This is a genomic window from Clostridium sp. CM028, from assembly GCF_030585565.1.
Classification (GTDB): Bacteria; Bacillota; Clostridia; order Clostridiales; family Clostridiaceae; genus Clostridium_AD; species Clostridium_AD estertheticum_B.
Map to the genome: position 1 here is coordinate 2,732,843 of NZ_CP077766.1, position 461,373 is coordinate 3,194,215.

Annotated in this window: 397 protein-coding genes, 20 tRNA genes, 1 other RNA gene, 11 pseudogenes, 3 riboswitches and 3 other annotated features (2 of these 435 only partly in view); of the genes and pseudogenes, 330 read left to right on the forward strand and 99 right to left on the reverse strand. The window is 31.3% G+C overall.

All coding sequences use genetic code 11. The features are described 5' to 3' along the window. Positions 1 to 772: the 3' portion of a cell wall metabolism sensor histidine kinase WalK gene (locus KTC94_RS12935; RefSeq protein WP_258280609.1), read on the forward strand. The gene continues 650 nt to the left of window position 1, outside the view; 772 of the gene's 1,422 nt are visible here — the last part of the coding sequence; its start codon lies off the left edge, out of view; the stop codon is at positions 770 to 772. Between the two features lie 248 nt (positions 773 to 1,020). Here the strand turns inward: KTC94_RS12935 and KTC94_RS12940 are convergent, their stop codons facing one another. After that, the gene (locus KTC94_RS12940; protein ID WP_220286316.1) at positions 1,021 to 1,938 is read right to left on the reverse strand and encodes a transposase; all 918 of its coding nucleotides are present in this window, start codon (positions 1,936 to 1,938) and stop codon (positions 1,021 to 1,023) included. A 295-nt stretch (positions 1,939 to 2,233) separates the two neighbouring features. Here KTC94_RS12940 and KTC94_RS12945 point away from each other — a divergent pair, with 295 nt between their 5' ends. The 12 genes from KTC94_RS12945 (at position 2,234) to KTC94_RS12995 (ending at position 23,186) form a co-directional block, all read left to right on the forward strand. After that, positions 2,234 to 2,479 (forward strand): FeoA family protein, encoded by a 246-nt coding sequence (locus KTC94_RS12945; RefSeq protein WP_165413825.1) that lies wholly within the window; start codon positions 2,234 to 2,236, stop codon positions 2,477 to 2,479. Between the two features lie 82 nt (positions 2,480 to 2,561). Continuing rightward, on the forward strand, positions 2,562 to 3,323 hold the full coding sequence (locus KTC94_RS17780; RefSeq protein ID WP_216302412.1) for a FeoB small GTPase domain-containing protein: 762 nt from the start codon (positions 2,562 to 2,564) through the stop codon (positions 3,321 to 3,323). 16 nt (positions 3,324 to 3,339) lie between these two features. Beyond that, positions 3,340 to 4,731: a nucleoside recognition domain-containing protein gene (locus KTC94_RS17785; RefSeq protein ID WP_369811878.1), complete on the forward strand. Its 1,392-nt coding sequence runs from the start codon at positions 3,340 to 3,342 to the stop codon at positions 4,729 to 4,731. 627 nt (positions 4,732 to 5,358) lie between these two features. After that, positions 5,359 to 7,083 (forward strand): phospho-sugar mutase, encoded by a 1,725-nt coding sequence (locus tag KTC94_RS12955; protein WP_220319790.1) that lies wholly within the window; start codon positions 5,359 to 5,361, stop codon positions 7,081 to 7,083. Positions 7,084 to 7,442: 359 nt separating this feature from the next. After that, a complete protein-coding gene (locus KTC94_RS12960) occupies positions 7,443 to 7,766 on the forward strand; it encodes a hypothetical protein (protein WP_220319791.1) in 324 nt (107 codons plus the stop codon). Between the two features lie 219 nt (positions 7,767 to 7,985). Next, on the forward strand, positions 7,986 to 8,321 hold the full coding sequence (locus KTC94_RS12965) for a 50S ribosomal protein L7/L12 (RefSeq protein ID WP_220319792.1): 336 nt from the start codon (positions 7,986 to 7,988) through the stop codon (positions 8,319 to 8,321). A gap of 1,055 nt (positions 8,322 to 9,376) precedes the next feature. Beyond that, positions 9,377 to 12,985, forward strand: a complete 3,609-nt coding sequence (addB, locus tag KTC94_RS12970; RefSeq protein WP_220319793.1) for a helicase-exonuclease AddAB subunit AddB — start codon at positions 9,377 to 9,379, stop codon at positions 12,983 to 12,985. Beyond that, positions 12,985 to 16,899, forward strand: coding sequence for a helicase-exonuclease AddAB subunit AddA (gene addA / locus KTC94_RS12975; RefSeq protein WP_220319794.1), 3,915 nt, complete (start codon positions 12,985 to 12,987; stop codon positions 16,897 to 16,899). Before addB ends, addA begins: the two co-directional genes overlap by 1 nt. 41 nt (positions 16,900 to 16,940) lie before the next feature. Beyond that, positions 16,941 to 18,200, forward strand: coding sequence for an exonuclease SbcCD subunit D (locus KTC94_RS12980; protein ID WP_220319795.1), 1,260 nt, complete (start codon positions 16,941 to 16,943; stop codon positions 18,198 to 18,200). Further along, positions 18,181 to 21,798 (forward strand): AAA family ATPase, encoded by a 3,618-nt coding sequence (locus KTC94_RS12985; protein WP_220319796.1) that lies wholly within the window; start codon positions 18,181 to 18,183, stop codon positions 21,796 to 21,798. Before KTC94_RS12980 ends, KTC94_RS12985 begins: the two co-directional genes overlap by 20 nt. A gap of 439 nt (positions 21,799 to 22,237) precedes the next feature. After that, positions 22,238 to 22,537, forward strand: a complete 300-nt coding sequence (locus KTC94_RS12990) for an autorepressor SdpR family transcription factor (RefSeq protein ID WP_216302422.1) — start codon at positions 22,238 to 22,240, stop codon at positions 22,535 to 22,537. Next, a complete protein-coding gene (locus KTC94_RS12995) occupies positions 22,521 to 23,186 on the forward strand; it encodes an SdpI family protein (protein ID WP_216302423.1) in 666 nt (221 codons plus the stop codon). Before KTC94_RS12990 ends, KTC94_RS12995 begins: the two co-directional genes overlap by 17 nt. A 170-nt stretch (positions 23,187 to 23,356) precedes the next feature. On the opposite strand, the gene KTC94_RS13000 is transcribed toward KTC94_RS12995, so the two are convergent. Beyond that, positions 23,357 to 23,662, reverse strand: coding sequence for a hypothetical protein (locus KTC94_RS13000; RefSeq protein WP_216302424.1), 306 nt, complete (start codon positions 23,660 to 23,662; stop codon positions 23,357 to 23,359). Between the two features lie 286 nt (positions 23,663 to 23,948). Between KTC94_RS13000 and KTC94_RS13005 the strand changes: the two genes are divergently transcribed. The 3 genes and pseudogenes from KTC94_RS13005 (at position 23,949) to KTC94_RS17790 (ending at position 26,570) form a co-directional block, all read left to right on the forward strand. After that, complete coding sequence (locus KTC94_RS13005; RefSeq protein ID WP_220319797.1) at positions 23,949 to 24,566, forward strand: VanZ family protein; 618 nt, start codon at positions 23,949 to 23,951, stop codon at positions 24,564 to 24,566. 462 nt (positions 24,567 to 25,028) lie between these two features. Beyond that, the gene (locus KTC94_RS13010; protein ID WP_216302426.1) at positions 25,029 to 25,352 is read left to right on the forward strand and encodes a hypothetical protein; all 324 of its coding nucleotides are present in this window, start codon (positions 25,029 to 25,031) and stop codon (positions 25,350 to 25,352) included. Between the two features lie 623 nt (positions 25,353 to 25,975). Beyond that, positions 25,976 to 26,570, forward strand: a pseudogene (locus tag KTC94_RS17790) (helix-turn-helix domain-containing protein). A gap of 59 nt (positions 26,571 to 26,629) precedes the next feature. Here KTC94_RS17790 and KTC94_RS13025 read toward each other — a convergent pair. From KTC94_RS13025 to KTC94_RS13035, 3 genes and pseudogenes are all read right to left on the reverse strand, one after another. After that, on the reverse strand, positions 26,630 to 26,824 hold the full coding sequence (locus KTC94_RS13025; RefSeq protein ID WP_216302458.1) for a hypothetical protein: 195 nt from the start codon (positions 26,822 to 26,824) through the stop codon (positions 26,630 to 26,632). 15 nt (positions 26,825 to 26,839) lie between these two features. After that, positions 26,840 to 27,088, reverse strand: coding sequence for a hypothetical protein (locus tag KTC94_RS13030; protein WP_220319798.1), 249 nt, complete (start codon positions 27,086 to 27,088; stop codon positions 26,840 to 26,842). A 117-nt stretch (positions 27,089 to 27,205) separates the two neighbouring features. Continuing rightward, positions 27,206 to 27,390: pseudogene (locus KTC94_RS13035) on the reverse strand (transposase); the annotation flags it as partial. A 674-nt stretch (positions 27,391 to 28,064) separates the two neighbouring features. Between KTC94_RS13035 and KTC94_RS13040 the strand changes: the two are divergent. The 8 genes from KTC94_RS13040 to KTC94_RS13075 all read left to right on the forward strand — a co-directional run bounded on the left by KTC94_RS13040 (position 28,065) and on the right by KTC94_RS13075 (position 38,676). Continuing rightward, a complete protein-coding gene (locus KTC94_RS13040; protein ID WP_220319799.1) occupies positions 28,065 to 28,730 on the forward strand; it encodes a response regulator transcription factor in 666 nt (221 codons plus the stop codon). A gap of 7 nt (positions 28,731 to 28,737) precedes the next feature. Then, positions 28,738 to 29,943, forward strand: a complete 1,206-nt coding sequence (locus KTC94_RS13045; protein ID WP_220319800.1) for a sensor histidine kinase KdpD — start codon at positions 28,738 to 28,740, stop codon at positions 29,941 to 29,943. 144 nt (positions 29,944 to 30,087) lie between these two features. Further along, on the forward strand, positions 30,088 to 30,771 hold the full coding sequence (locus KTC94_RS13050; RefSeq protein ID WP_220319801.1) for an ABC transporter ATP-binding protein: 684 nt from the start codon (positions 30,088 to 30,090) through the stop codon (positions 30,769 to 30,771). Next, complete coding sequence (locus tag KTC94_RS13055; protein ID WP_220319802.1) at positions 30,768 to 33,401, forward strand: ABC transporter permease; 2,634 nt, start codon at positions 30,768 to 30,770, stop codon at positions 33,399 to 33,401. Before KTC94_RS13050 ends, KTC94_RS13055 begins: the two co-directional genes overlap by 4 nt. Before the next feature lie 751 nt (positions 33,402 to 34,152). Next, positions 34,153 to 35,403 carry a hypothetical protein gene (locus KTC94_RS13060; protein ID WP_220286329.1) on the forward strand — a complete coding sequence of 417 codons (1,251 nt, stop codon included), beginning with the start codon at positions 34,153 to 34,155 and terminating at the stop codon, positions 35,401 to 35,403. A gap of 358 nt (positions 35,404 to 35,761) precedes the next feature. Then, positions 35,762 to 36,529, forward strand: coding sequence for an ABC transporter ATP-binding protein (locus KTC94_RS13065; protein WP_220286330.1), 768 nt, complete (start codon positions 35,762 to 35,764; stop codon positions 36,527 to 36,529). Further along, complete coding sequence (locus KTC94_RS13070; protein WP_220286331.1) at positions 36,516 to 38,519, forward strand: FtsX-like permease family protein; 2,004 nt, start codon at positions 36,516 to 36,518, stop codon at positions 38,517 to 38,519. The genes KTC94_RS13065 and KTC94_RS13070 overlap by 14 nt, the downstream gene beginning before the upstream one ends. 13 nt (positions 38,520 to 38,532) lie before the next feature. Next, positions 38,533 to 38,676, forward strand: a complete 144-nt coding sequence (locus tag KTC94_RS13075; protein WP_220286332.1) for a hypothetical protein — start codon at positions 38,533 to 38,535, stop codon at positions 38,674 to 38,676. Between the two features lie 61 nt (positions 38,677 to 38,737). Here the strand turns inward: KTC94_RS13075 and KTC94_RS13080 are convergent, their stop codons facing one another. Then, the gene (locus KTC94_RS13080) at positions 38,738 to 39,463 is read right to left on the reverse strand and encodes a LytTR family DNA-binding domain-containing protein (RefSeq protein WP_220319803.1); all 726 of its coding nucleotides are present in this window, start codon (positions 39,461 to 39,463) and stop codon (positions 38,738 to 38,740) included. Positions 39,464 to 39,722: 259 nt separating this feature from the next. Between KTC94_RS13080 and KTC94_RS13085 the strand changes: the two genes are divergently transcribed. From KTC94_RS13085 to KTC94_RS13125, 9 genes are all read left to right on the forward strand, one after another. Then, positions 39,723 to 39,872 carry a cyclic lactone autoinducer peptide gene (locus KTC94_RS13085; protein WP_220319804.1) on the forward strand — a complete coding sequence of 50 codons (150 nt, stop codon included), beginning with the start codon at positions 39,723 to 39,725 and terminating at the stop codon, positions 39,870 to 39,872. A gap of 1 nt (position 39,873) precedes the next feature. Further along, the gene (locus KTC94_RS13090; protein WP_220319805.1) at positions 39,874 to 40,503 is read left to right on the forward strand and encodes an accessory gene regulator B family protein; all 630 of its coding nucleotides are present in this window, start codon (positions 39,874 to 39,876) and stop codon (positions 40,501 to 40,503) included. Positions 40,504 to 40,630: 127 nt separating this feature from the next. Further along, positions 40,631 to 41,926, forward strand: a complete 1,296-nt coding sequence (locus KTC94_RS13095; RefSeq protein ID WP_220319806.1) for a sensor histidine kinase — start codon at positions 40,631 to 40,633, stop codon at positions 41,924 to 41,926. Between the two features lie 508 nt (positions 41,927 to 42,434). Then, the gene (locus KTC94_RS13100; protein ID WP_220286337.1) at positions 42,435 to 42,617 is read left to right on the forward strand and encodes a hypothetical protein; all 183 of its coding nucleotides are present in this window, start codon (positions 42,435 to 42,437) and stop codon (positions 42,615 to 42,617) included. Positions 42,618 to 42,716: 99 nt separating this feature from the next. Next, on the forward strand, positions 42,717 to 44,870 hold the full coding sequence (locus tag KTC94_RS13105; RefSeq protein WP_220286338.1) for a peptidase domain-containing ABC transporter: 2,154 nt from the start codon (positions 42,717 to 42,719) through the stop codon (positions 44,868 to 44,870). Positions 44,871 to 45,215: 345 nt separating this feature from the next. Continuing rightward, positions 45,216 to 45,827 carry a hypothetical protein gene (locus tag KTC94_RS13110; RefSeq protein ID WP_220319807.1) on the forward strand — a complete coding sequence of 204 codons (612 nt, stop codon included), beginning with the start codon at positions 45,216 to 45,218 and terminating at the stop codon, positions 45,825 to 45,827. 187 nt (positions 45,828 to 46,014) lie between these two features. Next, on the forward strand, positions 46,015 to 46,350 hold the full coding sequence (locus KTC94_RS13115) for a hypothetical protein (protein ID WP_220319808.1): 336 nt from the start codon (positions 46,015 to 46,017) through the stop codon (positions 46,348 to 46,350). A gap of 484 nt (positions 46,351 to 46,834) precedes the next feature. After that, complete coding sequence (locus KTC94_RS13120; RefSeq protein WP_220319809.1) at positions 46,835 to 48,178, forward strand: MATE family efflux transporter; 1,344 nt, start codon at positions 46,835 to 46,837, stop codon at positions 48,176 to 48,178. Further along, complete coding sequence (locus tag KTC94_RS13125; RefSeq protein WP_216302441.1) at positions 48,162 to 48,611, forward strand: MarR family winged helix-turn-helix transcriptional regulator; 450 nt, start codon at positions 48,162 to 48,164, stop codon at positions 48,609 to 48,611. Before KTC94_RS13120 ends, KTC94_RS13125 begins: the two co-directional genes overlap by 17 nt. Before the next feature lie 255 nt (positions 48,612 to 48,866). Here the strand turns inward: KTC94_RS13125 and KTC94_RS13130 are convergent, their stop codons facing one another. Continuing rightward, a complete protein-coding gene (locus KTC94_RS13130) occupies positions 48,867 to 49,565 on the reverse strand; it encodes a hypothetical protein (RefSeq protein WP_220319810.1) in 699 nt (232 codons plus the stop codon). Positions 49,566 to 49,899: 334 nt separating this feature from the next. Between KTC94_RS13130 and KTC94_RS13135 the strand changes: the two genes are divergently transcribed. Both KTC94_RS13135 and KTC94_RS13140 read left to right on the forward strand, forming a co-directional pair. Then, the gene (locus tag KTC94_RS13135; protein ID WP_220319811.1) at positions 49,900 to 50,079 is read left to right on the forward strand and encodes a hypothetical protein; all 180 of its coding nucleotides are present in this window, start codon (positions 49,900 to 49,902) and stop codon (positions 50,077 to 50,079) included. Between the two features lie 362 nt (positions 50,080 to 50,441). Then, positions 50,442 to 50,627 carry a cysteine-rich CWC family protein gene (locus KTC94_RS13140; protein WP_165414431.1) on the forward strand — a complete coding sequence of 62 codons (186 nt, stop codon included), beginning with the start codon at positions 50,442 to 50,444 and terminating at the stop codon, positions 50,625 to 50,627. A gap of 210 nt (positions 50,628 to 50,837) precedes the next feature. On the opposite strand, the gene lepB (KTC94_RS13145) is transcribed toward KTC94_RS13140, so the two are convergent. The 4 genes from lepB (KTC94_RS13145) to KTC94_RS13160 all read right to left on the reverse strand — a co-directional run bounded on the left by lepB (KTC94_RS13145) (position 50,838) and on the right by KTC94_RS13160 (position 54,564). Then, entirely contained in the window at positions 50,838 to 51,377 is a 540-nt protein-coding gene (gene lepB, locus KTC94_RS13145; RefSeq protein ID WP_216302449.1) for a signal peptidase I, read from the reverse strand. 22 nt (positions 51,378 to 51,399) lie between these two features. Next, on the reverse strand, positions 51,400 to 51,639 hold the full coding sequence (locus KTC94_RS13150; RefSeq protein ID WP_216302450.1) for a hypothetical protein: 240 nt from the start codon (positions 51,637 to 51,639) through the stop codon (positions 51,400 to 51,402). After that, complete coding sequence (locus tag KTC94_RS13155) at positions 51,623 to 52,174, reverse strand: RNA polymerase sigma factor (protein ID WP_220286344.1); 552 nt, start codon at positions 52,172 to 52,174, stop codon at positions 51,623 to 51,625. Before KTC94_RS13155 ends, KTC94_RS13150 begins: the two co-directional genes overlap by 17 nt. Before the next feature lie 161 nt (positions 52,175 to 52,335). Next, positions 52,336 to 54,564: a UvrD-helicase domain-containing protein gene (locus KTC94_RS13160; protein ID WP_220286345.1), complete on the reverse strand. Its 2,229-nt coding sequence runs from the start codon at positions 54,562 to 54,564 to the stop codon at positions 52,336 to 52,338. A gap of 379 nt (positions 54,565 to 54,943) precedes the next feature. On the opposite strand from KTC94_RS13160, the gene KTC94_RS13165 reads away from it, so the two are divergent. Together KTC94_RS13165 and KTC94_RS13170 are read left to right on the forward strand one after the other, a co-directional pair. Further along, positions 54,944 to 55,255 carry a PadR family transcriptional regulator gene (locus KTC94_RS13165; RefSeq protein WP_216302453.1) on the forward strand — a complete coding sequence of 104 codons (312 nt, stop codon included), beginning with the start codon at positions 54,944 to 54,946 and terminating at the stop codon, positions 55,253 to 55,255. A gap of 14 nt (positions 55,256 to 55,269) precedes the next feature. Continuing rightward, entirely contained in the window at positions 55,270 to 55,893 is a 624-nt protein-coding gene (locus KTC94_RS13170; RefSeq protein ID WP_220286346.1) for a DUF2812 domain-containing protein, read from the forward strand. A gap of 113 nt (positions 55,894 to 56,006) precedes the next feature. On the opposite strand, the pseudogene KTC94_RS13175 reads toward KTC94_RS13170, so the two are convergent. Continuing rightward, a pseudogene (locus KTC94_RS13175) lies at positions 56,007 to 56,174 on the reverse strand (FMN-binding protein); the annotation flags it as partial. A 54-nt stretch (positions 56,175 to 56,228) separates the two neighbouring features. Here KTC94_RS13175 and KTC94_RS13180 point away from each other — a divergent pair. Then, positions 56,229 to 56,603 carry an Rrf2 family transcriptional regulator gene (locus tag KTC94_RS13180; protein ID WP_220286347.1) on the forward strand — a complete coding sequence of 125 codons (375 nt, stop codon included), beginning with the start codon at positions 56,229 to 56,231 and terminating at the stop codon, positions 56,601 to 56,603. A gap of 214 nt (positions 56,604 to 56,817) precedes the next feature. Here the strand turns inward: KTC94_RS13180 and KTC94_RS13185 are convergent, their stop codons facing one another. From KTC94_RS13185 to KTC94_RS13200, 4 genes are all read right to left on the reverse strand, one after another. Then, on the reverse strand, positions 56,818 to 57,453 hold the full coding sequence (locus KTC94_RS13185) for an MBL fold metallo-hydrolase (protein ID WP_216303912.1): 636 nt from the start codon (positions 57,451 to 57,453) through the stop codon (positions 56,818 to 56,820). Positions 57,454 to 57,780: 327 nt separating this feature from the next. Then, complete coding sequence (locus tag KTC94_RS13190) at positions 57,781 to 58,590, reverse strand: aminoglycoside phosphotransferase family protein (RefSeq protein WP_220286348.1); 810 nt, start codon at positions 58,588 to 58,590, stop codon at positions 57,781 to 57,783. A gap of 184 nt (positions 58,591 to 58,774) precedes the next feature. Beyond that, positions 58,775 to 59,170, reverse strand: coding sequence for a DUF2178 domain-containing protein (locus KTC94_RS13195; protein ID WP_220286349.1), 396 nt, complete (start codon positions 59,168 to 59,170; stop codon positions 58,775 to 58,777). 4 nt (positions 59,171 to 59,174) lie between these two features. Further along, entirely contained in the window at positions 59,175 to 59,372 is a 198-nt protein-coding gene (locus tag KTC94_RS13200) for a helix-turn-helix transcriptional regulator (RefSeq protein ID WP_165413788.1), read from the reverse strand. Positions 59,373 to 59,856: 484 nt separating this feature from the next. Between KTC94_RS13200 and KTC94_RS13205 the strand changes: the two genes are divergently transcribed. Then, a complete protein-coding gene (locus KTC94_RS13205; RefSeq protein ID WP_216303908.1) occupies positions 59,857 to 60,126 on the forward strand; it encodes a DUF1294 domain-containing protein in 270 nt (89 codons plus the stop codon). Positions 60,127 to 60,822: 696 nt separating this feature from the next. Here the strand turns inward: KTC94_RS13205 and KTC94_RS13210 are convergent. Further along, entirely contained in the window at positions 60,823 to 61,653 is an 831-nt protein-coding gene (locus KTC94_RS13210) for a nitrilase-related carbon-nitrogen hydrolase (protein WP_220319812.1), read from the reverse strand. A 146-nt stretch (positions 61,654 to 61,799) separates the two neighbouring features. On the opposite strand from KTC94_RS13210, the gene KTC94_RS13215 reads away from it, so the two are divergent. The 28 genes from KTC94_RS13215 (at position 61,800) to KTC94_RS13350 (ending at position 95,168) form a co-directional block, all read left to right on the forward strand. After that, positions 61,800 to 62,636: a YihY/virulence factor BrkB family protein gene (locus KTC94_RS13215; RefSeq protein WP_165413785.1), complete on the forward strand. Its 837-nt coding sequence runs from the start codon at positions 61,800 to 61,802 to the stop codon at positions 62,634 to 62,636. Between the two features lie 349 nt (positions 62,637 to 62,985). Then, positions 62,986 to 64,857 carry a nucleoside-diphosphate sugar epimerase/dehydratase gene (locus KTC94_RS13220; RefSeq protein ID WP_220319813.1) on the forward strand — a complete coding sequence of 624 codons (1,872 nt, stop codon included), beginning with the start codon at positions 62,986 to 62,988 and terminating at the stop codon, positions 64,855 to 64,857. Between the two features lie 40 nt (positions 64,858 to 64,897). After that, positions 64,898 to 65,482, forward strand: coding sequence for a sugar transferase (locus KTC94_RS13225; RefSeq protein ID WP_165413783.1), 585 nt, complete (start codon positions 64,898 to 64,900; stop codon positions 65,480 to 65,482). Between the two features lie 66 nt (positions 65,483 to 65,548). Continuing rightward, positions 65,549 to 66,463 carry an NAD-dependent epimerase/dehydratase family protein gene (locus tag KTC94_RS13230; RefSeq protein ID WP_220319814.1) on the forward strand — a complete coding sequence of 305 codons (915 nt, stop codon included), beginning with the start codon at positions 65,549 to 65,551 and terminating at the stop codon, positions 66,461 to 66,463. Between the two features lie 41 nt (positions 66,464 to 66,504). After that, entirely contained in the window at positions 66,505 to 67,752 is a 1,248-nt protein-coding gene (locus KTC94_RS13235; protein WP_220319815.1) for a glycosyltransferase family 4 protein, read from the forward strand. An 87-nt stretch (positions 67,753 to 67,839) separates the two neighbouring features. Then, positions 67,840 to 68,856 carry a polysaccharide biosynthesis protein gene (locus KTC94_RS13240; protein WP_220319816.1) on the forward strand — a complete coding sequence of 339 codons (1,017 nt, stop codon included), beginning with the start codon at positions 67,840 to 67,842 and terminating at the stop codon, positions 68,854 to 68,856. An 82-nt stretch (positions 68,857 to 68,938) separates the two neighbouring features. Beyond that, positions 68,939 to 70,048 (forward strand): capsular polysaccharide biosynthesis protein CapF, encoded by a 1,110-nt coding sequence (locus KTC94_RS13245; protein WP_220286353.1) that lies wholly within the window; start codon positions 68,939 to 68,941, stop codon positions 70,046 to 70,048. Between the two features lie 5 nt (positions 70,049 to 70,053). Continuing rightward, positions 70,054 to 71,178 (forward strand): non-hydrolyzing UDP-N-acetylglucosamine 2-epimerase, encoded by a 1,125-nt coding sequence (gene wecB, locus KTC94_RS13250; RefSeq protein WP_216303901.1) that lies wholly within the window; start codon positions 70,054 to 70,056, stop codon positions 71,176 to 71,178. A 2-nt stretch (positions 71,179 to 71,180) separates the two neighbouring features. Then, positions 71,181 to 72,320, forward strand: coding sequence for a glycosyltransferase family 4 protein (locus KTC94_RS13255; protein ID WP_216303900.1), 1,140 nt, complete (start codon positions 71,181 to 71,183; stop codon positions 72,318 to 72,320). Positions 72,321 to 72,336: 16 nt separating this feature from the next. After that, complete coding sequence (locus KTC94_RS13260) at positions 72,337 to 73,752, forward strand: O-antigen ligase (protein WP_220319817.1); 1,416 nt, start codon at positions 72,337 to 72,339, stop codon at positions 73,750 to 73,752. Positions 73,753 to 73,827: 75 nt separating this feature from the next. After that, the gene (locus KTC94_RS13265) at positions 73,828 to 74,907 is read left to right on the forward strand and encodes a CDP-glycerol glycerophosphotransferase family protein (protein WP_220286356.1); all 1,080 of its coding nucleotides are present in this window, start codon (positions 73,828 to 73,830) and stop codon (positions 74,905 to 74,907) included. A 13-nt stretch (positions 74,908 to 74,920) separates the two neighbouring features. After that, positions 74,921 to 75,631: a 2-C-methyl-D-erythritol 4-phosphate cytidylyltransferase gene (gene ispD, locus KTC94_RS13270; RefSeq protein WP_216303897.1), complete on the forward strand. Its 711-nt coding sequence runs from the start codon at positions 74,921 to 74,923 to the stop codon at positions 75,629 to 75,631. Further along, on the forward strand, positions 75,631 to 76,680 hold the full coding sequence (locus tag KTC94_RS13275; RefSeq protein WP_220319818.1) for an alcohol dehydrogenase catalytic domain-containing protein: 1,050 nt from the start codon (positions 75,631 to 75,633) through the stop codon (positions 76,678 to 76,680). Before ispD ends, KTC94_RS13275 begins: the two co-directional genes overlap by 1 nt. Positions 76,681 to 76,736: 56 nt before the next feature. Further along, positions 76,737 to 78,113 (forward strand): oligosaccharide flippase family protein, encoded by a 1,377-nt coding sequence (locus tag KTC94_RS13280; RefSeq protein WP_216303895.1) that lies wholly within the window; start codon positions 76,737 to 76,739, stop codon positions 78,111 to 78,113. Between the two features lie 112 nt (positions 78,114 to 78,225). Then, positions 78,226 to 79,317, forward strand: a complete 1,092-nt coding sequence (locus tag KTC94_RS13285; protein ID WP_220319819.1) for a glycosyltransferase — start codon at positions 78,226 to 78,228, stop codon at positions 79,315 to 79,317. A gap of 1 nt (position 79,318) precedes the next feature. Then, positions 79,319 to 81,223, forward strand: a complete 1,905-nt coding sequence (locus KTC94_RS13290) for a hypothetical protein (RefSeq protein ID WP_220319820.1) — start codon at positions 79,319 to 79,321, stop codon at positions 81,221 to 81,223. A 246-nt stretch (positions 81,224 to 81,469) separates the two neighbouring features. Then, a complete protein-coding gene (locus tag KTC94_RS13295) occupies positions 81,470 to 82,162 on the forward strand; it encodes a YveK family protein (protein WP_220319821.1) in 693 nt (230 codons plus the stop codon). 99 nt (positions 82,163 to 82,261) lie between these two features. Further along, a complete protein-coding gene (locus tag KTC94_RS13300; RefSeq protein ID WP_220319822.1) occupies positions 82,262 to 82,915 on the forward strand; it encodes a CpsD/CapB family tyrosine-protein kinase in 654 nt (217 codons plus the stop codon). Positions 82,916 to 83,201: 286 nt separating this feature from the next. Next, positions 83,202 to 84,419: a DegT/DnrJ/EryC1/StrS aminotransferase family protein gene (locus KTC94_RS13305; protein WP_220319823.1), complete on the forward strand. Its 1,218-nt coding sequence runs from the start codon at positions 83,202 to 83,204 to the stop codon at positions 84,417 to 84,419. A 52-nt stretch (positions 84,420 to 84,471) separates the two neighbouring features. Beyond that, positions 84,472 to 85,869 (forward strand): GNAT family N-acetyltransferase, encoded by a 1,398-nt coding sequence (locus KTC94_RS13310; RefSeq protein ID WP_220319824.1) that lies wholly within the window; start codon positions 84,472 to 84,474, stop codon positions 85,867 to 85,869. An 82-nt stretch (positions 85,870 to 85,951) separates the two neighbouring features. Then, the gene (locus KTC94_RS13315; RefSeq protein ID WP_220319826.1) at positions 85,952 to 87,169 is read left to right on the forward strand and encodes a glycosyltransferase family 4 protein; all 1,218 of its coding nucleotides are present in this window, start codon (positions 85,952 to 85,954) and stop codon (positions 87,167 to 87,169) included. Between the two features lie 81 nt (positions 87,170 to 87,250). Next, positions 87,251 to 88,336 (forward strand): hypothetical protein, encoded by a 1,086-nt coding sequence (locus KTC94_RS13320; protein ID WP_220319827.1) that lies wholly within the window; start codon positions 87,251 to 87,253, stop codon positions 88,334 to 88,336. Position 88,337: 1 nt separating this feature from the next. Then, on the forward strand, positions 88,338 to 89,813 hold the full coding sequence (locus tag KTC94_RS13325; RefSeq protein WP_220319828.1) for a hypothetical protein: 1,476 nt from the start codon (positions 88,338 to 88,340) through the stop codon (positions 89,811 to 89,813). Then, the gene (locus KTC94_RS13330; RefSeq protein ID WP_220319829.1) at positions 89,810 to 90,916 is read left to right on the forward strand and encodes a hypothetical protein; all 1,107 of its coding nucleotides are present in this window, start codon (positions 89,810 to 89,812) and stop codon (positions 90,914 to 90,916) included. Before KTC94_RS13325 ends, KTC94_RS13330 begins: the two co-directional genes overlap by 4 nt. A gap of 1 nt (position 90,917) precedes the next feature. Further along, on the forward strand, positions 90,918 to 92,198 hold the full coding sequence (locus tag KTC94_RS13335) for a lipopolysaccharide biosynthesis protein (RefSeq protein ID WP_216303884.1): 1,281 nt from the start codon (positions 90,918 to 90,920) through the stop codon (positions 92,196 to 92,198). Next, complete coding sequence (locus KTC94_RS13340; RefSeq protein ID WP_220319830.1) at positions 92,185 to 93,411, forward strand: nucleotide sugar dehydrogenase; 1,227 nt, start codon at positions 92,185 to 92,187, stop codon at positions 93,409 to 93,411. The genes KTC94_RS13335 and KTC94_RS13340 overlap by 14 nt, the downstream gene beginning before the upstream one ends. An 18-nt stretch (positions 93,412 to 93,429) precedes the next feature. Further along, positions 93,430 to 94,578 carry a non-hydrolyzing UDP-N-acetylglucosamine 2-epimerase gene (gene wecB / locus KTC94_RS13345; RefSeq protein ID WP_290441251.1) on the forward strand — a complete coding sequence of 383 codons (1,149 nt, stop codon included), beginning with the start codon at positions 93,430 to 93,432 and terminating at the stop codon, positions 94,576 to 94,578. Continuing rightward, complete coding sequence (locus KTC94_RS13350; RefSeq protein WP_258876408.1) at positions 94,566 to 95,168, forward strand: VanZ family protein; 603 nt, start codon at positions 94,566 to 94,568, stop codon at positions 95,166 to 95,168. The genes wecB (KTC94_RS13345) and KTC94_RS13350 overlap by 13 nt, the downstream gene beginning before the upstream one ends. A 137-nt stretch (positions 95,169 to 95,305) precedes the next feature. On the opposite strand, the gene KTC94_RS13355 is transcribed toward KTC94_RS13350, so the two are convergent. From KTC94_RS13355 to KTC94_RS13385, 7 genes and pseudogenes are all read right to left on the reverse strand, one after another. Then, on the reverse strand, positions 95,306 to 95,542 hold the full coding sequence (locus KTC94_RS13355) for a DUF2922 domain-containing protein (RefSeq protein ID WP_165413849.1): 237 nt from the start codon (positions 95,540 to 95,542) through the stop codon (positions 95,306 to 95,308). A 60-nt stretch (positions 95,543 to 95,602) separates the two neighbouring features. Next, positions 95,603 to 95,827, reverse strand: coding sequence for a DUF1659 domain-containing protein (locus KTC94_RS13360; protein ID WP_220319831.1), 225 nt, complete (start codon positions 95,825 to 95,827; stop codon positions 95,603 to 95,605). 193 nt (positions 95,828 to 96,020) lie between these two features. Then, entirely contained in the window at positions 96,021 to 96,149 is a 129-nt protein-coding gene (locus KTC94_RS13365) for a YvrJ family protein (protein ID WP_216304430.1), read from the reverse strand. 74 nt (positions 96,150 to 96,223) lie between these two features. After that, a pseudogene (ltrA, locus tag KTC94_RS13370) lies at positions 96,224 to 98,003 on the reverse strand (group II intron reverse transcriptase/maturase). A 211-nt stretch (positions 98,004 to 98,214) separates the two neighbouring features. Then, positions 98,215 to 100,032: a group II intron reverse transcriptase/maturase gene (gene ltrA, locus KTC94_RS13375; protein WP_258876409.1), complete on the reverse strand. Its 1,818-nt coding sequence runs from the start codon at positions 100,030 to 100,032 to the stop codon at positions 98,215 to 98,217. Between the two features lie 1,625 nt (positions 100,033 to 101,657). Beyond that, entirely contained in the window at positions 101,658 to 101,894 is a 237-nt protein-coding gene (locus KTC94_RS13380; protein ID WP_220319832.1) for a DUF2922 domain-containing protein, read from the reverse strand. Between the two features lie 55 nt (positions 101,895 to 101,949). Continuing rightward, the gene (locus KTC94_RS13385) at positions 101,950 to 102,174 is read right to left on the reverse strand and encodes a DUF1659 domain-containing protein (RefSeq protein ID WP_216303881.1); all 225 of its coding nucleotides are present in this window, start codon (positions 102,172 to 102,174) and stop codon (positions 101,950 to 101,952) included. A 644-nt stretch (positions 102,175 to 102,818) separates the two neighbouring features. Between KTC94_RS13385 and KTC94_RS13390 the strand changes: the two genes are divergently transcribed. The 10 genes from KTC94_RS13390 (at position 102,819) to KTC94_RS13435 (ending at position 111,326) form a co-directional block, all read left to right on the forward strand. Beyond that, positions 102,819 to 103,487, forward strand: a complete 669-nt coding sequence (locus tag KTC94_RS13390) for a sugar transferase (protein ID WP_220319833.1) — start codon at positions 102,819 to 102,821, stop codon at positions 103,485 to 103,487. 50 nt (positions 103,488 to 103,537) lie between these two features. Beyond that, on the forward strand, positions 103,538 to 104,452 hold the full coding sequence (rfbA, locus tag KTC94_RS13395) for a glucose-1-phosphate thymidylyltransferase RfbA (RefSeq protein ID WP_220319834.1): 915 nt from the start codon (positions 103,538 to 103,540) through the stop codon (positions 104,450 to 104,452). A gap of 4 nt (positions 104,453 to 104,456) precedes the next feature. Further along, entirely contained in the window at positions 104,457 to 105,512 is a 1,056-nt protein-coding gene (gene rfbB / locus KTC94_RS13400) for a dTDP-glucose 4,6-dehydratase (RefSeq protein WP_220319835.1), read from the forward strand. Positions 105,513 to 105,524: 12 nt separating this feature from the next. Continuing rightward, positions 105,525 to 106,082 (forward strand): dTDP-4-dehydrorhamnose 3,5-epimerase, encoded by a 558-nt coding sequence (gene rfbC, locus KTC94_RS13405; RefSeq protein WP_220319836.1) that lies wholly within the window; start codon positions 105,525 to 105,527, stop codon positions 106,080 to 106,082. 25 nt (positions 106,083 to 106,107) lie between these two features. After that, a complete protein-coding gene (locus KTC94_RS13410) occupies positions 106,108 to 107,460 on the forward strand; it encodes a UDP-glucose/GDP-mannose dehydrogenase family protein (protein WP_220319837.1) in 1,353 nt (450 codons plus the stop codon). 16 nt (positions 107,461 to 107,476) lie between these two features. Next, positions 107,477 to 107,935, forward strand: coding sequence for a PssD/Cps14F family polysaccharide biosynthesis glycosyltransferase (pssD, locus tag KTC94_RS13415; RefSeq protein ID WP_220319838.1), 459 nt, complete (start codon positions 107,477 to 107,479; stop codon positions 107,933 to 107,935). Further along, the gene (gene pssE / locus KTC94_RS13420; RefSeq protein WP_220319839.1) at positions 107,932 to 108,420 is read left to right on the forward strand and encodes a PssE/Cps14G family polysaccharide biosynthesis glycosyltransferase; all 489 of its coding nucleotides are present in this window, start codon (positions 107,932 to 107,934) and stop codon (positions 108,418 to 108,420) included. Before pssD ends, pssE begins: the two co-directional genes overlap by 4 nt. 272 nt (positions 108,421 to 108,692) lie before the next feature. Next, positions 108,693 to 109,781, forward strand: coding sequence for a glycosyltransferase family 1 protein (locus KTC94_RS13425; RefSeq protein ID WP_220319840.1), 1,089 nt, complete (start codon positions 108,693 to 108,695; stop codon positions 109,779 to 109,781). Between the two features lie 24 nt (positions 109,782 to 109,805). Beyond that, positions 109,806 to 110,363, forward strand: coding sequence for a serine O-acetyltransferase (locus KTC94_RS13430; RefSeq protein WP_165413864.1), 558 nt, complete (start codon positions 109,806 to 109,808; stop codon positions 110,361 to 110,363). Positions 110,364 to 110,414: 51 nt separating this feature from the next. Beyond that, complete coding sequence (locus KTC94_RS13435) at positions 110,415 to 111,326, forward strand: glycosyltransferase family 2 protein (protein WP_220319841.1); 912 nt, start codon at positions 110,415 to 110,417, stop codon at positions 111,324 to 111,326. A 72-nt stretch (positions 111,327 to 111,398) separates the two neighbouring features. Here KTC94_RS13435 and KTC94_RS17795 read toward each other — a convergent pair. Next, a pseudogene (locus KTC94_RS17795) lies at positions 111,399 to 111,632 on the reverse strand (transposase); the annotation flags it as partial. Positions 111,633 to 112,351: 719 nt separating this feature from the next. On the opposite strand from KTC94_RS17795, the gene KTC94_RS13440 reads away from it, so the two are divergent. The 7 genes from KTC94_RS13440 to KTC94_RS13470 all read left to right on the forward strand — a co-directional run bounded on the left by KTC94_RS13440 (position 112,352) and on the right by KTC94_RS13470 (position 121,610). After that, positions 112,352 to 113,659, forward strand: coding sequence for a hypothetical protein (locus KTC94_RS13440; protein WP_220319842.1), 1,308 nt, complete (start codon positions 112,352 to 112,354; stop codon positions 113,657 to 113,659). A 240-nt stretch (positions 113,660 to 113,899) separates the two neighbouring features. Continuing rightward, a complete protein-coding gene (locus tag KTC94_RS13445) occupies positions 113,900 to 115,261 on the forward strand; it encodes a hypothetical protein (RefSeq protein WP_220319843.1) in 1,362 nt (453 codons plus the stop codon). 440 nt (positions 115,262 to 115,701) lie between these two features. Beyond that, positions 115,702 to 116,823, forward strand: coding sequence for a polysaccharide pyruvyl transferase family protein (locus tag KTC94_RS13450; RefSeq protein WP_220319844.1), 1,122 nt, complete (start codon positions 115,702 to 115,704; stop codon positions 116,821 to 116,823). A gap of 199 nt (positions 116,824 to 117,022) precedes the next feature. Next, positions 117,023 to 118,531, forward strand: coding sequence for a hypothetical protein (locus tag KTC94_RS13455; RefSeq protein ID WP_220319845.1), 1,509 nt, complete (start codon positions 117,023 to 117,025; stop codon positions 118,529 to 118,531). Beyond that, complete coding sequence (locus tag KTC94_RS13460) at positions 118,531 to 119,721, forward strand: Coenzyme F420 hydrogenase/dehydrogenase, beta subunit C-terminal domain (protein ID WP_220319846.1); 1,191 nt, start codon at positions 118,531 to 118,533, stop codon at positions 119,719 to 119,721. Before KTC94_RS13455 ends, KTC94_RS13460 begins: the two co-directional genes overlap by 1 nt. Positions 119,722 to 120,167: 446 nt before the next feature. Beyond that, entirely contained in the window at positions 120,168 to 121,079 is a 912-nt protein-coding gene (gene galU, locus KTC94_RS13465) for a UTP--glucose-1-phosphate uridylyltransferase GalU (protein WP_220319847.1), read from the forward strand. A gap of 90 nt (positions 121,080 to 121,169) precedes the next feature. Next, a complete protein-coding gene (locus KTC94_RS13470) occupies positions 121,170 to 121,610 on the forward strand; it encodes a VanZ family protein (protein ID WP_220319848.1) in 441 nt (146 codons plus the stop codon). 348 nt (positions 121,611 to 121,958) lie between these two features. On the opposite strand, the gene KTC94_RS13475 is transcribed toward KTC94_RS13470, so the two are convergent. The 3 genes from KTC94_RS13475 to KTC94_RS13485 all read right to left on the reverse strand — a co-directional run bounded on the left by KTC94_RS13475 (position 121,959) and on the right by KTC94_RS13485 (position 124,038). Beyond that, positions 121,959 to 122,096: a hypothetical protein gene (locus tag KTC94_RS13475; RefSeq protein ID WP_220319849.1), complete on the reverse strand. Its 138-nt coding sequence runs from the start codon at positions 122,094 to 122,096 to the stop codon at positions 121,959 to 121,961. Between the two features lie 801 nt (positions 122,097 to 122,897). Beyond that, on the reverse strand, positions 122,898 to 123,317 hold the full coding sequence (locus tag KTC94_RS13480) for a hypothetical protein (protein WP_220319850.1): 420 nt from the start codon (positions 123,315 to 123,317) through the stop codon (positions 122,898 to 122,900). Between the two features lie 196 nt (positions 123,318 to 123,513). Then, a complete protein-coding gene (locus KTC94_RS13485) occupies positions 123,514 to 124,038 on the reverse strand; it encodes a hypothetical protein (protein WP_220319851.1) in 525 nt (174 codons plus the stop codon). 406 nt (positions 124,039 to 124,444) lie between these two features. On the opposite strand from KTC94_RS13485, the gene KTC94_RS13490 reads away from it, so the two are divergent. From KTC94_RS13490 to KTC94_RS13605, 24 genes are all read left to right on the forward strand, one after another. Beyond that, complete coding sequence (locus KTC94_RS13490) at positions 124,445 to 124,618, forward strand: hypothetical protein (RefSeq protein WP_220319852.1); 174 nt, start codon at positions 124,445 to 124,447, stop codon at positions 124,616 to 124,618. 182 nt (positions 124,619 to 124,800) lie between these two features. Beyond that, positions 124,801 to 125,190, forward strand: a complete 390-nt coding sequence (locus KTC94_RS13495) for an RNA polymerase sigma factor (protein ID WP_220319853.1) — start codon at positions 124,801 to 124,803, stop codon at positions 125,188 to 125,190. Positions 125,191 to 125,303: 113 nt separating this feature from the next. After that, entirely contained in the window at positions 125,304 to 126,473 is a 1,170-nt protein-coding gene (locus tag KTC94_RS13500) for a DnaD domain-containing protein (RefSeq protein ID WP_304518656.1), read from the forward strand. A gap of 53 nt (positions 126,474 to 126,526) precedes the next feature. Next, positions 126,527 to 127,060: a sigma-70 family RNA polymerase sigma factor gene (locus KTC94_RS13505; RefSeq protein WP_220320144.1), complete on the forward strand. Its 534-nt coding sequence runs from the start codon at positions 126,527 to 126,529 to the stop codon at positions 127,058 to 127,060. A gap of 231 nt (positions 127,061 to 127,291) precedes the next feature. Next, the gene (locus KTC94_RS13510; RefSeq protein WP_220320143.1) at positions 127,292 to 128,647 is read left to right on the forward strand and encodes a hypothetical protein; all 1,356 of its coding nucleotides are present in this window, start codon (positions 127,292 to 127,294) and stop codon (positions 128,645 to 128,647) included. A 549-nt stretch (positions 128,648 to 129,196) separates the two neighbouring features. After that, on the forward strand, positions 129,197 to 129,868 hold the full coding sequence (locus KTC94_RS13515) for a sugar transferase (RefSeq protein WP_216302569.1): 672 nt from the start codon (positions 129,197 to 129,199) through the stop codon (positions 129,866 to 129,868). Between the two features lie 62 nt (positions 129,869 to 129,930). Further along, a complete protein-coding gene (rfbB, locus tag KTC94_RS13520) occupies positions 129,931 to 130,983 on the forward strand; it encodes a dTDP-glucose 4,6-dehydratase (RefSeq protein ID WP_220320142.1) in 1,053 nt (350 codons plus the stop codon). Positions 130,984 to 131,172: 189 nt separating this feature from the next. Continuing rightward, on the forward strand, positions 131,173 to 132,144 hold the full coding sequence (locus KTC94_RS13525; protein ID WP_220320141.1) for a glycosyltransferase: 972 nt from the start codon (positions 131,173 to 131,175) through the stop codon (positions 132,142 to 132,144). A 95-nt stretch (positions 132,145 to 132,239) separates the two neighbouring features. After that, positions 132,240 to 133,703 carry a lipopolysaccharide biosynthesis protein gene (locus tag KTC94_RS13530; RefSeq protein WP_220320140.1) on the forward strand — a complete coding sequence of 488 codons (1,464 nt, stop codon included), beginning with the start codon at positions 132,240 to 132,242 and terminating at the stop codon, positions 133,701 to 133,703. 66 nt (positions 133,704 to 133,769) lie between these two features. Then, positions 133,770 to 134,468 (forward strand): WbqC family protein, encoded by a 699-nt coding sequence (locus KTC94_RS13535; protein ID WP_220320139.1) that lies wholly within the window; start codon positions 133,770 to 133,772, stop codon positions 134,466 to 134,468. Positions 134,469 to 134,475: 7 nt separating this feature from the next. Beyond that, on the forward strand, positions 134,476 to 135,480 hold the full coding sequence (locus KTC94_RS13540; protein ID WP_258280618.1) for an NAD(P)-dependent oxidoreductase: 1,005 nt from the start codon (positions 134,476 to 134,478) through the stop codon (positions 135,478 to 135,480). A 37-nt stretch (positions 135,481 to 135,517) separates the two neighbouring features. Continuing rightward, the gene (locus KTC94_RS13545) at positions 135,518 to 136,615 is read left to right on the forward strand and encodes a DegT/DnrJ/EryC1/StrS aminotransferase family protein (protein WP_304518730.1); all 1,098 of its coding nucleotides are present in this window, start codon (positions 135,518 to 135,520) and stop codon (positions 136,613 to 136,615) included. Positions 136,616 to 136,759: 144 nt separating this feature from the next. Beyond that, the gene (gene rfbD, locus KTC94_RS13550) at positions 136,760 to 137,593 is read left to right on the forward strand and encodes a dTDP-4-dehydrorhamnose reductase (RefSeq protein WP_220320138.1); all 834 of its coding nucleotides are present in this window, start codon (positions 136,760 to 136,762) and stop codon (positions 137,591 to 137,593) included. 395 nt (positions 137,594 to 137,988) lie between these two features. Further along, a complete protein-coding gene (locus tag KTC94_RS13555; protein ID WP_220320137.1) occupies positions 137,989 to 138,867 on the forward strand; it encodes a glycosyltransferase family 2 protein in 879 nt (292 codons plus the stop codon). A gap of 30 nt (positions 138,868 to 138,897) precedes the next feature. Continuing rightward, a complete protein-coding gene (gene rfbA / locus KTC94_RS13560) occupies positions 138,898 to 139,803 on the forward strand; it encodes a glucose-1-phosphate thymidylyltransferase RfbA (RefSeq protein ID WP_216302577.1) in 906 nt (301 codons plus the stop codon). Between the two features lie 30 nt (positions 139,804 to 139,833). Beyond that, positions 139,834 to 140,409 carry a dTDP-4-dehydrorhamnose 3,5-epimerase gene (gene rfbC / locus KTC94_RS13565; protein WP_216302578.1) on the forward strand — a complete coding sequence of 192 codons (576 nt, stop codon included), beginning with the start codon at positions 139,834 to 139,836 and terminating at the stop codon, positions 140,407 to 140,409. 54 nt (positions 140,410 to 140,463) lie between these two features. Beyond that, complete coding sequence (locus KTC94_RS13570) at positions 140,464 to 141,465, forward strand: glycosyltransferase family 2 protein (protein ID WP_216302579.1); 1,002 nt, start codon at positions 140,464 to 140,466, stop codon at positions 141,463 to 141,465. A gap of 18 nt (positions 141,466 to 141,483) precedes the next feature. Further along, a complete protein-coding gene (locus KTC94_RS13575) occupies positions 141,484 to 142,389 on the forward strand; it encodes a glycosyltransferase family 2 protein (RefSeq protein ID WP_220286187.1) in 906 nt (301 codons plus the stop codon). A 16-nt stretch (positions 142,390 to 142,405) separates the two neighbouring features. Continuing rightward, the gene (locus KTC94_RS13580) at positions 142,406 to 143,728 is read left to right on the forward strand and encodes an O-antigen ligase (protein WP_220286186.1); all 1,323 of its coding nucleotides are present in this window, start codon (positions 142,406 to 142,408) and stop codon (positions 143,726 to 143,728) included. 193 nt (positions 143,729 to 143,921) lie between these two features. Further along, complete coding sequence (locus KTC94_RS13585; protein WP_220320136.1) at positions 143,922 to 146,957, forward strand: N-acetylmuramoyl-L-alanine amidase; 3,036 nt, start codon at positions 143,922 to 143,924, stop codon at positions 146,955 to 146,957. 229 nt (positions 146,958 to 147,186) lie between these two features. Beyond that, positions 147,187 to 147,828, forward strand: a complete 642-nt coding sequence (locus KTC94_RS13590; protein ID WP_220320135.1) for a hypothetical protein — start codon at positions 147,187 to 147,189, stop codon at positions 147,826 to 147,828. A gap of 62 nt (positions 147,829 to 147,890) precedes the next feature. Continuing rightward, the gene (locus KTC94_RS13595; RefSeq protein WP_216302585.1) at positions 147,891 to 149,717 is read left to right on the forward strand and encodes an Ig-like domain-containing protein; all 1,827 of its coding nucleotides are present in this window, start codon (positions 147,891 to 147,893) and stop codon (positions 149,715 to 149,717) included. 315 nt (positions 149,718 to 150,032) lie between these two features. Then, positions 150,033 to 151,028: an LCP family protein gene (locus KTC94_RS13600; RefSeq protein WP_216302586.1), complete on the forward strand. Its 996-nt coding sequence runs from the start codon at positions 150,033 to 150,035 to the stop codon at positions 151,026 to 151,028. 112 nt (positions 151,029 to 151,140) lie between these two features. Continuing rightward, positions 151,141 to 151,557, forward strand: coding sequence for a hypothetical protein (locus KTC94_RS13605; protein WP_216302587.1), 417 nt, complete (start codon positions 151,141 to 151,143; stop codon positions 151,555 to 151,557). A gap of 90 nt (positions 151,558 to 151,647) precedes the next feature. On the opposite strand, the gene KTC94_RS13610 is transcribed toward KTC94_RS13605, so the two are convergent. Continuing rightward, positions 151,648 to 152,820: an aspartate aminotransferase family protein gene (locus KTC94_RS13610; RefSeq protein ID WP_220320134.1), complete on the reverse strand. Its 1,173-nt coding sequence runs from the start codon at positions 152,818 to 152,820 to the stop codon at positions 151,648 to 151,650. A 4-nt stretch (positions 152,821 to 152,824) separates the two neighbouring features. After that, on the reverse strand, positions 152,825 to 153,694 hold the full coding sequence (gene argB, locus KTC94_RS13615) for an acetylglutamate kinase (protein WP_220320133.1): 870 nt from the start codon (positions 153,692 to 153,694) through the stop codon (positions 152,825 to 152,827). 165 nt (positions 153,695 to 153,859) lie between these two features. On the opposite strand from argB, the gene argC reads away from it, so the two are divergent. From argC to KTC94_RS13645, 6 genes are all read left to right on the forward strand, one after another. Then, on the forward strand, positions 153,860 to 154,897 hold the full coding sequence (gene argC / locus KTC94_RS13620) for an N-acetyl-gamma-glutamyl-phosphate reductase (RefSeq protein WP_220320132.1): 1,038 nt from the start codon (positions 153,860 to 153,862) through the stop codon (positions 154,895 to 154,897). Positions 154,898 to 155,073: 176 nt separating this feature from the next. Next, a complete protein-coding gene (locus KTC94_RS13625) occupies positions 155,074 to 155,868 on the forward strand; it encodes a C40 family peptidase (protein WP_258876433.1) in 795 nt (264 codons plus the stop codon). Between the two features lie 358 nt (positions 155,869 to 156,226). Further along, complete coding sequence (locus tag KTC94_RS13630) at positions 156,227 to 156,463, forward strand: ferrous iron transport protein A (RefSeq protein ID WP_165412499.1); 237 nt, start codon at positions 156,227 to 156,229, stop codon at positions 156,461 to 156,463. Between the two features lie 36 nt (positions 156,464 to 156,499). After that, positions 156,500 to 156,727, forward strand: a complete 228-nt coding sequence (locus KTC94_RS13635) for a FeoA domain-containing protein (RefSeq protein ID WP_165412500.1) — start codon at positions 156,500 to 156,502, stop codon at positions 156,725 to 156,727. Between the two features lie 27 nt (positions 156,728 to 156,754). Continuing rightward, on the forward strand, positions 156,755 to 158,803 hold the full coding sequence (feoB, locus tag KTC94_RS13640; RefSeq protein WP_216302592.1) for a ferrous iron transport protein B: 2,049 nt from the start codon (positions 156,755 to 156,757) through the stop codon (positions 158,801 to 158,803). Between the two features lie 97 nt (positions 158,804 to 158,900). Continuing rightward, the gene (locus KTC94_RS13645) at positions 158,901 to 159,179 is read left to right on the forward strand and encodes a FeoC-like transcriptional regulator (protein WP_220320131.1); all 279 of its coding nucleotides are present in this window, start codon (positions 158,901 to 158,903) and stop codon (positions 159,177 to 159,179) included. Between the two features lie 93 nt (positions 159,180 to 159,272). On the opposite strand, the gene KTC94_RS13650 is transcribed toward KTC94_RS13645, so the two are convergent. Continuing rightward, positions 159,273 to 160,319, reverse strand: coding sequence for a phosphodiester glycosidase family protein (locus KTC94_RS13650; RefSeq protein WP_220320130.1), 1,047 nt, complete (start codon positions 160,317 to 160,319; stop codon positions 159,273 to 159,275). Between the two features lie 90 nt (positions 160,320 to 160,409). Then, positions 160,410 to 162,356: a HAMP domain-containing sensor histidine kinase gene (locus tag KTC94_RS13655; RefSeq protein ID WP_258875976.1), complete on the reverse strand. Its 1,947-nt coding sequence runs from the start codon at positions 162,354 to 162,356 to the stop codon at positions 160,410 to 160,412. Between the two features lie 461 nt (positions 162,357 to 162,817). Here KTC94_RS13655 and KTC94_RS13660 point away from each other — a divergent pair, with 461 nt between their 5' ends. Further along, positions 162,818 to 163,345 carry a DUF6241 domain-containing protein gene (locus tag KTC94_RS13660; protein ID WP_220286180.1) on the forward strand — a complete coding sequence of 176 codons (528 nt, stop codon included), beginning with the start codon at positions 162,818 to 162,820 and terminating at the stop codon, positions 163,343 to 163,345. Positions 163,346 to 163,748: 403 nt separating this feature from the next. Here the strand turns inward: KTC94_RS13660 and KTC94_RS13665 are convergent, their stop codons facing one another. The 5 genes from KTC94_RS13665 to mgtE form a co-directional block, all read right to left on the reverse strand. Beyond that, positions 163,749 to 165,326 (reverse strand): glycine betaine ABC transporter substrate-binding protein, encoded by a 1,578-nt coding sequence (locus tag KTC94_RS13665; protein ID WP_220286179.1) that lies wholly within the window; start codon positions 165,324 to 165,326, stop codon positions 163,749 to 163,751. After that, the gene (locus KTC94_RS13670) at positions 165,319 to 166,464 is read right to left on the reverse strand and encodes an ABC transporter ATP-binding protein (RefSeq protein ID WP_216302597.1); all 1,146 of its coding nucleotides are present in this window, start codon (positions 166,462 to 166,464) and stop codon (positions 165,319 to 165,321) included. The genes KTC94_RS13665 and KTC94_RS13670 overlap by 8 nt, the downstream gene beginning before the upstream one ends. Before the next feature lie 20 nt (positions 166,465 to 166,484). Continuing rightward, positions 166,485 to 168,065, reverse strand: coding sequence for a glycine betaine ABC transporter substrate-binding protein (locus tag KTC94_RS13675; protein WP_220320129.1), 1,581 nt, complete (start codon positions 168,063 to 168,065; stop codon positions 166,485 to 166,487). A gap of 270 nt (positions 168,066 to 168,335) precedes the next feature. Then, positions 168,336 to 168,962: a TrkA C-terminal domain-containing protein gene (locus KTC94_RS13680; RefSeq protein WP_165412539.1), complete on the reverse strand. Its 627-nt coding sequence runs from the start codon at positions 168,960 to 168,962 to the stop codon at positions 168,336 to 168,338. Between the two features lie 334 nt (positions 168,963 to 169,296). Then, positions 169,297 to 170,640: a magnesium transporter gene (gene mgtE / locus KTC94_RS13685; protein ID WP_216302599.1), complete on the reverse strand. Its 1,344-nt coding sequence runs from the start codon at positions 170,638 to 170,640 to the stop codon at positions 169,297 to 169,299. Positions 170,641 to 171,017: 377 nt separating this feature from the next. On the opposite strand from mgtE, the gene galE reads away from it, so the two are divergent. After that, positions 171,018 to 172,004 carry a UDP-glucose 4-epimerase GalE gene (gene galE / locus KTC94_RS13690; RefSeq protein WP_220286178.1) on the forward strand — a complete coding sequence of 329 codons (987 nt, stop codon included), beginning with the start codon at positions 171,018 to 171,020 and terminating at the stop codon, positions 172,002 to 172,004. 503 nt (positions 172,005 to 172,507) lie between these two features. Here the strand turns inward: galE and KTC94_RS13695 are convergent. Further along, a complete protein-coding gene (locus KTC94_RS13695) occupies positions 172,508 to 174,331 on the reverse strand; it encodes a MutS family DNA mismatch repair protein (protein WP_220320128.1) in 1,824 nt (607 codons plus the stop codon). A 198-nt stretch (positions 174,332 to 174,529) separates the two neighbouring features. On the opposite strand from KTC94_RS13695, the gene KTC94_RS13700 reads away from it, so the two are divergent. The 3 genes from KTC94_RS13700 to KTC94_RS13710 all read left to right on the forward strand — a co-directional run bounded on the left by KTC94_RS13700 (position 174,530) and on the right by KTC94_RS13710 (position 177,498). After that, positions 174,530 to 175,465 (forward strand): hypothetical protein, encoded by a 936-nt coding sequence (locus tag KTC94_RS13700; RefSeq protein ID WP_220320127.1) that lies wholly within the window; start codon positions 174,530 to 174,532, stop codon positions 175,463 to 175,465. Positions 175,466 to 175,667: 202 nt separating this feature from the next. Further along, entirely contained in the window at positions 175,668 to 176,480 is an 813-nt protein-coding gene (locus KTC94_RS13705) for a hypothetical protein (RefSeq protein ID WP_216302603.1), read from the forward strand. 136 nt (positions 176,481 to 176,616) lie between these two features. Then, positions 176,617 to 177,498, forward strand: coding sequence for a DMT family transporter (locus KTC94_RS13710; protein ID WP_216302604.1), 882 nt, complete (start codon positions 176,617 to 176,619; stop codon positions 177,496 to 177,498). 3 nt (positions 177,499 to 177,501) lie between these two features. Here KTC94_RS13710 and KTC94_RS13715 read toward each other — a convergent pair whose 3' ends face one another. Then, complete coding sequence (locus KTC94_RS13715) at positions 177,502 to 177,948, reverse strand: ferritin-like domain-containing protein (protein WP_216302605.1); 447 nt, start codon at positions 177,946 to 177,948, stop codon at positions 177,502 to 177,504. Positions 177,949 to 178,224: 276 nt separating this feature from the next. Then, positions 178,225 to 180,396 carry a diguanylate cyclase gene (locus tag KTC94_RS13720; RefSeq protein ID WP_220320126.1) on the reverse strand — a complete coding sequence of 724 codons (2,172 nt, stop codon included), beginning with the start codon at positions 180,394 to 180,396 and terminating at the stop codon, positions 178,225 to 178,227. Positions 180,397 to 180,654: 258 nt separating this feature from the next. Here KTC94_RS13720 and yidA point away from each other — a divergent pair, with 258 nt between their 5' ends. Then, complete coding sequence (yidA, locus tag KTC94_RS13725) at positions 180,655 to 181,479, forward strand: sugar-phosphatase (RefSeq protein ID WP_220286172.1); 825 nt, start codon at positions 180,655 to 180,657, stop codon at positions 181,477 to 181,479. Positions 181,480 to 181,721: 242 nt separating this feature from the next. On the opposite strand, the gene KTC94_RS13730 is transcribed toward yidA, so the two are convergent. Beyond that, the gene (locus tag KTC94_RS13730) at positions 181,722 to 181,865 is read right to left on the reverse strand and encodes a hypothetical protein (RefSeq protein WP_216302609.1); all 144 of its coding nucleotides are present in this window, start codon (positions 181,863 to 181,865) and stop codon (positions 181,722 to 181,724) included. Positions 181,866 to 182,094: 229 nt separating this feature from the next. Here KTC94_RS13730 and KTC94_RS13735 point away from each other — a divergent pair, with 229 nt between their 5' ends. Further along, a complete protein-coding gene (locus KTC94_RS13735) occupies positions 182,095 to 182,988 on the forward strand; it encodes an N-acetylmuramoyl-L-alanine amidase (RefSeq protein ID WP_220320125.1) in 894 nt (297 codons plus the stop codon). Positions 182,989 to 183,053: 65 nt separating this feature from the next. On the opposite strand, the gene KTC94_RS13740 is transcribed toward KTC94_RS13735, so the two are convergent. Beyond that, the gene (locus KTC94_RS13740; protein WP_220320124.1) at positions 183,054 to 185,606 is read right to left on the reverse strand and encodes an FAD-dependent oxidoreductase; all 2,553 of its coding nucleotides are present in this window, start codon (positions 185,604 to 185,606) and stop codon (positions 183,054 to 183,056) included. A gap of 271 nt (positions 185,607 to 185,877) precedes the next feature. Between KTC94_RS13740 and KTC94_RS13745 the strand changes: the two genes are divergently transcribed. The 20 genes and pseudogenes from KTC94_RS13745 (at position 185,878) to KTC94_RS13840 (ending at position 201,855) form a co-directional block, all read left to right on the forward strand. Next, positions 185,878 to 186,768 (forward strand): DegV family protein, encoded by an 891-nt coding sequence (locus KTC94_RS13745; RefSeq protein WP_220320123.1) that lies wholly within the window; start codon positions 185,878 to 185,880, stop codon positions 186,766 to 186,768. A gap of 49 nt (positions 186,769 to 186,817) precedes the next feature. Next, positions 186,818 to 187,276, forward strand: coding sequence for a small multi-drug export protein (locus KTC94_RS13750; RefSeq protein ID WP_220320122.1), 459 nt, complete (start codon positions 186,818 to 186,820; stop codon positions 187,274 to 187,276). Positions 187,277 to 187,834: 558 nt separating this feature from the next. After that, positions 187,835 to 188,188, forward strand: coding sequence for a DUF6514 family protein (locus KTC94_RS13755; RefSeq protein ID WP_165412522.1), 354 nt, complete (start codon positions 187,835 to 187,837; stop codon positions 188,186 to 188,188). Positions 188,189 to 188,539: 351 nt separating this feature from the next. Then, the gene (gene acpS, locus KTC94_RS13760; protein ID WP_220286167.1) at positions 188,540 to 188,938 is read left to right on the forward strand and encodes a holo-ACP synthase; all 399 of its coding nucleotides are present in this window, start codon (positions 188,540 to 188,542) and stop codon (positions 188,936 to 188,938) included. A 141-nt stretch (positions 188,939 to 189,079) separates the two neighbouring features. Further along, the gene (locus KTC94_RS13765; RefSeq protein ID WP_220320121.1) at positions 189,080 to 189,694 is read left to right on the forward strand and encodes a germination lipoprotein GerS-related protein; all 615 of its coding nucleotides are present in this window, start codon (positions 189,080 to 189,082) and stop codon (positions 189,692 to 189,694) included. A 32-nt stretch (positions 189,695 to 189,726) separates the two neighbouring features. Beyond that, entirely contained in the window at positions 189,727 to 190,887 is a 1,161-nt protein-coding gene (gene alr, locus KTC94_RS13770) for an alanine racemase (protein WP_216302615.1), read from the forward strand. Positions 190,888 to 191,046: 159 nt separating this feature from the next. Further along, a complete protein-coding gene (locus tag KTC94_RS13775) occupies positions 191,047 to 191,367 on the forward strand; it encodes a CopG family ribbon-helix-helix protein (RefSeq protein WP_165412526.1) in 321 nt (106 codons plus the stop codon). After that, positions 191,327 to 191,674, forward strand: a complete 348-nt coding sequence (locus tag KTC94_RS13780; protein WP_071614469.1) for a type II toxin-antitoxin system PemK/MazF family toxin — start codon at positions 191,327 to 191,329, stop codon at positions 191,672 to 191,674. The genes KTC94_RS13775 and KTC94_RS13780 overlap by 41 nt, the downstream gene beginning before the upstream one ends. Before the next feature lie 346 nt (positions 191,675 to 192,020). Continuing rightward, complete coding sequence (locus tag KTC94_RS13785; protein ID WP_216302616.1) at positions 192,021 to 192,845, forward strand: transketolase; 825 nt, start codon at positions 192,021 to 192,023, stop codon at positions 192,843 to 192,845. Next, positions 192,845 to 193,783, forward strand: coding sequence for a transketolase family protein (locus tag KTC94_RS13790; RefSeq protein ID WP_216302617.1), 939 nt, complete (start codon positions 192,845 to 192,847; stop codon positions 193,781 to 193,783). The genes KTC94_RS13785 and KTC94_RS13790 overlap by 1 nt, the downstream gene beginning before the upstream one ends. A gap of 237 nt (positions 193,784 to 194,020) precedes the next feature. Continuing rightward, positions 194,021 to 194,707: a cell division ATP-binding protein FtsE gene (gene ftsE, locus KTC94_RS13795; RefSeq protein ID WP_165412528.1), complete on the forward strand. Its 687-nt coding sequence runs from the start codon at positions 194,021 to 194,023 to the stop codon at positions 194,705 to 194,707. After that, positions 194,697 to 195,593: a permease-like cell division protein FtsX gene (gene ftsX, locus KTC94_RS13800; RefSeq protein ID WP_220286165.1), complete on the forward strand. Its 897-nt coding sequence runs from the start codon at positions 194,697 to 194,699 to the stop codon at positions 195,591 to 195,593. Before ftsE ends, ftsX begins: the two co-directional genes overlap by 11 nt. Positions 195,594 to 195,937: 344 nt before the next feature. Then, positions 195,938 to 197,146: a S41 family peptidase gene (locus KTC94_RS13805; RefSeq protein WP_220320150.1), complete on the forward strand. Its 1,209-nt coding sequence runs from the start codon at positions 195,938 to 195,940 to the stop codon at positions 197,144 to 197,146. Positions 197,147 to 197,398: 252 nt separating this feature from the next. Further along, on the forward strand, positions 197,399 to 198,697 hold the full coding sequence (locus tag KTC94_RS13810) for a PDZ domain-containing protein (protein WP_220320120.1): 1,299 nt from the start codon (positions 197,399 to 197,401) through the stop codon (positions 198,695 to 198,697). Between the two features lie 956 nt (positions 198,698 to 199,653). Next, entirely contained in the window at positions 199,654 to 200,172 is a 519-nt protein-coding gene (locus KTC94_RS13815) for a hypothetical protein (RefSeq protein WP_220320119.1), read from the forward strand. Continuing rightward, positions 200,162 to 200,287: pseudogene (locus KTC94_RS13820) on the forward strand (helix-turn-helix transcriptional regulator); the annotation flags it as partial. The gene KTC94_RS13815 and the pseudogene KTC94_RS13820, both read left to right, overlap by 11 nt. A 10-nt stretch (positions 200,288 to 200,297) precedes the next feature. Beyond that, on the forward strand, positions 200,298 to 200,627 hold the full coding sequence (locus tag KTC94_RS13825; protein WP_220320117.1) for a DUF3990 domain-containing protein: 330 nt from the start codon (positions 200,298 to 200,300) through the stop codon (positions 200,625 to 200,627). Beyond that, positions 200,627 to 200,869: a hypothetical protein gene (locus tag KTC94_RS13830; RefSeq protein WP_216302623.1), complete on the forward strand. Its 243-nt coding sequence runs from the start codon at positions 200,627 to 200,629 to the stop codon at positions 200,867 to 200,869. Before KTC94_RS13825 ends, KTC94_RS13830 begins: the two co-directional genes overlap by 1 nt. A 1-nt stretch (position 200,870) precedes the next feature. Continuing rightward, positions 200,871 to 201,095 (forward strand): DUF3791 domain-containing protein, encoded by a 225-nt coding sequence (locus KTC94_RS13835; RefSeq protein ID WP_216302624.1) that lies wholly within the window; start codon positions 200,871 to 200,873, stop codon positions 201,093 to 201,095. Between the two features lie 376 nt (positions 201,096 to 201,471). After that, the gene (locus tag KTC94_RS13840; RefSeq protein WP_220320149.1) at positions 201,472 to 201,855 is read left to right on the forward strand and encodes a helix-turn-helix domain-containing protein; all 384 of its coding nucleotides are present in this window, start codon (positions 201,472 to 201,474) and stop codon (positions 201,853 to 201,855) included. Positions 201,856 to 201,913: 58 nt separating this feature from the next. On the opposite strand, the gene KTC94_RS13845 is transcribed toward KTC94_RS13840, so the two are convergent. Beyond that, entirely contained in the window at positions 201,914 to 202,249 is a 336-nt protein-coding gene (locus KTC94_RS13845; protein WP_220286159.1) for a YnfA family protein, read from the reverse strand. Positions 202,250 to 202,418: 169 nt separating this feature from the next. Between KTC94_RS13845 and KTC94_RS13850 the strand changes: the two genes are divergently transcribed. The 6 genes from KTC94_RS13850 to KTC94_RS13875 all read left to right on the forward strand — a co-directional run bounded on the left by KTC94_RS13850 (position 202,419) and on the right by KTC94_RS13875 (position 207,165). Continuing rightward, positions 202,419 to 203,222 (forward strand): lipid II flippase Amj family protein, encoded by an 804-nt coding sequence (locus KTC94_RS13850; RefSeq protein ID WP_216302670.1) that lies wholly within the window; start codon positions 202,419 to 202,421, stop codon positions 203,220 to 203,222. A 212-nt stretch (positions 203,223 to 203,434) separates the two neighbouring features. Next, positions 203,435 to 204,214 (forward strand): hypothetical protein, encoded by a 780-nt coding sequence (locus tag KTC94_RS13855; protein ID WP_258876432.1) that lies wholly within the window; start codon positions 203,435 to 203,437, stop codon positions 204,212 to 204,214. Positions 204,215 to 204,321: 107 nt separating this feature from the next. Then, a complete protein-coding gene (locus KTC94_RS13860; RefSeq protein ID WP_369811905.1) occupies positions 204,322 to 205,107 on the forward strand; it encodes a thymidylate synthase in 786 nt (261 codons plus the stop codon). Further along, on the forward strand, positions 205,107 to 205,607 hold the full coding sequence (locus KTC94_RS13865) for a dihydrofolate reductase (RefSeq protein WP_216302628.1): 501 nt from the start codon (positions 205,107 to 205,109) through the stop codon (positions 205,605 to 205,607). Before KTC94_RS13860 ends, KTC94_RS13865 begins: the two co-directional genes overlap by 1 nt. A 136-nt stretch (positions 205,608 to 205,743) precedes the next feature. After that, complete coding sequence (locus KTC94_RS13870; RefSeq protein ID WP_220286154.1) at positions 205,744 to 206,652, forward strand: MBL fold metallo-hydrolase; 909 nt, start codon at positions 205,744 to 205,746, stop codon at positions 206,650 to 206,652. Between the two features lie 81 nt (positions 206,653 to 206,733). After that, positions 206,734 to 207,165 carry a hypothetical protein gene (locus tag KTC94_RS13875; RefSeq protein WP_220286153.1) on the forward strand — a complete coding sequence of 144 codons (432 nt, stop codon included), beginning with the start codon at positions 206,734 to 206,736 and terminating at the stop codon, positions 207,163 to 207,165. A gap of 97 nt (positions 207,166 to 207,262) precedes the next feature. Here the strand turns inward: KTC94_RS13875 and KTC94_RS13880 are convergent, their stop codons facing one another. Both KTC94_RS13880 and KTC94_RS13885 read right to left on the reverse strand, forming a co-directional pair. Further along, positions 207,263 to 207,535 (reverse strand): hypothetical protein, encoded by a 273-nt coding sequence (locus KTC94_RS13880; protein WP_216302631.1) that lies wholly within the window; start codon positions 207,533 to 207,535, stop codon positions 207,263 to 207,265. A 33-nt stretch (positions 207,536 to 207,568) separates the two neighbouring features. Further along, a complete protein-coding gene (locus KTC94_RS13885; protein ID WP_220286152.1) occupies positions 207,569 to 207,736 on the reverse strand; it encodes a hypothetical protein in 168 nt (55 codons plus the stop codon). A gap of 315 nt (positions 207,737 to 208,051) precedes the next feature. On the opposite strand from KTC94_RS13885, the gene KTC94_RS13890 reads away from it, so the two are divergent. After that, a complete protein-coding gene (locus KTC94_RS13890; protein WP_220286151.1) occupies positions 208,052 to 208,420 on the forward strand; it encodes a hypothetical protein in 369 nt (122 codons plus the stop codon). Between the two features lie 389 nt (positions 208,421 to 208,809). Here KTC94_RS13890 and KTC94_RS13895 read toward each other — a convergent pair whose 3' ends face one another. Next, the gene (locus KTC94_RS13895) at positions 208,810 to 209,259 is read right to left on the reverse strand and encodes a hypothetical protein (RefSeq protein WP_220286150.1); all 450 of its coding nucleotides are present in this window, start codon (positions 209,257 to 209,259) and stop codon (positions 208,810 to 208,812) included. 366 nt (positions 209,260 to 209,625) lie between these two features. Then, positions 209,626 to 211,005 carry a radical SAM protein gene (locus tag KTC94_RS13900; RefSeq protein WP_216302635.1) on the reverse strand — a complete coding sequence of 460 codons (1,380 nt, stop codon included), beginning with the start codon at positions 211,003 to 211,005 and terminating at the stop codon, positions 209,626 to 209,628. A 361-nt stretch (positions 211,006 to 211,366) separates the two neighbouring features. On the opposite strand from KTC94_RS13900, the gene uvrB reads away from it, so the two are divergent. The 20 genes from uvrB (at position 211,367) to KTC94_RS14000 (ending at position 239,478) form a co-directional block, all read left to right on the forward strand. Beyond that, entirely contained in the window at positions 211,367 to 213,352 is a 1,986-nt protein-coding gene (gene uvrB / locus KTC94_RS13905; protein ID WP_220320115.1) for an excinuclease ABC subunit UvrB, read from the forward strand. A gap of 25 nt (positions 213,353 to 213,377) precedes the next feature. Then, a complete protein-coding gene (gene uvrA, locus KTC94_RS13910; protein ID WP_220320114.1) occupies positions 213,378 to 216,200 on the forward strand; it encodes an excinuclease ABC subunit UvrA in 2,823 nt (940 codons plus the stop codon). Positions 216,201 to 216,424: 224 nt separating this feature from the next. Beyond that, a complete protein-coding gene (locus KTC94_RS13915; protein WP_216302638.1) occupies positions 216,425 to 216,853 on the forward strand; it encodes an FHA domain-containing protein in 429 nt (142 codons plus the stop codon). A gap of 26 nt (positions 216,854 to 216,879) precedes the next feature. Next, positions 216,880 to 218,124, forward strand: a complete 1,245-nt coding sequence (locus KTC94_RS13920; RefSeq protein WP_216302639.1) for an FtsW/RodA/SpoVE family cell cycle protein — start codon at positions 216,880 to 216,882, stop codon at positions 218,122 to 218,124. Then, complete coding sequence (locus KTC94_RS13925) at positions 218,117 to 219,550, forward strand: penicillin-binding protein 2 (RefSeq protein ID WP_220320113.1); 1,434 nt, start codon at positions 218,117 to 218,119, stop codon at positions 219,548 to 219,550. The genes KTC94_RS13920 and KTC94_RS13925 overlap by 8 nt, the downstream gene beginning before the upstream one ends. 153 nt (positions 219,551 to 219,703) lie before the next feature. After that, a complete protein-coding gene (gene uvrC / locus KTC94_RS13930) occupies positions 219,704 to 221,569 on the forward strand; it encodes an excinuclease ABC subunit UvrC (protein ID WP_220286146.1) in 1,866 nt (621 codons plus the stop codon). 188 nt (positions 221,570 to 221,757) lie between these two features. Continuing rightward, positions 221,758 to 222,693 carry a UDP-N-acetylmuramate dehydrogenase gene (gene murB, locus KTC94_RS13935; protein ID WP_220320112.1) on the forward strand — a complete coding sequence of 312 codons (936 nt, stop codon included), beginning with the start codon at positions 221,758 to 221,760 and terminating at the stop codon, positions 222,691 to 222,693. 23 nt (positions 222,694 to 222,716) lie between these two features. Beyond that, complete coding sequence (gene hisC, locus KTC94_RS13940) at positions 222,717 to 223,802, forward strand: histidinol-phosphate transaminase (RefSeq protein WP_216302643.1); 1,086 nt, start codon at positions 222,717 to 222,719, stop codon at positions 223,800 to 223,802. Positions 223,803 to 224,058: 256 nt separating this feature from the next. Continuing rightward, entirely contained in the window at positions 224,059 to 224,943 is an 885-nt protein-coding gene (gene rapZ, locus KTC94_RS13945) for an RNase adapter RapZ (protein ID WP_165412422.1), read from the forward strand. Further along, positions 224,940 to 226,277, forward strand: a complete 1,338-nt coding sequence (gene yvcK / locus KTC94_RS13950) for a uridine diphosphate-N-acetylglucosamine-binding protein YvcK (protein WP_216302644.1) — start codon at positions 224,940 to 224,942, stop codon at positions 226,275 to 226,277. The genes rapZ and yvcK overlap by 4 nt, the downstream gene beginning before the upstream one ends. A 4-nt stretch (positions 226,278 to 226,281) precedes the next feature. Further along, positions 226,282 to 227,232: a DNA-binding protein WhiA gene (gene whiA / locus KTC94_RS13955; RefSeq protein WP_165412424.1), complete on the forward strand. Its 951-nt coding sequence runs from the start codon at positions 226,282 to 226,284 to the stop codon at positions 227,230 to 227,232. 8 nt (positions 227,233 to 227,240) lie between these two features. Further along, complete coding sequence (locus KTC94_RS13960; protein ID WP_216302645.1) at positions 227,241 to 228,545, forward strand: DRTGG domain-containing protein; 1,305 nt, start codon at positions 227,241 to 227,243, stop codon at positions 228,543 to 228,545. Between the two features lie 26 nt (positions 228,546 to 228,571). Then, positions 228,572 to 232,153 (forward strand): DNA polymerase III subunit alpha, encoded by a 3,582-nt coding sequence (locus KTC94_RS13965; protein ID WP_304518657.1) that lies wholly within the window; start codon positions 228,572 to 228,574, stop codon positions 232,151 to 232,153. A 311-nt stretch (positions 232,154 to 232,464) separates the two neighbouring features. Beyond that, positions 232,465 to 233,424, forward strand: a complete 960-nt coding sequence (gene pfkA / locus KTC94_RS13970; RefSeq protein ID WP_220320111.1) for a 6-phosphofructokinase — start codon at positions 232,465 to 232,467, stop codon at positions 233,422 to 233,424. A 166-nt stretch (positions 233,425 to 233,590) separates the two neighbouring features. Beyond that, positions 233,591 to 235,351: a pyruvate kinase gene (gene pyk / locus KTC94_RS13975; RefSeq protein ID WP_216302647.1), complete on the forward strand. Its 1,761-nt coding sequence runs from the start codon at positions 233,591 to 233,593 to the stop codon at positions 235,349 to 235,351. Between the two features lie 283 nt (positions 235,352 to 235,634). Further along, on the forward strand, positions 235,635 to 235,994 hold the full coding sequence (locus KTC94_RS13980) for a DUF1540 domain-containing protein (protein WP_216302648.1): 360 nt from the start codon (positions 235,635 to 235,637) through the stop codon (positions 235,992 to 235,994). 156 nt (positions 235,995 to 236,150) lie between these two features. Next, on the forward strand, positions 236,151 to 237,542 hold the full coding sequence (gene rlmD, locus KTC94_RS13985) for a 23S rRNA (uracil(1939)-C(5))-methyltransferase RlmD (RefSeq protein WP_220320110.1): 1,392 nt from the start codon (positions 236,151 to 236,153) through the stop codon (positions 237,540 to 237,542). 43 nt (positions 237,543 to 237,585) lie between these two features. Next, entirely contained in the window at positions 237,586 to 237,990 is a 405-nt protein-coding gene (locus KTC94_RS13990; RefSeq protein WP_216302650.1) for a LysR family transcriptional regulator substrate-binding protein, read from the forward strand. Between the two features lie 72 nt (positions 237,991 to 238,062). After that, a complete protein-coding gene (locus tag KTC94_RS13995; RefSeq protein ID WP_216302651.1) occupies positions 238,063 to 238,770 on the forward strand; it encodes a B3/4 domain-containing protein in 708 nt (235 codons plus the stop codon). An 18-nt stretch (positions 238,771 to 238,788) separates the two neighbouring features. Next, complete coding sequence (locus KTC94_RS14000; protein ID WP_220320108.1) at positions 238,789 to 239,478, forward strand: radical SAM protein; 690 nt, start codon at positions 238,789 to 238,791, stop codon at positions 239,476 to 239,478. Between the two features lie 455 nt (positions 239,479 to 239,933). Here the strand turns inward: KTC94_RS14000 and KTC94_RS14005 are convergent. Further along, positions 239,934 to 240,497 (reverse strand): annotated as a pseudogene (locus KTC94_RS14005) (cupin domain-containing protein); the annotation flags it as partial. A 314-nt stretch (positions 240,498 to 240,811) separates the two neighbouring features. Between KTC94_RS14005 and KTC94_RS14010 the strand changes: the two are divergent. The 7 genes from KTC94_RS14010 to KTC94_RS14040 all read left to right on the forward strand — a co-directional run bounded on the left by KTC94_RS14010 (position 240,812) and on the right by KTC94_RS14040 (position 250,722). After that, entirely contained in the window at positions 240,812 to 242,062 is a 1,251-nt protein-coding gene (locus KTC94_RS14010) for a hypothetical protein (RefSeq protein ID WP_220320107.1), read from the forward strand. A 199-nt stretch (positions 242,063 to 242,261) separates the two neighbouring features. Continuing rightward, positions 242,262 to 242,777, forward strand: coding sequence for a signal peptidase I (gene lepB / locus KTC94_RS14015; RefSeq protein WP_216302655.1), 516 nt, complete (start codon positions 242,262 to 242,264; stop codon positions 242,775 to 242,777). A gap of 469 nt (positions 242,778 to 243,246) precedes the next feature. Then, complete coding sequence (locus KTC94_RS14020; RefSeq protein WP_216302656.1) at positions 243,247 to 245,175, forward strand: OPT family oligopeptide transporter; 1,929 nt, start codon at positions 243,247 to 243,249, stop codon at positions 245,173 to 245,175. Positions 245,176 to 245,278: 103 nt separating this feature from the next. After that, positions 245,279 to 245,632, forward strand: coding sequence for a PqqD family protein (locus KTC94_RS14025; RefSeq protein ID WP_216302657.1), 354 nt, complete (start codon positions 245,279 to 245,281; stop codon positions 245,630 to 245,632). Between the two features lie 135 nt (positions 245,633 to 245,767). Then, complete coding sequence (gene pepV, locus KTC94_RS14030; protein WP_216302658.1) at positions 245,768 to 247,159, forward strand: dipeptidase PepV; 1,392 nt, start codon at positions 245,768 to 245,770, stop codon at positions 247,157 to 247,159. A gap of 236 nt (positions 247,160 to 247,395) precedes the next feature. Further along, complete coding sequence (locus KTC94_RS14035) at positions 247,396 to 248,484, forward strand: dipeptide epimerase (RefSeq protein WP_220320106.1); 1,089 nt, start codon at positions 247,396 to 247,398, stop codon at positions 248,482 to 248,484. A gap of 75 nt (positions 248,485 to 248,559) precedes the next feature. Continuing rightward, positions 248,560 to 250,722: a UvrD-helicase domain-containing protein gene (locus KTC94_RS14040; RefSeq protein ID WP_220320146.1), complete on the forward strand. Its 2,163-nt coding sequence runs from the start codon at positions 248,560 to 248,562 to the stop codon at positions 250,720 to 250,722. A 56-nt stretch (positions 250,723 to 250,778) separates the two neighbouring features. Here the strand turns inward: KTC94_RS14040 and KTC94_RS14045 are convergent, their stop codons facing one another. Together KTC94_RS14045 and KTC94_RS14050 are read right to left on the reverse strand one after the other, a co-directional pair. Next, positions 250,779 to 251,144, reverse strand: coding sequence for a DUF4363 family protein (locus tag KTC94_RS14045; RefSeq protein ID WP_220320105.1), 366 nt, complete (start codon positions 251,142 to 251,144; stop codon positions 250,779 to 250,781). Positions 251,145 to 251,164: 20 nt separating this feature from the next. Next, positions 251,165 to 251,869, reverse strand: coding sequence for a DUF421 domain-containing protein (locus KTC94_RS14050; protein ID WP_220320104.1), 705 nt, complete (start codon positions 251,867 to 251,869; stop codon positions 251,165 to 251,167). Between the two features lie 320 nt (positions 251,870 to 252,189). Between KTC94_RS14050 and KTC94_RS14055 the strand changes: the two genes are divergently transcribed. The 7 genes from KTC94_RS14055 (at position 252,190) to KTC94_RS14085 (ending at position 261,251) form a co-directional block, all read left to right on the forward strand. Next, a complete protein-coding gene (locus KTC94_RS14055) occupies positions 252,190 to 254,040 on the forward strand; it encodes an ATP-binding protein (RefSeq protein ID WP_220320103.1) in 1,851 nt (616 codons plus the stop codon). A gap of 82 nt (positions 254,041 to 254,122) precedes the next feature. Further along, positions 254,123 to 255,910 (forward strand): sigma 54-interacting transcriptional regulator, encoded by a 1,788-nt coding sequence (locus KTC94_RS14060; RefSeq protein ID WP_220320102.1) that lies wholly within the window; start codon positions 254,123 to 254,125, stop codon positions 255,908 to 255,910. 255 nt (positions 255,911 to 256,165) lie between these two features. Beyond that, on the forward strand, positions 256,166 to 257,521 hold the full coding sequence (locus KTC94_RS14065) for a serine dehydratase subunit alpha family protein (protein ID WP_220320101.1): 1,356 nt from the start codon (positions 256,166 to 256,168) through the stop codon (positions 257,519 to 257,521). Between the two features lie 106 nt (positions 257,522 to 257,627). Further along, positions 257,628 to 257,816, forward strand: a non-coding RNA gene (ssrS, locus tag KTC94_RS14070) — 6S RNA. A gap of 127 nt (positions 257,817 to 257,943) precedes the next feature. Beyond that, positions 257,944 to 258,747, forward strand: a complete 804-nt coding sequence (locus KTC94_RS14075) for a hypothetical protein (protein ID WP_220320100.1) — start codon at positions 257,944 to 257,946, stop codon at positions 258,745 to 258,747. A 12-nt stretch (positions 258,748 to 258,759) separates the two neighbouring features. Further along, on the forward strand, positions 258,760 to 259,878 hold the full coding sequence (locus tag KTC94_RS14080; protein WP_220320099.1) for an ATP-binding protein: 1,119 nt from the start codon (positions 258,760 to 258,762) through the stop codon (positions 259,876 to 259,878). A gap of 8 nt (positions 259,879 to 259,886) precedes the next feature. Next, entirely contained in the window at positions 259,887 to 261,251 is a 1,365-nt protein-coding gene (locus tag KTC94_RS14085) for a VWA-like domain-containing protein (RefSeq protein WP_220320098.1), read from the forward strand. A 90-nt stretch (positions 261,252 to 261,341) separates the two neighbouring features. On the opposite strand, the gene KTC94_RS14090 is transcribed toward KTC94_RS14085, so the two are convergent. After that, positions 261,342 to 263,066: an alpha-glycosidase gene (locus tag KTC94_RS14090; protein ID WP_220320097.1), complete on the reverse strand. Its 1,725-nt coding sequence runs from the start codon at positions 263,064 to 263,066 to the stop codon at positions 261,342 to 261,344. Positions 263,067 to 263,545: 479 nt separating this feature from the next. On the opposite strand from KTC94_RS14090, the gene KTC94_RS14095 reads away from it, so the two are divergent. The 10 genes from KTC94_RS14095 (at position 263,546) to KTC94_RS14140 (ending at position 274,094) form a co-directional block, all read left to right on the forward strand. Further along, a complete protein-coding gene (locus tag KTC94_RS14095; protein WP_220320096.1) occupies positions 263,546 to 264,814 on the forward strand; it encodes a maltose ABC transporter substrate-binding protein in 1,269 nt (422 codons plus the stop codon). A gap of 84 nt (positions 264,815 to 264,898) precedes the next feature. Continuing rightward, positions 264,899 to 266,185 (forward strand): carbohydrate ABC transporter permease, encoded by a 1,287-nt coding sequence (locus KTC94_RS14100; RefSeq protein ID WP_220320095.1) that lies wholly within the window; start codon positions 264,899 to 264,901, stop codon positions 266,183 to 266,185. Then, entirely contained in the window at positions 266,185 to 267,045 is an 861-nt protein-coding gene (locus KTC94_RS14105; protein ID WP_220320094.1) for a sugar ABC transporter permease, read from the forward strand. Before KTC94_RS14100 ends, KTC94_RS14105 begins: the two co-directional genes overlap by 1 nt. Before the next feature lie 140 nt (positions 267,046 to 267,185). After that, positions 267,186 to 268,184 (forward strand): LacI family DNA-binding transcriptional regulator, encoded by a 999-nt coding sequence (locus KTC94_RS14110; protein WP_220320093.1) that lies wholly within the window; start codon positions 267,186 to 267,188, stop codon positions 268,182 to 268,184. A 78-nt stretch (positions 268,185 to 268,262) separates the two neighbouring features. Beyond that, the gene (locus KTC94_RS14115) at positions 268,263 to 268,934 is read left to right on the forward strand and encodes an AraC family transcriptional regulator (protein WP_216303929.1); all 672 of its coding nucleotides are present in this window, start codon (positions 268,263 to 268,265) and stop codon (positions 268,932 to 268,934) included. Between the two features lie 35 nt (positions 268,935 to 268,969). Continuing rightward, complete coding sequence (locus KTC94_RS14120; protein ID WP_220320092.1) at positions 268,970 to 270,652, forward strand: alpha-glucosidase; 1,683 nt, start codon at positions 268,970 to 268,972, stop codon at positions 270,650 to 270,652. Between the two features lie 102 nt (positions 270,653 to 270,754). Then, on the forward strand, positions 270,755 to 271,492 hold the full coding sequence (gene truA, locus KTC94_RS14125; protein ID WP_220320091.1) for a tRNA pseudouridine(38-40) synthase TruA: 738 nt from the start codon (positions 270,755 to 270,757) through the stop codon (positions 271,490 to 271,492). Between the two features lie 442 nt (positions 271,493 to 271,934). Continuing rightward, entirely contained in the window at positions 271,935 to 272,141 is a 207-nt protein-coding gene (locus tag KTC94_RS14130; RefSeq protein ID WP_220320090.1) for a helix-turn-helix transcriptional regulator, read from the forward strand. Between the two features lie 2 nt (positions 272,142 to 272,143). After that, positions 272,144 to 272,671 (forward strand): hypothetical protein, encoded by a 528-nt coding sequence (locus tag KTC94_RS14135; RefSeq protein WP_220320089.1) that lies wholly within the window; start codon positions 272,144 to 272,146, stop codon positions 272,669 to 272,671. A 361-nt stretch (positions 272,672 to 273,032) separates the two neighbouring features. Next, a complete protein-coding gene (locus KTC94_RS14140; protein WP_220320590.1) occupies positions 273,033 to 274,094 on the forward strand; it encodes an IS30 family transposase in 1,062 nt (353 codons plus the stop codon). A 99-nt stretch (positions 274,095 to 274,193) separates the two neighbouring features. Here the strand turns inward: KTC94_RS14140 and KTC94_RS14145 are convergent, their stop codons facing one another. After that, positions 274,194 to 274,985 carry an esterase family protein gene (locus tag KTC94_RS14145; protein WP_220286135.1) on the reverse strand — a complete coding sequence of 264 codons (792 nt, stop codon included), beginning with the start codon at positions 274,983 to 274,985 and terminating at the stop codon, positions 274,194 to 274,196. Between the two features lie 239 nt (positions 274,986 to 275,224). Here KTC94_RS14145 and KTC94_RS14150 point away from each other — a divergent pair. The 4 genes and pseudogenes from KTC94_RS14150 to KTC94_RS14165 form a co-directional block, all read left to right on the forward strand. Continuing rightward, positions 275,225 to 275,347, forward strand: a pseudogene (locus tag KTC94_RS14150) (MarR family transcriptional regulator); the annotation flags it as partial. Positions 275,348 to 275,603: 256 nt separating this feature from the next. After that, positions 275,604 to 276,944, forward strand: a complete 1,341-nt coding sequence (locus KTC94_RS14155; RefSeq protein ID WP_220319544.1) for an MATE family efflux transporter — start codon at positions 275,604 to 275,606, stop codon at positions 276,942 to 276,944. Between the two features lie 724 nt (positions 276,945 to 277,668). Further along, positions 277,669 to 278,091: a VOC family protein gene (locus KTC94_RS14160; RefSeq protein WP_216303937.1), complete on the forward strand. Its 423-nt coding sequence runs from the start codon at positions 277,669 to 277,671 to the stop codon at positions 278,089 to 278,091. A 159-nt stretch (positions 278,092 to 278,250) separates the two neighbouring features. Next, positions 278,251 to 278,505: a hypothetical protein gene (locus KTC94_RS14165; RefSeq protein ID WP_216303938.1), complete on the forward strand. Its 255-nt coding sequence runs from the start codon at positions 278,251 to 278,253 to the stop codon at positions 278,503 to 278,505. Between the two features lie 186 nt (positions 278,506 to 278,691). On the opposite strand, the gene KTC94_RS14170 is transcribed toward KTC94_RS14165, so the two are convergent. Continuing rightward, complete coding sequence (locus tag KTC94_RS14170; protein ID WP_220319545.1) at positions 278,692 to 279,297, reverse strand: TetR/AcrR family transcriptional regulator; 606 nt, start codon at positions 279,295 to 279,297, stop codon at positions 278,692 to 278,694. Between the two features lie 155 nt (positions 279,298 to 279,452). Between KTC94_RS14170 and KTC94_RS14175 the strand changes: the two genes are divergently transcribed. Next, positions 279,453 to 280,157: an ABC transporter ATP-binding protein gene (locus tag KTC94_RS14175; RefSeq protein ID WP_216303940.1), complete on the forward strand. Its 705-nt coding sequence runs from the start codon at positions 279,453 to 279,455 to the stop codon at positions 280,155 to 280,157. Beyond that, positions 280,157 to 282,430, forward strand: coding sequence for an ABC transporter permease (locus KTC94_RS14180; protein WP_220319546.1), 2,274 nt, complete (start codon positions 280,157 to 280,159; stop codon positions 282,428 to 282,430). Before KTC94_RS14175 ends, KTC94_RS14180 begins: the two co-directional genes overlap by 1 nt. 157 nt (positions 282,431 to 282,587) lie before the next feature. Here KTC94_RS14180 and KTC94_RS14185 read toward each other — a convergent pair whose 3' ends face one another. Then, positions 282,588 to 283,700, reverse strand: coding sequence for a DUF362 domain-containing protein (locus KTC94_RS14185; RefSeq protein ID WP_216303942.1), 1,113 nt, complete (start codon positions 283,698 to 283,700; stop codon positions 282,588 to 282,590). Positions 283,701 to 283,940: 240 nt separating this feature from the next. Between KTC94_RS14185 and KTC94_RS14190 the strand changes: the two genes are divergently transcribed. Then, entirely contained in the window at positions 283,941 to 285,254 is a 1,314-nt protein-coding gene (locus tag KTC94_RS14190) for a hemolysin family protein (RefSeq protein ID WP_220319547.1), read from the forward strand. A 132-nt stretch (positions 285,255 to 285,386) separates the two neighbouring features. On the opposite strand, the gene KTC94_RS14195 is transcribed toward KTC94_RS14190, so the two are convergent. After that, entirely contained in the window at positions 285,387 to 286,499 is a 1,113-nt protein-coding gene (locus KTC94_RS14195) for a PRK06851 family protein (protein WP_216303944.1), read from the reverse strand. Between the two features lie 194 nt (positions 286,500 to 286,693). Beyond that, positions 286,694 to 286,925: a binding site (T-box leader), on the forward strand. Positions 286,926 to 287,049: 124 nt separating this feature from the next. Between KTC94_RS14195 and KTC94_RS14200 the strand changes: the two genes are divergently transcribed. From KTC94_RS14200 to KTC94_RS14215, 4 genes are all read left to right on the forward strand, one after another. Next, the gene (locus KTC94_RS14200; RefSeq protein ID WP_165412454.1) at positions 287,050 to 287,691 is read left to right on the forward strand and encodes a class I SAM-dependent methyltransferase; all 642 of its coding nucleotides are present in this window, start codon (positions 287,050 to 287,052) and stop codon (positions 287,689 to 287,691) included. Next, positions 287,684 to 288,136, forward strand: coding sequence for an S-ribosylhomocysteine lyase (locus KTC94_RS14205; protein WP_216303946.1), 453 nt, complete (start codon positions 287,684 to 287,686; stop codon positions 288,134 to 288,136). The genes KTC94_RS14200 and KTC94_RS14205 overlap by 8 nt, the downstream gene beginning before the upstream one ends. Then, positions 288,120 to 288,248, forward strand: coding sequence for a hypothetical protein (locus KTC94_RS14210; protein WP_258876384.1), 129 nt, complete (start codon positions 288,120 to 288,122; stop codon positions 288,246 to 288,248). Before KTC94_RS14205 ends, KTC94_RS14210 begins: the two co-directional genes overlap by 17 nt. 198 nt (positions 288,249 to 288,446) lie before the next feature. Continuing rightward, a riboswitch (Lysine riboswitch) is annotated at positions 288,447 to 288,618 on the forward strand. A 185-nt stretch (positions 288,619 to 288,803) separates the two neighbouring features. Continuing rightward, complete coding sequence (locus KTC94_RS14215; protein WP_220319548.1) at positions 288,804 to 290,003, forward strand: aspartate kinase; 1,200 nt, start codon at positions 288,804 to 288,806, stop codon at positions 290,001 to 290,003. Between the two features lie 218 nt (positions 290,004 to 290,221). Here the strand turns inward: KTC94_RS14215 and rfbG are convergent, their stop codons facing one another. The 7 genes from rfbG to KTC94_RS14250 form a co-directional block, all read right to left on the reverse strand. Then, positions 290,222 to 291,295 (reverse strand): CDP-glucose 4,6-dehydratase, encoded by a 1,074-nt coding sequence (gene rfbG / locus KTC94_RS14220; protein WP_220319549.1) that lies wholly within the window; start codon positions 291,293 to 291,295, stop codon positions 290,222 to 290,224. A gap of 11 nt (positions 291,296 to 291,306) precedes the next feature. Further along, positions 291,307 to 292,272 (reverse strand): NAD(P)-dependent oxidoreductase, encoded by a 966-nt coding sequence (locus KTC94_RS14225; RefSeq protein WP_220319550.1) that lies wholly within the window; start codon positions 292,270 to 292,272, stop codon positions 291,307 to 291,309. A gap of 31 nt (positions 292,273 to 292,303) precedes the next feature. Further along, entirely contained in the window at positions 292,304 to 294,445 is a 2,142-nt protein-coding gene (locus KTC94_RS14230; RefSeq protein ID WP_220319551.1) for a putative nucleotide-diphospho-sugar transferase, read from the reverse strand. Then, a complete protein-coding gene (locus tag KTC94_RS14235) occupies positions 294,442 to 295,179 on the reverse strand; it encodes a sugar phosphate nucleotidyltransferase (protein ID WP_220319552.1) in 738 nt (245 codons plus the stop codon). Before KTC94_RS14235 ends, KTC94_RS14230 begins: the two co-directional genes overlap by 4 nt. 612 nt (positions 295,180 to 295,791) lie before the next feature. Further along, a complete protein-coding gene (locus KTC94_RS14240; protein WP_220319553.1) occupies positions 295,792 to 296,463 on the reverse strand; it encodes a manganese catalase family protein in 672 nt (223 codons plus the stop codon). Positions 296,464 to 296,506: 43 nt separating this feature from the next. Continuing rightward, entirely contained in the window at positions 296,507 to 296,809 is a 303-nt protein-coding gene (locus tag KTC94_RS14245; RefSeq protein WP_220319554.1) for a spore coat protein, read from the reverse strand. 1 nt (position 296,810) lies between these two features. Next, on the reverse strand, positions 296,811 to 297,026 hold the full coding sequence (locus tag KTC94_RS14250) for a hypothetical protein (RefSeq protein ID WP_220319555.1): 216 nt from the start codon (positions 297,024 to 297,026) through the stop codon (positions 296,811 to 296,813). Positions 297,027 to 297,334: 308 nt separating this feature from the next. Here KTC94_RS14250 and KTC94_RS14255 point away from each other — a divergent pair, with 308 nt between their 5' ends. Beyond that, positions 297,335 to 297,523 carry a manganese catalase family protein gene (locus tag KTC94_RS14255; RefSeq protein WP_369811879.1) on the forward strand — a complete coding sequence of 63 codons (189 nt, stop codon included), beginning with the start codon at positions 297,335 to 297,337 and terminating at the stop codon, positions 297,521 to 297,523. Between the two features lie 132 nt (positions 297,524 to 297,655). On the opposite strand, the pseudogene KTC94_RS14260 reads toward KTC94_RS14255, so the two are convergent. From KTC94_RS14260 to KTC94_RS14285, 6 genes and pseudogenes are all read right to left on the reverse strand, one after another. After that, positions 297,656 to 297,804 (reverse strand): annotated as a pseudogene (locus tag KTC94_RS14260) (alpha/beta-type small acid-soluble spore protein); the annotation flags it as partial. Positions 297,805 to 298,089: 285 nt separating this feature from the next. Continuing rightward, on the reverse strand, positions 298,090 to 299,055 hold the full coding sequence (locus KTC94_RS14265; protein WP_220319556.1) for a ketopantoate reductase family protein: 966 nt from the start codon (positions 299,053 to 299,055) through the stop codon (positions 298,090 to 298,092). A 243-nt stretch (positions 299,056 to 299,298) separates the two neighbouring features. After that, positions 299,299 to 300,282, reverse strand: coding sequence for an ABC transporter permease (locus tag KTC94_RS14270; protein ID WP_220286120.1), 984 nt, complete (start codon positions 300,280 to 300,282; stop codon positions 299,299 to 299,301). Continuing rightward, on the reverse strand, positions 300,282 to 301,025 hold the full coding sequence (locus tag KTC94_RS14275) for an ABC transporter permease (RefSeq protein WP_220319557.1): 744 nt from the start codon (positions 301,023 to 301,025) through the stop codon (positions 300,282 to 300,284). Before KTC94_RS14275 ends, KTC94_RS14270 begins: the two co-directional genes overlap by 1 nt. 10 nt (positions 301,026 to 301,035) lie before the next feature. Beyond that, complete coding sequence (locus KTC94_RS14280; protein WP_220319558.1) at positions 301,036 to 301,974, reverse strand: ABC transporter ATP-binding protein; 939 nt, start codon at positions 301,972 to 301,974, stop codon at positions 301,036 to 301,038. Further along, entirely contained in the window at positions 301,967 to 302,563 is a 597-nt protein-coding gene (locus KTC94_RS14285) for a MarR family winged helix-turn-helix transcriptional regulator (protein WP_220319559.1), read from the reverse strand. The genes KTC94_RS14280 and KTC94_RS14285 overlap by 8 nt, the downstream gene beginning before the upstream one ends. A 237-nt stretch (positions 302,564 to 302,800) precedes the next feature. On the opposite strand from KTC94_RS14285, the gene KTC94_RS14290 reads away from it, so the two are divergent. After that, positions 302,801 to 303,793 carry an acyl-CoA thioester hydrolase/BAAT C-terminal domain-containing protein gene (locus KTC94_RS14290; protein ID WP_258876385.1) on the forward strand — a complete coding sequence of 331 codons (993 nt, stop codon included), beginning with the start codon at positions 302,801 to 302,803 and terminating at the stop codon, positions 303,791 to 303,793. A 36-nt stretch (positions 303,794 to 303,829) separates the two neighbouring features. Here the strand turns inward: KTC94_RS14290 and KTC94_RS14295 are convergent, their stop codons facing one another. Then, on the reverse strand, positions 303,830 to 304,276 hold the full coding sequence (locus KTC94_RS14295; RefSeq protein ID WP_220319561.1) for a MarR family winged helix-turn-helix transcriptional regulator: 447 nt from the start codon (positions 304,274 to 304,276) through the stop codon (positions 303,830 to 303,832). A 34-nt stretch (positions 304,277 to 304,310) separates the two neighbouring features. Beyond that, entirely contained in the window at positions 304,311 to 304,937 is a 627-nt protein-coding gene (locus tag KTC94_RS14300) for a class I SAM-dependent methyltransferase (RefSeq protein ID WP_220319562.1), read from the reverse strand. A gap of 387 nt (positions 304,938 to 305,324) precedes the next feature. On the opposite strand from KTC94_RS14300, the gene KTC94_RS14305 reads away from it, so the two are divergent. From KTC94_RS14305 to KTC94_RS14320, 4 genes and pseudogenes are all read left to right on the forward strand, one after another. Then, entirely contained in the window at positions 305,325 to 306,134 is an 810-nt protein-coding gene (locus KTC94_RS14305; RefSeq protein ID WP_220319563.1) for a nitroreductase family protein, read from the forward strand. A gap of 73 nt (positions 306,135 to 306,207) precedes the next feature. After that, positions 306,208 to 306,498: a YciI family protein gene (locus KTC94_RS14310; RefSeq protein ID WP_216301839.1), complete on the forward strand. Its 291-nt coding sequence runs from the start codon at positions 306,208 to 306,210 to the stop codon at positions 306,496 to 306,498. A gap of 26 nt (positions 306,499 to 306,524) precedes the next feature. Beyond that, positions 306,525 to 306,754, forward strand: a pseudogene (locus tag KTC94_RS14315) (DapH/DapD/GlmU-related protein); the annotation flags it as partial. A gap of 365 nt (positions 306,755 to 307,119) precedes the next feature. Beyond that, positions 307,120 to 307,884 (forward strand): MBL fold metallo-hydrolase, encoded by a 765-nt coding sequence (locus KTC94_RS14320; RefSeq protein WP_220319564.1) that lies wholly within the window; start codon positions 307,120 to 307,122, stop codon positions 307,882 to 307,884. Between the two features lie 589 nt (positions 307,885 to 308,473). Here KTC94_RS14320 and KTC94_RS14325 read toward each other — a convergent pair. The 3 genes from KTC94_RS14325 to KTC94_RS14335 are packed head-to-tail and all read right to left on the reverse strand — an operon-like array spanning position 308,474 to position 309,367. Then, positions 308,474 to 308,692, reverse strand: a complete 219-nt coding sequence (locus KTC94_RS14325; protein WP_220319565.1) for a hypothetical protein — start codon at positions 308,690 to 308,692, stop codon at positions 308,474 to 308,476. 14 nt (positions 308,693 to 308,706) lie between these two features. After that, positions 308,707 to 309,159 carry a hypothetical protein gene (locus KTC94_RS14330; protein ID WP_220319566.1) on the reverse strand — a complete coding sequence of 151 codons (453 nt, stop codon included), beginning with the start codon at positions 309,157 to 309,159 and terminating at the stop codon, positions 308,707 to 308,709. A 1-nt stretch (position 309,160) separates the two neighbouring features. Then, positions 309,161 to 309,367, reverse strand: coding sequence for a helix-turn-helix transcriptional regulator (locus KTC94_RS14335; protein ID WP_220319567.1), 207 nt, complete (start codon positions 309,365 to 309,367; stop codon positions 309,161 to 309,163). Positions 309,368 to 309,761: 394 nt separating this feature from the next. On the opposite strand from KTC94_RS14335, the gene KTC94_RS14340 reads away from it, so the two are divergent. Next, the gene (locus KTC94_RS14340) at positions 309,762 to 310,511 is read left to right on the forward strand and encodes a class I SAM-dependent methyltransferase (protein WP_258876386.1); all 750 of its coding nucleotides are present in this window, start codon (positions 309,762 to 309,764) and stop codon (positions 310,509 to 310,511) included. A gap of 244 nt (positions 310,512 to 310,755) precedes the next feature. Here KTC94_RS14340 and KTC94_RS14345 read toward each other — a convergent pair whose 3' ends face one another. Beyond that, positions 310,756 to 311,943, reverse strand: coding sequence for a cation diffusion facilitator family transporter (locus tag KTC94_RS14345; protein ID WP_220286111.1), 1,188 nt, complete (start codon positions 311,941 to 311,943; stop codon positions 310,756 to 310,758). Between the two features lie 175 nt (positions 311,944 to 312,118). On the opposite strand from KTC94_RS14345, the gene KTC94_RS14350 reads away from it, so the two are divergent. Beyond that, positions 312,119 to 313,420 (forward strand): M18 family aminopeptidase, encoded by a 1,302-nt coding sequence (locus KTC94_RS14350; protein WP_220319568.1) that lies wholly within the window; start codon positions 312,119 to 312,121, stop codon positions 313,418 to 313,420. 165 nt (positions 313,421 to 313,585) lie between these two features. Further along, a complete protein-coding gene (locus KTC94_RS14355) occupies positions 313,586 to 322,207 on the forward strand; it encodes a GH36-type glycosyl hydrolase domain-containing protein (protein WP_220319569.1) in 8,622 nt (2,873 codons plus the stop codon). Positions 322,208 to 322,261: 54 nt separating this feature from the next. Here the strand turns inward: KTC94_RS14355 and KTC94_RS14360 are convergent, their stop codons facing one another. Continuing rightward, entirely contained in the window at positions 322,262 to 322,477 is a 216-nt protein-coding gene (locus KTC94_RS14360; RefSeq protein ID WP_220319570.1) for a hypothetical protein, read from the reverse strand. Between the two features lie 401 nt (positions 322,478 to 322,878). On the opposite strand from KTC94_RS14360, the gene KTC94_RS14365 reads away from it, so the two are divergent. The 3 genes from KTC94_RS14365 to KTC94_RS14375 all read left to right on the forward strand — a co-directional run bounded on the left by KTC94_RS14365 (position 322,879) and on the right by KTC94_RS14375 (position 326,558). After that, positions 322,879 to 323,253, forward strand: a complete 375-nt coding sequence (locus KTC94_RS14365) for a desulfoferrodoxin (protein ID WP_220319571.1) — start codon at positions 322,879 to 322,881, stop codon at positions 323,251 to 323,253. A gap of 489 nt (positions 323,254 to 323,742) precedes the next feature. Continuing rightward, positions 323,743 to 324,738 carry a tryptophan--tRNA ligase gene (gene trpS / locus KTC94_RS14370; protein WP_216301856.1) on the forward strand — a complete coding sequence of 332 codons (996 nt, stop codon included), beginning with the start codon at positions 323,743 to 323,745 and terminating at the stop codon, positions 324,736 to 324,738. 218 nt (positions 324,739 to 324,956) lie between these two features. Further along, positions 324,957 to 326,558 carry a peptide chain release factor 3 gene (locus KTC94_RS14375; RefSeq protein ID WP_216301857.1) on the forward strand — a complete coding sequence of 534 codons (1,602 nt, stop codon included), beginning with the start codon at positions 324,957 to 324,959 and terminating at the stop codon, positions 326,556 to 326,558. Between the two features lie 64 nt (positions 326,559 to 326,622). Here the strand turns inward: KTC94_RS14375 and KTC94_RS14380 are convergent, their stop codons facing one another. Continuing rightward, positions 326,623 to 326,778 carry a DUF5670 family protein gene (locus tag KTC94_RS14380; RefSeq protein ID WP_165413665.1) on the reverse strand — a complete coding sequence of 52 codons (156 nt, stop codon included), beginning with the start codon at positions 326,776 to 326,778 and terminating at the stop codon, positions 326,623 to 326,625. 267 nt (positions 326,779 to 327,045) lie between these two features. Here KTC94_RS14380 and KTC94_RS14385 point away from each other — a divergent pair, with 267 nt between their 5' ends. After that, the gene (locus tag KTC94_RS14385) at positions 327,046 to 327,588 is read left to right on the forward strand and encodes an ECF transporter S component (protein ID WP_216301859.1); all 543 of its coding nucleotides are present in this window, start codon (positions 327,046 to 327,048) and stop codon (positions 327,586 to 327,588) included. Positions 327,589 to 327,819: 231 nt separating this feature from the next. On the opposite strand, the gene KTC94_RS14390 is transcribed toward KTC94_RS14385, so the two are convergent. After that, positions 327,820 to 328,899 carry an endospore germination permease gene (locus KTC94_RS14390; protein WP_216301860.1) on the reverse strand — a complete coding sequence of 360 codons (1,080 nt, stop codon included), beginning with the start codon at positions 328,897 to 328,899 and terminating at the stop codon, positions 327,820 to 327,822. A gap of 130 nt (positions 328,900 to 329,029) precedes the next feature. Here KTC94_RS14390 and KTC94_RS14395 point away from each other — a divergent pair, with 130 nt between their 5' ends. From KTC94_RS14395 to KTC94_RS14425, 7 genes are all read left to right on the forward strand, one after another. Next, the gene (locus KTC94_RS14395) at positions 329,030 to 330,436 is read left to right on the forward strand and encodes a spore germination protein (protein ID WP_220319572.1); all 1,407 of its coding nucleotides are present in this window, start codon (positions 329,030 to 329,032) and stop codon (positions 330,434 to 330,436) included. Beyond that, positions 330,429 to 331,544, forward strand: coding sequence for a Ger(x)C family spore germination protein (locus KTC94_RS14400; RefSeq protein ID WP_220319573.1), 1,116 nt, complete (start codon positions 330,429 to 330,431; stop codon positions 331,542 to 331,544). The genes KTC94_RS14395 and KTC94_RS14400 overlap by 8 nt, the downstream gene beginning before the upstream one ends. Positions 331,545 to 331,653: 109 nt before the next feature. Next, positions 331,654 to 332,799 carry a helix-turn-helix domain-containing protein gene (locus tag KTC94_RS14405; RefSeq protein ID WP_220319574.1) on the forward strand — a complete coding sequence of 382 codons (1,146 nt, stop codon included), beginning with the start codon at positions 331,654 to 331,656 and terminating at the stop codon, positions 332,797 to 332,799. 117 nt (positions 332,800 to 332,916) lie between these two features. Continuing rightward, positions 332,917 to 333,327 carry an ATP-binding protein gene (locus tag KTC94_RS14410; protein ID WP_165413659.1) on the forward strand — a complete coding sequence of 137 codons (411 nt, stop codon included), beginning with the start codon at positions 332,917 to 332,919 and terminating at the stop codon, positions 333,325 to 333,327. A gap of 188 nt (positions 333,328 to 333,515) precedes the next feature. Beyond that, positions 333,516 to 333,731, forward strand: a binding site (T-box leader). 209 nt (positions 333,732 to 333,940) lie between these two features. Further along, positions 333,941 to 335,161, forward strand: a complete 1,221-nt coding sequence (tyrS, locus tag KTC94_RS14415; protein ID WP_220319575.1) for a tyrosine--tRNA ligase — start codon at positions 333,941 to 333,943, stop codon at positions 335,159 to 335,161. A 308-nt stretch (positions 335,162 to 335,469) separates the two neighbouring features. Beyond that, a complete protein-coding gene (locus KTC94_RS14420) occupies positions 335,470 to 336,159 on the forward strand; it encodes a metallophosphoesterase (RefSeq protein WP_216301866.1) in 690 nt (229 codons plus the stop codon). Positions 336,160 to 336,212: 53 nt separating this feature from the next. Continuing rightward, positions 336,213 to 337,004, forward strand: coding sequence for a GTP pyrophosphokinase family protein (locus KTC94_RS14425; RefSeq protein WP_216301867.1), 792 nt, complete (start codon positions 336,213 to 336,215; stop codon positions 337,002 to 337,004). An 87-nt stretch (positions 337,005 to 337,091) separates the two neighbouring features. On the opposite strand, the gene leuS is transcribed toward KTC94_RS14425, so the two are convergent. The 5 genes from leuS to KTC94_RS14450 form a co-directional block, all read right to left on the reverse strand. After that, entirely contained in the window at positions 337,092 to 339,551 is a 2,460-nt protein-coding gene (gene leuS, locus KTC94_RS14430) for a leucine--tRNA ligase (RefSeq protein WP_220286106.1), read from the reverse strand. 96 nt (positions 339,552 to 339,647) lie between these two features. Further along, positions 339,648 to 339,891: a binding site (T-box leader), on the reverse strand. A 76-nt stretch (positions 339,892 to 339,967) separates the two neighbouring features. Beyond that, positions 339,968 to 340,468: a hypothetical protein gene (locus KTC94_RS14435; protein WP_253198072.1), complete on the reverse strand. Its 501-nt coding sequence runs from the start codon at positions 340,466 to 340,468 to the stop codon at positions 339,968 to 339,970. 26 nt (positions 340,469 to 340,494) lie between these two features. Then, positions 340,495 to 341,124: a J domain-containing protein gene (locus tag KTC94_RS14440; RefSeq protein WP_220286203.1), complete on the reverse strand. Its 630-nt coding sequence runs from the start codon at positions 341,122 to 341,124 to the stop codon at positions 340,495 to 340,497. Between the two features lie 124 nt (positions 341,125 to 341,248). Continuing rightward, positions 341,249 to 342,169, reverse strand: a complete 921-nt coding sequence (locus KTC94_RS14445) for a DUF5685 family protein (RefSeq protein ID WP_216301871.1) — start codon at positions 342,167 to 342,169, stop codon at positions 341,249 to 341,251. Then, on the reverse strand, positions 342,169 to 342,717 hold the full coding sequence (locus KTC94_RS14450; protein ID WP_216301872.1) for a class IV adenylate cyclase: 549 nt from the start codon (positions 342,715 to 342,717) through the stop codon (positions 342,169 to 342,171). Before KTC94_RS14450 ends, KTC94_RS14445 begins: the two co-directional genes overlap by 1 nt. Positions 342,718 to 343,060: 343 nt before the next feature. On the opposite strand from KTC94_RS14450, the gene KTC94_RS14455 reads away from it, so the two are divergent. Continuing rightward, positions 343,061 to 344,098: a nucleoid-associated protein gene (locus KTC94_RS14455; RefSeq protein WP_216301873.1), complete on the forward strand. Its 1,038-nt coding sequence runs from the start codon at positions 343,061 to 343,063 to the stop codon at positions 344,096 to 344,098. Between the two features lie 189 nt (positions 344,099 to 344,287). On the opposite strand, the gene KTC94_RS14460 is transcribed toward KTC94_RS14455, so the two are convergent. The 3 genes from KTC94_RS14460 to KTC94_RS14470 all read right to left on the reverse strand — a co-directional run bounded on the left by KTC94_RS14460 (position 344,288) and on the right by KTC94_RS14470 (position 346,439). Next, positions 344,288 to 345,235: a ketose-bisphosphate aldolase gene (locus tag KTC94_RS14460; protein WP_165413650.1), complete on the reverse strand. Its 948-nt coding sequence runs from the start codon at positions 345,233 to 345,235 to the stop codon at positions 344,288 to 344,290. A 137-nt stretch (positions 345,236 to 345,372) separates the two neighbouring features. Continuing rightward, positions 345,373 to 345,753 (reverse strand): DUF4363 family protein, encoded by a 381-nt coding sequence (locus tag KTC94_RS14465; RefSeq protein WP_165413649.1) that lies wholly within the window; start codon positions 345,751 to 345,753, stop codon positions 345,373 to 345,375. Next, positions 345,750 to 346,439: a DUF421 domain-containing protein gene (locus tag KTC94_RS14470; protein WP_216301874.1), complete on the reverse strand. Its 690-nt coding sequence runs from the start codon at positions 346,437 to 346,439 to the stop codon at positions 345,750 to 345,752. Before KTC94_RS14470 ends, KTC94_RS14465 begins: the two co-directional genes overlap by 4 nt. A gap of 126 nt (positions 346,440 to 346,565) precedes the next feature. On the opposite strand from KTC94_RS14470, the gene KTC94_RS14475 reads away from it, so the two are divergent. From KTC94_RS14475 to KTC94_RS14495, 5 genes are all read left to right on the forward strand, one after another. After that, complete coding sequence (locus KTC94_RS14475) at positions 346,566 to 348,224, forward strand: nucleoside kinase (RefSeq protein WP_220319576.1); 1,659 nt, start codon at positions 346,566 to 346,568, stop codon at positions 348,222 to 348,224. Positions 348,225 to 348,284: 60 nt separating this feature from the next. Further along, entirely contained in the window at positions 348,285 to 348,962 is a 678-nt protein-coding gene (sdaAB, locus tag KTC94_RS14480; RefSeq protein WP_165412671.1) for an L-serine ammonia-lyase, iron-sulfur-dependent subunit beta, read from the forward strand. Positions 348,963 to 348,982: 20 nt separating this feature from the next. Next, positions 348,983 to 349,873, forward strand: a complete 891-nt coding sequence (sdaAA, locus tag KTC94_RS14485; protein ID WP_216301876.1) for an L-serine ammonia-lyase, iron-sulfur-dependent, subunit alpha — start codon at positions 348,983 to 348,985, stop codon at positions 349,871 to 349,873. Positions 349,874 to 350,145: 272 nt separating this feature from the next. Further along, positions 350,146 to 351,192, forward strand: coding sequence for a calcium/proton exchanger (gene cax / locus KTC94_RS14490; RefSeq protein ID WP_165412673.1), 1,047 nt, complete (start codon positions 350,146 to 350,148; stop codon positions 351,190 to 351,192). Between the two features lie 108 nt (positions 351,193 to 351,300). Continuing rightward, on the forward strand, positions 351,301 to 351,630 hold the full coding sequence (locus KTC94_RS14495; protein WP_216301877.1) for a hypothetical protein: 330 nt from the start codon (positions 351,301 to 351,303) through the stop codon (positions 351,628 to 351,630). Positions 351,631 to 351,774: 144 nt separating this feature from the next. Here the strand turns inward: KTC94_RS14495 and pssA are convergent, their stop codons facing one another. Then, a complete protein-coding gene (gene pssA, locus KTC94_RS14500; protein WP_216301878.1) occupies positions 351,775 to 352,287 on the reverse strand; it encodes a CDP-diacylglycerol--serine O-phosphatidyltransferase in 513 nt (170 codons plus the stop codon). Positions 352,288 to 352,518: 231 nt separating this feature from the next. Between pssA and KTC94_RS14505 the strand changes: the two genes are divergently transcribed. The 3 genes from KTC94_RS14505 (at position 352,519) to KTC94_RS14515 (ending at position 354,735) form a co-directional block, all read left to right on the forward strand. After that, entirely contained in the window at positions 352,519 to 352,947 is a 429-nt protein-coding gene (locus tag KTC94_RS14505; protein WP_216301879.1) for a CBS domain-containing protein, read from the forward strand. 184 nt (positions 352,948 to 353,131) lie between these two features. Next, positions 353,132 to 354,019, forward strand: a complete 888-nt coding sequence (locus KTC94_RS14510) for a YegS/Rv2252/BmrU family lipid kinase (protein WP_220319577.1) — start codon at positions 353,132 to 353,134, stop codon at positions 354,017 to 354,019. 65 nt (positions 354,020 to 354,084) lie between these two features. Further along, positions 354,085 to 354,735 (forward strand): hypothetical protein, encoded by a 651-nt coding sequence (locus tag KTC94_RS14515; protein WP_220319578.1) that lies wholly within the window; start codon positions 354,085 to 354,087, stop codon positions 354,733 to 354,735. 71 nt (positions 354,736 to 354,806) lie between these two features. Here the strand turns inward: KTC94_RS14515 and KTC94_RS14520 are convergent, their stop codons facing one another. Beyond that, positions 354,807 to 356,759: a YgiQ family radical SAM protein gene (locus KTC94_RS14520; RefSeq protein ID WP_220319660.1), complete on the reverse strand. Its 1,953-nt coding sequence runs from the start codon at positions 356,757 to 356,759 to the stop codon at positions 354,807 to 354,809. A 438-nt stretch (positions 356,760 to 357,197) separates the two neighbouring features. On the opposite strand from KTC94_RS14520, the gene sleB reads away from it, so the two are divergent. Then, positions 357,198 to 357,914, forward strand: a complete 717-nt coding sequence (sleB, locus tag KTC94_RS14525) for a spore cortex-lytic enzyme (RefSeq protein ID WP_369811880.1) — start codon at positions 357,198 to 357,200, stop codon at positions 357,912 to 357,914. Between the two features lie 49 nt (positions 357,915 to 357,963). Here sleB and KTC94_RS14530 read toward each other — a convergent pair whose 3' ends face one another. Next, complete coding sequence (locus KTC94_RS14530; RefSeq protein WP_220319579.1) at positions 357,964 to 359,004, reverse strand: M42 family metallopeptidase; 1,041 nt, start codon at positions 359,002 to 359,004, stop codon at positions 357,964 to 357,966. A 174-nt stretch (positions 359,005 to 359,178) separates the two neighbouring features. On the opposite strand from KTC94_RS14530, the gene KTC94_RS14535 reads away from it, so the two are divergent. Both KTC94_RS14535 and KTC94_RS14540 read left to right on the forward strand, forming a co-directional pair. Beyond that, complete coding sequence (locus tag KTC94_RS14535) at positions 359,179 to 360,531, forward strand: VanW family protein (RefSeq protein ID WP_220319580.1); 1,353 nt, start codon at positions 359,179 to 359,181, stop codon at positions 360,529 to 360,531. Positions 360,532 to 360,615: 84 nt separating this feature from the next. Continuing rightward, positions 360,616 to 361,443: a Cof-type HAD-IIB family hydrolase gene (locus KTC94_RS14540; protein ID WP_216301884.1), complete on the forward strand. Its 828-nt coding sequence runs from the start codon at positions 360,616 to 360,618 to the stop codon at positions 361,441 to 361,443. A gap of 86 nt (positions 361,444 to 361,529) precedes the next feature. Here KTC94_RS14540 and KTC94_RS14545 read toward each other — a convergent pair whose 3' ends face one another. Genes KTC94_RS14545 through KTC94_RS14555 form a run of 3 tightly spaced genes read right to left on the reverse strand, consistent with a single transcriptional unit; the run spans position 361,530 to position 364,818 of the window. Continuing rightward, positions 361,530 to 362,300, reverse strand: coding sequence for an SDR family oxidoreductase (locus KTC94_RS14545; protein WP_220319581.1), 771 nt, complete (start codon positions 362,298 to 362,300; stop codon positions 361,530 to 361,532). Positions 362,301 to 362,329: 29 nt separating this feature from the next. Further along, positions 362,330 to 363,679 carry an acyl-CoA reductase gene (locus KTC94_RS14550; RefSeq protein ID WP_216301886.1) on the reverse strand — a complete coding sequence of 450 codons (1,350 nt, stop codon included), beginning with the start codon at positions 363,677 to 363,679 and terminating at the stop codon, positions 362,330 to 362,332. After that, positions 363,676 to 364,818: an acyl-protein synthetase gene (locus tag KTC94_RS14555; RefSeq protein ID WP_220286098.1), complete on the reverse strand. Its 1,143-nt coding sequence runs from the start codon at positions 364,816 to 364,818 to the stop codon at positions 363,676 to 363,678. The genes KTC94_RS14550 and KTC94_RS14555 overlap by 4 nt, the downstream gene beginning before the upstream one ends. Positions 364,819 to 365,120: 302 nt before the next feature. Between KTC94_RS14555 and KTC94_RS14560 the strand changes: the two genes are divergently transcribed. The 21 genes from KTC94_RS14560 (at position 365,121) to ligA (ending at position 391,354) form a co-directional block, all read left to right on the forward strand. After that, on the forward strand, positions 365,121 to 366,917 hold the full coding sequence (locus KTC94_RS14560) for an ATP-binding protein (RefSeq protein ID WP_220319582.1): 1,797 nt from the start codon (positions 365,121 to 365,123) through the stop codon (positions 366,915 to 366,917). Continuing rightward, a complete protein-coding gene (locus KTC94_RS14565; RefSeq protein WP_165412687.1) occupies positions 366,914 to 367,504 on the forward strand; it encodes a response regulator in 591 nt (196 codons plus the stop codon). Before KTC94_RS14560 ends, KTC94_RS14565 begins: the two co-directional genes overlap by 4 nt. Before the next feature lie 165 nt (positions 367,505 to 367,669). Continuing rightward, entirely contained in the window at positions 367,670 to 369,232 is a 1,563-nt protein-coding gene (locus KTC94_RS14570) for a DNA mismatch repair protein MutS (RefSeq protein ID WP_220319583.1), read from the forward strand. A 133-nt stretch (positions 369,233 to 369,365) separates the two neighbouring features. After that, positions 369,366 to 369,833 (forward strand): tRNA (cytidine(34)-2'-O)-methyltransferase, encoded by a 468-nt coding sequence (locus KTC94_RS14575; RefSeq protein WP_216301890.1) that lies wholly within the window; start codon positions 369,366 to 369,368, stop codon positions 369,831 to 369,833. Between the two features lie 55 nt (positions 369,834 to 369,888). Continuing rightward, on the forward strand, positions 369,889 to 370,728 hold the full coding sequence (locus KTC94_RS14580; protein WP_216301891.1) for a DegV family protein: 840 nt from the start codon (positions 369,889 to 369,891) through the stop codon (positions 370,726 to 370,728). 40 nt (positions 370,729 to 370,768) lie between these two features. Beyond that, positions 370,769 to 371,692, forward strand: coding sequence for a thioredoxin-disulfide reductase (trxB, locus tag KTC94_RS14585; protein ID WP_216301892.1), 924 nt, complete (start codon positions 370,769 to 370,771; stop codon positions 371,690 to 371,692). A 273-nt stretch (positions 371,693 to 371,965) separates the two neighbouring features. After that, complete coding sequence (locus tag KTC94_RS14590; protein ID WP_216301893.1) at positions 371,966 to 373,048, forward strand: BMP family protein; 1,083 nt, start codon at positions 371,966 to 371,968, stop codon at positions 373,046 to 373,048. Positions 373,049 to 373,228: 180 nt separating this feature from the next. Continuing rightward, the gene (locus KTC94_RS14595; RefSeq protein WP_220286096.1) at positions 373,229 to 374,770 is read left to right on the forward strand and encodes an ABC transporter ATP-binding protein; all 1,542 of its coding nucleotides are present in this window, start codon (positions 373,229 to 373,231) and stop codon (positions 374,768 to 374,770) included. Beyond that, on the forward strand, positions 374,763 to 375,869 hold the full coding sequence (locus KTC94_RS14600; protein ID WP_220319584.1) for an ABC transporter permease: 1,107 nt from the start codon (positions 374,763 to 374,765) through the stop codon (positions 375,867 to 375,869). The genes KTC94_RS14595 and KTC94_RS14600 overlap by 8 nt, the downstream gene beginning before the upstream one ends. Then, on the forward strand, positions 375,862 to 376,794 hold the full coding sequence (locus KTC94_RS14605) for an ABC transporter permease (protein WP_216301896.1): 933 nt from the start codon (positions 375,862 to 375,864) through the stop codon (positions 376,792 to 376,794). The genes KTC94_RS14600 and KTC94_RS14605 overlap by 8 nt, the downstream gene beginning before the upstream one ends. Before the next feature lie 189 nt (positions 376,795 to 376,983). After that, positions 376,984 to 378,354, forward strand: coding sequence for an RNA polymerase factor sigma-54 (gene rpoN / locus KTC94_RS14610; protein WP_216302031.1), 1,371 nt, complete (start codon positions 376,984 to 376,986; stop codon positions 378,352 to 378,354). A gap of 157 nt (positions 378,355 to 378,511) precedes the next feature. Beyond that, complete coding sequence (locus KTC94_RS14615; protein ID WP_216301897.1) at positions 378,512 to 379,546, forward strand: sugar-binding transcriptional regulator; 1,035 nt, start codon at positions 378,512 to 378,514, stop codon at positions 379,544 to 379,546. A gap of 80 nt (positions 379,547 to 379,626) precedes the next feature. Continuing rightward, on the forward strand, positions 379,627 to 380,634 hold the full coding sequence (gene gap / locus KTC94_RS14620) for a type I glyceraldehyde-3-phosphate dehydrogenase (RefSeq protein ID WP_165412698.1): 1,008 nt from the start codon (positions 379,627 to 379,629) through the stop codon (positions 380,632 to 380,634). Between the two features lie 226 nt (positions 380,635 to 380,860). Continuing rightward, a complete protein-coding gene (pgk, locus tag KTC94_RS14625; RefSeq protein ID WP_220319585.1) occupies positions 380,861 to 382,057 on the forward strand; it encodes a phosphoglycerate kinase in 1,197 nt (398 codons plus the stop codon). 108 nt (positions 382,058 to 382,165) lie between these two features. Further along, entirely contained in the window at positions 382,166 to 382,912 is a 747-nt protein-coding gene (tpiA, locus tag KTC94_RS14630) for a triose-phosphate isomerase (RefSeq protein ID WP_220286094.1), read from the forward strand. A 176-nt stretch (positions 382,913 to 383,088) separates the two neighbouring features. Beyond that, entirely contained in the window at positions 383,089 to 384,618 is a 1,530-nt protein-coding gene (gene gpmI / locus KTC94_RS14635; protein WP_220319586.1) for a 2,3-bisphosphoglycerate-independent phosphoglycerate mutase, read from the forward strand. 126 nt (positions 384,619 to 384,744) lie between these two features. After that, entirely contained in the window at positions 384,745 to 386,040 is a 1,296-nt protein-coding gene (gene eno / locus KTC94_RS14640) for a phosphopyruvate hydratase (RefSeq protein WP_165412702.1), read from the forward strand. Between the two features lie 112 nt (positions 386,041 to 386,152). Further along, positions 386,153 to 386,383 carry a preprotein translocase subunit SecG gene (gene secG, locus KTC94_RS14645; RefSeq protein ID WP_216301901.1) on the forward strand — a complete coding sequence of 77 codons (231 nt, stop codon included), beginning with the start codon at positions 386,153 to 386,155 and terminating at the stop codon, positions 386,381 to 386,383. A gap of 186 nt (positions 386,384 to 386,569) precedes the next feature. After that, on the forward strand, positions 386,570 to 386,872 hold the full coding sequence (locus KTC94_RS14650; protein WP_216301902.1) for a YerC/YecD family TrpR-related protein: 303 nt from the start codon (positions 386,570 to 386,572) through the stop codon (positions 386,870 to 386,872). A gap of 74 nt (positions 386,873 to 386,946) precedes the next feature. After that, complete coding sequence (gene pcrA / locus KTC94_RS14655; protein ID WP_216301903.1) at positions 386,947 to 389,205, forward strand: DNA helicase PcrA; 2,259 nt, start codon at positions 386,947 to 386,949, stop codon at positions 389,203 to 389,205. A 154-nt stretch (positions 389,206 to 389,359) separates the two neighbouring features. Beyond that, a complete protein-coding gene (ligA, locus tag KTC94_RS14660; protein ID WP_216302032.1) occupies positions 389,360 to 391,354 on the forward strand; it encodes an NAD-dependent DNA ligase LigA in 1,995 nt (664 codons plus the stop codon). 58 nt (positions 391,355 to 391,412) lie between these two features. Here the strand turns inward: ligA and KTC94_RS14665 are convergent, their stop codons facing one another. Then, a complete protein-coding gene (locus tag KTC94_RS14665) occupies positions 391,413 to 391,646 on the reverse strand; it encodes a hypothetical protein (RefSeq protein WP_220286093.1) in 234 nt (77 codons plus the stop codon). A 428-nt stretch (positions 391,647 to 392,074) separates the two neighbouring features. Between KTC94_RS14665 and KTC94_RS14670 the strand changes: the two genes are divergently transcribed. After that, positions 392,075 to 393,694 carry a peptide ABC transporter substrate-binding protein gene (locus tag KTC94_RS14670; RefSeq protein ID WP_220319587.1) on the forward strand — a complete coding sequence of 540 codons (1,620 nt, stop codon included), beginning with the start codon at positions 392,075 to 392,077 and terminating at the stop codon, positions 393,692 to 393,694. A gap of 118 nt (positions 393,695 to 393,812) precedes the next feature. Here the strand turns inward: KTC94_RS14670 and KTC94_RS14675 are convergent, their stop codons facing one another. Next, positions 393,813 to 395,195: a hypothetical protein gene (locus tag KTC94_RS14675; protein WP_253198076.1), complete on the reverse strand. Its 1,383-nt coding sequence runs from the start codon at positions 395,193 to 395,195 to the stop codon at positions 393,813 to 393,815. A gap of 91 nt (positions 395,196 to 395,286) precedes the next feature. Here KTC94_RS14675 and KTC94_RS14680 point away from each other — a divergent pair, with 91 nt between their 5' ends. The 32 genes from KTC94_RS14680 (at position 395,287) to pyrE (ending at position 407,772) form a co-directional block, all read left to right on the forward strand. Further along, entirely contained in the window at positions 395,287 to 396,261 is a 975-nt protein-coding gene (locus KTC94_RS14680) for an AIR synthase family protein (protein ID WP_220319588.1), read from the forward strand. Positions 396,262 to 396,339: 78 nt separating this feature from the next. Continuing rightward, positions 396,340 to 396,945 carry an XTP/dITP diphosphatase gene (locus KTC94_RS14685; RefSeq protein ID WP_216301907.1) on the forward strand — a complete coding sequence of 202 codons (606 nt, stop codon included), beginning with the start codon at positions 396,340 to 396,342 and terminating at the stop codon, positions 396,943 to 396,945. Between the two features lie 63 nt (positions 396,946 to 397,008). Then, positions 397,009 to 397,479, forward strand: coding sequence for a metallophosphoesterase (locus KTC94_RS14690; protein ID WP_216301908.1), 471 nt, complete (start codon positions 397,009 to 397,011; stop codon positions 397,477 to 397,479). Between the two features lie 260 nt (positions 397,480 to 397,739). Beyond that, positions 397,740 to 397,815: transfer RNA gene (locus tag KTC94_RS14695), tRNA-Pro, on the forward strand. A 6-nt stretch (positions 397,816 to 397,821) separates the two neighbouring features. Further along, positions 397,822 to 397,895: transfer RNA gene (locus KTC94_RS14700), tRNA-Gly, on the forward strand. A gap of 35 nt (positions 397,896 to 397,930) precedes the next feature. Next, positions 397,931 to 398,007 (forward strand) — tRNA-Arg (locus tag KTC94_RS14705). A gap of 4 nt (positions 398,008 to 398,011) precedes the next feature. Further along, positions 398,012 to 398,087, forward strand: a tRNA-His gene (locus tag KTC94_RS14710). 8 nt (positions 398,088 to 398,095) lie between these two features. Next, positions 398,096 to 398,170, forward strand: a tRNA-Gln gene (locus KTC94_RS14715). Between the two features lie 4 nt (positions 398,171 to 398,174). Then, positions 398,175 to 398,250: transfer RNA gene (locus tag KTC94_RS14720), tRNA-Lys, on the forward strand. A 15-nt stretch (positions 398,251 to 398,265) separates the two neighbouring features. Further along, positions 398,266 to 398,350: transfer RNA gene (locus KTC94_RS14725), tRNA-Leu, on the forward strand. 43 nt (positions 398,351 to 398,393) lie between these two features. Then, positions 398,394 to 398,468: transfer RNA gene (locus KTC94_RS14730), tRNA-Gly, on the forward strand. Between the two features lie 33 nt (positions 398,469 to 398,501). After that, positions 398,502 to 398,578: transfer RNA gene (locus tag KTC94_RS14735), tRNA-Arg, on the forward strand. A 4-nt stretch (positions 398,579 to 398,582) separates the two neighbouring features. Beyond that, positions 398,583 to 398,658: transfer RNA gene (locus KTC94_RS14740), tRNA-Lys, on the forward strand. Positions 398,659 to 398,673: 15 nt separating this feature from the next. Beyond that, positions 398,674 to 398,749, forward strand: a tRNA-Pro gene (locus tag KTC94_RS14745). A gap of 14 nt (positions 398,750 to 398,763) precedes the next feature. Continuing rightward, positions 398,764 to 398,837: transfer RNA gene (locus tag KTC94_RS14750), tRNA-Gly, on the forward strand. 35 nt (positions 398,838 to 398,872) lie between these two features. After that, positions 398,873 to 398,949: transfer RNA gene (locus KTC94_RS14755), tRNA-Arg, on the forward strand. 4 nt (positions 398,950 to 398,953) lie between these two features. Further along, positions 398,954 to 399,029 (forward strand) — tRNA-His (locus tag KTC94_RS14760). A 78-nt stretch (positions 399,030 to 399,107) separates the two neighbouring features. Beyond that, a tRNA-His gene (locus KTC94_RS14765) sits at positions 399,108 to 399,183 on the forward strand. A gap of 79 nt (positions 399,184 to 399,262) precedes the next feature. After that, a tRNA-Lys gene (locus tag KTC94_RS14770) sits at positions 399,263 to 399,338 on the forward strand. A gap of 15 nt (positions 399,339 to 399,353) precedes the next feature. Beyond that, a tRNA-Leu gene (locus KTC94_RS14775) sits at positions 399,354 to 399,438 on the forward strand. Between the two features lie 26 nt (positions 399,439 to 399,464). Then, positions 399,465 to 399,539: transfer RNA gene (locus KTC94_RS14780), tRNA-Gly, on the forward strand. 5 nt (positions 399,540 to 399,544) lie between these two features. Then, positions 399,545 to 399,618, forward strand: a tRNA-Gly gene (locus KTC94_RS14785). Positions 399,619 to 399,670: 52 nt separating this feature from the next. Beyond that, positions 399,671 to 399,747 (forward strand) — tRNA-Arg (locus KTC94_RS14790). A 392-nt stretch (positions 399,748 to 400,139) separates the two neighbouring features. Continuing rightward, entirely contained in the window at positions 400,140 to 400,514 is a 375-nt protein-coding gene (locus tag KTC94_RS14795) for a BlaI/MecI/CopY family transcriptional regulator (RefSeq protein WP_224579030.1), read from the forward strand. Between the two features lie 4 nt (positions 400,515 to 400,518). Next, entirely contained in the window at positions 400,519 to 401,634 is a 1,116-nt protein-coding gene (locus KTC94_RS14800; RefSeq protein WP_220319589.1) for a M56 family metallopeptidase, read from the forward strand. Between the two features lie 335 nt (positions 401,635 to 401,969). Beyond that, positions 401,970 to 402,896, forward strand: coding sequence for an aspartate carbamoyltransferase (gene pyrB, locus KTC94_RS14805; protein ID WP_165412712.1), 927 nt, complete (start codon positions 401,970 to 401,972; stop codon positions 402,894 to 402,896). Beyond that, complete coding sequence (locus tag KTC94_RS14810) at positions 402,896 to 403,330, forward strand: aspartate carbamoyltransferase regulatory subunit (RefSeq protein ID WP_165412713.1); 435 nt, start codon at positions 402,896 to 402,898, stop codon at positions 403,328 to 403,330. Before pyrB ends, KTC94_RS14810 begins: the two co-directional genes overlap by 1 nt. A gap of 96 nt (positions 403,331 to 403,426) precedes the next feature. Continuing rightward, positions 403,427 to 404,614: a dihydroorotase gene (locus KTC94_RS14815; RefSeq protein WP_220319590.1), complete on the forward strand. Its 1,188-nt coding sequence runs from the start codon at positions 403,427 to 403,429 to the stop codon at positions 404,612 to 404,614. 51 nt (positions 404,615 to 404,665) lie between these two features. Next, positions 404,666 to 405,535, forward strand: a complete 870-nt coding sequence (gene pyrF / locus KTC94_RS14820) for an orotidine-5'-phosphate decarboxylase (RefSeq protein ID WP_216301910.1) — start codon at positions 404,666 to 404,668, stop codon at positions 405,533 to 405,535. A 35-nt stretch (positions 405,536 to 405,570) separates the two neighbouring features. Further along, on the forward strand, positions 405,571 to 406,305 hold the full coding sequence (locus KTC94_RS14825; RefSeq protein ID WP_216301911.1) for a dihydroorotate dehydrogenase electron transfer subunit: 735 nt from the start codon (positions 405,571 to 405,573) through the stop codon (positions 406,303 to 406,305). After that, positions 406,298 to 407,194 carry a dihydroorotate dehydrogenase gene (locus KTC94_RS14830; RefSeq protein ID WP_216301912.1) on the forward strand — a complete coding sequence of 299 codons (897 nt, stop codon included), beginning with the start codon at positions 406,298 to 406,300 and terminating at the stop codon, positions 407,192 to 407,194. The genes KTC94_RS14825 and KTC94_RS14830 overlap by 8 nt, the downstream gene beginning before the upstream one ends. 11 nt (positions 407,195 to 407,205) lie before the next feature. Then, a complete protein-coding gene (pyrE, locus tag KTC94_RS14835; RefSeq protein WP_216301913.1) occupies positions 407,206 to 407,772 on the forward strand; it encodes an orotate phosphoribosyltransferase in 567 nt (188 codons plus the stop codon). 297 nt (positions 407,773 to 408,069) lie between these two features. Here the strand turns inward: pyrE and KTC94_RS14840 are convergent, their stop codons facing one another. The 3 genes from KTC94_RS14840 to pflB form a co-directional block, all read right to left on the reverse strand. After that, positions 408,070 to 408,696, reverse strand: a complete 627-nt coding sequence (locus tag KTC94_RS14840) for a class I SAM-dependent methyltransferase (RefSeq protein WP_220319591.1) — start codon at positions 408,694 to 408,696, stop codon at positions 408,070 to 408,072. Positions 408,697 to 409,145: 449 nt separating this feature from the next. Beyond that, positions 409,146 to 409,871, reverse strand: a complete 726-nt coding sequence (gene pflA, locus KTC94_RS14845; RefSeq protein ID WP_216301915.1) for a pyruvate formate-lyase-activating protein — start codon at positions 409,869 to 409,871, stop codon at positions 409,146 to 409,148. A gap of 176 nt (positions 409,872 to 410,047) precedes the next feature. Next, positions 410,048 to 412,276, reverse strand: coding sequence for a formate C-acetyltransferase (gene pflB / locus KTC94_RS14850; protein WP_220319592.1), 2,229 nt, complete (start codon positions 412,274 to 412,276; stop codon positions 410,048 to 410,050). Between the two features lie 559 nt (positions 412,277 to 412,835). On the opposite strand from pflB, the gene KTC94_RS14855 reads away from it, so the two are divergent. The 11 genes from KTC94_RS14855 to KTC94_RS14905 all read left to right on the forward strand — a co-directional run bounded on the left by KTC94_RS14855 (position 412,836) and on the right by KTC94_RS14905 (position 425,205). Then, entirely contained in the window at positions 412,836 to 413,660 is an 825-nt protein-coding gene (locus tag KTC94_RS14855) for a hypothetical protein (RefSeq protein WP_220319593.1), read from the forward strand. 16 nt (positions 413,661 to 413,676) lie between these two features. Next, positions 413,677 to 414,513, forward strand: a complete 837-nt coding sequence (locus KTC94_RS14860) for a sugar phosphate isomerase/epimerase (protein ID WP_220319594.1) — start codon at positions 413,677 to 413,679, stop codon at positions 414,511 to 414,513. 170 nt (positions 414,514 to 414,683) lie between these two features. After that, positions 414,684 to 415,976, forward strand: a complete 1,293-nt coding sequence (tig, locus tag KTC94_RS14865) for a trigger factor (protein WP_220319595.1) — start codon at positions 414,684 to 414,686, stop codon at positions 415,974 to 415,976. Between the two features lie 153 nt (positions 415,977 to 416,129). Continuing rightward, positions 416,130 to 416,714, forward strand: coding sequence for an ATP-dependent Clp endopeptidase proteolytic subunit ClpP (clpP, locus tag KTC94_RS14870; protein ID WP_216301919.1), 585 nt, complete (start codon positions 416,130 to 416,132; stop codon positions 416,712 to 416,714). 34 nt (positions 416,715 to 416,748) lie between these two features. Then, on the forward strand, positions 416,749 to 418,041 hold the full coding sequence (gene clpX / locus KTC94_RS14875) for an ATP-dependent Clp protease ATP-binding subunit ClpX (protein ID WP_165412008.1): 1,293 nt from the start codon (positions 416,749 to 416,751) through the stop codon (positions 418,039 to 418,041). A gap of 249 nt (positions 418,042 to 418,290) precedes the next feature. Beyond that, positions 418,291 to 419,973 carry an ATP-dependent protease LonB gene (lonB, locus tag KTC94_RS14880; protein ID WP_165412007.1) on the forward strand — a complete coding sequence of 561 codons (1,683 nt, stop codon included), beginning with the start codon at positions 418,291 to 418,293 and terminating at the stop codon, positions 419,971 to 419,973. A 239-nt stretch (positions 419,974 to 420,212) separates the two neighbouring features. Then, on the forward strand, positions 420,213 to 422,555 hold the full coding sequence (gene lon / locus KTC94_RS14885) for an endopeptidase La (protein ID WP_216301920.1): 2,343 nt from the start codon (positions 420,213 to 420,215) through the stop codon (positions 422,553 to 422,555). Beyond that, on the forward strand, positions 422,536 to 423,129 hold the full coding sequence (yihA, locus tag KTC94_RS14890) for a ribosome biogenesis GTP-binding protein YihA/YsxC (protein ID WP_165412005.1): 594 nt from the start codon (positions 422,536 to 422,538) through the stop codon (positions 423,127 to 423,129). Before lon ends, yihA begins: the two co-directional genes overlap by 20 nt. A 241-nt stretch (positions 423,130 to 423,370) precedes the next feature. Beyond that, positions 423,371 to 423,838 carry a hypothetical protein gene (locus KTC94_RS14895; protein WP_253198077.1) on the forward strand — a complete coding sequence of 156 codons (468 nt, stop codon included), beginning with the start codon at positions 423,371 to 423,373 and terminating at the stop codon, positions 423,836 to 423,838. 101 nt (positions 423,839 to 423,939) lie between these two features. Beyond that, positions 423,940 to 424,185 carry a hypothetical protein gene (locus KTC94_RS14900; protein ID WP_165412004.1) on the forward strand — a complete coding sequence of 82 codons (246 nt, stop codon included), beginning with the start codon at positions 423,940 to 423,942 and terminating at the stop codon, positions 424,183 to 424,185. A gap of 54 nt (positions 424,186 to 424,239) precedes the next feature. Beyond that, positions 424,240 to 425,205, forward strand: coding sequence for a hypothetical protein (locus KTC94_RS14905; RefSeq protein ID WP_220319596.1), 966 nt, complete (start codon positions 424,240 to 424,242; stop codon positions 425,203 to 425,205). A 213-nt stretch (positions 425,206 to 425,418) separates the two neighbouring features. Here the strand turns inward: KTC94_RS14905 and KTC94_RS14910 are convergent, their stop codons facing one another. Beyond that, positions 425,419 to 426,360: a VCBS repeat-containing protein gene (locus KTC94_RS14910; RefSeq protein ID WP_216301922.1), complete on the reverse strand. Its 942-nt coding sequence runs from the start codon at positions 426,358 to 426,360 to the stop codon at positions 425,419 to 425,421. Between the two features lie 106 nt (positions 426,361 to 426,466). Here KTC94_RS14910 and KTC94_RS14915 point away from each other — a divergent pair, with 106 nt between their 5' ends. Further along, positions 426,467 to 427,696: an ABC transporter substrate-binding protein gene (locus KTC94_RS14915; RefSeq protein WP_216301923.1), complete on the forward strand. Its 1,230-nt coding sequence runs from the start codon at positions 426,467 to 426,469 to the stop codon at positions 427,694 to 427,696. A 48-nt stretch (positions 427,697 to 427,744) separates the two neighbouring features. Here the strand turns inward: KTC94_RS14915 and KTC94_RS14920 are convergent, their stop codons facing one another. Next, complete coding sequence (locus KTC94_RS14920; RefSeq protein WP_165411623.1) at positions 427,745 to 428,161, reverse strand: Fur family transcriptional regulator; 417 nt, start codon at positions 428,159 to 428,161, stop codon at positions 427,745 to 427,747. A gap of 179 nt (positions 428,162 to 428,340) precedes the next feature. Between KTC94_RS14920 and KTC94_RS14925 the strand changes: the two genes are divergently transcribed. From KTC94_RS14925 to KTC94_RS15035, 22 genes and pseudogenes are all read left to right on the forward strand, one after another. Further along, entirely contained in the window at positions 428,341 to 429,717 is a 1,377-nt protein-coding gene (locus tag KTC94_RS14925; protein WP_220286082.1) for a PhoH family protein, read from the forward strand. Between the two features lie 162 nt (positions 429,718 to 429,879). Further along, positions 429,880 to 430,890 (forward strand): phosphodiester glycosidase family protein, encoded by a 1,011-nt coding sequence (locus KTC94_RS14930; RefSeq protein WP_220286081.1) that lies wholly within the window; start codon positions 429,880 to 429,882, stop codon positions 430,888 to 430,890. A 46-nt stretch (positions 430,891 to 430,936) separates the two neighbouring features. After that, on the forward strand, positions 430,937 to 431,983 hold the full coding sequence (locus tag KTC94_RS14935) for a hypothetical protein (RefSeq protein ID WP_220286080.1): 1,047 nt from the start codon (positions 430,937 to 430,939) through the stop codon (positions 431,981 to 431,983). A gap of 291 nt (positions 431,984 to 432,274) precedes the next feature. Continuing rightward, positions 432,275 to 432,892, forward strand: a complete 618-nt coding sequence (locus tag KTC94_RS14940) for a site-2 protease family protein (protein ID WP_187351393.1) — start codon at positions 432,275 to 432,277, stop codon at positions 432,890 to 432,892. Positions 432,893 to 432,959: 67 nt separating this feature from the next. Further along, positions 432,960 to 433,613: a tRNA (guanosine(46)-N7)-methyltransferase TrmB gene (gene trmB / locus KTC94_RS14945; protein WP_216301927.1), complete on the forward strand. Its 654-nt coding sequence runs from the start codon at positions 432,960 to 432,962 to the stop codon at positions 433,611 to 433,613. A 229-nt stretch (positions 433,614 to 433,842) separates the two neighbouring features. Then, positions 433,843 to 434,019: riboswitch (cobalamin riboswitch) on the forward strand. Positions 434,020 to 434,153: 134 nt separating this feature from the next. Next, on the forward strand, positions 434,154 to 435,647 hold the full coding sequence (locus tag KTC94_RS14950) for a cobyric acid synthase (protein WP_216301928.1): 1,494 nt from the start codon (positions 434,154 to 434,156) through the stop codon (positions 435,645 to 435,647). A gap of 80 nt (positions 435,648 to 435,727) precedes the next feature. Beyond that, positions 435,728 to 436,678, forward strand: coding sequence for an adenosylcobinamide-phosphate synthase CbiB (gene cbiB / locus KTC94_RS14955; RefSeq protein WP_216302036.1), 951 nt, complete (start codon positions 435,728 to 435,730; stop codon positions 436,676 to 436,678). A 30-nt stretch (positions 436,679 to 436,708) separates the two neighbouring features. After that, a complete protein-coding gene (hemA, locus tag KTC94_RS14960; protein WP_220286079.1) occupies positions 436,709 to 437,893 on the forward strand; it encodes a glutamyl-tRNA reductase in 1,185 nt (394 codons plus the stop codon). Further along, on the forward strand, positions 437,857 to 438,516 hold the full coding sequence (locus KTC94_RS14965) for an NAD(P)-dependent oxidoreductase (RefSeq protein ID WP_220286078.1): 660 nt from the start codon (positions 437,857 to 437,859) through the stop codon (positions 438,514 to 438,516). The genes hemA and KTC94_RS14965 overlap by 37 nt, the downstream gene beginning before the upstream one ends. Before the next feature lie 27 nt (positions 438,517 to 438,543). After that, positions 438,544 to 439,419, forward strand: coding sequence for a hydroxymethylbilane synthase (gene hemC, locus KTC94_RS14970; protein ID WP_220286077.1), 876 nt, complete (start codon positions 438,544 to 438,546; stop codon positions 439,417 to 439,419). Positions 439,420 to 439,448: 29 nt separating this feature from the next. After that, the gene (cobA, locus tag KTC94_RS14975) at positions 439,449 to 440,906 is read left to right on the forward strand and encodes a uroporphyrinogen-III C-methyltransferase (protein ID WP_220319597.1); all 1,458 of its coding nucleotides are present in this window, start codon (positions 439,449 to 439,451) and stop codon (positions 440,904 to 440,906) included. Between the two features lie 94 nt (positions 440,907 to 441,000). After that, positions 441,001 to 441,966, forward strand: coding sequence for a porphobilinogen synthase (hemB, locus tag KTC94_RS14980; RefSeq protein ID WP_216301932.1), 966 nt, complete (start codon positions 441,001 to 441,003; stop codon positions 441,964 to 441,966). Positions 441,967 to 442,001: 35 nt separating this feature from the next. Beyond that, complete coding sequence (gene hemL / locus KTC94_RS14985; protein ID WP_220286075.1) at positions 442,002 to 443,276, forward strand: glutamate-1-semialdehyde 2,1-aminomutase; 1,275 nt, start codon at positions 442,002 to 442,004, stop codon at positions 443,274 to 443,276. 306 nt (positions 443,277 to 443,582) lie between these two features. Further along, entirely contained in the window at positions 443,583 to 444,146 is a 564-nt protein-coding gene (gene cbiT / locus KTC94_RS14990) for a precorrin-6Y C5,15-methyltransferase (decarboxylating) subunit CbiT (protein ID WP_220319598.1), read from the forward strand. 236 nt (positions 444,147 to 444,382) lie between these two features. Next, positions 444,383 to 444,790, forward strand: a complete 408-nt coding sequence (locus tag KTC94_RS14995; protein WP_220319599.1) for a hypothetical protein — start codon at positions 444,383 to 444,385, stop codon at positions 444,788 to 444,790. A 260-nt stretch (positions 444,791 to 445,050) separates the two neighbouring features. After that, entirely contained in the window at positions 445,051 to 445,950 is a 900-nt protein-coding gene (locus KTC94_RS15000) for a M23 family metallopeptidase (protein ID WP_220319600.1), read from the forward strand. A gap of 486 nt (positions 445,951 to 446,436) precedes the next feature. Further along, a complete protein-coding gene (locus KTC94_RS15005) occupies positions 446,437 to 446,781 on the forward strand; it encodes a hypothetical protein (protein ID WP_220319601.1) in 345 nt (114 codons plus the stop codon). A gap of 41 nt (positions 446,782 to 446,822) precedes the next feature. After that, positions 446,823 to 446,933 (forward strand): annotated as a pseudogene (locus KTC94_RS15010) (TfoX/Sxy family DNA transformation protein); the annotation flags it as partial. 212 nt (positions 446,934 to 447,145) lie between these two features. Then, positions 447,146 to 447,352: a hypothetical protein gene (locus tag KTC94_RS15015; protein WP_258876388.1), complete on the forward strand. Its 207-nt coding sequence runs from the start codon at positions 447,146 to 447,148 to the stop codon at positions 447,350 to 447,352. A gap of 683 nt (positions 447,353 to 448,035) precedes the next feature. Then, positions 448,036 to 448,170, forward strand: a complete 135-nt coding sequence (locus KTC94_RS15025; RefSeq protein WP_258876389.1) for a hypothetical protein — start codon at positions 448,036 to 448,038, stop codon at positions 448,168 to 448,170. Positions 448,171 to 448,357: 187 nt separating this feature from the next. Further along, a complete protein-coding gene (locus tag KTC94_RS15030) occupies positions 448,358 to 448,795 on the forward strand; it encodes an HTH domain-containing protein (RefSeq protein ID WP_220319603.1) in 438 nt (145 codons plus the stop codon). A 531-nt stretch (positions 448,796 to 449,326) separates the two neighbouring features. After that, positions 449,327 to 449,950: an HAD family hydrolase gene (locus KTC94_RS15035; RefSeq protein WP_220319604.1), complete on the forward strand. Its 624-nt coding sequence runs from the start codon at positions 449,327 to 449,329 to the stop codon at positions 449,948 to 449,950. Positions 449,951 to 450,358: 408 nt separating this feature from the next. Here KTC94_RS15035 and asd read toward each other — a convergent pair whose 3' ends face one another. Beyond that, a complete protein-coding gene (gene asd, locus KTC94_RS15040; RefSeq protein ID WP_220319605.1) occupies positions 450,359 to 451,444 on the reverse strand; it encodes an aspartate-semialdehyde dehydrogenase in 1,086 nt (361 codons plus the stop codon). A gap of 286 nt (positions 451,445 to 451,730) precedes the next feature. Between asd and speD the strand changes: the two genes are divergently transcribed. The 7 genes from speD to KTC94_RS15075 all read left to right on the forward strand — a co-directional run. Continuing rightward, positions 451,731 to 452,549 (forward strand): adenosylmethionine decarboxylase, encoded by an 819-nt coding sequence (gene speD, locus KTC94_RS15045; RefSeq protein ID WP_216301946.1) that lies wholly within the window; start codon positions 451,731 to 451,733, stop codon positions 452,547 to 452,549. 855 nt (positions 452,550 to 453,404) lie between these two features. After that, positions 453,405 to 454,559 carry a glucose-1-phosphate adenylyltransferase gene (locus tag KTC94_RS15050; protein ID WP_165411643.1) on the forward strand — a complete coding sequence of 385 codons (1,155 nt, stop codon included), beginning with the start codon at positions 453,405 to 453,407 and terminating at the stop codon, positions 454,557 to 454,559. A gap of 18 nt (positions 454,560 to 454,577) precedes the next feature. Then, positions 454,578 to 455,687 carry a glucose-1-phosphate adenylyltransferase subunit GlgD gene (glgD, locus tag KTC94_RS15055; RefSeq protein WP_216301948.1) on the forward strand — a complete coding sequence of 370 codons (1,110 nt, stop codon included), beginning with the start codon at positions 454,578 to 454,580 and terminating at the stop codon, positions 455,685 to 455,687. 123 nt (positions 455,688 to 455,810) lie between these two features. Beyond that, on the forward strand, positions 455,811 to 457,250 hold the full coding sequence (gene glgA, locus KTC94_RS15060) for a glycogen synthase GlgA (RefSeq protein ID WP_220286065.1): 1,440 nt from the start codon (positions 455,811 to 455,813) through the stop codon (positions 457,248 to 457,250). A gap of 21 nt (positions 457,251 to 457,271) precedes the next feature. Next, positions 457,272 to 459,704 carry a glycogen/starch/alpha-glucan phosphorylase gene (locus KTC94_RS15065; RefSeq protein ID WP_216302037.1) on the forward strand — a complete coding sequence of 811 codons (2,433 nt, stop codon included), beginning with the start codon at positions 457,272 to 457,274 and terminating at the stop codon, positions 459,702 to 459,704. A gap of 124 nt (positions 459,705 to 459,828) precedes the next feature. Then, positions 459,829 to 459,930: riboswitch (purine riboswitch) on the forward strand. Between the two features lie 128 nt (positions 459,931 to 460,058). Beyond that, positions 460,059 to 460,631 carry a xanthine phosphoribosyltransferase gene (locus KTC94_RS15070; protein WP_220319606.1) on the forward strand — a complete coding sequence of 191 codons (573 nt, stop codon included), beginning with the start codon at positions 460,059 to 460,061 and terminating at the stop codon, positions 460,629 to 460,631. A 33-nt stretch (positions 460,632 to 460,664) separates the two neighbouring features. Next, positions 460,665 to 461,373, forward strand: partial view of a BMP family ABC transporter substrate-binding protein gene (locus KTC94_RS15075; RefSeq protein ID WP_220319607.1) — the 5' portion only. Its footprint extends 398 nt past the window's final position; 709 of the gene's 1,107 nt are visible here — the first part of the coding sequence; the start codon lies at positions 460,665 to 460,667; its stop codon lies beyond the right edge, outside the window.

A 461,373-nucleotide genomic window follows, 5' to 3' on the forward strand; every position in this document is an offset into this window, starting at 1 on the left:
TGATAAGAGTAGCATTTTAGAACTTGAAGATTTAAGAAATAGCATAAATACACTTGGAGAAAAGCTTCAGCATCAGGATGTCCTTAGAAAGAGGTTAATATCAGATATATCTCATGAAGTCAGAACGCCTCTTAATATTTTACAAAATAATTTTGAAGCTATGATTGATGGTATTTTCCCCGTAGATAATGAAAGATTGACTTATCTTAATGAAGAAGTTATTAGATTTGGAAAGCTTATAGACAACTTAAATGCATTAAAAGAGGTTGAAGGAGAAGAAATAGCATTAAACACGGAGAAAATTTCTTTGAAAGATATCCTTTCTTCAGTTGTAAAAGAATTTGAATTAATAACAGAAAATAAGAATATTAACATGACCTTAGAGTTAAACACAAGTAAACAATGCAACATTTTAGGAGACAGAGATAAAATAAAACAGGTAATTATTAACTTGCTTTCAAATGCAGTTAAATTTACTCCCAAGCAGGGGAAAATTGATATTGCTTTAAAAGAAGCTGATGAAAAAGTAATATTAAAAATAGAAGATACAGGCATTGGTATTAAGGAAGAAGACTTACCTTATATATTCGAAAGGCTCTATAGGGGAGATAAAAGTAGACATGAAATGGAAGGCTCAGGGATAGGTCTCACTATTGTACGCAATATATTAACCATTCATAAAGCAAATATAGAAGTGGAAAGTAAAGAAGGCGCGGGTTGCGTTGTAACTGTAAAATTTAATGGGGCTTTGTGGTTAACCTCAAGAAAATAAAAAGTGGGGACGGTTAACAAACAATTAAACAAATGGTGAAATAGATAGGGACGGTTAACGAGTAATGAAAAGATGCATGTTTAAAAAAACATGTATTTTTTCATTGCTCAGCATATTTAAGAGAACTTGTTTTAATAATTTTATCTTATACATTAATAGAAGATCATATTTATGTATGCTTGTCCAAGTATATTTGAATAAAATAACCATATTTTATTCTCTGAAAAATTTTCGTTTATTACAAATGGCTAAGCATAGGATTTAATAAAATCACCTATAATATTTTCGTATTTTTCGTCTGTTCCAATTAATTCTATACCGATAGTGCTTAATTTTGATACTCTAGCCTGCGTAATGTTCCCAAGTGTGTTAGATATATCACAGGATTTAAAGTTGCAGAGGCTTCTCATTAGAACAACTGTTAACGCTTTTGCTTTTACAAGTTTTCTGCTGTACTTCATATAAAGATGAACCTTTGATACGTTTAGTTTTGACGCTATAAATTCGGCTATATCCTCTGGTTTAAAGTTCCTTATAAGTATTTTCCTATCACTTTTATACTCTGTTTTTTCATCTTCAAATTCAAAATCAATTTCTTCTTTCAGCTTTTCTTCGTTGTCTCTAAAAACAAGGTTATAGTAATTTTTCCTTGCAGTTTTAAGGCTATTTCCAAAAAGACTCATAATAAATCCATAATCAATTAATTTAAAAGAATCACGTCTTTTCCCTAAGAATATTGCTAGACTAGAAAATGCATATTTTTCAGGACAATCCTTATATTCCACTATGGCTGTAGGATTATTGTGTGTATATAGCGATAAGGTCTTTAAATACCTTTCATTAGCAACTATTATACTCTTAAACCTATCTCTAAAAAGATGACCTTCCCTTTTATGTTTTTTATTAAAATACATTGCATAAGAAAAATTTATTCCATGCATTACTTTTGATATGTCTGATCCGTTAGCATCAATTATTAAATGTAAATGGTTATTCATTAGGCAGTACCCATAAAGTTTAAAATCATATAGGATCTTATATTTTTTTATAAGGGATAAATACTTTTTCTTATCATCAGAATCCTTGAATAAATCTACCTCAGTGATACTTTTGCACATAATATGATATATAGATTGTTCACTTTTTAATCTAAAAGTTCTTGACATAAAAAATCATCCTTTCCCATAAGCTTTTCTTAAAATTATTGCCTATGGGTCAGGATGATATTCATATTCTAAAGTCAATAGTTTAAATAGTTGTTAACCGTCCCCGGTGTTGTGAACTTTTCTTTTTTTATTTTAAGTGACGATTTTAGCCTTAAACACATAATATAAAGCAAAGGCACATTAAAATAAATAACAAATCAGTATACGAGTCTATTCTAGCATAGTCTATTTTTCGTTATCTTTACTTGTTTTTTATTCTTGTGGGTCATAAGACAATATCAAGGCAGGTGAAAAAATGGAAACCTTAATAGTAAAACTAACAGAAATTGCAGTAGGGAAAAAAGTGCAAGTGGTAGAATTGCTCTCGGAAGGTTTATCAAGACAACGAATGCTGGATTTAGGGATAGTGCCAAACACCACTATCCACGTACTTAGGCAGAGTCCTTTTGGAGATCCAACGGCATATCTTATAAGAGATACTTGTATTGCACTGAGAGAAGAAGAAGCTCAAAATATTATAGTAAGAGACATAGAATTGTAGCTATTAGAATACAATGACTGTTAAATGTCATCTCAGGGCTAAATAGTTATAAATATAAATATTAATAGAGAAAGGAGAAAAAATGGGGCTAACTTACAGTTCTAGTAATAAGCAGGGATTAAAGGATCTTTTTAATGTAGAGAAATTAAAAGAAGAAGATTATGTCATTGCACTTGCAGGAAACCCAAACACGGGAAAGAGTACAGTGTTCAATGCACTGACTGGACTTCATCAGCATACAGGAAACTGGCCAGGGAAAACCGTTGTAAACTCTCAAGGGAAATATGGTCATAAAGGCACAGACTTTACTATTGTGGATTTGCCAGGCACTTATTCTCTTCTTGCAAGTTCTGTCGAAGAAATAGTAGCTAGAGACTTCATTTGCTTTGGAAAGCCAGACGTAACAGTGGTTGTTTTAGATGCCACGTGTATTGAGAGAAATTTAAACTTGCTTTTGCAGGTGATTGAGATTACTGATAAAGTAATAGCTTGTGTAAATATGATGGATGAGGCTAAAAGTAAAAACATAAGTGTAAATATAGAAGCTTTATCAAAGGAATTAGGTATACCGGTGGTGCCAACTACTGCAAGAAGTAATATAGGCATGAATATTTTAAAAGATACCATATATGATTTATGCACTAATAAAATTCATACCTGTCCCGTACAAATTCAATATCCTAAAAGTATTACGCAGCAGCAGCAACAGCTCACCCCAATGATTATCTCGATTTTTAAGGACAAAATTAATGCTAAATGGCTTGCATTAAGACTTCTAGATGGAGATGAATCACTTTTAAATTCTATAAGCAAATTTTTAGGTTATGACTTAAGAAGTAATTAATAGGGAGGTGTAATTGTTGAATCTAAAGGAAGACGCAAATATTAAGGAGGTTCTAAAAAAATCAAAACTTTTTAGAACACAAAACAATGAAAACATAAGAGACACCATTGTAGAAACTATTTATAAAACGGCGGAGGATATAACAAGAAAAACTGTTATAAAAGACACTGAAAGGTTATTGTCTCAGCAAAAAATTGATGACATAGTTACCTCTAAAAAAACGGGTATCCCAATAATGATACTACTGCTAGCAGTGATATTTTGGCTTACAATTCAGGGAGCAAATTATCCTTCACAGTTTTTGTCAAAATTCTTGTTTTGGATAGAAGCAAAGATCAGTTTATTCTTTATCTATATACAAGTTCCCCTTTGGCTAAATAACCTTTTAGTACTAGGAGTATACCGAACTTTCGCCTGGGTAGTAGCCGTAATGCTTCCACCTATGGCAATATTCTTTCCTATATTTACACTACTTGAAGATGCTGGATATCTGACTAGAATATGCTTTAATTTAGACCATTCTTTTAAAAAAGCTTGCTGTCATGGAAAACAAGCACTAACTATGTGTATGGGGTTTGGTTGCAATGCTGCCGGGGTAATAGCCTGCAGAATAATTGAGTCACCAAGAGAGAGGCTTATAGCCATTGTAACCAACAATTTTGTACCCTGTAATGGTAGATTCCCAACTCTTATAGCTCTATCAATGGTGTTTGTAGGAGTGAGTATAACGCCTGCTAGTAGGTCTGTTATAGCTGCACTGATGGTAGTGCTTTTAGTGCTTATAGGTATAGGGATTACATTACTAACATCCTATACATTATCAAAAACAATACTAAAAGGTATGCCCTCAAGCTTTACATTAGAGATGCCACCCTATAGAAAGCCTCAACTCGGAAGGGTATTATATACATCTATAATTGATAGAACCATGTTTGTGTTGGGAAGAGCTATAATGGTAGCTGTGCCCGCTGGTGCTATAACCTATATTCTTGGCAATGTCATGATTGGAGATATAAGTATACTAGCCCATGCAGCAAATTTTCTAAATCCCTTTGCGAATGCCATAGGTTTAGATGGCTTTATTTTGATAGCCTTTATTTTAGGATTTCCAGCAAATGAAATCGTGCTACCTATTCTTTTAATGGCATACTTATCTAAAGGATCCATGCTTCAATTTGAAAGTATAGATCAGCTTAGGGAGATTTTGCTAAACAATGGGTGGACATACTTAACACTCATAAACACAATGTTATTTTCACTATTGCACTTTCCGTGCGCCACAACAGTATGGACTATAAAAAAAGAAACCGGAAGTATAAAATGGACAATATTATCTGTATTAATGCCCACAGCCATTGCCATAATCATATGCTTTTGTACCACCAAAATTTATAGGATTTTCATGTAGTCAAAACAAAACCTTAAAACAAAACCTTAGGGACAGTTAACAACTAATTGAACTTTAGTCTGGTCAAAACCCCAGGGACAGTTAACAACTAATTGAACTATAGCCTGGTCAAAACCAGAGGGACAGTTAACAACTAATTGAACATTAAACTGTCCCTCACAAATATATATGACAAAAATAAAGACTTTTGTTTTAACAAATCTTGCGAATTTGCTAAAACAAAAGTCTTGTTCCAAGTAAATCTTGCACCAAACCGGGCGTAAGCCAGTATGTCGATTTGATGTATAAGGCAAAGCCTTACGAACTACTCCCTTTCATTTTAAAGTAAAGATTATATTGATAAATCACTAAAAGGGTACCGTTAATGACTTCAGAAGGATAAATAATTAATTAATGGTTATTAACTATTGTTGAAATAATAATAAGCACAATTGGATCCAAGGAGGAATTCATTCTGAAGTGCCATTAAGGTATCCTAATATATTATATGTGCAAAAGGATAAGTTGTTACAGATATTTATACTATATGTAAAATTTATCCTAAAAATTATTATTAGGTGTTTAAAATGTATGGGAAGTAATGTATAATGTTATCAAATGGTAATTATTTGGAAGGCGGGAGTTAAAATGACTTATATAAAAAAATATGAAGAATGGTTAAATAATAAATATTTTGATGAAAAGACTCGAGAAGAATTAAGGTCAATATCAAAAGACAATAATGAAATTGAAGATAGATTTTACATGGATTTAGAGTTTGGAACTGCAGGGCTAAGAGGGAAGTTAGGTGCGGGACTTAATAGAATGAATTTATACATAATTTCAAGAGCAACGCAAGGGCTTGCGGATTATATTAAAGGTTATGGACAAGCATATATGGATAGAGGTGTAGCAATAGCTTATGATTGCAGACATTTTTCACTTGAATTTGCAGCTACAGCATCACAAGTTTTAGCAGCAAATGGAATAAAGGCTTATTTATTTGAGGAATTAAGGCCTACTCCAGAACTATCTTATGCAGTAAGAACGTTAGGTACCGCTGCAGGAATTGTTGTGACTGCTAGCCATAATCCTAAAGAATATAACGGATACAAGGTATATTGGGAAGATGGTGCCCAGATCTTATCATCTACTGCAAATGGTATAACAGAAAAAATTCAGAGCATTACAGATTTTAGTACCATAGAAATCATGGATCTTGAGGAAGCTAAGGAAAAAGGATTAATAGTAATGCTCGGGAAAGCAATGGATGATGAGTATATGGAGAAAGTAAAGGGACTAGCTTTAAGGGATAACATAGATAAAGATATAAAAATTGTTTATACACCTCTAAATGGTACTGGAAATATGCCTGTACGAAGAGTACTAAAGGAAAGAGGTTTTACTAATATAATAGTAGTGCCAGAGCAAGAAAACCCAGATCCAGACTTTACAACCGTTGGATACCCAAACCCAGAGGATGTAAAAGCCTTCAAATATGCCCAGGAACTTGGTAAAAAAGAAGGGGCAGAGTTATTAATAGCTACAGATCCGGATTGCGATAGACTTGCTATAATGGTCAGAGATAAAAATGGAGAATATGTTGCTTTCAATGGTAATCAAACAGGGGCTATATTAATAAAATATGTTATAGAAGGGATGAAAGAAAAAGGCACGCTTCCTAGCAATGCGGCCATAGTAAAATCGCTAGTAACAGGGGATTTAGGCAGGCAAATAGCTAAGAAATATGGCGTGGAAACCTTCGAAGTACTTACAGGATTCAAAAATATTTGTGGTAAAATCAATGATTTTAAGAAAGATGATAGCCATGAATTTATATTTGGATACGAAGAAAGCATTGGGTATGTTGCTGGGACTTTCGTTCGTGACAAAGATGCAGTGATATCTTCCATGCTTTTATGTGAAGCTGCAGCCTACTATAAATCACAAGGGAAAACTCTAATAGATATATTAAATGAGATATACGAGGAATTTGGATATTATAGAGAAAACCTAATATCTCTAGTTCTAGAAGGCATAGAAGGACAAGAAAGAATTTCTAGAATGATGGAAGAATACAGAAAAGATAATCCAAAGACAATAGGCACTGCGAAGCTTACTAAATATATAGATTACGATATAGAAAAAGCTTATGACATAATTAATGGTACAGAAGAATCTAGTGGAATTCCAGTATCTAATGTACTTAAATTCTACTTTGATGATGAGAGCTGGTATGCTGTAAGACCTTCAGGTACAGAACCAAAAATTAAAATATACATGTACTCAAAGGGAGAAACTTTAAAAGCTGCAGAAGAAAAATTGGTAGAAATGAAAGATATAATTATGGAAAAACTTCAAAGTACAAAATAAACATAAGAAACATATAATATATTAAAGGGATCCATGCATTGTGCTGAATGCATTCGGCTGCACTGCATGGATTCCTAAATACAACTAGATTTATCCCTAATGAATTTACAGTTATACTTGTACCATAAAGGATCATGATAAATTTAAAATGGAATATCAATAGTTGTATAGATGCAACAATTAATAAATTGAGAAGGGGAATTTCAGTATGAGGATATTTAATGACATTTCAGAAGGAAAGTCTCCAATTTTTATAAGTGAGAGTTAATCACTCTAGCAAAAATAAAACTCCAGTGGGAGTGTAAATACCCTTCTGAAGTCGTTAATATGCAGCTCCGCAGGAGATAATTAATTTAGTAGTGATTATAATATCATTAATTTTTGTTGGGCTAGGTTTTAGCTTAAACTATAATGTTTTTAAAAAAATTAATGAATATAGTTTGAAATTCAAGGTGTTTTTTAGTCCTCAATTTCAGGAGAAATTAAATAAAAATTATACAAGTGCGGTTAAAATAATTGGAACAAGTGACATAGCATTAGGAGTAATGCTTATAATTTGGGTGTTTTTATTTGCAGCATTCCCTAACACTTTTAAAAATAATAACATTAGTTGTATTGTAATTGGTATTTTATCAATTATGAATCAGATTATATTAAATCTGAAACTTAAGAAGATAAAATAAACAATATTTTATATTGTTTCATAATTATTGTGGGAAAATTTATTGGCTTGTCGGAAATAGACAAACCAATTTTAGTGGTTTTTAAATTTAAAGATATCTAATTTTTAAATATTACCAGGTTACGATTGCTTATAATTTGCATTATGATTAGTAGGCAAATAAACCATGGTTTATTATGCATAACTGTAATATTATGACAAAGTTGAAAGGAGTGAAATTATGAGTGATACATTTATTTTGGTACTTATAGTAGCGGGAGTAGTGGGAGTAGTGTTAAATATATCAAGTACATCAAATACTATTAGTATGATGCGAGTTGACATTGCGCAAATGAAGAGAACTTTAAATATGATTGCGGATAAAGTTGGTATTCCGAGTGAAATAGGACTGCCGGGTGAAATGCGTGTGTCAGATGAAACAATGGCTGAATTAAAAAGCCTTATTTTAGAAGGCAAAAATATCAAAGCAATTAAAAAATATAGAATGGCTACTGGAATAGGGCTCAAAGAAGGCAAAGATTATATTGATGCTCTAAGTGAAAAGGAATTAAAATAGGTAATTTACACGTCTATTATGTTTCATAATTATTAGGAGGAAATTATTGGATTGTAATAAATAGACAAGCCAATTTTAGTATATGTTAATTCTAAGTGTGCCAAGTGACCCTAAACTTTAAATTTTAAATTTTAAATTTTTGAACCAACTCATTAAGTTTTTGTGCAAGCTGTGCTTGATTTTGTGATGCTTGTGCAATTTCATCTGACATGGAGCTTACAAATTCTCCATCCGCGCCATATTGAATGTTATTTATAGTTTCACGGATTGTTCTGCAAGTCTTCTTACTTCCTCAGCAACTACTTAAAACCTCTCTCCGTCTATTACATAAGCATAACTATTTTTAGCACTATATTTTTCAACTATATTTTTCAATTCTTCAAGTTTTAAATCGCCCATCTTTTTTTTATTGATTCGACACGTAATAATCAGAAATTAAATTTGATATAAAAAATGGTATTCCTAAAATTAATATAGCAATGATAATTAGTTGATGTTTTATAGATTTCATCTTTAGACCCTTTTTTCTTGTATTTAAATATATTTAAACATATTTAAACATATATGTAATAAAAATATACTGAAACTGCGGTAAAGGGTTGCATTTATATAAAAATGTACTGAAAATTGCGTTAAAGGGTTGCGTTTATATAAGAATGTAAAAGAATGACAAAATAAATGCAGCTATATGAATAATATGTATAATAATTATATATTTCAATCTTTTTCGTCAGTTAATTTAATTTTGCCTAATATACAAATATTTTAAGTTATTATGTGGTTAAATCATCTCCTGGGTCGCTTCAACAGATTCGCAGAAGATAAATTGACGACTTCAGAAGTAGTGGTATACTACCACTGAAGTTTTCTATTTGTTAGGGCAAGTAACTCCTACTTATAGTAGGTACTCAAACTTATAGAAATGGGAGACTTTGCTTTTGAAATATCTTTAAACATTCAAGTCTAATATGTCCCGCATGGTATAATATAATAAATACAAAACGAACTATGTGGGGAAATTATATATAATAAATTAAAAGAAAGGACGTGTTTTTGTGAGTTTAAGATTTATATACGGAGGAGCTGGAAAAGGGAAGAGTACGTTCTGCTTAGAGGACATAGAAAAACGAAGTACCGCCGAGAGCGAAAAACCCTTAGTACTTTTGGTACCAGAACAATTTTCCTTTCAAGCTGAAAAAAATCTTATAAAAGTAGTTGGATCTACAGGAATAAAGAACGTCCAAGTACTTAGTTTTAATAGATTAGCGTACAAAGTGTTTAGCGAGGTTGGAGGCATAACCCGTAAACCTATGGATACTTCAGGAAAGGCAATGCTTATTCATAGCATACTTCAAAAAAAGAAAGATGAACTCAAGGTATTTAAAGGAGCAGCTAGACAAAAAGGCTTTGTAGATAATGTAGCTTCTGCAATTACAGAGTTTAAAAAATATAATGTTTCTGTTGAAGATTTAAATAAGACATTAGGCAATTTAGGGGAAAACACCTTGCTAGTAGATAAAATAATGGATTTATCTCTTATATACGGAGAATTTGATAATATTTTAAATAAAAACTATGTGGATCCAGATGACGATTTAACACGCTTAAATAGTGCCCTTGATGAATGCAATATTTTTGATGGTTCTGAGTTTTGGATCGATGAGTTTACAGGCTTTACACCACAACAATATGGAATACTCGAAAAGCTATATAAAAAAGCTAGGAGGATAAATATAACACTTCCATTAAAAAGCTCAGAGCATTCAAAATCTATGGAGGAATCTGATGCATTTTATTCCATTAAGTTTACAGAAAATAAGCTTTTAAGTTTAGCAGAGGATAGTGGGACAAGTATCGAAGCACCTATAGAGCTGGAAGGTAATAAAGAATATAAATTTAAAAACAATAATGAACTATCTTTTCTTGAAAAAAATTATTTTGCATTCCCATATACACCAAGTACTGAGAAATGTGAAAACATAAAGGTATTTAAAGCTCTTAATGGATACTGCGAGGTGGAACACGTGGCAAAGGATATCTTAAGACTATGCCGTGATGAGAATATAAGATTTAATAAAATAGCAGTAGTAACAAGAGACTTACCTTCCTATGAAAAGTTAATTAAAGCCATATTTACAGAATATAATATTCCATTATTTATAGATAAGAAAAAGGATATAACAAGTAACCCCTTAATTGTGCTAATAACCGGAGTCGTTGAGATTTTCACTAAGAACTTTAGCTATGAGGCAATGTTTAGGTATCTTAAAACAGGGCTTTTAGATATAGAAAAGCAGCATATAGACATACTAGAAAACTTCGTAATAGCAGCGGGCATAAAGGGCAAAAGAAAATGGACAGAACCTGATCTATGGCAGGAGAAAATAGAATACTATTTTAGAGACTACTATAATGATAAAGCTGGCATAGACGAAGCTGCATCACAAAGTGCAGAGAAACCTGTAGAAAAAGTTGCAGGTTCTCCTGAGGACAAAGCTGAAAGAATAGAAGCCACTATTAAAATTTTAAATGATACTAGAGAGAAAGTCATAAATCCACTACTACAATTCAAAGAAAAATTAAAAGGCGGATGTACCACCAAAAAAATATGCACAACTTTATTTGAATTTCTAGAAACTATAAATATATATAAAACAATAGAGGAGTGGATAGAAAATTTCAAAAGGGAAGGTGCGCAAGAGCTCGTTACCGAGTACAGTAAAATATGGAACTTAGTTATGGAACTATTAGATCAGATGGTGGAAGTCCTTGGCAATGAAACCCTATCCCTTGAAGACTTTGTAAAAGTACTATCCATGGGATTTAGTAAACATCAAATGGGAATTATTCCACCTGCACTAGATGGAGTAACTATTAGCAGCGTGGAGCGCATAAAAAGTCATGATATAAGTGCACTATACATTATAGGGGTAAATGATGGAGTATTCCCAATGGCAAACAAGGAAGATGGAATATTAACAGACAATGATAGAATGATCTTAAAAGAAAATGCATTAGAACTTGCAAATGACACAAAAACTGAGGTGTTTAATGAGCAGTATTTAATCTATGCTACGATAACCATCCCAAGTAAATATTTAAATATAAGTTATCCTATTGCAGATTATGAAGGCAAAACGTTAAGACCTTCTATTATAATATCTAGGTTTGACGCCTTATTCAAAGGTCTAATAGAAGAGAGCAATATAACTCAGTTTAGTGAAAGGCTACAAGAAACGAATGATATTCAGCAGCTGTGTGCTAAAGTTCCAACATTTAACGAGCTGATATTTTATCTAAGAAAATATTTAGCGGAGGGAGTTATATCGCCACTTTGGATTGAGATTTATAAGTGGTACCAAAAGGACCCTTTATGGCGAGAAAAAAGCAACACCATGTTTCAGGGATTTGACTACAAAAATGAAATGAAAATGCTTGAGAAAGAAAAAGTAAAACTACTTTATGGAGACAAAAATTATTTTAGCGTATCTAGAATAGAAAAATATGAAGAATGTCCCTTTGCATATTTTGTGCAATATGGCCTAAAAGCTAAGGAGCGAAAAACTTTTACATTTTCATCTCCAGACTTAGGTAGCTTTATGCACAGTGTACTTGATGATTTTTCAAAGCTTGTGGATAAAAATGAAATAAAATGGGCGGACCTTCAGCGTGAATGGTGTGAAAAAAATATAGCAAGTATTGTAGAAAAAGAAGCAGAGGAAGGCATAAGTGGCTATATATTGAACAGTACCCCAAGGTACAAGTACTTTACAGAGCGGTTAAAAAGAGTTTTAAAACGAACTATTATGGTGATAGTTGAGCAAATGAAAAACAGTGGATTTGAACCCTTTGGCTATGAAGTATCCTTTGGATTTGAAGATGGAGATTATCCACCAATAAAAGTAGAACTATCCACAGGGGAAGTAGTAAATCTAGTTGGTAGAATAGATAGAGTAGATAAGTTAATTAATGAAGGAGAAGAATTTTACAGGATAATAGATTATAAATCTGGAAATAAGGATTTTAAACTATCCGATGTATATTACGGACTTCAAATACAGCTATTGACGTATTTAGACGCCATGCTTAAAAGTGAAAGAGCGATTTCTAAAGAAAACGAAATTTCAGAGGAGCCAATTTTCCCAGCAGGTATTTTGTACTTTAAAATAGATGACCCAGTAATAAAAGCTAAAAATGATTTAGATGAAGAAGAACTGGAAAAAGCAATAATGAAGGCTTTAAAAATGAAGGGGTTACTGCTAGCAGATACTAAGATAATTAGGGAAATGGATAGAAATATTGAAGGCGCATCTCTAGTTGTCCCAGCATCTATAAAAAAGGATGGGAAGTTAGGCTCAAGATCATCAGTTGCAACTAAGGAGCAGTTTGAAATGTTACTCCGCCATGTAAAGGAAAACCTAATAAGCACCTGTGAACAAATGTTAAGTGGAGAAATAGACATAAAGCCATATAAGAAAAAAGATGCTACACCTTGTGCTTACTGTGAATACACGGCTATTTGCCAATTTGATCCTACATTAAAGGAAAATACCTATAAGATAATAAAAGATAAGAGAGACAAGGAAATATGGGAACTCTTATCGTCAGTCGAAATTGAGCAAAATAGTGTAAAGACTCAAGAGATCGGAGTGGATGAGGAGTAATGTTAAAGAGTGAGAATGAAATTAAACATGTAAAAACAGGGGTTTCATGGACAGAGGATCAGAAAAAGGCTATCTATACTCGCGATTGCAACGTTCTAGTAGCTGCAGCGGCAGGCTCAGGTAAAACAGCGGTACTAGTTGAGAGAATAATAAAGATAGTAACAGATGAAGATCGGCCTACAGATATAGATAAGTTATTAGTGGTTACATTTACGAACGCGGCGGCATCCGAAATGAGGGAGAGAATAGCTGCGGCTATTTCAAAGGAACTTTATAAAAATCCACAAAGTAAACTACTGCAAAGACAGTTAACCTTATTAAATAAATCCAGCATTACAACTATTCACTCCTTCTGCCTTGAGGTTATTAGAAGCAATTTTCATATAGTAGATTTAGACCCTAATTTTAGAATAGCAGATGCAACAGAAGCAGTGCTTTTAAAACAAGAAGCTCTAGAGGAACTATTTGAGGATAGATATGTAGAAATGAATGATGAAAATGAAACCGAAGATGAAGATAGCGATTTATTTGTAGAAAAGGATACTAGCTCTATAAATCTAATCGAGGATTCTAGTTTCTTAAAACTTGTTGAAGCCTATAGTAATAATAAAGAAGATTTAGGCCTTAAGTCTATAGTGTTAAGCCTTTATAATTTTGCCATGAGTTCTACAAATCCAACAAAATGGCTACGGGGTTCTGCAGAGGATTTTAACATAAAAGATGGGTATAGTTTTAGTGATACCCCTTGGGCAAAGGTTTTAATGGAAGATGTTAAAATAGAGCTACTAGGCATTGAAAAAGTAATGATTAAAGCATTGAAAATCATAGAAAACAATGAAGCTATAGCATTATATTACGAAGTGTTCAAATCAGATTTAGAGTTAATTGCAGATTTAATAAGCGCTGAAAGCAATTGTTTTGAAAGCTTAGCAGAAGCGTTTGAAAATTTAAGCTTCCCAAAACTAACAACGATAAAAGCCTGCAAAGATAAGGAAAAACAAAAGGTAGTACAAGAGATAAGAAATAAGGTTAAGAAACAATTAGGGGAACTGGGGCAGCAAATAATGAATGCAAATTCAGAAACGGCTTTAAGAGATATAAAAACATTGTATCCACAAATGCGTGAACTATCTCAGCTTGTTATAGATTTACAGGAAAAATATAGAGAAAAGAAAAAAGAACGTTCAATTATAGATTTCAATGATTTTGAGCACTACTGCCTTGACATTTTGATGGAAAAAAATGAAGAGGGGGAAATAGTAATAGACGCTCAGGGAAAACCAGAACCTTCCGCAGTAGCAGTTGGGCTAAGAAATAAATACGAAGAAATTTTGATAGATGAATATCAGGATAGCAACATGGTGCAAGAAACTCTATTAAATATAATCTCAAGAGAAAAAATAGGTTTCCCAAATGTATTCATGGTAGGAGACGTAAAACAGAGTATATATAAATTTAGGCAGGCAAGGCCAGAGCTCTTCTTAGCAAAGTATAATAGTTATTCAAAAATTGACGGCGAAAAAACCAGAAAAATAACTCTATACAAAAATTTTAGAAGTCGTGGACCGGTTATAAATGCAGTAAATTATATCTTCAAACAAATAATGTGCAAAAACATTGGAGATCTTGACTATACAGATGAGGAAGCGTTGAATTTAGGAGCTCACTTTGATGAACTTGAAGGTCCTGGATTAATAGGCGGAGCAGTGGAGCTACATCTTATTGAAAAGGAAGTTAAAGATGCAGGAGAAGAAAACGAAGGTGAAGAGGTCGAAGATGAGGGACGGTTAACAACTAATGGAATTGAAGGTGAGGGACATGGCAAAACAAATGAGGATGAAACCCCTACAAATATTGAATTAGAAGCTAGAATTGTTGCAAAAAGAATAAAAGAATTAATGCTACATAAAGATGAAAAAGCTTTTAAAATTTATGACAAAAAAATAAAAAGTTATAGATACGTTGAATATAAGGATATTGTAATATTACTTCGGGCCACCTCAAATTGGGCACCCTCATTTTTAGAACAATTGAAGCTAGAAGACATACCGGTGTATGCAGATACAGGCACAGGCTATTTTAGTACCATAGAAATTCAAATAATCATGAGTTTACTTCAAATTATAGATAACCCAAGACAGGATATTCCTATGCTAGCAGTTCTCCGTTCTCCAATAGGAGGGTTTACCTCAGAGGAACTGGTAGATATAAGAGTAGGTCAAAGGGAAGTAAGTTTTTATGAAGCAATGGTAAACTTAGAAGGCACTAAAAAATCAGAAAAACTCGGTAAATTCCTTGAAAAATTAAACCACTTTAGAGAAATTTGCACGTATATGCCCATTGATGAATTCATATGGCACTTATATACTAGCACTGGTTATTACGGTTATATAGGAGCCATGCCAGGAGGAACCCAAAGACAAGCGAATTTAAGAGTGCTTTTCCAAAGGGCAAGGCAATATGAAGAAACTAGTTACAAGGGACTGTTTAATTTTATAAATTTCATAAACAAGTTAAAAATAAGTAGTGGAGACATGGGCAGTGCTAAAACCCTAGGGGAAAATGAAAACGTAGTTAGGATAATGAGTATACATAAAAGTAAAGGGCTAGAATTTCCTGTAGTATTTCTAAGTGGCATGGGAAAAAACTTTAACTTAATGGATATAAATAAGAGTATATTATTTCATCATGAATTAGGCTATGGCCCAGATTTTGTTGATCCAATTAGAAGAATTTCTTATCCTACAGTTCTAAAACAAGCGCTTAAAAAGACAATAAAGATAGAAAGTCTTGCAGAGGAAATGAGGGTACTATATGTAGCTTTAACAAGAGCGAAGGAAAAGCTAATAATAACTGGGTCAATGAGAAATACAGAGAGAAATTTAACTAGAATGAGTTCTAGTTTAGAAGAGAATAGTGAAAAGCTAGGAGAATATGAAATTTTAAAAGGTAAAAGCTATTTAGATTGGATAGTGCCGGCGATAATAAGGCATGCAGACGGAAAACCATTGCGTGAACTAATAGAAATAGATGATAGTACAACGAATTTATTAAGTCATCCTGCAAGCTTTACGGTAAGGTTCTGGAATAGAGAAAACATAAAGAAAAACGACAATTATGAAGAAGAAATTACTGTTAGCTCACAGGAAAAGCTAACAGCACTTCAGGAAGAACCTACAGATGAGAAGTTCATCTTTGAAATAGAAAAAAGGCTAGGATTTACTTATAAGTACGAAATGTCCACAAAAATGCCTACAGTACTTACAGTAACAGAGATTAAAAGAAAATTTAATGCAGAAATTACTGAAGGCGATTCAAACAATATGTACCAGCCAAAACTTATAAATAAGCCCAGATTCCTAGAAGAGGCGAAGGGATTAACCCCCGCGGAAAAAGGAACCGCTATGCATGCAGTGGTGCAAAGATTAGATTTAACTAAAGTGGCAACCACAAGTGAAATAGGATTACAAATTGAGACTTACGTTGAAAAATTGCTAATCTCAAAAGAAGAGGGCAAATCCGTCCGGGTCAATAAATTATTAAAGTTATTTAAAACAGATCTTGGACAAAGAATGATAAAAGCTTATAATCAAAAAGCTTTAAAAAGAGAAATACCGTTCCATATGGAAATTAAGTCAACAGATATAGATAAAAACCTCCCAATCGAAATATATGGAGAGGAAAAAATAATGCTTCAAGGAATAATAGACTGCTATTTTGAGGAAAATGGAGAGATAGTTTTAGTGGATTATAAAACAGACTCCTTAAAAAATGGAGATGTAAATCTCTTAATAGAGAAATATAAATCTCAGCTAGATTATTATGCAAAGGCAATTGAAGCAACACTTGGGAAAAAAGTTAAAGAAAGTTACCTATATTTATTCAGTAACGATGAAGCCGTAGAAGTTAAATAATCTTCTGCGAAACTGAAAAACCTAAAAAAGGGGAGATACAAATGAGGATACTTCATACCTCCGATTGGCATCTGGGGAAGACTTTAGAGCAATACAGTAGACTAGAGGAACAGGAAGAATTTCTAGAAGAATTTATAGAAATAGTTGAAAAAAACAATATAGATTTAGTACTTATAGCTGGAGATATCTATGACAATGGAAATCCACCAGCAAGAGCTGAAAAAATGTTTTATAGCACACTTAAGGATATAACAAGTAGCGGGAAAACTGCAGTGTTAGTTGTGGCAGGTAACCATGATAATCCAGAAAGATTAGTTGCGCCGAGCCCTCTTGCATACGGTCATGGGGTGGTACTTTTAGGGGAACCAAAGAGTATAGCAAGGCAAGGCGTATTTGGAGAATTTAACAATGACGGAAAGTGTGATTTTGAAATAATAGAAAGCGGCGAGGGGTACTTAGAGCTTAGTATAAGAGGGGAAAAAGCAGTTATTATAACACTACCTTATCCAAGTGAAAAAAGGTTAAATGAAGTACTTTCAATAGAGATTAATGATGAAGAGAGGCAAAAAAGCTATTCTGACAGAATAGGAGAACTGTTTGAAAATATATCTGATAAATATAGGGAAGATACTGTAAACCTAGCAGTGTCACACCTCTATGTTATGGGTGGAGAGGAAAGTGGGTCAGAGAGAAGTATACAACTAGGGGGAAGTCTTTCAGTTTCACCATCTAAATTCCCAAAGAAAGCTCAGTACTCAGCCTTGGGTCATCTTCATAGACCACAGAAAGTGCCAGGAACTAAGGGGATGATAAGATACTGCGGATCCCCAATTCAATATAGCAAAAGCGAAATAAACTATAGCAAGGGAGCGTACCTCGTAGATGTTAAAGCTGGGGGCGAAGCGGAAGTCTCACAAATAATGTTTAGAAACTACAAGCCTATAGAAGTATGGAAATGTAACAGCACCGAGGAAGCGATAGAAAAATGCAAAAATGAGGGCGAAAGAAACATTTGGGTATACCTTGAAATAAAGACAAAAGAAATAATAAGCACCGAAAACATAAAAGAAATGAAAAGACTTAGACCTGATATAGTTTCCATAGAGCCAATACTTGAGGGGATAGAACGCGAAGCAGATTTAGAGGAAAGCCTAAGGGAAAAATCCATGGAGGAAATGTTTAGAGAATATTTTACAAAGGCAAAAGGTGGGCTAGAGCCATCGGATGAAATTATGGAATTATTTTTAAACATAGCATTAGATGAAGAGGAGGAACCCAAAGATGAAACCAGTAAATCTTAAAATAAAGGGGCTAAATTCGTTTGTACAGCAACAAACTATTGAATTTTCAAAACTTACGGAAAAAGGACTTTTCGGTATCTTCGGTCCAACAGCTAGTGGTAAATCCACAATTTTAGATGGGATAACCATAGCTCTTTATGGAAAAGTATCCAGAGACACCAAAGAGTTTGTAAACACAGAAACAAATGTAGTAGAAATAAGCTTCGATTTTGAAATAGGACTAGGGGAAACCCGAAAACTATATAGAGCAGAAAGAAGCATAAAGAGATTAAAAACTGGAAACTTCAAAACTGCTTATGCAAGGCTTATAGAAATAAATAAGGAAAATGCTGATGAAAACAAGGTACTAGCAGAAGGACCAAAGGACATCGACACGAAAATCATAGAAATAATAGGACTGAAAGTTGAGGATTTTACAAGGTCAGTCGTGTTACCTCAAGGTAAATTCAATGAATTTTTAAAGCTTACAGGAAAAGAAAGAAGAAATATGCTAGAGCGAATATTTGCCTTAGAAAAATACGGTACCAAGCTTTATGAAAAAATAAGATCAGTTAGAAATGAAAACCTAAAGACTCAAACTATGATTCAGGGGGAAATGAAGGGATATGAAGATGTAGGTGAAGAAGGCCATAATGAAATAAAATCCGTACTAGATGGTTTAAAGCAGGAAGAAAAACAAATTAAGGCTGATAAAAAAACTGTGGATAAAGAGTACGAGGAATATAAAACTATCTGGGAGCTACAACAAGAAAAAAGCCAGTATGTAAAAAAAGAAGCTGACTTAAATAAACAAGTACCAGAAATAAAAAATAAAAAAGAAAAATTTACGAGGGGAAGTTCAGCATTAAATGTAAAACCCTATATTGACAATGTATATGAAACTAAAAAAAGATTAGCGATAAACAAGGATACACTTCAAAAACTAAGCAGTGCTTTTTTAGTTGTATGTAAAAAGCTGAATATTACAAAAACTTCTTATGATAAAGCGTGGACTGATAAAAACAATAAACTTCCTATTTTAATTGAAAAGGAAGTAAGTCTTAAACAAGCTACGAATATTGAAGAGAAAATAAGCTATCTAGCGGGGGAAAAAGATATCCTTTTAAAACAGCATAAAGAGATTAGAAGCAATATAAGTGAGAAAAATCTAAAAAGTGCAATTATTGTTACCAATAAGTCGAAAATAGAAAATCAATTGGGCGTTACTGAAGAAAAACTAAGTGGAATAGAAATACCACCAGAATATAGAGAAAAATTGTATAATGCCTATAACAGTGAACTAGAAGTTTCGGCCGCAACGAAAAATGTACAAGAGCTTAAGAAAAAAGGGGAAGATTTAAAGAAGGGTGCACATACCACAAAGTTAATGCATAGAGAAGCTATTATACTTAAGGAAAGCAAACAAAATAAACTAGTTCTTTTAGAAGAAAAAAGTAAGAAAATAGCAAATAATTTCCCGGGAGATAATAATTTGTTGCTAGAAAAACAGGAGGCCTATAGTTCGCTACGGGATACCCTAGAGAAAGCTGTAGAAAACCATAAAATAAAGGGTGAACTACAAGGGAAATATAGAAATATTAACATTGAAACCGAAAAAGGTAGGTTAAATCTAAAAAATGCAGAAGAATCTATAGAAAGTGTGAAAGCTCAGCTTAAAATTATAGAAGGTGAGATAAAGGAAGTAGAACAAGCTAACATGGCAGCAGTTTTAGCCTCTAGTTTAAAAGAGGGAGACGAACTTGGTAAGCCAAGACTATGTCCAGTGTGTGGGTCGGAGCATCATCCAAAAGTAGCAGAGCTAATAGTGAATACTGGTTTAGAAGGTAAGAAAAGTTTAAAGCAAAGTGGAGAGTTAAACTTAGAAAATTTATCTAAAGATTATCAAAAAGAGCAAATAAAACTTGTGAGGTTAATAAGTGATGAGGAGTATATAAATAGCCAATTAGAAATAGTTAATGTTAAGCTTCACGACATAAACATTGAGGAGCTTCGCCGCGAGAAAGATGCAAGAGAATCCTCATTAATTCAATTTAAGGAAAACTTAGAAGTCTACAACAAGCAAAAAACTGAGATAGACTTAGAGCTAAATAAGCTACGTGATGAAAAAAGCAAAGTAGATATGGAAGAAGTAAAACTTGGAGAAGGTTTAAGAAAAGAAAACGAAGCGCTAATAGTAATAGATGAAGAGTTGTCTATTGCAGAAGGCAGATTAAAGCTGCTGCGCGAAAAGCATGAGCTTTTAAAAGTAGATTTGCTTAATCAGGAGAGTTCATTTAAGCAAAATCAAAGTGGTAGTATAACATCAGTATCCATAAAGGAAAAAATTCAGCAACTTAAAGATATAGACAATGAGGTAATAAAACTAACTGCCATGGCAAGGAAGCTTCGAGTAGAGCTAGTAACATTAGAAAAGGAAGCATCTGACGTAGACAAGTGCTTAAGGGATCTTACCACTTCAAAAACGGAAATAGAAACCAGCGGTAAGGAAAAGAAGGCAGAAATAGACCGTTTGACTATCCAAATAGTTGAACTCTGTGGATTTACCCCCGAGATGGATCGTACACCTAAAATTGAAATAGAGAAGGTGAAAAATGAAATAAAGGATATAACATCTATTGAGGCTAGTTTAAAAGATATTTTAGAAAAAGAAAATATAGAAAAGCAAAGATTAGACACTCAAAAAACCAGTGAAGAAAACAAAAGCGAAATGCTTTTAAAGATGCTAGAAGATGGAGAAAAAAAATTAGACATAGCTCTTAAAGAAAATTCCTTTGAAAATGCTGAAATAGCTTGTCTTTATTTAATTTCAAGAGGAGACTTGTTACTAATTGAAAAAGAAATAAAACAGTATGAAGAATCTAAACGTAGCATAATAGATAATTTACAAAGAGTAGAAAATTTACTTAATGGAAAAGAAATAGACGCTACACTCTTTGAAGAGGTAAAAGAAAAAAGAGAAGTACTTGGGAAGATTTTAGAAGAAAAAACCAAAGCAATAGGAGCTCAATATAGGGCCCTTGAGGAAATGGAAAGAAAGCTACTAGAAGTTAAAAACCTTATAATAAAGAGAAGCGCTATAGAACACAAGCTTAGTCTTTTAAGAGAAATTGACACGTTAATTCAAGGGAATAAATTTGTGGAATATGTTGCTATGAAGCAGCTAAAATACATATCTATGGAAGCCTCAAAACGATTAAAAGACATAACAAGAGGACGTTACGCATTGGAGCTTGATTCTGATGGAGCCTTTGTAATGAGGGATGATTTTAATGGAGGAACAAGACGTGAAACCAATACATTGTCCGGTGGAGAAACCTTCTTAACTTCACTATGTCTTGCGCTTGCGCTGTCTTCACAAATTCAGTTAAAAGGGAGTGCTCCACTAGAGTTCTTCTTCTTAGATGAAGGATTTGGTACACTAGACACGAATCTTCTAGAAGTAGTAATGAACTCACTTGAAAAACTTCATTCAAGTACATTATCTGTGGGAATAATAAGTCATGTGGAGGAGCTTCGCAGTAGAGTGCCTGTAAAACTAATAGTTACGCCGTCAGAGCAGGGACAGGGAGGAAGCAAGGTAAAGCTAGAGTATACGTAAGAGTATGAAATTTCTCCTATATGAATTGAAATAAGAATTCGCTAGCCTGACTTCCTGCCAGGCTCACGATAATTTTATATTGGCAAAAGGAGAATTTCTAAATGAAATTTCAATTGTCTTTTCACCTCTTATTTCAAGTCATTACGGAGAAAGTTCATACTGTTAATGTGTAGTTATTCTACGTGACTTACAGGCGAACTCTAGACAAGAAGTTCTAAAAGAAATGAGAGAGAAGACTTAAAGCCTACCGGCTTAAAAACTTTTTGGATGAAGCGTATGGAATTTGAACTGAAGGGGGGAGCAACAAGCTTTATTCATAATTATTCTACCTATATTGATAGCATAGGATTTGTAATAAGAAAAGATTGACATTTTAAAAAATTAGCAATACAATTAGACTGTTGTTTAAATATCTAATTGTATTAAAGGAGAAATTAATATGTCAATTCTCAATTTACCATTTAAAGCACTTGCAGATCCAACAAGGAGAAAAATTATTTTATTATTAAAAGATGGTGATTTGACTGCAGGGGAAATAGCAGAGCATTTTGATATGACTAAGCCAAGTATTTCTCACCATCTTAATGCATTAAAGCAATCATTGCTTGTAACCGATCAGCGCAAGGGGCAATATATTTATTATTCGCTTGATACTACGGTATTCCAGGAAGTAACTAATTGGTTCTTTAATACAGCACATGTTAATGAAGGAGGAGTTGAAAATGAAAAAGATAAATAATATTTTGAAGAAAGATTGGTTAATTTTAATTCTTATTGTATTAGGGTTTGCACTTGGAGCATATTTCTATCCATCACTCCCTGATAGAGTACCAACACACTGGAATCATAAAGGGCAAATAGATGGTTATGGTAGCAAATTATTCGGAACTTTCGGCCTTCCATTAATAAATTTAGGAATTTATTTATTATTTATTCTGCTTCCTTATATAGATCCTAAAAGAAAAAATTATGATGGGTTTCATTCAACTTATCAATATTTAAAGTACCTACTAGTTATATTTTTACTTGGTATAGAAGTGACTACACTTTTAATAGCTACAGGAGTTGTAATAAATCAGTCAGTTTTTATACCAATATTGGGTTCATTGCTATTTATTTCAATAGGAAATGTTATGGGAAGAATTAAATACAACTATTTTGTAGGAATAAAAAATCCTTGGACTTTAGCAAATGAAGAAGTGTGGAGAAAAACTCATAGGATGGCTGCACCAGTATGGGTTATAGGAGGTATCCTAAATATATTATTAGCTATTACAGGAATAAGTTTCAATGGAATAGCTTTCATAATTATTGTAGTAGCAATTATAGTTGTGCCAACTGTATATTCATATGTTGTTTTCCAAAAGATTGGCAATATAGATAAATAAGGATGAAACATGCAGGTTATACTATAAAAAAATTACTAGAATTGTGTATTTCGTACGGTTAAATGCCTTAATAACGATCTATGGACATATAGCTGAACTTAACGACCTCAATGTATAATATACAAACTATTTATTTTTGGACGAGAATAAGCTTTTAGTAACTTAGTTATTTAATTTTTTTGTAATTTTGAATAACTAGTTAAACAGATTACACATATTCCATCTACGATAACAGTTATACTAATTATTATAACTGTTATCGTAGATGAGCATATAGAAAATATTATAGGTGAAAAAAGTAAGTTTAAAGGTATAATTATAATAACAAATCTGATTAATATTTTTTTTAGATGGTCAATAGTATCATTGGTAATATTAAACTTGTTAATTGCATACTTACTAACTTTACTTGAAAATAAATTTATTAAGCCGATTATAACTATAAAATTAAATATAAATAATAAAACCGTGGTCATATTATCATCTCCCTATTCTAAATGAAAATTTTCCGAAATATTCTATGTGAGAATTTATCTCATTATCAACTTCCTTAAGTGGTTTTACATATGCATGTATTAGTTAATACTTCAGCTCCTCAGGAGATGCTTTAACAGTATTTATTTAATTATACTATTTTTACTATAAAGTTGGTATAAGAAACAAAAGAAAAAATTAAATTTTGGTTCTTAGATAAGTGTTAGAATGAGTCCATAAGGGTATAAGTTTAGTATGTTTAAAAAGCAAATGAAAGGGTGAGTTTAAATGGGTATTATGTTAGAATTTAAAGCTTTATTCATAATTATGCTACCGATATGGGTACTGGTTAGAGTAGTTTCAATTCTCAAAAACCGCAGTAAGGGTCAATTTTCAATTAAAAGAGAGATTGTGTTAAACCTTTTCTTTCTTTATATTCTCTGTTTTATAGGAATAACTTTATTCCCTTTATTTATAAACTGGACTGGTCAAAAGGGTAATGTTTCAATAAATGTTGTACCAGTCTTTAATACGGTAAAGGATGTTTCTAGTATTAGGCAAAATCCCGAAATGCAAAGTTTTATGATTAAATTTTGGATTAAGAATATTTTGGGTAATACGTTGCTACTATTTCCGTTCGGTTTATTACTCCCAATACTATGGAGAAAGTTTGATAATATGAAAAATACAATTTTAATTTCATTTTTGTTTTCTTTAGGCATAGAAATTGTTCAACTTTTATCTTACTATGTAGGCAATTTCGGAAGGTCATTTGATATTGATGACATAATATTAAATACATTCGGTGCTTGGATAGGATATATGTTTTACAAGAAAATTGTACTCAAATTGATTAATAAACAGTTTCTAAATGGCATTCATAGGAATGTAGGTTATAGTAAATAAATGTTTTATGGCAGAATGTATAAGTATAATTTTTAGTAGCCTATACGTGTTTTCCTTAAATAATCCATTAATCGTATTTTTACAATATTTTAGCTATCATAAAATATTATATTTCATAATGATTAGGGAAAAGTTTATTGGCTTGTATTAAATGGACAAGCCAATTTTAGATGTATTATCATCATTATTGTCTAACATAGCCATTAAATAAAATTTAACTAAATTTAACTAAAATTTAACTGTTTTGCACTTCATGACAGCTTAGTTGGCACTACTCCTATAAGGAACAAGAAATAAAAGCTCCTGGACCACCAGGAGCTTAACTAATGCCTAAACATATAGTTAAGAAATATTTGGAATTCAAGCAGAGACATACAACTATATTAATATTTACCATATAATGTTAATATAAGAGAGTGTTATTTATACGTTAAACTAATGGTTAGGAGGGATTTTTACTATATGGATAAAAGTAAAATAGTAAAATATTTCTGGTTCTGTTTAGAACAGGTTTTTTATGGATATTTGATCTGGTTGCATATGTCATTTGTATTAATACTAGCTTCATCCTATGTAACAAAAAATTATCTTATGGGTATGGTGGTAATATTTTTTTTATACACCCCTTTCCATGTCTTTATTCACAAAAACCCTTATGGAGTTAAAAAAACTCACTTTAATAAAAATATAAACTTAATACAAGTTTTAATGCAAATGCTTATTTTTTCACTTCTAATGTTAAATTTTGGAGATGCTATTTCGTTCTTAAAAAACTGGTGCAAATAGAATTTGCACTAGTTTTTTGTAAACATATTATTTTGGTGAATTAAAAAGAGGAAAGCAGGAGTGAAAAATTATTGATTTATTAAGTATAAAAGATATTAGAAAGCTACCAAGTAGTAAATACTCGGTAGATTTATTAGGATGTTTCAAAAATAACTGTATACATATTTAGTTTTGAAACGTCTTAGATTTTGGGTAATACGTTGCTACTATTTCCGTTCGGTTTATTACTCCAATATTATGGAGAAAGTAAGCTATTTTAGAAGCTGGATTGTGTGCACCAAATGCTTTAGCTAACTCGCGTATTGTTGAGTTAAGAAATATGGTGACTTAACGGCGAAAAAGTATTATGATTAGGAACGCTGAATCGTATCATAAGTAACGGAGGTTGTTTTTAGCTTTAACCATTGATATAAAATGGTTAAGGCTATGCTTGCAAGTGGAAATACTGTATCATAAGTAAGATTCTAAATGTTTTTATTAGGAAAATTAAATTAACTAATAGTTAATTTTTATGAATAAAAGATGAAAATTCTTCAATTGTTTAAATTATATAGATTTGATATCAGTTAATTAACGAAGTCCTAATTTAATTAAATGTACAAAAAAATGGAGGAGTTAATTTTATGAGAATAAGTGAGGTTATTAGAAATTATAGAAAAAAGGAAAATCTTACTCAAGAGCAAGTTGCTAATTATTTAAATATAAGTACACCAGCAGTAAATAAGTGGGAAAATGGAATATCATGCCCAGATATAGCACTGTTAGCACCTCTTGCACGTGTTTTAAAAATTGATGTTAATACATTATTGGCATTTAATGAGGAATTAACAGATGTAGAAGTAAAAAAGCTTACAAAAGAGGTAGGTGAAATGGCATCAAAAGAGGGACTCCAAAAGGCTTTTGAAAAGGCCAGTGATTTAATTAAAAAATATCCAAATTGTGATGAGTTGATATATTGGATATCAGTAGTTAGATTTATGGTATGCAAAAGAAAAACAGGATAAAGATAAAGCTATAGAAATGATTATAAATATGGTAAATGAAGCACGTAGCATGGATGATGCTATGAAGTCAAAACTATATAAGCATATGAAATTTAATGTGACCAACAGTTGGGGCAAAGATAAATATGAAAGATTAGTAAAAGGGGCATTTAAAAAAGACAAAACCCTTGATTTTGCCAAAAATGATCCTAGGATAAAATCTCTATTGGACTAAGACTAATTTTCTTATATATCGTTGCAAACATTCAGAATAGTAAAAAAAAGACAAGAACACTAACTGTTCTCGCCTTCATCTGATAATATTTTTTTTCTTTCTGAAATTAACTGCTCTATTGATTCCAGGTCTTCCATGGTTGCGTGATTGCGTATAAATGATTTGCAACTGCTCCTACTCTTTAGATAACTAGAATATTTCCTATTCTTTTCTTCCCAATTTTGATTGTATATTGTTCGTTTGCTTTTTTCCACTTTACTCACTCCAAATCAAGATATTTTTTTAATTACATCATAACTCTCAATCAATTCATATTTATTAAACATAGTGACCATTTTAACATTTGCAAACAATATCTCTTTATTTGCATAAGGCAATTCTTTAAGTCGTTTATATGCAATTATGATGCTGTCACCCATATAGAATATGTCTTCTTTATCGTAACCCCTGTTAATTAGTACTAAATATTTTTCTTTCATTGCAAACACCCCTACATTTTCCTTATATATAGTGTACAAGTGAACTACTCACCACCTAAGAGGTGGGAGCTTCTTGATCAATATAGCTAATGCTACAAGTTTATTCAAGCTATCAAGGTCATTCCAACCTCTCTAACAATATATCTTTTATTACATTGCTATTATTATTTTTCTACCATACCATCTAGCTTTATACTCTAATATTCTTCTAAATTCTGCGAAGCTAGCATCAGCTATTGATTAGCTATTTTTTTATGTAATTTTGCTGCTTTTATTTTAGCTTTCTTTCTGTTGCTACTACCTTTTTGTTTCTTTGACAATTCCTTTTGAAGTTTAGATACATAAATTATACTTTAGTAATTCTCTATTTAATATAATAATCCTTTAAGAAATTGACTATGACATTATTTAGACAAATTACTTTGTCGATTCACTTTTCATATGCAAAGTGAATATGGCATACTTATGTTGTTGGGAGGTCAAGGCAATACGTCAGCCAGTTACTAAAAGAATCAAAGCTAATTCCTGTTAAAAAATCAAAGAAAAGCACATTATTTAGCAGGTCAGAAGTTATGGGATTTTATAAAAAGAGAGATTAATTTTCTCTCTTTTTTCATGTATTTAACTAACTTGTTTTTAGCAAGGGAATGGCTTTTTTATATAATATAATAACTTTAAAATGTACTAGGGGTATGGCACCGATTCGCGGTGCGTCCCAACAGGGTGTATATTCTAACAGGTGGGAATCCTGCCACTTAATCTATAAATTATTTTTATACTACAATCAACAAAAGTATAAAACTATTTACATTTTGTTTAGGTTATTTTTAAAATAAAATTGTAAAAAAAATTTTACATTATGGAGTCATTATTATGAGGAAATTTCTTGGTGCGTTGTTATGTTCTATGAACCTTGCTATACTATTAAACACTACGGTAGAAAAATTATTTATACTTGAAAGTTAAAAAGAAAAATAGTGTGATTATTAAATGTAAAGGTTAAGGAGGTTAGAGAATGCTTAAGATTTTTTTGATTGAAGATGATGAAACAATTGCTTTAGGTATAAAGTCATTTTTATTGAGAAATAGTTATAAAGTTATCCATGCAGAGAATTTAAAAAAAGGGAAAGAGCTTTTTAAAACAGACATTGACATAATATTACTAGATTTAAATTTACCTGATGGGTCAGGTTTTGATTTTTGCCGCTATGTAAAAGAAATTAAAGACATTCCTATTATTTTTCTTACTATTAGGGATGAAGAATGCGATATTGTAAAAGGACTAGATATTGGAGGGGATGACTATATAACCAAGCCTTTTAAATTAAGTGTTTTGCATTCTCGTATATTGGCTGTTTTGCGGAGAACTGTAAAACAGCAGATACAAGAAGATGTTCTATGGTGTGGGAATATTAAAATGATTAAATCAGAAACAAAGGTATATAAAAATAATCTCGAAATAGAACTTACAATTGGTGAATACAATCTATTTAGGCATCTATTAGAAAATAAAAACCGTACTTTAACACGAGGGGTTTTATTGGAAAAACTGTGGGATATCGATGGGGAATTTGTAAATGATAATACATTATCAGTAGCTATAAAGCGTCTTCGTCAAAAACTTACGAATAATACAATTATTAAAACAGTGAGAGGAATAGGTTATAGGTTGGATGAGTAAGAGGGATATGAATAAAAAGAAATTTACTGTATGGATGTTTATTAGTTTTTTATGTATAACATTTTTTTGTGTTATATTTGGAAATTTCATTTTTAAGCAGACAGAGAAGATTTTTTATGAAAAAGCCGCACAGATTATAGCGTTTGGTGTTAAGGCTGATCCTAATATTGAACAAGTATTGATATCATCGCTAAAAACTAATAATATAACAGAAATTAATAAAGGGAAAAAAATATTAGAGCACTATGGATATAGTGAAGATTTTTTATATGGTTCTTATAATAATCGTAAAAGTTTTAATATAGTTACGGTTGGTATTTTGTTTTTAATCACTTTACTCTTTTTTTGTTTTGGAGGATTTCTGATAGGTCTAAATCATATAAAGCGTAAACGTATCGATAATCTTGCAGAATATCTTTACGCTATCAACGAAGGAAATTATAGAATAAATCCTCAGAAGAAAGAAGACGAATTCTCTATTTTAGAAGATGAACTATATAAAACAGTTGTGCTTCTTAGAGAAACCAGAGAAAAAGAAAGGAAAGAAAAAGAAAAATTAACAAATTACCTTGCAGATATTTCTCACCAAATGAAAACGCCACTTACGTCAATGTCACTTATGATTGAATTATTAGATGATAGGCCTATAAATGGGGAGGATGCTTTGTATATTGAGCGTATTTCAGCTCAGATATACCGTCTTAATCATTTGGTTTCGTCATTGTTAATACTTTCTAAACTAGATGTAGGAACCTTAACATTAGAATGTAAATGGATTAATGTTTATGAATTGGTATGTACTGCTGTTGAGCCATTAATCTTAATGATAGAAAAAAAGGAGCAACAACTTTCTATTCAAGAGGATAGTGATGTAGCTTTTATGGGAGATTTTTATTGGAACAATGAAGTCATCTTAAATGTTGTTAAAAACTGTGTAGAACATACACCATGTGGAGGTGAAATTTCCATAGTGTATGAACAAAACCCTATTTGCACACAAATTATTATTGAAGATAATGGAAAAGGATTTCATAAAAAGGATATACCACATTTATTTACTAGATTTTACAAAGGCGAAAATTCAGCCAAAGATAGTGTAGGGATTGGACTTGCTCTTGCTCAATCTATAGTTAAGAAACAAAACGGTGAAATTCGAGCAGAAAATAAAAAAACAGGGGGAGCGCGATTCACAATTAAGTTTTATTCAAATTAATTACATTTCAGAAGGAAATGAATTGATTGTAAGCAGTGTCACCGAACGGTCACTTAACAAAGATATAATGGGGTTAGAAGAAAATAAGGACTAAAATAACTAAATGTTATGATAGCAGGCCTTATTAAAGAGGGGGAGAATATTTTGGAAATATTAAGAACTGAAAATCTTACAAAAACCTATGGAATGGGTGATACAAAGGTCACTGCATTGGATAATTTAAATTTGAGGATAAGCAAAGGACAATTTGTTGCAATAATTGGATCAAGTGGATCAGGAAAATCTACACTTCTTCATATGTTAGGGGGAGTGGATAACCCTACAAAAGGAAAAATATGTATCGATGACACTGATATTTCATCAATGAATGAGACTGAATTAGCTTTATTTCGAAGGCGAAAAGTAGGAATAATATATCAATTTTACAATCTTATTCCTACACTAAATGTAGAAAAAAATATATTATTACCCATGCTGCTGGATGGTAAAAAACCTAAAAAAGAACAATTTGATAAAATTATAAAAATGCTTGGTTTAAACGAAAGGCTTAGTCATCTACCAAATCAGCTTTCGGGAGGTCAGCAGCAAAGAGTTGCTATAGCACGAGCATTAATTTATAGACCGTCTATTATTCTAGCAGATGAACCTACTGGAAATCTTGACAGAGCAAATACAGAAGCTATTCTTGAGATGTTGAGGGTTTCAAATAAAGAGTATAATCAGACTATGATATTGATTACGCATGACGAAAAAATTGCATTATCAGCAGATAGAGTGATTACAATTGAGGATGGTAGAATTGTGTCAGATGAGGTAATTAAAAAATGAAAATTATGAATGAATACACATATAACCATATGAAAAAGAATAAGCGACATACAATTTCTATACTAGTTGCTATTATAATTGCTTCAGCACTTCTATGCTCACTATGTATATTTATACATTCTAAATGGGAAACAAAATTAACCACAACAATTGAAAATACAGGTTATTGGAATGGGGAATTAGGCGACCCTATATCTGGTGATAAATTAAAATATGTCACAGAAAATCCCGAGGTTGAATCCACGATGATTAAAGGACAGTGGGTTACTGCTAAACTTTCCAATACAAAACGTCCGTATCTATCACTGAGAGATGCTAATACAAATTTTTGGCTAGACATGGGTTTAAAAAACACTCTTACTGAAGGTAAACTTCCTAAAAAATCCGGAGAAATTGTTGTATCAAAATTATTCTTCGCGGATAATCCTTCATATAAAATTGGCGATAAGTTGACTCTTCCTACCGGTAATCGAATGCTTGGTAGTGAACTAATTAGACCTAATGATTACAAACAATCAGGCGAGAAGTTTAAGACAACAGAAACTAATATATATACCATAGTTGGAGAATTGGATATTTCCGCGAGTTCTGCATACCCCGGATATATCGCCATGGGATACTTGGATACTTCGCGCATCAAGCCGGAAGATGAACTTACGGTTTATATGCGTTTTGTGAACCCTCGCACAATCTATGAAACATTACCGCAGATTGCGAAATCTACGGGATTAACCAAAAATGAACATGGAGAGTATCCAGTTAGGTATAATACGCCTTTATTAACTTTATATGGGATTAGCGATAAAAGTGGTGCAAACACTCAAATCATTATGATGATAGCAATGGCAATAACAATTATGTTACTAGTTATGGGGTCATTTATTCTTATTATCTATAATGCATTTTCTTTATCTGCTAACAGCAGGATTAAGGAACTAAGTATTCTGAAAAGTTTAGGAGCAACTCCAAGGCAAATTAAGTCTTCTGTTCTCTATGAAGGACTTTTACTCTGGATTATTCAATTACCAATTGGTATCATGATAGGATATATATTTAGTAATATTGTGTTTTCTAAAGTTAATAAAATTCTTAGTGTTACAGAAGATTATAGGAATGCATATGTTTCTTTTTCATGGGTAGTAGTTGGTTTTTCCATCATAATCTCATTGATTACTATTTTAGTTTCAGCATATATTCCTGCAAGAAAAATGATGAAAGTATCTGCTATTACTGGAATACGTCAGAATAGTACCAAAGTAAAATTAAAAAAACAAAAAGCCCACTTAATAATCAAAAAAATATTTGGTATAGAAGGTGAACTAGCAATATCACAATTTTCAGCTAACAAAAAGGCTTTGCGTACGGCTGTATTGTCTCTTTCAATGTGTTTTATCTTAATAGCGGGGTATATGAACATTATAGCCATCTTCAATTTAGTCAATTCTAAAAACGCTGAAATACCTACTCATGATATGAAGATTAGCCTAAAAATGATTGATAAACCAAGTGATAAGATGATAAATGAAGTTACTTCTCTGCCTGAAGTTAAAGATAGTGTCATTAGAAGACAGGTACGTACTTCAACTTATGTAACATCAAAACAGGAGTCAGATGTTTTTGCTAAATATGGAGGATTTGCTAAGGTACCCTCCAAACATAATATATATAGTAAGAATGGAAAGCATAGAATTATAACAAATTTAGTTGGATTAAGCGATAAATCTTTTAAAAAGTATTGTGAAAAAATTGGTGCTGATGACGAATCATATTATAAGGATAGTGTGACAAAAGGAGTATTGTTAGATAGCACAAATTATGTATCAGAGAATACAAAAACCATACAAAAAATACCATTGTTAAATATAAAAGAAGGCGATAAGCTAGTAATAAACGAAAAAATAGAAAATGATATGAATACAAATTATAAATTTAATGCTCAAGTGGGCCATGTTACAGAGATTTCTCCCTCTGAAATAGAAATGGGTGGATACAGCTTAGCATATATAGTTCCTATGAAAAACTATCAGCAAATAGTTAGTAATTTTATGCCAGAGAGCATGCTTGAATCTAATAGTATGTCAATTGATTTATTGGTTGGTGATGAGGCTAGCCCACATGTGAAGAAAGAACTAACTCGAATTTGCAGTTCTTATTTTGGATCCGAAGATTTTAGTATATGGAGTCTACTCGAAGAAAAAAATAATGACAAACTGAGTCAAAAAGCCATTTCTATTGGTGTTTTTTCTGTAGCCATAATGTTTGGATTAATAGGCATTATTAATGCTTTTTCTACCATTTCGAATAATCTTAGACTGCGCAAAAGAGAATTTGCTATGCTTCGAGCAGTAGGATTAACACCAAAAGGATTAAATAAGATGTTGATGATAGAAGGTTTGTTTTTTGCATTAACACCAATTATTGTTAGCATACCAATAGTATTATTTATTTGTTGGTATATGTTAAGATTAACGTTAATCACATGGTCTGAGTTTATATCTGTTTTTCCAGTTGTACCAATTTTAACGTATGCTATGCTTATAATTGCATCTATATTTTTGGCGTATGAGATTTCTTCAACAGGCGTTAAAAAAAGTAATGTAATAGAATCAATCAAAGACGAAATAGTATAATCAATGCAATAACAATTTAGAATTGTGTTTATTTAAATAAAGCTATTGATCATCTAAAGTATAATGGTGGATTTGATAAAAGTTTCTTAAATAATATATCACGACTTGGATGGAAGTATATAAATTTTTTAGGAGAATATAAATTTAATTTAAATCAAAATGGACATTTAAAAGATTTAACCCCATATGGCATGTTTTTATTGCAATACGGCACCGCAAAAAATAATAAATACCGCACTATTCATTTTGCTGAATAATGCGGTATTTACTATTTTCCACCCCCAAAACTATCTGGAAGTTTCTTTTGTAAATGTTTTGAGATGATTACTCCAGTTTCTATCAGCATATACATCTGATACATATCTAATTTCAGTTTTCCAAGTTCCGTTATAATTTAAACAATAATAACTTCTTTTAGTAGCACTCATACGAATACTTGAAGCATAGGAAATTGATACTACTGCAAGAACAGCATTATAGCAATATGGGTGATTATTTATTTGACAGCTCCGGTGAGGCTTGCTTCCATGATTAAAAACGTTAGAAAGTAATTTAACTTTTTATATTTATAATTTGATGTTATATCAATAAAAGTTAAAAAACAGGGCTTTTCTTATTAAAAATCAATCAATTATTATAAAATTAAAAAGTATATATGAATCTATTGTATGATTAACTATAAGATAAATAAAAATCATTAATATACCAGTAACCCAGGAGATGATTTGATTATAGGAAAGGAGATGATTAAATGAAAAAACGAATTAGTAATGATTTATTACTTAATACATTATTATTAAAGGACTTTATTAGCAATAACTGTAAGCTGGATTTGAAAGTATCAGTTACGAATAGTAAAGAGATTGTATCTAAAGTTGATAATAATATGTTTTATGAAGCAGGTAAATTACTTATGGTTTTTTTCATTGTAAATATTAATAATCTACAAAGAAAAAATATAAAATATGCTAAAGAAACCTTTTATATTATAAATTCACCAGTAAACAAGATAGCTGAAAATTATATGAAAAAACCAACATCTGAAAATATTATTGCTGATATAATATTAAAATCAACATATAATAAAGAAGTTTTACCTATAGAAGTTGTGAGTGTTACTAGAGAAAATTTGAATGAACTAAAAAAAGGCTTTGAGTTAGTTTATAAAACAATTATAAATGAAAAGATAAATTTAATAAATTTTCTGGAAAATTGTGAGCCCAAGAATATTCACTCAAATTTAATTAAAGATATAAAGCTTTTAAGTCCCCATGATCTAAAAGTACAACTTCAATTTATTGAATTAAAATATAGCAAGAATCTCATTGAAAATGAGTTATTAGGAAAAGTAATATGTTGTAAAGATAATTATGATGAGTTTATTAGTGCAAGTACTGAATTTTTAGATTTATTAATTGAAAATGCTACAATTGGATTTGGTGAAAATGGTTTAGAGTTAATGTGGATAGGGTATATTGATGAAAGATTAGAAGCTATTAAATATAAAAATATTTATATAGCAATATTCTTTGCATATATTGGGAAGGTAACAGCAAACAAATATTATTTTCAAGCAACTAAACAGTCAGTAAATTCCTTATTAACGTATGTAAATGATGATGAGGAAAAACAAATATATAATGATGAATATTATGAAATGTTAAAATTATTATATCTATTAAATGATTCTATGAAGTTAGATTATATAGAATTAGATAAAGTTATTCAAAAAAATACAAAATTATTTGCTTCAACGACATTTCAGAAGGAAGTCTCCCACTTCTATAAGTGGGGTTCACATGCTACAACAAAAATAAAACCTCAGTGGCAGTCTAAATATCCCTCTGAAGTCTTTGATTGCAGCATCGCAGATGATGATTTAATGGATTTAAAAGGTGGAATTAATTATAGCTCTAATAAAGATGAGATAATGTTAGAGTTTATTTTTAATAAGAGTCTGGACCTATTACATTCTGTAATATTGGAACCAGTTTCAATTTAGTATAGAAAATAAAGATTAATAAATGAGTTGTTGCAAATGGAATAAAACCATTCTGTAACAACTCCTTATTTTTTCTTGATATCGCAGCGACCAAGAAGATTATTTAACTTTTACAAAAAAACAAGCAGATGTTACAAATGATAGGTTACAAATAACATTTGTGAGGTGAATGAATAACGTTTTTACTTTTTTATAAAAATAGATGCTGACAAAGTTATACTAAATATATAGGAGCGGATTTATCACATTTGGTGATGAAACCTTACAAAATGGTAATGCTACGGTAAGGTTAATCGATAGTTGAAAAATAGAAAAATGATAAAGTAGTATAAGAGATAAAACAAGAGGAGTGATAAAGATGAATACAATTTTAAAAGTTCAAGATATCGAAAAAGTATATGGAAATAAAGGTAAAGTTACACATGCATTAAATGGTGTTTCTTTTGAAGTTAATAAAGGTGAATTTTTGGGGATAATGGGTTCTAGTGGAAGTGGGAAAAGCACATTACTTAACTGTATCTCTACCATCGATACTATTACATCAGGACATGTATATGTAGATGAAGAAGATATCACTCTTTTAAGTGGAAGTAAGCTTTCCAAATTTCGTCGTGAAAAATTGGGATTTATATTTCAAGATTATAATTTATTGGACACATTGACAGCATATGAGAATATATCATTAGCATTGTCCATTAATCATTGTCCTGTGAATAAAATGAAACAAGAAATAGATAATGTAGCTTTGGCTTTAAATATAGAGAAAGTACTTAATAAGTATCCTTATGAAATGTCTGGAGGACAGCAACAAAGAGTGGCAGCAGCTCGTGCTATGGTGGCTCATCCATCTTTACTTTTAGCAGATGAACCAACAGGAGCGCTTGACAGTAAATCTGCAAAAATGCTATTAAAAAGTTTGGAAGATTTAAATCGTAATCAAGAGGCCACAATCCTTATGGTAACTCATGATGCGTATAATGCAAGCTTTTGTAAAAGGATCATTTTTATTAAGGATGGAAAAATATTCAATGAGTTATATAAAGGCAGTCATGACCGAAAAACCTTCTTTAATAGCATCATGGAAGTTGTTTCTGTCTTAGGAGGTGAGGCTGATGATGTTTTTTAAACTTGTTTTTAAAAATGTACGTAGGAGTATTAAAGACTATGTGGTCTACTTTTTGACATTGGCCCTGGCGGTTAGTTTATTTTATGCATTTAATTCAGTAGCATCCCAACCAGGATTAAGCAAATTATCGTCTGTAATGAAAATGTTTAGCAATATTTTGACTCAATATATAGGACTTATATCAAAACTTATTGCTGTGATTCTTGCTTTTGTTGTACTATATGCAAATCAGTTTATTATGAAAAGAAGAAAGAAAGAAATGGGAATGTATATGACACTTGGCATGAACAAGTGGCGCATTTCATCTATCTTTGTGGGGGAAATTGTTTTGGTTGGTATATTTTCCTTAGTAATTGGATTAGGTATAGGGGTGATATTGTCTCAAGGACTTTCAATAATAGCATTAAAATTATTTGGAACTGACATGTCTTCATTTCAGTTGTCTATATCTGTTCCGGCTATAAAAGATACAATTATTAACTTTGCTATTATTTTTGTGGTTGTTATGATATTTAACACGCGTTCGATTTTTAAAGTAAAATTAATTGATTTATTGACAGCAGACAGAAAGAATCAAGAATTGCGAGTTCATAATAAATTGATTTCATTTTTATTATTTGTTACATCAGCAATTTGTATGATTTTAGGTGCATACATACTTTCAAGTACTGGACTTAACCAAACAACGCTGCCTAAAGTTATGGTACTTATAGGAGTTAGTATTCTATTATTTTATTATACCGCGTCTAGTGTAATGATTTCGTTTGTTCAAAAAAATAAACGTATGTACTTTCATGGATTGAATCCATTCTTATTTAGACAAATTGGTAGCAAGCTTCAGACAAATTATATTGTTATCACAGTTATTAGTGGATTGCTTTTGTGCTCGCTTGTAGTGCTTGGCACAGGGTTTAGCCTTATTGGTGAAATGAAGAATATAGCGAAGCGATCTACACCTTATGATGTTACCATTATGTTGCCTGTGAATAAGAGTAAAGTAACTCCGCTAGAGAAATCCAAAAAAGATGGAATTCATATGCAAGATAATTTGAAGGATTATTCTGAGAGCATTCTATATGTTGCGGGTTATACCTATGGAGATATGTTTACGGGGCAAGTCGTGAAATTAGCTACTGTTGATAAGGACTTGCCAAAATCTAAAGTTGCCTTTATGTCAGAGACGGACTTTAATAAACAAATGGTCCTTCAAAAGGAGAAGCCAATTAGATTATCTAAAAACCAATATCTTATAAATGCAACGTACAAGAACACAATGCCTTATGTAGATCATTTTTTAAAAAGCAATGGGAAGATTACAGTTTCTGGTCAAGAATTAACACCACAAAGAGCAGAGCCTATAAAAAAGACATTTGCACTAATTGAACCCATAGGTGCAAATGATAAGGGAACAATTATTGTACCAGATGAAATTGCTACAAAGTTAATACCAGAATCATATTTATTAAACGGTATTTATAAGGCAGATGCGAATAGAAATCTATTGTACGAACAGATGAATAAAGTATGGAGTGATGAATATATTGATGGGAAAATTTACTTCATAACAAAAGATTTTATGGAGAATGCGTATTTTGGAACATATGGAGTTCTTGGATTTGTATGTACTTATGTCGGTCTTGTGCTTATTATAATTTGTTTGGCAGTACTGGCACTTCAACAATTAACTGAAACGCAAGATAACAAGGAACGATATCAAACATTAGCCAATATAGGTGCTGATGGGAAAATGATTCGCAGAACATTGTTTCTACAGATTGGAATTTACTTTATTGTGCCACTCATTATGTCAATGGTCTTATCCACGTTTATTACTAAATCAGTAATAGAGAAAGTGGAGTTAACTCTTCAAATGTCTATTGGAGCAAATATGTTGCCTAGTTTTGCAATTATTATCGCATTGTATATGGTGTACTTCATTGCAACTTACGAAAATGCAAAACAAATTATTATCGAACAAAAAATAAAATAAAGGAGAGGATAATATGGGAAATTTTTTATTAAATTTAGGAGTATCTGAAGGAATTATTCAAACTATTAAATGGTGGTCGCCAGTCATTGGAGGAACTGTAGTAATCATTGCTATAGTTATTGTTGTGAGGATTATCGAACGTAAGAAAAACAAATAAATATGTAGGTAAAATTATGGAAGAAATTAGAAGGCCAGAAAAGGCAAAGGCAGGAGATGATTTAACCTATTAGAGTCTTTATACCTCTAGTAGATATAAGACATTCTTCTCCGTTTATCATATATGCAATACGCTTTTTTCTATCTATTTCTTTAACGTTATCTTTATTAACTATAAAGGAATTATGACACCTACAAAATCGATCATCTAGTCTATCTTCTAATTCTTTCATTTTACTATAAAACTCTACTTGCCTATTTTTACAATATAAGATTACTTTATGTATAGTTGTAGATGTTTCAAAAAAGATGATTTCATTAAAATCAACATTAATGATCTTATCTTCAACTTTAATAGAAAATACTTTTTGAAGTTCACAGGATTTAGCTTTGTATTTATCGTGAGCATTTTTCATACATTCACTTATTCTTTGTTGTATATTAGTATAATTATCTTTTATAATATAGTCCATAGCTTCAACTTTATATAAAAAGGTTAAATAACTCATTTCAGCATGGGTAGTTACAAAGACTATAAATCCTCGAGGATCATATTCTCTTATCTTTTCAGCTAATGTAATTCCATTAAGATCAGAATGTAAATCAACGTCTAAAAAATATAAACCTGAAATGCTCTTATCCTCTATTGTATTTAGTATTTCATATGGGTCATGAGTACTTAACTTAAGTTCCATATCATAATTTTCAATTAACACAATGTCTTTTACAATATTTTCTAGCTTCTCTTTTTGAACTATATTATCTTCACAAATAAAAATTTTTAGCATGGTTTGTCCCCTTTTGTCATTATATTTAATAAATATTTCTTATAAACAAATTTTTGCTTTATTAAAATATTTTAACATAAATAACCTAGTTATGCTCAATTTTTATAAAAAAATAAGCGAATTTTACTTATGTTATGATTAAAATTGCGTTTATTAGGTTAATAAATGTAATTTTTACTTTTTTTGAAATATGCATACATAAAAGGTTATACTAAATATATAGAGAACGAATTTAAATTATGAAAGGTGGCTTTTCATTATGAAAACTTCAAATCAAAACAGTATTTTTTTAAAAAAGTTAGCTAAAAGTCTTATAAAAATAGGAGAAATTCATGCGGGAAATATATGTATTTTAGGAGCTTTTTATGAGCCTAAGATACCTACTAATTTATTGAAAAGTAATAAATAAAATGAGAACAAAAAGTAAACTACATTTTGATTTTTATGAATTTATAACAACTAAATTATTAAATTACTTTAAAAATAATTTAAATTTAAAGTCATCTGAAATTGAAAAACTATATTTAGGAATTATAATTATATTAATAAATATAGGTAAGCTGTTAATTATAGCTATAGTAGCATTTTTTATAGGGATGATAAAAGAAGTACTTATATTATTTATTATGTTTGCAGCATTAAGATTAACAGCAGCTGGTATACATTTGAAAAGTAGTTTAGGATGTACTAGTGTAAGCTTAATTACTTTTATTGGCAGTGCTTATATAACTTTAAACTATCCTTTAAGTATTTCTTTAACATGTATAGTAAGTATTATTTGTACAGTAATATTATATAAATATTCTCCAGCAGATACTGAAAATCGTCCTATATTAAAAAAAGAACATAGAAAAAAACTTAAAATTAAGGCAACAGTAACAGCTTTAGTTTTTATATTTATAAATCTATTATTATCAAATAAGGTTGTATTTAATTTAACAATGTTCGCGTTACTCCTTCAAAGTTTAAGTATCTTACCTTGTACATATAAATTATTGAAAAGTAGTTATAATAATTATGAAAAATATGAACTTATTTAGTTGAGTCACTCATAACATGGGATTATTCCTATATTGTGAGTGTTTTTTTATTTATTGCAATTTATGTATGTTTTAGACTATAATTGAAATGTATGTTTTTACTATGAAATAATGGGGGTTAATAATAATGGAATACCATTTTAAGGTGCTATTATCAGTAATTGTAATGTTAATTACCTTTAGAAATATTAGCCCATATAAATTTAATATTAAAGAATATGTTATTATGATAGTTACTATAGTATCTATTTATATATTGCTATTCTTATTTGAGCCTAGACTAGCTCAAATAGCGGTATATTTTACACCTGTATTTTTTCTTTACAAAAAGAACAACAAGATAATAAGGAGTTTTATATTACAAATAATAGTGTGTTTAGTAATAATATTTGTAGATAATTTTACTTCAAGCGTATTCTCAAAAATATTTGGGGAAAAAATTTTTTTATCTACTCTAGTGTATTATAGTGTTTTATCGATTATATCATTAATAGTATATGTCCTCAGTAAATTTATAGGGAAATTACTAATGCGATATAATGACTTCATATTTGAAAATGGTAAGTCAAAATATTTTATTTTAATTAATATACTGTTAGTACTTTCATTTGGTTTATTTTATGTAATTTATAATTGGGTTAATTTTTATGATGATGGTTATATATCAGAAAAAACCACACTTCCAATTGTAGTATATGGGTCTATCATGATAATTATATGTATCTCTCTATTTTTTGTACTAAAGAAAGAAGCGAAATTCAAATATAAACAAATTCAGTTAGATAATCTGGAGCAGTACACTAATAACTTAGAAAATCTATATATGGATATGCGTAAATTTAGACATGACTATATAAATATAATATCATCTATGGCAGCGTTTATTGAAGAAAAGGATATTAAAGGTTTAGAAGAACATTTTAATAAAAATATTTATCCTTTAAATAACAAAATGAATAAAAATAATTATAAACTTGGTCTGTTAAAAAATATAAAATTACCTCAAATTAAAGGGTTAATATCAGGAAAAGTAATTCGGGCTCAAGAATTAGGGATAGATATAATAATTGATATAGTAGAACCTATAACAATTATTAAGATGGATATAATAGATTTGAGTAGATGCTTAGGAATAATTTTGGATAATGCTATTGAATCAGCCTTAGAAAGTGAAAAGAAAGTAATTGATGTTGCATTAATAAACAAAATCAGTTCTGTAATCCTAGTTGTAGCAAATACCTTTAAAGGCGATATCCCTGCTTTATCTAAACTATTTAAAGAAGGATTCTCTACCAAAGGCGAAAATAGGGGACTCGGACTAAGTAATTGTAAAGATATGATAGGTAAATATAAAAATATTTCATTAGATACATCAATATCTGATGTACAATTCATTCAAGAAATTACTGTAAGTAATAAATAACTGAAACTGCCACACCTAAAGTGAGTGGACTTTTTGTATAAATTCATTGTAACATCAATGGAACCAATCCTTACTGCTATGCAGTGGGGATTGTTTTTTTTCTTATTCATATCATTGTTATATATAAAAGCGTTGAATTTTATTTACATTAAATAATCTCCTGCGGAGCTGCACATTAACGACTTCAGAAGGAGATTTATACTCCCACTGAAGCTTTCTATTTGTTAGGGCAAGTAACTCCTACTTATAGTAGGTACTCCCACTTATAGAAGTAGGAGACTTTCCTTCTGAAATGTCGTTAAAAATTTACTTTATAAGCTTAAAAAAGTAGTGCTTATTTAAATATAATTAACGCTAAATTTAAATTTAAATTTAGCGTTAATTATATTTAAAACGTTGAAACTTACAAAATTGTAAATTTAATCAACTTAAATGTTATATTTATTGCAAGAAGTGAGAGACTTCCTTCTGAAATGTCGTTAAAATAATCAATAAAAGGAGAATAATTATGTTTAGATTAAATTTTTTTAAAAAATCTAGAAAAATAAATACTGTTACAGAAAAAGATGTGTTAATTGAATTGGATGATAATGAAATGAGTGCAGTTAAGGCAGTTGGTAATTCAATAGAATCAGCGAAATGGTTCTTAGGAGATGATCTGAATTATTTAACCAATAAAAAAATGTATTAAATCATCTCCTGTGGAGCTGAAGAATTAACTTGTGGAATATTAAATAAGTTCTTATCTTAGATATAGAGTATTATTTTATAAGTTAGGAGGAAAATTGATGTGAATATTAAACATAAAAAGAAAGTGCCCTATATTGAGCAAATGCAACAAACCGAATGCGGCGTATGTTGTACCGCAATGCTTTTAAGATATTATAAAAGTAATGAGTCTTTATCTGATTTGAGAAAGCATCTTGAGGCTGGAAGAGATGGTCTTAAAATTTCCCAAATAAAAGATTATTTTAGAAATAGAGGATTTGAAACTCATATTTATAAAGCAAGTATAAGCAATTTAAGTAAACTCCCTATTCCTGCTATAATATTTTGGAATAATGAACACTTTGTTGTTTTGGAGAAAATTACTGAATCTTATTTTATAATAGTGGATCCAGCTTTGGGAAGAAGGAAAATTGATACATTAAATTTTAAAAAAGAATACTCTAATATAATTTTAAGTATAAATCCTACTGAAGTATTTGCGCCTAAATTAGAGAAAAAGAAAATATGGAAGCCGATATTAAAAAATTTAGCCGAAAATAAAGTATTGTTTTTTAAAGTAATTATGTTTTCTCTAGTAACCTATTTTATAAATATATCAATTCCTATAATGGTTCAATATCTTATAGATGAAATTACACTCAAAAATAATCCGGAATTATTACATAAATATATTTTAATGTTTTTAGGAATAATTGCTGTATATGGAGTGGTTACTTTAATACGTGGAAATAATCTTATAGATTTACAAATAAAATTTGATAGATATTTAAACAAAACTACTATAAAAAAGATGTTTAAGTTACCATATAAATATTTTGAAGTTAGATCTAAGGGTGATTTATTATTTAGGTTAAATAGCTTACATGTAATTAGAGATATTATGTCAGAGCAAGTACTTCAAGGAATATTAAATATAGGAACAATTGCATTTATATTAGTATATATGTCTCAAAAGTCAATACAACTTACTTTAGTTTCAATAGGGTTATTTCTAGTAACAAGTATTTTGCTTTTTTGTATTAGACCTATTATAATGCAAGCAAATCAATATGAAATAGTTGAAAGTACAAAGCTTCAATCAGTACAAGTAGAAGCAGTTTATTCTATTTTAGGAATAAAAACTACTGGTATTGAAGATTACGTATATAAAAATTGGAATGACAAATATGAAAAATCAGTAGAAAAATACAGTTATAGAGATAGAGTATTAAATATATATAACACAGTAAATTCTTTAACTCAAACTATAAATCCTTTTATTATATTGATCTTTGGTATATATGGATATTTAAACGGAAATTTAAGTCTAGGTGGAGTTATTGCATTTTATTCATTATCTACTACATTCTTTGTATCAGGCGTATCTTTATTTCAATCATGGAATAACTTTCTTTTAGCTACATCTTATTTAGAGAGAATAAGTGATATTACAGATGCTGATATAGAATATAATCCAGAAAATCCAAAGAAATTAGATATTGAAGGATCCATAAAATTAGATAGTATTTCCTTTTCTTATACCACTGGATCGGATCCTGTAATAGAAGATTTAAGTCTTGATATAAAGAGTGGACAAAAGGTTGCAATTGTAGGTGCTTCTGGTTCTGGTAAAAGTACATTAAGCAAAATTCTTTTAGGTCTTTATGAGCCTTCAAAGGGTGATATATATTATGATGGTATAAATTTTAAAGATTTAAATAAACAAGAAATAAGAAGACAATTAGGTATTGTTCCACAGGATATATCTTTATTTAATAAATCTATATATGAAAATATAAAGATGAATAGAGAAAATATAACTATGGATGATGTAAAGCATGCAGCTAAAATAGCTCAAATATCAGATGAAATAGGAGCTATGCCTATGGGATACCTTACATTAGTATCTGATATGGGACTTAATCTTTCAGGTGGTCAAAGACAAAGAATAGCATTAGCTAGAGCAATTTTAAGCAATCCAAAAGTTATAATTTTAGATGAAGCGACTAGTGCTTTAGACTCTATAAATGAAATAAAAGTATCTAATTATTTTAGAGATATTGGTTGTACACGTATAGTAATAGCTCATCGATTATCAACTATTATTGATTCTGATGTTATATATGTTATGGATAAGGGAAGAATCGTTGAATCAGGTAATCATAAAGAATTAATACGTTTAAATGGGTCATATGCCAGTTTATACAGAGCTAAAGAAGAAAAATTAGTGGTTTAACGCTCTAATAAGATAAAGATTATTTTTTAATCTTTATCTTATTAGAGCTTTGAGAAGGTTAGTTTTATATCAAGAAATTTAATTTTGGCTCTTAGAAAAGTGTTAGGATGAATCCATAAGGGTATAAGGTCAGTATGTTTAAAAAGCAAATGAAAGGGACTCAAATTGATTAATAAAGTTTCTAAATAGCATTCACAGGAGTGCAGGTGATATTAAATAAATGTTTTGTGTTGAACTAGTATAATAGAATATAATCTTTTATGTCACATATTAAGAAGTACTAGGGTTACGGTGCTTCTTTATATTTGTAAGCGTATATATGGAAAATGATAAATATTCTGGAATTTGAATAAAAATATTTTATATCAAAGTATAGAAAAAATTTGTGTTGAACATGATATTGATGTTTTAATTTTATGTGAGTATGAGAAAATTGATGTTGATTATATGATAAGAAGATTAAAAGAAAATGATTTAAATTATAAAGTAGGAAATAATTTGGATATTGGGAGAATTATTATTTTGCATAAAGTTGGATATAACCTAAAAAGTATTAAGGATGATAAATATTATTCTGATTGTAAGATAAATGAAAATGGGATAGATATATTATTGTTTGGAGTTCATTTGCCAAGTAAACTATATAGCAAGGGACAAGATCAGTATTCTGTTGCAGTTAAGTGCAACAGAGAAATTGAAAAGAAAGAAGAAGAATTTGGAATAAATAATGCTATTGTCATAGGAGATTTTAATATGAATCCGTTTGAGGATGGGATGGTATCAGCTGATGGATTTCATGGAGTTATGAGTCAAGAGGTGGCGTTGAAAGGTAATAGAACAGTTTATGGAGAAAAGAAAAAGCTTTTTTATAATCCGATGTGGCATTATATGGGTAATGTAGTTGTTAATGTAATGGGTACATATTATTATAATAACAGTGGAGTAATATCATATTAGAGCGGAAAATGATTACCCAATAGGTATAGTGTAATTATTTAAAAGATAAAAAATCAATGGATGATATTTTGAAATTGGATTATGAATGTAATAATAAAGAAGAATTTATTGAAGCTTTAAGAAATGTGCTTCAATCAGAAGTATACCATCAAAGAATAGTAAATCCTTTAGGAGTGTAGTGATTCTTATGGGTGCAATAGTAGGAAGTTTAATGATTTATAAAAGGCAAAAGTCCATTGATATGTTACTTGGATTAGGCTTATTTATCGAATCTTATCTTATTTCAAAATTAAAACAAGGTATTTATGAGAATGGATTTTGGGCATATGGCAATGCTTGTATGGCATGGAGTCAATTGAAAAAAGTAGAGATTTACAATAAAACACATGAAGTGCAAATTCTATATTACAATAATGTTGGCTCCAACGAGTTAGCTTTTAAAAAGAAAAGTCTTAGTGCGATTTTGCATATTCTAAGAGAACATTTAGATGTTGAAATAATTAAGGTTATTAATAAAATATAAAGCTAAGGAGCATTATATTAGGTAAATTAATTATAAGTTAAGACATATCATTGGATGTGGGTTTTAATATATTAAATGTATATTGATATTCTGAATTTAACATAAGTGTAATTGAGTTATTAAGATGTTTCAAAAATAACTGTATACATATTTATATTTGAAACGTCATAATAACAGGACCACTAACGGTGCATATATTCTAAGACATGGGAATGATAATATGTTTACAATTTCACCTACCCCTAAAATATGTTTTATAATGGTATGGTATAAATAAATTATTGGGTACAAATAACTAGTTAATTTAGGAGTGATATTTAATTTACTAGACCTGATGATTTTAGGAGTAAGAAAAGTAGTAAGAAAGAAAAAATGAACATTATGATATATCAGTTTTATTAAAAATGACCACGTGACAAAAAAGAAAAGGCATGTTAAAATAATATTAGTCCGAAAACGGACTAATACTATTTGAGGTGAACACATGGAGCAAAAAGCAATTGAAAAACAGTTTTTTAAATTTGTAATCCCGTCCATGCTGACTATGTTGCTGAACGGTCTTTATACCATCGTAGACGGATTATTTGTCGGTCACGCAGTTGGTGATATAGGTCTTGCGGGGATTGGTCTTGTTTGGCCAATTACTGCTTTACTGCTTGCATTGGGTATGGGAATTGGAGTAGGCGGCTCTGTCCTTATGTCCACTTACAGGGGGGCGAATGACAACCAAAGGGCTAATGAGGCAAGAGCGAATACTTTTTTTGCGTTACTTGCTGTAAGTGTAGTCGTTACTGATTTTCTCGTAATTTTTAGTCCCACCCTTGTCAGAGCTATTGGAGCAACCGGAAAGATTTATGACGCCGCGATTTCATATATCCGTATCATTGCCATCGGTGGCAGTATGCAAATCATAGCTTCCGGTTTAATACCACTTATACGAAACAGCCACAAAACCATGCAGGCAATGATTATTATGGGAGGTGGCTTAATTGTAAATATCGTATTGGACGCCTGCTTTACCATGGTGATCCCTATGGGACTTGCGGGAGCTGCCCTTGCAACGGTTTTGGCTCAAGCAATTACAGTTGTTTGCAGTATCATTTGCTTGTGGAAGCAAAAAGAAAACAAAATCGAGCGCTCTCAATTTAAATTGAACAAAAAGATGATTGGACGAATGATGCAAATAGGCATTTCGCCCTTTGGATTATCACTCATGCCATCGCTCATTACCATATTTAATAACTGGCAGTGCCTTGCCTATGGCGGAGATTTAGCAGTTTCAGCGTATGCGGTTATCAACTACTTAATTGCTTCAGTCCTTTTGTTATTAGAGGGAATCGGAGAAGGCATGCAACCACTAATCAGCTATTGCAATGGATCGAAAAACTACAAAGCTATGAAAAAGATACGTAACAAAGGGTTTTTAGCGGTTGTCACATTCAGTGGTTTGTTTCTCTTGTTTTCAATCCCAGCACGAACACTGCTACCACAATTTTTTGCCACATCGGAAGAAACTGCAAGAATCATTGATTCGGCACTGCCAATCATCTGCGTTGCTTTTCCGATGATGGGCATTGGAAAGCTGTTTAGTTCCTATTTTTATGCCTGCGAAGAAACACTCTTCTCCACCTTGCTTGTTTACTTAGACCCTATTCTTTTCACACCATTGTGCGTTTTTACATTACCACATATTTGGGGGATTAAAGGGGTATGGATGGCACTTCCGGGGGCGCAGCTATTAACCATGATCCTATTGACTATTTTACTTATTGCCCATACAATGAAATTTAGAAGCAGGGAGGCGATTTTGTATGAGCAACGAAATTAAAGATCAGGTAAAAAGTTATTATGATTATTGGTTCGGGATCAGTGCATTCTATGAAAAATGGGCGAAGTCACACGGGCTTACATCAAATGCGCTTTTTGCGCTTTATACCATCCGTGAGTATCCAAATCAATGCACACAGCGGTTTATTTGCGAAAAGCTCCTGTTTCCCAAGCAAACAGTGAGTACCATTTTGGAAACCTTTGAGAAAAAAGGATATATCCGAAAAAAAGTCGCAGATGAGGATAAGCGAAACAAGTATATCTTGCTCACGGATGAAGGACGACAATATGCTGATGAGATTCTTTCGCACTTGTTTCATTTTGAGGAACGTGCATTACTAAAGATGGATTCTAATGAAAGAACAGCCATGATTAAAAACAGCCATGCTTTCTTAAAACAATTATTACAAGCGTTAGAAGTGGATTCAGAATAAAATGAGAAAAAAACATGTAAGATGTTACTCATTTCTTCTACCGAACAAAATCTGAATAGTTCGAAACAAATATGATCAGAATGTACCAAACCAGAAGAACAACCTACTAGTAGAATTGCTTATAAGAATTGAGAGTATTATTAACCAATATTTTTCAATTTGGTGCTTAAATCATTTGATCCAAATGTTAAAATAGCAATACTAAAACAAATGCGAGTAATTCTAATATTGATCCCGAATTGTTGAAGGGCGTTATTAACTTTCCGGGATCCATAACACTTTAGATTTCATTATTTTTTTTACCCCTTTATAAACCCAATAAACTGATATTATACCTATAATATAGCGAATATTCATGGAGAAGACTATTATAGGGCTTAATTTCGATGATAATAACAAAAGTATTATCAAACCCATAGCACTACATCCGAATATAAAATTAGCAAGATTAGAAAAATGTTTTTTTGAAAGTTCAAAAGCATTTTTACCTATATAATTTATCGATATAGAAAATATTGCAACTGCAATTAAACCGTTTAATAACATAGATAATGTGTAGTCATAAGTAACATTAAAATCAGGACTTCCTTTTGCCAACTTAGGCAAGTATATGAAAATAAAATCTACAGTGAAAATCATACAAAATCCTTCAATTGTAAGTCCTAAATACTTTTTAATTGTTTTTAGAACATGGGTTTTAGGATTTACAGCAGATATTATATTATCAGCGAATTTTTTATAATCCTCACCCAACATGCTTTTTACAGTATTACCTTCCTCTTGCCAATCTAAAAACATTCTCAATATATCACTAATAATTTCTTCTTGTTCTTCGTCACTTAAATTACTTACCCTCAAATAACAAACTATATCTGTAAATATTCTATCATTTTCTTCTGTTAGACTCTTGCTCAGCTTGAGGTTTTCTTTGATATCACTCTCTACATTACTCATATTTTTCCTCCTCATAATTTTTAAATATATTATATTTCACTTTGATGCTATTACACATCTATAAATGGTAAAATATACATGTTTTATGGTGATTGTGGTATAATTAAATAAATTATTTGTGCCAAATTTGTAGGAACGAATGAAGTTTGAGAAACTGGGTTTCTTATTTGAAGGACGATTATTGATGCAAATTTATAAATTGTGTATAATTTGTTCTTAAAAATAAATGATTATGTCAACATAGCAAAACATGATAAATTAATATATTTTATATAGTTCATAGGAGTATGAGGACTTCTTGAATCATAACATATAAATAAGAGGGGATGAGTTTATGGGATTAATTACTTTAGATAAGGTTGAAAGGCTTGAAAAAAAATTAGATGATATTGAAAAACATTTAGTCAGACTAGAGGTAAAGATTGACAATGCAAGTGAAGAAAATAGTTCAATTAAAAGCATTGGAACAAACATAGTTGAAATGAAAAATCAAATATGGAAATTAAAAATATAAATACATTATAATTAAAATTAGATTGTAATTGAATCAAGGTAGAAATTTAAGCTAATGTATAAGTGAAAGCTATGGATTTAAAATAGATGGAAGGTTAAGAGAACATTATTGGATTAATGAAAGTAAGTATGACCAATGTGTTTATTCTATTTTAAAATCTGAATTGTAATATATTATGGTGAATTTATAACCTAAACAATAATATATTTAGCAATTGCATTAGATAGCTCTTCATATGTATTATATTTGTACAAGTAGTAGTGTAGACAGATATTTATTAAAGTATAGTATCATGTAAAATAATGTTATTATATTTATAATAGCATTTTTAAAATGTAAAAAAAGATGAAGGAGTGATAATAGTGAGAGTAGAAGGATTAGAGAGGATATGTCCACTTTGTGGACAAGACAATAATTGTCAACATGGTCAAGGTGGATGTTGGTGTGATACAGTTAAAGTTCCTAAGTACATTTTAGATTTGATTCCTAATGATAAAAAGGGTAAAGCTTGTGTATGTAAGTCTTGTTTAGAAAAACACCAGAAATAAATGAAATTAGTGAATATATTAAACAGCGTTAATTTTAAATTTAGTTCACATTCTTCTTATATATCTTCGAAAGTACCCCCATGTCGTTAGATGTTGGGGTTAACATATTAAGTGTATATTAATAAACTGAAAGTAACACAATATCAATTGTGTTACTTTCAGTTTGGTCAAAATGTTTGTATAGTAATACTAAAACAAATGTCAATAATTCTAATGATTAAGAGCATCATCTCCAATTACAAATTTTCCTAATCTCTTAAATGGATATATAATAAACTGTGCTTTTCCTTTTATATCTTTACCATCTATGTACGGATTTTCCCATCTTCGGGCATCAAATGAATTAGCTCTATTATCTCCAAAAAACAAATATTTGTTTTCTGGAATTTTAAATTTTTTATCTAAATCCTCCATATATACTACATATGGCTCTTCAATTTTGCTTCCATTAATAAAAACTTGCCCCTTATTTTTTATAATAACTTCATCTCCTGGAAGTCCTATAAGTCTTTTTATTAATGGTATTTTTAATTCCTCAGAATCAAAAACTATTAAATCACCTCTTTTTAGGTTATCTTTATTATAAACTCTTGTAACGGTAATTTTATCGCCTATCTTTATAGTCGGATACATTGATTCCGAGGGAACTGTAATATTAAAAAATAGGAATTTATATATTAGAATTGCCAAGATTATTGCTACAAGTATGGGGAATAACCACTCTTTGATAAAATATTTTAAAAATTTCAATTATTTAACCTCCTCGTGAAAATTAAAATGCGATAGTTGGACTGAAAATAGTCATAAAAATACATATTAAAATCCATACCTGAATCAACAACTTCAAAAATTTTTCTGCAACCCAAGAAAGACAAGATAAACACCAACAACTGCGTTGATTTGAATTATAAAAAAGTTTTTGATATATTCTTTGTTTCGTTCCATCTGGAGGTTCAACTTCTACATCTATGAATTTAAACATTTCTTTTAAGAGTTTATCTTCTTTTATCATATAATTCATCTCCTGATATTTTGAGAAATTCTTTTTTAAAACTATTTTTTGATCTTTGTAATATGCCATCGATAGACTTTGGAGATTTGCATAAACAATTTGCAATTTCATTTACACTATGATCATCCATATATTTGAGAATAAGGACATACTTATAAATAGGTTTCAAATTATTTAAGGTTTCTAGAATTATTTTTCTAGTTTCCAAATTTATAATCATAAATTCAATATCTTGGTTATCCTTTACATAATCGAGTTCTTCTGCGTAAGCAAAATCTTCTTTTCTAATGTTAGTTCTATAATAATTTAATATTTTATTTTTTGCTATTCCACATAGCCAAGTTTTATGGGAACTTGTACCTTTATAGTTAATGAGTCCTTTCATTGCACTGATAAAGGTCTCCTGAACTATGTCTTCGGTGGCTTCTTTGTTTGCTGCTAATCTTAAAAATACAAAAGAATAGACAGAATTAAAATTTGTTTCATATATTTTCTTGAAATTTTCTTTATTCATATTTAAAATATTTTTTATCATCTATTTCCACCTAACCATCTGTAGTACTAAAGTATAATTACTCTTAATTTACCATATTTTCAAAGGCTTTCATATCTTTAGTAACACAACAAGAAGAAATCCCCTGAAAAAATTTAAAATATAATAAAAAATATTAAGATTTCTTCAGAATGATTTATACATTAAATAAACTCACTTTTTTCTCCTGTATAATAAATAGCAAGCTGATGTAGTGCTCTCGTACAGGCTACATATAAAAGATTCCTATCAAACTCACTGTTATAATTGTCCTTTGAAACATTGAACACAAGTACTACATCAAATTCTAGACCTTTTGATATATAAGAAGGAATAGCAAGGGTACCCTTTATACTGTCAGTACTTTCTGTATTTAACAATTTAATGTTAGTTAAATTGGATAGCTTTTTTTGAACCAATAGGGTTTCTTTCTCCGTTTTGCAAATAACTGCAATAGACTCATAACCACGACTTTCATAGTTATGAATATCTTGGATTATAGTCTCATAAAGCAACTCTTCATTGTCTTTAAATATAATTTGCGGCTCCGATGCATGTCTCTCAAAGGGAACAAACTCCTGTTTGCTATTTAATATTTTCTGAGTAAATTCATTAATCTCGATAGAAGACCTAAAACTTTTATTCATAGAAAGCTTTATGCTCTTTTTCTTGTGTAGAATTTTCTCTATATCATCATATATAGATTTATCACCACGTTTTTCGAGAGTTTGGTTAAAGTCACCGAGTACTGTAAACTTAGCGCTAGGTAGCAGAAGATTAAAGACTTCGTATTGAAGTGGATAATAATCTTGGGCTTCATCAATAACAACCTGCCGTATATCTGAAAACGCGCGACTACCGTTAAGCCTTAGTTTGATATATAAAAGGGGAGCACAGTCCTCGTAATTAATATAGCCTTTATGGAGACTTTCTATGGTTTCTGATACCATTTGGTTAATGTTTTTTGGTAATTCTAACCCTTGCGAAAGTTTTAAAAGAAGTCCGGATTTATTAAATAGTAATTTATACAAATCCGAATAATCAACCTCAGTAAATTTATGAATATGATTCATTAATACTTTAGCTTCTTTAATTGCCATTAATCTGCTAAAAGATTTTAGTTCTAATTCATGTCCTATGCCGTTTTGAACAATCCCCTGAATTTTTTCAAGTCTTGCTTTTCTTAAAGGATGAATTTTGCTAAGCATCATACTTTCAATTCTTTTAAGTTTTTTTGATATTGGCATATTCATTTTACCGTTTAAGAAAAGATTATTTAGCTGCTGTTTTGTTTCAATAATTTTTCCATCATAATATAAGTCTTCAAAATGCGCTAATTTATGCTCATAATAATGTATTAATCTATCCAAAATAGTTACAAATGTTTTCGAACCTTTAAATTTAGTGTTCTCCATTTTTATATTTAAATTTTGTTGATTATCATTAATAATCAAAGTTTCAAGTTGCTGCTTTCTACTTTCAAATATAAATCTATTATCTAAAAAATCAACTACAATATCGTCAAAAGTAGTTTCCTCTACGTTTTCCTCGCCTAGTTCTGGTAGAACTCCAGAAATATATTTACTGAAAACAGAACTAGGAGAAATTATAATAATATTATTGGAATATAGCTTTGATCCCATACCAACATAAAGCAAATATGCAATTCTATGTAGTGCTATAGATGTTTTACCGCTTCCAGCTACGCCTTGTACAATCAAAAGCTCATTTTCAGTATCTCTAATAATTACATCTTGTTCCTTTTGAATGGTTTCAACAATATTTTTCATATTTGAAGAAGAATTGTGACTTAACACTTCTTGTAGGATATCATCATTAATTGTTATGCTACTATCAAAAAAATACTTAAGCTCAGAATTCTCAATTTTAAACTGCCTCTTCATAAAAATATCACCCGAAATTATTCCAAAGGGCGCATTATATGATCCTTTACCAAGTTCACACTGATAAAACATACTTGAAATAGGGGAGCGCCAATCGTATATTAAAATTGAACTTGTATCATTATCTATTAAATTATAAAGACCGATATAAATCTGATCTGTATCATTATAAGCATCTTCCTTAAAATCAAACCTTCCAAAATAAGGTGAGTTTAAAATCCGTGTATATTTTTTTATTCGTTCCACCGATTTTTCATAATTATAATTTTGACTATCAACTTCAGAGAGTTGTTGGAGCATTTCTGGAATCCTATCAAGATCATTTGAAGAGTGAACAGATTCTTGCCACATATCTCTTCTTGAAGCAATAAGATCTCTTTTTCTAAAATTTATCTCATATTCGTCTTTACCTAATTCTTTTTCGAGGAAGTTAACTGTACTTTCAAGATATACAAGTTCCTCTTGTTTATTTAGCTCATAATCATTCATTTTCTCACGCTCCCATGTTTTTATAAAAATCATTGACATTCACGTTCATTATGTGATATAATAAGATGAAATATATAGTGGGTTTATTATCACATAATCATATCCACATTTAATTATAGCTAAAAATCCTGTTTAAGTAAAGCTTATGCGTGGTTTTTTTTATTTTAGTACAGTTTTTAATATTAAACCTGTAAAAGAAATTAATAATAACAATTTAATAACAGAGATATAGAGGGCAATTAGATGCCTTCTTTTTTTATTACTATACTAACCATATAAACTTTTTGTTATATGGTTTTTTAGTATTGACATATACAGTCAAGCTGTATATCATATAACTATATAGTTAGACTTTATAACGAAGGAGTTAGAGAATTAAATGAAAAAAAATAAAAATTTACCACTTACAGAAACAGTTTATTACATTCTTTTATCTCTACTTGAACCAGCACATGGATATTTAATTATGCAAAAAGCTGAAGAATTAAGCGACGGGAATGTAAGAATAGCGGCAGGGACTTTATACGGAGCCATTGAAAATTTGCTGAAATTAAAGTTTATTCAACCTGTTGAAAGTGATGACAACAGGCGTAAAGTTTATCTTATCACAGACGAAGGAAAGAAAGTATTACTTCTTGATTTTGAAAGAATGAAACATATGATTGAGATTACTCAAAATAATTTGAAATAGAGAGAGGTGTCAATATGAAAAAAATTAGGTGCTATGTCAGCTTCGATAAAGAAGAAAAATGGTTAAATGAAATGGCAAACCGAGGTTGGGAATTGGATGAAAAACATACAAAATATGAATTTCGTAAAACTTCACCTAACAATACTATTATAAAAATAGATTATCGCAATTTTAAGTCAAAGGACGATTTTCAAAATTATATTATCCTTTTTAAGGACTGCGGGTGGGAACATATTGCGGGTACAAAAACATCTGGAAAACAATACTTCAAAAAAATAGATGAAAGTGCTGGTGATGATATTTTTTCTGATCTCTCTTCTAAAGCAGAGAGATACAAGAAATTATCAAATATGTGGCTATCATTGGTAGTATCTTATATTCCAATATCGATAGTGTTCGTTATGACAAAAACTATTGATATTGCTGCAGTATTGAATCCGAAATTATTGTACTATACGCCTGGATTATGGCAAAGGACAGGAGCGTCCTTTTGGGGGTCATTCTTATTTGAAACACCTTTCGCAATGATGAGGGGGTATTTTTGGTTGATTTTTCCTTGTTTAATTATTCTATATACTATTTTCGCAGTAAAGGCACAAATGTATTATAAAAAAACAAATCTTAAAAATCGAATATAAGAATGATTGGGGAATATGATAAGTAGGGTATAATTATCATAAGTTGTGATAGATTGTAATCTATCACGACTTATCTATTCAAGGAATTAAAATTAGTTAAGAAAATACAAAATTTAAAGCGTTTGCTTTGCTGATGTAACTGTTATCTCTAACACCCTATTTAAAAAAGAGAACTTTTCTTTCATCATATCAAAATCTGAACCTAACTCAAGGTATTTTGCAGTACCTTCAATCGCGAAGCCTGTTACTTGGTAATCTTTATAACCCAGGACGTCTTTACTAATAATGAAGTATCATATGTGAAGATTATCTTGTTATTTAGGAGGTAGAGCGTATTGCAATTTTCAATAGGAGTAGAGTATGCATTGCATTGTTTATTATATATGGTAGATATTCCATCAGGAAAGGCTGTTGGAATTAAAGATTTAGCGGCATTTCAAGGAGTTTCAGAAAGTTATTTATCAAAAGTATATACAAAATTAAGGAAATCAGGGATTGTGAAGTCAATTCCAGGTGTTAATGGGGGATATGAGTTAGCACGTATTCCAGAAAGCATAACCTTTTGGAATATAGTTGAAGCAGAAGACCAGATGAGACAGTTTTTGAATAATAAGACTTTAGGGTGGCTACATGAACAAGTTAGTAATAAGATCCTTGAAGAGCATGGAAAAGCAACGATTGAATGGTTCAATAATAGTAAATCACGATAAATTAAGATGCTTAAGATATTTGGTAATTAATGTAGACTTTAAAAAATCATTGAGACCACTTATCTTAGTTTGTTTGAATTCTGGAAAGTATAAAAGAGAATAAGTTGACTAGCTCACAGCGCCCATGGATATCTGATTTGTTGTTGGGTGTAGTAAGGAAAAAGCAACATAACTCATTTAGAGTTATGTTGCTTTACATAAATACTTCTTTCTGTTAGAACTTAAGACATTGACCGTGACCTACAGCCGCAAACTTTGGATTTAATTCGGATAAAGCCTGCTGAACCTTTGCTCTTTGTTCTGTGCTTGGTATCTGCTCTAATGTGATATTATCTACTTCTTTCTGCCAGTTTCCATATATTACTTCACCATTAAATTTTCCCATACCGAATATTAAATCACCGCTGAAGAATATTCCACGCTTGTTCTCCATAAGAAGAAGACCTTCCCATAGATGCATTTCTGAAGGGTAACTAATGAATTGAAGTTCATAGTCACTGCTAATCAATTTCTCACCAGGATTTTTAATTATTGCTTCATCTGTAATCCCGAATCCAATTAGCTGCCTTGCTGTGATTCTTGAACAAATTGTCTTTGCCTCAGGAAAATTCTTTAACAGTAAAGATAAGCCACCGCATTCGTCTGATTCAAAATGTGAAACAAAAACATATTTTAATTTTTTGTCGCCTAGAATTTCTTTTAATTGTGGTATTAGGGTTTCTGCTTGTTCTATGCTACCAGTATGAACTAAAATTGGTTCATCGGTTAACAAAATATATTGATGAAATGAAAGGTTAATAGGCGAAACATAACTGCTGAATTGGTATAAATCACTATAAATCATAGACATAGTATTATCTCCTTTTATGTATTTAAATTGGTATATCCTGAATAGGTTAAATCATCTCCTGCGGAGCTGAAATGTCGTTAAAAATAATTAATAGAGCAATTCTTTGGACTCTCTGATGTAAGCCATAGTCTACGCCAAGCAATAATAAAAGTCTATATTACTCCTATTGAGAAGAACCACACCATAAATAACATAGACCTTTTGTGTGGTATATTACTCAAAAATAAATACTTCTTCAATTCTTTTATTAAACACTTTTGATATTTTATAGGCAAGCATAATGGAAGTGTTATACTAAAGATCTAAACAAATCTAATTTTAAATAATTTAGATTTTTAACGTCTCCATTGTTTTGTCGATAAAATTTAATAGTGCCGTTTTTTCATCTTTTGGTAACCATTCAGTAAGTCGCGCTGCAGCAACAGGAAGTTCCCATTGTTCAATTTGTTCAATCTTAACTCCTGTTAGTTTTAGGTAATGGCTTATATATTCTAAATAAAACTTATTTCTAATAAAATTAATAATTTGTTTTTCAGGAAATGTTTTATTGGGAACAACACCAAACTTAAACATTATTGATGTCCTCGCAATATCGGTTAATGGATTCCCTTGAGTTGCAGTCATCCAATCGATGACTATTTCTCCGTCTTTTGTTATAAGTATATTATCTGGGTGGAAATCTCCATGACATAATATGTTATCATCTTTAAGTTTGTCAATATATTTATACAATCTCATTTTTATATCATCCGTTAATAACGCTGTATTTGATATATTATCCTTGAGCCTTGTTTTATAAGTAGATAGCTTAAAATTAACCTTTTGCTGAATTGATTTATGCAATTCTGCTAACCGTTGTGCTTCTTTTTTTACTTTCCAGGGGTTAGATGCTACTACTTTCATCATAGTTATTCCATTAATTCGCTCATATACGATACCACTTCTATTATCAACTTCTATAAGTTCATAAACTTTAGGTGTTGAATTCAATTGGTTATAAATGCCAATGCTAACTTCATATTCATTTTGGATCGCCGTTTTAGGTAAATCGATTCTAAAAAGTTTTAAAATTTTATCTTGTCCCCACTCGAATACTTCAGCTGTTCTTCCTTCTCCGATTAATTTTCCCTTTTCCATATATCTTCCCCCATTCGCTAAGTTGCCCTACTATACAATTACGCAACAATTTCAAGTCAATTATACCATTATGTACCATAATATATATCCGTTTTATTTGTTGGCGTGAGCTGTATAGGGGATGCCGATGTAACTCTTAATACAAAAAAAATGCCTGTAGGTTAAGAACATTTTGTTTCAATCATTAGTATTTGGATTTGCAAACTAAATAACTGATAAATTGTATTATAAGTGCACTACCCATAATTACCATGATTGCTGAATGAGAATCCATTTTAATTTTTTGTGTCTTAATTAAAATTTCAAATATAACCATAAAAACAAACAGCTTATCAAAACTCATGCTTTTAGATTTATCACTAACAAATTTTTTTCTTTCATCTTCATATCGTTCATTTGTGTTGCCTTTTGTCTTCCATAATAGATAAATAAGATAAATAAAAGATAGGCCGCCTAATAAAAATCCTGACCAATAGCCATTCTTTTTTGTTACAAGGTCAAAAATACCCATTCCTATAAAAAGAACTGACCATACTCCAGCACCTATAATTAGTGAATCACCTTGCTTCTGATTTTTCATTATTTTATTCCTCCTCAAAAATAAATACTTCCTCAATTTTTTTATTAAACACTTTTGATATTTTATAAGCAAGCATAATGGACGGGTTATACTTACCCTTTTCTAAAGATATTATTGTCTGCCTTGAAGTTTCTAATAACTTTGCTAAATCCTCTTGTGTTAAATTGCTTCCTTCTCTTAAACTCTTTATAAGATTTTTCATTCAAACACCTCTTTCACGTAAAGGTAACTTTACAATTTATTATACATCAACGAATTTCAAATATAAAGTTGCCTTTACAAATTTTTTAAATTTAACAAATTTTTGTATTTATAAATATAGTCAAAAAAATGAAAGTAACGTAATGGCTATTATTTGTGAATGAAAAAACATTTTGACGTACGTAAAAATGTACAGTACTATATAGATATATTTAACGACATTTCAGAAGGGAAGGCTCCCACTTCTATAAGTAGGAGTTGATTACCCTAACAAATAAAAAACTTCAGTGGGAGTATGAATATCCTTCTGAAGTCGTTAATGTAGCTTTTACGAAGCTGTTGCAGCTCCGCAGGAGATGATTTAACGACATTTCAGAAGGGAAGGCTCCCACTTCTATAAGTGGGAGTCCCTATATAGATATCAAGTAAAAAGGTGCTATAATAACGTTTTTTTACTAATAAACAATTAAAATGGAGGAAAAAACATGGAATTATTTTTATATTATATTTTGGCGATTAACTTATACGGTATTTTTGCCATGTATTCAGACAAGAGAAAGTCGCAAAAGGGGAAATGGAGAACTCCAGAGAACACCCTTTTCACTATAGCTTCTGCTTTTGGGGCTTTGGGTATTTTTATAGGAATGCGTTTATTTAGGCATAAAACTAAGCATAACAAGTTTGTAATAGGAATACCATTGATCCTTGTAGTTCAATTGTTTGTATTTTTCAAATACATTTATAAAATGATATAATTCTTATAATTTTGCCTTGAAATGTTAGCGCTTTGAGGGTATAATAAAGGGAAATTATAGGAATGAATAAGGACCATAAGAAGGCAATATGATTATTTCAAGATTGTGGATAACTATTCTGTAAAATTAAATAAATTATTATAAAAACTGTATTTGTTAGTATAATACGGTTTAAAAGCATATACTATAAAAAGTTATCCTCTTTTAGTGGATAACTTTGTTTAAATTGTGGATAGATTGTAAATTATCTGGAAATAGTAAGCTTGAAATTTCTTCTGTTATGGATATTAAGTATATTATAATGATAGAAAACATTAAAGAGCACTACTTACGTTACGGTCTGATATTCACATTTTTACAAAAATTTACATGGTTCTATAAGTTTCATAATTTTGTCTTGAAATTTTACTATTTTGAGGTTATAATAGGTGACGTGCTACTTATATAATATAAAAAGTAGGCAATAACTTATAAAGAAACTTTGAATTTAAAAAGAAATTAAATGATAAATCAAATAAAACATTATGTTATAAGAGTTTGACAAGTAAAGTTCAAATTTGTGGATAACTAGTGTATAAAATTGAATAAATTTTCACGAGACTGTATTTATTATCAAAATATAGTTTATTTAGCGTGCTAATAAACAAAGTTATCCCCCTTTAGGGGATAACTTTGTCTGAATTGTGGATAAGATTTTTAATTGCTTGAAAACAATTCACAATACAAACTTTCTTTTCTATCTGATTTAAGTCTAAATTTTTCTCTAATCTGAGTTACGTTCTCCTCAGAGATATCCGCTATAACTAAACCTTCATCCATATATAAGTTGCTTATTACGTTGCCTAGTGGATCTACAATCATGGAGTCACCACTGTAGGTTAATCCATTTCCTTCACCTATTCGGTTTATACCTGCTATATAACACTGATTTTCTATGGCCCTTGCTTTGAGTAAGGTAATCCAGTGATCACGTCGATCTACAGGCCAGTTAGCTGCAATGGTTATTAAGGTAGCAGTCTTAGATGCTATCTGAAATATTTCTGGAAAACGTAAATCGTAGCAGATGAAAGGGACGATAGTAAAGTTAAAAGCTTTGAAGTAGTTGATTTTATTTCCACTTTGGTAAAATTCAGTTTCGCATCCAAAGGAAAAAGGATGAATTTTAGTGTAAGTCACAAGAGTCTTGTCTTGGGGCACGTCTCGATGCATTACTCGTGGCACGCCTCCATGTACTACCGGAGGCGCCACTACAGAGTATTTGTTTTTACTATTTGTTCTTCCTTCTACATACCCAAAGCCTATGAAAATATTAAATTTAGAACTCATTTCCTTGAAAAATTCTACGGTTTCATTATTATCTTCTCCTATTAAAGAAGTGTTCACAGAAAAGCCTGTTAAAGTCATTTCAGGGAAAAAAATAATATCCACATTTTCAGTAGTTGCATGCTTTATAAATTGTATTGCGGTTTCTTTATTCTTAGTTTTATCTTCCCAAACAATATCCAATTGAGCTAGTGCTAATTTCATAGTATCGACTCCTTATTAATAATATCTTCATATAATACATATTATATCAGAGTAAGAATAAAATGCGGAAGCATTGAATTTCTCCTGCGTGTTTTGCAGTTGAACTGAAAACAGTATATAAATTGTAACGAAAAGGTGGTTACTTTATGTTAAATAATTTAAAACAACTTGTATGTAGAGTTATAGATGATGATATTACTGCATTGGCAGCTCAACTGGCTTATGATTTATTGTTGTCTTTTTTTCCTTTTTTATTGCTACTAATTAGCATGTTAAGTTATAGTAATCTAGAAAGTAAAGATGTGCTGATATATCTACATCAAATAATGCCCAAGAGTGCTTTTGATTTAATTTACACTACAGTTATAGAGGTGCTGGATTCGAGAAATGTGAATTTACTATCCATAAGTATAATAGGTATAATGTGGTCAGGATCTAGTGGTTTTAGAGCTATTATAAAGGGATTAAATAAAGCCTATGATGAGGAAGAGACAAGACCTTTTTGGAAAACCTTAGCTATATCTATATTATTTATGCTAGGGCTTGTAGTAGCTATTATTGTGGGAGTAGCCCTAGTAGTTTTTGGACAAATGATAGGTGGGGTTATTGCGACGCGTTTAAATTTATCTAGTAAGTTTATATTAGATTGGGATATTATAAGATACCTAGTATCTTTAGGTGGGATGTCAGTTACATTTGCAGCATTATATCATTATACTCCTTGTAGAAGGTTAACATGGATAGAGGTAATACCTGGAGCTATTGTTAGTACTTTAGGGTGGTTAATATCTTCATTAGGTTTTGCGTATTATGTTAATAATTTTAACAACTATTCTGGTCTGTATGGTGGAATAGGAGCAGTAATAGTGCTTATGCTTTGGCTTTATATAATTTCCATAATAATACTACTAGGGGGAGAGGTTAATGCGTTGTTAGCCTTTGAGCGAGAAGGCAAACAAAAACCTAGGTGTAAAAAGTATTAACGACATTTCAGGTCCATAGGAGATAATTAGCTCCATGGGAGATAATGAATAGCTCCATGGGAGATAAGTAGCTCCATAGGAGATAATTTAACTAGAGTTATTATGTGAAATTGGCTAGTATTTAATGATATAATGATATAATGGATAGCATATAAGATCTAAAAAATAGCTTTGAATTGTGAAATTTCAAGTTTCATAAAATATTAACACTTATTTAAAGGTATTATGGTATACTTAATACTGCAGTGAAACTGAAAAAAAGTGTATTAAATTGTAATTAATACATTTTTTGATAACATTAGAAAAAACAATCATATTTTATTATATATAAAATAAAGAGGTGCATTATATGAAAACTCTAGGAAAATGGAAAAAACCAATATTAATACTAAGTGATGCAGTGCTAATAAACTTAGCATATATATTAGCTATCTTTTTCAGATATAATTATAAAAATTTCAAGTTCTATTCAAGTGACTTTAAAGAAATAGCGTTAATTGTGACAGTTATCTACATAGCTTGCTTTTTTGTCTTTAAGCTTTATGAAAGCCTTTGGACTTATGCAAGTATAGATGAATTTATGATGGTTATAGGTGCGTGTCTTACTGGGAACATTGCTACTACAATTTTCATTAGAATTATTGGACATAATTATGCCTATGGGGTAAGCATAGTATCTTGCGCTTTTAGCATTATTTTTATAGTTGGACTTAGGATGTCCTTTAGAATCTTTGATAGATTCGGAAACATTGTAAATTGTAATGTTAGTAAAGGTGCTCGAAAGAGAGTAATGATAGTTGGTGCTGGAGCAGCTGCAGCTATGGTTATAAAAGAAATGAAGAGCAGTAACCAAAGTAAATATGTACCGATAGCTGTAATTGATGATGAAGATTACAAAAAAGGAAACACTATTATGGGAGTGAAGGTTCTTGGAAGTAGAGAAGGCATACCTACTATAGCAAAAGATAAGGATATAGAAACCATACTTATAGCTATTCCTACCATAAAAGATGAAGATAAAAAACAAATACTCGAAATATGCAAAAAAACAAGCTGCAAGATAGAAATTATTCCAGGAATGTATGACATAATAGACGGGAAAGTTTCCTTAAGTCAAATTAGAAAAGTAGAGATTGAGGACTTACTGGGTCGTAAAGCAGTAGATCTTGATATGGAAGGCATTGCAAGTTTCATTCGCGATAAAACCATACTAGTAACAGGCGGCGGTGGATCTATTGGTTCTGAATTATGTCGTCAAATTATAAAATTTGAACCTAAGAAATTAATTATCTTTGATATATATGAAAATAATGCTTATGATCTTCAAATGGAACTTCAATATAAATATCCGAAATTAGATTTAATAGTATTAATAGGATCTGTTAGGGATAAACAAAGACTTGAGAATGTATTTGAAAAGTATTTACCCAATATAGTTTTCCATGCAGCGGCACATAAGCATGTTCCACTAATGGAAGAAAGCCCTATGGAAGCTATAAAAAACAATGTGTTTGGAACATTTAATATGGCAGAGTGCGCGAATAAATTTAATGTAGAAAAATTCGTGATGATATCCACAGATAAAGCGGTAAACCCAACCAATGTCATGGGTGCTACTAAGAGAATGTGTGAAATGATTATACAATCTATGGACAAAATAAGTAAAACACACTTTGTGGCAGTTAGATTTGGAAATGTATTAGGAAGTAACGGGTCCGTTATACCCCTATTTAAAAACCAAATAGCTCATGGTGGTCCAGTTACACTTACTAATAAATATATAACTAGGTTCTTTATGACAATACCCGAAGCAGCACAATTGGTACTTCAATCGGGAGCATACGCAAAAGGCGGAGAAATTTTTGTGCTTGATATGGGGCAACCTGTTAAGATATATGATTTAGCGTGGGATTTAATAAGGCTTTCAGGATTTGAGCCAAACAAAGACATTAAAATAGAAATTACGGGTCTTAGGCCGGGAGAAAAGCTTTATGAAGAACTATTAATGAGTGAAGAGGGACTTATTAATACTAAACATGAAAAGATTTTTATTGGTAAACCAACGTTTAGTGATTTGGATGTTATGAAAGATAGATTGGGAGAGCTTAATGCTATTATCGAGAAAGATGATGTAACATTATTACTCTCAAAAATAGAAGAAATAGTTCCGACATATAATAGAAGTACTGCGGAAATTGAAGACACCAGTGTAGAAGAGTAATAAAAAAGTAGAGTAATTTTAAAAAAACAGGGGGCATAATATGGAGAGATTTCTGGATGTTATAATTAGTATACTTATAATAGTGTTGTTATCGCCGCTATTTTTAATTATAGGAATAATCATAAAGCTTAATTCAAAAGGGCCAATATTTTTTACCCAGATGAGAATAGGCAAAAATAATGAATTATTCAAATTGTATAAGTTTAGGACAATGAAAATTGGAACTCCTAATGTAGCAACTGATAAACTTGATAATTCAAAAAGTTATATAACGTGCATTGGTAAAATCCTAAGAAAAACTAGTATTGATGAGCTTCCACAATTAATTAATACACTTATTGGGGATATGACTTTTGTGGGACCAAGACCTGCTTTATATAATCAGCTTGAGCTTAAGGAAATGAGAACAAAGGCAGGAGTTCATAAACTACTTCCAGGAGTTACTGGATGGGCTCAAATTAATGGACGAGATGAGAATGATGATTCTGAAAAAACAGCACATGACGTATATTATTTAAACAATAAATCATTATCACTTAATGTGAAAATATTATTTAAAACGGTATCCAAAGTTTTAAAAGCAGAGGGTGTCCGCGATGATGGGCAAAAAAAAAGTAGAGCTTAAGACTATTAGCGATACTGGTAAGCTGAGACATATGAAGCTTTCTGCTAAGAAGGAGATGATGTTGAGATGAAAAAAATACTTATAACAGGATCTAATAGCTATATTGGTACATCCATTGAGAAATACCTAGAGAAATATTCTGATGAATATTCTACAGACACATTGGATATGAAGGACGATTCATGGAAAGAAAAAGATTTTACGCAGTATGATGTAATCTTTCACGTTGCGGGTATAGCGCACGTCTCATCAGACCCTAAAATGGAAGAGTTATATTATAAAGTCAATCGTGATCTTACCGTAGAGACTGCTAAGAAAGCAAAGAAAGCTGGCGTTAAGCAGTTTATTTTTATGAGTAGCATTATTGTTTATGGTGATAGTAGCAATGTTAACGGGGAAAGAATCATAGATAAAAACACTGCTCTAATTTCCAGTAATTTTTACGGAGACAGTAAAATCCAAGCAGAAAAAGGAATAAAACCTTTAGAGAGTGATGATTTTAAAATTGTTATTCTTAGACCACCTATGATTTATGGGAAAGGGTCTAAAGGGAATTACCCGAAATTAGCAAAACTTGCTCAGAAGCTGCCTGTTTTCCCTGACATTGACAATAAGCGAAGTATGCTTCATATAGATAATTTGTGTGAGTTTATTAGATTGATGATTGTAAATGAAGAGAGCGGACTATTCTTTCCACAAAATAGTGAGTACGTTAAGACTTCAGAGATGGTGAAGCTTATTGCAGAATCTCATGGCACGCGAATTAGGTTAACTAAAATATTCAACCCCTTATTACGTCTTATGGGTTTAAAAGTCCAAACATTTAGTAAGGTATTTGGCAGTTTGGTTTATGAGAAGAGCATGTCTGATTATAAAGAGGATTATAGAATTAGAGATTTGAAATCATCGATCATTGTAACAGAAACGGTTACCACAACAGAGGCAGTTGCTACAACAGGAACGGTTGATACAAAAAAATAAGTTGTGGAAAAATAGAAATACTAAAGAAGGGGGATAATGAGATGAAAAAACACATTTTAGTTATAGCGCAATATTTTTACCCTGAACAATTTCGTATAAATGATATTTGTACAGAATGGGTTAAAAGGGGATATAAAGTAACAGTTATAACTGGAATACCTAATTATCCCAAAGGTGAATATTATGAGGGGTATGGACTGTTTAAGAAGCGAAAAGAAATGTATAATGGTATTGAGATAATTAGGATACCACTAATACCTAGAGGGAAGAGCTCAGTAATGCTTGCTTTAAACTATTTGTCCTTTGTTGTATCCGGATTCTTTTGGAAGATGTTCACAAAAATAAAAGCTGATTATGTATTTATATTTGAGGTATCACCCATGACACAAGCTTTACCTGGTGTATGGTATGCTAAAAAAAGAAAGATACCATGTTACTTGTATGTTCAAGATCTTTGGCCTGAAAATGTTGAAATAATTACAGGTATAACTAACAAAAGGATAATTGGCGCTATAGGCAAGATGGTTGACCATATATATTCCGGCTGTACTCATATTTTCACCACATCAAATAGTTTTGTTAAATCAATACACAATCGTGGCGTTGCACTAGATAAGATAGAGTACTGGCCACAATATGCAGAAGATTTTTATGTGCCGCTTGAGAAAGAGTGCATTGAAGAAATTCCAAATGATGATGCATTTAATATAACTTTTGCCGGTAATATTGGTAATGCACAAGGGTTAGATATATTGCCCAAAGCTGCAACATTTATAAAAGAGAAAAATATAAATAAAAAAATCCGATTTAACATTATCGGAGATGGTCGATATAAAGAAGAATTAATGCAATTTGTACATAAAGGTGAGTTGGAAGACATGTTTAATTTTATTCCAAAACAACCTGGAACCCGGATTCCAAAGTTTATGGCAGCGAGTGACGTCGCTTTCTTGTGCTTAACAGGTAGCCCACTGTTTTCAATGACTATTCCGGCTAAACTACAGTCATACATGGCTTGTGGCATACCAATTATTGCATCAGCCGACGGTGAGACTGATAAAATAATCAAAGAATCAAATTCAGGTGTTTGTGGCCCAGCTGGAGATGCGCAGATACTCTCAGATATGATAATAGAGCTCGCTAATGAATCACCAGAACTTTTAACAAAGCTCGGGGCAAATGCAAGAAATTACTATGATAATAATTTTAACAAGCAAGAATTGTTAAATAGGATAGATAAATATTTTGTAAAAAATTTAGTAGTGGAACAATTAAACAATAATATTTAAATAACAATTAAAAAATAACTTGTTAAACTAGTAAATAATAACTAGCTTAACAAGTAAATAATAATTTGAAATTGGAGGAGATATACCATGTTTAAAGGTAAAACATTATTAATTACAGGAGGAACAGGTTCTTTTGGGAACGCTGTAATGAAAAGATTTCTTGATACAGATATAGCAGAAATTCGTATATTCTCAAGGGACGAAAAGAAACAAGATGATATGAGAAAATTATATAAAAATGATAAAATTAAATTCTACATAGGTGATGTACGGGACATAGCCTCTGTAAAAAATGCTATGCATGGAGTAGATTATATATTCCACGCAGCTGCTTTAAAACAAGTTCCATCTTGTGAGTTTTTTCCTCTTGAAGCGGTAAAAACTAATGTAATAGGAACAGATAATGTGCTTACAGCAGCAATTGAGTATGGAGTCAAAAAAGTAATATGTCTTTCCACTGACAAAGCAGCATATCCAATAAATGCTATGGGTATTTCAAAAGCTATGATGGAAAAAGTATTTGTGGCTAAAGCTAAAACAGTATCTCCGGATAGGACACTTATTTGTGGTACTAGATATGGAAATGTTATGGCATCAAGAGGATCAGTAATTCCACTATTTATTGAACAGATAAAGAATGGAGAGTGTTTAACTGTAACAGATCCTAATATGACTAGGTTCCTTATGAGCCTCGATGAGGCCGTGGAACTTGTAATATTTGCATTCAAAAATGCCAAGGCAGGCGACATAATGGTTCAAAAATCTGATTCATCAACAATACGAGATTTAGCACAAGCAGTGGGTGAATTATTCAATTCGAAAAATGAAGTTAAAATTATAGGTACTCGTCATGGAGAAAAGCTATATGAAACACTTCTTACAAAAGAAGAGTTTGTAGTTGCTCAGGACATGGGGGGATTTTTCAGAGTTCCAGCAGATAAAAGAGATCTTAACTACGATAAATATTTTGTTGAAGGCGATATAAAACTATCCACAGAGCAAGAATATAACTCTCAAAACACTGGAATTCTTAATGTAGAGCAGATAAAAGAAAAGTTACTTAAACTTGATTATATACAAGAAGAATTAAAAACCAATTCTTAAATTAGTGAAGTCCACAATATTAGGTATTAATACTTAGTATTGTGGAATTGTTTAAATAAAACAGACGAAATGTGAGGTAAATATGAAAATACTTGTTACTGGCGCAAAAGGATTTGTAGGAAAAAACATTATAGCAGAACTTAAAAATAAAGGTTATACAGATATATTTGAATATGATTTAGGAACTGAAGAATCACTTCTTGAAAAATACACTAAAGAATGTGAATTTGTTTTTCATCTAGCTGGAGTTAATCGCCCAAAAGATGAAAGTGAATTTATGGAAGGTAATTTTGGATTTACATCAGTGCTTCTTGACCTTCTTAAAAAAAATAATAATAAAGCACCGGTGCTTATAACATCTTCTGTGCAAGCAGAAAAAGAAAATCCTTATGGCATTAGCAAAAAGGCAGGCGAAGATTTATTATTTGCTTACAATAAAGAAACTGGGGCAAAGGTACTGGTTTATAGATTGCCAAATTTATTTGGTAAATGGAGTAGACCTAATTATAATACTGTAGTAGCTACCTTCTGTCATAATATTGCAAGAGGCATAGAAATACAGATATCAAATTCAGATGCTGATTTAGATTTATGTTATATAGATGATGTATTAGATGAATTTATTAGAGCATTAGAAAACATGGAAAGCAAAAAAGACGAATATTGTTATGTACCTATTGTGCATAATATTAAACTAGGGGACCTTGCGCAAAAGATAAGAAGCTTTAAGGAAAGCAGATCTGACTTAAGTGTGCCAAATATGGGTGATGAACTTACTAAAAAGCTTTATAGTACTTACTTAAGCTTTTTACCAGAAGATAAATTTTCTTATGACTTAAAAATGAATAAAGATAACAGAGGATCTTTTACGGAATTTATTAGAACAGCTGAAAATGGACAAGTTTCGGTAAATGTATCCAAACCTGGAATAACAAAAGGTGATCATTGGCACCATACTAAAAACGAAAAGTTTATGGTGGTTAGTGGTGAAGGAGTTATTAGATTTAGAAAGATAGGAACAGATAAAATAATTGAATATAAAGTTAATGCAGATAAACTAGAAGTAGTAGATATTCCTACAGGATACACTCACTCTATTGTAAATATTGGTGAGAACGATTTAGTGACAATAATGTGGGTTAATGAATGCTTTGATCCAAAAAAACCAGACACATTTCACTTGGAGGTATAGAACTTATGAAAAAACTTAAAGTAATGACAATACTAGGAACAAGACCTGAAATAATAAGACTATCAGAAGTTATAAAAGCTTGTGACAGATATTTTGATCATATTCTTGTACATACAGGTCAAAATTGGGATTATACACTTAACGATGTTTTCTTTAAAGAGCTAGAGCTTAGAGAACCAAATTACTTTTTAGGAGTTGTAGGAAGTGATCTTGGAGAAACTATGGGTAACATAATAGCTGAGAGTTATAAAATATTAGTTAAGGAAAAACCAGATGCATTAGTAATACTTGGGGATACAAACAGTTGCCTTAGTGTTATTGCTGCTAAAAGATTAAAAATCCCTGTATTCCATATGGAAGCAGGAAACAGATGTTTTGATCAAAATGTACCTGAAGAAATAAATAGAAAAATAGTTGACGTTACAAGTGATGTTAATATGGCATATACAGAGCATGCGAGAAGATATTTGTTATCAGAAGGAATGAGAAAGGAATATACTTTTGTTACTGGATCACCACTTCCAGAAGTTTTCCATAGATATATGGATAAAATTGATGAAAGTCCCGTGCTCGAAACATTAGGTCTTGAAAAAGGTAAATATATTTTGGTAAGTGCTCATCGAGAAGAAAACATAGATAATGAAGAAAACTTTAAGAGTATAACAGATGCGTTAAATGCAATAGCAGAAACTTATGATATGCCAGTTATATATTCAACACACCCAAGAAGCTGGAAAAGAATTGAAGAAAAAGGGATAGTATTTCATAAAAATATAAAACAATTAAAGCCATTCGGTTTTTATGATTACAATAAACTTCAAAAAGATTCATTCTGCGTTTTATCTGATAGTGGATCACTTGCGGAAGAAACGAACATTATGGAATTCCCAGGGGTTTCAATAAGAACAAGTACTGAAAGACCAGAAGCAATTGACAAAGGTTCAGTAATACTTGGTGGAATAACTTCTGATAGCATAACTCAAGCTATAGAAATGATAACTATGCAAAAATCATTAGGAGAAAAAACTGTGAAAGCTCATGATTATACAGATATAAATGTTGGTATAAAGGTTGTTAATATTATTCAAGGGTATACAAGCGCCATAAACAAGTTTATATGGAGGAAGTAATAATGAGTCCAGAAAAAAAGAAGAAAATTTTAATGATAGGACCATTTCCAGACCCTATAACAGGTATGTCTGTGTCTAATCAAATGCTTTTAGCTGGCTTATTAGAAAATGGCCATGAAGTTGAATTTATAGATAGTAATGCAGAAAGAACTTTTACAAGTTTAAAGGCGCAAGGTAAATTTAGTATTAAAAAAATATTAAATAGTGTTAGGCCAATAGCTATTGGATGCTACAAGATATTATTTGAAAAATTTGATGTAGTATATATTACGCCTGCACAAAGTTATTTGGGATTTTTGAAGTATACTCCATTTATAAACGTGGCTAATTTTAAAAAAACCAAATGTTATATTGAATTTCATGGTGGATTTGTCCGCGTTATGTATGACTCAGTAGATGTAAAAAAGCAAAAAGCATTAACATCTTATTTTAATAAAACAGATGGTGTTATAGTTCTAGGTGATTCACTAAGAGCAATGTTCGATGGAATACTTGAAAAAAATAAAGTTTTTGTTTGTGAGAATGGCGTTCAGGACGAATATATGCTGACAGAGAAAGAATTTGCGCAAAAATTACAAAAAAATCAACTGAATAATAATTGTAAAATAGAAGAATTAAAAATATTATATTTAAGTAACCTAATGCAGAGCAAAGGTATTTTAGATTTACTGAAGGCTTGCATAAAACTTAAAAAAGAAAATTTCAAATTTCATTTAAATTTAGCAGGTAACATAGAAGCAGAAATAGTTAATACTGTTAATGAAATGAGTAAAGAACTTGGGGGGCACGTTACATATCATGGGGTTGTTAAAGGTGATAAAAAAGCAGCTCTACTTAAAGATAATCATGTATTCTGTCTTCCTACATATTATCCAAATGAAGGTCAACCAATTTCCATTTTAGAAGCAATGGGGAATGGGCTCGCTATTATAACCACAACTCAAGGTGGGATAATAGATATATTTAAGGATGGAGAAAATGGAGCGGAATGCAATAAAAAAGATCCAGATTCAATATGTGAAGCTATAAAGAAATGTAATGAAAACTATATTAAATATTCTAAGAAAAATTATCATGAATGTTTAGCTGAGTATAATAGAAAAGCATTTGTAGGTAGAATAGAAAATATTATCTTAAAGTAATAAAGGAGAAGAAAGTATGAGCTTTTTTTTATCATTTAACAAACGGTTTTGGGTTATAGCACTTGTCTGCCTATTAATAGTAGGAACTATAGTATTATTTCCCATGGGGCCTGTGAGCATTGCCTTATCAGAAATAATTGCAATAGGATTTTTTCTTTACTTGTTTATTTATCGTGGGGTATATAAGCGTAATTATATTTTCCCTGTATTATCAAAAAAAGTATTTAGGATATTGTTTGGATTTGGTATATATTTCGTTATACTATTTGGTGCGCGAACTATACTACATTTACCATTCAAGGATACAATATGGCCAATAAGATCATTAATACTTGGTTCATCTATATTTTTTCTAATTGATGAATACAAACCAAAAGTAAACCAGCTTTTAAGTGGAATAATAGTTCTTTATTCTGCATTAAATATAAGAGAATTAATCGATTGTTTTAGATTTTCAGATATTCGAAAATTGAAGTTTTTAGATAATATCAATATATATATGTATATATGTATCATGTTTATTTCTTTTACAGTATGGGCAATAAAAGAAAGCAAGGAAAAAAGATTACCATCATGGATTGCACCAATTGCATATACAAATATGGGGATAAGTATGGTTTTTGCATTCCTTTCCGGGGGTCGCTCAGGATGGGTAATGATGGGGGGAGTACTTACAGTATCCTTTTTATTAGTATTTGGATTTAAATGGTGTTCACTTAAAAAAGTTATATTATTTACTATGGCATGTATTGTTGTTACAATAATTGCTACATCACTAAATTTTATGAAATCCAAAAGTAATGTATATAGATCATTTTCTGTTATTGTTACTAGAATTCCAGGCCTTGCACAACCAAAACCTGAAGATGCAGAAGAGGATAGTGTAGCAACTACTGAAGCTAGTGATAAAATACGTGGCATATTCTGGGCAAAAGCATGGACTTCAATAAAGAAGAATCCTGTTTTGGGAGCTGGTACATTTGCAGTAGCTTATAAGGAAATACCCACTAAAACTCAAGTAGAAACACCAACTGCGGAGCAAACGCCTATAAAAGAGAAAACATCTACGAAAAAGATAGAACCGAAAAAAGAATTAACACCTATGCAGGAGCAAATAGCCAATGCAAACAAAGCACCACGACCTGCCCATAATTTCATACTTGAAACTTGGATGGGATGGGGACTAGTAGGGTTAATATTATACCTTGCAGGTTTATTTTCTGCTTGTTATTATGTAGTAATTAAATTAAAAAATATTCCATTGCAATTCAGGATTTGTTGCGTACTTCCGATTGTGTCAGCAGCATTTATAAGTTTGATACAATCATTTATACTTTTAAATTTCCAAGCGACATATATTATGTGGTTTTGCCTTGGAATTGCATCAGCGGCAGATCACCACTACAAAGAAAGCAAAACTGGTAACATTTAAATACAGAACCTATGGGGAATAGCTTCGCAGAAGATAAATAGCTTCGTAGGTTATAATTAAGGTGGGAGAAAAACTTTGAAAAAGAGAATATTATTAACATCTCAGACTGAAGATAATATAAAAGCTTTACTCAATTATTATGAAAAAAACATAAAAAAAAATAGATCTGACATTGTAGTGGAATATAGCAGTTTTTATAAGTATAAAAATATTAAAATCTTACACTATATTATAAGAGCAAGTCAGATGCTTAAAAATTATTCTGCTGTTGTTTCTGATTATACAACTAGCGTTTTTTCAAAAACTAAAAATGGTGTTTTTATGAGTCATGGGTATGGCACTAAAAATACTCCAGGAAATAGTGAGCTTGATATTAAAAAAACAATGGATATCTATAAGGGTATTAGAACTAAAATAAAAAATGTTGTAACACTATCTGAAAGAGATAGCACGTATTTTTTAAGATCTACAGAACTTGATAAGTGTCCTCTTCCAAATTATATGCCACTTGGATTACCAAGAAATGATATGTTGTTTGACAAAGAATACATCTCTGGATGTAGGGAAAAGTTCGACTCAAAACATAATACTTTCGGAATGAAAATTTTATTGTTTTGTCCAACTTGGAGAGGTTACGAAATAGAAAAAGCTTTCCCATTTACTGAAGAGGACTGGATAAAGTTTGATGAGTTTATGGGACAGCAAAATTGGAAAATGATTTATCGTCCTCACTATTTAGAGAGGCTAATAGATGATAAAGTTTTTGATAATATGAGTAACATTTTAACAATGGATTTTGATGAAGAAATGTCCACTCAAAGTATCCTGGCAGTGTCTGACATGCTACTTACTGATTATAGTTCAATTTATGTGGATTACTTAGTACTAGATAGACCAATTTGTTTTATGCCATACGATATAGAACAGTATGAAGAAAAACGAGGACTTGCTATAGATTTTACTAGCTATATAGATACTCCTGGTCCTAAATTAAAATGCATTGATAATTTAATGAGTTACATAAAAGATACGAGCAAAAAGGATGAATATATAGCTATTAGAGAAGCAGCTCAAAAGAACTTCTATCATTACTTGGATGGAAATAGCTGCAAAAGAGTGTGGAGTTTAATATTAGATCTTGTAGATAAAAAATAGGAGGTAGATATTAATGAATATTGCTATTATACTTGCCGGTGGAAAAGGTACTAGAATGGGTATAGTTGATCAACCTAAGCAGTTTATTGATATATATGGTAAACCAATAGTTGTACATACAATTGAAGCATTTGATATACATGAACAAATAGATGCAATAGCTGTTGTTTGCCTTAAAGAATGGCATGAGGATATAAAGATATGGACTAGAAAGTTCGAACTTAATAAAGTGAAATGGATAGTGGATGGTGGAGAAACAAGACAGGAATCCGTTTTAGCAGGGCTTAAGGCAATTGAAGAAGATGTAACATCTGATGATATTGTAGTTATTCATGATGCTGCAAGGCCACTAATTTCTCATAGAATAATAGGTGATAATATTGAAGGGGCTAAAGAATACGGCGCCGTAGATACTGTTATCCCTGCCACTGACACTATAATTCAAAGCAAAGACGAGAATACTATATCATCTATTCCAGTGAGAAAAGAGTTATATTTAGGTCAAACTCCTCAAAGCTTTAAATATTCAACTATAATGGATGCTCATAAAAGTGCGGCAAAATCGAAACTTCAAGATTCTACTGATGACTGTAGGGTAGTATTAAATTATGGGGAAAAAGTTCATCTAGTAAACGGAGATAAACTCAATTTTAAGATTACTACAATGGAAGATTTACTTTTATTAAAGTCCATAATTAAAATGAGTAAACTGGAGAGAATATAATGTTAACGCGAGGATTTAAAATAGTTCAATCTAAGAGATTTGAAATTTATATAGAGGATTTAGAAGTGTGTACAGGACATGTAGTGGTAAAGATTGAAACAGCAGCTATATGTAAAGCTGATTTAAGGTATTACCTTGGCAGTCGTGACGAGCGAACACTTAACTTAAAATATCCAATAAATTTGATTCATGAAGCTATAGGTACAGTAGTGAAAGATCCTACAAACTCCTTTAATAAGGGAGATAAAGTTGCACTAGTCCCAAATATAATGATTCCAAAAGATAAACAAGATGAATTTGATATTGCTTTATCTAGTGATAAAAGATTAGGAGAAAACTACTGCCCTAAAGCATTATTTGCCTCAAGTAGTTACAATGGATTTTCTAAGGATTATATTGCATATCCCGCATACAATCTTGTAAAGATAGAGGATAATATTGATTCGAATATTGCTGTGTTCTCAGAACTAATTTCTGTGGCAAATACAGCAATTCGTAGAATAGTATTAAAACCGGATGATGTTATAGGCATCTGGGGTGATGGCATCCTTGGGTATATAATATGCAGCGTATTAAAGCAGATACACAATGGTCCCATTATAGTGATAGGCCATAACAAAGAAAAATTAGAAAAATTTGTTGGTGTTCAAACTTACCTATCAAATGATTCAGATATTAAGAAAAGTAAAATTAATGTTGCATTTGAATGTATAGGTGGCGCTGCGTCTGAGAGTGGAATTGATGAGATTATTAACTCAATACTTCCAGGATCTAAAATGGTATTAACAGGTGTATCAGAAAATCCCGTAAAAATTAATACCCGAAAGGTATTAGAAAAAGGATTAGCATTTTATGGAATTACAAGAAGCAATGTAGAAGATTTTAAATTTGCAGCAGAGCTACTTAAAAAACCTGACTTTAGATCGGATATTTCAAAATTAATTTTAGAGGTAGCACCTATCTATGGAATTAAAGATTATTATAGAGTATTCCAAGTAGAATCAGAAAATAGGGCACTTGGAAAATACATTATGAATTTTAAATTTTAATTTTTAAATTTAAAATTTTAAAGCAATATAAATTAAATGAAATTAGAGGAAATTAAATGAATATAAAAAAATCAGTAAGAGTAATATTTGTAGAATGCTTTGGGATATTGATTGGTATATTGAATGGATTACTGATACCAAAGGTTCTTGATATGCAATCCTATGGTTATCTAAAAACATTTACGTTATATATAACATATGCAGGAATGCTCCATTTTGGATTCTCAGACGGAATGTATTTAATATTGGGTGGTAAAGATATAACAGACATAAAAAAAGAAAAAATAAAAGGCTATTTCTATGTTATGCTAAAGATTGTAATAGCTGCAGTAGCTATTTTATTTATAGTTTCAATATTTTTTATGAAAGATATAGCGTTTAGGTACTTTGTATTTTATATATTACCGTTTCAGATTGTGTTATTTGTTTCTCTATTATATAGAGCAACAGGTGAATTCAACAAATATGTAGTAATAAGAATAGCGCAAAATATAGTGAATTTATCATCTATTCTTGCAGTTATATTAATTATAAAATCGCCAATTTTATATATGCAGATTCAAGTTGTTGGAAATATGGTTTTAGCAATTGTTAGTGGAGCGTTAATTATTTTCTCAGCAAAAAAATCAGAAAAGATAAAGCGCTCAGAAATAAAATCCATAACAAGTATGGGTTTTACTATAATGATAGCAAACGCTATAAGTCTTCTATTTGTTACTTTGGATAGATGGTTTGTTAAAATAAAATTCACAGATAACGATTTTGCATTTTATTCTTTTGCGGTATCGATGCTAAGCTTATTTATAGTTTTAATAAATTCAATCACAGTCTTGTTTTATCCTTATCTAGCAAGAAGTAAGGATGACGCAAAAGTCGTCTCAAATGTTAAAAAATACATTATATTAATATGTAGTTTTGCACCTGCTGGTTATTTTGTGCTGGAGTTTATAGTAAAGAGCTTCCTAAAAGAATATATACCATCCTTAGAAGTGCTAGGAATATTAATAATAGGGATACCGTTCATTTCTTTAACAAATGTTTTATATGCAAATCTTTATAAAGTAGGAAAAAGGGGCAAGGAGTATTTAATTGTAGCCTCTAAAATGGTAGCATTAGCATTTATATTAAATGCATTTGCGACATACGTATTAAAGAATCCCGTAATGATTGCATATGCTACACTTGTTACTTTAGTTGTATGGTATGTATATTCTTCATTTGACTTTAAGGGACTTGAAATACACAAAAATGAGATAATACATTTTATAGTATATTTGTGTTGTTATCAAATTGTTAGGATAATTCCTATTCCATCATTAATCAAAGCGTTTATGTTTATTATCAGTATGATGATTACAGAATACATTTTATTTAATGCTGATATTAAAGACATATTTTTAATGATAAAGAGTAGAAAAAAAGATAGAGTATAAAAATTATAATAAAACAACCGAATTGTATAACAATACATTTCGGTAGTTTTTGTTTGTTTAAAAATTACTTGGACATAATTTAAATATAAGTATTAATGAGGAGAGTGCGACAATGAATGGTAAAAAAATAGATATATCAAAAAATATCTCGATTTTGATACCGGCTTTTAATCCGGATACTAAACTAATAACTTTAGTAGACAATCTTACAAAGGCAGGTTTTACAAATATTAGCATAGTGGATGATGGAAGTAGTGAGGAGTATAAACCAATTTTCAATGAATTGGGGCTTAAAAAACAATGTAACATATTGGTTCATGCAAAAAATATGGGCAAAGGTAGAGCACTTAAAACAGGTTTTAATTATTTTCTTAACAATTGCAAAGATTGCGTTGGAATTGTTACGGCGGACGCTGATGGCCAGCATGGTATTGAAGATATTATAAAAGTTTCACAGAGGCTAATAGATAATCCAGAAAAATTAATATTAGGGTCTAGAAACTTTTCAAAATCAAATATTCCTTTCAGAAGCAGGTTTGGAAATATAATGACTAGAAGGATGTTTGGACTCATAGCTGGAATAAAAGTAAGGGATACCCAAACAGGGTTAAGAGCTATTTCATCGGATTTTGCGTTAGATTTAATGAGTGTTAATGGAGAAAGGTTTGAGTATGAAACCAACATGCTACTTGAATGCAAGAGCAAAAATATTGCTATTGATGAAGTATGTATTGATACTATTTACATAGAAGAAAATAAATCATCCCATTTTAATCCAATAAAAGATTCAATAAAAATTTATGGAGTTTTCTTTAAATTTATGTCATCATCATTTTTATCTTTTGTTTTGGACATTGGCTTATTTACGATGTTTACAAAACTATTTTATAATCTAACACCGGAATATTTCATTTTGTTATCAACTATTGTTTCCAGAATTATATCTTCCTTATTTAACTATAATGTAAATAAAAATGCAGTATTTAAACATAAAACTTATGATAAATTAGTCTTAGTTAGATATTATGTGTTATGTTTAACACTTATGTTAGTGTCAGGACTAAGTGTATCGGCTACTTGGTTTGTTTTCAAACGTTCTGAGGTTGTTATAAAAGTTATAATAGATGGTATCTTGTCACTTATAAGTTACAAAATTCAAAAAGAGTGGGTTTTTAAGAAAATGAACATTTCAGAGGAGTTGTAATATGTATCTAATACTCATCTTTGCGTTATTATGCTCTGGAGCTGCTATGATTTCCTTGAAATTTAATAAAAAAATTGAAGAAACTCTCTCAATGTGGATTTTTATAATAATTATTATTTTATATTTATTTGCAATGCTAGGCTTACTAGAAATCGGTGTATACACCGTAGTTGCAATTGGATTAATTAGTATCGTTTTTTGTTGTTATAATATTTATAGAAATAGGCAAAATTTCATAGAAAATGTTTTAACACCGGGATTTGTAATATTCACGATATTCTTCGTAATTGCATGGTGGGCACAAAGAGGAAGAATGCTAACATCTTGGGATGAATTTTCACATTGGGGAACTGTAGTTAAAAACATGTATATCTTTGATGCTCTTGGTAATCATCCAGAGGCAACTACCACATTTAGGGGGTATCCTCCTGCAACCGCATTATTTGAATACTTCTGGGTAAAACTATCTGGAGAGTTTACAGAGGGTAATTTATATAGGGCTATGAACATATTATATTTTTCATTAATGATGCCTATATTTATTAATGTAAAACACAAAAACTTTAGCAAGATAGTTATTCGATTTGTTTTCATATTAATACTCCCTTTAGCATTCTTCCAGGATTTTTATACTAATATAATGGTGGATGCAATCCTCGGAGTTATGTTTGCAAATGTACTCATAACCCATTATGGGAATAAACTAAGTACTTTTAAAATTCTTAATATAAGTTTAACCTTATTTATATTAACCCTCACAAAAGCTCCGGGATTTGGACTTGCGATTATAGCTATTTTAGTAATTGCTGTAGATCTCTTTTTTGCAAAAAGAGAGGAGTTAAAGTTATACATTAATCAGGGCACGAAGATTAATACTTTAAAAAGAATAGTTCTAATTTTATGTCCTGTATTTGCTGCCATAATATCAAAAAAATCATGGGCTATGTATCTTAAAATTACAAAAACGAATGTAGCCTGGAATACAAGCGAAGTTGGTCTACAAAATCTTAAAGATTTATTTACTGGAAATGCATTGCATTACCAATTTGTAACAATAAATAATTTTTTCAAAGCAATTACAGAGGTTTTTTTAACAAACTATATACTTAAATTATCATTAATGGGTTGGGTAGTAATACTTATAGCAATTTCTACTATACTAATAACCTTTGTTTCTAATGAAGAGGAAAAAGGTCGGTATTCATTAGGAGTTATAACAGTATTCATGGGAGGTATTATATACACTGCATCATTACTAATTTTATATGTGTTTACATATTCAGAGTATGAAGCTACTAATTTAGCATCCTATTCAAGGTATACAAGTACCTATCTTTTAGGTGTCTTGATTTTTCTAGTTGTAATCATATGTTTAAAAGAAAAAGAATACGATACTAAATTTAAGCAATCATGTACTATTTTCATGTTATTGTTTTTATTGTTAATTACAAATGTAACTCCAGTTATAAGTAATACTATATTGGCCCCTTACAATATAAAAAATACAATAGAAGAACGTAGACCTTACGCGCCTATAACAAAGATAAAAGGGGTATTAAACCCTAAAACTGATAAAGTGTATTTTATTTCTGTTGCAACTAATGGTTTTGATTATTGGGTTAGCAGATATAATATAACACCTATAAAAACTAATTTGGGCGTAGGTAGTTGGAGTCTTGGTAAACCATATTATAAGGGTGATATTTGGACTAAAGACATAAGTGCAAAAGAATGGGCAGAAAAACTGAAAAATGAGTATACCTACGTGTATATATTTAAAACTAATGATGGGTTTAACAAAACCTATGGAGAAATTTTTGAAGGTGGGAGTAAATCCATTAAAAAGGATACTTTATATTATGTGAAAAAGAATAATGACAGTGTTGTTCTTAAAAAAGTAAAGTAGATTAGAGCAAATATTTTATGCACAAAGAAAGTATATATTACATATGATGCATTGAAGCGAGCTTTAGAACTTCTTATTTTATTTTTAATTAAGATGCGTTAAGGAAAACATATGTTTGAGCGACAGCGAGTTTATGTTTTTTCAGCAGATTAATTAGAAATAAAATTAGTAGTCCTTAGCGAAGTGAATGCATTAATAGTAATGTATACTTTTTATTTTTTAGTAATTTACTGGGAGGAAATATGAATGGATCAAGAAATGGATATTAGTCTTAAAGAAATTTTTATAATACTAAAAGAAAGGTTATGGTTAATAGTTTCTATAACTGTAGCGGCCATTATAATAGCAGGTATAATGAGCTTTTATGTTATTAAACCAACTTATGAGGCAAAAACAAGTGTAATAATAGGAAAGCCACAAAGTACTGCTAGCGGGTCTACACAATACAATGATGTAAAGATGTATCAAGATTTAGTTGAAACCTATAGTAAAATTGCTCAATCTGAATTAGTAGCACAGGGAGCTTTGGACGAACTAAAGGGTAATTTAACTCTAAACCAGATCAAAGATAGCATAACTGTTACTCCCCAAGCTGGAACTCAAATTCTAATAATTAGTGCTAAGAGTAAAAGCCCTCAAGAGGCCCTTAAAGTTATAAATGCGATTTCAACTTCTTTTATAGAATCCTCAAAAAAGGTTTATCCTATAGGTGGAGAGATACAGGTAATGGATAAGGCAAATATGCCAACCAATCCTATTAGCCCTAATAAAGTAAGAAACATGGCGATCGGATTTTTAATAGGATTAATAATTTCCGTGGGACTTGTGTTCATACTCGAATACTCTGATAACACTATAAAGACCGAAAGTGATGTGGAAATATATATAGGATTACCGATTTTAGGAGTAATACCTAAAATGACAGCATATATAAAATAGGAAGGTATTAACAGCACCATAGGTGATGATATTACAGCACCACAGGTGATGATTAACGCGTTTACTCATAAAAAAAAATTAGTAAAGGTAGTGAAATATATGAAAGGATTAGGCTTAATAACATTTAAAAAACCTAATATACCAATCGCAGAGGCGTATAGAACTCTTAGGACTAATATCCAATTCTCTTCTTTTGATAAAAAGATTAAAACCTTGCTGGTAACTAGTTCAGGACCAGGAGAGGGGAAAACTACTACTGCTTCAAATCTAGCAATAGTTATGGCCCAAGGTGGAAGTAAGACTTTATTAATAGATTGTGATCAAAGAAAACCAAATGTACATATGGTTTTCGGGTGTTCTAACGCAGAGGGCTTGTCTAATATTTTGGTAGATAAAAATGAAGTAGACATAAATAAATGTATTCAGAAAACTGAAATAACAAACCTTTATATTTTAGCTTCAGGCACAAAGCTTCCAAACCCAGCGGAACTTTTAGGATCTGCAAAAATGAAAAATTTAATTGAGGAATTAAAGGAAATATATGACTTTATAATATTGGATACTCCTCCAATAATATTAGTTACGGATGCACAGATTCTAGCTCAGTATACGGATGGCTGTCTGTTAGTTATTTCTTCAGGGGAAGCGGAACGAGATTCAGTTATTAAATCTAAAGGACTCCTTGAGAAGGTTAATGCAAAAATATTAGGAGTAGTAATTAATAAATTAGATCTAAAAAAGAGTGGCTATTAACACTTTCAATATTAATATAGCGATAATAGCAAAGGAAAGAGCAGTAGAAAGAAATCAAAAAAATAAATACCACAAAATAGATAGAATTTGCGAACTGCAGCAAATTCTATCTATTTATTTTTTTGTGATGCATTGCGGATCAAATGTAAGTTTTTGGAACACAATTAAAGAAAATTACATACAATATGAAATATACAACATAAAACAACTTATATATTGGTGCTTCAATCTGAAGCATATGTGAGTAAAATAGAGTATAAATATTTAAAATAAGAGGGGGATAAATATGAGAATACCATTTTCGCCACCAGACATTTCAGAAATTGAAATCAATGAAGTTATAGATACATTGAAATCAGGGTGGATAACAACAGGGCCAAAAACAAAATTGTTTGAAAAAAAAATGGCAGAGTATATGAACACCTCAAAAGTGGTATGCCTAAATTCAGATACAGCAAGCATGGAAATGACACTTAGAGTTTTAGGGGTAGGAAAAGGAGATGAGGTCATTACGTCTGCTTATACATATACCGCCTCAGCAAGCGTTATTGATCATGTAGGATCTAAAATTATCCTTGTGGATACTGCAAAGAACTCTTTTCAAATGGATTATGAGCAATTAGAGAAAGCAATAACAGAAAAAACAAAGGTCATCATTCCAGTAGATATTGGAGGAGTGATGTGTGATTATGATAAGATATTTGAAATAGTTAATAGAAAAAAGGAACTTTATAGGCCGGCGAATGACATTCAGAAGGCATTTGGTAGAGTGGTAGTATTAGCTGATTCAGCCCATGCATTTGGTGCTTCATATAAAGGGAAACGAAGTGGAGAAGTAGCAGATTTTACATGTTTCTCATTTCATGCAGTAAAAAATTTAACCACAGGCGAGGGTGGTGCAGTTACATGGCGTGATATTCATGAGATTGATAATGAAGAAATTTATAGACAATATATGCTCCTTTCTCTTCATGGTCAGTCGAAGGATGCACTGGCAAAAACAAAGGTCGGCTCATGGGAATATGACATTATTTATCCTGCTTACAAGTGCAATATGACTGATATAATCGCAGCTTTGGGATTAGCACAGCTTGGGAGATACAACGGTATTTTGGAAAGAAGAAAACAGATTATTGAAATGTATGATAAAGCATTAAATGAATGTAATGTTGAAACTATGAAGCATTATGGAGAAGGGTTTTCATCAAGTGGTCATTTATACTTGGTAAGGTTCATTGGTAAAGATGAAGTGTATAGAAATAGAATAATAGAAAAAATGGCACAAAAGGATATTGCAACAAATGTACACTATAAACCATTGCCGATGCATACAGCATATAAGAGGTTGGGATTCGATATAATAGATTATCCGAATGCTTTTGACATGTATAAAAATGAGATTACATTGCCATTATATCAGCGATTAACGAACGAACAGGTCGAGTATGTGGTGGAGAGCTTAAAAGAAATTATGGCGGGTGAGGTAGCAGCTAGTTTATCATAGTTTGACATCAATTATAAGACGATCTTTAATATTGTATGTGAGGGGAAAAGGAATGTATGAAAGGATTTTTAAGAGAATAATTGATTTCTTATTAGCATTAATAATATTACCTGCATTTTTAATATTTTATATAGTAATAGGTTTATTTATTAAATTAGAAGACGTAGGACCAATAATATATACTCAGAAAAGGTTAGGGAAGAATGGTAAAATATTTAATATTAAAAAGTTTAGATCTATGAAAATAAATGCGTCGGATATAAGGAATAATGACGGTTCAACATTTAATTCAGTTGATGATCCTAGACTTACGAAGATTGGTAAGGTCATAAGAAAGCTAAGCATAGATGAGATTCCGCAAATAATTAATATTTTAATGGGGGATATGAGCTTTATTGGACCAAGACCAGATTTGGAAGATCATTTTAGTTTATACACAAAGGATGAAAAGAATAAATTAAATGTTTTACCAGGTGTTACCGGATATAACCAAGTTTATCATAGAAATTCTATTGAGTGGAAAGAAAGGATACAGAATGATTTGTATTATGTAAATAATGTATCATTTGTACTTGATTTAAAAATATTTATTAAAACAATAGTTGTTATATTATTAAAGCGGGGGATATATAATTGTGAACAGGTCAGAAAAGAAGAGATGAAAATGAACAAACTTCATTATAAATTTTTAGAATGGGATACTAATTACTTTGGGGTTAATAGTGGAAGAGTAACTTTAGATGAAACAATAGGGAGCAAAGAGTGGAACATAATAAGCAAAGTATTAAAAAAAAATGAGTTTAATGTCATAGATAATGTAAATAATGATTCGATTAACAATTTATATATATCCAAATTATCAGGAGCATTTGTAACCGATATAAATTTCCAGTTCACTAAAGAAATAAATGTAGCTATAAAACATGCTAATAAATTCGATATAGCTATTCAAAATAAGTTGCCGGTTAACAACGAAATACTAGAAATAAGTAAAAATTCCTATAAGCATTCTAGATTTTTCAATGATCCATATTTAAATAAAGCCAAAGCTAAAAATGTTTATGGGCAGTGGGTTCAATCATCTTTCTTAAATGAAAATAAATATTTTATAAATTGTTATATAGATTCAAAAGTAGCTGGATATATATTATTTTCATTAGAGCATAAAACTAATACCGCAATAATAGAATTAATTTCAGTTAAAGAAGGCATGCAAAATGGATTTATAGGTAAAGAGATGATGATATATTTAGAAAAATATATATATGATAACCATAAGGATATTAAAGATATAAGAGTTGGTACACAAAGTAACAATATAAATGCTATTAATTTTTATGTGAGAAATGGTTTTAGAGTTAAGGAGATTAGATCGGTTTATCATTATTGGCCTAATAAGGATATGGAATTTGAATTCATGGACGAAGCAGTGGCTTCTTTGAATAGATAAATTGAAAAGCAGATGATTCATAATAAAAAGGACATAACTCTAAATGCATAAGCTTGTTGTGACTAGCTAAAAGGGGGAAGCGATGAAAAAGATATTGTTTATATGTACGGAAGGATTTGACACACCAGGTCCATCTAACCATTTAGTTAGTTCATTAATAGAAGACTTACTCGATAGTGGATTTAGTATTCATTTAATACAGAGTAGAAGAAAAAAAATCAATAGTGAAATACCCGATACATTGAAAAATAAACGTAATCTTGAGATGACTGTTATTAACAGGAAGATAATTAATAAAAATTCTTTTATTCATAGGTATTTTGAGGAGGCTTTATATGCTTTCAAATGTTTTAAAATATGGATAAAGATGAAAGATATTGATGAAGTCTTTGTTCAGTCTTGCCCCACAGTAGTGTTTTCAATTGTTCTTTTGAAATTATTTATGAGAAAACCTATATTATATAGTGTGCAAGACATGTTTCCAGGTAGTGCTGTTAGTAGTGGTGTTATAAACAATAGATTTATTAAATGGGTATTTTATAAAATTCAAAAAGTAGCATACAAAAATAGTGATATATTAACAGTTATTTCTGAAGACATGAAAATGAAAGTGGTGGAGCAGGGGGTTCCACCTAAGAAAATTTTTTCAATAGTAAACTGGTTTGATGATCGAACAGTACATGAAGTTCTATGGGAAGATAATCGTTTTGTTAAGAAATATAATCTTCAAAAGAATAAGTTTTATGTACAATATGCAGGAACAATGGGATATGTATTTGATTACAAAATGGTTTTAAATGTTGCGGATTTACTCAAAGGTTACAAAGATATAGAGTTCCAGATGATAGGCCAAGGTAGTAAGAGGGCTGCTTTTATAGGAGAAAAAGAAAAACGTGGGTTAGATAATATAGTTTTTTATCCACTCGAACCACAGGATATGGTTTCAGATGTCTATAGCACCTGCTCGATTTGCTTAATTCCTTTGAAGAAAGGAATCATTGGAAACTCTGTGCCAAGTAAGGCTGGATTGCTTATGGCATGTAGCAGGACTATTGTGAATTCGGTGGATGATGACTCTGATTATTATAAGATGTTCAATGAAAATGAAATGGGGATCTCAGCTCCAAACGATGATCCTAAAGCAGTGGCAGATGCAATTTTTGATTTATATAAAAATAAAGAAAAGCGTGAAAGTTTGGCTAAAATTGGGCATGAATTTGGGAAGAAGTATTATGGGAGAAATACGAATACCCTTAAATTTATTGAGTTATTTTCAGGAAAGATTACTGAAAAATTTTAAATACTGATATTAGAGAAATTAGGTGAAGACTTAAATCTTACAATTAATATATATATAAATATTATATGGAGGAACATATACATGAAAAAGATATGCATTTTGAGTACAGTAAATTTAAAACATATGACATTAGTTAGTTTGTATACTGAATTTTTAGATAAAAACAATATACCCTATGATTTAATCTATATTGATAAGTATAATGCTGAAGAAAATAATAACGCAACAAATGTATACAAATATGATTTAAATATAGAGCGTAAATGGTCCTTTTTTAGAAAATTAATTAGTTATTGGGGTTTTAAAAAATTTGCAAAAGAGATATTACTTAAAAACAAATATGACTTTATTATATCCTGGAATATATTTACGGCATTTATGTTTTCAAATATTTTAAAAAAGCATTTTAATAAAAAGTATTGTTTAAATATTAGAGATATCTACTTTCAAGGTAATCCAATAGTAAAGTTTAAACTAAAAAGTGCAGTATATTCATCAGCGTTTTCTACTTTGTCATCCGAAGGATTTAAAAGATATTTACCTGAGTTCGACTATGTAATAATACATAGCATGAATATGAAAGTCTTGGCTGATTCTGCTCCTCATACAAAATTAAAAGACGCGGAAGGGCCAATTAATATTACTTATATTGGATATATGAGTTTATATGATAATTGCTATAGATTGATTGATTGCCTGGGCAATGATAGTAGATTTAAACTTAATTTTTATGGAGAAGGTTCTGAACTTATTGTAAATTACGCTAAAGAAAAAAAAATAAATAATGTATTTTGTTCTGGAAGATTTGAACCTTATGAGACAGCTGGATTAATTCAAGATGCAGATATTATTTACAATTTATATGGAGTAGGAGAGGTTAATTTGGATACTGCATTATCCATTAAATTGTATTATGCAACTTATCTTAATGTTCCTATTTTAGTATTCAAAAACACATATATGGAAGAAATATCATGTAAATATGGTTTTGGGTATGCTATAGAAAAAGATGGCTTTAATAATTTAGGTGATAATTTGTATAATTGGTATCGTAAGCTAAATCAAGACGAAATTCATGAGAACTGTGAAGAGTTCAAAAAAGTTATATTAAAAGGTCATAAAAAGCTAGATTTATTAATGAATAAGCTTTTCATAGAGGAAGATTAAAATGAGAAAATTTCTAATAAATTTTACAATTATTATAAGCTCTATAAGTGGAGTTCTTATTTGTATATTACCCAAAAACTCAGTTGCTGATGGATATCAATTATTGTGGATACATCCACTAACGTTCCTAATTGTATTTATTTTGATTTTTTCAAACTTAATTAGATATAAAAAATTTAAAATAACAGTTTATTTTACGATATTGTTATCATGGATAAGATGTGTATTAATACCAATTGTGAGTTCTTTATCGGGTGTATATAATGGTATTTCATATATGAAAACTTTTACTGGGTCCATTGAATTAGCTATATGGCTCGTGCCGTATGAGCTAATTATTACTAGCTTTTTCTTATGGATTATGGTGTTATCTAATAAAGTTCCATTAAAACCAAATGATGAACTTAAATTAAAGGGAAATAAATACATTTATCTAATATTCATATTCATAGCTTTAAGTTTGTATTTATTAATTGGTCGAAACTTGAATATAATCAAATTGTTCTTCATTTCGACTGAAAAAACGGAAGCATTTGTTGATATTACAAGCACCCCCATTCTATTATTAAGATATATTATAAAAAGTGGTGTGATATTCTTTTTTGTTTGGAGTGTAAGTTACTGTAAAAATAGATATGAATCAAAAGGAAAAAAACGGTATGTCTATTATGCAATAATTGTTGGAATTATTAATGTGGGGATTATTATCGGAGGTAGAAGATCTGAACAATTATATACTTGTTTAGTAGTAATATTTATTTTGACTAGAGCTTTTAAAAAATATAGAAAGAGAATAATTACTTATATAGTAATAACTGCAATATCAGTTGCTTTTGTTATGACTATATATAAACAATTTTCTGTAGCTTATTATGGTTCATATACAGCTGCACTGAATGCAAATAATGTAAATTTAGAATTTATCTCTAAAAACTTGCAAGCTTATTTCTTTGGAACACAAAATCTAGCAGTCACAATTGAATTAAAAAAGGTAACGGATTTAAATATAATGAATATGTTTTATGATTTTGGGCGTTCAATATTTGGTGTTAGTTTTTTATTGAAAAACAAAATGATGATGACAACAGAGTACTTTAACACATTTATTTATGGAGTAAGTAAAGCGAACGGTCATGTTATCTCTGGCTTAGGTTATGGCTATATTTATTTTGGAGCGTTATTTTCACCAATAATTGCATGCTTAAATATATTTATTTCAATTAAATTAGAAAAATATTTTAATAAAACAAATTCATATGAAATGACTTATATCGTTGGATATATTTTAATTAGATTTGTTACTAATATTTATGCTAACACACCGCCTCTAATTAGCCTCTCTACCATTATGCTTTTTACTGCAGGTTTAATATACTTTGTAGCAAAGTTATTTAAGAATAATTCTAATCGAATAACGTTAACAATTAGAGACGAATGCTCAAAGTGCATAAAGACTATTGGGGGATTTAATAAATGAATATATTATTAATTTCATATGGAATAAAAGAGTATGATGGTCGACTTACAGAAATATATAATGTGGCAAAAAAAATAGGTGACGTTACATTAGTATGCTGTGGTAATAGTAAGTGTAGTAATGTTAAAGAAAACATAGTGAATATAAATAAATCAAAATATTTGAGTTTGCGCTTGTATATTTCTTTTCTATTCACTTGTTTGAAATCTGCAAAGGAAATTGAAAATATTGATATTTTATTTTCCGATAACCTTTTTGCATCTATACCTGCTTTAATAATTAGAAAACTGTTTAAACCAAAATTTATAGTGCAAGATGTTAGAGAACTTTATTTTTATAAAGATATAAAAAACATATCTGGCAGACTATTTTGTAAATTTGAGACTGTTCTAATGAAGAAATCTGATGTGGTATTATGTGCTAATGATTATCGGTCGAAAATTATGTTTGAACAATATAAATTAAAAACATTTCCACTAGTCTTTGAAAATATTAGATTTCTAACAGGACAGTATGATAAAAAAGCATTAGATGAAAAATATAGTAATTGCTTTAAATATAAAGTAAATATCGTAAGTACTGGAGGAACATCAGTTTTGAGAACTACAGATAAACTTGTTTCTGCTATGACAAAACTTCCAAACGATTATGGATTATATATTATTGGAGATGGAACTGATGAAGATAAGCGAATTATACAATACATTATTGATACAAATAATCTGACTAATGTAATGTTAATCAGTAAAGCCCCTTTACCAGAACTAAGATATATTGTTCAAAGATGCGATATTGGTATAGTCAGCTATCATAAAAACGACTTGAATAACAAGTATTGTGCTTCAGGAAAAGTATATGAATATCTAGCTGAAGGGCTGCCAATTGTAACGACTGAAAACTTACCGCTAAAGGATTTTTGTGCAAAGTACGGTATAGGAGAGTCTGATGATTGTTTTTATAAAGGGATTGTTAAAGTAAGCAATAATATGGGTGATTATAAAGAACGGGTTGAATCTTATGTTTCAAGTATCTCTGTTGACAAGCATAACTCAAAAATAGCCTGTGAAATACTGAAAATTATTAATAGTGAGGTTATTACTTAAAATGAAAAAGCTTTGGAATAGATTTAAAGCGAATAAATTTTTACTATCTTTTTCTATGTTGGCAAGTGGATCTTTAATAGCGCAAGTTATTTCTATAATTGTATCTCCAATTACAACTAGGCTGTTTACACCGCAACAGTTGGGAGCCTATACAGTGGTAGCAACTGCTGTATCATTGTTTGGGCCTGTTATCTGTTTGAAATATGATATGGCCATTGTTGTAGCAAAAACTGAAAAAGATACTTATTCTGTTATGAAACTATGTCTATTTCTTTTTATACCATTAAGCGTAATTATTGGAATTGTTTATGGAATGGTTTTTATGGGAAGTGACTATTCTGGTTTTTCATTGTGGATGTGTATTTGCGCAATAACTGTTTTGCTAGCAGCATATGGATTAAATAATATTCTACTTGCGCACAACAACAAAAATTCATTATATAAATTGATTTCATCAGTTACGGTGATTAAATCAGGAGTTAACAATACTTTGCTGGTTATAAGTGGTTTGTTTAATGTTGGAATACCGGGTTTAATCTGTTCTCAAATAGTAAGTTCATTTGTGGGTTTAGGCCGTCAGTCAAAAGATATTCGAAAGAAAATGGGAGAATTTAAAAAAATTGATTTTGAGGCAATTAAAAAATCTTTTTTAAAACATAGAAAACAACCTATCTACAATGCATCTTCTGCATTAATAACTACTTCAATATATTCTAGCATTAATCTTTTTATTAAAAGTGTTTATTCTACAGAACAGTTAGGATTATATTCATTATCATATCGTGTTTTGGGTATCCCCTTTTCTGTAATTAGTGCTAATATCGCAAGGGTATTTTTCGATAGCGCAGTTAAAGAAATAATGGAATGTGGAAATTATAAAAGAACATTCAGAAAAACAATAATAGTGTTATCAATCATTATTATTCCTATGATTATGCTGATGGCTATATTAGCGCCTTGGATATTTTCTTTGTTTTTTGGAGCGGAGTGGGAAACAGCCGGGAAGTATGTGAGATTACTTGCACCAATGTTTTGTTTAAGGCTTATTGCAGAATCACTCACAACAAGTTTTATTGTATCAAATAAGCAACATATTGAGTTAATTTTACAAAGTATATTGCTTGTAGGAGAATTTGCTGTATATTTAATTTCCTATTTTAGAAACTTACCAATCGAGCAATTCTTACTATTAATTTCATTACTATATATGATTATGCATAGTAATATGATTATTGTTATGTATAAATTGAGTAAGGAGAGTGACAATCATGTCAAAAATTAATATAATTGGATTAGGCTATATAGGATTACCAACAGCTTTAATGTTTGCTAAAAATGGGGTGAACATAATAGGGACAGATTATAATAAAGAGTTGGTAAAAACTTTAAGTGAAGGGAGACTTACTTTTGAAGAAAAGGACTTAGGTCAGTTATTTGATGACGCATTAATAAATGGCATCAAGTTTACCACTGAATATATCAAAACAGATACTTATATAATTGCTGTTGCTACACCATACATCAAAGAAAGTAAAAAGATTGACCCTAAATATGTTATTTCAGCAGTAAATAATGTGTTAGATGTTTGTGAAAAAAGTTCGATAATAATTATTGAGTCTACGATATCGCCGAGATCAATTGATAAGTATGTTCGTCCTGAAATTGAAAAGAGAAGACTTGTAATCGGAAAAGATGTTCACTTAGTTCATGCTCCTGAAAGAATTATACCTGGAAACATGATTCATGAACTTGAATTTAATTCAAGAACAATTGGTGCTGATACTAAGGAAATCGGTGAAAAAATAAAATTATTATATTCTAGTTTTTGTAAATCCGAAATAATAGTTACAGACATCAGAACGGCTGAGATGTCCAAGGTCGTTGAAAATACGTATCGTGATATAAATATTGCCTTCGCAAATGAACTTACTAAAATTTGCAGAGTAGACAATATGGATGTTTATGAAATTATTAAAACTGCCAACATGCACCCAAGGGTAAACATTTTACAACCAGGACCGGGTGTAGGTGGTCACTGCATATCAGTTGACCCATGGTTCTTAGTGGGGGATTATCCTGATTTAACAAGCTTAATTCTATCTGCAAGAAAGATTAATGATTCTATGCCAACTCATGTGTTAGGTAGAATTAGAGACATAATGAGAGAATATGGTATTAAGGATATTTCAAAAGTTGGTTTATATGGATTGACATATAAAGAAAATGTTGATGATACAAGAGAGAGTCCAACATTACAACTTTTAGAGAAAATGGATGAGCATTTAGCATTCGGTATAAAAGTATTTGATCCATTTGTTAAAACTCGAATTGTTGATCATCAGTTTATGGACTTTGAAGATTTTATTAATGAAATAGAAATATTAGTTATTATGGTAGCTCATAATCATATTAAGGATAATATGAAATTAATCAAGAATAAGTTAGTTCTTGATACTAAAAATATTTGTGTTTTTGATAATGCTTATAAATTATAGAAAGATGTGGTGATGTTCTTGAATAAAATCAAAATATTAAGTATATTTGGGACGAGACCAGAAGCTGTCAAGATGGCACCGCTGGTTAAAGAATTAGAAAGATACTCTGAAATAGAAAGCTACGTGTGTGTGACAGCTCAGCATAGAGAGATGCTTGATCAAGTGTTGGAAATATTTGATATAAAACCAGATTATGACTTAGATATTATGAAACAAAGGCAAACGTTAACTACAATAACCAGCGATGCGCTTAATGGATTAAATGAAGTTATCCTAGAACTTAAACCAGAAATTGTTCTGGTCCATGGTGACACTTCAACAACTTTTGCAGGAGCATTAGCAGCATTTTATAACAAAGTGCCTGTAGGTCATGTTGAAGCTGGACTTAGAACTTTTGATAAGTATTCACCATTTCCAGAGGAAATGAATAGAAAACTAACTGGGAGTATAGCTGAGATGCATTTTGCACCTACAAAAACAAATAAGTTAAATCTGTTAAGTGAAGGCATTAATAAGGATATTTATTTAACAGGCAATACTGTTATTGATGCAATCAAACATACTGTAAGAAAAGACTATAAATTTAAAAATAGAATACTTAAAAAAATTGATTTTAATTCAAGTAAATATATTGTTGTTACGGCTCATAGACGAGAAAATCTCGGAGAACCTTTAGAAAATATATGCAATGCTATCAAAAGATTAGCTGAAGATCATAGAGATGTATCATTTATTTATCCTGTTCATTTGAATCCAGCAGTTAGAGAAACTGTTAATTCGATTATTGGAAATAAGGAAAGAATTTATTTGATTGATCCAATTGATGTTCAAGACATGCATAACTTGATAGATAGAAGCTATATGGTTATGACGGACTCAGGAGGTTTACAAGAAGAAGCTCCAGCTTTAGGGAAACCAGTATTAGTTTTAAGGACAGAGACCGAAAGACCGGAGGCTTCTGAAGCTGGTACTGTTAAATTAGCTGGAATTATTGAAGATGATATCTATAATATGGCCAATGAGTTAATTGTAAATAAAGCAGAATATCAAAAAATGGCTAAAGCTATTAATCCATATGGAGATGGAAGAGCATCGGAGAGAATAGTGGCAGCGATACTTTATAGATTTGGATTAGGAGTTAAGTCGGAAGAGTTTTGCGAATATTAAATTCACAGCCGCTATTAAATGTTAAAATTAGAAATATTATATTAAAATATGATATAATAAACTTTATTGGAATATTGGATGGTGATATATTGAGAAAACTAAGTATTGTATTATGCTTATTATGGATGGGATTAATATTTTATAATTCTTCTAAACCTGGTTCATCGTCAAATTTGCGAAGTTATGAAATTGTTCAATCTATAAGAAACAATAAGAATACTTTGGAGGGTAAAAACGATTTAACTAAGGCGAAACCCAGCGTGTTACCTAAAAGTTTAAGAGATAAAAAAATAAACATACTTATTAGAAAAAATGCACATGCAATTGAGTATGGTATATTAGCAGTGATTATTGCAAATTTTTTATTTTTATTTGGACTTAAAGGACGGGATGCTTTATTTTGTATAATGTTTATATGTTTATTTTATGCAGTAACTGATGAATACCATCAAATGTTTGTTTTAGGTAGGGGATCATCAGTAAGCGATGTGTTAATAGACTTCGGAGGTTCTTTAATAGGCTTGGGATTTTTTTATCTAGCATATTATAAGATATATGCTAGATATTCGATTAAAAAAAACGCTCACTGAAGTTTTTTTATAGTATGGAACTCTAACCTATGGAACAATAGCTTCATATAAAACATGCAAAAAAGCACCTATAGATCAAGCACTTTTTTCAAAGTGTCTGTTCTATAGATACCAGTTTAGTGCGAGAAACTATCTTTCTAAGCTACTTCAATTTCATTAGTATCAGTAGTAACTACTTTAGCATCTTTCTTGCCTGTTAAGCTGCCACTCGCTGATGCAAAAATGTTCTTTGCAATAACTAAATCCATAAGAGCATTTACCTCAGCTTCTTTTATAGTTGGAACTCCCTCTTCGTCAGCTTTAATGTCATCTACGGTTAAAGTAAAATATTTGCCTTCTATTGATGTTAAAAATCTCATAACTAATTTATGCATATGTCTTTTCCTCCTTTTAATTATTTAATTTAATTTAACTCTAAATTTTAAGTTGAAAAACTATTCCATAACTAAGCTAAATTGGTCTTGTCTGTCTAGTGTAAATAATGGATAAGTTTTAATGTTAGATATAGCTTTTCCTATTGCAAAAATGTCCTCATCCTCTGCAGTAACTTTTAAATTACCTAGTGTTTTTGTTGCGAATTTGTCATTACCATCGATGTCGACCCCTACTTTCATAGTGAGTTTTAGTGCGCTTGATACCTTTGTGGATATAACTGCCATGTTGATCACTCCTTCCTTTTATTTTGCTTTCACTAAATATATATGCTGCACTGAAATTTTGTGCGGAGTTTTGAAAAATTTATATGGCAATCTATTATATGACACCACAATATCTTAAAGTTTGTTATGAACAGGGAGAGATTTTAGAGTAGAAGAAATAAAAAAATAAGAATACCAATCTATAATGGTACCCTTATTTTTCGTATTTTCCTATAACGGTGGATATAACTATAGTTAAATCTGCGATAGATTTATTGAGGTCCTCAATCTTCTTCTCAAATCTAACCAATAGGAATAGGTAAGGCTTTGAGATTATCTCCACCTTTTCCCCTCCTTCACACCGTGCATGAGATTTTCAAGCTCACACGGCGTTCCAACATTTTGTATTTTATTCTATTAAATAACTGAATTTCCTACTAACTTTCTTAGAGAATTAATGTATTTCAATCCTTTAGCATTCAAATCCAACTCATTCACATATTTATTAATTGTTTCCACTGTTGAACAGTGGACTAATTTATGTGCTTCATGACTTAACCACACTAGATTCTTATATTCATCTGTACCATTATCACTTTTCTGTTTTTTATGATGGCACTCCATGTTACCTATTATCAGTCTTTTACCCGTTACATAGCAATTACCCTTTTGTCCAATCATTAGGGATATACGATTATCATTAAACTCAACACTATTTTTAATATCTATATTTATCAAAAGATACTTAATAAGAGTATTAAATCCTTTTAGTTTACTATGTATTAGCTCCCTTCCTTTTGGGGTATAATTACAGATGCTCTGAGTAAGGCTTGTGGCATTTTTGGTCCTCACAAAACTTATAGGGAAGATTGTCACATCTCTAATTGAATGGGTTTTACCTTTGTAATCTCCATATAATTTTTCATAACTTTTGGATTTTTTATGCTTATTACTCATTAACCCTCTTAGTCTTATATTCAAGGTTTTTCTTACTAAGAAATTTATTTCACCAAAATCTATACTAACCCTCGTTGCTATTTTATAGTAGTTATGGATACCTAGTATTATTGCATTTAATTTACATACTTCTTTAGGTGTCGGTTTTTTCTGTATTTTTCTTATTTGCTTTTTTTAACTTATTTATAGTATTGATTTTTGCTTTATCACACATGTTACTTTGACAAACAAATTTCTTGTTCTTTGGTTTAACCATTAACTTAAAGCCTAAAAACTCTGTATGATTTTTTCTAAGATTGGTTATTTTAGATTTTTCCATACTTATGTCTAATCCTAATCTTTTTTTAAGCCATTTCTTAGTTGCAATAAAAATGATTTGTGCAGTTTTTATGTCCTTACAAAAAATCTTAAAATCATCCGCATATCTCACTAGCCAAAGTTCCTTTAGTTTAGTGGTTCTCATTGCCGTATATTTATGACTAACATCTATTTGACCGGATTTTCTATAACTTCTGTAGTCATGAGAAGTTTCAAATGTTTCCCATTGAGAACTTATCCACCAATCTAATTCATTCAACACAATATTGGATAGTAATGGACTAATAATCCCGCCTTGAGGCGTTCCTTTATATGGAATACCTATACCTTCTATCTTTGATTTAAGGATTTTTTCCACTATGCTTAATAAATTTTTATCTTGTATTCCCAAATTCCACATTTGCTTTTTTAATTTGCTATGATTAACATTATCAAAGAAACCGCTAATATCTATGTCAACCACATAATGTAGTTTACATTGGTTCATCAAGAACATACTTCTAGCTATCGCATGTTGGGTTGACCTATTCGGTCTAAATCCATAACTATGATTGTGGAATTTAACTTCGCATATTGGTTCTAATACTTGTTTTATACATTGCTGAATTATTCTATCATCAATACAAGGTATTCCTAGTGGTCTTGTTTTTCCATTAGCTTTTGGAATCTCAACTCTTCTTACACTCTTAGGTTGATAGTTATTGAACTTATCTTGAATATGTTTTACATATTTTTCTATACCCATATTCTTGATATAATCAATGTTTAGTTTATCAGTACCAGCAGTTATAGATCCTTTGTTTTTCTTAACGTTTCTATAGGCTAATAAAATATTTTGCTCAGATGCTATATATTGCATCAACTTAGTAAATTTTTTACCTTTACTACTATCTTCATATAAGCTATCGAATGTGTTTTGCATAGTGTAGTACTCATTATTTCTTAGTATCTGTCTTTTCTCTAGAATGCTTTCCTTCAAGTCTACTACTTCCTCCTTTGTATAAATACAAATTTAGGTTCATATCTATAGTGATAGGTAAATCTTTGAAGTTATCTCCAACTTTTCCCCCACCTCACACCGTACGTGAGAGTTTCCAGCTCATACGGCGTTCCAACAATTTGTTTTTATTTAATTAAATAACTGAATTTCCTACTTGCTTTCTTAGAGAATTAATTCGCTTTAACCCTTTTTCATCAAGGGACAATAAACCTAGATATTTTTCAATAGTTGTGGGTAGTGTGCAATGTATTAATTTATGTGCACTCATTTTTAACCATACAAGATTTTTATATTCATCCATTCCGCCTAATTGTTTAGGCATCTTGTGGTGACATTCCATATTTCCAATTTCTAGTGGCTCACCAGTAACGTAACACATGCCTTGTTGTCCTGCTATAAGTGAAATACTATTATCACTCAATTCAGTTGTCTGACTTTCGTGTACAGTGCTCAAATAGTATTTTATTAGTTTAATGCTACTACCTTTAAGTTGTACATGGATTGCCTTTCTTCCTTTTTCAGTATAATTGCATTTCACTTGATTAAAACATAATGCGACTTTAGTTCTACAACCATAGATTGGAAATATAGTCATTCCTTGTATCGTTCTTATTTTACCTTTATATTGACCGTATAACCGTTTATAGGTTTCCGAAAGTTTCGGTTTATCCGATATATAATTCCTTAATCGTATTTCTAAGGTTTTTGTAACTAAGAAGTTAATGTAACCAAAATTCTTTACAACATTGGTAGCACACCTGTAGTAGTTGTGACTTCCTAATATTATGGAGTTTAACTTTGATATTTCTTTTGCAATACATTTTTTTTGTGCTATTTTAATTTGTTCTTTTAACTTATTAATAGTCTTTTGAACAGATTTATCACACATTCTACTTTGACATACATACTTATTCTTTTTAGGTTTAACCATTAGTTTAAAACCTAAAAACTCTGTATAATTCTTTCTTAGATTAGTTATCTTAGATTTATCAGGACTAATTTCTAACCCTAATCTTTCTTCTAACCATTTTCTTGTAGCATTATAGATTTTTTGAGCAGTTTTAGCATCTCTGCAAAATATTTTAAAATCATCTGCATATCTTACGAACCAAATTTCTTTTAAATTAGTTTTCTTTTGGGCATTATATCTGTGTTCAGGTTTAGAGTATTTATGTTTTGTCACAAATGTTTCCCATTGAGAACTTATCCACCAATCAAGTTCATTTAATACCACATTGGCTAATAATGGACTAATTATGCCCCCTTGAGGCGTTCCTTTTGTCGGTATTCCAATTCCTTGTATTTCTGATTTAAGAATTTTACCAATGATGCTTATGAGGTTTTTATCTTGTATTCCCATATTCCATAGTTGCTTTTTTAGTTTACTATGGTTTACGTTATCAAAGAAGCCTTTTACATCTACATCTACAACGTAGTGTAATTTAGCTTGATTCATTAAACTCATACATCTTGCAATAGCATGTTCTGTTGACCTATTCGGTCTAAAACCATAACTATGTTTGTGAAATTTAGCTTCACATATTGGTTCAATTATTTGTTTAATACATTGTTGCATTATTCTATCATCTATACATGGTATTCCTAGAGGTCTAGTTTTACCATTTGGTTTTGGAATATCTACTCTGCGAACACTTTTGGGAAAATAATTTTTGAATTTATTTTGTATATATTTCACAAATTCATCATTATCCATTTCCTTAAAGAAATCTATATTAAGTTTATCCGTTCCAACTGTTGCTGAACCTTTATTTTTCTTAATATTTCTATATGCTAGTAAAATATTTTCTTTAGACGTTATATACTGCATCAAGTTTGTAAATTTATTTTTACTACAAGCTTTCTTATACAATTCGTCAAGTATTGGTTGCATTGCGTAATATTCATTATTTCTTAGTTTTTGCTTTTTCTCTAATTTTAAGCTTTCCTTCAAGTCTATTACTTCCTCCTTTGTTTGCACAATTTCGGTTTCATATCTCTTCTTCTTACTCGAACCTTGAAATTATTCAGTATTTAATTTTTAATCAACATTTTGTCTAGTGGCTATTGCTAGAACATCATTACAATATTCATCTTTGCTTTATGCCACCACTTTCGCTTGGATTAAGATAAGTTATACTTACGTTTTCCTTATCACTACTTCATTGGTAGTAAAACCTCCGTATTCCAAGTTTCCCTTGTTCCATTATTACTATCTTTACATATATCCTTAGGTAATCGGTATGAGCCTGTAAGCTTGATAATGCCTATAACATTATATGGACTTTCATAACTAAAAGTTTTACTTATCCACACTTACTACACTTATGTGTTATACTCATTTCTAAGTATCGTAAGTTAAGACCCTTACCTTCCCGATTTCGTCAGTTCCTTATGGAACATCCTAACCATAGATATTTTATAGACACTGGCTCTATCACTACTCGACCACCTCTGGTTCGCATTTCGTGTAGGGATTATTTTTCTTCTACTTACGGTAGCTCTCAAGCATTTTAACGAGCTTATAACATTTTACTATTTATTTAGCTAAACGCTATTCGTATACCTTTGTGAAGGCATTTCAAGGCGTTACCCTATCATTCTACCTATCGTAATAACAGTTCTAATTTCCAAGTTTTAATTGGCTGATTAGGCTAGTTTTGTAGTAAACCCACGCTTACTTTTGTCTAGCAACAAGTCGCACCTTAGTCTTACCCGAACCTTGAATTATTCAGTATTTAATTTTCAAATAACAAATTGTCTAGTGCCTATCCCTCCACCCCTTATTATCAAGGTTTTATCGGTACTGTGGCACCACTTTACTGAGATAAAAATAAGTTGTACAGCTTTATGCTGTTTTCCTTATTACTACTTCAAAGACGGTAAAATCTCCGTATTCTCAGCTTACCTTGTTCCATTATCATTATCTTTGCATATATCCTTAGGTCATTGGATTAAGCCTATAAGCTTGATAGTGCCTTTAACACTATAAGGATTTTCATAACCTATAATTTTACTAGTCCTCACTTATCCCACTGTAGTGGTATACCCAGTTATGAGTATTCATATTTTAGACCTGTACATTCCCAATTTTGTCAGATACTTAGTATCATACTAACCATAGATATTTTATAGACCCCCGGCCTATTTAGTACTCGACCACCTCTGGTTCGCTATTCCTCAACATCCTATCGGATTTGTTAGGGTACTATCTCAGCCGACTTCAACGAGCTTTTAACCCTTTAGTATTCACCTACTAAAACGCTAATCGTAGTTTTAGGGAGGCATTTCAAGGCGTTACCCTATCATTCTACCTATCATGATAATAGTTCTAATTTATTTCTAAATTAGGCTAGTTTTGTTCTGAACCCTCGCTCAGTATTGTCTAGCAACAAGTCGCACATAGATATATACTCACACTTATAGGGAAGCCAACTGTATTAACCAGTTTAATAAATGCATCATACATAGTGCATTACCTCCCTCACCGCTATAGATAATATATATGCTTTATCTAATTGTTTTCTATAGGTTTCTTAAATATATTTGTAAGCTTTTTCACCTCAGGTGATAATTTTACTATGCTACTTCAATTTCATTAGTATCAGTAGTAACTACTTTAGCATCTTTCTTGCCTGTTAAGCTGCCACTGGCTGATGCAAAAATGTTCTTTGCAATAACTAGATCCATAAGAGCATTTACCTCAGCTTCTTTTATAGTTGGCACTCCCTTTTCATCAGCTTTAATGTCATCTACGGTTAAAGTGAAATATTTACCTTCTATTGATGTTAAAAATCTCATAACTAATTTATGCATATGTCTTTTCCTCCTTTTAATTATTTAATTTAACTCTAAATTTTAAGTAGAAAAACTATTCCATAACTAAGCTAAATTGGTCTTGTCTGTCTAGTGTAAATAATGGATAAGTTTTAATGTTAGATATAGCTTTTCCTATTGCAAAAATGTCCTCATCCACTGCAGTAACTTTTAAATTACCTAGTGTTTTTGTTGCGAATTTGTCGTTACCATCGATATCAACCCCTACTTTCATAGTGAGTTTTAGTGCGCTTGATACCTTTGTAGATACAACTGCCATGTTGATCACTCCTTCCTTTTATTTTGTTTTCACTAAATATATATGCTGCCCTGAAATTTTGTGCGGAGTTTTGAAAATTTATATAAAAGAGCTAAGAAAGGACAAGGTAACAACGGTTTAGGATGAATCTATAAGAGAGCTAATAAGAATGCTAGGATTTTATTAAAAGTCTTAGAATTCTTGTTTTATTGTGAAAATAGTGGGGAAAACAGTGTGAATTTTATGGTATAATCAATTATGTGGTTAAATTACATTTAAATGTATAAAATTGTATGTTAATAGCGGATTTAATCATATAAAAGAAATGCTAATAAATTAACCGTTTTTTTACAAGATATAAAGTGAAAGGATTATAAAATAATGTATAAAGTCGATAGATGTAATATGGGAAACCATTGATATATAACACTTTAAAGGTGATTGTATTTTTCAAAAACTGTAAAATAAGTAATGATTTGATGTATTTCGGAGTATGCGAACAGTAAATCAATGAAGTGGTGAGTTTAAAATTTGACATAAAACTTACAAAGTTATACAATAAGACACGGACATTTTGTAGAAATTGGAAGAATTCTAATTGGCAATTTGCGTGTTATTTGGGGAGATAGAAATTTTGGGAAAATAAAATGGGGGTGGGAACATAAATGCAAGAATTAGAAAGAAATTCAAAAGTTACACAGGCGGAGATTGTCCGCGAGTATGACAAAAACATAGGATATTTTATAATTAAAAGAATAATTGATATTATAGGTGCTTTATGTGGGGTAATACTTCTAAGCCCGGTGATGATTATTGTTGGCATTTGGATAAAACTCGATTCAAAGGGACCTATTTTTTTTGCTCAGGATAGAGTTGGACAAGATGGTACGCAATTTAAAATGTATAAGTTTAGATCTATGTGCATGGATGCAGAATGTCTTTTGGAGAAGCTCAAAACAAAAAATGAAATGTCAGGACCTATGTTTAAGATGAAAGAAGATCCAAGAGTAACTAAAATAGGAAGCTTTATAAGAAAGACAAGTATAGATGAGTTACCTCAGCTATTTAATATATTAAAGGGAGACATGTCACTTGTTGGACCAAGACCAAGCCTGCCAAAAGAAGTTACACAGTTTACATCTTTCCAAAAACTAAGGTTAATTGCAAAGCCAGGGTTAACCTGCTATTGGCAGGTTAGGGGTAGAAGTGATATTAGCTTTAAAGAGTGGATGGAAATGGATGTTGAGTATATAGAAGAAAGAAATACATGGATAGATATAAGTCTTATCTTCAAAACGGTGGGAGTGCTGTTTGGGGATGAGGGGGCAAGGTAATTAAAAAATTAGTAATTAAAAATAAAGATTAAGTAAGGGGGATGAACAATATGAAAGGTATTATTTTAGCTGGCGGATCAGGAACAAGACTGTATCCTGTAACTAAATCAGTATCAAAACAGATATTGCCTGTATATGATAAACCGATGATATACTATCCATTATCAGTTTTAATGCTTGCGGGGATTAAGGATATATTAATAATATCAACTCCAAGAGATACTGCAGGTTTTGAAGAGCTATTAGGTAATGGAAGTCAAATAGGGATTAATATACAATATGCAATTCAAAAAGAGCCAAGAGGACTTGCAGAAGCGTTTATAATAGGAGAAGAATTTATAGGAACTGATAAAGTAGCTTTAGTACTTGGGGATAATATATTCTATGGATATGGTTTTTCAGAAAGACTTAAAAAAGCTGTTGAAAGAGAAGAAGCTACTATATTTGGATACCACGTAAGTAACCCAAAGGAATTTGGAGTAGTTGAATTCGATGAAAACAATAATGTTATATCTATAGAAGAAAAACCACAGAAGCCAAAGTCGAATTATGCTGTGCCAGGGCTGTATTTCTACGACAATGATGTAGTGGAAATAGCTAAGGGCGTTAAGCCATCAGGCAGAGGAGAAATTGAAATAACAGCAGTGAACAATGAATATTTAAAAAGAGGAAAATTAAAGGTGGAATTATTCGGAAGAGGAATGGCTTGGCTGGACACAGGGACACATAGATCATTATTAGATGCAGCAAATTTTGTTGAAGCTATTCAAACAAGACAAGGTCTATATGTAGCATGTATTGAAGAAATCGCTTATAGAAAAGGATATATTAATGAAGAACAATTGGAGGAACTAGCTGAGCCACTTATGAAAACTGAATATGGACAATATTTATATAATATAATTGATTCAGAAAAAGATAGTATGTCATCGAAACAAGTTGCAGCAACATTGGAAGGGGAATAAAGAGATGAAGACTTATTTAGTTACTGGTGGAGCTGGATTTATCGGTTCAAATTTTGTAATATGTATGTTAAATAAATACTCAAATATAAAAATAATAAATTTAGATAAACTTACATACGCGGGAAACCTAGAAAGTTTAAAAAGTATTGAAACCAACCCAAATTATATATTTATTCAAGGAGATATATGTGATAAGGACATAGTGAATGATTTATTTGGAAAATATGATATAGATTATGTAGTGCATTTTGCAGCAGAGTCTCATGTTGATAGAAGTATAAAAGAACCAGAACTATTTGCTATGACTAATATAATAGGTACAGTAAATCTTTTAAATGCAGCTAAGAATGTATGGGAGACAAAGGAAGGCTGGATACAAGGAAAAAAATATCTTCAAGTATCCACAGATGAAGTATATGGATCACTAGGAGATACAGGATATTTTATGGAAACAACACCATTAGATCCTCATAGCCCATATTCATCAAGTAAAACAGGTGCTGATTTAATGGTCAAAGCATACGCGGATACATTTAAAATGCCAATTAATATAACTAGATGTTCAAATAACTATGGTTCATACCAATTTCCAGAGAAACTAATACCACTTTTAATTAACAATTGTTTAAATCATAAAGATTTACCAGTGTACGGTGAAGGATTAAACGTAAGAGATTGGTTATACGTTGAAGATCATTGCAAAGCAATAGATATGGTTATTAATAATGGAAGACTTGGAGAAGTTTATAACGTTGGTGGACATAATGAGAGAACAAATATGCAGATAGTTAAAACAGTTATAAAATATATAAATGAAAATGTAGATGGTGAAGTAACTGAGAACTTAATAAAACATGTAGAGGATAGAAAAGGTCATGACATGCGGTATGGAATAGATCCGACTAAAATAAAAGAAGAATTAGGGTGGTATCCAGAAACTACATTTGAAGTTGGAATAGAAAAAACTATAAAGTGGTATTTGGATAATACTTCATGGATGAATAATATTACATCTGGAGATTATCAGAAATATTATAATGAAATGTATTTAAAAAAATAGGAGGTAATGTACATGGGTAAATTTAAATTTGAGAAAACCTCCATTGAAGGAGTGTATAATATAGAGCCAATGGTTTTCGGTGACCAAAGGGGTTATTTTATGGAAACTTATAACTATGAAGAATTCAAGGAAGCTGGACTTGATATGGTTTTTGTTCAAGATAACCAGTCTAAATCAAAGAAAGGGGTTCTTAGAGGGTTACACTTTCAAACTCAGTATTCACAAGGAAAACTTGTACGAGTTATAAAAGGTGAAGTTTTTGATGTGGCAGTAGATGTAAGAGCTAATTCAAAAACCTATGGCCAATGGGTTTCAGCATTATTGACAGAAGAGAATAAAAAACAGTTTTATGTTCCAGAAGGTTTTGCTCATGGATTCTTAGTATTATCTGAGTCAGCAGAGTTCGTGTACAAATGTACTCAACTTTATCACCCAGAATTTGAAGGATCTATTGCTTGGAATGATTTAGACATTAATATAAAATGGCCACTGGATGGCATAGATGAAGTGTTACTTTCTGATAAAGATAAGTTAGCGAAAACACTAAAGGAATGTAAAATAAAGATTTAAAGTAAGTGTGAAAGAGGAGATAAACATGAAAATTGTAGTAGCAGGAACAGGATATGTTGGATTAGTTACAGGTGTGTGTTTATCACATTTAGGCTTAAATGTAACATGTGTTGATACAAATAAAGAGAAGATAGAATTAATGAAGCAAGGCACATCTCCAATATATGAACCCGGATTAGAGGAACTACTTAAAAAAAATTATGAAGAAGGCAGATTGAAATTTACGACTGATTATAAATCGGCATATAAAGAGGCAGATGTAGTCTTTATTGGAGTAGGCACCCCAGAAAGAGAGGATGGTTCCGCTAACTTGGATTATGTATATGCTGTTGCAGAGCAAATAGCGCAAAATGTAGAGAAGGATTGTTTGGTTGTTGTTAAGTCTACAGTTCCAATAGGAACTAATGATAAAATAGAAGAATTTTTAGAGGAACATTTGAGAAATGATGTTCACATAGAAGTTGCTTCTAATCCAGAGTTTTTAGCTCAAGGGACAGCAGTTAAAGATACACTGTATGCTAATAGAATAGTAATAGGTGTTGAATCAGATGTGGCTAGGGATACTTTGAAAGAAGTGTATAAGAGATATAATCAACCTATAATTGTGACCAATAGAAGAAGTGCAGAAATGATAAAGTATGCATCAAATGACTTTCTAGCATTAAAGATATCATTTGTAAATGAAATAGCAAATTTCTGCGAAATTGTTGGTGCAGATATAGAGGATGTAACAAAAGGGATGTCTTATGACCCAAGAATAGGGGATAAATTCTTAAATGCAGGACTTGGGTATGGAGGATCTTGTTTTCCAAAAGACACAAAGGCACTTCATTGGTTAGCTAATGATAATGAATATGAGTTAAAAACTATAAAGGCAACAATAGAGGTAAATGAAAATCAAAAATACAAGTTATTTAGAAAAGCTAAACAAAGATTTGGAAGCTTAAAAGGAATGAAAGTGGCAGTTTTAGGGCTAACATTTAAACCTGGAACAGATGATTTGAGGGAAGCACCATCTATACCTAATATAAGAAGACTATTGGAAGAAGGCGCAGAAATTGTGGCATATGATCCAGTAGGAGAAGAAAACTTTAAAAAACTATTTCCAACTGAAATCACATATGTAAAAACTCCAGAAGATACTTTAAAAGATGCAGACGTAGCATTTATATTTACAGAATGGAATGAAATTAAATCTTTAGATTTAAATATATATGTAGAATTAATGAATACTCCAGTGATATTTGATGGCAGAAACTGTTACAAAATATCAGATGTAGAAAAAGGACAAATAGAGTATCATTCAATAGGGAGAAAAGAAATATTAAATTTGAATAATACTGCATTAGAAGAGGTTGCAGCTGGTTATAGAAGTTAGGGAGTTGAATCTAAATATGAAAAAAATATGTTTTGCTGCATCTTCAGGTGGTCATTTTGAACAATTGATGATGCTTAAGCCACTTATGGGAAAATACGAAAGCTTTATACTAACGGAAGAAACCCAATATGCCACTTCAAAAGATGAAATAGAACAATACTATTTAAAACAAATTAATCGTAAAGAATTTAATATGATATTTAAGTTTATTGTAAACACAATATTATCTCTAATAATATTCATTAAAAAGAGACCAGATATAGTTGTATCAACTGGTGTATTAGCCACTATACCAATGTGTATGATAGCAAAAATATTTGGGAAAAAGCTTATATATATAGAGTCATTTGCAAAGATAAACTCACCTACATTAACAGGAAAACTACTTTATAAGTATGCAGATCAGTTTTATATACAGTGGGAAGAGTTAAGAGCGTTTTATCCAAATGCTATATATAAGGGGGGTATATATTGATATTTATAACATTGGGTTCGCAGAAGTTTCAATTCAATAGATTATTAATAGAAGTAGATAGATTAGTAGAGCAAGGCGATATAACTGAAGAAGTATTTGCACAAATAGGATATAGTGATTACAAACCCAAAAACTATAAATTTAAGGAGTTTCTAGATAGGGATGAATTTCCGGACTATATGGAAAAGAGTGATATAGTAATAACGCATGGAGGTACAGGAGCAATTATAGGTGCGGTAAAGAAAAATAAGAAAGTGATAGCTGTACCAAGGTTAAAAGAATATGACGAACATGTTGATAATCATCAAGAAGAAATTATAAGTGAATTTGTTGAAATGAATTATATAATTGGGATATCTGATATAAAAGAATTAGATTGCACACTTAATAAAATAAATAAATGTAAGTTTAACAATTATAAATCTAATACTAAAAACATCTTAGAATCAATTGAAAGTTTTATTAAAAGCGAGTGTCAATATTGATAAGAGTAAAAATTACAGTTTTATAAATTCATTAAAAATACTATATATAAAAATGACATATTATCTTCCTAATAACCTAGTAACTCATTAGATTAGTTTAGAGCAGAAAAGAAAATTTTAAATTTAAAATATCCGAAAACTTATTGAGGAAAAGAAATTGATTTTAACGAATGGTCTAATAGATTTAAGCTTATATGAATAGTACTTTAATATAAAAATGTATTAATAAGCTGGTATGGTTTATTATTGTATTTGAGGAGCGGTAGATAAAAATGAATCAAATAAGAGTGTTAGTTGTTACCACGACATACTTAGGGTATGATGGAATTACGAGCGTAATTATGAATTATTATCGTAATATTGATAGGTCAAAAGTTCAATTTGATTTTGCGTTAGGACATGGAGCCGAAGAGTGGGTGAAGGAAGAAATTGAAAAACTAGGAGGCGAAATCTATGAGCTTCCTTCAAGAAAAAAGAAAACTTTTAGATATATTAAAGAATTAAAAAGACTAATTGATAAAAATAATTACAAAATTGTCCACGCACATGGAAATAGTGGAACCTTATACTTTGATATACACGCTGCTAAGTGTGCTAAAGTACCAGTAAGAATAGCGCATTGCCATAACAGTACTTGTAACAATAAAGTAGTTCATTATTTATTAAAATTATTTTTAAATAATGAAACCACAATTGCTTTGGCATGTTCTAAGTTAGCTGGAGATTGGCTTTACAATAAGCCATACACAATACTTAATAACGGTATACAAATTGAAAAATTCATATTTAATAATTCTATTAGAGAAGAGTATAGGAAAAAACTTGGGATTACAGACAATTTTGTATTAGGACATATAGGACATTTTTCATATCAAAAAAACCATGAGTTTTTATTGGATGTTTTTTTTGAAGTACATAAAATGAATCCAAAGGCTAAATTAATGCTTGTTGGAGATGGTAATTTGCGTGCGGATATTGATAAGAAAATTAATGACTTGGGACTAGATAAGGATGTATTGATATTAGGGAAAAGGAAGGATGTTTCACAACTTATACATGCAATGGATGTATTTGTATTTCCATCTAGATTTGAGGGGTTGCCAGTTGTGTTAGTTGAAGTGCAAGCTTCAGGGCTGCATTGTATTGTAGCAGATACTGTGACACAGGAAGCTCAAATTACAGGGAAAGTGGAATATATTTCACTAGATAAAACTCCATTATATTGGGCGGAACAAATAATAAAATATAAAGACACTTATAAAAGAGATAATGCGTGTGAAGTATTTTTAGAATCAGAGTACAACATAGAAAATGAGGCTAAAAGATTGCAGGAGATTTATTTGTTAAATTCGGGTAGGTAATTGTTTTAAAATGGGGGGCGACTAATGTCTAAAATTATAGAAGATATACAAGCATGTTCAAAGGGATCTAAAGTTAAATTTATTAAAACAATCTTTCTTAATAGTAATTTCCATTGTGTTTTACTATATCGAATTTCCCATTTTTTATATAAAATCCATATCCCGATTATTCCTCCAATAATCAAATTTATTAATAAGGTTATTTATAGTGTAGATATTGATTATCGGGCAGATTTAGCAGGTGGGTTTGTATTAATACATGGAATAGGAGTAGTTATAGGTGCAGCTGTTAAAACATTAGGTCCTGTTAAGGTATACCAAGGTGTTACTCTGGGAGGAAACAATTTCAAGGAAAGAATTATAAATGGTGAACTAATAGTACAGCCATTAATTTATGGGAATGTCATACTATATGCCAATGCATGTGTTTTCGGACCAGTAATTGTGGGAAAAAACACTATAATTGGGGCTGGAACAATAATTAAAAAAGATGTTCCACCTAATATGAAAGTATTTAGTAAACAAGAGATTTTGACTATTTCTTTAGATAAAGAAATGCGTGGTATGAAAAATACAGATTGATTTATCAGAAGAAAAATAATCACAATATAAAAATTAAGGTGAGTGAGTTTGATGAATAGTATTACGATTTTATTATCGACGTATAATGGTGAGGAATTTCTTGAAGAGCAATTAAATAGCATCGCTAATCAGACTTTTGCAGGTAAAATTAAATTATTGGTACGAGATGATGGCTCATCAGATTCAACATTGAGTATTTTAAAAAAATGGAAGTGCAAATTATCCTTAACAATAATTAAAGGTGCAAATAAGGGGGTTGTAAAAAGTTTTTCGGAATTAATTTCAATTGCTCCTGAATCTGATTATTATGCATTTTGTGATCAAGATGATATATGGAATAAAGATAAAATTGAAAGTGCAGTTAATTCTTTAGAAAAGCAAAAATCACAATTAAGCCCTTTGCTTTATTTCTCAAATGCTCTAGTAGTAGATGAAAATTTAAAATCTTTAAATTATAATGTACATACTAAAGTTCCCGGTGTTTGCTTATCAAAAGTAATGGTATGCAATCCATCATTAGGGTGTACTATGGTGTTTAATAGACCAGCACTGGATGCGATTAGAGAAGCTAATATAACTAAGTCACCTATGCACGATAAAACAATGTTAATTATTTGTATTTTAACAGGGAATGTTGTTTATGACCATACATCTAGAATGTTGTACCGACAGCATAGAAATAATGTTATGGGGCGCCAAAATGGTTTTACAAAACGAATGAAACAAGCATTTAGATTATGGGTTAAAGCTGATGGTTGCTCGATGGCTGGATATGCTGAAGAAATTTTGAAGAATATGTGTGGATTAATTGAGCAAGATGATAGAAAAATATTAGAGGATTTTGCAAATTATAAAAAAGATTGGAGATGTAGATTTAAGCTCATTTTTAGCTCTTCAACTGTTACCGAAAAGCGTAATATAAATCGTTCGTTTAAAATTCGTGTTTTGCTAGGTTTGGCATAACATATAGACAAGCGAAATAAAGTCAACCATAAATTTTTAAAAGTAGTTATTTTTTATAGTACAACAAAAAGACTATTTCAAAATACGTACAATGGGGAATTTAGAAAATCTTAACTGGTAAGCTTCTTGGTAGTATTTGAGTAAAACAGGGGTTATAGGCTCTCCATTTCTTTTGCTTCTTATAGATACTAAAGCAACTGAATAGGGTGCTTTTCTACCAAAACGAGTTACACGGTTAGACATTTTAACTCTGTCGCCTTTGAATTTTCCAGATTCATTGACCGCTGGATCAACACCAAAGAAAGCGACAAGTTGATTAGGCTATAATAATTTATTAATATCACCGATCTCAGTAGATATGGTTAAAGCTGTGATATATCCAATGCCTCCGAGAGACATTAATAACTCAACATCTTCATTACCGTAGGTGGAAGAGCATCGCTGACAATGAAATTTTTAATTTCATTGTCAATAGCTACATATAGTGATATACAAGTTGTTATAGATATTGAAAGGCTTTCTAAACTGGATTCCGATGGGACAAAGGATTGAAGTGAAAGAAAATACTGAATCAACATAAATCTAATAACTGTACTATTTAAATATTTATAATAAATATCTCCTTTTATTAAAATTGAGGTAGAGTAGAGAGGCCGCTTCTATCAGTTAGTTTGCAACCTTGCTAGTGACACGGGTAATTTCAAGACAGGAAACGCAACCAGCTAAAACACAAAATACTCACTGATGGGACGATACGATATTTTATGAGTAGGTAAAAAAATACCTCTCAGGAGGAAAACATCTATCTTCTCTATTCATGAGATATTATAGCATTGTAAAATAGCAATGGTAGGTTTCCAAATGGAATCTAAGGAATAAAAAATCAAAAGCAAAGGTAAGCATGAAAATAAGGAATGAATAAAAATAAAATTAACGTTAACAAAGATAAGTAAAGAATTTATTCGTTATATTTATGAGTGTTTTCTTATTAAACTTATAACTAGATTATACAAGGGGAGATAAAGGTGGATAAAGGTGAATACATAATTGCAATTTCACACTCGAATTATTTAATTAAACCAACTGGCACAGAAAAGGCTATGCGAGAAATAGCTGATGTGCTGATAGAGAAAGATATTCACATGCTACAAATATTTTCTTTTTTTAATAAACTAACAAGGATGGTAAAAAGAAAACAATATATTGGTGTTAATTTTGATGAAAAATTTATGGGGATTTATTGTCTTGATGACCTACCTAATATTTTGTATAAACTAAATTTAGAACAAGGTATGAGGCCGATTGGAGTGCATATACATCATTTATTAAATTATATTTTAGAGGATTTAGGGGTTATGCTTAATAAACTTAATTTACCAAGTACAATTTTTATACATGATTATTATACAATATGTAAGAGTGTAAATTTAATAGATAGCACCGGTGAATTTTGTGGCTTTAACTTTCCTAGTTATGAAAAATGTAAGTATTGTAAAAAATATTGTGTTTCAAAAGATCATATTTCCTCACTGAAGAATTTTTTGAACAAAATTTGGGAGCATACTGCTTCAATTGTTATTCCATCCCAATATGTATATGCCAACTGGATAGCGTTATATCCAGAATATATAGATAAAGCACTAGTAAGGAGTCATATGCTATATCAAGGCGAATACGAGTACAAAAGACAATGCAATGATTCCCAAAAGATTAGGGTTGCATTTATTGGAGGGCAACTTATTAATAAGGGATATATACAGTGGAAGCATTTTGTTAAAGAATTAGGAACTCTTACTGAGGATTATAACTTTTATTATTTAGGTACAGGCGAAGAAAAGTTAGAAAATGTAACTAATGTAAGCATTTCAACCATTGAAAATGGTAGTAATGCAATGGTAGATGCACTTAGGTACTATGAGATTGATTATGTAGTGCTATGGTCAATTTGTGCTGAGACATATAGCTATGTGTATTTTGAAGCATCGATGGCAGGGACATGTATAATTACTAATCCTAACAGTGGTAATATTGCGACGATGATAACGGAAAAAGGTAATGGGGTTATTTTTAATTCAATTGATAATGTAATAGCGTCTTTTGTAGAAATTAATAAGACAAAGCAGCACTTGATTAATTTCAAGTTAGGAAATAAATTTAAACCCTTATATTCTTCAAAGAATCCTAGTTTAAAGGGTTTAGTATTTGAACACGAAAATTCGTTTAAAGTAGCTTTTGGAAATAAGAACCCTGCGAAAAAGCATTTTGCTACGTATATTTATATAAAAAAGAATCCGAAAGTGCAGAAGGAACAAAGGAATGTAAATAAAGGTTAGGATGTTTTTATAATATTTAATATGGCGGAAGAGATAACTTGAAGATAGGTATAACAGATAAAATTGACACATGTTTTTTTATCTTATTGATAATAAAACTAAAAAAATATCCTATACATTTTATATTATTAGTCAGTGCTGTGTGTAAAAAGTAAAAAAAATTAGGCAAGAGTAGAGATTGGTAAACAGAAGTATTTTAAATGAATATTAAAGAAATTTTTAGAAGGCGGTAATAGAAGTATGGGTTCTATAGAAAATAGTTTAATTAAAAACAGTAGGTATTATAATCACAAAAACAGTATAATAATGTTTTTAGTTGTAACTCCTTTTGTAGCTTTATCCTGGATAGCTATATATACTTCACAAAACTATATGGGATTGCTTGTGTTCCTTACATTGTTAGCTATCGTGGTAGTATGTACTAGGGACATTTACAGTTTGATATTCTGTATTTTATTTATAGCCATCAACAATCAGTTGTGGCTTGTTGAGTTTAAAATAGCATCAATTTCTCTTTCGATAAAAATAATTAGTTATTTATGTATATTTTTGTGTATTCTTGGGTTGCTATTTGAAAAAAGAATCAGTAGAAATACTAAGGAAATGATTGTCCCATTAAAAGTGTACATAATATGGTTTTTATATATTTGTATAGTAAACTTTATAAAGACAGAAATTAACATGCAACTCATTATATATATATTTTGTTTTTTCTTAATGAGTATCATATTTCAAATTTTAGTGCAATCGGATTTAAAATATGCTAAAACACTTATTTTTGTTTACTTTATATCAATAGGAACATTGGTAGCGATTGGATATATTGAACTTATTGTGGGAAAAACATTTTTTATGTCACAATGGGCACAAGGTGAAAGATATAGGTACGAAATTATGCGGATAGGAAGTACTGTTGCAGATAGTAATTTTATGTGTGCTCTTTTGTTACCAGCTTTTGTATTATTTAAGACTAGGGCTTTCACAAAGGTAATAAATAAGCACATTCTTAAGCTTTCTGAGATATTGATTTTTATTCAAATTATTTTAACCTTGTCACGAACTGGCTTGGTAATACTTGCTATTGTTACAGTTTTAATTATTTTATATAAATACAAATATGTACTATTAATAAGTATACCTATACTGATTGGTTCTGCCGCTTATATTAATAGCTCATTTTCAATTTTATATAATGCTGATACCGGAAGTAATTATGCCAGAGAAGCTATTAATTTGTTGGCGCATAATGTATGGATGAAAAATTTTCTTTTTGGGATAGGCTTTGGGCAGTTTAAAGTTATTTCTGAGAGCTATACAACGAGCAGTGTAGTTAGTTCTTTAAGTACGATGAATACATACAATTTGTTATTGACATCTAGTGGATTGATAGGTTTGTTATTTTATGCAGTCTATATTATTTATTCTATAAGGGATAGTGTCTTTAATTTCTTTAAAGATAAGGAATCAGCATATATTGTTATTGCAGTATTAGCATGGTCATTGATGATTTATACTTTAGATTGCTTTTATATAGTGTTTTTATGGATTATACCTGCTATTATTTTATCAATTAATAGAATAAACAATTATAACGCTAAATAAGAGTATATTTAAAACTTAATAATGATTTTAAGAGCGTATAATAATTCTATAATTAAATTTCTTTTTAAACGATATATATTAAAAAGAAAGTGAGTGCTAGAAATCCAACTGTTGGCATAGAGACATAATAAGTATATCGGAAACATTGCAGCAATGGTTCTTGAATGCAATAAGGGGGTAGTATTAGATAGCGAACAGGCACTTATAGAATTAATTTGTGACGAAAAAGATTAAGAAAAATAGTAAATGAATTTAAAAGCAGTAAGAATTATGGCCCATTAAATCTTATATAAAATACAGAACTGTTGCAGTTAATTACAAAAGAAAAAGTCAATAATGATTTCAAAATTCAGATTAGAAAAGTAATTTATTTTCATCGTTAAAAGGACATAAGAAAACTTGTTTTCAAATTCACACCAAATTATTAGGAGGTTAAAAAGATGGTTAAGATCGGTATAATAACATATCATTGTGCTTACAATTATGGTGCTGTTCTGCAAGCGTATGCATTGCAGACAAAACTGAATATATTGGGGTATGAGTCAGAAATTATCAATTTTAGATCGAGTTCAATCGTTGATAATTACAAAGAAAGTAGAATCTCAGGAGGAAAGAGGGCTAAGGTATATAAGATTATAAAGCGAAAACAATTGGTGCACGCACAAAGTGTTCGTCGCAAAAGATATGAAGCTTTTGATAGTTTCATTAATAAAGTTTTAAATCTTTCGCCTAGCACGTATTTGACCACTGTTGAATTAGAGAATGACACATTGGATTATAACGTATATATTTGTGGTAGTGATCAGATATGGAATTATAGCTTTAATGGAAATGAAAATGCATATTTTCTATCTTTCGTTAAAGGCAATTCAAAAAAGATTGCTTATGCTCCAAGCTTTGGAATTGAAAAATTACTGGAAGAGGACTGTCATAAAATCAAACCGCTTTTATCTAGTTTTACTGCTATATCATCAAGGGAAGAAAAAGGCATAAAGATATTAAATGAACAGCTTCAATTGGATGCTACGCACGTTCTGGATCCAACGCTATTACTTGAACCAGAGAAATGGGAAAGCTTTGCATCAAAATACAAAAATGACTTAAAACAAAAGTATATATTCGTGTATATAATAGGAAGTCCAGAAATAGCACTTAAGAAAATATCTGAATTTGCGAAAAAAGAAGATTTACATATTAAATATGTTGGAATCGGATCATTATTGCAACCTAACGGGTCACCAATTATTGATAAAAGCGATATTGGACCAGAGGAATTCATAGAGTTATTGATGGGCGCTGAATATGTATGCACAAATTCTTTTCACGGAATGGCGTTATCAATTTCATTAAATAAGAAGTTTGCAATCATGTTTAATGATACATTGAATACTAGGATGGAAAGTCTATTAAAAATGTGTAGGCTTGAAGAGCAGAAGTATGACACGCAAAACACGCTACAAAAAGAGCATTTTGAAAAGATTGATTTTGAATTTGCTAATAATGTGATTGAACAAGAAAGAAAAAAGTCTATTAAATTTTTAATAGAAGCTATTAAAGAATAGAATTAGGATTATTTATAGTCTTATCTGAATTAGTTTTGTTGTTGCTTAATCGGCGAGAAATCAAAGGTGCAATGTTTAATATTCTAGTAAGATGTGGTATATATTATTAACGATATACATAAACAGGAAATTATCGCTCGCCATCATAGGGAATCGACCCTGATGTGGAGTAAAATAAAAATGATTGTAGGGATAAATGATGAATCGTACAAAAAAGTTTTTCTATAATTCAATATCAACCGCTTTTTATCAAGTAGTGCTTATGATCGCAGGTTTTATCACCCCCTTTATAATGCTTAAGTTCTATGGATCAGAGATTAATGGATTAGTGTCATCAATAAATCAGTTTATTGTTTATTTTAACTTGGTGGAAGCTGGGCTTTCAGGAGCAGCTATATATGCGTTATATAAACCTTTAGCAGATGGTGACAATAAAGCTATAAACGGAGTAGTATCAGCAGCAAAGAAGTTCTATACACAATCGGGTTACATATTTATATCATTAACGATTGGTTTAGCTGTAATATATCCAATGTTTGTGAATTCGAATGCTGTAACACCACTTAATGTTGGGATTTTGGTTTTAATTTTGGGGGTAAATGGTTCTTTAGAGTTCTTTACTCTTTCAAAATATAGGGTGTTGTTATCGGCAGATCAAAGAACTTATGTTGTATCCTTGGCTTCGATAGTTCATATTATTTTTAATACACTTATTATTGTTGTATTAGCAAATCAAAGAGTTGACATAGTAGTTTTGCGCTTTGCGGCATTGTTTTCAATATTTTTAAGATCTTTTATTTTGATGTTTTATGTAAAAGCAAAATATAAGTTTATAAACTATAAGGAGGAACCAAATTTTGCTGCTTTAAATAAGAGATGGGATGCCTTGTATTTACAGATTTTAGGGGCGATGCAAATTGGAGCTCCGGTTATAATACTAACAATAGTCACCAAAAATTTGAAATTAGTAAGTGTTTACACGATTTTCAATATGGTTTTAGCTGGATTAAATGGAATATTAAACATTTTTATAAGCGGGTTATCCGCATCATTTGGTGATGTTATCGCTAGAGGTGAAGAAAGAACTTTGCAGAAGGTTTATGGAGAATTTGAATTTTGTTACTATAGCCTGATAACTGTAATTTATTCAACTGCATTCATAACAATTATGCCTTTTATTAGAATTTATACTAGTGGAGTAACTGATAGTAATTATGATTTGCCATTGATTGGATTTTTGTTCGTTTTAAATGGGCTTTTATATAATATCAAAACACCACAGGGCATGCTTGTCATTTCAGCAGGGATGTTCAAAGAGACGAAGTTACAGACGACAATACAGGGCGCAATTGCTGTAATCATAGGCATTATTTTAGTTCCGTTCTTAGGTATAGCAGGAGTGCTAATAGGATCAATTCTATCAAATATCTATAGAGATGTTGATTTGCTATTCTTTATTCCAAGAAATGTTACAAAACTACCAATAAGAGAAACCGCGTATAGAATTATTAGAATTTTTGTGTGTACAGTAGTTATATGGTTACCATTTTTATTTATCAAACTTAATCCGTTTAGTTATATATCGTGGTTTGCGACTGCTACTGTGATAGCCATATATGCTTGTTTAGTGGTTGCGTTAACAGGGTTTATATTTGAACGCCATGCTCTTATGAGTATATCCAAGAGAATAAAGGGGATGCTTGGGTAATGATAACAGTATTTGATAAAAAGCAAGATTGTTGTGGATGTACAGCTTGTAAAAGCAGCTGTCCAACACAAGCTATAAAAATGAAGGCTGATGAAGAAGGGTTTTTATATCCTGAAGTTAACCAAAAATTATGTGTAGATTGTAAACTTTGCAGAAAGGTATGTCCTCTTCAAAATCAAATTAATGTTCAGGATAGATTTACAGAGCCTTTAGTATATGCACTCAAGCATAAATCAGACAATGTTAGAATGACCAGTGCATCGGGTGGTGCGTACACCGCTATTTCTGATTATGCGTTAAGTACATCATGCACTCTTTATGGAGTAGAATTTAGTGGAGAATTTATAGTTCAACACAAAGGGGCAATAACTGAAGCTGGACGGAATAAGTTTAAAGGATCAAAATATGTGCAAAGTAATTTAGGAGAAACATTTAAACAAGTATATGAAGATTTAGCAACTAATAAAGCAGTATTTTTTTCAGGGACACCATGCGAAGTAGCAGGATTAAGAAAATATATGGAAATATCAAAGGTGAAAACAGATAAATTAATCCTAAATGACATCATTTGTCATGGGACACCCAGCCCTTTACTTTGGAAGAAATATCTAAACTTTATTCAGAAGAAGAAGAAGTTAAAATCATATACTTTTAGAGCTAAAGAAAAAGGTTGGCATGGATGCAATGTTAAAGCTGAATTTGAAAATGGTAAAAGCAAAATAAACACTCCGGATGTGAAAATTTATGCAAATATATTCGAATCTAATTTAGCATTACGGCAATCCTGTTATCATTGTAGATTTTCTAATTTACACCGGCCATCTGATATTACGATAGGGGACTTCTGGGGTATAGAAAAGAGTCTTCCGGAGCTCGATGATGACAAAGGTATTTCTTTAATTTTTGTAAATACTCCTAAAGGGCAATCTATATTTAATCATATGAAGAATAAGATAGATTTTGTGCAGAGCAATACTAACGACTGTCTACAACCAAATTTGGAGAGGCCTACTAAATGCCCGGAGAATCGTGAACAGTTCTGGGACGACTATTATAAATTTGGGTTTATTTATATTGCAAAAAAATATGCCAACTTTAGTTTAAATGCAAGAATAAAAAGAGCTGCAGTAATATTACTAAAAAAATTCGGCTTGTTTCAATTTATAAAGAATTTAGTAAAAAGAAAATAACCAATATAACCTTCTGAAGATATCTTTAGCAAACAGAAGGTATGCAATATACCTCCCAATATGCAACAGGGTCGTGTCAGATACTTAAAAAAAGGGAGTTATGCGAAAATGGTACATTTAATGGGGATTAAGTATAGGAAAATTTAAATTGGGAAAATTAACAGATTGGGGAAAGAATATAAAAAAAACTTGGAGACATCATAGGGTAACGGCCCGAATTCATTGAAGTGGCAAGAAAACTTGTAGATTATGAAATGAAAGCTGGAATTACAGAACGAAGAGCAGGAGATAGAAATACTTATTACTTATAGCGACAAAGCTAAGAATGAATTAGGATTGAAGCATAAATATAATTCACTAGGGACTATCATAAGAATAGCGTGCAAATGTGCAAAATCTTCAAATGGGTGTGAAAAACAACTTACAGAAAAAAGGAGATATGTTATATGAAAGTTAAAAAAGCTGTTATACCAGCAGCCGGACTTGGGACAAGGTTTTTACCTGCGACAAAGGCACTACCTAAAGAAATGTTACCTATAGTTGATAAACCTACAATGCAATATATTATAGAGGAAGCTGTTGCTGCAGGTATAGAAGAAATATTAATTATTACAGGAAGAAATAAAAAGTCTATTGAAGATCACTTTGATAAATCAGTAGAATTAGAATTAGAATTAGAAAATAAACACAAAGATGACATGCTTAAGCAGGTTAGAGATATATCAAACATGGTAAATATACACTTTATAAGACAAAAGGAACCTAAAGGACTTGGACATGCTATAAATTGTGCTAGAACCTTTGTAGGCAATGAACCTTTTGCTGTTATGTTAGGTGATGATATAGTTGATGCTAAGACTCCATGTTTAAAGCAACTTATAGATTGTTTTGAAGATAAGCAAACAACAATCTTAGGGGTTCAAGAAGTCGCTAGGGGAAATGTCGATAAATATGGAATAGTTGATGGAATTCAAGTTAGTGATAGAGTATACAAGGTAAATAACCTTGTTGAAAAACCACAGGTGGAGGTAGCACCATCAAATGTAGCTATACTTGGTAGATACATAATAACTCCAGAGATATTTGATATATTAGATAACACGAAACCTGGTAAAGGTGGGGAAATTCAGCTAACGGATGCTCTAAAGACATTAATTTCACAGCAAGATATGTATGCATACGTATTTGAAGGAAGAAGATATGATGTAGGGGATAAATTAGGGTTTCTAGAGGCAACAGTAGAGTTTGCTTTAAAAAGAGATAATTTAAAAGTCCCATTCATGAAGTACCTTCAAACTTTAAAGCATAATGATAACTTTAATGATTTATACGAAGAAATAGCTTGTAGTAATGAATAGTAGTTAGTGAGAGAAATTGGGTCACTTCATGACCCGCTATGGCAATGGATATGTGCAGGGATGATTAGTGGTTTGAGAGGGAGTAACAAAATGCATAGAATTTTATCTTTGATAGCTGTTATTCTTTGGGTGGCTCTTATTTTTAAGTTGTCATTCCAGCGAGGACAGCATTCAGGTAATCTAAGCTCGGGAATAATAAAGATTGGTATAAAAGCAATAAAGAAAGTTAATCATAATACTAAAATTAGTAATGTAAAATTTGATTACTTAGTAAGAAAAAATGCCCACTTCTTTGTTTGTTTAGTTCTTGGAATACAAATGATAAATGCATTAATAAGAAATAGTGTAGAAGGAATACAGAGTTTAGTATTTGCATTACTTATTTGTATCCTTTATGCCATAAGTGATGAAGTGCACCAAGTTTTTGTGCCTGGCGGGGGAGCTCATGTTAAGGATGTCATTATTGATAGTGCTGGGGCTGCTATGGGACTAGAGATCTATCTAATAAAAAATAAAATAAATACCCGTTAGGCTATAATTTTTATAATGTGACCTATTGAGTAGGCATTGATATGCTCCCCTTAAAGTAGACAGATTAAAAAATAAAAATCTGTCTACTTTAAGGGGAGCATTTTTGTGTCTAGAAGGACTATATATATATATAGGAAGAAAAGTCAGGAAGACCAAGGAATAAAGAGCTTTCAATAGAGCAAAAGTATAACGTCAGAAAAACTACAAGTATAGGTACCAACATCAATTGTAGCTATACTTGGTAGATATATAATAACTCCAGATATATTTTACATATTAGATAATACGAGGCCTGGTAAAGGTACGTATTTAAGTGTTTAAGATATTTACTAAGACAAAAGGCCTAAGTTAATTATTTTTACATTTATACTCGTTATGGTTAATATCTCGCATTACAGGAGTATCCTTACCTGCTGCATGCATTAAGCTACCTAATAAAATATACATAATAGATAATATAATTGAAATAATTATAAATTTAAGCATAAAGACTACATCCTCCCCTATTAATAATAATTAATATATTTTTTTCATTTAGAATTATATAGATTATATGTTTTAATGTTAGCAAATATTCTACTATATATATTCTTCTTTCTAAATTATATCCAAATAAGATGTTAATAAACAAAAGATACTCAAAGGCATTAGCAACAAAGTTTGTCCTATTTCACTTCCAAACGCTATTAGCAACCAACAAACGGGTTCCTTTGTTCATCCATTTGTTGGAAAGGGGTCGTGTCAGACGCCTAGTTTATGGGAATGTGAAGCTAGGCGAAGATGGGACAGCTGATGAGGATTAAAGGTAAAGAAGTTTGGTTGAAAAGATGACAAATTTTTAAAAAAAATAGAAACAAAAAAACTTGGCGGTAGCCATGGGAGGGAACCACAAAATATATATAGGTGTATATTTTGTGGTTTTTTCGGTGTGAAGCGTGGGTTTCACGACATTAACAGAATTCACATTGAAGATAGATAAAGGGTATTTACTTTTAGCATAGACAAGTTATAAGAGAATTATGAATTGGTGAGAGGATATCACCAAATAACATTTAGATTTTACACCTGAGGATATAAAAACGTTTCTTGAGAAACTTAGGAAATTAGTCATTTATGGTAAATATATAATTTCAAAAAATGAAATAGAAAAGAGAACATGGATTTCATAGAAGGTTATAAAATTAATACACAAAAAGAAAAAGAAATTCTATTAGGTCTTCAATATAATGTCGTTAAATCCATAGGATAACTTGCGGTAATCTTCTATGGATAGTAAATACCTAAAAACTAATAATAGTTTAAATGTATAACATCCTCAAAATCATTTCCATATAGAAAAACAAAAGTTTTAGGTACATATATGAACACTAATTTTCTATCATCTTTTACTTCGGGTGTAACAACTACGGACCACTTTGAAGCATCACCATGTTCTGAAACGTTTGTATTAACTCCGCTATCAGCATAAGGTGTAAAATGGGTAGCACTTTTAGGAACCCAAAAGAATACACGGTAATGAGGCCAGTGATCCTTTCCTATAATATAATCATAATGTGGTGTTCCTCGTTTCTCATTTGATGTTTCATTATCTAGTGTTATATTTGTAGCAATAACATTTTGGATATTAGTTAGAGGTAGAAAACTATAAAATAATAATGTTATCAACGACAACATCACAATTAGTAATGAATTTTTTTTAGAAGCCAATAATAACATCTCCATAATTTCTCATATTTATCCTTAGTATTCTACAAAAGTCATTCTTATATACAGAGGTTCAATATAAATAACAGCACAGTTCATTTTGTCTTCACTGAATATATATGCATCTACTATGTTTTGTGTGGAGTTTTGGGTTATGTATTCAGAATATAAAAAAAGCTCTCCAGATAGGAGGGCTTTTCTATATGATAAATTTATTTATAAAATCATCAACTACAAGAATGGTATCAGATGTATTAATATTCTTGATATTTATTTTAATTTTTTCATTACTAAAAATTAAAGTTTTGTTTGTTTCAGAGGTTGTTTCCTCTTTAATTAAATAGCCTGTTATATAGTTGCTGTTTTTAAGATAGCTATGTAGGTATATGCTTTCTTCATATAAATCTATAATAATAATGCCATGATTAATCACATCAATGTGTTTTTTTACTTCTCCATCAATAACAGTATATTTTTGTAAAGGAGTTAAACTCCCATCCTGGGTATAGCCCTTATATAAGAAATAACTATTTTTTACCTCACTGCTAAATCCATCGGAGATTATTAAGTTTAATCGACTGTCCAGTTTTTTTAAATAATCATTACTAAGTAAATATGATTCAATGTTTTTGCAATATTTAAGTTGTTTGTTAACTTTAGAAGTAAAAAGAAATTTTTTTAAAAAATCAAATTTTGCATACTGATATACAGTTTGTTCACTCACATTAATTCGCCCCTATCATTCATATTATGCAAAAGTATAAATAAATTTTTACTTTAAAATTGCATAAAATTCTATATATATTTATATATTGACTTATTTCTCATATAAAAATATATCTTCCAAGTATTATTTTATAATAATTATTATACAATTCACATAATTTTATGTCAATCAAATTTGCGACCTTGTAGAGATAATTGAAGTTCAATCTCTTTCCATTGTAATAAATACAAAATTAAGTAAATGGTTACAAAAAATACTTGACGAATATACATTCGTAGTATAACATTAATATTAGGTTAACAATATGGGGGGAGATTAAAATGCATGTGTTTAAGAAGTAATGAAATTAATTTATGTAAAAAATGAGTATTAAAACTATAAATAATCACGAGGGGGATATATTATGACCGAGCAAGTTAGATGTCCGATTTGTAGGAGAAGATTATTTGATATAGAGGGAGATGCAACAGGAGTAATAGATATAAAGTGCATTCAGTGTAAACAAGTTGCACAGATGAGATTAGACAAGCCAAGTTACAATAACCTAAAAAAACTAGATTCATGTGTTTCGAGCTAAAAGGAGTCTAAAAGAACTACCTAAGAGCCGAACAATTGCTTTTAACAAAGCTTTTGTACGGCTCTTATTTTTTTTATTCAAAGTGCCGGATGATTGCTAATAAAAGCAGTTATCCGGCTATTTTTTTGTTCTTTTAAGAGATTCTATCTGAATTTTAAAAAGATTAAAGGAGAGATGTAATAATGGTCATTAAGTATGAATTTGTAACAGGAGAAATAGCAGAGATTGAGTTATCAAAGGATATTGCTGAGATTGCAATAGAAATTGGAAGAGAAACTTATAACAATGAACGAAGAGAAACACGTAGACACAATTCATTAGAGAAGAAGAATGAACAAGGGTTTCAATTTGAAGATAAGAGTGTGGCTGTTGATATCATAGTTGAAAAAAAAGAAACAAGTAAAGCATTACATAATGCTTTGGAAAAACTGTTACCACAGCAGAAAGTATTAGTACAAAAGATGTTTTTTCAAGATATATCAATTACTCAAATCGCTCGTGCTGAAGGAGTGAATGAAGCAGCTATAAGAAACCGTCTTAAAAAGATTTATAAAAAACTTAAAAATATTTAATAATAGGGGGTTCGGATTTGCAATTCTCGTGGCTATTATATATAGGGCTTAATTAAAAGCCGTTAATAGTGTAGATTTGCAGGGACACTAGATATATTAAGGAGGATTAACTAATGGCTAAATACAGACAGATTTATACAGAATTTTGGAGTGATAGCTTTGTGTTTGAACTTACACCAGAGGAAAAATACTTTTATTTATATCTTATTTCAAATACCAAAACAACGCAGTGTGGTATTTATGAAATATCAAAAAAATTTATAGCTACAGAAACTGGGTACAACAGAGATACTGTAGATAAGCTAATTAAAAGATTCTGTGAGTATAACAAAATACTATACTGTGATGATACGAAAGAGATTATGCTGTTAAATTGGATGAAATACAACGTACCTAACAATATAAACGCTATTAAATGTGTTCATCACGAGTTATCCAGGGTTAAAAATAAAGAATTTCTTAAAATTTTATTTAAAAAATGTGATGTAGCTCAATTAGATGTAGCGAAAATTTTCGAGAACCTCATTATAGAGGAATCTTTTGATATTAATTTTACTGATGATAGAACTTCTGTAAATTGCTACTTAGAAAAAGTGGACAATTATCCCATAAATCTTACTTTAGAAAGAAGCTCTGATGTAATTCCCATGGAAAATATAGAAGACCAAGATAATAATGATTTTCTGAAAAAGGAAGAAATTCAGGAGCCACGTGAATTCATAATTAACAAGGATATTAGTAGGGGCTTACAAGGCCCTTATAAGGGGCTACCAAGTAATAGAATAAGAAGTAATAAAGAAGAATTAATAAATAAAGAACAAGAATTAATAAGTAAAGAAGAAGAAGCATTAACTAAGAAAGAAGCATTAACTAAAGAAGAAGCAATAGTCATAAAATATAGAAACAATTCTGCTGCTGATGGTGAGGGCTTAAAAAGTGTACTTAAGATATTTGAAGAAAATGTACATGCTATCACGCCTTTGGTGTATGAAAAAATATTAGATTTTGCAAAGCAGGTAAGTAGCAAAGTTATCATTATGGCTATTGATGAGGCTGTAGAATATAATGCTAAAACTATAAAGTACATCACTAAAGTACTCAATAGCTGGATAAGTAAAGGCATAAAAACTGCTGAGCAGGTAAAATCCTATCAAAAACAGTGGGCTAGTAAAAAGAGTGGCAGCTCAAGCCCTAATGTGAAAAATGGTGGCTTCTGCGACTATGATCAAAGAACATATGATTTCGATCTTCTAGAAAAACAGCTATTAGGACAAGCATACTGATTAGTTTTCTTTTAATATTCTCTATAAAAAATTTAAAAGGCGGTGTTTTTATTATGGAAAAACTAGTTGAAAAGGCTAAAAATAAAGAGAGTGGAGCTACAGAAGCGATAATAGAAAAATTCAAATATCTCATATTCAAGGAATCTTCAAGGTATCACATTCCAGGTTATGAACTAGAAGATTTAGTGCAGCATGGTTACCTTTCTGTTATAAAAGCCATAGACATGTATAAGCTAGGCAGCAACAGCTTTAACGGCTACTGCATAAATTCTATAAGAATGAACTTCAAAGCCCTTCTAAAAGGACAGATAAAGCATTTTAGAGAAGTTCCAAACAATGAAATGCTAGATTTTGATACTGCAGGGCATTATGAATTTACCTTAGAGGATGAAGTAATTGCCTATGATGAAGTGAAAAAATTATATGTAGCTCTCGAAACGCTTGAGCCATTAGAGCGAAAAATGCTAGAGAGATATTATATTTTAGGAGATTCAATAGGAGAAATAGCCTGTGATAGTGATAAAAGCTACCATCAATTTGCAAGAATTAAGAAAAAAGCATTACAAAAACTCAAAGCGCTTATGTAGCTCTAGATGAGATGATTTAACTGGCAAGAAAGATGCTAAGATAGGAAGATTGTCCAAGAAGATGAGGAATAAATGAAAACCAGATTAGGTAATAGAAGTGATAATACTGGAGTGTTTGTCGATATTTGCAATGCGAAAATTAAAGGATTACGACAAGTAATAGGGAAGTAGATTAAATTGATATATTAATAAGGGGTAATTTTATATAACAAATTTAGGGGGACATGATTAGTGAAGCGGAGAACTAGAACTGAAATGAGAAAGAAAAGGAAAATGAGAACGAGAATAGTAGTAATAACGGCATTAACAGCGGTGGTAGGGTTAAGTACTAGTGCGTGGGCAATTGCAAGTAAAGCGAAAGAGCCAGTTAAAAGCGAGGTTCCTCTTTCAAGCCAAAAGAAAGTAAGAGAAGTAACGCTTACAGCATCAGTTGCTAATCCAACGAGTACAAAGGCAACAATTAGTAAGAAACAGTTGATATCTAAAGAGAAAATCGATGAACTAGTAATTGAAAAGGCTAAAAAGGACGAATTAGCCAAGGAAGCAGAGGCGCAAGCGAAAATGCTAGCAAAGCAAGAAGAGGTTGCTAGACTGGAAAAAATAGCAGTAGATAAAGCGGAAAAAGGAGAAGCAGATAAAGAAAAAGCTAGCAAATTGGCACAAGTATCTGCAAATAAAGCTAAACAAGAAGAAATTGATAGGATAGCCGCTGAGAGAGCAGATGCGCCTAAACAGGCTAGAATAGCAGAAAATTATGAAATAGCGAAAGCATCATTTGACAAAGCAGAAGAAGTAAAGGCTGCTAATTTAGCTAAAACAGAGTTGGACAGGCTTGCTAAAGTAGAAGCAGATAGAATAGCTAAAGTGAAAGCTGATAGCATAGCCAAAGTAGAAACCGATAGGATAGTAAAAGTAAAGACAGCTAGAATACCTAAAGAAGCAGAAGGTAATATAACTAAAGGGGATAGTACAACTAAAGGAGATAGTACAACTAAAGAAAAAGCGGATAAGATTGCTAAAATAGAGGCGGATAGAATAGCTAAAATAGAAGCAGCAAGACTTACTAAAATAAAAGCAGACAGGTTGGCTAAAGAAGAAGCGGCAAGACTTGCTAAAATAGAAGTGGATAGAATTGCGGCAGCGGAAGGTTCAAATCAAACAGCGCTTGAAGCTAGGATTGCAAACTATTTAAACTCTTCAACTAATGTTACCAATGTACTAAATAGGGCTGTGGCATTACATGGTGGGAATACTTCGAATAATTGCGTTTATTTCTCAAGCGAGGTAATGAGAAGAATGGGAGTACCTATTCCACTAGAAACATGTAACACAAGACAGTATTTAAGTTACCTAAATGCACGTGGATGGGAGTCTAATTGGAATATTAAAAAGCTTACACCAGGAAGTATTTGTTTTACAACTAATGATGGCGGAGGATACCCAACGCATACATTTGTATTTATGGGATGGGCTAATAGTAATTATACTTTGGCATATGTTGCAGACAACCAAGGTAGCGAGGCTCATGTACGAGATATGCGTGCAACTTATTCAACAGATAAGTTTGCCTACTTTATGCATAATTAGTCAATGAAATAAATGGACAAATAAAAGAGGAAAGAATAATTAAAATTATTCTTTCCTCTTTTATTTGATTTTAAAGCTGAAAATTATAAATACATATATCTTTAAGTAACAAGTTGAATATAATATAAAGAGGATAGTTCAACTTAGCGATAAAAAATGATGTAAATACCATTAAATTTGTTATATAATAAAAAAAGGAAACATTTTGTAAATATTATGATATACTAAATTGTAAATAAAAATAAATTAAAATGTATTAAATTGTATTAAAATGTATATTTAATAAATTATTTAATAGCATAAAATAAGTTAAAAAAAGCAAGTATACTCCAATACATATAAGTAATAAAATTAAAAAAAAATGTCATATTTGGTCGATAGATGTACTGAACTATAAAATTCAAAATTTGACGTAAAATCTTCGAAATTATATAATAAATCTGTGTAACTTTGTAGAAATTAGTAAAATAGAAATTTTAGATATTGTTATAAATGTGGGGCGAAGTAGAGCGCAGGAGTCTGTATAATATAGTAATAGGGGGGATACAAATGGAAGAATTAGAAACGGATATGAGGGAGACACAGGTAAAGATTACTAGTGAGTATGAAAAAAATGCAGGATATTTTATAATCAAAAGAATAACTGATGTTATAGGTGCTTTATGTGGGATTTTATTACTTAGTCCAGTGATGGTTGTTGTTGCTATTTGGATTAAGATAGATTCAAAGGGGCCTGTTTTTTTTGGACACAAAAGATTGGGTATGAATGGCGAATTTATAAAAGTTTATAAATTTAGAACCATGCTGCCCAACGCTGAAGAATTACTAAAGAAATTGACACCGAAACAAGAAATAGAATTTGAGAAAAGTTTTAAACTTGAAAATGACCCAAGAATAACTAAATTTGGACAATTTTTAAGGAAATCAAGTTTAGATGAATTACCTCAATTATTAAATATTTTAAAAGGCAATATGTCTATCGTTGGACCTAGACCTATAATAGAAAGAGAAATTGAGAACTATGGAATATATGGGGACAAGCTATTAAGTGTAAAGCCCGGTCTTACAGGTAATTGGCAAGCAAGTGGTAGAAGTGATACGACATATGATGAAAGAGTACAACTCGATATGAATTATATAGATTATAGGAGCGTTTGGGTGGATTTGAAAATCATTTTTAAGACTTTTGGAGCTGTGGTTAATAAACAGGGAGCAAGGTAAAACGGTAATAATAGAACCAATTAGAGAATTAAAAATAAAGTTTAGTAAGGAGAATAAATAATATGAAAACTTATTTAGTAACAGGCGGAGCTGGGTTTATAGGTGCAAATTTTGTTCATTACATGTTAAACAAATATTCAGATGTAAAAGTTATAAATTTAGATAAATTAACTTATGCAGGGAATTTAGAAAATTTAAAAGATGTAGAAAATAATACTAACTATATTTTTGTTCAAGGAGATATATGTGACAAAGAATTAGTAGAAAAATTATTTGCAGAAAATGATATTGATTATGTTGTAAATTTTGCGGCAGAATCACATGTAGATAGAAGTATAAAAGAGCCAGAAATATTTGTTAATACAAATGTTTTAGGTACAGTAAATCTTTTAAATATAACTAAGAATGCATGGGAAATACCAGGCGGATTTAAAGAAGGCAAGAAGTTTATGCAAGTATCTACGGATGAAGTATATGGATCCCTCGGCGCAACAGGATTTTTCCTTGAAACAACACCACTAGACCCACATAGTCCATATTCAGCAAGTAAAACAGGTTCAGATTTAATGGTAAAAGCTTACTTTGATACGTATAAAATGCCTGTAAATACAACTAGATGTTCAAATAATTATGGACCATATCAATTCCCAGAAAAACTAATACCATTACTAATAAACAATTGCTTAAGTCATAAAGATTTGCCAGTATACGGTGATGGAATGAATATAAGAGATTGGCTTTATGTTGAAGACCATTGCAAAGCAATAGATATGGTTATAAATGGTGGCAGGGTAGGCGAAGTTTATAATGTAGGTGGACATAACGAGCGAACTAATATGCAAATAGTTAAAACTGTTATAAGTTATTTAAATGAAAATGTAGATAGTGAAATAACAGATAAACTAATAAGTTATGTTGAAGATAGAAAAGGCCATGACAAAAGGTATGGCATAGATCCAACTAAGATAAAGGACGAGCTCGGTTGGTATCCTGAAACTACATTTGAAGTAGGAATAAAGAAGACAATAAAATGGAATTTAGACAATAAACAGTGGATGGATAATATTACAACAGGTGAGTACCAAAATTATTACAACAATATGTATGAAAAATAATTGATATAAATAATACGCTTAGGGATTAAGCTCTGATAGTTTTATACCTTATACAGAAGATATATAAAGGAGAATGGATTATGAAGATACTAATTGCAGGAGCTAATAGAGAGACAGATAGACTTACTGCTATTACTACAAATTTATTATCAAAACTTATAATTAGATTATACAAGGAGGTGTTAATAATTGATTAAATTGGTTATACATATGTTGGCATATAATCATGAAAAGTACATTGAAGAAGCAATTGACAGTATACTAATGCAGGAAGTGAACTTTGATTATAAAATAATTATTGGGGAAGATTGTTCTACTGATAATACCAGGGAAATTTTAAAAGACTATAAGCAGAGATTTCCAGATAAAATTAAATTAATCCTGCATGAAAAGAATGTTGGAGCATCATTAAACTGTTTAGAAGTATCTAAAAATTGTAATAGTGAATATATCGCATATTTAGAAGGCGATGATTTTTGGACAGATAAAACGAAATTACAAAAGTCTATAGATTTTTTAGAAAATAACAGTGATTATATCGCAACAGCCCATGATGTATCTATAATAGATGAAAATCGTAAATTATTAAGCGATACACCGTTTGGTAGCTATAAAGGTGATTTGAAAACACCTTTAGACCAATTTAAATATAATAATCTTCCTACTCTTAGTTTGGTTTTTAAAAATATATGGGGAGAGGATTATTCCGTGGTACGTAATAAACTTCTAAAGGATGTAGAAATTGTTGGCGATTATCCATTTAAGCTTTTGCTATTGACGAAAGGTAAAATTAAATATTTCAGTGAAAATATGGGGACTTACAGATGGGTAAGAGATTCGGGTTCATCATTTTCAGCTCAAACTAAAAACAATCCGAATTTATATAGAATTGATATGGTGAATTCATTAACTAATTTATTAAATATGGATACAAATTATAGTAAACTTTTTAACACAGAATTAAAAAAAATAGAATGTGAAATAATATTGAATTATATTTGTACGTTTAATATACCTAAACTCAAGGACTTTATGAAAAAATACATTCCGAAAAATAGTATTATATGTAAAGTTAAAATGTTTGTATGGATTATAAGAATATTCTTTTATGAACTACTAAAGAAAATTTTAAAATCATCCGGTTTATATAAAAAGAAATAATAGCAAGTGGAAACTGGTAGTAGTCTAAGGTAGATGTTATTTCACGATACATATTAGTAACTATTCAATTTCAAAAATAGTTTAGGAGAAAACAAATGCAAGAACAAAGTACATTAAAGAAAAAAACAATATCAGGTCTATTCTGGAGCTTTTCAGATTTAATTGCAAATCAGGGAATACAATTTATGATTTTAGTAATACTTGCAAGACTTTTAGTGCCAGAAGATTTTGGGATCATAGGCATGATAACAGTTTTTATTGCAGTATCTCAATCATTTATAGATAGTGGGTTTACTAATGCTTTAATTAGGGAGAAAGAGCCAAGCCAGGAGGATTATTCAACAGTTTTTTATTTTAATCTTGCTATGGCAGTCGTAATGTATATAGTACTATTTTTCTCCGCAGGTGGCATTAGCAGATTTTTTAAAGAACCCCAACTTATAGCTATATTAAGAGTGCTTGCAATAGTCCTTATTATTAATTCCTTTGGATTAATTCAAAGAACTATGTTAACAAAGAGTATAAATTTTAAAACCCAAACCAAAATAAGCTTAATATCATCTGTTTTATCAGGTATTATTGCGATTATTTTCGCTTATATGGGGTTTGGAGTATGGAGTCTTGTAATTAAAACTTTATCTATGCAACTTATTCAATCTTTTTTATTGTGTATTTATAATAGCTGGATACCATCATTAGTTTTTAGCGTAGAATCTTTTAAAAGGCTATTTGGATTTGGATGGAAGTTATTGGCATCTGGATTGATTGATACATTATATAATAATTTATATTTTTTAATAATAGGGAAATCATTTTCAGCAGTAGAGCTTGGTTATTATACGAATGCTCAAAAATTAAGAGATACTGCATCTCAATCGATAACATCCTCAGTACAAAAAGTGAGCTATCCTGTTCTTAGTAGTATAAAAGAAAATGAGGACAAACTAAGAGATGCTTATAAGAAGATTATAAAGACATCAGTTTTTATAACTTTTCCTTTAATGATAGGATTAGCAGCGGTTGCTAGTCCCCTTATAAGATTAATATTTGGACAAAAATGGATGAATTCTATTGTTTATTTTCAAATATTATGTTTTGCAGGAATGTTATTTCCACTTCATGCAATTAATTTAAATATCCTTCAAGTAAAAGGAAGATCTGATTTGTTTTTAAGATTAGAGATCATTAAAAAAGCAATAGGTTTAATATTAATAGTAATAGTATTATTTTTTAAATTTGGTATTAATGGATTACTTTGGGCAGCAGTTCTAAGTTCGTATATTGCCTATTTTATAAACTCCTATTATTCAGCTGAATTGCTTTCTTATTCAACTATAGAACAAATCAAGGATATAATGCCTACATTTGTTGCATCAGTGATAATGGCAATAGTTGTTTATTTCAGTGGCGCAGTGCTTCCTAATAATAATTTAGTTAAAATTATAGCTCAATTCATAATAGGGGTAGTGGCATATGTAGGTTTAAGTAAAATTGAAAGAATAGAAGAATTAAACACTGTGTATGAGTTGTTAAATTCTATTTTAAAAAAAGGTAAATAAAAAGAGCAAACATTAATTAAATCAGGATAATAAGGATGTTTTCAAAAGTATGAAAGGAGCAACAAAATGAAGGTAGGTATAATGCAACCATACTTTTTACCATACATAGGGTATTGGCAATTAATGAACGCAGTAGATAAATACGTCATATATGATGATGTTAACTTTATAAAAGGTGGATGGATAAACAGAAACAAAATTTTGATGAATGGTGAGGGTAAAATGATAAACCTTCAGATGAATGGCGCAAGCCCTAATAAGCTCATTAATGAAGTTGAGGTATTAGGAAACCCAATTCAAAACAAAAAGCTGCTTAAAACTATTGAAAGTTGTTATAAAAAAGCGCCATATTATTCAGATGCCTTTTCGGTTATTGAGAATATTATTAATCAAGACGAGAGTAATTTAGCAAAGTATTTGGAATTTTCCATAAGACAAATTTGTGAATATTTATCTATAGATACTGAGATTATTGTTTCATCAACAATAAATAAAAATAATGATTTAAAAGGTCAGGACAAAGTTATAGAAATATGCAAGGTGATTGGTGCAGATGAGTATTACAATGCGGTAGGAGGACAAGATCTATATTCTTATGATGACTTTGCAGATAGAGAGATAAAACTTAGTTTTCTGAAGACCGGGACGGTTGAATATCAGCAGTTTAATAATGAATTTGTGTCAAACTTATCAATAATAGATGTGATGATGTTTAATTCAAGATATCAGATTAAAGATATGCTTGAAACATACGAATTAATATAAGAAGGCGGTGTGGAAGCTGAAAAAAAAAGTAATTATTTTTGGCGCAACAGGTAACACTGGAGCATATTTAATAGAATATTGTATTGAAAACCTAAATTCCCAAGAATTTGAGATAATAGCTGTTGGTCGTAAACAAACAAAATTTTTTCAAAAGAGGGGAATAGAGTATTACAGTGTTGATATCACAGACTCTAGTCAGTTTAACAAGTTACCACAGAATGGTATTCATGCTGTCATCAATCTTGCTGCAGCTCTACCAGCATATATGGAAGGCTATAAGCCAGAACAGTATATGGAAACTAATATAGTTGGAGCTTTTAACGTATTAGAGTACTGCAGAAGGACTCAAGCTGATAGGATTTTATATCCACAGTCGGAAGGTGATCTTTCTGGTTACTGGGGGAAGGAAATTTTAATTAAACCGGATTTCCCGAGAAGTTTTAGTTACAAAGGCGATCATGCATTATATGTTATATCAAAAAATACCGCCGTAGATATGATAGAACATTATCATCAGACGTATAACATTAAGAGCTTCATATTCAGGTGCCCGACTATCTATGCATATACACCTAATCAATATTTCTATGTTGATGGTGAAAAAAGAGTGCTTGCTTATCGCCATTTGATGAATCAAGCAATGGCAGGTAAACAAATTGAAATGTGGGGAGAACCGACTAAAGCAAAAGATGTAGTTTATGTTAGAGATTTTTGCCAAATGCTGTGTAAAGCGATTACGGTTGATAGAGAATGTGGGTTTTATAATGTAGGTACTGGTAGGGCTGTAACTTTAAAAGAACAAATTGAAGGCGTAATTGAAGTATTTTCACCTAAGGGTAGTAAGTCCGTAATTATTCCTTGCCCAGATAAACCTAATAGTAGAGAATTTATTATGGACATAACAAATGCCAGAGAAGAGTTAGGATACATACCTCAGTATTACTATTTAGATTATCTAAAGGATTTTAAAAAGGAAATGGAACTAAATAGATTTGAGGAACTTAGGGGTTAAAAATTAACAGATTTATAAATAATATAAAGAGGTGAGTATATTGAACTCAATTCAAGTAACTCGATCCTCAATGCCAGAATTTGAGGAGTACACAGAAGAAATTAAAGACCTATGGGACAGCCACTGGCTGACTAATATGGGTACAAAACATAAACAATTAGAAGCAAAATTACTGCATTATTTAAATACTCCAAATATTACTCTTTTCACTAATGGACATCTTGCATTGGAGTGCGCAATAGCAGCATTCAATCTTAAAGGAGAAGTTATAACAACGCCTTTCACATTTGCATCTACAACTCATGCAATAGTAAGGAATGGTTTAAAGCCAGTATTTTGTGATGTGAATCCTGACGATTACACTATAGATGTGGACAAGTTGGAGAGTTTGATAACGGATAAGACATCCGCTATTATCCCAGTACATGTTTATGGAAATATTTGTAGTGTCAAGGAGATTGAAAGGATAGCAAATAAGCATAACCTAAAAGTTATTTACGATGCTGCTCACGCCTTTGGTGTAACGGCAGAGGGTGTAAGTATCGCTAACTTTGGAGATGCTTCAATGTTTAGTTTTCACGCTACAAAGGTATTCAATACTATTGAGGGTGGAGCAATAACCTTTAAGAATGATAAGTTAACTAGAATATTAAATGACTTGAAAAATTTCGGTATTACTGGACCGGAGTCTGTTGAGTATGTAGGTGGAAATGCTAAAATGAATGAATTCCAAGCCTCAATGGGTATTTGCAACCTTCGTCATGTTGATGGCGAGATAAAAAATCGAAAAGCTGTGGTAGAAAGATATATTGAAAGATTAGGGAGTATTGATGGAATTAAGGTATGTAAACCTCAAATAGGGGTGAAGAGCAACTATGCTTACTTCCCTGTAGTATTTGATGAGTATAAGCTAAGTCGTGATGAAGTGATTGAGAAGCTGAAAGCAGAGAATATCTTTGCTCGTAAATATTTCTATCCCCTCACGAATAGTTTTGAATGCTACAAAGGTAGATTTGATGTTGAAAAGACACCAGTTGCAAACTACATAGCAGATAGGGTGCTTACATTGCCACTTTATGCTGATTTAAGTTTAGATGATGTCGATAGGATTTGTGACATTATTCTTAATAGATAATTTGATTTTATGTTATAAACGCAGTTAAAATGATACTCTTAGGGATTGAACTCTGAGAGTTTTATTTTAAGCTCAGATCGCAAGAGATAATGGAGTTATTGTTTTAATTATGAAAAAATAACTAGATATAAAGGAGAATGAATTATGAAGATATTAATTACAGGAGCTAATGGTCAGCTCGGTCGCGAACTCACTAACCAATATAAAGGGAAAAAAGGCATTGATTTAATACTTACGGATGTATCAGATTTAGATATAGCAAACGTAGATCAAGTATATAGTGTTGTAAATAAAAATAAACCAGATGTGATTATTAACTGTGCTGCACTTACGGCTGTTGATAAATGTGAGACTGAAATAGATATGGCATATAGGATAAATACAATAGGACCTAAAAACTTAGCAGCGGCTGCAAATGAAATTGGAGCCGAAATTGTTCAAGTATCAACAGACTATGTTTTTGCTGGCGATGTAAATCAATCACTAACAGAGTTTGATCCCGTAAATCCACAAACTATCTATGGAAAGACAAAGCTTGAGGGAGAAATATTAGTTAAGAATCACAATCCTAAGCATTATATAATTAGAACTGCATGGCTTTACGGAGATGGAAATAATTTTGTAAAGACTATGATAAATTTAAGCAAAACTAATAAGACATTAAAAGTAGTTAATGACCAAAGAGGAACTCCTACAAGTACAGTTGATTTAGCTAGAGTTATAATAAAACTCGTAGAAGATAAGAATTATGGACTTTTTCATGGCACATGTAAAGGTGAATGTACCTGGTATGAATTCACTAAAGAAATATTTAGACTTAAAGGAATTGATACAGAAGTTTTGCCTTGTACAACTGATGAATTTAAAAGACCAGCGAAAAGGCCTGAATATTCAGTGCTTAGAAATTATATGTTGGAATTGACTACTGGGGATATAACTAGGACTTGGCAGGAAGCGATTAGTGAGTATTTAAAATAATTAAAAGCAGGAGTAGATAATACACCTGCTTTTTCATTTTATGGTATATATTAGGTTGCAAATGGCTTAGGAAAAGAGCATGAAAAACTTGGAAATATTAAAAAAAAATATTAACTTTTCATAAATATTATGGTATACTCGAATACGGAGTGGGAATAAATATAAATTGTATTAAAATGCATTAAATTGTATTAAAAGGGAATTAATGACATGGCGTAAATTAATTAAAATAGTAACATATTGCTCCATTTAGATATGGAATACATAGATAAAAGAAGTTTTTTGATGGATATAAAAATTACTTTAAAAACAGTTTTTGTAGTATTTAAAAAGAAGGGGCAATATAAAGTTTTATTGTCTCATTAAAATATCAAAAGATAAATGAGGGACAGCGTATGGATTTGTCAATAGTTATAGTAAGTTATAATACGGTAGATTTATTAAGGGATTGTTTAAGTTCCGTAATTCAGAATACTGAAAACATAGAATATGAAATATGGGTAGTAGACAACCAATCAAAAGATGGTAGTGCTACGATGGTAGAAAGTGAATTTCCACAAGTAAAGCTCATACGTAACAGCATTAATGGTGGCTTTTCACAGGCTAATAATTTAGCCATAAGACAATGCAGGTCGAGCAAGTATGTTCTAATTTTAAATCCTGATACTATTGTACCAAAAGGTACATTAGTGGAATGCGTTGATTTTATGGAAAAGGATAAAGAGATTGGATGCCTTGGATGTAAAGTGGTAAAAGTTAATGGCACTTTAGATAAGGCATGCAAAAGAGGATTCCCGTCTCCATGGAACTCTTTATGCTATCTTATGAAGCTAGACAAGCTATTTCCAAATAATAAAAAATTTGGAGGATATAATGCTACATTTATACATGAGGATGAAGAAAGCGAAATTGATTCTTTAGTTGGAGCGTTTATGATGCTACGCAAGGAAGCCATTGAGCAGGTTGGGCTTCTTGATGAAACCTTTTTTATGTATGGAGAGGACATTGATTGGTGTTATAGAATAAAACAAGCAGGGTGGAAAAACTATTATCATCCTAAGGTAAGAATAGTTCATTATAAAGGTGAAAGCAGTAAGAAGCAAAGCACAAGAATGATAGGCGAATTTCACAAATCAATGTTTATATTCTATAATAAACATTATAAAAATAAATACAATACAATTGTAAATTTACTAACATATTTGGGTATCTACTCAAAATGGGGATTAAGTTTAACAATGAATGCTATTAAAAAGGAAAAAAAGGTTTTCTAGGATTATAATTAAAATTTAGGAGGAACAAAGATGAAAGGAATAATATTAGCTGGAGGTTCTGGAACTAGGCTTTACCCTATAACTAAAGCTGTGTCTAAACAGATATTACCTATATATGACAAACCAATGATATATTACCCATTATCAGTGTTAATGCTAACAGGAATTAAGGATATATTAATTATATCAACACCAAGAGATACAAGTACTTTTGAAATTTTACTTGGGGATGGAAGTCAATTAGGACTTAATATACAATATGCAGTGCAAGAAGAACCAAAAGGACTTGCTGATGCGTTTATAATTGGAGAAGAATTTATAGGTGATGATAGAGTTGCATTAGTACTTGGCGATAATATTTTTCATGGATATGGATTTAGTGAAAGATTAGAAAAAGCTGCCTCAAGAGAAGTAGGTGCAACTATATTCGGATACCATGTTAGTAATCCAATAGAATTTGGTGTAGTAGAATTCGATAAAGATAATAATGTAGTATCTATAGAAGAGAAACCTAAAAATCCAAAATCAAATTATGCAGTTCCAGGACTGTATTTTTATGATAATGATGTAGTGGAAATAGCGAAAAATGTTAAACCATCTGCTAGAGGCGAAATAGAAATTACAGCGGTAAATAATGAATATCTAAGACGTGGCAAACTAAAGGTTGAGCTATTTGGACGTGGAATGGCATGGCTTGATACTGGAACTCATAGAGGACTACTTGAAGCTTCTAATTTTGTTGAGGCTATTCAAACAAGGCAAGGGCTGTATGTTGCTTGTTTAGAAGAAATTGCTTATAGAAAAGGATTTATAGATAGGCAACAATTGATAAAGCTTGCAGAACCGTTATTCAAAGTAGAATATGGTAGATATTTATTAAATATAGCTGATGAATATAAGGACGTGTATAAAGAAGCAGCAGCTTCAATAGAATAAAAGATTAATAAGAAAGTATAGGTGATATTTATGGGACAATTTACATTTACTAAAACAGGAATAGAAGGTTTATATGTTATACAGCCAAAGGTGTTCGGTGATAACAGAGGATACTTTATGGAAACTTATAATTATGAGGAATTTAAAGCAGCAGGACTTGACATGGTGTTTGTACAAGACAATCAATCTATGTCTACAAAAGGAGTGCTCAGAGGGTTACATTTCCAAACTAAGCATACTCAAGGAAAACTTGTTAGAGTAATAAAAGGTGAAGTTTTTGATGTAGCTGTGGATTTAAGAAAAGGATCAGAGACTTTTGGTAAATGGTATGGTGTATTATTAACTGAAGAAAATAAAAAACAATTTTACGTGCCAGAAGGGTTTGCACATGGATTTTTAGTTACATCTGATGAAGCAGAATTTGTATATAAATGTACTGATTTTTATCATCCGGAATTTGATTGTGGCATGTTATGGAACGATCCAGATATTAATATAGAATGGCCATTAGATGGAATAGATGAAGTACTTTTATCAGAAAAAGATAAGGTTCAAAAACAATTAAGAGAGTTAGATATACAATTCGTTTATAAAATTAAAGAATAGCTTGATACTAAATTTATTAGATATTAGATTACGTTGAGGAAGAGGATTAGTTGTATGAAGGATACCGTAAGTGTAGTTGTGATAAACTGGAACAATAAATCATACATAAAAAGATGTATAGATTCAATAATCCGGCAAACATTCAAAAATATTGAGTTGATTTTTATAGATAATAATTCAAGTGATGATTCATATGAATATTTTTGCAAAGAATACCCAAATGAAAATTTTATTAAGGTTAATAATGATAAGAATTTGGGATATTCGGGAGCTGCAAATCAAGGGATTAATATGGCACATGGAGAATATGTTATGATAATTAATCCTGATATTGTGATGGAGTCAGATTTCGTTGAGAAGCTTTATATATTCACAGTAAGAGATGAAGAAATTGCTGCAGTGTCAGGAAAATTATTAAAGTATGATTTTAAGAATGATAAAAAATTGAATTACATAGATAGCGCTGGGATAGAAATGTTTCGTAGTAGGAGATGCATTGATAGAGGGCAAAATCAAGAGGATATTGGTCAATATGACACCACAGAACAGATTTTTGGAGTTTGTGGTGCAGCTCCCTTTTATAGGAAATCAGCTTTGGAAAAAGTTAGGATAGAAAATGAATATTTTGATGAAGACTTTTTTGCATATAAAGAAGATATAGATTTATCATGGAGATTTAACTTAGCGGGACTCAAGTGTATGTATTATCCAAAAGCAATAGCATACCATGGAAGAGGTTTCGGAAAAGGTGAAAATGGAATTAAAAATTATATTAATGCTAGAAAAAAACAATCTAAATTTATTAGAGGATTATCTTTCAGAAATCAATATCTAATGATTTTAAAAAATGAAACAAAACAAACATTTAAAAGAGATAAGTGGCAAATAATCAAGAATTTTATAAAATTTTTAATGTTCTCTTTAATATTTGAACCTTTCAATTTGAAATCAATTAAAGAGATATTGAGTTTGAAAAATAAGATGAAATTAAAGCATAAGGCTTTTGAAGATAAAGTTACTATGCAATGTGATTTTATCGATTTAATAAAAAGTTGACGATAGGATATGGTATATATGAGAACTAATACAAATGTATGTGCAGTAGTTATAACTTATAACATTGGCAAGGATATATATAAATGCGTAGATGCTATAAAAGGACAGGTTGATAAAGTAGTAATAATTGATAATGGATCTAATAGAGATACTATAAATGAATTGGCTAAATTAGATGAAAATGATTATATTAAAATCATTTATAATAACGAAAACTACGGTATTGCAAAAGCTTTGAATTATGGAGTTAAATTTGCATTATCAGAAGGGTATGAGTGGATTTTCACTTTAGATCACGATAGTGTGGCTACTGAAAATATGATTGAAAATATGATTTGTGTATATGAAAACTTATCAGAAAATGAAAGAGATAAGGTGGCTATAATTGCTCCAACTTATGTTGATAAGAGTGAAACTGAAACTGTAAATTTCAAGTGCGAAAAGTATAGTTTTGATATAGATAACTTAAAAAATGTTATTGTTGAAATGACTTCAGGAAATTTGGTTAAAGCTTCAATATTTAATAAAATAGGATTTTTTAATGAAAAATTATTTATAGATTTTGTAGATCATGAATTTTGTCTAAGGATTAAGAGAAAAAATTATAATATATTAAAGGTATCTAATATCATTTTATTACATAGCTTAGGCGATTCTGTTAATAAGAGTTTTCTTGGCAAAAAAATAATTGTTACAAATCATTCTGTTATACGAAGATATTATATAACACGTAATAGATTTTATTGTTGGAAAGAATTTAAAAGTGATTTCCCAACGTGGGTAAGAGAGGACAAACTTCGTTTTATTAATGAGATAATAAAAATACAATTGCATGAGAAAAATAAATTATCAAAATATAAGATGATTATAAAAGGAGTATTGGATTATAGAAGAAATATCTATAATCAAATTAAAATAGACTAATAAGGTAGGTTAAGTTATGTTAAAAAAAATTAATTTGAATATAAACGACATTTTGTTATATGTCATGTTTACAGAAATAATACTCGGCGGGCTTGGAAGATTATTTGGCTTACCAATAAGGATGGTTTTATTTGGTATTGGTCTTCTAGTGGCAATGTTATATTATTATAAAAATAAAATAAAGTTTAGCAATCGATCTAAATTTTACATGGCAGCTATTTTTTGTTTTATTATTTATGGCGCTATTATTGGTATTGTAAATGGTAATAATTTAAAAGATATAATTTCAAATTTAAACGTGTTTATATCAATATTGTATGTGTTTATTTTTGTAGTGTTTATAAATGGAGACAAGAAAAGGATAATTAATTTAATTAATTTATTTATAATCTACAATGTTGTTGTTGCACTACTTGTATTTATAGCTTTCTTATGGAGTCATAATGTAATTGGGCTAGGAATAAACCCTGTAACATACTTGGAAAAGTTTGAAAAAATAACTCATTATGGGTTAATTACAGGACTGTTATATTCAAATGAATATGCTAGAGTGTATATTGCAAATGGGATACTAATGCAAGTGGCTTTAGCTTTGTGTTTAATTAAATTAGCGTATATTAACAAGAAGGATATAAAAGATATAAAAGATATAAAAGATATAATAGTTAAAAGCGTATATATTTTAATTTTGCTTATAGGTATACTTGCTACAGGTACAAGAGGGTACTGGGTGGGGACATTTGTAGTGGTAATTTTAACTCCTTTTTTTATACAAATAGCTAATAAAAAGCGGTTTCTTTTGAATATTGTTATAATCTGCTTATGCGTATCTTTAGGATATGTAGCATTAAAGCATAATGGGAATAGTATTCTTAATGAAATTGTTGGAAGAGTTCAGTCAACAACGCAATTTAATCAAAAGGAACCTTCGAATAATATTAGGAGCATTCAGACTAAGTACTTAATAAACGGTATCAAAAAACATGTCGTAATAGGGTCAGGATTTGGTGCTGAAATAAATGCATATGAGGTAGAAACAGGGAGAAGTGGATTGAATTTTGAACTATATTATCTTGAATTATGGTATAAAACTGGATTAATAGGTATATTATTTTTGGGGTTCGGATTTATTCATATAATTTATAATACTTATAAAATTATCAGAAGTAATAATGTAATAATTGAGCAATGTATACTAAAAGGGTGGGGAATAGGTTTAATATCTGTAGTGGTAGCAAGTACAACTAATCCATACTTTGCAGGAGCCCACGGCTTTTTTATTCCTGTATTCTTAATAATTTTAATGGAGTTATTTGAAAAAAAATCTGTTGTAGAGTAAAGCTTTTAGATTTTTGGGTTTTTTATGTTTTCTTAATTAATATGGTATTAAATATATTACAATAAGAAGTATTATGGTAAAAATATCTCATAGCAGTATTATTTAATTATGATATGTTTTTATGATGATAGATTTCTTAAAAAAATTTAAATGTTGGATATGCATTAAATTGTTAGAAAGGAAGCGAGAACATATGAAGAAAAGCACTAGGCTTGCTATAGTAATTAATATGTTAGTAATTTTTATTTTACCTTTATTTAATGTCCAAGCATTAGCATTAGCACAAGAACATCCAAGTACAGCAACAGAGAATAAGATTTGTCTAGATTTTCCTAGTTCACCTAAAGTTTATGGAGATAAAGGGTTAAAGGTTGCAGGGTTCGCACTAAGTCCTAAAGGTGTAAAAGAAGTGAAAATATACGTGGATGATAAAGCTATAGGAACTGCAACTTATGGATTGGAAAGACCAGATGTGGATAGCGCATTCCAAGGATACCCTGATGGCAGTAAATCTGGATTTAACTATGATATTGAAAATACAAATTTAGATTATGGTGTACATAAGATATTAGTTGAAGCTATAGGACTTGATGGATCAAAATTTAAAGAAATTAGGAATATTGAAAAAGTACATCAATTGCCTAAAATGATTGTAGACAAGCCTCTAGATCAAAAAGTGGTAAACAGCGATGAGGAAATTATAAGTGGATGGGCAATTAATCAAAATGGTATGAAAGAAGTACAAATATATTTAAATAATCAATTTTTAAGTAAAGCTAATTATAATTTAGATAGATCGGATGTAGCAGATGCTTATCCTAATTATCCAGATGGAAATAAAGTTGGGTTTTCGTATAAGCTAGATACTAGTCTTATAAAGACTTCTACAGCGACAGTTACCATAAAAGCTGTAGGGAACAATGGAGATATACAGGAAAGCAATATTATTTTAAAGAAAGAATCTATGAGTTATATTGATGATCCAACCTTAAGCAGGTATGTAAATGGAAGAGACTTGAAGATTGCTGGCTGGGCATTAAACCCCTCAGGCGTTAATCAGGTAAAAATTTATGTGAATGATGTCGAGTGTGGAAATGCTGATTATGGATTAATTAGAGAAGATGTAAAGGATGCTTACCCCTACTATAATAATGCTTCAAAATCAGGATTTGATTATACTATTAATGCTAATAAATTAGCTGTAGGTAGAAATGTTTTAAAGGTAGTTACTGTAGGAAATGATAAAAGTAGTATTGAGAGTCAAATGGTAGTGGAAGTTTATAAAGGTGACAATACATTATTTATTGACACTCCTTTAAATAACCAAAAATTTGAAAAAGAAATTCTAATTGATGGATGGGCACTTAACACTTCAAAGATAAAAGAAGTTAATATGTATTTGGATAACAAATTTATAGGTAGTGCTGTCTATGGAATTGATAGATCAGATGTAAATAAGGCATTTCCAGGATATCCTAGTGGTGACTTTAGTGGATTTACATATAAAATCCCTCTAAATAACACGCCTCCAGGAAATTATGATTTAAGGGTAGAGGCAGTAGCCGCAGATGGAACAAAAAAAACTATAGATAATAAGATAATAGTGGAGAAGAAAAAACCTATAGGCTATATTGATTCTCCATCCTATAGTAATATAGCAAAGATAAACACCATTGATGTTAAAGGCTGGGCTTTAAATGCAGAGGGAGTAAGAGATGTTAAGGTTTATGTGGATGGCCAATTAAAAGGTATGGCACAGTGTGGATTAACAAGAGATGATGTTAATGGAGCATTCCCAGGGTATATAAACGGGGGTAAATCTGGATTTCAATATGCATTAAACACAAATGAAATTTTGTTAGGGCAGCATTTATTGCGGATAGAGATTATTGGGAATGATAGTAGTTCACAGGTTATATCTAAGCAATTAAATATTGTTGGTTCAGAACCTAGAGTTTTTTTAAATGAAATTGGTAGTCTTACAAAAGATAAACAATTAGTTATAGGTGGTTGGGCTTTAAATAAGTCTAGTATGAAGGAAGTTGATGTTTACATTGATGGAGTTTATAAAGGAAAGGCAGATTATGGCCTAAATAGACCGGATGTGAACTCAGCATATAATGGATATCCTAATGGAGAAAAAAGTGGATTTAACTTTGTTAGTTCATTATCTGATTTATCAATTGGCAAGCATTCAGTTAAAGTTACTTCAGTTGGGAATGATTTAAGTGAGGCATCTGTTGAAAGAAGCTTTGACCTCCAAAAATTAAACCCAAATGTAAATATAGATACTGATTTTTCGGATTATGATAATTTAACTGAAAGAAAAGAGCTAAACATACGGGGATGGGCATTGAATGATTCCAAAGTAAAACAAGTTGACATTTATTTAGATGGCCAATTAAAAGGAAGTGTTCAAGCTGATGTATTAAGATCGGATGTTCAAGCTGCCTATCCCAAATATCCATATTCGATTAACTCAGGGTTTGCATATAAACTAGGCATAGATGATATAGGATTTGGAACTCATACAATCGGGGTATACGCTAAGGGTTATGACAATACTATTGCTTATAAAAGTATACACTTTAAGATACAAGCAACTATTGTTATAGATCCAGGGCATAATTTTGGTGGAGATGATGGATCCTACTCAACTTTTGGTGGGGTTACCTATGTGGAAAGAAATTTAAATATGCAATTAGCACTTAAATTAAAAAATAAGTTAGTACAGTATGGGTTTAATGTAATAATGACAAGAAATGAAAATGATAAATTTTATGATAATGAAACTTCTAGTCTGAAAAAAAGAGTTGATATTGCAAATAATGCTAAGGCAGATTTATTTCTTAGTATTCACCATGATTTCGCATATACCCCAGAGTCCAGTGGTATAACTACACATTATAGTACCTATAGACCCAATCTAGACAAAAGTGGTATAGTAACGAAAAACGGTATAAATTATGATACAACTCCAACTTTAGCAGCATTGAAAAGTGCTGATCTAGCTCAGCGATTAATAGATGCCTTAGCTAATTTAGGTTATAATAACAGAGGAAAAAGTGACCATAATTTGTATGTTACTCAAAATACAAATATGCCTTCTATTTTGGTTGAATGTGGATTTATAAGTAACTTACAAGAGGCAGCTAAAACTGCGAATAATGCAGAGCAAGATGCTTTTGCGAGTAAAATGGCTGAAGTAGTTTATAATTATTTCAAGTAGGTTATAAAAGGTGTTTTATATTAATATTGGAGCATTGCAGGTGATGATTTAATAAAGAGCTTGGCGAAAGCCAGCAAAGGAAACTGCTGAAATATATTTCAGCAGTTTTTTCGTCGTTAATTTAATTTATGGATATTTTGTAAAATATTGATTTAAAAGTGATTTTAAAGTATAATTATGGTGGAATATATAATTTATTGTATTTACAATTATTAAAGGGGATAGATTATTGAATAAAATACGCGAACGTTTTAAATCAAAAGAAGTGAGATTAATTGCAATATTTTTAACTATTGTGATTGGGGTTATCTTTATTATTTCAATATATAATAAGCATCAAAGTGATATAAAAGGGCAGATGGTTATTATTCAACAAAAAAAAGCTGATGGAAAAATTGTAAATAAAAAACAAGAAGAATTGAATAAGGAGGTTGAAGAAAAAAAAATAAAGGAACAGAAAGTTTCGAAAAATCAAAAAAAAATAGAAGAGCAGAAAGTTCCGGAAGAACAAAAAAAGTTGAAAGAACAGAGGCTTTTGGAAAATCAAAAAAAAATAGAGGAACAAAAAAAAGCTGACAAAGCAGAAGTTGGAAAAGAGGCTAATAATATTAACGAAAACATTAAAAAGAATGAATTTACAAAGGAAAAAGCGATTGAAATAGTAAGCAAAATCGTAATTAACAAAAACCAAAAGGTAAAGGTTGGATATGACCATACGCAAAAGAAAGGTGGAAAAGATTACTATGTTCTTCGAGTATACGATGATATGAGTGATCACATAAGTACATTGGGATGGTATTATGTTCAAGTTGACACCGGTAAAGCGTTTGAATGGGATCTGATAGAAGATACATTAACACCGATAAATTAAATGAAAATGAATGAAAAAAATTTTTAATATAATTATTTTGATAAGGGCGGGTGAAATATAAATTGAGAAAGCGAAATATTCAAAAAACGTTATTGTTTATGGCTATGACTTTGTTTGTATTGTATACAAATAAAAGTAATACGGTAATGGCTACTACCCTTTTACCATCGAGAGTATATGTTGAGACACCTAGCGAGGCTCAATCAATTAGTGGGGAAAGTTTTAATATCAAAGGGTGGTCATTGAATGCTACTGGTATAAGAGAAATAAAAATATATATAGACAATGTATATACTGCTAATGCAACTTATGAATTAGACAGGAGTGACGTAAATGCTGCATTCCCAGGTTATCCTAATGGAGATAAAAGTGGATATAGCTATAACTTAGATACAAAGTCTATATCACCAGGGACGCATAATCTTTCCGTTGTATCAATTGGTAAGGACGGAAGTGAAGATAAAATTGATAGATCTATAATTATCAACAAAAAAGACCCTATGATGCATGTAGATACTCCAATTGACAACTTTTCAACTACTCAAAAAGATATACATATTGAAGGCTGGGCATTAAATGATTCCGGAATTAAAGAAATACAATATTACCTAAATGATAATTTAGTAGGCACTTCCTTTGAGGGTGTTGAAAGAAGCGATGTAAATGCTGCATATCCAGGATATTTAAATGGAGGCAATAGTGGATTTTCTTTTTCTTTTAATGCATTAAAATTGCTGGCAATAGGAACACAAAATGCGAATTTAAAAATTATTGCAATTGGCAAAGATGGTACAAGCTTAACCATAAACCAAAATTTAATTTTAAAAAAATTACCTGAAAGATTATGTGTTGATACACCTTCAAATAATGATATTATCAAAAATAATATTAATATAGTTGGGTGGGCTTTAAATGCCTCAGGAGTAAAAGCAGTAAATATATATTTAGATAATATTTTTAAGGGTAAAGCAGCATATGGAAGTTCAAGAGGAGATGTTAATGCAGCCTTCCCTGGATATACAGGAGGAGATAAATCAGGTTTAAACTTTAATCTAGATACTTCAAAAACTACACCCGGTAATCATACTATAAGAGTGGAGATGGTGGGGGATGATGGAAGGATAATCAATCAAAACATTGGTATTAATGTATATGGAATGATTGAATACCATAGCTATAATACATCTTTAGATAAAATGGTTAGTATCCAGCTTGCGTCTGGTGCGGTTTATAACAACACAACAACTTGGACATGGGATCCAGCAAATGCCAGTATGATAAAGGAATATGTTGATCCATCAAATATTATTGATGATGGATATAGAAAATATGAATTATTAAAATTAAGTTATAATGACGGTGCTTCAATTACCGACTTAAACAATGTTTTAAAGGGAAAAGGAGTATTAAGCGACAAAGGGCAAATGTTTTTAAACTCAGCAAAAACTAACAATATTAATCCGATTTACCTAATATCTCATGCTATATTGGAAACAGGAAATGGAACCTCAGCTTTAGCAACTGGTATATTAGTAACTTCTGTTGATGGGAAAGCTGTTACTCCAAGGGTATCCTATAACTTATTTGGAATTGGAGCTTATGACTCGAATGCGAATAAGTACGGGTCAGAATATGCTTATAAGCAAGGTTGGTTTACTCAAGAACAAGCTATAAATGGAGGTGCTTATTTTATATCGGAGGGTTATATAAATAATGCCAGTACAAATCAAAATACTTTATATAAAATGAGATGGAATCCTGCAAGTCCTGGAACTCACCAATATGCTACAGATGTTAAATGGGCATATAATCAAATATCTAATATAAAAAAATTAACAGAGCTTTGTCCTAATAGCCTAATATATTTTGATATTCCGGTTTATAAATAGCGGATTTATAGGGAAAGAACTTGAGCTGAAAAGTTTGATAAATTAATTTGTAATTAGTATAAAAATATCATGCGGATATGGGCAAAATATAGTAAAATAGTAAATATTATAGTATAATTACGTTGTGGATATTTTATAACTACAAATTAATTGCAGGATAAAATGATTATACATAGCATTTAGATAAATATTGCATACGACAAGAAAAGGGGATATAATAATCAGAGTACTATATGTGGAAAATTAGAGAATAGAAAAATATAAAAAATTAGTATTTTCAGAATGATTATGCAACATATGATGGAAGGGGAAAATATGAGTAAAAAGAGAAAATCAACAAAGATTATTTTAAGTTTATTTATTATTGGTGTGTTAATTTTTGGGGGAGCTTTTGGTTACACTTTTTATGAACTCGGTAAAATAAACACTGTAAAAATATCGAAAACCGATGAGGCTCTAGGTATTAAGACTGATGCATCGCCTCAAGCAGAAAAAGATAACGGAATCACAAACATTGCTTTCTTCGGTTTAGATAGAAGAACTGCGAAGGAACCAGCTCGTTCGGATTCTATAATGGTACTTTCAGTGGATACAAAAAACAAGAAAATAAAAATGTCCTCTATTATGAGGGATACATATGTAGCAGTAAAAGGGCATGATGAAACAAAGATTACCCATGCATATGCTTACGGTGGACCACAGCTTGCCATAAGAACGCTTAATGAGAATTTTGATTTAAATATTAGAAATTATGTTTCCGTTGATTTTTTTAATCTCGAAAAGATAATAGATAGTATTGATGGAGTAACTATAGATATTGCTCAAGATGAAATTGATTTAATAAATGGTTATATGAATGAAACAGCTGGAATTGAAGGAAAATCAATAACTAGAATTACAAGGTCAGGACCGCAGACTTTAAATGGACTTCAAGCTGTTGCATACTCACGAATACGTTATACTTCTGGAGGAGATTTTAAGAGAACTGAAAGACAAAGAACTGTATTAACAGGTATGCTCACAAAGATTGAGTCACTGGGGGCAACTGAATTCCCATCTGTTGTTTCTAAACTTCTACCTCTTACTGAGACAAGCATGAGTAGTATGGATGTAATGGCCCTTGGGACAAAAGTGATTGCGTCTAAGACAACTGCTTTAGAGCAGGAGAGATTTCCAGTGGATGGCTACTGTGAGGGAAAAACAATAGGCGGAGTTTGGTATTTGAAGGCTGACCTTAAGGCTACTGCAGATCAAATTCATAGATTTATTTACGAAAATGTAAAGCCTGTGTCTAAAGCACCACTCTTTTAGAGTAGTTAAATATTAGTTAGCAAAAGATAAGGAAAACTACTGAAATATATTTCGGTAGTTTTCTTCGTAATATAAGATAAAACAATAAAAGTAAAGGATTAGGAGGCTGGGTATGGTTGAAATGTTAAAAGTTATGGTTTCAATAGTTAATGAATTACATGATCTAATTGAAAATTTTTCTTCGGGTTTTAATACGCAACTTGATGATAAGCAGCTTCATTTTATCGTCATAGCCATAATTGGTATGCTTATTTATTTTGTAGTTAATATGGCATTTAAGGCTATGGCGAAATATAGCATTTCTATTTTATCTTTTATATATACATTTACTGTACTTTTGGTTATTGTTTTTGCTATCGAACTGGAGCAGAAGCTTACCAATCGCGGCCAAATGGAATTTGCTGATATAGTGGCAGGAGTGTGGGGATTCATAGCAGTTTTTGCTGTTTATATTATTATATATAATTTGATTTCTTTTATTAAAAAGAGTATAAAAAAAATACATACTGGGAAACATATAGAAAGATAATATATCCCCCTAAGATAATTATCTTTTTAACATAAAGATGCCACTCAAATAGTGAGTGGCATCTTTTGTCATATAAAAAATCTTAATTTATTAGATTGTGATTTCAGATATTACTAACTCAAGGATATCTAAAGCATCATCAAGTTCCGCTTTTGTTATATTAAGTGGAGGAAGTAATCTTATTACATTATCTCCAGCTGAAATAACAAGAAGGCCTTTGTCAAAACACAATTTACAAAACTCCTTTGTGTCAGTTTTTAGTTTTATACCAATTAATAGACCCATACCGCGTATTTCATCTATTATCTCATATTTTGCTTTGATATTTAATAACCTGTCCAATAAATAAAAACTCTTCTCGTCGATTTCATCTATAATTCCACCAGCTACGAGTTCTTTTAAAACTGCGAGAGCAACTGCACATCCAAGAGGATTTCCACCAAAAGTGCTCCCATGGTCACCGGGTACAAAAGCAGCAGAAGCTTTTACATTGGTAATAGTTGCGCCTATTGGGAATCCGCCGCCAAGAGCTTTTGCGATGCAGATTACATCAGGGATAACAGAGAATTTCTTATAGGCGAATAGACTTCCGAGGCGTCCCACTCCACATTGAACTTCATCAAAAATTAGTAGAGCATTGTATTTGTCACAAAGAGTTCTTGCTTCTTCTAAAAACTCTTTGTTTGCTGAAACAACTCCGCCTTCTCCTTGAATGGGTTCTATTATTATGCCACATACTTTTTCGTCGAAATTCTTTTTTAAATCGTAAGTGTCATTAAAATTTACTTTACGTACACCGTCCATTAAAGGTCTAAAATCCTCTTGATATTTCTCCTGACCTGTGACAGAAAGAGCACCTATAGTTCTACCATGAAAAGAATTACCCATATATAAAAGTACATTTTTATCTTTTGTACCTGTTAATTTCCCGTATTTTCTTGATATCTTTAATGCAGTCTCCACAGCCTCAGTACCACTGTTACAAAAGAATACCTTGCTATGATCACAGTTATCTATTAACTTTGTTGCAAGCAGCGCGAGGGGAGTATTCCAAAAGTAATTTGATATATGAATAAGTTTACTGCTTTGCTCAGTTATAGCGTTTATTATAGCGGGATGGCTATGCCCAAGGCAATTTACTGCAACTCCTGAGAGAAAATCTATATATTCACGTCCATTTGTATCATAAATCTTGCATCCAAGCCCTTTTTCAAAAGTAACATCATATCTTCCGTAAGTGTCCATTATACAATTTTCTATCATTTATTTACTCCTTCGCTGTTATAATTTTAGTTCCACAATTCTTGATTACATTTAGTAATAAACTGTGTTTTTTTCTTCCATCTACCAGATGAACATTTTTAGTGCCTTTATTAATAGCAGTAACGCAGCATTCCAGTTTTGGAATCATACCGCCAAAGACAATACCCTTATCTATAAAATTTTTAGTTTCAGCTACTGTGATTGATGATAAAAGCGTTGATGGGTCTTTTATATCTGTATATACACCATCTATATCTGTCATTATTAATAACTTTTCAGCTTTTAGCACACCACTTATAAAGGCTGCAGCATAATCTGCATTTATATTGTAACTATGTCCGTCCTCTCCTATGCCTACAGGAGAAATAACTGGGATATAGTTATTTTTAATTAAAGTGTGTAATAACTGCGAATTAATATTAACAACTTCTCCAACGTAACCTATATCAAACTTTTGGTTACCTTTATAAACAAACTTCTTTTTAGCCTCTATTAGATTACTATCTTTACCGCTTATACCTATGGCATTTAGTCCTCTTGTACTTAATATAGAAGATAGTCTTTTGTTAATATTTCCTGATAGGACCATCTCTACAACTTCCATAGTAACGCTGTTTGTAACTCTTAATCCTTTTATAAATTTATGCTCTCCACCGGTTTTTTCAATCCATTTATTAATTTCAGCACCACCACCATGCACTATAATCACTTTAATACCGACCCTTGTCATAAGCACTACATCTTCTACAAAGGCTAACTTAGCGGCTTTGTTACTCATTATACTTCCGCCATATTTTATAACGAAGGTCTTTCCCTCATACTTATTAATTTGTAAAAATTCTTTTATATTTAAGTGATTATCGGTTATATCCATTCTGGCCTCCAACTTTAATATGTAATTTCCATTAAATTTTATGAACTTTGCAACTTTTGAATAATTATACACCAATTTGAATAAGTATTCAATAAAATATTGATTTTTTTATAAGGTTATTGTATAATCACTTTTAACATTAAATTTAATTAAGAGGTGGTTATTATGATAAAGGCTGGAATAATGGGGGCCACTGGCTATGCCGGTGAACAATTAACATGGCTTTTGTACAAGCATCCAGAGGTTAATGTAGAATTTTATTCTTCTCATAATTATGCAGAGGTGGGCTATAGTGACATCTATAATAACTTCTATAGTTATATAGATGACATTTGCGTTGATATGGAAACAGCTATAAGTAAATTATCAAATATAAATGTTCTCTTCATTGCGTTGCCACAGGGCAAGGCCTTTAAAATAGCTGAAAAAGCATTGTCGCTTGGGGTAAAAGTGATAGATTTAGGTGCTGATTTCAGACTGAAATCTAAGGAAGTATATGAGCAGTGGTATGGCGTTAAACATGAAAGTGAAGGCCTTTTAGCAAGTGCTGTTTATGGCTTAACTGAATCAAACAGAGAAGCTATAAAAGAGTGCAACTTGTTAGCTAATCCAGGGTGTTTTCCAACAGCTACTATATTAGCGCTAACTCCGCTTTTGAAAAACAATCTAATAGATCTAAAATCCATAATAGTTGATGCTAAATCTGGAGTATCTGGAGCGGGTAGATCTGCGAATATTAGCTCACTTTTTACAGAATGTAATGAGTCAATTAAAGCTTATGCAGTTGTTAGTCATAGACATACTCCAGAAATTGAACAAGAGCTAAGTAAGGCTGCATGCGATGATTTAATGATATGTTTTACTCCGCATTTAGTACCAATGAATCGTGGAATTTTATCAACCTGTTATGGGTCACTTTTGAAAGAAGTAACTACAGGTGAGCTTATAGATTTATATAGAGATTTCTACAAGGAAGATTATTTTGTAAAGATTATTGATGGATTACCTGAAACAAGATGGGTAAGAAACTCAAATTTATGTCATATTGGAATCAAAGTAGATAAGCGTACAAAAAGAGTAATTGTAATATCTGCTATAGATAATTTAATAAAAGGTGCCGCAGGTCAAGCTGTGCAAAATATGAATATAATGTTTGGAATAGATGAAACTAGGGGACTTGAAATCATTGCTATGGCACCTTAGAAAATGTATAATTATGCAATAAATGTTATTAAAATAATATGTATAAATTTATAGGAATAATACGATAAATGCATAAACTTATAAAAATAATACAATTATTATTTATTTGGAATGTTTCACCTTTTATTGAATAGAATAGTATTAAGTATACTATATATTTAAAAAGTGGGTGAAATATGAGAATGACGTTTAAAGGTGCCAAAATAGTAATAAATATATTTTCTGCAATAGTCTTGTTTCTATTTGTTTTTATTATATTAACGCCTACACATAATCCGGTTAGAATCAGTACAAGCCTAGGTAATATACCGAAAATCTCTCCATTTTCTTTAAAAGATAGTGATATAGTCTATAATGCCAAAGCCGATTCTGATATTCCTAAAGTTAAAGATGAAAGTAAGTCTGATGATTTAAAAATTGAGAGTCTTAACAAAGCAAAGGCAATGACTGAAGTAAAATGGATACCTAAGCGTAATATGGTTGATAAGAGTTGCTCTTATACTTTTATTAAAGGAAAAGTATATCAGGGGGTACCATATAGTATGGACCCATATCAAGTTTCATCACCGGGTGATTTTCTAAATAAAATTAATAAAAATAAAGGACTATATGGTAATGACTGCTCTGGTTTAGTTAGTGCAGCTTGGGGCATAAAAAGGCAGACTACCCTTACTCTTTATGATGAGGTAAAGAGGACTAGTAAAACAGGGAAAAAATTTGTCAGCCAAATATCCTGGGATGATTTGAAACCTGCAGATGCTTTGCTTTTAGATAATGGTAGTGGAAAAGGACATATTATGTTATATATAGATTCAGATAAGAAAAACAGTGATAATTTAAATGTGTATGAACAAAACATACCTACAGTTACACCCTACGAGCCAATTCCAGTAGCAAGAAAAGATGTAAGATCTAAAAGTAAATTAATGAAAAAAGGGTACATACCTATTAGGTTAATGGGACCTGTATAATATAATTTTGAAAATAAAATAAATAAGCCCTCTATTAAATTAGAGGGCTTATTTTTTTTTAACTATTATATAGAAAAGAGATGGACTGGTTAAGATTGTGTATTTATACAATAATATTTGGTATGTATACAAATTTAAGATTAATAATATATAAAAATAGTAGACGAGCTAAATTAGATTAATGGATTAATTCTAGTAAAAAATATAATATAGTTGTTTACAAATATTCTATATTACGGTATGATGATAATGGAAATCAAATGATTACGAGTATTACATAGAAATTAAATATATTTTTTTATATAGCAGTTGATAATGAATTTCAATATCGTCAATAAAGTTTAAGAGGAGTGATTTTATGACAAATCAAATATCATTAGTAGAAATAGAATTGAAAACTAGGGTTAAAGTAGTAGATATATCGTTAGCAAGTAAAGTTCGAAGAAGAATAATGGATATGGGAATAGTTAAAGGTACAGAAATTGTTGTAATAGGAAAAGCACCTATGGGTGATCCTATAGAGCTTCAGGTTAGAGGGTATTCTTTAAGCCTTAGAAAAAGCGAAGCAAGAGATATTATGGTGAAATTGATTTAACGACATTTAAGTGTGAAAAATAATATGGAGGTGGGAATGATGAATATGCCACTAAATTTTATTGGAATAGGAAAGTTTGCAGAGATTAATAGTGTACAAGGCGGCGAGAGTATGTGCAAGAAAATTATGGAGATGGGCATGAGCAAGGGTGCTATAGTAAAAATTATGAAAAATGATAATGGTCCTTTAATTGTGAAAGTCGGAGAAACTCGATTAGTTCTGGGGCGAGCTATGGCACAAAAGGTTATGGTCCGAGAAGTTTAAAATAATGCGAAATTATGGGGGAGCAATATGAGTAAAGATTTAGTAATAGCTTTAGCTGGTAATCCTAATTGTGGGAAAACTAGTTTGTTTAATTCATTAACTGGTTCAAAGCAACATGTCGGTAACTGGCCAGGAGTTACAGTTGAAAAAAAAGAAGGTAAATTTAAGTTTGAAGGCAGAAACATAGTTGTGGTGGATTTACCAGGAACTTATAGTCTTGGAGCATACTCAGATGATGAAATAGTAGCCCGCGACTTTATATTAAAAAGTAAGCCAGACGTGGTGATTAATGTAATTGACTCAAGTAATATTGAAAGAAATTTATATTTAACTATGCAAATTTTAGAAACTGGTGCAAAGATGGTTTTAGCACTTAATATGATGGATGAAGCAAGAAATAAAAACATAGAAATAAACGTTAATAAGGTATCAAAAGCATTAAATATACCTGTTGTTGCGACTATTGCGACTAAGAGCGAGGGTATAAAAGAACTTATACGCGAAGCAATAAAAATAGGCGATTCATTAGAACGCGATGCATTTAAAATTGATTATGGTAGTGACATAGATAAAGAAATTAAGTTGCTTACAGAAACTTTTTTAGAAACTTCAGCTACTTTAGAATACCCAGTACAATGGACATCACTTAAGCTTTTAGAAGGCGATGAATATATAAAGAAATATACAAATGAGAATGAAAATCTTGAAAAGATAAATGCTACATTGGAAAAAAGTGTAGAAAAATTAACCGGCAAAATAGGGTATGAACCAGATGCTTTTATAATAGATAAAAGATACGAATTTATAAGTAAAATAGTACAAAATAGTGTTAAAAAAGAAGTATCAAATGTAGAAAGTACTTCTGATAAAATAGACAAATGGACTACTCACAGGTGGTTTGGAATACCAATATTTGCATTAGTAATGTTTCTTATGTATCAGCTATCAATGACCTTTGGGAATGAATTTTTAGGAGGACTAGTAGATAGTGGATTTAGTGCTCTAGGAGATTTTGTAGGTGGCATTTTGACTGGTATGGGAACGCCTGCACTGTTACAATCATTTATAACTGATGGAATAATAGGAGGACTTGGGGCAGTATTTGTATTTACACCTATGATTTTCACTATGTATTTTCTTATAGCTATTCTTGAAGATAGTGGATACATGGCAAGGGCAGCTTATATAATGGATAAGTTTATGAATTCAATAGGGCTTCATGGTAAAACAGCGGTATCTCTTATAATTTCTAGTGGTTGTAATGTGGCAGGGATAATGTCTACAAGAACATTAGATAGTAGAAAAGATAGAATGGTGGCTATACTTATAAATCCGTTTGTATCTTGTAGTGCAAGACTTCCAGTTTATGCATTGTTTGCTGGTGCTTTCTTTGCAGGTAGAAAAGTTTGGATTTTTGATGCAGGTGGAATTATTGTATTCGGTCTTTACTTGCTAGGGATTGCAGTTGCAATATTAATGGGTAAATTTTTAAGCGCGAAAGTATTTAAAGGAGAAGAATCTTATTTTGTAATGGAACTTCCACCTTATCGTATACCTACAGCTAAAAGTGTATTTATTCATATGTGGGAAAAATCCTCTCATTTTCTAAAAAAGATGAGTACAATTATATTAGGGTTAGTTATAATTGTTTGGGTACTCTCAAACTTACCAATGGGAATTGAGCCAGGAACTAGAGAGAGTTTAATTGGATCAGTAGGGGCGGTTATTGCACCAATATTTAAACTGGCAGGTTTTGGAACTTGGCAGGCTGGAGTGGCACTTATAACAGGTCTTGCTGCTAAAGAAGCAGTGGTTAGTACTTTGGGAACGGTTTATGCAGCATCAAATGATGCATCATTAACCGCGGCTATTCAACAGGCATTTACGCCTCTTACATCTCTAGCGTTTATGGTAATGACTTTATTGTATTGTCCTTGTGCAGCTACAATAGGTGCAATAAGAAGAGAAACAAACTCTAGAAAATGGGCAATTATGGCAGTAATATATACTTGCGTAATTGGTTGGATAGGAGCAGTTTTAGTATACCAAATAGGAAGTCTTCTAGGCTTTAAGTAGTATTTTGAATAAAAAGAGCAGAGATTAACCTTTGCATGAGAATGAATATTAATATCAGAATGTAAAAGAAAATTTGAAATAAAAGGGAGGGTGTATTATGTTAATGAAAGTACTTGCAAGATTAGTTCAAGGCGAAAGGTATTCTAATAATATAATGGCCAAGGAATTAGGAATAGATGAGGGTATGGTTGAGCAAATGCTAGTACAACTTCAGAGGCTCGGGTATATTGAAAAGGAAGATATGGAGACTTGCTCAGGCGGATGTAATTGTGGGAGCAGTTCTAAAAAACCGAGCTGTTGTAGTAGCTCAAATGTGAATATAAATATGTGGAAAATTACAGACAAAGGTAGGAAAACTATATTGAAGGTAACATAATAGAAGTCCAAACCCTTGGCAAAGTAAGGGGAAAAAAACTGCTGAAATATATTTATTTCAGCAGTTTTTGTTTTGTTAACATATGGAAGACTACTACTTTTCTATATGTTGGTATAATTTCGTGTGCGTTATTGTTTTTCTTTTTACATATATAATTGAAGGTACGGATCTTTCGCCCAAGCTGTCGCAGGGAGTGTTTATGACTTCATCATTATAATATAAGGTAGAGGAAGAACCTCCATCTAAGTTAGCAGCATTATAAGCTCCAAATTTATACAGTTCATCTTGTACTTCTCTTAAAGTAGCTCCTAAGCTATTTAGCTGCCTACCATCAATAACTATTAATATTATTGCACCATCTTTTCTTTGTGCAATGGCTGTTCTAGGCGCAATGCCCCAGCCTCCATCACCACTATTTATAGTTTTCTTTCCGTTAACTATGATGGCGGGGCCAAAAGATACTGCTTCAGTTACCCCAATCTTTTTCATATCTTTAATAGAATGAGGACCAACTAATAACTTACCCGATTTAGTTAATCCTACAACATTTCCTTTCTCATTTTCATTTGTTATATCATTATAAACGATTTTTCCACCAGTCATTATAATACCCTCTGGATTTGCTCCCGTTCCTGTCCAAAGTGATCCAGGAACTCCATCAGAAAACCCACCACCATTAATCGCAGCAATGGCACTATTATTTTTTGCAATTTCACTGGTAACTTCGCCTTCATGTCCGAGCTTACGGCTGTAACCTACTTTTAGCCTAGTGGGGTCATTAATTACTAGTATAGACCCTTTAAATCTTTTTGCGCGTATAACATATCGTTCAATACTAGTATCATTTTTAGCCTCTATTTTTATATCAGAATTTAAGTTATCTTGAACTATATGTTCTACCTTTTGCTGACTCATAATTTGTTTTATTTTTTCATCAGATAAAAATGATGTTGCTAGCCATTGCAATGAAGTAGTAGTCATAGCTGCACCTACAACTGTAGTCTTTACCTTTTTAAATGGACCATAATAAATTAAAAATGGACCTGTAATTGCTGCGAAAATAATTTCAAATAATATAAATAATAAAACAAGTAATCCTATGCTTGTTTTATTATTTGCACATTTTTTTGTTTTTATCATAATTCCCATCCTTTTTATCAGTCACTATAATTATATTATTAAAGATGGGATTATATTTGCAGTATTATTTTTTATTTTTGGATATGGAGATTACGAATAAGCATCTGAAAGCTCAACTTGCACGGTTTCATTTCTACTTCTCATTTTGCTATTATATAGCGTATCTTCATTAAGTACCTTTTTAGACGGAAGTTTAACTGTAAACGTACTTCCACTGCCGAATTCACTTTCAACAGATATACTACCGCCATGTAATTCTACAATTGACTTAACTAAACTCAAACCAATACCTGTACCTTCTGCATTTCTTGATAGTGAGTTATCTACTTGATTAAATCTATCAAATATCATATCCAAGTACTTGTCTTCAATGCCAACCCCAGTATCCTTGACTGATATTTCAACAAATTCATTCTTATCATTAACGTTTATAAATATGTCATCGCCTTCATCTGAAAATTTTATCGCATTTGATATAAGATTTAATACTACTCTTTCTACCTTTTCTGGGTCACAAGCAATAATTTTTTCTTCTGTATTTGTATCAAAAATGATTTTTAATCCTTTGCTGTCAGTAAAGTTTGTTACAGACATAGCTATTTCCTCTACAAATTCGACTATATTATTATTTGATAGGTTTAATTTAAAGAACCCTGCTTCAATTTTCGATAAATCAACTATGTTATTAATCATTTTAGATAATTTATAGGAATTTTGCTTAATTGAGGCTATATATTTAATAATTGAATCCTTCTTTTGGTCCAGGGATCCATTAGTGCAATACATATTTAATAACTGAGTTGTTGCAAATATAACATTTAGTGGAGTTTTAAGTTCATGGGATATGTTAACAAGAAATTCTCCCTGCAATTTTAATGCTCTTTCCATCACTATATTGGACTTTATTTCAGGGGTAACATCAATTATTAAAACTAATATTTCCTCGATTTCTCCGTTTAATTTAAACACTGGTTCAAATATAAGATTCCAATATACCTCGTCCCCATTTATCAAATGTTTCTTTTTATTCAAATACTTAGTTTTCTTTTCTTTTAAGACTTCATCAATACATTTGTAATATTCAGTTGTTTTGAGTGGTCCTAGTAAAATTTCAGCATTATTATTTCGTATAAGGTTAATTGATTTAAAATCAGGCTTTAGCAATTTAATGTAATCAAATGCTTTTTTATTTATATCAATAATGTTTAAATCCGGACATGATAATCTAATAACAGGTAAATCAAAAGTGTCTATCACTCTGCTTAGCATTTCAAATCGGCATCGCACGGAGGCCAATTCAGTTCGATTCTCAATTAGCTTGGTTCTCCTCTTTACAATTTGATTTTTAATAGTATTTTGCGTAACCTGAGTAGCAGTCTGAAATAGGTACTTCATCTTATTGTTTTCAAATATAGGTGTTAGGGTAGAATCCCAATAAGTTATACCTCTAGTAAAGCTATCAAATTTGAAATCTTTTATATAGTTTGCCTTTTGTGACCATAGGACAGTATTATAAATAACTTCAACTTGGCTTCCCGAAAATCCAGGTATAATTTCTCTAATAGGACTACCTATACTATTTTCTCCTTTATTAAAAGGAGAATCCGTAAAATTAAGGTATTTTTGATTCGCTTTAAGTAATATTAAATCGGGTACACTGTAAATAGCTACACCCGATATGTTATCTATAAATGATTGCTCAACAAACATGAGCTTGTCATTAAGTCTGGAATTTGGGGTCTCAACAAAAGTATATATTCTTTCATTCGTCCCTTTAACATGGGAAAGTGATATATTAACTTCTATTGATTGACTGGATTTTGTAAATATATAGTATGTATAGTTACTATCTATAGTATCAAGAAGTATTTGTGAGTTGATTTTTAGCATTTCTCCTATTTCTATGAGCGATCTATTTAACAATTCATCTAACGCATACTCTGTTAAATCAAGAAAATCTTTATTAACCTTTGTTATAATATTATCGCACGAATATAAAAGTGGTTTTATTATTATGCTACTAAAGGTGGTTTCCATCATAATTCCCCCAATTTTTTTAACACGCCCAATATAGATTTTATAATCATAAATTAAGTAAATTACCAAAATTAATATACTTATTATTACATATTAGCATATAATAAAATATATTGCCATATATAATCATGTAATTATGCAATTTTTACTCGGAATTTATGTAATTTTATACAGTAATACAATATATTACTTTTTAAAATAAACGTTGGAATAATATTACAAATGTGGTATAATTATAAATGTCTAACATACTAAAATATTACAGGGGATGTTATTTTATGATTGTAATAATGTAAATAGCTCCGAAGGAGATAAATAGCCCGAAGGAGATAAATAGCTCCGAAAGAGATAAATAGGTATAGAGAAAATAAGTAATATGAAATCGTATTCATAAAAACTGAAAAACGTAATAGCTTCAGGCTAGCTATAAAAAGCCTGTAAATATAAGGGGGTAAAATCGTATGAAACAGAATAAAGTAAGTGATAAATTTCATGCCATAAGCGGCAAAATCTTTCCCTTACATGGTAGATGGCTTGTGGTAAGTAGCATTGCATTGGTACTTGCAATAATAGGGGCAGGAAGTTACTATATTACACAACATAAATTAACTGAAACGGAAAGTCCAAAAACGGTACAGGCAGTCCAGTTAAATAAGGAGTTAGCTAATAAGGCGGTTGAAATAAAAGCAAATGATACCGTAGAAAAAATAAGTGATGATGAGTTATCACTTTATAGTACTATGCATAAAATGATAAACACTAAAATTGTAGCACAAGACGGGAAAATATGGGGAGAGATACAAATAACCCCCGACAAGTGCAACCAACTAATTGCGAAAGTTACAAAAAGTAAATATCCTGATAAGGCGACTTTGTTACAATTTCTTGAAAGGTGGAAAGATAATAATTTTAAAAGTGGAGTGGACGAACATAATTACCTATGGGATGGACTTGGGGGCACAATAGGAAAAGCAAAAGATATGAGATAAGGTAAAAAGTATATATTACGCGTATTGCATTCGCTTCGCTAAGAACTACTAATTTTATTTTTAATTAATCTGCTAGAAATATAAACTCGCTGTATCGCTCAAACATATGTTTTACTGAGCGTTTCTTAATTAAAAATAAGAAGTTCTAAAGCTTGTTTCAATGCATTATACGTAATATATACTTTTTTTGAGCATAAAAATCAGAAGAATAAATAAAAAAAACGTGATATATTATTAAAATATATCACGTTTTTTTATTTTATAGGAAACAGATTGCATAATAGTATGAAGTTTCTCCGGGAGTGACTCCAAATAAGAAGGGCCGAAACATTGAATTTCACGTTTCAAGCTCTTATTTGGTGCCACGCAGGAGAAACTTCATAGGTCTTGCACTCTTATTTTTTTATTCTATCAATTTTTTGGATCTTAAAAAGTCTTCTGCAACTTTTCTAGGTTGTTCTTCATTGTCTACTCTATAATTAAGAGTTCGCATATCTTCATCTGTAATTTTACCTTCGAGAAGGAGTAATACATCCTTTAATCCAGGATGCTTTTTAAGTGTTTCTGCTCTTATTACTGGAACTGCATAGTAAGGTGGGAAAAAACTCTTATCATCTTTTAAAAGTTTAAGATGAAATTTTTCAAGTAATCCATCTGTAGCAAAGGCATCTAGAACCTGTGTTTCGCCTTTTTCAAGTGCGGTATAGCGAAGTCCACCATCTATACTTTTTAAACTTTTGAAATTTAGATTATATAAATTTTTAACTCCAAGGTAACCATCTTGTCTAGCTGCAAATTCCATAGTAAAACCAGCATTATATTTAGAACTTATCTTTGATAAATCAGAAATAGTAGTTAAATTATTTTTTTTAGCAAAATCATTTTTTACTGCGATTACATAGGTGTTATTAAATCCTAAAGGTTCCATTACATCTATATCATAATTTTTCGAGAAATCATTTTTCATCACATCATAAACTTTATTTGGATCACTCATGGTAGGTTTTTTTAGAATATTTACAAGACCTGTTCCAGTATATTCTACATATACATCTACATCTTTTGATTTCATAGCACTAAATACTACATTAGTTCCACCTAAGTTTAATTTTCGTGTAACTTTAATGTCTGTCTTAGCCTCTATTAAAGAAGCTACCATATTTCCAAGTATTAATTGTTCACTAAAGTTTTTAGAGCCTACAACTATTGTGTCTTTACTTTTAACAAAACTTGAAGCGACTGTTGATACAATGATTATAACAACTAAGACAGAAGCCCAAAGTTGAGTTTTTTTGTTTTTAAAGAATCTAGTAGTTCGAGTTGGGGGTTTATGAGTATCTTTTATTCCTTCTGGAATTACTATGTTTTCTACCTTGCCTATTATGAAGTCTAGAAAAAGGGCAAGAAAACAAGCAGGAATAGCTCCGGCAAGGATCATATTATTGTTAACAGTTGAAACGCCTGTGAAGACTAAGGATCCTAAACCGCCAGCGCCTATAAAAGCGGCTATGGTCATAAGTCCTACAGCTGTAACTGAAGATATTCTAATACCTGACATAATAACCGGCATAGCTAGTGGGAAACGAACTTTGAGTAGTACCTGAGTATTGGTAAGTCCCATACCATCAGCTGCTTCAATAAGTGCAGGGTTTATGTTAGTGAGCCCTGTAAATGTGTTCTTTACAATTGGTAGAAGCGAATACATGACCGCCATAATAATAGCTGGTTTGCTTCCAATACCAAGTATAGGTATCAAAAATCCAAGAAGTGCCAGACTGGGAATAGATTGAATTACGTTTGTAACCCCAATGATAGGACCTGTTAGTTTTCTATACCTAACTATAAGTATTCCAAGAGGCACTGCTATTAAAACTGCCACCAAAATTGAAAATATAGTTAATTGTATATGTTGAATAAATAAGTCTATTATTTCAGATTTTCTATCTATTACGAAATTCATAAAAGAATTAATACTATTCATCTACATCTACCTCCATGTCTATAAATTGATTACTTAATATAGATAAAAGGCTGCTTTTGGTAAGAAGTCCCGATAGTTTATTGTTATCATCTACTACAGGAACAAAATTTATATCTTCTTTTTTTATAACTTCTAATATATCTATTATAGAATCTTCTTGATTTACTGTTATAAGTTCCTTTTGCATTATTTCTTTAATCTTTATAGTTTTATCTGGGTTCGCTCTTAGAGTTGATCTAATATGCTTTAAGGTAACAAGTCCACATAAAATGTTGGATTTATCTACAATAAGTAAACTATCTACATTTGCAGACTTCATTATTTCAATTGCTTGGAGTATTGTTCGCTCTGCAACTGATTTTATAGGTTTTTCTATCATAATATCTTTTGCCTTAATTAATTCAGGTTGATTCCATATTCTTTTTTTACCTACAAAGTCGCGTACAAAGTCATTGATAGGATTTTTTAATATTTCTTCTGGAGTATCAAATTGAACAACGCTGCCAGCATCCATAATACAAATTTTATCTCCGAGTTTTAATGCTTCATCCATATCATGAGTTACAAATATTATGGTTTTCTTGAAATTTTGTTGTATATTAAATACCTCATCTTGAAGTTGCGTTTTTGTTATAGGGTCTAGTGCACTAAAAGGTTCATCCATTAAGATTACCTCAGGATTCATTACAAATGCCCTTGCAACGCCAACTCTTTGTTGCTGACCTCCACTTAACTGATTAGGGTATTTATCCATAAATTCATCAGGATCTAGCCCTACTAAATTTAAAAGCTCAATTACTTTTTCCTTTATTTCATCCTTTGGAATTTTTTCTATGGATGGTATTAAACCAATATTGTCACCTATAGTTAAGTGAGGAAGAAGACCCGCTTGCTGTATAACGTAACCCATATTACGCCTAAGTTTTATAGTGTTTTTATCTTGTATTTTATCTCCATCTAAAAAAATTTCACCTGTTGATGGGATTAGTAATTTATTAATCATTTTAAGTGTGGTAGTTTTTCCACAACCACTAGGTCCAATAAAAACAACTAATTCTTCGTTTTGTATAGTAATATTTACATCCTTTAAAATATGTTTTCCATTTATAATTTTATTTACGTTTTTAAATTCAATCAAAATATAGCCTCCTATTTAATTTAATCCATTAATTTTTTAGATTTTAAAAATTCTTCTGCAACTGTTCTAGGGTCCTCACCGTTGTCTACTCTATAATTTAGTTTTTGCATATCTTTAGCGGTAACTTTACCCTCTAAGGATAGTAGTACAGGTCTTATTTCAGGATATTTTTTTAGTATTTCTTCCCGTACTATAGGAACTGCATAATAAGGTGGAAATAATTTTTTATCGTCTTTTAAAAGTTTTAGATCGAATCTTTGAAGCAAACCATCAGTAGTAAATGCATCTGTAACTTGAGTTTCATTATTTTGAAGTGCTGTATAGCGAAGTCCGCCATCTATACCTTTTACATTTTTAAACTCTAAATTGTATAGTTTTTGTAATCCAAGATAACCATCCATTCTGCTTGCAAATTCCATGGTGCATCCTAAATCAAAATCTTTGCTAACTTTTGCTAAATCTGAAATAGTATTTAAATTATATTTTTTAGCAAGATCTTGCTTTAGCGCTAACTCATATGTATTATTGAAACCTAATGGTTTTAACCATTCTACATTGTAATCCTTTTTAAAACCATCTTTAACTATGTTGTAAACTTTGTCAGGATCGCTTATAGAATCTTTTTTCATTATATTTACGAGGGCCACACCTGTGTATTCTACATAGATGTCTATAGCACCTGATTTTATAGCATTAAGCGTTACAATGGATCCACCTAAATTCATTTTTCTTTCAACTTTATAGTCTGTATTACTTTCTATTAAAGAGGCTACCATATTTCCAAGTATTAATTGTTCGCTATAGTTTTTAGAACCTACAACTATTGTATCCTTACTTGTAAAGAAACTTGTAAATACTGAGGATAAAATGATTATAAGAACTAATGCCGAAGTTGCGATTTTAAATCTTTTGCTGTCAAAGATAGTATTAGTTTTTAGTGTTTTTGTGCCTTGAGAAATCTTTATTCCTTCCGGAATTACTATAGTTTCTACCTTGCCTATAATAAAGTCTAGAAAAATAGCAAGAAAACAAGCAGGAAGGGCCCCCGCTAGGATCATATTATTGTTAACAGTTGAAACGCCTGTAAAGACTAAGGAGCCTAAACCGCCAGCTCCTACAAAAGCGGCTATTGTCATAAGTCCTACTGCTGTAACTGAAGATATTCTAATACCCGACATAATAATCGGCATAGCTAGTGGAAAACGAACCTTGAGTAGTACCTGAGTATTGGTAAGTCCCATACCGTCAGCTGCTTCGATAAGTGAAGGATTTATGTTAGTTAGTCCTGTAAATGTATTTTTTAGAATTGGTAGAAGAGAATACATAACTACCATAATAATTGCTGGTTTGCTGCCGATACCAATTATAGGTATTAAAAACCCGAGCAATGCGAGACTTGGTATTGATTGAACTAAATTTGTAAAACCAATGACAGGACCCGAGAGGTTTCTATACCTAACTATAAGTATTCCAAGAGGCACTGCTATTAACACAGCCATCAATATTGCAAATATAGTCAGTTGAATATGTTGTATAAATAAATTGAATATTTCAGCTTGTCTACTTATTACGAAATTTATAAAGGAATTTATACTATTCATTAACAGTTACCTCCATATCTATGAATTGATCTCTTAATGTATATAAAATTACATAATATCCCTTAATCAAATTAAAACCCCCCAATTTATTGCAAAAGCAACAACTTTATCATATCATTGGGTTGTTACTTTGTAAAGAATGGGCTAATCTATAAAATTTGCTAGTATGTTGAAATTACTAGTATATTATTAAAGATTATTTATTTAATTTAGTGAAAATTCAACCAAAAATCAATCCCTTACATCTGCGATGTAAGGGATTTTTGAGTTTTATTTTTTATAAAGAAAGAGCTTAATTCTATAATAGCTAGTTTCATCACAGATTACCACAAATATGTCATTATCTTCAAATATAGTTTGTGGCCCGGGGGAAAGTATTAATTTTTCATCTCGTCTTATACCAATTATTGTTGCTCCTGTATTTTGCCAAAATTCAGCTTCAGATATAGTTTTACCTACGACACTCATTTCAGAATGTATTTCAAACTCAAAGGGTATGAAAGGGTTACTATTTTTAAATCTGCTAGAATAATCTATTAGTTCATCGATAGAAGACTCTATATTTTTATCTAATTCTTTTTTCTTTTCAAGTAAATCAACAACTTCTTTTTTTAGAGAAGTTATAGAATCTATATCTTTGAAATTATGGATGAATTCCAAACAATTATCTACTGAGTTTATGACTATTCCGCTACCTTTTGTTACTTTAACTATATCCATGTCGCTAAGAAGAGTTATTGATCTTCTTATAGTCTCTGGCGATACGTTATATTGGCTTGCAAGTGAAGAGCGACCGTATAGCTTATCGCCTATAGGAAGATCTCCAGATAGAATTCTATTAGCAATATCAATAGCTATTTTTTTATAAACAGGTTTTAAAACAGAGCCATTTGGCATTTTGGTTTTATCAAAAGTAATATTTAACTTTTGATAAATTCCCCCCTTCCAAGGTATAATATTTTGTTAAATCAAGTATGTAATATTATTGCTTTTCTTAATCAAGTATAAATTAATACCTTTATAATGTAAATAGAGGATTACTTCTTATTAGGGAGGGGTGCTTCTTCTTAGGGGAAATTGCTTCTTCTTAGGGGAAATTGCTTCTTCTTAGGGAAAGTTAATGCTTAAATTATAAAAATAAAAAATATAGGATAGAGAGTAAATATTTTTTACTCTCTATCCTATACGTATCATGCTATATTTAATAATACACTTTGGTAGTTTTTATTTATTATATTAAGTAAGGTAAAAATAACGTTGCAAGCCCAAGAAAGAAGAGGAAACCTAAAATGTCAGTTACTGTAGTAACAAATACAGCAGAAGCAAGTGCTGGGTCAATATTGATTTTTTTTAGTATAACTGGTACTGCAAAACCGGCTATGGTTGCTGCCATCATGTTTAACAACATAGATAAACCAATAACTATCCCAAAAACAATATTCTTTTCCCAAAAGCAGCCTAATAGAGCTACTGCAATACCCACTGCAACACCTGTACATAGACCTACACCGAATTCCTTTAATAATATTTTCTTGGAATTTTTAGCGTCTATTTCTCCGAGGGCTATGCTTCGAATAATAATAGTTAGCGTTTGTGTACCTACATTACCGCCCATACCTGCAACTATTGGCATGAAGACGGCCAAGGCTACAACCTTTTGAATGGTGCCTTCAAAAAAACTAACGGTTGAAGCGGCAAGGATTGCAGTTATTAGATTTACAAATAGCCAGGGCAATCTACTGCAGATGGAAGATTTAAGAGAACCGGTAACCTTTTCATCTCCTTTTAAACCCGCGAGACGATATAGATCCTCAGTATGTTCATCACTAAGAATTCCCATTATATCATCTGAAGTTATTATTCCTAAAATATGCATATCTTCATCGACTACGGGCATAGTTAAAAACCCGTATTTTTCGAAAATGTGCCCAACTTCTTCTTGATCCATATCAACAGGGACGCTCATGGCATTACTATTCATGATATCTGAAATTTTCACATCAAAGTTGCTTAGTACTATGTCTTTTAAGGATATAACTCCTTTTAAAAGATCGTTTTCGCCTATTACATATATATAATAAGAAGTTTCCGCTTCTGTAGCTTCCTTTTGAAGATAATTTAAGGTCTCACCTATAGTCATATTTTCTTTTACACTGATAAACTCAGTGGCCATAATACCACCCGCACTGTCTGGAGAGTAGGTTAACAATGCGTTGACTTCGTCAACATCTTCTTTATTCATTTTTTTCATGATGCTTTTAGCTTCATCTTCCGAAACAGCTTCTAATAAATCTACTAATTCATCTGATGACATTTCATGTATGATTTTTTTTTGAATGATAGTGGAATGAATGGATAAGAGGTCATATTTCTCCTCATCTTCTGCATCATCAATAATGTTTGCAATCACATTTGGAGATAGTTTTTGAAATAAATTTATTTTATCTCCATCATATTGCCTAATAACTACTAGAATATCAGCAGGATGAATGAACTGAATAAGTTTATTTATTTCATCTATAGTTTCGGTTAACAAAAATTCAGTTAGTTCTTTTTGGTTTAATCTATGAGACATAATCTCCCTCCTAACTTTTATTTAGAGGAAGAAGGTTTGTTAATAAAATAAGGTTTGCAAGAAAAGTGCATAATTAGGTCAAAGCGCTAGTGTAAATGAATTCTTCCTCTATAATAATATTAAATTTTATATAGTAATTCCTCGGTATGGGGCCAGAATCCATTGATAGTACCTCCAATAAAAATAGCTTTTTAGTATAATACGGAAAAGCTTATATATTTGTTCAAATTATTATATGATGGTAGCACTGCATTGTCAACCGTATAGAAATAATTTGATTAACAATAAAGTTACAACTAATAGAAGTTGTTGTGTTAAAATAATATATAAGATTGTATTATTTAATAATAAGTTATTATGAGAGGAGAATTTAGTTAATGGCTATTTTAGTATGTGGTGGAGCGGGGTACATTGGAAGTCATATGGTCGCTGAGCTCTTAGAAAAAGGTGAAGAGGTAGTTGTTTTAGACAATTTCCAAAAGGGACATCATGATGCGCTACTTGGTGGAAAGCTTTACTGTGGAGATTTAAGAGACGATGAAATACTTAATAAGGTTTTTACAGAGAATACTATAGATGCAGTTATAGATTTTGCAGCAGATTCATTGGTAGGGGAAAGTGTTACAGAACCTCTAAAGTATTTTGAAAATAACATAGGATCTACTATAAATTTACTTAAGGCTATGAGAGATCATAAGGTTAAATATATAGTTTTCTCATCAACTGCAGCAACCTACGGGGAGCCAGATAATATTCCTATACTTGAAGAAGATAAGACTTTTCCTACTAATCCTTATGGAGAATCAAAGCTTTGTGTGGAGAAGATCTTAAAATGGTGTGATAATGCTTATGGTATAAAATATACTGCGTTAAGATATTTTAATGCAGCAGGTGCACATATAAGCTCAAATATAGGAGAAGACCATAGACCAGAATCTCATTTAATTCCTATTATTCTTCAGGTAGCACTCGGACAAAGAGAAAAGATTATGGTATTTGGAGATGATTACGACACTGAGGATGGTACTTGTGTTAGAGATTATGTCCATGTAACTGATCTTGCTAGTGCTCATTTACTAGCAGTGAAGAGGCTACGATGCGGGGAGGACAGTATAACTTGTAATCTTGGAAATGGGCAAGGATTTTCTGTTCAACAGGTAATCGACGTAACAAGAAAAGTTACTGGAAAAGAAATAAAGGCTGAAATGGCTCTTAGACGTGCAGGAGACCCTGCAGTTCTTATAGCTTCTAGTGAAAAGGCTAAGAAAATTCTCGGATGGGAACCTAAATATGCTTCTCTTGAAACTATTATAGAAACTGCGTGGAAATGGCATGAAAGTCATCCTGAGGGATATAAAAAATAAGAGGTAATAAAAAAGTTGTACAAGCTCTATTGGATATTTTATCCTTTAGTTAGCTTATACAACTTTTTTAAATTTGATGTATTTTATTGTGTCATTCAGCGAAGACTAGATAAACACCATATTTATCTTCATAGTCTTTACTTTTGCTAGCAAAATCGGCGAAAAAAGAACCTTTCAAAAAAGTGAATATAGAAACTAGTATAATAAATTTTTTTAAATTTAAATTAATTTTCATAAGATTTCTCCTTTCACGATATTACTATAATATTATTTTGCTCTAAATTAATATTAAAAACCTATTGAAACATAGGGAAATTGCCAAAACATATACATGGTTAAATTACTAATTATATTGACCATAAGAAAAGACTGCATTATTTAATATATATGATGGAATAATTGACCTTATGATTAACCGAATTATTAAATGATATTACGCTTTTCTATGCGCAAAAAAAGTATATATTACGTATAATGCATTGTAATATATACTTTTTTATTTTTTATTTTGGGAGTTCAATGTCAGGTGGAATATCAAGGCCTGCCATTTTCATTAAGTATAATGCATTTCTAGTGGTAGATACTCCATGTCTGAGTTTATAGTCAAAGTATAATTTATCATCTTTATAATATTCTTTAAGATGGTAATTTTTAACTCTTTTATTAGTGGTTTCTATGTCACCTAGCTCTAAGTCGTGGGTAGACACAAAGCCTAGTGCATTCTCAGTACTTAGCTTGGCGACTAGTATTTTAGCGCCGGTATGTCTATCTATAGAGTTAGTTCCTTTAAAGATTTCATCTAATAAGAAGAAAATTGGAGTTTTGTTTTTCGTAGCATTTACAAGTTTTTTTATTCTTAAAAGTTCTGCATAGAAGGATGAAATGTTTTTTTCTAAGTTATCACTTGTTCTCATGCAGGTATAAATGTCCATTATAGAGCAGTTAAAACTTTGCGCACATACAGGAGCACCAGCATAGGCTAAAACCAAGTTAATACCTGTAGTTCTAAGAAGTGTGCTTTTACCGGACATATTGGAACCTGTTATTAAAAGAACATTTTGTGATCTTTCTATGCGGATATCATTATATACTCGGTTACTTCCGAGTAGTGGATGGCCCAGATTTTTAGCATCAAATATAGGGGATCCGTCCTTAAATTTTGGCATTGCCCAGTCAGGGTGTTCATAGGATATAATTGATAGACTATTTAAGGATTCAATTTCACCTATAACATCTATCCAAGTTGCTAGAGAAGAACCACTCTTTTTCTTAAATTTCTGAAGATTAATTAAACATTGATAATCCCACAGGAGGAGGATATTTATAGGTAAATAATACATATTTCTTCTGTCGGATATTACTGTTACTAGATTTACTAGTTTTTTAATTTGAAAAGAAGCGTTCATTCCGTCCTTATTAACAAGTTTTTCTTTCAATTTGATTAAGTACTCTGAGGTAAAAGTCTTCTTTTCTATATGCATAAGGAGTTTATTATATATAAAAATTGAATCCTTATATTTATATACAGTGTCCAAATTTCTACTTACTTCTTTATATCCAACTAAAAGAAGTATTATCTGAATGACAATTGCTAAAAGGGGTATTCTGTAAGATACTTTAGAGAAAACAAATGATAATACCATAAGAGATAGAGTTATTATTGGTAACAGCCTTATTACGGTTATTACTAGAGGTTTTAGGAAAAACTCATTTTTATCCTTTACCCATTCAAGCAATTCCCCAGGGTTATGGTTTTTATTCTCGCTAAGTATTGCTTCCGCTGCAAATCTCTGTGTCCATCCAATATTCCCAGCGAGCTCTTTTATGGCTTCCTGCCTTTTATGTATTTCATCAGTATTATAAATAGGGGCGGAAAGAGAATCTTTCAATTTTTGTCTACCAAGATAAGTTATGCAGGTGTTTATCCATTGAAAAAGGGAGTTATTGCCAAATATATCTAGGTCTTTCGAGTAACTGTGATTTTCATCGCTGAAATCATCACCATTATCAGAAAAATCTTTCCAATTGTTATTTATGCGTTTTAGACAATTTTCATTTATTTTACATAAAATCGAACATCTGATTTTGTTGCGTTTTATCTTGCTATGTTTAATTGCCAAAGTTATAAATGTGATGATGGTGGTAACTAATATTAAAAGGCTTAAATAATAAGTAGTTCGTAAATAAAAGAAAATTGTAAAGCTCAATCCGGATACGAAAACTATTAATCTTAATAAGCTTATAAAACCTATGGTTTGTTTTTGCTTTTTTAATAGAGTATCGTAATGGTTTTTTCGATTAACATAAGGCGTTTTTTGTGTTCCCATAATATCCTCCTAATATGTTTTGTTTATTAGATATATAATATCATACAAAAGGCTTGTACCGCAATTTTTCTAGATAAGTATAATATGACCAATTTTATTTGCAGTTAGAGAAAAATTTTTTGTGAACTATGTGAATTAGAGTTAAAAATTATGTTAAATGTGTTAACATATAAATATTAATGAAAAAAGGGGGAGAATATGTCGGAAAACATGCAATTAAAGAGGAAAATAATTATAGGGACATTAACTATTTTATTAGGATCAACAGTAGTTTGTGCATACCTAATATTATACAATAGTGGATTAGTATTTAAAAAAACAGCTTCCTCAGAGATTATAGATAAACTTAAAAAAATACAGGGAAAAGGCGGGAAATTTGAATTAACTCAAAATGACATAGATGAGTTAAGTAAATTATTAAGGCCTGAAACTAAGGGGGATATAACTCTTAAGGGAGTTAATATAGAGATTGTAAAGGATGAACTTGTAATTAAGGCTCCTATCAGCTATAAGAAGGTAAATTTATTATTTTCGTCCAAGGGAAAGATAGATTTTACTAAAGACAATTTTACATATACTGCTGAAAATTTTAAAATTGGCAAGCTCACAATACCTAAAAAAATAGTGTTGTCACAAATTTCAAAGTCTGATAATAAGAATGTTTATGCTGAGGACAATTTAATAAAAATTAATCCAAGCGTAGTTCCTTTTAAGATAAATAGTTTAAAAGTTGAAAATAATAGAATATCAGGAACAGCTGCGAAGCAAAGCTCCAGAATTCCATTTAAAAATATTGATGCAAAGAATGTAGAAGAGACAGATAAGCAATTAGCTACAGCGAAACAAAGAAAGCCTCTAAATACCATAGATGGAGCGCATGGTAAACCTATAGAAGAAAAGAAAAAAGTAATAAATGATAATAACAATACTGTGAATGAATTTAAAAATAAATCTTCAAGTAGTGAGAAAGAGAAAAAAGGATCTGGGAAGCAAAAAGAAATTAAGCGTGATTCATTAACAAAAGAGAAAAAGGTAATACCTAAGATTCAATCTAAGGATAGAGTTAAGAATGCATCATTTAGGAATATAAATCGGGGCAATTCTGAACAATTAAGAAAAGCTTCTGGACTATGAGGAATAAATAAATAGAGAACTATCAAAATACATTAGAGATATTTTGGTAGTTTTATTTTTTTAGAGTATGCTTTTTCATAAAGATATTTAAGAAAAGGGTTAAGAATTAAATAGAGAATATTTGTTAATTATTTAATTTAAAGTGCCGAATTATAGAAATTGTGGTAACATATATAAGTAAAAGGGGATTAAGGAGGGGAATATGGCTAGAAATAATAAATCAAAGAGAAGCAAACTAATATGGGTGCCAATTATTTTACTCGTGGCTCTGGCAATCTTTGCATGCTCGATATTATATAATGGTGAAGTAGTAGTTGAAAAAACGGCTTCTACAAATGTTATACAGGAACTTGAAAAAGACATACTGTTAAAAAGTGGGCAATTTGCAATAAATCAAGAGAATATGAATGCGTTGATTAATCTATATTTTAAAAAGCCTATAAGTAAGGGAGACATAACTATTAAGGAAATTAACACAAAAATAGGAAATGATAAAATTTTGATTGAGGCTCCATTCAGTTATAAGAATATTAATTTATTATTATCGTCCACGGGAAAGCTAGATGTTTCTAATGGTGAAATTACATACGTTGCTGATAATTTTAAAGTTGGAAAGCTAACATTACCTAAAGAACTTATAATGTCTCAAATTGCCAAGCAGAGTAATGATGTCTTTTATGTTGAGGATAATCTAATAAAAATTAAAACAGATATACTTCCTATTAAGATAAAGAGCTTTGTAATTAGAAATCATAAAATAATAGGAACGGTTGGATTTAAGGAAACAAAAACTCAATCTGAAGGTCTTGACACGACAAGCGACGAAGATATAGATAAGGAATTAGTAGCGGCAAAACAAAAAATACAAAGTGCCACTAAATATATGAATGAAACGCAAAAAGAACAAGCAAACAACATTCTGAGTACAATAGAAGAAGTAAAAGGTAAATCTATAGAACAAAAGAAAGAAGTACTAAATTATATTAATAGTATAATTGATGAAGTTACTAATTAAATAATCTTCTGGGAGGCTGCAACATATTCGCAGCTAGAGACTTAACTACCAAAATACATTAGAGGTATTTTGGTAGTTTTATTTTTTTTGTTTGTGATAGAATGATACGTAGACATAAAGAAAGGGATGTGAACAAATGAAAAAGATAGATGGAATAATATATACAGTAGTATCTTCAGCGGCTTTTGGAGTTATGCCAATTCTCGCAAAAATAGCTTATACTGGGGGAGCAAATGCAACAACAGTGTTATTTCTTAGGTTCTTTATAGCTACTTTAATAATATTACTTTACATAGTTGTTACAAAAAAAGATTTTAAATTAAACAAGTCACAGCTAATGCACATTATTTTTTTGTCGATTATAGGATATACAGGCACATCTTATGCGCTGTTTTTATCATATAATTATATATCTGTGGGACTCGCTACTATTCTACATTTCGTTTACCCTGTGATAGTAACAGCTTTTTCAGTTATTTTATACAAAGAAAAATTGCATTTAAGTAAAATTTTAGCGTTAATTTTATCAGTGCTCGGAATATATCTTTTAGTGGACAGTGGGAGCGCTTCATTAAATTTTAAAGGAGTTTGGCTTGCTCTTATTTCAGGTTTTTTCTATGCGTATTATATTGTTGGAGTTGCACATAGTGAAGTTAACAAAATCGATACGTTTGTACTAACTTTCTATTTAGCGTTTATAGCTGCGCTGTCAATTTTCATAATGGGCATGATTAATGGACAATTAGATTTTAATATAAAGCCATATAGTTTTTTAGCTTCCGGTAGCATCGCTCTAGTATCTACAGTTTTAGCTCTTACGATGTTTTTAAAGGGCATAAAAATAATAGGCCCTTCGAGTGCTGCGATATTAAGCACTTTAGAGCCTATAGTAAGCATTATACTTGGAGTTATAATTCTAAGTGAAAAGCTGTCCTTTACTATTGTAATTGGATGCATATTAATTTTATTCTCAGTAATAATCCTTACATTGGGACAAAGGGCGCGGGATAGCATGTAAATGTTATTTTTTGTTTAAGGTAAATAGATAATTGTATTTTACACTATGCTTTATTTCATCAGTTATAATGTTGAAAAGTATATCTCTATACATTGTACATGGAAGTCCTCTTCTGATTTCTCGATATCTTTCCACAGCACCCAGTTCACCAAATAATGCTTTTTTAATACCATCAAGGTAAGAAATAGGTTTCACAAATTCCTCATCGTCTTTAAGTAGTACATCTATTCCAGTGATGTTATTATATATTTGTCTAAACATTTTATTATGTCCACGTTCATCATCTCTTATAGAGGCAATAATTTTTTTTTCATCGTCTGTAGGAGCAACGCTTATTAAGTAGTCATAGAACAATTCATCTTCTTTTTCACCTTGAACTGCTGCTCTAATACCTTCTAAGGAGTTTGATAATAAATTTGGATCATACGTAATATATGGATTTCCGTACATTTTAACCCTCCTTGTAGTGAGTTAGTTGTAGGTAACAACTATTAATCGTTAAACCACTATTATGCATAATATGAAGGACGTATGATATTTGTTACTAAAAAAACGGAGAAAAGTTTGATGGTTAAATAATTAATTGGTATAGCAGTAGATAAAATGTTATGAACTTTATAAAAAATCTTGATTATTTAATGAACCTATGAATGGGTTAGATGAAGAGTCTGTTGAGCTGATATAGGAACAACTTGCGGAAAACAATGTGGATAACTTTTTTCTAATTCACTCAGCGGTGTATAAATTACTCTTAGAGTCCAAATTTATTGATACAACTTTATTTTTACCAAGAGCCTTTGCTCGGTACATGGCTTTATCCGCTGCTATGCATAAATAATTCAAATCTTGAACAGTAGGAGTAAGTGTAGCAACTCCAAGGCTTGAGGTGATAGGTATTGAATCTGATGTTCTAATAATTAAAGGATTATTTTCTATAGCACTGCGCAGATTTTCTCCGATTATTTCAGCGCCTTCAAAGGAGGTGTTAGGTAATAATATAATAAATTCTTCACCCCCAAAACGACCTAAAACATGATTTTCACTTAGATTTTCTAAGCAAATTTTCGATAGACGTTTTAAAACTAAGTCTCCAGTATGGTGGCCTAGGCTATCGTTAATTTTTTTGAAATCGTCAATGTCAATCATGATGAATGAAATAGGTTGTAGCAATAATTTAGCCTTATCAAAGCTTATATTTGCAAGTTCAAAAAAACTTCGTCTGTTGTACAAATTAGTTAGAGAGTCAATGCAAGCTAGCTTTTTAGCTTTGCCATGCAAGGTAGCATTTTCTATAGCCATTCCTGCATGGTGGGAAAAGGATAAGGCTATATCACAGTGATTCTTAGTATAAATGTTTTTTTGAACTGAATCTAATGTTAAGATTCCAATGATTTTATTTTTAAAGATTATAGGGATGCCCATCCAACTTTCAATATTGGGTAGACCTATATAATGCGTAAAACGTGGATCTTGTTTAACGTTCGAAACTAATAAAGTAGTATTAGTTTCATATATTTCTTTAAATAGCTTATCATCTTTTTTACTTATGTGAATTTTGTATACCTCATTTATGTTTTTGAAACCAGTTCCCGCCATAATATTGAAATGGTTGTTTTCTTCCATGAAAAATGATGCGCTGTCATAAGGCACTAATTGTTTTAAATTTTTTAATAATTTATCTAGAACTTCTTCTAAATTCAAGGTTGAATTTAGAAGAAAGGTAGATTCTCTAAGCTTCTCTCTTAAAAGACACTGTTCATTTTCCTTAGATAAAGTTTCGATTTTTTTATATGCTTTAGAATGATTCATTGCCAATATAAAAGTATTTAAAAGTACGATAATGAAAAATCCTAATAAAGAATAGTCATTTAAATTATTGAATATTTGAAATATCCTAAGGAGTTTTGAAGCAATTAGTGGGGAAATAAAAACAGTAGTAACTATAAAGAATAGGAAAAAAAAGTTATAGATTATTATAATTTTTTTTGAGTAATTTAGGTTAAAAACTACGCATGTGTAAATAAGTATAAAATAAACTGCTGCATAGAAAGTTAAGTAGTCCAGTTTAAGAGCTAGGCTATAGCTTACGTTATCATATAAGGTTAAAAAATAATTGTTACCAACAGTTAAGGCCCTTAAAGATGCAATTATGCAAAAAATACCAAAATAAAGATTAGAAGTATCATCTATTCTAAAAGCATATAACCATAAGTGATATAAGCCCATTATAAGCAGTATACCAAAGTAAAAAAATTCAAGTGCAATTGATGCATCTCTTTTATTCGCCATTTGGGACTGCAATCCTAGATAAATATTGCCACGGGTACCTCCTTCTCTAAAGTTATGATTTGAAATTTGAAGTACTAAATGTATTTTGTCATTATTATTCATAAAATAGCTGGTAATTGGAGGAGATTTAGGAAGCTCGGAAGAACTACTTTTGCCAACAATACCATTAGATGAAAAGAGCTGTCCATTAATCCATAATTTATATGAAGATAACATGGGAGGAACACTTATGCCTAAAAGTGTATCTTTATATTTTGAATTTAAATTTATTGTTAAACTATATGTAGCATAACCATTAGAATCATAATTTTTATTATATTTATTCCAAGGCATTGGCATTTCTATATAAGAGGGAAGGGGAGAATTATTAGTAAAATCTTTTGGCGATAGTAATTGCTGCCAGTAAAATTGCCATTGCCCGTCAAGGGAAGTATATCCATCTTTATGAAAATCCCAATTTGTAAGTTCAAGTACTCCTTTTTGTGAAGGAATATTTGAAGATGCATTGGGCGTAGCCAATTTATTTAAGGAGAAAACGACATATAATAATGCTGCTAAAATAAGGATAGATAGAGTAATAATCAATGGTTTTTCTTTTTTTAGCATCATATATATAACCTCCTTATAAGTGTAAGTGTGCTATTTTACATATTATAGTCATTATATTACCTAAGTATAGTAAAAATGACATTATTTTATATGAAACTTAACGGTATGATATGCTTTAATTCATAATAAATATATGAATTTAGTTATTTTGAATATAAAATTACCGGAGAATTTATAGAGAATGAAATCCATTACTTATAAAATTATATGTTATACTTAAACTGGTCTAAGAAATGTTTTTAACACGGAGGTAATTGAATGTATAAATTAATAGCACTAGATATGGATGGAACATTATTAAATGATAAAAAACAAATTTCACAAGTGAATTTTGACGCAATACAACAAGCAAAAAAAAATGGAATAAAAGTTGTACTAGCATCAGGAAGACCTTTAGTTGGGTTTAAAAGATATTTAGAAGAACTTAACTTAATTTCAGAAGATAATTATGCAGTAGCATTTAATGGAGCTTTAGTTCAAAATACTGAAGGTAACAGAACGATAGCTAAAACAACATTAACTATTGAAGATTATAAATATTTGTATGAATTAAGCAAAGAGCTAAAGGTGAATATACATGCATTAACAGAGAATACGGTAATTTCGCCTAAGGATACTAAATACACTAGAAATGAAGCAGAAATGAATCATATTTCTAATGAGGTAATAGCTGTTGAGGATGTAGAAGAAGGTACTACTATAGTTAAGGTTATGTTTGTGGACGAGCCAGACATTATAGATGAAGTAATGCAAAGAATTCCTGAAGAAGTAAGTGATAAGTACACAATAGTTAGAAGTGCACCTTTCTATTTAGAGTTTCTTCATAAATCAGTTAATAAAGGTACAGGGGTAGCGGCTCTAGCGAAGGAGCTAAATATTAAACAAGAAGAGGTTATATGCATAGGAGATGCAGGTAATGATATTCATATGATTAAATATGCCGGCTTAGGAGTTGCTATGGGGAATGCATTCCCAGAAGTTAAAAGAGCTGCAAATTTTATAACTAAAACTAACGAGCAAGATGGGGTTGCACATATTATTAATAAGTTCATTTTAAATGGCGAAGAAGAATTCGCGATATAAAAGATATTAAATAATAATAATTATTGACAAATAGGCAAAATTAATATACAATAAAACTATAGAAACTTCTAATACATATAGTACTAATAATCTTTATCCCCCCAAGGAAGAGACTAAGTTAATGCTAGAACCCAATCCCTTTATTTAAACAAATATAAAAAAGCTAGCAAAATTTAATTTTGCTAGCTTTTTATTTTTTTGTATAGATATTTCAGTTTTTTCTCTTGATTTACTGACCTATTCTAATGATGCAATATTATAGTGCTAGTTAAGGCATCGCTCGGTTCTAGTAGGACTTTTTCTAAGTTCTGGAGATCCTCTATTTTATTAGCTTTTTCTATTTTATCACGGTCTTCATCGTAATATATATCGTCTTTGTGTGGCATTAAAATTCCTCCTTTTTAAAATTTGATTACTAATGTTATTATCTTAGGCTTTTTAGCTCGTCGTAATACTATGAAATTTTTGGAATATAATGTACAAAACATAACAGTGAACATATGCTTTTTTATTTTAGCTGCTAATCTGATATAATTATGGTTATGTTAATAAGTAAATGGGGAAATAAGCAATAATATTTTTTGTTGTATGCAGAGAAAGGCTGGGGGATTTAAAATGTTAAAAAAGAAAAAAATAATATTAGCGTTCATGTGGTTAGCTATTTTGGGTGGTGCATTATATAGTACAAACTATGCCGTAAAAAAACATGAAAGATCTGTACAAACTATGAAGATTAAAGAAGAAGCATTAACTAAAGCTAAAGAAGAAAAATTAGCGAAAAAAGAAGAAGAAGCAAAAGCAAACGAAGAAGCAAAAGCAAAAGCTTTGATAGAGAAAAAATCACAGATTAAAACTGATGAAGATAAGAAAAGCTCAATTGGAAGTTCTCAAAAAGTTGTTGTTATAGATCCAGGACATGGCAGTGTTACTAGTAGCAAAAAAGAGCAACAAGATCCAGGTTCAAGTACAATGAAAGTAATTGAACCGGGTGGTGCTCAGGGTGTTAATACAAGAACTCCTGAATACGTGGTTAATATGGCGGTAGCAGTTAAACTCAAAAGTGTACTACAGGAAAAAGGATATACTGTAAAAATGACTAAAACGCAAAACAACATAGTTATGGGAAGTAAAGCAAGGGCTGAGTTCGGCAATGATAATCAGGCGGATTTAGTTATAAGAATCCATGCGGATGGAGATGATAATTCATCTGTTAAAGGAGCATCAATGCTTGTACCTGCAGATACTAAAAATACAAATGCCATATATAAGACAAGTAAAAAATATGGAGAGATAGTTTTTAGTAGTTTAATTAATAAGGTTGGTATGAAGGATAGAGGCGTTGTGGAAAGAAATGATATGACAGGATTTAATTGGTCTAAGGTACCTGTTATTTTAGTGGAAATGGGTTTTCAATCTAATGCTTCTGAGGATAAATTGCTTGCAAGTGACTCTTACCAAGATAAGATAGGAAGGGCATTGGCAGAGGGTATTGATCAGGCACTAAAGTAAAAGTATAATTAATAAAATAAAAAAGGCACATAAGACCGTAAAGTCATATGTGCCTTTTTGTCTTATTAGATCAAAGATTCCTTCATTACTTCTTCAAGTGATTTTGACTCCTCAATGTCACTTATTAGTTTGGCGGAGGATTTGTTGTCTCCAATTATAATTCCACCGGTTATGATGTCTTTATTGAAGAACAATTTTTTGTATAGGTTGTTTTCACTATCTTTCGAGCTAATAGCTTTAAATTGATTCTTTGAAATCTCACCTACAGATAATAGTTCTAGGCCCATGGCGTTAAAGGATATAACACCAAGTGCGTGCACATAGGATTTATTATCTCCTACTGCGTTTATACCTGCAATCTTACCCATGTCTACAGCGGCAGGCCAATTTCCATATACGGTGCCTTCAAATTCTGCAATGTCACCGCAGGCATATATGCCACTAATATTAGTTTCCATATTTTCATTGACTAGTATGCCTCTGTTAGTTTTTATATTAGTGTTATCAGCTATGTTTTTGTTTGGTGCAATACCTGTTGAAAATAGTACTAAGTCTGCATCTAATGTTTTTCCACTTTTGAGTGTAACTGATGTAACACCGTTTTCACCGTTTATAAGATTTACTGAATCTCCCAATATAATTTCAATATTTTCGTTTTCAACTGCAGTTTTAAGTATAAGGCTACCTTCACTATCTAATTGCTTAACAAGTAGGGAATCACTAAATTCAACTACTGAAACTTTGAGGCCAGCCTTTTTTATTTCATATGCAGCTTCAAGACCTAAAAGTCCACCACCTACAATAACTACGCTTTTGGAGGTCTTCATCTTATTCTTAATGGATTCTAAATCCTTTAGACTTCGCAGTGTGAATACTCCTTGTTTATCTACTCCTTCTACAGGAATCATATGGTTTTTACTCCCATTTGCTAATATTAGTTTATCGTAACTTATAGCGGTACCACCCTCAAGTAATATTTGCTTTTCTTCAGGGTTTAAGCTTTGAACTTGCACTCCTAAGGTAAGCTTTATATTGTTATCCACATACCACTCTTTTGGAGAGAGGTAGAAAGTATCATCTTTAAGGTCTTCACTTATGCCATCGGAAATTGAAGGCCTGTAATAGGTTAATTGTGATTCATTAGATATCATTTCTATAACGCATTGTTTGTTTCTTTTTCTTATGGCATCAGCAGCATAATATCCAGCAGCGCCGTTACCAATAATTAAGAATTTTTCTTTTTTATCAGAACTAAAGGTAATTACATCTTCTGATACTTGAATAAATTGATCAGCACTTGCACCACAAGCAGGGCAAATTTCAGGTGGTTTCTCTCCATCAAATTCTTCGCCGCAAACGATGCATTTCCATCGTTTCTCCGTAGAAGGTTTAGCGGGACTGTTTTTTATTTTAATTTTTTCAGCTATTTTCTCCGCAAAACTTTCTCCAAATTTAAAGGCAAAGTTTAAATCTTTTTCAGAAGGTTTAAATTTAAATTTCATAGAAGGATATAAATCTAGATTAATTTGTTTTAATCTATCCTCTATATTTGGAACAGCTTCACCACTCCAACCATAAGAACCAAATGCGGAGGCTACTTTTCCACCATGAACTATAGGATTTAAATTTACTAAAATATCCCATATAGGTTTTAGAGCGTCTCCATTTATGGTAGGAGAACCAAAAATTATTCCCTCAGACTTACCTATGCTTTTTAAAATATCATTCATATCATGATAGATAACATCATACATGTTAACTTTGAAATTACTATTGGATTTTATACCTTCTTCTATTTTTTTAGCTACAGTTTCAGTATAACCATAAGCTGAAACGTAGCATAAGGTAACCTGTGTTTCGTCTTGGGGTGATTTTTCGGGAAGGCTCCACTGTTTGTATTGATTTACGACACTTAAGGGATCTTCTCTTAAAATAGGACCATGACCTGGGCATATTATATCTATTGGCAGGTCCTTTATTTTATCTATAGCTTTTAACACATAAGGTTTAAAGGGTCCCATAATAGAGTCAAAGTAATATTTTAAGGCTTCGTAATAATCTTCTTGGTTTCGGTTTAAATCATTATACATCGCATCACTTGCGTAGTGACTTCCAAAGGAATCACAAGTGATAAGTAGCTTGTCTTGTGCAACATAGGTATAAATTGAATCTGGCCAGTGAAGAAAAGGTGCTGAAATAAAAGATAAGGTTTTATTTCCAAGACTTATACTATCCCCATCTCCTACACTTATATATTCAAAATCTCTATTTATGATTTCTTTAAGAAATCCAATTGCTGCAGGTGATCCTACTACTTTAGCGTTTTTAGCAATTTCTAAAAGTTTTCCTACTGAGCCTGCATGGTCTGGCTCAGTGTGATCTACTACTATATAATCAATGTTTTCTATATTAATGTCTAAAGATTTTAATCTTTCCAGATATTCATCAAAAAATTTCTCTTTTACCGTTTCAAATACTGCAGTTTTTTCACTACCTTTTACTACATAAGAGTTATAAGTAGTACCAAAAGGGGTATACATAATTATATCAAAAATTCTAAGATTAGGGTCTAGTGCACCTACCCAGTAAATATCCTTTGTCACTTCTAATGCATTCATTTATATCGCTCCTTTAATAACTATTCGAAAATAATAGTTATTGCTATAAAGTATAGTATAGGAATATTTAGAAAGCAATAACAATTTACCAATTTAGAGCAATTTTATTTTACAGTAAACGCTTTTTATGCTATAGTTTTTAAATGATTGTGTAACAAATTTGAAGAATTATAAAGAAAAATGGCAAAACATTTTTTTATGTGAAAAAGATGTATTTTCCTTCTTAAAGGTTGCCAGAATATGATTAATATAAAACGTAGGAGGAATGCAAATGAGAGATTTTGTTATTATGACAGATTCTTGCTGTGATTTGCCCAAGGAATACATTTACGGTAATAATATCCCTTTTGCTATGTTGCCATTTAGTTACAATGGTAGAGAGTACTTAGATGATTTAGGACAAAGCCTAAGTCACAAACAATTTTTTGATGACCTTCGGGAGGGAGCATTACCTAATACCTCTCAAGCAAATTCTGAAAGCTTCTATAAAATTTTCAAATCAGCTGTAGAAAATGGTAAGGATGTAATTTATATTGGAGTGTCTTCAGGCCTTAGTGGCACCTATAACAGTGCTAATATTGGTAAAACTGCTATATTAGAAGAGTTCCCTAATTCGTGTATATATATTGTTGACGTGTTAACAGCATCACTGGGTCAAGGTCTTATGGTTAAAAAAGCCGTGGAAATGAAAAATGAAGGCTACACTTTGGAGAAGATTGTATGCCAAATAGAAGAAAACATACAAAATTTAAATACTTACATCACTGTGCAGGATTTGAATTTTTTAAAAAGAGGTGGAAGGATATCTAATGTAGCGGCTACCCTAGGGCTAGTACTACATATAAAGCCTATACTTACTATTAACCAGGTCGGACGTGTAATGCCAGTACTCAAGGTTCGAGGGCGTAAAAAATCTCTAACTAAGCTTGCAGAAATAGTGAAGGAGAAGATTAAAAATCCTGAAACTCAAACTATAGCTATCTGTCATGCAGATTGTTATGATGAAGCTGTAAGACTTAAAGAGGAAATACTCGCAAAGGTTGTGGTTAAAGAAGTAATTATTCATTATATCGGACCAGTAGTTGGAAGATTTAGTGGCCCAGGGGCTCTGGCAGTGTTTTTCATCGGTGAGAGCAGACAACATCACGTAATAGATATTTAAAATTTTGAAAAATAATTACGAAGATAATTTATAAATAAGGAGAGTTTATATGAATTGGTTAAATGTATTATTGTTATCCGCAGTGCCTCTTATTGAGCAGAAAATGGCTATACCTCTTGGAATAAATGTGTACAATATGAATCCAATAGTAGTATTCCTATTAAGTTTTGTTGGAAGTTTGCTTCCGGTTCCCTTTGTATTGATATGTTTTAATAAAATATTTGAATTGTTAGGTAAATATAAGTTAACTAGTGGAATATATAACCTAATTGATAAAAAAATAAGCAAGAACAAATCTAAATTTGAAAAGTTTGAAGAAATAGCGCTTATAACTTTTATAGCGATACCTCTTCCTACCACAGGCGTTTGGACAGGGACTGCGATAGCTGCTTTTTTAAAGTTGGATTTTAAAAGATCTGTCATGTGTGCTGTTGTAGGATCTTTTCTATGTGGACTTATTATTACAGGATTATCTGTAGCATTCCCAGCGTTTTTAAAGATGCTATAAATTATGATCCCTTACCAATAGGTAGCTTACCTATTGGTAAGGGGTTATTTATTTTTATTGAGGATTATAGTAAAGATGAGTGTACTGTAGTTATTACAGCATTATAAATATTGGAATATTTATGAAAATCAATTGGGGCTTATAGATATAAAATGGTTAAGAGAATAAAGGAAAAAAATACAAATAACGTAATGAAATTAAAGAATAGAGAAAATAGTGAATAGAATGCCTGATTATCATGACAAATGTTTACATTATAATCATAATTTTCATAATAATGAAGGCGATTATAAAGAATAGTTCTAATTTGTTAAAAAATATTCTATTTTATATTAAAAACTTTTAGTTATTTTTATTATAATTTCGACAAAATAATCTAGCTCATATATATGTGGATGGTTTACTATTCTTTATTAATCGTGGCATTATGGGTGGAAAAGGTTTAAGTTGTCATTTTAAAGAGATAATATATGTGAAACGCATTTCATAAAGTGACAGATTATTTTGAAAAGTAATGTTAATGTATTCTCATAACATAAGTATAGGGGGAAAACATATATGGTAGTTATAGAGAATTTATTAAGAAAAGTAACAGATGGTGATGTAAACCATAATTATTTTTATAGGTTAGTAAAAAGTCAAATTTCCGTTTCAATGTATGGTGAACTTACTGAAATACAAGCTTATGGTATTGAAATAGAAAGACAAGACATAGTTGATGGATCAGTGGTAGGTATACAAAGAGATTGCGTAGAAAACATAAGCCCACAAAGACATAAAGTTAAGAATCTTTTAAAAATGTTATATGACAATACGGTATCACCTATTCACATGATTGACATATTGGGTGATTATATTGATGAATATACTAGTGACTTTGATGAGATTTTGAAAAATATAGCTACTTGCTAATATTTAATTAGTCTAACATATGAGGAAACTGAACCTCTTCCTGAGGAGAATGCTCCTCTTTTTGGTTTACAATGGAAAGTTATGAGACTGTTATAAAATTACTCCAAAAGAACAATGCAGCTGAAAACTATATATTCTTAGTATAACAATTTTTTAATGATGACAATATTATAATTATTGTAAAAATAAAATAATAGATCAATTAGTACAATAAATAATCAAAATTGTATTATATTATTGTTGTAGTAGGAGTATTATATATAGATATCTAATGATAAAATTAACAGCTGTATTTTACGAAATACAAAAACTAAACTTATAAATATAGATCAATGAGTGGGAGTGATGGTTATGATTCTTGGTGTCGGTACTGATATTGTTGAAATACGACGGATAAAAAAGGCTATGGAGAGCAATGAGAAGTTTTTAGAGAAGATCTTCACAACAGTTGAATTAGAATATCTTAAAAGCAGAAATTTAAGGGCAGAATATGTGGCCGGAAGGTTTGCTGCTAAAGAAGCAGTAGCAAAAGCTTTAGGGACAGGATTTAGAGGATTTGATTTTAAAGATATTGAAATTGACAGGACAACTCTTGGAAAGCCTGTAGTGAGCTTAAAAGGGAAGGCAAAGTTAATAGCTAAAAAAGAAGGAGAATACAATATTCACCTTAGTATATCTCATGGGGAAGACAGTGCTGTGGCTTATGCTATAGTGGAAGCTACAAAAAAGATTGAAGAAGTTTGTAAGTAGAGACGGGCATTATTCATTGGAATTAGTTATTTTAGTAATAGTATGCAACTATTAGTAATAGATTAATAGTAGAATATTTCGTTAGATATCTAACAATTGAAAATTCTTTTGCATCTTTAGAGAAACGCTAGGAGGATAACAATGAAAAGAAATTCACTATTAATTTTAAGCTTTTTGCTGATTTTAAGCTCGCTATTATTAACTTCATGCTATAAGAAACCAAAGGATACTAATGATATTACAACATTTTTAAAAAACATGGAAAGTTATACTACACAAATGAATATGGATGTAAAGAATGATAAACAGACAATTAATTATAAGGCAAGACAAACCTATTTAAGGGGAAGCGGATACAAGCTAGAGCTAAACAAAAACAGAGTATTTATTTTTAAAGCTGATGATAAAATTTATATTAGTGACAAAAACAATGGAACAAAGTATGTACAGAGCAAAGATTTTGATGAAGTCCTTAAATTAAGTTTTATCGGCGAATACATAGGATTATTATATACTAATGAGAAAATAGAATATGATATCAAAACCATTAATGGTATTGAATACACAGTAATTAACTTATTTATCCCTGGTAATAATAAAAATATTAATAAGGCATTGCTCTATGTTAATACTAAAAGTATGTTGCCAGCTAGAATGGTTATTTATGATATCAATGATAAAGAAAAAATTGAGATAAAATATAAGGATTTTCTTCCTAACGTAAAAATTGAACAATCAGAGCTTTCAGTTCGGTAGTGTTAGCTATAAATAACAAATGAGGTGAAGGCATGTTTAAACACTTAAGACCCGTGTGGGCAGAGATTGATTTAGATAAGTTAGCTCATAATATGAGAGAAATTAGGCGGGTAGCTAGAAGTGAGAATATTATAGCGGTTGTGAAAGCAGATGCCTATGGGCATGGAGCTGTAGACGTAGCACCGGTACTCATTAAAAATGGTGCCAATAGATTAGCTGTAGCAGAGCAAAGTGAAGCGGTGGAACTTAGGCGGTCAGGTATAGAATGCCCAATAATGATTTTGGGGTTTACACCACCAAATTTAATTGATAATTTATTGAAATATGATATTGAACAAACAGTATTCTCTTATAAATTTGCAAGCAAGCTTTCGAGGATGGCTCAAAAGAAAAATAAGGTAGCTAGAATTCACATAGCGGTAGACACCGGTATGGGGAGGATAGGGTATCTACCAAATGAGGAAAGCGCTGAAGAGGTATATAATATCAGCAAGCTACCTAACATAATCATAGAAGGGTTATTTTGTCATTTTTCTACAGCGGATGAAAAAGATAAGACCTATACTTATGATCAAGTAAAAAAATACGACGCTTTTTATGAAAAGTTAAAAGAGAAAAAAGTGTACATAAAAATGAGGCATATTGCTAATAGTGCTGCTATTATAGATTTGCCAGAAACTCATTATGAGGCAGTGCGGCCAGGGATAATAGTATATGGCTATTATCCGTCAGGCGAGGTAAATAAGGAAAACATAAGTTTAAAACCTGTAATGACATTAAAAACAAATGTAGTGCACATAAAAACACTACCTGCTGGAGAATATGTGAGTTACGGAAGAAAGTATAAAACAGAGAAGGAAAGTATTATAGCTACACTTCCAATTGGATATGCTGATGGGTATACAAGGCTCTTATTTCAAAAGGGAAAGGTTATATTGAGGGGGAAATTCGCTCCAGTAATAGGTAAAATTTGTATGGATCAGTGCATGATTGATGTTACTGAAATTGATGGAGCCAAAATTGGCGATGAGGTAATATTAATAGGTGAGGATGAAAATAATAAATTTACAGCAGACACAGTAGCAGAATTAATAGGGACGATAAACTACGAAGTAATCTGCATGATTGGAAAAAGAGTTCCAAGAGTTTATGTTAGTGAAGGTAGAGTTGTAAAGATAAAAACATATGTATAATATTCATGCATTATATGTAGAATGAACCATTTAAACATAAAATTACTTGTCGAAAAAAAACGAAAACGCGAATAATTTCTTTGACAGATTGACGTAGGTTGAATTATAATATATTCATACATATTGTTGCTTTACTTATTAGGAGGTATTAAATTTTCTATGTCAACTTCAAAGAAATTAGTAATAAACCTCTCAAAAAAACTTTACAGTGAATTTAATAAGATACTTTCGAAAGATTGTAAAAAAAGAAGTGAATTTATTCGGGAAGCTATAATACTATATATCGAGGGAAAGAAAAATCTTAAATATATAGATGAAATGAAACAAGGATATTTAGAAATGGCTGAGTTAAATTTAGAAATGGCTAATATGGGTTTTGAAATTGATATTAAAGATTTTAAAGAATACGAAGTTAAGCTTTCGGAGAGTGATTTGTCAAATGACAACAATAGTAAAAAGAGGAGATATATTTTATGCTGATTTGAGCCCGGTTGTAGGCTCGGAACAAGGCGGGATTAGACCTGTAATTATACTTCAAAATGATATTGGTAACAAGTACAGTCCCACTATTATTATTGCAGCTATTACTTCCCAGATAAATAAGGCGAAACTCCCTACTCATGTTGAAATTTCTTCAGAAGAGTATGGATTAAATAAAGATTCTGTAGTTTTGCTAGAACAAATAAGAACATTAGATAAAAAAAGATTAAAAGAAAAAATTGGTCATATGACTGATGGAGATATGAAAAAAGTAGATACTGCGCTTTTAATTAGTGTAGGGTTATAAAATAAATAATAAATAGTTTTATACGCAAAAAAAAGTATATATTACGTATAATGCATTGAAGCGAGATTTAGAACTTCTTATTTTATTTTTAATTAAGATGCGTTAAGAAAAACATATGGTTGAGCGAGATAGCGAGGCTATGTTTTTTAGCAGATTAATTTTAAATAAAATTAGTAGTTCTTAGGGAAGCGAATGCATTAATAGTAATATATACTTTTTCTTTTTTATTGTATTTTATAAAAGGTTTAAAAATTATGTTATAATAATTAAATAAGATAAATAGGAATACAGGTAGATAACAACTATTGGTTCTTATCTACACCAAAGCAATATTAGGAGGAGACATATGGAGAAAACATTAGAACAATTAAAAGCAATTACTAAAGAAGTTAGGAAAGATATCGTAACTATGGTTACAAAGTCAGCGTCTGGGCACCCAGGTGGATCGTTATCTGCTGTGGAAATCATAACTACTTTATATTTTAATGAGATGAATGCGGGTCCAGAAAATAAGAATGATCCAGACAGAGATAGATTTGTACTTTCAAAGGGGCATGCGGCACCAGCATTATATAGCGTGCTTGCTAGAAAGGGATACTTTGATAAAAGTGAATTAATGGGACTAAGAAAACTTGGATCAATGCTTCAAGGACATCCTAATATGAATACTATTCCAGGGGTAGATATGTCTACAGGTTCTTTAGGCCAAGGGATTTCTGCTGCAGTAGGAATGGCATTAGCTGGAAAACTAGATAAAAAAGGATACAGAGTGTATTCACTGCTTGGAGATGGTGAACTTGCAGAAGGTCAAGTTTGGGAAGCAACTATGTCAGCTGCACACTATAAGCTTGATAATCTAACCGCTTTTGTAGATCATAATAGACTACAAATAGATGGTAAGGTTTCGGAAGTTATGGGTTCTGATCCAGTAGATGCTAAATTTGCAGCTTTTGGATGGAACGTTATTTCTATCGATGGACATGATCTTGTACAAATTAAAAGTGCTATAGAAGAAGCTAAAAAAACAAAAGGAAAACCAACAGTTATAATTTGCGAAACTGTAAAGGGTAAAGGTGTATCCTTCATGGAAAATGAAGCTAGTTGGCACGGAAGCGCTCCAAATAAAGAACAATGCCAAGAAGCAATAGACGAAATTGGAGGTACTGTATAATGGGTAAAGTTGCAACAAGAGAAGCTTATGGTAAAGCCTTAGCCAAATTAGGATTAGAAAATGAAAATATAGTTGTTTTAGATGCGGATTTATCTAAATCCACTAAAACTGCAGACTTTAAAAAAGTGGCTCCAGAAAGATTTATTAATATGGGTATCGCCGAAGGAAATATGATGTCCGTAGCTGCAGGACTTGCTTCTTGTGGCAAAATTCCTTTTGCAAGTACTTTTGCTATATTTGCAGCAGGAAGAGCTTTTGAACAAATAAGAAACTCTATTTGTTATCCAAAATTAAATGTTAAAATTTGCGCAACGCATGCAGGACTCACAGTAGGAGAAGATGGAGCATCTCATCAAGCAATAGAAGACATAGCTTTAATGAGAAGTATACCAAATATGGTAGTTATAAGCCCTAGTGATGATGTTGAAACGGAAGCTGCTATAAAGGCTATTATAAAGTACCACGGACCTTGCTATGTAAGGCTTGGAAGATCAGGTGTTTGCACAGTAAATGATGATCCTGAGTACAAATTCGAATTGGGGAAAGCTGTAACGCTTAGAAAAGGACATGATGCAACTATAATAGCTACAGGTATTATGGTAGATGCTGCTTTGGAAGCTTATAACATATTGGCTGAGGAAGGAATAAAGGTTAGGGTGCTTAATATACACACTATTAAACCTATTGATGAAGAGGCAATTATTGTTGCAGCTCGCGAAACTGGATTAATTGTTACCGCTGAAGAACATAGCATTATAGGCGGACTTGGATCGGCAGTAGCTGAGGTTGTTACGACTAATCATCCAGTACCAGTTATGAGAGTTGGAGTTAAAGATACCTTTGGTGAGAGTGGTAAGCCAGAAGAACTTTTAAAAGCATATGGATTAACTACAGATGAAATAGTTAAAGCTCTCAAAAAGGGTCTTTCCTTAAAATAATTTTAGAGACTTTTATGCACGTATGTATAAAAGTCTCTAAATAATTTATAGGATAATATTGTTTAACTATAATAAACTTTGTTTTTTAGGAAATCATAACGAGCGATTTATTTATAATATTTATAATATTCACGGAAATTTTATATTATAAATTATTACAGGCTTAATCAGTATGTTATAATGTTAGTGATGAATTTAATGAAACAAATTACATAAGTATGGTAAGGAGAGTTTAATATGATACAATTTAAAAAAGTAACTAAGATTTATGATAATAATGTAACGGCTTTGTCGAATATTGACATAACTATTAAAAAAGGGGAATTTATATTCATTGTAGGTCCTAGTGGAGCAGGAAAATCTACTTTTGTTAAGATACTTTTAAAAGAGGTAGAACCAACTACGGGAAGTGTTATTATAAATGATACGGATATAACAAAATTACCTAGAAAAAAGGTACCTTATCATAGAAGAAAAATTGGAGTGGTTTTCCAAGATTTTAGATTAATTGAGTCTTTAAATATTTATGAAAATGTGGCGTTTGCACTAAGGGCTACAGAATGTTCTGCAAAGGATATTAAGAAAAAAGTACCTTATGTTTTAGATTTAGTTGGATTATCAAAAAAATATATGGCTTTTCCTCATGAGATTTCAGGTGGAGAGAGACAAAGAGTTTCTCTTGCGAGAGCTATAGTAAATAATCCTACTTTGCTAATAGCAGATGAACCAACAGGAAACTTAGATCCTGAAACTGCATTAGGTATTATGGATATTTTAAAAGATATTAACAAGTCTGGTACCACAGTAGTTATGGCAACACATGCAAAAAATATAGTAGACTCTATGAAAAAGAGGGTAATAGCTATAGAAAAGGGTGTTATAGTTAGAGATGAGCAAAGGGGAAGATACGGTTATGAAGATTAGTACAATTAAAAATTTTGTTATGGATGCTTTAAAAAGCTTAAAAAGAAATAAAACCGTTAGTATAGCGTCAGTGGCTACGGTGGCTGCTACTCTATTTATTCTAGGGGTGTTTTTATTAATTGTTTTTAATGTTAACGCAGGAATTCAAGAACTAGGAGCTAAGTTAGAGGTGGGAATTTATCTTAAGGATGATATAACAGTAGCAGATAAATCAGCTGTTGAAAATGCTTTAAGCAAAACACCGGGAGTAACAGATGTTAGATTTGAGGATAAGAACGATGCACTAGCAAAAGTAAAGAAACAATTTGGCAAAGATAGCCAAGCTTTAGTAAAAGGATTTGAAGGTAAAGGGGGAAATCCTTTTCCGACTGCATACGTTGTAAGTGTTACCAAACCTGAAGTAATAAATGATGTGGTTAAGAATGCTACAGGATTAAAAGGCATAGAGGAAATTAAAGATGTCAGACAATATGTTGATAAAATTGTAAAGATAACAAATACTCTTAAAATAATAGGAATTGCATTATTTGCAGTTTTAATAACTGTTTCTTTATTCTTAATAGGAAACACAATTAAACTTACAGTTTACTCTAGAAAAAAAGAAATAGGTATTATGAAATTTGTTGGTGCTACGGATTGGTTTATAAGATGGCCATTTATTATTGAAGGCATGATTTTAGGTTTAGCAGGAGCACTTATTTCTACTGGATTACTATATTATGCTTATAAAATGGCTTTCTTAAAGATTACTAATGGATTATTAGGAGCTACTCTTATAAACCCTCATATGATATTAAGTACTACTTTATGGCAATTTATGTTGGGTGGCTTAGTTATTGGAGCCATAGGAAGTTCTATATCTATAAGAAAATTCTTGGTTGTATAGTATAAAAGCATCTTCTGCGAATCTGCACAGCTTCGCAGAGGATGCTTTTACGACTTCAAAAGGAGATCTATGCTTTCACTGAATTTCTGTATTTATTATAGAATGTAACATATACTTATAGAAAGGGAGAACTATCCTTCTGAAATGTCATTAAATTTATTTATTTTCTTATCAGTGTTATAAATTTATTATATTTACATAAATAATATATAGAGAATATATAGATAATATATAGAGAATAATATATAGAGAATAATAAAGAGGTGTATAAAATGGGCGATGAAAATAAGCCTGAAAAATTTAGAGTTTTAGAAAATGGTAGTGGAAAACCCAAAGCAAAGAAAATGAAGTGTATTATATGGATTATAGTTTTAGTACTTATTACTAATACCATAACTTTATTTGTCTCAACTCAAATTTCATTAGGTATTCCAAATGGAAAAGTGGCTATTGGAAGAGAAGCTTATGACCAGGTATTAAAGTTTCAAAAACTATTTTTAGTCAGAAATAAATTGTATGAGTACTATGATGGCAAAATTAGTGATGATGTTTTAGTTGAAGGAGCTATAAAGGGCATGACTGATTCCCTAAAGGATCCTTATACAACTTTTATGAACAAGAAAGAGTTTTCAGACTTTAATTCTCAAACACAAGGAGCTTATACTGGCCTTGGATTACAAGTGGGAGTTAAAGACGATAAGATAGTTGTAATTGCACCCTTTGATGGATCACCAGCTAAAAAAGCAGGATTAATTTCTGGAGATGTTATAGAAAAGGTTAATTCAACAGAAGTCTCTGGAAAAGAACTAGAAAAAGCTGTTACAATGATGAAGGGCAAGGCAAATGAGTCAGTTACCTTAACTATTAATCGAAAAGGGAAAGGTAGTTTTGACATTAGTATGAAACGTGCTAAGATCGATTTGATAACAGTTAAAGGCGAAATGCTAGAAGGCACGGTTGGATATATTCAGCTTACAATGTTTGATGAGAATACTGCTAAGAATTTTGAAAAGAAATTATCAGAATTACAAGAGAAGGGTATGAAGAGTCTAATAGTAGATGTAAGAGGAAATCCTGGCGGACTTTTAGATCAGGTTGTAGATTTAACATCTAACTTTGTACCTAAAGGAAAGGTTATTGTATCTACAATAGATAAGAATAAGAGAAAAACTGAAGATAAATCTAAGGGAGGCCTAGCATTAGGCATGCCATTAACAGTATTAACAGATGAAGGTTCAGCAAGTGCCTCAGAAATTTTTGCAGGTGCTATAAGGGACTACAAAGTTGGTACTTTAGTGGGAGAAAAAACCTTTGGTAAAGGCATAGTTCAAAGGATGTTTTACAGAAGCGTTGATGGTTTTGATGATGGTACAGCATTAAAAATTACTATATCAAAATATTATACGCCGAGTGGTGAGAATATACATCATATTGGAATAAAACCGGAAGTGCCAGTTGTGTATCCACAAGCACTTAAAGAGAAACCATATGATAGAACTTTGGATCCGCAGTTTAAAAAAGCTTTAGAGATAGCTAAAGATAAAATCAAATAATAAAATAAAAGTATCTATTTAAGTATCTACCAATAAATTTGGTAGATACTTGGTTTTTAACGACATTTCAGAAGGGAAGTCTCCTACTTCTATAATCGTAAGTTATATAATATAACAAATAGAAGTTCAGTGGGAATATAAATCACCTTCTGGAGTCGTTAATATTGAGCACCGCAGGTGATGATTTGACGACATTTTAATAGCTTATAATATTACGTGTTTCATAGTGATATGAAAGGAGAATTTTAATCAATGGAAATTGCAATACATACTTTAAGAGCAGTTGCGTTTGCAATTGTTGACCCTTCAAATTCGTTTATTTTAATAATAATTGCAATAATTTTTTATAATAAAAATAAGAAGACTGCAGCTATGCAGAAAATGATAATGGGAGAAAGTTTAGATTCACCTTTTGAACTAACTATATCTCAAATTGTAATAGGAATTTTTGCCGGTGCTGTGGCAAGTCTATTATTTACATTTTCAGGGTTAGTTTTTGATGAAAATTCAAATATTTATTTATTGTTTATGGTGTCGTTATTTTTTATGGCAGTTAAGCCTAGATATATTAGTTTTTCTTATTCTGGTGCAGTTCTGGGAATAATGAGCCTGGTGTTTAAATATGCATCCAGTACATTACATATGCCACAATTGAATATTATAAACATAGATATTCTGACCTTAATGACACTGGTTGGAATATTACATATTATAGAGGGAATCTTAGTCATGATAGATGGCTCAAGAGGAGCTATTCCTGTGTTTACTAATAGAGATCAAAAAATTATAGGTGGGTTCGCCTTAAAAAGATATTGGGCACTACCAATTGCTTTACTTATACTTTTAAGTGCGTCTTCATCAGAATTAGCGGTTGGGCAGAACTTCATGATGACTGAGTGGAAGGGTTTAATAAAAGGGGACATAGTCAATCGGATTGTAAAAAATTCGGTTATAGCATCTATGGCACTGTATGGAGTTATTGGATATAGCAGCATTACATTTACAAAGCTTAAGAAAAGGAAGGCGCTTACTTCGGGAGCATTAGTACTTACTTATGGTATAGCGCTAACAGCTGTATCTCAATTACCAGTATTAGGGTCAGTTTTTCAAATATTTATTTTGATATTTGCAGCTATATTGCATGAGGCAATGCTACGACTAGAAAAGTACATGGAGCTCACTTTAAAACCAAAATTTATGAGTAGTGAAGAGGGAATTATGGTACTGGAAGTAGCGCCTAAGTCTCCTGCTTTTGAAATGGGGATTCAAAGTGGAGATTTAATAGTGCAGATGAACAAGAGTAAAATAGAGAATGAAGAAGAACTTATTAACATAGTTAAAGGGAAATTTAATTCAATAAATCTTAAAATTAAAAAACCTTCCGGAGAACTAAAAGATACTAGTTATAGCAGTATGGCTGGAGACAAAAGACTAGGAGTAGTTATTGTACCAAGGGAGTTACCAAAAGATACTGCTATAGTAAAGGTGGATAATGAAACCTTTAAAGATGTGATGAACAAAATGAGAAATAAAGAAAAGGATAAGAAATAGAAAAAGTATGAAGTTTCTCCTACGTGCCTTGCAAACGAACTAAAAACTAGAAATTACATTAAGAAATTCTAATCTTTTGCTTATATAAAATTCTTTAACGCTCATATTCGGCGTCTTGCCTCAGGTTCGCTAGCTTGCACTTCCTGTGCAAGCTTACAAGAATTTTATGTTCGCAAAAGAAGAATTTCATACTTGTTATTTTATCTCTTAGTAAAGCCTGAATGATAAAAATGATCTCAAAAGAGTGATATTGAATAAATACTTTAAATATGTTAAAATTAGTTAAAATTAAATTAATTTAGGTGTCTATAATCGTTAATAGATACTGATTTTAGTGAGGTGACTATGAAAAAAAAATATTATTTTGAAAAAATCAGCACAATAGTATGTTTATTGTTAATTTTATTTTCCACCTGGCAACAATTTCAATATAACCATACTACTTTAATTGTTGTATTCGTAGTTGTGTATTCGTTACTAAAAAATAAATTTTTTAAAAATGCAGAATATGAAAATAAAAAAGATTATATTTTTAATATAATAAATATACTTTTACTTTTACCATCTTTATCTTTGATTATCTATATGGTGATTTATAGATAAAATGAATATCTATATTTTGTTGGTGGTACTAAGTTAAGCTTTATTTTAAAGGAGAATTTTTTGAAAGGCCTTTAAAATAGGCTTTTTTTAATTGTAACGGAAGTCCAAGCAGTACTTCCGTTACAATTAGAGAGACTTAAATAAAACAAATTCTATATTATTAGAACTGTTTTACATACCTCCAACCACTTAAAAAAAAAGAATTTCTAATATTTAAAAATTCTCAATTCCACTGCAATTAATGACACATATGCAGGATGAGAATATATTATAGCAGTGGGAGACTTTCCTTATGAAATGTTGTTAAAGGTAATAAATGTAAAGATGTATTAACATTTAGGAGGGATATAGAAATGATTTTAAGAGAAGATGAGCGTGTACAAAATTCTAAACGCATTGCAGTTCGCTATACTTATTTTTTTGAAATACTGGGCATATCGGTTTTATGTATTCTATCAATTATGTATAAGAATTTAATATTGCTGCCACCTTTATATTTATTTAACTCTTCTATTTATGTTTCAATTTCACTTGATCCACTTATAGCCTTTATAGTGAATACACAAATTTTGTTTATGTTTGCTGCTCAAGCAATATTCAATAAGCGTTTTGGAGGAAAGAGGGAAGCATTAATTAGTGGAACTGCTGGATTCAGATTTATGGATGAAAGGGAGCGGAAAGTATCAGATAAAGCTATCAGTGTAACTTTTCTTTATATTAATATATTTCTTATCATATGGGCTGTTATTGACATTTTCATTAGTGGAAAATTAGGATTACCTCTTATAATAATTGGAGTGGTATTCATTATTTATAACATAACTAAAGGGATAATACTTCACAACTTCAAAGAGAAATATCATGAAAAATAGCATCAAAGAACATCGTAAAAGTTATAAATTAACGCAAGAGGAATTGGCTAATAATTTAGGGGTTACTCGCCAAACAATTATAGCTATAGAAAATGATAAGTATAATCCAACATTAAGCAGTTAGTATGTATGAGATTGATTTTGACAACATAAAAAATATAGTTGAAGTGCTAAAATTCGACGAGCCTGATGGAGACTGGCTGGATTTTGTTTTTTCTAATAGACAGGGTATGTATAGCGGAAAACAGTATGATGTGATAATTGGAGCAGTAGCTGATGATACTATATATAGGGTTTTCAGTTTGTATGAAGCAGGACTCTTGGATAGAGAAGAAACTCTCAAGAGATTGAAGATTAAAAAATTATATGATCAAGTTACCTTTTGTACAGAGAAGGCATTGACCTATTTGCATTATATTGGTCAGTTAAATACTGATATAGAGGAGGATATATGATGAGTGAATCGAAAGAATTTCAAGCTATTTTACAAGTGATCGTATCTCGCTTGGTACAAATAATTGCCAAAGAGATGAATATTTCTGATAAGGATGCATTAAATAATTTTTATTCATCAAAGCTTTATGAAAAGCTGGAGCAAGAGGAGACGAAAGTTTGGCATTTAAGTGTGCCTACCCTTTATAGTCTCTATGTTGAAGAAATAAAAACAGGTAAAATTATTTTTCCAGAGGAGGCATAAAATGGAACAAAAATTAGACTTTTTAGTATATTGTATAGAAAATTATAAAAATGAAAAAGGTTTAAAAGGCAAGGAAGCTTTAGAGTTTTTTAACAGATATCGTGTTTTTGATTATATTGATGCGAGCTATGAAGCTTTGCATACCACTGGAAGAGAATATATTATAGAAGACCTTAGTATTTACATTAATTCAAAGCAAAAGGTTGATTCAGGGATTGCACATTAATAATTTAAAAATTTCAGAGCCTTAGAGAATGCTATAACAAAAAGTATATATTGCTGAAATGCGCTCACGTCGCTAAGTGTTCGAACGCATTCTACGCAATATATACTTTTGTTAGCATTCTCTAAGAAAAAGAATTAAGTCTAAAAATCCACATTATGCTCTTTCCATTTTTAATTTTAGTGGGTACAGTTACTTTTGAGTAATTATTACCATGAAGAGAGTAAGAGAAAAACGGTATTAGCGAAGAGTAATTATATTAACAAACAGTCGCTTTTAGGTTGCTATAGTAATTGCAACCGTAAGTTGACAAGAAAGCAAATGGAAATTGCTAGTATGCTAGCTGATGTTAGGGTATTATTTAGGTGGGGTGATGAAGTTGAGTTTTTCAGAAAAATTACAAACGTTAAGAAAAGAAAAAGGTTTGTCACAAGAACAACTTGGAGAGGTATTAAATGTATCTCGTCAGTCAATATCGAAATGGGAATCTGGGCAAACATATCCAGAGATAAATAAACTGATAATATTGAGTGATTTATTTGAAATAACGTTAGATGATCTAGTAAAGGATAAAAATATAGGGTGCACTGATAGTGTAGATGATGAAGATGAAGGTGAAGAATATGATAGGCTAATGATTGGTTGTATGATGTTAGGAACAGCCATTGGATGTGTTACAGGGAATTTTATGTGGGCAACAGCAGGTGGGTTTTTGGGGCTTGGAGTTTCTCATATCCTTAAAGAATTCAAAAGAAAAATTTAAGATAATAAGAAACTGCACTAATTTTTTTGATGCTTATTAAAAAAGACAATAATTTTTTTTATCCTCTTGGAGCATACATAATGATAATAACCCCAATTAGTGCAATGCCTCCGCCAATTAAATCAAATCTGTCTGGGAGTACGTTATCAACTTTCCATCCCCACAAGATTGAAAGGACAATAAATATTCCCCCATAAGTTGCATATACTCTGCCAAAGTTAGCATTTTGAGGCTGTAGTGTAGGAATAATGCCATATAATATCAATAATATCGAGCCTACAACTCCATACCAAAGACTTTTACCCTCGCGTAAAAATAACCAAACAAGATATCCTCCGCCTATTTCAAATATACCTGCTAGCACAAAATAGAAAACTGACTTTATAATTTCCAAATGTATATCTCCTTACCTATTTATGATTTTAAGACACATTTAGATATTATATCATGAATATATATATGTTTAATGATAATGATATTGGAAATGTTTATTGAAATTCGATATAATGAAACAAAGACGTAATAGTATATTAAGAAAAATTAAGGAAGACGGAGGGGAGTATATGTCTAAACAAGTAATAATTGTTTTAATTCTTACGGTTATCATTTCTATAATTTCAACACTGGCCTATTCTGTAAGAAGTGTTGGTGTAAGAACGGGAAGAATAGCGGTATCTTTTGCGGTGTTTAATATTTTTTCGTTAATTTCTAGAACTGCAAATACAGTACAAGCACCATTACTAGCTAAAAGGATTGAAGAGACTATAAAAGCCGGGGACCCTCAAAGTTTATTATCTACATTTAGATGGATTCTATTTTCTACAACAATAGCAACAATTATTGGCGCAGCACTCATGCCAACATTTATAAAAATTTTTGGAAAACTTGTAGAATCATTTAGTTATAATCGTTCTATAGCTAAATTGTTATTACACTCGTTTTCAAAATCAGGAATAGAGCAGTTTAAAAGTAGTGTTACAAAACCTAGAAAAGAAAATTTGGGACAATTTAAAAGTTTTAAAATGATACCTAAGAAAATAGTTTTAATTAACACCATAGCCTTTTCAATAGCAACTGTTGGTGTTTTAGCATCATTGTATGCAGGATGTTTAAACCCAGAACTAAGAAGTACATGCAGTACATTATCAGGTGTGATAACGGGCATGGCAGCAATACTTATGGTTATATTCGTAGATCCATATATATCGATTCTGACAGACGATGTACTAAAAGGAGAATGTAGTCAATTGCAATTTGATAGATGTATAATTTTTATTGTTGGAGGATTAATAGTGGGTACTATTTTAGCTCAGCTTTTATTAGTTCCAGCAGCACATATAATATCTTTTATAGCCAAAGCAATTTAAAATAAAATTTAAAAACACGAATCAACAATTTTTATTTATAAAAAAATGACAAGTGTGTTGTTTTGATGAGGGAAGAGTATGTATGATATAAAGGCATACTTTATGTTATAATTAAAACTCAATTGTAACTTAATATATCATAATATTAAAAAAAAAATTTTTGTTTAGATTCTAAAATATAAAATATAATTTGTATGAAAGGTGAAATTCTAATGAAGAAAAAGCATCTATTAATAATAGCTTTAATAATTAGTTTGATATTTGGGGCTTATAATTTTCTTAGTTTAAAGCAGCAAGAAAAAACTGCGACTGAATTATTTATATCCAGTTTATCTCAAACCCAAACTTGTTTTGCACAGGACTACAGTAAACTAAACGAGAATGAAAAAAAATATTACTATATAAAGGCTGCATCTAACCTACATACAGCTTTGAATATATTAAATTCGACTTCGTATGCTAATGTTGAGAATAGTAATGAATTATTTAACGCGATAAATGAACTTAATTCCTGTATATCAGAAAATAATACAACTAATAGTAGGTGGAAAGCTGTTACTGAAAAGCGAGAACTTATATATAATTATTTACATTATATAGTTATAAATCCTAATGACAAAAGTAATTGCAAAGCACTTTCTAGACTTGCAAGTAATTTACGTTTAGACATTGAAGATGTTTTAATTAAGTATGAAGGTAAGAGTCCAAATTGGGATGTAGGGTATAAAATCGATGGTAATGAAAACTCACATGACACATATTATACATTTAAGTACACTGGGATAAATGGTAATTTGGTAAAAGATGTTAAATACTCTATAGATACGTATAATGAAGGAGAAAGTGGCGAATTTAAAAATCATAATAGCAAGGTGCATGCTGGCAAATTGAAACTGACGGCAGGACTTCCAAAAGCTACTGATAGGGATATGTTAGTTAAGATAGAATGGAATGGGAAAAAAGAGTCGTTAATATTAAAAAAGTCTAAATAAAGGCTGAGCTATATAATAAAAAAGAAATATAGAAAGGAAGTGAATATTTAGTGGGCTTGGATACTTAATGGATACTTTCTCACTAATGATAAATTATGTCAAATGAAATGGATAGACAATATATTAAAATGGCAGAGAAAATTATTAAAAAAGGATATTATGACCAAAATCGTACTGGGGTTGCAACTTTAAAACTGCCTCACCAAATTATGAAATTTGATTTAGAAGAAGAATTTCCAATATTAACGACTAAATTTGTTGCATTTAAAACTGCGGTAAAAGAATTGCTTTGGATTTTCAAAGACCAATCTAATGATGTTAAAAAACTTCAAGAACAAAATGTACATATATGGGATGAATGGGCTTTGGAAGATGGCACAATAGGGAAGGCGTATGGTTTTCAAATAGCTAAGTATCACCAAATTGATACACTTATTGAGGCTTTAAAAAAGAATCCTCAAGACCGAAGAATGATGATGAACTTATGGAATATAGAAGATCTTCCTGAAATGGCGCTTCAACCTTGCTGTTTTTTAACTATGTGGGATGTAACTGATGGAAGGCTGAATTGTATGTTAATACAAAGGTCTGGAGATACGGCCCTCGGAATTCCATTTAACACAAGTCAATATGCATCATTAGTTCATATGATAGCACATGTTACAGGACTCAAAGCAGGATTATTTACTCATGTTATAAATAATGCACATGTATATGAAAATCATATTGAAGGTTTAAAATTACAGATTTCAAGAAAAGAAGAAGCTTTAGAAGCACCTAAGATTTGGATTAATCCAGAAATTAAAAGCTTTTATGACTTTACACCTGAAGATGTTAAACTAATAGATTATAAACACCTTGGGAAAATAAATATGGGGAGTGTGGCTGTATAATGCTTACGTGTATTGTTGCTATTGGAGAAAATTTTGCTATAGGGAAAAATAATAAATTACTTTGGCATTTTTCAAAAGATTTAAAAAGATTCAAACAGATTACAAGTGGAAATACTATTATAATGGGAAGAAAGACATTTGAGTCTCTTCCGGGTATTCTTCCTCAAAGACACCATATAGTTATTACTCAAAATAAGAATTTTGTAGTAAATGATGAACGAGTTACTGTTTTAAATTCTAAGGAAGAATTATTAGAGTCTTTAGAAGACAGTAAAGAATATTTTGTTATAGGGGGAGGAGAGATTTATAAGTTATTATTGCCCCATTGTAATAAAATACATTTAACAAAAGTGCATAAGGAATATGATGCTGAGGTATTCTTCCCAGAGCTGAATTATTTGGAGTGGAATATTAGAGAAGAAGAAACTGGTTATATTGATGATGATAAAACAACACCATACAGTTTTTTAACACTGGAACGTATTACTTTAGTAAAATAATAGTTTATAAAATAACAAAATGACTTAGAGAAATCTAAGGTATTTTGTTATAATGTTTTCAATTACATTATATATTAGATACATAGCCATTAATAGGTAATCACATAAATGAGTATAAAAGGAAGAAAGTGAATATATGGAGATAAAAGAAATAAAGGGAAATACATTTTGTATTGATACTGGAATGACATACATACCTTTTTATAAAATTAATCATGAAGAAATTATTATGTTGGATTCAGGATGGGCACAAGGAGAAAGAAAAGGAATAGATGAACTTCTTTTAAAAAACAACTTTAAGGTAGTCGCCATAATTTGCAGTCATGCTCATATAGACCATGTAGGAAATAATGCATATTTGAAGGAAAAATATAACTGTATTATTGCTATGCCATCCTATGAAGCTCTTATTTGCAGTTCAACGGTTAATCTAAAGCTCTATTACAGTAGCCAAACATTATCCGATGTTCTAGAGCATTTTGGAGATATGGTTTGTGAAACAGATATTATGATTTTGGACAACCAAGATAGCGTAACTGTGTGTGGTGTTAAATTTAAAATTATTCATACACCAGGGCACAGTCCTGCACATATATGCATTACTACTCCTGATGATGTTGCATATTTGGGAGATTCACTCATAAGCTATGAAGTCATGAGGGGGGCTAAAATGCCTTACGCTTATATACTGAGTGTGGATTTGTTAAGTAAATTAAAACTTTATGATCTAAAATATAGCAAATATGTCGTGGCACACAAAGGTATATTTGATGATATTACAGGACTTATTGCTGACAATATAAGTTTTTATAAGGATAGAGCATTAAGAATATATAATGTCATAGATGGTACTATGACAATGGAGGATATTCTAAAGGCTGTTATTATAAGCTTTAATATTAATGTAAAAAGCAAGTATAGATATACAACAATAGTAAGAATGCTTAGGTCATATGTTGAATATTTGAATGAAACAGGAATGATAGTTTTAAATATGGATGAGGGGTTTCTTAAATATTCAAAAGCGGTGATTTTAGATAAATAAATTTTAAAAATTTTTTATTAAATAAATCCCTGTAACATAACTACAATTCATTATGGGAACATTAATAAATGGGTGATGTTTATGATTAAAAAAACACTGTCAGTTATGTTCTTATTTATTATACTGTTGAATTCAACAGTGATTCATGCTGAAGGATTAAAATATGCTGAAATTTTTGATCCAAAGCAAGGAAAGGTGGTGAAAGTAGTTCAGTTAAATCCAGAAATTCATAATATGGTTGCAAACTTTATAAAGAATGTTGATAATATCTATGCTAAAAGTGACCCTCTTACAGATGATGGTTATGCAATTAAAATCCCGCTTGATCCACCTGTAAAGGTACAGAGAGAATGTTTAAACGCACTTATAAATGAAGTTTATATAATTATACCCGAAAGTGAAGCACCATTTCTTATGGTTTTTGAAAATGAAAACAAACTACTTTGTTTCCCATTTAAAGGAGACATAAATTCGCTGTCAAAAGTTCTGGATTTCAACTTAAAAGGAAAATAAGTATAAAAACCTCTATAAAGTATTATATACATACTTTACAGGGGTTTTTATCAATTTTAAAATAAATAAATAAAAAATATCTTCTAAGGAACTATTCCTATAAAAACCAAATAATTATAAAATTAATAATTGAAACAAATAAAATAAAAATTGACACTACAATATTTTTATCTTTATTTATAAGTTTATGTTTATTAAATTCTAAAATTGCGATAATAACAATAAATGTGTTACCAATTGATCTTAGGATTTTTATATATATAATTCCAAATCCAATATTATCTAAATGGGCTGCTATAAAAGTAAATAATCCAACTGAAAATAAGGATGCAAAAAATATAATATAATATATGTTTTTTTTATTAATCAAAATAAAATCTCCTTTTTATAAAGTAGTTCAAATTTATTTGGAAGCTTTTTCATATACAGTTTCTAACAAAAGTGCAATTAAAGTTACACCTATTACTCTTGTTATAAATGAAGCAATGTGACCATATTTTAAATCAACTATTATACCCCAAATTATTGGAACTACAGCTATTCCTAATACATGTCTTTGCCATATTTTCATATTTACTCCCCCTATAAAGGCCATTAATAGTAATTAACTTCTGTATACTATTGAGACATTTACTATAGTATACAGAATATCAATATTAACTTCAAATATTTAACAAAATACATATAAATAGTCTTTATGATGTTATTGAGGGTTTCGGGTAAAACACTACATTCCTTTTTACTATATCCAATTTACGGTAATAATAGTATAATTAAGTGAATGTTTTGTTTTGTAGAGTTGATTTATACGTGTTGTTAAGCAGTTAGTTAAATTTAACTATATTTAACTGGATTTAATTAAACTTAACTAGATTCACTTTCATATATGATTTCAAGGATAATAAAAGCAGAGTTCTCAACAAGTGATAATCCTTTAAATAAATTAGGGGTTTTATTTTCATGTAATCAATTTCTATATATACTAATTGCTATGTGGGTATACCCAACAGTTCCAGATAAAATGGTAATGGTTTTGGCAATTATCTTCGGCGCACATTTGCTGCCTTTTGGATGGTTATATCAATCAAAGGCATATTTAGTGATGTCTGTACTTATATCTCTGACTACACTTATTATCGGAATTATGTTTAGTGCGGTGGTGGTTTCAATAGTTATGATATTATTTGAAATTATATTTTCTATATGGTTAATGATTGAAAATAAATCTTTAAATATAAAATCAGGAGCATGCTAGGAATACCCTTGGCAAGCCCCTTTTCTATTATATAGGAAACAGTTTGTGGTAAATAATGTGGATAACTTTTTTTTCTGCCCTTGGATTTCATCCAACCTGTGGATATAGATATGCATAATAGTATGGACTTTCTCCGGAAGTGATTTCGCACCTAGGTGCGTTGCAATAAGAGAAGCAGAAACATTGAAATTTCATTTAGAAATTCTTCTTTTCCAATGTAAAATTCTCGTGAGCCTGACAGGAAGTCAGGCTAGCGAACCTGAAGCAGGATGCCGAATGTGAGCGCCAGGGAATTTTATATTCGAAAAGATTAGAATTCCTTAATGGAATTTCACGTTTCAACCTCTTATTTGGAGTCAAGCAGGAGAAAGTTCATATTGAGTGGATTTTTAAAGTAAACTATGTAACACCCTAGTGTGGTATAGATGTAATTGCTTCAGTACAATTTTATCGGCTTGATCCTGAGTTATAGTTCCGTTGCTTACAAGGGATGTTAAAGGATTTATATGAGTTATCTTATTACTATCCATATATAGTTTATTTTCTTGAGTAGTAATAGTTTTAGTTTTTTCTGAACCTTCAGATCTATTTAGTACAGCTTTAATTTTATTCGCATCAGTTTGAGTTATAGTATTAGCAGTTACAAGGTTTTCAACATTTGCGCCTAAACCCTGTTTTATTTTAGTGTCTATTTTTTTACATTCATTTGTGAAAGGCGCTTTTTTACCAATATTTAATGGGTTAGAAGTTGCTGCGAAAGCTGTACTCGCAGATGATAAAAGTATTCCAACTGTTAGTGAGCCAGATAGAATTTTGGTTTTTATAGATATAATTTTCATTTTAATATCTCCCTCATTAATTTATTTTTATCGATTCTATCTTTTAATCATAGCAATTGCGAGTGTCAACGAGGTGTCAATATAATGTCTATTTTGTTTGCTTTGTGTATTTTCTATAAATTTTGTATTAACGCATCTCCTGCGGAGCTGAAATGTCGTTAAATTCCTTCATAAGCTAATCCCAACTTACCAGGATTGCTAACAAATATTTTTATGCGCAAAAAAAGTATATAATACTTATAATGCATTAATAAGTATTATATACTTTTCTCTTTTTTATTATAGAGGAATAGCTTGCGAAAAATAATGTGGATAACTTTGACGTTTCAACCTGTTATTTCAAACCACGCAGGAGAAAGTTCATAATTAACCTTTTGATAATTCATCATTTCCTTTTTCATTAAAAGTTTCCTTCCACTCTTTATCGGCGTAAGGTGTGAAAGCATTTGCAACCTTGTCAATATTTTCATGGAATTCTTTATCATTAAGCATAACATCTCCAGCAGCATCAGTTGGTTTAGCGCCAACCTTTTGACATACATCTCTTATTACATTGGTATTATCTATCATCATACATGGCCTTAACATATTTTTGTTATAGGGCTGTCTATGTCTTAATTCTTTAAAGAAAGGATCCCTAAAAGCGTCAATTAATGGTCTTCCCTTTAAATTAACTGTTGAGAAATGTGCAAATATACATGGTTCTGCGTCTTCTTTCGAGTTGATATGAAAGAAGTATTTACCGGCTATACATCCCCCTACTAATGGAGCATCATTAAAGAAATCAATTGTAAAATATGGTTTTGTTGTTCTTATTTCATTAGTTCTTCTTCCAAGTCTTATTCTCTGCTCTGGTGTAAGCATCATATCAAACTGTGGATGTGAACTTACCGGCATAAACAAGAAATACCAACTTAATTTAGAACCTTTTTCAATTAGCATATCAGTAAACTTATCAGATAATACATCATCTATGTTAGTTCTTGTAACACATGTTGAAACTCCGAATAAAACTCCTCTTTCTTTAAGCATATCCATAGCATGTATAACTTTTGCGAATGTACCCTTTCCTCTTCTTGATTCAGTATCTTCTTCAAAGCCTTCAATCGAGAGCATTGGGAATACATTTGAACATTTTTGTATCCTATTGGCAATTTCGTCAGTTATAAGAATGCCACTAGTAAACGGGGAGAACATCATGTCATCAAATTTTTCATATATATCGAGCAGATAGTCATTATAGAAAGGTTCACCCCCAAGTATTATTATCCAGTATATTCCCAAATCTCTTGCTTCTTTAATTAATCTCTCTACTTCTACAGGTGGAATATCAGTATCTTTACTATAATTAGATGCATAGCATCCAACGCAGTGCAAAGGACATCTCATAGATGGACTGATTAGCAAAACAAATGGTATTTTTGTATCTTCGTCAGTTAAGAATTTGTTGCGTTTTGCACCAGCATACCAATTTGCATTTGCAAAGAAATTAGTAACCAATTTCTTAAGACACTTTGTGTCTGTATTAGTTAATATATTTTGTATATATTCATGTGTTGGTGGGTTACTCTTGTAATAACTATAGACAAAATCTATTTGTTTTAGTTGAGACTCATCTTTTATTAGTTTTTTTATAGTATCAAAAATTTTGTCAACATTTCTTTCTGGGTTCTTTTCTAGATAATTAATTAAAGTCTCCATGATTTTAGATTTTACACCTTTTTCTACAGAATTCATAATACTCACAACAATTCCTCCATTTAAAATATTTTTTTTATGCAGTATATTATTATTTAATGAGAATCAACTAATATTAATCGTTAATTTTGTCTAGATGCAAATAGGTGATTATATATATATATATAGTATCTATATTTATAATTTAGAATAAAATGCAACTAATGAAAATTTTTAACGGTAAATTAGCAAGAAATATTGTTGAAAGAACTATGAAGGGTGTTAATTATAATCTTTAGATTTTTTTAATTTATAGTAGGTGAATAGTTTTTGTGAATTAGTATAGGATATATTGACATATTAAAAATTTATAGTTAAAATAGAAGTAACGAACAAATGTTCAGAAGAAGGAATACAAGGCGGTGATTTTATGCATGAGTTTAAGTTACATTCAAAGTTTAAACCTACTGGAGATCAACCACGGGCAATTGATAGTCTTGTGCGCGGAATTGAAGAAGGTAAAAAGTTTCAAACTCTTAAAGGAGTAACGGGGTCAGGTAAGACTTTTACCATGGCTAATATTGTTGAGAGAGTTCAAAAGCCTACATTGGTGCTTGCTCATAATAAGATCTTAGCAGCACAGCTTTGCTCAGAGTTTAGAGAATTTTTTCCTGATAATTGTGTTGAGTATTTTGTTTCATATTATGATTATTATCAGCCAGAGGCTTATATTGCACAGACGGATACATTTATAGAAAAAGATTCATCTGTTAACGATGATATTGATAAATTAAGACATTCAGCTACATCGGCATTACTAGAGCGTAACGATGTTATTGTGGTGGCTTCGGTTTCATGTATATATGGACTTGGTAACCCCGAGGAGTATAAAAAACTTACAGTGTCATTAAGGGTTGGCATGGAAAAGGATAGAAATGAAGTAATAAGACAGTTAGTAGATATACAGTATGAAAGAAATGATATTAATTTTATTCGCGGAACCTTTAGAGTGAGAGGTGACACTATAGATATATTCCCTGCTTCATCGTCAAGTGAAGGAATTAGGGTAGAGTTTTTTGGAGATGAGATAGAAAGGATTAGATCATTTGATTCTCTTACAGGAGAAATTATTGGAACCCTAAAACATGTATCTATTTTCCCGGCTTCCCATTTTGCTACATCCAAGGATAAATTGGAACTTGGCATAGCTCAAATAGAGCAGGAGCTTGAGGAGAGGTTAAAGGAGCTTACTTCAGAGAATAAAGCTTTAGAGGCACAAAGACTTAAGCAAAGAACAAACTATGATATTGAAATGATGAGAGAGGTTGGTTACTGTACTGGTATAGAGAACTATTCTAGAATTTTAGATGGCAGGGCTGCTGGAACAGCACCTCAAACATTGATGCATTATTTCCCTAAGGATTTCTTAATGTTTATAGATGAGAGCCATGTAACTCTTCCGCAGGTTAGAGCTATGTTTGGTGGGGATAAATCAAGAAAGACTAATTTAATTGATTATGGATTTAGACTTAAGTCAGCCTATGATAATAGACCGCTAACTTTTCAGGAGTTTGAGGGTACTATGAATGAAACGATTTTTGTAAGTGCAACTCCAAACGTTTATGAAGCAGAACATAGTGAGAATGTGGCAGAACAAGTAATAAGACCTACAGGATTATTGGATCCTGAAATAGTTATAAGGCCTGTTAAGGGGCAAATAGATGATTTATATGCGATCATTCAGGAAACAATAAAAAGAGGCTTTAGAGTTTTAGTTACGACCCTTACAAAAAAAATGTCAGAAGATTTGACTAAATACTTTAAAGAAATGGATATGAAAATTACATATTTACATTCGGATATTGATACCATAGAAAGAATGAAAATTATCCAAGATCTTAGGCTAGGTACTTTTGATGTGCTAGTAGGTATAAATCTTTTGAGAGAAGGATTAGATATTCCAGAAGTAGCTCTTGTTGCAATACTCGATGCAGATAAAGAAGGGTTTTTACGTTCTGAAACCTCATTAATTCAAACAATAGGAAGAGCTGCAAGAAATTCAGAGAGCAAGGTAATAATGTATGCAGACAAAATTACAAAATCTATGAAAAAGGCTATGGATGAAACTACAAGGCGTAGAGGAATTCAGATGGAATATAATGAAGAACATGATATAGTGCCAACCACTATTGTAAAAGATATTAGAGAAGTAATCGGATCTATAACAGTTGCGGAAGATAAAGAGGTATATGAAACCCTTGAAGCTGCGATGGATGCGAATTACGATGAAACTAAAAAGTTAATGGATAAGTATGAAAATGAGATGAAGCAAGCAGCTAAGGATTTACATTTTGAAAGAGCGGCGCAGCTTCGCGATATAATTTATAAACTCAAGAAGCAGATTAAAAATATATAATTGTGTTGTAACAGAGGAGGAAAATATGAGGGATAAAATTTTTATAAAGGGTGCTAAGGTTCACAATTTAAAAAATGTTGATTTGGAGATACCGAGAGATAAATTTGTAGTGTTTACTGGACTTTCAGGGTCTGGTAAATCTTCACTTGCTTTTGATACATTATATGCAGAGGGGCAAAGAAGGTATGTGGAGTCATTATCTGCATATGCAAGGCAATTTTTAGGTAATATGGATAAGCCAGATGTTGAGTACATAGAGGGGTTATCTCCTGCTATTTCTATAGATCAGAAAACTACTAACAGAAATCCACGTTCCACAGTGGGTACTGTAACTGAAATTTATGATTATTTGAGACTTCTTTATGCTAAAGTAGGGACGCCTCATTGTCCTAAATGTGGTAAGGAGATTTCTCAGCAAACTGTAGACCAGATGGTGGATAGAATAATGGATATGCCAGAGAAAACTAAGATTTCAATTTTATCTCCTGTGATAAGGGGAAAAAAAGGTGAACATGTCAAGATAATAGAAAATATTAAAAAAAATGGTTTCGTTCGCGCTAGGATAGATGGTACTACTGTAGAGCTTCTGGAAGAGGAAATAAAACTCGCAAAGACTAAGAAACATAATATAGAGATAGTAATAGACAGAATTTCTGTAAAAGAAGAAGTTCGAGGGAGGCTTTCTGAATCTTTAGAGAGTGCATTAAAACTAGCAGAGGGGACTGCAATTGCTAGCATTTCTGGTGGTGAAGATATTCTTTTTAGTGAGCATTTTGCCTGCATTGATTGCGGCATTAGCCTTGGAGAATTGGCTCCGAGGATGTTTTCGTTTAATTCTCCATATGGTAAATGTGATACTTGCGACGGCCTTGGTACTCTTATGGAAATTGAAGAGGATTTAATAATACCAGATAAAAGTAAGAGTATTAAAGGCGGCGCCATTATGTCTTTTGGGGAAGGTAGTCTTAAGGAGGATTCCTGGACTTTTTCGGTGCTTCGGGCAATAAGTGAAAAATATAAGTTTAGCTTAGATACGCCTATAGAAGACTATGAACCAGAAATTCTTAAAATATTACTGTACGGAACTAATGGAGAAAAAGTTAAGGTGGAGTATGTTAAGGAGTTTAGATCAGGTACTTTTAATCATTCTTATGAAGGAATTATAAACAATTTAAAAAGACGATATTTTGAAACCTCGTCAGATTATATAAAAAGAGAAATTGAACAATATATGGGTGATAATGCATGCCCTAAGTGCAAGGGGGCAAGGTTAAGCCCAGAGGCACTAGCCGTAACTGTTGGGGATAAGAATATAAGCGAGTTTTGTCAAATGTCTATTGTAGATGAAGTTATATTTTTAAAAGATATCAAATTATCAGAGAAAAATAAGATTATATCTAATCAAATTTTTAAGGAAATAAATGATAGACTTAATTTTTTAAGGGATGTAGGACTTGATTATTTGAATTTAGCTAGAGCGGCAGGTACATTGTCTGGTGGAGAAGCGCAGAGAATAAGGCTAGCTACTCAGATAGGATCAAGCCTTATGGGAGTTTTATATATTTTAGATGAGCCTAGTATTGGTCTTCATCAAAGGGATAATGATAAACTTATAAAGACATTAAAGCATTTAAGAGATATAGGTAATACATTAATTGTGGTAGAACATGATGAAGATACCATGAAGGCAGCAGATTTTATTGTAGATGTTGGGCCAGCGGCTGGCGAACATGGTGGAGAAATTGTGGCTACCGGAACAATTGAGGATATAAAAAACTGTGAAAGGTCAATTACGGGTCAATATTTAAGTGGTAAAAAGAAGATAGATGTTCCGAAGGTGACGAGAGTATCTAATGGAAATAGTATAAAAATACTTAATGCAAGGCAAAATAATCTTAAAAATGTTAGCGCGGACTTTCCGCTAGGTGTATTCACTGCAGTCACTGGTGTTTCAGGTTCTGGAAAGAGTACTTTAGTTAATGAAATTCTATACAAAGGTCTTAATAAAAAGGTGAATAAATCTAAGAAGAATCCTGGACTTCATAAAGATATTTTAGGATATGAGAATATAGATAAAATTATAAATATTGACCAAGGTCCTATAGGGCGTACTCCAAGATCTAATCCGGCTACATATACAGGAGTATTTGATATCATTCGAGATGTTTTCTCAATGAGTCCAGAAGCTAAGATGCGGGGTTATAAGCCAGGTAGATTTAGCTTTAATGTAAAGGGCGGAAGATGTGAGGCTTGCAAGGGTGATGGAATAATTAAAATAGAAATGCAATTTTTATCTGATGTGTATGTGCCTTGTGAGGTTTGCAAAGGGAAAAGGTATAATAGAGAAACTTTAGAGGTTAAGTATAAAGGGAAAAATATTGATGAAATCTTAAATATGACTGTTGAGGAAGCTGTAAAGTTCTTTGAAAATATTCCTAGAATTTCTAGCAAATTTAAAACACTGATGGATGTTGGACTCGGATATGTAAGGCTAGGTCAACCATCAACACAATTGTCTGGTGGCGAGGCTCAAAGAATTAAACTTGCTTCTGAATTATCTAAGAGAAGCACTGGCAAGACCTTTTATATTTTAGATGAGCCTACTACAGGACTTCATATTGATGATGTTAGTAAACTTATCAAAATACTTCAAAGACTTGTAGATTCAGGGAATACAGTAGTCGTAATTGAGCATAATTTAGATGTTATAAAGTGCGCGGACTATGTTATAGACTTAGGTCCGGAGGGTGGAGATAAGGGAGGTAGCATTTTGTGCAGTGGTACTCCAAAAGAAATATCCTTAAATGTGAATTCATATACAGGACAATATCTTAAAAAAATGTTATAATTCATAATAAGCTAGCATACTAATTTAACGATATTTCAGAAGGAACTCCCCAATTTTTATAAGTGAGGGGATAGCGATTAATAATTGGTATCCCCTTTAGAGGTCTACAAAGGGGTAAATCTCCTTCTGAAGTCGCCAATTTATCTACTGCTAAAATGTGCAGTTACGCAGGAGATGATTTAATGCTAGTCTTTGATTATGATTTAAAGAGGAGAAAGTGAGTTATGGCTAATATAAGCTTGTTTTTGAGATATGCAATTATAGCGATTATTTACATTATAATAATATTTGCTTTGAGAATAATGTATAAGGACATAAAAGGTGGTGCAAAGAAGAAACCAGTTATTAAGAAAACTATGGGGCTTGAGGTTATAGAAAGAGGAGAAAATTTTAATTTAAGAATCGGTGCGGTTATTCCTCTAAACGATGTGCTTACCATAGGCAGAAAGGGAGATAATCTTTTAATTTTGGGGGACAAATACGTGTCATCTCAGCATGCAAGAATATATCTTAAAAACACAGATTATATTTTGCAAGACCTGAGAAGTACTAATGGAACCCTTAAAAACAACAAAAAAGTAACGGACAAGGTAATCATAAAAAAGGGCGATGAAATTAAAATAGGAACTTCAATTTTTAAAGTTATAGGGTAAATTATGAGTGCGAGAGAGGTGATAGTATGGAAAAGATAAAAGAGGAGCGGAAGCTTCTAAGGTATACTTATCTTCTATGCATAGTTTTATTTATTAATATGTTTCTTATTGGTAAAAATGAGTTTGACAAAGGCGCAATAATAATGTGCGCAATAATATGCTTAATGTTTGCGTATTCTCATTTTATAATAAGAAGATTTTTCCCGGATGGTGACAAATATATTTTGCTGTTTTCAAATGTTTTAGCGGTTATAGGTATGGCCATGTTATATAGGTTAGACTCATCTCTTGCACTTAAACAACTTATTTTTTATGCAGTTGGAATTGCCATATTCATCTTAGTAGTAGTGCTTTTTCCTAGCTTATCTAAGTTTGGAAAGTACAAATATTTTTATTTGGTATGCACTATTATACTTATGTCATTGGGAAGTATATTTGGGAAGTCGCTTTATGGAGCTAAAAACTGGATATCTATTGGTGGATTTACTTTTCAACCATCAGAATTTGCTAAATTATCTTTGGTAGCATATTTAGCAGCATCATTACAGAATTATGGAGAAAATCTTAAGGGAAAGTCAGAGCTTATGAAAATTAAGGGCTTAATTGAGCCTGGAATTGTAGTTATGATATCCCTTGGTTTCATGGTAAAGCAAACGGATTTAGGATCAGCACTTTTATTTTTTGCTATTTCAGTAACCATGTTATATATTGCTACTTCAAATTCTAAATATGTTCTAGTATGTTTAGGACTTTTTATTATAGGCGGATTTATAAGCTATAAACTTTTTGGACATGTTCGTGTAAGGGTCATGATCTGGAATGACCCATGGAAATATGGTAGCAATGAAGGCCATCAGGTGGTACAATCTTTAATTTCTATAGCTTCCGGTGGTCTTTTTGGAACGGGTTTTGGGCTTGGGCACCCTGGAATGGTTCCTGTAGTCACTACAGATTTTATTTTTTCCGCTATTGCTGAGGAGATGGGCCTTCTTACTGGCTTTGCTATCCTTATTTTATATTTTTTACTGTTTTATAGATGCATGAGGGTACCTGTTTATAGCAAAGATAAATTTACAAGACTACTTGCGGTGGGTTATAGCACAATGATAGCTGCCCAAGTATTGGTTATAGTAGGAGGGGTAGTTGGAGCTATTCCACTAACAGGTATAACACTACCATTAGTTAGTTCCGGTGGTAGTTCTATGTTAATAACTTTCTTTGCACTAGGTATACTTCAAAAAATTTCGGAGGACGGTCAAAGTTATGAATGATTTTGTGGATAATATAAAAAAAGTCATGTTGGTGTTTTTAATATTTTTTATTGCTTTAATTTCCTACATAACTTATTCATATATGTTTAGGAGCGAAAAGACTTTAGATAGTGCATATAATAGGAGAACTTCGGCTGAGAGAAATAAGGTATTAAGGGGAACAATTTACGATAAAGATATGAAAGCTTTAACAAAAAGTACGAAAACAAGTGAAACTACTCAAAAGCTGGAATATTTAAAGGGTCCAGTGTTTGCACATGCTATAGGGTATATGGATACCGTATATAATCTTGCTGGTCTTGAAAAAAAATACGATAAAGAACTTATGGGGGCTGGAGAGACAGCAATTCCAAAGTTTGTTTTCTTTAGTAAAGATACTGAAGAGAAAGTTGGAAATGGATTAAGAACTACTCTTGATTCAAAGCTTCAAAACAAAGCTTATGAGCTTTTAAAGGATACAGGATGTAAAGGTGCGATAGTGGCGATGAATCCTAAAACTGGAGAAGTTTTAGCTATGGTATCTAATCCGTCTTATGACCCAAATAATTTAGAAAGAGATATGAAAGATTTAAATGCAGATAAAGAAGGTACACCACTACTTAATAGGGCGACATCTGGATTATATCCACCAGGGTCTGTATTTAAAACTATTCCGGCGATAAGCGCTTTAGAAAATATCACTAATGTTTATAATAAGGGATACCAGGATAATGGTAAATTAGTTGTCAATGGAACACAACTGTTGACAAACTATGATGGCGAGGTTTTAGGAAGTTTAGATTTTAAATCTGCTTATGAACATTCTAGTAATGCGTTTTTTGGGTCTTTAGGTATTGATTTAGGAAATAAAGCACTAAAGGAAACCGCAGAAAAGTTTTATTTTAACAAGAATATCCCATCTGAAGGGTTAACTATAGAGAATAGTAGATTCCCAAGCTATAAAAGCTATGAGAAAGGTAATATCGCTCAAAGTGCTATAGGTCAGGCGGAGGTTTTAGCTACTCCTATGCAAATGGCATTAGTTGTAAGCGCTGTTGCTAATGATGGTATCATGATGCAACCAATGCTTGTTAAAGAAATATTGGATAGCAAAGGTAAATCTTTAAAAAAAATAGAACCGAAGCAACTAGGAGAAGTGACATCAAAGGAAAATGCTAGTACCATGAAGGATTTAATGAGAGGCGTTGTAACTGAAGGTACAGGAACTAATGCAGCTGTGTCAGGCATTGAGGTTAGTGGAAAAACGGGTACTGCAGATCATAAAGCTGATGCTAGTGCACAAAGAGGTGCTCATTCCTGGTTTACTGGATTTGCACCCTATGATAATCCTGAAATTGCCATATCGGTAATTGTAGAAGAGGGTGGAGTTGGTGGTAAAAAAGCTGCCCAAGTAACTAGAGATCTTATTGAAAGTTATTTAAAATAAAGCGTAAAAATATATGCATATAATAGTAAAGAAAGTCAGATATTGAAATAATATCTGGCTTTCTTATTAGAAATAAGATAGCTACATGATATATGGAGCAATTTGTAGTATATTGCCCAGGAAATTTAACGACATTTTTAAAGGGGTGCTAATGTGTTTGATTTTGAATATCAACTAAAGATTCTTCCAGATGCACCAGGAGTGTATCTTATGAGTAATCATCTTGGTGAAATAATATATGTGGGTAAGGCTAAAATATTAAAAAATAGAGTAAGGCAATATTTTAAGGGTTCAAAAAATCATTCTGTAAAAGTAAAGGCTATGGTGAAAAATATATCTGAGTTTGAATATATAGTAACGGATTCGGAAATGGAGGCACTTATTTTAGAGTGTAATCTTATTAAAAGATATAGCCCAAGATATAATATTTTGCTTAAGGATGATAAACACTATCCCTTTATAAAGATAACTATAAATGAGGAATTTCCACGTGTTTTTGTAACTAGAAACATTGCAAATGATGGCGGAAAATATTTTGGGCCGTATACAGATTCAGCAGCTGTATATAGCATTATTGAACTTATAAAACAAATATACCCACTTAGGACGTGTAGACGAACTATTAAAGAGGGACTGCCCCCTACTAGGACTTGCTTGAACTATCATATTGGGCTGTGCAAAGGCCCTTGTGCAGGGCTTATTAGTAAAGAAGATTATGGGGAAATCATAAAAGGTACAATGCAGTTACTTGCAGGAAAAGACAGGAATATAAAAGATGAGCTAAAGCGAAAAATGGAAAATGCATCGGAAGATTTAGAATTTGAAAAAGCGGTGGTGTTTCGCGATAAAATCATGGCCATAGATAAAATAAATGAGAAGCAAAAGATTATAATAGGAAATTGCGAGAATGAAGACTTTATTAATCTATATGTTGATGAAAAAGATGTTTGCCTTCAGGTATTTTTTCTTCGAGATGGTAAGATAGTAGGACGTGAACATTTTATTTTAAATGATGAAGCGGACCAGGTAGCGCATGAGCTTATAGAAGAATTTATAAAGCGATTTTATGGAGGGGCAGCCTTTATTCCTAAAACAATATATGTGCCGTTCATAAATGAGGGTGAGATTCTAGAGCAGTGGCTCAGCTCCAAAAAAGAATCAAAAGTTATGATTAAGGTTCCTCAAAAGGGAGAAAAGAAAAAGACATTAGAGATGGTAGAAAATAATGCTAAGATAACCCTTGAACAATTTAAATTAAAGGATATGCAGGATAAGGAAATTCACAAAATTGCACTGGAGGAGCTTACAGGCTTATTGGAACTGGATGAAATACCTGAAAGAATTGAATCCTATGATATCTCAAATATAATGGGCGTGGATTCTGTAGGTAGTATGGTGGTTTTTGAAGATGGAAAGCCTAAAAGTAGTGATTATAGAAGGTTTAAAATAAAATCAGTAATAGGAGCTAACGATTATGATAGTATGCGAGAAATACTAGAGAGAAGGTTTACTCGTGGACTAGACGAAGTGGAAAAAATAAAAGAAAGAAATTTAGAATTAAGTAAAGGAAAGTTCTGTATATTTCCTGATTTAATTCTTATGGATGGTGGAAAAGGGCAGGTCAATGTGGCCCTTGAGGTTTTGAATAGTCTTAATATTAATATACCTGTATGTGGAATGGTTAAGGATGACAAGCACAAAACTAGAGGGTTAATATATAATAATGTAGAGCGAGTTATGAGAGGCAATTCTCAAAGCATGCACTTGATTACTAGAATACAAGATGAAGTCCATAGATTCGCTATTACTTATCACAGAACTTTAAGAGATAAAAGAACTCTGTATTCTATATTAGATAATATACCTAATATAGGGGAAAAGAGAAGACGCGAGCTACTAAAGAAATTTGGTAGCATTGATAGGATAAAAAGTGCAAGTGTTAAGGAACTAATGGAGACTCCCTCTATGGACAGTAAGGCCTCGGAATGTGTTTTAGAATATTTTAAAAAGACTAAATAGAGAATATTGAAATAATAATCAAATATGTCAGAAAAATTAATAATTAATAATGATTAGTTAAATTGTTGAAATATCTTAGTAAAAAGGGTAAAATAAAAGCACTATATAATTCCAGAGCATAAAGCATATATTATATGCTTTATGCTCTGGAATTATGTAAATATATTAATATTTTCAAGGAGTAGAATATGAAAAAATATGAGGAACTAATTAAACAAATAGATAAAGTTACTAGAGGATCAAACATAAAGATAGATGAGCCTATGAAAAATCATACTTCTTTTAAAGTAGGGGGACCAGCTGATATTTTAGTGACTCCGGAAGATGTGATGGAAGCTCAGTCAATAATAAAAATTTGTAAAGATAATAATGTGAATTATTATTTAATAGGAAATGGTTCTAATTTACTTGTACGTGATGGTGGAATTCGTGGAGTAGTTATAAAGCTATGTAAGTTTAATAAAATTGAGGTAAAAGGAAATAAAGTAATCGCTCAAAGTGGAGCAAGTTTATATGATGTTACAATGGTGGCACTGGGTGAAGGACTTAAAGGTATGGAATTTGCAAATGGAATTCCAGGTAGCATTGGTGGTGCGGCAGCTATGAATGCAGGAGCATATAATGGTGAAATGTCTATGGTTATGGAGAGTATATTAGCCCTTGATAATAATGGACAATTATTAACTTTAGCAAAAGGCGAAATGGAGCTTTCTTATAGGAGTAGCGCTATTCTAAAACACGGATATACGGTAATAAGTGTTACCCTTAGTCTCCAAGAAGGAGATAAGGAGATTATAAAAGCAAGGATGGACGACCTTGCTAAAAAAAGAAGTGATAAACAACCTTTAGAATACCCATCAGCGGGGAGTACATTTAAAAGACCAGAGGGCCATTATGCAAGTGTTCTTATACAAGATTGCGATTTAAAGGGTACTTGCGTTGGGGATGCTCAAGTGTCTGAGAAACATTCTGGTTTTATTATTAATAAAAAAGATGCTAGTGCTAAGGATATTTTGGATTTGATAAAGCTTGTGCAGCATGTAGTTTATGAGAAATTTGAGGTAAAGCTTACTACTGAAGTAAAGATATGGGGAGAAGACGAACGAGCTTCCAAGGAGGAGTAAGTACAATCATATAGGGGGAAATTATGGAATACATGGTACGTAAAGAAATTTTGGGTTTAAGGAGTTATAAGGCAGGCAAGCCTATAAGTGAAGTTAAGAGAGAATTGGGGCTTGCGGAGGTTGTAAAGCTTGCGTCCAATGAGAATGCATTAGGATGTTCGCCAAAGGTAAAAAAAGCATTAAGAGAATTAGTAGAGGAAACTCATATGTACCCAGATGCATCAAATCACGAATTGAAGGATGTAATAAGCGCAAAACTAGGGGTAAATCCCCAACAGATTGTGTGCAGTACAGGCTCCGATTCATTGATCAGAGTAATTGCAAACACTTTTTTAGAGCCAGGAGATGAATCTATAACGGCGGCGGTTACATTCTCTAGGTATGAGGATTCGACAAAACTTATGGGAGCTACTAGTATCGTAATACCTATGGATAATAATGCAATACATATAGAAAAAATGGTAGATGCAATAACTGAGAAAACAAGAATCATATGGTTTTGTAACCCTAATAATCCTACAGGAACTATATTTACTAAAGCACAATTTGCGAGAGTAATAAACAAAATACCAGACCATGTATTAATAATTATGGATGAGGCCTACAATGAATATGTAACTTCAGAAGAATTCCCGAATTCTTTAGAATATTTAAATGATTACCCTAATATGATTATTCTAAGAACCTTTTCTAAATATTACGGATTGGCATCTCTAAGATGTGGATATGGAATAGCTAGCGAGGAATTATGCTCATATCTTAATAGAGTTATTGGGCCTTTTGATGTTAATTTATATGCACAAAAAGCAGCGGTGGCAGCACTTAGGGATGAAGAGTTTTTAAAACTAGTATCTGAAACCAATATAGCTGGAAAAAAGTATTTATATAAGCAATTTGAGTTAATGAATCTGCAGTACATAGAAACGAACACTAATTTTCTTATGGTGGATACAAAAATTGATGATAAGGAAGTTTTTGATAAGTTACTTTTAAAAGGTATTATTGTAAGACCAGGACATTTATTAGGTATGCCCCGATGGCTTAGGGTTACAATTGGTACACTAAAACAAAATGAGTTATTTATAAAAGCTTTAAAAGAAATTTTATAAATAGATAACAAATATTTTTATGCGCAAAAAAAAGTATATATTACGTATAATGCATTGAAGTGAATGCACTAATAGTAATATATACTTTTTTTCTTTTTTATGTTTACCTTTCTATAAACGCTCCATGTGTTATAATAAAAAGTGAAACTATGCTAGTACAATGCAGTAAATGAGCCTTTAAAGCGAATTTATTATTAATATTAAAATATTAACAATTGTAGTAGTTATTACTTTTTTTATATAGGGGGGTTTTTAAATGAGATTTGTTATATTGACAGGGTTATCAGGCGCTGGAAAAACACAAACAATACGAAATCTTGAGGATTTAGGATTTTTTTGTGTGGATAATTTGCCACCTATATTGATTCCGAAATTTGCGGAGGCGTGTTACCAATCTAACGGGAATATAGATAGAATTGCTTTAGTTATAGATATTCGAGGTGGAAAGTTTTTTGATGATTTATTTGAAAGCTTAACCTTTTTAAAAGAACAAGATTATAAATATGAAATTTTGTTTTTAGAAGCAACAGATGAAGTACTTGTTAAAAGATATAAAGAGACAAGGAGAAAGCATCCGCTAGCACCAGAGGGAAGGGTTTTAAATGGAATTGCTTCTGAGCGGAAAACACTTAAGGATATACGTGAGCGTGCTGACCATATAATCAATACTACGAAAATTTCAGCAAGAGAGCTTACAGAAGAAATAAATAATATTTATGCAGAGGAAGGTCAGATAGAAACTAAAATTATTATAACTGTGCTTTCTTTTGGATTTAAATATGGAATACCTGTGGATTCAGATTTAGTATTTGATGTTAGGTTTTTGCCAAATCCATATTATATTCCAGAACTTAAGCAGTATTCAGGGAATGACCAACCTGTTAGAGATTATGTATTACAGTGCGAGGGGACTAAAGTATTTATAGAGAAGCTTCAAGATATGCTACAATTTCTTATTCCAAATTATAAAAAAGAGGGAAAAAGACAACTCATAGTGTCTATAGGATGCACTGGGGGAAGACACAGATCGGTAGCTATAGCAAATAAAATCCATGAAATGTTAGAACAAGATGGTTATAACGCTAATATAGATCACAGGGATATAAATGAAGACGTGAGTAGAGGCGGCAACAAGCTATGATGTTGAGTGATTTTCTGAAGCCTGGAATCAACTTAAAAAGATGGATTTTTCTAGGGATTATGGGTGTCTTGTTATTAGTTTTTGGTGTTGTTGAACTTATAAATGAAGGACATTCTTCTGTGGGAAGTATAAGTTTTCCGATGCTTTTCATAGTGATTGGGTCGTTGATGATATATGTAGCTATAATACAAATTGTTAAATATTTTATTATACTAGTAAATACAGGAAAGCTAGATGTAGCTATAAGTTCAAAAGGCTTAGGGGATTTAATATTTGAAAAGAGGGTACTTATAAAAGGACCTAAAATTGTAGTAATCGGAGGAGGTACTGGTTTATCAACTATGCTCCGAGGATTAAAGAAATATACCAATAATATAACTGCAATAGTTACAGTAGCAGATGATGGTGGGGGATCAGGGGTTTTAAGAGAAGATTTAGGGATTCTTCCCCCGGGGGATATTAGGAATTGTATATTAGCATTAGCAGATACGGAACCACTAATGGACGAATTATTGCGCTATAGATTTAAAGATGGAAGATTAAAGGACCAAAACTTTGGTAATTTATTTTTAGCAGCGATGGATGGAATTTCAAATAATTTCGAAGAAGCTGTGCAGAAAATGAGTTCAGTCCTGGCTGTAACTGGAAGGGTTATCCCAGTTACTTTAGACAATATGATTTTAAAAGCAAAACTTAAGAACGGAATGATAATTGATGGAGAATCAAATATACCAAAAGGCGTTCTTGAAAATAATAGTGCCATTGAAGAGGTTTTTATAGAACCTAAAGACGCGAAAGCAATTAAAGAAGCATTAGTTGCTATAAATGAGGCGGATGCTGTAATACTCGGACCGGGAAGCCTATATACTAGCATTATTCCCAATCTGTTAGTAGGGGAAATAAGAAATGCATTAGATAAAACGAGAGCCTTAAGAATTTATGTGGCAAATATCATGACTCAGCCAGGGGAAAGTGATAACTTTGGTGTGAAAGACCATATAAATGCTATACATCAACATGCTAAATGCAAGGTTATTGATTGCGTTTTAGTAAATATAGGGAAAATAGGTAGTGATTTAGAACAAAAATATCTTAACGATAATTCCAATATGGTTAAGATAAATGAAGATGAAATTACAAAGCAAGGCATAGAGGTAATTAAGAGTGATTTTGTTAAAATTGGAAAAGGGTATATAAGGCATGATGAAGATAAGCTTGCAACCATTTTGGTAGAAACAATTATGGAGAAAAAGCTATTTAATGATAAAAAGAAAATAGTAGAGTATGTTTATTTATCACAAAGGCTTAAAGAAAATAAACGCAGTAAGGGGTAGTATAATGTCATTTTCGTCTAAGGTTAAAAATGAAATTTGTAGATTTACAGAAATGAGTAAGAAAGAAGCGGTGTCTGAGCTGGCTGCTATAATGAAGGTTAGTGGAACTATTGGACTTGGTTCAAATAAACAAGTTAATTTCCAAATAACTACTGAGAATCCTGCAATAGCAAGACTTATATTTAAGTTATTAAAGGAACATTTTAATATTCATCCTAGATTACTAGTTAAGAGAAGTAATTCACTTAAGAAAAAGAATGTTTATGTGGTTATAATTACTGAAGAAATGGGTGTTAAAGATTTATTAAAGCAAGTGGCAGTCCTCGAGGATGAGAACTTTTTTTCAATAGATTATACTATACCTGAAAGACTAATTGATGCTGAAGAGTGCAAGCGTAAATATATAAGAGGAGCTTTTCTAGGTGGTGGAAGTATTAGTAATCCAGAGAAAAACTATCATGTAGAGTTTGTTACGCATGATAATGACTATGCAGAGGAACTATGCACTCTTATTAATAGCTATGGACTATTATCAAAAATAATACAAAGAAAAAGCAGTTACGTAATTTATATTAAAGAGGGTGAGCAGATTGTAGACCTCCTCAATATAATTGGTGCACATAACTCATTATTATTTCTAGAAAATGTAAGAATAATGAAGGAAATGAGAAATAATGTAAATAGGCTTGTGAACTGCGAAACGGCGAATCTTAGTAAAACAGTAAATGCGTCAGTAAGACAAGTGGAAAGTATTAAATTAATACAAATGGAAATAGGGCTTCAAAGATTACCTAAAAATTTAAGGGAAATTGCTGAGTTAAGACTAGAATACCCAGATGAATCACTAAAGGAACTTGGCGCAATACTTGAGCCGCCAGTAGGTAAATCTGGGATTAATCATAGATTAAGAAGAATAGAGAAAATTGCTGAAGAACTAAGGAAAGAAGGAAGGTAAATTATATAATGTCAAAGCATGAAGAAGTTATTAACTATATTCTTTCCCTTTCTATTGGAACTAAAATCTCAGTAAGGGGTCTCGGTTGTATATTAGGGCTTAGCGAGGGTACAGCTTATAGAGCTATAAAAGAAGCTGAAAACTTAGGCATTGTTAATACCGTGCCAAGGGTTGGAACCGTAAGAGTTGAAAAAGTAAATAAAAAAAATATTGAAACGTTGACTTATGCTGAAGTTATAAGCATCCTTGATGCAACGATTTTAGGCGGAAAAGAAGGAATAAATAGAAGCTTAAATAAATTTATAATAGGGGCAATGGATGTTGAATCAATAAGCAAATATATAAGACCAGGTTACTTACTTATTGTTGGAAACCGCGAAGAAGCACAACAGCTTGCCCTTGAAAATGAGGCAGCGGTGCTAATTACTGGAGGGTTTGATTGTAGTGAAAAAGTAAAGGCCTTGGCAAATAAAAAAGGTATTCCTGTATTATCTTCAACATATGATACCTTTACAGTAGCAAGTATGATAAATAAAGCTATTTATGAGAGTATGATTAAGAAGGAAATTATCTTAGCTGAAGATGTAATGGAAGTTAATGTTAAGTATTTAAAAGGGACCGATACTATTGCTACTTGGAGAAAATTAATGTTTGAAACTAATCATGAGAGATATCCCGTGGTGGACGAGAATATGAAGCTTATTGGCATAGTTACTTTAAGAGATTTGCAAGGGCATGATGATGAAAATGAACTAATACATAAGGTTATGAATAAAAATACTATAAGTGTAACACCGAAAACAACTGTAGCTTATGCTGCTCATATTATGGGATGGGATGGTATAAAGATTTGTCCTGTACTTAATAAGAAAAAACTAGTAGGAGTTCTAAGTATAGAAGATGTTATAAAGGCGATGGAGTTTGCATTAAGGCAGCCACAAGTTGCGGAAACTATAGAAGATCTTATTTTAAGAAATTTCATATGTTTACATGAGGGCGATGATTTACACTTTAATGGCCAGATTATTCCTCAAATGCTAGACCATTTTGGTACTGCTTCTTGGAGTTCACTTAATATGCTATTATCAACAATGGGTATAATGGCATTAAGACAGAATAATAATATTAATATTTCAGTAGATAGTATTATGGCATACTTTATGAAGCCTGTACAAATGGGTAGTGATATTGATATATATGCACAAATTGTGGATAAAGGAAGACACTTTTCTAAGGTTGAAATTAGTATGTACAATGCATTTAAGGAACCTGTGGCAAAGGCTATGATTTCTGCAAGGGTATTTTGTAAATAATTCTAAAGTTGAAGGGAAGTGAAAATGTGAACCAAGAACTAGCTATAAAAGAAAAAGAGGACTTAGGAAGTTTCGTGCATCTTCATGTGCATACAGAGTATAGCCTGCTGGATGGTTCGGGAAAGATTAAAGATCTTATTTCTAAAACCAAGAAGCTTGGCATGAAGAGTATCGCTATAACAGACCATGGAGTAATGTATGGATGTGTGGAATTTTATAAGCAGGCAAAAGAGCAGGGAATTAAGCCTATTATTGGTTGCGAAATATATGTAGCGGCTAAATCTATGAATATAAAAGAAGCTGATAGGGATAATAGTACTCATCATTTAGTGCTTTTAGTCAAGAATTTATTGGGGTATGAAAATTTGATGCAGATAGTATCGGCTGCATCAATTAAGGGTTTTTATTATAAACCAAGAGTTGATTTTGAATTTTTATCAAAGCATAGTGAAGGGTTAATTGCAAGTAGCGCTTGTCTTGGTGGTGAGATTCAGAGCCTTCTTCTAAAAGATAATTATGAAAAAGCAAAGGTTATAGCGTTAAAATATAGTGAAATATTCAAAGATGGTTTCTACTTAGAATTACAATATCATGGTATGCAGGAACAGTTTAAGGTAAATGAGCTTTTAGTTAAGTTGTCAAAAGACACAGGGATTCCATTAATTTGTACTAATGATACTCACTATATTGAGCAAGAGGATTCTAAGGCTCATGATGTGCTACTCTGCATCCAAACAGCGAAAACTGTTGATGAAGAAAACAGAATGAGATACCCTTCAGATCAATTTTATTTAAAAGCTCCAGGGGAAATGAAAAAGAACTTTGCATATGTCCCAGAAGCGCTTAGCAATACAGTCAAAATTGCAGAGCAGTGTAACTTTGATTATGAATTTCATGTGTCAAAGCTTCCAAAATTTCCATTACCTCCTGGGGTAGAACCATACGAATACCTAAGAGAAAACTGCTACAAAGGTATGGTAACGCGGTATGATGTATTTAGTGACGTAATGATTAATGGTTTTTCTATAGAATATATAAATGAAATAGCGGATGGAAATGTATTCGCTAAGTTGTACGTAGATAGACTTGAATATGAACTCAATATAATAAAACAAATGGGGTACGTAGATTATTTTCTTATAGTATGGGATTTTATAAAGTTTGCAGTAGAGCATGATATTCCGACAGGTCCTGGCAGGGGCTCTGCGGCAGGTTCAATAGTTGCTTTTACCTTGGACATAACCAAGATAGACCCTATTAAATATAGTCTTATTTTTGAAAGATTTTTAAATCCTGAAAGAGTTTCAATGCCAGATATAGATTCTGATTTCTGTTATGAGGGACGCCAAGCAGTAATTGATTATGTTGTGCAAAAATATGGATCAGATAACGTATCACAAATTATAACATTTGGAACAATGGCTCCTAGAGCATGCATAAGAGATGTAGGAAGGGCTATGAGCTATTCCTATGCAGAGGTAGATAGAATTGCTAAGATGATACCATCTGTAATTGGTATAACTATAAATAAGGCTATTGAAATGAATGCAGAGCTCAGAGTATTATATGAAGATGATAATCGAGTTGAAGCGCTTATAGATGTAGCAAAAGCATTAGAGGGACTTCCAAGACATAGTTCCACTCACGCAGCAGGAGTAGTTATTGCGTCAAAACCTCTAGTAAGTTATGTTCCTCTTCAGAAAAATGATGAAATGATAGTAACACAATTTCCTATGGGAACCCTTGAGGAACTTGGTCTTTTAAAAATGGATTTTCTGGGACTTCGTACACTTACAGTTATGAGGGATTGTGTAGACTTCGTTAAAGAAAATAGGAATGTATCTATAGATATAGACAATTTAGACATTGAGGACCACAAGGTCTACAAGATGATCGGAGAAGGAAAGACTGTAGGGATATTTCAACTTGAATCTGCAGGAATGACTAGCTTTATGAAGGAACTAAAGCCAGATAATTTAGAAGATATTATTGCAGGTATAAGTTTGTACAGGCCGGGCCCAATGGCTGAGATTCCACGTTATATAAGAAATAAAAATAGCATGGATAAGGTTGAATATGAAACTCCACAACTCGAAGAAATTTTAGGCGTTACATATGGCGTAATGGTATATCAAGAACAAGTTATGGAAATTGTTAGAAAGCTTGCTGGGTATTCAATGGGGAGATCTGATCTTGTCCGTCGTGCAATGTCTAAAAAGAAGCATAAAGTTATGGAAGAGGAAAGATATAATTTCATCCATGGCATAGTGGACGAGGCTGGCAATATAGAAGTTGAAGGTTGTCTTCGAAATGGTATTACAGAGTTGGCAGCAAACCGCATATTTGATCAAATGATGGATTTTGCGTCATACGCTTTTAATAAATCTCATGCGGCAGCCTATGCAGTTGTGGGATATGAAACAGCATATTTAATGTGTTATTATCCAACAGAATTTATAGCTGCTATGCTGAATAGTGTAAAGGGTAGTAGTGAGAAAATAGCCTTCTATACTAGATATGCAGTGCAAATTAACATTGGAGTGCTGCCTCCTAGTATAAATGAAAGCTTTGCGGGGTTTACTGTAAAAGGTGATACTATAAGATTTGGTCTTACAGCTTTAAAAAATGTAGGGGTAAATGTGATAGATAGCATTGTACGAAACAGAGAAGAAAAAGGTGATTTCACCGGTTTTATGGATTTTTGTAATAAAATAGATACTTCCTGTGTAAGTAAGAGAGCAGTAGAAAGTCTTATAAAGGCAGGAGCATTTGATGATTTCAAAATTCACAGGTCACAACTACTAGCAATCTATGAAAAAGTATTAGATGGAGTAAATAATGATAGGAAGAGAAATATTGAGGGGCAAATAAATTTATTTTTAGATTTTGAAAATACTTATAATAATTTTGAAATAGAGTATCCTAATATTAAAGAATTTAAAAAGAAACATCTTTTAGCTATGGAAAAAGAAATGACGGGGATATATTTATCTGGTCATCCACTGGATGAATATGAAGAGACACTTAAAATACAAACTAATACAAGAATTTCTGATATTGTAGCAGAGGAAAGCCTTGAAGAAGGCGATGACATGTTAGGTGAAAGCTTTAAACTTAAAGATGGTGATAAAGTTATTATTGGTGGTATAATATCATTTGTTAATAAGAAAGTTACAAAGAATAATGATATGATGGCTTTTATTAATTTGGAGGATTTATACGCAAGTGTGGAAGTAATAGTTTTTCCGAGGACATTTGAAAAATATAAATCATTAATGGAAGAGGATGAAATAGTAATACTAAAAGGTAGAGTTAGCATTAGGGAAGAAGAGCAACCAAAGATATTATGTGAAGATATTAAACCACTCCTAAAGATTAACAGTGAAAAAATTTATATCCTAATAGAAAATGAACTTATGATGAAGGATGCACTAAAAAAATTAAAACAGAATTTAGCTATTTACAGAGGGAATACTCCTGTATATCTTTGTACAAAAGAGCCAAGAAAAATGTACGCTGTAGATAAAGGGTTGTGGTTAAGTGAAGAAACAGATACTATGATACTTCTGAGAAGTATATTTGGGGAAAATAACATAAAAGTGCAATAAATAACACCACATAATGGTAAAATAATGGGAGCAATGTTTTTTTTCTCCCGTTTTTATTCAATAAAAGGTTTACAAAGTGTTAATACTATAACATTTAATAAAAAAATATTTTTTTTCATATAAAATGTTGAATATTTCGAGAAATTTGTATAATATTAGACTATAAAGGTATTTTAAAATTAGTAGTAATGTTTTGTTTGGAAACATAAATATATTATAATTACAGTGGGACTATACTTGCCCCGCTGGTACAATAAGGTAACAATCAATAGTTGATATCTTAGACAGAGAACAACAAGGAGGTTATTTTTATGAAAACAATTGCGGTATTAACAAGTGGAGGCGACGCACCGGGAATGAATGCAGCCATTAGAGCAGTAGTTAGAATGGGCATATTTAAAGGCATAAGAGTTATGGGCGTAAAAAGAGGATATAGTGGCCTTATAAACGGTGAAATTTTTGATATGGATAGACATTCTGTTTCGGATATAATACATAGAGGTGGAACTATTCTTAGAACTGCCCGTTGTGAAGAATTTAAAACAGAAGCTGGAAGAGCAAAGGCAGTTAATGTATTAAGGGTATTTGGAATTGATGGATTAGTAGTAATTGGAGGAGATGGTTCTTTCAAAGGAGCACAACTTTTATCAGATTTAGGTATTGCAACGGTTGGTATACCTGGAACTATTGATAATGATCTGCCTTATAGTGAATATTCTATAGGATTTGATACAGCACTAAATACAGTACTGGATGCTATAAATAAAATAAGAGATACATCAAGTTCTCATGAAAGAGTTAGTGTAGTTGAAGTAATGGGAAGAAATTGTGGAGATATAGCCTTATGCGCTGGTATTGGCGGAGGGGCTGAAGAAGTTATTATTCCTGAAAAAGGGTATGAAATAGATGGTTTATGCAAAACTATATTTGAAGGTAAACTAAGAGGCAAAATGCACAATCTGATAATTCTTGCTGAAGGTGTAGGCGGAGCAAATGAACTTGCAAAGCAAGTAGAAGAAACAACAGGAATTGAATCAAGAGCTACAATACTCGGCCATATTCAAAGAGGTGGAAGCCCAAGTGCCTTTGATAGAATGCTTGCTTCAAGAATGGGAGTAGCAGCTGTAGAAGTTCTTATAGAAGGTAAATCAGGAAGAGTAATTGGTATGAAAGATGGCAAAATAATGGATGAAGACATCAATGAAGCATTAGAAATACCAAGAAAATTTAATGAAAGACTTTATCATATTTCAAAAATTCTTTCTTACTAATAATCTCTTTTTCAGAGCTGTTAAGCATCTCTTTCAGAGCTGTTAAGCATCTCTTTTAGAGCTGTTAATCATCTCTTTCAGAGTTGCGCATCTGCTAAGGGATTTAAATATAAGACAACGTAATAATGTATTAAATAAAAAAAACTAACAATAAGAGGAGTAATTTATGAAAAAAACTAAAATTATCTGTACAGTAGGGCCAGCAAGTGACAATAGTGAAACTATAAAAAGCTTAATTGATGCGGGAATGGATGCTTCAAGGCATAATTTTTCTCACGGAGATCATGCAGAACATAAGATAAGAATGGACTTAGTAAAAGAGCTACGATCAGAGCTTAATAAACATATTGCTATAATACTAGACACTAAGGGACCAGAAATCAGAACAGGAAATTTTGCAGCTGGTAAAGTTGAATTAAAGGAAGGCGCAAAATTTACTGTTGTTTGTGGTGAAGAAGTTGTTGGAGATGAAACTATTTGTTCAGTAACATACAATAAATTATATGAAGATGTTAAACCGAATGATACTATACTAATAGATGATGGTTTAGTGGGACTTATTGTAGAACAAGTAAAAGGTAAAAGAATACATTGCAAGGTTGCAAATACTGGTATGATAGGTAACCATAAAGGAGTTAATGTGCCTGGTGTTTCAATAAACTTACCTGCACTTACAGAGCAAGATATCAGTGATTTAAAATTTGGAGCTGAGCAAGGTGTTGATTTTGTTGCAGCATCTTTTATAAGAAAAGCATCAGATGTACTTGATATAAGATGTGTACTTAACGAAAATGGTGGCGGAGATATACAAATTTTCTCTAAGATCGAAAATAGAGAAGGGGTTAATAATATTGATGATATTATTAAATTCTCTGATGGTATTATGGTTGCAAGAGGAGATTTAGGAGTTGAAATCCCTACTGAAGAAGTTCCAATAGTTCAAAAAATGATTATCCAAAAGTGTAATGCTGCTGGAAAGGCAGTTATAACAGCTACTCAAATGTTAGATTCTATGATGAGAAATCCAAGACCAACTAGAGCCGAGTCATCAGATGTTGCAAATGCAATATTCGATGGTACAGATGCTATAATGCTCAGTGGTGAAACTGCTAATGGTAAATACCCTGTAGAGGCAGTAACTATAATGTCTAAAATAGCAAAAGCTGCTGAAAATGCTCTTAATTATGAAGAGAATTTAAAGAATAAGGGCAAATATCACATTCCTAATGTACCAAATGCCATTAGTTTAGCTACTTGCAATACAGCTATGGAACTTAAGGCTTCAGCTATTATTACTGCAACTCAAAGTGGTAGTACAGCTAAAAAAGTTTCAGCTTACAGACCAGAATGCCCTGTTATAGCTGTTACTCCTTATGAAAAGATAGCTAGAAGTCTTGCATTAAACTGGGGTGTAGTTGCAATATGTGAAGAGAAGGTAGAATCTACAGATGAACTTATAGATAAATCTGTAAATATTGCTTTAAAAGAAGGCTATGTAGAAAAGGGAGATTTAGTAGTTATTGCTGCTGGAATTCCAGCAAATTATGTAGGTAGTACAAATATGATGAAAGTTCATATTGTTGGTGATATATTACTTCAAGGTAAGGGAAATATAAGTGCTTCAGCTTGTGGTACAGCTTATTATGTAAAAAGTGCAAAAGAAGCTAAAGACACTATGAGAGATGGAGACATTTTAGTAATGAAAACATTAAATAGAGAATATATTGACATATTAGATAGAGTTTCAGGAATTATTGTAGAAGAAGATGAATTAAGTTCAAGTGTTGTTATTGAATGTACATCAAGAGAAATTCCAATAATATATAGTGCAATAGGAGCAGAAGAAGTTATTAAAACTGGTTCATTTATAACAATGGATGCAGCTAGAGGCATTGTGTATAGTGGTAGGGCTAATGTAAAAAACTAAAAAAAATGAGTTTATAGCTCAAGAGATTGTCAGTTAACTGGCAATCTTTTTTTAAAATTTCAATAGACATGTATATTGAAAACAAATATGGATATAGTTATAAGTGTAAACAAAACAACATGGCAACTGATTTTTTTTTTAGCACCTACATGGTGCTTTTTTTTATTATATAAGAAACAGCTTTCGCAAAATAATAATTATTATACTTATTTTTCATTTTTATAGTATAATAAAAGCTAAAGCTACAGATTATAATAAGAAATAAGTAGTGGGAGTGATAAACATGAGCGGAACTCTAAGTTGCAGCGCAACAAATTGCGTCAATAATATGTCAGGAATTTGCTCAGCTAGTACTATCAATGTCTCGGGGTCAAATGCTCATAGTAGTGAGGCAACGAAGTGTGAAACATTTGCTGAAAAAGGATTAAAGAATTCATTAACTAATGTACTTAATATGAATGTAGTTGGTGAATTTAAACAAGTATTTAATAGTGACTCTATAGAGATGAGTCCGAATATTAGATGCATTGCTAAAAATTGTATACACAATAGAGAAAATTTATGTGCTGCAGATAATATTATGGTTAATGGTACAGGTGCTTTAACTACTGAAAAAACACAATGTGAGACTTTTAAAGAATAATAGAATTTTTTTTAATTGTGATGTAGGCATTTTTTAGGTATTATAAAATCAAAATTAATAAGCACATGGGAGTAAATATACGAGCATAGCTTGCTTGCTATTTATTTTCATGTGCTTTAGTAAAGAGGATAAAGGTAGAATTAGGGAGGAAAAACAATGAAAAGTAAGAGAAAGTTTGATGATTATATTATTCCTGTTAAAAAAAATGAAGATTATATAATGACAATAGATAATATGGGATATGAGGGCGAAGGTGTAGGCAAAATAGATAATTTTACCGTTTTTGTAGCTGGTGCAATTATAGGTGAAGTGGTAAAAATAAAAATTGTTAAGGTTTCTAAAAACTTTGCTTTTGGTAAACTATTAGAGATAATTGAGGAATCAGCAAGTAGAATAGATCCAGTTTGCAGTATATACAAGAACTGTGGCGGTTGTAACGTGCAACATATAGACTATAAGGCTCAATTGGATTTTAAAACTAATAGAGTAGTACAGGTTATAAATAGGATAGGGAAATTAGAAGAGGTCATAGTACATTCTACAATAGGCATGGAGCGTCCTTATAATTATAGAAATAAGGTTCAACTACCTGTTAGCAATATAAATTCTATAGTGAATATTGGGTTTTATGCGCAAAGAAGTCATGACATAATAAATATGGAAAATTGCCATATTCAAGATACAGTTGCAGATCTTGTGGTAAAGCTAACAAGACAATGGATAAAAGAGTTTAATATCGAGTGTTATAATGAGGAAAATCACCAAGGCAATCTTCGACATATTATGATTAGAAAAGGGATTGAGACTGGAGAAGTAATGGTGGTATTAGTTACTAATGGTAAAACACTTCTTTACAAAGAAGAATTTATATCCTTAATGACTAAAAAAATCAAAGGATTAGTGAGTGTAATCCAAAATATTAATAGTGAAAAAACAAATGTAATATTAGGAGCGAAATGCGTAACTCTATGGGGAAAAGATACTATAACAGATTACATAGGGGAATTTAAATTTGAAGTTTCTCCACTATCCTTTTTTCAAGTTAATTCAATACAAACAAAAGTGCTGTACAGTAAAGCACTAGAGTATGCAAATTTAAGTGGTGGAGAAGTGGTGCTTGATGCTTATTGTGGTACAGGCACTATATCCTTATTTTTATCTCAGAAGGCTAAAAAAGTATATGGAGTAGAGATAATACCCGAGGCCATTGAAAATGCTAAAATAAATGCAAAAGAAAATAATATATCTAATACAGAATTTATAGTAGGCGAGGCAGAAAAAATTATTCCAGAGCTTCTTCATCAGGGAGTAAAAGCTGATGTTGTGGTAGTTGACCCGCCAAGAAAGGGTTGTGACAAAACTCTTTTAGAAGCAATTAGTAGCATGAAGCCTAAAACTATAGTATATGTCTCTTGTGATCCAGGCACTTTAGCTCGAGATCTTGGGATTTTAGATGAACTTGGATATAAAACTTTAGAAATTCAACCTGTGGATATGTTCCCACAGACGGCTCATGTAGAGTGCGTTGCGAGGATAGAGAGAAAATAGGCTGGTAGCAAAGGGTTAGAGGATTTGAGTAATTTAATATAGTGTGTTTTATGTTCCCTCAGACGAGAGTCCCAATATTGATATCAATATTATGCAAGGTGATTATGAAGATGTTCTTTTCTGGGCAAAAACGGGTGTTGTAGGTATTGGCCTTTCTACTTTGCCTGTTAAGGAAGATTTGGTAGAAACGCCGCTGTATATCGATAGACTTTTATGCATTACACCGAAAAATTTCAAACCTGTTCATTCTAAATATGTTACCATTGAAGATATCAGGGATCAGCCCTTTATTTTGCAACGAGAAGGTTATAATGTAGACACCATTTCTTTTATTAAAAAATACAATTTATCCATCCGCCCGCAATTTTTTATAGATGATGATCAATCCATTATCGCAATTGTTGAGAGTGGTATCGTATATAGTTTAGAAATAGCAAAAAATAAGTAGACTATTAGCTAAAGAAAAGTGATAAGGGTAAAATATGTAGCTATCACATTTTAATATGAAGGAGGAATTTTAATGAAAAAGTTTGTCATTGAAGATGATTTTTGGAGCCTATTTCCCAGTGCACGGATCGGAGTTGTTGTTTGTTATGGAATAGATAACACTATAAAAGATAAAGAAACATATAAGGAAATGATTTTAAATTCAGAAAAGGAAGCCTTAAAATATTTGCAGAATGCAGAATTTAGCAGTAACGAAGTTATAAAAGTATGGAGAGAGGCATTTCAAAAGTTTAAAACAAAGAAGGGTGCAAGGGCATCAATAGAAGCGTTACTAAAGAGAGTGAATAATGGAAATCATTTAGGGACTATTAATCCACTAGTTGATATTTACAACTGTATTTCATTAAGATATGCATTGCCCTGCGGTGGTGAGGATATCGATACATTTGCTTCTGATATAAGATTGACTAAGGCAGTTGGAAATGAAAATTTTATTACATTAGGAACGGATAAAAGTGAACCACCATATGAAGGTGAGATAATATATAAAGATAATGAGGGAGCAATTTGCAGGTGCTGGAATTGGCGTGAAGCAGTAAGAACAATGCTTACTGAAAATACAACTAATGCTTTTTTATGTATTGAATTAACTGATGAAAGTAGATTAATAGAATTTCAGGACGCATTAAAAGAACTAGCAAAAGCAGTACAAGACAATTTAGGTGGAACAAGCAAAATTTCAATTTTAGATATCAATAATAAGGAAGTAGTAATAGAGTAATTTTAGGAGGATATAGCAATGGGTGGGTTTAGTTATAAAGAGATTTATATTGAAGATGGTAAAAGGGTACTGGAAGTAAATATACTGCCTGAAAAGCATTGTAATTTTGACTGCATATTTTGTCCTATTGGAAGGTCGCCAAATAAAGTAGATACCCAAAAATCATTTGATAAAACAGATAGTTCATTGATTGTACTAGAAGGTATGATAGAAAGTACAAAAGCAGAAGTAATCTTTATTAACTCAAAAGGTGAAGCTTTAGTGAATGAAAAAATTATTGATGTGATTAATATTATTAAAGGTAAAGGGTTGCAAGTTAAGCTGCTATCAAACGGTTATATTCTAAATTGGCTAGAATTTAAAGAGATTGCTAACATGTGTGAGGAAGTTATTGGCGAAATAAAGGTTATTTCAAATGAAGATTTTCAAAAAATCCAGCGGCCAATTGGAGGGTATACTTTTGAGAATCATATTTCAAATATGAAAGCTTTTAGAGAGCAATATAAAGGCAAATTTATATTAGAAGTAACTATTCTAAAGGGCTATACCGATGATGAAGAATCAATTCAGAAGATAAAAAATATTATTAAGGAGATATCTCCTAACAAGATAATTACTGTAAGAATGGAAGATGAAATATTTAAGAAAAAACTTGGTATAACTGATGAAAGATTTGAAGAAATTTCAAATGAAATACTAAATGTTTAGTTTTGTTAATATATAATATTCTTATTTAACGAATTAAAATCAAAATGCGAACAATAGCCCGGAAGACCGCATTTGGTTTATCAAGAGAGACAAAAATAGCAAGAGGTTACTATTACTAGAGTATAAAAATAAAATGAGATAGCTTAGTATTTAAGTTATCTCATTTTATTTTATAGTTTTTTTGCTTATACTTTAAGCACACCAACCTTAGGAAGCTTAGCTAGTTTGCTTGATACTCCATGGCAGCTTTCAAACTGAGAGCTTAAATCTTTACCAGCAGTTAAGCCATAGTGTGTAGCACCGCTTCATTTTGAATTAGCGCTTAAATCATATACAATTCCGTTAACTGCTACATAAGCAGGGTTTCCCATAGTACCATCATACTGAGCAAGTTCACTTAAGGTAAATTCCTTGTTTTGCCTAAGAGCTCTTTGTCCCTTTTGATATAAGTGGTCGTGGTTCTCTTCAGCAGCTTCTGCATCTGCTTTAGTTTCATGAACTGTACCATGTGGATGTTGAGGTGGTGCATAAATAGAGTACAATTTAAGTGGTATGTCACCTGTATTGATTAAATTGTGCCATTTACCAGCAGGTATGATGAATGCAAAATCATCATAGACGTTTTTTTGAAAATCCAAGTTATATTTACTATCACCCATTTTAACAAGCCCTTGCCCTTCTTCAACACGTATAAATTGATCAAGATCTGGATGAACCTCTAAACCTATATCTTCCCCAACCTTGATGCTCATCAAGGTAAGTTGCAAATGGCTTCCTGTCCATAAAGCGGTACGATAAGTATTGTTTTGCTTAGTAGCCTCATTAATATTAACTACAAACGGTTCTGGTCCATAATCCTTTAACTGAATTGAATCATACTCTATTTCATCAGTTGAGGTATGCATTGATGGGTTAATGTAATAAGGACATTGATAGGTTCTATAAAGATTATACATATTGTATGGGTTATACATAGGTGTATTAACACCATAAGGATATGGGTCATAAACATTATACATATTGCTAATCCTTTCATAGTATTACAAAATCATTATATGACCTCTGTTTAGAAAATATGCTTCGATTAACAGGAAGCCGAAGTCCCTGAGGTCATAACACTTAAATTGAAAATCCATGAATTTCACGACTCCCTTTATTTTTGCAAGAAAAAAAGCAATATATAATAAATAATGTCTAATTAAAATATAATTTGGACAAAGAAAAATGTAGTATTTAGTCTGAAATGCTATTTGTGATTTTATGGGTTAGTTATGGTATAATATACAATAGAGAAAGACTTTACCATAAGGTTTTCATAAAAGGGAGTGATTAAATGCCGAACGTCAAAGAGATTAAAGTCGGAATAGGTTTTGCGACGGGAAGAAAGAGTTTTCAAAAGGTGCTGAGAACTAACATAAGCAATTGGAAGGAATCTGGTTTGGTAGCAGATAAAAGGTTAAGTTTAAACCTTTTTGTTGCCTATGATCTTCATTATAATAAAACTGAAATAACTGATTACACAAATGTACATCCCGATTTGGTAAAGCAAATTGATAGTAGTAAATTTATTGGAAGCGTTGCTATAAAAGAAGAAATTGATTATTTAATTAGAGAAAACGTTATTAGTTTTGAGGAGACTCAAAAAATTTTTGGCAAAGGCTATGCAGCCAAGCGTAATGCTGTGCTATATAATGCTATAAAAAACAAAATGGATTATCTTGTTTTTTTGGATGATGACGAATACCCAATGGCAGTAACTAATACGCTTGATACTGCAATTTGGGGAGGTCAGTTTGTTTTGGCAGAACATCTTAATAATATCACTGAAGCAGACATCACTCACGGACATCACTGTGGTTATATATCTCCAATTCCATATATGGAATTCAATGACACTATGACCGAAGGTGATTTTAGGTCTTTTATTGAGGCTATTAGTAATGATATTATTAAGTGGGATAAATTAAAATCTGTTATGAAAAATGGTGGGATAACATATGCAGATACAAAGACATTGACTAGCCATGAGGCCAGAGAGGTAGAAGAAATAAATCATTCTAAATTCATCTCAGGTGCTAATCTGTGTATTAACCTAACTGAGCCTAAGCGTATTTTCCCTTTTTACAATCCACCAGGAGCTAGAGGGGAGGATACGTTTTTAAGCACATGTCTAAGTGAGAGAAAAGTTTTGAGGGTGCCATGTTACACATTCCATGACGGATTTTCTACATATAATCACCTTTTAGAAGGCGTTCTCCCAATTCGATTGAAGTTTATCAAAGCTGATACGGACAAGGTTAAAACTCGCTTTTATAATGCATGTATAGGTTGGATTCGTTATAAGCCATTACTGCTCTATATAACTCAGCCAGATCACTACACGGATAAGATTAGAGAGATAAAAGAGCAGCTGAGAGTAACATTGCCTAAAATCAGTGCTTATTTTGGAAAGCCTGAGTTTATTAATGTCTTGGCAGAACTCGAGAAATACAATAGAAATGTGGAAAAACATTATGCTGAATTCATCGAAACACAACGTATTTGGGCAAAAATCATGGAACATTTTGCGCATCGCATGGAATAGTACATACAGTAATTTTATATATTTCCGTCAAATTTGGAGAAGTGACTTTTAATAGGTCGGCTTCTCTTTTCACCTTTATATACCAAATTATATTGCAGCTCCGCAATAGATGATTTAACAAGAAAATAAATTTTAATTACTGATATATTGTAAATATTGTGATAAGATATTAATGTGTTAGATTTCGGAGGAGATAATTATGGACTTTATTAAAAAAATATTTCAAGATTGGATAGTACCTATAGTAGTGGCCGTTATAATAGCATTTGTAATACGCAAGGTTGTTTTCTTTAATGTAACTGTTCCGACTGGATCTATGCTACCAACAATACATCTGAATGATAAGATTTTAGTAACAATAGTTCATAACAAAAATAACCTTAAACATGGAGATATAGTAGTATTTCATTCTGATGAATTGGGTGAAGATTTAATAAAGAGGCTTATTGGACTTCCAAATGATATAGTAGAAGTTAAAGAAGATGGATCTGTATATATAAATAATAAAAAAATAAATGAAAGTTATGTTGTATATCCAGGTGGTAAAACAGGGAAATATAAAGTGCCAGCAGATAGTTACTTCTTTATGGGTGATAATAGAGTAGATTCTCTAGATGCAAGATATTGGGATAAACCTTTTATACCTAAAAAAGATATAATGGGTAAGGCAGGAATTATAATTAGTCCGTTTAGTAGATTTGGAAAATTAAAATAATAAAATAGCAGGATATAAATGCAAGTTTATATATCTGCTATTTTCATTTTTTGAAAATTAATTAGTTAGGAATTTATATTATAGTCTAATAATTGAATTTAGTATCCCTCTAGCTAAAAGGTTTTGCAATAAAAAAACCATGGTAAAGCTTTACATTTACTGGCAATTTATTTGATGAAAAAACACCAATATTCTTTTGTACTTTAAGATGTAATTTAAATCAACATTAACTAAATATTTGAAAATGAATAAAAAAAATTGTACGGTTTCAAAAGCCATATTAAGAATAAAATTATAGTGATATATTAAGCTAAAACGAGCATTTTGTAGGGATTTAACTGAAAAATTATTAAAATGAGAAAATTTGGTTAAATACGATAAATTTTCATATTAGTTATTATTACAACATATGGTATTATGAATTATATTAATAGATGATTAACATATATAATCAAGAGGGGGATATATCATGGCGGAATCAAAAAAACTGTCTCATACAGCTTACGGTGGTATTAAAGGTGAGGATTACTTACCGTTTATACCAGCGAGTCAGGCAATGCCAGAACTTACGGCAATATCCATAATAATGGGTATGGTATTTGCAATGATATTTGCGGCTGCAAACACTTATTTAGGACTTAAAGTAGGTATGACAATTTCAGCAGGTATTCCAGGAGCAATTTTGGCTACAGGAATACTTAAAGGTTTATTTAAAAGAAATAACATATTAGAGGCTAATATGGTATCTTCAATTGCTGCTATGGGAGAATCATTAGCAGGTGGAATTATATTTATACTTCCAGCAATTATACTTTGGGGTATGGAATTAAAACTCTCTACTATAATTGTTGTAACATTACTTGGAGGACTTTTAGGAGTGCTATTTGTTACACCTCTACGACGCTTCTTAATAGTAGAAGAACATGGTACCCTTATATATCCAGAAAGTATGGCAGCTGCTGAAGTTCTTGTAACTGGTAGTGAAGGGGGTTCAGGATTTAAGGCAGTATTGACAGGACTTATAGGAGGAGCAGTTTTCAAATTATTCTCTGGTGGATTTAAATTCTGGGTCGAAGAAGCTGAATGGACTATCAAACCAGTGCAATCAACATTATTTGGTGTTGATACGTTAGCATCTCTTATGGGTGTCGGTTATATAGTTGGAGTCCAAGCATCACTTTATATGTTTGGAGGTTCTTTAATAGCATGGTTTGGACTTATGCCATTAATAATGTATGTTGGGCATGGTTTGCAAGCACCATTATTCCCATCAGTAAAACTTATTAGTGAAATGGGAGCATGGGATATTTGGAAAAATTATATAAGATATATAGGCGCTGGTGCGGTTGCAGCAGGTGGATTTATAAGTCTTGGAAAATCAGCTCCAACAATCATCAAATCTTTTAAATCAGCTATGTCTGGTATTGGAGCAGGTGGGGCAAATACCCAAAAAAGATCAGATATTGAGGCACCAATAACTTGGGTTGTAGGCGCAGCAGTATTAGTATTCTTACTTTCATGGTTGTTACCAATAATTAATGTGGGTATAGTTGGTGGAATACTTGCAGTTGTATTCTCATTCTTCTTTGCAGTTGTATCAGCTAGAATGGTTGGTTTAATTGGATGTTCAAATAATCCAGCTTCAGGAATGACTATAGCTACATTGTTATTTGTAACATCAATATTAAAGCTTACAGGTAACGTTGGTGATAAAGGAATGATTGCAGCTGTTATTGTAGGTGGTATAGTTTGTGTTGCTATCTGTGTTTCTGGTGGTACTGCACAAAGCTTAAAAACAACTTACGTTATTGGTGGAACACCAAAGAGTGTTCAGATTGGTATGTATTTAGGAATAGTTGCAGCAGCAGCAGTTGCTGGCGGAGTATTATTAATGCTTAATAGCACATACGGTATAGGTAGTAAGGACGTTGCTGCACCTCAAGCAACATTAATGTCAATGGTTATCAAAGGTGTAATGACTGGTGAACTTCCATGGGCTCTAGTATTTGTTGGAGTTACAATTGCGATATTCTGTGAAATGGCAGGAATTCCAATACTTCCAGTTGCACTTGGAATATATTTACCAATACATTTAAACTCAGCTATTCTTTGTGGTGGTATTATTAGAATATTAGTTGAAAAGAAATTCAAGAAAGACGAAGAAAAACAAAAGGTACAAGTGGAAAAAGGTATACTTCTTGCATCAGGACTTGTTGCAGGAGATGCTTTAATGGGTATAGTTGTAGCAGGAGTTGCAACAGCGAAGCTTGACATAGGATTTGGAGCGAAGTTATTCCCAGCTTTATCCGCAAGCCCCGAATTCGCTGCAATAATGTTCTTGGGATTAGGATTATGGATCTACATGTTTGCTACAAAAGTGGACAAAACTACTGTTTAATGTTAAAATTAGACATGGTAAACAAAATTTAACTTAAAGAAAAATAAAGAAAAAATATAGTTAAGAGCCACTATGGCTCTTAACTTCTTTGTAGGAGAAATATATGTTTAATAAAAAAAACAAAGAAAAATCACAAGAAAATTTTATGATTTACAGGCCATTAAGAAAGATTGAACAATGGTCTGTAAGTGATAAAAAAGTAAAACTATTTTTTAACCATAATAAGCCAGTGGAAAAATTTGTGAGATGGCTCATAAAAAAATCAAAAGTTAATGATATAGAGCTCGATGAAATGGGTTCTATGGTTTGGCAACTTTGTGATGGCACTAAAACAGTTTATGATATAGCTTTAGCTCTGGCTCAAAAATTTGATGATACTGAGCAGAATGCTATTAATAGGTTAATTATGTTTCTAAGGTATTTATCTCAAAAAGGATGGATTACCTTTGAAAAATAATAATAAATAATATGATATCTTAACTAAGCTACGAATGTAGATAAAGCTACGAATGTAGATAAAGCTACGAATGTAGACAAAGCTACGAATGTAGATAAAGCTACGTACGTAGACTATAAGTGGGGGGGAACGAATATGGAATTAAATAAATTAATTGACGTTATGAAAGAGGATATTGTTAAGTCTACTCAAGAAATAATAAGAATTAAGAGTGTAGAAGGTGAAGCTAAGCCAGGAATGCCTTTTGGCGATGGAGTAGCTAAATCACTAGAATGTGCTTTAAACACTGCAAAGAATTTAGGCTTTCATACAGTTAACTTAGATGGTTATGTTGGATATGCAGAATATGGACAAGGTGAAGATTATGTTGTAGCATTAGGTCACTTAGATGTAGTTCCTGAAGGTGAAGGATGGATTCATCCACCATATGCTGCAGAAATTCATGATGGAAAAATGTACGGACGTGGAACTACAGATGATAAAGGACCAATAATGGCAACACTTTATGGATTAAAAGCTATTAAAGATGCGAAATTGCCTATATCTAAAAGAATTAGAGTTCTATTTGGAACTAATGAAGAAACCGGAAGCAAGGAACTTGAATATTACTTAGAAAAAGAAAAAGCACCAGTTGCTGGATTTACTCCAGATGCAGAGTATCCAATAATCAATGGAGAAAAAGGTATAACTATTTTTAACATTGTAAAAGATTTTAAGATCAAGAATAAGGGTGAAAACTTTATAAAATATATTAAGGGTGGTCAAGTATCTAACATAGTACCTGATTATTGTGAGGCAGGAATCGTGGCTACTAACGCACAAAGCATTGTTAAAGCGTTGGAGATTTTTATAAAAGATAATAATTACAAGCTTTCTGCAGTAGTTAATAAAGATATGGTAATAATTAAATCTATAGGCGAAGCAGCTCATGGAAGTTTACCGGAACTTGGTAAAAATGCTATAATGCAATTATTTGCTTTCGTTGGAACATTAGACCTTGGATCGAATGATGCGTCAGAATTTGTAGGGTTTTTAAATGAAAACATAGGTATGGAAACACACGGAGAGTCTTTTGGTGTTTGCCTTGAAGATGAGAATTCAGGTAAGTTATCATTTAATGTTGGAGTTGTAGATATGAATGAAAATTCAGCTACAATGACTTTAAATTTAAGATATCCTGTAACAAAGAAATTAGAGGATATGATGACTCCATTTAATAGTAAAATTGATGGAACTGGAATAAGGGTAGAAAAGTTTGAACATCAAGAACCATTATATTTTTCACCAAATAGTCCAATTATTAAGGCACTTCAAAAGGTTTATGCTGAGCAGACTGGAAAAGAAGCTAAATTGCTATCCATAGGTGGAGGCACTTATGCTAAAGAAATGCCTAATACTGTAGCCTTTGGACCAATGTTCCCAGGGGAACCAGATACTATTCATAAAAAAAATGAATATATCACAATAGACAATTTAATTACGAATGCTAAGATATATGCTCATGCACTATATGAACTTGCAAAGTAAATAAAAATAGAATAACCTTAAGGTCTATATCTTATTTTATAAGATATAGACCTTAGTTTTTTTAGGGTTAAATTTTATAAAAATAATTAGTAAAGAATTTTATAAAAGTAATAGAATTAAAGTAGATATAGAGGTATAATGAAATATTGTACTGTTAACAATTTACTTCTTATTGTATAAATAGGTTAAGTAAGTTAAATACTATTAAAATATTAAACTTTTAGTGGGGGATAATTATGAAAATACAAGATATTAGGATAGGTAAAATTAATACTCCTTTGAGACAACCATATAAAGTAGGGAAGAGACTTCTTAATTTTTCTGATGAAATAGTTATAAAAATGGTTACAGATACAGGAGAAATAGGATATGGTAGTGCAGCCCCAACACCTTTAATAACTGGGGAAACCCAGAGTTCAATTATTGGAGCAATAGAGTATATTAAACCTGAAATTATAGGTTTAGATATTGATAATATTGAAGAAATTATGAAAGTAATTCATGGTTCTATGCACGGAAATAATAGTGCTAAGGCAGCTATTGATGTTGCTATATATGATTTACTTTGCAAAAAATATGGAGTGCCACTTTACAAATTTTTGGGTGGATATAAAACTTCATTAACTACAGATATTACAATAGCAAATGATACAGTGGAAAAAATGGTGACAAAATCATTAGAAGCTGTAATAAATGGTTATACATATTTAAAAGTGAAAATTGGAAATGATATGGCTCGTGATATAGAGAGAGTAAAAGCAGTAAGAAAAGCGGTAAGGCGTGGAATAAAAATAAGAGTAGATGCTAACCAAGGGTGGAGCCCAAAGGAAGCTGTAAGTACTATTAGAAAGTTCGAAGATATGGGGTTAGATATTGAGTTTGTTGAGCAACCAGTTAATGCTTGGGATATAGATGGACTAAAATATGTAACAGATAATGTGGAAACAAAAATTCTTGCAGATGAAGCAGTTTTTGGTCCATCAGATGCCTTTAAGATCATTGAAAAAAGAGCGGCAGACCTCATAAGCATAAAGCTTATGAAATGCGGTGGTATAAATAATGCAATAAAGATGTATAATATGGCAGAAAATATGGGTATAAGATGTATGATGGGATGTATGCTAGAAAGTAGAATAGGCATTACAGCAGCAACGAGTTTTGCAGCGTCAAAATCCAATATGATTAAAGCTGATCTAGATACTATGTTGCTATTTGAACATGATTCAATAGTTGGTGGTGCATGTATTACAGGGAATACGATAACTATTAATGATTCTCCAGGTCTCGGGATTATAGATATAATTGGATGGAATGAAATTTTTTAAATATACGAATGCGAATTGTACGAAAAAATATAATCGTTAAATGGGGTGGTAGTTTTGAATAATAATAAATACGATATGGATGCTAGTTTAATAGAAGTTGAATTAAAGAAACAATTAGAATTTAATATAGAAGAAGAAAAATTAAATGGCATTATTAAAATCATTAGTGAAGAAATTCTAAAATATATTCAAAAGAGAATGGAAATCACAAAATATATTTTAGAATATAGGAAAAAAGTGATTGAAGATTATAGAGATGATGAAGATATGGTAATAGAATATTTTGATCATGAGGTATATGTAAAGGAAGAAGCATTTAAAACTATTGATAGAAGAGTAATGGAGTTAACTGAGCTTAAGAGCTCTCCTTATTTTGGAAGAGTTGATTTTTCTGAAGAAGACTACGGTATTAATAAAATGTATGTAGGAAGGTTTGGAGTTACTCCAGAAAATACTTATGAACCTTTAGTAGTAGACTGGAGAGCCCCCGTTGCATCTTTATTTTACACCGGGGCTTTAGGGGAAGCTTTTTATGATGCTCCTAAGGAAAAGATACTAGTAAACATTTTAGCTAAGAGGCAATTTATTATTAAAAAAGAAAAGCTTAAAGGCATGTTCGACTCAGCGCTAGATGTAAAAGATGAGATACTTCAAATGGTGCTTAGTAGCAATGCGTCAGAAAAGCTCAAAGATATAATAATGACAATACAAAAGGAACAGGATGATTTAATAAGGCAACCAAGAACCAAAACTATTGTAGTGGATGGCGTTGCTGGTAGTGGAAAAACTACTATTGCTCTTCATAGGGTAGCATATTTGCTTTATAATTATAGAAAAATACTCCAAGACAAGGTTCTAATATTAGGGCCAAATAATGTATTTATGGAATATATATCTTTAGTGCTACCAAGCCTTGGAGAATCGGGAGTTAAGCAAACAACATTTAGAGACTTTGCCTTTGACATTTTAGGTCCTATGGAAGTAATGAGTCTAAAAGAGTACATGGAAAAAGTACTTAGTGGAGAAAAAGAATTTGCTAGAGATATTATGTATAAAAATTCTACAGAGTATAAAAACTTTCTTGACGCCTCAGTAGAAAAATTAGATAACGAATACTTTAAAATAGAAGATTTATTATTTATGAATGAGATAGTATTATCTAAAAAAGAAATAATGGAAATGTTTTATAATCACTATAAAACTATGCCTTTATTCAGAAGAAGTAAGAAAATTAAAAGAATTATTTATTCTAAGATTAGAGACGCTAGAGATGAAAAAGTTAGATTTATACAAAAAGAATATGAAAAAAGTGTGGTAGAGTTACCTGAGGAAGAAAAGGATTTTAAAATAAATGATTTAGATTTTAATAGAAGACTCAAAATTAGAGAAGTAATTAAAGAGATATTAGCAGTAAAAAGAAACCTTACTTGGATTGAAAATGGAAACTGTGTTGATTTATACAACAAAATAAATGGATATAAAGCATTAACAGAAAATGATTTAGGTGGTATCTTATATTTTAAAATTAAGCTAGAAGGGATCAAGATTTCTGAGGAAATAAAACATGTAGTAATAGATGAAGCTCAGGATTATAATGAACTTCAATTCATGGTAATAAAGGAATTAACAAAGTGTTCTTCTTTAACGATAGTTGGAGATAGCAATCAGAGACTGATTCCATATGACGGGAAGCTACCTATGCATGATATAAAGAATATACTTCCAGGGTGTAATACTCAGGAGTTTAGACTAAGTACCAGCTATAGATCTACAGTGGAAATTATGGAGTATGCTAATAAATATTTGCATGCAGATCCTATTGTTCCCGTAGTACGTAATGGTGAAGTGGTAAAAGAGAAATTAATTTCTGATAAGGATGAACTTAAAAGTTTTATGAACCAAAAAATTTCTGAGTTCAAAAGTAAGACTTATGAAAATATTGCGATTATCTGTAAAGATATAAGTGAAACAGAAAAAATCTTTGATTTAATTAACAAGGATGCTAATGTTAAGATTATAAATAAAGAAAACGCAGTGTATCATAGCGGAATTGTTGTGATTCCATCATATTTTGCTAAGGGACTTGAGTTTGATGCAGTTATCATGATATTAGATGAGCCTTGTGGACTTAAAACAGAAGGTTTGCAGGGGGAATATAAGCAAGAGGATAAACTTAGGTATGTAATGGCAACTAGAGCATTACACGAACTTCATGTAGTTTTGAAAAGTTCATTCTAAATTTTAAAAAGAAAAAAATAATAAACTAACAAAAATAATACCTAGGTCACTAGGTATTATTTTGTTAGTTCATCCCAATTTTCAATAATTTGATTTAATTCAATCAAGGTACTAGCTTTATCCTCACTGGCTATTGAACCGCGAAGACTGGCGATGTTTAAACTTATATTATATAGTTCATCTCGTTCAACGCTAAATTGAATGCGAGGTATGATTTTTTTCCAGGCAGTATCAATACTGACGATATCTTGCTGAAGCATATCCCACTTTTCAGATTTTGCATGTTCTATAGATAGCTCAACAAAAGAAACTACGTCTTCTGAAGGAGTGCGAGGCTTTTTTAAATAATTACCTCCTAACATTATTAGTACGAAAATTGTTAAAGTAACTATTGGTATAGCATATGATATAAATTTTTTCATAGTTTAAGCCCCTTTATCTACTATTTATTATTTTCTTCTATATCATCTTTATAAAGATCTATATGTAAACCGGTTGTTGCGTTATAGATAGCTAAAAATACTTCGGAAGCATCATTAATACCTTTCTTTTTTAGTTTAGTCATTAGCCATTTTTCATTTCTATTAATTTTATCTAAGTTATCTTGCAAAATAGATCCATCGTAAATTATTTCAAAATCAATACTAGCAGGGGTAGTTTTAACTTTTAAATCATTTGCTGTAACAGTATCACATTGAGTTTTTTTTAAGATAGACAATTGTCCATCTTTTTCGAGTATTGCATAAGCTACGTCGCTTAAGTCAAAAACACCTTTATCTCTTAACTGTGATAAAAGGTCACCTATGGTGTAACGAAATTTTTTCATGGATTTCTCAAGTACTTTTCCGTTTATAATAATAATGGTAGGTTCACCATCTAGGTATTTTTCAGCAGTCTTTGAGTTAACAGTTATTAATTGCAAAACAAGACATAACACAGTCCAAGTAAGTAAGCCTACCCAATGAGGCCATGCCCTACTAGTTAAATCTGTAGTTAGAGTGGAGGCAGTGGAGCCTATAGTTATGCCTACAACATAATCAAAAAAAGTTAGTTGACTAATCTGCTGCTTTCCAAGAACACGAGTAAATATTAATAAGGTGAAAAATCCGATGATTCCTCTCGCTAGTACTATTAGACCTTCATTCATGAATACCATCTCCTTTCAATGATAGTATATCCATATTTTATATTTATATTTATATTTAGATTAGAGGAGGTTTGTGGTATTTTGCATTCTATGTAGAAAATTGACATAATTTAAAACATGAAAATTGATGCTAAAATGATTGGAGAAAGATATAATAATATTAGAAATAAAGTGAATTTAGGCGATATATGTATTAAAATGTAAAAGCTGAAAAATCAAAATGCTTTAGGGGAAAATAAGAACTTAAAAAGGTTATAAGGATCAGTGATGATCCTTATATTGCTGTTAAATATAAATGCTTTAATTGGATGTGAAAAAACATGAGTAATATTGACGGAGGCAGAAAAAAAGAAATAAATGATATTATATCTATTGTTAAATTAATTTCCTTATTATTTTGTGGAATTGTAATATACAATGAACTTCTTATATCAAATAATAAGATTCTTCAAAACTCAAGTGGGTATATTAATATAATTCCAACGGCACTACTATCAGTAAGTAGTATATGTATTTATTGGTTATGGTCATTTTTTTCTATAAGAAGATTTAAATGTAAATATGTAAAGTTAATACAAATTATTGAGAACTTAGTTTTTATTATGATTTTTTCAATTACAATTATTTTATCGAATAATTGTACTAGTCAATATAAATTATTGTTCCTATTTATAATTGTTACTTCCACATTAGAATTAGGTATGAAAAATGGTGTTACTACGGCTGTTATTTCATCAGGGATAATACTAGTTATAGATTTGATTTATGCACCGTATACTAGTGTTAATTTATATTTTCAAAATGATTTAATTATGGCAGCAGTATTTATTTTAACTGCATGGCCATTAGGTCATTACGTAGAAATTGAAAAAGAAAATTCATACAGAAAAAATTTACAACTTCAAGCACTTAATGATGAATTAAAGGACACGGATAATCAACGTATATATATAGAAAAAATATTATTGAAAAATGAAGATTGCCATAGCTTACTAATTGAAAATTCAAGAGAAGCTATATTTGTTCATAGAAATGATAAAGTGATTTTTGTGAATGAAAGTGCTATAAAATTAGTGGGCTTAAATACCCAAGATGAATTAATTGGGAGACTTATCTTAGACTTTATGGATATAGATGAGAGTGAAAATATTAAAGAGAAGTTTGATGAAATATACAATAAGCAAAGCACACTTGTAAATTTTGAAGGAAAAATATTTAAGCAGGATGGTAAAGTTGCTAATGTGCAAAATACCTCTACTTATTTTACATATGCAGGACAACCCGTGATATTAAGTATAATACGTGATATTACTCCTGAAAAGCAGGTTGAAAAACTGCAATTGGACATAGAAAAAAATCTTCAATTATTAAATGAAACTATTAAATTGAATAAATTGATTACAGAGGTATTTACAAATATCTCTCATGAATTAAAGACTCCCTTAAATGTTATATATTCGGCTATTCAGGTATTGAGTATATATAACAATACAGAAGAATTTTGGGAGAAAAAAGATGAATATCTAGTTGTAATGAAACAAAATTGTTTCAGGCTTATGAGGTTAATTAATAATTTTTTAGACATTACGAAAGTAGATTCAGGGTTACTTAAACCAAACATGGTAGAGGTTAACATCGTAAGCGTGATTGAAAATATAGCTTTATCTGCTGCGTCCTACGTGGAAAGTAAGCAAATTCAACTTACTTTTGATACAGATGTAGAAGAAAAGATAATGACCTTTGATCCGGATAAAATAGAGAAGATTATGCTTAATGTACTATCTAACTCCATTAAATATACTGATTGTGGTGGTAAAATTTTAGTGGCATTGACTGATAAGGAAGATAGTATTCTCATTTCTGTAAAGGATACAGGTATAGGTATACCAGAGGACAAGTTAAAATTTGTATTTGAGAGATTTGCACAAATAGATAAAACATTAAAACGTCCTTGTGAAGGGGCAGGTATAGGATTGTCCCTTGTAAGATCTTTTGTAAAAATGCATGAAGGAAGCATTGAAATAAAAAGTGAGATTAACATAGGAAGTGAGGCTATAATTAAACTTCCAACAAAAACATTAACAAAGCATTATGTAGATGATGAATTTCAGTATAAAACTAGTACAGAAAGAATTAATATAGAATTCTCTGATATATATTCAGATGTTTAACGACATTTCAGCGACCCAGGATATTATTTAACTATGGTATAATAAATTCAGATTTATGTAAAAAATTAAAAGGATGATAAGTATGGATTTGATAAAAATAGTTTCAAATGTTCAGAAGATTTCTGAGGCGATATCAAGCGTTATAGGAGTAGATGTGACGGTTGTAGATAATAATTATAATAGAATAGCAGGGACAGGAAGGTATAGAAATTGTATCGGAGAAAAAGTAAATGAAAAATCTGTTTTTGGATTTGCGCTGACGCAGGGAGAAAGCTTCGTTATTGAAAATCCTAGAAAACATTTTGCATGCTTAAAGTGTGATAATGCTTACAGTTGCAAGGAGTTTGCCGAGGTTTGTTGCCCAATTCATGTTGGTAATGATACTATTGGAGTTATTGGGCTTATTGCTTTTGAAGAAGAACAAAGGGATGCTATTATAAATAATCAAGTAAACCTAATGAACTTTTTAAATAGAATGGCGGATTTAATATCCTCAAAGCTATTAGAACAGGAAAATACAGAGAAAATAAAGCTTTTGGCAGGGGAACTTGAGATAGTTCTTGACGCTGTAGATAAAGGAATTATAGCAGCGGACCACGCAGGAAATATTCTTCATTATAACACCAAAGCATTAGAGCTATTTAGACTTCATGGAAACCAAATTTTAAATACAAATATAAAAAATCTTATTGGTGACTTAGATTTCAATAAACTTATCGAAAAACATAAGAATTTAAAGAATAAAGACTTTAGTTATAATGGTAGTAGTCATCATTTCAGAGGAGTACTTGATGCGAAACCTATTAGTATCGGTGATAAAAACTTTGGTATAGTATGCTCCTTTAGTAATATTTCCGATTTATTAAAAACAGTAAATAATATTACCACAGGGACTATGGTTACGTCTTTTGACAGCATTATAGGTGGTAGTTACTGCTTAGAACAAGTTAAATTAGAGGCGGAAAAAGCAGCGAAATCTACCTCTACAGTACTTATTCAGGGAGAAAGTGGAACTGGAAAAGAGCTATTTGCACGGGCTGTTCATTTTTATAGTAATAGAGCGAAAGGACCATTTATTACTATAAATTGCGCGGCTATTCCAGAACAATTGCTAGAAAGTGAGCTTTTTGGGTATGAAGATGGTGCTTTTACAGGAGCGCGAAGGGGTGGCAAGGCAGGGAAATTTGAATTAGCAAATAAGGGAACAATATTTTTGGACGAAATTGGAGACATGGCTATTCATCTTCAAACTAAACTTTTAAGGGTAGTACAGGAATACGTTATCGAAAAAATTGGTGGAAAAGAATCCATTCCCATAGATGTAAGAATAATTGCAGCTACCAATAAAGATTTAGAAAAAAAAGTACTAGAGGGAGAGTTCAGGCAAGATTTATTTTATAGATTAAATGTAATTCCACTTAATATACCTCCTTTAAGAGATAGAAAAGATGATATAATAGTTCTTGTGGATTATCTTTTAGACAAATGTAATTCTAAGCTAGAAAAGCATATAAATAAAATAGATGATGATTCTTTAGAAATTTTTATGAATTATAAGTGGCCTGGCAATGTACGTGAACTTGAAAATACCATAGAATATGCTGTAAATATGTGCAGTGGTAGTGTTATAAAATGTACGGATCTGCCGAAGAGGTTAAAAGGTTGCGAGAGCACTTTAAAGTCGAATAAGAATTTAGAGATTATACCTATTAAGGAATTAGAAAAAAAAGAAATTGAAAAAGCTCTAGAGTATTTTGGACATAGTAAACAGTCAATTACAAAGGCTGCTGAGGCTTTAGAATTAAGTAGAGCAACTTTATATAGAAAAATAAAAGAATATGGGATCAAATCATCTTCTTCGAAGCTATAAATCATCTTTTTCAAAGCTGTAAATCATTAATCAGTATCAAAATGAGAATTAATTCTCATTTTGATACTGATTTTTTTATCATTTTGAGAAAAAACACCACTGAAACGTTTATTCTCAGTATAATTTTGTTGGCATGAGTATTGCTATTATATGTATAAGGCATATTTAAAAAAATGTTAATAAAAGCTACATAAGTTTTTAATGTATTTAATTTTATAGGTATGTCTTAGAATAATTCGTTGAGGGAGTGTTTTCATGAAATTAAGAAATCTTATAGTTCAAACACTTAAGGAAGAAGTTGTCCCTGCCATGGGATGTACTGAGCCAGTAGCTGTTGCTCTTGCATGTGCAAAGGCTAAAGAACTAATAACTTTTAATAATATAGTAAGTGCAGAAGTTTTTGTTAGTCCTAACATATATAAAAATGGATTGTCAGTTGGTATACCAAATACGCAGGAGGTTGGGCTTTCGATTGCAGCTTCACTGGGTTTTATTGGTGGAGAAAGTAAAAAGGATTTAAGGGTACTTGAAGGAATTAACAAAATGCAAGTTCAACTTGCAAAAGAGTTTTTATATAGTGGGAAATTAAGACTAGACATTAAAGATACTGGAGATAAAGTCTATGTAGAAGTAAATCTTGTAACAGATAAAGGTAATTGTAGTGTAATTATAAGCGGAAAACATAATAGATTTATTTATATTGAAAGATTAGGCGAAGTTCTAATAGATCTAACAAATGAGGATGAGAGTAGCAATAAGGGAAAGAATATTTTATATAATTTGAGAATAAGAGACATTATAAAAGAAATTGAGAAAATTCCTCATGAGGATATCGCTTTTATGTTAGAAGGAATAGTGATGAATGAAAATATAGCCAAGGTAGGACTTAAAAAGAAAATGGGCATGGGAGTTGGGTTTAGTCTTAAGAAAAGCATAGAGAAAGGGATTCTGTCAGAAGACTTAATGACCTCTTCAATGATGCTCACAGCAGCAGCTAGTGATGCGAGAATGTCAGGGATGAATTTATCTGTTATGAGTAGTAGCGGAAGCGGAAACAATGGGCTTACGGCAATTTTGCCATTGGTTGCATATAAAAATAAATTTAATGTAAGTGATGATAGATTGGCTAAGGCAGTGGCAATAAGTCATATTACGAACAGCTATATAAAACATTATATAGGGAGATTATCAGCACTGTGTGCTTGTGGTGTTGCAGCTGGAACCGGGGCTGGCGTTGCTATAGCATGGTTAATGGGTGCTGGTTATGACCAAATAGATGGGGTTATAAAAAATACCATTGCAAACACCAGTGGGATGATATGCGATGGGGCAAAGGAAGGCTGTGCATTAAAGCTTTCAACTTCTGCATCAGTCGCTGTACAATCAGCAATTTTGGCTATAAATAATTCTATTATACCTGCAAGAAATGGGATTGTTGCAGAAACCGCAGAAGACACAATTAAAAATTTGGCAGTTTTATCCATAGACGGTATGAGTACAGCAGATGCTGTTATATTAAAGACCATGAAAAAAATGCAAAGAGAATATACTTCTGCAGAAGCAGATAAAAACTCAAAAGTGTATTTAAAAAAACAAGGCATTATTGCATAAAAAAAATTTTTAAAGAAATTATAAATTACTATTGAATTTTATTTATAATCTGATATAATAAATTTAATAAGAAATACTTAAACGTATTCATTGATTTTATAAGTTTGTATTTCTGAGGTATTCGTGAAGCTCTTATTTTCAACCTACAGTATTAATACGGGAGTTCGAGATCTAGGTGTGGATTTGGCCTATAAGACCAATATTTTAAGTGGCAAGGACTATTAAACATCTCTGAGGACACCCACCTATCGAAAAGATAGGTGTAAAAATTGGGGCAACGGTATTTTGGAATATAAAATATAAAATTTTAGATCGTTTATGAAAGAGATAGAAATATCTCTTTTTTTTTATTTCCAAGAAATAATAAATTCATTTTTCATGTTATAATTAATTTAAATTAATAAGTATCGAGGTGCAATTTTATGATAGAAAATAAAGTCATTGCGATGATAGAGAGTAATCCAATTGTTATAAGAAATATTGAAAATCCTAGTGATCAAATGAAGATAATGGCTATAAAGAAAGATGGGGTAATGCTACGTTATATAAGAAACCCTACAAAAGAAATGAAGGAGCTAGCAATAAGAAGTAATCCACGGTCAATTGAGTTTGTAGAAAATCCAAGTTATGATATGAAAAAATATGTTGTGTCAAAGCTATGGAATACTTTGGAATTTATTGAAAATCCCTGCGAAGAATTGATAAAAATAGGCATTGATCAAAAAGGCTATGCAATAAAATATGCAAAAGAACCAAGCAATTTATTGCAAAAACTAGCTATAGAAAAAGATTATGACTCTATAAAATATATAGACAACCCAAATGAAGAAATACAAATTTTGGCTATAAAAATAAATTATAATGCGTTAAGGTATATAAAAAATGCAACCTTAAATGCAGAAATTTTGGCTGTTTGCGAAAATGAAGCTGCAATAAAGTTCATTTCAAACATAGATGAAAATAAAAAAATGTCATTTTTAAAGCACAATGCCTTGGTAATGAAATATTTCATTAATGACCTACCAATGGATGCTACGGAGCTGGCTTTCAAAGATGTATTATCTAAAGAAACTATATCAGAAAAATACGTGAGAGATTTTATAAACTGCGATAGTATAAATGAAAAATATGGAAATATATCTATGGATAAAATAATTTTTATTTATAAATATGGTAGTAAAGTCTGCAAAAAAATAGCAGTTGATGAAAAACTGAATATGATGTAAGAAGGGTGAATGATGAATTTTAAAGATACAATGCAAAGTGTAGATCTTGTTATACAAACGGATGAAGTACCTTTAGTTATAGGTGAGAGTGGTATAGGAAAAACTGCCTTAGCGAAGACACTTTCAAAAATTAAAGGCTGGAGCCTAGTTATTATAGATGGAAACCTTTTGAAAGAAGGAGAAATAGGTGGTCTTCCAACAGTTGAGGATTATAGATTTAAAGATGATAGAGGAAAGACTGTTAGTAAGAAAAATACTGTTTACGCGGTTCACACAAAGCTACAAGAAATAGATAATTTGATATCTAGCGGTAAAGAGGTATTTTTATTTATTGATGAAATAAATCGTTGTGAACATACGGTGCAGCAGGAGCTTATGAATCTTATACTAAATAGGGAGATAAATGGGTACAAGCTAAATGAAAAAGTTAAAATATTAGCTGCAATGAATCCTTCTAGTAAATACGGGGAAGATTTTGATTATCAAGTAGTTGATATGGATGCAGCGCAAGAAAATAGATTTGTTTTGCTACAAATGGAATGTGATTCATTAGCTTGGATTTCATGGGCTATTGAGAATAAAATAGAGCAAAAGGTTATAGAATTTATATCTACTTTCCCAGAATATTTACTTAATAACCAAAAGGATGAGCAAGTAAGAGCAACCCCCAGAAGTTATGAACGGGTTTCTAAAAGCTATAGGATTTACAAGGAAAATAAAGAGACAATCCATAAAAGAATATTTTTAAATATATTAAAAGGGAATTTAGGCAATAGAATAGCTCATGAGTTTATGGCATTTTCACAGGAAGATAATAAACCTCTAATTTCTTATGAGGAGGTATTTAATGGCATGCAATTACAACAAGATGTAATTGCAAAGGTGAAAGAGGAAAGTCATACTAGATTATATTTGATTGCAAATAATATCTTATGTATCTTAGATAAGAAAGAAAATTTAAATAGTGATATACAAAGACTTGTAGAATTCCTAGAGATTTACCCTGTGGACCTAGGGGTAGGAATTATGCAGGATATTAAAGAAAGTCATAATAGTGTTTATAAATTATGTTTGGAAAATGAGGATTTCGTTGAAATGTATTTTAAGGCCTACAATGAAATAAAAGGCTAGGTGAAATTATGGTGAAAAACTTTGAAAGTCTTAAAAATGAGCTTTATGATGAAATTTCTAATGTGAAAAGCATTGAAGAAATGCCAAAGGATTTTGTGGAAAACTTTTTGAAACTTGTGCAAAAGGTTAATTTTATGCTCATAGAAGATAACGAAAACTTTTATGGGTATTTTCTGCTTCAAATGTCTAGGGAGATAAAATATGACATAACCTCGCCCACGGCTGTAAACTTTAAATTATCTAGGTACGTTATTTATTTTAATCCCTATATCTTTTTAAATCTTACACCGAGGCAGATGATGGGCTCTATTAAACACGAGATTTATCACATATTATCCTCCCATTTGAATCGTGCAAGGAGTCTTAAAACAAAATATAGTACCCTTTCTATTAATATGGCAATGGATATAGTAGTGAACCAGTATATAGATTATTTGCCGCCCTATGCCACGACAATAGACAGTATAAATTTTAAGTATAGTTTAAAGATGCAACATTATATGACTATGGAGTATTATGCGCATACAATTCAAGAAGCCTTAAATCTATTAGAACAAGAAGATGAGAGAGAAAAAGATGACTCTAAGGATAAGCACATAGAAAAAGAATTTAATGCATCTAAAACTCATGATTTATGGGAAGAATCTATAGAGACAGATGAGGAGACCCTTAAAGATTTTACGCGAAAATTTGCGAAACTTGCAGAAAAGGGCAAGGTTCCTCTTTATTTAGAGGGAATTCTCAAAGGATTAAAAGCGAGTAAAGGTGAAATTCCTTGGAATTTATATCTGAAAAAAATAATGGGAACCTTAGAAAGTGATAAAAAAAAGACTGTGTCAAGAAGGAGCAGACGTCAACCTAATAGATTAGATTTAAGGGGAGAACTAAGAGGGCATACAGCTAAAATTACCTTGGCTATAGATATAAGCGGTAGCATAAGTGATGAGGAGTTTCATGGAGCAATGAAGGAAGTTTTTAATATTGTAAAAACTTATAAGCATGAAATAACCTTGATTGAATGTGATTCGCAAATAAGGCAGGTATATAAGGCTAAGTCTATTAATAGTATAAGAAAGCGTTGTAGTTCGCGCGGTGGTACAAAATTTACACCGGTAGTTAAGTATGTAAATAATACGGATACCAATATACTAATATATTTTACAGATGGAAAGGGTGAAGAAAAACTGGATGTAATGCCAAAAGGGTATAAAATTTTGTGGGTTATATCAGGACGCACCGATAAACTTTCATTAAAGGAGCCTCTTGGAATTGTGAAAAAACTAAAACCTGTAGAGATAAAAGAGGATACTTCGGAGAGGTTAGATGTAATGGTTGATGGTTTTTCTATGAATCATCATGAACCAATATATTAGGATCTTTTTTCTTATATTATGCTATAACGAAAAGTATATATTAAAAAAGGGGCACGCCTTTTATCAATGACTGCCCCGCTTTCTTATTTCCTATAATTTTAATATTTTGAATTCCATAGGGTCTAATATTAATCCATTGTTTAATTTTGTTTCCTGTGATGTGAAAATATCTATAGCGGTGTTATCTAAAGATAGCTTAACATTATACTCTTCATCACTATTGTTAATAGCAATTAATAGAGAGTCACCTTCATAACTTCTTTCAAAAACTAATACATTGTCCTTGCAATAGAGTTTTTTGTAGCCACCATAAATTAAAGCACTATTATTTTTCCGAAGAGATATCATAGTCTTATAGTGGTTAAATAATTCTATATTTTGTTTTTCTACATCCCAAATCATACATTTTCTGCACTGAGGATCCTCACCACCATTAAGACCTATTTCATCTCCATAATAAATATATGGAACTCCTTGGTAGCAAAATTGGAAGGCGATTGCAAGCTTCATTCTGTCTATATTATCCTCACATTCAGTTAAAAATCTCTTAGTATCATGACTACCCATTAGATTCCAGAGTTGCCTTGTGATGCTACTCATATAAAGAGTTCTATTAGAAGATAATATATTGTCAAATTCTTCTGCAGCTATGCTTCTATTAGCGAAAAAATCAACTAAAGCAGATTTAAAAGGATAGTTCATTATACTGTCCAGTTGATCTCCTTTTAAGAAGGAGTTTGCTTCATGCATTATTTCACCAACAATAACCGCATCTTTATTAGCTGCTTTAACTACTTTACTAAAAGCTCTCCAAAAATCATGGTCAACTTCATCGCAAACATCCAGTCTCCAACCATCAATTCCTATTTCTTTTACCCAATATTCTCCCACCTTTAATAAATACTCTCTTACTTCACTATTATGAGTATTTAATTTCGGCATTGTGCTTACGTCATCAGCAAAAGTATAGTAGTTCACAGTATCAGTACTAACTGGGTAACTGTCGATAAAATACCAGTCCTTATACTTTGAAGCTTCTTGTTTGTCTAGTAAATCCTCAAAGGCAAAGAAGTCACTTCCTGAATGATTGAATACAGCATCAAAAATAATTTTCATTCCTTTTTCATGACATTTTTTTATTAACTCTTTTGCTGTGTCTAAGGTCCCAAACTGAGGGTCTATGCCATAATAATCTGCTGTATTATATTTGTGGTTTGAAGTGGATTTAAATATTGGAGTTAAGTAAACTAAATTAACGCCTAATTCCTCTAGATAGTCTAACTTATCAATAACTCCCTTAATAGTTCCACCAAACATAGATTCAGTGTTTACTACACTGCCCCATTTCGAAGTATTCTCTTGGTCGTTACGTTTATCTCCATTATAAAAACGATCGGGAAAAATTTGATATACAACTGATTCTTGTAACCAAGGAGCTTCTTCATATAAATCGCCCTCTGCCAAATAGGCAAATTGAAAAGCTGTGATTTCTTTTAGATCTGGTGTCTTATCTCTAAAGCCTCTTTCATCAAAACATATTATATTATTATCCCAATCAATTAGCTCAAAGTAATATCTATATCTGTTTCTCTCAACGGATACTTCTGTTTCAAAATAATCAAATAAGTCAGCTTGAGCTGTAATTTTCATTTCTATAACATCATATGGATCATCCCAGTTATATCTATCTTTATAATATAAATTGCACTTTTTAACATCATCTTTTGCTGTTCTTAAACGCAGCACTAGAGTGTTTAAATCTCTGCCATAGGCATAGGGTGTTTCAGTAATATGATATATTGCATGCTTATTCATTTTAATCTACCTCACTTTTATGTTTATTCTAGGCATATGAAAAAAGTAAATAGTGGAAGTTATCATGGATATTTCCTGTATGCCCTAGTATATTTATGGGTGCAATTATATCATAAGCATTTAGTGATGATTGTATATACTTAATAAAATATGTATATACACTATGTTAATTTATTTGTATTTATTGAATTGTAATATAAAATTGTGCATTTGCTTATACGTTTGTACAAAATTTCCTTAGAATATTGTTGTAATAAAGTAAAGCAGTATTGTTATTGAGAGAATCTAAACTAGAGATTATAAGGGCTCAAAGTGATTTTGAAATTGATTTCATAATAATATTACATAGTATTTTACTATAGTTAATTAAAAAAATTTAGTAAAAAGATTATTTGACAGTTCTGAAAATTCGGTTTACAATAAAAATATGCAAACGCTTGCAGAGATGTTATAAAAATACTATTTTGGGGGGATTAAATATGAAAAGGAAAGTATTAAGTCTATTATTAGCTTTATCATGCACTGTATCGTTAGCAGCATGTGGTACTAAAAAAGTAGCAGTAGAAGCAACAGCAGCTAAAGAAGGAGTTGCAACTGAAGTGAAACCTGAATCAGGAGCTAAACTAGTAGTTTGGACGGCTAAAGGCGTTGAAACAGATTATATGAAACTTATTGGTACTGAGTTTGAAAAGAAATACGGAGTAAAAGTTACATACGAAGAAGTTGGAGCTGTTGATGCTAAAGCCAAAATGGCTACAGATGGGCCAGCTGGAGTAGGTGCGGATGTATTTGATGCACCACATGATCACACTGGAGAACTTGTATCATCAGGTTTAATTTTAGAAAATAACCTATTTGCAGAAAGAGTTAAGAAGGACTATTTAAAATCAGCCTTAGATGCAGTATCATATGAGGGTAAAGTTTACGGATATCCAACAGCAGTAGAAACTTACGGATTATTTTACAATAAAGATGTATTCAAAACAGCACCAAAAACTTATGAAGAGATAATCGCAAAAGCCAAAACATTTAATGATGCAAAAACAAACAAATATGCATTTATGTGGGATGTTGGAAATGCTTACTTCTCTCATAGTTTTATAGCAGGAGGCGGCGGTTATATTTTTAAAAATGGAACTGATAAAACAGACGTAGGTATTGATTCAGCTGGAGCAATTGACGGAGCAAAATGTTTAATGGATTTGAAAAAAGTTTTACCAATTAATGCAGCAGATTCAACTAATATAATTGTGGAAGGTTTATTTGATGAAGGAAAAATAGGAGCTATGATAGATGGACCATGGGCAGTATCAGGTAGAGAAAAAGCTGGCGTTAATTTTGGTATAGCACCATTACCTAAATTAACTAATGGAAAGCAACAATCAAGTTTATCAGGAATAAAAACATTATTTGTTAGTTCTTATTCAAAATATCCAATAGCAGCTCAAATGTTCGCTAGTTTAGCAACATCTGATGAAATGTTATTAAAAAGATATGAATTAACTAAACAAATACCACCAGTAACAAAACTAATGGAAAACGCTAAAATTAAAGATGATCCAATGGTTGCACCATTTTTAGAGAAAATAAAATATTCTGTACCAATGCCATCAATTCCTCAGATGGGACTTGTTTGGACTCCATACGGAGCAGCATTTTCATCAATGTGGAACGATGGAGTTGCTCCTGAAAAAGCACTTAAAACTGCAGCTAAAACTGTGAGAGACGCAATAGCTGCTCAAAAATAATTAGTTGTAAATAGAAGTTAGTCATTTGCTATATAGCAAATGACTAATTTAAAATAAAATTCTATCTGATTTAGGAGGTATGAAATGAAAAAATCAAAAAAAGCAACTCTTTTCTCTGTGCTCTTTATGGGTCTAGGACAAATATATAACAAAGAAATATTCAAAGGAATTATGCTTGCAATTATAGAAATAGTAGCATTATTTAATATAGGATATTTTTCAACATCAATAAAGGGTCTAATTTCACTAGGAGATTCTGGTGTGAAATTTGTGAATGGGAAAGCAACAGGAGATCATTCTATTTTCTTAATGATTGAAGGTCTTATAGCTGTTATAATTTTATTTCTTGTAATTTCAGTATACATACTTAATATCTATGATGCAAAACGAGGAGGCGAAAGTATAGAAAAAGGTAATAAACCACTAAATACAAAAGAATTCTTAAGTTATGTGTGGGAAAAATATTTTCCTCATATCATGATAACACCTGGATTCTTGTTTACTGTATTTTTTATTATGCTTCCTATTATGTTCACCGTAGTAGTTGCCTTTACTAACTATTCAAGTCCTAATCATTTGCCACCAAGGAACTTAGTTGACTGGGTTGGACTTGATAACTTTAAACAATTAGTAAATTTAAAAATGTGGAATAATACTTTTCTAAAAGTAGGAATTTGGACACTTATATTTGCTGTTGTAAGCACTACTTGTAACTTTTTTGTTGGATTATTCTTAGCACTAATAACTAATGCTAAGGGAATAAGATTCAAAAAGTTTTTTAGAACAATTTTTCTTTTGCCTTATGCTATACCAGCATTTATATCCTTACTTATAATGAGATTAGCATTTAGTGGACCAGGTCCAGTAAATAATATGTTAGCTTCCTTTGGAATGGGAAAAATACCTTTTTTTACAGATCCCACTATTGCGAAAATAATGATTTTAATAATAACGGTTTGGTTAGGATCACCTTATTTTATGGCACTTATGTCAGGAATACTTACTAATATAGACAAGTCTTTATATGAAGCTTCTGAGATTGATGGCGCAACTAAGTGGCAACAGTTTTATAAAATAACATTGCCACTAGTGCTTTTTCAAACAATGCCACTATTAACAATGAGTTTTGCTTATAATTTTAATAACTTTGGAATGATTTATTTGCTAACAGACGGTAATCCAGTTAATGGAAATTTACAATATGCAGGAGATACTGATATCTTAATTTCATGGATCTATAAGATGACAAAGGATCAGAATCAATACCATATGGCATCTGTAATTACCATTATATTATTTATTTTTGTTGCAAGTATTTCAGCATATAGCTTTAGTAAAACCAAAGCCTTCAAAGAGGAGGACATGATGTAATGAATAAAAAAATAGTAAAAAATAAAAAGGTGAATTTATCTGATGTAATTCAAAAAATAATAATATATGCTATATTGGTGCTACTATGTATAGTAATATTGACGCCGGTAATTTGGATTGTTTTATCCTCATTCAATAGTGGTACAAGTTTATTTAGTTCATCTATAATTCCTAAAAATCCAACATTAATCCACTATAAAGAGTTGTTTACACAAACTGATTTTCCAAAATGGTATATGAATACATTTAAAATTGCTATAATTAATATGGTTTTGTCAGTTATACTAACAACACTTTCTGCCTATGCATTTTCTAGATTTAAATTTAAGGGTAGAAAACAAGGGCTTATGGCAATGATGATTTTACAAATGTTCCCCGGTTTCTTAGCTATGACTGCTGTATTTATTCTAATAAGTAAGTTAGGATTATTAAACAGTCATTGGGGTTTAATTCTTGTGTATGCAGGTGGGCAAATACCATATAATACATGGTTATGTAAAGGCTTTTTCGATGGTATTCCAAGAAGCTTAGATGAAGCTGCAAAAATAGATGGGGCTTCAAATATGACTATTTTCGTAAAGGTAATATTACCTTTGGCAAGGCCTATAATTACATTAGTTGCACTTACAAACTTTATGGGACCTTGGTTTGATTTTATATTTCCTCAAATAATATTAAAAAGCAGTGAGAAGAAAACACTTGCGATGGGATTATTTGAATGGGTTCAAAAACAACAAAACACCCAATTTACAATGTTCGCCGCAGGTGCAATTTTAGTTGCTATTCCAATTACATTGCTGTTTGTATATTTACAAAAGCACATTGTAGAAGGACTAGCATCTGGTGCTACTAAAGGTTAGTTTTATAATTAGACATCATCTAGAATAACATACTAATTAGTTATTTTAGATGATGTCTAAAACTTTAACGACATTTCAGAAATCAAGTTTTATAATATAACTCGTATAAATATTTTTAGAAAGTAGGAAGTGAAGTTTTCATGTCGATAACTATAAGGGAAGTAGCAAAGCTAGCAAATGTATCACCCTCAACAGTTTCAAGAGTTATTGCGGATAATTCTACAATTAGTGATGCAACAAAGAAAAAAGTTTATAAAGTAATGAAGGAAATCAATTATCATCCTAATGCAATAGCTAGGAGCTTAGTTAGTAAAACAACCAAAACTATAGGACTTATTTTACCTAGCACTGATGAAGATTTATTTTCTAATCCATTTTTCATTCAGATTATGAGGGGAATAAGCCATTATGCTCAAAAAAAGGGATATTATATTATGTATGCTTACAGTAGTAATGAGGATCAAGAAGTAGAGTATATAGCAAATTTAATAAACAGTGGAAGAGTTGACGGAATTATTTTGCCATTTGTAAAAAAGGATGACAAATGCATCACTTATTTAAAAAAAGTAGATTATCCTTTCGTAGTAATAGGAAAACCAGAAGATACAGAAGGACTTTTATGGGTTGATAATGATAACTTTCACGCCATGTATAGTGTTGTTAATTATCTTATACAAAAGGGTGAGAGAAAAATTGCATTTATAGGAGGACCAGCTACACTTAATGTAACTATAAATAGGTTAGAAGGTTACAAGAAATCCATGGAAAACATTGGGATGAAAATAGATGAAAATATGGTGCAAGTAGCAGAGTTTACAGAAAGTAGTGGTTATGATGCTATGAAAAGAATTTTAGAAAAATCCAGCCCTACAGCTGTTGTCACCACTGACGATTTAATTGCCTTTGGTGCATCAAAAGCAATAAGCGAAATGTCCAAAACCCATATTTCAATAGTTGGGTTTAATAACACACCATTAACTGCATACAGAGAGCCTACACTTTCTTCAGTTGATATTAATTCTGAAGAATTAGGTTATTTTGCAGTTAAGCTATTAATAAATAAATTGGAAGATGAGAAAGAATATATAACCAATTATATTATTGATACAAAATTAGTTGAGAGAGAGTCAACTAAATAACTCAAGGTGGTAAATCTCCTTCGGAAGTCTTTAATATTGCAGCACCGCAGGTGATTATTAAAATAAAGAGGTGAAAATATGCTGGAGACCTTTGAATCAGATATTTATATTTTTAATAATGATATATCATTTTTCGTCGAATCAAAAAATATACCAAAAGTATTAAGTACCCTAAAAGAAAAACATCTACAGGAAAAAGAAAATGGACAGTCCGCTCGCAATAAAAAAAATGATTTAATTATTTGGAATGCTATATACACAAAGGAAATTATAAAAAATGGCGTATCAAAAAGTGCGCTGCATCCTCTATATAATAATTTCTATGATAAAGTCCAAGGTATTACTGATTTAATTGAGTTACAAGCTTTAGAAATAAGCATGGTCACAGCATATTTTAATATTTTAATAAATGATATTGAAGTCACTGATAATTTTATGATTAATAAAATGCTTCAATACATACATATTAATATTGAAAATCACTCTTCGCTTGATAAGTTAGCTAGAGATTTAAACATTTCAGTGGGTTATGCAAGCGATTGCTTTAAAAAGAAGATGGGTATTTCAGTAATGAAATATGTGCAAGAAATAAAAATAGACAGGGCAAAAAATCTACTGCTCAGTACAGATGAAAGCATTTTATATATTGGGATTTTATTGGGGTTTTATGACCAAAGCCATTTCAGTAGAACTTTCAAAGTTATAGTGGGGGTTTCTCCAACCGTGTATAGAAATAGCAATTACGCATAAGTCTTAAAACTAAAAAATTGAAGAGGGGGATAACCATGGATAAAAAATGGTGGAAGGAAGCAGTGGCATATCAGGCATATGTTAGAAGTTTTAAGGATTCAGATGGTGATGGAATAGGTGACTTAAAAGGGATAATAGAAAAACTAGATTATTTGAAAGACTTAGGAGTAGGCATATTGTATTTAAATCCTATAAATAAATCACCTAATGACGATAATGGATATGATATCAGTGACTTTAGAGACATAATGGATGAATTTGGGACGCTTGCAGATTTTCATGAGTTAGTTAAAGAACTTCATTCTAGAAAAATGAAGTTAGTGATGGATTTGGTAATAAATCACACTTCTGATGAGCATCCTTGGTTTCAAATGAGTAGAAAGAGCAAAGATAATGCTTATAGAGATTATTACATTTGGAATAAAGGTACAAAGGGTAACCCTCCAAATAATTGGGGGTCTTTTTTTGGAGGCAGCGCTTGGGAATATGACGAGATATCAGAAGAATATTATCTTCATATTTTCTCTAAGAAACAACCAGATTTAAATTGGGAAAATGAAAAATTAAGAGAAGAAATAAAGAACATGATAAAGTACTGGATGGAAAAAGGGGTAGATGGATTTAGAATGGATGCTATTAATCATCTCGGAAAAGATCATTCCTTTCCAGATGGAATAATAGAAGAAGGCAATGTATATGGTGATTTTATAAAATATGTACAAAATCTACCTGAAGTTCATGATTATTTAAAAGAATTAAGAAAAGAGGTATTTAACACTGGGTATCATGTAGTAATTGGTGAAACGGGTGGAGTAAACTATAAAAATGCCTATGTTTATACAGGAAAAGATAAAGGTGAATTAGACTTTACCTTCCATTTTGATATGCATAGTGTGGGTAGAGGGGAAACTGATTGGGAAAGGAAACCTATAAACTTAATAAAAGATATAAAGGAAAATATGAGTGGATGGCAAGGAAGGCCTGAAGAAGAAGGTTGGTGCCCCTTGTTTTACTCGAACCATGACACTACGAGAACTATATCAAGACTAGGAGAAGAGAAGAATTATTTAAAAGAATCTGCAAAAATGTTAGCTTGTCTTCAATTAACTCAAAAGGGAACTCCTTTTATTTATTATGGAGATGAAATAGGAATGACCAATGCTTGGGACTTTAAATTAGAAGATTATAGAGATGTGGCTGTTTTTAATAAACACAAAGATTTAGTTAAGGGCGGGTTAGTGAGTGAAGAAAACTATCTAAAGGGACTACGCTATATGTCACGGGATAACTCAAGAACACCAATGCAGTGGAATAATAGTGAAAATGCAGGGTTTACTACTGGCACACCCTGGATAAAAGTTAATTCAAATTATAGAAAAATTAATGTGGATGAACAAATAGAAGACTCAAATTCAATACTAAATTATTATAAAAAATTGATAGCTTTAAGAAAAAACAAGGCTGTATTGGTATATGGAAGCTTTGAGGAAATTAATAGAGAAGATGAGGAAATATATGCATATCTAAGACAATTAGAGGGGGAGATGATCTTAATCATAGTTAATTTCTTTGGAAATGAACCAATATTTGAATTTCCAAAGCATATCCATTATGAAAAGGCTAAATTATTGCTATCAAATTATGTGGTGGAAGGTTACGCCGCTAGTGTGAATATAAAATTAAGACCTTATGAAACTAGGGTATATGAAATTAAATAATGATAAATATATTAGCTTTATTTTAATAGAAAAGCTATAATTAAAATGTTCATTGGGTAAAATTAAAACATGAATAATCAAAAAAGTTAAAGGCGGATATATATGAGAAATTTAAAAATGATATTAGAATATGATGGAAGTAGATATAAAGGATGGCAAAAACAATCAGATAACGATTTAACGGTTCAAGGTAAACTAGAAGGTGCATTATCTAAAATGGCAGGAGAACCTATAGAGGTTACAGGCTGCGTGCGAGCTGATGTAGGTGTACATGCTGAAAATTATATGGCAAACTTTCATACTAATTGTGAGTTAAGCATAGATGAGATGAGAGAATGTTTATATGAATTTTTACCAGAGGACATAGTAGTGAAATCCATGGTGGATGCAAGTGAAAAATTTCATGCAGGGTATAATATAAAATCAATTACTTATGTGTATAAAATAAATAATAATGAACTAAGAAATGTATTTAATAGAAAATATGTTTATCACTCTGAGATGAATCTTAATTTAGAAGAAATGAGAATTACGGCAGAGTCTTTAGTTGGATCTCATGATTTTAAGTATTTAGCGACAGTATCTACAAATACTAAATCAACTACTAAGACTATCAATTATATAAATATAACAGAAAAAGAAGGCATTATTGAAATAGAAATTAATGCAGATGAATTCTTATGGAATATGGTAAGAATTATTATAGGAAGCCTTTTAGAAGTGGGTAAAGGAAAAATTAAGGCAATGGATATAGAAAAATTACTAAATGAAGAAACAGCATCAGAGTATATACCGATGGCAAAAGCAAAAGGATTATCTCTAAGAAATGTTGAATATTAAATAAAAGTATGCGAGTTTTCCTTCCAGGAAGTCTCACGAGAATTTTATATTAGCAAAACAAGAATTTCTAAATGGAAATTCAATGTTTTTTCGTTTCTTGTTGCAAAGCACTCAGTGCAAGGTTACTTCGGAGAAATATTATGTTATTTAACAGAACCAACTCCTATGAAGATATAGGTTCAGCGTTAGAAGTATTAATGAACTGCCCCCTGTCTACTTGACAGGGGGCAGTTCACTTTTTTTTAATGTCTACTCTATAGGATACATTATATTATTTCAGAGGGGTCTTTATTTTGGCTCAATACAAGACTTATTATGTTGTATGCCCATTACTATTTTCAAACTAATATAATATTGATATTTTATATTATATATACTACTATAATTATATTATAGTAGATTGGTTAACAGGGAGGTGCCTTAAAATTTAACTAAGACAAAAATGTTTAAAACTAAGATTAAAGTTTTAAGAGCTGAAAAAGAAATAACCCAAGAGGAATTAGCTGAAGCAATTGGTGTTTCGAGAGGAACAATCCTTGAAATAGAGCGAGGAGCATTTAATCCATCTTTAAAATTAGCTTTTAAAATTATTAACTATTTGAACAAGAAAATTGATGATGTTTTTGAATTTATTAGGGAGGATGATTAAGTTTGAATGATATAAAAATTATAGGTGAAGTGGGCATTGCTTTATTGATTATATGGAATATGGCAAGAAATATATTGTTTCCTAGAAAAAGAGACGAGCGGGAAATTTTATTAATATTTACTGCGCTAAAAACTACTCTAATACTTGCGGTATTTGTACTCGGATTAATAATAATTTTGAACCTATTAAATGGCGTTACTTTATTACCAATTATGTATATATTTATTATTGCTATAATTAGTTGTTTTTGTTTTGTTCTGTTATACAAATTAAATATTAATACTGAGTTTAGTTCTTTGAATTTTATAAATAAAATGGGGAAAAAAGAAAAAAATAACTTAATATGGAATACATTTTGTATAACTATGGTGACAGATTTAATTGTACTATTTGCAATAGTTATAAGTTACAAGTATTTTGATTCAAAAGGATTAAAAGTTTTAGCTATAGTGGCATATATTTTAGCTTACATAAGTGAATATAGTTTTTGCCAGATTAATGGTAAGAATTTGGAATATAAAAAGGGGTAAATCCTGCAAAAAAGTAGTGTATATTCTCAATTAGAGGCTAAAAATATCAATTACATGATGGTTTATTACGTACATTAAAGTAACTATGAGCTATAGGACGTATAGAGGTAAAAGACAAATGTCCGTGAAATTTTATTTTCACGTCATTTGTTTTTTCAACCCCTATTATATAAAATAGTTCTTAGCTTTATTAAAAACTATCCTACTATTGCTTTATTATACATCTACAGAAAGTGGTTTATTATTTTTTATGGTAAGTTGTATAATGAAATGACCGAAGAGTAACAAAAAATAAAGACTCAAGAGAAATACTCTTGTATAATGTTAAGTGACTAAACCAACATATACGGGAGGATTTCAAATGAGTCAATTAGATTTTATCACACAGAGCAGAAAAGGTAAACACATAACATACGAGGAACGCATAAAGTTAGAAGCTTTACACAAAATGGGACTTAATTCAACTCGTATTGCGGAGCAAATAGGTGGGCGCTCAGAACGTACAATAAGGCGTGAAATTGCTAAAGGAATTGTAGAACTATTGAATAGTGACTTAACCACTCGAATGGAATATAGCGCAGAAATTGGGCAGTCAGAGCATGACAAACAAGGTACCGCTAAAGGTCCTGCATTAAAAATAGGAAAAGATCATAAATTGGTGAAGTACTTAGAAAAAGCTATTGGTATAGATGGCGAATCTCCGTATGCAGCTATTCAAAATATCACAAATAAAGATCTACAATTTGAAACAACTATTTGCTTCAAAACTGTGTATAACTATTTGGATAATAATTTGTTTTTAAATATAAGTAACAAAGATCTGCCTGTTAAAAAGAATGCTAAAAAGAGAAACTATAAAAAAATAAGATCAGCGTATAACAATACCAAAGGAACTAGCATATCGGAGAGACCTGCAGCGGTAGCTGCACGTGATGAGATAGGCCACTGGGAAATGGACACTGTAGTTGGCAAACAGGGTACAAAAACTGTCTTGATGGTGTTAAGTGAAAGAGTAACTCGTAAGGAGTTAGTCTTTAAAATACCATCTAAATCACAGGCGGCTGTCGTGAAAGAATTGGACAAATTGGAGCGTAAAATGGGAATGTTATTCTCGAAAACATTTAAAACAATCACCTGTGATAACGGCTGTGAGAACCTTGATTTCGAGGGTATTGAGAACTCAGTAAGAAATAAACGAAAGAGAACTAAAGTATATTATGCTCACCCATATAGTTCATGGGAGCGAGGCACAAACGAAAATATCAATAAAATGATACGACGATTTATCCCAAAAGGTGTGGATATTTCAGCATTCTCTAAAAAACAAATTATGCAAATACAGCACTGGATCAACAATTATCCAAGAAGGATTTTCAACGGTTTATCTGCCAATATGATGGAACAGAAAACCATTACAACTTAACATTATATTTTTCTTGAAAATTTCGGACATTTTATATTGCAATCTACATTTATTATTTTTTATACTTGTATAAATTACACAAGGCTTGTACACAACATATTAACATCCATAAAATTTTAGATATTTTTCAATATTTGATTGTATATATTCAGCACTGTGATTACCAGGGAATACATGATTTTGAGAATTTATGCCTTTTTCGTTCAATGTTTTATGTAAAATTGAACAGCCTTCATAAAATCTACCTTCATCCTTATCTCCAGCATCAAGATATACATCAATACCAGAAGAAATATTATTGTTTCTTGCAATATATATTGGATCATATTTTTCCCATACATCCATGTCTTTATAATATGGCTTGTCTTCCTCTTCAAGTTTCAGTTCTAAGGCAGGCATATGCCCTCCTACTTTTGAAAATATGTGCTGATGTCGAAATGTATTGTGAAGAGCTGCATAACCCCCAGCAGATATCCCTCCAATATATCTTCCTTTTCTATCTTTTATAGTATTGAAAGTTTTATCTGTTAAAGGCAATATTTCTTTCATAAAGTAATCCTCATACATTCCTAAATTTATGATTCTATTATTATCTCCAGGATCAGGCACCTCTTTACAGATTAAGGATGAATTAAAACCACGGCTGTTTTCAATTCTTGGACATGCAATTATCATAGGCTTAATGTCCCCATTTTTTATCATTCGATCAGCTTTAGCGTTTATATCCATTTCAAACATTAAATTTTCATTCCCACTTCTTCCATGTAGAAAATATAATACCGGTAGAGGAGTTAAACTATTATAGCATTCAGGTAAATACACTAACATTGGCATTTCTTTACCAAGGACATCACTATAAAAATTTACTTTTTCTACTTTTGATTTATTCATTTTTTTACCACCTCATTTGAAATTTTAAACTTAAATTGTTATGTTTATGATATCATTATTAACCATATTTGTCATGAATAACCTTAATTACTGTTAGCATTATTTTGTTATTAACCCAATTACTAAAAGAGCCGGTGTCACTAATCACGGCATTCCATATCACTAGATATGGGTTTACTTTATTAAGTGTATTGGTATTCTGAATGTAATACAATGCCAATCGAGTCACATTCAGAACTGAACAGGTAACCGAGGAACAATTTGATATCATGCTTAGCTTCGTGGAAAAGCATAGTAGGCATTTGGATGCAGAAATAAAGAAGCAAGGTGTAGATATAACAAATCGAAATGGTTCTGAATAATGGAGTTGTATAAAAAGTAGCCTAAGGCGGGCTGTTTCAAAGCGCTGAAACATCAGCGTATGATACAGCCTCCTTTATTATTGACAAGGAAACAATAAAGTGATAGAATAGTTATGTTGCCGAGGAAACATAAATATTCTTTTGCGAGAGGTGAATTTTAAATGTGTAAATTTAAAATCAATACACAATATACAGAACAAACCGTTGATAAGAAATAAAAAATTTACACTACCGAGAATTTAAGGAGGATCATTATATGGAAAATACAGAAAATTATTATTTTGAACAAGCAACTATACCAAAAGCGATTGCACACATGGCAGTGCCTATGATGTTGGGGATGTCCGTTATTATGATTTATAATGTTATTAACGCTTTTTTTATTGGAATGCTAAATAACACATCGATGATGACAGCTGTCACCTTAGCGTTACCTTTTACAATCATATTATCGGGAATTGGAAATATTTTTGGTGTAGGTGGTGGAACCTATATATCTAGGTTACTTGGGGAAACAAAATTAGAAGATGCAAAAAAAGTTTCATCAGTTACTTTTTTCTTAAGTATATTAGCTGGATTTATTTTTATGTTATTCGCGATACCTTTAATTCATCCTATTCTAAAAGTATTAGGGGCAAAAGGTGATACGGTTTTGTTCACCAAAGATTTTATTATGGTTCTTATCTTAGGAAGTCCATTTGTAATTTCTAACTTTGCATTAGGACAAGTAGTACGAGCGGAGGGATCATCAAAAGTCTCGATGAATGGTATGTTTATAAGTGTTACCATAAATATTGTTTTGGACCCCATATTAATTTTTACATGTCATTTAAATATTGTAGGAGCAGCAATTGGAACAGTTGTTGCGAATACATGTGCAGTATTGTACTATGTTTATTACCTTAAAAACAAAAGTTCTACTTTGACAGTTTCCATAAGTACATTCAAACCAACGCTTAGCATGTTGAAAGATATTTTTAAGATAGGAATATCCTCTTTCCTATTAGATGCATTTTTGATTGTTTCCGTTTTATTGTTAAATAATTTTTCAGCATACTATGGCGACTATGCTGTTGCTGCATTTGGAATATCTCTGCGAATTGCCCAACTTGCTCAATTTGCTGCTAAAGGGTTATATATTGGAGTTATTCCCTTAATTGCTTATGCGTATGCAGCTAACAATATAAAACGAATGAAGAGTATTATAAATATTACTGCAGCCTATATTGCAATCCTAACTATGGCCTTTTCATTGATAATATTTATCTTCAGAAAACCAATATTACATTTATTTAGCCATAATACTTACGTAATAAACACTGGGATATACATTTTGCTAGCTATGCTTATTTCAGCTTTGTTTGCTGGCATTACTGGTCTTTTTATAGCAATATTCCAAGGAGCTGGAAGAGGTAAAGATGCAACCATAATGTCTGTAGTGCAGGGAACATTATTAATTCCTATTATGATTTTAGGAAAATATACGTTTGGTTTACATGGAGTTATATGGTCGATGACTATAACAGAAATATTAACTTGCATAATAGGATTATATTTATGGATTCAACTTCAACGAGATATTTCTATGAAGGAGTAAAAATAGATATATTCAACTAAAAATATAACAATTATTATATGCTTATGAATCTATATAGTGAAAATTCTTTATTTTATAAAAGTTCACGTAAAATAGTTTCTGTGGCCATATTTATATTGTTTTTTATTCATATATTTAATTCCTACAATGGTATAGATGATAAATCTCTATTGAATTTAGTAATGGTTTGCGTTGGTATCGATACTTTACTTTATAGTATTTTGCAACTTAAAAAACAAAATATAATCGGTTTTATATTATTATTGTTAATTGGAGTTTGTACAACAGTATTAGGGATTACTTTCTTGTGTAAATAAGTATGTCTATTATTACTTTAGCCTTTTGTAAACATTATAAATACTTATAAAATAAAATAACGTGAAATTTTGGTTTCACGTTATTTGTTCTTTTCCCATCCATATTATATTGTATTCCCTAGGGGAATTAAAGTTTAGCTATTTATAATGTCATAGTATTATTAGGTAAGGATTACATAGGAGGGGGGAGAATAACATTAAGGTGGAATATTTTTAAAAAAAAGAAACTATTAATAATTGAAGATTGCTCTATAGATATGAATAATGTTCCTAAACATATTGGGAATTATGCTTACTCTTGGATAAGGCAATAGTAGTATAATTGAATAAATATTTATGAGGAACTTGTAAAAATAGACGACACAATAATATTACTTATATTTTGTAAGGAAAGTGAGGCAAATAAAATGATACAATCTATTGTACACATTGCGTTAGTAGTCAAAGACTATGATGAAGCCATTGAATTTTACACAAAGAAACTTCATTTTACATTAATAGAAGACACATACCAAGAAGACCAAGATAAACGTTGGGTGGTAGTGTCTCCACCAAGTTCGTCAGGAACTACAATATTACTTGCAAGAGCTTCTAAACCTGAACAACTATCGTTTATTGGAAATCAGGCAGGAGGACGAGTTTTCCTATTCCTTGGAACAGATGATTTTTGGAGAGATTATAACGAAATGATAGCAAAAGGTATAGAATTTGTTAGAGAACCTAAAGAACAATCATATGGTACAGTTGCAGTATTCAAAGATTTATACGGAAACTTATGGGATTTAGTTCAATTTAAAGAGAACCATCCAATTGCTCAAAGAGTAAAATAAGCATACTCTATAGTAAATGTAATACAATGCCAATCGAGTTACATTCACATTGAGTCTATTACTCATTTCAAAAAAATATTATTTTAGAAGATGAGTTTAAAAAGAAAATACTATTATTAAAGCATTTGTATAAACAAATATAGACTGAGGGGTGTTTTTATGGCAGCTTTGATTTTGATTGTTATTTTACTTATTCCAATACTTTTAACTATAGTTATTTTAGATAAACATACAAAGAATAAGACTCCAATACAAATAATGTTAATAGGTATAGAAGTTACTATTGTTGGAGTAGCAATCATAGCAATCGGTGGGGGTGGATTTTCGTCTAATGAGATCTTTTACTCTAATCTAATAGGCTTCACTATTGTTGTAATTGGTCTTACCTCAAGTATATATGGGTTTAAGAAATGATTTTTAAAATGATTATTTTTTCTAAAAAAGCTAAAAAATGCATTAAAATAAAGTGAATCATTGCTTTACAATCTTCTTTATATTTCGTCGCAGGTAACTCCATATCTAATGATATGGGGTTACTTGCTTTAAGTGGATATTGGATCTAAAAGCAAAATAAAGATGTTACACTACTTTAACAAATATTTAATTTGTTAACATACTAATAACAAGATTTATAACTTCGTCTGTCATAATCATATAATCCATAGACTCGTGTTTATGGTACACCCTTTCATGGCAAAGGTTTTCAATTAGCCCAATAGAAATATGAACTTTCTCTCTAGGGTTTGTTGGTGTAATACCTTTTTGTTTCATTAACTCAATAAGGGTGTTTGTAGTATCAATTTCAAACTGGTAAAACAACTTAGCTACATCTTTATCAGAATGAGCCATAGCCATCATTTCTTCGTGAGCAGACTTTGAAATATAGTGTGACTGTATAAAAATATCAATAAATTGCTTTAATAGGTCTGTCAAATCAATAGGTTCTTTAAGTGTACTTATTTTTTCAAACATTGGTGCTGTTAGACTGTTAGAATAATCTTGAATAGCGCTAATAAAAATATCCTTTTTGTCTGTAAAGTAGTTATATATAATACCAGTTGATACTCCAGCAGCTTTACCAATCTCCACTGAGTTTGTATTGTGGTAGCCCTTTTCGCACATTAGTTTAAATCCAACTTCAATTATCTTTTTTTTCTTTTCAATAGAACGTTTTTGTTTAGGTTCTCTAATTGAGTTATTACTCATGGTGTCCTCCCTTAGACTAAGATTTTAATTTAATTATAACTAGTTTAAGTGAAGCAGTCAACAAAACTGAAATATATTTCAGGTTAATATTGACAACAAAGGGGCGGGTTGGTATAATATAATCTGAAACATGTTTCAGATTATAGGGGGGGACTATGAAAAATACAATTGAATTTAAAAATGTTACAAAAGCTTATAATTTAGGCGAAAAGACGCTACTTGCTGCAGATAATATCAGTTTTACTATTAATGATAGTGAATTTGTTGTTATATTAGGTCCGAGTGGCGCCGGCAAATCTACAGTTCTTAATTTGCTTGGTGGTATGGACTTTGCTACAAATGGAGAAATCATTATTAATGGTAAAAATATAGCGAATTACAAAGATGATGCATTGACGGAATATCGAGCAGAAAATGTGGGCTTTGTATTTCAGTTCTACAACCTCATTCCAACATTAACTGCCCTTGAAAATGTGGCACTTACAAAGGATGTAGTGAAAGGGGCATTGGATGCTGCCGAAATACTGACCTCAGTTGGACTAGGTGATCACTTAAATAAATTTCCATCACAGCTATCAGGTGGGGAACAACAGCGAGTGTCTATAGCAAGGGCCATATGCAAAAATCCAACCATGCTTCTTTGCGATGAGCCAACAGGTGCACTAGATAGTGAAACAGGTATTGTTATTCTTTCCTTACTACAGAAAATGAGCAGAGAGAAAAATAAGTCAGTTATTATTGTTACACACAATTCAGCACTGGCTCAGGCTGCAGATAAGGTTATCCGAATTAAAAACGGCAAAGTGAGGGATATAAGTATTAATGCTGCACCCGTTGATGTAAAGGAGGTGAACTGGTAATGCTTTTTCTCAAAATGATTCGAGATATGAAGCTAAACAAAACTCAATTCATTTCAATTTTTATAATGTCTATTTTAGGCGTTTTTATATACGTAGGTATAAACAGTGAATGGTATGGATTGCAAACTGCATCAAATGAGTATTACCGGGATACTAATTTTGCTAATGTCTGGATTTATGGCAGTGGGTTTACGAAATCGGATGCTGATAAGGTTTTATCAGTTAATGGTGTTACCTCCGTACAAAGAAGGCTCACAATAGACAGTGTTGCGAGATTTGAAAACAAACCAAAGATAACACTACATTTTACAAATGAAAACAAGATTTCAAAGTGCCAGCTTATTGATGGGCAGGAATTTTCTGTTGATAAAGATGGTGTATGGCTGGACGACGCATTCGCTAAAGCAAAGGGACTCACCCTTGGAGATACTATATCCACAACATTCAATGGTATTACTATGAAAAAAGAAATACTAGGAACAGTTTTAAATCCTGAATATGTGTATGCAACAGGCGATAATGACATTGTTCCAAACCATGAAAACTTTGGATTTGCTTATCTCTCCGACAAGTCTTTACCAAAATCAATACCAATATTCTACACAGACCTTTTGGTTACTACCGATGGGACAGATTACTCAAAGTTAGAAAAAAAAATTGATACCGCTTTAGACGGTAAGTACAGTGTATTTTTAACAAGAAATAATTTTGGAAGTTATGCAATGTTTCAGGAAGAAATCGAGCAGCATAAAGCGATAGGGCAGGTCTTCCCAATTGTATTTCTTGCAATTGCCTTACTTACAATAATTACAACTATGACGCGTTTAGTCAATAATCAACGTACGCAAATCGGCACATTAAAAGCGATAGGTTTCAAGAAGAAACACATATTATTCCACTATGTTTCTTATGGCTTATGGATTTCCATTGCTGGTGCTGTTATTGGATTAGTAGCAGGCCCACTTATTCTGCCACATCTTTTCTACGATTCATTAAAAACAGCATACACCTTACCTGTTTGGAAACCGGAAGTTTCAGTCTCTTCATTTATAATGGCTCTAGTTTCTGTAATTGCATGTACTTTGGCAACTTACCTTACTTGCCGTAAAGTTCTAAAAGATATACCATCTCAATTGCTTTTGCCTAAGGCTCCAAGGATTATGAAACAAGGCTTTTTTGAAAAAACAAAGTTATGGGCAAAGATTGGGTTCAATACACAGTGGAATTTACGGGATATGTTTCGAAGTAAAGTTCGTTCCATTATGGCTATAATCGGTGTAATGGGATGTACATCACTGCTTGTATGTGCTTTTGGTATGAAAGATAGCGTAAAGGATGTTATTAGTTGGCAGTATTCGGATATTAACCACTATGAAACAAAGTTGACACTTTCTGAAAAAGTATCCAAAAAAGAAATTTCATCAATTAAAAATAGCTATGCTGGAGAATCAATAATGGAAGGTACTATCGAAATTAAAGCAAAGGATAAAAAGAAAACTGCGCAGCTACTTGTAACTGAAAATGTAACACTTATTAACCCTCAAAATGCCAAGCGTGAGGCTATTCAATTACCACAAGACAAAGTATCAATAAGCTATAAAATGGCTAATCTTTTAGGAGTTAAAGTAGGCGATGAAATTTCCTTTCACATTTATGGTGATGAACGTTACGTTACATCAACAATCGGGGCAATTTACCGTACACCCATATCCCAAGGCATCACATTGACAAAAAATAATTTTGAAAGGCTGGGATACAACTTTAAAGCTACCTCTATCATAACTTCTAAAAAAATAAATTCTAATGTTACTGGTGTAACGCGCATCTGGTCAAGGGTAGATTTAACTAAAAGTTATGAAACCATGACAGAAGCCATGAACATTATGGTATATATACTTATTTTAGGAGCTGCTATTTTGGGCATAGTAGTGCTTTACAATCTCGGCATATTATCCTTTACAGAGCGACAAAGAGAACTTGCCACGCTAAAGGTATTAGGCTTTAAAACAAAGAGAATTAGGTGGCTACTTCTTACACAAACCATTTGGATTACAACCCTTGGAATTATAATTGGGATACCTTGCGGAAAATGGCTTATTAGCTATATGATTTCATTCATGGGTGATACCTTTGATATGATGACCATAATATCTGTTCAATCATTGTTTTACAGTATTTTCGGAACAATTTTGATATCTATTCTTGTTAACCTTATGTTTTCAAAGAAAGTTAAAGATATTGATATGGTTAGTTCTCTTAAAAGTGTAGAATAAGCCTCGTTGTAACGATTTTGGAGATATAAAAATTAATACAACACAAAACAAGCGAGTCTCAACTTACGAAGTTTGCTAACAAATATTTTTATGCACAAAAAAAGTATATATTACGTATAATGCATTGATTAAATAGTAATATATACCTTTTTATTTTTTATTTAACTGTTACTAGTTCATATTCGTCAGTTCCAATTCCGATAGCTTTTGCATGGTCGAGTCCAACTTTCCAATTTGTATCAGGATGTATAGTAGAAAATTTATCGTCTCCATCATGATAGTGGTTATCTGAAAGTTCAGTTGCATTTAATGCAATTGCACTATTAACCATATCAACACAGGCTTGATCTAAGGCTACTGGATCAAAGGATGCAGCTATTCCTATATCTGGAACAATTGCAACGTCATTTTCCGGTGAACAGTCACAATTAGGGGAAACATTCATAATGAAACTAATATGAAAATGTGGCTTATCTTTAATAACTGCATAGGTGTATTCTGCAATTTTTTCATTAGCGCTATCAGCAGATTCATTCCACTTTACTGTTGCGCAGCCATAGCGACATACGGCAACACATTGACCACAGCCTACGCATTTATCATAATCTATAGTTGCCTTTTTATCTTCATTAAAGGTAATTGCTTCATGTAGGCAATTTTTAACGCACTGACCACAGCTTACACATTTACGATGTTTCATAAATGGCTTTGATGCAGAATGCATTTCAAGCTTGCCGCCAACAGAGCCTGAGCCCATACCTAAATTTTTCAATGATCCACCAAATCCAGTCATTTCATGGCCTTTAAAATGAGTCATAGAAATAACTATATCTGAATCAGCAATGGCTGAACCTATTTTAGCAGTTTTGCAATGTTTTTGGTTAATTGGGATTTCTCTATAATCCCCACCCTTTAATCCATCAGCTATAATTAAGTTACATCCAACTGAAATCGGATTAAAACCATTTTCCATAGCGGCTTCAATATGGTCTACAGCATTAGATCTTCTTCCTGTGTATAGTGTATTGCAATCAGTAAGGAAAGGTTTACCGCCTAGTCCTTTCACAAGCTTAACAATACTTGCAGCATAATTTGGCCTAATGTAAGAAAGATTTCCTGGCTCTCCAAAATGAATTTTTATAGCTACAAATTTATCTTTGAAATCAATATTTTTTATACCTGTTTCTACCACAAGTTTTTGAAGTTTATCTAATAGATTGCATCCTGGTTTTGTTCTTAAGTTTGTAAAGTATACTTTTGATTTATCCATTTATTTACCTCCTATGATTTCTATCATAATGTTATTGGGTTGGTTCATTTGATTATAATATTATATCATATTGCAGTATGCGTTTGTTTTTTTTATGTATAGATCGAAACATACTTTATTTAAAATAATTGCAATAAATTAGATATAATTAAATATTAATTTTCATATTATCAATAAAGAATACAATATTTGTGATATTATTGTAGTATGAAAAGTTTTTATTTAAGAGGAGGAATTTTAATGGATTCAGACCCTGACCCTGCGCCCAATAATATAATGGCGCAATTTATAACAATTGGTATTTTAACACTGATAAATGCATTCTTTGCATCGGCGGAAATGGCAATAGCGTCACTTAGCAAAAATAAAATTAAGCATCTTGCGCAAGAGGATAACAAAAAAGCACAGCTATTAGTAAAACTTATTGAGGAGCCAACAAAGTTTTTATCGGCTGTTCAAATTGGAATTATGCTCGCTGGTTTTTTTTCTATTGCAACTGCGGCTACTGGAATATCTAATCATTTTTCAGGATATTTAAACAATTTGAATGTACCTTATAGTAAGCAAATTGCTTTAGCTAGCATAACAATTGGTCTATGTTATATAACACTTGTGTTTGGTGAATTGTTTCCAAAGCGAGTAGCACTACAAAAATCAGAAGCTATTGCAATGTTTTGCGTAGTGCCTGTTTTCTATGTATCTAAGCTGCTGGTTCCTTTTGCAATGCTACTTTCAGCAGCCACTGATGTTTTAGTTAAGATTACTGGTCTTAATAGTGAAAAATTAGAGGAGAAGTTATCAAAAGAGGAAATGAAATCACTTATAGAAGTTGGACGACAGCGCGGCGCTATAAACGAAACTGCCAAAAAGATGATAAATAACATTATCGAATTCGATGATAAATCAGCTAGAGAAGTTATGACTCCAAGAACTGAAGTGTTTTTGATTGATATAAATGATCATGTTACACAGTTCTTAGATGAGTTATTAGAGAAAAAGTATTCAAGAGTGCCAGTATATGACGGTGATGTTGATAATATCATAGGAATACTTCACATGAAAGATTTTATAATGGAGGCTCGCATTAAGGGCTTTGAAAATGTAAACATTAAGAATATATTACATTCTCCTTACCTTGTTTATCAAAGTAAAAATATAGATGAATTATTTAGAGAATTAAAAATATCTAAAAATCATATGGCAGTACTTATAGACGAATATGGAGGATTTTCAGGGGTAGTTACTATTAAAGACCTTATAGAAGAAGTTATGGGAAATATTGAAGATGAATATGATGATGACGAACCTGATATAAGAAAAGTTGATAATAATACTTATATAGTGAATGGATTACTTTCTTTAGACGAATTGAATGATCATCTTGATTTAAATTTAATGTCGAAGAATTACAATACTATAGGAGGTTTTTTAATTAGCCTTATAGGATGTATTCCAAAGAAAAATGAAACCCAAACTATTGAATATGGGAATGTAATATTTAAAATAGAGCAAGTTAAACAAAGAAGAATAGAAAAAATTAAAATATATATATAAAAGATGCTCTACTTTCAAAAAAAGTAGAGCATCTTTTTTTCATATAGGGAAGTTATATAAAGGTGATTATTTTCATAGATATTCTTTTTACTTGTATTTATGAGGATTATGAATTTATCATATACGATTTAACTAAAAATCTGTATACGGATCATTTAAATAATCTTCTTCATACTCGTTTATCTTTTTAATGATCTTTGTGAATACTGCATCCACCTTAGAAAAATCCATATTTGGTATAAAGTAAGTTTCAAGTTCGTCATGTAGACATTTAGCTTCTTTTATTGTAGCTAAACCCTTGTCTAATAGCGTGTAAAACTCAGTTGCATCATATTCTATTTCATCTTTGTTATTTTCAAGTGTACTTAGATTTAAACAATCCTCCATATCAATTACAATACCTGGAAGATCTGAATTATTTATTTCATTAGAGGTCAAAATGGCAACATTTAAGTCAGGAATCAATATATGCTCAATTTTTTCAGGGATAAGTGGGGTATGAAAAATTTCTACATTGTAGCCACGCCTTAAGGCTTCGGTGGATAGAAATTCTAGTACATCTGATTTTCCAGTACCAGGTCCGCCTTTTAGTACATAAATATTTTTATAACCTGCGCTTAAGTTTTCAATATAAGTGACAATACCGTTAGGTGTAAAGGCTGTAGCAAATAAATGTCTATCATAGCCTATAGTAGATGGTGGGGTGGTGAATAAAGATTCTTTTAGATTTTCTTTCAGTATGTTTAATTTATTAATATTCAAGGCTTCATCATTATAGTTTTGCCAATCATCATAAACTAATTTAGCTGCTCCAAAGAATCGATAGGCCCTTTTAAAAGTTTTGCCAACTTTTTTATTTATGCCAATTATTTTATGCCTATATTTCTTAAAGCCTTCTTCATTCCAACAATCTCCCATGTTTAGAACTTCATCTACGGCTCCTGGATTTATAGGATCCACTATATGAGGTGCTGTTGCATCAAGTATTGCAACGTTAAGTTTTTTAATAACTACTCCGTCTAGTGAATTATTATCGGAAGAACAGTGATGTTGTTCTATATCGTAGCCTTTTTCATTGAAGTATTTAGAAACTTTCTTCATTAAGGATGATTTACCTGTTCCAGGGCCTCCTTTTATGCATATTATTCTTCTTGCTTCATCTTGACCTAGTATATACCTATAGTAGGAATAGAATCCTCTTGAAGTATTGCCACCGGGGAAAAAATTTTTAATAGTACCTTGCATAATATCACACTCCATTTCATCATATCAATACATACTATTCATAGATGTTGAAATTGATTATAATTATGTTATATTTTTGTTGAAAATATTTTGTATATATTCTGAATAATAGTAAATTATTATTTTTAAATTGAGGTTGACAAAAATAAAATATGGCATATAATAAAAATATAACCATTCCAATATGAATACTAGGAAATGCAATGAAAAAGGAAAGTAGTATATTGCATGGGTACAGAGAGGAAGCGATGCTGAGAAGCTTTTACCTAAATATATATGAAGTGCCCTTTGGAGCATGGACCTGAAATTATAGTAGGGTACTACGGGTTCGCCCGTTAAAGCGATAAAGCATTTTGTGCTTGGATTTAAGTGAGATTCTATATCTAATTAGAGTGGACCGCGGAGTGTAATAACACCGCCTCTATAAAATGAGACGGTGTTTTTTTGACACCAAAAATATTTGGATTTTAAAAAAAACTTGGCCTTAACACTATTTTTTAAGTATAAAATGTAAAATTTAGACTTAAAAAAAATAAATGGAGGTAATATTATGAGTTCATTAGATTATTTTAACGAAATAGCTAAAAGTTGGAACGTAATAAGAAGTGAGTATTTTGATGAAAGGTTAAAGTACAAGGTATTATCCAAAGTAAGTATAAAAGATAAGGTAGTGGCTGATCTTGGATGCGGCGCTGGATTTTTATCCTTAGCGCTGGCCTTAGATGCAAGCATTGTGTTTTCTATAGATCAATCAGTAAATATGCTTAAAGAATCCAAAAAATTAATGGAAACTAAAAAATTCGATAATGTATATCCAATAAAATCCTCCATAGACAACTTGGTTTTGTTTGATGAATCTGTAGATGTGGTCTTCATTAATATGGCTCTTCACCATGTGAGCGATGCTAAAAAGGCTATTGAAGAGATGCACAGAATAATTAAAAAAGGTGGGACTTTAATAATATCGGATGTAGAAGAGCATAATGGGCAGTGGGCAAGGACTGAAATGTTTGACGAATGGCTTGGTTTTTCAAATAATCAGATGGAAGAGTGGTTAACTGGCGCAGGGTTTAATATAGTAAACATTGAGAATACAGATTTAAGATGCAAAGGTTATTCTAGCAAAGGCGAATATACTGAAACTGGCATTTTCATTGCAGTAGCAAATAAGGAGGTAAGGGTAAATGATTAAGGTTGAAAGTTTTTCATTAGATCACACAAAGGTTGTGGCACCTTTTGTACGAAAATGTGAGGTAAAGATAGGCGAAAAGGGTGATAAAGTAACAAAGTTTGACTTAAGATTTATGCAACCAAACAAGGAGTTTATGAATATATCAGCTATCCATACTTTAGAGCATTTGCTTGCTGGATATATGAGAGAAGTAATGGACGGAATTATAGACATTTCACCTATGGGATGTAGAACAGGTTTTTACATGATCGTATGGAATGATGTCAGTGTAGATAGGGTTATAGAAGCCCTAAATTATGGATTGAAAAAGGTGATAGAAACAGAGGAAATCCCGGCAGCCAATGAAGTTCAATGTGGAAATTATAGAGATCATTCCTTAGATGGTGCAAAAGAATATGCAAAATTAGTTCTAAGTAGAGGTCTTAGCAGTGATATATATAAATAGTATATTAAATATTATAGGAAATACACCACTTATTAAGCTAAATAATTTGGGTGTAAAAGAAGGTGTAAATATCTTCGCAAAACTGCAGCCATCAATTAAGGATACAATGTAAAGAGGGGCTATTTGTAGGCAGTTCTTTAGGGACTGCCATAGTATCTGCAATAAAACTTGGAGAATCCATTGAAGGTGGGAACATTGTTGCAATACTGCCTGAGAGGGGAGGTAGACATTTTAGTAAGAACATCTGTAATTAATGCTTGTACTTATAAACATACTGTGATAATATAATAACTAATTTAATAAGTAAACTACCTAGGGTAGAGGTGCTGTATCTAAGAGTACTTGTTCGGAGCTGACAGGCTAAGATGAATAAGAAAAGGAGCTATGGCCGAAGAAAATGTATTTGGTGAAATTATTTTCTGAGATTGCATATAATATATGTAAAATTGTCACTGATTTTTCAGTGGTGAGCTACAAGGTACACGAAGTTTGTATAAAAACATGTATTTTATGCAGCAAAGGTGTTCCTTTGCTGTATTTATTTTTTTTGGAAGCAATATATAAAGTTCTAAATTTCACCGAAGATAATAAATAGCACCGAAGGTGATAAATAGCACCGAAGGTGATAATAGCACCGAAGGTGATAAATAATAGGAGTGATTTAATTATGGCAGTAGTTGTTCAAAAATATGGAGGTTCATCTGTAGGAACTACAGAGAAAATTAAAGGAATTGCACAAAGTATAGTAAAGAGGAAAAATGAAGATACAGATTTAGTTATAGTAGTATCTGCTATGGGCGACACTACAGATGATTTATTATCTCTATCAAAAGGTATAGGAGAAAAACCAGATAAGAGAGAATTAGATGTTCTATTATCAACAGGTGAAATAATTTCAAGCGCACTACTCGCCATGGCAATTAAGGGACTTGGATATGATGCCATAAGTTATACCGCATACCAAATTGGGATTAAGACTAGTGGACAATATGGTAAAGCGTTAATTGAAGATATACACGGTGGCAGGATTAAAAAAAGCTTAAAAGAAGGCAAAATCGTAATAGTTGCTGGCTTCCAAGGAATAAATGGGGAAGGTGATATTACAACACTCGGCAGAGGTGGATCTGATACTACTGCAGTTGCTTTAGCTGTGAAGCTTAATGGCAGATGTGAAATATATACGGACGTTTCTGGAATATATAGTGTAGATCCTAGAGCATACAGCGCAGCTAAAAAATTAGATGAAATAGAATATGAGGAGATGCTCGAGCTAGCAAGTTTGGGAGCTCAAATAATGCATTCAAGGTCTATAGAACTTGCTCAAAAATATAGCATACCTATATATGTAGGGCTTAGTAATAGTGATATTAAAGGAACTGTAATTAAGGAGGTAAAAAATATGAATATGGAAAATAAGCCAGTAACAGGAATAGCAACTAGTGATGAGGATGTTGCAGTAACACTTCAGCGTATACCTAAAGATGTGAATATATTGTCTACTATATTTGAAGCTATAGGAAGTAAAAGAATCAATATAGATATGATAAGTCAAACATCACCTATAGATGGAAAGGTAAGTGTATCATTTACTATACCTAAAGAAGGCTTAAAGGATAGTTTAGAAATTATAGATAACTTAATAGCAGATAATAAAGTTATAGTTGATGAAGAGATAACTAAATTTTCAGTGGTGGGGCTAGGCATGAAGACAACCTCTGGAGTAGCGGCTAGAATGTTTAGAGTTTTTAACAAAAACAATATTGAAATTAAAATGATTACTACATCAGAAATAAGAATTACTTGTGCTATTAAAACTGGAGACAAATTAAAGGCTATAAGGGTTGTTGCAGAGGAATTTAATCTATAAATATAACATGTTAGACGATAGTTAAGTATTAAACATAATTTACCTAAAGGCTCTTTAAAGTACGACCCTGATAATAATTTTTAAGAGAAGCCATTTTGGACTTCTCTTAAAAATTGTAATATTTTATAAATATTATCTGATTGGAAAGATTATTTATTCTTTTTTTAGAACCCTAAGTTTCACTCCATATTGATATTAATGCACCTAGAATGAGAGCTCTATCTACAATAATCACTAATTTGAGATTCGCATATATCAATCACCTTTTCATCCTTATATTGCCTATACCACTCTACAGTCTTTTCTATTGTCTCATCTATGCCCCACCTAGGCTTAAAATTTAAACAGAATCTAGCCTTGCTAATGTCAAGACTTAGTAAGCTTGCTTCATGGAATGAATCTCCCTTAAGGATTAAAGATTTCCAGCTTCCATTGCCCCACTCTTTGACAAGTCTTCTGACAACCTCCTGAACCGTAATGACATTTTGAGCTTCAGGTCCGAAGTTCCAAGCTCCAGAAAACTCCACATCTTTTTTTAATATTTTTGTTCCTAAAAGTAAATATCCGTATAATGGTTCAAGGACATGCTGCCAGGGTCTTACAGCACCTGGATTCCTAAGCAAAATCTCTTCATCATTTTCTAGTGCCCTGATGCAGTCTGGTATAATTCTATCGATGGCCCAATCTCCACCTCCAATTACATTACCTGCCCGTGCTGTTACAATTATTTTTTCATGATTTTTATACTCAGCTGTATTAAAAAAAGAATTTCTATATGAGGAAACCAAAAGTTCAACGCAACCCTTACTAGAACTGTACGGATCATAACCACCCATGGGATCTATTTCCCTGTAGCTGTACATCCATTCACTATTTTCGTAACATTTATCACTAGTGATAATAACTAAAGCTTTTGTTTCTTTACTGGCCCTCACCGCTTCCAATACATTTACAGTGCCCATAAAATTCACCTCATAGGTCTCTTTAGGGTTTTCATAGGAGTACCTAACGAGTGGTTGTGCTGCAAGATGAAAAACTATCTCTGGTTCATAGGTCATAAAAACTTCATTAAGATGTTTGCTATCTCTTATATCTCCTCTTATATCAACAATATCATTGCTAATTTCAGATAAAACGAAATTGCTTTTGACACTGACGGGATCTAGTGCATAACCAATAACATTTGCTCCTAATTTTTTTAACCAAATAGCTAGCCATGATCCTTTAAAACCTGTATGACCAGTTATTAAAACATTTTTATTTTTATAATTATTTTCAAGGTCTTTTAACATTTTTTCACATCCTATGGTAAATGCTTAATCCACATATCTTTATTTTCTTCATACCACCTTATTGTTTTAACAATTCCATCCTCAAGGCTTATTCTAGGACTCCAGCCTAATTCAGTATGGATCTTACTTATATCCGCACCAGGTGACCACATTTCATTTTTTCTGTATTTTATTGTCCCATATAAGGGGACCCTATCTGTTTTAATATTTTTAAATATAAGATCTATATAGTATTTTAAAGGAAAAAGACTTCCATTTGCTATATTGAAAATATTGCTCTTTAAACTGCTTTTAGCAGACATAACCAATCCGTCAATTATGTTTTCAATGTAGCAGTAATCACGTAATTGTTCACCAGATGTTAGTCTTACCTCCTTATCTTCCAGTATTGACAGTATTATATGACAAAAAATCTTATGCCTCTCTTCTCCCTCCCCAAAAATACCAAAGGGCCTTAAGGTTATAATATCTATATTATTTTCTCTGGCAATCTGATGAGCGATTATAGTTGCACTAGCTTTAGAACTTCCATAGATGCTCACAGGTTCTGGATACATATCTTCCTTCATAAGATCTTTCCTATCTCCATATTCAGCACAGCTACCCATATTAATGAATTTTTTGCAGTCGGTGTCCTTCAATGAATTTAAAATATTAATCATTCCTAAAATATTAATATTTGCAGCTTTAATATATTCTTTTTGTGCTGAGTTTACACCATAAGCTGCTAAATGAAATACTATTTCAGGGCATATATCCTTGATGCAAGTTTCAATTTTTTTACTGTCAGTTATATCAATCTCATAGATTGATATATTTTTTAACTGCTCTTCCAGTCTCCAGGTTTGGCTGCTCTGTCTTCCTATAATAGATACCTCTGCACCTTCATTCAATAACCTCTTAACTAGGTGAGAGCCTATAAATCCAAATCCACCAGTTACCAATATCCTCTTACCAGCAAGACTAACCTCTTCCATATACTATACCTCCAGGTTGAAAGGTTTACATTTACGATTGAAATCTATACAGGTTCTTAGCGTTAGTGACCTCTTCTTTACTAAATAATTCTTTAAGATCCACAAGGCCTGATGACTTTAATATTTCCATTGATTTGCATAAAGCATCTAAATATGGAATATATATATTATCGATTATTTCTTTGCTAAAAATCAAAGGATCTAGCTTCCATAAGTCAAAGACAGATTCATCAAATATTTTCATACTGCCAAAGTGATAAACCATAAGTTCTCGATCATCAATTAAAACAGTATTATTATCGTTGTAAACTTTGTAATCATTGTTAATAATTAGATTCCATGGAGCTGCATCTATACCTAGGTCATCTAATATTTTTATGCTATAAAATAAATTTGGAACCTTATCTAGATATTTCTGATCTCCCCATCTCTCCATTATAATATCAGGTTTATCTGAGCACCACTCTATACATTTTTTCTTCCACCAATTTAAAATAGCTAGACTACTTTTCCTGTTTCTAAAACCTAAAAAGCCTGCCTGAAAATGTCCATGTACCTTTTCAAATTCGGGACAATCCCTCTGAGGACAAATTAGTGTATCATAATCCTTCCATTGCTTGAAGATCGCCATCGGATCAGAAAAAAAGAATATATCTGCATCACAATAAATAACTGAATCTATAGCATATTTCTCTAAAATATAAAGGACCAACGGTGCTTTAAGCGACCAACAATATTCCTGCATATTTCTGGTTTCTTTAACATGAAGTAATTCCATATCCTCTACTTCGCTAACATTAATAATAATCGTATTTTCAAGCTTCAGATTACTTAATACAGAAAAAGAAATTTCATCCATGCAGCAGATGAATAAATTAAAATTATCGATTTTATCCTTCAGCGAGGAATAAAGTGACATACTTTGCAATAAATATGCCTTACTAGTTATAGTACAAAAGCTATAAAAATCGTTATAGCGGGCCATGGCTAACGTCAGATCTGAGTATTTAAATAATGTCTGGGCTTCTTTAGAATCAGATTTATTAAATAAACCCTCTACTTTTTCATTAAGATTGTTTCTTATAACATTGATTGTATTCCTTAGACTTTCAATATATGGGATATAAATATTGGACTTAATTGCAGAACTTATTTCTAAATAATTAAAAGTCCATAAGTCATAGTCATTTTCGCTAAATATTGAAAGACATGCAAAGTGATATGCTATTAACTTATCACCTTCAATAAAGACTTCATTATCCTTTGAGGTAATATTGAAATTATTATTATAAATTGTATTCCATGGTGCAGCATCTATTCCAAGATTTCTTGAAATTTTTACATTTGAAAACATTTCTGTGATTTTATCAAGATATTTCTGATCTCCCCATCGTCCCGTTTCAGAGTCAGGTTCCCCGGAACACCATTCAATGCATTTTTGATTCCACCAATTAAGACAATTCAATCCTTGTATATCCTTTTTAAAACCTATGAATCCTGCTTGAAATTTTCCATATATTTTGTGAACCCATTCAAGATCCCTTTGGGGACATAAAAACACTGAAGATTCACCCCATTCATCAAATACCATCTGTGGATCTGAGAAGAAAAATATATCACTGTCACAGTATATTATTGAGTTTACGCTGTAATTCATAAGCACGTAGCGAATAACAGCTGCTTTCAATGTCCAGCAATATTCATTTGTTTTTCTCGTGTTTTTTACAGCGAGCAGTTGCTGGTCTTCTACTGTATTCAAATGAATAAGAGAAGCATTTTTGAGATTCATCTTTGAAAGGGATGAATAGATAATATCATCAATACAGCAAATCCATAGATGAAAATTTTCACTATTCCTCTCAAGTGAATAGTAAAAAGTTAAGGTCTTTATTAAATAATCCTTGCTAACTATTGTACAAAAGGAACATTTTTGTTTGTATTCTTCTATATCTGATTCTCTATAGTCTTCAATATCTTCTTCTTTACTTTCTTCTTTATTTTCTTCTTCATATTCTTCTTTATATTTTTTACTATCTTTGTCTTTGATTTTTGTATCCTTTTTATTATCTTTTTTTATATCATGATTTTCATTTTCATGTTTATTAAACCGAGATTTCCCCTTAGAAAAAAATGCATAAATTGCGTCCATATCGTCCTTATTTATTTTACTCACTTCCATGTCTCATTTGCATAAATTAGATCTTTATTAGTATCAATTGCTGTCCAATAACCTTTGAAACTATAAACCGCCAATTCGCCACTTTCTACAAGGTTTCTCAATGGACCCTGTTCAAAAATGCATTTATCGTCATCTTCTATATAATTAAAAACTTTTTTATTCATTACAAAAAAACCTCCGTTTATTATGCCATCCAATTTTGATTTTTCGTCAAAGGTTGTTGCAATACCATCCTTTTCAGTTAGAATTCCATATTGGCTCTTTCTTTCTACTCCAGTAACTGTTACCGCTTGTCCTTTTTCATTATGGAACTTTAGTAAATTATTTATATTAATATCAGATAATCCATCACCATAGGTCAACATAAAGGTATCTTCATTAATGAATTTTTCAATTTTTTTAATTCTTCCACCAGTCATTGTATCAGTTCCTGTATCAACAAAAGTCACTTTCCAGTTGGCAGGCTTATTAAAAAAAGAAATATTATTACTGCCTAGTTCTTTGGTGAAATCAGAGTTTTTCCACTCATAATTCCAAAAATATTCTTTTATTTTATCACCACCAAAACCTAATGGAAGAATAAAGTCATTAAAGCCATAGCTTGAATAAATATTCATAATGTGCCATATAATAGGCTTCCCAGAAACTAAAGCTAATGTTTTCGGAATAGTTTCTGTAGATGGCCCTAATCTGGTCCCTTTACCTCCACATAATATAACTACTTTCATATTTACCGCTCCTCATTTTTATCACTTATTCAATATCTCCGAAGTATTGAATATTTCAAGCGAAAATCACTCCTTGATCTAAAAATCTAATAATAGTTGCATAATTAAACTACATCTTCATCATCTAAACGCTTATCTTTATATTACTAATAACTCGATATTTGAAATTATAATATATTTTGTACTATGTTATTCATTAGAATTTGAGTTGTTACAATATATTTAGTACTACTTAATCCGTCACATATATATTTATAAAGTTTGTTAAATAAATGGTTGATTTAAAAGTAGCTAATATTTAAAGCACTAGATAATAATTGCATTGAGCAAATTTCATGTAGTCTAATACTGGCAACTATTATTTCTATTTTTCACCGGGTAGTAGTATAAGTATTCTTCCATTAACACTAAAAATTCCTCTGGTAGCTACTAACTCACAACTAGCAAATTATATCGGAAATGAAATTCCAAATATTAATGTGGGGATCTTATGGATGCTCTTATATAAAAAATAAGACTTAAAATGGAAAATCCATTTTAAGTCTTAATACTGTTATTAAAATTTAGTTTTTCAGTGGGCACCATTACGATGTTCTTTTTTATATATATTTTTTATTTTCTTGGATTTTCAAAACTTGGTGCTGTTGGATTAGGTGCATCAAAATATTTACCTGGCGTTGATAAATCGAAGTACAATCTAGAATCTTCAGTTATACCAAAGTCCTTGTTAGAACCCGTATCCTTTACTTTATTTAGTGCTTCTCTAAATAAAGCATTATGGGCCTCTTCACGATTTAACAAAAAATCTATTGTTTCTCTTACAAATTTATCATTTATTTGACGATACAAGTATTCATATACAACTTTTGCTCTCTGCTCAGAAGCTATGTTTGAAAGTAGGTCTGCAACTAGATCTCCAGTAACGGTTACATAATCTGCAGTCCATGGGACACCAGATGAATTTACTAAAACTGGTGCTAAACCACATTGAACTTGAGTTTGAATTTCTCCAGCTTCAACTTTCTCATAATTTACATCATGTCCGTTTAATAAGTTTATAGTTTCTGCCACCATCTCCATATGACTTAGCTCTTCCGAACCTATATCAAGAAATAAATCTTTAATGGTTTGATCTTTTACCCTAAAACTTTGAGATAAGTATTGCATAGCTGCCTTTAATTCTCCATTACCTCCTCCTATTTGCTCCTGCATTAATACAGCATATTGAGGATTAGGCTTTTCTACTTTTACTTCTCTTAATAGTTGTTTCTCGTGTTTAAACATTTTAACCTCCAAGTTTACGCTCAATTCTTGTTTTGGAACGGTTTTATTTACTAGCCTTAACTGTAGTTTCAGATTTACTAAAGGACGTAGCTAGTTGTTGCGCAGGCGCATCATAAGGTGAAGCCCACTTGCGGTTTACAGCAAGCTCTGTTAATGCTGAATGCCCGCCTATTATTTGATTTAAACTAGAGGAGTATATAGCTTTTAATTCAGGGGTAGCGCTGGTCATAGTTGCGTTTAGATACGCATCTGCTGCACTTTTTGCTGAACTAATCATAGTTCCAACTATTACTTCGTCATTAATATCTGTGTTGTTTTTTACAATATTATCCGTTATTATTCCCATATTATTTTACACCGCCTATAGTTACTTGATTTTCATTGATAAATTGTTGTACTCCTTTTATTCTTCCTTCTGCTGCTAAAACACCAGTCTCAGCTTGTCTTTTTAAATCTTCATCACTAATTAGATTTTTCATAACTTTTGCCACGGCTAACCCATCTTTTTCCATAGTTAACAAGGTTGTTAAGGATAATAGTTCACCCTCTGAAAGTTTTCTCATATTAATACCTCCAAATTTATAATTTTTACGATTTATTATGTGCATTTAATAAACAATTAAACCTTGGAATAATTTGTAAATTTAAATATTGGAGCTTTGTATTACAATAACTTGTCTACATAAGAAAACCAAAATAAAAAAAGCATGCTAAAATAGTAAAATTTGAAAACTTTTTTATCTTCTATTCTGACATATCTATTGTTATAAATTTAATATATTTTAATTAAATTTATAACAATAAATACTGAAGAATTAGCTCATGGAAATGGTTGCTAGTATGGTTAGTCAGCTAATGAAATGCTCAAGCCTTGAAGAAATTGAAAAAGAAGGCAAGGGCTACTTATGAATATCTAATTAATATGGCTGATGATCCAGATGTAATAGAGCCGTTAAAATTTCTAAGAGAAAGAGAAGTTGTTCATTATCAAAGATTCGGTGAAGTTCTAAGAATTGTACAGGATCATCTACAACAACCACATTTATTTATAATGCATTAATTATGATCCTATTTAATTAAGAAATTAATTATTTTAATATTAGAAGCGGAAAATGATTGTATAGTAACCTTATAGAGGCTTTACTTTATAGTTTACTTAAGGATAATGAAGAGCTAATTGGCCCCCTTTTAATTATAAATTCTTTTCGTAAGATTCAACCATTCTTTTAACCATTTGTCCGCCTACAGAGCCATTTTTTCTTGAAGTTAAATCTCGTTATATCCTTCTGAAAGATTAACGCCTACATCTTTAGCAGCTTCCATTTTAAATTTGCTTAACCCAGAATTAAAGTGATTACTACATCAGAAATAAGAATTACTTGTGCTATTAAAACTGGAGATAAATTAAAGGCTATAAAGGTTGTTGCAGAGGAATTTAATCTATAAATATAAAAAGTCCTTCTGAGCGCCTTGCAAAGTAAACTTTTAATGTTTTTTTGCTTCTTGTTGCAAGTCACTAATTCAGGGGAGATAAACATTTTATCTTATTATGTTGAATGATTTTTATTTATATTAATGTAAGGTCAAAATAATTCCATTAATATAAATTTTAAGAAGCTATAATGTTTATTTTGTGTGCAAATTAATAATATAGTTTTCATATTTTTCACAAAGTAATGGAGTAATTACTCCAAGCTCCTTTCCGGAGTCATAAACGCTTTTACATACATAAATTAAATCCTCCATATTACAATGAAGTTCCATAATACGCCTTGTCAGTTCATTTGTTTTGAACATTCGCTTCATAATCATCCCAGCAAGCTTTGACGGAATTTTGTATGCAATTAATTCGTTATTGTAATGATTAAGTGCAACACCTCTTGCCTTTACAATTTTGACTGCTTCACGAATTGTCAATACAGCTTCACTTAAACCAGATGCGCTGTTCATAATATTTCTTGCGGATTTGGCTATATCCGACACATTACCGTACTTTGAAGCAGTGGTGATAACACCAGAATTGATTGCCATATGTAACCAAATCCATTCTATCATATCAAATGGAACTTCCACTTTAATATCAGCGCTATCAAGCAATTGAATAAGGTTTGAGTAGTTGTCTATATTTGCCTTCTGTTCACTTTCAATCATAATATGGTCAAATAGTACGCAATCTAAAAGGGTATCTTTAATACTACCACCTGCAATTGGATAACCAAGAATATATTTCCGGGTACCCATAATTTTGTCGACGCTGACTCGTTCTTCCCATATACCATTAAAAAGAATAATTGTTCCGCTTATATTGTTTTCATTAAGTGTTTTTACTGCACTATCCAATTTACCCACAGATACGCTAATTAAAATAAAATCGTAATTACTGTTGGGCTGTGAAAGAGTAACATTATATGTGTCTTTCTTATTTTCGCCCTTATTGTTATATCTGCCATCGAGCATTTTTATGTCAAGAGTTTTTGGTGCATTGTCTCTTTTGATTTCTCTTATAAAGTGTTCAACATGATAACCCGATTTTTGAAAAGCATAGCCATAGGTTGTACCGATAACACCAAGTCCCAATATCATTATTTTCATAGAATTGCCTCACATTCATAATTATTAATAATCAACCATTGTTTATTTTAAATTATACTAAATACTAACATAAATTTCAAATATTTAGCACAATTATATATATCTTACTTTGAATATTTTAAAGTAAGATATATATGATTAAACTAACGAATGTGACATTTTCGTTATGTTGTATGCTTTTATTTCAAATTTTTACAAACAAATTTTTCTACCAATTAATATTTCTACTACTTACTGTAGGCGTTAATAGATGCCTTGCCTCATTTTCCGCTTAGTAATAATACTTCCTAAGAGCCACAGTGCAACAATCCAAATAAGTAAATATATGAGTTGTCCTTTAAATTCTAACATTCCATTCCCGTTTTCTATCCCTTGAATCAGCGTCATATATGATTTTTGTGGGATGATACTGCAAATGGTATCAAGAACTTTATTGTTCCCCGTAAAGGAATAAAAACAGCCTGATAATATACAAGTTATTACATATATAGCACTGGCCACTAAAGAGATGTTTCTCTCTAGCACTGATGAAATAAATAAAGCAAGTGATGTTGAGAGGGCAGTAAGAATTCCAATTAACATTGCTAGCATTAAAAGGCCAAATCCAATCTTTATATTAAAACACACCTTTGTGATAACAATTACTAGATAGGTGGGTATATAAAGACATAAAAATGTAAAAATTCCCTGTGCAAAAATATATTGCTTTTCGCTTACGGGTGTCGTTAATATCCGCCTAAATGTTTTAAGGGTTCTATCTTCTGGATAAAGGATTGTCAAAGCAACCCCCTGCATTAAAACAATCATTAGAATAAACCCTAAAATGTTTGTTCCAACACCTCTTTTAGCTTGTCTACTTTGATCAATTTTGGGAATTTTACCGAAGTTAAAAAAGTTTTCTATGAGTTCCTTATCAGCTTTGCTTTTTATACCTGTTACCTCATAGGTTCCATCGTTTTTTTCTTCCACAACGGCAGCATATTTACCCAAAAGTAGATTCGAAGTAGCCGGTTTTTCATTCATTACATCAATTTTAATCCTATCATTTTTGGGAATGCTCTGTGCATGATTTGTTACTAAAGCAATGTGCTGCCTCATCTCCATTTTTCCAGAAAAAAATACAGCAACTCCAATCATAAGTGGTACAATGACCACTGCAATTATAACTATCTCTTTTTTTGCTAAAATCCTGTTTAAACTATTTTTAAATAGATTGAGCACATTCATTATACATATTCCTCCGGTTTAAAAGTGATTTGACATATTATTATACAGATGATACTACTAAACAACACAATGAGAAGAGTAGGGAGGTATATGCTGAAGTCATTATCATAAATGACCTTAAATGCACATTCTGTAACCCACTTGACTGGCGATAAATAAGATGTTTTTTCCACTATAGTTCCAAGACTAGCTACAGAAAAAAACAAGCCACCCAAAAATATAAACAAAAACAAAAATATTTGCATTACAGAATTTGCTCCTTCTTCACTTTTGAAAATACAGCAGAACATGGTGCCGACAGAGCAGCCAAATAACGAAAATATATTGATTAACAACATAATATACAGAATGTTTTTTCCTCCAAAGTTAATGTGAAAAATATATTGTCCTACAAGCAATAAAACACTGTATGAAACCGTACCCAAAATATAAGTAGCAATCAATTTAGATAGATATATCTCTGTTTTTGAAACCGGAGCATATACTATGCGAGTATTACCTTCCTTTACCCTTTCTTCCATAAATGTATTGGAAGCTGTCATGGCAATGAATAACGCTGTAAAAATCATCATTGTGACTCCATAATAATCATAGGAACTTACATGCCCTGCACCATAGTTACCTTTTGTCACAAAACCCATAACCGCAATCATTATTATTGGAAATACAGTGTTAAACATTAGCAGAGTTGGGTTTCTAATAATATTCATAAAATCAAATTTGACTATTTTTATAAAGTTCATGTATTTCCTCCTAATCCCTTAGATTCTTTCCGGTAAGTTCTAAAAATACAGTTTCTAGAGATGCCTCTTTACTGCTCATACTTTCAATCTTACAGCCCTTTGCTATGATTATGGATATGATTTCATTGAGATTATCCTTTGACTTTTCGGCAGTTATTTTAATCACATTTTCAGTGATTTTAATTTTTGTTATGCCATCAATTCCAGAAAAATGATTATTGCTTAATTCATTTAAATTATTTACATGAAAGGAATATGTGATTTTATCATTCACTTCCTGTTTTAATTCTTCTTTTGTACCTTCAGCAATAATCTTTCCTTCGTTCATAATAATGATTCTATCAGAAATCGCTTCCACTTCTTCCATGTAATGCGTGGAATAGATAACTGTTGCACCTTCATTTTTCAGGATTTTAATCGATTCCAATATATGATTTCTTGATTGGGGGTCGATACCAACTGTGGGTTCATCCATGATAATAAGCTTTGGCTTATGGGCAATGGCACAAGCAATATTTAATCTTCTTTTCATGCCGCCTGAAAAGGTTTTTGGCTTATCATCTTTCCTATCGTAAAGACCTACGAGTTCAAGGGCCTCCTTGACCTGTTTTTCCAGCTGCTTTCCTTTGAGTTTATATAGACTTGCAAAAAAACGTACATTTTTCTCGGCAGTAATTTCTTCATAAATGGCCAGGTCCTGAGGAACTATTCCAATTCGCAGTTTGATGACTTTTACATCTTTTTTTAAATCATGCCCCAAAATAGTTGTTTCGCCATTATCAGGTGATAATATAGTGGCCAAGATATTGATAATTGTACTCTTGCCCGCCCCATTAGGACCTAAGAGTCCAAGAATTTCACCTCTATTTACTACAAAATTTATTCCATCAACAGCTTTTTTCTTATTATAACTTTTTTCTAAATTTTTAACTGTAACAATATTATTCATTTTTATCTCTCCTCTCATTTCGAGAATGATTTCTTCGTCTTTCAAATTCCTTTAATGCCCTCGCTTGAGCTTCCTTTAATACTATCGTTTGAGCGTCATTTACTTCTTCTTCCGCGTTTAAACTAGCATCTTCTTCAAAACCATCCTGCTCTTCACCGTCAAAACGATACAGTTTCTTTAATAGGCTCCACAATATTTCCATTTCTTCCGTGGTAAAGTCTTTAAAAACATCTGCGAAAAAGTTTATTCCTTTTTCACCGCATTCCATCATGATCTGTTTTCCGGATTCCGTAATTTTAACGTTCACTGCACGCTTATCCTTCTGGCTCGGCATCGTGATAATGTAACCTTTATTTTCGATAATAGTTATCATTTGTTTAACACTCTGTTTGGTGGTACCTAACTTTCTCGCAATATTGTTGATTGTTGTTTCATCTTCCGCCAAATGAATAATTGCAATCATTGCCATAAACTGTCTTGACGTTAAGCTCTCAAAGTATTTATCGCCTTGTACCTGAAGCTTATTGTTAAGAGAAAAAAGTGTAGCGTAAGTTTGCTGCATTAAAAATAGATCTCTGTAATTATCCATAAATATGCCCCTTTCCTTTAAGACATTATACTGTCTAAAATAATAATAGCAGAACATGTAAAACTTGTCAATATACTGTCTATTTTTAAAAAAGAGTTATTATCATGACTACTAAAGTTTCTAAAGTATCTTTAAATATGTTTATAGCAAAACGAATGTAATAATAATAATAATTGTGAAATAAAGATTACACCAAAAATGTCAAGGGCAGATGAACCAAATCATCGGGGTAAGTTAATGCAAAAATTAAGCGATATTAGTGAAAATAGAAAATATACCATTACATGCACGGTGGAGAGGAATGGGAAAGCCATTACATCAAAAGAGCATATAAGAATATTCTGCGATGAAACGATTAAAAGCGTAGATGTAGTAGAAAAGAATCTATTGGCACGATATTTTACTTCAAAAAACAATATGAAGAGGCCAGCAGTAATTGTTGTAAGTGGAAGCGACGGAAGAATAGAAAAAGCACAGGCAATTGCTGAAATCTTAGCTATGAAGGGATATTCTGCATTAGCAGTTTGTTATTTTGGACTTGAAGGAACACCCAAAAATCTTAATTGTGTACCACTTGAATATATTGAAAATGCTATAACATGGCTAAAAAAACAAGATACTGTTAATAAAGACAAAATAGCAATGTATGGAAGGTCTAAGGGTGGAGAAATGGTTCTTTTGGCAGCCTCTTTATTCAAGGATATTACCTGTGTTATTGCCAATATGCCTAGCTGCTATGCATATGAAGGGATAAAAAAGGGTGGACTGCCAGCACACCATTCTTCATGGATGTATAAAGGTGAAGAAATTTCTTGTCTGAAATTCAGTTGTTCTATTATATTGCAATTAGTAATAAAAATGTTGCAAAATAAAGAGGGTGCGTTGTCATGGATGTACAAAAAGCTGATTGATGAAGGCAATACTGACGAAGCCACAATCGCCGTTAATAAAATAAATGGACCTATCCTAATGATATCCTCTGAATCAGACTCCATATGGCCTTCAAAAATGCATTCAGAAATGGCTATGAAGTTGCTTGAAAAATCAAATTTTAAATATGAATATAAACATATCACCTATGAAAAGTCAGGTCATATGCTAACAGTACCATTTCAGTCTATGCCATCATTAAAAGGATCCAGAGTCGATATAGACAGTTGGGCAAAAGCAAATATTGATGCATGGAATGAGACAATTAATTTTTTAGAGAATTGGGCAATTAATAATTAGCATTAAATTTTAAAATTTCACGATAATTTACTGATATTAGTTAGAAATATTGTATGCTATCTTTCTTATAAGTTTTAATAAATTTTCTCTATCCTCATAAGTATCTAAAGAAATCATTATCCTTGCGTAAAACTCTTCTTCAAATTTAAGATGTTCTTCTTGTGCCATGTGACCTTCTTCAGTAAGTTCTAGCTTATAGGATCTTCTATCCTTATTACTAATAGCTCTAACAATAAGATCGCGTTTTTCTAATCTATCAATTATGCTAGTTAATGTACTTTTAGGTACACTTAATATTTCTAATATATCTTTTATAATAACATCTTCTTTTTCAGAAATAATTCTAAGTATTGAAAGCTCATTAGTGCTCAATCCTCGTATCCTTAAAAACTTTGATTCTATATCCTTATAATTAGATTCAGCTAGCATAGAATGCGATAACTTATTTAATTCATCCACTTGTCGTTTATATTCTTTATCCATAGTTTCACCCCAAAATTTATTTTCTATCTATTGCTTATTTTTTTATATTAGCATTAATAGCAAAAGTCTTATAGTTTATTTTTTTAAAATTAAATGGCTTAAATCCAGTCTTTATTAAAAGGTCCTCAATTACTTTCTTAGAATATATTTTATAATCACCAGTATCACTTCTTTTGTAATATAAATTTAATACTTGTCTAATAACTACTGGTGCGGTTGGATCTCCAATAATTAATGTTCCATTAGATGTTAATATTCTCTTCATCTCCAATAATGTTTTATCTGGGTTTGGATAATGGTGAAATGATGCATTACATACAATCACATCAAAAGTATTATTTTTCCAAGGCATACATTCTGAATCGCTAACTTTTAAATCTGCGCTATTACCAAGATTTTTTTTAGCCATATCAATCATTTTTTCTGAAATATCTAAGCCATATAATTCTATATTACTATTTTCAACTAATTTCATCAATACATTTCCTGTGCCACATCCAACATCTAGTAATTTTTTAGGCTTAATAAGCATTATTCTGTTAATAATTTCATTATACATCGGAGCTACGAATTTACCATTAGCACTTTTATCGTAAGATTCAGCTTGTTTATTAAAATTTATTTTTGAATTCTCCTTAAAAACATTTTTATTGCTTTTCATATAAGTTCCTCCTCTGAATTATAGTACCGTATTGGTATAGTTCTAGTTTCGTACTATATTTATATAGTACCACTTTATTAATTAGAAGTAAACATTAATAAAAAATAGTGATGCTTCGATTTAAGAAAATCACTTAGATATAATTTTTTATAAATCACTGTGACTCATGTTGATAAAAAAAAGAGCATTATCCTCAGTAAAATAGATATAATTCGCATTAGTTCTGATTAATCAATTAAATTTGATTGATTTTAAATGCATAGTATGTAAATAGATACTATGCTACTAATAGGTGTGTACTTGTAAATAACGATGTTATCATGTAATATTATACCGTTGCAAGTACATTATGGAAATTATGAATATACAAAATAGGGGTGAACACCAATGGAATTAATTAAAGTAAACCAAGCAAAGTGTATTAAATGTGGAATTTGTACGAAAGTATGCCCACCAAAAGTTTTGGGTATGGGAGAAAATGGTCCTGTAGCAATTGAGCCACAAGCATGTATAGCCTGTGGGCAGTGTGTTGCCATATGCCCTCACAGTGCAATTGACAATATCAAAACACCTTTAAATAACCAGACCGATCTAAAAAAGTTCCCGGTTGTAAATGAAGAAACTGCTAAACAGTTTCTTAGGTCTCGTCGATCAATTCGCTGTTACAAAGACATGGCCGTGCAACGAGAACAATTAATTAAATTAGTTAATATTGCACGTTTTGCACCTACTGCCAGTAACCAGCAAGGAATATCATATATAATTGTAGAAGATAAAAAAATACTGAAAAAAGCTACTGAGGTTGTCATAGAATGGATGGAAGCACAAATTGAAAATCCTTTGCACCACTGGAGTTTTCCTTATCATGTTCGTGATTACAGAGAAACTGGGATAGATAAAGTATTACGTGATGCTCCAAATCTAATTTTAGCAATGGCTCCAAAAGAAATTAGAAATGGTAGAGAAAATACGATTTTTTCCTTTGCCTACATGGAACTGTTTGCAACTACCCTTGGGTTAGGCAGTTGTTGGGCCGGACTCTTTGAAATGTGTGCGTTTGATAATTATTATCCGTTGCTGGAATTGTTTAACATTCCAACAAATAAAGTATTAACAGGTGCAGTTATGGTTGGGTATCCCCAATATGGTTATAAGCGACTGGTAGATCGTAACCCATTAGATGTTACTTGGATTTAACGACAGTTTTCATAGTTAGGTCATAATCGTATAATAAGGTTGATTAAAAATAGTTTTTAGGAGGGGAATATTAATGTTTATTTTAGTATTGAAGTATATAAAGCCACTTGAGGAAGTTGAAAAAGAATTAAAACCACATATAAAACATTTAGAGAAATATTATTCATTACAAAAGTTTATTTGTTCAGGCAGAAGAAATCCGAGGGTAGGTGGAGTAATTCTTTGTAATGCAAAGAATAGGGAAGAAGTTAAAACAATAATTAAAGAAGATCCATTTTATATTAATAAAATTGCCGAATACGAAATAATTGAGTTTTCGCCTACAAAATATGCTGAGGGGTTTGAACATTTCATAAGTGAATAATCTTCTTATTATGCAAATCAAAAAATATTATAACATATCCATTTAATATTATGGGAAATATTGTGAAAAAGCTACACCTAGTCTTGAAGATATGCCTCTAAAAGGTGATACTGTAGTTGGTAATGATGTATGGATTGGACAAAATGTTACCGTAATGCCTTGTGTACATATAGGAGATGGTGCCATTATTGCAGCTAATTCTGTAGTAACAAAAGATATTCCACCATATCATATTCTAGGGGCGAATCCGTGTAAACAGTGTCATTCAGTTACGACCAACCTTTAACAGTTATAGGTCGCCAATCGGTAAAATCACTTGGTTTAATAACATTTCAGAAGGAAAGTCTCCCACTTCTATAAGTGGGGGTTACATGCCATAACAAATAGAAAACTTCAGTGGGAGTATAAATCTCCTTCCGAAGTCATTAATATTGCATCTCCGCAATAGCAACTGTAATTAATTATATAATTTATTCAATATTAGTGTTTAGTTTTTTTCTAAGGAGAGTAAAGTTAGATTTATATTTGAAAATACTAATTAAATAAGGATTATGAACCTTGATAGCATCTATTAACTTAGAGGGGATTTCAAAATTATATTAATAATGGAGGGGTACCAAAATGGAAATTATCCAATTAAAGCTTAGTGTGACTAATTGCTTTTTAATAAAAACTGATAACAAATATATTTTAATTGATACAGGATATGAATATGATTGGGATTTATTCTGTAAAAGATTAAAATCAGTTGGTGTTAGATTATCTGATATTAGTCATATTATACTAACGCATCATCATGATGATCATTGTGGATTGTTAAATAGAATATTGAAAGAAAATAGTAGTGTTCAAGTAGTAATGTCTTATCTTGCAAAAGATTTATTGTTAAAGGGAGAAAATGATCTAACACATGGTGGTGGACTCATAAACAAACGCATAAAACAATTGGTTTCCCTTAAGCAGATATATATTGGGATACATTTAAAAAGAATTATAGACAAAAAAAGCAATCTTAAATTTCCACCCTATAAGGTACGAGTAAATGATATTCTTGTTAAAGAAGAAATAAGGCTCAAAGATATTGGAATTAATTTAAACGGGAAAATACTGAAAACACCTGGACACACTATAGATTCTATTTCAGTATTGTTTGATAACGGTGATTGTATAGTAGGAGATGCCGCTGCTAATATGCTCAAATTTGCTGGAACAAAGTATTGTGTAATATTTATTTGCAATATTGATGAATATTATGAGAGTTGGAGAAAAATAATTTCCGAAAATTGCCAGAGAATATTCCCAGCACATGGGAACCCATTTTCAGTTGAAAAACTAAAAATAAATATAGGAAAGAACCAGAAAAAGAACATGGTTATGAAAAATTAGAAGTACAAAATAATCATTGATTTTGTGCCAGAGATTAAGATAAGGCAACAAAACATTAATGAGTATGAATTAATTTGCAAATAAAAAAACCAGCGACTCAATGTAGATTTTTCACATCAAGTCGCCGGTTTTTATGCGTATATCGGTGTCGCCCCTAAATCACCGCCGTTCCTATAAAAATCATAACCAAATAATTATAAAACTAATAACTGAAATTAATTTTACAATTATTGACACTGCTATATTTTTATTGTCTTCAATTACAAGTATTTTTTCATTCATATATACACCTCTTCCGTTAATTATAAAGTATGATTGTGAGTCTTGTGTGAAGTTAAAGCATTTAATTTAGAATTATCTAATTATATTATACAGTTTTTATTATTTTTCTTAGTATTTTATATTAGTTAGTTAAATATGTAATATTGCTAAAAATTTTAAAATAAATAGTCAATAGTTTAGTTTGTTTATAAAATAAGGAATGTAAACAAATTTAAAAGAGATTGCTTATTTGAATATAAAAGATAAGCATAAGGCTGTGTTTAAGCCTTATGCTTTCTCTATTAGTAAAATACACACTATTTGATTGTTAATTACTAGCAATTCTTCTAATAAGGTTCCTTTTAAAGTTTTTTAATTTACTTATATCATGATTTAAAGCATATAAACCAATGGTAGAGAATGCTATCAAAGCACCAAAGCAGAAACCCACAATAATACAGGGCAAATGAATGAAATGTCCTATGAAACATATGAAACCAAAAAAACTAGCAATGGTTAAATACTTATTAGAATGTCCTCTCTTCATACTAAATCTACCTCCTAAAATTTATTTCTGTAATATACTTTTAAGAATCCTTTTACGAGTGACATAAAAATTAGAACACCAAGTAAAGTGACAAAAACCATTTGATTGAAGAATCCAGCCATAATTGCGGCAGTTGCAATTACGCCTAAGGAAAAGTTAAAACCTACGCCACCAATTTTATTTTTAATAAGTGTTGTTCTCTCATCATGTTCCACTATATATAGTTTCTTTAATTTATCTTCGTTTTTCAATGATTTTCCATATTTCGTAATGTACATTACCATAACAAATTGCAAAAATATGAAGATACCTAATTGGAACCCATGTATAAAATCAGTAATAGGTTCATTAATTATTGCTGTCATATTTTCTAAGTTTACAATTAATGTAATGAAGGCAACTGCCAACACATTAAATGTTGCCATAAGTCCTATTTTTTTCTTTACTACTTTTCGATATTCTTCCATTTTATAATTCCTCCACTTCTGAAAAATTAAAAACTTCTTCAATTTTCAAATTAAAATATTTTGCTATTTTATATGCAAGAACAAGTGATGCTGTATATTTTTCGCGCTCTAGGGATGTGATTGTCTGCCTTGTAACACCAACTGCTAATGCTAGTTCTTCTTGAGATAATTTATGTTTTTTTCGTAGTTCCTGAATACATGTTTTCATCTCAGCTCTCCTTTGCAATGTTTGCTTTGCATTTTAAGCATAGTGTACTTTGCATTAAATGTCAAGCATGCTTTGCAAAAAAAACAAAAAATGTTTTCAACAAAAGAAAGCGACGTGAGAAGATATATTACTAATAAAAGTCTTTTAAAGGAAAATCCAATTCCTTGAAAAACAGTAGGGAAAAGTTATGTATTAGTAAAAAGACTGGTTATAAAACGGCGGGAACTTCATATAGTTTTAAATAGTAAGAAAGTAAGAATAGAATATTCCTTAGTAACACATAACAATTAATAACTATTATGCGTTCCTAAGTTATTTGAGAAATTTTTTTTACATAAGCTAGGGTTCTATAGAACTCAATGGTTAGTGCTACAATTAGTGAGGAGGAATTATATTGAAAAATTTACTACAGCAGAAGCAAGTTATAAATAAAGACTCAGTTTCGCTTAATGCTTATGAAGAAATGGCTGAACATTATTTTAAATATGTAGATACAAAACCATTTAATGCCTACTATGAAAGACCTGCAACCGTATCAATGCTTACAGATGTAAAAGGAAAGAAAGTTCTAGACGCAGGTTGTGCTGCGGGGTGGTATACCAAGTTGTTATTAGATAAGGGTGCAAGTGTAATTGCATTAGATTTCAGTCCAAACATGATAGAAATGACTAAAAGAAGAGTTGGGAATAAAGCTAAAATCATAAGGGCAGATCTGAATGAGCCATTAGATTTTATTGATGATGAATCTATAGATGTTATTTTATCATCATTGACACTTCACTATATTAAAAATTGGGAGGTGGTAATGAGTGAATTTAATAGAATTCTAAAGAAAGGAGGGCAACTGGTTTTTTCCGTCCATCATCCGTTTATGGATTTTAAGTTATCTAGTAAGGAAAATTACTTTTTGACAGAATTATTAGATGATGAGTGGACCACAAACAAGGGAAAAGTAAAAGTTCAATTTTATAGGAGGCCTTTAAGCAAAATCATAGCATCAGTAATTAAGTCGGGTTTTACAATAGAAAAACTATTGGAACCTATGCCGGTAGAACAATTTAAAACTGAAGAGCCTAATATATATGATAAATTAACTAAAAACCCCCAGTTTTTATTTATAAAGGCAAAAAAATTAACTGATTAAGTTAACATCATATTCTTAATATCCTGTAAGAAAAGAATATATGTTTTGTGTCGATATTGTAATTTTATTGTGCAATAAAATTCATTTATATAATCGGAGGGGTTAATAGACATGGATATAAGATGTAGTGATCCATCAGCGATAGAATACTCTAATGAGCAAAAAAAGTATATATTACGTAAAATGCATTGAAGTAGTTCTTAGCGAAGAGAATGCATCTGTAGTAATATATACTTTTTTAATTTTATTGGACTCCTAAATAATCTCTATCTAAGGTCATTATGGCATTATAATTTGGGTAGCATTTTTTTAGTTCTTTATTGATTTCATCTTCTAGGTTAAGTCCATCAACATCTGTAAAGCTTGGGTTAAAATCAATTACAGCATCAAAAATAAGATTTTTATGTTCGCCCTCGCCTACAATTCTAAAGTCATGAATTGATTTTATTATAGAAAAAGACTTTAATACATCTAAAAGTTCCAAACGAGAGGCATTAACATCTTCATCATCTGTATTTATAGGGTCCATGTGAATAACTAGATAAATGTTAAATTCTTCAGAAATTTCTTTTTCAGCTGTGTCGATAATTTCGTGAATTTTAACTATAGAAATATCACAAGGAACTTCAGCGTGAATAGAACCCATACATCTACCTGGACCATAGTTATGGATAACTAAATCATGGGCACCGGTAATATGATCATAGGTAAGCAGTTTTTCCTTAAGGCCGTTTACTAAATCCTTATCAGGAGCTTCACCAAGAAGCGGGTTCATAGTTTCGCGAATAAGCTTGTAGCCAGCATATATTATGATAAAGGATACAAGGATTCCTATGTATCCATCTATGGGAAGGTCGATCCAAATAGACAGAAGTAGTGATAGTGCAACGCAGCTTGAACTAACAACATCACTTAATGCATCAGTTGAAGAAGCTTCAAGGGCTGAAGATTTTATAGCCTTGCCCATGGTCTTATTAAATCCACTAATCCAAAGTTTAAATCCTATAGAGGCTAATATTAATACAAAGGGTATAAGTTTGAATATTACTTTTGAGGGATGAATTACTCTATCAAAAGAGGTTTTAATAAATTCAAAACCTACTAGTATTACTAAAAAGGAAACTATAAGTCCGGAAATATATTCAAGCCTTCCGTGACCAAATGGATGCTCCTTGTCTGGTGGCTTACTAGCTAGTTTAAAACCTAGAATTGTAATAACAGAAGAAGCAACGTCTGAAAGATTATTAAAGGCATCTGCAGTAATTGCTATACTATTTGATATTATTCCTATAATTAGTTTTGTAGTAAAAAGAACTAAGTTCACTATAATTCCAACTAAGCCGCCTAGGTAACCATAAGCTTCTCTTACTTTTTTATTATTAACATCCTCCGAATTTTTTACGAATTTTGAAATTAAAAATTTTGATAACATATTTTTCACCTCTGATTATATAGTATAATTTAAAAAGTTAATTTTAAACATATATTCGATAATTAATTATAGCATTTATTTGGATTTTATAGAAATTTTATTAAAAAAATTGTTATAATAGAGAAGGGGATAAGCAAAGTAATTATGTGCTTTAACACTCATTGGAGGAATATATATGAATAAGGAATTAGAATTTGCCCAAAATCTTATTGATTTTATTTATGATAGTCCAACATCTTATCATGCTGTAGCAAAGGTTAAAGAAGATTTATGTAAAGAAGGCTTTGTGGAAATTAAAGAAGAAGAAAAGTGGAACCTTAAAAAAAGCGGGAAATATTTTGTGACTAAAAATGACTCCGCACTAATTGCGTTTGTAGTTGGAAAGGGAGAAATCGAAGAAAATGGCTTTAAAATTATTGGCGCTCATACAGATTCGCCTACATTTAGAATTAAACCAGCACCAGAAATGGTAGTAGATAATACGTATGTAAGATTAAACACAGAGGTTTATGGCGGACCTATATTAAATACTTGGATGGATAGGCCTCTTGCAATAGCTGGACGGGTAGCTTTGCGAGACAAAAATATTCTATATCCAGAAACTAAGTTAGTAAATATTAAAAAGCCTATAATGATAATTCCTAATTTAGCTATTCATATGAATAGAGAAATAAACACTGGAATTGAACTAAATAAGCAAAAGGATACATTGCCACTACTTTCAATGGTGAGCAACGAATTAGAAAAAGATAATTATCTTATGAGTGCCATTGCAAAGGAATTATCTGTAGATCATAAACAAATTATAGATTTTGATTTATTCCTTTATGAATACGAAAAGGGTTCAATTATCGGGTTAAACAATGAATTTATATCAAGCTCAAGATTAGATGATTTAGCAATGGTACATGCAGGAATAAGAGCACTAGCTATAGCGCCAGCCGCAGAGGCAACAAATGTAATGGTTTGTTTTGATAATGAAGAAGTAGGAAGCTCAACAAAGCAAGGTGCGGACTCAAATATGCTAGTTAATATATTAGAGCGTATTACAATATCTTTAGATAAAAATCGTGAGGATTTTTTAAGATCAATTTCTAAATCTTTTATGATATCAGCGGATAATGCACATGCTGTTCATCCTAATAGTCCAGAAAAGAATGACCCAACAAATAAGCCTTATATGAACAAAGGCCCAGTTATAAAAATTAATGCTAATCAAAACTACACAACTGATAGTAACTCTGATGCAGTTTATGAATTAGTTTGTGAAAAAGCAGGGGTGCCGGTGCAAAAATTTGTTAATCGTTCTGATGCACGTGGTGGGTCAACTATAGGACCAATATCTTCAACTCATTTAAATATACGCTCGGTAGATATAGGAAGCCCAACTCTAGCTATGCATTCTATAAGAGAACTAGGCGGAGTAATAGACCATACTTATGTTACGAAATCATTTGAAGAATTTTATAAAATTTAATAAAAAGATAACTTAAGCACATTTAAAAAGAACTCACAATGTTTCATTGTGAGTTTTTTTTGTTGTTTTTGCTAATAATTAAACAATTAGTTGGAGATAATAATTTCAACTAGGTCTAAAACTTTACAAATATTATTAACAAAAAGTGTTGAAAGGGTGTTTATAATGCCATATGCTACATTAGGGGCAATAGCCGTAATAAGTATTTTAATCTACATAGTGATAAGAAAAAATCTGAATTATTATGAAGAGGAAAATTTACTAAAAGATGTTCCAACCATAAATGTGAATAGAGAAGATTTAGAGAAACATGCTTTCGAAATGGCACGTCATTATGCTGATGTGAAAAAAACTAATTGTAAGAAAAAGCTTATTAGTAATTTAGATAGAAGTTATGAAATGATTTTAAATGGCTATGATAGCATGGATAAAGAAGAAAAAAATAAAAAAGATGTATTGCCTGCTTCTGAATGGCTTTTGGATAATCTTTACTTGGTAGAGAAGGAGTATAAGAGTATAAAATATAACATGCCACAAAATTATTATAAAGACTTACCGGTGATATACAAAGGTTTCATGAAGGGCTATCCAAGAGTTTATCATATTGCTATAGAAATAGCATCTCACACCGATGGTAGGATGGATGAAACAGTTATTGAAAATTTTATTAGGGCCTATCAAAGGAGTGCTGTACTGACGTCTGGTGAACTTTGGGCTATTCCTATAATGTTAAGAATAGCATTAATTCAAAATATTAGTAGGATAACTGAAAAAATTGTTAAAGCGAAGCAAGATAAAAAAGAAGCAGAAAAAGTTGCAGAGCGTTTAATCAATGCTTTTAATGAAGATAAAATTGTCAAAGAGATATATTTATTAGAAAATGAGAAATTTACATTCAATTCTCATTTTACAGAAAGATTATTGAAATTGTTAAGGGATAATGGTATTGATTCTAAAGAGGTTTATGATTATATAGATGAAAGGCTTGGAGCGCAGGAAACAAGCCTAGAAGAAATTATAGTATTAGAGCATCAAATGGAAGCTAATTTTGAAATATCTATGGCAAATTCAATTAATAGTATAAGGGTTATTGAAGGTTTAAATTGGGAAAATTATTTTGAAAAGCTAAGTGCTGTAGAGGGTATTTTGAGAGAAGATCCTTCACATATTTATAGAGAAATGGATTTTCAATCTAGAGATAAGTATAGACACGAAATAGAAAAAATATCTAAAAATATAAAGCTTCCAGAATCATATATAGCAAAAAAAGCTATTGAATGTTGCGAAGAAAGTGAATTTTCAGAAAATAATACCTATGAACAACATGTTGGATATTATTTGATAGATAAGGGACTAAATAAATTAAAGCGAAAAATAGGATATGAGAATACTGGTATAGAGAGGCTCAAAAACAGCATAAAGAAGAATGTAGAGAATTTTTATATAGGCACTATTATTATATTTACAACGATAATAATATGTCTAATTATTGCGAGTAGCCTATTAAATGATAGTAATAAAGATTTATGGAGATATTGTCTTGCCATAATTGTTATATTAGTACCCTGTAGCGAAATAGTAATATCGATTTTCAACTGGAGTGTAAGTGTTCTGAGTACTCCTTCTTTTATTCCTAAAATGGATTTTAAAGAAGTAATACCAGAAAAATATAGTACGGTTGTAGTAATTCCAACACTATTAAATAATCCTAGTAGGGTAGTCGAATTAATAAATGATTTAGAAGTATACTATTTAGCCAATGCTCAGGAAAATTTGTTTTTTGCATTACTGGGTGACTTTAAAGATAGTGATACTGAGGAGGAAGTAGAAGATAAGTCAATAGTTAATGTTGGGCTTTTAGCCATAGAAAGTTTAAATAAAAAGTATTGCAAGCCTGATAAAAAGATATTTTTCTTTCTAAATAGACATAGACAGTACAATGAAAAAGAAAACAAGTGGATTGGATTTGAACGAAAACGCGGAAAGCTTATGGAGTTTAATGAGTTTTTAAGAGGTAACGAGAATACTAGTTACGATGTAATAAGCAGCAATCCTCTGAATCTTAGAAAGGTTAAATATGTTATTACATTAGATGCGGACACGAAGCTTCCAAGGGACTCTGCAAAAAAACTTATAGGTGCTATGGCTCATCCACTAAACAATGCTGTCATAAATAATACTAAAAAGAAAGTGGATAGAGGTTACGGTTTAATGCAACCGAGAGTAGGAGTGTCTATTCTTAGCGCAAACAAAACTCTATTTTCAAAGATATTTTCTGGGGAAACGGGTATAGATATTTATACTACTGCTGTATCTGATGTATACCAGGATTTATTTGGGGAAGGGATTTTTACTGGAAAAGGAATTTATAATGTAGATGTATTTAATTATATGTTAAAAGATGAAATACCTGAAAATACTGTATTAAGCCATGACTTGTTAGAGGGCTGCTATGTTAGGACTGCATTAGTTACTGATGTGGAATTCATAGATGGATACCCAGCTTATTACAATTCTAGTTGTATGAGATTACACAGGTGGACTAGAGGTGATTGGCAATTATTACCTTGGATTACAAAACATTCGCCAATAAATAAAATATCTAAATGGAAAATATTTGATAATTTAAGGAGGAGCTTACTCGCACCCTCCATTACAATTTTGCTCATACTTGCATTAGGTGGAATATTGCCTAATGGGACGGATAAATGGGTTATTGCAGCATTTGTTGCGGTTTTAGCACCTATACTTTTTGATGTATCCGAAGCTGTAGTTTCTCCTGCTGCAGGTATAAGTTTATCGGGTAAAATTCAAAATGGGTCTATGGCTATAGAACAAATATTTTTGATTATTTGTTTTATACCTTTTCAAGCGTATATGATGTTGGATGCCATAATTAGAACATTATATAGAATAATGATAAGCAAGAAAAATTTATTAGAGTGGCAGACAGCGGCAGACGTAGAGGTGAAACTAGGGAAAAAACTTAAAAATTTCATAGCTTTTATGTGGATTGAAAGTGCAATTTCACTTTTGATTTTATTTTTAGCATTTAATTCAAGTTTGAGTATTGGGTTTCTTAGTATACCGTCCTGTGTGCTTTGGTTTTTAAGCCCTGTAATTGCATATGTTATAAGTCGCGATAGAAGTTTAGAAACTTTTAAAATGATGGTTGAAGAAAAGATCTTTTTAAGGAAATTAAGTAGGAAAACTTGGGCGTATTTTGAGGATTTTGTCAATGACGAAAATAATTGGCTTGGACCAGATAATTATCAAGAAGATCCGCCTAATGGATTAGCCCAGAGAACTTCACCCACTAATATGGGTATGGAATTAACGTCAAATATAGTTGCCTATGATCTAGGGTATATAGGCATAATGGAAGTAACACAAAGAATAGAGAAAATTATGACTTCAATTGAGGACATGGTTACGTATAAAGGTCATTTTTATAATTGGTATGATACTAAAACTAAAACTCCACTTTATCCTAGATATGTGTCCACTGTGGATAGCGGGAACTTAGTTGGTTATCTCTGGTTGGTTTCTCAATCACTAGAAGAATATTTGTGTAATCCAATATTTAATCTTGTGCAAGTGGAGGGTTTGCAAGACACAATAAGGCTTGCTAGTGAAGAAATAGAAGAATCCAAAGAAATGAAAGAATTATATCATCAAGTGATTGTCACCTTAGGCAATGACAAAACAGATTTTTATTCTTGGAGAACTGTGCTTGTAGATTTAGCATCAAGGGTTACGGAAGTACAAAAAGGCAAGGAGCCATATTGGAATAAAAAACTCAAAGGTGATGTGGATAAGTTCTTAGAGGAAATAAATGAATTTTTCCCTTGGTTTGAGTTTATCCATGAAAAAAACTTTGATATAGACATTAGTAATTCTTTAAAAAGCTTAATCGAAAACACAGCAATAAATTGTATTCCAGAAAAAACCACCAACATATTAAATATGTTAAATGGCATGTCAAAAAGTGATGAATCTTTAGAGAAATTAAAAGATTTACTGCAAAATACAAAAGAAAAAGCTCAAGTGGTTATTAGTAGCATTGAGAGCTTAAAAGAAAGACTAAATTCAATGGCAGAAGCTACTGATTTTAAAATGTTGTATGATGAAGAAAGAGAACTGTTTAGAATTGGATATGACGTTGAGAATGATAGTCTAGGTAAGAGCTATTACGATTTACTTGCGTCTGAGTCAAGGCAGGCTAGCTTTGTTGCCATAGCAAAAGGAGATGTTCCTAAAAAACACTGGTTTAAGCTTGGTAGGTCTATGACTCTTATGGGTAAAAGTAAGGGATTAGTTTCTTGGAGTGGGACCATGTTTGAATATATGATGCCCCTACTTATAATGAAAAATTATCCGGAAACAATGCTAGATGAAACTTATAAAGCTGTAATTGGGGCACAAAAGAAATATTGTAATGAAAGAGGGGTGCCTTTTGGAATATCTGAATCTGCATTTTATAATTTCGACATAAATTCAAATTACCAATACAAGGCATTTGGGGTAGCAGGAGTAGGACTCAAGTCAGGACTCGAAGATGAATTGGTTATTGCGCCATACGCTACTGTTATGGCACTGCAAACTGATTTTAGAGGATCTTATGATAATCTTAAGAGCCTTGCTTTGGAAGGATTAGAAGGAACTTATGGTTTTTATGAAGCGGTAGATTATACTAAAAATAGAATGTTAAAGGAGGAACCTAAGGCTATTATTAAGTGCTTCATGATTCATCATGAAGGTATGAGCTTAATGGCAATAGACAATGTATTATTAAATAATATTCTTCAAAAAAGATTTCATACTTTGCCAAAGGTCAAAGCTACAGAGCTATTGCTTCAAGAGAAAATTTCTAAGAGAGTGGTATATGATAGAAAATATAAATTTAATATATCAGGAACTACTATAGGAAAACAAAAGATTATAGTTAGAAAATATATTACAGCTAAAACGGAAACTCCAGAAACACATTTAATTTCTAATGGAAGTTATTCGCTAATGATTTCTAATAGCGGGTCAGGGTATGCTATGCGAGATAGAACTATGATTTATAGATGGAGGGAAGATGTCACTAAGGACAATACAGGCATGTTCGTGTATATCAAAGATATGGATGAACATGAATACTTCAGTGCAGCTTATGAACCTTGTAAAAAGGTAGGGAATAGTTATGAGGTAACATTCGCCTTAGACAAAGCTGAATTTACAAGGGACGATGGTGATATTACTACTCGCACGGAAATCACTGTGTCTACAGAGGATGACTCAGAGGTAAGAAGATTATCCATTACAAATCATGGTACCGTAAGTAAAAGTTTAGAAATAACAAGCTATTTAGAAGTAACTCTAGCTCATTATGATGCAGACATAGTCCATCCAGCTTTTGGGAATCTATTTGTAAAAACAGAGTATATAGATAATCCTAGCTGCATCCTGGCAACGAGAAGACCTAGGGCTAAGGGTAAAAATCAACCTTGGATTATGCAAACTGTTGCAACGGAGGGAACTACCGTAGGAACTGTTCAATATGAGACTAGCAGAGAGAGTTTCATAGGGCGTGGTGAAAATACAATACACCCTATAGCAATGAAGCAAGACTCAATTTTATCCAATACTGTAGGGGCGGTGCTTGACCCTATAGTAAGTATGAGGAGAAGAGTAAATATAAAACCTGGTGAAACGTGCATTATAGCTTTCACTACTTCGATAGCTGATAGTAAAGTGGAAGTAATAAGTTTAGCTAAGAAATATAGTGAACTTCACAATGTAAATGCGGTGTTTGAACTGGCGTGGAGCCAAACTCAGGTAGACATGAAATATCTAGGTATAAAATCTAGCCAAGCAAATTTATACCAAGTAATGGCTTCTAAAATATTATTTTTAAATTCCACTTTTAAACAAAGAGAAGAAAATATAAAAAATGTAAAGAAGGGACAATTTACGCTTTGGGGATATGGTATTTCAGGAGATTTACCTATAATTCTACTTATAGTTCGTGAGAGCAAAGATAAAGATCTCGTTCGTCAACTTTTAAATGCCCATGAATACTTAAGCCTTAAAGGGTTAAGAGTTGATTTGGTAATAATAAATCTTCAAAAAGCCTCATATGATCAGCCTTTACAAACTGATATTAAGGATTTTGTGTGCAGTAGTCATTTAAGAGATAAAGAAAATAAACCTGGAGGGCTCTTTATACTTAATAAGGCTACTATTATGGAGGAGGATATAGAGCTTTTAATAGCTATAGCTAGAATAGTTATAGATTCCCGCAAGGGAATGTTAGTATCTCAAATTCAGAACAATTTAAAGAAAATAGAAAAACAACCATTATTACAGATTGTAGAAAATCAATTTAAATGGAAAGAGCACAAGTTTAATATGAAACCGTTAGAGTACTTTAATGACTTAGGAGGCTTTAATGTAGAAAGTGAAAACTATACTATTCTACTTAAGGATTTTAATAATACACCAGCACCTTGGATAAATGTAATTTCAAATGGTGATTTTGGATTCCATGTATCAGAATGTGGATCAGCTTATACATGGTACCTTAATAGCCGCGAAAATAAAATTACTAATTGGTCTAATGATTGGGTAAGCGATGAATGCTCAGAAGCTATATATTTGCGAGATGATGCTTATGGCAATGTGTGGAGCATTACACCTAAACCAATAAGGGATGGTGGAGAATACTTAATTGAGCATGGCTTTGGATATTCAAATTTCAAGCATGAAGCTTTTGGAATTATGGGTGAAGTAACCATGTTTGTGCCTAGGTCGCATAACGTTAAGCTATGCAAAATAAAACTTAGAAATAATAGTGATATAGCAAGAGATATAAGTATAACCTACTACGCAGAACTTGTGATGGGGGTTGTACGAGAGCATACTGCTCAGCATATTGTTACTCATTTGAATGAAGAGAAGGAATATATATATGCTACAAATTGTTATAGTCAGCATTTTGGGAAAATAAATGCTTTCTTAAGATTATTTGGAGGCGGGCAACAAAGCTTTACTGGCAATAGAAGTGAATTTTTAGGCAGAGGAGGAAGTGTAGAGGAACCTGAGGTACTAAAGAGAGTAAGACTTTCAAACAATGTAGGAGCAGGACTCGATCCATGTCTTGCAGTCACTTCAAAAATTCATATAGAACCTAATATGGAGATTGAATTAGTAGCGATGCTTGGTGAAAATGAAAATTTGGAAAATGTTTCTAAAACTATTGGCGAATTTGAAGATTTTAAGAGAGTGGATACTGAACTCGAAAATGTAAAGAACTATTGGAACAAATTACTTCATACGTTGCAAGTTAAGACTCCGGATAAGAGTATGGACTTAATGCTTAATGGATGGCTAATGTACCAAACTATAGTGTGCAGGTTATGGTCGAGAACTGCTTTTTACCAATCTGGTGGAGCTTATGGCTTTAGAGATCAGCTTCAGGATGTTATGTCACTAGGCATGATTGAGCCAAGTATGACTAAAAAACAGATTCTATACAGTGCTTCAAGGCAATTTGTTGAAGGTGATGTGCAACATTGGTGGCATCCGGTTGTAGATAGTGGTATAAGAACAAGGTTCTCCGATGACTTATTATGGCTACCTTATGTCACTATGGATTATATAAAAAACACAGGGGATTTTTCTATTCTTGATCAGCAAGCTCAGTATTTAATGGATACGCCACTAACAGACGGTGAAGATGAAAGATATAATATTTCTGGAAGGGCAGATTTTACAGGTAGTATATATGAACATTGCATAAAAGCTATAGATAAAAGCCTTAAATTCGGTCCTCATAACATTCCACTAATGGGTAGTGGAGATTGGAATGATGGAATGAGTACCGTTGGGAATAAGGGCAAAGGTGAAAGCGTATGGCTTGGTTGGTTCTTATATGATATACTAGGAGATTTCTTTGAAGCTTGCACATATAAAAACGATGATGAAAGAATACAGAAATACAAGGAGATGCAAGAATATATAAGGATAAATCTAGAGGAAAACGCATGGGATGGTAATTGGTATAGGAGAGCATATTTTGATGACGGCACGCCACTAGGATCATCTCAAAATGAGGAGTGTAAGATAGATTCCCTATCTCAATCATGGGCAGTTATATCAGGAGCTGCAGATAAAGAAAGGGCAGAGGAGGCTATGAAGTCATTAGAGCATTATTTAATAAAAGAAGATAATGGAATGATTTTGCTTTTAACTCCTCCTTTTAATAAATCTACTTTGGAGCCAGGTTATATAAAAGGCTATGTGCCGGGAGTTAGAGAGAATGGTGGACAATATACACACGCTGCAACTTGGGTAATTCTTGCCTTTGCTAAACTTTACAAAGGTGACATGGCGGCAAAGCTCTATAATATGATAAACCCTATTAATCATACAAAAACACTGCCTCAGTGTGAAAGATATAAAACTGAGCCTTACGTAATGACTGCTGATGTTTATGGAAAAGAACCTCATGTAGGACGCGGAGGGTGGAGTTGGTATACTGGAACCTCAGGGTGGATGTATAGAACGGGAATAGAGGCGATTTTAGGGTTTAAACTAAAGGAGGGAAAAGGGTTTACCATTGAACCTTGTGTGCCAGAGGAATGGCCACAGTATGAGATTATATATAAAAAAGATAAATTCGAATATGTGATTGAGGTTAAGCGCCAGGGAAACAAAGGAATTTGGCTTGATGGTAATTTATGCGAAGATGGATTGGTTCCATTTATTGATGGAGTGCATAAAGTTGAAGTTATAATATAAAAAAACAGGTGACTTCTAATAAGAAGTCATCTGTTTTTATAGCTTTAAAACAAGTTAGTCTTCTGTATCTGGAATTTCTTGGCCACCATTATAGGTATAGTCAAATTCAACATTAGATATATTCATAGAAACTATAGGATCAGTTACTGGGTTTGGTAGCATAGTAGAATCATTTTCAGAGTAAGATCTTATCTCCTTCTCTTCTAATTCATAAAAATCTCTATCGTAGGGTGCATATACTTTTGTTTGCTTCTTAAGGTCCTTAGCCATGTTCATACCTCCTTTTATATTATATTGTATTATATAGTATTCCACGAAAGAGAGAAAAAAATGAAGGTAATATTAGTTAAATCATCTCCTGCGGAGCTGCAACAGCTTCGTAGAAGATGCATAGCTTCTAAGAAGATAAATTGACGACTTCAGAAGGCGAATTATACTCCCACTTATAGAAATGGGAGGCTTTTCTTCTGAAACGTCGTTAAATCATATTGGTGCATATAATGAATTGAATTAGCATAAAATACATATGTAAATAAAATTCAAAAAAAAGAGGTAATTTTCAAACAAATGTAGAATAATATATATCTAATTACTATCAATAGATAACGGTTATAAATTGAAAAAATATAATAAGTATTTTATAGATTTTCAAATTTAAAGGAGGAATAAAAATGACTGAATTAAGACAAATTTACAAATGCGATGTATGTGGAAATATAGTTGAAGTTGTTCATAACGCTGGCGGAACTTTAGTATGTTGTGGAAAACCAATGACACTTAAAGTAGAAAATACTCAGGATGCAGCAGCTGAAAAACATGTTCCCGTAATTGAAAAAATAGAAGGTGGAATTAGGGTTAAGGTTGGAGCAGTTGAGCACCCAATGCTTGAAGAACATCATATTGAATTTATTGAAGTACACACAGAAAATAAGGTGTACAGAAAATACTTAAAACTAGGTGAAAAACCAGAAGCAGAATTTAAGTTAGAAGAAAAAGTGGTATTCGTAAGAGAATACTGTAATTTACACGGACTTTGGAAAGCATAAAATTTAAAATTATTATTGACAATTTAAGTGAATAGGCATAATATAATTTAAATAACTTATAATGTTATAGTCTTTGATGAGAAGTAAGTAAATTTAAAAACAGATTCACAGAGAGTCGTTGATGGTGGAATTACGATAACTATGTTTAAATTGAATGGATCTCTAAGACTCGGGATGAAATGCAGTAGTCCTTGACGTAAGCCTTACGTTATAAAGGTAGGATATACAAGTGTATCTGTTTAAGTAGAAGCTTTAATGTAGCTTGTAAGTGTTAGGTGGTACCGTGTATATACGCCCTATGGATTTATCCATAGGGCTTTTTTTGTATTTAGCACATTTAGAATAATGAAAAAATAAGATATTGATTAGAAAGCATATGAACAAGAATTAGCATTCGGATCAATATATGATTTTCATTTATTATTATTATTATTATTATTATTATTATTATTATTATTATTATTATTATTATTATAGGAGATGATTATTTTGGAAGAAAATAAAAAGGTGATATTTAGTGGGATTCAACCTTCGGGCGACTTAACACTAGGAAATTATTTAGGAGCTATAAAAAATTGGGTTAAATTACAAGAAGAATATGAATGCTATTTTTGTGTGGTGGATTTACACGCGATTACAGTAAAGCAAGAACCAAAGGATTTGAGAAGAAGAACCTTAGAAATGTTGGCTATTTACATAGCTTCAGGTATTGATCCTGAGAAAAATACTATGTTTATTCAATCACATGTATCCGCACATAGTGAAGCTGCTTGGCTTTTAACTTGTTCTACTTACATGGGAGAATTAAGCAGAATGACTCAATACAAAGAAAAATCTAAAAACAGTGAGAGTGTAGGAGCAGGATTATTGACATATCCGGTGCTAATGGCATCAGATATTTTATTATATCAAACTAATTTAGTGCCTGTAGGAAAAGATCAAACTCAGCATCTTGAAATTGCCAGGGATATAGCTGAAAGATTCAATAAAACCTATAGTGATACCTTTGTAATACCTGAACCATATATAGGTAAATCGGGGGCTAAGGTAATGGATCTACAAGAACCAACTAAAAAAATGTCTAAATCAGGAGAGAATGTTAATGGATTCATTTTAATAATGGACCCACCGGAAGTTATAAGAAAGAAAGTAAACAGATCAGTTACAGATAGCTTAGGGGTTGTTAAGTATAACGACGAACAATTAGGCGTTAAGAACTTAATGACTATATTAATGGCTATAACTGGTATTTCTATAGGTGAAATAGAAGAAAAATATGAAGGATTAGGTTATGCTCAATTTAAAAAAGATGTAGCAGAAGCAATAGTTGCAGAACTTGAACCTATACAGATAAAGATTAAGGAATACATAGGGAAAAAAGCTTATTTAGAAGAAATTTATAAAAAGGGTTCGGAAAAAGCTAACTATGTGGCTAATAAGACACTAAGGAAAATGCAAAAGAAAATAGGATTTATACCAAGATAAAGTATAAAATTCTCCAGGGGGACTTGTAATAAGAAACTTCATACTATAATATATAGCTCACAGCTGGTAGTACAACCTTAGTTGACAGATTTCTTGATTAAAGCTAGAATTGATAGGTAGAGAAATGAAAAGTGAAATTTAGAACCACTAGCAGTTCAGAGAGTGGTTGTAAGAATATATATATGTGCATGTAAAAAAATAAAAGGAGCGTGATGACCTTGGCGGATTACATAAAAGAGATTGAAAAAAGAAGAACATTTGCTATAATTTCCCATCCGGATGCTGGTAAAACTACACTGACGGAAAAATTATTATTATATGGGGGCGCAATAAGGCTTGCAGGTTCAGTTAAAGCTAGAAAAGCGTCTAAACATGCAGTTTCTGACTGGATGGAAATAGAGAAACAAAGAGGTATTTCTGTTACATCTTCAGTTATGCAATTTGATTATAATAATTTTTGTATAAATATACTTGATACACCAGGTCACCAAGACTTTAGTGAAGATACTTACAGAACCCTCATGGCAGCGGATAGTGCTGTAATGATTATTGATGGTGCAAAAGGGGTCGAGGAACAAACAAGAAAGCTATTTCATGTTTGTAGCATTAGAGAAATACCTATTTTTACATTTATTAATAAGATGGATAGAGAAACTAGAGATATATTTGAACTTATGGAAGAAATAGAAAATGAATTTGGAATTAGATCTTATCCAATAAATTGGCCTATAGGTTGTGGGGTAGATTTCAAAGGGGTTTATGATCGACGTACAAAGGAAATCATTGTTTTTGATGATGGAAAGCATGGCCAAATAGAAGCTAAAGAGACAAAAATAAGTATTAACGATGAAAAGGCAATCGAACTTATTGGTGAAACATTATATGAAAAGCTTATGGAAGATATGGAGCTTTTAGATGTAGCAGGGGATGAATTTGATTTGGACAAAGTTGCTAAAGGAGAACTTACTCCGGTGTTCTTTGGAAGTGCTTCAACTAATTTTGGAGTTGAGCCTTTTTTAGATAACTTTTTACAATTAACTTCAGCGCCGTTACCAAGAAATTCAAGTATAGGGAAAATTGATGTTTTTAGTAAGGGCTTTTCTGCCTTTGTATTTAAAATTCAGGCTAATATGAATAAAGCTCACCGGGATAGGATGGCGTTTATGAGAATTTGTTCTGGAGAGTTCCAAAAGGGCATGGATGTTTATCATGTACAAGGCGGTAATAAAATAAAATTAGCACAACCTCAACAATTTTTAGCACAAGAGAGAGAAATAGTGGACACGGCTTATGCAGGAGATATTATTGGAGTTTTTGATCCAGGTATATTTAGCATAGGAGACACCATATGTTCTTCTTCAAATAAATTTGAGTTCGAAGGAATACCAACTTTTGCGCCAGAACATTTTGCAAGGGTGAGAACTGTTGATACCATGAAGAGAAAGCAATTTATAAAGGGCGTTACACAAATAGCTCAAGAAGGCGCAATCCAAGTATTTAAGGAACTTCATATAGGGATTGAACAAATCATAGTTGGGGTTGTAGGAGTACTTCAGTTTGAAGTATTAGAGTTCAGACTTAAAAATGAATATAATGTAGATATTAAGATAGAAAGGTTAGCATTTAAACATATAAGATGGATTGAAAAGTGTAATATAGATATAGATAAAGAAAAACTCAACTTGACTAGTGATGCTAGGATAGTTAAAGACCTTAAGGACAGAAACCTATTAGTATTCCAAAATGAGTGGGGTATTAGCTGGGCGACAGAGCATAATAAAGGCTTGATTTTATCAGACATTGGTAAAGATAAGGACTAAATAAAAAATAAAAGAAAAATCTCTTGAATTAATTTCAAGAGATTTTTTCACGTTTAGAAGGTTTTTACATGTTTCTTTTTCTGCTAGATAGAACATCAATTACAAATACAATCGCAGCAACTACTAGCAGGATATTAATTAAACTTCCACCTATGCTGAAAAGAACTCCCATTAACCAAAATAACACTACAAATCCACCTAACCAACGTAAAAAGGTCATATTTCCACCTCCACTTATTAAAATTACAATTTAATATAAGATTAAAAACCCATAAGAGTGGCGTTATCTACTCAAGTAGCGTTATCTACTAAAGTAGCGTTATCTACTAAAGTGGCTTATATATAGTATTTATTATTTTAGCAAAGTATATGCAATATATTTGTGTAAAGTGTATGCATACATTTGAAAAGATGATAAATGTTGTATATAATGATGTTAGAAAGACGCTTAAGGATATATTAAAGATTTAATTTTAGGGGGATAAACATGGAAAATAGAATATCACCAATTAAAACTATTGACATAGTACAAATTAGTCTAATGGCCGCGATTACGTTTATAGCTGCTTCGGTTATACATATACCTACTTTTATGGGTGTACTTCATTTAGGAGATAGTATGATTTTTTTATCAGCTATATTATTTGGAAGAAAAAAAGCAGCAATATCCTCTGCTGTTGGTATGTGTTTATTTGATTTATTAAATGGATATACCATGTGGGCACCATTTACACTCATTATTAAAGGTACAATGGGGTATATTGCTGGAACAATTGCCTATAGAAAAAATTATAATGGAAATAAATTTTCAAATAATATCTTTGCTTTTGTTGTAGCAGGGATTTGGATGATTGCGATGTATTATTTAGGGGGAGCTATTATACTAACATTTATTTCTAAGGAATTTGCACTTAAACAAGCCTTAATTATTTCTTTAAAGGACATACCTACTAATGTTTTTCAAGTAGTAGGAGGTATTGCTTTAGCATTACCTTTAATAACAGCTTTAAAAAGCAAAATTAGTAGATAATATAAGATATTTTATGCGCAAAAAAAAGTATATATTACGTATAATGTATTGAAGCAAGCTTTAGAACTTCCTATTTTAGTTTTAATTAAGATGCGTTAAGAAAAACATATGCTTGAGTGCTAGCGAATTTATATCTTGCGATAGCGAGTTTATGTTTTTCAGCAGATTAATTAAAAATAAAATTAGTAGTTCTTAGCGAAGTGAATGCATTAATAGTAATATATACTTTTTTTAGTTTCTAGCGCTTTTTTTACTTTTAAAGTAAAATACAGTGAAAATTATTGTTGGTATTAACATAAAGCCTATTACAGAAAAATAGACGTAAAGATTTAAAAATTTATATAATAATACTACTTTAGCGGAAATGAAATAGGAGATTATGAATACGAATAAAGTAATAATGTATATCCAATATTTATTAGAGAAGGAAAGCTTTTTTAATAAAATCATGATAGCGGTTAGCTCTAATACATATTTTATAAACCAGCCGCCTACCATTTGAAGCATTACATAAAACTCCCCTCCTTCTATAAACCCGAAATAATCAACTAACTGAGTTTGTATGAGTTTAGGATAGTTAATCTCCAAGGCTCTAACTACGCCAAAGGTACTTAAAACGCCTATGTTTGCGAAAATCTCCATTTGTATTACTATTAATATTGCAATAACGCAATGTTTTGTGATTTTTGACTTATTAGTTACCCTAGACAAAAATGGGATACAAACAGCTATACTACCGTAACATCCAAGGGCCTTTATTATAGATAAAATAAAAGAGGGAGTGACGCCATCCGCCATTATAGGAAGTAGGTGACTAAACTTTTTATATTTAGCTGTAAGAATTGCTAGGTTTATCCCGGCTATCATAGTAAGACAAATAACTAAAATAGTAACTATAGTTATCGCTCTAGTACCCTTCTTTGTAATATAAACGGCGGGTATTATTATAAACAAGAGAAAAAACCAAGGAGGAGTATCTGAAAGCAGATTTAGATGCAAGGCATTTGATTCTACAGAGCAACTCTCTATTAAGCTTACAATTAAAGTTATGATAAATAAAATTAAAAAGATGTCTCCCATGGTTTTACCTAAGGCTTTATGGTATATTTTGTCCATATCATAGCAATTACATTTTTTACAAACAAAAATCAAATAAATAAAATAAAATAATAAAATAATAGAAGCAATAGTGACGGAAATCCAGGAATCTCTACCTCCATTTATAATGAATACATTGGGGTAAGTTTTCATTGCTACAATGCAGGTTCCCCAAATTATGAACATTAAATGTTTTGTATTTAGCTTATCCATTTTTTTTTCTTGTCTCCTCCTTGTTTTGATTCTAAATTGCATTGTAATAAAATTTGCAATATAGTTGTATTATTTCCCAATTTGAGAATATTAAACTTAAATATTACAAATAATAAGTTGGGTGATTAAAATGGAAAAAATAAATATAGATTATATCAAGGAAAAATTAAAAAATAGCTACGATGTCAAATATAGAGAGATAGAGACTGATATAGGAATAATATTCGGCGTATTTATTGATGATTTATGTGATTCTAACTTTATTAGTGAATATATATTTAACCCTCTAATACAACATAAAATTACAACTGTAGATTTAGAGTATATAAAAAAAGAAGTATTACCAGCTAATAGCATTGGAGATATTAATAGTAATGAGGAGGCTATAGATCACATTTTATCTGGGGACTTAGTGCTTATATTTTCTTTTGCAAATAAATCAATTTATTGTGAGGCCAAGGGATATGTGAGGCGGAGTGTGGGAGAGCCTTCTACAGAAAATGTAGTTAAAGGACCAAGGGAAGGATTCACGGAGGCTTTTGTAGATAATGTATCAATGATTAGGCGGAAAATAAAAAATTCGGATTTGAAATTTGAACCGATAATTTTAGGGAGTAAATCTAATACGGTAGCCGTAATATGCTACATAGAAGGTGTGGCGCCGAAGAAACTTGTTGATTATATAAGGAAAAAGGTGACCAATATAAAATTAGAGTTTATCTTAGACACAAATTACATTGAGGAAGAATTAAAAAATAAGAACACAGCTTTTGACACAATAGGCACTACCGAAAAACCAGATGTGGCAGCGTCAAAGCTTTTAGAAGGGAAAGTGGCAATAATCGTAGATGGAACCCCCTTTGTAATTACTGCACCGTATTTTTTTGTGGATAATTTTCAAACGCCAGATGATTATTATTCTAATAGGTATTTTACTAATATATCAAGACTTATAAGGGTGTTTAGTTTTTTCTCAGCAACTTTATTGTCCGGGGTATATTTGGCGATTACTACTTTTCACTTTTCGCTTATTCCAGAGGAATTTGCTGTAAAACTCTCAGTCGCTAGAGCAGGAGTACCTTTGCCTACTGTTATAGAACTACTACTAATGACTTTTTTCTTTGAATTACTTAGAGAGGCAGGAATAAGATTGCCACAACTCATAGGCCAGGCGATGAGCATTGTCGGAGCTTTAATTTTAGGCGATGCTGCAGTGGGAGCAGGTTTAGCATCACAAAGCACTATAGTGATTGTGGCAATTTCTTCTATTTCTTCTTTTTTAGTGCCTAAGCTTTATGGTGCTCTATCCATATGGAATATAATTATAATTGTGTTTTCCTCAGTGCTTGGATTACCAGGATTTTACATTGGATTTTTTATTTTTATCTCACATATGGCGGGACTAGAGAGTTGTGGATATCCATATTTATTCCCTTTAGGTACACTAGAAAGCTTTAAATTTAAGGATATATTATATAGAAAAGATCTTAGCAAGATATCAAATAGTATTTTTGATAGGGATGATTATAATGAATAAGTATAAAAAAACATTAGTAATAATATGTATAATAATGAATTGTTTTACTATGACATCATGTTTTAGTTATAAGGATATTAATAAGGTTTTATTTATTTCTGCATTAGTAATAGATGCAGATAATACCGGTAATCCTATATTATATGCTGAAGCGTTTAAGGGAGTAAGAGGAACATCACCTCAAGGAGCGGATCAAAGAATCTTATTTAAAGCAACAGGAAAAACAATGTTTGAAGCTGTCAGAAATATGAATGCTACTTCTAGTTATAAATTAAACTATACACAGAATAGTGCCATAATATTTACTCAAAAGGCTGCAGAATTCGGTGTTGATAATTTCATAGATTTTATGGATCGTGATCAAGAATTTCTTATAAGACCGTATATTACAGTATATCAAGGAGATCCACAGGAACTTATGAAGCTAAATATGCCTGAAGATAAATACATTGGATCATTTGTAGTGCAACTTATAGAAAATATTGGAGCATCTTCAAGGGCTGTAAAACTAAGTTTAAATGAGTTTTACAGTCAAAGAAAAATTGGAGATAAAGTAAATGTAGTAACCATAATAGATATCCCAAAAGATAGTTTAGAGGGAACTTTAGAAGTAAATGGCGGAGCTGTAATTAAAGACGATAAAATGGTTGGCGTGTTACAAAGAGATGAAGGGTTAGGCTTTAACTTTTTAATGAACACTATTTCAGGTGGTACTTTAGAAGTAACTAATCCCTGTGATACTAATAAATTTGTAACATTAGAAATATTAAAAAGTAAAACTAAGACAGAAATCAGTTATGATGATAATATTGTTCATTTAAAAAAGAAAATTAAAGTTAAGGTGGATTTAGCAGAAGCTCAAAAAGAAATTACACTCACAAAAGAAAATATCAGTAAAATTGAGGAGCAGTCAGAAGAAAATATTTTGAAAGCCTGCAATAATCTGTTTGCAAAATATAAGGCATTAAATATGGATATTTTTGATATAACGGAGCAATTTCATGCGAAGTATCCAAAGATAAAAAATGATGATATTATTAAAAAAACTGAGCTAAAAGTTGAAGTTGAAGTGAAAATAATGAACACAGGGATTGTTAAAAACTTCTAATAAAAAGGCGGTGGTATTCCATCGTCTTTTGTTGTAAGGTATAATACTTTGGAAACATTGAACTACTATAAGCATAATATATCACTATAGCGCGGTTGGAGTGAAATATATGGATAGCAAAAAAATTAGCATATTGTTAAAGAGGGATGAGGGTACAAAATTAGATTTCAAGCAAAGAATTGATATATTAATAGAAAGTGGTAAAAGAGAATTAGCTAAAGATATATGTGCTATAGCCAACTCCCGTGGAGGAAGGGGATACCTTGTTATTGGAGTAGAGGATAAAACGAAAAAAATCATAGGTATTAAGGTATGTGACTTTAAAGAAGAACAGTTACAACAAATTATAAGTTCAAGATGTGAACCGCCTATTCCAGTATCCCTAGATTTTGTAATATACCAAAGCAAAAATTTGGCAATTATAACTATATATGATGGTGGTCAGAAGCCCTATCAACTAAGGGAGAATGGTGCATTTTACATTAGGAGAGGTTCCACAACAGATACTATGAGAAAAGAAGAATTAATTTCTTGTTTACAAGAAAATTTAAGTCTCAATATCGAAACTATACCTATTGTAAATAGTGGTATTAGTAGTTTAGATTTTAATATAATTAATAAATACTTTTTAAATAAGGGCATTTTAGTAAATGATAACAGTAGATTAGGATTTATGGACAATGCAGGAATAACTTTTATTGAAAGAGATTATAATAAGAGAGTAGTAACACTAGGGGGATTATTGGTATTTTCTTCAATTAACAGTATCTATTTACCGCATAATATGATAAAGATAGTAAATAAGGTAAACGATAACTTTGATGAGGTTATAATTGTGCAAGGAAATTTATTAGATATGCTAGATAGGACAGAAGAATTTTTTAAAAATATATTTCCAGTAAATTATCCTATTGCTGCAGTGTATGAGGCTGTAAAAAACGCAATACTTTATAGAGATTATACTATATTTTATAAGGAAATTGAAATAGTGGTAAGCTATAACAGTGTAAGCGTATTTAGTCCAGGCAACCTATTATTTTCAACTGAAATTAATACCCATAATTATTTAAAAAGGAATATGTGGATATATGATAAGTTAATAGCATTAGATGATAGAAAAAGATTTATAAAATCAGGAAGAGGATTTGCACGAATGAAAAAAGATTTTTTTAAATATGGTAAGGTAATATTTGTAGATTCAAAAGATGATAATACTTTTAAGGTGATTTTCCCAGGGATTAAGAACTTTATTTAAAACTATAATATTGTGAATATATTACGAATAACATATAATATGTATAAAAATATTGTGTACGAGTAGACCTATTTAATAATTATCTGGTTATATTAGATAAAATAGGAGGCGTTTAACATGATTCATGTATTTTGTGGTAAAAAGGGTTCAGGTAAAACTAAAGCTCTGATTAAATTAGCCAACCAGTCCGTTGATAAAGTTAAAGGAAACATAGTATATATTGATGATGATACTAAAGCTACGTTGCAATTAAGTACAAAAATGAGACTTGTAGCAATAAATGAGTTCAATTTAAAAAGTCATGATGATTTTTATGGGTTTTTGTGCGGTATGCTTTCTAGAGATTATGATATTGATACCATCTTTGTTGATGGTGTATTTAATATTATTGATGATAAACTTGAGCATACGGCACAATTGTTTTCTAAAATGGATATTTTAGCTAATAAGTATAACTTGGAATTTTATGTGAATGTAGGTTGCGAATGCTTAAATCCACCACAATTTTTAAAGAATTATATCACATAAAGAGATAGAATATTATTTATGTGAATGTAAGGCAGGGTTTTCAGCCCTGCTTTTATTGTATATGGAGAAAATAGTTGAAAATAAACGTAAATAGTATATATAGGGTTTTAATCAATTATAACAAGCAAATATATCATTTGATATATTATAAATACACATATATAATTAATAACATGAATAATTATATCTAAAAGGCTATGAAAGAAAAAAGTAACTGTAGGAATTATTAAGAGAGCTAGTGGTAGGTGTGAACTAGTTAAGGAATATAGTGAAATACATTCTGGAGCTTTAAGCTGAAATAAGCTTTTAAAAAGTAAGCTGAGACGGGTTAACCTTACGTTATAAGGAATGAGCGGATTGTTAAATCAATTTGGGTGGTACCACGGAATTTTTTCGTCCCTTTCTTAGGAGGCGTTTTTTTTATTTCAAAAAATAACACAGTATTAAATCATCACCTGCGGTGCTCACAGCTTCGCAGAAGATAAGTATATCGACTTCAAAAGGAGACTTAGGTTTCAACTGAACTTTTCTCTTTGTTATACTATGGGATGCCATAGTATAGAAGAGGAAGACTTTCATTTTGAAATGTCGTTAAAATAAGGAGGAATAAATTATGGAAAATGTATATGATACGCTTTTAGAGAGAGGGTATATAAAACAACTTACTCACGAGGATGAAATGAAGAAAATATTAGGACAGGAAAAGGTAACATTTTATATAGGATATGACCCAACAGCGGATAGCCTACATATTGGACATTTCATAACTATGATGTTTATGGCACATATGCAAAGAGCAGGGCATAGACCCATAGCCTTAGTTGGTGGTGGAACTACAATGATTGGTGATCCATCTGGTAAAACAGATATGAGGAAAATGCTTTCAAAAGAAGAAATTGATCATAATATATCTTGTATAAAATCACAGCTTTCAAAACTTATAGATTTTAGTGATGGTAAAGCAATCCTTGAAAACAATGCAAACTGGCTTTTAAATTTAAATTACGTAGATTTTATAAGAGATATAGGAGTACATTTTTCAGTAAATAAGATGTTAGCTGCTGAGTGTTTTAAACAGAGGTTAGAAAAAGGTTTATCTTTTTTTGAATTTAACTATATGCTTATGCAAGGATATGATTTTTTAATGTTAAATAAAAAATATGGATGTACTATGGAGTTAGGTGGAGATGATCAATGGTCTAACATAATTGCTGGTATAGAACTAATAAGAAAAAAAGAAAGTAAAGCTTCTTATGGAATGACTTGCACACTACTTACAAATAGCGAAGGGATTAAAATGGGTAAAACTGTAAATGGAGCTCTGTGGCTTGATGCAGATAAAACATCTCCTTATGATTTTTACCAATATTTTAGAAACATTGGAGACTTAGATGTAGAAAAATGCTTATCATTACTTACTTTTGTACCAATGGATGAAGTCAGGCGTCTAAGTGCTTTAAAAGATGAAAAAATAAATGAAGCTAAAAAAGTTTTAGCTTTTGAGGTTACAAAACTTATTCATGGAGAAGAAGAAGCTATCAAAGCTCAGGCAGCGGCAGAAGCATTATTTGGTGGTGGAACTAATATGAGTAACGTGCCTAAAGTATCTATACCGTGCGACATGAAGAATGCGGGATTAATGGATATATTGGTGTACACTAAAGTGGTGCCATCAAAAGCAGAAGCTAGAAGATTAATTGAGCAGGGCGGATTAACTATTAACGATAAAAGGATTGAAGATAAGAATGCAACACTTTTAGAAGAAAATTTTAAAGATGGTTGTGTACTTATTAAAAAAGGAAAGAAAAAATACTATTCTTTAACTATAGAATAGCAATTATTTAAAAAGGGCGAAGTTGAAATTAATATTTTAACTTTGCTTTTTTCTTTTAGTGGTAAAAAGCTTTTAGTAAAATATCTTTTGAAGCTGGAGAAGGGTTAAAGGCAAGTTGGGGAGAATTTTTTAGTGATAGAAGTTTTAATACAATCAATATAAAGGTATAATAGCATAGAGACATTAAAAAAATGACTAAGGTTAAACTTTGAGCACTAATGAGTGTAGCAATAGATAAGGTTATTGCTTATGTAACGGATATAGATAATTAATGGAAAAAAACTAAACGATTAATAAGGAGGTATATTATGGCGTTGTGGGCAATATCTGATCTTCATTTATCTATAAATTCAGATAAACCCATGGATATATTTGGAGATAAATGGAGTAATCATAATGAAAAAATTAAAGAAAATTGGCTTAGCAAAGTTTCAGCGGATGATACTGTACTAATTGCAGGGGATATTTCATGGTCCATGAATATTTCTGAGGGTGTGGAAGATTTAGAATGGATTCATGAGCTTCCAGGTAAAAAAATACTTATAAAAGGAAATCATGACTATTGGTGGAGTGGTATCACGAAGCTTAATGCTCTCTACGCGGATATGGATTTTATCCAAAACAACTTTTTTAACTACAAAGATTTTGCTATATGCGGAACACGGGGATGGAATTGCCCAGGAAATACAAGATTTACAACTCATGATGAAAAAATATATAATAGAGAGTTAATAAGGCTTCGAATTTCACTCGATGAGGCAGTGAAAAAGGGTTATAATAAATTTATTGTAATGCTTCATTATCCACCTACTAATGATAAGTTTGAGGAGACTGAACTTATAAGAATAGTAAAAGAATATAATGTATGCAAGGTAATATATGGTCATTTACATGGACCATCTTTAAATAGGCTATATGAAGGAAATATAGAAGGCGTAGAATATATAGTTACTTCTTGTGATTATCTAAACTTCGATCCTTTAAAAATATTAGAATAGTATCAAAAGTTAATACAATGTGGATATGAAATTTTATGTAAAGGACTGAGTATATGGCAATAAGAGAGTGGAAAAGATTTTTAATTCCTTATGAACAGGGTGTAGAAGAGTTAAAAGTAAAATTTAAAAGTATAAGAAGAGAATATAGACGAAAAAATGAGTATTCACCTATAGAGTTTGTTACCGGGAGGGTTAAAGAAATATCTAGTATTCTTGAGAAAGCTAATAAATTCGGTATCCCTCTGGATAGAATTGAATATGAAATGGAAGATATTGCAGGTATAAGGATAATGTGTCAGTTTGTAGATGATATTGATAAAGTGGTGAATCTAATCCGTGAAAGACGTGATATGCAGATGGTTTATGAAAAAGACTATGTTGCAAATGTAAAAGGTAGTGGATATAGAAGCTATCATATGATTATAAAGTATCCTGTAAACTTAGCTGATGGTCAAACCGAAATACTAGCAGAATTTCAAATTAGAACCTTGGCAATGAATTTTTGGGCTACAGTAGAGCATTCTCTAAATTATAAATATAAGCATGATATACCAGAGAATATAAGGGCAAAACTTAAAAATGCTGCAGATGCTGCTTTTCAATTAGATGAACAGATGCTAGAAATTAAAGATGAAATTAAAGATGCACAAAAATTGTTTGAGGTAAAATCTAATTTGGTGTCGGATATAATGAATAATATACTTGTGCTTTCGTCGCTTGGAAAGTCAACGGATGCAGCTAGGTATAGAGAACAATTAAATAAGCTAATAGAAGAAGGAGAAGTTTATGAAATTAGTAGCTTACTTCGCGCAACTCAAAAAACATTAGATATGTATAGAGTTTAAATTGAAAAGGAGAGTAGAAATTAAAAATTTCTACTCTCCTTTTATAATAATTCGAATTTAAACTGTAAAAACTATATGTAGTTCTTACTAAGAAGCTACTATATTAACTAGTCGTCCTTTAATTATAATAACCTTACGAACAGTTTTACCTTCTAGGGTAGCGATTACTGTTTCATCTTTAAGAGAAATTTCCTTTATACTTTCTTCATCTAAATCTTGAGATACAGTTATTCTGGATTTAATTTTACCATTGATTTGAATAGCTAGCTCTACTTCATCTTTTATAAGAGCAAACTCATCAAATTTAGGCCAAATTTGATTAAATACAGAGTAACCCATACCTAAGCTTTCCCACTTCTCTTCTGCAAAGTGAGGAGCAAAGGGAGCTAAAATCTTAAGGTAATCCACAAGCACTTCTTTTAAAAATTTACTATTTATATTGTCTACATTAAAATATTTTAATATAGCATTTGTAAGCTCCATAAGTCTTGCAATAGCGGTATTAAATTGAAGTTTTTCTGTATCTTCGGTAACACCTTTTATTGCGAAATGTCTCCAGTAGTTTAATTCTTTTTCTTCTATTCCTAGAGAGTCTTTGTTATTAAGGTCTTTTGACATAATGCAGATTCCAGTGTCGATTGCTCTTTCAATTCTATCAACAAATTTCCCAATGGCTTTTATACCATCATCACTCCAAGCTCCACCATCAATATAACCGAAACCAAACATTAGGTACATCCTAAATACATCTGCGCCAAACTCTTTTATGTACATGTCTGGAGAAATAGTATTTCCTTTTGATTTACTCATTTTCACTCCGTCTGGTCCTAAAATTAAACCTTGGTGAGTAAGAGATAAGAATGGTTCATCAAAGTCTAAATATCCCATATCACGAAGAGCCTTGGTTATAAATCTTGAATATAGTAAGTGACCACATGCATGTTCAGGTCCGCCTACATATTTGTCTACAGGAAGCATTTTGTTTACTAACTCTTTATCAAAAGCTTTTTCATTGTTTTTGTTATCTACATACCTAAATTGGTAGAAAGAAGAACAAACGAATGTATCCAAAGTATCAGCTTCTCTATGAGCTGCGCCGCCACAAACTGGGCAAGGGACATTCATAAAATCCTCGCATTTAGCAAGTGGTGATTCTCCGTCTGGTGCAAATTCTACGTTGTACGGCAGTTCTACAGGAAGTTGATCCTCAGGTACAGGAACAGCCCCACATTTTTCGCAGTGAATTATTGGAATAGGAGCGCCCCAATATCTTTGTCTTGAAACTAACCAATCACGAAGTCTAAAGTTTACTTTTTCACAGCCGAGACTTATACTTTCTAATTTTTTTACAATTGCTTTTTTCCCGTCGATGGTAGATAAACCATCAAATTCTTGACTGTTTACCATTTTTCCATGTTCAGTATAAGGGAGATTTTCGCCCTCTCCATTTACACTTTTAAAACCAATAATTACTCTTTCAATAGGCAATTTGTATTTAGTAGCAAATGCGAAGTCTCTATCATCATGAGCAGGAACAGCCATTACTGCACCAGTTCCATAAGTGTTTAGAACATAGTCAGCTACCCAAATTGGAACCTCGCGTCCATTAATAGGATTAATAGCATAAGAACCAGTAAATACACCTGTTTTATCTCTTGTAATAGATTGTCTTTCTATATCAGTTTGTTTTCTAGCATCATATTTATAAGATTCAACAGCATCTTTATATTCACTTTTAGTGAGGACATCTACAAGTTCATTTTCAGGGGCTATGACTACATATGAAACACCGAATAAAGTATCTACTCTTGTAGTAAATACACTAAAGTCTACATCAGAATCAACTACTTTAAAAGTAACATCAGCACCAGTAGATTTGCCTATCCAATGTTTTTGCATGGATTTGGTTTTTTCAGGCCAATCCAAGGTATCAAGCTTTTCTAGTAGTTCATCAGCATAGTCAGTTATTTTTAAGAACCATTGTGTTAAATTCTTTTTAGTAACCTCAGTGTTACATCTTTCGCAAAAGCCATCTACTACTTGCTCATTTGCAAGTACTGTACTACAGCTAGGACACCAATTTACTGGTGCTTTTTTCCTGTAAGCAAGGCCTTTTTCAAATAGTTTTAAGAATAACCATTGAGTCCATTTATAATAATCAGGGCGACATGTAACAACTTCATGATCCCAATTAAACATTGCTCCCATAGCTTTTAATTGCTTTTCCATATTAATAATGTTTTGCTTCGTAGAATCCTTTGGATGCACTCCTGTTTTTATTGCGTAGTTTTCAGCAGGTAGACCAAAAGCATCAAAGCCCATTGGCTGAAATACATTGTATCCTTGCATTTTCTTCATTCTAGCCCAAGAATCTACAGGGCCATAGTTAAACCAATGCCCCGCATGTAATTGGCTTCCAGATGGATAAGAGAACATTTCAAGTACATATAACTTCTTATCAATTTTATTTTCATCAAATTCATAAAGGTTAGTTTCTTCCCATATTTGTTGCCATTTTTCATCGATAGTTGTAGTATATTTTGCCATTAGTATTCCTCCTTATTATGATCTATAGGTTAAAAACAATTATTAATCTTTTCCACTTAGTTTTAAATTAGAAAATAAAAAAAACCCTCATCTCAACAAAGAGACGAAAGTAATATTCCGCGGTACCACTCTAATTAGGCATTACGCCTCACTTAAGAATATAACGGTTTTAACCGTACTTGTTTTCACAAGTAAGCTTTTACTTAAAAATAAGCTCATAGGCAAGTTCATATTATATCATTACTGCTTCACACCTATGGGACATTATTTATCTTAATGACCCAACAGCAGCTCTCTTTAAAATGCTATAAATACTACTACTCCTAATAAAAGCAATTTATTATAGTATCATTTGTTTAAGATTGTATTATTATTCATTATAATTTAAATAGAATTTTGTGTCAAGGCTATGTGATTTACTTAAATTTCATAACAAGATTTTTATTTGCATAGGATATAAATACAGTAAGCGCATAGTCATATACTATGAAGGCAAACTCCATAACAATTATTGTTAAATATATATTTATATTAGGAAGTTTTGATAATATAAATAATTTATAAATAAATATAAGTATAGCGGAGGCTATATTAAAATACAATAACTTAAGCACAATTTCTAAAATCATACTCCTTAATTTTTCTATAAAATATTTCACAAAGCCATAGGAACCAAAAATTAGTATATATGCAATGCTTATAAGCTTTGAAGGTATAATAAATAAACTAAGCAAGGAGACAGCACTATATACTACAATGGTATTCTTTATTCCGGTAGTTAAAATTGAAAGTGGAATAATACAGGAAGCAATGCCTAACATAAAAAATTTATTTGTAGGGAAAATAGAAGAAAGATATAGTAATATTAAACTAAGTGCTGCGAATATTCCACCCTTAGCAATATTATTAGATTTCATAAAAATCATCTCCTAAATTAATAGAATTAGCAACAGGATATAAGATCTCCGCCTAAACATTCACAAATACTATCTGCACACCACAAGTTAAGACATAGATTACCCATGCCAAAATCATTGTTACGCTTGCCATAATAGTTATCTCTATAATTTGAAGTACGCGAATTTAGTTCATTAAAACTTCGTCTATATTCAATATTATTAGGATCTTGCGTGCAAGCGCGGCTTATAAAATTATAAGCACTATCATGCCAACCTTTTTTGAGGTGAAGCACTCCCGTTAAATAATTCCACTCGGCAGTTTTAGTATTCATGGAATTTAATTTCTGCTCAGCGGAAGCGATATTTCCGCTATTTAAATCCATTCTTATAGATTGATATATATTGTTATTAGTATAGTCATTATTTGAATTAGAACCATAATTATTAGACGAATTGTAACTGTTAGAAGAACCATTGCTACTTGAAGAACTAGTATTTTTCATAAGTGAATCATAGGCTTCATTTAGTTCCTGCATTTTTTCTTCTGCTAAATCTTTTAAAGGATTATCACCATACTGATCAGGGTGATATTTTTTTGCTAGCTCTCTATAGGCTTTTTTAATATCTTCTTTAGATGAGCCTTGTCTTACACCAAGTACTTCATAGGGATTTATCATCTTTATATTCCACTCCTTTTAAATTATTAATGTTACATTCTTTATTAAATCATCACCTGCGGTGATGTAATATTAACGACTTCAGAAGGAGATTTATACCCCCACTGAAGTTTTCTACTTGTTAGGGTATGTTACTCCCACTTATAGAAGTGGGAGACTTTCCTTCTGAAATGTCGTTAAAAACCTTATCCATTTTTTCCATGAGTCCGAGTTCTAGTATATTACATAATATGGCTTCATTTTTTATTAAAGGTAATCTATTTAGATAGTTTAAACATTGCTGCGCGCAGGTAGATAATAAAAAATCAATTCGGGGTGCTATCGATATACTAAAACTTTTAAAATCTAATTTATCAGTATTAAACAATGAATTTATAGCATTAAAAGAATCACTTTTTATATCCTTTTCTAAATCATCATAAGCATCTATAATATATATCCATTTACCTAAATTATACCCAAGCCAATATAAATCATCCTTAAAGGAAGCAGTCTTATAATAAAATGATATTATAAAGCCTGTAAGGTCAGCAAAAACATGAGAAAGCTCATCTATAGATAGCTGCTCATCAATGCATAGATCCTTATGGTCCGCTTCGAGGGTATTTAGTAATAAAAGCTTTTCTTTTGTATAATTCATTACATCATTATATGCTATATCTGATTTTGATAAATAGTTTTTTAAAAACATTGAAAAAACTTTACTTTTCATTGTTTTATTATCGTAAACATCATCCATTATCTTATAATAGGCTAAAGTAATGTTACAAAAGGCGGCATAATCTATTGCCTGGTTATTATTAATCATAATCCTTTTTTTTAGTGGATGCATAATACATTTGAATTTAATAAAATTGTATTTATTCTCTGAAAGTGCATCCAAAAGTACTGCCAAGAAAGTCATATCATAATTTAAAGTAAGCCTTGGTAGGTTTCCAAAATTATTTTTAATAGAGTTACATAGGCCACAATAATAAGCTTTGAATTTCTCGTAGTCTTTTATCTTCATTTCCATTTTACATGGAGTTACATATCCAAACATTATAGTTCCTTTGATGATTTTTTTGATTTTAATATTTCATAAATGCTTTTAGCCGTTGTATCCTCTAATCGGTAACCGAGCAAAGTCACAACTTCCTCAATTTCGAATTCATCCTCGCTTTCAATTTCTATGTAAGGAAAAGGACAGAATGTCTTCTCATTTATATCTATTTCAATAAGAGTATTTTTGTATTTATAGCTTTCTCTATATTTTTTAATAGATTGTATAAGCTCTAGACCTAAGGATTCGAATATACCCTTGGCAGCAGCTGCATCTTTAATTTCTGATTCGTGTTCATCCATAATTTTATACTTTTCTTGGCTTATGAGTTTTTTCGTGGTTATGTAATGAACTGTGGAATTTGTTAGTTCATCATGCACTGTTCGTATTCTTGCATAGCCTTTGCCGTTTAGTAACCTTTTATCCGAGAAATCATAAATATTATTTATTTGATTTTCTTGTTTTACTTTTATAGCATTTATGTTTAATAGTTTTTTGCGGATTTCTTGTACATCAATATCTATAATTCTAAGTTCTATTTCTCTCAAAGTAGTTCCTCCTTGTCACTCTTAGGAACATAACAGTTATTAATTGTTATGCTTCTATTTTTATACATCTAATCATTAATTCTTTATTATACCATTAATTGTGATTATATCATAACTTAAGTAAAGTAACATTAATATTGCTTTAAAATTACAAATTCCAATACAGGAAAATAGGTAGTCACAATAATAGTCTGTTAAGAACTAAGGATAATAGCAATATATGACTTTGTTATAAGTGACGATACATAGTATAATAATTGGGCACGTTTAAATAAATGGACTAGCATTATTGACTTGTTATTTGTTTAAATGCGCCTTAGATAAATATTAAGGTGGTGTTTTTTTGGAGTATATAAAAGAAGTTAATATAAATGAGGCTATTATTCATGTTTTAGATAACAATGCAGATGAACCTATCTTGAATGAATATGCATTAGACTTAGATGAAGAAAAATATAACTATTTACTGAAACATATCCAGAAGTGCTTAAAGGATGAAGAATTAAAGTATGGAGTCTTTAATTCCGATCGAAATATAGTAAAAGATTTATCACAAGAATACTTGAATGGTGAGAATAATTTACTGGCGGTATCTAAGGACCTAGCAAGGCAGATGTTTATTTTAATGAGATCTATTGGGAACGTTCCTTCCTGTGATTTGGTAATAGTATCTTTTACCACAGAGTTTGGACCAATGCTTGGGATATTTAAAATGGATTATATTAAAAACTATGTGCACACTATCGAATTTGTGGATAATAAATTAGGCATTGATATAGTATCGCAGGTTACAGGATTACCTGGTAGTTCTCAAAGAATACAGAAATGTACGTTTTTAAAACCAATTAGAGATGAAAATAATTTTGATTTAATGGTTATCGATAAAAAAAGCAAGAATAAAGAAGATGAGGAATATGGCTCAAACTACTTTATAAGTGATTTCTTAGGTTGCACAATTATTGATAATGAAAGAGATGTTACTAAAAACTTCGTGAAGGCAGCTGAAAAATTCACGCAAAACAACTTTGCAGAAAATGCAGATGAAGCAGAAGTTGTTAGAAGTACTATAAAAAGAAAGCTTAGAGAAGAAGATAATATTGATCTTAAAGAATTGTCTGAGGAAATGTTTTCTGAAAATAATGATACTAAAGAAAAATTTGTTGAATTTATAACAGAACAAGGAGTTTCAGAAAATATTAGTCTTGATAAAGAGTGGATAGACAAAAAGCTAAAAAGAGTAAGACTAAAAATTGATAAAGATATAGATTTATACGTAAATGAAGAAACATATCATGATAATAGTCGCTTTGAAATACAAAGAAATGGTGATGGCACAATTAATATGGTTATTAAACATGTAAGCAATTATGTTGAAAAATAGATAAGAAAAAAGTATATATTACGCGTATTGCAATACGATTAATGCATTATACGTAATATATACTTTTTTCTGCGCATGAAAGCATTATAGTTTCCTATATAATAAAAAATAAAACAAAAATACCCACAGTAGAATATACTGTGGGTATTTTTGTTTTAACAATTTAGATTTAAATGAATTTAATCTAATTTATTTTAAAGAATTAGAAGAACCTAAAACGTTAGTGATTTTGCTTTCAACTAATTTAGTTATGTTAGTTCTTGCTTCGCCTAAATATTTTCTAGGATCTATTTCGCCAAGATTTTTTGTAAGTACTTTTCTTATTGAACCAGTCATAGCAAGTCTTAAATCAGTATCCATATTTATTTTACAAACAGCCATAGACGCTGCTTTTCTAAGCATATCTAGTGGAATTCCTTTTGCGCCTTTCATTTCGCCACCAAATTCATTGATCATAGTAACGTAATCTTGATCAACTGCAGATGCTCCGTGAAGAACTATTGGAAAATTGTGCTTTCCAGCTTCTTCTAATTTTTCTGTGATTTTTGCTAATCTTTCAAAATCAAGTTTAGCTTCGCCTTTGAATTTATATGCACCGTGGCTTGTTCCTATAGCTACAGCTAAAGAATCAATACCAGTTCTTGTTACATAATCTACAGCTTGTTCTGGATCAGTATAAGTTGCGTCTGCTGCGGAAACATTAACATCATCTTCAATTCCAGCAAGCTTTCCAAGTTCTGCTTCAACTACAACACCTTTAGAATGAGCATATTCAACTACTTCTTTAGTTGTTCTTACATTTTCTTCATAATCAAGATGAGAACCATCATACATTACTGAAGTAAATCCAGAAGCTATTGCAAGTTTACATTGTGCTAAATCTGAACCGTGATCTAAATGAAGAGCAATGTCAAGACCAGTGTCTTCTACAGCTGCCTCTACCATTTTTCTAAGGTAAGTAGGTCTAGCATATTTCATAGCGCCGCCTGATACTTGAAGTATAACAGCTGACTTGTGAGTAGCACAAGCATCGACAACTCCTTGAATTATTTCCATATTATTGATGTTGAAAGCTCCAATAGCGTAATTGCCTTCTAAAGCTTTTTTAAACATATTAGTAGTAGTAACTAAAGCCATGTTAATTCCACCTTTCAAATTTTGTAATAGGGACATATATTGTCCCTGCGGGACTTTTATGATATGTTATAATTATAAGCTATAATTGGACTATTTTCTACCCCTTTACTATAAATTGTACCCATAAATTTAAAAAATCAAAAAATATTGCTTATAGATACTTTTTCATGAGACATTATATGATCTATAAGATATTTCATACTATGTACAGTGGCTAAACATTCAGACTTATCTTTCATTTTTATATATTGAGTTAATTTTAAAAGCTCGTTGTCCATATGATCTGTATCTTCATGATGTATATATATAGTTAAAAATTTAGAAGCTTTTTTCCAATCAGCTACATAATCTAGTGATAAATTGTATGCATCTTCGTAGTTCTCTTTAAGTATATAGCTTTCTAAGGAAGAATTCAAATTTTGTAAATGGGCGCAATTATAATTTATAAGATTAATAGATACAAATATGCCTATAATCATTGTAAAAAATAAGCCGAAGGCTACAATAACATTTTTCATATTTTCTTATCTTTCCCTTCTTTAAGTTGATAATAGAACTTATTTTTAGAGTCAATCATTCCTATGAAAACATCTTTAGCACATAAAATATTATTTTTTCTTAATATATTGTTTAACCAAGTTATGTCTTTTTTTAAAAGATTTAAATTTTTATAATTTATATTGCCATCCATAATTAAAGGTATAGGCAAAGACTCTTGAGCTATGGATATATTTAAATCATCCTTAGTTGCATTAGAAATACTAGTTTTAGGCAATATGGATAGCTCACCGCTAGTCTCCAAAATAGCATATTGGATATCGGATAAATTAAAATACCCTTTTAATCTAAGTTCTTCGAATAAATCATTAATATTAAATCTTTGACATCTGAGCTCTGCAATATCAATTTTGCCGTTTTTTATTAATATGCTCGGAGTACCTGTTAAAATTTTTCTAGCCTTTTCGCTTTTGAGTTCAATATAGGAAGTGGCTATTTGGAGAAATAACAAAGTGAATATTGGTATAACTGCATGTATAATTGGTATTCTTATATCTTCCATGGGGAAGGTTGCAAGATTAGAAATCATCAATGCAATCACAAGTTCGAAAGGTTCAAGCTCACCTATTTGTTTTTTACCCATCATCCTCATAATAAATATTACTGTAAAGTATAAGACAAAAGTTCTGATTACTAAAATAAGCATTGTAACACCTCTTTAACATATGATGTATATGTTTCCTTTAAACTCAAAAATTATAAGGGGGAAAGGATACATTTTTTAAAAACTAAAGTATAATAGTAATAACTACTAAAAATAGGGGATGATTGTATGCGTAGTTTCAATATAGGACTTAAGGATGGTAGAAACATTATAGTTCCAGAGGGAACTATATTAAATGATATTATTAAAAAAAATAATTTAGTAAGCGATTTTCCAGTAGTTTTAGGTAAAATCAACAATAAATTTTATGAGCTAGGAAGTACTATCGCGCATGGGGGTGATTTTGAACTCGTAGATATTACAAGTAGAATCGGAACGATGGCGTACGTTAGGACCCTTCAATTTGTACTAATAAAAGCAATTTCTGAATTATTCCCTGAAGCTAAAATTTCTATCGAACATTCTTTAAGTAAGGGATTATTTGGTGAGATTCATAAGACTCTTGCACTAGATATTGATGACATATATGATATAAAAAGCAGAATGAGCGAAATAATAAAAGCAGATATTCCTATAAGAAAGATAGCATTTTCAAAAGAGAGGGCAGTGGAAATTTTTACGCAGTATGATATGCAAGATAAAGTTAAGCTTTTAAAATATGTAACAGGAAAAGAGATAAAGCTTTATGAACTAGATGGGAGATATGATTATTTCTATGGCCCTATGGCTTATTCAACAGGAATATTAAAAATATTTGATTTAATGTACTATGAGCCGGGGTTTATATTAAGATATCCAACAAATGATGAACCAGATAGAATCCCTAAATTTTATAAACACGAAAAACTAGCTAAAGTATTTTATGAAGCAGCGCAATGGGGAGAAATACTAAGTGTTGGAAGTGTTGGTGCACTAAACAATGAAGTGGTAAATGGCGATATTGTTAATTTAATTAGAGTAGCAGAAGCACTTCATGAAAAGAAAATTGCATATATTGCGGATATGATTTATAAGCGGGAAAAGGTGAAATTGGTTCTTATTGCTGGACCGTCCTCATCAGGGAAAACTACTTTTTCAAAAAGATTAGGGATTCAATTGAGGGTAAATGGCTTAATACCAATATTTATTTCATTAGATGATTATTTTATTAATAGGGAAATCACTCCAAGAGATGAAAGTGGAGAATATGATTTTGAATCTATATATGCTTTAGATTTAGAACTTATAAATAAGGATTTAAAATTATTACTGGAAGGCAAAGAGACTGAAGTACCAAGTTTTAATTTTAAAACAGGGAAAAGGGAATGGCATGGTAATAAGATTAAAATGCCCGAAAATGGAGTTATGATTGTAGAAGGAATACATGGATTAAATGAGATTTTAACTTCATCTATATCTAAGGATAGTAAATTTAAAATATATATAAGTCCTTTAACACAGCTTAATTTAGATGATCACAACAGGATTTCTACAACAGACGTAAGAATGACAAGGAGAATAGTTAGAGATTATTTATCAAGAGGATACGGCGTTGAAGATACACTGAAAATGTGGCCTTCTATAAAACGTGGAGAGGAAAAAAATATTTTTGTATTTCAAGAGCAGGCAGATGCAATGTTTAATTCTAGCGTAGTATATGAGCTTTGTGTGCTTAAGAAATTTGCATTAGCCGAACTTAATAAAGTTGGGGAAGAAAGTCCAGTATATTATGAGGCAAGTAGATTAAGAAGCTTTCTTAATTTTTTTAAAGATGTAGATAAAGATTTAGTACCAGATAATTCAATAATAAGAGAATTTACTGGCGGAAGTTGCTTTTATAAATACTAAAGCACCTGGAAATAAAATAATCACGTTATACTGTGCAGATGCTTACAAGGAGGGAAACAAATGAAAAACTATAGTGTTTTTGACATATTGGGTCCAATTATGGTAGGGCCATCAAGTTCACATACAGCGGGGGCTGCAAGGCTTGGTAAAATTGCCGCTATAATTTCAGGGAAAAATATAATATCAGTAAAATTTGTTTTACATGGTTCTTTTGCTAAAACGTATAAAGGCCACGGAACGGATAGAGCATTAGTAGCAGGGATTTTAGGGATGGATCCTTGGGATGATAGACTTAAAGACTCATTAGCTATAGCTAAAAATCAAGGGCTCCAAATAGAGTTTGCTGAGGACGATTTGGGAGATGTTCATCCTAATACAGTAAAGTTTATTATAACAAAAAAAAATGAGAAAATAGTTGAAGTTGTTGGGTCGTCTGTTGGAGGAGGAAATATTTCGATATTTGAAGTTGATGGTCAACCAGTTAAATTTACAGGTAACTATCCAACAATTATAATTAGCCATAAAGATATTCCAGGGATGATTTCAAAAGTAAGTACCTTGTTATATGATGGAAATGTTAACATAGCATTTATGAATGTGTATAGAAATAGTAGAGGGCTAAAAGCAGCCATGGTGTTTGAGACAGATACCATAGTAACTGAAAACGTATTAAGTAAGATTAAGTCTATGGAGGATATTTACAGTATAAGAGAAATATCACCAGTGCAACGGTCGTAATACAGCGAGGAGGAAATAATATGTTTGTAAACAAAGGGATAGAACTTTTAAGTGTATGTGAAGAGAAAAATATACCAATTTCGGAATATACAATAAGGTGTGAACAAGAAGAAAGTGGATTTACGCGTAGTGAAATTGTTGAAAAGATGAGGAAAAATCTAAATATAATGAGAGAAGCTGCGGAATATGGGCTTACAAATGAAACTAGATCTATAAGTGGATTAATAGGTGGGGATGCAATTAGACTGAATAGGTATGCGCAGGGGGGAAATACACTGACAGGTGAATTTATGATAAAAGCAATGGCGAGAGCTCTTTCTTGCTCAGAAGTGAATGCAGCCATGGGAAAAATAGTCGCTGCGCCGACAGCGGGGTCTTGTGGAATACTTCCTGCAGTAATTATTACAGCAGGAGAGAAGTTAAATAAAACTGAAGATGAGCTAATTAATGCGTTATTCACAGCTTCTGGAGTAGGAATTATAATAGCTAAAAATGCTACAATGTCAGGAGCTGAAGGTGGATGTCAGGCTGAATGTGGTTCTGCCGCTGCCATGGGCGCAGCAGCTGTAGTGGAAATGATGGGTGGTACTCCCGCTATGGCACTAAATGCAGCTGCTATTGTTATAAAAAACATATTAGGACTAGTATGCGACCCTGTCGCAGGGTTGGTTGAGGTGCCGTGTGCTAAACGAAATATAGCTGGTGCAGTAAGTGCTTTGACTACTGCAGATTTGGCTATGAGTGGGGTTACAAGTCGAATACCTTTTGATGATACAGTAATTGCCATGTATAAGGTGGGAAAACAATTACCTTGTGAATTAAGAGAAACAGCTATGGGCGGGCTTGCAACTACTCCTACAGGACTTGAACTTGCAAAAAAAATATTATTAAAACAAGGTTCGCTTAAATAAATATATTGTTGGAAGTTAAGAGAGGGATATCCTAAACGGGGTGTCCCTCTTTTTTGTATATCACATCACTTAGTAAAGTAACCTTTAAAATCATAATGAATAGAATAATAAAGGAGATAACTAATTAAAGGGAGGGATAGAAATGCAGTGGTACGATACAGATGAAAATGAAGTGTATAACACATACAGAAATATTAGTGAAGATATTTTTGAGGGGATTGATGAAGAATACGTAAATGAAAGTGCAAAATAATGATAGTTTGGTGTTGTGAATGAAAAAAACCTATATTTTTATAATCGGTGTAATTGCATTAATGTTTATAAGCACTTCTTCAAGTTTAATAAATACAATAATATATTCTATAGCTATAGTTCCGTTAGCTATTCTACTAGGAGATCAAACCACTAGCATTTCAGATTATATAGGGCAAAAAAAAGGGGGGCTTTTAGCTGCTACAGTAGGCAATGTTCCAGAGCTGATGATGGGAATATGGTCAATAAAGTATGGAATGATACCTATGGTTCAAGCTTCTTTAATTGGGTCAATTGTAAACAATATGCTTTTGGGTCTTGGAATTGCGGTAGTGTTTGGAGGATTTAAGTTCAGGCAGCAGAATTTCAATAGGATAATAGCACGAACAAATTTCAATATGTTACTATTGGCCTTGTCCTCCATGGTAGTTATAGCAACATTAAATAGATACTCTGTAGTTAAGGACTCGGTACTTATATCCATAAGTGTGAAAGTTGCTTTTTTACTGATAGGTATTTATATCTTAGGACTAATATTCTCATTGTATACTCATAACAATTTGTTTGTTGTAAGCGTGGATAAAGAAGAAAAAAAAGTTGTCGTGAATAAAAAAGTTATTGAAAGTGTAATGATTTTAATTTGTATATCTGTATTACTTTATTTTATAAGTGATAAGCTAATTTATAATATTAGAGAGTTTACTAAAAACTATAATATATCCCAAGAGTTCATAGGAATAATTTTAATTCCACTTTTGGGGAATATAGGAGAAAATGTTTCTACAATAATGTGTGCAATGCAAAATAAGGTAGATATGAGCTTAGAAACAGCTATAGGATCAAGCATCCAAATTTCACTTTTTGTTACCCCTGTGCTTGTAATATTTTCTTGTTTTATGGGGTTAAATATGACACTTCTATTTCCAACCTTTCACATAATAATGTGTAGTATAGCTGTAGGTATGTCTTTTTTAGTCTTTCAAGATGGGAAAACCTATTGGCTAGAAGGAAGTATTTTAATTACTACCTATATCATAATTACTTTAGCATATTATTATATTGTCTAGGTAAATTCAGATAAATAACAAGTCACACCTTTGACTTGTTATTTATTTTAATGCACCTAAGCATAAATAGTTATATATAATAATATAATTAAACTAAAAGGTGATTATTTGGCACATAGAAGAGTAATTCAGAATTATTACGATGATGTAAATAATTTAGCAGATATTTTAACTAAACTAGTTAGTTCTTATAGGCTATTAATAGGTGGAGCAGATGAATTAAATAAAATTGCACTATCTAAAAAAAGTGAGGTTAAGGATGCATTAAAAAGAGCTGATAATTTGGGGGATATTATAGACGAAACAATAAAGGTGCTAGACGATGCGGGTTATAGTTATATGTCTTATTGCAAAATTAAGACCGAGGTTATGAACTGCAAGATTCAAACAGAGTATATAGAAACAGAGATTGACGAGGAGCTAAGGTTAAAAGATTAATTATCTCCTGCGGAGCTATTAAGCATCTCCTGCGGAGCTATTAAGCATCTCCTGCGGAGCTATTAAGCATCTCCTGTTATAAAATTGTGGACTTTCCTTCTGAGATGAGATGTCGTTAAAAAAGTGTGAGAAATATTATATTTCTTACACTTTTTTTATTTGAAATTTACTTACCATAAGATAAGAGAGTATAAATATTATAATAATAGTAAGAGGGAAATTGTGTGGAGAATTTAAAGTCACGAAAGCATAGAGTGCTAAAAGCATTCCAGAAATAGTAATAGGGATACCAGTATAAACATTATTAAATTTAGAGTTATTATATCGTGCTAGTCTATATGCACCAGCTACAGGGAAAACTAAAAAACAAATATAACCCAAATAGCCTAAGGAAATGAAATTATATAAATTATATATAAGCAAAGAAGGTGCAACGCCAAAAGATACTAGATCAGCTAATGAATCCAATTCTTTTCCTAAAGCGCTAGATACTTGTAAAAAGCGTGCTACTTGGCCATCATATCTATCCATAAAACCAGCTAATAATATAAAAATTACAGATAATTTGTAATTAGCTTGAAAAGTCATTAGCAAGGATAATAAACCAAAAATTAAATTTCCAAAAGTAAGAATATTAGGTATAGAGGATTTCTTCACTAAATATCACTCCTAAAATAATAAAATTTCACTAATATATTAATATAAAATCATACTTTAAATTATACATCATATTATAGAAACATTTAAGTATGAAAATCATAAATTTTATTATTTGGTGGTCAAGGAAAAATATAATAAAAAAATATTAATATTAACATTTATTTATGGTTAAAATAAAAATATTAGTAATTTTATCTAACATAAAAAATTAAGAAGGAGGAATATAAAATGAAAGTTTCTGAAATAATGACTAAAGACGTTTTAAGTTTATCTGTAGATGATACTGCAAAGCATGCAGCCGAGCTTATGAAAGAACATAATATAGGATCAATTCCTGTAAAAACAAAGGAGAAAGTGATTGGTATTGTAACGGATAGGGATATAATACTTAGATGCGTGGCAGAAGGGAAGGATGTAAAAACGCAAAAAGTTCGAGATATTATGACTTCTAACCCAGTAGTAGGAGATCAAAATATGAATGTGGATGATGCTATTAGGATTATGAGTGAAAGGCAAATAAGAAGGCTACCAATAACGGCAAAGGATCAATTAGTTGGGATGGTTTCGCTAGGGGATGTGGCATTAGAACCAAAGCTTCATGAAGAGGCTAGGGACGTACTCAGTGATATTTCTATCCCATGCACACAGAATATTTAATGAGAATGTTAAAAAATAAATAAAAAATGTAATTTATTAGCGCAATTATATGTTAAATTACTATTGACTTTTATTTTATTAACTAAAAATCCACAGGAAAGGTAAATCTTGTGGATTCATTTTTAAAGAGGTATAATGTTTATAAATAACATATTAAATTTAAACGGAAATAGGGGAGAATGTAATGAACAAGGTAAAATTTATTTATAATCCATATTCTGGAGAAAATACTATAGCATCAGATTTAGATAAGATAATAATGATTCATCAAAAATATAAGCACACGATAGTGCCATATAGAATATGCAATGAAAATCCTATATCAGATGCTTTTTTTGATATAGACAAAAATTACAAATACATTTTAATAGCAGGTGGAGATGGAACTTTAGATACTGTAGTAAATGAGATGAAAAAAAAGAATATTGATTTACCTATAGCAATTCTTCCCGCAGGTACTGCAAATGATTTTGCAAATTATATAGGAATGCCTCAAGATGTTGAAAAGGCATGCAATCAAATATTAACAAGCGATGCAAAAAAAATAGATATAGGGAAAATAAATGATAAATATTTTCTGAATGTAGCGAGTGCAGGTTTATTTACAGATATATCACAAAAAATGGATATGGATCTAAAAAACACTATAGGAAAACTTGCATATTATATAAAAGGAATTGAACAGTTACCTAATTTTAGAAAACTAAAAATAAAAGTTAGTTCAGATGAAGTTTCTTTTGATGGAAATATGTATTTAATGTTAGTGTTCAATGGACAAACTGCAGGAAATTTAAAATTTGCATATAAAGCTAAGGTGGACGATGGACTTTTAGATGTAATTATAATAAAGGCTGGAAACATGAAGAATATCTTAAATATTTTTATTAAAATGATTCGAAATGAGCATTTAGAAAATATAGAAGGAATTGTTTATTTTAAAACTGATAGATTAGAAATAGAATGCTTCGAAGGTATTGGTACAGATATAGATGGAGAAAGAGGACCCGATTTCCCACTCCTTATAGAATGTGAAAAAGGTGGAATATCTATATTAGGTACTAAAATAAAGTAAATTAAGCATAATATCAAACATAAATTAATAAATATTAATAGTAGCAATTTTAGGAGAGTATATGAATGAGTATATATTTTTTACTGCTGTTGATAGTGTTTTTTTTATTGTATGAAGGTATAATTTCTAGTTTGATTTATGCACCTAAAAAAATTAAAATAATTAGTCTTATTGCTTTAATTTTAATGACGTTTAGATACATAGCTTTAATAATCCTTTCCGTTATAAAAAATCAAAATTATTTATATTTATTAAAACCTTTGGTATTCACAAATTTACTTAGCATACCAATATGTGGCGTTATTTCAGTGTTTATATTTGCAAGAAACAATAAAATTAAACTTAAAAAGATTTTATTTATCTGCTTAATGTTGTCTGTAGTATACTGCATTATGATATATAAATCTGCTTCAGATATTAATGTATCAATCCTTTGTGGATACATTATAGAATTACAACTAGAAGGTTATTGTTATATTGGACTACTTATAATAAATTCAGTTTTTATTATTAAAGGTATAGAACTTTTTAACAAAACATATTCTAATAAACTAGGATCAGCAATAATAATAATATCTTCTATTGTTACAATTATTTCAGTAATTCTAACTTCAATAAATGGAAATCTCCCATGGTTATTGCTAGGCGATATTTCTTGGATTATAACCATAGATTATGGATTAATAAAGTTTAAAAAGAAAAGGCAAAATGGTTAATGTTATAGCACCACAGGTGAAAATTTTAAAAGCATATATGACTACAAAAAAATGTAGCCATATATGCTTTTTTATTTTCTAGTTCTTTTTTTGCTAGGACTAATTTTTGAGTCAGTTTTTGAAACGGTTGTTGAAATAGTATTTGAAACGGGTTTTGACCCGGTCTTTAAAGGATTTACTTTTGAATTTTTATTCCCTTTAAATTTGGCATTAGTATTTGCCTTCATAGGTCTTGGCGGTATTAATGATTTTTTATCAAAACCAATTAAATCTTCCCTATGAGCTTTTATTAGTGCTTCTTTTACAATATTATAGTTATCTGGATTTTTAAATTGCATCAGAGCCCTTTGCATATTTTTTTCTTTTTGCTCAGTTGGAACATAAACCTTCTCATTCGTGAAAGGATTAATTCCGGTGTAAAATATTGTGGTAGATAAACTCCCGGGTGTTGGGTAAAAGTCTTGGACCTGTTCGGGAGTATATCCCATTTCTTTTATATATTCTGATAATTTAATTGATTCATTTAAGTCACAACCAGGGTGGCTTGACATAAAGTATGGAACTAAAAATTGATTTTTATCCAATTGTTTATTTGTATGCGAATATTTTTTAACAAAACGGTCAAATACTTCTTGCTTTGATTTTCCCATTTGGTCTAGTACCTTGTCGCTTATGTGTTCAGGTGCTACTTTTAATTGTCCGCTAATATGATGTTCACACAATTCTTCAAAAAACTTAGGGTTTTTATCAGAAATTAAATAGTCATATCTTATTCCAGAACGAATAAAAACTTTTTTAATGTTTGGAATTACTCTAACTTTTCTTAATAAATCCAAATATTCAGTGTGGTCGATAATAAGATTTTTACATGGAGTTGGGAACATACATTGTTTATCTCGGCATACACCTACTTTTTCTTGGATTTTGCAAGCTCTATGTCTAAAATTTGCAGTAGGCCCACCAATATCATGAATGTATCCTTTGAAATTTTTTAAGGTAGTTAAAAGCTTCGCTTCATCTATAATAGAGTGTTGGCTTCTATTTTGAATAACTCTACCTTGATGAAAGGTTAAAGCGCAAAATGAGCAGCTACCAAAACAACCTCTATGGCTGGTTATAGAAAATTCAACTTCAATTATTGCAGGAATACCGCCCTTATCTTCATATATAGGATGATATGTTCTAGTGTACGGCAAACCATAAGTTATATCCATTTCATTTTGCGTTAAAGAAATTTGAGGAGCATTTTGTACTACATATCGATCATTATGTTTTTGTACTACTACTTTTCCTCTTATGTCATCTTGTTCCAAAGACTGTAATTTATAGCTTTCTGCATAAGCATTTTTATCAGTGGAAACAGTTTCGAAAGAAGGTACCTCTATAAAGTCTTTAAGTTCACTAATATCTTTTGAAGCGTAGACAGTTCCACGAAGGGTAGTCATTTTATCAATACTCATGCCATACTTGAAAAGATTAGCCATTTCAACTATAGTTTTTTCTCCCATACCATAGATTAGTAAATCTGCTTTAGCATCAATTAATAAGCTTCGTCTTACTTTATTAGCCCAATAATCGTAATGGGCAAACCGCCTAAGGCTGGCCTCTATTCCACCAATTATAATTGGAACATTTTTAAAAGCTTCGCGAGCGCGATTACAATACACAATTACTGCTCTATCTGGTCTATGACCTGACTTGCCACCTGGTGAATAAAGATCAGTGTGTCTTTTTTTCTTTGCTGCAGTATAGTGATTAACCATAGAATCTATATTACCTGAATTTATAATAAATGCATATTTAGGTTTTCCAAGTTTTCTAAAATCATCAACGCTTTCCCAATTAGGCTGCGCGATAATACCTACAGTAAAGCCTTCTCTTTCTAAGGTTCTTCCGATTATAGCAGTTCCAAAGGAGGGATGATCAATATATGCATCCCCTGTAATTATTATAAAATCTAATTGAGATATATTTCTTTCTTTCAAATCATTCATGCTAATAGGTAAAAATTGTTTATTTGATATCATTTAATCCTCCTAATAGACTAGTTGAGAATTGATAGTAGAAAGTTGCGAGTTTAAAATATAGTTTAATATTTTTCAGGTTTTCATAAAAACCAACCATAACCCTCAATTTTCAACTCTCAAATTAAAGCTAGTTGTCTTGTATTAACTGTATTTAATAATATTAACATAACTATTGAAAAATATGAACTGTAAAAGTTTATAAATGTTAGATTGTGATTATAAAATGTCGAATTTTAAGAGAAAATAAGCATTTTAAGGTAATAATAAAAGATAACTCACTAGAGTATTTTAAATATTATAATGCAGAAATTTAATTCTAAAAATATACTGTGTTACTTAATTAGATTATAGTAGCATAGTGTATTTTTTTTGGAATTTAGAACAAACTATTAATGTTAATGAAATTTATAGATTGTTTTCTAAGGAGGAATTAATTTGAAGAGTAAAAAGCAATTATTTAAAAGATGTAGTGCTGTGGTTATGATAGTTTTAATTACATATTTTGCAAATGAAATTTACCTTAATATTTCTAGTATGAAAGTTATGGCACAGGTTTACAAATATGGCGCGCGTGGTGAACAAGTTAAACAAATTCAAACTAAACTAAAACAATGGGGATACCATAAGGATAGTGTTGATGGAATATATGGTTACAATACATATCTTTCTGTTAAAGCATTTCAAGGTAGTAATGGATTAGATGCAGATGGAATTGCAGGAAAACAAACACTTGCGGCCATGGGTATTTCGGTTAGTACATCAACTCCTGGTGGATCAGCTTCCGGCCAAAACGTAACAAATAATAAGGATGTGGATTTAATAGCTATGCTCATAAATGGGGAGGCTAGAGGAGAACCTTATGAAGGTCAGGTGGCTGTTGGAGCAACAATTTTAAACAGAACAAGAGATGCAAGATTCCCGGCTACAATAGCGGGAGTAATTTATCAACCAGGGGCATTCACAGCTATAGTCGATGGACAAATAAATGCAAAACTTGAAGAAAGTTCAGTAAGGGCTGCAAGGGATGCAATAAATGGATGGGACCCCTCAGATGGAGCAGTATTCTATTTTAATCCCGCAACGGCTACTAATAAGTGGATATGGTCACGCACACTTATAAAAGTAATTGGTAAACATAGATTTTGTAGCTAGAATAATCATAAAATAGTAGTAGAAAATTTCTACTACTATTTTATATGAATTATTCTTGTGTGCAATATTTAATTATTAGATCTAGAGTACATAATATGGAATCCATATGAGTCCTTTCATATCCATGTGAAGCGAAAATTCCGGCACCAATTAAAGCTGTCTTAATATCCCATCCAGCTATTAGAGCAGCAGAAGCATCAGAACCATAGTGTGGATAAATATCTATTTTATAATCTATGTTTTCTTTTTTGCATATATTTGTTAATTTTTTCCTTAGATCTAAATCATAAGGGCCTGATGAGTCTTTAGCGCAAATACAAACACTATACTCAGATGAATTTTGATCAAGACCAGGGCAACCCATATCTACTGATACAAACTCTTTAGTATTTTCTGGAATTGATGCAGAAGCTCCATGTCCAACTTCTTCATAATTACTAATAAATATATTAGTTGTATATGGAAGTTCAATGTTATTTTCCACTATGTGTTTTATAGCATAAAGGAGAATTGCAACTGAAGCCTTATCATCTAGGTGCCTAGATTTTATAAAACCTTTTTCGGTAAAGAGTGTTCTCGTATCAAAGCAAATGAAATCACCGACGCTTAAGCCTAATTCCTCCACTTCTTTTTTTGAAGAAATTTTTTCATCAAGAATTACTTCCATGTTTTCAGGGGTTCTTTTAAGTTCACGAGCATCATTACCACTAATATGCACTGAAGGTTTTGTGCAATGGATAGTTCCGGTGAAGGTTTTACCATCAATAGTTTCTATGGCGCAATTTTCGCCTTCTATTGAATTCATCATGTATCCACCTATAGGATCTAATGCTAAAGAACCACTGGAATTAATATTTTTAACCATTGCACCAAGTGTATCCACATGAGCAGAAAGTGTTCTTTGGTAATCGTTATTTTTGCCTTTTAAGGTGATTACAATTGCACCTTTATTAGTAATGAAATGTGCTGCGTTTAGAATATTAAGCTCATCATTTATATAGTCCATAATTTTTTGTGTATAACCTGAAGGACTAGATATTGATAAAATGTTCTTTAAATAGTATTTAATTTTATCTTCATTATAGTTCATATTATCACTCCTTAAAATGGAATCAGTATAAGTTTAATTTTACCATAAAAGGCACTTAATTGGAACTGAAATAGTAAGCTAAGTTAACAAATAAGCAAGAGTGAATAGGGGGAAAGTATAGGAATATTAGATTCTTTGTAGTATAATATGCTTGAGTAGAAAAGGAGATTACATATGAAGAAAAAAGCAATTATAGTATTAGGAATTTTAGTTTTGTTAGGTGCAATTATATTTACTAGCTACTCTTATTTTAAAGTAAAACAATGGGATTCTTTGATTTTGCCTAAAATCAAAATAGAAAATGAAGACTTAACAGGTAAAACTAAGGAACAAGCCCAAATAATAATGAAGGAAAAGTACTCAAGTAAGGTGATTAAGAAAAAAATTACAATAGTAAATGAAGATAAAAAATATACCTTGGACTATTCAATGCTAGACGCAAAATATAATATTGATGAAGCTATAAAGCAGGCAATGAGCTATGGAAGTGACATGAATATGTTACAAAGATATAAAGCTATTAAAAATCCTGATGATAAGCAAATAAAGCTGACCTTTGAATATAATGATAAGGCTGTTGATAAAATATTAGAGGAAATGTCAAAAGATATAAATAAAGAGCCAGTAAATGCAACTATAACTATGGTTAGCAGTGGAAACTTTAGTGTTACAAGTGACGCTTATGGAAAGCAGTTAGAATCAGAAAAATTGAAAAAAGAAATTAAAAGTAAAATAAATGGTCTTCTTTCGGGAGATGATATAAGTATCACGGCTCCAGTAAAGAAATTAAATCCTAAAGTTACGGAAGCTTCCTTAAATGCGATAAATACAAAAATTTCAAGCTATAGTACGAACTTTGCAAGTTCACAAGAAGGCAGAGCTACAAATATAGAGTTGTCTACTGAAAGTATAAATGGGACACTACTTATGCCAGGAGATGTCTTTAGCTTTAATGGAATTGTAGGAGAGAGAACTGCAGCAAGAGGATATAAAACCGCAGGGGTAATTGTTGGAGATAGATTAGAGCAAGGGTTAGGTGGGGGAATATGCCAGGTTTCATCTACTCTGTATAATGCAATGCTTACAACTGAAATTCTTTCTGTAGAAAGAATTCATCATACAATTTCTTCGGGTTATATCCCAAAAGGACAAGATGCTACAGTTGATTATGGCAATCTAGATTATAAGTTTAAAAACACATTTAAGTATCCAATATACATTGAAGGTGTTATATCAAACAGAAATCTCTCATTTAACATTTATTCTAATTCCACATTAACTAAAAGAACTTATGAAATTGTAAGTGAAGTATTGGAAGTTACTCAGCCAAATACCGAAACAATACAAGATCCAACTAAGTACGAGGATGAAAAAGAAATTGTTAAGACGGGTTATGCAGGATTTAAAGTCAAAGTGTATAGAAAAACTTACGAAAATGGTAAGCTAATTGGTACACAGGTTATAAATAATGATACATTCAACGTTATTAATGGAACTATAAAAGTTGGTACTAAGAAGAGAGCATAACGTTTAATTAACGTTATGTTCTCTTCTTAATGACATTTCAGAAGATGATTTAATAAAAAAAACTTAAGAAGGAGAATGAAAAATATGGATTACAAATTGATATGTATAGATATGGATGGTACACTTCTAAATGATAAAAAAACTATTAGTGAAAGGAATCTTAGCGCTATAAGGCTAGCTAATAAAAAGGGCGTAAAGATTGCGGTATGTACGGGAAGAATTTTTGCCTCTGCTGATTTTTTCTCGGATCTCTTGGGAGTTAAATCACCGGTAATAGCTGCGAATGGTGCTTATATTAGGGAAAAAGATAGAGATGAAGTAGTTTACAATGAAGCGTTAGGTGTGGAAAAATGCGAAAAACTGCTATCTGTGTTTAAAAAGTATGAGATTTATCCGCATTTTTATACCAAAGACATGATTTTTACGGAAAATTTAACATATTCTACATCTTTTTATGCGGGAGTTAATAAAACACTACCAAAGGATAAGCAGATAAAAGTAGTGCTCGTGAAGGAGTGGAATGAGATATTTAAGAAATATGAAACTGAAATTTTTAAAGGTATAGGGGTAGATGAGGATACAGAAAAAATCCGAAAAGCAAAAATATCATTAAGAGATATGGATAATTTTGAAGTGGTAAGCTCTCATTTCGATAATTTTGAAGTAACAAATAAGGGAGTATCAAAGGGAAATGCGGTTAAGATTTTAGCTGATTATTATGGAATAAATCGTGAACAGGTTATTTGTATAGGAGATAGTGAAAATGACTTATCTATGATTAAAATTGCAGGACTTGGAGTTGCTATGGGAAATGGAGATGGGTTCGTGAAAGAAGCTGCAAAATATATTACTGATACTAATAATAACGATGGAGTAGCGAAGGTTATTGAGAAATTTGTGCTAGAAGTGTAATGGTAAGCCTTTCATTCCATCCTTGAAAGAGTGGAATGAAAGGCTAATTTTGAGTTGTAGGAAGTTATTCCAGTCAACTTCAATGATTAGGCTTTATTTTCTATCCATTTAATAAATTTTTTTGCTTGAATTCTAGCATAAATGGGATATAAAAAGGGTAATATTCTATTAAGGCCAAGGGTGACTGCATATGCCTTTGATGGATATATAGATTTTTTGTTTTTTTCAATACCTTTTATTATGCTTTCAGCAACTTTATCTGGTGTCTGAACTGGCCAAGGTACTGGTGCTTTATCTCCAGCTCTTTTAAAAAAGTTAGTACTTGTAGCAATAGGATAAATTAGTGAAAGTCTGCCTTTATCTCTAATTTCATAATTATGGACGCGTCCAAAGCCATCTATTGCACTTTTGGTAGAACAGTATAAGGAATATCCTGGTAAAGGGACTTTACTAACAGCTGAACAGGTAATGGCTACATGATATTCTTTTCCTTTATTGAGTTTTTTCATTTTTTCAAAAGCATAAATAGGGGAAATTACATTAGTTTTAAATATATCTTCAATGTGACCCCAATCTGGCTCAAGTATTTCTTCACAATAGGCAAAACCTGCATTAGCTATAAATATATCCACATGACCTAAAGTAGCTATTGCATATTCAAACAGCTTATCCATCTCTTCCTTATTAGATACATCACAGGAATAGGGTATTACATAGGCTCCGAAGTTATTTATTTTTTCTACATTTCTACCAACTGCTATTACATTTGCATTATACACACTTAATCTTTTTAATACCTCATTGCCTATACCCGAAGAGGCACCTGTGAGTATAATATTCTTATCTTTAAAATTCATTTAGTTTACCTCCATATAGAGAATTGTCATTACAGCTGCCTGCTTACTACATAAGTCATTTCTTGTAAATTAAACATTCCATCATGAGATGTGCCTGGATAGTGCCTAGACATAAAACCTGGCTTAGTTACAATGCTTACTCCAAGTTGAGTCATGTTTTCAATAATTTCAATATCAGATCCATTATAACCCATAGTTTGAAGGTAATCTTTAATGTTTTTTTCTACATAATTATAAAGTTCTTCCTTACTTTCATAAGGGCTAACAAAAATAAATCTATTAAAGCATCTATCTATATCTTCTTTATCTGGTAATGTTTCATTTAAAACTACTGTATAGTCAGCATTCTTTGAAGAATATACTTTTGTTTCATTTTTCAGGCCATATTTCAATAAGCAATATTGCCTATCTTGTATTGTTTTTACTGAGTTCCATGGATTCAAGTATGCTTTAGGTAAAACACTTGATAAATTCTCTAGGGACTTAGCAAGCTCAGAAGCAAAAAAAATCCTGTCTATATCTTTATTTATAAAAATAATTCTTGGAGATAAACAAGCCTTTTGTTCCCAAAATACAATATCGCTTCCTATATTTTGGGCAACAACTTCCAAGTCTTTTTCTTCATCTATTACCTCGAAACTAATTTTAGGACCATGCATAATAAGATGTGTTTGATGTTTAGCACATAATCCAGCCATTATTCCACCAGAATATGCTCCGCCCCAATGTACTACACAATCACTTTCTTTTACTAAAGTTTCATATATATTTGAGGAGGAACTATCAAAATAAGTTACTGAAAGTCTATCCTTTATACTGCTATCAATTTCGCATAGACTTTGATAAAAAGCATATGCAAAATATGGTTCATCTCCTGATACTTTAACTATATTACAATTCTTTGATAATAAGCCCATAGAGATACTTACAGGTATTACGATGAATGCATTACCAGATACGTTATGGAAAATTAATCCTCTAGGTTGTCTATGGCAATACCCATAGCTTGTTTCTGCCCAATTATCAAGTACATCACTATCACCTAGTTCTTCTGAAATTTCTTTTTCAATGTTCTCTCTTAAAAGCATTGACATACTTCCTTCAAGTTCATAGGCTACAAGTTGCGGACTTTGATTGGTTATTGTAGCCAAAGCATCAATATGTTTCTGAGAATATTCTCTATTTAGCCATAGTTTAGCACATTTATCTAAAGTTTCTATAGTTCTTTCTGTAGATATATCATGAGCGGCTTTCTTATTTGAATTAAGTCTTTTTATCTCGCTAATTATCTGTTCTTCATCTGTACAATTTAATTCTAGCTTTAACCCATTTATATCTTTTTCTAAAATTGTCTTTCCTACTGTATATTCAATTCTCATTTTTTACCTCCTGATACATTAAGTGTTGCACCACAGCCTTTAGCCTCTGCTCCTTTAACTCTTCCAAGAATCTTTATGGTCATTTCATCTTTGCCACAATCTGGGCATCTATTTGTAGAAACTATTTCTCCAATATCATCTACAAGCACGGATGCACCTGCAAAAGTATCAGTACCATATGCATTTAGTACTTGAATAAATCCTTTGTTTCCAACTTTATTTAATGGATTAAGAGTCTTTACATCTCTTATGATTACTCTTCCCCAGCTAGGTACATGGAAGAGGTAATCCTTATGCTTCTTTGAATAATGACCTGTTATAACGAAACTATTTTCTGTAAAAGAATATGAATCAATAAAATTTTCTTCCGGTACTCCGAGAAAACGTGATACAGTTTCTACAAATCTCCATCTCTCAATTTTATTCCCAATATTTACAGATCCCTTTCTACCATCCCAACCACCTCCTCCAGTATGAATTAAAACATTCTTTCCAAGGTTAACAGGCTCCATTTTATCAATTAAATATTGAATAGTATTATAAAATATTAGGGTGGACCCTCCAACTAAAAGATAATCTTCTTTATTATTATGATTAGTAATAAACTTCTCAAATTCATCTATATCTACTTGGAAATTACCTTCAAAAGGCTTTAATAAGAAAAGTGTACTTTTACCAAAATCAAATAAATCAAGGAGGTTTCCAATATAGGACTCTGTTGGTTTATCACACAAATTCTCACTATTATGCATTCTCATTACTTCTGGTTCTGGATAAAAAACACATTCATAATCAAATCGAGGTCGAAGTGTCTTTTTATCGCAACGCATCAATTCCTGGATTTTTAAAAGATCTGGAAGATTTCTTCCAACTACACTAGGATCTCCGCTTGTACTACTAGAAACTGTCCACTTTTCAAGATTCTTTGTATTTATTCTAAGAAGATTAGAATATAGCCCTGATGACTTTTTAAAAAGGGTAGTTGCAATAAAAGGAACATGATTAATATCCTCTTTTGTATTTAGATCTCTGCTTGGATTATATGATTCATTGTCACAAAGCAACTTATATGCACTGCATTGCTCATATTGATTTATAACATTACTTCTAAAATCTTTAAAATAATTATATTTACTCATTAAGTACCCTCCTATTTTACTATTGAAAATCATAAACTAATGGATATTTATTCCGTATGCATTGAAGTATAGTTGAAAATTAGTTGTTTGTTAAATTTATATTTTAAGAATATTTATCTTACTATAGTTCAAAATATGAACTTCACAGAGGGCATGCTTACTTTTACATAGAATTAATCCAATTTAATGTGTAGAGTGTTAGTTGACTAATTCACAAATATAACCATAAAATACATTGAATCACTAAAAAGTTGCTTGATTGGGAGGGATTTTCTATTAAGACTTTGAGAGGGAAAATTGCAGTGTTTTACATAGTTCTAACTATAATTATTACTTTAGTTAGTGCTGTATCAATTTATAATATATTTGAAGTAAGAAGATCCATAGATAATGTTGAACTGGATAGTTACAAAATTGTAGATTCATCAAATAATATGGATGAATGCATTGATAATCAACTTAAAGCAATATTTCAAAATGATTACCAAAATAGCGTTAATTTATTTTATGACAACAATCAAAAATTTTATATGTATTTTAATACGGAAAGTGCCCGAGTTACAAATCTAAATGAGAAGATATTAATGGATAAAATCAATACAAACTATCTTAAATTTGTAAAACTCTATTCTCAAATTGATACAAAAACCAATACCGTTGATTCTATTAAAACTCATAATTTATCAATAATTTTATCTGCTAATGATGTGAAAAAAGACCTAAGAGATATTGTTGAAATTAGAAAAAAAACTATAATTAAAGATAAAATTAAAGTTAAGCAGGTTAGCTTTTTTTGTATTTGCGTTAATCTATTATCTATTCCCATAATAATAATAGGCTTTATTATATCTATTTTTTATATAAATCGGGCACTGAAGCCTATAAGAGCTCTTATCCGTACTATTCAATCCGTTAAAAATGGGGATTTAAGCACTCAAGCTCCCGTATTTTATAACGATGAAATAGGAACGCTTGCTACTGAATTTAATGAAATGACTAGAAAGCTTTTTGAATATGAAAAAAGTAGTAAAGGTTCTTTAATGGCAGAGAAAAATAGATCTCTTACTATAGTTAAAAGTATTCCTGATCCAATAATAGTGCTGGATGTGAATTTTAGAATCATGCTTCTTAATAAGTCCTGTGAAAACTTTTTTAATATTAAAGAAAATGAAGTGGTTAACACACATTTTTTAGATAGTATTCGAAATTTTGATCTTTATGATCATGTTTTTTCAGTAATTAATAACTTGCAAAATGAAGAGAAAACTATAAAAGTGTCTACAAAGGGAAAAACATATTTTTTTAATACTAGAGTAAATCCAATTAAAGATAGTAGTTTAGGAATAGATGGTGTAGTTATTTTGATGAAAAATGTTACTGAATTAAAACAATTAGAAAAAATAAAGATAGATTTTATTGATACTGTATCTCATGAATTTAAAACTCCGCTTACCTCAATTATGATTGGTATTGAACTTATTCATGATAAACATATTGGCAAGCTCAATGAAAAACAAGTAACAGTGTTAGACACCATAAAAGAAGATGGTGAAAAACTTTCAGATTTAGTGACTAATCTTCTTCGGTTATCTCGTATTCAATCTGATAGAACTATTTTTAATATTAAACCTTGTAATATTAAAAATATTATAGAAAATTGTTGTAAATCCTATGAGGCACAAGCAAAATCTCTGGGTATTAAAATGAACTATGAACAAAAGAAACTTCCTCTTGTCCTTGGTGACAAGGAAAAATTAGAATGGCTGTTAAATAACCTAGTCTCAAACTCCTTTAAACATTCTAATTTAGGAGATGTGATATCCATAGGTTCTTATTTGAAAAACAATATGGTTCATTTATTTGTCAAAGACACTGGTGAAGGAATGCCAACAGAATATAAAGATAAAGTTTTTGAGAAATTCGTGCAAATTAAAAGTAATGATTATTGGTCTGGGAGCGTAGGTCTTGGACTTTCTATTGCCAAGGAAATAGTGGATGCCCATAAGGGAACTATATGGTGTGAAAGTGAACTTGATGTGGGTAGTATCTTTACATTTACCCTTCCTATTTCTAGAAATAAAAAGGGGCGTGCGTTATGAAAAGTAAAATTTTAGTTGCAGATGACACAAAAAATATAAGGGTGCTGTTAACAACATGTTTAGAATCACGAGGATGTGAGGTTATATCTACAGGTAATGGAAAAAATGCACTTGAAATAATAAATGAAGAAAAGAAAGATTTAGATCTTATATTTTTAGATATTAGAATGCCAGAAATGACTGGTACAGAGGTTTTAAGACAAATACGATCTATGAATATATCTTGTCCAGTAATTATTATGACAGCCTTTGCCACAGTGAAAAATGCTATAGATTGTACAAAACTTGGTGCTGTAACTTATCTTCAAAAACCCTTTTCTGTTAAAAGGATAGATTCACTGCTAAAGGATTTAGTTAAAATAAAGCCCGAACTTATAGAAGGGGTTAAGGATGAAAACTATTATATTAATAAAGCTGAAAATCAAATGGCTAAAGGTAATTGTACTCAAGCATTAGGAAGTTTAAAAACTGCACTTTATATTAATCCATACAACGGCAAGATATATGGATTAATAGGGGAGTGTAACCAGTGTGAGAAAAATTATAAAGAGGCTGAAAGATTTGCTGCTATAGCAAAATTATTTTAAGACTTCTACATATATAGGATTAAGTGTATATGAAAGTTATGAAACTCTTGATTATCAAGGGTTCAGAACTTATTTATTTATAATAAACATTGGAAATATGTATCGGATTTTGCTATAATGTAGTTTAGATGAAATAGTTTAAAAAAACTAAAGGAGTATTTTACTATGAGTAATAGGTATTTACATTCAATAAGAAGTGATTATAAGGGAGATATGGATAAGAAAAGAGATTTTAAGAAGATTAAGAAGTTTTTTAGTATACATAAAAAAGATGAATATACCTTAGATAATCAAACATGGGACGATTTAGATATGAATAAGGTGTACGAAAAATTGGATAGAGCATATAGTAGCCCTGGAGAAGCCGCTTTATACACAATGCTTAGAAATCCCTTAATGAAGGAAGAAAAATTGAAAAAAAGGGGGAAACTAATTCAGTCATTTAAAGAAAATGACAGATTAAGAGAAAGCCTTCAGTGCATTTTCCTTGAATTAGGTAGTGATATAAAAAATAGTTTTCTAGATATGATTGAAACTGACCTTATAATAAATAAAACTAAATATTATATTTATACTTTTATTGGAAAGATATTACCATTAATAGCGATCTTGCTTGCGATATTTGTGAATATTAAATTTATGATAGTTTTGTTTGGAATCGCGTCTATTAATATGCTAATAAACTCTTCGGAAGTAAGGCAAATTAAATCTAATGGCATTTTTTATCTGCAAAAAAATATTAAGGCAGCTAAAAAAATTGTAAGCATAAATAATAAAGATATTGTTTATTATAAAGATAAGATAACGATAATGCTTAAATCTGTAAAGGATATAGATAGAAACATAAGATTAATAGGATTTATAAATATGTGGCAAGGATTGTTTGAATTCATATCTGTTATATTTCTCCTTGAAGAAACTGCTTATTATTCTATATCTCATAGGATAAAAGAAGAAAAAGAAGTTTTAATGGACCTTTACGGTGCAGTTGGTGAAGTAGAAGCCTTAATTTCTATCGCGGGTTATAAGCATAATTTAGGTGAGCAGTATGTAAAACCTAAGTTTATAAAGCAGGTTAAGTTAACTATAAAAGAGGGAATACATCCTCTTATAGACAAGGCTGTTGCAAACTCAATTAACATAGAAAATGGAGGTATTGTGCTTACGGGCACAAATATGGCAGGGAAGTCGACTTTTCTAAGAATGCTAGGGGTAAATATAATTTTGGCTCAATGCTTTAATTTTGTTTTGGCTAAGAGTTACGAAGCTCCTTTTTTTAACATAGTTACATCAATTAGCCCTAATGATGATTTAACAAAGGGAAAAAGTTTCTATATGGCAGAGGCGGAAGCAATTCTTAGAATAATCAAAGCGCTAGAAAAGGATGCAGCTGTATTTTGCCCAATAGATGAGATATTTAGGGGTACAAACCCAATAGAGAGAATTTCAATGTCGGCGGAAATACTAACATACATAAACAATGGAAAATCTGTTTCTATTGTAGCGACTCATGATAGAGAATTAGTGAACATTCTAAAAGAAAATTATGAGTTTTATTATTTTAGTGAAAAGGTTGATACGAGTAAAGGATTAAGTTTTGATTATAAGATAAAAAAAGGAGTTTCTCAAACAAGAAATGCTATAAAACTTTTAGAGTACATGGGTTATCCAAAGAAAATAATATCTAGATCGTTTAAAAGAGCTGAGACCATAGAGAAATTATTATAGTAGCACCACAGGTGATGATATAACCCAGAGAATGTAGACTAGCTGCATCTTTACTATTAGCTATACTTAGGGTAATATGGTTTTAGATATTTATATGTTTTATACTGAAAAAGAAGGGTAAGGAGGATTTATTGTGAATTTAAATATAGTTTTATTTCAACCGGAAATTCCACAAAACACTGGTAATATAGGAAGAACTTGCGTACTAACTGATTGCAAACTTCATCTTATAAAACCTTTAGGATTTAGTTTAGAGGAGAAGCAACTTAAAAGAGCGGGACTCGATTACTGGCCTTATTTGAGTTTAGAGATACATGATACATATGAAGCTCTTAGAGAAAAATATAAAGAGTCAACTTTCTACTATTCTACAACAAGAGCTTCAAAATTATATTCAGATGTAAAATATAAAGACGGGGATTTTATAATTTTTGGTCGAGAGTCATCAGGCCTTCCAGATAATGTTCGTGGTAGCGATCCTGAAAGGTGTATAAAAGTGCCTATGATAAATAGCACAACTAGGTCCCTTAATCTTTCCAATACAGTAGCTATTGTGACATATGAAGCACTTAGGCAAATAGGGTTTAAGAATATGAAATAAGGTGCATAGCAATTAACAACTGTTATATCCCCAAGAGACGAACAAGGAGATAGGAATGGAAAAGATTAAAATCATAACAGATAGTACGTGCGATTTAAATAAAGACATTATTGATAAGTATAATATAGAAGTTTTACCACTACTCGTGAACATAGAAAACAAAACTTACAGGGATGGCGAGGATATTAGTTTACAAGAATATTTATATAAAATGAATAATTCTGAGCAGTTCCCTGTGACCACTCAGGTAAACCCACATAGATTCTATGAATGCTATAAAAAATATTTAGATGAGGGATATAAGATAGTTTCTATTCATTTATCTTCAAAAATGAGTGGGACTTATCAATCTTCATGTATGGCTAAAAGCATGTTATCATCAGAAGATATTATCACAATTGATAGTTATAATGTTACATCAGGTCTTGGAATTTTGGTTTTAAAAGCCTGTAAATTAAAAGAAGAGGGATGTAATATATTTGAAATAGAAGAAAAAGTTAAACAAACAATACCTCATGTGAAAAGTGCGCTTGCTTTTGATTCATTAAATAATTTAGTTAAAGGTGGTCGATTGTCTAAAACTGCTGGAGCGATAGGCGGGCTACTCGGGATAAAATTAATTTTAACTGTAAAAGATGGTGAAATGGCCGTAATAGATAAAGTTCGTGGAAGCAAAAAAGCAATAAAAACTATTTTGAAAAATTTAGAGCAAACAGGGACTAGAAGTGGAGAGACAAGTATTCTATTGCAAGCTAGTGACCGAGATATTCTAGGGAGTTTGAGGTCTCATATGAGTGAACGTGAAATGGACTTTATAGAATGCTCGGTTGGATGCGTTGTGGGGACACATGCAGGTGAAGGTGCCTGTGGCATTTTTTACGTTGAAGAATATTAAAATTTTTACTAAGTGAATAAAAAGTGAGGAGGTTAAGCGTATGGTACATATTTATGATACTATAATTATTGGCGGCGGACCTGCAGGATTATCTGCTGGCATTTATGCATCAAGATCAAAAATGGACACTTTAATTATTGAAAGAGGAGAGTTTGGTGGACAGGTTGCTACAACTAATGAAATAGATAATTACCCAGGCTCTATTGAAGATTGTACAGGAGCATCATTAAGCAAGCGAATGAAACAGCAAGCGAAGGAATTTGGAACACAATTTGTTAAAGAAGAGGTTATGCAAGTTGAGCTCGAAGGCGACATTAAGGTAATCAAATGTATGAGAGAAACTTACAAGGCTAAAACAATTATAATTTCCTCAGGAGCGAGCCCAAGACTTGGTGGATTTAAAAATGAAATAGAATTAAGAGGGAAAGGAGTTTCTTATTGTGCAACTTGTGATGCTGACTTCTTTGAAGATTTAGACATTGCAGTGCTAGGAGGCGGAGATTCAGCTATATCTGAAGCTATATACTTAACTAAATTTGGGAAAAGTGTTACGGTAATACATAGAAGAGCAGAGCTCAGAGCTGCTAAGTCACTTCAAGAAAAAGCTTTTAATAATCCAAAAATAAAGTTTGTTTGGAATACAGTAGTTACGGAGGCTAAGGGCGAAGAAAGCTTGGAGGGATTAGTACTTAAAAATATTAAAACTGGTGAAACTCACGATTTAAAAGCAGATGGATGTTTTGTATTTGTAGGATACCTTCCAATTTCGGAATTGTTTAAAGGGAAGATTACCATGAATAAACGAGGCGAAATTATCACTGATGAAGAAATGAGAACTAATATACCTGGAGTATACGCTGCAGGAGATATAAGAGCAAAATTACTAAGACAAATAATTACAGCAGCAGCAGATGGGGCAATAGCATCTACCCATGCTGAATATTACATTGAAAATATGATTTAATTAGTTTGTAAATTCGGAAGGAATACCCATAATTTCAGTTATGAGTGTCCTTTCTAAAAAAATACTTTAAAATTGTAATAATTAGGTTTAAATAAAAACATAGGCAAGTAATAAAAAACTATATATAGCATATAATATACTTTAGCATCAGATAAAGATTACAAATAAAAATATTCTAAAATAAAAAGGATTTTTTTAATGTTTATAGAATACATACTGCGAAGCAATAATATTGTTTAATTAATTAGTTAATTACTTAGGGAGGAATTTATTATGAATAAAAGAAAGATAGTTGCAGTACTTACATCAATGGCAATAGTTACAACATTGTTTGCTGGCTGTGGAACTAAGAAGGAAGCTGTAAAAAATACACAAAAAAGTACTGTAGTTGTAGGACTTTCTACTGATGAGGGTGGATTAAACGACAAGGCATTTAACCAATCAGCAGATGAAGGGGTTAAAAAGGCGCAATCTGAAGACGGTTTCACGTACCATGCTCTTGAAGCTCAAAAGAAAGAGGATTATTCAGCAAATTTAGAGTCATTAGTCGAAGAGGGTTCAAATCTAACTTTTGCTGTTGGATATCAAATTGCAGATGCAATGACAGAGGTTGCTAAAACTCATACTGATAAAAACTTTACAATTATAGACTCAGTTGTTGATCTTCCAAACGTAGCATCAATTACTTTTAAAGAGCAAGAAGGATCTTTTTTAATGGGAATTATTGCTGGGAAAATGACTAAAACTAATAAAATTGGATTTATTGGTGGAAAAGATAATGAATTAATAAATAGATTTGAAGTTGGGTTTGCAGCTGGTGTTAAAGCAGTTAATCCAGAAGCTGCAAAAGGATTATTGAGCATAGATGGTAAGAGTGCAGGAACAACTGTAAAATATGCAGATAGTTACAATGATTCAGCAAAAGGTTATGAATTATCTAAATCATTATATCAAGGCGGTTGCGACGTAATTTATCATGCAGCAGCGGGAGTTGGACTTGGTTTATTTAAAGCGGCTAAAGAATTAAAAGATGGAGGGAAGACAGTTTGGGCTATAGGAGTTGATATGGATCAATCTTTAACAGTTCCACAGTATTCTGATATTATACTTTCAAGTATGATAAAAAGAGTTGATACAGCAACTTACAATCAAGCTAAAGCTCAAATTAAAAACGAATTTAAAGGCGGTACAGTTACTAATCTTGGGTTAAAAGAAAAAGGCGTAGGAATAGCTGATACATCTAATAAAAACGTACCAAAAGATGTTTTGGATGAAGTTAAAAAATATGAAGATAAAGTTATAGCTGGAGAAACAGTTGTTCCAGTAAATAGAAAAGGAGCAATGGATTTTAAATAAAAATCAATAAATATAAATTTTCATTTACTGATTTATGGTTTTTAGTATACAATAAGAGCTAGATGTGTTACATCTAGCTCTTTCTAAGAATAATGAAAATTTTGGGTGAAGATGATGTCAGCACCACAGGTGATGTCAGCACCTACAGGTGATGAATAATCTTTTTAAGGAGGAAATCCAATGGAAAAGGTAATTGAAATGAAGGGCATAACAAAGATTTTTCCAGGAACCATTGCCAATGACAACATAAATTTTGAACTATTAAGAGGCGAAACACACGTTCTTCTTGGTGAAAATGGCGCAGGAAAAACAACCCTTATGAATATTCTCTATGGTCTATATAAACAAGAAGAAGGCGAGATTTATGTAAGCGGTAACCTAGTGAATATATCTACTCCAAATGATGCTATCAAGTTAGGTATAGGAATGGTTCATCAACATTTTATGCTTGTACATAATTTTACTGTTGCGGAAAATATTGTGTTGGGTATTGAACCTAAAAAAGGATTCAAAATTGATATGGGCAAAGCGATACATGATGTTAAAGAAATTTCAGAAAGGTACGGTTTCGCAATAGACCCAAGCGCGGTTATAGAAGATATTTCTGTAGGGCAACAACAAAAGGTAGAGATACTAAAGGCGCTATATAGAGGTGCACAAATTTTAATATTAGATGAGCCTACAGCAGTTTTAACACCAAAGGAAATTGAGGAACTCGGAATCATAATTGAAAATCTTGAAAAAGAAGGAAAATCCGTAATACTGATAACTCATAAATTAAAAGAGGTTATGAGTATGAGTGATAGAGTTACTATAATTAGGCGAGGTGCAGTAACTGGAACAGTAAAGACTAAAGAAACAAGTATAGACGAATTAGCGCAGCTTATGGTAGGCAGAAAAGTTAATCTAACTGTAGAGAAAAATCCTGCTCAAATTCGCGGCGAAATATTGAAAATTGAAAATCTTTGTGCAAGTGATCACAGAGGATTACCTGCAGTACAAAATTTAAACTTAGCAGTATATGGTGGAGAAATTCTTGGGATAGCTGGTGTTGATGGAAATGGTCAATCTCAATTGTTAGAAGTTTTAACTGGACTTCAAAGGCCTAAGAGTGGAAGCATTATAATAAACGGTAAAAATACATATGGTAAGTCACCAAGAGATATTATGTCAGTAGGTGTTGGCCATATACCAGAAGATAGGCATAAAAGAGGGCTTATATTAGATTATTCTCTATTTGAAAACTCAGTGCTTGGAATTCATAAAAATGCACCCTTCAGTAAAGGCATAGTTATGAATTACAAAGAAATTAGAAAACACTGTGATGAACTTATTAGCGAATTTGATATTAGAACCCCAAATGCAGATGTAAATGCGGAATCATTATCAGGTGGTAATCAACAAAAACTTATAGCAGCTAGAGAAATTTCAAAAGATCCGGAATTATTAATAGCAGCACAACCTACGAGAGGTCTTGACGTTGGTGCAATTGAATATATTCACAAAAGATTAGTTGTAGAACGTGATAAGGGTAAGGCGATTTTATTAGTATCATTAGAACTTGATGAAATAATGGCATTATCAGATAGAATTGCCGTAATGTATGATGGCAGAATAGTAGATATACTCGATAGATGTGATGCAACAGAGAAAAAACTTGGTATACTTATGGCTGGTGGTAATCTAAATAAAACACCGGAAGGAGCTAAAGATAATGAATAAAGTAGAAAGTGAAAATAGTAATTTTGTAAGTATAGCAAAAAATATCATTAAAACACTTGCTTTCCCTTTCTTTTCTATAATCGTTTCTATATTTGTTGCTGTATTCTTTGTAATGTGGGCAAAAGGATATTCTATAATACAATACTTTTCAGCTTTAGGTGATTTATTTGGACTTATATATAAAGGTGGGTTTGGTAATACTAGAGTAACCTTCGTTACCCTTTCAGAAGTTACTCCATTAATATTTACAGGAGTTGCAAATGCTGTAGCATTTAAATGTGGATTATTTAATATAGGTGTTGCTGGTCAATTTATACTTGGAATGATGGCAGCTGCTGTTGTTGGAACATTGCCAGGACTAAATCCAGTAATTCATATAGTTTTAGTTATTTTAGCAGGACTTTTAGCCGGAGGAGTATGGGGAGCAATCCCGGGATATTTAAAGGCTAAAGTAGGCACTCATGAAGTTATTAACACAATTATGATGAATTATATATCTATGGCTTTAGCCAATTTTATTATTTTAAGAACTAGTTTTGGAGTGGAAGGTAAAGCAAGTACTCCTAATATACAAGAGAGTGCAGAAATTCATAGGTTTGTTAGCGGTAGTGGAGCTAATATTAGTATATTCCTTGCCATAGCAGTAGCTATCTTTATATTCTGGTTATTATGGAAAACCACTGTTGGTTACGAAATAAGAGCAGTTGGTATAAATCCACATGCTGCAGAATATGGTGGGATTAATGTAGCGAAAAATACTGTTTTGGCTATGGTGATTTCTGGTGCAATAGCCGGAGTTGGTGGGGCAACGCATGTTGCAGGCGTGCTTCATAATGCAAAAGATTTCATGGCACTTCCCTCTTATGGGTTTGATGGAATTGCAGTTGCTTTACTTGCAAAGAGCAATCCTATTGGATGTATAGCATCAGCTTTATTATTTGGAACATTAAATAGTAGTTCTAGAACCCTTCAATTAAACGGAATACCAAAAGAAATAGTTTATTTAATCCAAGCTATAATTATTATATTTGTAGCAACAGATTATATTGTTAAATACTTCTCTGAGAAGAAAAAGAAGGGGGCGATTACAAATGAGTAGTGTTATTTTAATTAATTTGTTTGCGCAAACTTTAAGAATAGCTACGCCTCTAATTTTTGCAGCACTGGGTGGTATATTTTCAGAAAAATCAGGTGTGGTTAATATAGGCCTCGAAGGTATGATGGTAATAGGCGCTTTCTTTGCGGTATATGGAAGTTACACCACTGGAAGTCCAGCAATGGGAATACTTTTTGGGGTGATAGCAGGGGGTGTTTTGGGATTAATACACGCTGTGCTGAGCATACATTTGCGTGCAGATCAAGTAATCTCAGGTACTGCTATAAATCTTTTTTCTACTGCCCTTGCGAGTTTCTTAATATTTAAGTTATTTGGTGGTAAAGGTGGCCAAACAGATATAGTAACAGGACTTTCATATAACATACCGGATTGGATTAAAAATATACCAATAATAGGGAATTTAATATCGCAGCTAAACTGGTTTGTAATACTCGCGATTATTTTAGTATTTGTTTCGCATTATATACTATATAAAACACCTTTAGGACTTAGAATTAGAGCTGTAGGAGAACATCCAAAGGCGGCTGATACTTTAGGAATAAATGTTTATAAGATAAGATATTTATGTGTTATTTTATCAGGAATGCTAGCAGGGCTCGGTGGAGCAGCATTATCCCTGGGAATAACACCACTTTACAGAGAAGGAATGGTTGCAGGACGTGGATTTATTGCCTTAGCGGCTGTTATTTTCGGTAATTGGAAACCTTTCGGAGCGCTTGGGGCTAGTTTGTTATTTGCCTTTGGTAGTGCATTTAATATTTTTGCACAGGGACTTAGCTGGAATTTACCTACAGAAGTATATGATGTTATTCCATATGTACTTACCATGATTGCACTTGCAGGATTTGTTGGAAAAACAACAGGCCCCCTTGCGAGTGGTAAACCATATGTTAAAGGATCTAGATAATATTTTAAAAATAAAAAATCTTAGCTTACGTTTTCTGCTGTTGTAGAAATTTGTGCTGAGATTTTTTATTTTTATTTCTAGCTTAATGCATAATCTAGGTTTATATCATTAGCTATGTTATAATATTTATAATATGAGAGGTACATGAAAATAAATAGCAACCAAAGATGAGGTGATAATAAAATGAACATTAATTTTGGTTTAAATTTGATTCAAGAACAAAAATTAATAATGACTCAAGAAATGCAAATGTCTGTTAAACTTCTTCAAATGTCAGCGTATGAGCTAGGACAATATGTAAATAAAGAGATGCAAGAGAATCCAGTGCTGGAGGAAAAAGACTTGCAAAACCACAAAAGTAATAACAATAATGAATTTGATTATAAAGAAATAATTAAATATCTTGGCAAGGATGATTATAAAGTAAAGAGCTATGCTGCAAAGAATGAAAATGAGGAAATTTCGCCATTTTATTATATTGCAGAGGAAAAATCTCTTAAAGATTATCTTAAAGAGCAAATAGGAGAACTAACGGAGCAGTATGAAATTTTAGAAATATGCAAATATATGGTGGAGAACTTAGATACCAAAGGTTATTTATCGGAAGATTTATCTGATATATGTAGGGAGCTCGGAATAACAAACGAGAATGCTGAAATTGCACTTGAAATTTTCCAATCTTTAGAGCCACAAGGAATTGGAGCTAGGAACCTAAGGGAATGTTTAAGGATTCAATTACATAATCTGGGGATAGATGATGAAAATATTTATATAATCATTGATAAGTATTTAGAATTATTGGGAGAAAATAAATACAATGATATAGCTAAGGAACTAAATGTTAAAATTTCTGAGGTTCAAAAATATGGAGATATAATAAAAACTTTAGAGCCTAAGCCGTCAAGAGGATTTTATACTGGTGAGACGGTTAAGTATATTGTGCCTGATGCTTATATTAATAAAATTGATGACCAATATTTTATTTCTATGAATGAAGATGTACTTCCTAAATTGAATATAAATAGTTTGTATAAAGAAATTATTAAAAATGAAAATGATATAGAAGCTGTAGAATATGTAAAAGATAAAATTAATAGCGCAGTGTTTCTTATTAAAAGTATTGAACAAAGGAAAAACACTGTATATAGAGTTTTGGAAGATATTTTGGCAGTTCAAAAGGAATATTTCGATAAAGGCGCTGAATATTTAAAACCAATGACGCTTAAAAAGATTGCTAACAATTTAGAAATGCATGAATCTACTATAAGCCGTGCAATTAGGGAGAAATATGTTAGTATAAATAACGGGAAAGTCATTAAAATAAAAGACTTGTTTACTAATGGCATTGCGTCAATTGTAGGTGGTGAGGATGTATCCACAACTAATATTAAGAAAACTATTAAAGAAATGGTGCATAATGAGGACCAAAAGAAGCCCTTATCAGACCAAATTATTTGTAATCGATTAAATGTAGAAGGGATGAATATTTCAAGAAGAACTGTAGCAAAATATAGGGAAGAACTTGAAATTAAAAGTTCTTGTAAGCGGAAAAGATTTTAATATTTCAGCTACGCAGGAGATGATTTAATCATGCCGTTAACAAAATGTTAACATCTTTTTTGCAAATACTAATTTAAAAAAGTTGGTATTTCATCTATAATGTTTGTGGGAGCAAAAAATATAAGCTGGGACTTAAAAAGTCCAGAAAGGTGTTCAAGTGGAGAGTATATTAAAATTACAACAAAAAATAGTGCCTGAATTAATAGAACTTCTTGAAAAACGACATGATATATTAAGGATGATATGTTATAATCAACCTATAGGACGAAGAATTTTAGCAGATCAGATGTGCATAAGCGAGAGAATAGTAAGAAATGAAATAAACTTTCTAAAGTCCCAAAACTTGATTGAGGTTAATGCACTGGGTATGTTTATAACAACTGATGGTGAAGAAATTTTAGATCAGTTAAAAGGATTTATTCATGAGATAAAAGGGTTGTCTAAAATCGAGAAATTTATTGAGAAACATTTGAAGCTACAGCAAGTTATAGTTGTTCCCGGGAACGTTGAAATTGATAAAAGTGTCCTTAAAGAAGTTGGGAAGGTAGCTGCAATTTATGTTATGGATATTATTAAAGATAACAGTATAATTGCAATAACAGGTGGATCAACAGTTAAGGAAGTTGTAGACAATTTATCTAAAAATAACAAATATACCAATGTTTTAGTGCTTCCGGCCAGGGGCGGTATGGCCAGAAATGTAGAAATTCAAGCTAATACTTTAGTGGCTAGGCTAGCAGATAAAATTGGTGGAAATTACGAATTACTACATGTACCTGATAATTTGAGCAATGATGCTTTAAAAACTATAGTAAATGAAAAAAGTATAAAAAGTATAATTGATAAGATTCGAAGTGCTGATATTCTTATTTATGGAATAGGTATCGCCAGTGATATGGCTATGAAAAGAGAAGTACCTGAAAAAGAGATAAAGGAACTTGAAGAATTAGGTGCAGTAGGAGAAGCATTTGGTCAATACTATAATGAATTAGGAGAAATAGTTCATTCTACACCTACTATTGGGGTGAAAAATGAAGATGTTACAGACAGCAAAACACTAATCGCAGTAGCGGCTGGAAAAAATAAAGCTAGAGCCATCATCGCTACTGAAATCAACCGCTTAAGCACTGTTTTAATAATTGATCAAGCGGCTGCAGAAGAAATAGTAAATATTATAGAGAAAAGAGAGTAAACTATATAATGATTTGATTAATGAAAAAATTATATATTTACATATAATTAGGTTAATAAAATTTAGGAGGTTTTGCCAAGATGGTAAAAGTAGGAATTAATGGATTTGGAAGAATAGGAAGAAATGTATTTAATGCACTAGTAAAAAATTATTCAACAGAATTAGAAGTAGTAGGAATTAATGATTTAACAGATGCTGCGACACTCGCACATCTTTTAAAATATGATTCACTTTACGGAAAATTTGACGGAACTGTAGAAGCTAAAGAAAGTGCAATAGTAGTTAACGGAAAAGAAATTAAAATATTTGCAGAAAGAGAACCAAAGAATATTGACTGGAGTTCACTTGGAGTAGAAATAGTATTAGAATCAACAGGATTCTTTACAGATGCTACTAAAGCAAGCGATCATTTATGTGTAAGTGTTAAAAAAGTTCTTATATCTGCACCAGCAAAAAATGAAGATATTACAATAGTTATGGGAGTTAACGAAGAAAAATATGATTCAGCAAAACATAACGTAATATCAAATGCATCATGTACAACAAACTGTTTAGCACCATTTGCTAAAGTTTTAGACAGAGAATTTGGAATAGTTAAAGGCTTAATGACTACAATTCATTCATATACTGGAGATCAAAGATTATTAGATGCTCCACATAGTGACATGAGACGTGCAAGAGCAGCTAACCTATCAATGATTCCAACTACAACAGGAGCAGCAAAAGCAGTAGCATTAGTTTTACCACAATTAAAAGGAAAATTAAACGGATTCTCATTAAGAGTTCCAACTCCAACAGTTTCATGTACAGATTTAGTTTGCGAAGTTTCAAAGAATGTTACTGTAGAAGAAGTAAATGCAGCATTTAAGAAAGCGGCTGAAACTGAAATGAAAGGAATACTTGGTTGTTGTGAAGAACCTTTAGTTTCAATTGATTTTAAAGGAGACGAAAGATCTTCTATAGTTGATGCTATGTCAACTATGGTTATCGAAGGAAATATGGTTAAAGTTGTTTCATGGTACGATAATGAAGCAGGTTATTCAAACAGATTAGCAGATTTAACTAAATATGTTGCAGACAGACTATAAAATTTAATTTTATTATAAAACTGTAGGAAACTGTAAGTATAGTATTAAGGTCTGGTTTTATAGTTAGTCTATGGAACCGGACCTTTTTATATTTTATTAATACAAGGTACATTCAAATAAATAGTAAGAGAGTAGTAAATAGTAAGATAGTAGGGTAGTCTATTTATATGAATGTGATTAAATTATAAGAAACTTGTATTATAAACCATATGGGAGGAGAATGTGTATGCAATTCAATAAAAAAACAATCGAGGATATTGAGGTTAAAGGTAAAAAAGTTTTAGTAAGATGCGATTTTAATGTACCATTAAAAGATGGGGTAATTACAGATGTAAATAGATTAGTAGGTGCAATGCCAACAATAAATTATTTGATAGAAAAAGGTGCAAAAGTTATTTTATGTTCACATCTTGGAAAACCAAGTGGAGAACCAAAACCTGAGCTTTCTTTAGCGCCAGTTGCTAAGAAATTAAGCGAAATGTTAAAAAAAGAAGTAGTCTTTGCAGCAGACCCAAATGTAGTTAGTGATAATGTAAAATCTGCCGTATCAAAAATGAAAGACGGAGATGTTCTATTATTAGAAAACACAAGATATAGAAAAGAAGAAACTAAAAATACAGAAAACTTTTCAAAGGAATTAGCATCCCTTGCAGATGTATTTGTAAATGATGCCTTTGGAACTGCTCATAGGGCTCATTGCTCTACAGTTGGAGTAACACAATTTATTGAGACTTCAGTATGTGGGTATTTAATTCAAAAGGAATTAAAATTTTTAGGGGATACAATAGAGAACCCTGTTAGACCTTTCGTAGCAATTTTAGGTGGAGCTAAGGTTTCTGATAAAATAAATGTTATCGAAAATTTGCTTGAAAAAGTTGATACTTTAATAATTGGTGGAGGAATGGCTTATACATTCTTAAAAGCTGGTGGATATTCTATCGGAAGTTCACTAGTTGAAGAAGATAAAGTACAATATGCTAAAGTTATGATGCAAAAAGCTGAGTCAAAAGGAGTTAAATTTTTAATACCTGTAGATAATATTGTTGCAGATAGATTTTCAGCTGAAGCAGAGCCAGTAGTTACTGAAAGTCAAAATATTGCTGATGGGTTTATGGGACTTGATATTGGACCTAAGACTTGTGAGATGTATAAAGGCGCTATTAGCATTGCTAAAACTATCGTTTGGAACGGACCAATGGGAGTATTTGAATTTGCGAATTTTGCAAAGGGAACAATAGCAGTAGCTGAGGCTATGTCAAAAGTTGATGGAACTACTATAATAGGTGGTGGAGATAGTGCAGCAGCTGTTAATCAATTAGGATTTGGAGATAAAATGACTCATATATCTACAGGTGGTGGAGCATCTCTTGAATTCTTAGAAGGTAAATTATTACCAGGAATTGAAGCTCTTACAAATAAATAGTTAAAGTTAAATAAGACATTTTAAATATTTTAATATACATTAATTGTTGTCCAGATAACAATACTAATAATTATTACTTACAATAAAAGAATACTTGGGGGTTTTTTGATGAGAAAAGGTATAATTGCAGGAAATTGGAAGATGAATAAAACTGTAGCTGAGGCTGTAACTTTAATTGAGGAAATGAAACCGTTAGTTAAAGATGCAAAATGTGATGTTGTAGTTTGTCCTACATTTTTATGTTTAGACGCAGTAATAAAGGCAAGTAAGGGTACAAATATAAAGGTAGGAGCTCAAAACATGCATTTTGAAGAAAATGGTGCTTTTACAGGTGAAATTGCACCAGGAATGCTAAAAGATATGGGCGTTGAATATGTTATAATTGGTCATAGTGAAAGAAGACAATATTTCAATGAAACTGATGAAACTGTAAACAAAAAGATTAAAGCTGCTTATAGCCATAGTATTATTCCTATACTTTGCGTAGGGGAAACTCTTAGTGATAGAGAAGGAAATATTACAGAAAAAGTCTTAGCTAGTCAAGTAAAATTAGATTTAGAAGGACTTACAAAAGAACAAGTGGAAAAATTGGTTATTGCTTATGAACCAATTTGGGCAATAGGTACAGGTAAAACTGCAACTGCTGATCAGGCTAATGATACAATTGCATTTATAAGAGCAACTGTTGGAGCTATGTTCGGAGCAGAAGTAGCAGAAAAAGTTAGAATTCAATATGGTGGATCTGTTAAACCAACAACTATAAAAGAACAAATGGGTAAATCAGATATAGATGGTGGATTAATCGGAGGAGCTAGCCTTAAGGCACAAGACTTCGCAGGAATAGTAAATTATTAAGATGTTATAGTAAATGAATCCACTAATGTGGCTAGACTACTTTAGTAGATGCAGCCACTTTAGTGGATTTAGCTACTTTAGTAGAGTAATCTACTTTAGTTAGTTAATTATAACTGTGAACTATTGATACATATACATGTATTTTGATTTTAGAAACAACGGATGGGGGAACAAAAATGTCAAAAAAACCAGTAATGCTAATGATTTTAGATGGATTCGGGTTATCAAGTAACGTAGATGGAAATGCAGTAGTTGCGGCCAGTAAACCAAACTATGACAGAATAATAAAGAAATATCCAAGTACGAAATTAAATGCAAGTGGCCTAGAGGTAGGACTACCAGCGGGTCAAATGGGAAATTCAGAAGTTGGCCACTTAAACATAGGTGCTGGTAGAATTATATATCAAGCACTTACGAAAATAACAAAAGAAATTGAAGAAGGAAACTTTTTTGAAAACCTTGCTTTTAATAAAGCTATAGATAAAGCTATTAAGGCAAATTCGACCGTGCATCTTTTAGGATTATTGTCAGATGGAGGAGTTCACTCTCATATTGATCATTTAAAAGCTTTAATAAAGCTTGCTAAGGATAAAGGTGCTAAAAATGTTTATGTTCATGCATTGTTAGACGGTAGGGATGTGCAACCAGGTTCAGCACTACAATACATAGCAGAACTCGAAGAATATATGAATACAATAGGCGTGGGTAAAATTGCTACTGTATGTGGTAGATATTATGCTATGGATAGAGATAAGAGATGGGAAAGAGTTGAACTTGCATATAATGCTATGGTTTTATCTAAGGGTGAGGAAAATACCTCAGCAATAGAGGCAGTTAAAAAAGCTATCCATGATAATAAGACAGATGAATTTGTTCTTCCGACTGTTATAATGGAAAATAATAAGCCTGTTTCAGCTATAAGTAATAACGATAGTGTAATATTCTTTAACTTTAGACCGGACAGAGCTCGCGAACTTACTAGGGCATTAAATGATAAAGTATTTAATGGTTTTAAAAGAGAAACTTTAAATTTGAACTTTGTATGTACTACGCAATATGATATAACTATAGAAAACGTTGATGTAGCGTATACGCCAGAAAGTTACACTAATACGCTTGGAGAATATGTTAGTAAAATGGGTAAAAAACAGCTCCGAATAGCTGAAACTGAAAAATACGCCCATGTTACATTCTTCTTTAATGGAGGTGTTGAGGCTCCGAATGTAAATGAAGATAGAGCATTAATTCCATCACCTAAAGTAGCAACATATGATTTATTGCCAGAAATGAGTGCGCAAGAGGTTACAGAAGAATTATTAAAGAGACTAGAAACAGATGAATACGACATGATTATACTTAACTATGCTAACCCAGATATGGTAGGTCATACAGGCGTTTTTGAAGCTGCTAAAAAAGCTATAGAAACAGTGGATGAATGCCTTGGAAAAATTGTTGAGTGCGTTCTAGGCAAGGACGGTAGCGTATTTATAACTGCAGATCATGGAAACTCTGAACAAATGCTTGATTATTCGTCTGGAAAGCCAATGACAGCACATACTACAAATTTAGTTCCATTCACATACGTTTCAAATCACAGTAATGGTCTAAAAGATAGTGGAATATTGGCGGATATTGCACCAACTATGCTCCAAGCTATGGGACTCAGTATACCAAGTGAAATGACAGGAAAATCTTTAATTAAATAGGTTAAAAGAAAACTAAATTGAATAATGTATTAGCTAAGATTAACTTAAGTTTCCGTAAAGTATAGGATTAACTTAAGTTAACTTAGGATATAATAACATAGAGAAAAAATTTGGAGGTTAGATAACATGAAAAACTTTATTGAAATAATTGATATTTATGCAAGACAGATTCTGGACTCAAGAGCATTTCCAACTGTTGAAGTGGAAGTAACACTCGAAGATGGAACGATAGCAAGAGCATCAGTACCATCAGGCGCTTCTACTGGCATATTTGAAGCGGTAGAGTTAAGAGATGGAGACAAGGATACATATAACGGTAAAGGAGTTTTAAAAGCCGTTGATAATGTAAACAATCTAATAGCTGAAGAGATAGTTGGAATGAATGTATATGATCAAATAGCAATTGACAAAGCAATGATAGATCTTGATGGCACACCTAATAAGGCTAAACTAGGTGCTAATGCAATTCTTGGAGTATCTCTTGCATGTGCTAGAGCGGCTGCTGAGTCATTAGGACTCGGACTATATCAATATATTGGTGGAGTAAATGCTAAGGTTTTACCAGTTCCAATGATGAACATTATAAATGGTGGAAGCCATGCTGACAATAATGTAGACTTACAAGAGTTTATGGTTATGCCAGTTGGAGCAACTTCTTTTAAGGACGCTTTAAGAATGAGTGCAGAAGTTTACCACTCATTAAAAGCATTATTAAAAACTAAAGGACTAGCGACTGGTGTTGGTGATGAAGGTGGATTTGCTCCAGATTTATCATCAAACGAAGAAGCTATAAAAATCATAATAGAAGCTATAGAAAAAGCTGGATATGTTCCTGGAAAAGATATTTATATTGCTCTTGATCCAGCAGCTTCTGAATTCTTTGAAGATGGAAAATACAACTTAGCTTCAGAAGGAAGAATATTAACTCCAGAGCAAATGGCTGACTACTATGTAGAACTTGTAAACAAATATCCAATTATATCTATTGAAGATGGAATGGCTGAAGAAGATTGGGAAGGCTGGAAGTACTTAACTGATAAAATAGGAGATAGAGTTCAATTAGTTGGAGATGATTTATTTGTAACCAACACTGACAGATTAAAAATGGGAATTGAAAGAAAAACTGCAAATTCAATTCTTATAAAATTAAACCAAATAGGTACATTAACTGAAACACTAAATGCTATAGAAATGGCTGAAAGGGCAGGATATACTGCAGTAGTTTCTCATAGATCAGGAGAAACAGAAGATACTTCAATAGCTGACTTAGTTGTAGCTATGAATGCAGGACAAATTAAAACTGGTGCCCCAGCTAGAAGCGAAAGAGTTTCTAAATACAATCAATTATTAAGAATAGAAGAAGAATTAGAAGAAATGGCTGAGTACAGAGGATTAAAAGCATTCTATAACATAAATAGATAATTAATTAAGAGTATAGTCTTTACAGGCTATACTCTTAAATTTTACAATTCATTGTAAACTGTCTTAGAGTATGCTAAAATAATTATGTATTCGATGAATTGGAGGTGTACACATGCATAGTTTTCTAGTAGTTTTACAGGTTATAACTTCAATTGCTATAATTGTATCCGTTATGATGCAACCTAGTAAATCAGATGGATTAAGTGGCCTTATAGGAGGAACTTCTGAAACTTTTTTTGCAAAAAATAAAACAAAAACAGCAGAATCAGTACTAGTAAGAATTACAGTAGTTTCAGCAATTTTCTTTGCTATAACTACAGTGATGTTAAATTTAGTTAAATAATATACTTATCTAAGTAATAATTTAGGTACAATCAAATAAATATTTTATACTTCACAGCAGTTTATTTAAAAAAATTTAATAAGCTGCATTTTTTTATATGATTTTTAAGTGTTCAGGTGATGAGTAGAGACCCAGTAGATGATTTAATAGTATATATGAATCTATGATTATTAGAGGTGAAGGATGATGAGTGAATACAGTTCTAAATTAGAAAGTAATGATATGGATTTCCTTTTTGATGGCATTTTAAGCCTTCAAACAAAGGAAGAATGCTATAGATTTTTTGAAGATTTATGCACTATAAATGAAATTAAAGCATTTGAGCAAAGGATTCAAGTAGCAAGAATGTTAGCAGATAAAAGGACCTATTTGGATATAGCAGGTGTAACAGGGGCAAGTACTGCTACAATAAGTAGAATCGGCAGAGCATTAAATTATGGTAGTGATGGGTATAAACTTATATTAGAGCGTTTGGAATTAGCGAAATAAGTGTATTCATTTTTAACGACATTTTAGATGCGGATAGAGAGGGACGGTTAATATAATATATAAGGAGTGGTTTCATGGATTTGAAAAGTTTGTTAAACAAAGAGCAGTGCGAGGCTGCAATAACAGTTGATGGCCCATTGCTAATATTAGCTGGAGCGGGATCTGGGAAAACTAGGGTTTTGACCTATAGAATTGCGCATATGATTCAGGATTTAGCTATATATCCGTCTCAAATTTTATCCATAACTTTTACAAATAAAGCGGCTGGTGAAATGAAGGACAGAGTGCGTTCTTTAGTAGGCAATATAGCGGATAATATGTGGATTTCTACCTTTCACTCTAGTTGTGTTAGGATTTTAAGGCGAGAGATAGATAGGCTGGGATATAATAAGAATTTCACTATTTATGATAGCTATGATCAAAAAAGTTTGATTAAACAGTGTATGAAGGAACTTCAAATAAATGAAAAAGATCTAACAGATTCAGAAATTTTAGGTAAAATATCGAGTGCTAAAAACGAACTTATTAGTCCACAAAAATTTAAAAAAGAAAATGAAAGCGATTATAGAAAAAACAAAATCGCTGATGTGTATGTTCTTTATCAAAAAAGACTAAAAGGTAACAATGCACTAGATTTTGATGATTTAATTTTTAAAGCAGTTGAACTCTTAAAAAATAATAAGGAAGTTTTGGATTTCTATCATTCAAAATTCAAGTACATTATGGTTGATGAGTATCAAGACACAAATAAAGCACAGTATGAGCTTATAAAGCTTTTAGTAGATGAGCGTGAAAATATATGCGTAGTTGGAGATGATGACCAATGTATTTATGCTTGGAGAGGTGCGGATGTCACCAACATCTTAGATTTTGAAAAAGATTATCCAAAGGCAAAGGTTGTTAAGCTCGAGCAAAATTATAGATCTTGCGGAAATATACTTATGGCAGCTAATGAAGTTATAAGGAATAATTCTCAAAGAAAAGATAAGGCTCTAAGGACTGAAAAAGATTGTGGAGAGAAAATTAATTTATATAGAGCGTTTACAGATAGAGACGAGTCAAATTTTGTAGCAAGTCAAATTAAGAGAATTATGACTGAGGAAAATAGAAGCTATAAGGACTTTGCAATTTTATATAGGATGAATTCTCAATCACGTATTTTTGAGGAGAGTTTCAGAAAAAATTTGATTCCATATAGAATAGTGGGAGGATTAAAATTCTATGATAGAAAAGAAATAAAGGATATAATGGCGTATTTAAAGCTTATTAATAACCCACTTGACGATATCGCTTTAAAAAGAATTATAAATGTGCCTAAAAGAAGTATAGGAGATGCAACTATTCAAAAGATTCAAGAATTTGCAACAGGTATAGATCAATGCTTGTATAGTGCTATTCTAGATGTAGATTTTATACCTACATTGACAACTAGAAATAAAGCATCTATAAATAAGTTTGTAAGTCTTATGAATAGCTTTATGGCCAAAAATGAAACAGGAACAGTCTCTGAGTTAATTAAATCTATAATAAGTGATACAGGGTATTTAAAGCAATTAGAACTTTCTAAGGAACCAGAGGATGAGAGCAGGGTAGAGAATATAAAGGAATTAGTATCAGATGCTGTAGAATTTGAAAGAACTTCAGAAGATAAGTCGCTTTTAACATTCTTAGAAGGAGTAAGTTTAGGTTCGAGCACTGATGACCCTGATGAAACAGTAGAGACTGCGGCAATGATGACTGTTCATAGTGCAAAGGGGTTAGAATTTCCAGTAGTATTTATGGTTGGTATGGAAAATGGGATATTCCCCGGCATGTCTTCGCTTAACAACTTTACTGAAATGGAAGAATCAAGGCGCCTGTGCTATGTTGCTATAACAAGGGCGGAGGAGAAGCTCTACATAACATCTGCCGAGAGTAGAATGGTATTTGGAAGAAATGTTGGGTATCAGCCTTCTGATTTTATCAGTGAAATTTCTCCGGATTTAAAAGAAGTTATCGGGGGAGCTAAGAATAGGACTGTGCAGGTATTAAAGAGAAAAAACACTGGAAATTCACAAAATTATAATCCGCATGGACTACTAAGTAAAACTTCGCCTCAAGATTATGCATCAGCTACAGCGAAAGGAAATGATCCAGGGCAGCAAAGTGTCAATAGTGAGAATGCTATGAATAGAGAAGCTACGGTAGGTAGGAAAGTTAGACATACTAAATTTGGAATAGGTACCATAGTGTCAAAATCGAGTTCTGATAATGATACAATGATTTCAATAGCGTTTGATAACATGGGAATAAAAAAGCTGATATTAGATAAAGCGCCTTTAGAAATGTTATAAGGCACATGAAAATAGGGCTAGCATACTGATTTGCTATTTATTTGAATGCGCTAAGGCATTTTGGATAAAATAGCTAGTGAGTGTGCTAGTTATTTTATTTCATATACCTAGCAGATGAACGTTGATTTCGTGGGAAAGGGTGTAGTTTATGAAAATTAGTGTAAAAGATGAAATTGAAGAATTAAAAAAGACAATTAAATATCACAGTGATAGATATTACAACCAAGATAATCCGGAAATATCAGATTATGAATATGATCAATTGATGCTTGCGCTTAAAGCAATAGAGAAAGAATATCCAGAACTTATCACATTAGAGTCCCCGACTCAAAACATAGGTGGAAACGCTAAAAGAAAAGCTGGGGTATTAGTAAAACATAATGTACCAATGCTCAGTTTGCAAGACGTATTTACAAAAGAAGAAGTCTATGCCTATGTAAATAAAATGATTGAAGAGCTTAGTGATCCAACATTTGTTGTTGAACTTAAAATTGATGGTTTGTCAATGTCACTACGTTATGTAGAAGGTAAATTAACAGTAGCTGTAACTCGCGGTGATGGAATCATTCAAGGTGAGGATGTCACTGAAAATGCTAAAGTAATTGGGGATGTCGTGCGGAAACTGAAAGAGCAAGTGCCATACCTCGAGATTCGTGGTGAGGTATATATGGCAAGTGCTGCGTTTGATAAGGTTAATGAGGGGCAAGAGCTATTAGGGAAAAAGATATTTGCTAATCCTCGAAACTGTGCTGCTGGTACATTGAGGCAGTTAGATAGTAAAATAACAAAGGAAAGACAATTATCTCTGTTTATTTTTAATATTCAAGACGCCAAAGGAATTGAATTTAAAACACATACCGAAGGCTATGAATGGTTAAAAAAACAGGGTGTAAAAGTTATTGAGAATTATGTGAAATGTAAAACAGCTGATGAAGTGTGGAATACTATCCAGGCTATAGGAGAAGATAGAGGTAATTTAGCATACGATATTGACGGAGTTGTTATAAAAATTGATAACTTGGAAGATAGAAAAAAGCTTGGTAATACTTCAAAAGTTCCCAAATGGGCTATAGCATATAAGTTCCCTCCAGAAGAAAAAGAAACAAAATTGATTGATATTGAACTATCAGTAGGAAGAACCGGAAGAATTACTCCTACAGCAATTTTTGAGCCAATTCGTTTATGCGGAACTTCTGTATCTAGAGCAATTCTTCATAACCAAGATTTTATCAATGATTTAGATATAAGGATTGGAGATATAATTGTTGTATACAAATCAGGAGAGATTATCCCGAAAATTAAGGCTGTAGTCAAAGAAAAACGTTCTGAGAAGTTAAATAGATTCCAAATTCCAGACCGATGCCCGGTATGTGGAACCCCCACTGTCCGTGAAAAAGATACGGCTGATATCAAATGTACAAATCCTAACTGTATGGCTCAATTAGAAAGACACATAATTAATTTTGTTGGTCGGAATGCTATGGATATAAAAGGGTTTGGTACGGCTTATATTAAGGAACTTATCCGTTTAGAATATATTAAAGATGTAGCAGATGTATATTCACTGTTTAATTACCGCGCGGAGCTTATAGAGAAAGGTATAATTGGAAAAGAAAAGAATACAGATAAATTACTAGATGCTATAGACAAATCAAGGGGAAATGAAGCACAAAGATTGCTGACAGGCCTCGGAATTCCTAATATTGGTAAGATAGCAGCGAAATCCATAATGAAGCATTATAAATCTATTGAATGTTTGCAAAATACAACATTGGATGAACTAATAGAGGTTTCTGATATAGGTGAAATAAGTGCTTTGTGTGTACTAAGATTTTTTGAAGATAATAAAAACAGAGAAATAATTGATAGGTTAAAAGAGTATGGCGTAAATATGGCCGTAGAAGACTCAAATCAGGTCGATAATCTATTTAACGGGTTAACATTCGTAGTAACTGGAACCCTTACGTCAATGGGGCGTAGTGATGCCACATTAATAATAGAAAATCATGGAGGAAAAGTATCAGGTTCTGTTTCTAATAAAACCAGTTACGTTTTAGCAGGCGAGAATGCCGGAAGTAAGCTTACCAAAGCTCAAGAGCTTGGAATTACAGTCATATCTGAAGAAGAACTAGTAAATATGTTAAAATAGTGTGGAAAATGTAAGAAAGACGTCAAATGACGTCTTCTTTATGTTGCGCTACTAATATTTATTTTTCACCTGGACTAGAAATATCTTCGACTTTAAAATCATCTTTAGGATATTCCTTGTGTCTCTGTTTTGAAGATGAGCTAGAGGCGTTTTGTAGAAGTTTTTCCAGTAAATAATTTTTATATCTTAACTGATTAAATATTTTAATTAATAAAATAAAGCCCCATATCGATGTAAGCATAAAAATTAACATGGAAAATATAGAAAAAATTCTTATAGTCAGGATTAACATGGAATAGGCCTCCTAAATACTTACATATATAAAATCTGTAAGTACATATTAATATAATAATGTACATTAAGATAAATAACAAGTCAATTTTACACAGTATAATGATTATATGTATTCATTTATATAATATATAGTTAAAATATATTACAGAATTAAGCGCAAAAAAAAAGTGTATATTGCGTATAATGCATTGAAACAAGCTTTAGAACTTCTTATTTTATTTTTAATTAAGATACGTTAAGAAAAACATATGTTTGAGCGACAGCGAGTTTATGTTTTTCAGGAGATTAATTGAAAATAAAATTAGTAGTTCTTAGCGAAGTGAATGCATTAATAGTAATATATACTTTTTTATTTTTTATTGGATATTTGATTATTTCATATATGAAAAGTTAATACTCTTAATAATACACATATTGGGGGTAATTATGAAAAAGTTATTATGTATAATGTTGATTTTTATGACGATGCTAACCAGTGGATGTATTCAAAAGAAAGTAAAACCAACAACATCTAGAAAATATTTAGTTTATAACTTGGGAGAATTGCCGGCAGACTTGCTTATGACAAATAATGATAGTGTTCGCGAAAAAGACTTGTTATTAGTTTTATTTGAAGGATTAGTAAGAGAAGATAAAGATGGTAAAATTGTACCTGCCATGGCAGAAAAAATTGAGGTTAGTAAAGACAAAATAGGGTATACCTTTAAATTAAGAAAAGATCTACATTATAACGATGGAACGTCTATAAAAGCTGATGATTTTAAAAGGTTCTTTCACAACATTTTATTGGAAAAAGGAAATATTTTTGCTAAGCAATTATATTGCATATTTGGGGCTAAGGATTTTAGTGCAGGAAAAGTAGATTTTGAAAATGTTGGTATTGTTGCAAAGGACGATTTAACATTAGAGATAAGGCTAAATAATCCTAATGAGAACTTTATAAATATCCTTAGCAATCCAGTTTTCACTTTAAGGGGAAATAATATGGATACAAGGAACTGGAAAGATAGCTACAGTCAAATTCAATATAGTGGTCCATTTATTATAAAAGAGGTAAACAAAGATGGAGAAATAAAATTAGTAAAGAACGAAAAGTATTGGAGAGCCAATGAAATTGTTAGTAATGAAATGCTATTTACTTCTATAAAGGATGAAGAGAAAGCTTTAGCAAATTTTGAAACTTCGCAGTATAGTGATACCTCAAAAATTGATGTACTTGTAAGTCCACCAATAAGTGAAGTAAGTGCCCTTAGCACGGAAAATAAAACTGAAGTTAAACTATCGCAGAGTATGTATTATATGAATTTCAATCTAAAAACTAAAAATATACTAGAAAAAAGAGATTCAGTGGATATAAATTTTAGAAATGCAATTGGTTCAATTATAGATCGGGAGTTAATTATAGAAACTATATCAGAAGATGTAGCGGTTCCAACAATAAATTATACACCTTTTACTAGGTCTAATGACAATAGTGGTAAAGTGATTTTTAATGCATCCCAGAATAAAATTAAAGGCTTAGAATATTTAAAAAAAAGTAGTAATTATGAAGAAAAACAAGAATTAGTTATGGTATATGAAAATAAAAATTTTGATACTAAAATAAGCAAGGAAATAGCTAAAAATATTAAAGAATATTTAGGTATAAAGGTAGTGTGCACTGGATACACAAAAGATGAACTCGAAAAAGTACTTAAAGAGGGAAATTATGACATAGTATTTTCAAAAAATGATGAGGAATTTGGAGACATTTATAAATTCTTTACTAGATGGACATCATATTCAAAAGATAATATTTATGGATATAAGAGTTCGGATTATGATAAAACTATAGAAAAAGCATTGATGGAGAAAACCGATAAAAATAAAGTAACAATTTATAATCATGCACAATCTATATTAGCAAAAGACTTACCATGTATACCTATATATATAGGCAATACAGTTATTTGTAAAAGAGAAAATATTAAAGATATCTATTTAACTAAAAGTGGGAATTTAGTGTTTGATTATGCTTATAAAGAGGCTAAGACTGATTCCAAATAAAATTAAGCTTTTTTTCTTATACTATGCTAATAAAAGTATATATTGCGTAGAATGCATTTTAGCCATATATACTTTTTTGTTATAGCATAATATAAGAGAAAATTATTAACTCTTAATATTAGTGAGTGTGGAAAAATATTGTTAAGAAGAATATAAACATATTTTTGCTGCTATCAAAAGATAACTTACTTTGCTTAAAGCTCTCCTTTCGTTTATTGTATACCACATTTTTAATGAATATAGAAGCTAATTCATTGGTTTCAGGTGTGGGGATTTCAGGCATTCTAAAATCATCCTCTTGTATCAAATCCTCTGATTTTAGTGAAAAATCCCTGTAATGTTCAGCGTTATCTAAAGAGGGGGACTCAGGCCAGCTTAAAATTATACCAGAATCCAAAATTTGATGTTTGAAAATATCCTGAAGCATGAAAGAATTATCTTCAATATTGTTAAAATCAGAATATATGATTTGGCTGTAAATGTATAATAAGAGCTCATCACAAGTATAATTTGTCTCTTTATCAGCACTTTCCTTTAGCAAGATACCTTTATCGGCATCGTATAAGTCTGTAAGCTTTTCATATAAATCGTCACTAGTATCTTTAAATTTAAGAATTAATGTATTATTATACATAAGCGTACAGTTTATAAAAAGCATACAGGAATGATCTAATTTAGCATTAACAATTAAAGATGGCTTAGCATTATATTGATCTATAAGCAAATCTAAAAAATCTAGCAATAGGGTTTCGCATAGTTCTAAGCCAGAGTACTTATAAAAAATATTTAATGCTAAGCATATCTTATTGAGTTCCTCAAAAGAAACATTGTAAATTTCTTCCTTATACTGAGAAAACATATCTAGGATATCTAGAGCAAATTGTTTATATTCATGCTCTTGTTTTACGTTATTATAAGTAGAATATTTGTAGTAAGCAGACATCATAAAGGCTTGATCAGAAAATTTGAATTTGTTGTTTTTATCTTCAAAATTAAATTCTTGGTTTAATGGATTAGTTAAATCTTTTTTGTCAACAAAGAGCCCATCTTTATTTCGAAAATAAGAAGCATAAAATTCTAATTGTTCTTTGCAAAGTTTAAGGTAAATAGAGCTTAGATCATATTTTGTATCATCGACGTCCTTAAAGTTATTATAATAGTCTACGAGTTCCAGTAGTGATAAAGTCATGAATGCATTACTATTAACAGTTATTTCTTTCTTTACTTTGTTCTCATTCCAATTTAACATGCCTTCTTTCGATTTTAATTTAGCATCTGCTTTTTTGTAAACACATAAAAGTGGAGAATTTAAATTAATTGTGTTAATATCAATCTTAGAAAAGGATTTAGATTTTAAATCGCGTGAGGGAATATATATGCCACATTTAGAATCGAAAACTATATCCTTTAATGATTCTTTTGATAAGTAGAAAAATTGATTTTTTATGTTAGTTTTGTTTAATGTATTGGTTTTTAAAAAAGGTCCTAGAAAATTCAACATAACACCACCATATAATTAGTACTTATATAGATAATATGATTACAATTGTTAAAATGTGCTAGATTTATGAAATTAGAAAGGAAGAATTTAAATGAAAGTTGGAAAATTAAATTGGGATGACTTAAAACAAATAATTGACAACAATAAAAGTGTTGTCCGGGGCGATGTAAGAATTAGAAGTGGAATAGGCGAAGACTGCAGTGTAATAAATTTTGGCGAATATGAGTGCGTAGTATCTACAGATCCAATAACCGGAGCTGATAAAAATATGGGCAAATTAGCAGTTCATATAAATTGCAATGATATAGCTTCTTGTGGAGTTGAGCCTGTAGGCATTTTAGTTACAATTCTTGTACCGCCAACAGCGACGATAGAAGATATAAAAAATATTATGAGTGAAATTGATGAAGAGACAAAAAAACTGAATGTGGAGATATTAGGTGGACATACTGAGGTTACAGAAGCTGTAAATAAAATAATAGTTTCATGCACTGCTATAGGAAAAGGGAAAGCACAAGGTGCTGTGGCAACTTCAGGTGCAAAAATCGGAGATGAAATTGTCGTTACCAAACTGCTTTGTATGGAAGGAACTTCAATTATAGTAAATGATCATTTAGACAGGATACAAGGCGTTTTAACTCCTAAAGAAATAGAAGTAGCTAAAGACTATATTAGTAGTATTAGTGTGGTTAATGAAGGACGTATAGCAGGAGAGTTCGGGGTTAATTCTATGCATGATATAACTGAAGGTGGTGTTCTAGGAGCATTATGGGAAGTTGCGGAGGCTAGCAATTTAGGGTTTAAGGCGTATAGTGATAAAATGCCAATTAGTGATATTACATATAAAATATGTGAAAGACTTAATATTGACCCTTTGAAATTTATATCTTCTGGAAGCATGCTAATAACGGTGGCGTCTGGGAAAGAATTGGTGGATAAATTAAATAGCAATGGAGTACAAGCTACGGTAATAGGAAAAATGACTGCGTCTAGAGGGATATTAGTAAAAGATGAAACTTGCAAAGATGTTTTGCCCCCTACTAGAGATGAGTTATTTAGTATATAATTTTTAAAATAGATTACTTTTAGAGTAGATAATGATTACTAATTATTATCTACCCTAGAGAGTTGTGAGGAGTATACAATGAGAAGATTAATAGTTGCTAGTAATAATGACCATAAAATTAAGGAAATAAAAGAAATATTATCACGGTTTCCTTTTGAAGTACTATCTTTAAAAGAAGCCAATATTAACATTGATGTAGAGGAAACAGGAAGCACTTTCATGGAGAATGCAGATATAAAGGCAAGTGAAATTTTCAAAATAGCCCATGGGGATATGGTACTTGCCGATGATTCGGGATTAGCAGTAGAATCATTAAATGGAGCTCCAGGCATTTTTTCAGCGAGGTTTGCGGGGGAACACGGAAATACTAAAGCGAATAATGAAAAATTATTGCACCTTTTAGATGGCAAAACAGAAGAACAGCGAAAAGCTAAATTCATTTGCGCAATGGTACTTATAATTAATAAAGATGAAATAGTAAAAGTACAAGGAGAGTCAGAGGGGATAATCACAGCAGATTTTAGAGGTGAAGAAGGTTTCGGATATGACCCGCTATTTTTTGTGGAAAAATTCAATAAAACTTTTGCACAGATGGAAAGTAATGAAAAAAACGCTATTAGTCATAGGGGAAGGGCACTAGATAAACTAAAAGGTGAGCTTGAAAAATTAATATATGATGTATAATTATTAGGCATCTCAAAAAAGTCTAAGATGCATATGTTATATTAATGAAGAGGGTGATTTTAAATGAGAATAGGTGTTATAAGCGATACACATGGCATTATTAGCAGCATAGAACGGCTAGGATGCGAAATAAAGGGATTAGATGTGTTGATCCACTTAGGCGATAATGTAGACGACATATCCATTATAAGAAAGCATTATAATGGAGAAATAATTAATGTTAAAGGCAATTGTGATTTTTCTACAAGTACACCTAATGACAGGGTAAAAGAAATTTGCTTAAAAAAATTTTTTTTAACTCATGGACATAGATATAGTGTAAAAGAGAGTTTGGCTAAATTAAGATATAAGGCTTTAGAAACGGGGGCTGACATAGTCTTGTATGGACATACACATATTGGAAAAATAGATTTTGAAGAAGGAATATGGTATATAAATCCTGGAAGTGCGTCACTACCAAGAGATGGAGCTCGGAGCTTTGCTATTATAAGTATCAACCAGGGATGCATAGAGCCAAATTTGATAAGATTCTAGTTGTTTATAGCTAGGTATTTTAAATGTGAACTTCTAAAATTTTAGTTTTTTTAATCAGACTAAAATAAGTTAAAATAAAAAATAACAGGTTGATAGGATTTATTTTAATATTAAAATGAGAAAGTTTTAAAAAAAGTATTGACGTATTAAAACATATGGTGTAGAATAATCCATGTCGTCAGAAAAAATCATTGAATTTAAATGGTTATGAGGTCAGGATTAATTTAGGACATTAAATGGTTTTAAAGTTTAATGGGTAGCGGGGTGTAGCGCAGCTGGGAGCGCGCGTGGTTTGGGACCATGAGGTCGCAGGTTCAATCCCTGTCACCCCGACCACTATATGCGGGTATAACTCAATGGTAGAGTGTTAGCCTTCCAAGCTAATTACGAGGGTTCGATTCCCTCTACCCGCTCCAAATATATTAATGTTTATTTAAACACTAATATACAAGCATCTTTAGCTCAGTTGGATAGAGCAACGCCCTTCTAAGGCGTGGGCCAGGGGTTCGAATCCCTTAAGATGCACCATACGGTGGACGTAGTTCAGTTGGTAGAGCGCCAGTTTGTGGTACTGGTTGTCGTGGGTTCGAGTCCCATCGTCCACCCCATTTAATGCTGGGGTATCGCCAAGCGGTAAGGCACCACACTTTGACTGTGGCATCCGTAGGTTCAAATCCTGCTATCCCAGCCAATAAGGTTTACTAGCTCAGTTGGTAGAGCACATGACTTTTAATCATGGTGTCCGGGGTTCGATTCCCCGGTAAGCCACCAAAATAGTAATAATATGCAGGTGTGGCGGAATTGGCAGACGCACTAGACTTAGGATCTAGCGCCTTCGGGTGTATGGGTTCAACTCCCTTCACCTGCACCATTACTATTTACAAATGAATTACTATGTATAAAAACAATAATATGCGGGGGTGGCTCAGTGGTAGAGCGTCACCTTGCCAAGGTGAACGTCGCGAGTTCGAATCTCGTCTCCCGCTCCAAATATGTTTATACATATTAGTTTAAGTATACAAGCATCTTTAGCTCAGTTGGATAGAGCAACGCCCTTCTAAGGCGTGGGCCGGGGGTTCGAATCCCTTAAGATGCACCAATATGCGTCATTAGCTCAGTTGGTAGAGCACCTGACTCTTAATCAGGGTGTCCGGGGTTCAAGCCCCCGATGTCGCACCATTTTTTAATATATGCCGGGGTGTAGCGCAGCTGGGAGCGCGCGTGGTTTGGGACCATGAGGTCGCAGGTTCAATCCCTGTCACCCCGACCATTAAAATATAATATGCGGGTATAACTCAATGGTAGAGTGTTAGCCTTCCAAGCTAATTACGAGGGTTCGATTCCCTCTACCCGCTCCAAATATGTTAACGTTCAACTGAGCATTAACATATAAGCGTTTTTAGCTCAGTTGGATAGAGCAACGCCCTTCTAAGGCGTGGGCCAGGGGTTCGAATCCCTTAAGACGCACCATACGGTGGACGTAGTTCAGTTGGTAGAGCGCCAGTTTGTGGTACTGGTTGTCGTGGGTTCGAGTCCCATCGTCCACCCCATTTAAAAATAAAATTACAAATAAAGGGTATTGTATTAGAAAATAATATAACCTTAATAAATTTAAAATTCCCAATACGGTGGACGTAGTTCAGTTGGTAGAGCGCCAGTTTGTGGTACTGGTTGTCGTGGGTTCGAGTCCCATCGTCCACCCCATTTAAAATTGGGATGCCTTTCAAAACCGTAAGGCATCGGACTCTTTACTTAGATGTATAGGTTTGAATTTAACTAATAAGGTTTACTAGCTCAGTTGGTAGAGCACATGACTTTTAATCATGGTGTCCGGGGTTCGATTCCCCGGTAAGCCACCAAAATAGTAATAATATGCAGGTGTGGCGGAATTGGCAGACGCACTAGACTTAGGATCTAGCGCCTTCGGGTGTATGGGTTCAACTCCCTTCACCTGCACCAAATACTATTTATAAAAACAACAATATGCGGGGGTGGCTCAGTGGTAGAGCGTCACCTTGCCAAGGTGAACGTCGCGAGTTCGAATCTCGTCTCCCGCTCCAAACATGCGGGTATAACTCAATGGTAGAGTGTTAGCCTTCCAAGCTAATTACGAGGGTTCGATTCCCTCTACCCGCTCCAATAAAAGTCTTTAGTATTTATACTAAAGACTTTTTAAAAATTATTTTATTATGCGCCCATAGCTCAGTTGGATAGAGTGGCAGACTTCGAATCTGAAGGCCGTGGGTTCGACTCCCTCTGGGCGCACCACCAAAGCCTTGCAAACACTAAGTTTGTAAGGCTTTTACTTTTGCCCTCTTTTGACCCTTATAAAATTTTATGAAAAAATGAGGGTTATTTTGACCCCATATAATTATACAAGTCATTAAGTTTTGTATCAGCCTTCACCTTCATAATCTCAAGTACATGAGTATAGGTGTTTAAGGTAATAGAAATATTACTATGACCTAGATGACTTTGTACTATTTTGGGCTCTTCTTTAGCTCAAATAGGAGAGTAGCATAGGTATGACTTAAATCGTCAGGTATTAATATAATAAAGATTAAATAGCTATAGTTGTAATTATACTTATTAAAGAAAATAATACAAATGTATTGACAATTTAATAATACGTTTGTATTATTAAATTAAAGGAGGCTTTAATGATGGATTTAAAAAAACTTCCACAAACAGAATTGGAAGTTATGAATTTAATTTGGAGTAATGAAGAAACTTTATCAACAAACCAGGTTGCTGAGATAATCACTCTTCAAAAGGGATGGAAAGCTGGAACAACAGCTACACTTCTAAAACGTTTAATAAAAAAGGATTTTCTTTCAGCAGAAAAACGAGGAAAGCAGTTTTACTATTTTCCAAAGGTAGAAGAAAAAGAATATAAGTCTTTAGAAACAAAGGAATTCCTTAAAAATATTCATGGTAATTCTTTAACTAGCCTTGTATCAATGTTACATGATACTAAGGACATATTATCAGACGAGGATTTAGAAAAACTAGATAGAATGATAAAAAATAGGTGATAATATGCTAAAAACATTGTTTGAAAACATTATAGAAGCCTCATTAATAGGAACCTTTTGGATTTTATTGCTATTAATATTTAGAAAAAAGGTACTTAGTAAATATAGTGCAAATTTCAATTACTATATTTGTATAGTTATAATTTTAAAAATGGTTCTGCCCCTTAAAATTTCAATATATGTTCCTAAGAATGTGTTAATGGTAAAAGATAATGTAATTCCTAGTGGTATCTATGATAACATGGCTAAAATTAGTCATGTTATAAGTATAATTCCATATCTTTATTTCATAACATCTACAATAATATTTTTATTTATTATTTTATGTAACAAAAAATTTAATAGCAGTATTAAAAAGACTTCAAGAAATATATACAATGTAAAAATCATGAGAATATATAGCAAATCGAAAAAAGAAATGGGTATCAAAAGAAATATTCCTCTTAAATTTTGCAGTAGTATTTCAACACCATTTATTATAGGTATAGTAAAACCAACAATTATATTACCAGAAAGAACATATGAAGATGAAGATTTAAAATGGATAATAAAACATGAATTGATTCATTTTAAAAGAAAAGATTGGATATATAAACTTCTAAGCATTTTAGTTATATCATTACATTTCTTTAATCCTTTAATTTATAAGTTAAAAAGTATTTTAAATGAAGATTGTGAATTATCCTGTGATGAAAAGCTCTTAAAATCACTAGGAATAGATGAAAGAAAAAATTATGCCTTAACACTTATAAACTCAATGAAATTTAATAATCAGTTTAAATTATCAAATAGCTTAATATCACCCTTTAATGATGATAAAAATATAATGAATAGGAGAATTGAGAGTATGTTAAATTTGAAATCAAAGAAAAAAGGAATAATCACAGGAGCATTACTACTTGTAATATCAGGAGCATCACTATTTTCAGTAAATGTATTTGCGGATACTCCAGAAGAGCATATTAATGATGATATGAATAAGGTTAAACAGGAATTGCAGAATAATTTAGAGCAAGGAGCCAAAGAGGGGGATTTGAAGATTTTAAATAAAGATGGTACAAAAGTTTATTATAAAACTATTCAAGCATCATCAGAGATATCGCCTGAAGCATATAAATAACTACATAAAAAAAGGTCATTGAAATGAGGCAACTGAAAAAGTCTTGATATTTAAAATTTAACTTATTAAAAAAGTTAAAACTAGAAATTTATGAGCTATGGTTTTGTGGTAAATTATGTTGACAGGGATTAAAATGTATAGTATTATAGGTAAAAGAATAAAGAACCTTTAATTTTGCCCGAGAGGCTGAGAAGGAAGTAGATGTTTTACAGCGATATTACTACGCCTTCTCATAAAAGAGATGGCGTTTTTTGTTTAGAAGTAAATGTAATATTAAAAGTACTTATAGTACCTTTAAATTTAGCTCAGAGAGGCTGAGAAGGAGTGGATGTAATATGCTAAAAGGAAGACACTTAATTGAACCAATGGATTTTACAATATTAGAGCTTGAGGAGATTTTTGATTATGCAGATGAAATAATTAAAAAACCTGAAAATTTTTCTCATATATGTGATGGGAAAGTTTTGGCAACATTATTTTATGAACCAAGCACACGAACAAGATTAAGCTTTGAAGCGGCAATGTTAAGACTTGGAGGTCAGGTTTTAGGTTTTTCTGAGGCGAAATCAAGTTCGGCAGCAAAAGGGGAAAGTGTAGCAGATACTATAAGGACAGTAGAATGTTATGCAGATATTGCAGCCATGAGACATCCCAAAGAAGGAGCTCCTAAAGTTGCATCTATGCACTCTCAAATGCCAGTAATAAATGCCGGTGATGGTGGGCATCAACATCCAACTCAAACATTAACAGATCTTTTAACCATAAGAAATATTAAAGGGTCATTATCAAACTTAACCATAGGAATTTGTGGTGATTTAAAGTTTGGTAGAACAGTTCACTCATTAATAAAAGCCATGTCAAGATATGAAAACATTAAATTTATACTAATTTCACCAAATGAATTAACAATTCCTAAATACATTAAATCGGAAGTATTGGAAAAAAATAATATGGAGTTCCTTGAAGTTGAAAAATTAGAGGATGTTATTGGAGATTTAGATATTTTATATATGACTAGAGTTCAAAAAGAAAGATTTTTTAACGAGGAAGATTATATAAGACTTAAAGATATTTATATACTGGATAAAGAAAAAATGCTAAAAGCTAAGAAAGATATGATAATTCTTCACCCACTACCTAGAGTTAATGAAATAGCTGTGGAAATCGACGCTGATCCAAGGGCATGTTACTTTAGACAAGCAAAATATGGTATGTATGCAAGAATGGCACTTATTGCTAAACTTTTGGGGGTGGATAAGTAATGGTAACAATAAATAGCATAAAAAGAGGAATAGTAATAGATCATATTAAAGCGGGTGTAGGACTCAAAATATTCAACTATTTAGGTCTTGATAATGCTCAATTTACAGTGGCGCTTATTATGAATGCACATAGCGGGAAGCTCGGAAAAAAGGATATAATTAAAATAGAAAACGAGATTGATATAGATTTTACAGTGTTGGGGTTTATAGACCCTAACATAACAATAAATATAATAACTGGAGAAAAAATTGAAAATAAAGTTAAACTAAAGCTGCCAGATAAAATTGATAATGTTATAAGATGCAATAATCCAAGATGCATAACATCTGTAGAGCAAGAAATTTTGAATAGTTTCTACTTAGCAAATAGTGAAAAGGGCGAGTATAGATGTATATATTGTGATGAGATTAATAACCATACTACTGTATCGTAATAAAACACATAATTATTAATATAAAGTGTACGGTTTAAATTGTGACTTAGACCGTACAAAAAAAATCGTAATACAGTGTGAAGGGATGGTAGAACTATGGAATTGTTAATTAAGAACGCAAGGGTAGTTGATTCATCACAGGATTTTATTGGCGATGTTTATATAAATAAAGGAACAATATATGAAATAGGAAAAAAACTAGAAAAAGACTGTGAGGTAATAAATGGAGAGGGATATATTTTAGCCCCTTCTTTTATAGATCTTCACAGTCATTTTAGAGAACCGGGGTATACATATAAAGAAGATATACTATCGGGAAGCCAGGCCGCAGTGCGGGGTGGATATACTGCGGTAAACCTTATGGCAAATACAAAACCAGTATGTAGCTCAATGGATACAATAGATAAGGTGCTCAAAAAATCTAGGGAAATAAATCTCTTGGACATTCATCAATGTGCATCTATTACAGAGGATCTATTGGGGAAATCTATAGATCACCTAGGTCAGTTAACCAATGCAGTAAGATTTATATCGGATGATGGTAAAGGGGTTTATGATAGTCGTATAATGCTTGAGGCAATGGTTAAAGCTAAAGAAAAGGATTTAACAGTAATATCTCATGCTGAAAATGAAGAGTTAGTAGAAGTTGATACAAGGCTTGCTGAAAATATGATGACATGGAGAGATATAGCCCTTTCAAAATTCACAGGTTGTAAACTTCACTTAGCTCATGTTAGTACAAAAGAAGCTATGCTAGATATTATAAAAGGAAAACAGCAGGGGGGACGAATAACCTGTGAAGTTACGCCGCATCATCTAGCATTAACAGAAGAAACAAACTATAGGGTAAATCCACCTATGAGGAAAGTTGAGGATGTAAGCTTCTTAATACAAGCTATAAAAGATGGCTTTGTGGATGTTATAGCTACTGACCATGCGCCACATAGTGTTGAGGATAAAATAAAGGGCGCTCCTGGTATATCAGGACTAGAAAGTTCATTTCCTGTATGCTACACTAAATTGGTAGGAGAAGGTCATATTACTTTAAATAAACTTTCTGAATTGATGTCAAAAAACCCAGCTAAAATTATGGGATTTAACAAGGGCGAAATAAAAATAGGTTATGATGGAGACTTGGTACTGTTAGACACTAAATCTAAATATAACATTGATCCTTCGCAGTTTTTATCTAAAGGACACAATTCCCCATTTGAGGGTAAGGCTGTAGTAGGTAGGGTAATGTGTACTATTAAGGCAGGGAGAATAATTTATAAAGATAAGTAGAAACAAACAAAGTGTTGATTTGTAAATAAAATGGTAAAGGCGGAATAATCTTTGATTATAGATAAATTATTTAAAAGTGTAGAAAAAAACGGTCATGTATGCGTTGGGCTTGATACGGATTTAGAATATTTACCAGTAGAGTTTAGGAATAAGTTTATGCATGAGGAGCACGCGTTATACAGATTTAATCAAATGATAATTGATGCTACTTTTGATGTATCAGCTTGCTATAAGGTGCAAATAGCATATTATGAAGCTCTTGGATTAAAAGGTTTAAAAGTATACAAAGACACCTTGAGTTATATAAAAAGCAAAGGTGGCATAGTGATTGCAGATATTAAAAGAGGAGACATTGCAAAAACTGCACAAATGTATGCTAAAGCTCATTTTGAAGGGGATTTTGAAAGTGACTTTATAACTATAAATCCGTACATGGGGATGGATAGTATTGAACCATATCTTCCTTATTTAAAAAATAAGGAAAAGGGATTATTCTCACTAGTAAGAACCTCCAATAAAGGAGCAGAAGATATAGAGTACATAGAGAATAAAGAAAATAAAAAGGTTTATGATATTGTGGGGGAAAAGTTATTAAAAATCGGAAGTGAATTTATTGGAGAGTGTGGATATAGCTCCATAGGTGGAGTAGTTGGGTGCACGCATATAGATGAAGGGTTAAAGATGAGAAATGATCTTCAAAAAATGTTTTTCTTAATACCGGGGTATGGAGCACAAGGTGGAGCAGCGAAAGATGTAGCCATATATTTGAAAAATGGGAATGGTGGAGTAGTAAATGCATCTAGAAGTATTTTGCTTGCATACAAGAAAGCAGATAATGGTCAAATTCGTTTTGAACAGTGTGCTCGCGAAGAAGCTATAAAAATGAGAGACGAAATAAGAAAAGCCGCAAACAAAAAATAAGATATATTCTTTATTAAAATGCTGGAGGGGTTTATTTGATATGTTCAGTAGAAAAGACATATGAAAATGTTGAAATAAGTGATGGCGTGTATAAGCTTTCTATAAAGGGCAAGTTTAACGTAAAACCAGGACAATTTTTTATGTTAAAGGTAAAAGAAATGGAGCCATTATTACCAAGACCTATAAGTGTGTATGATGTGGATGATGAGAAAATAAGTTTTTTATACCAAATAGTAGGTCAAGGTACAAAATATCTTAGTAAACTCTGCGCAAATGATGAACTTCAGATAATGGGGCCACTCGGAAATGGATTTGATGTGGAAAAAATAAAAGGGAAAATTGCTGTTGTATCTGGAGGAATTGGAATAGCGCCACTTGTTTATCTGATCAAAAAACTTAGGTCGTGTGAAATAGATTTGTATGCAGGGTTTAGGACTGTGGATTATTCTGTGGATTCTGTGGAAAAATATGTAAATAAAATTAACTTATCCACAGAAAGTGGTAAAATTGGTCATAAGGGATACGTAACAGACATAATAAATGTAAAAGAATATGAAACTGTTATTTGCTGTGGACCAGAAATTATGATGAAAAAGGTTGTAAATATGTGTTGTGATGAAAAAGTGCCAGTATATGTGTCTATGGAAAACCATATGGCTTGCGGAATAGGTGCATGTCTTGTATGTACTTGTAAAACCGTGGGTGGAAATAAGAGAACCTGCAAGGATGGTCCAGTCTTTGAAGGAAAGGATTTGATTTTTAATGACTAAAGTAGAATTATGCGGTGTGCATTTAAAAAATCCAGTCATAGCTGCATCTGGAACTTTTGGATTTGGCGAGGAGTATAGTAAGTATTACGATATTGGAAGACTTGGCGGCATATCAAGTAAAGGTCTTACGATAAATGAAAAGCAAGGTAATGATGGAATACGAATTTATGAAACCCGTGGGGGAATGCTAAATAGTGTAGGACTTCAAAATCCAGGTATTGAAAATTTTATAAATACACAACTTCCGCAAATGCAACAATATAACACAGCTATAATTGCAAATGTTGGTGGAGGTAGTATAGAAGAATACATAATGGCAATAGAAAAATTAAATAATGAGGCTATAGATATAGTCGAATTAAACATATCCTGCCCTAATGTAAAATGTGGGGGTATGGCTTTTGGAATTAAATCAAAGGTAGCATATGAAGCAGTGAAAGAAATTAAGAGTATTTGCAAGAAACCTCTTATGGTTAAACTTTCACCGAATGCAGAGGACATAGTAGATATGGCATATAAATGCTGTGAAGCTGGAGCAGATGCATTATCTTTAGTAAATACGTTTAAAGGTATGGCAGTTGATATACATAAACGAAAAGCGATTTTTAATAATATATATGCAGGGGTATCAGGACCAGCTATAAAACCTATGGCACTCAGAATGGTACATGAAGTATGTAAAGCTGTAAATATACCAGTTGTAGGTATGGGTGGTATAACTAGCTTTGAGGATGCTATAGAATTTATAATGGTGGGAGCAGAGGCGGTTCAAGTTGGAACTGCCAATTTCATAAAACCGGATATTTGCAATGATATAATCGACGGAATTGAGAAGTATATGATAAAAGAAGGTATTAAAGATCTAAGTGAAATTAGAGGGATTATATAGGAGGAGATACTATGAATATTAATGTTTTAGATATATTAAAAGAATCAGGTGCGCTACTTGAGGGACATTTTCTGTTATCTTCAGGAAGACACAGCAATAGGTATTGCCAATGTGCAAAATTGCTTCAGTATCCAGACAAGGCTGAAAAGGTACTAAGTGTAGTAGTAGAAAAGATTAAAGATATAGATTTTGATGTGGTAGTAGGCCCGGCGATGGGTGGTATAATAGTAGCTTATGAAGTAGGTAGACAAACAGGAAAGCCTGCTATATTTACTGAAAGAGTAAACGGCACCTTCGAACTTAGACGTGGATTTGAAATTAAAAAGGGACAAAAGGTTTTAATTACAGAGGATGTAGTAACTACTGGCAAGTCTTCTTTAGAAACAATAAAAGTCTTAAAAGAACTTGGGGCAGAAGTAGTTGGGATATGTTGCATAGTAGATAGAGGAAGTAGCACTATTGATTATCCTATCTATAGCTCAATAAAACTAGATATTGAAAGTTACGATCCATCAGAGTGCCCACTTTGTAAAGCTGGAACAGCTTACATAAAACCTGGTAGTAGAAATATAAAATAAATGTAATCTTTTTTTCTCACAGAATGCTGTAATGAAGAGTATATATTGCTGAAATGCGCTCGCTTTGCCAAGAAATTCTAAAATTAATATTATTTTAAGTTGCTAAAAAATGCAAACTTGCTGCGTTCAAACATGCATTTTTCTTTACTCAACTGAAAATAATATTAATTAAGAATTACTAAGCGTCGCTCGAACGCATTCTACGCAATATATACTTTTATTAGCATTCTCTAAGAAAAAAGATATAATTGGGTTGCTAATAGTTGTTTAAGAAGATAACGCACTATGTTACTAAAATTATTCTTCTTTTGTAATTTCAAATATTCGAGTATAATCACATTTTTTCTCACTCAAGACTTTTAGAGAAAATTTTTCAACATATTCTTTTATGTCCAATTGTAAAAACTCTTTAAATCCCTTTGGTTCTAATAGTTTAATAATTGAAAATAGAAGTTTTTGAATAAGTTTTTTAGGTTGAGCCCATTCAACAACGACTATTTTGCCTTTGTTTTTTAATACTCTTTTGGCTTCTTTCATTATTTTATACCTTATGTTATCATCAACTTCGTGTAAAACTAATGAAATTAAGACGACATCAAAATAATTGTCATCAAAGTTCATATTTGTTGCATCCATAACAAGGGTTTCGATATTTCGGATTCCCCTTTTTTCTATTTTCTCTTTGGCAAGTGCTAACATTTCTTTAGATAAATCAATGCCAACTATTTCAGTGTTTATTCTGTTATCTGCAATAATAATACTGTTGGTAGCCGTTCCAATACAAACTTCCAATACTTTTGATTTTTGCTCTGATATAAAGTCCAATATACCTTCTCTTGGATTGGTCTTTGTACAATTAAAGTAGAAAACGTCTACTAAATCATAAAATTTTGAAATAATCCTATATTGTAAATGTAAATGCATACTTTCCTCCCTTATTGAGTTAATAATATTTGGATTTGTACTAAAATATCTTCCTATATAGATTATAAATTCTATAGTTTTATATTTGTGGGATGAGGGATTAAGTAAATGAAAACCTCCAATAACAAAATCTATATTTTTATATGTAGTTGTTTATATATTCATATGTTCACATATTCATATGTTCGTTTATTATTTTACTGCAAAAATTCAACTGAGTCAATCGTTACTTATTATACAATTAGTACCTTAAATTATATTCAGGATGTTAATATAGCAAAACCCACATCATAATTGATATGGGTTTTGCTTGCGACGTCATATACATAATAGCATGAACCTTCTCCGGAAGTGACTTAAAATAAGAAGAGTAGAAACATTAGAATTCCTTAATGGATTTCCATGTTTCAAACTCTAATTTGTAGTGATGCAGGAAAAATTTCGTATTTTTATTTGATCTTAAGTAAATTATTTATTAGTGTTTGGAGTTCTTTAGTTTTAACTTTATCCATTGGTTCTACACCTTTTAATTTATAAGGGATAGATAAAGCTTCGTATTTATTTACTCCAAGAACGTGATAGGAAAGAAGCTCTAGTTTATCAACATGCGGAACCTCTTTACTAATAATTTTCGCGAGTTTAGTTATATGTTCCACAGAATCTGTAATTCCGGGTACAACAACATGTCTTACCCAAACTCTAGATTTAGAGTGTCTTAACGCTTCTAAAAATGTATTAACATCAGTTGAATCTCTGCCAGTTAAATTAACATAACCTTGACCAGTTGTATGCTTTATATCTAAAAGAACTAAATCTGTATGCTTTAATATCTCTGAATAGTCACCATCACCAAAACCAGCTGTGTCTATGGCGGTATGGATACCATTTTGTTTACATAATTTTAAACACTCAAGTAGAAATTGTGGTTGAACTAACGGGTCGCCGCCAGAGAAAGTAACTCCACCGGAAGATCTATTAAAATATGGTTTGAATCTAATGATTTTTTGAACAATTTCTTCCGCAGTCATTTCAATGCCGCCACTTAGATTCCAAGTATCGGGGTTGTGGCAATAGGCACATCTTAGTTTGCAGCCTTGAAAAAAAACTACTACTCTTATTCCAGGACCATCAACCAGGCCCATGCTCTCTATAGAATGAATTTTACCTTTTACCATATATACTCCTCCTTCAGATTTGTTACAAGAAATTTCAATGTCAAAACTAGATTATATTCATTTCATATTAAAACAAAAACAATATTTTTGCTTTAATATAAAATGAAACCCACAATTAGTTTTATATAAATTGAGAAGTGCTTATAATAAGCACCTCTCATAATATATAAAATTATTTAGATTTTATCATGGAAAGTTCTGCTAATAACTTCAAGTTGTTGTTCTTTTGATAATCTATTAAAATGAACCGCATATCCTGAAACTCTTATTGTGAGTGTTGGATATTTGTCTGGATTCTCATAAGCATCAACTAAAACTTCTCTATTTAGTACATTTACATTTAAATGGTGTGCACTTTGTGCAAAATAACCATCTAAAAGGAAAACTAGATTATTTATTCTTGTAGATTCATCTATTCCAAGTGCAGCTGGTACTATTGAAAAAGTATTTGAAACTCCGTCTTGGCAATAATTTCTATAAGGAATCTTAGCAACTGAATTTAATGATGCTAATGCTCCATTTTCATCGTTACATTGTGTTGGGTTTGCTCCAGGAGCAAGTGCTATACCTTGTTTTCTTCCATCAGGAGTTGCTCCTGTCTTCTTACCATAAACTACATTTGATGTAATAGTAAGTGCTGATAAAGTATGCTCTGCTCCCTTATATGTAGGGTGTGTTTTAAGATTATCGCTGAATTCCTTTATAAGATTAACAGCTAAATCATCAACTCTATCATCATCATTTCCGTATTTAGGGAAATCTCCTTCAATTTTAAAATCAACGGTTATGCCATTCTCATTTCTTATTGGAGATACCTTAGCAAATTTTATAGCACTTAAGGAGTCGGCTGCAACAGAAAGTCCTGCTACTCCAAATGCCATGAAGTATTTAAGATCACTATCATGAAGAGAAAGTTGACCAGCTTCATAAGCATATTTATCATGCATATAATGTATGGTATTCATTGTATCCACATACATTTGCGCAACATATTTTAAAACTTTTGAATACATTTTTCTAACTGTTTTGTAGTCAAGAATTTCATCAGTTGTCTTTTCAATTCCAGGTACCACAAGTTTGCCTTTTAATTCGTCGACTCCGCCATTAAGTGATAGTAATAAAGATTTTGCAAGGTTAGCTCTTGCTCCAAAGAATTGCATTCTCTTACCAATTTCCATAGCAGATACACAACAAGCTATACCATAATCCTCACCATATATTGGTCTCATTATATCATCATTTTCATATTGTACGGCATCAGTTTCGATAGACATTTTAGCGCAATACTTTTTGAAAGTTTCTGGTAATTTTTCTGACCAAAGTACAGTCATGTTAGGTTCTGGTGCTGATCCTAGGTTTGTTAATGTATGAAGGAATCTAAAAGAATTCTTTGTTACCATTGCTTTGCCATTAAGAGCAACGCCACCTATTGATTCTGTTACCCAATTTGGATCGCCACCAAATAAATCATTATATTCAGGAGTTCTAAGATGTCTTGCCATTCTAAGTTTAATTACGAATTGATCAATAATCTCTTGAGCTTCATTTTCGGTTATTAAACCTTTCGCCAAATCTCTTTCAAAATAAATATCTAAGAAAGTAGTAGTTCGTCCAAGTGACATTGCAGCGCCGTTGTTTTCTTTTATTCCTGCAAGGTATCCTAAATAAACTGCTTGTACAGCTTCTTGTGCAGTGGTAGCCGGTTTTGAAATATCAACGCCGTATTTTGAAGCCATGCTTTTTATTTGACCAAGTGCTTTAATTTGCATGCTTAGTTCTTCTCTGTGTCTTATTAAATCATCTGATGCACGTCCTGTTAATTCTTTTAAATCTTTTTTCTTCTGCTCTACTAAATAATCTAATCCATAAAGAGCTATTCTTCTGTAATCTCCTATTATTCTTCCTCTACCATATGCATCTGGAAGTCCAGTTAATAATCCTACGTTTCTTGCAACTTTAGTAGCATCAGAATATGCATCGAAAACTCCTTCATTATGAGTTTTTCTATACTTAGGGAAGTATTTTTTTATATCCTTGTTTAATTCGTAGCCATACTCTTCAAGTGATTGCTCTACCATTCTAAAGCCACCAAATGGGTTTACTATTCTTTTGAGTGGTGCATCTGTTTGTAATCCAACAATTACTTCATTTTCTTTATCTATATATCCAGGTGCAAAATTATCTATGCCTGAAACCTCATTAGTTTCTACATCTATAATACCTTTCTTTATTTCTTCTATAATAAGGGAATTAGCTTTATTCCAAACTTTATTAGTTTTATCAGTTGTTCCTACTAAGAAACTATCATCACCTTCATATAAGGTATAATTTTTTTGAATAAAGTCTTTTACATTAATTTCATCTTTCCACTGGTCGCCTTTAAAGCCTGTCCATTGTTTAAACATTTGTTTTCCTCCTTATAATACATTAATGTTATAATATTTTTTAAAGTGATTGGTTTTACATAAAATCACAACAAATTCATAAAATAATCGATATATAGTAGTGGTAATTTAAATTGATTATGTCGATATATATATTGTAATATTAAAAATGAAACAGTTCAAGTGTTTTATAAAAGTTGGAAAATTGAGAATATTCAGATGACTATGCGAACGTTGAAATACAACACTTTAGAAGTGTTAAACATTTAACGAAGAAAAACAACAGGATGTTTTTAAAATGAAACAAGGCCATACTGGATTGGATTATAATAGAAAAATATGCTTAATTACTTGAAACTTTAACAAATTATATCAATGCAGACTATTAATCAAATTAGATGTTGCAGTTTTGCAGAAGATTATTTAATATAGACTACTTGGAAAATATATATCGCTAAAGGGGTAGATGATATGGGATAAACAAAGAGACATATATGTCATCTTTAAAAAACCATATTATTTTCATTTACAATGATGTATAATTAATAATACTGCATCAATTATAATGGAGGTAAATTATATGAAGAAGCCTAGCATGTTTAGTAAGGATTATGAGAAAGAAGTGAAAAAACGAAGAAAAACAATATTATTATTGATTATTGTACCTATAATAGGGTTGAGCATATTTTTAGCTACAGATTTTGATTTTTTATTAAGTAAACCAAAAATCAATGCAGAGGATAAGGGAAGTAAGGCAGCGGAATCACAAAAAAAATCAGAAGAAGTTGTTAAACAACAGGCAGATGATGAAAAGTCGAAAGCTGCAGAGGCTTCAGCAAAGGCAGAGGCTGCTTTAAAAGCGGAAGCGGTTGAAAAAAATGAGATCTTTACTGCTTCATTTTCGGATGGGCAGAAAATTAGCGTTGAATATAATGTAAAATCAGGCGAAAAAAATATAAAAGGTGTATCAAACACTAAAGATATATCATATGACATAAGTCCAAGTAAGAAAGCAATAGTAGTGCAGAGTACGAAAAACCAGGATATGCTATACATTGATGTGAATAAAATCACTAAAGACATCACAAAAAAAGAATATAAATCTAGTAAAGGTGAAGTTTTTCCTAAAGTAAATAAGCTTAAAGAGAAACCAACATATATTTGGTCAATTACACCTAAGTTCATTGATGAAGATAATATTGCATACGTTAGTGAATTACCTTGGATGAAGGAAAAGGAAGTTCAATATATATGGAAGGTGAATTTAAAAAATAATGAGCATACGCAGGTAATGTCATTATCTGGTAAGCAAATTACTTTTAAAAACATAACGGCAAAGGGGCTTGAAACAATTGTAGATGGTCAGGTAGTGTATGTAAATTTATTAGGTGAAGTAACGCAGTAGAGAAAAGAGGTTAAGCATGGATATAGGATTATCTTCGGCATGTTTTTATCCTAATTTGAGTACGGAAAACAGTATAAAAAAGATGAAAGAGTTAGGGTTTAATCATGGTGAAATATTTTTTAATACACCGGGTGAGTACGAGGAAGATTTTTTAAAGAGGTTACTTGAAAAAAAAGAAACCTATGAATTCAACGTAAATTCGGTTCATGCATTTTCAAGTTCATTTGAGCCGTATATTTTTGATAAATATGACAGAAGACGCCTGGACATGTTAAAACATTTTAAAAAAGTTTGTAGGGCAGCAAAGATATTAGGTGCAAGCTGTTATACATTTCATGGTATGCGCAGTGCAGATTTTAATGAGCTTGATACTAAATTTGTTATAGATACATATAATGAACTTTCCTATATTGCAATGGAAATGGGGATTAAATTGGCGCAGGAAAATGTATCTTGGTGTATGTCGGGAAATTTAAAGTTTTTAACATTTTTGGCTACTAAATGTAAGTACCCAATATATTTTACTTTAGATTTTAAACAAGCGTATAAAGCCAATGTTTCTATAGAAAAGTATATTGAGGTTATGGGTGAAAATATAGTGAACCTTCATATTAATGATAGAGATGAAAATTCCCCTTGTCTTTTACCTGGAAAAGGTAATTTGGATTATGAATATATATATAACAAACTTAAGAGCGTTAAGTATAGTGGAAAAGGAACTATAGAAGTTTATAGCAGCAATTATTTAAGTTGCGAGGAACTGACACAAGCAAAGGAATTTGTTCTTGAAAAATTTAACAATAGTTCAGAAGGAAAGCCTCGCACTTCTATAAGTGACAGTTCTATACTATAGCAAGGAGAAAAGCTTGGCAAAATTAACTTGTAAATTATAAGCAATTTGGTTATAATTATAGCATTAGACTATTTGAGCAAATATGCTTAAGAATATTTGTAAATACATGAAAAGTTATGTTATAATATTTAAAGTAATAAGCATTTGTGGCGATTAGGAGGAGTAATATAATGAACATTAAAATGGAAAAATTAGAAAAAAATATTATTAAATTAGAAATAACGGTGGAAGCAACAAGATTTAATGAATCTTTGAAAAAATCTTGTGCAAAAAACTCAAAGACTATTAATATACCTGGGTTTAGAAAAGGTAAAGCTCCAATGAATATAATAAAGAAAATGTATGGTGAAGGTGTTTTCTTTGAAGATGCTATAAACTTCTGCTGTGATGATACATATCCAGAAGCTTTAAAAGAGTATGATATAAAGCCATTGGATTATCCTCAAATTGATATTGTTGAAATAGGGGAAGGAAAAGATTTTGTATACACTGCATCAATTGCAGTAGCACCCGAAGTTCAAATTGGAGAATACAAAGGATTAGAAGTTAAGAAAACTGAATATAAGGTAACAGATGATGAAATTGAAAATCAGTTAAAAGGCATGCAAGAAAAAAATGCTAGAGTTGAAGAGAAGCTTGATGGCGCTGTTGCAATGGGCAACATAGCAATTATAGACTTCGAAGGATTTGTTGAAGATGTAGCTTTCGAAGGCGGACAAGGAACAGATTTTGAACTTGAAATTGGTTCAGGATCATTTATTGATACCTTTGAAGAACAATTAATAGGCTTAAAAGCTGGAGAAACTAAAGAAGTTAAAGTTAATTTTCCAGAAGCATATGGAAGAGAAGACTTAAATGGAAAACTTGCAACTTTTAATGTAACTATTAAAAGCATGAAAGAAAAAGAATTACCAGCTATTGATGATGAATTTGCTAAAGAAGTGTCAGAATTCGATACTTTAGAAGAATTAAGAAATAACATTAAAAAATCACTTGAGGTATCAAGTGCAGATAGAGAAAAGAAAGAATTTGAAGAATCTGTAATAGATGCAGTTTGTTCTAACGTAGCAATGGATATTCCAGAAATTATGGTGAAAAGAGAAACTGATATAATGCTCAAAGATTTAGAAATGAAATTAAAACAACAAGGGTTAGATCTTGAATCGTACTATCAGTACACTAACAACACTGAAGAAAAGGTTAGGGAGTTCATGAAAGAAGCAGCTGAAAAGAGAGTTAAAACTGATTTAGTAATAACAGAGATAGCGAAAATAGAAAAATTTGAAGCTAGTGATGAAGAACTGTTAGAAAAAGCTAAACAAGTTGCGGCGCAATATGGAGACAAAGAAATAGATAAAACAGCAGACTTAATTATGAAAGCGCAAAAACAATATCTACAAATTGATGTTGTAAATGAAAAAGTAATAGATATGTTAGTTGATAGTGCAAAAGTTACTGCATAATTTATACTAGAATTAATTGCCAGATATTTCTCTGGCAATTAATTTTAAATACAGGATAAAATTAATTGATTAAAAAATAATTACTTGGGATAGAATTAAGGAATAGATTACCTAGTTAAACAGTACTATTATTAGAGTAAAGGAGTGAATTATATGAGTTTAGTGCCAATGGTTGTTGAACAAACTAATAGGGGCGAAAGATCCTATGATATTTATTCGAGATTATTAAATGATAGAATAATTTTCCTAGGAGAAGAGGTAAATGATGTCACTGCTAGTTTAGTTGTTGCTCAGTTATTGTATTTAGAGTCGGAAGACCCTGATAAAGACATTTATTTATATATAAATAGTCCAGGTGGATCAATTACAGCAGGGATGGCTATTTATGACACAATGCAATATATAAAACCACAAGTTTCAACTATTTGTATTGGTATGGCAGCATCCATGGGATCGTTCTTATTAAATGCTGGTGAAAAGGGAAAAAGATTTGCATTACCTAATAGCGAAATACTTATACATCAGCCTTTAGGTGGGTTCCAAGGTCAGGCAACTGATATTGATATTCACGCAAAAAGAATTATGAAAACTAAAGCTACACTAAATAAAATCTATAGTGAAAGAACTGGACAATCAATTGAAAAAATTCAACATGATGTTGAAAGAGATTACTTCATGAGTGCACAAGAAGCTATGGAGTATGGATTAATAGATGAAGTTATATCTAAAAAGAAATAACATTAAACGAAATAAGGTTAGTTGAGGTGAAAATATGACAAAGTTTGATGAAAAAAAACAACTTAAATGTTCTTTTTGTGGTAAAACCCAAGAACAAGTTAGAAGATTAATTGCAGGACCAGGAGTGTATATTTGTGATGAGTGTATAGAATTATGTTCTGAAATAATTGTAGATGAATTCCAGGGGGATGTTGAACTAGACCTAGGGTCGTTACCAAAACCTGCAGAAATAAAAAAATATATAGATGAGTACGTAGTTGGGCAAAATACCGCTAAAAAATCTTTGGCTGTAGCAGTATATAATCATTACAAAAGAATAAATTCAAATGTTAATGAAGGTGATGTTGAACTTCAAAAAAGTAATATATTATTACTTGGACCTACAGGAAGTGGTAAGACTTTACTAGCTCAAACATTAGCAAAATATTTAAATGTACCTTTTGCAATAGCCGATGCGACTACACTTACTGAAGCAGGATATGTAGGAGAAGATGTAGAAAACATCTTACTTAAATTAATACAAAATGCTGATTATGATGTAGAAAAAGCAGAAAAAGGTATTATCTATATAGATGAAATAGATAAGGTAGCTAGAAAATCTGAAAATCCTTCTATAACTAGGGATGTATCTGGAGAAGGCGTTCAACAGGCGTTACTTAAAATATTAGAAGGCACTACAGCATCAGTTCCACCACAAGGTGGAAGAAAGCATCCTCATCAAGAGTTTATTCAGATAAATACATCAAATATTTTATTTATCTGTGGAGGAGCATTTGATGGACTTGATAAAATTATAGAAAAAAGAACTAGAACTACATCTGTTGGTTTCGGAGCTGAAATAAGATCAAAAGAAGAAGCAAATGTAGGAGAAATGTTGAAATTTATAATGCCAGGAGATTTATTGAAATTTGGATTAATTCCAGAGTTTGTAGGAAGGCTTCCGATAGTAGTTACTCTTGAAGCGTTAGATGAAGAAGCATTAGTTAAAATTCTTAGTGAACCTAAAAATGCGCTCATTAAACAATATAAGAAATTGTTTGAGATGGATAACGTAGAATTAGAGTTTGAAGAAGAAGCGTTAAAAGCTATAGCTAAAGAAGCTATCAAAAGAAAAACTGGAGCTCGTGGACTTAGATCTATTATAGAGGATACAATGAAGGAAATTATGTTTGATATTCCATCTAATGAACAAGTATCTAAAGTAATAGTTAATGAGGATACTATTAGAACTAGAAACCCACAATTAGTCTTAGCTGAAAGTGGAAAAAGAGAAAAATTAAAGATTGCACAGAAAATTAAAACTAAAAAAGGCCCAGAAACAGCATAGTAAACTAAGACTAAATCATCACCTACGCAGGTGTAATATTAATGTAGAAGAAAGACGGATTATATATCTGTCTTTTTTTTATTTTGAGGAAATTATAAAATTAAAAATTTGAATAATATATGGAATAAGAAGAATATATTATTCATTTCTTGACCATAATATAAATGATGCAATATTTACTAAAATATGCAAATTTAATATGAGAAAGGAGGATTAGTTTAATATATTAAATATTAAACTTTAAATAATATGACAATGAAACTTCTTATGGCAATACAACTTTTTTTTACAATAGTTATTGGATTATATTTTTTTAATGCATTAAAAAGTCAGCAAAGTAGTAAGGTGGTTGTTAATAAAGGAAACAAAAAAGAAATGGAAAATTTAAGAAAAATGAAAAGCATAAGCCTTACAGAACCACTTACTGAAAAAAGCAGACCGACAAGATTCGAGGAGGTTATAGGACAAGAAAAAGGAATTAAGGCACTGCAAGCAGCAATATGCGGACCTAATCCTCAACATGTCATAATTTATGGGCCACCTGGAGTAGGAAAAACAGCGGCTGCTAGATTAGTACTTGAAGACGCTAAAAAAAGAGAACGATCTCCATTTAATGAATGTTCTAAGTTTGTAGAAATAGATGGAACAACTGTTAGATTTGATGAAAGAGGGATTGCAGATCCGCTTATTGGATCCGTTCACGATCCCATTTACCAAGGAGCCGGACCACTCGGAGCGGCTGGAGTACCTCAACCAAAGCCTGGAGCGGTTACAAAAGCACATGGCGGAATTCTATTTGTTGATGAAATTGGAGAGCTACATCCTATAGAAATGAATAAACTCCTTAAAGTATTAGAAGATAGAAAAGTATTTTTAGATAGCGCTTATTATAATGGAGAAGATCCTAACATGCCGCTTTATATAAAAGAAGTATTTGATGAAGGGCTTCCAGCTGATTTTAGACTTATAGGTGCAACTACACGTAATCCAGAAGAAATAATGCCTGCAATAAGGTCAAGGTGCATAGAGATATTTTTTAGGGCATTACTACCAGAAGAATTACAAACAATCGCTGAAAATTCAATAAATAAAATAGGTCTTAAAATATGTGAAAAAGCATTAAAGCTTGTTGGTAAATACTCTAGCAATGGACGTGATACTGTTAATTTAATTCAGTTAGCTAGTGGTATGGCTATTAACGATGATAGAGATGAAGTAAGTGTTGAGGATGTTGAGTGGGTTATAGAAAATGGTCAGTACTCCCCAAGGTTCGAAAATATGATATCCGATAAACCACAAATTGGATATGTAAACGGGCTTGCGGTTTACGGATCTAATATAGGAGCGGTAATGGAAATTGAAGCTAGTGCAAAAAAAATAAAGCTTAGAAAAGGTGTTCTTAAAATTACAGGAATTATTGAAGAAGAAGAAATAAGTAGTAGCAATAAAAAATTGAAAAGAAAAAGTACTGCGAGATCATCAGTAGAAAATGTGGTTACAGTACTCGAAAAATATTTTGATATAGATTGTGATGATTATGATATTCATGTAAACTTTCCAGGTGGATCACCAGTAGATGGCCCATCAGCCGGGGTTAGCATAACAACTGCAATATATAGTGCAATAAAAGGTGTGCCAGTTGATAATATGGTTGCAATGACAGGAGAGATATCAATTCATGGTAATGTAAAGCCGATAGGCGGTGTCAATGCTAAAATCGCTGCTGCAAAAAAAGCAGGTGCCACAAGAGTTATTATTCCGAGGGATAATTGGCAAGATAGTTTTAAAAGTATTGAAAATATTAAGATTATACCAGTGAGTAATATTAGTGAGGTAATTCGTGAGGCGTTACTTCAGGAGAATCCTAAAAATATTTCAATTGCATTTGAGAAAGATGTGGATGTTATAGCAGCTGAATCATTAAAAGGATAAATCATATTTTAAAAAAAAGGTGATCACTATTTAATTATAGTAGATTACCTTTTTTATTTTAAACTTTGTAGTATTGAAAAATAATTGTATTATAGGTATACTATAGTAGTCGAAATATAAAAACATAAAAATATAATGATCAAATATTTATAGTTTGTGATATCTATTCTTTGTAAAGTAGAAGTTTGATTTTACATTAATAGAAAAAAATTAATATAATATAGAAAAGAGGGAGAAAAATGGATAAAATTACAAAACTTCTTCCGTTAATTCCGTTAAGAGGCATGAATATATTTCCATATATGGTATTGCACTTTGATGTTGGTAGGGAAAAATCTATACTTGCATTAGAGGATGCTATGCTAAATAATCAAGAGATTTTTCTGGGTTCACAGAAAGTATCAAAAATTGAAGAACCAGAAGAGAAGGATATATATAATATTGGTACTATTTGTAACGTAAAACAAATATTAAAGTTGCCAGGAGATGCAATTAGGGTACTAGTTGAGGGAATAAAGAGAGGTAAGATTCTTGAGTACAAAGAGAAGGAACCTTTTGTACGGGTGGAAGTAGAAATTATTGAAGATGAACTGTATGAAGATAATAAGGAATGTAAGGCATACATTAGAAGTATAGATAAAGCCTTTGAAGAATACATAAATCTATCAGTTAACAACTTCCCAGATGCTTTATTCAGTTTAGAAGAGACGGAAGAGCCAGGAAGATATTGTGATATGGTAAGCTCATATTTAATACTAAAGCCAGAGACAAAACAAGAATTGCTTGAAACAGTAGAAGTTATTAAAAGATTAGAAAAATTGTTATTTATATTAAAAAATGAGGTTGAAGTATTAAAAATAGAAAAGAAGATTGGAACCAAGGTTAAAGGTAGAATTGATAAAATCCAAAAGGAATATTACCTAAGAGAACAAATAAAAGCTATACAAGAAGAATTAGGAGAAGATGACGAAGATAAGAGAGAAATAGTAGAATATGAAAATAAAATAAAAAAGGCAAAGCTTCCTAAAGAGGCAAAAGAAAAAGCAATTTATGAACTAAATAGATTGAAAAGTTCAGGGAGTTATTCTTCTGAAAGTGGAGTAACAAAAGCCTATTTGGATTGGATATTAGCACTACCCTTTAATAAAGTGACTAAAGATACCATTGATATTAACAAGGCTAGAGAAGTTTTTAAAGCGGAACATTATGGGCTCGAGGATGTTAAGGAAAGAATAATAGAATATTTAGCAGTTAAAAAAATCAGTAATACGCTTAAGGGTCCTATACTTTGTTTGGTAGGTCCACCAGGAGTTGGAAAAACATCTATAGCAAAGTCTGTTGCTAATGCATTAAATAGAAATTTCGTTAGAATGTCACTTGGTGGAGTAAAAGATGAGGCTGAAATAAGAGGACATAGAAAAACTTACGTGGGAGCAATTCCAGGTAGAATTATATATGCCATGAAACAAGCCGGATATAGAAATCCATTATTCTTATTAGATGAAATTGATAAAATGAGCAGTGATTCTAAGGGTGATCCGGCAGATGCGCTTTTAGAAGTTTTGGATAGTGAACAAAATGCAACTTTTAGGGATCATTACCTAGAATTAGACTTTGATTTATCGAAAGTTTTATTTATAACTACTGCAAATAAATTAGATACCATTCCAAGACCATTACTAGATAGAATGGAAGTTATTGAGGTGTCAGGCTATACTTCAGAAGAAAAATTCCATATCGCTAAAAATCACATTATTCCAAAGATGTTAAAAGAACATAATATGGATGATGATAAAATAACTTTTTCCGATTCTTCGGTGAATTGCATTATCGAAAATTATACTAGGGAATCAGGGGTTAGAAATCTTGAAAGAAAAATTGCCTCAGTTATAAGAAAGGCAATAACTGAAACGGTAGAAAAGGGTAAAGAAAATGTTAATGTTACAACTTCACATGTTAAACGATATTTAGGTCCAGTTTTATATACCTATGATAAAGCTGACGAGGAAGATGGAGTAGGAGTTGTAACAGGCCTTGCGTGGACAGAGGTTGGTGGGGTTATCTTGCCTGTAGAGGTAAGTGCTATGGATGGAACTGGTAAGCTTCAACTTACCGGTCAATTAGGAGATGTTATGAAAGAATCTGCCAAAGCTGGATACAGCTATGTTAGAGCTAATGCAGCCAAATATAATATTGATAAAGATTTTTATAAAAATAAAGATATTCATATTCATGTACCAGAGGGAGCGGTGCCTAAAGATGGACCATCGGCCGGGGTAACTATGATAACTGCAATGGTATCTGCCTTAACTAACAAAAAAGTAAGACATAATGTAGCGATGACAGGGGAGATTACACTTACAGGAAGAGTGCTGCCTATTGGTGGACTTAAGGAAAAATCGCTAGCTGCTTATAGGGCAGGAATTGATACAATTATAATACCTAAAAATAATGAAAAAGACATACAAAAAATACCAAATAGTATTAAAAATAAACTAAAATTTATAATTGCAAGTAAAGTAGAACATGTGCTTGAAAATGCATTAATTGGAGAGATATATAATGGAGATAAAACAATCTGAATTCATAATTTCAGCAGTAAAACCTAACCAGTATCCTACAGATAATATGGTAGAGTATGCTTTCGTTGGTAGGTCCAACGTAGGAAAGTCTTCTTTAATAAATACTTTAACAAATAGGCGAAAGCTGGTTAAAGTTAGTGGAACACCTGGAAAAACTAGACTTATAAACTTTTTTTTAATAAACAATAGCTTTTATTTTGTTGATTTACCAGGTTACGGATATGCAAAAGTATCAAAAACTGAACAAGCTAAATGGGGTAAGATGATGGAGGACTACCTAATTCGTAGACCACAACTTCAAAAGGTAGCATTACTTGTGGATTGTAGACGTAAGCCAACTAAAGATGATCTTCTAATGTACGGATGGATTAAACATTTTGGTTATGAAGTTGTAATAGTGGCAACAAAAAAAGATAAGTTAAATAGAGCAGAGCTTGTAAAAAATAATAAGTTGATAAGGGAAACATTTGCTCTTGAGGCGAATGAGGAAATTATTAATATTTCCTCACTAAAGAAAATAGGTGTAAAAGAGTTACTAGGAAACATGTTTAAAGATGATCACATAGAAGAATAAAAAATAAAAGAGACCTACATTACGGCGTGCAAACTAGTACTTTGTGCATAAAGTAATGAGGTCTATTTTTTTTTGCCTTTAGCATGTGTAAAAAATATACAGATCGCAGGTAATGATTTAAGCACATGGAAAAGATGATTTAATTTGAAAATCTGTGTCAATTTATTTCTACAAGAATAGTATATAGTAGAACCAAAGAAAAAGATTTTAAAAGGTAAAACAACAATAAGGAGGCAAGTAAATGGATATGAATAGCTTATTAAGTGGCTTGAGTAGTGGCAAAGGAAATTTAGGCGGTGGCAACTGTGGCATCGGAGGTGGCAACTGTAACAACAGAGGAGACTGTGACTGTGGACGCGGCTTTGGTGGCGGATGTGGCGGATTCGGCGGCGGAAGAAGCTCAATAATTTGGATCATTATTCTATTATGCTTATGCGGAGGATGGGGTCAAGGACAAGAGAGTGGAACTGTCTGCGGATGCGATCCTAAACACTGCAAGGAACTTTGCAGATGTGGCTCAAGTAGTAGAGGTGGATTTGGCGGATTTGGTGGATTTGGTGGCGGATGTGGCGGATTCGGCGGCGGCGGTGCATGTTGCTGGATAATAATCTTAATTCTTATATTCGCATGTGGTGGCAATAATGGTAGACAAGGCAGAGGATGCACAAATAATTTTATAAATCTAGATAACTGTGATGAAGATTGTTAGATAAATAATTGTAATTGCACAAATAGATAAATTAAAATATTAATTAACTTGAGTTAAAATAAATAGTGCATTAAAACATGGCCCAGGAAGGGGAGTTTTATATGTCAAAAAGAAGACGTCGTGTAAGAAGATGTTGTGATAGAACATCAGAATGTGGATGTAGAAATGGAAATCAGTTTTCAAGTATATGTACAAATCCATGTTGTGCGTTAATACTCTTAATTATACTTCAAAGAACATGTCTACTTGAAAACAAAAATGCTTTCTTGCTAATATTGATATTCATAGTTTGTTGTTGTTGTAAAGGTAGAAATGTTGAAACACCAGCGAGAGGATGTTGTTGTTAATTCTAAAAATCAGGGAGAGCTTATGCTCTCCCATTTATAAATGAGGTGATAAATATGTCAAAACATCATAAACATGATAGAAATAATATGAATAATGAAAATAATAATAATGCAAATAATAACAATGACAGTAATAATAACGGTAACAATAATAATAACAACGGCAACAATAATAACAATAACAATTCTGGCAATAACCCATTAGCACAAATGATTAATGGAAATTCTGCAAATCCTTTGATGGGATTATTAACTAGCTTTCTTGGAGGAAATAATGGCGGGGGCAATAATATGCTTGAAGGGTTAATTTCTGGGTTAGGTGGCCAAGACAATAATATGCTAGGAAATTTAATTGGCAGTTTAGGCGGACAAGACAATAATATGTTAGGAAATTTGATGGACAGTTTAGGAGGGCAAGGTAATAACATGCGAGGCAACTCAGCGGATAGTTATTCAGGAAATGTAAATTCAACATCGAATTCAGCAAAAAATAATAATAATAATCAAAATGGTAATAATAATCAAAATAATCAAAATAAAAATAATAAAAATAATAATAGTAATAATAGTAATCGTAATAATGGTAATAGTAATAGTAATCGTAATAATGGTAATAGTAATAGTAATGAAAAAAACAATGATCTTAATGAGAATAATGATTTAGTAAATTCAAATGAAGATGGGCAAGATAACATGTTATCAAATATATTTTCAGGTATGGGTGGTATAGATTTAAGCGAAATTTCAAATATGCTATCTGGAATAGATTTAAATAATCTAGACTTAAACAATCCAAATCTTGATGATATTATGAATTCTATATCGAATAATGATTCTTTTGAAAGCAAAGACGTTGAATTTAAACATACGAGTCCTAAAGAAAGTACACATAGCATTTTACAATTCTTAGAGGATGAGGATAAGGAACAGCTTATTTTTATATTAGCTCATCTAGTAGATGATAAAAAAATTGAAGTGCTCAATAAAATCGTAGAGGAAAATGATACCTCAAGACATTAGAATTTCTACAAATAAATGTGTATTCTATATAAAAAAATTAAATATATTTTATAATGAATAAAACTCCGTAAAAAGGGTAATATTATAAATGTAATCGGAGTTGAAATCTCCATTAGCATAAAATAATTATTTTATGCGTACCCCCCCATCCCCCTTGGGACCGATAATACGGTCCCTTTTATAATTTGTGTATATCTTAATAATATCGCTTTATTACTTAAGGGTTACAGAGCTGATCTTGAAGATAGAAACTTTATTCTCATTAGGCATAAGCTTTACAATTAGGTCTATAGTATAGTTTTTTGTTTCTTTTAAATCATTTGTATTAGTTCCTTTAAAATTTAATGTCCATAGAATTTCACTGGCATTACCGTCTTTGTCCCAATTATAATCTTTGAAAACAGCATCTTGAAAAGTAAAATGTATTTTTTGGCTTGATAAATCGCCTAATAGTGAAATATCATTACCATTTAAATAAGGTGCGAAAAGTTCTTTTGACATATTTAATTCTGATAATGGAAAGCTTTCCATCAGGTTTACAAAACCTAACATGGTGTTTTTACCCATATAATTATCGGCATAATTATAGTTAAAAGACTTTAAATTATTTTTAATGAAAATATAACTGACTAAGTTCATTTCACCATCTTTAATATTTCCAGATATAACTTTAGGAGTTTTATTATTTTTACTATCTATAAAACCTAAAATATTGTTTGTGCTGCAAAATATATCATCAAATTTTTCTCCGGTCCAAAGAAATACATGCTGAATAGCCTCATCCTTTACTGATGCTTGAGTAAATATTTCAGGTATATTATTTCTAGATATGTCCATTAAAGTAAGTCGCATCGGCCACTGTGAATAATAATTTCCCACTGTGTTACTTTTTTTAGAAGGCTCTAGGTAATAACTTTTAGATTCTGAATTTATTTGGATATAATATTTATCTGCATCTGTTTTTATGTAGAGAATATCCTTATTCCCATCTGCTGTTAGATCAGCTTGCATCATTTTGTTTTCATTAACAACATTAAACGTACTTATTGAACATTTTCTGAAAAACAAAAAAAATGTAAGCATTATGGTAAAGGTAATAATTGCTAAAGTATAATAGACAATTTTCTTCTTAAAAAATAGTATCTGTAATTTCATATATTACACCCCCCTCTAAATTATATGTAACAATTGTATGTTTAATTAATTTATATTAAATAAATTTAAAAAAGATTCATATTTATTAATAAAGTGAGGTGAACTTATGAAAAAATCATTAAAAAATTTATGTTGCGTTCTTATAGTTTTAACTATGGTGTTTAGCTTTTCATCATGCAAAATGGATGAAAAAGAAAAAAAATTAAATATATTTTTAGACACAACTGATGAGTCTTCTTCAAAAGTAATTAAGCTTTTAATTGATGATTTTAAAAAGAACAACCCTGATGTTGAAGTAAAACTAAATGATGCACTAGGTGATAAAAGTGATATCATGGAGACCATTAATTTAGGAACAGAAATTGATGTGATTTTTACTAATAGGAATAAACTTATTGAACTTAGTAAAAATGGAGTTTTGAGTGATATGAAAGATTCTTATGATGATAATACTATAAATAATAGATACTATAATATTATGAGTTCTTATGGTAGAGTAGGAGATAAATACTATGGAATAGGGGTTGTGCCATATTCTATTGAGCTACTATATAATAAAGCGAATCTTGAGAAACTAAAAATATCTAACCCTAATAATTTAGAACAATGGTTAAATGTGCTAAAGCAAATTAATGGTAAGGGTATGAAAACTCCTGTAGTGTTAACGGGAGATGTAGATGCGAGTGGATTTCTATTTTCATTAATAGCTAGCAAGAGCATAAGTATTCATGACGTTGAGGAAAAATATGATAGTGGTGAGGAATCTTATAAAAAATTGAAAGATGTACAGGGAATATTTAAAGAATTTGATTCTTTAACAAAAAATAATGGAATTACTAAAGACTCTTTTGAATTAGGTAATGAACAAAATATTACGGGTTTTAATAATGGCGATTCTCCATTATTAGTATGTATTTCTTATTATAATTCTAAACTTAATGGAAGTAACATAGGCATAATAGGAGATTACGAGAATAATTCAAAGTATGGGTCTAATGGGCCTATTATAATTAATTCTTTATTAAGTGTTCCTGTAAATGCAAAGAATGGCGATAATGCCGATGCGTTTATTAAATATATTTACAGTGATGAGGTTCAAGCAAGAATTGTGCAGAAAGGAATTATAAGTGGAAATAAAATCGCAAATAATAAAGTCACAGGTATTGGTAAAATAATGGTTCAACATATATATAAAGCTAATGATAATAATATACCTATATTATATAATTTACCTGATAAACTCAAAAATAATGTACTTTTGGCTTTGAAAAAGATTTTAGGTGGTGGTTATAGCTCTAAAGAATGGGAAGAGTTATTAAAAGAAAGTTATAAATGATTTGGTAAATAAAGAAAGAAGTATGAATTTAATTTCATACTTCTTTCTTTATTTAATTATTTTGCAATTTTCACATAAACCATAAAAATATACTTTACTCTCTAAAACTTCATAGCTAGTATGCTGCTTTACATCTTCGCGTATATTTGAAAAACGAATGCCTTCTATGTCATCAACCCTGCCACAACTTATGCAATGTATGTGAGGATGTGAAGACACATTGCCATCATATCTAAAGTTACCCTCACCTACATTAAGTTCAATTATTAATTTAACTTCTATAAGAGTTTTTAATGCTTTATAAACCGTAGCTAAACTCATAGTAGGATACGTTGGTTGCAGAGCTTTGTAAATCACTTCTGCAGAAGGGTGTTCTTTTGTTGATTGCAAATATTTATAAACAGCAATCCGTTGAGGTGTAAGTTTTAATTTCTTCTCTTTAAAAATTGTTGTAATGTTATCCATATACACCATCCTATAATGTTATCAAATCTGTTGTAGGTTTTATTATATAATAAAAACTATTACTTGTCAAAAAAATAATATATTTAGAATTAATAGGAATTTCAAATTTTATTTTATTTTTAATTCATTTATAGGATAAGTAACATATATTAGTAATAGAGAAAGGGGGAGCTGACATTTTGAAAAAAACCTATGTACTAGATACAAATGTTATTTTGTATTCACCAAGCGCCATATTATCTTTTGGAGATAATGATGTAATAATACCTGAAGTGGTACTCGAGGAATTAGATAGTTTTAAGAAAGATAAAAGTGATTTAGGGGCTAATGCTAGATATGCGGCTAGACTTATTGATAAACTTAGGAAGCAGGGGAAACTAAATGAGGGTATTGATTTAACAAGTGGAGGAAGACTTAGAGTAGAGATGAATCATTATGATACCAAAATTCCTGATTCTTGGAATAAAGAAAAAGCTGACAATAGAATATTGCAGGTATGTAAAGGGCTTAAAGAGCAAGGCGAGGATGTATGGTTAATAACCAAAGACATTTTCCAACGAATAAAGGCAGATGCCGTAGATATTAATGTAGAAGATTTTTATGAAAAATTTGTACCGGAATATGATAATCAGTATACAGGAAGAATAGAGGTATTTGTATCTCCAGAAAAGCTTCAGGAGTTTTTCAGTAAAAAAAATTTGGAAGTTGGTGCCTTACTTAAATATGATGAGGAAACAGAAGAATATACCACTCCATTTTTATACACAAATCAATTTTTAATAATTCATTCAATGGAAAATCCTAAACAAACAGCACTCGCTAGATATGATGGTAAAAATGTAGTACCTCTTTATAATAAGGAAAGTAAACCTTCAGGAGTTTCGCCAAGAAATGTAGGTCAGAAATTTATGCTGGAAGCTTTAAGCGCTGACTCAGTAAAAGCACCACTCGTAATTATAAAAGGACCTGCAGGAACAGCTAAAACATTATTTTCATTAGCGGTAGGACTTCAAAAAATATTACAGGATAGTAATGAACATTATAGAAGGATTTTAATCTGCAGACCCAATGTTACTATGGATGAGGAAATAGGGTTTTTACCGGGTACAGAACAAGAAAAAATATCACCATTCATGAGGCCGATATTTGATAATTTAGAGATACTTGTGGAATCTGATGAAAAAGAACGTTACAAAAATGAGAAGCAACTATTAGATAAAATAAATGACTTGTTTGATAGGAGAATTATAACTACTGAAGCTGTTGCTTATCTTAGAGGAAGGTCCATAGTTAAAAATTGGGTAATTATAGATGAGGCACAAAATTTGTCGCCGAAACAAGTTAAAGCAATAATAACTAGAGTTGGAGAGGGAACTAAGTTGATTCTTATAGGTGACCCAGAACAAATAGATCATCCTTTTCTTGATTCAAGGTCAAATGGTTTGTGTTATGCCTCTGAAAAAATGAAGGGTAGTGACTTGTGTTATCAAGTAACTTTGAAATATGATGAATGCGAGAGGTCGCCCCTAGCATACGAAGGCTCTAAAAAATTATAAAAATTTAATTCTATAGAAGAGAGTATAAAAATTTATACTCTCTTTTGTATTAATTTATCATATGATATTTATATTCACAAAAATTACATTTAAAAGATGTGTTAAAATATATAGTTTTATTGTATAATATGATAGTACATAATAAAGAAAAGGATGGGAAAGATGAAAAAAATAGAAAAATGTGGGAAGAGAAAAAAAAGAAGTCAAAGCACGCTTGTTTTATTTTTTATAATATTTGAATTAACTTTTACAGCTATTACAGGCCCATTTATGATTTATTATGGTCCGTTTAAAAATGTAAAGACTACAGTGGTAGGCGCAGCAATGACCACTCTTACATTACAATGGCTAGCAACATCATTTTTATCCGATGAAAAAATAAAAGAAATTATGAAGGACCAAGTAGTGGAAACTATAGCTCAAAATAACTCGGATGGCGTAAATGTAGAAAATAAAGATGATAATAGTATTGAAAGATATGATATTAAAGGGACAAAATATAAAGGGCATGTGTTAGTAATCAGTGACGCGACTAGATTAAAAGTAGGGTATAGTAGTAAGCTCGGCGAAGAAGGGCAATTAACTAGTGATATTGCAAAAAATAATAATGCAATTGCAGCGGTTAATGCTGGCGCGTTTACAGATAAAGCTGGTGACAAAAAATGGACAGGAACGGGAGCGAATCCAACAGGAATTATAATGTCTAATGGTAAAGAAATTTTTAATGATATAAAAAATGAAAATGAAAAAACAGAGGTTGTAGCATTTACTAAATCGGGAAATTTATTAGTTGGAGCTCATTCAATTAAAGAGATGAAAGAGCTTGAAGTGATGGAAGCAGTATCTTTTGGTCCGGCACTTATAGTTAATGGACATAAAACTATAAATACGGGTGACGGACGTCAGGGGATAGCACCTAGAACAGCTATTGGACAAAGGAAAGATGGTGCAATAATATTATTAGTTATTGATGGTAGACAGATAGGTAGTTTAGGTGCTAATTTAAGAGAGGTGCAAGATATATTGTATGATTATGGGGCTTATAATGCTACTAATTTAGATGGAGGTTCTTCTTCTACATTGTTTTATGATGATGAAATTATAAACAATCCTAGCGATAGCTATGGAGAAAGATCTATACCTTCAATTATTTATGTGGAGAGTAGGCAATAAAGTGAAATTTGAGCATAGTACATTTTAAATTAAAGGAGAAGAAACTATGAGCTGGAAGAAAAGAATAAGTATATGGATAATATTTTCGTTATCCATGCAATGTTTAGGTTTATTTTATATAGATCATTATTTTTTAGCTACTGATTCAAAAATGGTTACGGAAAAAATTGTTGAAAATAAAAGCGATAAATTAAAAAATATTGATATTACATTGCCAGCAAACGTAGAAAATATATTAGCATCCTATGATGCTAAACATTTATGCTATTATGAGAATGAAGAATTAAAAATTGCTAACTGTAAGGATGGAAGGGTTAAAAATATAGAGGCTGAAGATGGAAGCAAAATTTCTTTTTATAAATGGCTTCCAGATAGAAATAGAATGCTTTTAGTAGAAAAAAGTGATGATGAGTCTAGCAATTTAGTATTGTATTCTTATGACGTAGCAAAAGGTGAAAAAGTAAAGATAGGAAAATTAGCATATACTGGTACAAATGATGAAGTAGAAGATATTCAAGTATCAATTTTAACAGGTGTTACTTATATACAGGTTTTAAATGAAGGTGGTAGCAGTAGTATATATAGAATTGACAGAGACTATAGAAGTGACAAAGAGGAAGAGATTACAAAAATTGATACAATACCAAAGAGTGTGAGTAATATGGCATTAGCGCGCCATGAAGATAATTTGGTATACGAGGGATTAGTCTATAATAAAATGTATTCTACCACCCTTGAGGAACCTATAAATATTAAAGGTGTAGAAAAACTTACTTTAATTGGCACTGATGATGATGACAATGTGTATCTTGGAGAATTAAAAGATAATTTGGTAAGCAAAATTTATTATGGGAAAACATTAGAAAATACTGAAAATTGGAAAGTGATTGATTTACAAAAACCTTCTAAAAAAAATGATCTATTTGTTACATCTCTTGGTAAGGTCTATCAAAATGATGTAATGAAAGCTGTAATAAAAGATGTTAGTTCTGGAACTGAAACTAGCTATAAAGGAAAATTATTGCAATTGTATACTAAGGGAATAGTATCATTGGTTAATGATAAAGAAGTATCTTTTGTTCTTTTTAAGTAGTCGATACTATGATGTTTATTTAAGACCTTATCTTTTTAAGATAAGGTTTTTTCTATAATCTGAAAATATAAGTTAATTCATAAGGATATAGTTGTGGGAATATATTATTTTATTTTAAGAATATTCAATTCAAAATAACAATAAACTTTGTTATAATAGGATAGTAGACATCTTAAAAAATAACAAGTCAAAGATGCATTAACAAGGTGAGTAGCGATTAACATTGCCTACCATGTAGGAGTATAAGGAGGAATAAATTTGGATACACAACAAATATTAAATAAGATTTTGATGATACCCGCAATTTTATTAGCATTTACTTTTCATGAGTATGCGCATGCTATCGTAGCAGATAGGTTAGGAGACAAAACTCCACGATTTCAAGGGAGACTTACGCTGAATCCAATCGCACATATAGATCCAATGGGATTTCTTATGATTATATTAGTAGGGTTTGGTTGGGCAAAGCCTGTTCAGACAAATCCTAGTGCATTTAAAAATTATTATAAGGATGATTTGAAAGTTTCAGTTGCAGGCCCAATTGCTAATCTAATTCTAGGGTTTGTATTTGCAATTCTTACTGTGTTATTTTCGAAATTTCCACCAATTCATGGTGGATTATATACTATTATTAGCCAAATTTTAATAATTACAGGGTACCTAAATTGTATTTTGTTTTTTCTTAATTTAGTGCCAATACCGGGATTTGATGGATCTCATATAGTTAGGGATTTGTTCCCAAAGTTTTTTTACAATTTACCAGATACAATTTATAGGTATCAATTCTTAATATTTATGGTGTTAATATTGCCTATATTACCTGGTGGACAATCAGTTTTTACTTATATCGTGCAAGCGCCAGGGTTATGGTTATTTAAACAATTTTTAAATATTGCAGGGATGTTTTAATATTAATATAAAGCTAAGAAAATCATATAGTGATTTTTTATTATTTAGAATGTAAGGAGAAAAATATATGCGCTTAAGAAAAAAATATTGGGCTAGGCCAGAGCTGGAAACTAGTCATATTGTAATAACTGACCAATATGATCACAAAGGAAAATGGAATGAAGAGTTTAAAAATAACAATGCAATTCATCTAGAACTAGGTTGCGGTAAAGGTAGATTTATATCAGAAAAGTCCAGGAGAGATCTCGATATCAATTTTGTAGGCATTGATTTAAAAGATGAGGTTCTGGTATTTGCCCTTAGAAAAGTTATAGAAGTAAGAGAAGTTGAAGGGGAACAAGACATAAATGTACGTCTTATGCCAATGAACATTATGCTTATTGATGATGTGTTTGCAAAAGATGAGATAAGCAGAATTTATATAAATTTTTGTAATCCTTGGCCAAAAGACAGACATAATAAAAGAAGATTAACTCATACTAAGTTCTTGACGAGCTATAAGAAATTCTTAAAACCGGGATCTGAAGTTTGGTTCAAAACAGATGATACAGAGTTATTCGAAGAATCGGTAGATTATTTCAAAGAGTGTGGGTTTGAAATATTATTTTCAACCTATGATTTGCATAAGAGTGATTTTAAAGATAACGTAGTTACAGAATATGAAGCTAAATTCACAGAAATAGGCAAACAAGCTATGTTTCTACAGGCAAAATTAATTTAGCGAATTAATGCATCTCCTGTGGAACTGTTGCAGCTTCGCAGGAGATAACTTATAACCATATGAGACTTAAGCATTTTAGATTCTTATTTATTGACAGGATTAACATAATGCTATAAACTTAATTACATAGAAATGTATTAAATTGAAAATTTTAAAAATGAAAATTATGAATTATATTAGTTAAAAATGAATAGATTTGTTTAGGTGCCTATTATTAATCAGCCACTAAAGTGGATGCAGCTACTTTAGTATATGATTAGTAAGGTGAAAAGGGAATGTGGTGTAATTCCACAGCAGCCCCCGCTACTGTAATTGAGAGAAAATCTTTTATAACTACCTGAAAGGGAAAGTGATAAGAGAAAGTGTATCAAGAGCCAGGAGACCTGCCTAAATTAGTAATATTAAGCTTTCGGCGGGAAAGAACTGTAGAATTCAAGTTAGTGCAATGAAAAATTTGTACATAACAGCAGGTGCGCAAGCTTGCTGTTTTTTTGTTGTGTGCCAAATAAGAATACAAGCAGGAAGAAAGGAGAAATAGTAATGGCTAAAGTAATGGTTCAAGGAACCGCTTCATCAGTAGGAAAAAGCATATTAGTAACAGCACTTTGCAGAATTTTTGTGCAAGATGGGTTTTCAGTATGTCCTTTTAAGTCACAGAATATGTCATTGAATTCTTATATTACATTGGATGGAAAAGAAATGGGACGTGCGCAGGTGCTTCAAGCCTATGCGGCAGGATTGGAGCCAGAGGTATATATGAATCCGATTTTATTAAAACCTACCTCGGATAAAAAGTGCCAAATTATCGTTAATGGAAAGGTTTTTGGGAATAGTACAGCTATGGAATATCATAATATGAAATTGGAATTCAAAGACATGTTAAAAAAGCAGTTTGAAGAATTAGAGAAGAAGTTTGATATTATAGTAATGGAAGGAGCAGGTAGCCCAGCAGAAATTAATTTAAGAGATAGAGATATAGTGAATATGGGAATGGCGGAACTTATAGATGCACCTGTGATACTCGCAGGAGATATAGATAAGGGTGGAGTATTTGCGTCACTAGCAGGGACTTTGCTTTTGCTTAATGAGGCCGAGAAAAAAAGAGTTAAAGCCACTATTATTAATAAGTTTAGAGGAGATTTAGAAATCTTAAAGCCAGGACTTACAATGCTTGAGGATATTATACATATTCCATGTGCAGGAGTAGTTCCTTATTTTAGATTGGAACTCGAAGATGAAGATGGTGCAGTAGAATTTAACAAAAAAATTACTGCACCTATTGATATTGCTGTAATAAAGCTTCCACATATATCGAATTTTACGGATTTAGACGCATTAAAGGCTGAAGAAGATGTATCAGTTAGATTTGTTACAACTAAAGGAGAATTGGGCACACCAGACCTCCTTATCATACCGGGAACAAAAAATACTATTGATGATTTAATTTCTTTAAGAAATTCGGGACTTGCAGAAGCGGTTCAGCAATATAGTGTACAAGGTAACGTATTAGGCATTTGTGGAGGCTATCAAATGTTAGGAAATAGCTTAAGTGACCCTAATGGCTTAGAGGGAAATTCAAAAGAAACAGAGGGTATGAAGCTTTTAGACGTAGACACAATATTTGAAGATGAGAAAATAACTACAAGAGTAAAGGCTCGTAGCATTAACATTAGGGATACTAGTATAGAAACTTATGGTTACGAAATACATATGGGAATTTGTAAATATGGTCATAATGCAAAACCACTTTTTGAAATCTATGATAAGAATGGTTCTGATACGTCATCCTTCGATGGAGCAATAAATGCAGGTGGAAATGTTATGGGTACATATATTCATGGAGTTTTTGATGGAGTAGAGTTTAGAGAACATATGATTAATACTTTAAGGGTAAAAAAAGCTATGGAACCTAAAAAATCTAAGGTTTATGAAAATCTAAGAGAAAAAGAATTAGACAAGCTAGCAGATATAGTTAGAGATAATGTAGATATGGATTCAATCTATAAAATCATAGGAATAAAAAGAAAAAGTTAGGGACAGTTAACAACTATTTAAAAAATTATAACAGTATAAGATAGTGAGGAATTAAAATGGCAATACTATTTCAGACGAACATAATAGATTTAATTTTAGCGGTAATGTTAGACTTATTAATTGGAGATCCATATTGGTTTAAACATCCGGTGATTTATATAGGAAAGCTTATTTCTAAATTAGATAAGTTAGGCAGAACGATATGTAAAACTAATGGTCAAATTAAAGTTTTTGGCGGAATTATTGTAGTTATAGTAGCACTTTCTAGTTTTTTAGTGCCTTTTATAATTTTGAGGATTTCTAATAAGTTTTTTTGGTTGTACCATATTCTCAATATAATATTGCTTTGGACTACAATAGCTGCTAGATGCCTTCATAAAGAAGGTAAGAAGGTTTATGATTCTTTAGTTAATAATGATATTTATGACGCAAGAGTTAAATTATCGTACCTTGTAGGGAGAGATACAAAAACCCTTACTGAGTATGAAATAGTAAGAGCTGATGTGGAGACCATTGCAGAGAATACAGCAGATGGTGTTATAGCCCCTATTCTCTATGCATTATTAGGGGGAGCACCTTTAGCTATGATGTATAAGGGCATAAATACCATGGATTCAATGCTTGGATATATGAATGAAAAATATAAATATATTGGTTTCTTTCCAGCTAAAACAGACGATGTATTTAATTTTATACCAGCAAGAATAACAGGATTTTTAATCTGTTTGGCATCACCACTTGTTCGAGGAAATATTGCTTGCAGTATAAAAGTGATGATAAGAGATAGAAAAAATCATAAAAGTCCTAATTGTGCTTATCCAGAAGGAGCAGCAGCGGGGGCTATGGGAGTTAGACTAGGTGGTACGAATGAATATTTTGGAGAAAAAATGTATAAACCAACAATAGGAAACAAAATAAACGATTTGGGGAAAGAACATATAATAGATACAATAAAATTAATGTATGGGGCAATGTTTTATTTAATAATAATATGCATGTTATATGAAATATGCGTATATATGAAATATTAGTAATAGTGATGTATTTTTGGAGATGATATAATGATACAACTTATAGGGCTAAAGCATGATGTGAAAATAGAAATTAGAGAAAAACTCTCAATTATACCAAAACGCCAAGGAAAGTGCTTAGAGGAACTTTTAAATATTTGCGAAGAGGCAGTTATTTTAAGTACCTGCAACAGGACAGAGATATATTTTAAATCTAAGGATGAAGAGATTGTTGATAAGATTTTTAAGGCATTAAATTGGGATAGGTCTTTAATAAAGTGTGTAGAAAATTATAAGGAAGAAAAAGCAATACAACATTTAATGGATGTGGTCTGTGGGTTTGATTCACTATTACTTGGAGAGGACCAAATTTTAGGGCAAGTTAGGGATGCTTATGAAGCTGCAAAAGGTTCAAAATCAACTAAAAAGGAACTTCAAAGACTTTTTGAAAATGCTATCGCTTGTGGCAAGAAGTTTAGAAATAAATCTAAAATAAGTGAGATACCGGTTTCTTCATCTTCTATGGTAGTTAAAGAAGCAATAGATAGGGGACACAAAAATTTTATGATTTTAGGCTATGGAGCGGTAGGAGAATTAACTTCAAAATATATACTAGAGGGGAAAATAAATTTACTATATATTGCAGTTAGGGATATTCATAAGGCTAATATAGAAGATCCGAGGGTGAAAATGATACCGTTTAACGACATACATAAATATTATGAAAAGGTGGATTGTGTTATATCTTGTACAACGGCCCCTCATACTGTGGTTCACTTAAAGGAGTTACCGAGCAAACACTTATTATTATTTGATTTAGCTGTACCAAGGGACATTGAAGAAATAGTAAGTGAAAACCCCTTATATGAAGTGTATGACATAGATATGTTAGGCGATATCCATGATGCCAACTACAAAAGACGTGAAGCCTCTATGAGGGATAATAGATACATTGTGGATGAAGCTATAAAAGAGTATATAGAGTGGAAAACCATGGAAGAGTTATCGCCTTTTATAAAAAAGTTAAAACACAATGGTGAAGGTGTTTACAAAGAAAGACTAGAGACTTTTAAGCACAAGAAAGAGACTAAGGATAATGAAAAATTAGCAGAGATACTTTTGAAGAGTACTTCAAATGCCTATGTAAACAAAGCTATAGAGGTGTTAAAGGAGGAACATTTGAAGGGGAGGTCTAAGGAATGCGTGGACATAATAAGCAGGATTTTTCAGGTTTAAATTATACCATGATTTCACTGCTATCAGATAAGATTAATATACTTATAGTTGGTGGGGGAGAGGCAGCTCTTATAAAATGTAAAACTTTCTCAAAAGAAGGTTGTAATATTACTGTAGTATCAAAAGAGTTTTGCCTAGAATTTTACACACTACAAAATATTTATAACCTAAAATTAATAAAGGGTGAATACGATGAAAGATATGTGGATCAGAATCATATTGTAATTATTGCTACAGATAATATAGAGACAAATGATGGTATAAAAGAATACTGCGATAGAAAAAGTAAACTATATGTACACTGCGGGGATTATAAACAAGGGTTATTTGTAACACCAGTTCAAAGAAGTACACCCAATATGAAATTTGCATTACATACTAAAAACGGTAGCCCTAAAACAACACTTTTCATGTCGAAAGTCATAGAAGATAAAATTTGTGAGTATGAAGGTTTTATAAATTATACATGTAGCATGAGAAATATGGTAAAGAAGAGTGAAGTCAAAAAGGAAATTATGAATTTTGTATGTAGTGAAGATTTCTACTTTTTCTATAATAAGGGAGTGCAAAATACTATTTTAGAAATGTTTTATGGAGCTGAATTTGGGATAGTTGAGAATTGAAAGTTGAAGTTAAAGGAGGAATAAATTTTGAAAATTAATATAGGAACTAGGAGAAGTGAACTTGCACAAGTACAAGCTAATACAGTTATGGCTATGATTAAAGAAAAATTTAATATTGACTCTGGAAAGGTACTTATTGAGACTAAGGGAGATAGAATTTTAAATGTAACTTTAGATAAAATAGGAGGTAAGGGTCTTTTTGTAAAGGAAATAGAGGTTGCAATGCTGGAGCAAAAAGTTGATATAGCAGTACATAGTATGAAGGATGTACCCTACGAAATACCAGAGGAGTTTGAAATAGTGGCTATTCCAGTTAGAGAAGATGTTAGGGATGCATTTGTTGCCTTTAACAACATTAGTTTTTATGACTTGCCTAAGGGCGCAAGAATAGGAACTAGTAGTATTAGACGTGGCACTCAAATTAAGATACTAAGACCAGATGTGGAGATTGTACCTATAAGAGGTAATGTACAGACTAGAATAGCAAAAATAGAAAAGGAAAACCTAGATGGCATAATCCTAGCGGCTGCGGGACTAAAAAGACTAGGTATGGAAAAGATAATTACTAACTATTTTGAACCAACGGAAGTTGTACCAGCAATAGCCCAAGGTGCATTAGGTATTGAAATGGTTAAAAGCCATCCACAAGTATCTATGATTAGAAAATTAGATTGCTACGATGCTAGAATTTGCGTAGACGCAGAAAGAAGCTTTATGGCGACACTTAATGGGGATTGCCATGGTTGTATAGGAGCATATGCTTATTTTGAAGGAGAAACTATGCACATGCTTGGCGTGTTTGAAGTTGATGGGAAAATAGTGAAAAAACAACTTTCAGGAGATAAAAATGATTATATAAAGCTAGGTGCTGATCTAGCTAAAAAAATATTAGAAGATAATTAATCATATTAAAAAGTAGAAAGGGGATACTAATGGGAAAGGTTTATTTAATGGGAGTCGGTCCAGGAGATGAGGAACTAATAACCCTAAAAGCAATAAGAATGCTAGAAAAATGTACTGCAGTTATGTATGATAGGTTAGCAAGTACTAGTATACTTAAATATTTAAAAGCGGAATGTGAAATATACTATTGTGGAAAAGAGCCGGGCTGTCATTATAAAACTCAGGAAGAGATAAATGATATGCTAGTAATGCTCGCTAAAAAAGGACATGTAGTTGGAAGAATTAAGGGCGGAGATCCATTTGTATTTGGACGTGGCGGAGAGGAAGCTTTAGCACTTCTTGAAGAGAACATTGAATTTGAAGTTATACCAGGAATAACTTCACCAATAGCAGTGCTCAATTATGCTGGGATACCTATCACTCATAGAGGGATAGCTCAAAGCTTCCATATATTCACTGCGATGACCGCAGAAAAACTTAATATTGATTGGAATGCGGTAGCAAGGCTTGGCGGAACTTTGGTTTTTATGATGGGTTTTAAAAATCTAGAAAAGATTGCAGGAAATCTTATATCCAATGGAAAAAGTAAAGATACTCTTTGCGCGGTAATAATGAGAGGAACTACATCAAAGCAGAAGAAGGTAGTGGGAACGCTAGAAGATATTTTATGCAAGGTGCAAAAATCAGAAATATCATCTCCTTGCATTATCGTAGTGGGGGAAGTAATTAAATTTAATGATGAATTCAATTGGTACGAGAAGAAACCTTTATTCGGGAAGAACATCTGTATAACTCGTTCAAAAGAGCAATCAAAGGAATTAAGAGAAAAATTAATAGATTTAGGTGCAGAAGTACTTGAGATAAATTCCATTGAATTTAAAAACACTTCATATAATTTAGATGATTATAAAACAAAGCTTGCGGGCTATGATTTTTTAACTTTAACCAGTGTAAATGGAGTGAATATCTTTTTCGATTACTTAAAGGATATTGAATTTGATATTAGGAAGCTCAAAGCTAAAATTGCAGCCATAGGGCCAGCCACTGCAAGCGCTCTTAAAAATAGAGGGATTATGCCAGAAATAGTTGCAGATCATTTTGTTGCTGAAAGTTTGTTTGAGAAAATGAATACATACGTAAAGGCGAAAGATAAAATATTAGTTCCTCGATCTAAAGATGCAAGACCTTATTTGGTAGAAGAATTAAGAAGTATTGGCTGCAGCGTGGATGAAGTTTTCACATATGAAACGGTTTGTGGTAAATTAAGATATGAAAATGAAATAAAAGATGTAGATTTGATAGTATTTACTTCGCCGTCGACTGTTAAAAATATGATTACAATGGTAGGTATTGAAGTTATAAAATCGAAAACGGCACTGGCTATAGGACCTATAACTGCAAAGGAACTTTCAGATAATGGTATAGAATCTATTATATGTGATGAATATAGTGCAGAAGGGGTTATAAGCAAGCTTGTAAAAATGTAATGTTAATTTAGAGATGATTTACAGCACCGCAGGTGATGAATTAATAACAATTTGTGGATAAAATGATAATTTATTTAATTAGGAGTGGATAACTGTGTTCAAAAGGAATAGAAGATTAAGAGAAACAAGTAATATAAGAGATTTAGTAAGAGAAACGATATTAACACCATCAGATTTTATATTTCCTATTTTTGTAGTAGAAGGTGAAAATATTAAAGAAGAAATATCTTCAATGCCAGGGAATTATCATTTTTCATTAGATAGACTTCATGAAATTATTGAAGAAGTTGAAGAAGTGGGCGTACGTGGAGTAATTTTATTCGGATTACCAGATCATAAAGATGAAGTAGGTTGTGGGGCCTTTGATAAAAATGGTATTGTTCAAAGAGCAGTTAAAAAGGTACGGGAGATATCAAAAAAATTAGTTATAATAACGGATGTATGTATGTGTCAATATACTAGTCATGGACATTGTGGAATATTAGAAAACGAGAAAGTAGATAACGATAAGAGTTTAAAATATATGGCAGAAATAGCATTATCTCATGCTGCAGCTGGAGCGGACATGATAGCACCATCTGACATGATGGATGGTCACGTAGCTGCAATAAGAGAAATTTTAGACGGAAATGGATTTAAAGATGTATCAATAATGGCTTATAGTGCAAAATACTCGTCAGCGTTTTATGGCCCTTTTAGAGAAGCGGCTAACTCAACGCCACAGTCTGGGGATAGAAAAACTTATCAAATGGATCCAGCAAATATCAGAGAAGCTATGAGAGAAATAGAATGCGATATTGAAGAGGGCGCAGATATTGTAATGGTAAAACCAGCATTATCATATTTAGATGTAATAAGATGGGCTCGTGATAGACATGATGTGCCAATAGCAGCTTATAGTGTTAGTGGAGAATTTGCTATGGTAAAATCAGCTGCAAAAATGGGATTAATTGATGAAAAAGCTGTAGCTATGGAAATGCATATGTCTATGAAAAGAGCAGGAGCGGATATGATAATCACTTATTATGCACTTGATTTATGTAGATGGATTAAGGGATAATTAGAAATTAAATATTTAGAAAAGAGGAAATTACGATGAGAAATTTAGATATATTTAATGAATCAAAGCAATATATGCCTGGTGGAGTTAATAGTCCAGTTAGAGCGTTTAAAGATGTAAGTGTAACTCCCCCAATTATTAAAAAAGGTAAGGGGGCATATATTTATGATGAAGATGGAAATAAATATATAGATTTTGTATGCGCTTGGGGACCTATGATACTTGGGCATAGTGATGATGATGTAGTAAAAGCTATACAAAATACTTGCACCAGTGCTATTGCATTTGGTGCACCTACAGAATTAGAACTAAAACTCGCAAGGCACATTTGTAGCACTGTAGATAGTGTAGACATGATTAGAATGGTTAACTCAGGTACAGAAGCCACAATGAGTGCAGTTAAGCTTGCAAGGGGATATACAAGAAAGAATAAAATAATAAAATTTGCAGGTTGCTACCATGGACATTTTGAAGGCTTTCTAGTTGAAGCCGGTTCAGGAGTAATGACCGCGGGAATACCAGGTTCAGCAGGTGTTCCTGAGGAAAGCATTATACATACATTAATTGCAAATTACAATGACATTAGCAGCGTTAAAGCATTGTTTGATAAATATAGTGATGATATTGCCTGTATAATAATTGAGCCAGTAGCAGGAAATATGGGAGTTATACCAGCTGAAAAAGAATTTTTATTAGAGCTTAGAAATTTATGTGATGAATACAAGAGTCTACTTATTTTTGATGAAGTAATGAGTGGATTTAGAGTAGCATATAAAGGAGCACAAAGTATTTATGGAATAGTTCCTGATTTAGTAACTTATGCAAAAATCATGGGAGGGGGACTTCCTTGTGGTGCATATGGTGGGAAAAAAGAAATAATGGAGTTATTATCTCCTATGGGACCAGTTTATCAAGCGGGAACTATGTCTGGGAATCCAGTGGTAATGGCAGCAGGATATGAAACATTAACTAAGCTTTATAATAATCCTAGTCAATACGCGCACATGGAGAAGCTTTCAGAAAAACTTCAAGAGGGACTACTAGAAATTGCAAAAGAAAAAGGTATACCTATGGTAGTTAATAGATGTGGTTCAATGCTCACAGCATTCTTTACAAAGAAGAGTGAAGTTAAAACTTTTGAAGATGCTAAAACTTGTGATCCATCGCTATTTGCAAAATACTTTGAACATATGATAAAAAGTGGAATAAATATTGCACCTTCTCAATTTGAGGCAATATTCTTATGCGTTAAGCATACTGATAATGATATTGAAAAATTCTTAGAATCATTTAGGAGTTTTAAAATATAAGAGTTCAGTGAATAACAGGCGCAATATGTGAAGTATCAATTTTTTCTTGCTGTATGCTATAACGAAAAGTATATATCGCTACAGATGCGTTCGCTTTGTCAAGTAATTCTAAAATTTATTTTATTTACAGTTGCTTAAAACACAAACTCGCTAGCGCTCAAACATGTGTTTTTCTTAACGCATCTGAAACTAAAACAAATTAAGAATAACTAAGGCTTACTCAAACGCATTTTACGCGATATATACTTTTGTTAGCATTCATTAAGAATAAATACTTAATTTCTAAAATTGAAGGAAGTGTAAAACATGAGATTTATTAAAGATAATGAATTTATAAGGGGCAATTGCCCAATGACTAAGGAAGAAGTAAGAATATTAAGTGTAGTAAAGCTTGAGCTTGAAGAGGACTATAGGGTAATAGACATCGGTGCGGGAACAGGATCAGTAAGTATTCAGATTGCTCAGATATGCAGTAGTGGTGAAGTAATCGCTATAGAAAAAGATCTTGATGCATTAGCGGTTATAAAACAAAATAAAGAAAAATTTAAAACGAGTAACCTGGAAATACTAAGTTCAGAAGCCATGGAGATACAGACTAATATAACAGGAGAATTTGATGCTATATTTGTAGGTGGAAGTGGTGGAAATATAGCTGATATTATCGAGAAGTATGGAAGTAAGCTTAAGAAAAACAGAAATATCGTTTTAAATTTTATAACAATAAATAATGTGTACAAGGCTATGGAAGCTTTAAAAACATTAAATTATGAAGTAGAATGTGTACAAATTCAAGTAAGTAAGACAAAAGGAAAGAGCTATATGTTAATGGCAAATAATCCTATATTTGTTGTTAGTGGAAAAAAAATATAAAAAGTATATATTACTATTAATGCATTCACTTTGCTAAGAAGTTCTAAAGCTCGCTTCAATGCATTATAGGTAATATATACTTTTTTTTGCGCATAAATCGGTAGGATTTCTAAATGAAATTTCAATTGTTTCTGCTCCTCTTATTTGAAGTCGCTTCCGGAGAAAATCATACTATTATGCAGGTAGCCTAGTATAAATCTTAATAATTCCCACTAAAAAGTCTTTTAGCCTGTAGGATGAAGCGATTAGGAGTAACAAGTTTTGAACTTTCATATATGCTTGCTGAAAAATTATGTCAAACTGGTAAGGCTTTTATTGTTGAAGGTAATTTTGAAGATAAATTCGCAACAAAAATTTTCTCTGACTTAAAAACAAAATATAACTACAAAATATTACAATTATATTGTCATGCACCAGAAGAAATATTATATAAAAGATATATTGAACGTGATAATTCAGGGAAAAGACATCCAGGGCATATTATTCAGATAAGTGGACTTGATGAATTTAAGAAAAGAGTTACAAATAAGAACTTTAAGTTAAAAATAGATAATTGTATAAATATAGATGTAGATACAACAAAATTTGAAGATATTAGATTACAAAATATTTATGATGAAATAATAGAAAATATTAACTTATAAATAATGTTACAACCTTGTTAAATTTCACGTCACAAACAATAAAAGGTTGTGGCGTTTTTACTTGTGACGACTTATTTATTAATGATACATGTATCATTGTAATTTACTGCGAAGCAAATATTAGTTGAAGTATTATGATTTTTAAGATCGTTATATAATATATAGGGTTGTTTCATTTTGTCTTTGTTGGAGTATATCAATCTCAATTCAATTTGTGATTTATTGTTGCATTATTAATATTATATATTGGGGGCGTTAAATTGGAAACTGGAAAATCTAATAGAATACTGAATTATATAATGGCTAGTGTTTTATTTGTTTTATGGGGGAGTATCTTTCTTATTCATGGAATAGCAGGTGCTGTGGCATGGCCACTATCAATGTTATTTTTTGCACCAATTGGTGTTATATTGGTATTTATTAATATGATACTGCTCATTATCTGCTTAGTAAGAAAGAAAAATATTATTCAGAAAGTAATTGCATTGCTATTATCTATTTTTCTTGCATTTCCTATTCTTATGTTATTCGATGTTTTACAGCTTAAATATCCTGCGAACATTGATAAAGTAAAGCCTTCAATTACAGTAAGATGGCCATTAAAGGAGAGGACAATTGTTGGATGGGGTGGAGATACCATAGAAACTAATTCGCCACATGTTAGATGGTCAGCTGAAAGGTGGGCATATGATTTGGTTATGGAACCAGAAAATATAGGTAGTAAAAATCTTAGGGACTATGGAATTTACGATAAAGAGGTTGTTGCACCAATTTCAGGAACAATTATTGCCGCTTATGATAAGGAAAATGATATACTACCCAATACAGAGAAATTTTTATCTATGGAAGGTAATCATGTTTACATAAAGATAGATAAAACGGGGACATTTTTACTGCTGAATCACTTGAAAAAAGGTAGCGTCCTTGTGAAAGCTGGAGAACATGTAAGTGATGGAGATATCATTGGAAGTGTTGGAAACTCAGGTTCCACATCTGAACCTCATTTGCATATTCATCATCAACGGCAAGATCCAACAAAAACTATTTATTCAATCTTTGCAGAAGGTTTGCCACTTTATTTTAAAACTATCGATGGCAAACCTATGCCGGAGAAGGGTTCAATTATAACACCTAAGAAATTCGCTTCGGAATGTTCATAAATGGTACATCAATCATGATTCTATGATATATGGAGAATTGTAAAATATTGTGAACCTTAATCTTTCATTAGTTTCAATTACTATATCTTTAAATTGAAGAAATGGCACCTGCTCATTTGCTTCTTTATTAAAAGTTCTTAAAATAGTTTTAAATCCTAAATCTATATAAAATTTCATGGTTTTTTGTAAATTAATAGTTGAAATTTTTATATGTTTAATTTCTGTAGAAAGGGAAATTCAAAATTTGGAGATTCTTTTAAAGGTTGTAAAATATAAAAGATAATAAAAAATAACATGCTAATTAATTTTATAATTAGCATGTTATTTTTATTGACAATGCTTTTTATTAAATAATTCTTTCAATATAATATTAAAAATATGTTATGATTATATTATAGGTTATATATATCATAAAAGAATTATATATACATCATTGTAAAAAGAATGAAAAGTAAGGATTAGCTATATAATGGGAGGTGACACCAATTGAATCCAGCACTTTGGATTTGCATATTTATGCCGATAGTTACATGGTATATTATAAGCTTAAGAAACAAAAATGAATGGCAAAAACATATAATTAAAAAAATAAAGAATAAGAAAGAAGGAGGAATAGAAATGAATGAGATAATTAAGAATTTTATTGGGAAAGAGTGTTTGATTTATACGTTTCAAACACAAATTGTAGGAGTAATTGAATCGTTTGAGAATAACTGGATTTCCGTGAGAACAGGAAATTCTTCTGAAATGGTAAACATTGACTATATAAGTCGTATTCGTGAACATCCTAAGAATAGAAAAGGAAAGAGAAAGTCATTTGTACTTGATTAAATTAAAGAAAAAAATATTGTTATGGGCATTTAATGCATAATTATAGATTGTTAGCACTGGAAGGTGCAATTCATGGTGTTAAGAAAACAGCGTTGCCACAGGAACGTAAAGCAGAACTAAAAAACTTTTATAATTGGCATAAAGATAAATAGTAAATTTGTATAAAGAGGAGTATAAGTATGTACATGAGAAAATGGATAAAAATGGTGAATTATGATTGAAACAAAGAAGAGAAAAAATAAAAAGATTCCAAATTAAGTTTAAATGAAATAGTGGATATAATAAGCAAAAGGTACAAAGCTTCATTAGTAAAAAGAGTGAATATAATACAATTACGTAGTGGAAGCTGATATAAGGATTTTTTTTGAATATAGATCACCAGTGGATAATGAAAATGCTGGGGTTAAGAATAAAAGATAAGCCATTTTTAAGTCTTATAATGAAATGGCTCAAAGCAGGTATATTAGATATTGATGGTAAGGTAATAGATCCACTAAATGGTTGTCCACGGGGTTCAATTGTAAGTACAATACTTGTGAATATTTATTTACACTATGCGTTAGATTTATGATTTGAGAAAATTGTGAAGCCGGCATGCAATGGAGAAGCATATTTATGTCGCCTAGCAGACGACTTTATATGTGCATTTAATAAGAATAAAGATGCTGAGAGGTTTTACAAAGTACTAGGAAAAAGGCTTGGTAAATTCAAGTTAGAACTAGCTGAGGAGAAAACAAACAGTCTTCCTTTCTCACGCTTCAGGAAATATGAGGGGAAAAGCTTAGAATTTCTCGGATTTGAATTTCGATGGGGAGTTTCTCTTAAAGGAAAAGATACAATAAAAAGAAGAACTAGTAGGAGAAAACTAAACGCTGGGATCTGTGGGGTGTGTACTGGGTGACAAGTACGTCTACCGTGACATTCTACAATATATGAATAATTGTAAAATAAAACGGATAAGGAGAATAAGAGATGCTTGATAAAATTAGGGAAATAAATATAAAAAAAGCAGGAGTATGTTCTGCTACTATAGGGGTAATAAATATTATCGTTCATATTTTGATTATTACACAAATAATGCCATATACATGAGTTAATGGAGGCAGGTCAGTATCATTTGAATTAGCAAGACAAACATCGTTATCAAGCATCTATATGACTATTTTAAATATTATTATTGCACTTATTGCCAGCAAAATAATTCCTTTGAAAATGAATAAATTTTGGTCGAAATTTTTAATGGTGTTTTTAGTGGTGACATTACCTTTAGGATTAATGGGTATTGTTCAACAATTTTTAGGTACAATGTTTGAAAAATATTGTATGAGTATAGTGGCAATAATAGGCTTCTTGTCAGATACTCGTATTGCAGTTGAAAAACGTTGGTGATATGTAAACCATGAGCTAGACTCTAAATGTTAATTGTTTTGCTAATAACGATTCATATAGTATGTAGGGATAGTACTAGATATGCTATATCCAGTGGGTTAAGCGGACATAGGTATAGATTCACTATAGTCGGTTATGCTTATATGCTGTTGTGAAACTGTATAAAAATACGAATTAAATTTAAGAGGTGATAATAATCGAAAATGAAATTCAGATAATTACAGACATAGATAAAGAGATAGGAGCAATATTAGATACATTGACGATGGATTATGGAATGAGCACAGAATGTCTATCACATTTGTTGGGCGTAAAAAGTGATGGACACAAGGTTGAAGTACCGACAGGGTTTGCAGAGCGTTCTTCCTTTGGTAATTTAATAGCAATGTTAGACATTATTCCAAAGGAGGAACCAGATTTTAAGTTTAAAGCATTTTTAGGAGTTCTAATTGAAGTACATAAGATTAGTGCTGATACTATTGCCAAATTTGCAAAAATTCCAACACAGTATGTTTTAGATTTCATGATTGAGAGTAGCACAGTGCCAATTGAGATAAAATATAAGCTTGCATCAGTAATAATGACATTAGGACTTATATTTAAAACTGTTGAGCCTAAAATATAATATATGTTATATTAAGCGATTTCGGACATAATGAATATTATTCTTATATTGTTAACTAACTAGTGTAAAAAACACTCTAGTTTTATTTTATTTGAGAGTTTTAATATAACCTTTATGATATTTATTTTAGATATTATTTGATTAACGTAGGCAATTGATTTTAATGTTGTTTCTATATAAAAGAATTGATGGGATATTAAGAAAATAACTCTTTGGCTAAAAATAAATTGTGCTAAATAGCATATATTAAGAAAAGTTACTCTAAGCCTGAGGCTTTTCCAATACTAATTGTTATGTCCCCCCAGAGAACTGCCCAGAGGCAGGGTCTTAAATTAAAGAAAAAACAAAAATACTATTATGGGTATTTAATACATAAGCATTCATAAAGTTCTTGGATATCCAGAAGTTTGTTATTATTCTATTTGTTATGGGGATAAAGTGGGTATGTGATATGGGATTCATTAGGCAAAAACAATCATTATAGGTATGTAAACTATGTAAAATTACTTAATTTTAACAATGGAGGTTACAATGTATAATTATGTTATATTTGATATTGATGGTACGATTTTAGATACCGAATTTGCAGTTCTTTCATCACTCCAAAAATTAATGTTTGAAGAACTTAATAAAAATTTTAGCTTTGAAGAATTAAGATTCGCTTTAGGTATTCCAGGAGAGGTAACATTAAATAAACTTGGAATAACTAATCTTCCCGAGTCTAATGAGAAATGGAATAGATATTTAGAAGAATATCTTTCTCATGTGAAAGTTTTCGATGATATTAAGGATACATTAGTTAAATTAAATGAAATGGGAATTTCAGTAGGTATAGTTACTTCAAAGACTAAAAAAGAGTACATAAATGACTTTGTACCTTTTGGGTTAACCAATTACTTTAAATTTGTAGTTTGCGCAGATGATACAGAAAAACATAAGCCTAATCCAGAACCTATTTTAAAATTTATTGAATTATCAGGAGCAGATAAATCAAAGACAATTTACATTGGTGACACTAAATATGATATGGACTGTGCATTCAGTGCTGGTATAGGTTTTGCATTAGCGTTATGGGGTGCTAAATCGTCAATTGGGATTAATGCAAATTATATTTTTCAAAACCCTAAACAAATATTGGAACTTATAGAGGGTTAATCCGAATTAAGGGAAATTCAAAATTTGGGGATTCTCTTAAAGGTTGTAAAATATAAAAGATAAGCAGAAGGATGTGCTAGCGACCCTGAGGCAGGATGTCGAGTGTGGTCACATAATAATTAATAATTGTTATGTACCTAAGAGAACTACCCAGAGGCAGAGAATTTTATATTCGCAAAACAATAATTTTTAGGCGCAAAAAAAAGTATATATTACGTATAATGCATTGAAGCAAGCTTTAGAACTTCTTATTTTATTTTTAATTAAGATGCGTTTCGAAAAACATATGTTTGAGCGACAGCGAGTTTATGTTTTCTAGCAGATTAATTAAAAATAAAATTAGTAGTTCTTAGTCAAGTGAATGCATTAATAGTATTGCAATACGCGTAATATATACTTTTTTTCTCTTTATTTTGAAGTTAAATAACCTTCTTTCATTAAAAGTTCAGCAGAAAGCACTGCGCCACCGGCTGCACCACGTAGAGTGTTATGAGATAGGCAAACAAATTTATAGTCAAACAATTTATCGTCCCTAAGTCTTCCAAGTGATATGCCCATTCCTTTTTCAATATCTCTATCTAGTCTAGCTTGAGGTCTATCATTTTCCTCAAAATAAGTTAGGAATTGCTCTGGGGCATTTGGTAGTTGTAAAAGTTGTGGTTTGCCTTCGTAACTTGCCCAATGCTTTAAGATAGTTTCTTTTGATGGTTTATTTTCAAAAGAAACAAAAACTGCAGCTAAGTGACCATCTGCCACAGGAACACGAATGCATTGAGTTGAAATTATAGGTTCCGCAGCATTAACTATCTTATTATTCTCCATATGACCCCAAATTTTTAGGGGTTCCTGCTCGCTCTTTTCTTCTTCTCCACCTATATAGGGTATAACGTTGTCAATGATTTCCGGCCAGTCTGAAAATATTTTTCCAGAACCTGATATAGCCTGATAGGTGCAAACTAATATTTTTGTGGGTTTATATTCCATAAGGGCGCTTATAGCAGGAACATAACTTTGAATTGAGCAGTTGGGTTTCGCAACGATAAAGCCTCTTTTAGTGCCTAAACGCTTACGTTGAGCGTTAATTAATTCAAAATGGTCAGCATTTATTTCTGGAATAACCATCGGAACATCAGGTGTACCTCGGTGTGCAGAGTTATTTGAAACTACAGGAGTCTCAGCTTTTGCATATTTCTCTTCAATTTCTCTTATTTCATTAGCTTTCATATTAACAGCACAGAAGACAAAATCTACCTCGCTGCTTATTACATCTACTTCATTTATATTTTTAATTACAATATTTTTAACGCTTTCAGGCATAGGTACGTCTAGTTTCCATCTATTATTTACTGCGTCATAATAAGTTTTACCCACAGAGTTCTCACTAGCAGCAATAACAGCTATTTCAAAATAAGGGTGATTTTCAAGTAGTGTAACAAGACGTTGACCAACAAATCCAGTTCCACCTAATAATCCAACTTTTAATTTTTTATACATTGTTTAATACCTCCGATTCTAATGATATACATTTGTAGAAAAATATAAATATTACACTTAAATATATTAATATCCATGTTATACAGGGAATAGTATGATAAACATAAAAACATATATACTACTATTATATATATTGCTATTATAAATAATTATAATGTTAAAAAGTATATACTTCAAGCAATTTATTATATAGAATGGAAAGAAACGATAAATTTATATCTTGACAATGAAGTCATAAGTTATATAATTTTCTTTAGAAGAAGTCTAATAGAAATGGGGAATAAAGTTGGCTAAAAATGAAAAAAATAAAATAAAGCTCTATGGGTTTAACAACTTAACAAAATCATTAAGTTTTAACATTTATGATATTTGCTATACAAAAACAGAAGAGGATCGCAAAAGATATATAGAGTATATTGATGAACAATACAACGCTGAGAGGTTAACAAAAATTCTTACCGACGTTACTGAGACGATAGGCGCAAGTGTGCTAAATATTGCAAAGCAGAACTATGATCCCCAAGGAGCAAGCGTAACATTACTTATTTCAGAGGAAGAAATTCCATTATATGTGGTGGATCCTACCTGTAATAGAGGAATTTTAACTCCGATTCGTGAGAATATCGTGGGACATTTAGATAAAAGTCATGTAACAGTACATACTTATCCTGAAAGCCATCCTCAAAATGATATAAGCACTTTTAGAGTAGATATAGATGTAGCCACTTGTGGTACTATTTCGCCATTAAAAGCTCTAAATTACTTAATAGATAGTTTTGATTCGGATATTATTACTATTGATTATAGAGTTCGCGGCTTCACTAGAGATATGGATGGTCAAAAACATTTTATAGATCATGAAATTAATTCTATACAAGATTATATTTCAAAAGAAACTATAAATAAATACAACTTAATTGATATGAATATATATCAATCTAATATATTTCATACTAAAATGATATTAAACGATTTTGAGCTTGATAATTATTTATTTGAGATTAAACAAGAAGATTTAAATGAAGATGAAAAATGTGATATTATACAAAAATTAAAAAAGGAAATGGGCGAAATATTTTATGGTATGGATATTTCTAATGAGTAAATTTCTATGAAATTTTATCTAAGGCACATTAAAATGAATAATTATTCATTTTAATGTGCCTTAATAATTATGAGCTTTATCATAAAGCATGATTATAGAGTTATAGATTTTTAGCTATCTGTAATAAAAACTGATACAGAAAATAATTGTAAATATTTAACAGAATATTGGCGGGTAATATAGTTATAAATGTAACACTTATTCCCAAAAAAATTTTATTGATATAAAAAAAATGTAATTATCTTTAAATATTTATATATTTTTATTATGAAACTTAAAACAGTGTAATAATATTCTAATCCTAAAAGAAACTTTAGTAAACTTGTAGATAAATAATTATTATAAGGAGCAAAATCCACCAATATTTTCCCTATTATTATGATACAATTATAAAAACATTATAAAAATATTATTATAAATATTCAAATAAATGCAGTTAAATAAGGCTTTGCTTTCGTTTTAATAAATTTTAGAATTCAAAATTTATTATATACAATTACTAAATTATAATTTTTATATGTTTAAAGTGGAGGGTATATTCCTAATTTTTAAAGCGAAATTGTGGATGAGCCTCTTGGGGATGGCAAGCCATCAAATATTTTTCTTTGATTAGTTGTTTTGAAAATCCCTAAAGATTCTATGTACCTTGTAGATAAATTTTATGAAACGTATTTGTTCTCATTAATGTATGCATTTTCTAAAGATTTTTTTTTGTGTTTTTACATGATGAGGTAATTAGGTGTAAAAATGTGTAAAAATCTTTATTAAGTAAGATGTTAGCTTTAGTAAAAGTTAGTATTGTAGCTCCGCAGGAGATGATTTAATTAGTAAAGGTTTAGAAAGGAGAGAACTAGCATGATAAAAAAAGAAATGATAGCTATGATATTGGCAGGAGGCCAAGGGTCAAGACTAAAACAATTAACTAAAATCACAGCAAAGCCTGCGGTTCCATTTGGAGGAAAGTATAGAATTATAGATTTTTCTTTAAGTAATTGTTCTAATTCGGATATAGACACTGTAGGAGTTCTTACTCAATACCAACCTTTGGCTTTAAACTCTCATATAGGTATAGGCGCACCTTGGGATTTAGATAGGAAAAACGGAGGGGTGAGTCTACTTCCACCTTACCAAAGTCAAGATGGTGGAAATTGGTATAACGGCACAGCAGATGCTATATATCAAAACACAAATTACATCGATAGCTTCGAACCAGAGTATGTTCTTATTTTATCAGGAGACCATATTTATAAAATGGATTATTCCAAAATGTTAGATTATCACAAAGAAAAAGGCGCAGATGTTACCATTGCAGTATTAGAAGTAACGAAGGCCGAGGCAAGTAGATTTGGAATAATGAACACACGAGAGGATCACAGCATCTTTGAATTTGATGAAAAACCAGAAGAGCCTAAAAGCAATTTAGCATCTATGGGAGTTTATATTTTTAAATGGTCTGTTCTTAAACAGCTTTTAAAAGATGATAACCTTGATAAAAATTCCAGTAACGATTTTGGTAAGAATATAATACCAAAAATGTTGATAAATAATCAAAAATTATATGCATATCCATTCAAAGGGTATTGGAGAGATGTTGGTACTATTGAAAGTTTATGGGAAGCTAATATGGATTTGCTATCTGACGATAACGAACTCGATATACATGATAATCAATGGAAAATATATACAGTGAACCCTATGATGCCACCACAATATATCGGACCTAGCGCAAGCATTGACAATGCAATGCTCAATGAGGGATGTACTGTTTTTGGAGAAATAAGCAATTGTGTGCTTTTTCATGGAGTACATGTAGGAAAAAACACTAAAATAACTAATTCCGTAATTCTACCTAATACTAAAATAGGCAATAATGTGGTAATAGATAAAGCTATTATAGGAAGTAATGTTACCGTAAGACGTAATGTGCATATTGGCAATGGAGAAGACATTATTGTTATAGAACAAGGAAGAGAAATTAAGGTTGATTCAAAGAAAATAACTAAATTATAAAACTTGCGAGGTGAGAGCATGCTTAAAAATTATATAGGAATATTAATGTTAAATGAGCAAGAAGATAATATTAAAAGTCTTACAAAATCGAGACCTATAGCGTCGATTCCTATAGGTGGGAGATATAGAATTATTGATTTTGTGCTTTCGAATATGATTAATTCGGGTATTCATAATATAGGTATGTTTACTAACACAAAATCGAGGTCCTTAGTGGATCATTTAGGTTCAGGGAAACCATGGGATTTAGATAGAAAAATAAATGGACTATTTTTGTTTAATCTTACCTCAGAAACATCACAATTAAAAGATATAGATGCAATAAGTGAAAACATGGAATATATTTATAGAACTAAGCAAGAGTATGTAATAATATCTTCTTCTTATATGTTATGTAACATGGATTACAATGAGGCTGCTAAGTATCACGAAGAATCCGGTAGCGATATAACGGTAGTATACAAAAAAACAAATAATGGGAAGACGCATTATGTAAGTTGTAGCACTTTATATATTGATGAAGAAAATAAAGTTTTGAACATTGGAAAAAACATAGGAGCAGAGGACGAACTAAATATATCAATGGAAATGTATATAATGAAAAAAAGCACTCTTATAGCTATTGTAAACAAGTGCATTCAGACTGGATATCATAATTCGATGAAAGAAGTTATTTGTAGTGAAATTACTGAACTTAATGTAAATGCATATGAGTTTAAAGGATACCTCCAATGTGTAAATTCTGTAAAAAATTATTATAAAACTAGTATGGATATGCTAAATGGTAAAGTAACCAAGGAATTATTCTTTAACAAAGGGTTAATCTATACAAAGAGTAAAGATGAAGCTCCTACTAAATACTTTAATGGATCAAAGGTTAGTAATGCTTTGATTTCCAATGGATGTATTTTAAAAGGAAGTATAGAGAAAAGTATAATTTCAAGAAGGGTGACGGTACACGAAGGGGCAGAAATCAAAAATTGTATAATATTTCAGAATTGCGAAATTAAAAAAGGTTGTAAACTGACTAATGTTATAATTGATAAAAATACAATTATAAGTGAAAATACAGTACTAAATGGGGATGAAGATTTTCCGGTGGTTATTGAAAAAAAATTTCGGCCATAACAATTTTAAAAAATAAGGTATATGAAAATAAATAACAAGTATACTTACTTGTTCAGCTTGTTTACAAAATAACAAGTATACTTACTTGTTATTTATTTTCATATATTTAATGGGGGGTTTAGTATGAAAGTATTATTTGTGGCTTCTGAAGCATATCCTTTTATAAAAACTGGAGGCCTTGGGGATGTTGCATATGCACTGCCTAAAGCTTTAAGAAAGCTCGGCATTGACGCAAGAGTAATTATACCTAAATATAGTAAAATTCCTTTGTCATTTAAAAATTGCATGGAAACTATAGCTAGTTTTAAGGTTAAAGTTGGTTGGAGAGATAAGTATTGTGGACTACAACATTTGACTTATGATGAGGTGCCTTATTATTTTGTAGATAATGAAGATTATTTTAAAAGGCCTGAGATATATGGATATTATGATGATGGAGAGAGATTCTCTTACTTTTCAAAAGCAATCTTAGAATCTATAAAATACATGGGGGATTTCGTGCCAGATATAATTCATTGTAATGATTGGCACTCTGGAATAGTACCAGCTTTACTTAAAGAAAATTATAGTGAAGACGAGCGATATAATGAAATAAAAAGTGTATTCACTATACACAATTTGAAATATCAAGGGGTATTCAACAAAGAGATACTAGGTGATTTAATAGATTTAGATTGGAAATATTTTAATGATGAAGCATTAAAATTTTATGACAATGTATCATTTATGAAGGGCGGGATTGTTTTCTCAGATGCAGTAACTACTGTAAGCAACACTTATGCAAGAGAAATACAAACTCCTTTTTATGGGGAATCGCTAGATGGATTATTAGCCTCAAAGGCTGAAAATATATATGGCATAGTAAATGGTATAGATTATGATCTCTATGATCCTAGGGTGGATAAAAAAATATTTTGCAATTATGATGAAAAAAGTATAAAACAGAAAGTGAAAAACAAATTAAAGCTACAAGAAAAACTAGGTTTTACCGTAGATGAAGAAATGCCAATGATAGGAATTACCACTAGACTAGTGAAACAAAAAGGCTTGGATTTAATTGTGGATAAACTCCAGGAATTACTTATTCTTCCAATACAAATAGTACTGCTTGGTAATGGTGAAGGATATTATGAAGATATATTTCAATACTTTGCGTCTATTTACCCAAGTAGGATATCGACAAATATTATTTTCGATGAGGAGCTAGCACAGCAAATATACGCTGCTTCAGATATGTTTTTGATGCCATCTTTATTTGAACCTTGTGGCATAGGCCAGCTTATAGCCTTGAAATATGGAAGTATTCCAATTGTCAGGGAAACTGGAGGGCTCAAAGACACCGTTATCCCTTATAATAAATATACTAGTATTGGTAATGGTTTTTCTTTTGAAAATTATAGTAGTCAAGAATTGTTAGATGCTATAAAGAGGGCTCTGGATTTATACAAAGACAAAGAGTCTTGGAATAAATTAGTTCAAAATGCCATGATTTCAAACAATAGTTGGGAAAATTCGGCTGAAAACTATATGGAATTATATACTAATCTGAAAAGTAAATTTTAAAATTGCTAGGTGGTGAATATTATAGTAATAGATAAAGAAATATTTAAATTGGACTATGTAGAGAAACTACAAACAATGTTTGCAGAAGATGAAATTGATGCATCGCCTCTGCATCAATATTATGCTTTAGGTGCACTAGTAAAAGACTATTGCTCTAAACCATGGATAGAAAGTAATAAAGCGTATGGAAAAAATAGAGGAAAACAAGTGTATTATTTTTCTATGGAATTTTTAATTGGTAGATTACTAGATAGTAATCTAGTTAATCTAGGTATAAAGGATATTTGTGAGGATGCTCTTAATGATTTAGGAATTAGTTTAAAAAAGATAGAGGATATAGAATCGGATGCGGGGCTCGGTAATGGTGGGCTTGGAAGATTGGCAGCATGTTTCTTAGATTCTATGGCATCTACGCAGATACCGGGTCATGGTTGCGGCATAAGGTATAAATATGGATTATTCAAACAGAAAATAGAAAATGGTTATCAAGTAGAAGTTCCTGATAATTGGTTAAGAAATGGTAATTCGTGGGAAATAAGAAAAGAAAGCAAGTCTGTAGAAGTAAGATTTGGTGGAGATGTACATTTAAATAAAGAGAATGGATTAACAAGAGTTAGCCATGAAAATTATGAGTGTGTAAGGGCGGTACCATACGACACTCCAATAAAAGGATATGAGAATAATACTGTAAATACATTAAGGCTTTGGAGCGCAGAAACTATGGAGGAAGATTTTGATTTTTCATCCTTTAGTCAAGGAAATTATGCAAAAGCTGGTGAAAACAAATATTCAGCGGAGGCTATTTCACAAATTTTATATCCAGATGATAGCTATGAAAAGGGTAAATTACTAAGGCTTAAGCAAGAGTATTTTTTTGTGAGTGCTGGATTACAAAGTATTTTAAGAAATTATAAAAAGAAGAAACTTTCATTTAGTGAGTTTCATAAACACGTGGCGGTGCAGATAAATGATACCCATCCGGCTGTAGCTGTGGCTGAACTAATGAGGCTATTAATTGATGAGGAGGGTTTATCTTGGGACGCTGCAATGGATATTACAACGCGAACTATGGCATATACTAACCATACAATTATGGCAGAGGCACTAGAAAAATGGCCTGTAGATATGTTTAAAAAATTACTTCCACGTATTTATATGATTGTAGAAGAAATAAACAGGCGTTTTTGTAATGAAGTGTATCATAGGTACAATGGAGATTGGAATAAAGTCAATAAAATGTCTATTATTTATGATGGATATATAAGGATGGCGTATCTCGCTATTGTAGGAAGCCATTCTGTTAATGGAGTTGCAAAATTGCATACAGAATTATTAAAGCATCAAGAATTGGCTGATTTTTATGAGTTCTTCCCAGAAAAATTTAACAACCAAACTAATGGCATAACTCATAGAAGATGGCTATTAAATTCTAATCAAAAGCTCGCAGAACTTATAACGGAAACTATAGGTTATGGGTGGGTAAAGTCTCCAAATGAGCTCCATAAATTAATGGATTATTCAAAGGATACCGCTTTTCAAGAAAAAACACATAGCATAAAAACGAATAATAAAATAAAATTTTCAAACTATATATTAACCAACTATGGAACTGAAATTGATCCGAATTCCATATTTGACGTTCAGGTAAAAAGACTGCATTCCTATAAAAGACAAACTTTAAATGTATTCCATATAATGCATTTATATAACCAGCTTCTTGAAAACCCTAATTTAGATATGGTTCCAAGAACTTTTATATTTGGTGCGAAAGCTTCTCCAAGTTATTATATAGCAAAACAAACTATTAAACTTATTAATACAATAGCCTCTAAGATAAATAATGATCCTATAGCGCGCGGTAAAATAAAGATAGTATTCCTTGAAAATTATGGTGTGTCATTAGCTGAGAAAATTATTCCTTGTGCTGATGTTAGTGAACAGATTTCTACTGCATCTAAGGAGGCTTCTGGAACTGGTAACATGAAATTTATGATGAATGGGGCTATAACACTAGCAACCTTAGACGGGGCAAACGTAGAAATATTTGAAGCAGTCGGAAAAGAAAATATTATATTATTTGGACTAACATCAGAAGAAGTAATAGAATATTACAAGAATAAAAGTTATAACTCTTATGATATATATAATAGCGATCAAAGAGTAAATACTATAGTGAATCAATTGGTAAATGGATTTTTAGAAACTCCTAAAATGGAATTTATGAGCATATATGATAGTTTACTATTACACAATGATGAGTATTTTGTGCTTAAAGATTTTGATGCTTATGTAAAGGCACATAGAGAAATTGACAGGTTATATAGACAAAAGTCCATTTGGCAACAAATGGCCATTACAAATATTGCTAAGTCGGGTATCTTTTCAAGTGATAACACTGTAGAGAAATATGCAAAAGAAATTTGGGGAATTCCTGCGGTTAATATTAAATTATAATTGTATAAAAATGCTGTACTAGATTATTATCTAGTACAGCATTTTTTTAAATACATATTGATTTAACGAAAAAAATGTTGTAGTATTGATATACAACTATAAATACGAACAATTAATAAAAAACAAAACTTAATATTCGCAAACTCATATAAGCTTAGAAATATGGACTAAGCGTTTCTACCAAGTAGCCGTAAAATACTTGACTATGGGTGTTTTAATAAAAATAGTTAAATTATTCTAAAATGAATTTTTTTATTATAAACTCCCTAGCTAACGCGTTAAGCCGTTAATAGAGGAGTTTTTTGTTTTGCAATGAATCGTATGTCGAAAATATAGTTAATAAAGGAGAAGATTATGGAAATATTAAAGGCTAAAATATTAACGCAAGGGTCAGTAATAGGTAGTGGAATTTTAAAGGTTGATAGTTTTTTGAATCATCAAATTGATATAGTGCTATTAAATGAAATTGGAAAAGAATTTAAAAAAAGGTTTGCACAACATGAAATCACAAAAATATTAACAGTTGAAGCATCAGGTATAGGAATAGCATGTATTGTGGCACAATACTTTGGTAACATTCCTGTAGTTTTTGCAAAAAAACATGAAGCCACTAATTTGGATAGCAATACATATGAAGCTGATGTGTTTTCTTTTACAAAAAATAAGAATTATAAAATTAGAACTAGTAAAAAATATATAAAAAAAGAAGATAAGATTTTAATAATTGATGACTTTTTAGCTAATGGGAATGCTGCATTAGGACTTATAAAAATTGTACGTCAGGCTGAAGCCGAAGTGGTTGGAGTGGGAATTGTAATCGAAAAAGCATTTCAAAATGGAAGAATATGCATAGAAAAGGAGGGTGTTAAAGTAGAATCATTAGCCATAATAAAATCTTTACAAGATAACAAGATAGTTTTTAGCTAAGACTTATTATTTATTATAGGGGAGGAATTAACAATGAAGAAAAAAATAGGAAGTTTATTAATAGTACTTACATTAGTTATGCCTTTAATGCTTGCAGGATGTGGCACTGATAAGAAAACTGAGACAAAAGGTACGCAAAAAAAGGAAATAAACGTAGGGTTTATATATGTAGGACCTGTAGGTGACGAAGGCTGGACTTACTCTCATGATGTTGCAAGAAAAGAGATTGAAAAACAGCTAGCTGTAAAAACTTTGTATAAAGAATCAGTAAAAGAGGATTTAGCAGAAGTTGAAAAAGTATGTGAAGAAATGATTAATCAAGGAGCTAACGTTATTGTAGGAACAAGTTTTGGATTTATGGATGGAATGGAAGCATCAGCTGCGAAACATCCTGAAGTTAAATATCTACATGCATCTGGGTACAAAACTTCAGAAAATATGTCAAACTATTTTGGACGTATCTATCAAGCAAGGTATCTTTCAGGGATAGTTGCTGGAATGAAGACTAAAACTAATAAAATAGGATATGCAGCAGCACACCCAATTCCAGAAGTAATAAGAGGAATAAATGCTTTTGCTCTAGGGGTACAATCAGTGAATCCGAAAGCTGTAGTAAAAGTAAAATGGACTAATACTTGGTATGACCCAGCTAGAGAAAAAGAAGCAGGAAAGGCACTTATTGCAGAAGGTGTAGACGTAATTACCCAGCATCAAGATACTGCAGGACCATTACAAGCTGCAG

Bases quoted from the DNA above. Each gene is read 5' to 3' on its own strand.
- KTC94_RS13805 (WP_220320150.1), top strand. From the start codon at position 195,938: ATGAAGTGTATTATATGGATTATAGTTTTAGTACTTATTACTAATACC.
- KTC94_RS12965 (WP_220319792.1), top strand. From the start codon at position 7,986: ATGAGTGATACATTTATTTTGGTACTTATAGTAGCGGGAGTAGTGGGA.
- addA (WP_220319794.1), top strand. From the start codon at position 12,985: ATGTTAAAGAGTGAGAATGAAATTAAACATGTAAAAACAGGGGTTTCA.
- KTC94_RS13135 (WP_220319811.1), top strand. From the start codon at position 49,900: ATGGGATTAATTACTTTAGATAAGGTTGAAAGGCTTGAAAAAAAATTA.
- KTC94_RS13925 (WP_220320113.1), top strand. From the start codon at position 218,117: ATGAATGATTTTGTGGATAATATAAAAAAAGTCATGTTGGTGTTTTTA.
- KTC94_RS13155 (WP_220286344.1), bottom strand. From the start codon at position 52,174: ATGATAAAAAATATTTTAAATATGAATAAAGAAAATTTCAAGAAAATA.
- galE (WP_220286178.1), top strand. From the start codon at position 171,018: ATGGCTATTTTAGTATGTGGTGGAGCGGGGTACATTGGAAGTCATATG.
- KTC94_RS13315 (WP_220319826.1), top strand. From the start codon at position 85,952: ATGAAAAAGATATTGTTTATATGTACGGAAGGATTTGACACACCAGGT.
- KTC94_RS13425 (WP_220319840.1), top strand. From the start codon at position 108,693: ATGAATCAAATAAGAGTGTTAGTTGTTACCACGACATACTTAGGGTAT.
- KTC94_RS13960 (WP_216302645.1), top strand. From the start codon at position 227,241: ATGTCAAAGCATGAAGAAGTTATTAACTATATTCTTTCCCTTTCTATT.
- KTC94_RS13915 (WP_216302638.1), top strand. From the start codon at position 216,425: ATGGCTAATATAAGCTTGTTTTTGAGATATGCAATTATAGCGATTATT.
- KTC94_RS14140 (WP_220320590.1), top strand. From the start codon at position 273,033: ATGAGTCAATTAGATTTTATCACACAGAGCAGAAAAGGTAAACACATA.
- KTC94_RS13705 (WP_216302603.1), top strand. From the start codon at position 175,668: ATGGCTAGAAATAATAAATCAAAGAGAAGCAAACTAATATGGGTGCCA.
- KTC94_RS14590 (WP_216301893.1), top strand. From the start codon at position 371,966: ATGAATAAAAGAAAGATAGTTGCAGTACTTACATCAATGGCAATAGTT.
- KTC94_RS14550 (WP_216301886.1), bottom strand. From the start codon at position 363,679: ATGAGAATTGAATATACAGTAGGAAAGACAATTTTAGAAAAAGATATA.
- rfbC (WP_220319836.1), top strand. From the start codon at position 105,525: ATGGGTAAATTTAAATTTGAGAAAACCTCCATTGAAGGAGTGTATAAT.
- KTC94_RS14830 (WP_216301912.1), top strand. From the start codon at position 406,298: ATGACTAAAGTAGAATTATGCGGTGTGCATTTAAAAAATCCAGTCATA.
- KTC94_RS12980 (WP_220319795.1), top strand. From the start codon at position 16,941: ATGAGGATACTTCATACCTCCGATTGGCATCTGGGGAAGACTTTAGAG.
- KTC94_RS14670 (WP_220319587.1), top strand. From the start codon at position 392,075: ATGAAAAAGTTATTATGTATAATGTTGATTTTTATGACGATGCTAACC.
- KTC94_RS15050 (WP_165411643.1), top strand. From the start codon at position 453,405: ATGATAAAAAAAGAAATGATAGCTATGATATTGGCAGGAGGCCAAGGG.
- KTC94_RS13150 (WP_216302450.1), bottom strand. From the start codon at position 51,639: ATGATAAAAGAAGATAAACTCTTAAAAGAAATGTTTAAATTCATAGAT.
- KTC94_RS13735 (WP_220320125.1), top strand. From the start codon at position 182,095: ATGTTAAAAAAGAAAAAAATAATATTAGCGTTCATGTGGTTAGCTATT.
- KTC94_RS13435 (WP_220319841.1), top strand. From the start codon at position 110,415: ATGAATAGTATTACGATTTTATTATCGACGTATAATGGTGAGGAATTT.
- KTC94_RS14100 (WP_220320095.1), top strand. From the start codon at position 264,899: ATGAAAAAATCAAAAAAAGCAACTCTTTTCTCTGTGCTCTTTATGGGT.
- KTC94_RS13095 (WP_220319806.1), top strand. From the start codon at position 40,631: ATGGAATACCATTTTAAGGTGCTATTATCAGTAATTGTAATGTTAATT.
- KTC94_RS13225 (WP_165413783.1), top strand. From the start codon at position 64,898: ATGGAGAGATTTCTGGATGTTATAATTAGTATACTTATAATAGTGTTG.
- leuS (WP_220286106.1), bottom strand. From the start codon at position 339,551: ATGGCAAAATATACTACAACTATCGATGAAAAATGGCAACAAATATGG.
- KTC94_RS14460 (WP_165413650.1), bottom strand. From the start codon at position 345,235: ATGGCTTTAGTTACTACTACTAATATGTTTAAAAAAGCTTTAGAAGGC.
- KTC94_RS13740 (WP_220320124.1), bottom strand. From the start codon at position 185,606: ATGAATGCATTAGAAGTGACAAAGGATATTTACTGGGTAGGTGCACTA.
- KTC94_RS14555 (WP_220286098.1), bottom strand. From the start codon at position 364,818: ATGAGTAAATATAATTATTTTAAAGATTTTAGAAGTAATGTTATAAAT.
- KTC94_RS14010 (WP_220320107.1), top strand. From the start codon at position 240,812: ATGCCGAACGTCAAAGAGATTAAAGTCGGAATAGGTTTTGCGACGGGA.
- KTC94_RS13780 (WP_071614469.1), top strand. From the start codon at position 191,327: ATGACAACAATAGTAAAAAGAGGAGATATATTTTATGCTGATTTGAGC.
- KTC94_RS14285 (WP_220319559.1), bottom strand. From the start codon at position 302,563: ATGGATAATTACAGAGATCTATTTTTAATGCAGCAAACTTACGCTACA.
- KTC94_RS12940 (WP_220286316.1), bottom strand. From the start codon at position 1,938: ATGTCAAGAACTTTTAGATTAAAAAGTGAACAATCTATATATCATATT.
- pflB (WP_220319592.1), bottom strand. From the start codon at position 412,276: ATGTTTAAACAATGGACAGGCTTTAAAGGCGACCAGTGGAAAGATGAA.
- KTC94_RS14465 (WP_165413649.1), bottom strand. From the start codon at position 345,753: ATGAAAAATGTTATTGTAGCCTTCGGCTTATTTTTTACAATGATTATA.
- KTC94_RS14245 (WP_220319554.1), bottom strand. From the start codon at position 296,809: ATGGGAATAATAACGGATAATATTGTAAAAAACAACACAGATATTAAT.
- KTC94_RS13340 (WP_220319830.1), top strand. From the start codon at position 92,185: ATGTCAAAAATTAATATAATTGGATTAGGCTATATAGGATTACCAACA.
- gap (WP_165412698.1), top strand. From the start codon at position 379,627: ATGGTAAAAGTAGGAATTAATGGATTTGGAAGAATAGGAAGAAATGTA.
- KTC94_RS13170 (WP_220286346.1), top strand. From the start codon at position 55,270: ATGAAAAAAATTAGGTGCTATGTCAGCTTCGATAAAGAAGAAAAATGG.
- KTC94_RS13070 (WP_220286331.1), top strand. From the start codon at position 36,516: ATGATGTTTTTTAAACTTGTTTTTAAAAATGTACGTAGGAGTATTAAA.
- KTC94_RS14085 (WP_220320098.1), top strand. From the start codon at position 259,887: ATGGTGAAAAACTTTGAAAGTCTTAAAAATGAGCTTTATGATGAAATT.
- KTC94_RS13920 (WP_216302639.1), top strand. From the start codon at position 216,880: ATGGAAAAGATAAAAGAGGAGCGGAAGCTTCTAAGGTATACTTATCTT.
- galU (WP_220319847.1), top strand. From the start codon at position 120,168: ATGAAAGTTAAAAAAGCTGTTATACCAGCAGCCGGACTTGGGACAAGG.
- sdaAB (WP_165412671.1), top strand. From the start codon at position 348,285: ATGAAAAACTATAGTGTTTTTGACATATTGGGTCCAATTATGGTAGGG.
- KTC94_RS14045 (WP_220320105.1), bottom strand. From the start codon at position 251,144: ATGAAAAAATTTATATCATATGCTATACCAATAGTTACTTTAACAATT.
- KTC94_RS14860 (WP_220319594.1), top strand. From the start codon at position 413,677: ATGGATATAGGATTATCTTCGGCATGTTTTTATCCTAATTTGAGTACG.
- sdaAA (WP_216301876.1), top strand. From the start codon at position 348,983: ATGTTTGTAAACAAAGGGATAGAACTTTTAAGTGTATGTGAAGAGAAA.
- clpP (WP_216301919.1), top strand. From the start codon at position 416,130: ATGAGTTTAGTGCCAATGGTTGTTGAACAAACTAATAGGGGCGAAAGA.
- KTC94_RS14310 (WP_216301839.1), top strand. From the start codon at position 306,208: ATGTTTATTTTAGTATTGAAGTATATAAAGCCACTTGAGGAAGTTGAA.
- KTC94_RS13700 (WP_220320127.1), top strand. From the start codon at position 174,530: ATGTCGGAAAACATGCAATTAAAGAGGAAAATAATTATAGGGACATTA.
- rapZ (WP_165412422.1), top strand. From the start codon at position 224,059: ATGAGATTTGTTATATTGACAGGGTTATCAGGCGCTGGAAAAACACAA.
- KTC94_RS14510 (WP_220319577.1), top strand. From the start codon at position 353,132: ATGAACAAGGTAAAATTTATTTATAATCCATATTCTGGAGAAAATACT.
- KTC94_RS14065 (WP_220320101.1), top strand. From the start codon at position 256,166: ATGAAATTAAGAAATCTTATAGTTCAAACACTTAAGGAAGAAGTTGTC.
- KTC94_RS14155 (WP_220319544.1), top strand. From the start codon at position 275,604: ATGGAAAATACAGAAAATTATTATTTTGAACAAGCAACTATACCAAAA.
- KTC94_RS13380 (WP_220319832.1), bottom strand. From the start codon at position 101,894: ATGCATAAATTAGTTATGAGATTTTTAACATCAATAGAAGGTAAATAT.
- pcrA (WP_216301903.1), top strand. From the start codon at position 386,947: ATGGATTTGAAAAGTTTGTTAAACAAAGAGCAGTGCGAGGCTGCAATA.
- KTC94_RS13580 (WP_220286186.1), top strand. From the start codon at position 142,406: ATGTTAAAAAAAATTAATTTGAATATAAACGACATTTTGTTATATGTC.
- KTC94_RS12945 (WP_165413825.1), top strand. From the start codon at position 2,234: ATGGAAACCTTAATAGTAAAACTAACAGAAATTGCAGTAGGGAAAAAA.
- KTC94_RS14060 (WP_220320102.1), top strand. From the start codon at position 254,123: ATGGATTTGATAAAAATAGTTTCAAATGTTCAGAAGATTTCTGAGGCG.
- KTC94_RS14335 (WP_220319567.1), bottom strand. From the start codon at position 309,367: ATGAAAACATGTATTCAGGAACTACGAAAAAAACATAAATTATCTCAA.
- uvrB (WP_220320115.1), top strand. From the start codon at position 211,367: ATGCATGAGTTTAAGTTACATTCAAAGTTTAAACCTACTGGAGATCAA.
- KTC94_RS14275 (WP_220319557.1), bottom strand. From the start codon at position 301,025: ATGAACTTTATAAAAATAGTCAAATTTGATTTTATGAATATTATTAGA.
- pyrE (WP_216301913.1), top strand. From the start codon at position 407,206: ATGAATATTAATGTTTTAGATATATTAAAAGAATCAGGTGCGCTACTT.
- KTC94_RS13055 (WP_220319802.1), top strand. From the start codon at position 30,768: ATGAAAATTATGAATGAATACACATATAACCATATGAAAAAGAATAAG.
- KTC94_RS13885 (WP_220286152.1), bottom strand. From the start codon at position 207,736: ATGAAAATATGGCAAAGACATGTATTAGGAATAGCTGTAGTTCCAATA.
- KTC94_RS13745 (WP_220320123.1), top strand. From the start codon at position 185,878: ATGAGAGATTTTGTTATTATGACAGATTCTTGCTGTGATTTGCCCAAG.
- KTC94_RS12990 (WP_216302422.1), top strand. From the start codon at position 22,238: ATGTCAATTCTCAATTTACCATTTAAAGCACTTGCAGATCCAACAAGG.
- KTC94_RS13470 (WP_220319848.1), top strand. From the start codon at position 121,170: ATGCATAGAATTTTATCTTTGATAGCTGTTATTCTTTGGGTGGCTCTT.
- KTC94_RS13220 (WP_220319813.1), top strand. From the start codon at position 62,986: ATGAAAACTCTAGGAAAATGGAAAAAACCAATATTAATACTAAGTGAT.
- yvcK (WP_216302644.1), top strand. From the start codon at position 224,940: ATGATGTTGAGTGATTTTCTGAAGCCTGGAATCAACTTAAAAAGATGG.
- hemL (WP_220286075.1), top strand. From the start codon at position 442,002: ATGAGAAATTTAGATATATTTAATGAATCAAAGCAATATATGCCTGGT.
- KTC94_RS13215 (WP_165413785.1), top strand. From the start codon at position 61,800: ATGTTAAATAATTTAAAACAACTTGTATGTAGAGTTATAGATGATGAT.
- KTC94_RS13895 (WP_220286150.1), bottom strand. From the start codon at position 209,259: ATGAAAATTATATCTATAAAAACCAAAATTCTATCTGGCTCACTAACA.
- KTC94_RS14420 (WP_216301866.1), top strand. From the start codon at position 335,470: ATGGCGTTGTGGGCAATATCTGATCTTCATTTATCTATAAATTCAGAT.
- KTC94_RS13080 (WP_220319803.1), bottom strand. From the start codon at position 39,463: ATGCTAAAAATTTTTATTTGTGAAGATAATATAGTTCAAAAAGAGAAG.
- ftsX (WP_220286165.1), top strand. From the start codon at position 194,697: ATGAAGATTAGTACAATTAAAAATTTTGTTATGGATGCTTTAAAAAGC.
- KTC94_RS15070 (WP_220319606.1), top strand. From the start codon at position 460,059: ATGGAAATATTAAAGGCTAAAATATTAACGCAAGGGTCAGTAATAGGT.
- KTC94_RS13730 (WP_216302609.1), bottom strand. From the start codon at position 181,865: ATGCCACACAAAGACGATATATATTACGATGAAGACCGTGATAAAATA.
- KTC94_RS13260 (WP_220319817.1), top strand. From the start codon at position 72,337: ATGAGCTTTTTTTTATCATTTAACAAACGGTTTTGGGTTATAGCACTT.
- KTC94_RS13390 (WP_220319833.1), top strand. From the start codon at position 102,819: ATGCAAGAATTAGAAAGAAATTCAAAAGTTACACAGGCGGAGATTGTC.
- asd (WP_220319605.1), bottom strand. From the start codon at position 451,444: ATGTATAAAAAATTAAAAGTTGGATTATTAGGTGGAACTGGATTTGTT.
- KTC94_RS13570 (WP_216302579.1), top strand. From the start codon at position 140,464: ATGAAGGATACCGTAAGTGTAGTTGTGATAAACTGGAACAATAAATCA.
- KTC94_RS13655 (WP_258875976.1), bottom strand. From the start codon at position 162,356: ATGGAAACCACCTTTAGTAGCATAATAATAAAACCACTTTTATATTCG.
- KTC94_RS13875 (WP_220286153.1), top strand. From the start codon at position 206,734: ATGATTAAAAAAACACTGTCAGTTATGTTCTTATTTATTATACTGTTG.
- yihA (WP_165412005.1), top strand. From the start codon at position 422,536: ATGGAGATAAAACAATCTGAATTCATAATTTCAGCAGTAAAACCTAAC.
- KTC94_RS14815 (WP_220319590.1), top strand. From the start codon at position 403,427: ATGGAATTGTTAATTAAGAACGCAAGGGTAGTTGATTCATCACAGGAT.
- KTC94_RS13085 (WP_220319804.1), top strand. From the start codon at position 39,723: ATGAAAACTTCAAATCAAAACAGTATTTTTTTAAAAAAGTTAGCTAAA.
- KTC94_RS14120 (WP_220320092.1), top strand. From the start codon at position 268,970: ATGGATAAAAAATGGTGGAAGGAAGCAGTGGCATATCAGGCATATGTT.
- KTC94_RS13535 (WP_220320139.1), top strand. From the start codon at position 133,770: ATGAAGGTAGGTATAATGCAACCATACTTTTTACCATACATAGGGTAT.
- KTC94_RS14200 (WP_165412454.1), top strand. From the start codon at position 287,050: ATGAGTTCATTAGATTATTTTAACGAAATAGCTAAAAGTTGGAACGTA.
- lon (WP_216301920.1), top strand. From the start codon at position 420,213: ATGGATAAAATTACAAAACTTCTTCCGTTAATTCCGTTAAGAGGCATG.
- ispD (WP_216303897.1), top strand. From the start codon at position 74,921: ATGAATATTGCTATTATACTTGCCGGTGGAAAAGGTACTAGAATGGGT.
- KTC94_RS14475 (WP_220319576.1), top strand. From the start codon at position 346,566: ATGCGTAGTTTCAATATAGGACTTAAGGATGGTAGAAACATTATAGTT.
- KTC94_RS13120 (WP_220319809.1), top strand. From the start codon at position 46,835: ATGGAGCAAAAAGCAATTGAAAAACAGTTTTTTAAATTTGTAATCCCG.
- KTC94_RS14665 (WP_220286093.1), bottom strand. From the start codon at position 391,646: ATGTTAATCCTGACTATAAGAATTTTTTCTATATTTTCCATGTTAATT.
- KTC94_RS13280 (WP_216303895.1), top strand. From the start codon at position 76,737: ATGAATATAAAAAAATCAGTAAGAGTAATATTTGTAGAATGCTTTGGG.
- KTC94_RS14295 (WP_220319561.1), bottom strand. From the start codon at position 304,276: ATGGATAAAGAATATAAACGACAAGTGGATGAATTAAATAAGTTATCG.
- KTC94_RS13195 (WP_220286349.1), bottom strand. From the start codon at position 59,170: ATGAAAAATCAGAAGCAAGGTGATTCACTAATTATAGGTGCTGGAGTA.
- KTC94_RS13815 (WP_220320119.1), top strand. From the start codon at position 199,654: ATGATTTTAAGAGAAGATGAGCGTGTACAAAATTCTAAACGCATTGCA.
- KTC94_RS13505 (WP_220320144.1), top strand. From the start codon at position 126,527: ATGGAAAAACTAGTTGAAAAGGCTAAAAATAAAGAGAGTGGAGCTACA.
- KTC94_RS14685 (WP_216301907.1), top strand. From the start codon at position 396,340: ATGAGAAGATTAATAGTTGCTAGTAATAATGACCATAAAATTAAGGAA.
- KTC94_RS13075 (WP_220286332.1), top strand. From the start codon at position 38,533: ATGGGAAATTTTTTATTAAATTTAGGAGTATCTGAAGGAATTATTCAA.
- KTC94_RS14935 (WP_220286080.1), top strand. From the start codon at position 430,937: ATGAGCTGGAAGAAAAGAATAAGTATATGGATAATATTTTCGTTATCC.
- KTC94_RS13285 (WP_220319819.1), top strand. From the start codon at position 78,226: ATGAATGGTAAAAAAATAGATATATCAAAAAATATCTCGATTTTGATA.
- KTC94_RS13130 (WP_220319810.1), bottom strand. From the start codon at position 49,565: ATGAGTAATGTAGAGAGTGATATCAAAGAAAACCTCAAGCTGAGCAAG.
- KTC94_RS14400 (WP_220319573.1), top strand. From the start codon at position 330,429: ATGAATAAGTATAAAAAAACATTAGTAATAATATGTATAATAATGAAT.
- KTC94_RS13335 (WP_216303884.1), top strand. From the start codon at position 90,918: ATGAAAAAGCTTTGGAATAGATTTAAAGCGAATAAATTTTTACTATCT.
- mgtE (WP_216302599.1), bottom strand. From the start codon at position 170,640: ATGTCTCATAGATTAAACCAAAAAGAACTAACTGAATTTTTGTTAACC.
- KTC94_RS13515 (WP_216302569.1), top strand. From the start codon at position 129,197: ATGGAAGAATTAGAAACGGATATGAGGGAGACACAGGTAAAGATTACT.
- KTC94_RS14600 (WP_220319584.1), top strand. From the start codon at position 374,763: ATGAATAAAGTAGAAAGTGAAAATAGTAATTTTGTAAGTATAGCAAAA.
- hemA (WP_220286079.1), top strand. From the start codon at position 436,709: ATGATACAACTTATAGGGCTAAAGCATGATGTGAAAATAGAAATTAGA.
- KTC94_RS14175 (WP_216303940.1), top strand. From the start codon at position 279,453: ATGAAAAATACAATTGAATTTAAAAATGTTACAAAAGCTTATAATTTA.
- clpX (WP_165412008.1), top strand. From the start codon at position 416,749: ATGACAAAGTTTGATGAAAAAAAACAACTTAAATGTTCTTTTTGTGGT.
- KTC94_RS13980 (WP_216302648.1), top strand. From the start codon at position 235,635: ATGAGCGGAACTCTAAGTTGCAGCGCAACAAATTGCGTCAATAATATG.
- KTC94_RS14535 (WP_220319580.1), top strand. From the start codon at position 359,179: ATGAAGAAAAAAGCAATTATAGTATTAGGAATTTTAGTTTTGTTAGGT.
- KTC94_RS13750 (WP_220320122.1), top strand. From the start codon at position 186,818: ATGAATTGGTTAAATGTATTATTGTTATCCGCAGTGCCTCTTATTGAG.
- KTC94_RS13000 (WP_216302424.1), bottom strand. From the start codon at position 23,662: ATGACCACGGTTTTATTATTTATATTTAATTTTATAGTTATAATCGGC.
- KTC94_RS13230 (WP_220319814.1), top strand. From the start codon at position 65,549: ATGAAAAAAATACTTATAACAGGATCTAATAGCTATATTGGTACATCC.
- KTC94_RS13290 (WP_220319820.1), top strand. From the start codon at position 79,319: ATGTATCTAATACTCATCTTTGCGTTATTATGCTCTGGAGCTGCTATG.
- KTC94_RS13635 (WP_165412500.1), top strand. From the start codon at position 156,500: ATGATGAATATGCCACTAAATTTTATTGGAATAGGAAAGTTTGCAGAG.
- KTC94_RS14365 (WP_220319571.1), top strand. From the start codon at position 322,879: ATGACTGAATTAAGACAAATTTACAAATGCGATGTATGTGGAAATATA.
- rfbD (WP_220320138.1), top strand. From the start codon at position 136,760: ATGAAGATATTAATTACAGGAGCTAATGGTCAGCTCGGTCGCGAACTC.
- KTC94_RS14380 (WP_165413665.1), bottom strand. From the start codon at position 326,778: ATGACCTTTTTACGTTGGTTAGGTGGATTTGTAGTGTTATTTTGGTTA.
- KTC94_RS14915 (WP_216301923.1), top strand. From the start codon at position 426,467: ATGAAAAAATCATTAAAAAATTTATGTTGCGTTCTTATAGTTTTAACT.
- KTC94_RS13715 (WP_216302605.1), bottom strand. From the start codon at position 177,948: ATGTACGGAAATCCATATATTACGTATGATCCAAATTTATTATCAAAC.
- KTC94_RS14675 (WP_253198076.1), bottom strand. From the start codon at position 395,195: ATGTTGAATTTTCTAGGACCTTTTTTAAAAACCAATACATTAAACAAA.
- pflA (WP_216301915.1), bottom strand. From the start codon at position 409,871: ATGGTAAAAGGTAAAATTCATTCTATAGAGAGCATGGGCCTGGTTGAT.
- KTC94_RS13995 (WP_216302651.1), top strand. From the start codon at position 238,063: ATGAAAAAGTTTGTCATTGAAGATGATTTTTGGAGCCTATTTCCCAGT.
- cbiT (WP_220319598.1), top strand. From the start codon at position 443,583: ATGAGATTTATTAAAGATAATGAATTTATAAGGGGCAATTGCCCAATG.
- KTC94_RS13210 (WP_220319812.1), bottom strand. From the start codon at position 61,653: ATGAAATTAGCACTAGCTCAATTGGATATTGTTTGGGAAGATAAAACT.
- KTC94_RS14110 (WP_220320093.1), top strand. From the start codon at position 267,186: ATGTCGATAACTATAAGGGAAGTAGCAAAGCTAGCAAATGTATCACCC.
- KTC94_RS14910 (WP_216301922.1), bottom strand. From the start codon at position 426,360: ATGAAATTACAGATACTATTTTTTAAGAAGAAAATTGTCTATTATACT.
- eno (WP_165412702.1), top strand. From the start codon at position 384,745: ATGAAAAACTTTATTGAAATAATTGATATTTATGCAAGACAGATTCTG.
- KTC94_RS14265 (WP_220319556.1), bottom strand. From the start codon at position 299,055: ATGAAAATAATGATATTGGGACTTGGTGTTATCGGTACAACCTATGGC.
- KTC94_RS13660 (WP_220286180.1), top strand. From the start codon at position 162,818: ATGAAACAGAATAAAGTAAGTGATAAATTTCATGCCATAAGCGGCAAA.
- KTC94_RS13330 (WP_220319829.1), top strand. From the start codon at position 89,810: ATGAATATATTATTAATTTCATATGGAATAAAAGAGTATGATGGTCGA.
- KTC94_RS14515 (WP_220319578.1), top strand. From the start codon at position 354,085: ATGAGTATATATTTTTTACTGCTGTTGATAGTGTTTTTTTTATTGTAT.
- KTC94_RS14545 (WP_220319581.1), bottom strand. From the start codon at position 362,300: ATGAATTTTAAAGATAAGAATATTATACTCACAGGTGCCTCTTCGGGT.
- KTC94_RS14605 (WP_216301896.1), top strand. From the start codon at position 375,862: ATGAGTAGTGTTATTTTAATTAATTTGTTTGCGCAAACTTTAAGAATA.
- KTC94_RS14075 (WP_220320100.1), top strand. From the start codon at position 257,944: ATGATAGAAAATAAAGTCATTGCGATGATAGAGAGTAATCCAATTGTT.
- KTC94_RS13160 (WP_220286345.1), bottom strand. From the start codon at position 54,564: ATGAATGATTATGAGCTAAATAAACAAGAGGAACTTGTATATCTTGAA.
- KTC94_RS14040 (WP_220320146.1), top strand. From the start codon at position 248,560: ATGGATGCTAGTTTAATAGAAGTTGAATTAAAGAAACAATTAGAATTT.
- KTC94_RS14170 (WP_220319545.1), bottom strand. From the start codon at position 279,297: ATGAGTAATAACTCAATTAGAGAACCTAAACAAAAACGTTCTATTGAA.
- KTC94_RS14215 (WP_220319548.1), top strand. From the start codon at position 288,804: ATGGCAGTAGTTGTTCAAAAATATGGAGGTTCATCTGTAGGAACTACA.
- KTC94_RS12995 (WP_216302423.1), top strand. From the start codon at position 22,521: ATGAAAAAGATAAATAATATTTTGAAGAAAGATTGGTTAATTTTAATT.
- KTC94_RS12955 (WP_220319790.1), top strand. From the start codon at position 5,359: ATGACTTATATAAAAAAATATGAAGAATGGTTAAATAATAAATATTTT.
- yidA (WP_220286172.1), top strand. From the start codon at position 180,655: ATGTATAAATTAATAGCACTAGATATGGATGGAACATTATTAAATGAT.
- KTC94_RS13500 (WP_304518656.1), top strand. From the start codon at position 125,304: ATGGCTAAATACAGACAGATTTATACAGAATTTTGGAGTGATAGCTTT.
- KTC94_RS13855 (WP_258876432.1), top strand. From the start codon at position 203,435: ATGAAGAAAAAGCATCTATTAATAATAGCTTTAATAATTAGTTTGATA.
- glgA (WP_220286065.1), top strand. From the start codon at position 455,811: ATGAAAGTATTATTTGTGGCTTCTGAAGCATATCCTTTTATAAAAACT.
- KTC94_RS14395 (WP_220319572.1), top strand. From the start codon at position 329,030: ATGGAAAAAATAAATATAGATTATATCAAGGAAAAATTAAAAAATAGC.
- KTC94_RS14290 (WP_258876385.1), top strand. From the start codon at position 302,801: ATGCAAAAATTAAGCGATATTAGTGAAAATAGAAAATATACCATTACA.
- rfbA (WP_216302577.1), top strand. From the start codon at position 138,898: ATGAAAGGAATAATATTAGCTGGAGGTTCTGGAACTAGGCTTTACCCT.
- KTC94_RS13060 (WP_220286329.1), top strand. From the start codon at position 34,153: ATGAAAAAACGAATTAGTAATGATTTATTACTTAATACATTATTATTA.
- KTC94_RS13665 (WP_220286179.1), bottom strand. From the start codon at position 165,326: ATGAATAGTATTAATTCTTTTATGAATTTCGTAATAGATAGAAAATCT.
- KTC94_RS14595 (WP_220286096.1), top strand. From the start codon at position 373,229: ATGGAAAAGGTAATTGAAATGAAGGGCATAACAAAGATTTTTCCAGGA.
- KTC94_RS14165 (WP_216303938.1), top strand. From the start codon at position 278,251: ATGGCAGCTTTGATTTTGATTGTTATTTTACTTATTCCAATACTTTTA.
- KTC94_RS13125 (WP_216302441.1), top strand. From the start codon at position 48,162: ATGAGCAACGAAATTAAAGATCAGGTAAAAAGTTATTATGATTATTGG.
- KTC94_RS14505 (WP_216301879.1), top strand. From the start codon at position 352,519: ATGAAAGTTTCTGAAATAATGACTAAAGACGTTTTAAGTTTATCTGTA.
- KTC94_RS13185 (WP_216303912.1), bottom strand. From the start codon at position 57,453: ATGTCTATGATTTATAGTGATTTATACCAATTCAGCAGTTATGTTTCG.
- alr (WP_216302615.1), top strand. From the start codon at position 189,727: ATGTTTAAACACTTAAGACCCGTGTGGGCAGAGATTGATTTAGATAAG.
- lepB (WP_216302655.1), top strand. From the start codon at position 242,262: ATGGACTTTATTAAAAAAATATTTCAAGATTGGATAGTACCTATAGTA.
- rfbB (WP_220319835.1), top strand. From the start codon at position 104,457: ATGAAGACTTATTTAGTTACTGGTGGAGCTGGATTTATCGGTTCAAAT.
- KTC94_RS14325 (WP_220319565.1), bottom strand. From the start codon at position 308,692: ATGAAGAGAGGACATTCTAATAAGTATTTAACCATTGCTAGTTTTTTT.
- KTC94_RS13675 (WP_220320129.1), bottom strand. From the start codon at position 168,065: ATGAATAGTATAAATTCCTTTATAAATTTCGTAATAAGTAGACAAGCT.
- KTC94_RS13630 (WP_165412499.1), top strand. From the start codon at position 156,227: ATGACAAATCAAATATCATTAGTAGAAATAGAATTGAAAACTAGGGTT.
- KTC94_RS14650 (WP_216301902.1), top strand. From the start codon at position 386,570: ATGAGTGAATACAGTTCTAAATTAGAAAGTAATGATATGGATTTCCTT.
- KTC94_RS13850 (WP_216302670.1), top strand. From the start codon at position 202,419: ATGTCTAAACAAGTAATAATTGTTTTAATTCTTACGGTTATCATTTCT.
- KTC94_RS13785 (WP_216302616.1), top strand. From the start codon at position 192,021: ATGGAGAAAACATTAGAACAATTAAAAGCAATTACTAAAGAAGTTAGG.
- cax (WP_165412673.1), top strand. From the start codon at position 350,146: ATGAAAAAAACCTATATTTTTATAATCGGTGTAATTGCATTAATGTTT.
- KTC94_RS14240 (WP_220319553.1), bottom strand. From the start codon at position 296,463: ATGTTTAAACACGAGAAACAACTATTAAGAGAAGTAAAAGTAGAAAAG.
- KTC94_RS14280 (WP_220319558.1), bottom strand. From the start codon at position 301,974: ATGAATAATATTGTTACAGTTAAAAATTTAGAAAAAAGTTATAATAAG.
- KTC94_RS13275 (WP_220319818.1), top strand. From the start codon at position 75,631: ATGTTAACGCGAGGATTTAAAATAGTTCAATCTAAGAGATTTGAAATT.
- rfbA (WP_220319834.1), top strand. From the start codon at position 103,538: ATGAAAGGTATTATTTTAGCTGGCGGATCAGGAACAAGACTGTATCCT.
- hisC (WP_216302643.1), top strand. From the start codon at position 222,717: ATGGAATACATGGTACGTAAAGAAATTTTGGGTTTAAGGAGTTATAAG.
- KTC94_RS14800 (WP_220319589.1), top strand. From the start codon at position 400,519: ATGCTAAAAACATTGTTTGAAAACATTATAGAAGCCTCATTAATAGGA.
- KTC94_RS14205 (WP_216303946.1), top strand. From the start codon at position 287,684: ATGATTAAGGTTGAAAGTTTTTCATTAGATCACACAAAGGTTGTGGCA.
- lonB (WP_165412007.1), top strand. From the start codon at position 418,291: ATGACAATGAAACTTCTTATGGCAATACAACTTTTTTTTACAATAGTT.
- KTC94_RS13695 (WP_220320128.1), bottom strand. From the start codon at position 174,331: ATGGGAACACAAAAAACGCCTTATGTTAATCGAAAAAACCATTACGAT.
- pgk (WP_220319585.1), top strand. From the start codon at position 380,861: ATGCAATTCAATAAAAAAACAATCGAGGATATTGAGGTTAAAGGTAAA.
- KTC94_RS13835 (WP_216302624.1), top strand. From the start codon at position 200,871: ATGGAACAAAAATTAGACTTTTTAGTATATTGTATAGAAAATTATAAA.
- KTC94_RS13600 (WP_216302586.1), top strand. From the start codon at position 150,033: ATGAGTAAAAAGAGAAAATCAACAAAGATTATTTTAAGTTTATTTATT.
- KTC94_RS13860 (WP_369811905.1), top strand. From the start codon at position 204,322: ATGGATAGACAATATATTAAAATGGCAGAGAAAATTATTAAAAAAGGA.
- KTC94_RS14235 (WP_220319552.1), bottom strand. From the start codon at position 295,179: ATGAAAGTAGTTATATTATGTGGAGGTAAAGGGACCAGATTAGGGCCA.
- KTC94_RS14950 (WP_216301928.1), top strand. From the start codon at position 434,154: ATGGCTAAAGTAATGGTTCAAGGAACCGCTTCATCAGTAGGAAAAAGC.
- KTC94_RS15035 (WP_220319604.1), top strand. From the start codon at position 449,327: ATGTATAATTATGTTATATTTGATATTGATGGTACGATTTTAGATACC.
- pyrB (WP_165412712.1), top strand. From the start codon at position 401,970: ATGCTAAAAGGAAGACACTTAATTGAACCAATGGATTTTACAATATTA.
- KTC94_RS13825 (WP_220320117.1), top strand. From the start codon at position 200,298: ATGTATGAGATTGATTTTGACAACATAAAAAATATAGTTGAAGTGCTA.
- truA (WP_220320091.1), top strand. From the start codon at position 270,755: ATGAGAAATTTAAAAATGATATTAGAATATGATGGAAGTAGATATAAA.
- KTC94_RS13765 (WP_220320121.1), top strand. From the start codon at position 189,080: ATGAAAAGAAATTCACTATTAATTTTAAGCTTTTTGCTGATTTTAAGC.
- trxB (WP_216301892.1), top strand. From the start codon at position 370,769: ATGGTACATATTTATGATACTATAATTATTGGCGGCGGACCTGCAGGA.
- KTC94_RS13775 (WP_165412526.1), top strand. From the start codon at position 191,047: ATGTCAACTTCAAAGAAATTAGTAATAAACCTCTCAAAAAAACTTTAC.
- KTC94_RS14405 (WP_220319574.1), top strand. From the start codon at position 331,654: ATGGATAGCAAAAAAATTAGCATATTGTTAAAGAGGGATGAGGGTACA.
- KTC94_RS13890 (WP_220286151.1), top strand. From the start codon at position 208,052: ATGATTTCAAGGATAATAAAAGCAGAGTTCTCAACAAGTGATAATCCT.
- KTC94_RS13010 (WP_216302426.1), top strand. From the start codon at position 25,029: ATGGATAAAAGTAAAATAGTAAAATATTTCTGGTTCTGTTTAGAACAG.
- KTC94_RS13585 (WP_220320136.1), top strand. From the start codon at position 143,922: ATGAAGAAAAGCACTAGGCTTGCTATAGTAATTAATATGTTAGTAATT.
- KTC94_RS13040 (WP_220319799.1), top strand. From the start codon at position 28,065: ATGCTTAAGATTTTTTTGATTGAAGATGATGAAACAATTGCTTTAGGT.
- KTC94_RS13460 (WP_220319846.1), top strand. From the start codon at position 118,531: ATGATAACAGTATTTGATAAAAAGCAAGATTGTTGTGGATGTACAGCT.
- whiA (WP_165412424.1), top strand. From the start codon at position 226,282: ATGTCATTTTCGTCTAAGGTTAAAAATGAAATTTGTAGATTTACAGAA.
- KTC94_RS13295 (WP_220319821.1), top strand. From the start codon at position 81,470: ATGGATCAAGAAATGGATATTAGTCTTAAAGAAATTTTTATAATACTA.
- KTC94_RS14160 (WP_216303937.1), top strand. From the start codon at position 277,669: ATGATACAATCTATTGTACACATTGCGTTAGTAGTCAAAGACTATGAT.
- rfbC (WP_216302578.1), top strand. From the start codon at position 139,834: ATGGGACAATTTACATTTACTAAAACAGGAATAGAAGGTTTATATGTT.
- KTC94_RS13200 (WP_165413788.1), bottom strand. From the start codon at position 59,372: ATGAAAAATCTTATAAAGAGTTTAAGAGAAGGAAGCAATTTAACACAA.
- KTC94_RS14470 (WP_216301874.1), bottom strand. From the start codon at position 346,439: ATGCTTATTTTAGTAATCAGAACTTTTGTCTTATACTTTACAGTAATA.
- KTC94_RS13625 (WP_258876433.1), top strand. From the start codon at position 155,074: ATGAGAATGACGTTTAAAGGTGCCAAAATAGTAATAAATATATTTTCT.
- argC (WP_220320132.1), top strand. From the start codon at position 153,860: ATGATAAAGGCTGGAATAATGGGGGCCACTGGCTATGCCGGTGAACAA.
- KTC94_RS13865 (WP_216302628.1), top strand. From the start codon at position 205,107: ATGCTTACGTGTATTGTTGCTATTGGAGAAAATTTTGCTATAGGGAAA.
- KTC94_RS14355 (WP_220319569.1), top strand. From the start codon at position 313,586: ATGCCATATGCTACATTAGGGGCAATAGCCGTAATAAGTATTTTAATC.
- KTC94_RS13255 (WP_216303900.1), top strand. From the start codon at position 71,181: ATGAGTCCAGAAAAAAAGAAGAAAATTTTAATGATAGGACCATTTCCA.
- KTC94_RS13645 (WP_220320131.1), top strand. From the start codon at position 158,901: ATGTTAATGAAAGTACTTGCAAGATTAGTTCAAGGCGAAAGGTATTCT.
- acpS (WP_220286167.1), top strand. From the start codon at position 188,540: ATGATTCTTGGTGTCGGTACTGATATTGTTGAAATACGACGGATAAAA.
- KTC94_RS14035 (WP_220320106.1), top strand. From the start codon at position 247,396: ATGAAAATACAAGATATTAGGATAGGTAAAATTAATACTCCTTTGAGA.
- KTC94_RS13755 (WP_165412522.1), top strand. From the start codon at position 187,835: ATGGTAGTTATAGAGAATTTATTAAGAAAAGTAACAGATGGTGATGTA.
- tyrS (WP_220319575.1), top strand. From the start codon at position 333,941: ATGGAAAATGTATATGATACGCTTTTAGAGAGAGGGTATATAAAACAA.
- uvrA (WP_220320114.1), top strand. From the start codon at position 213,378: ATGAGGGATAAAATTTTTATAAAGGGTGCTAAGGTTCACAATTTAAAA.
- KTC94_RS13325 (WP_220319828.1), top strand. From the start codon at position 88,338: ATGAGAAAATTTCTAATAAATTTTACAATTATTATAAGCTCTATAAGT.
- KTC94_RS13045 (WP_220319800.1), top strand. From the start codon at position 28,738: ATGAATAAAAAGAAATTTACTGTATGGATGTTTATTAGTTTTTTATGT.
- KTC94_RS14385 (WP_216301859.1), top strand. From the start codon at position 327,046: ATGGAAAATAGAATATCACCAATTAAAACTATTGACATAGTACAAATT.
- KTC94_RS14345 (WP_220286111.1), bottom strand. From the start codon at position 311,943: ATGTTATCAAAATTTTTAATTTCAAAATTCGTAAAAAATTCGGAGGAT.
- KTC94_RS14690 (WP_216301908.1), top strand. From the start codon at position 397,009: ATGAGAATAGGTGTTATAAGCGATACACATGGCATTATTAGCAGCATA.
- tpiA (WP_220286094.1), top strand. From the start codon at position 382,166: ATGAGAAAAGGTATAATTGCAGGAAATTGGAAGATGAATAAAACTGTA.
- KTC94_RS13475 (WP_220319849.1), bottom strand. From the start codon at position 122,096: ATGCTTAAATTTATAATTATTTCAATTATATTATCTATTATGTATATT.
- KTC94_RS14020 (WP_216302656.1), top strand. From the start codon at position 243,247: ATGGCGGAATCAAAAAAACTGTCTCATACAGCTTACGGTGGTATTAAA.
- KTC94_RS14180 (WP_220319546.1), top strand. From the start codon at position 280,157: ATGCTTTTTCTCAAAATGATTCGAGATATGAAGCTAAACAAAACTCAA.
- murB (WP_220320112.1), top strand. From the start codon at position 221,758: ATGAAAAAATATGAGGAACTAATTAAACAAATAGATAAAGTTACTAGA.
- KTC94_RS14855 (WP_220319593.1), top strand. From the start codon at position 412,836: ATGAAGAAGCCTAGCATGTTTAGTAAGGATTATGAGAAAGAAGTGAAA.
- KTC94_RS17780 (WP_216302412.1), top strand. From the start codon at position 2,562: ATGGGGCTAACTTACAGTTCTAGTAATAAGCAGGGATTAAAGGATCTT.
- KTC94_RS14050 (WP_220320104.1), bottom strand. From the start codon at position 251,869: ATGAATGAAGGTCTAATAGTACTAGCGAGAGGAATCATCGGATTTTTC.
- argB (WP_220320133.1), bottom strand. From the start codon at position 153,694: ATGGATATAACCGATAATCACTTAAATATAAAAGAATTTTTACAAATT.
- pssD (WP_220319838.1), top strand. From the start codon at position 107,477: ATGAAAAAAATATGTTTTGCTGCATCTTCAGGTGGTCATTTTGAACAA.
- KTC94_RS14330 (WP_220319566.1), bottom strand. From the start codon at position 309,159: ATGGAAGAATATCGAAAAGTAGTAAAGAAAAAAATAGGACTTATGGCA.
- secG (WP_216301901.1), top strand. From the start codon at position 386,153: ATGCATAGTTTTCTAGTAGTTTTACAGGTTATAACTTCAATTGCTATA.
- KTC94_RS13355 (WP_165413849.1), bottom strand. From the start codon at position 95,542: ATGCATAAATTAGTTATGAGATTTTTAACATCAATAGAAGGCAAATAT.
- KTC94_RS14190 (WP_220319547.1), top strand. From the start codon at position 283,941: ATGGATTCAGACCCTGACCCTGCGCCCAATAATATAATGGCGCAATTT.
- KTC94_RS14810 (WP_165412713.1), top strand. From the start codon at position 402,896: ATGGTAACAATAAATAGCATAAAAAGAGGAATAGTAATAGATCATATT.
- KTC94_RS14145 (WP_220286135.1), bottom strand. From the start codon at position 274,985: ATGAATAAATCAAAAGTAGAAAAAGTAAATTTTTATAGTGATGTCCTT.
- KTC94_RS14530 (WP_220319579.1), bottom strand. From the start codon at position 359,004: ATGAACTATAATGAAGATAAAATTAAATACTATTTAAAGAACATTTTA.
- KTC94_RS14940 (WP_187351393.1), top strand. From the start codon at position 432,275: ATGATACCCGCAATTTTATTAGCATTTACTTTTCATGAGTATGCGCAT.
- KTC94_RS13455 (WP_220319845.1), top strand. From the start codon at position 117,023: ATGAATCGTACAAAAAAGTTTTTCTATAATTCAATATCAACCGCTTTT.
- KTC94_RS14540 (WP_216301884.1), top strand. From the start codon at position 360,616: ATGGATTACAAATTGATATGTATAGATATGGATGGTACACTTCTAAAT.
- KTC94_RS14090 (WP_220320097.1), bottom strand. From the start codon at position 263,066: ATGAATAAGCATGCAATATATCATATTACTGAAACACCCTATGCCTAT.
- KTC94_RS14410 (WP_165413659.1), top strand. From the start codon at position 332,917: ATGATTCATGTATTTTGTGGTAAAAAGGGTTCAGGTAAAACTAAAGCT.
- KTC94_RS13680 (WP_165412539.1), bottom strand. From the start codon at position 168,962: ATGCCAAATGGCTCTGTTTTAAAACCTGTTTATAAAAAAATAGCTATT.
- KTC94_RS14305 (WP_220319563.1), top strand. From the start codon at position 305,325: ATGGAATTAATTAAAGTAAACCAAGCAAAGTGTATTAAATGTGGAATT.
- KTC94_RS13575 (WP_220286187.1), top strand. From the start codon at position 141,484: ATGAGAACTAATACAAATGTATGTGCAGTAGTTATAACTTATAACATT.
- KTC94_RS14565 (WP_165412687.1), top strand. From the start codon at position 366,914: ATGAAAAGTAAAATTTTAGTTGCAGATGACACAAAAAATATAAGGGTG.
- KTC94_RS13830 (WP_216302623.1), top strand. From the start codon at position 200,627: ATGAGTGAATCGAAAGAATTTCAAGCTATTTTACAAGTGATCGTATCT.
- pepV (WP_216302658.1), top strand. From the start codon at position 245,768: ATGGAATTAAATAAATTAATTGACGTTATGAAAGAGGATATTGTTAAG.
- KTC94_RS14580 (WP_216301891.1), top strand. From the start codon at position 369,889: ATGGAAAAGATTAAAATCATAACAGATAGTACGTGCGATTTAAATAAA.
- KTC94_RS14195 (WP_216303944.1), bottom strand. From the start codon at position 286,499: ATGCAAGGTACTATTAAAAATTTTTTCCCCGGTGGCAATACTTCAAGA.
- KTC94_RS13605 (WP_216302587.1), top strand. From the start codon at position 151,141: ATGGTTGAAATGTTAAAAGTTATGGTTTCAATAGTTAATGAATTACAT.
- KTC94_RS14905 (WP_220319596.1), top strand. From the start codon at position 424,240: ATGTCAAAACATCATAAACATGATAGAAATAATATGAATAATGAAAAT.
- KTC94_RS13310 (WP_220319824.1), top strand. From the start codon at position 84,472: ATGTATGAAAGGATTTTTAAGAGAATAATTGATTTCTTATTAGCATTA.
- rfbB (WP_220320142.1), top strand. From the start codon at position 129,931: ATGAAAACTTATTTAGTAACAGGCGGAGCTGGGTTTATAGGTGCAAAT.
- rfbG (WP_220319549.1), bottom strand. From the start codon at position 291,295: ATGTTAAAAGACCTTGAAAATAATTATAAAAATAAAAATGTTTTAATA.
- KTC94_RS13305 (WP_220319823.1), top strand. From the start codon at position 83,202: ATGAGAATACCATTTTCGCCACCAGACATTTCAGAAATTGAAATCAAT.
- KTC94_RS13530 (WP_220320140.1), top strand. From the start codon at position 132,240: ATGCAAGAACAAAGTACATTAAAGAAAAAAACAATATCAGGTCTATTC.
- KTC94_RS14965 (WP_220286078.1), top strand. From the start codon at position 437,857: ATGCGTGGACATAATAAGCAGGATTTTTCAGGTTTAAATTATACCATG.
- KTC94_RS13245 (WP_220286353.1), top strand. From the start codon at position 68,939: ATGAAAATACTTGTTACTGGCGCAAAAGGATTTGTAGGAAAAAACATT.
- trmB (WP_216301927.1), top strand. From the start codon at position 432,960: ATGCGCTTAAGAAAAAAATATTGGGCTAGGCCAGAGCTGGAAACTAGT.
- KTC94_RS14300 (WP_220319562.1), bottom strand. From the start codon at position 304,937: ATGAAAAGCAATAAAAATGTTTTTAAGGAGAATTCAAAAATAAATTTT.
- cobA (WP_220319597.1), top strand. From the start codon at position 439,449: ATGGGAAAGGTTTATTTAATGGGAGTCGGTCCAGGAGATGAGGAACTA.
- KTC94_RS14270 (WP_220286120.1), bottom strand. From the start codon at position 300,282: ATGAATGTGCTCAATCTATTTAAAAATAGTTTAAACAGGATTTTAGCA.
- KTC94_RS13810 (WP_220320120.1), top strand. From the start codon at position 197,399: ATGGAAATTGCAATACATACTTTAAGAGCAGTTGCGTTTGCAATTGTT.
- KTC94_RS14840 (WP_220319591.1), bottom strand. From the start codon at position 408,696: ATGCATTTACATTTACAATATAGGATTATTTCAAAATTTTATGATTTA.
- KTC94_RS13410 (WP_220319837.1), top strand. From the start codon at position 106,108: ATGAAAATTGTAGTAGCAGGAACAGGATATGTTGGATTAGTTACAGGT.
- glgD (WP_216301948.1), top strand. From the start codon at position 454,578: ATGCTTAAAAATTATATAGGAATATTAATGTTAAATGAGCAAGAAGAT.
- wecB (WP_216303901.1), top strand. From the start codon at position 70,054: ATGAAAAAACTTAAAGTAATGACAATACTAGGAACAAGACCTGAAATA.
- gpmI (WP_220319586.1), top strand. From the start codon at position 383,089: ATGTCAAAAAAACCAGTAATGCTAATGATTTTAGATGGATTCGGGTTA.
- KTC94_RS13090 (WP_220319805.1), top strand. From the start codon at position 39,874: ATGAGAACAAAAAGTAAACTACATTTTGATTTTTATGAATTTATAACA.
- KTC94_RS13710 (WP_216302604.1), top strand. From the start codon at position 176,617: ATGAAAAAGATAGATGGAATAATATATACAGTAGTATCTTCAGCGGCT.
- KTC94_RS13165 (WP_216302453.1), top strand. From the start codon at position 54,944: ATGAAAAAAAATAAAAATTTACCACTTACAGAAACAGTTTATTACATT.
- KTC94_RS14435 (WP_253198072.1), bottom strand. From the start codon at position 340,468: ATGAAATCTAATAATATTGCTAAGGGTGGAATATTCGCAGCACTTAGT.
- KTC94_RS13385 (WP_216303881.1), bottom strand. From the start codon at position 102,174: ATGGCAGTTGTATCTACAAAGGTATCAAGCGCACTAAAACTCACTATG.
- feoB (WP_216302592.1), top strand. From the start codon at position 156,755: ATGAGTAAAGATTTAGTAATAGCTTTAGCTGGTAATCCTAATTGTGGG.
- KTC94_RS13360 (WP_220319831.1), bottom strand. From the start codon at position 95,827: ATGGCAGTTATATCCACAAAGGTATCAAGCGCACTAAAACTCACTATG.
- KTC94_RS14080 (WP_220320099.1), top strand. From the start codon at position 258,760: ATGAATTTTAAAGATACAATGCAAAGTGTAGATCTTGTTATACAAACG.
- KTC94_RS14895 (WP_253198077.1), top strand. From the start codon at position 423,371: ATGGATATGAATAGCTTATTAAGTGGCTTGAGTAGTGGCAAAGGAAAT.
- KTC94_RS14425 (WP_216301867.1), top strand. From the start codon at position 336,213: ATGGCAATAAGAGAGTGGAAAAGATTTTTAATTCCTTATGAACAGGGT.
- KTC94_RS14795 (WP_224579030.1), top strand. From the start codon at position 400,140: ATGATGGATTTAAAAAAACTTCCACAAACAGAATTGGAAGTTATGAAT.
- KTC94_RS14930 (WP_220286081.1), top strand. From the start codon at position 429,880: ATGAAAAAAATAGAAAAATGTGGGAAGAGAAAAAAAAGAAGTCAAAGC.
- KTC94_RS13300 (WP_220319822.1), top strand. From the start codon at position 82,262: ATGAAAGGATTAGGCTTAATAACATTTAAAAAACCTAATATACCAATC.
- KTC94_RS14130 (WP_220320090.1), top strand. From the start codon at position 271,935: ATGTTTAAAACTAAGATTAAAGTTTTAAGAGCTGAAAAAGAAATAACC.
- KTC94_RS13320 (WP_220319827.1), top strand. From the start codon at position 87,251: ATGAAAAAGATATGCATTTTGAGTACAGTAAATTTAAAACATATGACA.
- KTC94_RS14995 (WP_220319599.1), top strand. From the start codon at position 444,383: ATGAAGCGATTAGGAGTAACAAGTTTTGAACTTTCATATATGCTTGCT.
- KTC94_RS13555 (WP_220320137.1), top strand. From the start codon at position 137,989: ATGGATTTGTCAATAGTTATAGTAAGTTATAATACGGTAGATTTATTA.
- KTC94_RS14095 (WP_220320096.1), top strand. From the start codon at position 263,546: ATGAAAAGGAAAGTATTAAGTCTATTATTAGCTTTATCATGCACTGTA.
- KTC94_RS14185 (WP_216303942.1), bottom strand. From the start codon at position 283,700: ATGGATAAATCAAAAGTATACTTTACAAACTTAAGAACAAAACCAGGA.
- ftsE (WP_165412528.1), top strand. From the start codon at position 194,021: ATGATACAATTTAAAAAAGTAACTAAGATTTATGATAATAATGTAACG.
- KTC94_RS14225 (WP_220319550.1), bottom strand. From the start codon at position 292,272: ATGGAAGAGGTTAGTCTTGCTGGTAAGAGGATATTGGTAACTGGTGGA.
- KTC94_RS14320 (WP_220319564.1), top strand. From the start codon at position 307,120: ATGGAAATTATCCAATTAAAGCTTAGTGTGACTAATTGCTTTTTAATA.
- KTC94_RS14360 (WP_220319570.1), bottom strand. From the start codon at position 322,477: ATGGCTAAGGACCTTAAGAAGCAAACAAAAGTATATGCACCCTACGAT.
- KTC94_RS13870 (WP_220286154.1), top strand. From the start codon at position 205,744: ATGGAGATAAAAGAAATAAAGGGAAATACATTTTGTATTGATACTGGA.
- KTC94_RS13065 (WP_220286330.1), top strand. From the start codon at position 35,762: ATGAATACAATTTTAAAAGTTCAAGATATCGAAAAAGTATATGGAAAT.
- KTC94_RS14115 (WP_216303929.1), top strand. From the start codon at position 268,263: ATGCTGGAGACCTTTGAATCAGATATTTATATTTTTAATAATGATATA.
- KTC94_RS14920 (WP_165411623.1), bottom strand. From the start codon at position 428,161: ATGGATAACATTACAACAATTTTTAAAGAGAAGAAATTAAAACTTACA.
- KTC94_RS13115 (WP_220319808.1), top strand. From the start codon at position 46,015: ATGGGTGCAATAGTAGGAAGTTTAATGATTTATAAAAGGCAAAAGTCC.
- KTC94_RS14680 (WP_220319588.1), top strand. From the start codon at position 395,287: ATGAAAGTTGGAAAATTAAATTGGGATGACTTAAAACAAATAATTGAC.
- KTC94_RS14025 (WP_216302657.1), top strand. From the start codon at position 245,279: ATGTTTAATAAAAAAAACAAAGAAAAATCACAAGAAAATTTTATGATT.
- KTC94_RS14250 (WP_220319555.1), bottom strand. From the start codon at position 297,026: ATGAGAAAACTTTCAGAGGGTGAACTATTATCCTTAACAACCTTGTTA.
- tig (WP_220319595.1), top strand. From the start codon at position 414,684: ATGAACATTAAAATGGAAAAATTAGAAAAAAATATTATTAAATTAGAA.
- KTC94_RS13495 (WP_220319853.1), top strand. From the start codon at position 124,801: ATGGTCATTAAGTATGAATTTGTAACAGGAGAAATAGCAGAGATTGAG.
- KTC94_RS13100 (WP_220286337.1), top strand. From the start codon at position 42,435: ATGTTTAGATTAAATTTTTTTAAAAAATCTAGAAAAATAAATACTGTT.
- KTC94_RS13445 (WP_220319843.1), top strand. From the start codon at position 113,900: ATGGGTTCTATAGAAAATAGTTTAATTAAAAACAGTAGGTATTATAAT.
- KTC94_RS13205 (WP_216303908.1), top strand. From the start codon at position 59,857: ATGGAATTATTTTTATATTATATTTTGGCGATTAACTTATACGGTATT.
- KTC94_RS13240 (WP_220319816.1), top strand. From the start codon at position 67,840: ATGTTTAAAGGTAAAACATTATTAATTACAGGAGGAACAGGTTCTTTT.
- KTC94_RS13430 (WP_165413864.1), top strand. From the start codon at position 109,806: ATGTCTAAAATTATAGAAGATATACAAGCATGTTCAAAGGGATCTAAA.
- KTC94_RS14445 (WP_216301871.1), bottom strand. From the start codon at position 342,169: ATGTTTGGATATGTAACTCCATGTAAAATGGAAATGAAGATAAAAGAC.
- KTC94_RS13790 (WP_216302617.1), top strand. From the start codon at position 192,845: ATGGGTAAAGTTGCAACAAGAGAAGCTTATGGTAAAGCCTTAGCCAAA.
- KTC94_RS13190 (WP_220286348.1), bottom strand. From the start codon at position 58,590: ATGGAAAAGGGAAAATTAATCGGAGAAGGAAGAACAGCTGAAGTATTC.
- KTC94_RS13235 (WP_220319815.1), top strand. From the start codon at position 66,505: ATGAAAAAACACATTTTAGTTATAGCGCAATATTTTTACCCTGAACAA.
- pyk (WP_216302647.1), top strand. From the start codon at position 233,591: ATGAAAAAAACTAAAATTATCTGTACAGTAGGGCCAGCAAGTGACAAT.
- KTC94_RS14900 (WP_165412004.1), top strand. From the start codon at position 423,940: ATGTCAAAAAGAAGACGTCGTGTAAGAAGATGTTGTGATAGAACATCA.
- pfkA (WP_220320111.1), top strand. From the start codon at position 232,465: ATGAAAACAATTGCGGTATTAACAAGTGGAGGCGACGCACCGGGAATG.
- KTC94_RS13490 (WP_220319852.1), top strand. From the start codon at position 124,445: ATGACCGAGCAAGTTAGATGTCCGATTTGTAGGAGAAGATTATTTGAT.
- KTC94_RS13450 (WP_220319844.1), top strand. From the start codon at position 115,702: ATGGTTAAGATCGGTATAATAACATATCATTGTGCTTACAATTATGGT.
- KTC94_RS12985 (WP_220319796.1), top strand. From the start codon at position 18,181: ATGAAACCAGTAAATCTTAAAATAAAGGGGCTAAATTCGTTTGTACAG.
- KTC94_RS13005 (WP_220319797.1), top strand. From the start codon at position 23,949: ATGGGTATTATGTTAGAATTTAAAGCTTTATTCATAATTATGCTACCG.
- KTC94_RS14105 (WP_220320094.1), top strand. From the start codon at position 266,185: ATGAATAAAAAAATAGTAAAAAATAAAAAGGTGAATTTATCTGATGTA.
- KTC94_RS14350 (WP_220319568.1), top strand. From the start codon at position 312,119: ATGAATAAGGAATTAGAATTTGCCCAAAATCTTATTGATTTTATTTAT.
- KTC94_RS14390 (WP_216301860.1), bottom strand. From the start codon at position 328,899: ATGGATAAGCTAAATACAAAACATTTAATGTTCATAATTTGGGGAACC.
- KTC94_RS14570 (WP_220319583.1), top strand. From the start codon at position 367,670: ATGAGTAATAGGTATTTACATTCAATAAGAAGTGATTATAAGGGAGAT.
- KTC94_RS13610 (WP_220320134.1), bottom strand. From the start codon at position 152,820: ATGATAGAAAATTGTATAATGGACACTTACGGAAGATATGATGTTACT.
- KTC94_RS13720 (WP_220320126.1), bottom strand. From the start codon at position 180,396: ATGATGCTAAAAAAAGAAAAACCATTGATTATTACTCTATCTATCCTT.
- KTC94_RS13650 (WP_220320130.1), bottom strand. From the start codon at position 160,319: ATGATAAAAACAAAAAAATGTGCAAATAATAAAACAAGCATAGGATTA.
- rlmD (WP_220320110.1), top strand. From the start codon at position 236,151: ATGAAAAGTAAGAGAAAGTTTGATGATTATATTATTCCTGTTAAAAAA.
- KTC94_RS14000 (WP_220320108.1), top strand. From the start codon at position 238,789: ATGGGTGGGTTTAGTTATAAAGAGATTTATATTGAAGATGGTAAAAGG.
- KTC94_RS14055 (WP_220320103.1), top strand. From the start codon at position 252,190: ATGAGTAATATTGACGGAGGCAGAAAAAAAGAAATAAATGATATTATA.